419 protein-coding genes, 13 tRNA genes, 3 rRNA genes, 3 riboswitches and 3 other annotated features (1 of these 441 running past the window's edge) are annotated in these 461373 nt (G+C 30.9%); of the genes, 341 read left to right on the forward strand and 94 right to left on the reverse strand.

What is annotated here, in order from left to right; genetic code table 11:
* The first annotated feature begins 68 nt into the window (after window positions 1-68).
* Together CLFE_RS02265 and CLFE_RS02270 are read left to right on the forward strand one after the other, a co-directional pair.
* Window positions 69-536, forward strand: coding sequence for a DUF6323 family protein (locus CLFE_RS02265; RefSeq protein WP_077832900.1), 468 nt, complete (start codon window positions 69-71; stop codon window positions 534-536).
* Entirely contained in the window at window positions 533-1891 is a 1359-nt protein-coding gene (locus tag CLFE_RS02270; RefSeq protein ID WP_077894867.1) for a DUF6179 domain-containing protein, read from the forward strand. The genes CLFE_RS02265 and CLFE_RS02270 overlap by 4 nt, the downstream gene beginning before the upstream one ends.
* Here the strand turns inward: CLFE_RS02270 and CLFE_RS02275 are convergent.
* Window positions 1884-2441: a TetR/AcrR family transcriptional regulator gene (locus CLFE_RS02275; RefSeq protein ID WP_077894894.1), complete on the reverse strand. Its 558-nt coding sequence runs from the start codon at window positions 2439-2441 to the stop codon at window positions 1884-1886. The two genes, CLFE_RS02270 and CLFE_RS02275, sit on opposite strands and share 8 nt — an antisense overlap.
* Before the next feature lie 215 nt (window positions 2442-2656).
* Between CLFE_RS02275 and CLFE_RS02280 the strand changes: the two genes are divergently transcribed.
* The 5 genes from CLFE_RS02280 to hcp all read left to right on the forward strand — a co-directional run bounded on the left by CLFE_RS02280 (window position 2657) and on the right by hcp (window position 9912).
* On the forward strand, window positions 2657-3772 hold the full coding sequence (locus CLFE_RS02280; protein ID WP_077894866.1) for an alpha/beta fold hydrolase: 1116 nt from the start codon (window positions 2657-2659) through the stop codon (window positions 3770-3772).
* Between the two features lie 129 nt (window positions 3773-3901).
* Complete coding sequence (locus tag CLFE_RS02285; protein ID WP_077894865.1) at window positions 3902-6076, forward strand: MMPL family transporter; 2175 nt, start codon at window positions 3902-3904, stop codon at window positions 6074-6076.
* A 116-nt stretch (window positions 6077-6192) separates the two neighbouring features.
* Window positions 6193-7407, forward strand: a complete 1215-nt coding sequence (locus tag CLFE_RS02290) for a sensor histidine kinase (protein ID WP_432706056.1) — start codon at window positions 6193-6195, stop codon at window positions 7405-7407.
* Window positions 7400-8053 (forward strand): response regulator, encoded by a 654-nt coding sequence (locus CLFE_RS02295; protein WP_077894864.1) that lies wholly within the window; start codon window positions 7400-7402, stop codon window positions 8051-8053. The genes CLFE_RS02290 and CLFE_RS02295 overlap by 8 nt, the downstream gene beginning before the upstream one ends.
* 161 nt (window positions 8054-8214) lie before the next feature.
* Window positions 8215-9912 (forward strand): hydroxylamine reductase, encoded by a 1698-nt coding sequence (gene hcp, locus CLFE_RS02300; protein WP_077894863.1) that lies wholly within the window; start codon window positions 8215-8217, stop codon window positions 9910-9912.
* A 46-nt stretch (window positions 9913-9958) separates the two neighbouring features.
* Here hcp and CLFE_RS02305 read toward each other — a convergent pair whose 3' ends face one another.
* On the reverse strand, window positions 9959-10477 hold the full coding sequence (locus tag CLFE_RS02305; RefSeq protein ID WP_077894862.1) for a GNAT family N-acetyltransferase: 519 nt from the start codon (window positions 10475-10477) through the stop codon (window positions 9959-9961).
* Window positions 10478-10680: 203 nt separating this feature from the next.
* A complete protein-coding gene (locus CLFE_RS02310; RefSeq protein WP_077894861.1) occupies window positions 10681-12021 on the reverse strand; it encodes an MFS transporter in 1341 nt (446 codons plus the stop codon).
* A 244-nt stretch (window positions 12022-12265) separates the two neighbouring features.
* Here CLFE_RS02310 and CLFE_RS02315 point away from each other — a divergent pair, with 244 nt between their 5' ends.
* Window positions 12266-13414 carry an MFS transporter gene (locus CLFE_RS02315; RefSeq protein WP_077894860.1) on the forward strand — a complete coding sequence of 383 codons (1149 nt, stop codon included), beginning with the start codon at window positions 12266-12268 and terminating at the stop codon, window positions 13412-13414.
* 1 nt (window position 13415) lies between these two features.
* Window positions 13416-14048 carry a TetR/AcrR family transcriptional regulator gene (locus CLFE_RS02320; protein WP_077832911.1) on the forward strand — a complete coding sequence of 211 codons (633 nt, stop codon included), beginning with the start codon at window positions 13416-13418 and terminating at the stop codon, window positions 14046-14048.
* 52 nt (window positions 14049-14100) lie between these two features.
* Here the strand turns inward: CLFE_RS02320 and CLFE_RS02325 are convergent, their stop codons facing one another.
* The gene (locus CLFE_RS02325; RefSeq protein ID WP_077894859.1) at window positions 14101-15135 is read right to left on the reverse strand and encodes a threonine aldolase family protein; all 1035 of its coding nucleotides are present in this window, start codon (window positions 15133-15135) and stop codon (window positions 14101-14103) included.
* A gap of 191 nt (window positions 15136-15326) precedes the next feature.
* Between CLFE_RS02325 and CLFE_RS02330 the strand changes: the two genes are divergently transcribed.
* Window positions 15327-15812: a flavodoxin family protein gene (locus CLFE_RS02330; protein ID WP_077894858.1), complete on the forward strand. Its 486-nt coding sequence runs from the start codon at window positions 15327-15329 to the stop codon at window positions 15810-15812.
* A gap of 48 nt (window positions 15813-15860) precedes the next feature.
* Here CLFE_RS02330 and CLFE_RS02335 read toward each other — a convergent pair whose 3' ends face one another.
* Window positions 15861-16637 (reverse strand): YybI family spore inner coat protein, encoded by a 777-nt coding sequence (locus CLFE_RS02335; RefSeq protein WP_242951698.1) that lies wholly within the window; start codon window positions 16635-16637, stop codon window positions 15861-15863.
* Between the two features lie 189 nt (window positions 16638-16826).
* On the opposite strand from CLFE_RS02335, the gene CLFE_RS02340 reads away from it, so the two are divergent.
* Window positions 16827-18437, forward strand: a complete 1611-nt coding sequence (locus CLFE_RS02340) for an IS1182 family transposase (RefSeq protein ID WP_250944600.1) — start codon at window positions 16827-16829, stop codon at window positions 18435-18437.
* Between the two features lie 162 nt (window positions 18438-18599).
* Here the strand turns inward: CLFE_RS02340 and CLFE_RS02345 are convergent, their stop codons facing one another.
* From CLFE_RS02345 to CLFE_RS02355, 3 genes are read right to left on the reverse strand one after another with little or no spacing between them, the layout of a single operon-like run.
* On the reverse strand, window positions 18600-20495 hold the full coding sequence (locus CLFE_RS02345; protein ID WP_077852109.1) for an ABC transporter ATP-binding protein: 1896 nt from the start codon (window positions 20493-20495) through the stop codon (window positions 18600-18602).
* Window positions 20488-22215, reverse strand: a complete 1728-nt coding sequence (locus CLFE_RS02350; RefSeq protein WP_077893237.1) for an ABC transporter ATP-binding protein — start codon at window positions 22213-22215, stop codon at window positions 20488-20490. Before CLFE_RS02350 ends, CLFE_RS02345 begins: the two co-directional genes overlap by 8 nt.
* A gap of 52 nt (window positions 22216-22267) precedes the next feature.
* Window positions 22268-22699, reverse strand: a complete 432-nt coding sequence (locus CLFE_RS02355) for a MarR family winged helix-turn-helix transcriptional regulator (protein ID WP_077832916.1) — start codon at window positions 22697-22699, stop codon at window positions 22268-22270.
* A 276-nt stretch (window positions 22700-22975) separates the two neighbouring features.
* Here CLFE_RS02355 and CLFE_RS02360 point away from each other — a divergent pair, with 276 nt between their 5' ends.
* From CLFE_RS02360 to CLFE_RS02370, 3 genes are all read left to right on the forward strand, one after another.
* On the forward strand, window positions 22976-23527 hold the full coding sequence (locus CLFE_RS02360; protein ID WP_242950805.1) for a methyltransferase family protein: 552 nt from the start codon (window positions 22976-22978) through the stop codon (window positions 23525-23527).
* 274 nt (window positions 23528-23801) lie between these two features.
* Window positions 23802-24704, forward strand: a complete 903-nt coding sequence (locus CLFE_RS02365) for a LysR family transcriptional regulator (protein ID WP_077832917.1) — start codon at window positions 23802-23804, stop codon at window positions 24702-24704.
* A gap of 114 nt (window positions 24705-24818) precedes the next feature.
* Window positions 24819-26705: an oxidoreductase gene (locus CLFE_RS02370; protein WP_077893238.1), complete on the forward strand. Its 1887-nt coding sequence runs from the start codon at window positions 24819-24821 to the stop codon at window positions 26703-26705.
* Window positions 26706-26784: 79 nt separating this feature from the next.
* Here CLFE_RS02370 and CLFE_RS02375 read toward each other — a convergent pair whose 3' ends face one another.
* Both CLFE_RS02375 and CLFE_RS02380 read right to left on the reverse strand, forming a co-directional pair.
* Window positions 26785-28080 carry an acyl-CoA thioesterase/bile acid-CoA:amino acid N-acyltransferase family protein gene (locus tag CLFE_RS02375; RefSeq protein WP_077893239.1) on the reverse strand — a complete coding sequence of 432 codons (1296 nt, stop codon included), beginning with the start codon at window positions 28078-28080 and terminating at the stop codon, window positions 26785-26787.
* Window positions 28081-28197: 117 nt separating this feature from the next.
* The gene (locus CLFE_RS02380; RefSeq protein WP_077893240.1) at window positions 28198-28566 is read right to left on the reverse strand and encodes an HsmA family protein; all 369 of its coding nucleotides are present in this window, start codon (window positions 28564-28566) and stop codon (window positions 28198-28200) included.
* A gap of 169 nt (window positions 28567-28735) precedes the next feature.
* On the opposite strand from CLFE_RS02380, the gene nudC reads away from it, so the two are divergent.
* From nudC to CLFE_RS02395, 3 genes are all read left to right on the forward strand, one after another.
* A complete protein-coding gene (gene nudC, locus CLFE_RS02385) occupies window positions 28736-29551 on the forward strand; it encodes an NAD(+) diphosphatase (RefSeq protein ID WP_077893241.1) in 816 nt (271 codons plus the stop codon).
* Between the two features lie 82 nt (window positions 29552-29633).
* Entirely contained in the window at window positions 29634-30752 is a 1119-nt protein-coding gene (locus CLFE_RS02390; RefSeq protein ID WP_242951603.1) for a PLL family lectin, read from the forward strand.
* Window positions 30753-30844: 92 nt separating this feature from the next.
* Window positions 30845-31135, forward strand: coding sequence for a putative quinol monooxygenase (locus CLFE_RS02395; protein WP_077893242.1), 291 nt, complete (start codon window positions 30845-30847; stop codon window positions 31133-31135).
* Between the two features lie 56 nt (window positions 31136-31191).
* Here the strand turns inward: CLFE_RS02395 and CLFE_RS02400 are convergent, their stop codons facing one another.
* From CLFE_RS02400 to CLFE_RS02415, 4 genes are all read right to left on the reverse strand, one after another.
* Complete coding sequence (locus CLFE_RS02400; protein WP_077893243.1) at window positions 31192-32433, reverse strand: right-handed parallel beta-helix repeat-containing protein; 1242 nt, start codon at window positions 32431-32433, stop codon at window positions 31192-31194.
* Between the two features lie 241 nt (window positions 32434-32674).
* Window positions 32675-33289: a peptide chain release factor H gene (prfH, locus tag CLFE_RS02405; RefSeq protein WP_077893244.1), complete on the reverse strand. Its 615-nt coding sequence runs from the start codon at window positions 33287-33289 to the stop codon at window positions 32675-32677.
* Window positions 33290-33292: 3 nt separating this feature from the next.
* Window positions 33293-34330, reverse strand: a complete 1038-nt coding sequence (locus CLFE_RS02410; protein WP_077893245.1) for an RNA ligase RtcB family protein — start codon at window positions 34328-34330, stop codon at window positions 33293-33295.
* A gap of 524 nt (window positions 34331-34854) precedes the next feature.
* The gene (locus CLFE_RS02415) at window positions 34855-35433 is read right to left on the reverse strand and encodes a 5' nucleotidase, NT5C type (protein ID WP_077832927.1); all 579 of its coding nucleotides are present in this window, start codon (window positions 35431-35433) and stop codon (window positions 34855-34857) included.
* 166 nt (window positions 35434-35599) lie between these two features.
* On the opposite strand from CLFE_RS02415, the gene CLFE_RS02420 reads away from it, so the two are divergent.
* Window positions 35600-36520, forward strand: a complete 921-nt coding sequence (locus CLFE_RS02420) for an aldo/keto reductase (protein ID WP_077893246.1) — start codon at window positions 35600-35602, stop codon at window positions 36518-36520.
* 62 nt (window positions 36521-36582) lie between these two features.
* On the opposite strand, the gene CLFE_RS02425 is transcribed toward CLFE_RS02420, so the two are convergent.
* Window positions 36583-37437, reverse strand: coding sequence for a polysaccharide deacetylase family protein (locus CLFE_RS02425; RefSeq protein WP_077893247.1), 855 nt, complete (start codon window positions 37435-37437; stop codon window positions 36583-36585).
* Window positions 37438-37701: 264 nt separating this feature from the next.
* Here CLFE_RS02425 and CLFE_RS02430 point away from each other — a divergent pair, with 264 nt between their 5' ends.
* Entirely contained in the window at window positions 37702-38034 is a 333-nt protein-coding gene (locus CLFE_RS02430) for a cupin domain-containing protein (protein WP_077832930.1), read from the forward strand.
* Window positions 38035-38085: 51 nt separating this feature from the next.
* On the opposite strand, the gene CLFE_RS02435 is transcribed toward CLFE_RS02430, so the two are convergent.
* Entirely contained in the window at window positions 38086-39219 is a 1134-nt protein-coding gene (locus CLFE_RS02435) for a zinc-dependent alcohol dehydrogenase (RefSeq protein ID WP_077832931.1), read from the reverse strand.
* Between the two features lie 166 nt (window positions 39220-39385).
* Here CLFE_RS02435 and CLFE_RS02440 point away from each other — a divergent pair, with 166 nt between their 5' ends.
* Together CLFE_RS02440 and CLFE_RS02445 are read left to right on the forward strand one after the other, a co-directional pair.
* Window positions 39386-39853 carry a GNAT family N-acetyltransferase gene (locus CLFE_RS02440; protein ID WP_077893248.1) on the forward strand — a complete coding sequence of 156 codons (468 nt, stop codon included), beginning with the start codon at window positions 39386-39388 and terminating at the stop codon, window positions 39851-39853.
* Between the two features lie 3 nt (window positions 39854-39856).
* Window positions 39857-40822, forward strand: coding sequence for a pectinesterase family protein (locus tag CLFE_RS02445; RefSeq protein WP_432706057.1), 966 nt, complete (start codon window positions 39857-39859; stop codon window positions 40820-40822).
* 36 nt (window positions 40823-40858) lie between these two features.
* On the opposite strand, the gene CLFE_RS02450 is transcribed toward CLFE_RS02445, so the two are convergent.
* Together CLFE_RS02450 and CLFE_RS02455 are read right to left on the reverse strand one after the other, a co-directional pair.
* On the reverse strand, window positions 40859-41464 hold the full coding sequence (locus CLFE_RS02450) for a DUF421 domain-containing protein (RefSeq protein WP_077893249.1): 606 nt from the start codon (window positions 41462-41464) through the stop codon (window positions 40859-40861).
* 163 nt (window positions 41465-41627) lie between these two features.
* Entirely contained in the window at window positions 41628-43622 is a 1995-nt protein-coding gene (locus CLFE_RS02455; protein WP_077893250.1) for an oxidoreductase, read from the reverse strand.
* 302 nt (window positions 43623-43924) lie between these two features.
* On the opposite strand from CLFE_RS02455, the gene CLFE_RS02460 reads away from it, so the two are divergent.
* The 3 genes from CLFE_RS02460 to CLFE_RS02470 all read left to right on the forward strand — a co-directional run bounded on the left by CLFE_RS02460 (window position 43925) and on the right by CLFE_RS02470 (window position 46937).
* The gene (locus tag CLFE_RS02460; protein ID WP_077832934.1) at window positions 43925-44470 is read left to right on the forward strand and encodes a PadR family transcriptional regulator; all 546 of its coding nucleotides are present in this window, start codon (window positions 43925-43927) and stop codon (window positions 44468-44470) included.
* 127 nt (window positions 44471-44597) lie between these two features.
* Window positions 44598-45128, forward strand: a complete 531-nt coding sequence (locus CLFE_RS02465; protein WP_077832935.1) for a TetR/AcrR family transcriptional regulator — start codon at window positions 44598-44600, stop codon at window positions 45126-45128.
* A gap of 45 nt (window positions 45129-45173) precedes the next feature.
* Window positions 45174-46937: an MFS transporter gene (locus CLFE_RS02470; RefSeq protein WP_077832936.1), complete on the forward strand. Its 1764-nt coding sequence runs from the start codon at window positions 45174-45176 to the stop codon at window positions 46935-46937.
* A 55-nt stretch (window positions 46938-46992) separates the two neighbouring features.
* On the opposite strand, the gene CLFE_RS02475 is transcribed toward CLFE_RS02470, so the two are convergent.
* Entirely contained in the window at window positions 46993-47730 is a 738-nt protein-coding gene (locus CLFE_RS02475; protein ID WP_077893251.1) for a YoaK family protein, read from the reverse strand.
* Between the two features lie 153 nt (window positions 47731-47883).
* On the opposite strand from CLFE_RS02475, the gene CLFE_RS02480 reads away from it, so the two are divergent.
* Window positions 47884-48822, forward strand: coding sequence for a LysR family transcriptional regulator (locus CLFE_RS02480; protein WP_077893252.1), 939 nt, complete (start codon window positions 47884-47886; stop codon window positions 48820-48822).
* On the opposite strand, the gene CLFE_RS02485 is transcribed toward CLFE_RS02480, so the two are convergent.
* Window positions 48810-49691 carry a LysR family transcriptional regulator gene (locus CLFE_RS02485; RefSeq protein ID WP_077832939.1) on the reverse strand — a complete coding sequence of 294 codons (882 nt, stop codon included), beginning with the start codon at window positions 49689-49691 and terminating at the stop codon, window positions 48810-48812. The two genes, CLFE_RS02480 and CLFE_RS02485, sit on opposite strands and share 13 nt — an antisense overlap.
* Before the next feature lie 211 nt (window positions 49692-49902).
* Here CLFE_RS02485 and CLFE_RS02490 point away from each other — a divergent pair, with 211 nt between their 5' ends.
* Window positions 49903-50724 carry a nitroreductase family protein gene (locus CLFE_RS02490; protein WP_077893253.1) on the forward strand — a complete coding sequence of 274 codons (822 nt, stop codon included), beginning with the start codon at window positions 49903-49905 and terminating at the stop codon, window positions 50722-50724.
* A 93-nt stretch (window positions 50725-50817) separates the two neighbouring features.
* Here CLFE_RS02490 and CLFE_RS02495 read toward each other — a convergent pair whose 3' ends face one another.
* Window positions 50818-51252 (reverse strand): hypothetical protein, encoded by a 435-nt coding sequence (locus CLFE_RS02495; RefSeq protein WP_077852114.1) that lies wholly within the window; start codon window positions 51250-51252, stop codon window positions 50818-50820.
* 162 nt (window positions 51253-51414) lie between these two features.
* Window positions 51415-51777, reverse strand: coding sequence for a VOC family protein (locus CLFE_RS02500; RefSeq protein ID WP_077893254.1), 363 nt, complete (start codon window positions 51775-51777; stop codon window positions 51415-51417).
* A 307-nt stretch (window positions 51778-52084) separates the two neighbouring features.
* Between CLFE_RS02500 and CLFE_RS02505 the strand changes: the two genes are divergently transcribed.
* On the forward strand, window positions 52085-53446 hold the full coding sequence (locus tag CLFE_RS02505) for an MATE family efflux transporter (RefSeq protein ID WP_242951604.1): 1362 nt from the start codon (window positions 52085-52087) through the stop codon (window positions 53444-53446).
* A gap of 309 nt (window positions 53447-53755) precedes the next feature.
* Window positions 53756-54247, forward strand: a complete 492-nt coding sequence (locus CLFE_RS02510; RefSeq protein ID WP_250944713.1) for a hypothetical protein — start codon at window positions 53756-53758, stop codon at window positions 54245-54247.
* A gap of 18 nt (window positions 54248-54265) precedes the next feature.
* Here CLFE_RS02510 and CLFE_RS02515 read toward each other — a convergent pair whose 3' ends face one another.
* Window positions 54266-54856 carry a DJ-1/PfpI family protein gene (locus tag CLFE_RS02515; RefSeq protein WP_077893256.1) on the reverse strand — a complete coding sequence of 197 codons (591 nt, stop codon included), beginning with the start codon at window positions 54854-54856 and terminating at the stop codon, window positions 54266-54268.
* Between the two features lie 112 nt (window positions 54857-54968).
* Here CLFE_RS02515 and CLFE_RS02520 point away from each other — a divergent pair, with 112 nt between their 5' ends.
* The gene (locus CLFE_RS02520) at window positions 54969-55826 is read left to right on the forward strand and encodes a LysR family transcriptional regulator (RefSeq protein ID WP_077893257.1); all 858 of its coding nucleotides are present in this window, start codon (window positions 54969-54971) and stop codon (window positions 55824-55826) included.
* Window positions 55827-55863: 37 nt separating this feature from the next.
* On the opposite strand, the gene mmuM is transcribed toward CLFE_RS02520, so the two are convergent.
* Entirely contained in the window at window positions 55864-56808 is a 945-nt protein-coding gene (gene mmuM, locus CLFE_RS02525; RefSeq protein WP_077893258.1) for a homocysteine S-methyltransferase, read from the reverse strand.
* A 121-nt stretch (window positions 56809-56929) separates the two neighbouring features.
* Here mmuM and CLFE_RS02530 point away from each other — a divergent pair, with 121 nt between their 5' ends.
* Complete coding sequence (locus tag CLFE_RS02530) at window positions 56930-58402, forward strand: amino acid permease (RefSeq protein WP_077893259.1); 1473 nt, start codon at window positions 56930-56932, stop codon at window positions 58400-58402.
* Window positions 58403-58496: 94 nt separating this feature from the next.
* On the opposite strand, the gene CLFE_RS02535 is transcribed toward CLFE_RS02530, so the two are convergent.
* The 10 genes from CLFE_RS02535 to CLFE_RS02580 form a co-directional block, all read right to left on the reverse strand.
* Entirely contained in the window at window positions 58497-59339 is an 843-nt protein-coding gene (locus CLFE_RS02535) for a nitroreductase family protein (protein WP_077893261.1), read from the reverse strand.
* A gap of 161 nt (window positions 59340-59500) precedes the next feature.
* On the reverse strand, window positions 59501-60502 hold the full coding sequence (locus CLFE_RS02540) for an NADP-dependent oxidoreductase (RefSeq protein WP_077893263.1): 1002 nt from the start codon (window positions 60500-60502) through the stop codon (window positions 59501-59503).
* A 215-nt stretch (window positions 60503-60717) separates the two neighbouring features.
* The gene (locus CLFE_RS02545; RefSeq protein WP_077893265.1) at window positions 60718-61296 is read right to left on the reverse strand and encodes a TetR/AcrR family transcriptional regulator; all 579 of its coding nucleotides are present in this window, start codon (window positions 61294-61296) and stop codon (window positions 60718-60720) included.
* A 570-nt stretch (window positions 61297-61866) separates the two neighbouring features.
* Entirely contained in the window at window positions 61867-63285 is a 1419-nt protein-coding gene (locus CLFE_RS02550) for an MDR family MFS transporter (RefSeq protein ID WP_077893267.1), read from the reverse strand.
* A gap of 73 nt (window positions 63286-63358) precedes the next feature.
* Window positions 63359-63934 carry a TetR/AcrR family transcriptional regulator gene (locus tag CLFE_RS02555; RefSeq protein ID WP_077893269.1) on the reverse strand — a complete coding sequence of 192 codons (576 nt, stop codon included), beginning with the start codon at window positions 63932-63934 and terminating at the stop codon, window positions 63359-63361.
* An 82-nt stretch (window positions 63935-64016) separates the two neighbouring features.
* Window positions 64017-64769 carry a TIGR03915 family putative DNA repair protein gene (locus CLFE_RS02560; protein WP_077893271.1) on the reverse strand — a complete coding sequence of 251 codons (753 nt, stop codon included), beginning with the start codon at window positions 64767-64769 and terminating at the stop codon, window positions 64017-64019.
* Window positions 64748-66070: a putative DNA modification/repair radical SAM protein gene (locus CLFE_RS02565; protein WP_077893273.1), complete on the reverse strand. Its 1323-nt coding sequence runs from the start codon at window positions 66068-66070 to the stop codon at window positions 64748-64750. Before CLFE_RS02565 ends, CLFE_RS02560 begins: the two co-directional genes overlap by 22 nt.
* Window positions 66071-66182: 112 nt before the next feature.
* Window positions 66183-67055, reverse strand: coding sequence for an NAD(P)-dependent oxidoreductase (locus tag CLFE_RS02570; RefSeq protein ID WP_077893404.1), 873 nt, complete (start codon window positions 67053-67055; stop codon window positions 66183-66185).
* Between the two features lie 43 nt (window positions 67056-67098).
* Window positions 67099-67602, reverse strand: coding sequence for a GNAT family N-acetyltransferase (locus tag CLFE_RS02575; protein WP_242951605.1), 504 nt, complete (start codon window positions 67600-67602; stop codon window positions 67099-67101).
* Between the two features lie 61 nt (window positions 67603-67663).
* Complete coding sequence (locus CLFE_RS02580; RefSeq protein WP_077893276.1) at window positions 67664-68293, reverse strand: flavodoxin family protein; 630 nt, start codon at window positions 68291-68293, stop codon at window positions 67664-67666.
* Between the two features lie 232 nt (window positions 68294-68525).
* On the opposite strand from CLFE_RS02580, the gene CLFE_RS02585 reads away from it, so the two are divergent.
* Both CLFE_RS02585 and CLFE_RS02590 read left to right on the forward strand, forming a co-directional pair.
* Window positions 68526-69179: a GTP pyrophosphokinase gene (locus CLFE_RS02585; RefSeq protein ID WP_077893278.1), complete on the forward strand. Its 654-nt coding sequence runs from the start codon at window positions 68526-68528 to the stop codon at window positions 69177-69179.
* 69 nt (window positions 69180-69248) lie between these two features.
* Window positions 69249-70805 (forward strand): ABC-F family ATP-binding cassette domain-containing protein, encoded by a 1557-nt coding sequence (locus tag CLFE_RS02590; RefSeq protein WP_077893280.1) that lies wholly within the window; start codon window positions 69249-69251, stop codon window positions 70803-70805.
* Window positions 70806-70896: 91 nt separating this feature from the next.
* Here the strand turns inward: CLFE_RS02590 and CLFE_RS02595 are convergent, their stop codons facing one another.
* Window positions 70897-71856 carry an HPP family protein gene (locus tag CLFE_RS02595; RefSeq protein WP_077893283.1) on the reverse strand — a complete coding sequence of 320 codons (960 nt, stop codon included), beginning with the start codon at window positions 71854-71856 and terminating at the stop codon, window positions 70897-70899.
* Window positions 71857-72075: 219 nt separating this feature from the next.
* On the opposite strand from CLFE_RS02595, the gene CLFE_RS02600 reads away from it, so the two are divergent.
* From CLFE_RS02600 to CLFE_RS02765, 34 genes are all read left to right on the forward strand, one after another.
* A complete protein-coding gene (locus tag CLFE_RS02600; protein ID WP_077893285.1) occupies window positions 72076-72582 on the forward strand; it encodes a hypothetical protein in 507 nt (168 codons plus the stop codon).
* 109 nt (window positions 72583-72691) lie between these two features.
* Window positions 72692-73963, forward strand: coding sequence for a hypothetical protein (locus tag CLFE_RS02605; RefSeq protein WP_077893287.1), 1272 nt, complete (start codon window positions 72692-72694; stop codon window positions 73961-73963).
* A 38-nt stretch (window positions 73964-74001) separates the two neighbouring features.
* On the forward strand, window positions 74002-74481 hold the full coding sequence (locus tag CLFE_RS02610) for a CBO0543 family protein (RefSeq protein ID WP_077893289.1): 480 nt from the start codon (window positions 74002-74004) through the stop codon (window positions 74479-74481).
* Window positions 74482-74610: 129 nt separating this feature from the next.
* The gene (locus CLFE_RS02615; RefSeq protein WP_077893290.1) at window positions 74611-75360 is read left to right on the forward strand and encodes an MBL fold metallo-hydrolase; all 750 of its coding nucleotides are present in this window, start codon (window positions 74611-74613) and stop codon (window positions 75358-75360) included.
* A gap of 162 nt (window positions 75361-75522) precedes the next feature.
* On the forward strand, window positions 75523-76056 hold the full coding sequence (locus CLFE_RS02620; RefSeq protein ID WP_077893292.1) for a GNAT family N-acetyltransferase: 534 nt from the start codon (window positions 75523-75525) through the stop codon (window positions 76054-76056).
* A gap of 250 nt (window positions 76057-76306) precedes the next feature.
* The gene (locus CLFE_RS02625; RefSeq protein ID WP_077893293.1) at window positions 76307-77407 is read left to right on the forward strand and encodes a radical SAM protein; all 1101 of its coding nucleotides are present in this window, start codon (window positions 76307-76309) and stop codon (window positions 77405-77407) included.
* A gap of 272 nt (window positions 77408-77679) precedes the next feature.
* The gene (locus tag CLFE_RS02630) at window positions 77680-77883 is read left to right on the forward strand and encodes a helix-turn-helix transcriptional regulator (RefSeq protein ID WP_077893294.1); all 204 of its coding nucleotides are present in this window, start codon (window positions 77680-77682) and stop codon (window positions 77881-77883) included.
* Window positions 77880-78308, forward strand: a complete 429-nt coding sequence (locus tag CLFE_RS02635) for a hypothetical protein (RefSeq protein WP_077893295.1) — start codon at window positions 77880-77882, stop codon at window positions 78306-78308. Before CLFE_RS02630 ends, CLFE_RS02635 begins: the two co-directional genes overlap by 4 nt.
* A 137-nt stretch (window positions 78309-78445) precedes the next feature.
* A complete protein-coding gene (locus CLFE_RS02640; RefSeq protein WP_077893296.1) occupies window positions 78446-79192 on the forward strand; it encodes a sulfite exporter TauE/SafE family protein in 747 nt (248 codons plus the stop codon).
* A 173-nt stretch (window positions 79193-79365) separates the two neighbouring features.
* A complete protein-coding gene (locus CLFE_RS02645; protein WP_077893297.1) occupies window positions 79366-80922 on the forward strand; it encodes a glycoside hydrolase family 30 protein in 1557 nt (518 codons plus the stop codon).
* 290 nt (window positions 80923-81212) lie between these two features.
* Entirely contained in the window at window positions 81213-82415 is a 1203-nt protein-coding gene (locus CLFE_RS02650) for an alpha/beta hydrolase family protein (protein WP_077893298.1), read from the forward strand.
* A gap of 601 nt (window positions 82416-83016) precedes the next feature.
* Complete coding sequence (locus CLFE_RS02655) at window positions 83017-83826, forward strand: thioesterase II family protein (RefSeq protein WP_077893299.1); 810 nt, start codon at window positions 83017-83019, stop codon at window positions 83824-83826.
* Between the two features lie 36 nt (window positions 83827-83862).
* A complete protein-coding gene (locus CLFE_RS02660) occupies window positions 83863-84594 on the forward strand; it encodes an electron transfer flavoprotein subunit beta/FixA family protein (protein WP_169850926.1) in 732 nt (243 codons plus the stop codon).
* A 10-nt stretch (window positions 84595-84604) separates the two neighbouring features.
* Window positions 84605-85606, forward strand: coding sequence for an electron transfer flavoprotein subunit alpha/FixB family protein (locus tag CLFE_RS02665; protein ID WP_169850927.1), 1002 nt, complete (start codon window positions 84605-84607; stop codon window positions 85604-85606).
* A 10-nt stretch (window positions 85607-85616) separates the two neighbouring features.
* Window positions 85617-85871, forward strand: coding sequence for an acyl carrier protein (locus CLFE_RS02670; RefSeq protein WP_169850928.1), 255 nt, complete (start codon window positions 85617-85619; stop codon window positions 85869-85871).
* A gap of 62 nt (window positions 85872-85933) precedes the next feature.
* On the forward strand, window positions 85934-87007 hold the full coding sequence (locus tag CLFE_RS02675) for a 3-oxoacyl-ACP synthase III family protein (RefSeq protein WP_169850929.1): 1074 nt from the start codon (window positions 85934-85936) through the stop codon (window positions 87005-87007).
* Between the two features lie 43 nt (window positions 87008-87050).
* A complete protein-coding gene (locus CLFE_RS02680) occupies window positions 87051-88190 on the forward strand; it encodes an acyl-CoA dehydrogenase family protein (protein ID WP_169850930.1) in 1140 nt (379 codons plus the stop codon).
* Window position 88191: 1 nt separating this feature from the next.
* Complete coding sequence (locus tag CLFE_RS02685) at window positions 88192-89814, forward strand: amino acid adenylation domain-containing protein (RefSeq protein ID WP_077893303.1); 1623 nt, start codon at window positions 88192-88194, stop codon at window positions 89812-89814.
* A 1-nt stretch (window position 89815) separates the two neighbouring features.
* Window positions 89816-91174 carry an oxygen-independent coproporphyrinogen III oxidase gene (hemN, locus tag CLFE_RS02690; RefSeq protein ID WP_169850931.1) on the forward strand — a complete coding sequence of 453 codons (1359 nt, stop codon included), beginning with the start codon at window positions 89816-89818 and terminating at the stop codon, window positions 91172-91174.
* A 58-nt stretch (window positions 91175-91232) separates the two neighbouring features.
* Window positions 91233-91466, forward strand: a complete 234-nt coding sequence (locus CLFE_RS02695; protein ID WP_077833720.1) for a phosphopantetheine-binding protein — start codon at window positions 91233-91235, stop codon at window positions 91464-91466.
* Window positions 91467-91566: 100 nt separating this feature from the next.
* On the forward strand, window positions 91567-95325 hold the full coding sequence (locus CLFE_RS02700; protein ID WP_077893305.1) for a beta-ketoacyl synthase N-terminal-like domain-containing protein: 3759 nt from the start codon (window positions 91567-91569) through the stop codon (window positions 95323-95325).
* Window positions 95326-95489: 164 nt separating this feature from the next.
* Entirely contained in the window at window positions 95490-101132 is a 5643-nt protein-coding gene (locus tag CLFE_RS02705) for a non-ribosomal peptide synthetase (protein ID WP_077893307.1), read from the forward strand.
* 227 nt (window positions 101133-101359) lie between these two features.
* The gene (locus tag CLFE_RS02710; protein WP_077893308.1) at window positions 101360-101584 is read left to right on the forward strand and encodes a hypothetical protein; all 225 of its coding nucleotides are present in this window, start codon (window positions 101360-101362) and stop codon (window positions 101582-101584) included.
* A 75-nt stretch (window positions 101585-101659) separates the two neighbouring features.
* Window positions 101660-105181 carry a type I polyketide synthase gene (locus tag CLFE_RS02715; RefSeq protein WP_077893309.1) on the forward strand — a complete coding sequence of 1174 codons (3522 nt, stop codon included), beginning with the start codon at window positions 101660-101662 and terminating at the stop codon, window positions 105179-105181.
* Between the two features lies 1 nt (window position 105182).
* A complete protein-coding gene (locus CLFE_RS02720) occupies window positions 105183-106913 on the forward strand; it encodes an SDR family NAD(P)-dependent oxidoreductase (RefSeq protein WP_077893310.1) in 1731 nt (576 codons plus the stop codon).
* A 29-nt stretch (window positions 106914-106942) separates the two neighbouring features.
* On the forward strand, window positions 106943-110272 hold the full coding sequence (locus CLFE_RS02725; RefSeq protein ID WP_077893311.1) for a hotdog family protein: 3330 nt from the start codon (window positions 106943-106945) through the stop codon (window positions 110270-110272).
* Between the two features lie 11 nt (window positions 110273-110283).
* The gene (locus CLFE_RS02730; RefSeq protein WP_077893312.1) at window positions 110284-111819 is read left to right on the forward strand and encodes a PfaD family polyunsaturated fatty acid/polyketide biosynthesis protein; all 1536 of its coding nucleotides are present in this window, start codon (window positions 110284-110286) and stop codon (window positions 111817-111819) included.
* Window positions 111819-113357, forward strand: coding sequence for an AMP-binding protein (locus CLFE_RS02735; RefSeq protein ID WP_169850932.1), 1539 nt, complete (start codon window positions 111819-111821; stop codon window positions 113355-113357). The genes CLFE_RS02730 and CLFE_RS02735 overlap by 1 nt, the downstream gene beginning before the upstream one ends.
* 296 nt (window positions 113358-113653) lie before the next feature.
* Window positions 113654-114124 carry a MarR family winged helix-turn-helix transcriptional regulator gene (locus CLFE_RS02740; protein WP_077833728.1) on the forward strand — a complete coding sequence of 157 codons (471 nt, stop codon included), beginning with the start codon at window positions 113654-113656 and terminating at the stop codon, window positions 114122-114124.
* A gap of 29 nt (window positions 114125-114153) precedes the next feature.
* Window positions 114154-115254, forward strand: a complete 1101-nt coding sequence (locus CLFE_RS02745) for a 4Fe-4S dicluster domain-containing protein (protein WP_077893314.1) — start codon at window positions 114154-114156, stop codon at window positions 115252-115254.
* Window positions 115255-115309: 55 nt separating this feature from the next.
* On the forward strand, window positions 115310-116662 hold the full coding sequence (locus CLFE_RS02750) for an MATE family efflux transporter (RefSeq protein ID WP_077833730.1): 1353 nt from the start codon (window positions 115310-115312) through the stop codon (window positions 116660-116662).
* 166 nt (window positions 116663-116828) lie between these two features.
* Window positions 116829-116992, forward strand: a riboswitch (M-box (ykoK) riboswitch).
* 193 nt (window positions 116993-117185) lie between these two features.
* Complete coding sequence (locus CLFE_RS02755) at window positions 117186-118421, forward strand: NRAMP family divalent metal transporter (protein ID WP_077893315.1); 1236 nt, start codon at window positions 117186-117188, stop codon at window positions 118419-118421.
* Between the two features lie 175 nt (window positions 118422-118596).
* Window positions 118597-119229 (forward strand): TetR/AcrR family transcriptional regulator, encoded by a 633-nt coding sequence (locus CLFE_RS02760; protein WP_242951613.1) that lies wholly within the window; start codon window positions 118597-118599, stop codon window positions 119227-119229.
* Between the two features lie 80 nt (window positions 119230-119309).
* Window positions 119310-120323, forward strand: coding sequence for a fumarylacetoacetate hydrolase family protein (locus CLFE_RS02765; RefSeq protein ID WP_077893317.1), 1014 nt, complete (start codon window positions 119310-119312; stop codon window positions 120321-120323).
* Window positions 120324-120382: 59 nt separating this feature from the next.
* On the opposite strand, the gene CLFE_RS02770 is transcribed toward CLFE_RS02765, so the two are convergent.
* The 3 genes from CLFE_RS02770 to CLFE_RS02780 are packed head-to-tail and all read right to left on the reverse strand — an operon-like array spanning window position 120383 to window position 122634.
* Window positions 120383-121126, reverse strand: a complete 744-nt coding sequence (locus tag CLFE_RS02770) for an amino acid ABC transporter ATP-binding protein (protein WP_077852160.1) — start codon at window positions 121124-121126, stop codon at window positions 120383-120385.
* A 14-nt stretch (window positions 121127-121140) separates the two neighbouring features.
* Window positions 121141-121824 carry an ABC transporter permease subunit gene (locus CLFE_RS02775; RefSeq protein ID WP_077833735.1) on the reverse strand — a complete coding sequence of 228 codons (684 nt, stop codon included), beginning with the start codon at window positions 121822-121824 and terminating at the stop codon, window positions 121141-121143.
* A gap of 12 nt (window positions 121825-121836) precedes the next feature.
* A complete protein-coding gene (locus tag CLFE_RS02780; RefSeq protein WP_077852162.1) occupies window positions 121837-122634 on the reverse strand; it encodes an amino acid ABC transporter substrate-binding protein in 798 nt (265 codons plus the stop codon).
* Window positions 122635-123207: 573 nt separating this feature from the next.
* Between CLFE_RS02780 and CLFE_RS02785 the strand changes: the two genes are divergently transcribed.
* From CLFE_RS02785 to CLFE_RS02805, 5 genes are all read left to right on the forward strand, one after another.
* Window positions 123208-123855 (forward strand): bifunctional 4-hydroxy-2-oxoglutarate aldolase/2-dehydro-3-deoxy-phosphogluconate aldolase, encoded by a 648-nt coding sequence (locus CLFE_RS02785; protein ID WP_077893318.1) that lies wholly within the window; start codon window positions 123208-123210, stop codon window positions 123853-123855.
* Window positions 123856-123975: 120 nt separating this feature from the next.
* Window positions 123976-124875, forward strand: a complete 900-nt coding sequence (locus CLFE_RS02790) for a GNAT family N-acetyltransferase (RefSeq protein ID WP_077893319.1) — start codon at window positions 123976-123978, stop codon at window positions 124873-124875.
* Between the two features lie 116 nt (window positions 124876-124991).
* A complete protein-coding gene (locus CLFE_RS02795; protein WP_077833738.1) occupies window positions 124992-125201 on the forward strand; it encodes a helix-turn-helix transcriptional regulator in 210 nt (69 codons plus the stop codon).
* Between the two features lies 1 nt (window position 125202).
* Window positions 125203-125649, forward strand: a complete 447-nt coding sequence (locus CLFE_RS02800) for a hypothetical protein (protein WP_077893320.1) — start codon at window positions 125203-125205, stop codon at window positions 125647-125649.
* Window positions 125650-125993: 344 nt separating this feature from the next.
* Window positions 125994-126566, forward strand: a complete 573-nt coding sequence (locus tag CLFE_RS02805; protein WP_077893321.1) for a chorismate pyruvate-lyase family protein — start codon at window positions 125994-125996, stop codon at window positions 126564-126566.
* 22 nt (window positions 126567-126588) lie between these two features.
* Here the strand turns inward: CLFE_RS02805 and CLFE_RS02810 are convergent, their stop codons facing one another.
* The 3 genes from CLFE_RS02810 to CLFE_RS02820 all read right to left on the reverse strand — a co-directional run bounded on the left by CLFE_RS02810 (window position 126589) and on the right by CLFE_RS02820 (window position 128878).
* Complete coding sequence (locus tag CLFE_RS02810) at window positions 126589-127077, reverse strand: GNAT family N-acetyltransferase (protein ID WP_242951606.1); 489 nt, start codon at window positions 127075-127077, stop codon at window positions 126589-126591.
* 80 nt (window positions 127078-127157) lie between these two features.
* Window positions 127158-127634, reverse strand: coding sequence for a DUF3237 domain-containing protein (locus CLFE_RS02815; protein ID WP_077893322.1), 477 nt, complete (start codon window positions 127632-127634; stop codon window positions 127158-127160).
* A gap of 107 nt (window positions 127635-127741) precedes the next feature.
* Window positions 127742-128878 carry an amidase domain-containing protein gene (locus CLFE_RS02820; RefSeq protein WP_432706064.1) on the reverse strand — a complete coding sequence of 379 codons (1137 nt, stop codon included), beginning with the start codon at window positions 128876-128878 and terminating at the stop codon, window positions 127742-127744.
* A gap of 218 nt (window positions 128879-129096) precedes the next feature.
* On the opposite strand from CLFE_RS02820, the gene cls reads away from it, so the two are divergent.
* The 11 genes from cls (at window position 129097) to CLFE_RS02875 (ending at window position 146310) form a co-directional block, all read left to right on the forward strand.
* On the forward strand, window positions 129097-130629 hold the full coding sequence (gene cls, locus CLFE_RS02825) for a cardiolipin synthase (protein WP_077893324.1): 1533 nt from the start codon (window positions 129097-129099) through the stop codon (window positions 130627-130629).
* Window positions 130630-130825: 196 nt separating this feature from the next.
* Window positions 130826-132700 carry a molecular chaperone HtpG gene (htpG, locus tag CLFE_RS02830; protein WP_077893325.1) on the forward strand — a complete coding sequence of 625 codons (1875 nt, stop codon included), beginning with the start codon at window positions 130826-130828 and terminating at the stop codon, window positions 132698-132700.
* Window positions 132701-132852: 152 nt separating this feature from the next.
* Entirely contained in the window at window positions 132853-133452 is a 600-nt protein-coding gene (locus CLFE_RS02835; protein ID WP_077893326.1) for a nitroreductase family protein, read from the forward strand.
* Between the two features lie 112 nt (window positions 133453-133564).
* Window positions 133565-134881: a nucleotide sugar dehydrogenase gene (locus CLFE_RS02840; protein WP_207651380.1), complete on the forward strand. Its 1317-nt coding sequence runs from the start codon at window positions 133565-133567 to the stop codon at window positions 134879-134881.
* A 160-nt stretch (window positions 134882-135041) separates the two neighbouring features.
* The gene (locus CLFE_RS02845; protein ID WP_077893328.1) at window positions 135042-136199 is read left to right on the forward strand and encodes a hypothetical protein; all 1158 of its coding nucleotides are present in this window, start codon (window positions 135042-135044) and stop codon (window positions 136197-136199) included.
* A 96-nt stretch (window positions 136200-136295) separates the two neighbouring features.
* Window positions 136296-138077 (forward strand): tetratricopeptide repeat-containing glycosyltransferase family 2 protein, encoded by a 1782-nt coding sequence (locus tag CLFE_RS02850; protein ID WP_077893329.1) that lies wholly within the window; start codon window positions 136296-136298, stop codon window positions 138075-138077.
* 55 nt (window positions 138078-138132) lie between these two features.
* Complete coding sequence (locus tag CLFE_RS02855) at window positions 138133-139008, forward strand: tetratricopeptide repeat protein (protein ID WP_250944718.1); 876 nt, start codon at window positions 138133-138135, stop codon at window positions 139006-139008.
* Window positions 139009-139095: 87 nt separating this feature from the next.
* The gene (locus CLFE_RS02860; protein WP_077893331.1) at window positions 139096-141270 is read left to right on the forward strand and encodes an alpha-galactosidase; all 2175 of its coding nucleotides are present in this window, start codon (window positions 139096-139098) and stop codon (window positions 141268-141270) included.
* A 90-nt stretch (window positions 141271-141360) separates the two neighbouring features.
* The gene (locus CLFE_RS02865) at window positions 141361-142182 is read left to right on the forward strand and encodes a CsxC family protein (protein ID WP_077835163.1); all 822 of its coding nucleotides are present in this window, start codon (window positions 141361-141363) and stop codon (window positions 142180-142182) included.
* 61 nt (window positions 142183-142243) lie between these two features.
* Entirely contained in the window at window positions 142244-142981 is a 738-nt protein-coding gene (locus tag CLFE_RS02870; RefSeq protein ID WP_077853200.1) for a hypothetical protein, read from the forward strand.
* A gap of 92 nt (window positions 142982-143073) precedes the next feature.
* The gene (locus CLFE_RS02875) at window positions 143074-146310 is read left to right on the forward strand and encodes a DEAD/DEAH box helicase (protein WP_077893332.1); all 3237 of its coding nucleotides are present in this window, start codon (window positions 143074-143076) and stop codon (window positions 146308-146310) included.
* Window positions 146311-146313: 3 nt separating this feature from the next.
* Here CLFE_RS02875 and CLFE_RS02880 read toward each other — a convergent pair whose 3' ends face one another.
* From CLFE_RS02880 to CLFE_RS02890, 3 genes are read right to left on the reverse strand one after another with little or no spacing between them, the layout of a single operon-like run.
* Window positions 146314-147468 carry a Ger(x)C family spore germination protein gene (locus CLFE_RS02880; protein WP_077893333.1) on the reverse strand — a complete coding sequence of 385 codons (1155 nt, stop codon included), beginning with the start codon at window positions 147466-147468 and terminating at the stop codon, window positions 146314-146316.
* Window positions 147468-148565, reverse strand: a complete 1098-nt coding sequence (locus tag CLFE_RS02885) for a GerAB/ArcD/ProY family transporter (RefSeq protein WP_077893334.1) — start codon at window positions 148563-148565, stop codon at window positions 147468-147470. The genes CLFE_RS02880 and CLFE_RS02885 overlap by 1 nt, the downstream gene beginning before the upstream one ends.
* A gap of 18 nt (window positions 148566-148583) precedes the next feature.
* The gene (locus CLFE_RS02890; RefSeq protein ID WP_077893335.1) at window positions 148584-150167 is read right to left on the reverse strand and encodes a spore germination protein; all 1584 of its coding nucleotides are present in this window, start codon (window positions 150165-150167) and stop codon (window positions 148584-148586) included.
* A 159-nt stretch (window positions 150168-150326) separates the two neighbouring features.
* On the opposite strand from CLFE_RS02890, the gene CLFE_RS02895 reads away from it, so the two are divergent.
* From CLFE_RS02895 to bdhB, 3 genes are all read left to right on the forward strand, one after another.
* On the forward strand, window positions 150327-151496 hold the full coding sequence (locus tag CLFE_RS02895; protein WP_077893336.1) for an iron-containing alcohol dehydrogenase: 1170 nt from the start codon (window positions 150327-150329) through the stop codon (window positions 151494-151496).
* A 198-nt stretch (window positions 151497-151694) separates the two neighbouring features.
* On the forward strand, window positions 151695-153158 hold the full coding sequence (locus tag CLFE_RS02900) for a leucyl aminopeptidase (RefSeq protein WP_077893337.1): 1464 nt from the start codon (window positions 151695-151697) through the stop codon (window positions 153156-153158).
* Between the two features lie 201 nt (window positions 153159-153359).
* Window positions 153360-154532 carry an NADH-dependent butanol dehydrogenase BdhB gene (bdhB, locus tag CLFE_RS02905; protein ID WP_077835170.1) on the forward strand — a complete coding sequence of 391 codons (1173 nt, stop codon included), beginning with the start codon at window positions 153360-153362 and terminating at the stop codon, window positions 154530-154532.
* Window positions 154533-154583: 51 nt separating this feature from the next.
* On the opposite strand, the gene CLFE_RS02910 is transcribed toward bdhB, so the two are convergent.
* Entirely contained in the window at window positions 154584-155318 is a 735-nt protein-coding gene (locus tag CLFE_RS02910) for a M15 family metallopeptidase (RefSeq protein WP_077893338.1), read from the reverse strand.
* Between the two features lie 364 nt (window positions 155319-155682).
* Here CLFE_RS02910 and CLFE_RS02915 point away from each other — a divergent pair, with 364 nt between their 5' ends.
* The 6 genes from CLFE_RS02915 to CLFE_RS02940 all read left to right on the forward strand — a co-directional run bounded on the left by CLFE_RS02915 (window position 155683) and on the right by CLFE_RS02940 (window position 161850).
* Window positions 155683-157749, forward strand: a complete 2067-nt coding sequence (locus CLFE_RS02915) for a helix-turn-helix domain-containing protein (RefSeq protein ID WP_077893339.1) — start codon at window positions 155683-155685, stop codon at window positions 157747-157749.
* A 141-nt stretch (window positions 157750-157890) separates the two neighbouring features.
* The gene (locus tag CLFE_RS02920) at window positions 157891-159279 is read left to right on the forward strand and encodes an MATE family efflux transporter (RefSeq protein ID WP_077852954.1); all 1389 of its coding nucleotides are present in this window, start codon (window positions 157891-157893) and stop codon (window positions 159277-159279) included.
* Window positions 159280-159386: 107 nt separating this feature from the next.
* Window positions 159387-159530 (forward strand): hypothetical protein, encoded by a 144-nt coding sequence (locus CLFE_RS02925; RefSeq protein WP_169850925.1) that lies wholly within the window; start codon window positions 159387-159389, stop codon window positions 159528-159530.
* Between the two features lie 120 nt (window positions 159531-159650).
* Window positions 159651-159989 carry a hypothetical protein gene (locus tag CLFE_RS02930; protein ID WP_207651377.1) on the forward strand — a complete coding sequence of 113 codons (339 nt, stop codon included), beginning with the start codon at window positions 159651-159653 and terminating at the stop codon, window positions 159987-159989.
* 42 nt (window positions 159990-160031) lie between these two features.
* Entirely contained in the window at window positions 160032-160328 is a 297-nt protein-coding gene (locus CLFE_RS02935; protein ID WP_207651378.1) for a hypothetical protein, read from the forward strand.
* Window positions 160329-160398: 70 nt separating this feature from the next.
* Complete coding sequence (locus CLFE_RS02940) at window positions 160399-161850, forward strand: O-antigen ligase family protein (RefSeq protein WP_077893340.1); 1452 nt, start codon at window positions 160399-160401, stop codon at window positions 161848-161850.
* Between the two features lie 18 nt (window positions 161851-161868).
* Here CLFE_RS02940 and sufU read toward each other — a convergent pair whose 3' ends face one another.
* Genes sufU through sufC form a run of 5 tightly spaced genes read right to left on the reverse strand, consistent with a single transcriptional unit; the run spans window position 161869 to window position 166787 of the window.
* Window positions 161869-162300: a Fe-S cluster assembly sulfur transfer protein SufU gene (sufU, locus tag CLFE_RS02945; protein WP_077893341.1), complete on the reverse strand. Its 432-nt coding sequence runs from the start codon at window positions 162298-162300 to the stop codon at window positions 161869-161871.
* Window positions 162290-163516 (reverse strand): cysteine desulfurase, encoded by a 1227-nt coding sequence (locus CLFE_RS02950; protein WP_077834915.1) that lies wholly within the window; start codon window positions 163514-163516, stop codon window positions 162290-162292. The genes sufU and CLFE_RS02950 overlap by 11 nt, the downstream gene beginning before the upstream one ends.
* Window positions 163509-164609, reverse strand: coding sequence for a Fe-S cluster assembly protein SufD (sufD, locus tag CLFE_RS02955; RefSeq protein ID WP_077893342.1), 1101 nt, complete (start codon window positions 164607-164609; stop codon window positions 163509-163511). The genes CLFE_RS02950 and sufD overlap by 8 nt, the downstream gene beginning before the upstream one ends.
* Window positions 164610-164627: 18 nt before the next feature.
* Entirely contained in the window at window positions 164628-166028 is a 1401-nt protein-coding gene (gene sufB / locus CLFE_RS02960) for a Fe-S cluster assembly protein SufB (RefSeq protein ID WP_077834917.1), read from the reverse strand.
* 12 nt (window positions 166029-166040) lie between these two features.
* Window positions 166041-166787: a Fe-S cluster assembly ATPase SufC gene (sufC, locus tag CLFE_RS02965; RefSeq protein ID WP_077834918.1), complete on the reverse strand. Its 747-nt coding sequence runs from the start codon at window positions 166785-166787 to the stop codon at window positions 166041-166043.
* A 314-nt stretch (window positions 166788-167101) separates the two neighbouring features.
* Here sufC and CLFE_RS02970 point away from each other — a divergent pair, with 314 nt between their 5' ends.
* Window positions 167102-168364: a glycosyltransferase family 39 protein gene (locus tag CLFE_RS02970; RefSeq protein ID WP_077893343.1), complete on the forward strand. Its 1263-nt coding sequence runs from the start codon at window positions 167102-167104 to the stop codon at window positions 168362-168364.
* A 52-nt stretch (window positions 168365-168416) separates the two neighbouring features.
* Here the strand turns inward: CLFE_RS02970 and CLFE_RS02975 are convergent, their stop codons facing one another.
* Entirely contained in the window at window positions 168417-170183 is a 1767-nt protein-coding gene (locus CLFE_RS02975; protein ID WP_077893344.1) for a 1-deoxy-D-xylulose-5-phosphate synthase, read from the reverse strand.
* A 180-nt stretch (window positions 170184-170363) separates the two neighbouring features.
* On the opposite strand from CLFE_RS02975, the gene CLFE_RS02980 reads away from it, so the two are divergent.
* From CLFE_RS02980 to CLFE_RS03000, 5 genes are all read left to right on the forward strand, one after another.
* Window positions 170364-170828: a MerR family transcriptional regulator gene (locus CLFE_RS02980; protein WP_077893345.1), complete on the forward strand. Its 465-nt coding sequence runs from the start codon at window positions 170364-170366 to the stop codon at window positions 170826-170828.
* A gap of 283 nt (window positions 170829-171111) precedes the next feature.
* Window positions 171112-171969, forward strand: a complete 858-nt coding sequence (locus tag CLFE_RS02985; RefSeq protein ID WP_077893346.1) for a DegV family protein — start codon at window positions 171112-171114, stop codon at window positions 171967-171969.
* Window positions 171970-172502: 533 nt separating this feature from the next.
* A complete protein-coding gene (locus CLFE_RS02990) occupies window positions 172503-172952 on the forward strand; it encodes a MarR family winged helix-turn-helix transcriptional regulator (protein ID WP_077834925.1) in 450 nt (149 codons plus the stop codon).
* Window positions 172953-173065: 113 nt separating this feature from the next.
* Complete coding sequence (locus tag CLFE_RS02995; protein WP_077893347.1) at window positions 173066-174820, forward strand: ABC transporter ATP-binding protein; 1755 nt, start codon at window positions 173066-173068, stop codon at window positions 174818-174820.
* A complete protein-coding gene (locus CLFE_RS03000) occupies window positions 174817-176934 on the forward strand; it encodes an ABC transporter ATP-binding protein (RefSeq protein ID WP_077834927.1) in 2118 nt (705 codons plus the stop codon). Before CLFE_RS02995 ends, CLFE_RS03000 begins: the two co-directional genes overlap by 4 nt.
* Window positions 176935-177061: 127 nt before the next feature.
* Here CLFE_RS03000 and CLFE_RS03005 read toward each other — a convergent pair whose 3' ends face one another.
* Both CLFE_RS03005 and CLFE_RS03010 read right to left on the reverse strand, forming a co-directional pair.
* Window positions 177062-178156, reverse strand: coding sequence for a nucleoside-diphosphate sugar epimerase/dehydratase (locus tag CLFE_RS03005; RefSeq protein WP_077893348.1), 1095 nt, complete (start codon window positions 178154-178156; stop codon window positions 177062-177064).
* A gap of 223 nt (window positions 178157-178379) precedes the next feature.
* Window positions 178380-180929: a leucine-rich repeat domain-containing protein gene (locus tag CLFE_RS03010; protein ID WP_139356146.1), complete on the reverse strand. Its 2550-nt coding sequence runs from the start codon at window positions 180927-180929 to the stop codon at window positions 178380-178382.
* A gap of 243 nt (window positions 180930-181172) precedes the next feature.
* Here CLFE_RS03010 and CLFE_RS03015 point away from each other — a divergent pair, with 243 nt between their 5' ends.
* Together CLFE_RS03015 and CLFE_RS03020 are read left to right on the forward strand one after the other, a co-directional pair.
* The gene (locus CLFE_RS03015; protein ID WP_169850934.1) at window positions 181173-181346 is read left to right on the forward strand and encodes a hypothetical protein; all 174 of its coding nucleotides are present in this window, start codon (window positions 181173-181175) and stop codon (window positions 181344-181346) included.
* A 190-nt stretch (window positions 181347-181536) separates the two neighbouring features.
* Window positions 181537-182535 carry a serine hydrolase domain-containing protein gene (locus CLFE_RS03020; RefSeq protein ID WP_250944720.1) on the forward strand — a complete coding sequence of 333 codons (999 nt, stop codon included), beginning with the start codon at window positions 181537-181539 and terminating at the stop codon, window positions 182533-182535.
* Between the two features lie 164 nt (window positions 182536-182699).
* On the opposite strand, the gene CLFE_RS03025 is transcribed toward CLFE_RS03020, so the two are convergent.
* Entirely contained in the window at window positions 182700-185129 is a 2430-nt protein-coding gene (locus CLFE_RS03025) for an Ig-like domain-containing protein (protein ID WP_077893349.1), read from the reverse strand.
* A 327-nt stretch (window positions 185130-185456) separates the two neighbouring features.
* Here CLFE_RS03025 and CLFE_RS03030 point away from each other — a divergent pair, with 327 nt between their 5' ends.
* Both CLFE_RS03030 and CLFE_RS03035 read left to right on the forward strand, forming a co-directional pair.
* Entirely contained in the window at window positions 185457-187685 is a 2229-nt protein-coding gene (locus CLFE_RS03030; protein ID WP_077893350.1) for a ribonucleoside-diphosphate reductase subunit alpha, read from the forward strand.
* 21 nt (window positions 187686-187706) lie between these two features.
* Window positions 187707-188741, forward strand: a complete 1035-nt coding sequence (locus tag CLFE_RS03035) for a ribonucleotide-diphosphate reductase subunit beta (protein WP_077893351.1) — start codon at window positions 187707-187709, stop codon at window positions 188739-188741.
* A 34-nt stretch (window positions 188742-188775) separates the two neighbouring features.
* On the opposite strand, the gene CLFE_RS03040 is transcribed toward CLFE_RS03035, so the two are convergent.
* The 6 genes from CLFE_RS03040 to CLFE_RS03065 form a co-directional block, all read right to left on the reverse strand.
* Window positions 188776-191208, reverse strand: a complete 2433-nt coding sequence (locus CLFE_RS03040; protein WP_077893352.1) for a leucine-rich repeat domain-containing protein — start codon at window positions 191206-191208, stop codon at window positions 188776-188778.
* 164 nt (window positions 191209-191372) lie between these two features.
* Window positions 191373-193550 (reverse strand): Ig-like domain-containing protein, encoded by a 2178-nt coding sequence (locus CLFE_RS03045; RefSeq protein ID WP_077893353.1) that lies wholly within the window; start codon window positions 193548-193550, stop codon window positions 191373-191375.
* A 128-nt stretch (window positions 193551-193678) separates the two neighbouring features.
* Window positions 193679-196777, reverse strand: coding sequence for an Ig-like domain-containing protein (locus tag CLFE_RS03050; RefSeq protein ID WP_077893354.1), 3099 nt, complete (start codon window positions 196775-196777; stop codon window positions 193679-193681).
* 165 nt (window positions 196778-196942) lie between these two features.
* Window positions 196943-199045: an Ig-like domain-containing protein gene (locus CLFE_RS03055; protein ID WP_077893355.1), complete on the reverse strand. Its 2103-nt coding sequence runs from the start codon at window positions 199043-199045 to the stop codon at window positions 196943-196945.
* Between the two features lie 197 nt (window positions 199046-199242).
* The gene (locus CLFE_RS03060) at window positions 199243-200463 is read right to left on the reverse strand and encodes a leucine-rich repeat domain-containing protein (RefSeq protein ID WP_077893356.1); all 1221 of its coding nucleotides are present in this window, start codon (window positions 200461-200463) and stop codon (window positions 199243-199245) included.
* 219 nt (window positions 200464-200682) lie between these two features.
* Window positions 200683-202794: an Ig-like domain-containing protein gene (locus tag CLFE_RS03065; protein WP_077893357.1), complete on the reverse strand. Its 2112-nt coding sequence runs from the start codon at window positions 202792-202794 to the stop codon at window positions 200683-200685.
* 229 nt (window positions 202795-203023) lie between these two features.
* Here CLFE_RS03065 and CLFE_RS03070 point away from each other — a divergent pair, with 229 nt between their 5' ends.
* The 8 genes from CLFE_RS03070 to CLFE_RS03105 all read left to right on the forward strand — a co-directional run bounded on the left by CLFE_RS03070 (window position 203024) and on the right by CLFE_RS03105 (window position 208719).
* Window positions 203024-203638: a TetR/AcrR family transcriptional regulator gene (locus tag CLFE_RS03070; RefSeq protein WP_077835787.1), complete on the forward strand. Its 615-nt coding sequence runs from the start codon at window positions 203024-203026 to the stop codon at window positions 203636-203638.
* A 165-nt stretch (window positions 203639-203803) separates the two neighbouring features.
* A complete protein-coding gene (locus CLFE_RS03075) occupies window positions 203804-204547 on the forward strand; it encodes an HlyD family secretion protein (protein ID WP_077893358.1) in 744 nt (247 codons plus the stop codon).
* Between the two features lie 11 nt (window positions 204548-204558).
* The gene (locus CLFE_RS03080; RefSeq protein WP_077893359.1) at window positions 204559-205344 is read left to right on the forward strand and encodes an ABC transporter ATP-binding protein; all 786 of its coding nucleotides are present in this window, start codon (window positions 204559-204561) and stop codon (window positions 205342-205344) included.
* The gene (locus CLFE_RS03085) at window positions 205341-206477 is read left to right on the forward strand and encodes an ABC transporter permease (protein ID WP_077893360.1); all 1137 of its coding nucleotides are present in this window, start codon (window positions 205341-205343) and stop codon (window positions 206475-206477) included. The genes CLFE_RS03080 and CLFE_RS03085 overlap by 4 nt, the downstream gene beginning before the upstream one ends.
* A gap of 126 nt (window positions 206478-206603) precedes the next feature.
* Window positions 206604-207182, forward strand: a complete 579-nt coding sequence (locus CLFE_RS03090) for an RNA polymerase sigma factor (RefSeq protein WP_242951608.1) — start codon at window positions 206604-206606, stop codon at window positions 207180-207182.
* Window positions 207179-207640, forward strand: coding sequence for an anti-sigma factor family protein (locus tag CLFE_RS03095; protein ID WP_077893362.1), 462 nt, complete (start codon window positions 207179-207181; stop codon window positions 207638-207640). Before CLFE_RS03090 ends, CLFE_RS03095 begins: the two co-directional genes overlap by 4 nt.
* 2 nt (window positions 207641-207642) lie before the next feature.
* Entirely contained in the window at window positions 207643-208245 is a 603-nt protein-coding gene (locus CLFE_RS03100) for a DUF2953 domain-containing protein (protein ID WP_077893363.1), read from the forward strand.
* 78 nt (window positions 208246-208323) lie between these two features.
* A complete protein-coding gene (locus tag CLFE_RS03105; protein ID WP_077893364.1) occupies window positions 208324-208719 on the forward strand; it encodes a GerW family sporulation protein in 396 nt (131 codons plus the stop codon).
* 49 nt (window positions 208720-208768) lie between these two features.
* Here the strand turns inward: CLFE_RS03105 and CLFE_RS03110 are convergent, their stop codons facing one another.
* Both CLFE_RS03110 and CLFE_RS03115 read right to left on the reverse strand, forming a co-directional pair.
* Window positions 208769-209185, reverse strand: a complete 417-nt coding sequence (locus CLFE_RS03110; RefSeq protein ID WP_242951609.1) for a hypothetical protein — start codon at window positions 209183-209185, stop codon at window positions 208769-208771.
* Window positions 209186-209286: 101 nt separating this feature from the next.
* A complete protein-coding gene (locus tag CLFE_RS03115) occupies window positions 209287-210576 on the reverse strand; it encodes an ATP-binding protein (RefSeq protein ID WP_077893365.1) in 1290 nt (429 codons plus the stop codon).
* Window positions 210577-211163: 587 nt separating this feature from the next.
* Between CLFE_RS03115 and asnS the strand changes: the two genes are divergently transcribed.
* A complete protein-coding gene (gene asnS, locus CLFE_RS03120) occupies window positions 211164-212555 on the forward strand; it encodes an asparagine--tRNA ligase (RefSeq protein ID WP_077893366.1) in 1392 nt (463 codons plus the stop codon).
* A gap of 43 nt (window positions 212556-212598) precedes the next feature.
* On the opposite strand, the gene CLFE_RS03125 is transcribed toward asnS, so the two are convergent.
* The 4 genes from CLFE_RS03125 to proB form a co-directional block, all read right to left on the reverse strand.
* Window positions 212599-213021 carry a GNAT family N-acetyltransferase gene (locus tag CLFE_RS03125; RefSeq protein ID WP_077893367.1) on the reverse strand — a complete coding sequence of 141 codons (423 nt, stop codon included), beginning with the start codon at window positions 213019-213021 and terminating at the stop codon, window positions 212599-212601.
* Between the two features lie 187 nt (window positions 213022-213208).
* A complete protein-coding gene (locus CLFE_RS03130; protein WP_077834908.1) occupies window positions 213209-213463 on the reverse strand; it encodes a hypothetical protein in 255 nt (84 codons plus the stop codon).
* Window positions 213464-213481: 18 nt separating this feature from the next.
* Entirely contained in the window at window positions 213482-214738 is a 1257-nt protein-coding gene (locus CLFE_RS03135) for a glutamate-5-semialdehyde dehydrogenase (RefSeq protein WP_077893368.1), read from the reverse strand.
* Window positions 214739-214757: 19 nt separating this feature from the next.
* The gene (gene proB, locus CLFE_RS03140) at window positions 214758-215561 is read right to left on the reverse strand and encodes a glutamate 5-kinase (protein ID WP_077834906.1); all 804 of its coding nucleotides are present in this window, start codon (window positions 215559-215561) and stop codon (window positions 214758-214760) included.
* Window positions 215562-215761: 200 nt separating this feature from the next.
* Between proB and proC the strand changes: the two genes are divergently transcribed.
* A complete protein-coding gene (gene proC, locus CLFE_RS03145) occupies window positions 215762-216571 on the forward strand; it encodes a pyrroline-5-carboxylate reductase (RefSeq protein WP_077851382.1) in 810 nt (269 codons plus the stop codon).
* A 38-nt stretch (window positions 216572-216609) separates the two neighbouring features.
* Here proC and CLFE_RS03150 read toward each other — a convergent pair whose 3' ends face one another.
* Window positions 216610-216798 carry a hypothetical protein gene (locus CLFE_RS03150; RefSeq protein WP_139356148.1) on the reverse strand — a complete coding sequence of 63 codons (189 nt, stop codon included), beginning with the start codon at window positions 216796-216798 and terminating at the stop codon, window positions 216610-216612.
* Between CLFE_RS03150 and CLFE_RS03155 the strand changes: the two genes are divergently transcribed.
* Entirely contained in the window at window positions 216791-216940 is a 150-nt protein-coding gene (locus tag CLFE_RS03155) for a hypothetical protein (protein ID WP_242951610.1), read from the forward strand. The two genes, CLFE_RS03150 and CLFE_RS03155, sit on opposite strands and share 8 nt — an antisense overlap.
* A 54-nt stretch (window positions 216941-216994) precedes the next feature.
* Here the strand turns inward: CLFE_RS03155 and CLFE_RS03160 are convergent, their stop codons facing one another.
* The gene (locus CLFE_RS03160) at window positions 216995-218500 is read right to left on the reverse strand and encodes a DUF3369 domain-containing protein (RefSeq protein ID WP_077893369.1); all 1506 of its coding nucleotides are present in this window, start codon (window positions 218498-218500) and stop codon (window positions 216995-216997) included.
* A 202-nt stretch (window positions 218501-218702) separates the two neighbouring features.
* On the opposite strand from CLFE_RS03160, the gene murI reads away from it, so the two are divergent.
* The 9 genes from murI (at window position 218703) to CLFE_RS03205 (ending at window position 225304) form a co-directional block, all read left to right on the forward strand.
* Window positions 218703-219476: a glutamate racemase gene (gene murI / locus CLFE_RS03165; RefSeq protein WP_077893370.1), complete on the forward strand. Its 774-nt coding sequence runs from the start codon at window positions 218703-218705 to the stop codon at window positions 219474-219476.
* A gap of 110 nt (window positions 219477-219586) precedes the next feature.
* A complete protein-coding gene (locus tag CLFE_RS03170) occupies window positions 219587-220039 on the forward strand; it encodes a hypothetical protein (protein WP_077834902.1) in 453 nt (150 codons plus the stop codon).
* A gap of 40 nt (window positions 220040-220079) precedes the next feature.
* Complete coding sequence (locus CLFE_RS03175; RefSeq protein ID WP_077834901.1) at window positions 220080-220463, forward strand: DUF3783 domain-containing protein; 384 nt, start codon at window positions 220080-220082, stop codon at window positions 220461-220463.
* A gap of 98 nt (window positions 220464-220561) precedes the next feature.
* Window positions 220562-221224 (forward strand): LexA family transcriptional regulator, encoded by a 663-nt coding sequence (locus CLFE_RS03180; RefSeq protein WP_077834900.1) that lies wholly within the window; start codon window positions 220562-220564, stop codon window positions 221222-221224.
* 196 nt (window positions 221225-221420) lie between these two features.
* Complete coding sequence (locus CLFE_RS03185; RefSeq protein WP_322987258.1) at window positions 221421-221789, forward strand: BlaI/MecI/CopY family transcriptional regulator; 369 nt, start codon at window positions 221421-221423, stop codon at window positions 221787-221789.
* Window positions 221790-221793: 4 nt separating this feature from the next.
* Window positions 221794-223515, forward strand: a complete 1722-nt coding sequence (locus CLFE_RS03190; RefSeq protein WP_077893371.1) for a M56 family metallopeptidase — start codon at window positions 221794-221796, stop codon at window positions 223513-223515.
* A 175-nt stretch (window positions 223516-223690) separates the two neighbouring features.
* Entirely contained in the window at window positions 223691-224059 is a 369-nt protein-coding gene (locus tag CLFE_RS03195; RefSeq protein ID WP_077893372.1) for a BlaI/MecI/CopY family transcriptional regulator, read from the forward strand.
* Window positions 224060-224063: 4 nt separating this feature from the next.
* Complete coding sequence (locus CLFE_RS03200; protein ID WP_077893373.1) at window positions 224064-224534, forward strand: M56 family metallopeptidase; 471 nt, start codon at window positions 224064-224066, stop codon at window positions 224532-224534.
* A 68-nt stretch (window positions 224535-224602) separates the two neighbouring features.
* The gene (locus tag CLFE_RS03205) at window positions 224603-225304 is read left to right on the forward strand and encodes a hypothetical protein (protein WP_077893374.1); all 702 of its coding nucleotides are present in this window, start codon (window positions 224603-224605) and stop codon (window positions 225302-225304) included.
* A 34-nt stretch (window positions 225305-225338) separates the two neighbouring features.
* Here the strand turns inward: CLFE_RS03205 and CLFE_RS03210 are convergent, their stop codons facing one another.
* Window positions 225339-226280 (reverse strand): AraC family transcriptional regulator, encoded by a 942-nt coding sequence (locus CLFE_RS03210; RefSeq protein WP_077893375.1) that lies wholly within the window; start codon window positions 226278-226280, stop codon window positions 225339-225341.
* 224 nt (window positions 226281-226504) lie between these two features.
* Between CLFE_RS03210 and CLFE_RS03215 the strand changes: the two genes are divergently transcribed.
* From CLFE_RS03215 to CLFE_RS03240, 6 genes are all read left to right on the forward strand, one after another.
* A complete protein-coding gene (locus tag CLFE_RS03215) occupies window positions 226505-228478 on the forward strand; it encodes a glycoside hydrolase family 127 protein (protein ID WP_077893376.1) in 1974 nt (657 codons plus the stop codon).
* The gene (locus CLFE_RS03220) at window positions 228460-229833 is read left to right on the forward strand and encodes an MFS transporter (RefSeq protein WP_242951611.1); all 1374 of its coding nucleotides are present in this window, start codon (window positions 228460-228462) and stop codon (window positions 229831-229833) included. The genes CLFE_RS03215 and CLFE_RS03220 overlap by 19 nt, the downstream gene beginning before the upstream one ends.
* Before the next feature lie 16 nt (window positions 229834-229849).
* Entirely contained in the window at window positions 229850-231964 is a 2115-nt protein-coding gene (locus CLFE_RS03225) for a CBM35 domain-containing protein (protein ID WP_169850936.1), read from the forward strand.
* Window positions 231965-232044: 80 nt separating this feature from the next.
* Window positions 232045-235527, forward strand: coding sequence for a S8 family peptidase (locus tag CLFE_RS03230; protein ID WP_169850938.1), 3483 nt, complete (start codon window positions 232045-232047; stop codon window positions 235525-235527).
* A 65-nt stretch (window positions 235528-235592) separates the two neighbouring features.
* The gene (locus CLFE_RS03235) at window positions 235593-236906 is read left to right on the forward strand and encodes a peptidoglycan-binding domain-containing protein (protein ID WP_077893378.1); all 1314 of its coding nucleotides are present in this window, start codon (window positions 235593-235595) and stop codon (window positions 236904-236906) included.
* A gap of 104 nt (window positions 236907-237010) precedes the next feature.
* Window positions 237011-238810, forward strand: coding sequence for a heme NO-binding domain-containing protein (locus CLFE_RS03240; protein WP_077893379.1), 1800 nt, complete (start codon window positions 237011-237013; stop codon window positions 238808-238810).
* Between the two features lie 95 nt (window positions 238811-238905).
* Here the strand turns inward: CLFE_RS03240 and CLFE_RS03245 are convergent, their stop codons facing one another.
* From CLFE_RS03245 to CLFE_RS03260, 4 genes are all read right to left on the reverse strand, one after another.
* Window positions 238906-239691 (reverse strand): hypothetical protein, encoded by a 786-nt coding sequence (locus tag CLFE_RS03245; protein ID WP_077893380.1) that lies wholly within the window; start codon window positions 239689-239691, stop codon window positions 238906-238908.
* Window position 239692: 1 nt separating this feature from the next.
* Window positions 239693-240385: an ABC transporter ATP-binding protein gene (locus CLFE_RS03250; RefSeq protein WP_077893381.1), complete on the reverse strand. Its 693-nt coding sequence runs from the start codon at window positions 240383-240385 to the stop codon at window positions 239693-239695.
* Between the two features lie 242 nt (window positions 240386-240627).
* A complete protein-coding gene (locus CLFE_RS03255) occupies window positions 240628-241524 on the reverse strand; it encodes a radical SAM protein (protein ID WP_077893382.1) in 897 nt (298 codons plus the stop codon).
* A 19-nt stretch (window positions 241525-241543) separates the two neighbouring features.
* Complete coding sequence (locus CLFE_RS03260; RefSeq protein ID WP_169850937.1) at window positions 241544-242578, reverse strand: YkvI family membrane protein; 1035 nt, start codon at window positions 242576-242578, stop codon at window positions 241544-241546.
* Window positions 242579-242721: 143 nt separating this feature from the next.
* Here CLFE_RS03260 and CLFE_RS03265 point away from each other — a divergent pair, with 143 nt between their 5' ends.
* The 11 genes from CLFE_RS03265 (at window position 242722) to CLFE_RS03315 (ending at window position 253532) form a co-directional block, all read left to right on the forward strand.
* Complete coding sequence (locus tag CLFE_RS03265; RefSeq protein ID WP_077893384.1) at window positions 242722-243795, forward strand: hypothetical protein; 1074 nt, start codon at window positions 242722-242724, stop codon at window positions 243793-243795.
* Window positions 243796-243869: 74 nt separating this feature from the next.
* Window positions 243870-244328, forward strand: coding sequence for a MarR family winged helix-turn-helix transcriptional regulator (locus CLFE_RS03270; RefSeq protein ID WP_077851159.1), 459 nt, complete (start codon window positions 243870-243872; stop codon window positions 244326-244328).
* A 20-nt stretch (window positions 244329-244348) separates the two neighbouring features.
* Window positions 244349-244978, forward strand: a complete 630-nt coding sequence (locus CLFE_RS03275) for an O-methyltransferase (protein ID WP_077893385.1) — start codon at window positions 244349-244351, stop codon at window positions 244976-244978.
* Window positions 244979-245021: 43 nt separating this feature from the next.
* A complete protein-coding gene (gene mnmL / locus CLFE_RS03280; protein WP_169850939.1) occupies window positions 245022-245957 on the forward strand; it encodes a tRNA modification radical SAM protein MnmL/YtqA in 936 nt (311 codons plus the stop codon).
* 91 nt (window positions 245958-246048) lie between these two features.
* Window positions 246049-247158 (forward strand): ABC transporter ATP-binding protein, encoded by a 1110-nt coding sequence (locus CLFE_RS03285; protein WP_077893387.1) that lies wholly within the window; start codon window positions 246049-246051, stop codon window positions 247156-247158.
* A gap of 12 nt (window positions 247159-247170) precedes the next feature.
* Window positions 247171-248109, forward strand: a complete 939-nt coding sequence (locus CLFE_RS03290) for a PucR family transcriptional regulator (protein ID WP_077835712.1) — start codon at window positions 247171-247173, stop codon at window positions 248107-248109.
* A gap of 240 nt (window positions 248110-248349) precedes the next feature.
* The gene (locus CLFE_RS03295; protein WP_077893388.1) at window positions 248350-249195 is read left to right on the forward strand and encodes a zinc ribbon domain-containing protein; all 846 of its coding nucleotides are present in this window, start codon (window positions 248350-248352) and stop codon (window positions 249193-249195) included.
* 105 nt (window positions 249196-249300) lie between these two features.
* Window positions 249301-250725 carry a zinc ribbon domain-containing protein gene (locus CLFE_RS03300; protein ID WP_077893410.1) on the forward strand — a complete coding sequence of 475 codons (1425 nt, stop codon included), beginning with the start codon at window positions 249301-249303 and terminating at the stop codon, window positions 250723-250725.
* Window positions 250726-250753: 28 nt separating this feature from the next.
* The gene (locus CLFE_RS03305) at window positions 250754-252100 is read left to right on the forward strand and encodes a zinc ribbon domain-containing protein (protein ID WP_077893389.1); all 1347 of its coding nucleotides are present in this window, start codon (window positions 250754-250756) and stop codon (window positions 252098-252100) included.
* A gap of 219 nt (window positions 252101-252319) precedes the next feature.
* Window positions 252320-253024 (forward strand): 2-phosphosulfolactate phosphatase family protein, encoded by a 705-nt coding sequence (locus CLFE_RS03310; RefSeq protein WP_077835715.1) that lies wholly within the window; start codon window positions 252320-252322, stop codon window positions 253022-253024.
* A gap of 67 nt (window positions 253025-253091) precedes the next feature.
* Window positions 253092-253532: a hypothetical protein gene (locus CLFE_RS03315; RefSeq protein WP_242950919.1), complete on the forward strand. Its 441-nt coding sequence runs from the start codon at window positions 253092-253094 to the stop codon at window positions 253530-253532.
* A gap of 42 nt (window positions 253533-253574) precedes the next feature.
* Here the strand turns inward: CLFE_RS03315 and CLFE_RS03320 are convergent, their stop codons facing one another.
* The 6 genes from CLFE_RS03320 to murC all read right to left on the reverse strand — a co-directional run bounded on the left by CLFE_RS03320 (window position 253575) and on the right by murC (window position 258782).
* Window positions 253575-254222, reverse strand: coding sequence for an HAD family hydrolase (locus tag CLFE_RS03320; protein WP_077835716.1), 648 nt, complete (start codon window positions 254220-254222; stop codon window positions 253575-253577).
* Window positions 254223-254336: 114 nt separating this feature from the next.
* The gene (locus tag CLFE_RS03325) at window positions 254337-255689 is read right to left on the reverse strand and encodes a [Fe-Fe] hydrogenase large subunit C-terminal domain-containing protein (protein ID WP_077893390.1); all 1353 of its coding nucleotides are present in this window, start codon (window positions 255687-255689) and stop codon (window positions 254337-254339) included.
* Window positions 255690-255817: 128 nt separating this feature from the next.
* Window positions 255818-256516 carry a hypothetical protein gene (locus tag CLFE_RS03330; protein ID WP_077893391.1) on the reverse strand — a complete coding sequence of 233 codons (699 nt, stop codon included), beginning with the start codon at window positions 256514-256516 and terminating at the stop codon, window positions 255818-255820.
* A gap of 240 nt (window positions 256517-256756) precedes the next feature.
* Window positions 256757-256832: transfer RNA gene (locus CLFE_RS03335), tRNA-Pro, on the reverse strand.
* Window positions 256833-256932: 100 nt separating this feature from the next.
* Complete coding sequence (locus tag CLFE_RS03340; RefSeq protein ID WP_077835477.1) at window positions 256933-257256, reverse strand: hypothetical protein; 324 nt, start codon at window positions 257254-257256, stop codon at window positions 256933-256935.
* A 149-nt stretch (window positions 257257-257405) separates the two neighbouring features.
* Window positions 257406-258782, reverse strand: coding sequence for a UDP-N-acetylmuramate--L-alanine ligase (gene murC, locus CLFE_RS03345; RefSeq protein ID WP_077893392.1), 1377 nt, complete (start codon window positions 258780-258782; stop codon window positions 257406-257408).
* A 373-nt stretch (window positions 258783-259155) separates the two neighbouring features.
* Here murC and purR point away from each other — a divergent pair, with 373 nt between their 5' ends.
* The 50 genes from purR (at window position 259156) to disA (ending at window position 308751) form a co-directional block, all read left to right on the forward strand.
* Entirely contained in the window at window positions 259156-259965 is an 810-nt protein-coding gene (gene purR / locus CLFE_RS03350; protein ID WP_077835479.1) for a pur operon repressor, read from the forward strand.
* A 129-nt stretch (window positions 259966-260094) separates the two neighbouring features.
* Window positions 260095-260388, forward strand: coding sequence for a septation regulator SpoVG (gene spoVG / locus CLFE_RS03355; protein WP_077835480.1), 294 nt, complete (start codon window positions 260095-260097; stop codon window positions 260386-260388).
* A gap of 250 nt (window positions 260389-260638) precedes the next feature.
* Window positions 260639-262009 (forward strand): bifunctional UDP-N-acetylglucosamine diphosphorylase/glucosamine-1-phosphate N-acetyltransferase GlmU, encoded by a 1371-nt coding sequence (glmU, locus tag CLFE_RS03360; protein ID WP_077893411.1) that lies wholly within the window; start codon window positions 260639-260641, stop codon window positions 262007-262009.
* A gap of 19 nt (window positions 262010-262028) precedes the next feature.
* Window positions 262029-262988: a ribose-phosphate diphosphokinase gene (locus CLFE_RS03365; RefSeq protein WP_077835481.1), complete on the forward strand. Its 960-nt coding sequence runs from the start codon at window positions 262029-262031 to the stop codon at window positions 262986-262988.
* A gap of 277 nt (window positions 262989-263265) precedes the next feature.
* Window positions 263266-263952, forward strand: coding sequence for a response regulator transcription factor (locus CLFE_RS03370; protein WP_077835482.1), 687 nt, complete (start codon window positions 263266-263268; stop codon window positions 263950-263952).
* Window positions 263953-265380 carry a sensor histidine kinase gene (locus tag CLFE_RS03375; RefSeq protein ID WP_077835483.1) on the forward strand — a complete coding sequence of 476 codons (1428 nt, stop codon included), beginning with the start codon at window positions 263953-263955 and terminating at the stop codon, window positions 265378-265380.
* Window positions 265381-265562: 182 nt separating this feature from the next.
* Complete coding sequence (locus CLFE_RS03380) at window positions 265563-266774, forward strand: S1C family serine protease (RefSeq protein WP_242951612.1); 1212 nt, start codon at window positions 265563-265565, stop codon at window positions 266772-266774.
* Between the two features lie 149 nt (window positions 266775-266923).
* Window positions 266924-267487 (forward strand): aminoacyl-tRNA hydrolase, encoded by a 564-nt coding sequence (gene pth / locus CLFE_RS03385; protein ID WP_077835484.1) that lies wholly within the window; start codon window positions 266924-266926, stop codon window positions 267485-267487.
* A 19-nt stretch (window positions 267488-267506) separates the two neighbouring features.
* Window positions 267507-271022 (forward strand): transcription-repair coupling factor, encoded by a 3516-nt coding sequence (gene mfd / locus CLFE_RS03390; RefSeq protein WP_077835485.1) that lies wholly within the window; start codon window positions 267507-267509, stop codon window positions 271020-271022.
* 222 nt (window positions 271023-271244) lie between these two features.
* Window positions 271245-272246 carry a peptidylprolyl isomerase gene (locus CLFE_RS03395; protein ID WP_077835486.1) on the forward strand — a complete coding sequence of 334 codons (1002 nt, stop codon included), beginning with the start codon at window positions 271245-271247 and terminating at the stop codon, window positions 272244-272246.
* 216 nt (window positions 272247-272462) lie between these two features.
* Entirely contained in the window at window positions 272463-273014 is a 552-nt protein-coding gene (spoVT, locus tag CLFE_RS03400) for a stage V sporulation protein T (RefSeq protein ID WP_077835487.1), read from the forward strand.
* Between the two features lie 70 nt (window positions 273015-273084).
* A complete protein-coding gene (locus CLFE_RS03405; RefSeq protein ID WP_077835488.1) occupies window positions 273085-274623 on the forward strand; it encodes a putative polysaccharide biosynthesis protein in 1539 nt (512 codons plus the stop codon).
* A gap of 17 nt (window positions 274624-274640) precedes the next feature.
* Window positions 274641-276104 (forward strand): bifunctional methyltransferase/pyrophosphohydrolase YabN, encoded by a 1464-nt coding sequence (gene yabN, locus CLFE_RS03410; RefSeq protein ID WP_077893413.1) that lies wholly within the window; start codon window positions 274641-274643, stop codon window positions 276102-276104.
* A 78-nt stretch (window positions 276105-276182) separates the two neighbouring features.
* Window positions 276183-276458 carry an HU family DNA-binding protein gene (locus CLFE_RS03415; RefSeq protein WP_010966487.1) on the forward strand — a complete coding sequence of 92 codons (276 nt, stop codon included), beginning with the start codon at window positions 276183-276185 and terminating at the stop codon, window positions 276456-276458.
* Window positions 276459-276545: 87 nt separating this feature from the next.
* On the forward strand, window positions 276546-276800 hold the full coding sequence (locus tag CLFE_RS03420) for an RNA-binding S4 domain-containing protein (protein ID WP_077835489.1): 255 nt from the start codon (window positions 276546-276548) through the stop codon (window positions 276798-276800).
* A 58-nt stretch (window positions 276801-276858) separates the two neighbouring features.
* The gene (gene yabP, locus CLFE_RS03425; protein ID WP_077893393.1) at window positions 276859-277155 is read left to right on the forward strand and encodes a sporulation protein YabP; all 297 of its coding nucleotides are present in this window, start codon (window positions 276859-276861) and stop codon (window positions 277153-277155) included.
* A gap of 9 nt (window positions 277156-277164) precedes the next feature.
* A complete protein-coding gene (gene yabQ / locus CLFE_RS03430) occupies window positions 277165-277548 on the forward strand; it encodes a spore cortex biosynthesis protein YabQ (protein ID WP_077893394.1) in 384 nt (127 codons plus the stop codon).
* A 97-nt stretch (window positions 277549-277645) separates the two neighbouring features.
* Complete coding sequence (locus CLFE_RS03435; protein ID WP_077835492.1) at window positions 277646-277918, forward strand: FtsB family cell division protein; 273 nt, start codon at window positions 277646-277648, stop codon at window positions 277916-277918.
* 43 nt (window positions 277919-277961) lie between these two features.
* Window positions 277962-278375, forward strand: a complete 414-nt coding sequence (locus CLFE_RS03440; protein WP_077835493.1) for a S1 domain-containing RNA-binding protein — start codon at window positions 277962-277964, stop codon at window positions 278373-278375.
* A gap of 251 nt (window positions 278376-278626) precedes the next feature.
* Window positions 278627-278716 (forward strand) — tRNA-Leu (locus tag CLFE_RS03445).
* A gap of 9 nt (window positions 278717-278725) precedes the next feature.
* A tRNA-Met gene (locus CLFE_RS03450) sits at window positions 278726-278801 on the forward strand.
* Between the two features lie 14 nt (window positions 278802-278815).
* Window positions 278816-278905: transfer RNA gene (locus tag CLFE_RS03455), tRNA-Leu, on the forward strand.
* Between the two features lie 9 nt (window positions 278906-278914).
* A tRNA-Met gene (locus CLFE_RS03460) sits at window positions 278915-278990 on the forward strand.
* A 104-nt stretch (window positions 278991-279094) separates the two neighbouring features.
* A tRNA-Met gene (locus CLFE_RS03465) sits at window positions 279095-279170 on the forward strand.
* 6 nt (window positions 279171-279176) lie between these two features.
* Window positions 279177-279253 (forward strand) — tRNA-Met (locus tag CLFE_RS03470).
* A 223-nt stretch (window positions 279254-279476) separates the two neighbouring features.
* Window positions 279477-281864 carry a stage II sporulation protein E gene (gene spoIIE / locus CLFE_RS03475; protein WP_077893395.1) on the forward strand — a complete coding sequence of 796 codons (2388 nt, stop codon included), beginning with the start codon at window positions 279477-279479 and terminating at the stop codon, window positions 281862-281864.
* 76 nt (window positions 281865-281940) lie between these two features.
* Window positions 281941-283326 carry a tRNA lysidine(34) synthetase TilS gene (gene tilS, locus CLFE_RS03480; protein ID WP_077893396.1) on the forward strand — a complete coding sequence of 462 codons (1386 nt, stop codon included), beginning with the start codon at window positions 281941-281943 and terminating at the stop codon, window positions 283324-283326.
* Between the two features lie 2 nt (window positions 283327-283328).
* Window positions 283329-283865, forward strand: a complete 537-nt coding sequence (gene hpt, locus CLFE_RS03485; RefSeq protein WP_077851172.1) for a hypoxanthine phosphoribosyltransferase — start codon at window positions 283329-283331, stop codon at window positions 283863-283865.
* 87 nt (window positions 283866-283952) lie between these two features.
* Window positions 283953-285761, forward strand: coding sequence for an ATP-dependent zinc metalloprotease FtsH (gene ftsH / locus CLFE_RS03490; protein WP_077835930.1), 1809 nt, complete (start codon window positions 283953-283955; stop codon window positions 285759-285761).
* Window positions 285762-285974: 213 nt separating this feature from the next.
* The gene (locus CLFE_RS03495) at window positions 285975-287645 is read left to right on the forward strand and encodes a formate--tetrahydrofolate ligase (RefSeq protein WP_077893397.1); all 1671 of its coding nucleotides are present in this window, start codon (window positions 285975-285977) and stop codon (window positions 287643-287645) included.
* Between the two features lie 120 nt (window positions 287646-287765).
* On the forward strand, window positions 287766-288554 hold the full coding sequence (locus CLFE_RS03500) for a type III pantothenate kinase (protein ID WP_077893398.1): 789 nt from the start codon (window positions 287766-287768) through the stop codon (window positions 288552-288554).
* The gene (dusB, locus tag CLFE_RS03505) at window positions 288554-289519 is read left to right on the forward strand and encodes a tRNA dihydrouridine synthase DusB (RefSeq protein WP_077893399.1); all 966 of its coding nucleotides are present in this window, start codon (window positions 288554-288556) and stop codon (window positions 289517-289519) included. The genes CLFE_RS03500 and dusB overlap by 1 nt, the downstream gene beginning before the upstream one ends.
* A 148-nt stretch (window positions 289520-289667) precedes the next feature.
* On the forward strand, window positions 289668-290144 hold the full coding sequence (greA, locus tag CLFE_RS03510) for a transcription elongation factor GreA (RefSeq protein ID WP_077835934.1): 477 nt from the start codon (window positions 289668-289670) through the stop codon (window positions 290142-290144).
* 19 nt (window positions 290145-290163) lie between these two features.
* On the forward strand, window positions 290164-291708 hold the full coding sequence (gene lysS / locus CLFE_RS03515; protein ID WP_077835935.1) for a lysine--tRNA ligase: 1545 nt from the start codon (window positions 290164-290166) through the stop codon (window positions 291706-291708).
* A 156-nt stretch (window positions 291709-291864) separates the two neighbouring features.
* A tRNA-Asn gene (locus CLFE_RS03520) sits at window positions 291865-291939 on the forward strand.
* 237 nt (window positions 291940-292176) lie between these two features.
* Entirely contained in the window at window positions 292177-293565 is a 1389-nt protein-coding gene (locus CLFE_RS03525; RefSeq protein WP_077836201.1) for a glycine--tRNA ligase, read from the forward strand.
* A gap of 373 nt (window positions 293566-293938) precedes the next feature.
* Window positions 293939-295327, forward strand: a complete 1389-nt coding sequence (gene murD, locus CLFE_RS03530; protein ID WP_077893400.1) for a UDP-N-acetylmuramoyl-L-alanine--D-glutamate ligase — start codon at window positions 293939-293941, stop codon at window positions 295325-295327.
* A 141-nt stretch (window positions 295328-295468) separates the two neighbouring features.
* Window positions 295469-295545: transfer RNA gene (locus CLFE_RS03535), tRNA-Ile, on the forward strand.
* 1 nt (window position 295546) lies between these two features.
* A tRNA-Ala gene (locus CLFE_RS03540) sits at window positions 295547-295622 on the forward strand.
* A 492-nt stretch (window positions 295623-296114) separates the two neighbouring features.
* Window positions 296115-297620, forward strand: a 16S ribosomal RNA gene (locus tag CLFE_RS03545).
* Window positions 297621-297949: 329 nt separating this feature from the next.
* A 23S ribosomal RNA gene (locus CLFE_RS03550) occupies window positions 297950-300854 on the forward strand.
* A gap of 68 nt (window positions 300855-300922) precedes the next feature.
* Window positions 300923-301039, forward strand: a 5S ribosomal RNA gene (gene rrf / locus CLFE_RS03555).
* The 16S, 23S and 5S rRNA genes sit together here with 3 tRNA genes alongside, the layout of an rRNA operon.
* A gap of 9 nt (window positions 301040-301048) precedes the next feature.
* Window positions 301049-301123, forward strand: a tRNA-Asn gene (locus CLFE_RS03560).
* Between the two features lie 140 nt (window positions 301124-301263).
* A complete protein-coding gene (locus tag CLFE_RS03565) occupies window positions 301264-301503 on the forward strand; it encodes a hypothetical protein (RefSeq protein WP_077833998.1) in 240 nt (79 codons plus the stop codon).
* A gap of 132 nt (window positions 301504-301635) precedes the next feature.
* Window positions 301636-302097 carry a CtsR family transcriptional regulator gene (locus CLFE_RS03570; RefSeq protein WP_077892327.1) on the forward strand — a complete coding sequence of 154 codons (462 nt, stop codon included), beginning with the start codon at window positions 301636-301638 and terminating at the stop codon, window positions 302095-302097.
* A 24-nt stretch (window positions 302098-302121) separates the two neighbouring features.
* Window positions 302122-302649: a UvrB/UvrC motif-containing protein gene (locus CLFE_RS03575; RefSeq protein WP_077833996.1), complete on the forward strand. Its 528-nt coding sequence runs from the start codon at window positions 302122-302124 to the stop codon at window positions 302647-302649.
* 1 nt (window position 302650) lies between these two features.
* Window positions 302651-303673, forward strand: coding sequence for a protein arginine kinase (locus tag CLFE_RS03580; RefSeq protein WP_077892328.1), 1023 nt, complete (start codon window positions 302651-302653; stop codon window positions 303671-303673).
* A gap of 10 nt (window positions 303674-303683) precedes the next feature.
* Window positions 303684-306134, forward strand: coding sequence for an ATP-dependent Clp protease ATP-binding subunit (locus tag CLFE_RS03585; protein ID WP_077892329.1), 2451 nt, complete (start codon window positions 303684-303686; stop codon window positions 306132-306134).
* 179 nt (window positions 306135-306313) lie between these two features.
* On the forward strand, window positions 306314-307666 hold the full coding sequence (radA, locus tag CLFE_RS03590; protein ID WP_077833993.1) for a DNA repair protein RadA: 1353 nt from the start codon (window positions 306314-306316) through the stop codon (window positions 307664-307666).
* Window positions 307667-307677: 11 nt separating this feature from the next.
* On the forward strand, window positions 307678-308751 hold the full coding sequence (disA, locus tag CLFE_RS03595) for a DNA integrity scanning diadenylate cyclase DisA (RefSeq protein ID WP_077833992.1): 1074 nt from the start codon (window positions 307678-307680) through the stop codon (window positions 308749-308751).
* A 36-nt stretch (window positions 308752-308787) separates the two neighbouring features.
* On the opposite strand, the gene CLFE_RS03600 is transcribed toward disA, so the two are convergent.
* Window positions 308788-309186, reverse strand: a complete 399-nt coding sequence (locus CLFE_RS03600; protein ID WP_077833991.1) for a nucleoside triphosphate pyrophosphohydrolase family protein — start codon at window positions 309184-309186, stop codon at window positions 308788-308790.
* 389 nt (window positions 309187-309575) lie between these two features.
* Between CLFE_RS03600 and CLFE_RS03605 the strand changes: the two genes are divergently transcribed.
* Window positions 309576-310673: a PIN/TRAM domain-containing protein gene (locus CLFE_RS03605; protein WP_077833990.1), complete on the forward strand. Its 1098-nt coding sequence runs from the start codon at window positions 309576-309578 to the stop codon at window positions 310671-310673.
* Between the two features lie 23 nt (window positions 310674-310696).
* A complete protein-coding gene (gene ispD, locus CLFE_RS03610) occupies window positions 310697-311377 on the forward strand; it encodes a 2-C-methyl-D-erythritol 4-phosphate cytidylyltransferase (RefSeq protein WP_077892330.1) in 681 nt (226 codons plus the stop codon).
* Window positions 311378-311432: 55 nt separating this feature from the next.
* On the opposite strand, the gene CLFE_RS03615 is transcribed toward ispD, so the two are convergent.
* The 5 genes from CLFE_RS03615 to CLFE_RS03635 form a co-directional block, all read right to left on the reverse strand.
* Window positions 311433-312398 (reverse strand): ABC transporter ATP-binding protein, encoded by a 966-nt coding sequence (locus CLFE_RS03615; RefSeq protein ID WP_077892331.1) that lies wholly within the window; start codon window positions 312396-312398, stop codon window positions 311433-311435.
* Window positions 312391-313374: an ABC transporter ATP-binding protein gene (locus CLFE_RS03620; RefSeq protein WP_077892332.1), complete on the reverse strand. Its 984-nt coding sequence runs from the start codon at window positions 313372-313374 to the stop codon at window positions 312391-312393. Before CLFE_RS03620 ends, CLFE_RS03615 begins: the two co-directional genes overlap by 8 nt.
* Before the next feature lie 5 nt (window positions 313375-313379).
* Entirely contained in the window at window positions 313380-314288 is a 909-nt protein-coding gene (opp4C, locus tag CLFE_RS03625) for an oligopeptide ABC transporter permease (protein ID WP_077833986.1), read from the reverse strand.
* A 16-nt stretch (window positions 314289-314304) separates the two neighbouring features.
* A complete protein-coding gene (locus CLFE_RS03630; RefSeq protein ID WP_077892333.1) occupies window positions 314305-315261 on the reverse strand; it encodes an ABC transporter permease in 957 nt (318 codons plus the stop codon).
* 67 nt (window positions 315262-315328) lie between these two features.
* The gene (locus CLFE_RS03635; RefSeq protein WP_432706058.1) at window positions 315329-317044 is read right to left on the reverse strand and encodes an ABC transporter substrate-binding protein; all 1716 of its coding nucleotides are present in this window, start codon (window positions 317042-317044) and stop codon (window positions 315329-315331) included.
* Window positions 317045-317498: 454 nt separating this feature from the next.
* Here CLFE_RS03635 and CLFE_RS03640 point away from each other — a divergent pair, with 454 nt between their 5' ends.
* The 13 genes from CLFE_RS03640 (at window position 317499) to CLFE_RS03700 (ending at window position 333037) form a co-directional block, all read left to right on the forward strand.
* Complete coding sequence (locus CLFE_RS03640; protein WP_077892335.1) at window positions 317499-319214, forward strand: proline--tRNA ligase; 1716 nt, start codon at window positions 317499-317501, stop codon at window positions 319212-319214.
* Between the two features lie 36 nt (window positions 319215-319250).
* Window positions 319251-320645, forward strand: a complete 1395-nt coding sequence (gene cysS / locus CLFE_RS03645; protein WP_077892336.1) for a cysteine--tRNA ligase — start codon at window positions 319251-319253, stop codon at window positions 320643-320645.
* A gap of 210 nt (window positions 320646-320855) precedes the next feature.
* The gene (gene ilvN / locus CLFE_RS03650; RefSeq protein WP_077833981.1) at window positions 320856-321353 is read left to right on the forward strand and encodes an acetolactate synthase small subunit; all 498 of its coding nucleotides are present in this window, start codon (window positions 320856-320858) and stop codon (window positions 321351-321353) included.
* Between the two features lie 178 nt (window positions 321354-321531).
* Window positions 321532-321744: a binding site (T-box leader), on the reverse strand.
* Between the two features lie 570 nt (window positions 321745-322314).
* Window positions 322315-323898 (forward strand): citramalate synthase, encoded by a 1584-nt coding sequence (cimA, locus tag CLFE_RS03655; protein WP_077892337.1) that lies wholly within the window; start codon window positions 322315-322317, stop codon window positions 323896-323898.
* A gap of 4 nt (window positions 323899-323902) precedes the next feature.
* Entirely contained in the window at window positions 323903-325171 is a 1269-nt protein-coding gene (gene leuC / locus CLFE_RS03660) for a 3-isopropylmalate dehydratase large subunit (protein ID WP_077833978.1), read from the forward strand.
* A gap of 1 nt (window position 325172) precedes the next feature.
* Complete coding sequence (gene leuD / locus CLFE_RS03665) at window positions 325173-325664, forward strand: 3-isopropylmalate dehydratase small subunit (RefSeq protein ID WP_077833977.1); 492 nt, start codon at window positions 325173-325175, stop codon at window positions 325662-325664.
* Window positions 325665-325691: 27 nt separating this feature from the next.
* Window positions 325692-326765 (forward strand): 3-isopropylmalate dehydrogenase, encoded by a 1074-nt coding sequence (gene leuB, locus CLFE_RS03670; protein ID WP_077852032.1) that lies wholly within the window; start codon window positions 325692-325694, stop codon window positions 326763-326765.
* A gap of 62 nt (window positions 326766-326827) precedes the next feature.
* The gene (ilvD, locus tag CLFE_RS03675) at window positions 326828-328486 is read left to right on the forward strand and encodes a dihydroxy-acid dehydratase (protein ID WP_077833975.1); all 1659 of its coding nucleotides are present in this window, start codon (window positions 326828-326830) and stop codon (window positions 328484-328486) included.
* A complete protein-coding gene (gene ilvB, locus CLFE_RS03680; protein WP_349497243.1) occupies window positions 328486-330156 on the forward strand; it encodes a biosynthetic-type acetolactate synthase large subunit in 1671 nt (556 codons plus the stop codon). Before ilvD ends, ilvB begins: the two co-directional genes overlap by 1 nt.
* 187 nt (window positions 330157-330343) lie before the next feature.
* Complete coding sequence (locus CLFE_RS03685; protein WP_077833973.1) at window positions 330344-331003, forward strand: hypothetical protein; 660 nt, start codon at window positions 330344-330346, stop codon at window positions 331001-331003.
* A gap of 149 nt (window positions 331004-331152) precedes the next feature.
* Window positions 331153-331956 (forward strand): SDR family NAD(P)-dependent oxidoreductase, encoded by an 804-nt coding sequence (locus tag CLFE_RS03690; RefSeq protein WP_077892339.1) that lies wholly within the window; start codon window positions 331153-331155, stop codon window positions 331954-331956.
* Between the two features lie 103 nt (window positions 331957-332059).
* On the forward strand, window positions 332060-332419 hold the full coding sequence (locus CLFE_RS03695; RefSeq protein ID WP_077892340.1) for a NifB/NifX family molybdenum-iron cluster-binding protein: 360 nt from the start codon (window positions 332060-332062) through the stop codon (window positions 332417-332419).
* A gap of 186 nt (window positions 332420-332605) precedes the next feature.
* Window positions 332606-333037: a DUF134 domain-containing protein gene (locus CLFE_RS03700; protein WP_077833970.1), complete on the forward strand. Its 432-nt coding sequence runs from the start codon at window positions 332606-332608 to the stop codon at window positions 333035-333037.
* 61 nt (window positions 333038-333098) lie between these two features.
* On the opposite strand, the gene CLFE_RS03705 is transcribed toward CLFE_RS03700, so the two are convergent.
* On the reverse strand, window positions 333099-335024 hold the full coding sequence (locus CLFE_RS03705; RefSeq protein ID WP_077892341.1) for a hypothetical protein: 1926 nt from the start codon (window positions 335022-335024) through the stop codon (window positions 333099-333101).
* Between the two features lie 164 nt (window positions 335025-335188).
* On the opposite strand from CLFE_RS03705, the gene CLFE_RS03710 reads away from it, so the two are divergent.
* The gene (locus CLFE_RS03710) at window positions 335189-335494 is read left to right on the forward strand and encodes a hypothetical protein (protein WP_077892342.1); all 306 of its coding nucleotides are present in this window, start codon (window positions 335189-335191) and stop codon (window positions 335492-335494) included.
* 53 nt (window positions 335495-335547) lie between these two features.
* Here the strand turns inward: CLFE_RS03710 and CLFE_RS03715 are convergent, their stop codons facing one another.
* A complete protein-coding gene (locus CLFE_RS03715; RefSeq protein ID WP_077892343.1) occupies window positions 335548-336027 on the reverse strand; it encodes a DUF4829 domain-containing protein in 480 nt (159 codons plus the stop codon).
* Between the two features lie 163 nt (window positions 336028-336190).
* On the opposite strand from CLFE_RS03715, the gene CLFE_RS03720 reads away from it, so the two are divergent.
* Genes CLFE_RS03720 through CLFE_RS03730 form a run of 3 tightly spaced genes read left to right on the forward strand, consistent with a single transcriptional unit; the run spans window position 336191 to window position 338059 of the window.
* Window positions 336191-337012: an SDR family NAD(P)-dependent oxidoreductase gene (locus CLFE_RS03720; RefSeq protein WP_077892344.1), complete on the forward strand. Its 822-nt coding sequence runs from the start codon at window positions 336191-336193 to the stop codon at window positions 337010-337012.
* Window positions 337005-337454 (forward strand): MarR family winged helix-turn-helix transcriptional regulator, encoded by a 450-nt coding sequence (locus CLFE_RS03725; RefSeq protein ID WP_077892345.1) that lies wholly within the window; start codon window positions 337005-337007, stop codon window positions 337452-337454. Before CLFE_RS03720 ends, CLFE_RS03725 begins: the two co-directional genes overlap by 8 nt.
* Window positions 337455-337483: 29 nt before the next feature.
* Window positions 337484-338059, forward strand: coding sequence for a flavodoxin family protein (locus CLFE_RS03730; protein ID WP_077892346.1), 576 nt, complete (start codon window positions 337484-337486; stop codon window positions 338057-338059).
* A 67-nt stretch (window positions 338060-338126) separates the two neighbouring features.
* On the opposite strand, the gene CLFE_RS03735 is transcribed toward CLFE_RS03730, so the two are convergent.
* A complete protein-coding gene (locus tag CLFE_RS03735) occupies window positions 338127-338900 on the reverse strand; it encodes a CPBP family intramembrane glutamic endopeptidase (RefSeq protein WP_077892347.1) in 774 nt (257 codons plus the stop codon).
* Between the two features lie 279 nt (window positions 338901-339179).
* Between CLFE_RS03735 and CLFE_RS03740 the strand changes: the two genes are divergently transcribed.
* The 87 genes from CLFE_RS03740 to CLFE_RS04170 all read left to right on the forward strand — a co-directional run bounded on the left by CLFE_RS03740 (window position 339180) and on the right by CLFE_RS04170 (window position 409601).
* Window positions 339180-340049 (forward strand): MurR/RpiR family transcriptional regulator, encoded by an 870-nt coding sequence (locus CLFE_RS03740; RefSeq protein ID WP_077833963.1) that lies wholly within the window; start codon window positions 339180-339182, stop codon window positions 340047-340049.
* A 4-nt stretch (window positions 340050-340053) separates the two neighbouring features.
* The gene (locus tag CLFE_RS03745; protein WP_077892547.1) at window positions 340054-341382 is read left to right on the forward strand and encodes an amidohydrolase family protein; all 1329 of its coding nucleotides are present in this window, start codon (window positions 340054-340056) and stop codon (window positions 341380-341382) included.
* Between the two features lie 33 nt (window positions 341383-341415).
* The gene (gene ertE, locus CLFE_RS03750; RefSeq protein WP_077892348.1) at window positions 341416-342663 is read left to right on the forward strand and encodes an N-carbamyl-l-glutamate amidohydrolase ErtE; all 1248 of its coding nucleotides are present in this window, start codon (window positions 341416-341418) and stop codon (window positions 342661-342663) included.
* Between the two features lie 4 nt (window positions 342664-342667).
* Window positions 342668-344677, forward strand: a complete 2010-nt coding sequence (gene hutU, locus CLFE_RS03755) for a urocanate hydratase (RefSeq protein ID WP_077852022.1) — start codon at window positions 342668-342670, stop codon at window positions 344675-344677.
* A 12-nt stretch (window positions 344678-344689) separates the two neighbouring features.
* Entirely contained in the window at window positions 344690-345931 is a 1242-nt protein-coding gene (hutI, locus tag CLFE_RS03760; RefSeq protein WP_077892349.1) for an imidazolonepropionase, read from the forward strand.
* Between the two features lie 234 nt (window positions 345932-346165).
* Window positions 346166-347569, forward strand: coding sequence for an amino acid permease (locus tag CLFE_RS03765; RefSeq protein ID WP_242951560.1), 1404 nt, complete (start codon window positions 346166-346168; stop codon window positions 347567-347569).
* A gap of 18 nt (window positions 347570-347587) precedes the next feature.
* Complete coding sequence (locus CLFE_RS03770) at window positions 347588-348190, forward strand: HutD family protein (RefSeq protein WP_077892351.1); 603 nt, start codon at window positions 347588-347590, stop codon at window positions 348188-348190.
* A gap of 72 nt (window positions 348191-348262) precedes the next feature.
* Window positions 348263-348518, forward strand: a binding site (T-box leader).
* A 122-nt stretch (window positions 348519-348640) separates the two neighbouring features.
* A complete protein-coding gene (gene trpE, locus CLFE_RS03775; RefSeq protein ID WP_077892352.1) occupies window positions 348641-350068 on the forward strand; it encodes an anthranilate synthase component I in 1428 nt (475 codons plus the stop codon).
* Window positions 350069-350656 carry an anthranilate synthase component II gene (locus tag CLFE_RS03780; protein ID WP_077892353.1) on the forward strand — a complete coding sequence of 196 codons (588 nt, stop codon included), beginning with the start codon at window positions 350069-350071 and terminating at the stop codon, window positions 350654-350656. It abuts the gene before it with no gap.
* Window positions 350637-351632 carry an anthranilate phosphoribosyltransferase gene (trpD, locus tag CLFE_RS03785; RefSeq protein WP_077892354.1) on the forward strand — a complete coding sequence of 332 codons (996 nt, stop codon included), beginning with the start codon at window positions 350637-350639 and terminating at the stop codon, window positions 351630-351632. The genes CLFE_RS03780 and trpD overlap by 20 nt, the downstream gene beginning before the upstream one ends.
* A 12-nt stretch (window positions 351633-351644) precedes the next feature.
* Window positions 351645-352433 (forward strand): indole-3-glycerol phosphate synthase TrpC, encoded by a 789-nt coding sequence (gene trpC, locus CLFE_RS03790; RefSeq protein WP_077892355.1) that lies wholly within the window; start codon window positions 351645-351647, stop codon window positions 352431-352433.
* Window positions 352426-353043: a phosphoribosylanthranilate isomerase gene (locus CLFE_RS03795; RefSeq protein WP_077892356.1), complete on the forward strand. Its 618-nt coding sequence runs from the start codon at window positions 352426-352428 to the stop codon at window positions 353041-353043. Before trpC ends, CLFE_RS03795 begins: the two co-directional genes overlap by 8 nt.
* A complete protein-coding gene (gene trpB, locus CLFE_RS03800; protein WP_077852017.1) occupies window positions 353040-354212 on the forward strand; it encodes a tryptophan synthase subunit beta in 1173 nt (390 codons plus the stop codon). Before CLFE_RS03795 ends, trpB begins: the two co-directional genes overlap by 4 nt.
* A 1-nt stretch (window position 354213) precedes the next feature.
* Window positions 354214-355005, forward strand: coding sequence for a tryptophan synthase subunit alpha (gene trpA, locus CLFE_RS03805; RefSeq protein WP_077892357.1), 792 nt, complete (start codon window positions 354214-354216; stop codon window positions 355003-355005).
* Between the two features lie 210 nt (window positions 355006-355215).
* Window positions 355216-355641: a Mini-ribonuclease 3 gene (locus tag CLFE_RS03810; protein ID WP_077833950.1), complete on the forward strand. Its 426-nt coding sequence runs from the start codon at window positions 355216-355218 to the stop codon at window positions 355639-355641.
* A 7-nt stretch (window positions 355642-355648) separates the two neighbouring features.
* Complete coding sequence (locus CLFE_RS03815; RefSeq protein ID WP_077833949.1) at window positions 355649-356968, forward strand: FAD-dependent thymidylate synthase; 1320 nt, start codon at window positions 355649-355651, stop codon at window positions 356966-356968.
* Window positions 356969-356989: 21 nt separating this feature from the next.
* Window positions 356990-357748: a 23S rRNA (guanosine(2251)-2'-O)-methyltransferase RlmB gene (gene rlmB, locus CLFE_RS03820; RefSeq protein ID WP_077892358.1), complete on the forward strand. Its 759-nt coding sequence runs from the start codon at window positions 356990-356992 to the stop codon at window positions 357746-357748.
* A 4-nt stretch (window positions 357749-357752) separates the two neighbouring features.
* Complete coding sequence (locus CLFE_RS03825) at window positions 357753-358271, forward strand: NYN domain-containing protein (RefSeq protein WP_077833947.1); 519 nt, start codon at window positions 357753-357755, stop codon at window positions 358269-358271.
* Between the two features lie 89 nt (window positions 358272-358360).
* Complete coding sequence (gene sigH, locus CLFE_RS03830; RefSeq protein WP_179117047.1) at window positions 358361-358975, forward strand: RNA polymerase sporulation sigma factor SigH; 615 nt, start codon at window positions 358361-358363, stop codon at window positions 358973-358975.
* Window positions 358976-359055: 80 nt separating this feature from the next.
* Window positions 359056-359130, forward strand: a tRNA-Gly gene (locus CLFE_RS03835).
* A gap of 8 nt (window positions 359131-359138) precedes the next feature.
* Window positions 359139-359214, forward strand: a tRNA-Thr gene (locus CLFE_RS03840).
* 204 nt (window positions 359215-359418) lie between these two features.
* Window positions 359419-360612 carry an elongation factor Tu gene (gene tuf, locus CLFE_RS03845; RefSeq protein WP_077836261.1) on the forward strand — a complete coding sequence of 398 codons (1194 nt, stop codon included), beginning with the start codon at window positions 359419-359421 and terminating at the stop codon, window positions 360610-360612.
* A 216-nt stretch (window positions 360613-360828) separates the two neighbouring features.
* The gene (gene rpmG / locus CLFE_RS03850; protein ID WP_013913658.1) at window positions 360829-360978 is read left to right on the forward strand and encodes a 50S ribosomal protein L33; all 150 of its coding nucleotides are present in this window, start codon (window positions 360829-360831) and stop codon (window positions 360976-360978) included.
* Between the two features lie 40 nt (window positions 360979-361018).
* Window positions 361019-361243 (forward strand): preprotein translocase subunit SecE, encoded by a 225-nt coding sequence (gene secE / locus CLFE_RS03855; RefSeq protein ID WP_176091660.1) that lies wholly within the window; start codon window positions 361019-361021, stop codon window positions 361241-361243.
* A gap of 49 nt (window positions 361244-361292) precedes the next feature.
* Window positions 361293-361814 (forward strand): transcription termination/antitermination protein NusG, encoded by a 522-nt coding sequence (nusG, locus tag CLFE_RS03860; protein WP_077835873.1) that lies wholly within the window; start codon window positions 361293-361295, stop codon window positions 361812-361814.
* Window positions 361815-361848: 34 nt separating this feature from the next.
* Window positions 361849-362274 carry a 50S ribosomal protein L11 gene (gene rplK, locus CLFE_RS03865; protein WP_077835874.1) on the forward strand — a complete coding sequence of 142 codons (426 nt, stop codon included), beginning with the start codon at window positions 361849-361851 and terminating at the stop codon, window positions 362272-362274.
* Between the two features lie 52 nt (window positions 362275-362326).
* Window positions 362327-363016 carry a 50S ribosomal protein L1 gene (gene rplA, locus CLFE_RS03870; protein ID WP_077835875.1) on the forward strand — a complete coding sequence of 230 codons (690 nt, stop codon included), beginning with the start codon at window positions 362327-362329 and terminating at the stop codon, window positions 363014-363016.
* Window positions 363017-363031: 15 nt separating this feature from the next.
* Window positions 363032-363163, forward strand: a sequence feature (ribosomal protein L10 leader region).
* A 34-nt stretch (window positions 363164-363197) separates the two neighbouring features.
* A complete protein-coding gene (rplJ, locus tag CLFE_RS03875) occupies window positions 363198-363704 on the forward strand; it encodes a 50S ribosomal protein L10 (protein ID WP_077835876.1) in 507 nt (168 codons plus the stop codon).
* Window positions 363705-363757: 53 nt separating this feature from the next.
* Entirely contained in the window at window positions 363758-364126 is a 369-nt protein-coding gene (gene rplL / locus CLFE_RS03880; protein WP_077835877.1) for a 50S ribosomal protein L7/L12, read from the forward strand.
* Window positions 364127-364540: 414 nt separating this feature from the next.
* The gene (rpoB, locus tag CLFE_RS03885) at window positions 364541-368269 is read left to right on the forward strand and encodes a DNA-directed RNA polymerase subunit beta (protein WP_077835878.1); all 3729 of its coding nucleotides are present in this window, start codon (window positions 364541-364543) and stop codon (window positions 368267-368269) included.
* 21 nt (window positions 368270-368290) lie between these two features.
* Window positions 368291-371839 (forward strand): DNA-directed RNA polymerase subunit beta', encoded by a 3549-nt coding sequence (gene rpoC / locus CLFE_RS03890; RefSeq protein ID WP_077852011.1) that lies wholly within the window; start codon window positions 368291-368293, stop codon window positions 371837-371839.
* A gap of 147 nt (window positions 371840-371986) precedes the next feature.
* Window positions 371987-372226: a ribosomal L7Ae/L30e/S12e/Gadd45 family protein gene (locus CLFE_RS03895; protein ID WP_077835880.1), complete on the forward strand. Its 240-nt coding sequence runs from the start codon at window positions 371987-371989 to the stop codon at window positions 372224-372226.
* An 86-nt stretch (window positions 372227-372312) separates the two neighbouring features.
* Entirely contained in the window at window positions 372313-372690 is a 378-nt protein-coding gene (gene rpsL, locus CLFE_RS03900) for a 30S ribosomal protein S12 (protein WP_077835881.1), read from the forward strand.
* A 184-nt stretch (window positions 372691-372874) separates the two neighbouring features.
* Window positions 372875-373345 (forward strand): 30S ribosomal protein S7, encoded by a 471-nt coding sequence (gene rpsG / locus CLFE_RS03905; RefSeq protein WP_077835882.1) that lies wholly within the window; start codon window positions 372875-372877, stop codon window positions 373343-373345.
* Window positions 373346-373513: 168 nt separating this feature from the next.
* Window positions 373514-375580 carry an elongation factor G gene (fusA, locus tag CLFE_RS03910; protein ID WP_077835883.1) on the forward strand — a complete coding sequence of 689 codons (2067 nt, stop codon included), beginning with the start codon at window positions 373514-373516 and terminating at the stop codon, window positions 375578-375580.
* 29 nt (window positions 375581-375609) lie between these two features.
* Entirely contained in the window at window positions 375610-376803 is a 1194-nt protein-coding gene (tuf, locus tag CLFE_RS03915; protein ID WP_077836261.1) for an elongation factor Tu, read from the forward strand.
* Between the two features lie 351 nt (window positions 376804-377154).
* On the forward strand, window positions 377155-377463 hold the full coding sequence (rpsJ, locus tag CLFE_RS03920; protein WP_010966413.1) for a 30S ribosomal protein S10: 309 nt from the start codon (window positions 377155-377157) through the stop codon (window positions 377461-377463).
* 66 nt (window positions 377464-377529) lie between these two features.
* Window positions 377530-378159, forward strand: a complete 630-nt coding sequence (gene rplC / locus CLFE_RS03925) for a 50S ribosomal protein L3 (RefSeq protein WP_077852010.1) — start codon at window positions 377530-377532, stop codon at window positions 378157-378159.
* A 24-nt stretch (window positions 378160-378183) separates the two neighbouring features.
* Window positions 378184-378804, forward strand: a complete 621-nt coding sequence (rplD, locus tag CLFE_RS03930; protein WP_077834541.1) for a 50S ribosomal protein L4 — start codon at window positions 378184-378186, stop codon at window positions 378802-378804.
* On the forward strand, window positions 378804-379100 hold the full coding sequence (rplW, locus tag CLFE_RS03935; RefSeq protein WP_077834540.1) for a 50S ribosomal protein L23: 297 nt from the start codon (window positions 378804-378806) through the stop codon (window positions 379098-379100). The genes rplD and rplW overlap by 1 nt, the downstream gene beginning before the upstream one ends.
* Window positions 379101-379153: 53 nt before the next feature.
* On the forward strand, window positions 379154-379987 hold the full coding sequence (gene rplB, locus CLFE_RS03940; protein WP_077834539.1) for a 50S ribosomal protein L2: 834 nt from the start codon (window positions 379154-379156) through the stop codon (window positions 379985-379987).
* A gap of 68 nt (window positions 379988-380055) precedes the next feature.
* On the forward strand, window positions 380056-380337 hold the full coding sequence (rpsS, locus tag CLFE_RS03945) for a 30S ribosomal protein S19 (RefSeq protein ID WP_077834538.1): 282 nt from the start codon (window positions 380056-380058) through the stop codon (window positions 380335-380337).
* A 22-nt stretch (window positions 380338-380359) separates the two neighbouring features.
* Entirely contained in the window at window positions 380360-380695 is a 336-nt protein-coding gene (gene rplV, locus CLFE_RS03950; RefSeq protein ID WP_077834537.1) for a 50S ribosomal protein L22, read from the forward strand.
* Between the two features lie 16 nt (window positions 380696-380711).
* Window positions 380712-381380 (forward strand): 30S ribosomal protein S3, encoded by a 669-nt coding sequence (gene rpsC, locus CLFE_RS03955; RefSeq protein ID WP_077834536.1) that lies wholly within the window; start codon window positions 380712-380714, stop codon window positions 381378-381380.
* Window positions 381381-381397: 17 nt separating this feature from the next.
* Entirely contained in the window at window positions 381398-381841 is a 444-nt protein-coding gene (gene rplP / locus CLFE_RS03960; RefSeq protein WP_077834535.1) for a 50S ribosomal protein L16, read from the forward strand.
* A complete protein-coding gene (gene rpmC, locus CLFE_RS03965) occupies window positions 381831-382034 on the forward strand; it encodes a 50S ribosomal protein L29 (RefSeq protein WP_077834534.1) in 204 nt (67 codons plus the stop codon). The genes rplP and rpmC overlap by 11 nt, the downstream gene beginning before the upstream one ends.
* A 22-nt stretch (window positions 382035-382056) precedes the next feature.
* Window positions 382057-382311: a 30S ribosomal protein S17 gene (rpsQ, locus tag CLFE_RS03970; RefSeq protein WP_077834533.1), complete on the forward strand. Its 255-nt coding sequence runs from the start codon at window positions 382057-382059 to the stop codon at window positions 382309-382311.
* 25 nt (window positions 382312-382336) lie between these two features.
* Window positions 382337-382705: a 50S ribosomal protein L14 gene (gene rplN / locus CLFE_RS03975; protein WP_077834532.1), complete on the forward strand. Its 369-nt coding sequence runs from the start codon at window positions 382337-382339 to the stop codon at window positions 382703-382705.
* 16 nt (window positions 382706-382721) lie between these two features.
* On the forward strand, window positions 382722-383042 hold the full coding sequence (gene rplX / locus CLFE_RS03980; protein ID WP_077834531.1) for a 50S ribosomal protein L24: 321 nt from the start codon (window positions 382722-382724) through the stop codon (window positions 383040-383042).
* 22 nt (window positions 383043-383064) lie between these two features.
* The gene (gene rplE, locus CLFE_RS03985; protein ID WP_077834530.1) at window positions 383065-383607 is read left to right on the forward strand and encodes a 50S ribosomal protein L5; all 543 of its coding nucleotides are present in this window, start codon (window positions 383065-383067) and stop codon (window positions 383605-383607) included.
* Window positions 383608-383622: 15 nt separating this feature from the next.
* Window positions 383623-383808, forward strand: a complete 186-nt coding sequence (locus CLFE_RS03990) for a type Z 30S ribosomal protein S14 (protein WP_077834529.1) — start codon at window positions 383623-383625, stop codon at window positions 383806-383808.
* A 31-nt stretch (window positions 383809-383839) separates the two neighbouring features.
* Complete coding sequence (gene rpsH / locus CLFE_RS03995; RefSeq protein ID WP_077834528.1) at window positions 383840-384238, forward strand: 30S ribosomal protein S8; 399 nt, start codon at window positions 383840-383842, stop codon at window positions 384236-384238.
* 26 nt (window positions 384239-384264) lie between these two features.
* Window positions 384265-384804: a 50S ribosomal protein L6 gene (rplF, locus tag CLFE_RS04000; protein ID WP_077834527.1), complete on the forward strand. Its 540-nt coding sequence runs from the start codon at window positions 384265-384267 to the stop codon at window positions 384802-384804.
* 21 nt (window positions 384805-384825) lie between these two features.
* Window positions 384826-385179, forward strand: coding sequence for a 50S ribosomal protein L18 (rplR, locus tag CLFE_RS04005; RefSeq protein WP_077892359.1), 354 nt, complete (start codon window positions 384826-384828; stop codon window positions 385177-385179).
* Window positions 385180-385205: 26 nt separating this feature from the next.
* Window positions 385206-385703, forward strand: coding sequence for a 30S ribosomal protein S5 (gene rpsE, locus CLFE_RS04010; RefSeq protein WP_077834525.1), 498 nt, complete (start codon window positions 385206-385208; stop codon window positions 385701-385703).
* Window positions 385704-385716: 13 nt separating this feature from the next.
* Window positions 385717-385890 (forward strand): 50S ribosomal protein L30, encoded by a 174-nt coding sequence (gene rpmD / locus CLFE_RS04015; protein ID WP_077834524.1) that lies wholly within the window; start codon window positions 385717-385719, stop codon window positions 385888-385890.
* 22 nt (window positions 385891-385912) lie between these two features.
* A complete protein-coding gene (rplO, locus tag CLFE_RS04020; protein WP_077834523.1) occupies window positions 385913-386353 on the forward strand; it encodes a 50S ribosomal protein L15 in 441 nt (146 codons plus the stop codon).
* A complete protein-coding gene (secY, locus tag CLFE_RS04025; RefSeq protein WP_077834522.1) occupies window positions 386354-387637 on the forward strand; it encodes a preprotein translocase subunit SecY in 1284 nt (427 codons plus the stop codon). It begins immediately after the preceding gene.
* A 21-nt stretch (window positions 387638-387658) separates the two neighbouring features.
* Window positions 387659-388306, forward strand: coding sequence for an adenylate kinase (locus CLFE_RS04030; protein ID WP_077892360.1), 648 nt, complete (start codon window positions 387659-387661; stop codon window positions 388304-388306).
* Window positions 388307-389059 carry a type I methionyl aminopeptidase gene (gene map / locus CLFE_RS04035; protein ID WP_077834520.1) on the forward strand — a complete coding sequence of 251 codons (753 nt, stop codon included), beginning with the start codon at window positions 388307-388309 and terminating at the stop codon, window positions 389057-389059. It begins immediately after the preceding gene.
* A 12-nt stretch (window positions 389060-389071) separates the two neighbouring features.
* Window positions 389072-389350, forward strand: coding sequence for a KOW domain-containing RNA-binding protein (locus tag CLFE_RS04040; RefSeq protein WP_077834519.1), 279 nt, complete (start codon window positions 389072-389074; stop codon window positions 389348-389350).
* A 7-nt stretch (window positions 389351-389357) separates the two neighbouring features.
* A complete protein-coding gene (gene infA / locus CLFE_RS04045; protein WP_010966389.1) occupies window positions 389358-389576 on the forward strand; it encodes a translation initiation factor IF-1 in 219 nt (72 codons plus the stop codon).
* A 15-nt stretch (window positions 389577-389591) separates the two neighbouring features.
* On the forward strand, window positions 389592-389705 hold the full coding sequence (gene rpmJ / locus CLFE_RS04050; RefSeq protein WP_002509257.1) for a 50S ribosomal protein L36: 114 nt from the start codon (window positions 389592-389594) through the stop codon (window positions 389703-389705).
* A gap of 116 nt (window positions 389706-389821) precedes the next feature.
* Window positions 389822-390193, forward strand: coding sequence for a 30S ribosomal protein S13 (rpsM, locus tag CLFE_RS04055; protein ID WP_077834545.1), 372 nt, complete (start codon window positions 389822-389824; stop codon window positions 390191-390193).
* A gap of 28 nt (window positions 390194-390221) precedes the next feature.
* Window positions 390222-390617 carry a 30S ribosomal protein S11 gene (gene rpsK, locus CLFE_RS04060; protein ID WP_010966387.1) on the forward strand — a complete coding sequence of 132 codons (396 nt, stop codon included), beginning with the start codon at window positions 390222-390224 and terminating at the stop codon, window positions 390615-390617.
* 27 nt (window positions 390618-390644) lie between these two features.
* Window positions 390645-391265 (forward strand): 30S ribosomal protein S4, encoded by a 621-nt coding sequence (gene rpsD / locus CLFE_RS04065; RefSeq protein ID WP_077834518.1) that lies wholly within the window; start codon window positions 390645-390647, stop codon window positions 391263-391265.
* Between the two features lie 63 nt (window positions 391266-391328).
* Entirely contained in the window at window positions 391329-392276 is a 948-nt protein-coding gene (locus CLFE_RS04070; RefSeq protein ID WP_077834517.1) for a DNA-directed RNA polymerase subunit alpha, read from the forward strand.
* A 21-nt stretch (window positions 392277-392297) separates the two neighbouring features.
* A complete protein-coding gene (gene rplQ / locus CLFE_RS04075) occupies window positions 392298-392642 on the forward strand; it encodes a 50S ribosomal protein L17 (RefSeq protein ID WP_077834516.1) in 345 nt (114 codons plus the stop codon).
* An 82-nt stretch (window positions 392643-392724) separates the two neighbouring features.
* Window positions 392725-393570, forward strand: a complete 846-nt coding sequence (locus tag CLFE_RS04080) for an energy-coupling factor transporter ATPase (protein WP_077892361.1) — start codon at window positions 392725-392727, stop codon at window positions 393568-393570.
* Complete coding sequence (locus CLFE_RS04085; RefSeq protein WP_077834514.1) at window positions 393555-394418, forward strand: energy-coupling factor transporter ATPase; 864 nt, start codon at window positions 393555-393557, stop codon at window positions 394416-394418. The genes CLFE_RS04080 and CLFE_RS04085 overlap by 16 nt, the downstream gene beginning before the upstream one ends.
* Entirely contained in the window at window positions 394411-395214 is an 804-nt protein-coding gene (locus CLFE_RS04090; protein ID WP_077834513.1) for an energy-coupling factor transporter transmembrane component T family protein, read from the forward strand. Before CLFE_RS04085 ends, CLFE_RS04090 begins: the two co-directional genes overlap by 8 nt.
* 15 nt (window positions 395215-395229) lie before the next feature.
* Complete coding sequence (gene truA / locus CLFE_RS04095; protein ID WP_077892362.1) at window positions 395230-395964, forward strand: tRNA pseudouridine(38-40) synthase TruA; 735 nt, start codon at window positions 395230-395232, stop codon at window positions 395962-395964.
* 154 nt (window positions 395965-396118) lie between these two features.
* A complete protein-coding gene (gene rplM / locus CLFE_RS04100) occupies window positions 396119-396553 on the forward strand; it encodes a 50S ribosomal protein L13 (protein WP_077834511.1) in 435 nt (144 codons plus the stop codon).
* A gap of 25 nt (window positions 396554-396578) precedes the next feature.
* The gene (gene rpsI, locus CLFE_RS04105) at window positions 396579-396971 is read left to right on the forward strand and encodes a 30S ribosomal protein S9 (RefSeq protein WP_077834510.1); all 393 of its coding nucleotides are present in this window, start codon (window positions 396579-396581) and stop codon (window positions 396969-396971) included.
* Window positions 396972-397388: 417 nt separating this feature from the next.
* Window positions 397389-398156 carry an ABC transporter ATP-binding protein gene (locus CLFE_RS04110; protein WP_077892363.1) on the forward strand — a complete coding sequence of 256 codons (768 nt, stop codon included), beginning with the start codon at window positions 397389-397391 and terminating at the stop codon, window positions 398154-398156.
* The gene (locus CLFE_RS04115; protein WP_077892364.1) at window positions 398143-400164 is read left to right on the forward strand and encodes an FtsX-like permease family protein; all 2022 of its coding nucleotides are present in this window, start codon (window positions 398143-398145) and stop codon (window positions 400162-400164) included. The genes CLFE_RS04110 and CLFE_RS04115 overlap by 14 nt, the downstream gene beginning before the upstream one ends.
* 13 nt (window positions 400165-400177) lie before the next feature.
* Window positions 400178-400849: a response regulator transcription factor gene (locus CLFE_RS04120; protein ID WP_077834507.1), complete on the forward strand. Its 672-nt coding sequence runs from the start codon at window positions 400178-400180 to the stop codon at window positions 400847-400849.
* A complete protein-coding gene (locus CLFE_RS04125) occupies window positions 400846-401850 on the forward strand; it encodes a sensor histidine kinase (protein WP_077892365.1) in 1005 nt (334 codons plus the stop codon). The genes CLFE_RS04120 and CLFE_RS04125 overlap by 4 nt, the downstream gene beginning before the upstream one ends.
* A gap of 137 nt (window positions 401851-401987) precedes the next feature.
* A riboswitch (TPP riboswitch) is annotated at window positions 401988-402093 on the forward strand.
* Between the two features lie 66 nt (window positions 402094-402159).
* Window positions 402160-403335: a putative hydroxymethylpyrimidine transporter CytX gene (gene cytX / locus CLFE_RS04130; protein WP_077852043.1), complete on the forward strand. Its 1176-nt coding sequence runs from the start codon at window positions 402160-402162 to the stop codon at window positions 403333-403335.
* Window positions 403328-404149 (forward strand): hydroxyethylthiazole kinase, encoded by an 822-nt coding sequence (thiM, locus tag CLFE_RS04135; RefSeq protein WP_077892366.1) that lies wholly within the window; start codon window positions 403328-403330, stop codon window positions 404147-404149. Before cytX ends, thiM begins: the two co-directional genes overlap by 8 nt.
* 26 nt (window positions 404150-404175) lie before the next feature.
* The gene (thiD, locus tag CLFE_RS04140; RefSeq protein ID WP_207651352.1) at window positions 404176-404955 is read left to right on the forward strand and encodes a bifunctional hydroxymethylpyrimidine kinase/phosphomethylpyrimidine kinase; all 780 of its coding nucleotides are present in this window, start codon (window positions 404176-404178) and stop codon (window positions 404953-404955) included.
* A gap of 221 nt (window positions 404956-405176) precedes the next feature.
* Window positions 405177-405809: a DUF47 domain-containing protein gene (locus CLFE_RS04145; RefSeq protein ID WP_077834504.1), complete on the forward strand. Its 633-nt coding sequence runs from the start codon at window positions 405177-405179 to the stop codon at window positions 405807-405809.
* Entirely contained in the window at window positions 405802-406794 is a 993-nt protein-coding gene (locus CLFE_RS04150) for an inorganic phosphate transporter (RefSeq protein WP_077834503.1), read from the forward strand. Before CLFE_RS04145 ends, CLFE_RS04150 begins: the two co-directional genes overlap by 8 nt.
* A 157-nt stretch (window positions 406795-406951) precedes the next feature.
* Window positions 406952-407644 carry an N-acetylmuramoyl-L-alanine amidase CwlD gene (cwlD, locus tag CLFE_RS04155; RefSeq protein WP_077834502.1) on the forward strand — a complete coding sequence of 231 codons (693 nt, stop codon included), beginning with the start codon at window positions 406952-406954 and terminating at the stop codon, window positions 407642-407644.
* A 101-nt stretch (window positions 407645-407745) separates the two neighbouring features.
* Window positions 407746-408588, forward strand: a complete 843-nt coding sequence (locus CLFE_RS04160) for a fumarate hydratase (protein WP_077892368.1) — start codon at window positions 407746-407748, stop codon at window positions 408586-408588.
* 12 nt (window positions 408589-408600) lie between these two features.
* A complete protein-coding gene (locus CLFE_RS04165) occupies window positions 408601-409164 on the forward strand; it encodes a Fe-S-containing hydro-lyase (RefSeq protein ID WP_077892369.1) in 564 nt (187 codons plus the stop codon).
* 59 nt (window positions 409165-409223) lie between these two features.
* Window positions 409224-409601, forward strand: a complete 378-nt coding sequence (locus CLFE_RS04170) for a citrate lyase holo-[acyl-carrier protein] synthase (protein WP_077892370.1) — start codon at window positions 409224-409226, stop codon at window positions 409599-409601.
* A 46-nt stretch (window positions 409602-409647) separates the two neighbouring features.
* On the opposite strand, the gene CLFE_RS04175 is transcribed toward CLFE_RS04170, so the two are convergent.
* On the reverse strand, window positions 409648-411651 hold the full coding sequence (locus CLFE_RS04175) for a sigma 54-interacting transcriptional regulator (RefSeq protein WP_077892371.1): 2004 nt from the start codon (window positions 411649-411651) through the stop codon (window positions 409648-409650).
* Between the two features lie 402 nt (window positions 411652-412053).
* Here CLFE_RS04175 and ptsP point away from each other — a divergent pair, with 402 nt between their 5' ends.
* On the forward strand, window positions 412054-413673 hold the full coding sequence (ptsP, locus tag CLFE_RS04180; RefSeq protein WP_077834497.1) for a phosphoenolpyruvate--protein phosphotransferase: 1620 nt from the start codon (window positions 412054-412056) through the stop codon (window positions 413671-413673).
* A gap of 125 nt (window positions 413674-413798) precedes the next feature.
* Here the strand turns inward: ptsP and CLFE_RS04185 are convergent, their stop codons facing one another.
* Entirely contained in the window at window positions 413799-414386 is a 588-nt protein-coding gene (locus tag CLFE_RS04185) for a hypothetical protein (protein ID WP_077892372.1), read from the reverse strand.
* Between the two features lie 16 nt (window positions 414387-414402).
* Window positions 414403-414969, reverse strand: coding sequence for a hypothetical protein (locus CLFE_RS04190; RefSeq protein WP_077892373.1), 567 nt, complete (start codon window positions 414967-414969; stop codon window positions 414403-414405).
* A gap of 310 nt (window positions 414970-415279) precedes the next feature.
* Here CLFE_RS04190 and CLFE_RS04195 point away from each other — a divergent pair, with 310 nt between their 5' ends.
* From CLFE_RS04195 to CLFE_RS04205, 3 genes are all read left to right on the forward strand, one after another.
* A complete protein-coding gene (locus CLFE_RS04195) occupies window positions 415280-416506 on the forward strand; it encodes a tol-pal system YbgF family protein (protein ID WP_077892374.1) in 1227 nt (408 codons plus the stop codon).
* Window positions 416507-416654: 148 nt separating this feature from the next.
* The gene (gene trxA / locus CLFE_RS04200) at window positions 416655-416972 is read left to right on the forward strand and encodes a thioredoxin (RefSeq protein ID WP_077834975.1); all 318 of its coding nucleotides are present in this window, start codon (window positions 416655-416657) and stop codon (window positions 416970-416972) included.
* A gap of 5 nt (window positions 416973-416977) precedes the next feature.
* A complete protein-coding gene (locus CLFE_RS04205; protein ID WP_077834976.1) occupies window positions 416978-417832 on the forward strand; it encodes an NAD(P)/FAD-dependent oxidoreductase in 855 nt (284 codons plus the stop codon).
* A gap of 82 nt (window positions 417833-417914) precedes the next feature.
* On the opposite strand, the gene CLFE_RS04210 is transcribed toward CLFE_RS04205, so the two are convergent.
* Window positions 417915-418499, reverse strand: coding sequence for a cell wall hydrolase (locus CLFE_RS04210; protein ID WP_077834977.1), 585 nt, complete (start codon window positions 418497-418499; stop codon window positions 417915-417917).
* Window positions 418500-418502: 3 nt separating this feature from the next.
* A riboswitch (cyclic di-AMP (ydaO/yuaA leader) is annotated at window positions 418503-418625 on the reverse strand.
* Between the two features lie 78 nt (window positions 418626-418703).
* Window positions 418704-419666: a hypothetical protein gene (locus tag CLFE_RS04215; protein WP_077834978.1), complete on the reverse strand. Its 963-nt coding sequence runs from the start codon at window positions 419664-419666 to the stop codon at window positions 418704-418706.
* Between the two features lie 232 nt (window positions 419667-419898).
* On the opposite strand from CLFE_RS04215, the gene cdaA reads away from it, so the two are divergent.
* The 5 genes from cdaA (at window position 419899) to buk (ending at window position 425666) form a co-directional block, all read left to right on the forward strand.
* The gene (gene cdaA, locus CLFE_RS04220) at window positions 419899-420744 is read left to right on the forward strand and encodes a diadenylate cyclase CdaA (RefSeq protein ID WP_077851994.1); all 846 of its coding nucleotides are present in this window, start codon (window positions 419899-419901) and stop codon (window positions 420742-420744) included.
* Window positions 420717-421928, forward strand: coding sequence for a CdaR family protein (locus tag CLFE_RS04225; protein ID WP_077892375.1), 1212 nt, complete (start codon window positions 420717-420719; stop codon window positions 421926-421928). The genes cdaA and CLFE_RS04225 overlap by 28 nt, the downstream gene beginning before the upstream one ends.
* A 12-nt stretch (window positions 421929-421940) precedes the next feature.
* Window positions 421941-423566, forward strand: a complete 1626-nt coding sequence (locus tag CLFE_RS04230; protein ID WP_077892376.1) for an NAD(P)/FAD-dependent oxidoreductase — start codon at window positions 421941-421943, stop codon at window positions 423564-423566.
* A gap of 101 nt (window positions 423567-423667) precedes the next feature.
* Window positions 423668-424573 (forward strand): phosphate butyryltransferase, encoded by a 906-nt coding sequence (gene ptb / locus CLFE_RS04235; protein ID WP_077892377.1) that lies wholly within the window; start codon window positions 423668-423670, stop codon window positions 424571-424573.
* A 25-nt stretch (window positions 424574-424598) separates the two neighbouring features.
* Window positions 424599-425666, forward strand: a complete 1068-nt coding sequence (buk, locus tag CLFE_RS04240) for a butyrate kinase (protein WP_077892378.1) — start codon at window positions 424599-424601, stop codon at window positions 425664-425666.
* 53 nt (window positions 425667-425719) lie between these two features.
* Here buk and CLFE_RS04245 read toward each other — a convergent pair whose 3' ends face one another.
* Window positions 425720-426205: a VanZ family protein gene (locus tag CLFE_RS04245; RefSeq protein WP_077892379.1), complete on the reverse strand. Its 486-nt coding sequence runs from the start codon at window positions 426203-426205 to the stop codon at window positions 425720-425722.
* A gap of 293 nt (window positions 426206-426498) precedes the next feature.
* Here CLFE_RS04245 and CLFE_RS04250 point away from each other — a divergent pair, with 293 nt between their 5' ends.
* From CLFE_RS04250 to murJ, 38 genes are all read left to right on the forward strand, one after another.
* Window positions 426499-427167: a sugar transferase gene (locus CLFE_RS04250; protein WP_077892380.1), complete on the forward strand. Its 669-nt coding sequence runs from the start codon at window positions 426499-426501 to the stop codon at window positions 427165-427167.
* A gap of 11 nt (window positions 427168-427178) precedes the next feature.
* Window positions 427179-428234 carry a mannose-1-phosphate guanylyltransferase gene (locus CLFE_RS04255; RefSeq protein WP_077892381.1) on the forward strand — a complete coding sequence of 352 codons (1056 nt, stop codon included), beginning with the start codon at window positions 427179-427181 and terminating at the stop codon, window positions 428232-428234.
* 47 nt (window positions 428235-428281) lie between these two features.
* A complete protein-coding gene (locus CLFE_RS04260) occupies window positions 428282-429181 on the forward strand; it encodes a glycosyltransferase family 2 protein (RefSeq protein WP_077892382.1) in 900 nt (299 codons plus the stop codon).
* 44 nt (window positions 429182-429225) lie between these two features.
* Window positions 429226-430491: an O-antigen ligase family protein gene (locus CLFE_RS04265; protein ID WP_077892383.1), complete on the forward strand. Its 1266-nt coding sequence runs from the start codon at window positions 429226-429228 to the stop codon at window positions 430489-430491.
* A gap of 28 nt (window positions 430492-430519) precedes the next feature.
* Window positions 430520-431650: a glycosyltransferase family 4 protein gene (locus CLFE_RS04270; protein WP_169850874.1), complete on the forward strand. Its 1131-nt coding sequence runs from the start codon at window positions 430520-430522 to the stop codon at window positions 431648-431650.
* Window positions 431651-431669: 19 nt separating this feature from the next.
* Window positions 431670-432836, forward strand: coding sequence for a beta 1-4 rhamnosyltransferase Cps2T (cps2T, locus tag CLFE_RS04275; RefSeq protein ID WP_077892385.1), 1167 nt, complete (start codon window positions 431670-431672; stop codon window positions 432834-432836).
* A gap of 25 nt (window positions 432837-432861) precedes the next feature.
* The gene (locus CLFE_RS04280; protein ID WP_077892386.1) at window positions 432862-434298 is read left to right on the forward strand and encodes a flippase; all 1437 of its coding nucleotides are present in this window, start codon (window positions 432862-432864) and stop codon (window positions 434296-434298) included.
* A gap of 1 nt (window position 434299) precedes the next feature.
* Window positions 434300-435400, forward strand: coding sequence for a glycosyltransferase family 4 protein (locus CLFE_RS04285; protein ID WP_077892387.1), 1101 nt, complete (start codon window positions 434300-434302; stop codon window positions 435398-435400).
* A 70-nt stretch (window positions 435401-435470) separates the two neighbouring features.
* Entirely contained in the window at window positions 435471-436094 is a 624-nt protein-coding gene (locus CLFE_RS24225; protein ID WP_284738949.1) for a CatB-related O-acetyltransferase, read from the forward strand.
* A gap of 62 nt (window positions 436095-436156) precedes the next feature.
* Window positions 436157-437176, forward strand: a complete 1020-nt coding sequence (locus tag CLFE_RS04295; RefSeq protein ID WP_077892388.1) for an LCP family protein — start codon at window positions 436157-436159, stop codon at window positions 437174-437176.
* 25 nt (window positions 437177-437201) lie between these two features.
* The gene (locus CLFE_RS04300) at window positions 437202-437966 is read left to right on the forward strand and encodes a tyrosine-protein phosphatase (RefSeq protein ID WP_077892389.1); all 765 of its coding nucleotides are present in this window, start codon (window positions 437202-437204) and stop codon (window positions 437964-437966) included.
* Window positions 437967-437999: 33 nt separating this feature from the next.
* A complete protein-coding gene (locus CLFE_RS04305; RefSeq protein WP_077892390.1) occupies window positions 438000-438683 on the forward strand; it encodes a YveK family protein in 684 nt (227 codons plus the stop codon).
* A gap of 12 nt (window positions 438684-438695) precedes the next feature.
* Window positions 438696-439400 (forward strand): CpsD/CapB family tyrosine-protein kinase, encoded by a 705-nt coding sequence (locus CLFE_RS04310; protein ID WP_077834999.1) that lies wholly within the window; start codon window positions 438696-438698, stop codon window positions 439398-439400.
* Between the two features lie 194 nt (window positions 439401-439594).
* A complete protein-coding gene (locus CLFE_RS04315) occupies window positions 439595-439978 on the forward strand; it encodes a hypothetical protein (RefSeq protein ID WP_077892391.1) in 384 nt (127 codons plus the stop codon).
* Window positions 439979-440264: 286 nt separating this feature from the next.
* On the forward strand, window positions 440265-440975 hold the full coding sequence (locus CLFE_RS04320) for an HNH endonuclease (RefSeq protein WP_207651348.1): 711 nt from the start codon (window positions 440265-440267) through the stop codon (window positions 440973-440975).
* A gap of 39 nt (window positions 440976-441014) precedes the next feature.
* Window positions 441015-441479, forward strand: coding sequence for a DUF6985 domain-containing protein (locus CLFE_RS04325; protein ID WP_242951555.1), 465 nt, complete (start codon window positions 441015-441017; stop codon window positions 441477-441479).
* A 184-nt stretch (window positions 441480-441663) separates the two neighbouring features.
* The gene (locus CLFE_RS04330; protein ID WP_077892393.1) at window positions 441664-441987 is read left to right on the forward strand and encodes a hypothetical protein; all 324 of its coding nucleotides are present in this window, start codon (window positions 441664-441666) and stop codon (window positions 441985-441987) included.
* 88 nt (window positions 441988-442075) lie between these two features.
* The gene (locus CLFE_RS04335; RefSeq protein WP_207651349.1) at window positions 442076-442558 is read left to right on the forward strand and encodes a DNA/RNA non-specific endonuclease; all 483 of its coding nucleotides are present in this window, start codon (window positions 442076-442078) and stop codon (window positions 442556-442558) included.
* Window positions 442559-442607: 49 nt separating this feature from the next.
* The gene (locus tag CLFE_RS04340; RefSeq protein ID WP_077892394.1) at window positions 442608-443075 is read left to right on the forward strand and encodes a DUF600 domain-containing protein; all 468 of its coding nucleotides are present in this window, start codon (window positions 442608-442610) and stop codon (window positions 443073-443075) included.
* Between the two features lie 171 nt (window positions 443076-443246).
* Window positions 443247-443393 (forward strand): hypothetical protein, encoded by a 147-nt coding sequence (locus CLFE_RS04345; RefSeq protein ID WP_169850875.1) that lies wholly within the window; start codon window positions 443247-443249, stop codon window positions 443391-443393.
* Window positions 443394-443721: 328 nt separating this feature from the next.
* Window positions 443722-444306, forward strand: a complete 585-nt coding sequence (locus CLFE_RS04350; RefSeq protein WP_077892395.1) for a biotin transporter BioY — start codon at window positions 443722-443724, stop codon at window positions 444304-444306.
* 15 nt (window positions 444307-444321) lie between these two features.
* On the forward strand, window positions 444322-445293 hold the full coding sequence (gene bioB / locus CLFE_RS04355) for a biotin synthase BioB (RefSeq protein WP_077892396.1): 972 nt from the start codon (window positions 444322-444324) through the stop codon (window positions 445291-445293).
* A complete protein-coding gene (gene bioD / locus CLFE_RS04360) occupies window positions 445286-445969 on the forward strand; it encodes a dethiobiotin synthase (protein ID WP_077892397.1) in 684 nt (227 codons plus the stop codon). The genes bioB and bioD overlap by 8 nt, the downstream gene beginning before the upstream one ends.
* A gap of 22 nt (window positions 445970-445991) precedes the next feature.
* The gene (gene bioA / locus CLFE_RS04365; RefSeq protein WP_077892551.1) at window positions 445992-447332 is read left to right on the forward strand and encodes an adenosylmethionine--8-amino-7-oxononanoate transaminase; all 1341 of its coding nucleotides are present in this window, start codon (window positions 445992-445994) and stop codon (window positions 447330-447332) included.
* A gap of 241 nt (window positions 447333-447573) precedes the next feature.
* Entirely contained in the window at window positions 447574-447735 is a 162-nt protein-coding gene (locus CLFE_RS04370) for a hypothetical protein (RefSeq protein ID WP_169850873.1), read from the forward strand.
* Between the two features lie 545 nt (window positions 447736-448280).
* Complete coding sequence (locus CLFE_RS04375) at window positions 448281-448955, forward strand: sugar transferase (RefSeq protein ID WP_077892398.1); 675 nt, start codon at window positions 448281-448283, stop codon at window positions 448953-448955.
* Window positions 448956-448979: 24 nt separating this feature from the next.
* The gene (locus tag CLFE_RS04380; protein WP_077892399.1) at window positions 448980-450032 is read left to right on the forward strand and encodes a mannose-1-phosphate guanylyltransferase; all 1053 of its coding nucleotides are present in this window, start codon (window positions 448980-448982) and stop codon (window positions 450030-450032) included.
* Between the two features lie 23 nt (window positions 450033-450055).
* The gene (locus CLFE_RS04385; protein ID WP_077892400.1) at window positions 450056-451318 is read left to right on the forward strand and encodes a glycosyltransferase family 4 protein; all 1263 of its coding nucleotides are present in this window, start codon (window positions 450056-450058) and stop codon (window positions 451316-451318) included.
* A 4-nt stretch (window positions 451319-451322) separates the two neighbouring features.
* Window positions 451323-452027 (forward strand): nucleotidyltransferase family protein, encoded by a 705-nt coding sequence (locus CLFE_RS04390; protein ID WP_077892401.1) that lies wholly within the window; start codon window positions 451323-451325, stop codon window positions 452025-452027.
* Window positions 452024-453118: a GHMP family kinase ATP-binding protein gene (locus CLFE_RS04395; RefSeq protein ID WP_077835205.1), complete on the forward strand. Its 1095-nt coding sequence runs from the start codon at window positions 452024-452026 to the stop codon at window positions 453116-453118. The genes CLFE_RS04390 and CLFE_RS04395 overlap by 4 nt, the downstream gene beginning before the upstream one ends.
* Entirely contained in the window at window positions 453118-453738 is a 621-nt protein-coding gene (locus CLFE_RS04400; RefSeq protein WP_077892402.1) for a D-sedoheptulose 7-phosphate isomerase, read from the forward strand. Before CLFE_RS04395 ends, CLFE_RS04400 begins: the two co-directional genes overlap by 1 nt.
* Window positions 453739-454299: a D-glycero-beta-D-manno-heptose 1,7-bisphosphate 7-phosphatase gene (gene gmhB / locus CLFE_RS04405; RefSeq protein WP_077892403.1), complete on the forward strand. Its 561-nt coding sequence runs from the start codon at window positions 453739-453741 to the stop codon at window positions 454297-454299. It abuts the gene before it with no gap.
* Window positions 454300-455358 (forward strand): glycosyltransferase family 4 protein, encoded by a 1059-nt coding sequence (locus CLFE_RS04410; RefSeq protein ID WP_077892404.1) that lies wholly within the window; start codon window positions 454300-454302, stop codon window positions 455356-455358.
* Window position 455359: 1 nt separating this feature from the next.
* Complete coding sequence (locus CLFE_RS04415; protein WP_077851964.1) at window positions 455360-456529, forward strand: glycosyltransferase; 1170 nt, start codon at window positions 455360-455362, stop codon at window positions 456527-456529.
* An 11-nt stretch (window positions 456530-456540) separates the two neighbouring features.
* Window positions 456541-457746: a polysaccharide pyruvyl transferase family protein gene (locus tag CLFE_RS04420; RefSeq protein WP_077892405.1), complete on the forward strand. Its 1206-nt coding sequence runs from the start codon at window positions 456541-456543 to the stop codon at window positions 457744-457746.
* A 5-nt stretch (window positions 457747-457751) separates the two neighbouring features.
* Window positions 457752-458885, forward strand: a complete 1134-nt coding sequence (locus CLFE_RS04425; RefSeq protein ID WP_077892406.1) for a glycosyltransferase family 4 protein — start codon at window positions 457752-457754, stop codon at window positions 458883-458885.
* Window positions 458886-458894: 9 nt separating this feature from the next.
* Window positions 458895-460115, forward strand: a complete 1221-nt coding sequence (locus CLFE_RS04430) for an O-antigen ligase family protein (protein WP_077892407.1) — start codon at window positions 458895-458897, stop codon at window positions 460113-460115.
* 5 nt (window positions 460116-460120) lie between these two features.
* On the forward strand, window positions 460121-461373 hold the 5' portion of the coding sequence (gene murJ, locus CLFE_RS04435) for a murein biosynthesis integral membrane protein MurJ (RefSeq protein WP_077892408.1). The gene runs 310 nt beyond the window's last position; 1253 of the gene's 1563 nt are visible here — the first part of the coding sequence; its start codon is at window positions 460121-460123; its stop codon lies off the right edge, out of view.

Consider the following 461373-nt stretch of genomic DNA (forward strand, 5'->3'; position numbering starts at 1 on the left):
AAATAACCAATTATACTATAACATACTTAAAAAGAAAAGTCAATACTTTTTTCAAGGAGGCTTTAAATATGAAAAATTTTATAGAGGTATTTCAAAAAAATTTGCTAGAAAATCAAACTTTTAATGAAATAGTTAATTGTAATGAATTTACAATAAAGTACGGTTTAAAACTTTATGAAAAAGATGTAAGAGAGATTATAAAAACAAGAAGTGATGCTCTTATCAAAAATGGGAGGATAGAATTTGGAAATGAAATTATAAGTAAAATTATTACTACATTTTGTGATTCTCCTTATATATCACAACAAAATTATAGTGAGACAATAAATGAACTTATAGAAATTTTTTATAATTTTAAGAATGAGACTTTAGATTATATAAGTGATGATGAGGCAATAGAAATTATGAAAGAAAAGTTTGATAATCATTGCAGAGGGTCATTAGAATTGTTAGAAGGGACAGTTTTATATAAGATTGCCAACAATATAAGAAGTGGATTTAAGGATTATGCAAATTTAGATGATGAAAAGGAATGATGTTTATGGAGAGTAATAATACAATTGAAGAATATAATTTTGACATAAGAAAGTATTTTAATAAAGAAAATTTCTTCGAGTATATTTTAACTTATGCCTATAAAAAAAAGCTGTTAAATAAAGAGGATTTTGAGAAAATTTATTATGAAAGAATGGAAATTTCAAAAAATAAGTTAACCTATTACACTAGGAATGAAAGTAGTTCAGTTAGGATAGAAACTTTAAAAAGTATTTTAAAATCCATTGACTACACTATAGGCATTTATTTAAAGACCTTTAATAGTATTAAGCTTATTTTAAATGAATTAAGAGAGTTAAGTTTAAAGGAAATGCTATTAAGGGGAGAAGCGGTAATAGAGAAAAAAATATCAGATAGCAAAATCCTTTTTCATAATATAGGTAAACTTAATATTGAAAATTACACATATGACGATACCATTGACCATGGAATTTCAGAGTTTTTTTATGAATACGAGTATAAATTTACAGCGCATGAAGCCCCAGGTTGTATAGATTATCAACTTTATTTTGATGATATGAACTATACTGGCATTGAATATATGTACAACTATCTAATAAATTTAAGCTTAGAAAATGAGTTCTGCAATAGATTCAAAATTGATGAAGTAAATGAGGTTTTAAAAGGGTATCATGAAGAAAATAAAGCATTGCTCATAAATGTATTTGAACTAGTTTTAAGAAATTCACTTGGAGTGATTATTTGTGGAAGGGATTTAGGGAGTCTTAATATTAGTGAATTAGATAGGGAATATATAAAAAGCAAATTGAAAAAATTATCTCTAGAAGAATTACAGAATGAACTAGTAAAGACAGCAGAAGCATGTTGTATTAACTTAAATATTAAGAATAAAGATCTACTTTGTTATGTGAGAAAAGCTGCTTTTAAATTCAGTTCACTTTTAAGTATAAATATTAAATTAAATAGATTAGAAACTGTATTTGTGTCATTCAATAGCAATAATTATGATCAAATAATTTATTATACTGATGGTATAAAAATGAGTAATTCAGAATTTAGAGAACTAAATAAAAAAATATTAGGATGCACGCTTGTTAATGAAAAGATAGATTTAATAAAAAGTGGTATTAAAAGTTTGGAAGACTTAACTGATATGCTTGGAGGAGATTGTCTATTTAAAGCTGAATATATAGAATACTTTAAGAGCTTATCACAGCTTGAAATTATTATTTTACTTGCGTATATAAAAGAAGCAGCAGCTAAAAAAGACTATGAAAAGGAATGGTATATTGAGTTTAATATATATATATCAAGTTTAAGTAAAAAAGAGCAAAAGAGGCTAGAAGAACTAGAGAAGAAAATAAGATTTAATTAGAACTCTCAAATAGAATAGCTTGGAATTTATTAGCTAATCTAAAGTCAGCATCATTTTCACCAAATTTTAGCCATAATTCAAAAGAGGTTAATACATATGAGGCATAGTGAGCGCATATGTAATCGTTAGATACATTGAATTTACTTATGAAATTTTCACGTTTTAGATAGGAAGAACATTCTTGTATAAGTATGGCTTTAAAATCATTGTATATATCAATGGATTCAGTATGAATGCTAAATAAAGCTTGTATAATATTTTTATTTTCTGAAAAGTATTTAATAATATCTGTGCCCATACTAATGAAGCTATCAGGAGGATTTAAATTGAATCTATGCTTAAGATAAGGTTTAAATTCAGATATGATTTCTTCTGCTATTTTACTAAGTAAATCGTATTTATCGTAATAGTGATCATAAAAGGTTGAGCGGCTAACTAAGGCTTCATCACAAATATTTTGAACTGTAATATCCTTAAAAGTTTTATTCAGCAGTAGGTTACATAAGGCAGTTTTTATGTTTTTTTGCGTCTTTAATACTCTAAGATCCATTTTTGCCACGAAAAATTCCCCCTAAGATAAGATTGTTAATAATTATACTATAAAAGAATAGTTAGCAGCAGTCAATATATATTAAAAAGCAGGTTATCGTACATTCTTAATATAATATGTATGATAACCTACAAAACCATATAAATTATCTATTTTAATGATAATGATAATCATTTATACTTAACGCATAAGATTTAAGAAATAAGGAGTGATTTATGATGTTTAAAAAATATTTAGATAATGAACAATTTAATTTTCAACTTAATCGTTTTTTAGGAAAGTTTATGGAGGATTCTGAGGTTAAAAATGATATTGAGAAAGCTTTGCCAAATATAAAAGATATGGATTCTTGGTATATAGCTTGGAGAAAGCTTGCAGAGAAAAGTGAGATAAAAGGAAAATTTGAATTAGCAGCAGCTTATTATGCAGCAGGAAATTTTTACCTAAGGGAAAGTGATCCTAATAAAGCTCATATGTATACAAAGTATAGAGAAAATTATTATAAGAGTTATAAGGGATTACCATTAGAGCATTTCAATGTGCCTTATGAAGATTCATTTTTCCAAGCGGTTCGAGTTAAATTTCAAGGTTCAACTAAAACTTTAATATTTCATGGAGGTTATGATTCATGTTTAGAAGAAATGCTGCCATTTTTGAGTGTATTTGAGAATTTAGGATACGATATCATTGCATTTGAAGGGCCGGGACAAGGAATGGCATTGAAGAATGGATTAAAGTTCATTCATAATTGGGAGAAACCAGTATCAGCTCTTTTAGATTATTTTAATTTAGACGAAGTTACTATATTAGGATGCTCATGGGGTGGATATTTTTGTCTTAGAGCAGCAGCATTTGAAAAGAGAATTAAGGCGGCTATTGCATATGATATATTTTACTGTGGCATGGATGTTATAGGTATGAAGAATAAGGAAATGAGATATGAGTTAGAAAAGCTACTTAATAATAATGAAAAAGATAAGGTTAATGAGCTTATGTATTCAAAAATGAAAGTAGATATTGATTTTGATTGGAAAATTTCAAAGGGAATGGATAACACTATGACTGATACACCATACGATTTCCTTAAAGCTATTCAGCTTCACACTATGGATGGTATAGAGAAACTAATAGATCAAGATGTACTTCTTCTTGCAGGAGAGGAAGATCAATATGTGCCAATTGAGGTTATGAAGCTTTTGGAAGATAGACTTGTAAATGCAAATATAACAAAGAAGATTTTTACTAAGGAAACGGGTGGAGAGCAGCATTGTCAAGCAGGAAGAATGGATTTAGCCTTTGATGAAATTAAGAAGTTTCTTGTAAGAAAGTAGAAAAGTAGCCTAAAGGTACACCTATTTTTGCCCCAAGGTACAATTGTTCAAGCATTTAATTCCTTATAAAATAAATACATAGGCTTTATAAATTTTTAAGGGCTTTGTATTTTAAAGGGAGGATTAATAATGGCAAAATTATTGTACAATTTAGGAAGTTGGGTTTATAAAAGGCCTAAAAGAGTTATTTTATTTTGGCTAGCAATCATAGCGGTTTCAATAGGATTAATCGTAAGCAATGGTATTAATTTTAAAGGAGATATGACAATTCCAGGTACGAAATCTGAAAAAGCAGGTCAAGTACTACAAAACGCCACAGGACAAACTAAAGAGTATGGGACTATAAGACTTATTTTTAAAGTTGGAGATGGAAAAACTATTAAAGATCCATCAGTGATGAAGGCTATAAATAAAACTATAGATAAAATACAAAAAAATGATAAGTCAGTAAAATCAATAGTAAGTCCATATATGGGAAGAACTATAAGCAAAAGTGGAAAAATTGCTTATGCAGATATAACATATAAGACTGAAGCAGATAAGGTTAGTAAGGAGTCTATAGATAATGTAAAGACTTGTATAGAAGCATCTAGGAATGCAGGAGTTCAAACTGAGCTTGGAGGAAGTGTTACTCTATCAAAAACTGAAGTTGGTGGAACTTCTGAACTAATAAGTATTATAGCAGCGTTTATTGTTCTCGCATTTACACTTGGATCACTTCGTGCAGCGGGATTACCAATAATAACAGCTATTATTGGATTAGTAGTTGGCTTAATGGGAATTATGGTTTCAACTGCATTTGTAGATATGTCAGCATTATCATTATCGCTAGCATCCATGGTAGGCTTGGCTGTGGGAATTGATTATGCGTTGTTTATTATTTCTAGATACAGGCAAAACGTTTCGGAAGGTTATGATCTTAAGGAGGCTGCGGCCTTATCAGTTGGTACAGCAGGTAGTGCAGTTTTATTTGCAGGAGTAACAGTTATAATTGCTCTGTGTGGACTAGCACTTGTTGGAGTACCATTCTTAGGAGTTATGGGAGAAGTTGCAGCAGCAATGGTATTTGTTGTAGTAATGGTTTCGCTTACAGCAGTTCCAGCTTGTTTAAGTCTTGCTGGACATCATATAAGTCCAAAGAAAAAGAAACAACAAAATGTAGTATCGGCTTCTAAAGAAAAAAATAAACAATCTAATCTTTGGGGAAGAATAGTAACTAAGTACCCAATTATTACAATAGCTCTTGTTTTAGCATTAACAGCTTCAATTGGATATTCAGCAATGGATTTAGAACTTGGACTTCCTGACAATGGAATGATGCAAAAGGAAAGTACAGAAAGAAAAGGCTATGATATTATGTCTGAAGGCTTTGGAGAAGGCGTTAATGGAAGTCTAGTAGTTGTTATGGATGCATCCAAGGCAGGAAATAATTCGTTTAAAGCTATGCAGGAGACAGCAGGTAAAATTAAAGGCTTGACAGATATAGCAAGTATTACACCAGCAAGACCAACCAAAGATAAGAATATAGGCATGGTAATGGTAACTCCAAAAACTGGACCTAATGATAAGGAAACCAAGGATTTAGTTCAGGCAATTCGTGATAAGAGTGCAGATACTGAGAAAAATAATAAGGTTGAGCTAATGGTAACAGGTAGAACAGCAGTTAATATAGATACCGCTGATAAATTAGGTCAAGCTATTCCTAAGTTTGCTATAGTGGTTCTTGGACTTGCACTAGTACTAATGATTTTAGTGTTTAGATCAATACTAGTACCAATTAAAGCAGTTGTGGGATTTGCAATGACTTTAGTTGCAACCTTAGGTTTTGACGTTTTAACTATGCAAAAAGGAAATTTCGCAGATTTACTCGGAATACCTAAAGCAGGACCTATACTATGCTTTATACCTATAATAGTTATAGGAATATTGTTTGGATTGGCTATGGATTATGAGGTGTTTTTAGTAAGTCGTATAAGAGAACAATATTCTAAAACAGGTAATGCAAAAGATGCTATTCTTTCAGGAATGAAAAGTAGTGGACTTGTAGTAGCAGCGGCAGGCTTAATAATGACAATTGTATTTGCAAGTTTTGCTTCTCAGACTGATGTTAATATTAAATCGATGGGAATTCCAATGGCTTTTGGTGTTTTATTTGATGCATTTGTAGTTAGAATGACATTTGTGCCAGCAATAATGTCATTGCTTGGAAAAAGTGCATGGTATATGCCAAAATGGCTAAATAGGATTTTACCTAAGTTTGATATTGAAGGAGAAGCACTAAATAAAGAGAGAGATATTGCATAAGTAGTATTAATAAAGGATAAAAAGCTATAGTCCTCTAAAAATTCAGGGGATTATAGCTATTTTAAGTGTATTTTGACATAAGTATTTTTGTATGCAATAATTTTGAGAAAGGGGATATGGAATTGAAGAATAAATTAAAATCAATGTTTGAATTAAATGAAGCTAAACTAAATAAAGCACCTGTAGCATTTGGTATAATTGTAGTTTATATAGCTACGGTTTTTTTGAAGGATTTTCATAAAGTCTCTTTTCGTTCGATTTTTGGGTTTACTGTAGCAGTAGCAATTCTTTTGATAATGTACTTAATTTCTGATAATATATTCACAAGAAGACGTTGGATTTATTTTGCAATACAAGGCGTAATTGTTATGAATTGTGCTGTTATAATACCAGAAGGTTATCAAGCTATGTTTATTGGAATAATTCCTATACTAATTTTTCAAGGCATAGCATTTTATCAAGATACTATAAAGGTTATAATTACTGCGTTATTTTTTTATGGTATATTTTGTGGAATTATTCTAATGTTCAGTGGATTAAATTCATTAATTGAATATGTGCCTATACTTTTTATGATAACTATTGTTGTACGTGTGTATTCGTTTATATTTTTAAAACAAGTAAAATTAAGAATTCAAACACAAAAAGTTTTAAAGGAGTTAGAACTGGCTTATGCTAAGGTAGAGGAATTAACCTTAACTAATGAGAGACAAAGAATGGCTAGAGATTTACATGACACACTTTCGCAAGGTATTGCAGGAATAATAATGCAGCTTGAGGCGGTAAATGCTAACTTAAATAAAGATAACACTAAAAGAGCTCAAGAAATTGTATTAAAAGCTATGGAACATGCTAGAAGAACACTGGCAGATTCAAGACTTGTTATAGAGGATTTAAGATCAGAGAAAGATTTAAATGGTGATTTTATTGATTTAGTGGAGGGTGAAGTGAGTAAATTCAGAAACCTTTCAAGTAGTGAAGTTAAAATTGATATAAAAATAAAATCTCAAATTGCAACAAAAATACTTGAACATATTTTATATATAATCAGAGAATGTTTGAATAATATTGCAAAGCATGCAAAAGCTGAAAATGTAAAGCTTAAGATAATAGAAGAGAATAACGAAATAAAGGTAGAAGTAATAGATGACGGTATAGGTTTTGAGGTAGAAAGCTTGAATAAAGTATATGGACATTATGGAATACTTGGAATAACCGAACGGGTTCACAGTATTAAGGGTGAAATTGAAATAAAAAGTAAGAGGAGATTGGGTACGCATGTAAGTATTGTAGTACCAATTGAGGAAGGGATATTAAAAGAAAATGAGTAAAAGAAGAATACTAGTGGTAGATGATCACTTTGTAGTTAGAGAGGGATTAAAGCTTATTTTTGAATTAGAGGATGAGTACGAGGTTGTTGGTGAAGCTGAAAATGGTGAAAGGGCTCTAGTGATGATAGATGAACTTAAGCCAGATTTAGTTTTAATGGACTTAAGTATGCCTAAGATGAGTGGACTTGATGTAATAAAAGCTTTAAATGAAAAAGAAAATTCGGTTCCAATAATTATTTTAACTACATACAATGAGGATAATTTAATAAAAGAAGGTCTTTCACTAGGAGCAAAAGGGTATCTTCTTAAGGATACCACTAGAGAGGAACTTATAAGAACAGTTGAATCAGCTGTTAGAGGAGAAGTACTGCTTCAACCAGAAGTAAGCAAAGCGTTATTTAATATTAAGAAGAAAGAAAGCACAATAAACACTTCCTTTAATGCATCAATTACAGAGAGAGAGCTTTTTATTCTCCAGGCAATAGCAAGAGGGTGTAAGAGTAAAGAAATAGCTTTTGATATGGGAATATCAGAGAGAACAGTTAAAGCACATCTTACTAATATATACAACAAGCTTGAAGTTTCCTCCAGATCAGAAGCTGTTGCCAAAGCTATAGAAAAGGGAATAATTCATGTTAAAAAATAATGTCTAGGTACATCATTGAAAATATATTTCTATGATGTACTTTTTTATTTTTTGATTAGTAACCGATGTTACAGAAAACTTGAAAGGAATATAGTAAACTTTAAAACGTTGAAGAAAGAAAGTAATAAATTTAATATAAAGAAAAAATAGGAGGACATACAATGTCAATGTTTTGTTATCAATGTCAGGAAACAGCAGGTTGCAAGGGATGTACTGTAAGGGGCGTTTGTGGTAAAGATGAGAATGTGGCAAAGGCTCAAGATTTATTAATATATGTAACTAAAGGTTTAGCAGTTGTAAGTAATGAAGGAACAAAAGTAGGGGTTAAGGACAGTAAAATAAATAAGTTTATAGTAGAGAACTTATTTACAACTATAACTAATGCAAACTTCGATAAAGATTCTATTTTAGATAGAGTAAAGGAAACATTAAAGTTAAGAGAAGAATTAAAAGATAAGGTTGTTAAAGCAGGAGGAAAAGTACCAGAGGTTAATAATGGTTTCTTTAAAAAGCTATTTGGAAAAGCTAAGGCAGAAACTCCAGAAGCAGAGGCAGCAACTTGGACAGCAGATAGTATAGTGGATTTTTATGAAAAGGCTGAGAAGGTTGGCGTACTTTCAACAGAAAATGAAGATATAAGAAGCCTTAGAGAATTAATTACTTATGGATTAAAAGGTTTGTCTGCATATATGAAGCATGCTATGAATTTAAAATATGATGAAGAAGAAGTTCATGAATTTATGGCAAAGGCATTAGCAGCAACTTTAGATGATAGCTTAGGGGCAGATGAGTTAGTTAAACTTGCATTAGAAACTGGTAAGTTTGGTGTTAATGGAATGGCGCTTCTTGATAAAGCAAACACCGAAACTTATGGAAATCCTGAAATAACAACAGTTGATATTGGGGTTAGAAAGAATCCAGCAATATTAATTTCAGGACATGACTTAAGAGATTTAGAAATGCTACTTGAGCAAACAGAAGGTACGGGAGTAGACGTATATACTCACGGAGAAATGCTTGCAGGACAGTATTATCCAAAGTTTAAAAAGTACAAGCATTTTGCAGGAAACTATGGTAACGCATGGTGGAAACAAAAAGAAGAATTTGAAAAGTTTAATGGACCGATTGTTATGACTACTAACTGTATAGTTATACCAAAGTCCTCATACAAGGATAGATTATTTACAACAGGAGCTACAGGAATGCCAGGATGCGCACACATAGAAGCTAAAGCTGATGGTACAAAAGATTTTTCTCAGGTTATAAAATTAGCTAAAAAGTGTAAAGCTCCTACAGAAATAGAAAAAGGACAAATAGTTGGTGGATTTGCACATAATCAAGTTATAGCACTTGCGGATAAAGTTGTTGATGCTGTTAAAACAGGAGCAATAAAAAGATTTTTCGTAATGGCAGGCTGTGATGGAAGAGCTAAATCAAGAGATTATTACACAGAGTTTGCAAAGAAATTACCTAAGGATACGGTTATATTAACAGCAGGTTGTGCTAAATATAAATATAACAAGCTTAATCTGGGTGATATTGGTGGAATACCAAGAGTTTTAGATGCAGGACAATGTAATGATTCTTATTCATTAGTTGTTATAGCACTTAAATTACAAGAAGTATTTGGATTAAAGAGTGTAAATGAATTACCTATATCTTATAATATAGCTTGGTATGAGCAAAAAGCAGTAATAGTATTGTTATCATTATTACATTTAGGTGTTAAGAACATTCACTTAGGACCAACACTTCCTGCATTCCTTTCACCAAATGTAGCAAAGGTATTAGTAGATAACTTTGGAATTGGCGGAATTACTAATGTAGAAGATGATATGAAGATGTTTATGCAAGGTTAATAAAAAAAATCAAAGGATATATGCTATCCTTTGATCTTTTTTTATATTATAATACTGGTTTGATAAATTCCCAGTAAATTAATTCATTATCTCTATCTACTTCTTTCATGCCTACTTTTTCAAGCATTCTTAAAGAAGGTTTATTTTCAATTAGACATTCTGCTTTTATAATAGAAACATTTTTTTGAAGATTTGCCCAGTCAATAATAGCACTTAAGGCTTCAAATCCAAAGCCTTGCCTTCTTTGATTTTCTACTATACCATAGCCAACCTCGACTTCACCATTTTCATTAGGCTTGCCATGAAAGCCAATATCTCCAATCACTTGCATAGTATCTTTTCTTATAATAGGCCAGGTTTCAAAGCCGCTTGGTATTTTGTCTTTTTCTAAATTCTTAGATATAATTGGCAATATATCTTTAGTATCACTTGTAGGCCAGTTTTCATTAGGTTTAATACCAAGCTTTTTTAATTCATCATTACTTCCTGCCATTAAATCCTTAGCCAAATTTAAAGTAATTGGTATTAAAATTAATCTATCTGTATTTATATTTTTTAAACTCATTATAAAGTTCCACCTTTCTTTCGATTGATAAAGATGGATTAGCACCATAAAGTCTTAAAACTTAGGCGGTAAACCACCTTATAAAAAATTTGCTTTTAGAAAATATCATAAAATCATCTCCTTATATTTGATTTTTAAGGTAATACACTAATTTTATTACATAAATATCCAAAAGTAAATGGCTTTTGGAAAAATAAAACAGTCTAACATTGAGATTGTCTTTTCTTTAATAAAGAAGCTTGAATTTGAGGGTATATCTTATCAACTTTGTAAAACATTAGAGCTAGTATTGCTATAGTAGAGGTTATGGCTGGAATCCATATAAAGTTAAGAGATATTGATAATTTTGCAAGTGGAGTTTGTGATTTACCTGGAGTATAGTGACCAAGGGCAAGTATAAAGGCTGCAAATCCAGAACCTATGCCCATACCAAATTTTGCACCAAAGCTTGCAGATGAAGAAAGAAGACCTTGAGCTCGTATATTTGTTTTCCATTCTCCATAATCTACAATGTCAGCAATCATCGAAAAGATAACTCCATTAGAGAAACCAACACCTAAGGCTGAGATAGCAGTAGCTGTTAAAAGGATTGTAATATTTCTATCACCAATTACCAATAAAAGGGAATTAACAATACTACAAGCAATTCCTAAAATTAAAGTATTTCTTTTTCCTATTTTACTAACAGTAAAAGGGGTTATGGCTATAGCAGGAAGTACAGCAATAGTGCTTACAAACATAAATACTTGAGTTAAGTCGCTTCTACCTATGTTGTAGGTTAGATAATAAACCATACTTGAGCTTTTCATATTAAAACCTATATATATGAACACTTGTACTAAAGCAATAATTAGCCAGGGAAGGCTCTTTAGGGCGAGAGCAGCTTTTTTTAAGGGTAATGTTTTTTCACTACGTACAATAATTCTTTCTTTGGTATGTATAAATGTATTTATAAATAAAATAATTGCTATAAATCCAAATAAAATCATCGTTAAAAAGAAGCCTTTTTGCTTATTGCTGCCACCGAAAACACCTACAAGTGACAGTGTAAAAGTACTCACTATTAGGGAACCACAGCTAGCTAAAAATATACGGATGGCAGAAGTTTGAGTCCTTTCTTCATAATCGTCAGTTAGGCTTGGAAGTATTGCGGTTATTGGTAGATTTATAATTGAATAAACTATATTTAGAGATATGTAAGTTATGTAAGCATAAATTAGTTTACCACTAGTATTTAGATGAGGAGTGAAAAAGGTTGCCATTGCAATTAAACCGTAAGGAACAGAGAACCATAAAAAGTATGGACGACATTTACCCCATTTTGTATTGGTTTTATCTATTAAAATGCCTACAATTGGATCTATAAAAGCATCAATAATTCTTGCAGATAAAAGTAAAAGTGCAACAGAAGAGGCGGCAAGTCCAAAAACATCAGTATAAAAAAACATAATGTAAACTGAAACCATTTGAAAGGTTAAAGTTGAAGCAGTATCACCTAAGCCATAGCTTATTTTTTCAGTTAATGGAAGTTTGATTTTTTCCATGAGTATATCCCCCCAATTAAATTATATAAAACGTTTTCAAAGGCTTTGTGAGTTTATATTGATTTGATAGTTTACATTATAATGTTACCATATAAGTTATTATTAGTATATTGGTTCTTGTTGCTTTTTTCTATATATAAATATATAATAGTTTACATGTTGTAAATCATTTACTAAGTGTAAATATGGAGGGATTAACATTAAGAAGTTATATTTTAAAAGAAAGTTTCCGCTATTAATTCTGATGCTTAATTTATTTATTGCATTGCTCGGGCAAGGTATGGTTATACCTATACTACCAGATTATTTAAAACAATTTGGTGCGGCAGGAACAGTAGCAGGATATTTAGTTGCATCCTTTGGTGTGGCTCAATTTATATTTTCACCAATTGGCGGGAGGCTTTCAGATAAATATGGAAGAAGAAAAATGATTTTAGTAGGACTTTTTTTCACTGTTATATCTGATTTTATATTTGCTATTTCTCATAGGTTGTTTCTTTTATATGTTGCAAGGTTTATAGGCGGAACAGGACTTGGAATTATGGTACCATCCGTTCTTGCATATGTGTCAGATATAACAACAAGAGAAACAAGAGCAAAGGGAATGGGATACTTAAGTGCTTCTATGAATTTAGGAATGGTACTAGGTCCAGGAATAGGTGGTATGATTGCTAGCTTTGGTATAAGAATTCCCTATTTTTTTGCGTCAGCTTTAGGCTTAATAGCTACGATTTTAACTGTTATATTACCTGAAACATTAAAGGTAGAGTCAAAAAAAGTATTAAAAGAAGTTAAAAATCAGAATTCTATTTTAAAAGAATTAGTTAAATCTGTACATACTCCTTATTTTAGATATCTTTTGCTTATACTTGTTATGACTTTTGGATTAGTAAATTATGAAACGGTATATTCGCTTTATGTGGAGCAAAGATATGGTTTTTCATCACAACAAATTTCTGTATTAATAACTTTAGGAGCATTTATAGGAATTGTAATTCAAGTAGGTCTTATTGATAAGGTGGTAAAGAGATTTGGTGAGTACAAAATAATTAGGATTTCACTTATAATGGCTTCAATTACACTTTTATTAATGCTTATTAAGGTGAATTTTGGATATTTACTCTTTGTGTCAGCAATATTCTTTGCATTTAATTCATTTTTAAGGCCAATAGTAAACACACTGCTTTCAAATGAGGCTCATGATAATCAAGGATTTGTATCTGGACTTAACAATACTTATACAAGTATGGGGAATATAGTTGGGCCTATACTTGCAGGTAATTTGTTTGACAAGCACATAAATTTGCCATATACTGTGGGTGCGTTAATACTTCTTGGATCACTGATATTAACTAAAGAAAACAAGAAATTGCAAAGTGAAGAGGTAGTTTGATATGGAGTGTTCATGGCATGAAAATGTAAAAAATAAAAATCGTCAAGAAATTATTACAGCAGGAAAAAAATTATTTTTAAAGCATGGCTTCCTAAGTGTTACTATAAAAGATGTATGTAATTTAGCTGGGATTAGTCGAGTTACTTTTTATAAATATTTTAAAGCTATAGATGAATTAATATTTGAAGTGCAGATAGAGATTCTAACTAATATGAGGAAATTTATAGTAGCAGTAGATAAATGTGAAGGTAATGGGTTAAAGAGACTTGAGAAAATGATATATGCTTGGATAGAATTTTCAAAGCTTCATAGGGAAGAGATAGGGTTTGTAGTTTTATTTGATATTTATTATGAAACATATGATTCTAATAAGGAACTTAAGACTAAATATGAAGATTTTATACAAAATGATAATAAACTTTTTTTAAGTCATGTTATTAATGAAGGTATTATGGATAAATCTTTAAGGCATGATTTAGATATTGTCAAAGTACAGTATTATATTTTTCAAGCAACTATGGGGTTAGTTGAAAGGATAAGCTTAACTAAAATACCGGATAATAAAGAAGGAATAACCTCAGAGGACATTACGAAGATGCATTTAGATATGATTTTGAATTATGTTAGAAGTTAAAGATAAAAATAGGAAATGTGGTTATTTCTAAGTGTAACCACATTCTTATTATTTATATATTTTCAATTGAAGCTATTAATTTTAGAACAGCTTCTTTTTTTGTTGCCCAGCTTGTACAAAAACGCACAGCACTATGATTCTCATCAACCTTTTCCCAATAAGAAAAAATATAATTTGATTTTAATTTTTCTATTACCTCATTAGGAAGTATAGGAAATTGTTGATTAGTGTTTGAGGCTGAAAGAAATTTGTAACCTTTTTTAATAAAAGCGTTTTTTATCAAAGTCGCCATCTCATTTGCGTGATTTGACATCTCATAATATAGGTCATCTTCAAATAAAGTAGTAAATTGTATGCCAAGAAGTCTTCCTTTTGCCAGGAGTCCACCCTTTTGTTTGATGAAATAACGAAAATCAGATTTTAAAGTACTATTTGATATAACTAGAGCTTCACCAAACAAAGCACCTATTTTTGTACCACCAATGTAGAAAGCATCACATAATTTAGCTATGCTCTGCAAATCTAAATCATTGCCTTCAGCACAAAGTCCATAACCTAAACGAGCACCATCCATATAGAGCAATAAATTATTCTTTTTGCAGGTTTCACTTATAGCTGTAAGTTCAGTTTTAGAATATATGGTTCCAATTTCAGTGGGGTTTGAAATATATACTAGTTTAGGCTGTACAGTGTGCTCTGGCGATGAATCTTTATAATGGTTATCGTAAATAGCTTGTATTTGGTGTGAAGTTATTTTGCCATCAGTAGAAGGGGCTGTAAGTACCTTATGACCAGTTGCTTCTATGGCACCAGTTTCATGGGTGTTAATATGACCAGTTATTGCTGTAATAGCTCCTTGATGAGGTCTTAAAGCGGCAGATATAACAGTGAGGTTTGTTTGAGTTCCGCCGACAAAAAAATGTACATCTAAATTATCTCTACTGCATTTTTCCTTTATTATTTCAGCAGCTTTTTTGCAATAATCATCCTCGCCATAGCCAACAGTCTGTTCATAATTTGTTGCCATTAATTTTTCTAATATTTTAGGGTGAGCACCTTCAGTGTAATCACAATCGAATCGTAACATAAGAATCCTCCTTGCAAATATGCTTTGATTTTTTATATAATTACTTTTAAGTATAATATATAAAAAATTAAAAGTGAAATGAACTTGTACATAGTGGTAAAGAATATTTTTAATAATAATGATAAAAATAATGAACATATAGTATTATTGACACTTTTTCATTATAAGAAAATATGGTAAGGGGTAATTATATGAAGAATTTAATTGTATTCTATTCATTGGAGGGACATACAAGATTTATTGCTAATATCATTGAAAGCATTGTAAAAGCTGATTTATTGGAACTAAAACCTGAAAAGGAAGTACCTAAAACTGGCTTTAAAAAGTATCTTTGGGGAGGAAAAAGTGCAATATTTAAAGAAAAACCAACTTTAAAAAATAAAATTCCTGACATTAAAGAATATGATAATATAATAATTGGTACACCAGTTTGGGCAGGAACCTATGCACCACCAGTAAATACTTTTATAGCCGACACTTTAATAAAAGGTAAAAACATTGCTTTTTTTGCGTGCCACGGTGGTGGTGATGCTAAAAAATGTTTTGATAAGTTAACTGAAGAACTTAAAGATAACACAGTACTTGGAACTATAGATTTTAAGGAACCAACAGATGAGGATAAGGAGAAGATTACTAAGGAAATAGAAAAATGGATATCAACAATTCTAGAAAAGTAGTGAAGCTGTAGTAGATAAAATAGTATCTACTACAGCTTAATTTAAGTATTAGTATGGAGAAATTAAACTTGAACCTTGTATAGCTACAAATGTGTTTATAACATTAAAGGTTTGCCCTCCCCAAGATAGAAGATTTTGTACATATCCTAAGGTATCAGAATTATTAGTACCTATAATACGCTGAAAAGCTAATAGGTTATAGATTGTCAGGGTTGCATTATCTACAATTGGTATTAATAAACTTAAAGCAAGAACCTCACCTTCTAATGGCTTTTTTAATTTGCCATTTTTGTAGTAGTATTGAGATAAGTATTCATAGCCTTTGTAACTTATGTCCAATGTAAAAAGCTTATTTAAAGTAACCGCATTTACATTCACTTTGTAGAGATCATTGTAGTCAATTGTATACTTATATTTTCTATTAAAGTTGTCAAAATTAAAAGTTTCCTTAAAAGTATTGTCTCTGTAGGAATAGATATAAAAGAAGCCGTAGCCGCCACTTCCACCAGAATCGATGCTTATTTTTATGTCACAAAATCCGCTTTTGGTAAAGTCTCCAAGAAATATAGTTGGATTATATCCGGAATTAAACTTTGGAGTGATTGTTTGTGTATTTCCAGTAACTCCATCTTTAATTAAAACAGTAATAGTTTCAGCAAAGATGTCTGAAGAACTTTCCTTTTTTCCATATAAGGAAACAGTATCATTAATGCCATCACCAGTTACATCTCCGACTTTCACATCAAGTAAATATGTGGTAGATCTATAATTTATATGGTAACTCTCTGATAAAGGGTTATACTTATCTGATGTATTGAATTTCATTTATATATCTCCTGAACAATTGTTTCAATATAGTAGTATATGATATTAATTTTTATTATGTTCTTAGGTAATATTAAATAAAAAAAAAAGGGGCTGTTGCAAAACTAAAAAATAGTTTTGCAATAGCTCCTTTGTTGTATATAAAAAATGTGAGTTCCGAAGAACTCACATTGATTGTATAATTAAATTATGAACGTAACTAAATTATACACAAAAAATTATAATCAATTTAATGATAATTTGCAACTTATATTACCATTAAATTTAGAAAACTTAATACCAGAAGATGATTCGGTTCGTTTGCTAAGCTATTTGTTGGAGGGATTAAATTATAAAAAATTGTACAAGGCGTATTCTTCCGTAGGAAGAAAATCAGCAGTTGAACCCAAAATCATGTTCAAAATAATATCTTATGCTTATTCTCAAAATATTTATTCAAGTAGAAAGATAGAAAAAGCATGCAAAAGAGATATAAATTTCAAATGGCTACTTCAAGGCTTTAAAGCACCTGATCACGCTACTATAAGTAGATTTCGAAAAAAATATCTTTCAAATGAAGTGATTGAAGATTTATTTTATCAACAAGTTAACTATTTAGCTAAAGAAAAAGAATTATTATTTGAAAATGTATTTATCGATGGTACTAAAATTGAGGCAAATGCCAACCGATATACTTTTGTTTGGAAGAAAGCTATTTATAAAAATGAAGGTAAGATGTTTGATAAAATTATTGCTCTTGTTAAAACCATTAATCTTGAAAGATTAATGAAATTCACTATTGAGAGAGAAACTTTGATTGATGATATAAACAAAATTCTTCAATGGCTTTTATTTGAAAAAGAAAAAAGAAATATAGAGTTTGTTCATGGAATCGGTAAAAGAAAAACTGCAATTCAAAAGTGGATAGAACAACTATCACAATATAAAGAAAGACAAGAAAAATATAATTTAAGTAAGAAAATATTTTCAAAAAGAAATAGCTATTCTAAAACTGATACTGATGCAACTTTCATGCATATGAAAGATGATCATATGAGAAATGGTCAATTAAAACCTGCCTATAATGTACAAATAGCAGTTGATAGTGAATATGTAACTGGTGTTGGAGTATTTGATGATAGAAATGATATAGCAACATTAATACCAATGATTACTAATATGCAAGAAAAAATTGGTCATAAATATACTAATGTGATTGCAGATTCTGGTTACGAAAGTGAAGAAAACTATTTGTTTTTAGAGTCTAATAATCAAATACCATATATAAAACCTCAAACTTATGAGAAATGGAAAAAAAGAAGTTTTAAAAACGACATCAGTAAGCGTGAAAATATGAAATATGATGTTAAAACAGATACATATATTTGTCATAATAATAGAAAATTATTCCCATCATATATTATTCATAAAAAATCTGCAAGTGGGTATACGTCTGAGGTTACTGTTTATGAATGTGAAAATTGCGATAACTGCACTTTGAAATCAAAGTGCACAAAAGCAAAGAATAACCGAAAAATGCAGGTTTCAAAGACTTTTATTAAAAAGCGTCAAATTTCATACAACAATATCAAAACTGAATTGGGAACTAAATTGAGAATGAACAGATCTATTCAAGTTGAAGGTGCGTTTGGAATTTTAAAAAGCGACTATGAATTCAAAAGATTTTTAACACGTGGAAAAAATAGTGTAAAAACTGAATTTATTTTGCTTTGTTTTGGATATAACATTAACAAATTACATTTAAAAATCCAAAATGAAAGAACTCAAAAGTATCTTCACGAATTAAAAACTATTTCCTAATTATGGAATAATATAGTTAGGTTTATTTTAGTGCGTCAAAATCTCATGGAAATTCAAATAATTAATATAGTATTTAAAATATTAGGCAATTTTATAGCTTAAACAAAAAAAGAGCATCGCTCATGATTAATTTTAATCATTTTGCGACACTCCCTTTTTTTACTAGGATAATTCAAATGCACCAGTATAAAGTTGATAGTATTTTCCCTTCTCAGATATTAAATCATCATGACTTCCTCTTTCAATAATTCTACCTTGTTCAAGAACCATTATTACATCAGAGTTTTTAACGGTTGAAAGTCTATGAGCTATTACAAAAACAGTTCTTCCCTTCATAAGCTTATCCATTCCGTCTTGTACAATGGCTTCTGTTCTAGTATCAATACTTGAAGTTGCCTCATCAAGTATTAGAACTGGTGGATCAGCGATGGCAGCTCTTGCAATTGTTAGAAGTTGTTTTTGACCTTGGGATATATTTGAACCATCACCAGTTAGTATAGTATCATATCCTTGTGGAAGATGTTTTATAAATTGATCTGCATTTGCAAGCTTTGCAGCAGCGATTACTTCTTCATCAGTTGCATCTAATTTACCATATCTAATGTTATCAGCAACTGTACCTGTGAATAAATGAGGATCTTGAAGTACAACTCCAAGTGATCTTCGTAAATCATTTTTCTTGATTTTATTTATGTTTATACCATCATATCTGATTTTACCATCTTGAATATCATAAAATCTGTTGATTAAGTTAGTTATGGTAGTTTTTCCTGCACCAGTTGCACCAACAAATGCAACTTTTTGTCCTTGCTTTGCGTAAAGCTTTATATTGTGAAGAATCATTTTTTTGTCATTATATCCGAAGTCAACATCATCAAATACAACTTCTCCATTAAGCTTTGTGTAAGTTACACTGCCATCTTGATGTGGATGTTTCCATGCCCAAGTGCCAGTGTGTTTATCAGCTTCCACTAATTCACCTTTTTCGTTTTCTTTAGCATTAATTAAGGTAACATATCCGTCATCAGTTTCGGATTTTTCATCAAGAAGTCTAAATATACGTTCAGCTCCAGCAAGTCCCATTACTATAAAGTTAAACTGTTGAGCCAATTGATTTGTTGTTTGGCTAAAGGTTCTAGTGAGCTGCAAAAATGATGCAATAGCTCCAAGAGTAAAGCCCCAAAAGTTTCCTATAGCAAGTATTGAACCTAAAATAGCAACTAAAACGTAATTTATATATCCGATGTTAGCCATAATAGGCATTAATATATTAGCAAATTTGTTGGCATTATTGGCACTATTATAAAGAACATCATTTAATTCATCAAACTTTATTTTTGATTCTTCTTCATGACAAAATACCTTTACTACCTTTTGACCTTCCATCATTTCTTGTATATATCCATTTACTTTTCCTAAATCTTTTTGCTGCAAATTAAAGTATTTTCCACTTTTAGCACCAATAGATTTAGTTACTTTTAGTATTACAAATATAATTATTACTTGAAGTATTGCAAGAGGGATACTCAAATATATCATAGAAATTAATGAACCAATAATGGTAATAGCACCAGATAAAAGTTGAGGAATACCTTGTTCAATCATCTGCCTAAGAGAATCAGTATCGTTTGTGTATATACTCATTATATCACCGTGGGCATGAGTATCAAAAAAGCTAATAGGAAGTGATTCCATGTGCTCAAAAATTTCATCTCTTAGTTTTTTTAAAGAACCTTGAGTTATTGTAATCATCAAACGACTGAATATATAAGTAGAGATAACTCCAATATAGTAAATAACTGCCATAGTCATTACAAACTTAAGGAGTGGTCCAAAATTAGTACCAGATGACTTTAAAAGTGGAATTATATAATTGTCAATCAGTTTTCTTATAAATAAAGTACCTATTACATTGGCTATAGCACTTATGAATATAGTCAATATAACTATAAAGAATAACATCTTATATTGTTTAAATACATAAAGCATCAATCTTTTTAATATTTTTAAAGGAATACCTTTTTTTTGTTTACTTGGGTTTGTACTATTTTTACTCATCCGTATCAGCTCCCTTCACTTGAGATTCATATACTTCACGATATATTTCATTTGTTTTTATTAGGTTTTCGTGAGTATCAAAAGCATCTATTTTTCCATCATTTAGAACTATAATTCTGTTTGCATCTTCTACTGAGGATATACGCTGAGCTATGATAATTTTTGTAGTATTAGGTATAGTTTCTTTGAAAGCTTTTCTAATAAGAGCATCTGTTTTAGTATCTACGGCACTAGTTGAGTCATCTAAAATTAGGATCTTAGGCTTTTTAAGGAGGGCTCTAGCAATACAAAGTCTTTGCTTTTGACCACCAGATACATTGTTTCCACCCTCTTCGATAAAGGTATCGTATTTATCAGGAAGAGTTTCGATAAATTCCTCAGCTTGAGCTTGCCTACATGCGTCTATTAATTCTTCATCAGTAGCATTTTTGTTTCCCCATCTTAAATTTTCTTTTATTGTTCCAGAAAATAATACATTCTTCTGAAGAACCATGGAAACTTCATTCCTAAGAGTTTCTATATCATATTTTCTAATATCAATGCCACCAACAGTAATGCTTCCTCGTGTTACATCATATAGTCTTGGGATAAGCTGAACGAAGGTGGATTTTGCACTACCGGTTCCTCCTATAATACCTATAGTTTCACCAGAATTTATATTTAGATTTATATTCTCTAAGAGTATTTTGTCTTTTGAGTATCCAAAATCAACATTAGAAAATGATATAGCACCATCTTTTACTTCAAAGATAGGATTTTCAGGATTAGCTAAATTACTTTGCTCGTCCAGAACTTCAACAATTCTTTCAGCAGAGGACTTGGCCATAATTACCATTACAAATACCATTGATATAACCATTAAGCTTATCATTATATTGGTTGTATATGTAAATAAGCTCATTAGCTGACCCGTTGTCATAGATTTTGAGACAATCATTTTTGCTCCAAGCCAAGATAAAAGTAATATGCAAGTATATACTGTAAATTGCATTAAAGGAGCATTTAAAATAATAACTTTTTCTGCTTTTACAAAATACTTGTATAGAATACCAGAAGCATCATGGAATTTATCAATCTCATGATCTTCTCTTACATAGGCTTTTACAGCACGAATTGAGGTTAAATTTTCCTGTACACTTGCATTTAGTTCGTCATATTTCCTGAAAACTTTTTGAAAGTATGGATGTACAGTAGTCATAATAAAATACAAACAAATGCCAAGAAAGATTATAGCACCTAAAAATACTAGTGATAGCTTAGCGTTTATGTAAAAACACATAGCCATAGCGGAAATTAACATGATAGGTGCTCTTGCAAACATCCTTATTATCATTTGAAAGGCGTTTTGAACATTTGTAACATCTGTAGTTAATCTAGTAATTAGACCAGCTGTAGAATACTTATCTATATTTGAGAAAGAAAACTCTTGTATGTTATAATACATTCCTTTTCTTAAATTCCTAGCAAATCCAGCTGAAGCTTTTGCAGCATATTTACCAGATAAGGCTCCACAAGTTAAAGAGGCGAAAGCAGCTACAATCATAATTGTTCCAATAATACATACATATCTTATATTTCCTTTTCCAACACCGTTATCGATAATTTTAGACATTAATAATGGAATAATAACTTCCATAGCTACTTCGCCTAAGACAAATATAGGGGTAATAATTGCGGCTTTTTTAAATTCTTTTAAGTAACTTACTAATTTTTTTATCATAAAGATCCTCCTTTTGTTAGGTTTCTAACTAATAGTCCAAAAAAAATTGCATTTAATCAGCAATTTTTTTGGAAATTCTATCAATTAAATTAACTAATGTATTAAATTCATCATCACTAAATTCATCTTTTAGAGATTGTTCCATCTTATGAATAGCTTCGTACACTTTATTATCTAGTTCTAGTCCCTTATCTGTAAGAACTATTTTCTTTAACCGAGCATCATCACATACGCTTATTCTTTTAATGTAATCTTTTTTTTCCATCAATTGAAGTGCACTTGTGACGGAAGACCGTCTAATATTAAGTTCCTCTTCGATATCTTTCTGAAATAGAGGCCTTTTATTAGAGTTCTTATGTATAAAACCAATAATTCTAGCTTGAACACCTGTAAGACCAAAGGTTGATGCATCTTTATTTAATTGCCTGCTAATTTTATTAGAAAGATTAAGTATAATTTTACCAATATGTACATTATTTTTCATAGATATATACCTCTATAATTTGTTAGACTTCTAACTAATTATATATTTATATTGGATTCTTTGTCAATATAGTATTAATGCCAATTATTACTGTGTAAGTGTTTACATATAATAATATTATTTATAATTAAAAGAATGAACTAAAACTTAATAATATCATCATGAAATTTTTGTAAAGCTTTTTATTCCATTTGCTGATTTATATTACAATAAAAGTATTTAGTGTGGTATAATAGGGTGGTATATTTTAGGAATGATAATAAGAGGTGAGAGTAAATGATGCTTTTGATAATATTCTCCATTTGCTGTTTATTAGTAGTGTCTATTAGAATACAAGTACATAAATCTCAAAAAATGTCCAAGCTAAGTAAAAGAGATTTGAAGCTTATTTTAATTTCATTTTTAGTAATAGCTGTATTTTGTACTATAAGCTATAAACTTAATATAAAATATGATTATAGATATTCATATGTAGTAGGTGTAATTATATTTTATTTATTTTCTCTTTTTATACATAGGAAGGCACTTAAGGATTTAGGCAGGAAAAATTGGGCGGATTCATCTAAACCTAGGGAGGATGCAGAGCTTATTACTACAGGATTGTACTCAATTATAAGACATCCTATATATTTATCATTTATGTTAGAAGGAATATCAGTTAGTTTAGTATCTCCTTATTTTATTGGCTTAGGAGTTTGTGAATGTTCTCTATGTTTTTATAGAATTAAGCTCTCTAAGGAAGAAGAATATTTAGAAGAAAGATATGGAGAGGAATATATTAAATATAAAGAAAAGGTTAAGTACAGAATAATTCCCTTTATTTATTAAAATGTAGGGATATAGAATTACATAAAAGCAGTAGTATTTTAAAAAGTATTGAATAGTTAAGAAAACAAAGTTTGTAAAATATACAATAATATTTGGAATTATATGTAAATTAGTGCTTAGAAATAAAAAACTGGAGATTACACAAATTACAAGAAAGCATACTTTTTTTACTTTATAAACAATTAAAATACAAATAGTTATATAATTATTTAATGAATATTATACGACTATTTGTATTTTTAGTTATATTTATAATAATAGGAGATTTGAAATTATGGAATTTAGGCAGCTAAGTTATTTTATATCTGCAGCTAAGTATTTAAGCTTTACTAAAGCAGCAGAAGAACATTATGTTGCACAAACAGCTATAAGCCAGCAAATTTCATCCTTGGAAAAGCATCTGAATGTAAAGTTGTTTATAAGGAGTAATCGTACAGTTCAGTTAACAGAAGCAGGAAGAGTGCTTTTAAGAGAAGCTAATTTAATAACTTCAAAGGTGGCTGAGGCAGAAGCCAAAACAAAAGAAGCAGCACTGGGTTTTGAAGGAACGTTAAATATAGGAACTGCAGGACCCAGTGAAAGAAGGGTTTTACCTGTAATGCTTAAGCGTTTTCATGAATTGTACCCTAAAATATCTATAAATATTATTAGAGGTGGATATAAAAAACTGGTAGAGGATTTAAAAAGTAATTATTTAGATGTGATTTTTGTTTTTCCATATGAAGTAGAGGATATAAAAGGCATAGAATATAGGAAAATGTTTAGCTATAAGATTTATATGGCGGTAAGCAAGGAACATAAATTAGCACAATATAAAAAAATTGATGTGAAAAAAATAGTAAATGAAAAATTTGTGATAGTTAGTGAAGACGAAGCACCAAAAACAATAGAGCAGTATAAAAAAAACTGTGAAAAAGATAAATTTCAATTAAATATAGTAGCTAAGTGTAAATCTTTAGAAAGTATGCTCGTTATGGTTGAGGCTGGTATAGGAATTGCATTGGTTCCAAGTTGTCTGGTGGATAGGTCTAACGAAAACATTTCCTATGTTAAGCTTGAAAACAGCAAACAAGTTGTTGAGATAGGGCTTGCTTGGCAAAGAGAGAGTAATAATCCTACAACTAAGCTTTTTTTAAATGTAGTTGATGAATTGCATATAAAGAAGCAAAAAAAGTAATAAGTATAAGTTTTTCTTATATTCTCATAACTATAACATGTTTTACTGCAAAAAAACTGAGTGATATAATCGAAATATGGTATTGAGTTTTTTAAAGCATGGGAGGTTAACTTAGTGAACAATTATGAGAATATATTTAAGCCTATTAAAATAGGTAATGTGCTAGTGAAAAATAGAATAGAGGTGTCACCAGCAGAACCGTTTTTAGCTTCACAGGATGGGTATGTAACACGAGAATTTATTGAATGGACAAGAACTATGGCTAAGGGTGGAGCAGGTATTGTAACTATAGGTGATAGCCCGGTTAATGAAGAGTATGCAAAAGTATCACGTTATGTAATTGATATGTCAAAAGACACAATTGTAAATGGATTATATTCTCTTACAGAGATAATTCACAGATACGGCGCAAAAGCTTCCGTAGAATTGAACTTAAGGACAAATTATACACCAACAGATATGACAAAGGAGAAGATAAAGCAGGTTATAAATGATTTTGCCAGTGCAGCATTTCGATGTAAAGAGGCAGGCATGGATATGGTAATGATACATGGAGGCCATGGGCATTTGATTGCTCAATTTTTTTCGCCTTTTTATAATAAACGTACAGATGAATATAGTACTTCAAGTATGGAGAATAGAACAAGATTTGCCAAGGAGATTTTAGATGCAGTAAGAGAAAAAATAGGACAAGATATGGCAATAGAATATCGTATAAGTGCAGATGAATTAAACAAAAATGGTGTAGGCGTAAATGAAGCTTTGGAATTTGCTAAATTAATTGAGGATAAAATAGATTTAATACATGTTTCTGTAGGAGACTTATATAAGACAGAAGTAATACCTTTTATGATACAACCTACATATATTCCACGAGGAATTAATGTTTATTATGCAGAAGCATTTAAAAAGGCTTTAAAAGTTCCTGTGACTACTGTTGGATCACTTGATATGGATATGGCTGAAAAGATAATATCTAATAAAAAAGCGGATATAGTTGCAATGATTAGGTCTTTTATTGCAGACCCTAATCTTGTAAATAAAACTAAGTATGGAGAGGAAAAAACTATAAGACCATGTATAAGATGTACTGCATGTGTTGGACAGTCTCCACATGCATATTGTCTTCCTATAAGGTGTGCGGTTAATCCTATGAATGGACGAGAGTTAGAATTTATGAATTTACCTATGCCTTTGGTTAAGAAGAAGGTTGTAGTTATTGGAGGAGGTCCAGCTGGAATGGAGGTCGCAAGAGATGCGGCTAAAAGAGGTCATAGAGTAGTTATTATGGAGAAAACAGATGAGCTTGGTGGTGCACTTAAATTAGCTTCGGCAAATCCGTTAAAAAGAGATATGAAAAAATATTTATGTTGGGCAGTTAATATGACTAAAGAAAATTCAAATATAGAAGTAAGATTAAATACTGAAGCAACTAGGGACAATGTAAAAGCAGAAAATCCAGATGCTGTAGTTATTGCTGTTGGTTCAGAGGTGTTTATACCAAAAATTCAGGGCATAGACAAGAAGAATGTAATAATGGCTATGGAAGTTCAAGATAGAAAGAAAAAAATAGGGGATAAGATTGTGGTTGTTGGTGCAGGACTTACAGGAAGTGAAATTGCACTAGAGCTTGCGCGAGAGGGTAAAAAAGTTAGTCTTGTAGATGCTAGAGGATTAGAGGATATCGATAAAAATTCTCCAGCTATAGCAACATCAACCCTAAGGTCAATGTTGTCTAGTGAAGAAGTAAAAACAATTACTGGTATAAAGCTGAAGGAAATTACAGATAAGAGTGCTATATTTGTTGACGAAAATTTAGAAACGCATGTAATATCATGCGACACTGTAATTCTTTCATTAGGAGTAAAGCCAAGAATAGAAGCTGTGCGTGAATTTGATGATTTAGTACGTGAAATGTATGTAATAGGAGATTGTAATAATGAGAATGGAAATCTTATGAAGGCTACAACTGAGGGATTTTTTGCAGCAATGAGTATATAGTAGATTTTTATATTAAAGCACTATTCTAATTTTTTATTTTAGAGTAGTGCTTTATTGTTTTAGGGTAATCTAATTTATATTAAATAGCACTTAAAAACTCCAATATTTTACACCAACTTTCTTGGTTTGAATGAGCCATATCTTCATTTGGTGTGTTGGAGAAATATATAGGTTGATATGGAAAGTACATATGGTGCCCAGCTTTATAATTTAAAAGGATGTGGTTAAAATCAAATTTCTTCAAACTAAGTCTATGCATACCTAACTGACATAGTTTGCTTGAAGGCCATACACTATCGTTGTATCCAGATACCATTAATATAGGACCATTTATGTTTTCTATAGGCATTATGTAATCTTTAATCTTATCGAAGTTTTTTATATTACTATCATATATCTTTGAAAAGTTAATATCCTTTCTTTTTATTTTGGATACAAAAGCATTTAATAAAAAAGATAAAATATTAATTTTTAGTTTGAGCTGAGGAATGTCTTTGTTTTTATATTGCCAGCTAGAAAATTTTTGAGTTTTAGTTTTAAATGAAATAGGACTTCCTGATACAGTGATTACTGATGCGATTTTTTTGAAAGTACTACCTAGAAGTAAGGCTAGTTCACCACCTCTAGATCTTCCAAATACAATGAGTTTATTAGGATTTATATCCCCTTTCTGTATTATCCAATCTATAGCTTTTTCAAAATATTCAAGTTGGATCTCTTTTAGCGTGTCTGGGAGATTGTCCATTCCAAAATAAGCTAAGGCTAAAGCTGGGTAGCCATGAGAGGCTAATAAAGCAGCTATTTGTGATGCATTGTGTATACCGCCTTCTGAGCCACTTAATACAATTATGCCATTTTTTATTTTAGAATTTTTCTTACTAAAGTATTTTCCAACTAATTTGTTTTCTGTAACGTATTCGCAATGTACATCTGAGTCAATAAAAAGTTTTTTACAGGTCGAAGAAGCTATCCTTTTTTCGTTAACTTCAACTTCAAAGATAACATTCATAGAGCTTAAAGATGGAGAGGAGGATAAATTTTTTCCTAAATTGTAGTCTTCGGTGTAATGGGACTTCATAGACCAGAATAATCCCATTACATCAACTCCAGTATAAGAACCTTTAAGAGGAGCTTGAAGAGATAAATTTACGTTTCCGTTAAGGTCAGCTTTGAAAACCGCAAAGGAGCTGAAGCATGTTTTTTTTACCCATTTCCAGTTGTTTGGATCATTGTTTTTAACACCTAGTCTGTAATAATCTAAAGAATACGCCTTTATTTTTACTTCCTGAAAAGGGTAGAGTCCATTAATTATGATAGAAACTTTTTCATCTATCATGGAACATTTAGGTTCTATGATAATATTTATGTTTTTCATTTTTATTCATCCCTTTATTTATAATTTATATAAATTATAAGTCTTAGACTATTTTTTGAAATCAACCATTAGGATGATTTTTATGGTTGATTTTGTATATATAAATTAATATAATTTCTATTTTTTCATGCCTAGAATCATACCTGAAATATATGGTATAAGCCAAATAAGCCATACAATAATACTTAACTTATGAAAATTTGCTTTGGCTCTTTCGTTGTTTTTGATTAATACAATTGTCGCCCATATTACATGAAAAAACATTAAAAGAATTGCAATTAGTCCAGTTATTCCATGAAAGTTAAATTCAAAACTATTTTTAGAGAGTGTACTCATTAAAGTTGTTCCGGTAATATCGAATATTAAACCACACCAAAATATGTATACATAAATCTTCTTTAAATTACCGTGTTTTTTTTCACTAAATACACCAGTTGTATAAAATACAAGAGCTAGGGTTATGGTAATTATTGCATAGATTAACATTATGAATCCTCCTAACTAAAATAAGTAATATTTATATTATATAATAATTTTAAATTATTAATACAATATAAAAATAATCTACCTAAGATTTATTATTTTTGCTTGATATAGAAAGAATGATATAATATAAAACAAGTATTAACGTGTATAGAAAGGACTTATTAAAATTATGAGTAAGTTTAAAATAATATCTGATGTAAATAGAATTATGAAGTCAAATGACTTGTGTTTTGCCTTTTTTAAGGGAAGTATACTTGTAAGAAGAGAGAATAACAATACATATATTCCTACCTTTGAGGAAATAGAGTCTTTCAAGATTAAGTGTGATAGAGAAGTTTTTCTAGGTGAAATTGAGGGTGTAGCTTGTTTTGGAATGGAGATTTTAAGTAAAGTTGGTCTTCCGAAAAGTATTGAGTTTTTGAATTTAAGAGAGCTTATGTCTTTGATGAAAGAGGAAGTATTTTTGGCGGCAGGAAGAGCAAGTGAAATATTAAGTTGGAATGGTAAACATAAATTTTGTGGAAATTGTGGAGAGAGAACAGAGGATAAAAAAGATGAGATAGCTAAAGTTTGCCCAAATTGCAATAATGTAATTTATCCTGTGATTTGTCCAGCTGTAATAGTTGGAATTGTAAAAGAAGATAAAATACTTTTAGCCCATAATAGTAATTTTAAAAATAATATGTATGCTTTGATTTCAGGCTTTGTTGAGTCAGGAGAAAATTTGGAAAATGCAGTTAGAAGAGAGATTTTTGAAGAGGTTGGTATAAAAGTTAAAAATATAAGATATTTTAATAGTTCAGCATGGCCATTTCCTAATTCACTTATGTTAGGTTTTTTTGCAGAATATGAATCTGGCGAGATAAAAGTTGATGGAGAAGAGATAACTGCTGCCAATTGGTTTTGTAAGGATGAGTTTCCGGACATACCTGGCAGAGGAACCATAGCAAGAAGAATAATTGATAAATTTATTGAACAAGTTTAGATAATAAGTGCCTATAAGAATATCACTTTTCGAGTTATTGAATATAATAATTTTGTGTGAATATTCTTAGGAGGAAATATACTTGAGTAAAATATTTTATTGTCCATATCATAAAAAGAATTTTGAAATGCCAGAGGACTACTTTGATTTTGAATCTAGAGATAGTGATGAGGTTGATGATGAAGCTGATAATGAAGCTGATGAGCATGAAGAATTTAGGGCACCAGAGGATTCTAGAGAGGTGCTAGCAGTAACAAATTCAAATGGACGTTTGGAGGTATTTGCAATTACAAGAAACAATGAAGTGAGTCATATAATGCAAATGCAAAATAACAGATGGAGCAATTGGAGTAACCTTGGTGGATGGGTAAGTTCAATAGCTGTTGGTTCAAATTCAAATGGAAGATTAGTCATATTTGGCATAGGCAGAGATAATGCTTTGTGGCAAAGAAGTCAGACACAAGGAAATAGGTGGGGTAGTTGGCAATCACTTGGAGGCTGGATAGATAGATTAGCTGTGGGAACAAATGCCGATGGACGGCTAGAAGCATTTGGAAGAGGTAGAGATGGTGCCCTTTGGCACATATGGCAAACATCACCCAATGGAAGCTGGAGTAGTTGGGCATCATTAGGTGGAAAGGTTGATTTGATTTCAGTTGGAAGAAATGCTGATAGAAGACTTGAAGTGTTTGGAATTGGTACGGATAATGCATTATGGCACATATGGCAAACTGCACCTAATAATGGTTGGAGTAGTTGGCAATCACTTGGAGGCTGGATAGATAGATTAGCTGTGGGAAACGGTAGTAATGGACGAATAGAAGTTTTCGGAAGAGGTAGAGATGGTGCAGTATGGAATATAGGGCAGATACCATCAGGAAACGGTTGGACTACTTGGAAGTCGCTTGGAGGCTGGGTAAGTGATATTGCTGTAACCAGAGATAGAAACAGGCGATTAGGGGTATTTGGCATAGGAAGAGACAATGCTCTTTGGCATATTAACCAAAATGCACAGGGAAATAGTTGGAGTAATTGGCAATCACTTAAAGGTTGGATAGATAGATTAGCTGTAGGAAATAGTAGAGACGGAAGAATGTCTGCATTTGGAAGAGGGAGAAATGGTTCTCTTTGGAATATATGGCAGACTAATAGATCTGACAGATGGAGTGAGTGGTCCGATTTGGGTGGATCAGTAAGTTAGTTTGTATATAAAAAAATCATAAAAAATAATCATATGTGAGACTTTATATTAAAGTCCCATATATGATTATTTTAAGAGTTAGGGTGATAAACATGATAAAAGTAGTTGCGAAAAAATTTATAAAGGAAGATAAAATAACCGAGGCTTTAAAGAGGGCAAAGGAGTTGGTAGAACTTACAGTTGCCAAAGATGAAGGTTGCATAAAATATGAAGTGTATCAAGATTTAAAGGATAAGTCTATTCTTACTATTATTGAAGAATGGGAAGATATGGACAAGCTAAACAAACATATGCAAAAAGAACATTTTAAAAGAATAGTACCTGTTATAGAAGAATTTACAGCGAAAAAAGGAGATACAAACATATATACGAAAATATTATAATGAATTCCAAAGAGGCCATGAGCATTGATATGCTTATGGTCTCTTTAAAATTGTGTTTAAAAACAACCTAAACCGAGAACATCACTACTTTTAACTAAATGCATGAAGGTAACTGTAGGTAAATCACCATTGACCCCACGGGCTTTGGATAGTTGATTTACGTCTAAACTTTGGAAATCTGAATCAGAGATATTTATTCCGTTTTTATTCCAAGAATTATTGCTTATATTTGCACTAGGAATATTAGAATCTTTAATTGAAACGCCACCATATGATAAATTAAAATGAAGTATTTCTCTTGTTCCAGGTATATCAACAGCTTTAGTAGGGCTAATACGTTCTAACATATCAAAGTTGCCTTGTTTATTGTTGTAAGCTGTATTATAGGTCCAAGTTGCAGATTGACCTGGTTGGTGATTGGCATAAAAACCATGGGCATTATTATTTGCGGAAAGACAGTACTTTACAGTATGAATTGGAACTTTATTAGGAGGTGTACCATTAGCATAGCCTCCGATTTTGAAACCGTTAGAATCGCCACCAGCGTTCATATTAAAGGCCCAGCAGTGGTCAAAGGTGTTAGAACCATTTGAAGTAAGACAATCAAAACCATCATCACTATTGTGCCAAGAACGACAATATGAGAAGTTAACACCATCACCATGTGCGCCAAAACCGTCTGTATTACCAATGGAGTTTTTGGTAGGCCCTATGTTATTATAAGCATCACATTTAATGCAGGTTCCAGTACCATGATTAACAAAATAAAATCCATTAGCTTCATTATCATGGCAAACAACTTGGTTGAAAGTAGTATTGCCTTCAATTCTAAAGCATTCAGACTGTTTTTGATTCCCAACTTTTACACCAGTGACTTGAATAGATAGAAAAGTTACATTGGAAACCTTTGGATCTATCCTAAAGGCAGCTACTCTTTTAGATGCAGCAGATATTTTTGAAAAGTCAAAAATAGGTATGTCATTTGATGAATATGCTCTATAAGTGATTCCACTTTTTATGATGTCGTTTACATAGTTGTAATTAGCGTCTGAGCTAGCAATTCTAAAGTCACGATAGGTACCGCCTAGAATGTAGACTGTATCACCATAATTTGCAGCTTGTTGTGCCCTTGAAATACTTGCGAAGGGGGAAGCTAGTGTACCTGAGTTGCTATCTTTTCCAGTAGTTGATACATAAAAGTTGGCTGCATGGGCAGTAGCTGAAAAAGATAAAGCAGATAATAAACTAATGCCAATAAAGGCTGGAATAAGTAGTAGTTTACATTTGAAAAAATTCATAACTTTTTCCTCCTTAGTTATTTTATAAAAGTAAAATTGAGTTGACTATATAAAAATATTATACATTGCACCTTGTAAAAAGTAAATAATAAATTTTACGCAGTGTGAATTACAGTAACAATTCTAAGTAAATACACATTGAGTGAAATATATAAAGAAGAATAAAGTTAAGTTAAGAGTTTGTTTTAACTTTTGGCTAAAAATAAGGCACTGTAAATTGTACAGTGCCTTAAATATAAAATTAATAATCTAATTCTTTATAATTATATGTTTTAATTGGATTTCCACGAACTATAGCTGTCCCTGTTAACCATCTTTCACTTTGTCTTCTTTTTTCTCTTTCATTTGATAACTTTTTTAACTCAAGTAGTAATCTTGCTTTGGCTAGCTTAATATTCAAAAATTGACTTCTTTCTTCGCTAGAGCTTACAACAATACCAGTTTTTTTGTGAGTTATTCTTACAGCTGTTTCTGTTTTATTTACATGTTGACCGCCCTTACCGCTGCTCCTCATTTTTTCTATAATAATATCATTGCTATTTAAATCGTTATTATCTTCATAATTAAAAGAAGACACAGATATAAACCAGTTTTTTCTTTTGTGATTTTTTCTATATTCACTTTTCCAAATCAAGAGATGAGTTCCTTCTATAGATTTAATATAAGTTAAGGCTTCCTTACCGTCAATTTTCAAAAATACTGATTTGAGAGTGCTTTTTTCTTCTCCAAGATTAAAATCTAAAATTTGAAGTTTTAGATTTCTACATTTGCATTCTTTTCTTACTAGGTTTAAAAATAGGTATACGAATCTACAGCTTTCAACAGGACCTGTTCCTGCACTAATTTGCAACCACATATTTTAATTCTTATAAGTAATTTGAGGTTTCAATTTTGCAATTACTTTTATTAAATTGAATGATAAAAGATCATTTATTACCCTGTCAATACTTTTGTAAGCTTCAGGAGCTTCTTCGTATACTAAATTTATATCACTGCAAATAAGATTATAAGGGAAGTTTAGATTTCTTATATCTTTTTTAGAAAATTTTCCTTGGAGTTTTTCTTTTGCACCACTTCGTTTCCACTTTCGACCAGCTCCATGAGCCACTGAAAAGCCAGTTGAAATACAAGCATTTATTGGTTTTACGATATAGGAACAATCACCTCTAGAACCAGCAATTACTATATATTTTTCTAAAGCATTAGCAGCGCCTTTTCTGTGTATAATACAATCATTTTTTATTTCTAATCCATTGTGAACAGCCTCTATTTTTAAATTAACATTTTCTATATTTAAAGCATTACATAAATTTTGGGCTATGATTTGCCTATTTTCTTTTGCAAAATTTATGGCTTTTTTGTAGTCTAGAAGATAGTGGTCAAAGCCCTCACTTCCTTTTATAAGTCCATTTTGACATGAATAAGTTTCTACATATTGCCTTAGTATCGCTTCACCAAGACCGCGGCTTCCACTATGTACTAATAAGTAGACCTTGTCTTTGTCAAAATTGCAAGCATCAGTTTCATCCATAAACTTATCTATAGTGGTGAATTCTGCAAAGTGATTTCCGGCACCTATAGTTCCAAGATTAAAGTTAGCTTTATTTAAATTCCCTAATCTAAAGTCAGAAAGAAGTTTCATAGCTTTCTTTATTTTAAATTTCTTTTTATTCATAGAGGTTTCAAATAGGCTTACAGAACAACCAATATCATTACCTATAAGATGAGGATATATAATTTTATTTGTAATAATTGAAACTCCTATAGGTGTTTTTCCAGGATGAAGATCTGGATAGCCAATAATGGATTCTACTCCTTTTAGTTTAGATAGGGATTTTATTTGCTCTATGGCATCTCCCTCAATCCATGATTTTTCGGTTTTAAAAATTTTATACATGTAGTAATATTCTCTCCTTAGTGTGTTTAATTTGTTTTATTGAGAGAACATTTAATAATTATATACTAAACTGCTCTCACCATTAAATTTTCCATCATATTAATCACAACCTTTACAATTTGATAAGATAATTTTATCAATATAAATTAGTAAAAGCAATAAATTGTGAGATAGATTAATCGAGTAAAGTAAAAAATGTATTAATTGTAAAAAATTATAAAGTTTTGATTTTAATAGGCGATAATATGAGGGCAAATAAATATATTTAAATTACTGCATATTAAAAAAGCATAGAAAATGTAATTTAATTAAATTCATTGAATATGCTAAAGGTAATAATAAATATATAAAAGCTTATACCATATTTAATTAATATAGAGCTTTCTTATGAACAGTAGTTTGTAGGGGAGCTCATTTATGGTTAAAATGACTAAATAGATTAAAGGTATGAGGAGTTTTAAAAGGATAGTTTAAAGTGAATTGTGAATGGATTTATCCTTTTGTAGGAAAACCCATTTATGAATTTATATAGCCTCTGATCTTTCGAAAAGTTTATCTATTATATCATATACTTCATCCCAAGAATAAAATCTTAAGATATTTGGATTTAACGGCTTCCTATTGTAATTTGTATCAATTAAAAGTACTTTAAAGCCAGCGTTTGAAAGTTCAATTGCATTATCATAATTATCTTCTATAAATAAATCACAGTTTAATTGCCTAGCTGTAGGAACCTTATGATGAGTACCCAGAATAAATAAATCATTGTAGGGAATTTTGTTTTTCCTTAAGTAGCTGTAGGTAAGAATTGTAAGATCTCTATCTCTTGCAGTTACAAAATAGATGTTATTTTTTAAGCTAAGCGTATGGATTACTGATTTGACATTTTTTCTTAATTTTTGATTAGTGTGAAGTTTATACTTATATTTTTTATAGAATTCATTGTACTGCTCTTCGGATACATTTAGTACTTTGTGTATATAATATTCTGTAGCATCACCGTTTGTAATACTTGTATTAAAATGCTCATTACATAAATCAATCCAATAGTAAGCATCAGTAATAGTTCCATCAATATCAATGCAAATATTTAAATTTTTCATGTACTTCACCCTTTCGTTTATATAGTAACTATAAATTTATAATACTAAATTAAAGTTAAGAATTCATTAAGGTAGTATTAAATATTCAATAAACAATCGAATGTATATTTACTAGACAATTTTAATAACTTAAGTGTAAAATGATTTTAAATAGGGAGGGAATAAAATGAAAAAAATAAATATAGCAAATGGTGAACTTTCTAATGCTTCGGAGATTTCGCTTGGTTGCATGAGACTTAGTAAGCTTACAGTAAAAGAGGCAAGAAAGCTTATAAATACTGCACTTGAAGAGAAAATAAATTTTTTTGATCATGCGGATATATATGGCGGTGGCAGAAGTGAAGAAGTTTTTTCTGAGGCTATTGATATGAAGCCTAGTATTAGAGAAGAACTTATTATACAATCCAAATGTGGTATAAGAAAGGGATATTATGATTTTTCTAAAGAACATATATTGAATTCGGTAGATGGTAGCTTGAAAAGGTTAAAGACAGATTATTTGGATGTACTACTGCTTCATCGTCCTGATGCGCTTATGGAGCCAGAAGAAGTAGCAGAAGCATTTGATATATTGAGTTCTAGTGGTAAGGTTAGGCACTTTGGTGTTAGCAATGAAAATCCTATGCAAATTAAGCTTTTGAGCAAATATTTGAATCAAAAGATAATAATAAATCAACTTCAGTTTGGTGTTATGCATACAGGAATAGTTGAAGCAGGAATAAATGTAAATATGAAAAATGAAGCTGCTATTAATCGAGATGACAGTGTGTTAGATTTTTGTCGTTTGCATGATATAACTATTCAGCCGTGGTCTCCGTTTCAGTATGGATTTTTTGAAGGAGTATTTTTAGATAATGATAAATTTCCTGAGCTAAATAAGGTGGTAAATAAAATAGCAGAGGATCGAGAAGTAGAAAATACAGCAATAGCTATTGCTTGGATTTTAAGGCATCCAGCTAAAATGCAGCCAATAGTTGGAACAACAAATATTGATCGCCTAAAAAGCATTTGTAAAGCCTCAAAGGTAGAACTTACAAGACAAGAATGGTATGAAATATATAGAGCGGCAGGAAATAAACTGCCATAATTAGAAAGAGTAAATAAAATATTCCCATTGTAATTTATGAATCACAATGGGAAATCACTTCGTTATGAAATCTTATCAAATGTAAAATTAAGACTTTTTAAATATTGTATTACTTGTGGTAGTGCGTCTACAGAGGTGGTCTTTGCAGAAGCATCGTGCATTAAAATTACCACAGTATGATGGCCTGAAGTATATCTTTCTAGGTTGTACATTAAAGTTGATACAGGAGCAAGTCCTTGTTCTGCATCACCAGTTTCATCATTCCAATCAAGATACCTATAGCCAGCGCTTTTTACAGTTTGCCTAAAGGCTGCTAATCTAGGTTCATTTTTTTCACCAGAACCTCCAGGAAATCTAATTAATTTTGGAGTGTATTTATCACCTAAAATTGATTTTAATACAGAATCACACTTGTTTACATCAGCTAAAAACTCATTAGGAGCTTCATTGTAACGTATATTATGATAGTAAGTATGATTGCCAACAGAGTTACCATCTTTAGCTTCTAATTTAACTAAATCAGGGTAAGCTTCTGCGTTTTTGCCAATAACAAAAAATGTAGCTTTTATTTTATTGGCATTTAGTATATTAAGTATTTTTGTAGTGTTAGCTGATGGACCATCATCAAAAGTTAAATATGCCGTTTTGTGTGGATTGTTTCTTTGTATTTCCCAAGGTTCCATATATCCAGGAACTATATTTACAATTTGCTTTTTTTCTTTTGAATTAATGTGTTTTTTTAGGTGTTTTAATATACTGACTTTGTTTTTTGTTTCTTCAGCCGATGTTATTGTTTTTTTGTGGTAATATGCTCCGAAAACAAAAAATGAGATCCAGCATAAAATAGCTACAAAGCCTACTAAGATGGAACGTTTAATTATTAATTTTTTTTTGGTACTATTCTTTTCTTCATTCAAAAAATTCACCTTCTAATTTAGTTTTTAGTAATAAATTTATAATTTCAATTCTTGAAAAAATTTTAGTGTTAATGGAATTTAAATACTACTATACCTATTATAGTATGAAAAATAAAAGCTGCAATAGAAAACGAAATAAAATTTATTTTAAATAGATTACTACTTATAAAAAGTTGTATTACATTATTAAAGTAACTGGAATGCTTGTATTATTGTGCTAAAATTATAAGTAACTAAAAGTTAATGGGGAGGTATTATATATTTATGAATGAAGCATTTGTGTATGGAGAAGAGAGAAAGTTTGAAGTCACAGGGGAAGGGGTTAAAAGAAAAGTACTAGCTTATGGAGAAAATCTCATGGCAGCTGAAGTGCATTTTGAAAAGGGAGCTGTAGGTGAACTGCACAATCATCCACATACGCAACTTTCTTATGTATTAGAGGGTGAGTTTGAATTTCAAATTGATGGGGTAAAAAAGATTGTTAAAAAGGGTGATACTCTTTTTAAATTGCCTAATATAGTACATGGCTGCAAGTGTTTAAAAAAGGGAGTACTATTAGATATATTTACTCCATATAGAGAAGATTTCATAAAATAAAAAAAGGAGCTTTGGTACAGTTTTTGCCAAAGCTCCTTTATATTAAAGATTCTATGGTTTTAATATAACCTTTATACAATTATCTAGTTTATTATTGAATAAATTATAAGCTTTTTCACCATCAGCAAGAGACATCGTATGAGTTATTATGTCAGTAGCATCAAACTTTCCATTTTTAATAAGATCTAAAATAACATCAACATAAGAGTGTGCTGGACATTGACCTGTTTTTAGGGTTATGTTTCTAGAGAAGAAGTCTCCAAAAGGAAAGTTATTATATCTGGCACCATAAACACCAACTACAGATACTGTTCCACCTTTTCTTACAGCTTGAGAAGATATTTCTATTGCAGATTTTGAACCACCTTGCATTTTTAAGAGAGTTTCTACAGTTTCAATAGTAGATTTTTCACCATCCATTCCGACGCAATCAATTACAACATCTGCTCCTCCGTGGGTTATTTCTTTAATATATTCACCTGTATTGTCGTAGTCATTGAAATTTAATACTTCTACTGAGTTATATTTTTTTGCATGCTCTAATCTGTAGTCTATGTTATCTACTGCAATTATTCTAGTTGCACCGGCATAAGCTGCCCATTTTTGTGCTAAAAGTCCAACTGGACCACAGCCAAGAACAACTACGGTATCACCTTGTTTAACACCTCCATTTACTATAGTTCCCCAATAGGAGGTTGGTAGTATATCTGTTAAAAAGAGAGTCTGTTCATCTGTGAGTTCCTCAGGAATTAATTTGGGACCAAAATTTGCATAAGGGACTCTTAAGTACTCAGCCTGACCTCCATCATAGCCTCCCATCAAATCACCATAACCGAATATAGCTCCAACTTCACCATGTTCATTTGAATTATCACATTGGCTAGAAAGACCATGTGTGCAGTACCAACAGTGCCCACAAGAAACAGGAAAGGGAACAATTACTCTGTCGCCTTTTTTTATGTTTGAGACTTCCTTTCCTGTTTCTTCAACAATGCCCATTGCTTCATGACCTATAATAAATCCATGAGGAACCTTCGGTATAGTTCCACGGAGAAGATGAAGGTCAGAACCACATATTGTAGTAGAGGTTATTTTTATAATTGCATCGTCATTTTTTATAATATTAGGGTCGTTTACATTTTTAACTTTGACGTTATTCATACCTTGAAAAGTTATAGCTTTCATTTAAAGCATCTCCTTATAAAATAAAAATTTCTCAATGCTTTTAGTATTTGAGTATTGCTTATGTTTATGCTTTATAAATAATAACAATAATGGACAATTAAAAGGATAATATCGTATAATTAAACTAATATTATACAATAACGTTAATTTAGGATGTGAATGGAATATGGAAGAGTTTCAATTTGTTAATGGAGGATTAGAGTTACTTGATTTAGTTGAGCCTTTATGGGAAAAGTTAAATAAATATCATGAAAATAAAGCTAAATATTTCGCCTACAGATATAAAAAGTTTAAATTTGATGCTAGACGTAAAAGTTTTACGAAAGCAAATATAAAAGCAGTAAACATAGATTTAATAAAAAAAGGTGACAATTACATTGGTTATTGTATAAGTACAATAAATGATGACAAAATTGGTGAAATTGAATCTATATTTATTGAAGAGGATTATAGGAAGTTTTCTCTTGGAGATAAATTAATGACTAGAGCGCTTAAATGGTTAGATGAAAATGAGGTTAAATCTAAAAGAATAGGTGTAGCGGAAGGTAATGAAAAAGTATTAGAGTTTTATAAAAAATATGGATTCTATAAAAGAACAATAATATTACAGAAAATAGAGGAAAAGGAGAGATAGTAAGTGATTACAGTATCAAAGGACGGAAAATCTCAGTTTACTTCAATACAAAAAGCAGTAGATAGTATACCTGACAACAATAAAGAAAGAGTAGTTATAACAGTTGAATCTGGTGTTTATAAAGAAAAGTTAAGTATAAGAAAGCCTAATGTAACTTTAATAGGTGAGGATAAAGAAAATACAATTATAACTTTTAATGATTCTGCTGATACACTTATGGAAAACGGAGAAAGAATGAGAACTTTTAATTCCTACACAATGTTTGTTGATGGTGATGATTTTATTTGTGAAAATATAACCATTGAAAATACAGCAGGCGATGGAGATTTAGTAGGACAAGCGGTGGCACTTTATGCAGATGGTGATAGAATGATTGTTAAAAATTGCAGGTTGATAGCAAATCAAGATACTCTATTTACTGGACCGCTTCCACCCAAGCCTATAGAAGGAAACAATTTCGGTGGTCCGAAAGATGGCACTGAAAGAAGAGATACACGTCAGTATTATGAAAATTGTTATATAAGAGGAGATATAGATTTTATATTTGGATCAGCTACAGCGGTATTTAATAAATGCGAAATATTCTCTAATAATAAAAATAAGAAGATAAATGGGTTTGTAACAGCAGCATCAACACCAGAAGGGAAAGAATTCGGTTATGTGTTCTTTGACTGCAAATTTATGAGTGATGCGAAGAAACATACAGTTTATCTCGGAAGGCCCTGGAGAGATTATGCAAAGACGGTACTTATAAGATGTTACTTAGGAGAGCATATAATTGAAGAAGGCTTTCATAATTGGAATAAAAGTAATGCGGAGAGAGAAAGCTACTACGCAGAGTATGGTAGCTATGGACCTGGAGCTTATGGTAAAAGACCTAAATGGACACATGCTTTAACAGAAGAGGAAGCAGAAAAATACTCTATTTCAAATGTTTTAAGAGGAGCGGATAATTGGAAGGTTATTTGAATACTAAAGACAGAATACATAAAATGTATTCTGTCTTTAGCTTGGTTCTTTGTCATTACCCTCAAATTTATGAGTTATTAATTCCTCAAATATATTGTTTTGTGTCATGCCAACAGGTTTAGTATTATATTTGAGTGCTTTTTTCATACCTGATATTTCTGACATTATAAGATTAAAATCATCCTTTGTTAAAGGTTTTTTATTATCCTTTAATTCATAACCTAATTGACCATCTACTTCTATTGAGGCATATTTTAAATCTTCTATTGAGGGTATGCCATCCTCTCTTAAACGCATTTCTAACTTATCCATAGACATTCTCAGTTTTTTTAAGTTTTTTAGATTTACTTTTCCATTTTCAATAACTAACACTGATTTCCCAGTAAATAAGTTTTCTAAAAAATCGAATTTCATTTGCATGTATTCTGTAATTATCATTAAAATTCCAAGAAGACAACCAATTAAAACAGTTGCAGTAACTCCTTTGCTTACTATAGGACCGACTAAAAGGGCACCTAAAGAAATCATTACAATGGTTTGAGCCATAGTCATTTGGGATATGGACTTTCTGCCAGCTATTCTCAAAATAAGAGTGCCGGAAAAAAAGATAATAATTGTTTCTAGTATTCGATTAAATTCCATTTCTTTTCTCCTTTAAATCCACATGTATATAAATATTATTTAAAAATAAGAAAATTTTATTCTAAATTAAGTTGAAAATAATAGAATTTAATATAATAATGCTATATAAAATAATTGAAATAAAAGAAAACCCCTTTCGGAGTTTTCTTTAAACCTCTTACTATTATATATGGTTAGCTACTTCAAAAGCATCCCAAATACCATACATTATATTAGAAACCTTACGAGCATCGCCTAAAAGATAAATCTCAGGAATTTCAAATTCTAATTCTTTGTATAAAGAATTCTCTTCTTTATAGCCAACAGAAAGAATTACTGAATCACATGGCAGCTCTTCTATGCCGTTTACTGTTTCCATTTTTAATAATCCATTTTTGTATTCTTTTACTTTTGAATTTGCCTTTACTTCTATTCCGTTGAAAGGTATTAGCTTCTCTAACATTTCGCTATTTGCAGAGCATAAAGGACCATTTAAAGCAAGAATTTTATTTAAAGCTTCAACGATAGTTACCTTTTTACCTTTTTTAGCAAGGTCAAGTGCAAGTTCACAGCCAACAAGACCACCACCAACTACAACAGTTGCATTTCCTGCATCTTTTTTCCCAAGTAGTACCTCAGCGGCTGTAAATACTTTTTTATCATCTCCAAGTGGAAATACCTTTGGAGTTGAGCCAATAGCTATAATTACACTGTCATAATTAGAATTTAGAATTTCATCTTTTGTAACCTTGTGATTTAAAGTTACTTTAACATTTAATTCTTCTAAGGTATGAGCGTACCAATCAGCTAAGGCAATATCATCTTCTTTAAAGCTTGGTGCACCACCAGGTATAAGGTTTCCCCCAAGTCTGTCGCTCTTTTCAAAAATAACAGCCTCATGACCTCTAAGAGCTAAAACTCTAGCAGCTTCACAGCCAGCCACGCCGCCACCTACTACTAAAACCTTTTTCTTTTTAACTATTGGGTTAAGTGCGTTAGCTCTCTCTTTACAAGCTTGAGGATTAACAGCACAGTTAAGCATTGAATAATGCTGTACTCGGCCCATGCATCCTTCTTGGCAAGAAATACAAGGTCTTATAGACTTACATTTATTGCTTCTTAATTTATTTACATAATCAGGATCTGCAAGAAGTGGTCTTCCAAGACTAATCATATCACAAGTTCCATTTTCAATAGCTTCCAAAGCCATATCAGGATCATCCATTCTTCCAGCACATATAACAGGTACATCTACAGTTTCCTTCATTAATTTTGCATATGGTCTGTAAAGTCCCTTTTCTTGATACATAGGAGGATGGCTCCACCACCATGAATCATAAGATCCAACGTCAGTGTCTAAAGCATCATATCCATAAGCTACAAGAAGTTTTGCAGCTTCAACTCCTTCATCTAAATCTCTTCCCTTTTCCGTAAATTCTTCCCCAGGAAGAGCACCATCTCTTAAATCTTTAATAAAGCTCTTTGGAGAATATCTAAGAGTTACTGGAAAATCTTCTCCACAACGATTTTTAATTTCTTCTACTATTTCTTTTGCAAAACGAAGCCTGTTTTCTAAGCTTCCACCATATTCATCAGTTCTATGATTAAATAAAGAAATAGCAAATTGATCTATGAGGTATCCTTCATGAACAGCATGGATTTGAACTCCATCAAAACCAGCTCTTTTAGCATTATAGGCACCATCACCGAACTTTTTAACTATAGCTTTGATTTCATCTACAGTTAGTTCACGGCAAGTTTTATCAAGCCACCTATGTTTAATTGGAGATGGTGCAACTGGCGGAAATTCACCTAAGTTAGTAGGAATAGTAACTCTACCAAAGCCACCTGACATTTGTAAAAACACTTTCGAATTATATGCGTGAATTCTTTCAGTCATTTCTCTTCCTGTTCTAACAAACTGAACTGGATTATGTGTAGGGCATGGAACATTTGGCATACCATGTTCTTCAACTTCATTATCTACAAAAGTAACACCTGTTATAATTAATCCTGTGCCACCTTTAGCTCTTTCGGTATAGTAATCAATTCCTCTTTGATTGAAACCACCTTCGTTGTCTGACAATCCTAAAGGTCCCATTGGAGCTAATGCAAAACGATTTTTTATTTCACATTTTCCGATTTTCACTGGTTCAAATAATCTTTTGTACTTGTTCATAAGTATACCCTCCTTAATAACATTGTTAAATATTAAACAAATTTTTGTAAAATAATCATATATCCTATTATAATAGGATTACTCGAAACCTGTCAACATTTACATGTTCGTTTTATAAAATGTTTAAATTTGTAGTTAATAATGATAAAATATTATATAAAAAATCTATTGAGATAATGGAAAAAATAAAATATATGATTAAAAGGTTTAACTCTAAAATATTTTATATGCTAGAAGTTAGAATAAAATTCTTTTATAATTGAAATTAATTAGAAATTTTACATAAGAATGAGGTGTAGCACTTGAGAAATCTAAAGTATGCTATTTTAGGATTAATAAATAGAAAGAAAATAACAGGATATGACATATCAAAAGAATTTAACTCGGGGTTATCAGAATTTTGGTATGCTAAACATAGTCAAATTTATCCTGAACTAAAAAAGTTAACAGATGAAGGACTAATATCATATACTACTGTAATACAGGGAGAAAAGTTAGAGAAAAAGCTATACACAATAACAGAAAAGGGAAAAGAATGTTTTCAAAAATGGCTTAAAAAAGAAGAACCGCTAGAACCAACGCCTAAAGATATTTTTAGATTAAAGGCATATTTTTGTGATGAAATGGATGAAGAAACTTTGATTAAACAATTTAAAACTGCACTCTATAAGCACACTGAGAGATTAAAATATTTAGAAGACAGCCTGAAGAAGCTTGCAGATGGGAATATTATTCCAAAGGTTCATTCTAAGGAGTTTGGTGATTATATTGTATTAAATGGTGCTGTTATGAGAGAAAAGACTTATGTAGAATGGCTTAAGGATTGTATTGATAAAATATGCATATAAAAGTAAAGCTAAGGAATTTTTAAAGACTATTAATGCTTTAAAAATTCCTTCTTTAAATGAATATTGACAAAAAATAATTGCATAAAGTATAATATGAACGTGGTTCATAAAATTGGGGGATGACAAAATGCCTAGAATAATTGAAGATATAAAGGAGAAACTTATACTAGAAGGAAGAAGAACACTTATGGAAAAGAGTTACAAAGAACTAAGCATAAGAAATGTAGCTAAAAACTGCGGTATTGCAATAGGAACTTTTTATAACTATTTCAAAACAAAGGAGGAATTTGTAGGCGAAATTTGTAAAGATGATTGGAGAGATGCTTTAAGTTCATTAGAGAAGCTTAAGGATTCTGAAGAACCGATAAAGGAAAAGTTAAGAAAAGTTTATTTAGCCATGGATGGATTTGTTGATAAATATTTGTCCATATTTTATGAGATTTTAGCAATAGAAGGCTATAAAAGTAAAAGCGCTTCTGATATAAAGGATGTCTATATAAAGGTTGAAGAGATAATTTCAATAGAAAAAAGTAGAGGAAACATAAAGTCAAAGTTAAATTCAGAGAAGCTTACTCACTTTATACTTTCAAATCTTATATATTTAAGCAAAAACAAGTACATAACATATGATGAATTATATGACCATATGAATATATAATTTTTTTTAAATTTAAATGAACATTGTTCATGGAAGGAGAATATTATGGATAATAATAAAAAAAGAATTATAGCATTAATAATTTTTTTATTAGGAATTTTTATGGGGGCAATAGACAGTGGAATTGTATCTCCAGCAAGAGACGTTATTAAAAATGGTTTTGGAATAAGTGAAAGTCTCAGTGTTTGGATGATTACGATATATACTTTAGTTTATGCCGTATCAATGCCTATAGTAAGTAAGCTTTCAGATAGATATGGAAGAAAAAGGGTTTATATAATAAGTATACTTACTTTTGCAATAGGTTCATCCCTTTGTGGGATCTCAAATTTTTATGGTAATTATACCTTCTTTTTAGTAGCTAGAGTTATTCAAGCTATTGGAGGTGGAGGAATAATGCCTATAGCTAATGCATTTATAGGAATTAGCTTCCCTCCAGAAAAAAGAGGTACTGCACTAGGCTTTGTAGGAGGTATTTATGGAATTGCAACCATATTAGGACCTACAATGGGATCCTCAATTTTAAGTACTGCGGGAAATGACCACTGGGGATGGATATTCTTTATAAATCTCCCTATAAGCTTAATAATTTTAGCATTAAGTATAAATTTGAAAGAGAATTTAGGGGAAGCAAAAAGTAGGATGGACTTAAAGGGAAGTGTTGTACTTAGCATAATGATTTTAAGTCTTATGTATGCACTAACAAACCTTAATTTTGGAGATTTGAGTAAAAGTATACAGGATACAAAGGTATATCCTTTCCTAATAATATTCTTTATTTTTGTGCCTTTGTTTATACTTGTAGAGAAAAAGGCACAAGACCCTATTTTAAATTTATCATACTTTAGAGAAAAACAAATACTTTTAACTTTAATACTTGGATTTATAACAGGTGTAGGACTTATGGCGGTTACATTTATTCCTCAATTTGCTGAAAATATATTAAAGCTTAAAACTGGAACCGGAGGATATTTAGTTACGTTTATGTCTGTTTTTGCGGGAGTAAGTGCTCCTCTTGGAGGTAAGTTTATAGATAAATATTCTGCAAAACTTGTTACGGTACTGGGAATGATATGCACAGCCTTTGGAACCTTTTTCTTAGCTTTTTATACAACTAAATATCCAAATTTTGCTTCAATTATGATAGGTCTTATATTTGTAGGCTTTGGAATGGGCTTTACTATGGGAACACCACTTAACTATTTAATGCTTTCTTTTGTAGATGAAAAAGAATCAGCATCAGCATTATCTACTTTGTCATTAATAAGGTCAATAGGAGTTGCAGTTTCTCCAAACATAATGATAAATTTTATATCTGAAGCAGGACAAAAAGTTCAAGGAAATCTTATGGCGGTTATGCCTAAAATAACAATTCCAGCCTACCCAGGGGCAGGCAAAACAACCATAGATATAGCCAAAATGTCAAGTGGTGGTAAGCTTTCAAGTGGAGCACTTGCAAAATTACAATCAGCAGATGCTACTAATATAGTAAGCGTTATAAAAGATTTTGCTGGAGATATGATAGATAAAATCATTCCAGGTTTAAAGGGCAGGATGATGGAATCTATGGGTAATATGCCAAAAGGTGCAGCGTCACATATAGATTTTAATAAAATATTTTCAGGTTTAAAAGCTGATTATTTAAATAAAATTGATGCAAAAAAAGAAGTTATAGAAAAGACATTTCAAAGCACTATAAGTGCAGGTTATAAAAATATGTTCATAACAGCAGGAATAATTGCAATCATAGGGCTTGTAGCGGCATTAATGCTTAGTAATAAGAAAAAGATAAAAGCTAAAAATATATAAATTAATAAAAAAGGTTACTAGTGAAGTTTATCTAGTAACCTTTTATATAGTATGGCTATACAGCCTGTTTTTTTTCTTCTAAGAGTTGTTCTTCTTTTAATTCTAAATCAAGCAAAATAAAAACAAATACTAATAATATATCTACAAACCATATTGCATGTACACCTGTGAAAAAGGTTAGTAATCCACCAGTACCTACACCAATAATAAAAGAGAAGATTACAATAAAGTATCTAATTGATTTTATTGCAGCTTGTTTATCCTTATTTGTAAAGGCAGTGTAAGCAGCTAGCGAGGCAGAACGTAAATTTCCAGTGCACATTGTGGTTGCATAGGGAGAATCGCCAAGCTTTTTAAAAGAACAATATTGCATGGAAGCAACAAAAGAAATTGTAACATTTATGATAGAGTTAGAAATAGTTTTAGGCATAAAACCAACTATAAATAGAATAACCATTTCAGATACTAAAATTGTTCTTTCCCAGTTAGGCATGAAATATACTTTAGAACTTTTCTTAACTAATTCAGCAGCAAAAACTCCAAAAACAAAAGCAATTATAGGTATAAAGCAAGCTATGGCTTGTTTAAAGTTTCCGCTAAAAATATTTACACCAAAGAGAACAAGATTTCCTGTTTGAGCATTTGCAAAAACACCACCACGCCCAATAAAAGTATAGGCATCTAGAAAACCGCCTACTAGCGTTAATAGTACTGCGAGAAATAAGGATTCGGCAGCAAAACTTGGTAGATTTATTTTGTTTTTGGTTAACATAGTAATATTTTTAATGGCCAAAATTATAGTAACTTCCCTTCATATTTTTTCTTTTGTTAAATCAACATATATATTATATTTTTATTTTTAATAAGTGTATAATACTATTGATATTATGTAGTGTATAGGATAAAACTATATACTATGAAAAACATATTAAGAGGGGGTAAAACTGTGGATTTTCGTCAATTTGAGTATGTAACAATTGTAGCTGAGGAAAAAAGCATCTCTAAGGCCGCAGAAAGACTTTATATATCGCAGCCATCACTTAGCCAATACATAATAAGATTAGAAAACAGCTTAGGGGTAAAGCTATTTGATAGAACAGCAACAGCTATTACGCTTACCTTTGCAGGAGAGAAATATATTGAAACAGCTAAAAATATAATTAATTTAAATAATCAGCTTACAAGAGAATTAAATGATATAGTTAATTTAAAAAAAGGGCGTATTATTCTTGGAGTTCCTAGCCAAGCAGGAACATACATATTACCTCTTATATTGCCAAGATTTTATGAGGAATTTCCCAATATAGAAATAATAATTGAAGAAAATATAGTATCAGAATTAGAGCAGATGCTTTTAGATGGCAGGGTTGATATTGCGATACTAGCACTTCCAGTACAGCATGAAAAAATTCAGTATGAAGCAATAATGAATGAGAAAATGTTTCTTATAGCACCATTTAAGCATCCTATATGTAAAATGACTGGAAATATTAAATTTAATCTAGTTAAAAATGAAAAATTTATAATGTTGAAAAAAGGACAAAGAATGAGGCTTATTTCCGATGAAATATTCTCAAGAATGGAGGTTAAACCCAATGTAATACTTGAGATTGCAAATTTAGCTGTTGCTTATAGACTTGCAGCTTCAGGCATGGGATTTACTATAGTACCAGAGAATGTTCTATGTCTTTTAAATACAAAGCCTAAAGAAAGTCATTTTATAATAGACGATTTAGAACATACTCTAGTAGTTGCTTATAGAAAAGGTGAGTACATTACAAGGGCAACACGTGAATTTATTATAAAATTAAAAAAGGTTATGGATGAGGAATATACCATAAGAAGTAAGAACTCTGAAGATTATAAAAAAATTCACATAGAATGATTTTTAATTATATGCTCTATAAATTTTTTTGTTGTAGGTGACATGTAAGAGTCCTTTAGCCAACCAATATATATTGTTTTATATATTGGTTCTTCTTTTATCTTTATAACTGATACTGCATTTGTATTTATAAGAGGAACTTTTGGAATTATTGCAATACCTGCACCAGTAGCTACCAAACCACCTATCATTGATACTTCATTGTGTTCTAAGGATATTTCTGTAGTGTGCTTCATGAATTCAGAGTAAGAAATTAAACTATCCTTATTGCTATCATTTTGTACTATAAAAGATTCATTCTTTAGATTTTTAAGAGAGACCTCAGTTTCCTTTGCAAGTCTATGATTTTTAGGAACAATTAAAACATATTCTTCCTTTGATATAATCTCAGAATGAATTTCCCTGTATTTATTAACATAACTAGAATCATCATAGAAGCCCAGAGATATTTTACCATATTTTAAATCATCCAGTATCTTATTTGTAGATTCATGAGAAAATTCAAATCGTATATCTTTATTATTGTTCAAAAAATCTCCTATTAAATAGGGAATAAAGTACGAGCCTATACAGTGAGTTGAGGCTATAGATATTATGGATTTGTTAGGAAGTAGCATTTTTCTTACTTCATTAATACCCTTATTTAATTCTATTAGGGCTATATTTGAATGTTTTAAAAACACTTTACCGAAGTCTGTTAATTCTATGCTTCTACCATTTCTTTTAAAAAGTGGTGCATTTAACTCTTCTTCTAATTTTGATATAGCTTTGCTAAGTGCAGGTTGTGTAACGGAACATTCTTCAGCAGCTTTGGTGAAATTTCCTGTCTCTTCTATCTTCTTTAAATATTCTAAATGTTGTAGATTCATAGTGAATTCCTTTCCATAACTTTTGGTTATTGAATTGTGAATAATATTAATTGGACACAATTCAATATATAGTGTTATAATTTTAATAATGATGGTTGATATACATAAGAATAAGAAATTATTTGTTATAAGTATATCAGGCTTTGTCTTGTATTAATATTAAAACTATTATAAAATTTATTTATGTTTATGTCAAAAGGAGATTGATAATATGATGAAAGTAAATACTGAAAAGTGTATTGGTTGTAGTAAATGTGTAAAGGATTGTTTCCCTAATGATATAGAAATTATTGACGGTAAGGCAAAAATAAATAATGAAGTCTGTATTAAGTGTGGACATTGTATTGCAATATGTCCTATGAATGCAATATCAACAGATGAATATGACATGGAAGAAGTAAAAGAATATAATAAGGATGAATTTTCTATAGATCCAGATAATTTAATGAATTTCATAAAGTTCAGAAGAACTATAAGACAATTCAAGAATAAGGATGTAGAAGAAGATAAGATAACAAAGATTATTGAAGCCGGGAGATTCACACAAACAGGAAGCAATACTCAAGATGTAGCATATATAGTGGTTAAGGATAAAATAAAAGAACTAAAGGATTTAGTATTAAAATCTTTAAAAGAAATTGGCGAAAATATACTTGAAAACTTAGAAGATGATAATTCTCCAATGAAAAGATATGCTGATATGTGGATTAAAATGTACAATGCATATAAAGAAGATCCAGTAAAAAATGATAAATTATTCTTTAATGCACCAGCGGTTATAGTTACCACATCTCCTTCACCTGTAAATGCAGCACTAGCATCTTCAAATATGGAACTTATGGTAGATGCCTTAGGTCTTGGAACTTTCTTTAGTGGGTTCTTTATATTAGCAGCTCAAAATAGTAAAGAAATTCAAGAATTATTAGGAGTTAAGGAAGGTAAGCAAATAGTTACTTGTATGGTGCTTGGATACCCTAATGTAACATATAAGAGAACTGTTCCTAGAAAGAAAGCAGAGATAAGCTGGAAATAAGTAAAACAAACTAAATTATATATAAAAAAGGGGTATAAATAGTCAATATTTGAGAAAACTATTTATACCCTAAATTTTTATATTTATTTATTATTATTGTTTATTTTGACGAGATTGTTCATTTAATTTTTTAGTTTCATCTAAGCTGCTGTCATTAGAAATATTACTTGCACTTGAATATCCAGCAATATTAGTGAAAGTACCACTCATACCAGTTCCTATTGATTGATCCTTTGCTGCAGATTCAGCATTAAGTCTTTTTGTTTCTTCAAGGTCGCTATCAGCACTGTTAGAAAAAGCACTTCCGCTTGCGCTAGAGCTCATAGAAGATTTTTTAGCAGCAGCTTCAGAATTTAATCTCTTTGCTTCTTCTAAGTTAGGATCTGATACACTGCTTGAGAAACTAGTAGAACTAGAAGCACTTGCGTTTGTGTTTGCAGCATTTTTAAAAGAATTAGAGCTTGCAAATGATTTTTTTGAAGCAGATTGAGCATTTAATCTTTTAGTTTCTTCTAAATTATTATTCATTTTATAGTCTCCTTTTCTAATTGATTTATTTGAACTAAAAACTCAGTTCTATAATAGGTTAACCAATTAGAAATCTTATATGTTAAGAAACTTATGTTTATAAAGGTAATAATTAATTTCATTATACTTCATACAGAGTAAATTTTTAAAAAAACTAAAACATTAGTCTATAGGAGATGTTATTTCAATAGTATTTTCCTCGCTATCAATAAATTCTAAAACTTTATTTTTCCCTATAATGGTTAAAGGAAATACTATAGAACAGTTTAATTTTTTTAATTTTTTTATAAATAAATCCATATTATTTACCTCAAAACTTGGAAGACAATTATTGCCCCAAGTTTTTTCCTCAGCAGTTTTTTTATATGCAAATAAACCATATCTAAAACCATTTATATCAAAAACACTATAGATTTCACTTTTTTCAGTAACTTTTATATCTAATAGATTTTCATAAAAGTCTATAGTTCTACTCATATCTTTTACACATACATATAGTGAAGTTATTTTAAAAGATAAGTTCACAGTATATCACTCCCTAATTGAATCAATTTAGCATTTGTTGTTATACAATGTAAATATACTAAACATAAGTATTTCAGTCAATAAATGCTTTAAAATGAAAAATAGAGACTCTTTTAATTAAAGACAAACAGGTATATACTAAGTACATATGTTGTAATAAAGTTCTTACATGGGAACTTCTAAAATATTACTGTTTTACAGGTTCGACTTTAGTATATTTTAAAAGTTAGAAGGTATTAGAACTTTAACAACTTATAGGAATAGGAAAATAGATTTAATTGTTAACGTGTGCGTTAAGCGGTATTGGATGGTGAAAAATTTGGCTACAGATATGACAGAAGGAAATATACCCAAACATATAGTTAAGTTTGCTATTCCACTGGTTTTAGGAAATCTTTTTCAACTTACCTATAATGCATCAGATTCAATCATTGTTGGAAGGTTTGTTGGAAAAAATGCTTTAGCAGCTGTAGGAATAGCGAATCCTATTATGAATATAGTTATGTTTTTTATAGTTGGAATATGTCTTGGAGCCTCTGTTCTTATGAGTGAATACTATGGAGCAGGGAATATAAAAAAATTAAGAAGAGAGATTTCTACTACAGTTATAGCAGGATTTATATTTACAATAGTAGTAATTATTTTATGTGTAACTTTTACAGAACCTATATTAAGATTAGTAAAAACACCAGAGGTTATAATTCCAGAGGCGGTAATTTATCTCAGAATTATATTTATTAGTCTTATATTTACATTTTTGTATAATATATATGCGGCAGCACTTAGGAGCATAGGAGATTCTAAAAATCCACTTTTATTTTTAATGATATCAGCAGTTCTAAATGTGGTAATGGACATTATATTTGTAGTGTGGCTAAAAATGGGAGTTGCAGGTTCAGCTATTGCAACATCTATTGCTGAGATGATGTCTTGTGTATTTTGTATTGTATATGTATATTTTAAAATACCTATATTAAAATTTTCTCTTAAGGATATGATTCTTGACAGGTCACTTTTAAAGATAACAGTAAATTATAGTTGGGCAACAGCAATGCAGCAAACATGCCTTTATATAGGAAAATTCATGGTACAAGGTGCTGTTAACTCATTAGGAGTAGATGCAATTGCTGCATTTAATGCAGTAAACCGAGTAGATGATTTTGCATTTGCACCAGAACAAAGTATAAGTAACGCTATGACTACATTTTTAGCTCAAAATAGAGGAGCTAAAAAAGTAAGCCGTATAAAAAAAGGTTTTTATTCAGGTTTAAAGTTGGAAACACTTTATTGGTGTATACTTGTGGGCATAGTGTTTTTTGGAGCTACACCTATAATGAAATTGTTTGTAAATGCCAATGAAACTAATGTTATAAATACAGGTTCCTATTACCTTAAGTTAATGGCATTTTTCTATTTGCTTCCTAGTTGGACAAATGGTGTGCAAGGATACTTCAGGGGTATGGGAGATATGAAGGTTACTTTAAGATCCACGTTTGCTCAAATGGTGGGGAGAGTTGGTTTTTCATATATACTAGCGCCTAGAATGGGAATGGTAGGAATAGCCTTTAGCTGTCTTGGTGGATGGATAGTTATGTTAGCCTATGAAGTACCTTTCTTAATAAAGCATAGAAGAAACTTTAACAATAAAATAGCAGAGAGTTCAATGTAAACTCATGATTGATAAAAACTATGACTAGAATTATGATTATTATATAATCGTAGCTTTGGTCGTAGTTTTTTTATTATATAAGGTTTTAATTTTGTATTTTGGGAAAATATACTAAATATAGAAGTTATATAATGGGAGAGGGTCAATAAATTGATTAAGCTTTATTTGAAATTAGATCAGGGAACTCCTCAGTACGTTTGCAGTTCCTGTGGTAATTGTCACAGTACATTTGGGAAAAGTATGTGTAAAATAAAAGATAGAGGGTGTTGCTTTTATTTTCCTAAGTTTACTCTCTATGAAATTCATAAAATGACGAAGAGTAAAGAAGGATTTAAAACTTTAAAACGTATTGTAAAAAATGAAGGTACGAAAATATATAATTATTATATTCATGCAAAAGGATATTTTGACGAGGAAGGCTATGAGAAACACATGGCATCAGAAAATCATTATGATGATGGTGTTCATGATAGGACTATATTTTTTAGAGCATGTCCATTTATAAAACAAAATGAAGGTTGTACTTTGCCCTTGCAGTATAGAAGCTATGTTTGTAACTTTTTTATATGCGACGAAGTAAAAAAGGTTTTAGAAAAATCTCATGAATTCTATAATTACGTTAAGGAATGTGAGAGTTATGTAAGATGGATTAAATGGGAAAATGAATCCTTAAGAGGTATACTGGAGGAGCAAAATATAAATTTAGAGGACAATTTTGAAGGCGTAATTAACCTATTAAAGGATATTCCTCTTGAAAATTTTGAGTTTAGAAAGCTTGAGGAGATTGAATTTAAACAATAGATTTTAACTAATGGGATTTTACTGAAGAAAGCCCATTAGTTTTTTTACTTTAGTACAGTTATCTTTTGTAGTAAGCATTTCTAAAAGTGTAAATGCTACATTAAATGCAGTAGAAGGATTGTAGGAGGTTATTATATTTTTGTCTATTACAATTGGTTCATTTCTCATAACTTTTACGCCAAATTTGGATAGCTCATCTTGTCTTTTTCCATTGCTTAGATTATAAGTAGTAGCAGTCCGGTCTTTTAATACTCCACTTTTTCCAATTGGAAGGGCACCTACACATACAGAAGCTATTATTTTATTTTTATTATTGAAAGCGCTTATTAAGTTTAAGAAATCTTTATTATAGGCATCGATAAAAAATCCAGCTTCTTCAAAGCCACCGGGAACTATGAGAGCATCAAAATCATCTACATTAACATTCTCTACTTTAATTTCAGGTAGTACTGTAAAATTCCAAGTACATTTTAGCTTTTCATGCATTCCAGCAGTTACTACAAGTGTATTTCCATCACCTTCTAAAAGGTTCCAACCTAGTACATCTGTAAAAACACTGGCTTCTACAGCTTCAAAACCATTTGCTAATAATAAAAGTATTTTTTTCATAATAAATCACCTCGTATAAAGTATAAGTCTAAGTTTGTAATCAGTAAAATTGAAATATATGAACTTTATAATCGGAATATGTGATAACATAAGCATGAGGAGATGAATTAATATGGAAATAAGACATCTACAAACCTTTGTTTCTGTAGTAGAGAATAATGGGTTTACAAGAGCAGCAGAGGACTTAGGATACGCTCAATCAACTATTACGGCGCATATTAAAATGCTTGAAGAAGAACTAGGACAATCACTATTTGATCGTCTTGGTAAAAAAATAGTGATAACAAGTTTTGGAAGAGAACTACTGCCCTATGCTAGAGAAATGCTAAAAATATATAGAGAAATAAATAATATTAGTAAAAATGCAGAAGAGGTTAAAGGAGAACTAGTAATTGGTGCGGGTGAGTCATTATCAATATATAGACTTGATAAAATACTAAGAAAATACAAAGAAAAATATCCTAAAGTATCTATAGTCTTGAAAAACTCAACTTGTAGTGATTTGAGAAAAAGACTCTATAGTGGTGAGTTTGATGTGATATTTACTATTGAACCTAATATTCAAGATGATAATCTTGTTATTAAAAAATTAAAGGAAGAAAAAATGGTTATGATATATAGCACTAAGCCTTTAAATAGTGAAAATATAATACTTAGTGAAAAAGGGTGTAGCTTAAGGAATTCGTTTGAACACTATTTGGAGTTAAATAAAGTAAAATATAAAAATCCTTTGGAAATGTCTAGTATAGAGGCAATTAAAAGATGTGTGATAAATGGGCTTGGAGTATCCGTGCTGCCATTATATTCAATCAGGCAGGAACTAAAGAATAATAGTATAAAAGCGAAGGATATGGATGAAGCCTTTGATAAGTATTGTTCTAAGATAATTTATCATAAAAATAAAAAAGTGTTTCCTGCTATGGAGAAATTCATAGAAATAGTTTTAGAGGAAGCAAAGAACTGGAATTAAAAAAACTTATACCTTTAAGGGTATAAGTTTTTTTAGATTAATATTTACTTTTTAAAAGCTCATAGGTTGCCTTAATATCGGCAGGAGTAGTTCTACAACATCCCCCTATAATATTAGCTCCATTTAAAAACCATTCTTTAGCACTTAAACTAAAAGAGTTACTAGAAGAAGAGCCATGCCAAGTTTTTGTAACTGCATCATAATCCTCACCTGAATTTGGATAAACAATTATAGGTTTATCTGAAGTTCTTTTTATTTCTTTTATAAGTGAGTTTATGTATTTAGGGGCTGTGCAGTTTACACCAATAGCAGCAACATTACTACATTTGTTTAAAAACTCAGCACATTCAAAAATAGGAGTACCATCACTTATCTCTGTACCATTTCTACAGCTAAAGCTTATCCAAACATATGCATCAGAAAATTCTTCAAGTAGTTTAACTATGGCTTTGGCTTCAGTTAAGTTTGGAATAGTTTCACAAGCTAAAATATCAGCTCTAGCTTCTAATAAAAGTTTAACGTTAGTTCTATGGAAGTCTATAAGTTCTTTTTCTCCAATTTTATAATCTCCTCTGTACTCAGAGCCATCTGCAAGGTAAGCACCATAAGGACCTACAGAACCAGCTATAAAAGGTTTTGTTCTATTTACTCTATTTTTAGGATCACTCCAAAATCTATCCCTAGCTTTTTGGGCAATTTTAACTGAGTTTTGTATAAGCTTTATTGCTTCTTTTTCACTAAAACCTCTTTGCATAAAGCCTTCGATTGAAGCTTGATAGCTTGAGGTTATTGCAAAATCAGCACCAGATACAAAATAGTCATAATGAACCTCTTCTATTATTTCAGGGTTTTTAGCTAAAATTTTAGCTGACCATAAAGAATCATTTAAATCTAAGCCGCGTTTCTCAAGTTCAGTGGCAAGAGCGCCATCTAAAATAGCCAATGGAAAATTAGTTAGTACTTCTTTAATAGGGTTTACCATAAAATACCTCCTTTATTATGAATAAATATACTAAATATTATTATATTATATATTGTTTATTCATGATAGTATGGTAATATATTAAAGTAAATAATTTTAAAACAGATTACGAGGGATTAAAATGACGTCTAAAAAAGAACAAAAGCATGAACTTAAGAGAACGCTGACAGCAAGGCATATGAACATGATAGCAATAGGAGGCTCTGTTGGGACAGGTCTTTTTTTTGCCAGTGGAAGTGCAATAAGTACAGCAGGACCAGGCGGGGCGCTTCTTGCATATATAATCACAGGAGCACTAATCTACATATTGATGATGTCATTGGGAGAGATGTCAACATTACTACCAATTTCGGGTTCCTTTGAAACATACGCTACTAGATTTGTAGATCCAGCATTAGGTTTTACTTTAGGGTGGAATTACTGGTTTTCTTGGTCTATATGTGTGGCATCAGAATTAGTTGCAGGATCTATTATAGTTAAGTTTTGGTTTCCTCATACTAATACTACTATTTGTAGTATAGGATTTTTGCTTATAATTTTCATATTAAACATTCTTTCAGCTAAAGCTTATGGGGAAAGTGAATATTGGTTTTCAAGTATTAAGGTTGTAACTATTATTATATTTATTATAATTGGTGTGCTTATGATATTTGGAATTATGGGAAATGACTCACCAGGCTTTCAAAATTGGGTATTATCAGGTGGTGGTCAGAAAGCACCCTTTGTAGGAGGAATTGCAGCCATTATAAATGTATTTTTAGTTGCAGGCTTCTCATTCTCGGGTACGGAAATAGTTGGACTTGCCGCAGGAGAAACGGAAAATCCAGAAGAAAATGTTCCAAAGGCAATTAAGTCCGTTTTCTGGCGTATATTATTATTTTATATTTGCTCAATTATAATTATAGGATTTTTAGTTCCATTTAATGATAAAAACTTATTAAAATCCGGAGTAAATAATATAGCCTACAGTCCGTTTACAATGGTATTTGCTAAATGTGGAATAGCTTTTGCAGCAAGTGCCATGAACGCAGTAATTTTAACTTCAGTACTTTCTTGTGGAAACTCAGGGCTCTATGTGTCTTCACGTATGCTTTATTCTCTTGCAAAAGAAGGAAAAGCTCCTAAGTTTTTAGCAAAAGTAAACAAGCGTGGCGTACCTATGAATGCGTTATATGTTACAGCAATAGTTGCATCAACAGCATTTTTATCATCACTTATTGGTGAAGGAAAGGTATACTATCTTTTATACAATGCATCGGGAATAACAGCATTATTTGCATGGCTGGGTATAGGAATTTGTCATTATAGATTTAGAAAAGCTTATGTGGCTCAAGGTAGAGATTTAAAAGATTTGAAGTTTAAAGCTAAGTTCTATCCTTATGGTCCAATTTTAGCAATAATATTATGTGTAATAATAATATTTGGTGCTAACATATGGATTTTTCAGGCTCCAACCTTTAGCTGGTTTGATTTTATAAGTAATTACATCTGTATTCCTATATTTATAGCACTTTATCTAATATATAAGTTTGTTAAAAAGACTAAAGTAGTTCCACTTGAAGAATGTAATTTTGAATATAAAAAGAAAGACTAATTAAAAATGTGAGTTCAATGAACTCACATTTTTGCGGTTGGAGGTATGCCAATTTATTATTTATTAAGAAGCATTGCGTTCAATAGTTTTACTATTAATCTAAATTTTTCCATGAAATAATATAGTTCGTATTCTCTGGAATATCAATTGCAAAATCTGACTGCTTTTCAAAGTTTCCAGTTAATCCAGCTTCTAATGCTGTCTGGTGGAAATGACTTAATGCAATTCCAAGATCCACTTCTTTTATCATTTTTTCATCTTCATTTGCATTGCCTTTATGTGTTTCAAAGAAGTGATATGAACCTTGTTTTTTCACTATTCTCCAGGGTTGTGCATTGGTAGCAGAAGGTGCCAGGCGAAGCATTTCCAAAGGCTTTGTGTACATATTTGATTCTTCCTTGGATAATGGTTTTTCAAAGGAATCCTGAAAGAAAATCTCTTCCCATGCTTTTCGTTTATCCGACTTCATCGTTTTTCTCATAATACTTTCGGTAATGCTCCTTTTGTCTGCTGCATATCCTATTGGAGAAATTGCTGGAAAAAGTTCATCATCTTTAATATCCATGGCAGTTGTAAATTGCGCTTTGCTAAATGTTGCTGCCAACCAAACAGTTGCAAGTCCCATATTTGTAGCATATAAAATCAAATTCTCAAATTGATATCCTGCTGCAATAAGTCCATATTCACTCTTGTCAACGGAAACACCTAAGTATGTCTGTGCACCTTTAATCACTCCGTATGTGCCTAGCTTTTCTCCATTTGATACTACATCTTTTTCAATTAGGTGAATTCGAACATTTTCACCAAATGGATTTGTAAGTTGATTTATTTCTTTTAATAATTTCTCTTTGTCTATTTCTGAAAGCTTTTTAGCTTCATAGCTTCTTACACTTACTCTTTTTTTGATAGTTTCTTCTATAGGAATATTAAGTTTCATTCTTTATACCTCACTTTTAATTTATTAAGCGTTTGCAAAACGCCAGAATGCTTAAATTAGATTATTTTTATATAAATATTTTGTATTTATGACAGACGCCTATGTCATGATTTTTATTGAAATTTATCACAAGCTTATAACGAATCTGAAAGGTTTATTCCTTAAAATCTGATAACTACTTTACCTTTTGTATGACCTTGTGCCACAAGATTCAGTGCTTTATTAATGTCTTCAATACGGAATTCTGTAGGATCCACTGCTGGCACAATGTTATTTTTTTCAATGATTTTGGTAAGTTTTTGTAATTGTGTACCGTCACTGCGAACAAAAATGAAACGATATTGAATACTCTTTTTTTTCGCTTTATTGTCATATTTAGCTCCGACAACAGCGAAAAGCTTTTGTTTCCAACCTGGGAATCCATGATCAATGGCAAAATGCTTATTAGGACCTGTACGTAAAGAAAGAAGTCGACCGCCTGGTTTTATAGTGGAAAGTTCATGTTGAAATTCATTTGGACCTAGGGCATCTATCACATAATCTATATCACTAAGCAGTTCCCAATAATTTTCAGTTGTGTAATCGATGTATTGGTCTGCACCTATGGCTATTGTCCGCTCTTGTGCCTGCGGATTCCCGCTGACTACTACCTTAAGTCCCATAGCCTTGGCAATAGGAATGGCCATTTGACCAAAAGATCCAGAACCACCAGGGATAAATACTGTTTCACCAGCCTTAGCTTCCAATTCTTCATGTAAGCCTTGATAAGCAGTCAATCCAGTTAGAGGTGCAGCTGCCCCGGTTACAAAATCAAGATTAGACGGTAAATGCCCGATAGCATCTGCACTGATTGCCGCATATTCGGCAAAAGCTCCGATTTTTGTTAATGGTAAGCGCGAATATATGGCATCTCCCACCTTAAAGCCCTGGACACTTTCACCTATTTTTTCAATCACACCGGTAAGTTCGTTGCCAAGTGTCAAAGGGAATTTATAATCCTGTATCAGTTTTACGCTTCCAGTTATAATAAGCATTTCTAATGGATTGACTGCAGCAACTTTAACCTTCACTAAAACATCAGTATCACCAATTTCCGGAATTGGAATGTCGTTAATTTCTGCTGTAATTTTTTTTGAATATTTCGTAATCTGTGCTGCTTTCATGATGAATACCCTCCTATCGCTTTATTTATTAAAGATACATTCTGTTTCAATTTCAACGCATTTTGTGCATGAAATATATTCTCCAGGTCTTCTGTGGGCGGCTGCTCAGCGGTCAATAAGCTTGGTTATCTAATTAATGACCTGCAGGGATAAGTTTATTTTACAGAATTTATATTTATATTCTAGAATGAACGTTCTAATTTGCGTAAAAAAAATTAGTCACTTAACAAATTTAGAAAAAAATTTTCAATACGATGCATTTTTTCTTTACTTGCCGACGTTCTTACGAGTACACGTAACCCAAGTAGTGTATTGTGTAAAATTTCGCCTAAAATTTCTGCATCATAATTGCTGGAGAACTCACCTGCCTCCTGTCCTTCCCGTACAATCCTAGCTATAAAATCTTCTACTTTTTTGAACGATTCTGATGTCTTTTCCTCTACCTCTTTATCCCAGGGGCCCATCTCAGTTGCTGCATTTACAAACAGACATCCCCAATGTTTATCCTTATTTCCTTCAATAATGTAATCAAATATATATTGAATAGTCTGATACGCAGTTTTTGATTTCAGTTTTTCAGCGTTTAGTTTGTCTGTACTATATTTTGCGTAGCGGTCGATCACTTTTAGATATAGTGAATGCTTATCACCAAAGGTATCATATAAGCTTTTGCGATGTATTCCCATATGCTTTACAAGATCATTCATAGAAGTTTTTTCATAACCTTGCATCCAAAATAATTCCATGGCTCTTTGCAAAACTTCATTTTCTTCAAATTCTTTACTTCGTCCCATTGCATTTCCTCCTATGATAGTATACTAGCATTTCTAGAACGTTTGGTCAAGAAAAAATTCATATCATTGATTTTTCACGTTTTACTCTCTAACATATTAACATGTTAATTTTATCAGCTCTAATTCTCCCATAAAACATATATTTACCTTCAATATGAGTTGTGTACCATAATTATTTAAAAAAGTGCGATAAGTAATTAGATGTATTATTAAATTCAGAGGACAATATAAGGAATGAGTTTTTAGATAGATAGGCTAGATTGTTACTGATAAAAGCTCTACAAATATCTAAAACACTTAAGTATCATAGGGTTGCTATTGTTGTAGCTGTAGGTGATGTACATGTTTATATAGCTAACTATCCTAGAGTGACTTGGTAAATATAAGGGGACGGATAAATATTGGCCGTCCCCGTGCTGTCTAACTATTATTATAATGCTCCATAACTCATGTATTTCTATGTGTAGTTCTTGCTTTTCTGATTTTTTTAATGGAATATACCAGTTTTTTACTTCATTATTATATATTCTTAAGAACCTTTTACACTTTTAAATTATGCGATAACATTGTTTAGTTAGCTTTTTTTGATTTACTAGATAAGTATAAAGAAAACAAGAAGCCAATAAATAATACAATTGCTGCTATAAATATGGCATGATTAAAGCCGTTATATAAAGCTTCAGTAGATTTCCCTGAATGGCTGTTTAAATATTTTGTTTGGAAAGCTGTCATAACTCCAACATATACAGAAGAACCTAAAGCTCCAGCAAGCTGCATAGCTGTATTTACTATTGCAACACCATCTGCACGAGTCTTGTTTTCAAGAACACTTAAAGAAGTTGTTTGACTAGTTGACATAGTTAACGATTGTCCAAACATTATGCAGCAATATAGTAAGGTTATACTTAAAACAGAGGTTGTAAGTGAAGCTCTTGATAATACAAAAGTAAATCCGCATATTATAGCAAAACCAAGAGGTATTAATACTTTTCCACCTATTTTATCAAAAACCTTTCCAACAAATGGTGTACATATAGCTGAAACAAGGATGGCTGGCAATAAAACAAGTGCAGAGGTAAAGGTTGAAGTTTTTAATCCATTTTGAAGTAGAGTTGGAAGTATTACATTTGCTGAAAATTGGAAAGATTGTACAAATGCAATTAATAGTACTCCAACGGTGAATACGGGATTTTTAAAAGGGCGTAATTCAAGTATTGGTGTACTTAAAGTTAATTGACGTCTAACATAAATTATTAAAGCTATTATTCCGATTGCAAGTATAATTAAAGAAGTTGATAACTTAGAGGTACTAAGTGAACTTATTGAATATATTATTCCAGCGAAAGCTATAGTTGATAATATAATAGATAAATAATCAATTTTTGGTTTTGTTATTTCCGAAGTATTTTCAAGAAAGACTATCCCTAAGATTATACAAAGGATTAAAAGTGGAACCAATACAATGAATAAAGAGTGCCAACTAAAATATTGAAGAAGTATTCCAGAGGCAGTAGGTCCTAAAGCAGGTCCTAAAGTAAGTATAGATACACATAACCCCATAATTGAACCATGTTTTTCAGGAGGGGTTATAGCTAATGAAGAATTCATCATTAGTGGAACTATTAAACCTGTTCCAAAGGCTTGAATTATTCTTGAAATTAGTAGTGCAGTAAATGATGTTGAAAATATAGCACATATAGTTCCAAGTAAAAGAAATGTTATAGATGCTAAATACAACTGTTTTGTAGTGAAGGTATGAAGTAAAAAAGCTGTAACTGGAACAAGAATTCCAACTACTAAAACATTGGCAGTTATTAACCATTGAACGGTTATTGCACTAACATGCATTTCCTTCATTAGAGTTGGAAATGCTACGTTTAGTATTGTTTCATTAAATAGGGATAAAAAACCTGCAAGTAAGAGTGTAAACATAATTGCTTTTACATTATATTTTGGGGTGTTTTCTGAATTTAATTGTTTTGCTTCCATGAAAAAATAATCTCCTTTTTCTTATTTAGACCAGTCTATATAAAAATGTTGAAAAAATATACCTTATTTAAATTTATAAATAAGGACTTAGTAATAAATCTATTTGTTTATTTAAATTAAAAAGGGCCTCTTGATTTTTTTGAGTTAGGGATACCGTAATGGAACCCTCTAGTAAAGTAAGTATAGTCATACTTAAAAACGCTGCATCTTCTTCACTAATTCCATTTTGAGTTAACTTATTAGAATAAATTTGTTGCAATTCTATAAAAGATGTTCGGCAAGCTTCTTTTAAAACTTCACTTGATGAATAAGTTTCTAGAGATAAAAGGCTTAGTGAGATATCTTTTGGTTTGCCATCTCTTTTTAAATCCTCTATTATATGATTAACAACCGCTTGAACAGCCTTAATAGGATTTTTGTATTCTAACATATCCTTTTTTAAATTGCCTTTTATATTATGAGTAGAAAGCTTTATAGCCTCTAAAGCTAGTTCTTCTTTTCCTTTTGGAAAGTAATAGTATAGTGATCCTTTAGGCGAACCACTTTCCTTTAAAATTTCATTTAAACCAGTAGCATTGAAGCCTTTCGTTTGGAAAAGTTCAGCTGCGGCTATTAAAATTTTTTCTCTGGAATCATTTTTTTGTTTCATAATAAATCACCTTCTAATTATAATGACTGGTCTATATAAGATTAAACTATTTAAAAATAAAAGTCAAGATAAAAATAATAGTTTAGTATGTCTGGAATTCTGTTAAGTACCTCCAATATCTTTTAGGCATATGAGTCATACGGCATTTGGGATTATGTCTGCCTTCAACCTCAACGGTTTTATAGTAATGTGTCCAAAGCTTTCTAAAGTGTTTTTCATCTTCAGTTAAACAAGGAAGCTTCATATTTTCTACAGGTAGGATCGAAGCTTTATAAGGTTCATATATAAGAGCCATATTATGAGTCTTATCGTGAATTAAAAAATGCTCTTCAGGGTATCGATTAGCGAAATGCTCAATTAAAAGTGGAAGTACATAATTTTTAGGTTCTATCTCTGAAACTAAGCCATCTTTAAAAGCAGAAAATCTTATAAAGCCTTTAAAAAGATGACTTTCTTTATCTAAATGAGTTACAGCTTTAAAGAGAGCATTAACAACATCATTAGAAAGCATACTCATGATTTTAGAACCATGTTTATATCCAAGTCTCATAAAAAGTAATATATTTATTTCTTTATCTATAAGGCATGTTAAAAAAGCTCTTTTTATGAAGTCAAAAGCAGCTTTTCCCATTTTACTCGGAATGGATTTTATTACTCGTAATGCGTTCTTTGAGTCAGTTTCTATTTCCTTTGACATAAATAAGGTCATTTGAGATTTGTCGTTTAATAAGATGGTTACTGGAAGCTCATTTTTTATGTAGCTTTCAAAAACGCAGCACATTAAGCCTTCAAAGCTTCCATCATAGTAATATATTAAATTTGGCCTGTCAAGCATTTTTGAATTTCCTCCTTTAAGAGAGTATTATTATCAAAAAAAGATAACTGTTCATATTGTGTTTCAAGGGGAACATTATTTTTATACATATCCAGTGATTTTTCCGAGAGTAGAGCTCTAAGTACAGAATCCTGTGAAATTTTAATACCATCCATACTTTTTCCACTGCAGGTTATAAAGTATTGTGCTCTTTTTAAAACTACCCCCAACTTTTTTAGACCAGTGAAATTTAAATTTACAGTTCTTCTAGCCATAATGATTCTTCTAGCACTATTAACACCTATACCAGGAACTCTAAGTAGAACCTTAAAGGGAGCTCTGTTAACATCTACAGGGAAAAATTCCATATGGTTAAGTGCCCAATTACATTTGGGATCTATATAGGGATGAAAGCTTTGATTTCTATTATCAAGAAGTTCATTTGCTTTAAAACCATAAAATCTTAAAAGCCAATCTGCCTGATAAAGTCTATGCTCACGCAGAAGAGGTGGCTTTGTATCCACTGATGGCAGAAGGGGATTTGATGCAACTGGCATATAAGCAGAGAAAAAAACTCTCTTTAGCTTGTAGCTGTTATAGAGGCTTTCAGTAAGATTTAAAATTTGAAAGTCAGTATCAGGTGTTGCGCCAATAATCATTTGAGTGCTTTGACCTGCTGGAACAAATTTTGGAGCGCTTTTATAACGTACTATATCTTTAGTGTTTTCGCTTATTTTATTTTTAATATAACCCATAGGTTTTAAAATGGAATGTTTGGACTTATTTGGAGCAAGAAGCTTTAAACTCTTTTGAGAGGGAAGCTCTATGTTAACACTCATTCTATCGCAAAGCATGCCTAGTTTTTCAATTAAATAATCGTCAGCACCAGGGATAGCTTTTGCGTGTATGTATCCGTAAAAGTTATATTCATATCTTAGAATCCTTAAAACCTCAATCATTTGCTCACAGGTGTAATCAGGATTTTTCATTACACCAGAACTTAAAAAAAGTCCTTCTATATAATTTCGTCTGTAAAAGTTCATGGTGAGATCTGCAAGCTCACGTGGTGTAAAGGACGCACGAGGAGTATCGTTTGAAATTCTATTTACGCAGTACTGACAATCGTAAATACAGGCATTAGACATAAGAACCTTTAAAAGGGAAATACATCTTCCATCGCCTGCAAAGCTGTGGCATATCCCACAAGCCTCAGCGCTCCCAATGCCGCCTTTCTTTGATTTCCTTTGTGCTCCGCTTGAAGTACAAGCAGCATCATATTTTGCAGCATCAGTTAAAATTTGAAGTTTTTCAAATACATCCACAGAAAACATCCCCCATAATTTTTTAATTTATTATATCACCAAACGTATGTTCGTGTAAAGGGGATAGTAAGGTTTTCCACAAGCTGTATGTGAAAAACCTTTTTGTTTAAGCCTATTTATATAAATTATAAAGAGCTTGAGTACCTAAATCTTCTTGTCCATCAGCTATAAGTTTATCGTACAGCTTTTTAGACAGTTCTAAAGCAGGAGTTTTTAAACCCATTTCGGATGCTTCTTCTAAAGCAATCTTCATGTCTTTAACAAAATGTTTTATATAAAAACCAGGCTTGAAATCTCCTTTTAGTATTCTTGGAGCATAAGCACTTAATTGCCAACTTGCAGCCCCACCAGCACCAATAGATTTTAAAACCGTTTCTGCATCAAGTCCGGATTTTTTAGCATAGGATAAAGCCTCGCATACGCCCATAATGTTAGAAGCTATAGCGATTTGATTGCACATTTTTGTATGTTGTCCTGAGCCAGCTGATCCTTGAAGTACTATATTTTTTCCCATAAGTTGAAATATAGGCATTAAAGCATCAAAAGCCTCTTTGTCTCCACCAACCATTATGGATAGAGTGCCCTCGGCAGCACCTATATCTCCACCAGAAACAGGAGCATCAAGTGAAAAAATATCGTTTTCCTTTGCTTTAGAGTATATCTTTTTTGCTAAGGATGGTTTTGAGGTTGTCATGTCTACAACATAGCTTTTAGGTTTAATATTATTTAGTATACCCTCGTCATTAAGGTATACCTCTTCAACGTCACTTGGATAACCTACCATTGTTATTACAACACCGCATTCTTTGGAAAGCTCTTTTATAGAGTTTTTAAGAATAGCTCCTTTTTCTATTAGGGGTAGTGCTTTTTCCTTAGTCCTGTTATAAATATAAACAGAATAGCCGCCCTTTAGTAGATTTTGAACCATGCCACGTCCCATTACTCCGGTTCCAATGAATCCTATTTTCGTATTTTTATTTATCATATATTCCTTTAGCATATACTAAAGTTTTCACTTCCTTTCACTTTTATAATGCCTTTTCAAAGCAGAAAAAATCACCTACTCTAATGGTCATTATACCTCTTTCAATGTAGTTATTTTTTCTATAGAGATTACATGCATATGAATTTTTAGAAAAGCAGTCTAAGCGTATTGAGTCATAGCCCTTTTCCTTAGCAAAGCTTTCGGCGTATTTTATAAGAGCTGTAGCAATACCTTTTCCTTTAAATTTAGGATCAACACATAATCTATGAACAACTAATTGTTTACCTTTTTGGTGTTTCCAATTAATAGAGTTGTATTCTGTGTCTTGAATTTCATTTAACACTAAGAAAGCTTTAATTATATTTTCGTCAGTGTAAACATAGAGATTTTTACTATTAATATCATCATTTATTACACTTTCATCTGGATAAAATCTATCCCATTGATATATTCCTTCTGATTCCATGTCAACAATAGCATTATTTATTATGTCCATTATGAGAGTAATATCTTTTAATGTGCCCTTTTTAATTTTCAAGTATAACACCAACTTTCATACTAACATAAAAGCATTAAAGCTAAATTAGTTTTAATGCTTTGTTTGTAAATTAACGTATATAGTTTGTTTTTATTCTTGGCTCTATCTTAGGTAAGTTTATTCCGGCAGTTTTTCCAGCCTCTATGCTCTTTAAAAGCCATGCCATGTTTTTGCCAAGAGTTCTCATGTTTTGAAGACCCTCAAGATCCTGTTTTACTTCATCTGGTGTATTACCATGTACCATATTCCAGTATTGAGCTGATACTATAGGCATATTAGCAAAAGTGAAATACTTATTTAATTGATCAAAAGCAGCGGTAGCACCACCACGTCTACAGCTTACAACAGCAGCACCTGGCTTGAATGCAAGGCTATTACCACCAGCATAGAAGAATCTATCAAGAAAAGAAGTAATTGAACCAGAAGCAGCAGCATAGTGTACTGGTGAACCAAATATAAACCCATCTGCATTTTGTGCCTTCTCAAGACCGGCATTTAAAGTATCATCATCAAAGACGCATTTAAAAGAAGCTTGCTTTGAACAACCACCACAGCCGATGCAGCCTCTTATAGCATCAGTTCCTATATGGAAAATTTCTGTTTCTATATTTTCTTCCTCTAAAGCTTTTGCCACCTCACTTAAAGCAGTGTAAGTACAGCCATTAGCATGTGGACTTCCATTTATAAGTAATACTTTCATTACAAATACCTCCCAATAAAAAAATGTATATAACAATAATAGCATATTTTATAAGTCAAGTTTTGCTAAATTAAGTACGAAAAATATTAACGATATATAAAAAAATATTGATGTATTTGTTAAGAATCACATAATTCCTTTTATGGCACTAGAAAATGTAGTATCATTTGAATGAGTACAAGTATATAATAATTAAGTCGGGATAGGTTAAGTTGAGGGAGGATAATTAATTATGGCACACGTTGAAGAGGCCGATTATATTGAGAGAGATGATATTGAGGAAAAGATAGAAGAAATGCAAGAACTAATAATGAAGTACAGTGCGGCTATAAAGGAAGTTAAAACAAAACTTGAAATTTTAGATAATGAATTTAAGGTTAAAAGAAAAAGAAATCCTATAGAATATATGAAGGATAGAGTTAAAGATCCTAAAAGTATAATGGATAAGCTTGAGCGCAAAGGGCTTGAGCTTAGCTTTAATTCAGCAAAAGATAATTTAAATGATATAGCAGGTGTAAGGGTTGTCTGCTCTTTTGTAAGTGATATATATGAAATTGCCAACATGCTTAAAAGGCAGGATGACATAAAACTCATAAATGAAAAGGATTATATAAAAAATCCAAAATCAAATGGATATAGAAGTTTTCATATGATTTTAGAGGTTCCTATATTTTTTTCTGATCATGTAGAGCCAGTTAGGGTAGAGGTTCAAGTGCGAACTATTGCCATGGATTTTTGGGCAAGTTTAGAACATAAGCTTTACTATAAAACACTAGGAAGAGATGCTGAGGCTATAAGGTTTGAACTAAAAGAATGTGCAGATGTAATATGCCAGACGGATATGAAAATGCAAAACATACAAAAAGAGGTAGAAAAATTAGTTTGAAAAATGGTGCAGCTTCCTATAAACTAGTATTAATAAGTTATTTTATTAATGGAGATTTTGGAGGTCAAAGTGAGTATTTTAAATGTCAAAAATGTAAACCATGGCTTTGGTGATAGAGCTATTTTTGAAGATGTGTCGTTTAGGCTTTTAAAAGGGGAACATGTTGGACTAATTGGTGCAAATGGTGAAGGTAAATCCACTTTTATGAGTATAATAACAGGAAAACTTATGCCAGACGAAGGAGTAATTGAATGGTCTAACAATGTCAGAGTTGGATATATGGACCAGCATGCAAGCCTTCAAAAGGGAAAAACTATAAAGGATGTATTAAAGGATGCCTTTAAATATCTCTTTGATATGGAAGCAAAGATGATGGAAATTACCGATAAAATGGCAGAGGCATCAGAGGACGAGCTTCAAAAGTTATTAGATGAAATGGGAACTATACAAGATACCTTAGATAACAATGATTTCTATGTTATAGATGTTAAAATAGAAGAGATTGCTAAGGGACTTGGAATTACAGATATAGGACTTGATAAAGATGTAGCAGATTTAAGTGGTGGTCAGAGAACAAAAGTGCTTCTTGCTAAGCTTTTACTAGAGAAACCAGATATACTTTTGTTAGATGAGCCTACGAACTATCTTGATGAAGTTCATATTGAATGGCTTAAAAGATTTTTAAATGATTTTGAGAATGCTTTTATTTTAATATCTCATGATATACCATTTTTAAACTCTGTTATTAATGTAATATATCATATTGATAACAGGAAGTTAACTAGGTATGCAGGAGATTATGATAACTTCATGAGAGTTTATGAAGCAAATAAAAAGCAGGTTGAAGCAGCTTATGAAAGGCAACAGCAGGAAATTGCAAAGTTAAAGGATTTTGTTGCTAGAAATAAGGCAAGAGTTGCTACAACAGGAATGGCTAGAGCAAGACAAAAGCAGCTGGATAAGATGGATATAATAGAGAAGTCTCAAGAAAAACCAAAACCAGAGTTTAATTTTAAAACTGCTAGAACCTCAGGGAAGCTGATTTTTGAGACTAAGGATTTAGTGGTGGGGTATGATACTCCTCTTTCAAAGCCTTTGAATCTTACTATGGAAAGAGGACAAAAAATAGCTTTAGTAGGAGCAAATGGTTTAGGAAAAACAACTCTTTTAAAGAGCTTACTTGGAAAAATTAAACCTATATCTGGTTCGGTTGAACTTGGTGATTATCAGTACATAGGATATTTTGAACAAGAAATTAAAGAAGCAAACTACAAGACCTGTATTGAAGAGGTTTGGGAGGAGTTTCCAGCGTACACTCAATATGAAGTCAGAGCAGCACTAGCAAAGTGTGGACTTACAACTAAGCATATAGAAAGCAAAGTTATGGTTTTAAGTGGAGGAGAGCAGGCAAAGGTAAGACTTTGTAAGCTTATAAACAATGAAACCAATATATTAATACTAGACGAACCTACAAATCACTTGGATGTAGATGCAAAGGATGAACTTAAAAGAGCACTTAAGGAGTATAAAGGAAGTATTCTTTTAGTTTGCCATGAGCCTGAATTCTACAGAGATGTGGTTACAGATGTTTGGAATTGTGAAGAGTGGACTACAAAGATAGTGTAAAAAAGTTTTGAATATGTATTAGTAAATAGAAAAAGAGCTATGCAGGGTGAGAATTTTGCATAGCTCTTTTAATTACAAAGCGAATATACTCTTAAACTCCTCTATTAACCCATCTAGTAAATATTGTAGCTTTTCTAAACCATAATAGATTAATTACTAAAAGTAGAGCACTGCCAGCTAAAACTTGCAGAGGGTATGTCCACAAACTTTGGGCAGGTATTATTGCTGGTAACAAAGAAAGAGCGGCGGCAGGTGGTAATGAAAATCTTAAAAGGTGAAAAATAAGTAAAACACAACTCACAGATAAACAAGCTGAAAGCCAAATAGGTAAATGTAATAAGTCACAGATAAGGTATAACCACATTACGCCTAAAAAAGCTGATAGCACTGGTAATATAAATACTAGTAACCTATTATTCTTTAGTTTACTGTTAGGACTACATAGTTCAACAAAAGCAACAATTAAAGGTGGTGCTATGATGTACTTGCAGTTAAAATATAAAGACACTGTTAAAACCAGTAAAACACTTATAAGTAACTTAGCCCAATGCACTAATTCTTCGGTGTCAAGCTTGGCTTTTTTTTCTTTTTTGATTTTTTTATTTAAATCTGAACTTGTATTTTTAGAGTAAAAGCTAATTATTAGCTTATTACCCAGGGCAATTATCCCTGTAAGTACACATACAGATAAAGGGTAGTACCAACTTTCACTGTGTAAGAGAATTGGAAGAATTGATGCTGATAAAGCGGGATATATTTCTGAACCAATGAGCTTTAATTGTAAAAACACAAGTATAAAAGCAACTGCCACCATAAAAATAGTTGGAGACGGCAAAAATTTATTTATTAATATTCCAGTTAAAGCGCCCATAGTAGGTGAAAACCAAAAGTGAAGACTTTTATTTTCAGAAGTTGATTTAGACATAAGCCAAGCACTGATAACAAGTGCAGAAACCTCTGGAAAGATAATTTCTTTTTGACCTATATATACTGAAATCATGCACATAATAATTATCAATAATATGGCTAAAGGTATAAATTTCTTTTTCATATAAACACTCCTATAATGTAATAAATATATTGTCTTATTAAATAATTCGACAAAATTCACATAAACCAATGTACTTAAATAACATATATCTATTGTTTTGAGTTGTCAAGGAAGGTGCACTTAAGTATATTAAGAAGCTTCATATGTTTTTTATAATACTAAAATATAGTTTTATGGGTAAGCTAACTTTAGTAAACAATAGTACAAAGGAGAAATTAAATGAAGCAAGTTATTTACAAGTATTTAGTATATATTATTTATTTTTTAGGCATAGGAATGACTTCAAGTGGCATTGTACTTATGCCATTTAACATTATAAGATACTCAATAATATTAAGTATTGGATTGGGACTATTTTTAATCGGCTCAGTTTTTAATGAAGTCGTGATAAATAAACAGCATTTATCATTAGTAGAAACTATAAAATTGGTTATTCTTTCTCTTACTTTAGCAATGGGTATAGGAATGATAAGTGGTGGAATAGTTCATTTTAAGGAAAGTCCAAGATATGTCATGTATCTTATACCTCTAGGAATTGTGATTTCTTTTATTAGTTTTACTTTTAAAAATAAATTTGAACTTACAAAGAAAGAGAATCTGACAATGTTTTTAGGAATAATAATATTAGCATTTATAGCTTACATTATTTTAAGAATGTTTGTGATGAATACAACTATGAACATGACTCCTGGAGGAGATATATTTAAGAATGGTCATGGTCACTAACTAGTTTGTAATATTAACATGTATACGTAATACTTTTCTAATAAATTGCTAGGGAAATTAAGTATAAGTATACAGTTAGAGGAAATACATTATAAAGGGGCATATTATAATGAATACTTTAAAATATAGTAAGTCTTCTAAGAGAAGAACTATAGCATTTCTTGGTTTATTAGGAACAAGTCAATTACATTTAAGAAATCCTTATATAATTGCTTTTTGGTCGGCAGCTTTTCCAGGGATGGGGCATTTATTGCTATCAAAATATTTGAGGGGATTTTTTTTATTTACATGGGAAGTAGTAGTAAATTATAAAGCTCATGTTAACTTATTGATATTATATTCATTCTTGGGGGAATTTGAAAAAGCAAAGCAGGTTGTTAATATTCAGTGGCTCTCCTTCTATATTCCTGCATATCTTTTTGCGGTATGGGATAGTTATCGAACAACAATAGATTTAAATCATGCGTATATATTAGCGGCAAGAGAAGATGCAGAGATTAAGCCCTTTAAAATAAGTACTATGGGAATTAATTATTTGGATAAAAGAGAACCATGGGTTGCAGCGATTTGGTCATTGCTGGTTCCTGGTGGAGGTCAATTATATTTACATAGACTTATTACTGCATTCTTTATACTTACTTGGTGGATTGTGATATGTTTAAATGCTAAATTTCTGCCATCAATGCATTATACTTTATTGGGAGATTTTCAAAGAGCAAAATCAATTTTAGATATGCAGTGGGCATTGAACATTCCTTCAGTTTATTTTTTTGCTATGTATGATGCTTACACAAATACAGTTGAGAATAACAAATTATTTGATTGGGAACAATCCAAATTCTTTAATAAAGAGTACCAAAATTCAAACTTTATAATGCCACTAAAAAAACATGTAGGAGGTGATAAAATGTATGTGATTTCTACTTTTGAACATTCAATATATTTAGAGTTAGCTATTACAGAGATTCAGAAGAAAGGAGTTAAGAAAGAAAATATTATGGCAATCCCTTTAGATAAAAGAGAAGAACAAATAAATTTATTTGATTCTATTCACAGTTCTGACGGATTAAGTTTATTTGATTTACCTGCCATTCTTGCAGTTATAGGTGGAATATTTGGAGGAGTATATGGTTTTGTCTTAAAGTGGGGACCTTTAATATGGGGCTTAATTGGTATATTAATTTGTTTTGCAATTGGTTTTATTATTAAATTGATGATAGTGAAAAAGTATAGTGGTAGGCAAAATAATAAACGAGCAGAAGAGGTTGTTGTTATAATAGAATGCATTGAGAATCAATTGGAAACAGTGAGAAATATATTATGGAATAATAATGCCCTTGGAGTTAGAAAATTAGATATAAATAATAGTAAAATAAACTAGTAGTTTTTAAAATAGTTAATAAACAGCTGGAGGAACTGATGAACAAGGAATATATAATTTATATTTTTGAATCAATACTAATTATATTTTTGTTATTTCGTTTTATTCCTAAAGATAAAATTCGTGAAGCACATGTGGCATATTTATTTAAGTTAGTAATAACATGGTTAGTTGGATTAATAGTAGCGGAATATAGGCTTATTGAATATCCTGTTAGAATGTTTCCTTATGCAACTAAAGCAAATTTTTTATTTGAGTTTTTCCTATATCCTTCTATCTGTACATTATTCATAGTAAATTATCCTGAAAAGAAAAATATTTTTAGTAAATTTATGTATTATTTTTATTACTGTAGTTCATTAACAATTTTTGAAATATTTCAAGAAAGATATACGAAGGTTCTAACGTATATACATTGGACTTGGTATATAACGTGGATTACATTTTTTATTACGTTTTTTTTAGCGCAAAAATATAATAAGTGGTTTTTTAGTAAAGTTAAAATAGTTAAAAAATAATAATTTATATAAAAAATATTGACAACCACAATTTAATTGTGTAAAATTTAATTGTGGTGAAGATGAATTGAAAATATAATAAGTTAAAGATATAAAAATTATGATTTGAAATTAAGGAGGAAGTTTATTATGGAAATTAAAGCTGTTAAATTATATGAGGGTGGTTTCATGACACAAGATTTCGCTTTTGGAGGTACTTTAGATAAAGCACAGTTGGATGAAGCAAAAATATATGAGTCAAGTCTTCAAAATTATGTTATTGATACAGGAAATGAAGTTATATTAATAGATACAGGAGTTCCGTCTGAAGTACCTGATGCACCAGCAAAAGAAGGACAAAAGATATACCAAGGACATAAGATAGAAGATTATTTGTCGGCATTAAATTCTCTTGGATATAAGAAAGAACAAGTTACTAAAATATTATTAACTCATAAGCACCCAGATCATTCTGGTGAGTTAAGAAGTTTTCCAAATGCAAAAATTTATCTTTCACAAAAAGAAGCAGCTGCATTAAAGCTTGATGGTGAAAATATTGTAAGGGCAGAATTCAAAGATGGTCCGTATCATAATTTTGATAAAAGTGAAAAAATAACAGAGGGAGTGTACTTTATTCCAGCACCGGGACATACTACTGGAAACTCTATTGTAATTGTAGAAAAGGATGGCATATTCTATATGATACATGGAGATGTAACTTATACTGATGCTGCACTTATAGAAAATCAATTATCTGTTGTGTTTGAAGATAAGGAAGCTGCAAAAGAAACTCTCAAAAGTGTAAGGGGATTTATAAAAAATAATCCAACTGTATATCTTTCAACACATACACCAGAAGCACTTAAGCACTTAGATGGAAAAGAAATTATGAAGCTATAATACAAATTTCCCACATAGATTTATCGAATTTATGTGGGAAATTTGTATTTTTTGTTATATAGTATATTTAAAGATATTTAGAGGAGGAGTTGCCATTGGTATTTAAAGGTTTGTTAGGAGGTATAGATACTTAAAATTGATTTTATTGGAGGAAATTTAACAATGAATGATGAACTATTTAATAGAAATGGCAGCGTAGAAGGAGAAAGATTAAGGCTAGTACCACTAAATACACAACAACTTAAATTATCTTTAGAAGACTACATGAAATTTCAGAAATCTTTAGAATTAAAGGTAGGTTACAATGTTTTAGATGGAGAAATGCAATATGCTATGAAGATAAGATTAAAGAAAGTATTAGAAGACCCTGAAAATTGGTTGTGGTTAACAAATTGGGCTATAGTACTTAAAGAGCAAAAGGAAATAGTTGGTTTTATAATGCTTAAGGGATATCCTAATAAGCTAGGTGAAGTAATTATGGGATATGGTATAAATGAAGGACATAGAAAAAATGGATATGCCACTGAAGCTGTAAAGGTAATGAAACGATGGATTTTTAAGGATCCTAAAACACTTTGTATTGTTGCAGATACAGAAAAAGATAATATATTATCTCATAAGGTTTTAATAAATGCAGGTGCAGTTAAGTATAAGGAAAATGATGAAATAGTATGGTGGAAAATAGAAAAAAATTAAAATAGATAATTAAGGTGTATGACTTATTTTGGGATTTTTGCAAAATAAGCTGACGCCTTTTTTATTTAACTTTTTTTCAAGTAGAATAACAATAAATACTGCAAGTTACATATAGTAGTTAAAAATGTATTTAAAATCAATTAAAAGATAATAATTGATTTTATTCCATAAAAAGGTTGACAATAAAATGAAATAAGATTAGAATTATATCGAATAATCAGATAATTTCAAAATAAAGGAAGTTGATATTATGGCACATTACAGAAAAAAAGCAATAACTTTTTTTGTTAGTAACACATGTAATTTAGCATGTACGTATTGTTATATTCCAAAACGTGAAATAATAAAAGGTTCTATTGATATTGAATTTGCAAGAGCAGGATTAAAAGAATTTTTTGAGACAACAGGAATATATGCAATTAGATTTTTTAGCTCAGGTGAAGCTACAGTTCAGTTTGATAAAATGAAGGAAATTTTACAAGAAGCACGAAAATTAGCAAATGGAAATAAAGTACAAGTTGAACTGCAAACTAATGGATTTTTCAATGATGAAGTAGCTGATTGGGTGGATAAAAATGTAGATATTTTATGGATATCTTTTGATGGACCAGCAGAAATTAATGATTGTCAAAGACCAACAGTAGGAAATAAGCCTTCTAGTGAAATTGTACTAAAAAATATAAAAAGATTTGTTAATAATCCCAAAATGCAGTTTGGGGTAAGAGCAACAATTTTACCACAAAATTTTGATAAACAAGTGGAATTGATAGAATATTTTAAGGAACTAAGAATAAAATGGGTTTGTGGTGCACCAACTTATAGTTCACCTGTTAATGAGAAGGTACATATACCAACTCTTTTAAATTTTGCCAAAGGTTTTGTACCAGCTTTTTATAGAGCACAAGAATTAGGTATGTTCTATCAAACTCATCTTATGTATAACTTTGATGAAGAAGTAACGTGCAATTGTCGTTCATGTACTACACCTATTACACCTGAGCTTACTACAGATGGATATGTATCTTGTTGTGATTGGGGATCATTTGGTCCTGAACATCTTCCAGGTACATTACAACAATGTATTTATGGAAAATGGGATAAAGAAAATAAGAAAATAATATATTTTGAAGACAAAGTTAAGCGTATTCAAGATAGAAATGTAGATGTATTAGGACAAGGGGATTGCAAGGGATGTGAATACCTTAAAAATTGTGCAGGGGGTTGTATTGGTAAAGTTATGTCTGTATCAGGTGATCTGCACAAAAAAGATCCTAATTGGTGTCAGGCAGTGCATTACCTTGGACAACATATAAAAAGAAATACAGGACTTTATCCAGTTCGTCATTCTTAATATTTATTAAAATATGATAGTAAAAGTGTATTATAATTCTAAAGTATGTCATTACTGCTGTGTTTTTTGCAATAATTTATAGTATATGTACATCTAGAATATACATTAATAGAAACAGTAATACTATATAAATGATATGATATTTTTTATATAGTGTTACTGTTTTTTTATATATGAAATGGAAAGTTAACTTGACATAGGAATTGCAAAATGATACATTATAAATGGAAAGTAAACTTAACATAAAGTGTATTTTATAATGGGAGGTAATTGTGAAAAATAGATTAGAAGAAATACGAAAAAGACATGACATAAAGCAAGAAGAATTGGCAGTAGCACTTGAAGTATCAAGACAAACAATAGGCTCTCTAGAAAATGGTAGATATAATCCATCCATAATATTGGCGTTTAAAATTGCAAGATATTTTAATATGAGTATTGAAGAAATATTTATTTACGAGGAGGAGAAAAAATGAAAAAGGGTAAGTACTATATAACTACAATAATTGGATTACTTTTAATAATTATAGGTTTGTATTTTACTAAATCACAAGTTGGTTTAGAAGGAATAGTTAAAGCTTTATTATACATTTGCATAGGGGTTGGTTGTGGTGTTTTTGGTCAAGGTATGGGGAAAATAGTAAGTGAAAAGGCAGTTGAAAATCATCCAGACATAAAAAAGCAAATAGAAATTGATACAAAGGACGAGCGCAACACAGCTATTATGAATAAAGCAAAAGCAAAAGCTTATGATATGATGATATTTATATTTGGTGCTGTAATGTTTGCATTGGCGCTTATGGGAACTGATTTAATGATAGTTATGATATTAGCTATTGCATACATTTTTGTTGTTTTATATGGAGCTTTTTGTCGATGCAAATACGATAAAGAGATGTAGGGAACTATTAAAAAGAATACAGATTTAGAGCCAGTTAAAGTAGAGTAATCAAATTAACTGGCTTATTTTGATATAATATGTGAATTTGATTATATATTGAAAAATTGGTAACATTAATTGGTAAAGGGGGGGAAACAATGCTTCAGTATATTATAGTATGTCCATTAGCTTTTCTAGCAGGTTTTGTAGATTCAATTGCAGGAGGAGGGGGACTCATATCGATCCCAGCATACATCTTTGCAGGTATTCCTATTCATTTTGCTATTGGGACAAACAAAATGAGTTCGTGCATGGGAACAATTATATCTACATATCGCTATGCAAAGGATGGATATATAAAATTAAAACTAGGACTTCTAAGTGCAATTTGTGCATTGATAGGTTCGCCAATAGGAGCTACATTATCTTTAAAAATTAGCGACCGATATTTTAAAATATTAATGTTAATTATTTTACCTATTACTGCATTTTATGTTTTGAATAGGCGTAGTCTTAAGGATAATAAGGAAATCTCAATAAATTATAAGACTTATGGTATATGTATGATAATCGCATTTATTCTAGGTATATATGATGGCTTTTATGGACCAGGGACAGGTACATTCTTGATATTGCTTTTAACAGGAGTTGCTAAGCTAAGTTTAAATACATCAGCAGGAACAACAAAAGCTATTAATTTAGCTTCAAATATAGCAGGCTTAATAACATTTATAATAAGTGGGAAAGTACTTCTAGTTTTAGGGATAACAGCAGGAATATTTAGTATATTAGGAAATTACATTGGAGCTGGATATTTTACTAAAAGTGGAGTCAAAATTGTACGACCTGTTATTATGATTGTGGTAGCAGTTTTTTTTGTTAAAATACTACTTGAGTTATTTTAGAATATTTATTGCCATATTATAAAGGTTAAAAATAACACCTATATAATATGGCATTTTTATAAAATATTATAGAAGAAATAAAGGGGTTTTATCATAAAAATAGAATAAATTAGAAATAAAGTTTTATTAAGGTAATAAGTATTAAAAAAATAATCACAAAGGGGGGATAAAATATGTTATCAATAAAGAAAAAATTGCTTTTAATTTCTACTATAGTTACAATGTGCTGTTTTACAGTAGGTTTAACTCAAGCTGTTAGAGCAAGTACTGTTCAGGTTACTGTGACCTCAAAGGATGGGAGTAATGCAACTGTAATGCCTAGTATTAATATGAAGGATACTCAAATAAGTACAGGTGATAATTACATACAGGTATTTCCTCAAGAAAAACGTCAACAAATGCTTGGGATAGGTGGTGCTGTAACAGAATCAGCAGCATATAGCATAAGTACAATGCCTATAGACATTCAAAAGAAAATATATGATGCATATTTTTCAGATACTGGTTCCAACTATTCAGTAATACGTATGCCTATTGGATCTTGTGATTTTACATTAAGTGGATATTCCTATGACGATGGTGATGCTGATACTAATTTGAATAATTTTAGTATAGATAAAGATAAAAAATACTTGATTCCAGCAGTTAAGAGAGCTCTTAGTTATAATAGTAATCTTAAAGTATTTTCTGCACCTTGGGCTCCACCAGCATGGATGAAAAATAGTGGAGTAAGAGCAGGTAAAGGTCCAGCACTTCCTATAATAGGTGATGGTATATTTAAAAATTGTGAGATAAAGCCTGAATATTATCAAAGCTATGCTAACTACCTTAGCAAATATATTGAAGCATACAAAAATTTGGGTATAAAGGTATGGGCTTTATCAGTACAAAATGAAGCTGAAAATGCAGCGCCTTGGGAAGCGGCTACTTATACACCCGAACAGATGGCTAACTTTGTTGGAAACTATCTAGGTCCTACATTTAATAGGAAAGGCATCAATTCAAAAATATTAATTTGGGATTGGGATAAGGGAAATGACCCAGTACATCGAGATGGCTTTATAAATTTCAATACTAAGGTATTATCAGATCCTAATGCTGCAAAATATATATATGGAACTGCCTTTCATTGGTATGCAGGGGATCTTTGGCATGAAATAACAGGAAAGCCAATGTGGTCAACGGATTTTTATAGTTTAAGTACAGTTAAAAATAAATTTCCACAAAACCATCTTCTTGCAACTGAAGGGTGTGAGGAGAATGGACCTTGGCTTAATTCTTGGGAACCCGCAGCAAGATATATTTATGATATGATTAACGATTTCGAAAATAACACTGAAACCTGGATAGATTGGAATATAGTATTAAGAAGTGATGGGGGACCAACTCATGATGTTAAGAATTTATGTCATGCGCCAATAATGGTCAATTCACAAACAAATGAGGTTAACTTCAATCCATCTTATTATGTATTAAAGCAATTTAGTCAAAATGTACGTCCGGGGTCTTATAATATTGAGACAACAGCAAGTTTGCCTAAGGTAGCTGGTACAAGTGGAATATTTAAAACAGCATTTATAAATCCATCGGATAATACGGTATCTTTATTTGTAGGAAACACATCTGATAAGGATCAAACTATAAAGATTGTTGAGGGTAGTCAAGGGTTTGTAGTAAATATTAAGGCAAATTCTTTAATGACATTTAAATATAGCTTAAGTGGGATTTAGTATTTAAATTTATTTATGAAAAGTGAGTATATAGCACAGTATAATATTGACACAGCATTTATTGACAAAAAAATACTTTAAAGGTATTATTATATATGATTAGCTGTAATTTAATAGTAATATTAAGAAAAATTTAAAAAGTAGTTAGATTGAGTTTATTTATATAGGTAAGAGTGAATGTACGAATTATATATTTTAATATAGTTGAAAGTTATACATTAATGAAGATACAATGTCATATAAATTATAAAAAATTCATAATACATTAAAAATATACATGGAGGTGTGTGATGAAATTAATATTTGAAAGTGATACTTTTTCATTTGAGTTAATAAGAACAATGGGATATGCGGTATGCAAGGGAGCTGATATAGGAGAGTGTATTAATACTGCCTATAGAATAAAAGATAATGATTTTCAAAGTTGGTATAGTGAATGGTTTAAAACCGCAGAACGTACACAACAAATTGCTAACAAGTGTTCTCAGAAGGGAAATAGAGTAAGCTCTAGTGAAGCTTATCTTCGTGCTTCAAATTATTATAGAACTGCAGAACTTTTTTGCCGTGAAGATAGTAATGAGGCAAAAGGTGAGGAGTGCTATACTAAAGGTCGTGAGAACTTTATTAAAGCTGTAAATTCATCTGAACTAACATTAGAGCAAGTAAAAATACCTTATGAAAACACGACTTTACCAGGTTACTTTTTTAAAGTTGATAATTCGGGTAAGAGTAGACCAACGTTAATAGCCATGACAGGATATGATGGAACAGCAGAAGAACTATATTTTATCATCGGGCATGCAGCTATTAATAGAGGATATAATGTGTTAGCATTTGAGGGTCCAGGACAAGGTGCTGCTTTACGTTTTCAAAAACTTTATTTTAGACACGATTGGGAAAATGTTGTTACACCTGTTGTAGATTATTTATTAAGCAGAACTGACGTTGATTCAAAGAAAATTGCAATTGCAGGATTTAGTTTAGGGGGATATCTTGCCCCAAGAGCAGTTGCATTCGAACATAGAATTTCTGCATGTATTGCAAATAGTGGTATTTTAAGTTTTTTAGAGGGAGTATTAAAAGAACAGGCTAATTCTGAGTATATACAAAATGAACTCAAAAAAGAAGATTCTGTTGAAATAAATGCTGCTATAAAAAAACGTATGGAAACAAATACTTCATTAAGATGGGCGATACGTAGTGGATTTTTAAATTTCAATGTTAATACTCCTCATAAATTGTTAAAAGAATATAACAAATTTACTCTTAAGGGGATTACAGACAAAATAAATTGTCCAACTTTAATCTGCGACTCTGATGAAGAGCATTTTTTTAGTGATCAATCCAAAAAGTTATTTGATCTTTTAAAATGTGATAAAGAATTTATTGTTTTTACAGAAGATGAAGGTGCAGGATTACATTGTCAAGCAGGTGCACAATCCCTTTCTAACCAAAGAATTTTTGACTGGCTTGATAAAATATTAGATGTTTAATATAGAATTTGATTTTATTGATGAGTAATTGTAAAATACTATTCACAGTATTAAGGTGCCAATAAATTTTTATATAGTAAGTCCTCATTGTTTAGAATAGACAATGAGGACTTTTTTAATAGAATAATTCATATTAAAAGCAAAATATATTAAATTAAATAATACAAGAGTGCTAGGAATTAGAGGCTGTATATTCCAAGAAAAATGAATAAAAAAGAAATAAATTGTACAAGGATGCGGTATTTATAGTTTTTTTATATTAGAATCAAAAAAATGTTGACACTACCAATAAAAGGTTATAAAATTAAATTATGAATAATAATAAAATTAAAGTAAAAGATGTATTTTTACAAAAAAATTAATAATACTTAGTATATTACATATAAAACGGAAAACATGTTAGAAAAACAAAGATAATTGTTACATATAGTTTTGCTAGGATTTTGCAAAAAAATGTTTTGATATAGGTTATTTTGCAATAAATAAACAGCAAATGACAAATAATATTAGATAATAAAATGGCATTTTATTATTAAGCTTTTGAATAAATTTATTTTACATAATTTTAATAAGTTAGAAAATATGAAAGTGTGGAGATTATATGTTGCAAATAATTGAGGATGATTGGTTTCTAAAAAAAACATTAGGTGATACGAAAAATTCTAAGGTGAGACTTTTCTTATTTCCTCCAGCAGGTGGTGATATTTCAACATATTTTTCATGGGAAAAGAGTTTTCCAATATATACCGAAACATGCTTTTTAAAATTACCAGGAAGAGGTAAAAGGATTGATGAACCATTAATTTCTAATATTGATATTATAGTTGATAATATTATAGATGAGATGAAAAATATGCAGGATGTTCCCTTCTTATTTTTTGGACATAGTATGGGAGCTTTGATAGCTTACGAAACAGCACTTAGATGCTATAAAATGAAATTAAAACTTCCTGAAAAACTAATAGTATCTGGAATGAAGGCACCGGATATACTAAGCGATATTAATAAGAAAAGAAATCATATTAAGTTGCATAATTTGGACACTGAGCAATTAAGAAATACTATTCTAAATTTAGGTGGTATGCCAGATATTTTTAAAGAAAACGAAGAATTTTTGGATATTTTAATTCCTATTTTTAGAAATGATTTAAAACTTTGTGAGACATATGAGAAAGATGGTAATACAAAATTACCGATTGATATTGACATATTAGGCGGAGATAGAGATGCGCTTTCATCAATAGAAGAATTGGAAGGTTGGAGGAAATGTTCTTTGAATAACGTTAAGACTAAATATTTCAAAGGAGGACATTTTTATTTTTGCGATAACATGGAAGAATTTATAAAATTTATTTCTGAATCTATAGGTAATGTAAAAGATAATTATAAAAAAAAGGCTATTAGTGTATAATCTTGTTTCTATATAAATAAAACTGGAGGGAAAAAGGTGAAAATATTAGTTACTGTAAAACAAATTATTAACCGTGATAACGGTGATAGTGAGTTAAACGCAAATGATTTAAATGCAGTTGAATTAGCACTTAGTATAAAAGATGAACTTAAGGATTGCAAGGTTTCTGTAATAAGCATGGGAGCAATGCAAGTGCAGAAAGTTATTCGTAGTTACTTAGCACTAGGAGCTGATGAAGGGATAATAGTAACCGATAGACAATTTGAAGGGGCAGATACATTGGCAACTAGTGAAACCATTAGTAAAGCAGTAAATTATAAAAATGGCTATGATCTGATTATTTGTGGAACTCACTCATCAGATGCAGGAACAGGACAAGTTGGTCCTGAATTAGCAGAGAAGCTAAATTGGCCTCAAATTACTAATGTAAAGGAACTTGTTGAAATTAATGAAGAATTTATATCATGCAAAAGAAAGGTAGAAGACTGTTTTATTACAGAACAAGTAAAGTTGCCAGCAGTTATAACTGTTTTAGAAGGTATAAATGAGCCAAGAACAAAAACTCTTAGAGGTGTAATGATGGCAACAAAAAAAGAAATACAAGTTTTAACTAATAGCGAATTAATGATTCCTGAAAACAGATGTGGAATTGCAGGATCAGCTACTAAGGTAAACAAAGTTGAAAATGAAAAAGTGGCTACTAAAGGCAATTTTGTTTCTATAGATGAAGAAAATATTAATCAAGCATATGAGTGCATACTGGGCTAGGGGGATAAAGATGGATAAATCATTTTGCTCAAAAAGTGTATTAGTTATAGCAGATGTTTGGTCAAAACAATCTGAAAATTCTGTTGCAAGACTTGTATCTAAAGCTAACCAGTTATCAGAAAAACTGAATACTGTAGTTAATGTTTGTATGTTTGGAGTTGAAATTGATGATAGTATACAAATGATTAAAGCATACGGCGTTAAAAATATATTTTATAAAAAATTCGGGGATACGTCTCAAATAACAGATGAAAAGCTTACTAATCTATCATATGAACTTATAAAAAAGATAGAACCTCAAATAGTTTTATATCCAATAACTGTTCGTATGAAATCTATTTCTGCAAGATTAGCAGCAAGATTAGAAACTGGTCTTACAGCAGATTGTATAGATTTTTCAATAGATAGTGAAACAAATTTGTTATTGCAAAAAAGACCAGCCTTTGAGGATAGTGTGATTGCAACTATTACTTGTCCTGATAAACTACCACAGATGGCTACAGCCAATCCCTTGAGTTTTGAATTAAAAGAAAAAACTATAGATGAAATAGAAGTTGTTAATATTGACGATTTCTCTTTTAAAACAAAAGATAAAGTATCTGTCCTAGAGATAGAAAAAATTGGAGAAGAGACAATAGATGAAGAAGGAAAATCGAAAATTGTAGTTGGTATTGGAAGAGGAGTTAATAAAGATGATCTACAACAAATAAAACTACTTGTTAAGAAGCTTAATGCAAGGTTAGTTGCATCACGTGCTGTTGTGGATAATGGATTACTAGATTATAAATACCAAATTGGATTATCAGGGAAAGAAATTACATGTGAAACTTATATTGCATTTGGTATTTCTGGTATGATGCAGCATATGTCAGGATTAAAATCCTATAAAAATTTAATAGCTGTTAATACTGACGAGAGTGCTCGAATTATGTCTTTTGCTAATTATGGAATTTGTGATACTACTGAGAATGTAGTAAAACATATGCTTAACTATTTAGAAAATAGAAATTAGGAGAATGAATATGGATAATAATATATCTTATGAAGAGTTTGAAAATTGTATTAAATTCTACTTGGATTGTGATGACGACCAAATAAATAAGGATACAAATTTATTGAAAGACTTGGGTATTGATTCACTAAGTATGTTTAGTGTTATGCTCAAAGTTGAAAGAAAATTTAATTTAAAGGGTAAAGTTAAGGTGAATAAAAAGTTATATGGTGCAACAATGGGAGACATGTACAATGAAATTATAAGACAATTAAAAAATGATTAGTAGTTTTTAGAAGTAGTGTATCTAAATATACAGTTATAAAAAGTTAGGAGATGTTAATTAATATGAGTATATCAATTGCAGGAATTGGGTATTGTATACCAGAAGGAACACTGGACAATAAAGCTATAATTAGCAGATATATTGATAAATTAAGTAAAAATCTTAATAAAGAGGATAAAGATTTTTTAGAGTATAGTATTGAAAGAAAACTTGATTTTCTTCAAATTAAAAGCAGGCATTATTGTAAAGATTATAAGAAAGAAAATTCAGTTACATTAGCAGTAGATGCTGCAAAAAATGCAATAAAAAAGTCAAATGTACCTTTAGAAGATATTGATCTTATTATTTGTACTGGAGTTACTAATCCGTTTAAAGAGCCTAGCTTTGCCACTGTAATAGCTCATATGATAGGCTTAAAAAAAGGAAATGCTTTTGATATTTCAGATACTTGTAATGGTTTTATGAAATCATTAGAGTTAACTGATTTGTATATAAATAACAATTTAGCTAAAAACGTATTGGTAGTAGCTTGTGAAAGTGGAATTGAAGTACTAGATAATAAGAGTGCAATACTAGAAATTGAAAATATTGACGAGGCAGATTATAAAGTAAGCAGTCTTTTTGCAGGTACAAGTGCAGTTGCAGCAGTTTATACAAAGCCTGTAAGTAGCAAAAAGGTATTATTTTATGAGGAATTTAGAAGTTTCGACGAATGGGATAGTTCAGTTTCAATGTCTCCAAAAGCTGATATACCTCCGTTTTCTAAAATGTCTAAAACTTCAAGTGTATTTTGGAGTGATGGAAGAAAAATAGCATCAAAAATAATATCTGACATGCCTAATTATATAGAAAGTGTTTTGAAAAAACATAATATAGATAAAAAAAATATAAAGTATGTATTTAGTCATCAATTAGGAAGAAATGTTACATATTCTGTACTAGATTCACTTGGTTTAGATAAAGATAAAATGTTCCCAATTAATACGTTTACTGAATATGGAAATATGGGAAGCTGTAATATACCAATTGGAATAGAATTTGCAAACGAAGAGGGATTACTTAAACCTGGAGATGAGTTTTTATTATTAAGTAGTGCATGTGGTCTTACATTTTCAGTTTCATATATAGTGTGGTAAATATGTTATTTTATTATAAAAAAGAGTATTTGGGGTGGAAAATTTGAATATTAAGTTGAGCGAAGAGCAGCAAGTATTATGTGATGCAATAAAGGATACTTGTGAAAAGTATTTGAATAAGGACGTTTTTGAAGAAGATGAAAAGGAAGTTTTTAATAGGCAAAAGTGGTCTAAGTTAGGTGAACTAGGTATATTTTCATTGCCATTTGAAGAAGAATTGGGTGGATTAAATGTAGATGCTGTAACAACTACTTTAGCTATATATACTTTAGCTAGATATTGTAAAGATGAAGGATTAGTTTTTTCTGTAGTTGCTCAATTATCAGCTACTCAAATTCCATTATGGATACATGGTACAGAAGAGCAGAAGAAAAAATATTTGATGCCAATTATAACGGGTGAAAAAATAGGTGCAAGTGTTATTTCTGAGCCTGAGGCAGGTTCTGATGCATCAGGTATGGAAGCTAAAATTAGAAAAACTGATAAAACGTTTATATTAGATGGAACTAAGACCTTTGCAACATTATCACCAGTTTCAGATATATTACTTGTATATGCAAAGCATCCTAATGGTATTAAGATGTTAGACATTTCTGCTCTTATTATGGAAAAAGGTGAATATGAGATTGGACAAGTATTCCAAAAATCAGGTCTTAGAACAAGCCCAATGGGAGAAGTGGTGCTTAGTAATTCTGAAATACCATTAGATAGACTAGTAGGATCAGAAAGAAGAGCGATGAGCATTTTTATGGATGCTATGATGTGGGAAAAGTTGCTTATGGGGGCATACCATGTAGGTGCTATGGAACAACAGTATTATGATGTATATAACTATGCGAAGCAAAGAGAGCAGTTTGGTAAACCAATAATTGAGTTCGAGAATATTTATAATATGCTCGTAAATATGAGAATGCGTGTTGAAACAGGTAAATTAATGATGTTTGATGTTTCTAAAGGATTTGGTAAAAACCAAGGTGATAAATATGGAGCAGCAATGCTTAAGCTTCATACAGCAGAATCAAAATTAAAAAACAGTTTAGAAGCTGCTGAGATTATGGGAACTTATGGATTCTTGAAAGAAAGTAATGTTGAGAAGCAAGTAAGAGATTCATTAGCATCAGGTATATATTCAGGAACAAATCAAATGCAAAGAAGAATTTTGTATAACAAATTAGGTGATTAAAATGAGTAAATATTTATTACAAGATTATTTAATTAATTCGGCTAACATGTATCCAGATAGAGTAGCCATTAAGTATAAGGAAAAAGAAGTAACATATAAGCAATTAATGTATAACAGTTTATGTGTAGCAAATATGTTGAAAACATTAAAAGTTTCAGACTGTGAACCTGTAGGAATATACATGGAAAAATCAGATTTAACTATTGCTGCTATGCAAGGTATATTAATAAGAAAAAGTAACTATGTCATGTTAGATAGTGTTACTTCTCCAGTAAAAAGAATCATCGATATAATAAAGCATAGTGGAGTTAAATATATAATATCTAATGTTAGGCAATTACAAAAAATAACTAGTGATACTAAATGTGATAAAGAGTATCTAAAAAATATTGTTATTATAAGTACCGATGCAGGCTATGAGGAGTATGAAAAGTATTTTGAAAATATTATTCCACTTAGTTTTTGTGGAGAAGTTTATTTGAAAGATGTAGAAAAAAGAGCAATAAATCAAGATACAGCCTATGTACTATATACATCAGGTTCAACAGGTATACCTAAAGGAGTAGTTTTAAGCCATCTAAATGCAATTACATTTGTTGATTGGTGTGTAGATTATTTTAAGCCTACAGTGGAAGATAGATTCATAAGTGAAGCACCATTTCATTTTGACTTATCTGTTTTTGATATTTATGTTCCGCTTGCAATTGGTGCTACATTAGTTATTGTTGATGAAATAGTACAAAGAAACCCACTCCAGTTAATTAAGTATTTACAAGAAGAAAAGATAACATTTATATATTCTGTTCCTTCACTATGGATAGCATTTATTAAATATGGAAAAATTAAGAAGGGTGATTTCCCAGATTTAAAAAGTATCTTATTTGCAGGAGAAGTATTTCCACCAAAATATTTGAAAACAGCTATGGAATATGTTCCTAATGCGGGATTCTATAATTTGTATGGACTTATTGAAACTAATGTTTTTACGTATTATAAAGTGGAGAGTGCAGATGATATAAAAGATGTACCAGTTCCAATTGGTATAGCATGTGAAAATAGTGAGGCTATCATTATTAGTGATGATGGTAAAGAGGTCACGGAAACTGGTGTTGAGGGTGAGTTATGCGCAAAAGGTTCCATTATTATGAAGGGATATCATAATAATGAAGAACTTAATAAAAAGTCATTTATTGTAAGCCCTTGTAAAAGACATGGAGGAGCACTTTTATTTAAAACAGGCGATATTGTTAAATATAATGAGAAAAAGGAAATCGTTTTTGTTGGTAGAAGCGGAAGTATGGTAAAAAGAAATGGTTTTAGAATAGAATTACCAGAAATAGAGATGGCTATATATACTTTCCCTTATGTGGAAGAAGCAGCAGTTGTAGATGTTGAAAATAAAGAAGGAAAGTTATGTATTTGTGCAGGAATATTAGTTAATAAAGCTGATGATATTTCTATTGTAAATCTTAAGCATCATTTAGTTAAAAAGATACCTTCTTATATGGTGCCAGATTATTTTGCTGTTTTTGAATCTTTTAATAGAAGTGTTAATGGTAAGATAGATAGACAATATTTGAAGAAATATTTTATAGATGAAATTAGTAAGGAAGAGGGGAAATAATATGAAAAATGAGAATGAAGAAATACATTATTTATGTCAAAAATATGATGCGTATAATTTTCCATTATATTTCAGCTATCCAGTTGATAGTTATTGGAAAAGAGATAGATTGGACAATGAAAAGTATTTTGAATTAAGTAAAATAGAAGATGCAGATTTATATGTACATTTTCCGTATTGTAAAAAGATTTGTTATTACTGTTGTTGTGACAAGTTATGTACTACTAACCCAGAAGAAATAGATAGTTATTTAGAATATTTTGATAGAGAGCTTGAATTAAAATTTGATAAAACAAAAAAAATTAAAATAACATCTATGCATTGGGGAGGCGGTACTCCAACATATATGTCAAACGATCAGATAAAGCATATGATGACTAGTATAAAAAAATACTTTGAGATTTTACCAGGAGCACATATAAACCTTGAAGCATATCCAGATGAAGAATTAATTACTGATGAAAAAATGCAATTATTATATGATTTAGGGTTCAGAAGTATAAGCTTTGGAATCCAAGATTTTAATGAAAGAGTTCAAAAAGCTATTAATCGTTGGTGTACTCAAGACGTTGCAAGAAGAATTATTGACAAGGTAAAGAATTTTGGATTTGAGGTACATGTTGATTTATGCTATGGATTACCATATCAAGGAATAAGTGAATTTGAAGATACATTAAAAATTATCAAGAGTTTATCTCCAGATAAAGTTGTTATATATGCATATGCACATTACCCATATTTATATCCACTTCAAAAGAATATTCCGTTGATGAGTTTACCGAATTCATATATGAAAATAATGATGATGAATGTAGCAAAAGAAATATTAGAGGATGAATATATTATTTATGGACTAGATACATTTGTAAAAAAAGATGGCAGAATGAAGCATTGGGAAAAGGAAAATGTAGTACGTAATTTTATGGGAGCAAGTTCTAATAAAGATAGTCACTTAATTGGAATTGGTATGAGTGCTATTAGTATGATAGACGGTGTTTATTTTAAAAATCATACAGATATGAAAAAGTATAAGGAAGACTTAGATAATAAAGTAATCCCTACAGAAAAATATCATTTTATGACAGATGAAGATAAGTTGAGACATTATATAATTCAGAAACAGATATTAAGTGATTTTTCTATAAATACAAAGGCTGTAGAGCAATTATTTAATGTAGATTTTAAAGAACATTTTGAAAAAGAACTAGAGATACTAAAAAAACTTCAAGATGAAGGCTTAGTTGAAAATTATGATGGAGAAGAAATAAAGATAACAAAGTATGGTAAATATTTTGTTAGATTAATTGCATATGTTTTTGATGCTTATTATGCAAATAAAGAAAAAATGCTTAAATTATAATAAGTGTAAATCAATCAGCTAAATAATATTAAGGATAAAAGAGAGAGGAAGTAAAGTTATGGAAAAGAAAATTATTGAATTAGTAAAAGAAGTTACACATATTTCAGAGAGCGAATTAGATAGAAATGTTAATATTTTTAATTCAGATATAGTAAGTTCTTTAAGTTTGTTAGAGTTAGTTTCTAAAATTGAGAAAGCATATAATATTGTTATTTTGCCAGAAGAATTAATACCAAATAACTTTGAAACAATTGGTAGTATTATTGATTTTGTACAAAAGAAGGTAGCATAGAATTACATTTCATTGGTAAAGAGGGTTTCCATATTATATAAATTGGGTGATTAAATCTTTTTTATAATATAGCAATTATGCATGAGAGGAGTTGGATTTGATGAATGAATCATTAGTAAGTTATTTATACCAATTAAGATACACAAAGGATAAAGGAATATATTTCATATATGGAGAAAAGGATGAGGAATACTTATCTTATGCTGAATTATATATTAAAGCAAAGAAAATGGCTCAGTATCTAAAGAAAACAACATATAATACCATGGTAATTCAGGTAGAATCATCTAAGGAATTTATATGCTCAATATGGGCTTGCTTGTTTTCAAATAAAGTTGTTATTCCTTTAAAGTATTCAGATAGTACTGAAGACTTTAATGTTATAAATAATATATTAGATATGAGTGAAAATATAGGTGTGATTTTAGATTCAAAGGATAAATTACATAATTATGAAAGTAAAAGAGAAAGAATTATTTGGACAGATTCTCTGCTTAAATATGATTCGGATATAGAATTTGAAATATGTGAGAAATCAAATTGGGAAGATACAATAATGATTCAATTCTCTTCTGGCTCCACAGGAAATCCTAAGGGTATAATAACTAAAAATAAGAATTTAATTTCTAATATAGAATCTATGATAAAGCGATTTAATGTTTCAGGCCGCGATAAAGAAAATGTAAAAAAAGTTTTAGATTGGATTCCTTTAACTCATAATCTAGGATTAATTGTTGGACACTTTATGACATTAATGAGGGGAATAGACGAGTATGTAATACCAACAAAGGTCTTTATAAAGAATCCTATATTACTTCTAGAAAAAATAGATGAGCATAAAATTTCAACAACGCATTGTCCTAATTTTGCATTAGATTTAATATCAAAATATAGCTTGAAGTATAACAAAAAAAACTTAGATTTAAGTTCATTATCAGTTGTATCAGTTGGTTCAGAGTATGTTTCAGCTAAATCATGTCAGAATTTTATAAAATGTATGAGTAGATTTAAAATGCCTCCAACTGCAGTTCAACCAGGATATGGACTTACAGAAGCGACAGTGGTAGTAAGTAATGCAATAGATAGAATTTTTAAAGCAAGATATTTAAATAGAAATAAATTGTCAATAGGAGATAAAATCGAAGAAGTAGATGAAAAGGATATTAAGAGTGTTGCATTTGTAGAAGTAGGAAAAGTAATGGATTGTTGTAGTTTAAAGATTATTGATAATGCAGGAAATGTATTAGGAGATAATTATGTTGGAAAAGTTCTATTAAAAGGCGATTCTATAGTTGATGGTTATTACTTAGGAGATGAAAAAACTAAACCACTTGAAATTGACGATGATGGATGGTTTGATACAGGTGATTTGGGATTTGTAGTCAATGGTTATTTGACAATCATAGGAAGAAGCAAGGATGTAATTATTATCAATGGAAAAAATCTTTATCCGTTAGATTTTGAGTCTGTCATAATAAATAAGTTTGCTGAATTAAAAAGAAAAGTGGTAGTAACAGGGAAACAAGCTTTAAGTAATGGAAAGAATGAAGTATATGCATTTATTTTAGTAGATAAAATTGATGATAAGCTTTATAAGTTAATTGATGAAATTCAATTATTAATCAATGAAAAGTTTCAAATCAAAATTACAAGGATAGTACCTGTATATGAGTTTCCACTTACTAGAAGTGGCAAGATACAAAGATTTAAGTTGGTGGAATTATTACTTAACGGTGTATATGAAAAAAATTTAAAAGAGTTAGCGAAATATAATGAAATAAGAGCTAATAGTAGTATAAAAGTACATAATGAAATAAATGAGAAAGTAGATTTTATATCCAATAAGCTTCTTAAAATAGTAGTAGAACTTTTAGAGAAAGATGATATAAGCATATTTGATAATTTGTTTGATGTAGGGTTTAATTCTGTGCTGTTAATTGAGTTTATGGACAAAATAAACAATGAATTTTGTATAGATATTAAAGTACAAGAGTTAATTAACTGTAAATCGGTGTATGATATTGCTAAAGAAATTTTAAAAAGAAAAGAGAATATTGTTTTTAACCAGGAAGTAAAAAGTTATAACTTTGAAAGTCAGGAAGATGAAGATGATGATATAGCAGTAATAGGTATAGATTTAACAACTGCAGATGCTGAAAATTCAGATGAGTTTTGGAAAAATATGTGCAATGGAAAAGTAAGTGTAAATAATTTATCTGATCAAAGAATTGAGGATTCTATAAAAGCACTTAAGAAAATAGAAATAGAGGTCTCAGAAGAAGATTTTTCAAAAGGAGCTTTTATGGAGGACATAGATAAGTTTGATTGCAGATTTTTTAAGATGATTCCTAAAATTGCGGCGATGATTCATCCGCAACAAAGAATTTTTATGCAGACTGCTTGGAAAGCATTTGAAGATGCTGGGTACACTTTTAATGATTTAAAAGGTTCAAAAACAGGAATTTTTCTTGGACATGCAGCATTACCGTTTGTGAATACATATTATGACTATTCTCGTTTTATTCTAGAGGTAGATAGTGATTCAGCAGCAATGGCTGCACCAGGAAATTTGAATTCAATGATGGCTAGACGTGTTTCACAGTACTTTGGACTAAATGGGCCATGTGTGCTTATTGATACAGCGTGTTCTTCATCATTAGTAGCCATTCATTATGCGTGTACTGCCTTAAGAAATAAAGAGTGTGATATGGCTTTAGTAGGTTCGGTAAAAATAGATTTATTTCCTTTAAAGAACAATAAAATAGGGATAGAATCTCAAGATGGATTTACTAGAACTTTTGATAATAAAGCCTCTGGCACAGGAAAAGGAGAGGGAAGTGCAGCAGTTATTTTAAAACCTTTCAAACAAGCATTAAAGGACAAAGATAATATATACGCAGTTATTAAAGGAAGTGCAGTTAATAATGATGGAAATTCAATTGGTTTAACTGTGCCTAATATGGAAGCACAGGCAGAGGTTTTAAAAACAGCATGGAAATCATCAAAAATAAATCCAGAGCAGCTTTCATTTATTGAAGCACATGGGACAGCAACTAAAATAGGAGATCCAATTGAAATATTAGGTATAACTAATGCGGCTAAAAATTATACAGATAAAAAGCAATTTTGTGCAATAACGTCTGTTAAAACAAATATTGGACATCTTGATCATGCTGCTGGAATATTTGGTTTTATTAAAGCGGTGTTGGCTATTAATCATGGAAAGCTTCCAGCAAGTATGAATTATAGTGTTCCAAATGAGAATATTGATTTTGAAGCTACACCTGTTTATGTAAACACAAAATTACTTGATTTAAATAAGGAAAAAGATTTATATTGTGGGGTAAGCTCATTCGGATTTACAGGAACCAATTGTCACCTTGTATTAAAAGGACATCCTAATAACGTAGGATATTTGAAAGAAGAAAGATGTATTTATAAAATAACAGCAAATAACATTGAAGCACTCGAAAAAATAGTTTTAAAGCAGATCGAATATATAAGGAATACAAATGACAGTTTGATAAATATTTGCTATACGGCAGATGTTTGTAGGAATGATTTGAAATATAGATGTGCTATTATCGTATCTTCAAAGAATGAATTGTTGGATAAGCTTAAGTATATTTTAAGTTATATTGGGAAAGTGGATTGTTCTTCTAAGGAAATCTATTATTCTAACATGCTTAAGGACTTAGAAGAAAAAGAAAATGAAAATGAACTCAATGTTATATGTAAAAAGTACATTCTTGGAGAAAAAGTTGAGTGGAGGAAGCTTTTTGATAAGCTAGATGTTAATAAAGTTCATATGCCAGGATATGTATTTAATAAAAAAAGGTGTTGGATAGAATTATCGTGATATGTTTAATTTAGATCTGGCTAATATTAATAATTTAAGGTTTGAGAATATACGTAAAATTTGTATGTAAGCAGGTATATTAGTATAGTGGTTTATTTTTACAAGTTTTAAGTTAGTTTAAATAAACTATTTTGTAGGCTGGGTCTATAAAAAGGAGAGGTTTTATGCAAGATTCATTAATAAAGTATTTATTTGAACTAAGAAATATAAAAAACAAAGGAATAAATTATATATACGGTGAGAACAAAGAAGAATTTATTTCTTATCATGATTTATATATTAAGAGTAAAACTATGGCACAATATTTAAAAAAAATACCATTCGATAAAATAGTATTGCAAATTCAGGAAACTAGAGAATTTATTTATTCAGTTTGGGCATGTCTTTTTGCAAACAAGGTTATCATACCGATTAAATTTAGTGAAAGCAAAGAACAAGCTAATGTGGTATATAATATTTTAAATATGAGTGAGAAAAATGGAGTAATTCTCGATAAAGAAAATGATTTGTTAAATGATGCAATAGTTGATAAAAAGGTAATTTGGCTATCAGAAATTTTATCATGTGATTCTGATTTTGAATATGATAGTTGTGAAAATTCCAATTGGGAGGATCCTATTTTAATACAATTTTCATCAGGTTCAACAGGTAAACCTAAGGGAGTAATAACAACAAATAAGAATTTAATACTCAATATGAATTGGATGATAGAAGAATACAGTTATGGAAAACAAGATAAAAATTCTGAAGCAAAGATAATTGATTGGATTCCACTTACTCACAATTTAGGAATGATTGTGGGACATTTTGCTACTGTCATGAGAGGTATTGATGAATATGTAATTCCTACAAAGATGTTCATTGCAAATCCTATGTTATTATTAGAAAAAATAGATGAACATAGAATAACAACTTTTCATTCACCAAACTTTGGATTAGATTTGATTTCAAAATGTGCAGCTAACTATGATAAAAAAGAACTTGATTTAAGTTGTTTGTCGGTAATTTCCATAGGTGCAGAAAGGGTTTCAAGTGATAGCTGTGAAAACTTTATAAAGTGTATGAGTAAATTTAATATGCCTTCAACAGCAGTTCAGCCTGGATATGGATTATCTGAAGCCACAGTTATTGTAAGTGATGCAAAGAATCGTGATTTTGTGGCAAGGTATTTAAATCGAAATAAATTGTCTATAGGAGATAGAATAGAAGAGATAGATAAAACTGATAGTAGAGCAGTTTGTTTTGTGGAAGTAGGAAAGGTTTATGGATGTTGTAAATTAATTGTAACAGATGATGATGGACAAATATTAGAGGATGGCTATGTAGGCAGAATTAAGCTTAAGGGTGATACAATTTCTCAAGGATACTATTTAGGGGAAAATAAAATAGGAAAACTTGAAGTAGATGATCTTGGCTGGTTTGATACAGGGGATATCGGATTTGTAATTAACAACTTTCTTACGATTATCGGAAGAAGTAAAGATGTCATTATAATTAACGGTAAGAATGTATACCCCAATGATTTTGAGGCTATTATTTGTGAAAGCTTAAATATACCTAAGGCTTTTGTAGCAGTTACAGGTATTTATAATAATGCGGAAAGTGTTGATGAAATAGTAGCTTTTATAAAAAATAATATTGCAAATGTTGAGGACGCCACTAATATTGTAAAAAGAAAAGTGAAAAATAGAACTGGTTACAATATAAAGGATGTTGTATTTATTGATGAAATACCAAAAACCTCTAATGGAAAAATTATGCGATATAAATTAGTGGAGATGTATAATAGTAAAAATAATGGTAACGATAAGAAAGCTAATAAGAAAAAATTAGTTAGTAAAGTAATGCGGATAATAAGAGAAGTAATTGAGGATGATACAATTGAGGCTACTGATGAAATTTTCGATTATAATATATCATCTATCAAGATAATGCGTATAGTTAGTTTAATAAAAACTAAGCTGGGTTATGACGGAAAAATAAAAAATTGGATTAATAGTGAGACTTTCCATGATTTTATAAAGACATTACGCGAGGGAAAAGAAGAAGTAAGTGAGCTTATAGCCTTAGAAAGTAATAATCAGTATAATGAATTTGAACTTAGTAGTGTGCAGATGGCATATTTGGTTGGAAGAAATGCTGATTTTGAATTAGGAAATACATCAACTCATGCATATATAGAAATTGAAGCTAATCTTGATATTGAAAAGTTTAATAATAGTGTTCAAAAAGTGATAGAAAAGCAACCAATGCTTAGAACTATTGTAATGAGTAGTGGGAAGCAAAAGATTTTAGAAAAAGTTGAACCATATAACATAGAAGTTATAGATATATCATCAAAAGACAAAGTAGAAAAGGAAAAAATTATAGTTGAAGAGAGACATAAAACAGAAAGCTTTGTTTTTGATGCAAATAAGTGGCCATTATTTGAATTTAAGGCAATAAAATTAGATGAAAATTTATATGAATTAATGTTTGGAATTGATATGCTCATTGCAGATGGTGCAAGTATTCAATTGATATTTAAGCAGATATATGATGTATATAATGGAAAAGAATTAAGAGATAAGAGGGTTACTTTTAAAGACTATATTATGTACATAAAAAATTTGAAAAATAGCAGTAAATATATTGCAGATAAAAAATACTGGGAGACTAAAGTTAGGGACATGGAGTCACCAGCAAATTTGCCATTGAAAAATCGTATAGGTGCTGTGAAGACACCTTTATTTGGACGTAAAAGTTATTCTTTAGATAAGGAAAAATGGAGAATACTAACGGATAATGCTCAAAAAAACAATGTTAGAGTAACGTATATATTATTATATGCTTATGCAAAAGTATTAAGTAAATGGAGTAATCAAAGGAAACTAACAATTAATACAACTGTATTTAATAGACCTCAAATTCATGAAGATATTAACAGTATAGTTGGAGATTTTACAACATTAATGCTTGTTACTATAGATACAGATAAGTATAAAAATATTTATAAAGCAGCTAAATATGTACAAGATGAGTTTTTAGATAGTATTGAACATAAGGATTATGATGGAGTAAATGTTGTAAGAGATTATTGTAAATATAATAATATAAGTTTTAAATCAGCAGTAATGCCAATTGTGTTTACTTCTATGTTATTTGGTGAGAATAATGAATTTAATAATTTCGTCGAAAAAATAGGACAGGTAAAACACTTATCCAGTCAAACATCGCAAGTATACCTTGATTATCAAGTAACCGAAACTGAAAATGAAGTTCTATTAACTTGGGATTATGTGAAAAATTTGTTCGATGAAGATGTTATTAATGCAATGTTTAAGGATTATATAATAATTTTAGACTCATTGGTTAGTAATATAGCAGAAGTTCAACTAAAAAATGCTGCGGCAGAGGAAATCTATAAAAGGTATAATAACACAGAATTTTTTATAGAAGAGGATACCTTACATGGAATGTTTAAAAAACAGTGCGAAGTGACACCTGATAACATTGCTGTTAAATTAAAAGAAAAAAGTTTGACATATAAAGAATTGGATGAGAAATCAGATAAATTAGCAGCATATTTATTGAATAAAGGTATTGGTAAGGGTAAATATGTAGCAATTATAACAGAAAGAAAAATAGAAAGTATTATTAATATACTTGGTATTTTAAAAACTGGAGCTGCATATGTACCAATTAACATTGATTATCCAAAGGAAAGAATAGAGAATATCAAGGACGAAACGGGAAGTTTTGATATATTAGATTCTTTTAAGTGTAGAAAGATATTAGATACACCAGAAATAATTAGTTCAAATAATTTTGTGTATAACAATACGAATGATGTTGCTTATATTATTTATACATCAGGTAGTACAGGTAAGCCTAAAGGAGTAGTTATAAAACATAGTGCTGCTGTAAATACAATAAAAGATATAAATAACAGATTTAAAGTAGGAGAAAAAGATAAAATCATTGGTTTATCTTCTTTAAGCTTTGACTTATCAGTATATGATGTTTTTGGCGCATTATCTTGTGGAGCCGAGCTAGTGCTTGTAGAAGAACAAAGAGATATGGAGGAAGTTGATCATATAGTCAGAGAAGATAAAATTACTATATGGAATTCAGTTCCAATGATTATGGAAATGTACGTTAATTATTTGAGTGATAAGGAAGAAGAAGTAATTGATTTTGATAACATACCAGAAATAACAACAGTATTATTAAGTGGAGATTGGATTCCGGTGAATCTTCCGAATAAAATAAAGAATAAGTTTATTGATTGTGAGGTAATAAGTCTAGGAGGAGCTACAGAAGCTTCAATATGGTCTATATATTACCCAATAGAAGATGTGAAAGAAAATTGGACTAGCATACCATATGGATATCCATTAGGAAATCAAAAATATTATGTATTAGATTATGATAAACAGATATGTCCTATAAATGTAAAAGGAGAACTATATATTGGTGGTGTAGGTCTAGCAAATGGATATTTTAAAGATGAAGAAAAAACAAATAATTCTTTTATTGATCATGAAGAATATGGAAGAATATATAAAACTGGCGACATTGGAGTAATGACTCATAAGGGATGGATAGAATTTTTAGGAAGAGAAGACAGTCAAGTAAAAATAAGAGGATACCGTATTGAAATTACTGAAATAGAAACAGAAATTTTAAAATATTCTGGAATTAAAAAGGTAGTTGTTATAAATTCAAAGGATTCTAATAATATTGCTGCATTATATGGGTTTGTTGTTTCAGATGAAATTATAGATTTAAATAATCTTAGATATAAGTTATCGGAAAGATTACCAGATTATATGATACCTGAATATTTAATTCAAATTGAAGATATACCATTAATGCAAAATGGTAAGATTTCAAGAAAGAAGCTTATAGAAATAAAAAATGAGAGATTAAAAAATGTATCATATAAAGAACTAATTAAACCAGAGAATGAAATAGAAAAAAAACTTGTAAGGCTATGGGAATCAATACTTAAAATAGATAAGGTTAATATTGTTGACAATTTCTTTGAGCAGGGTGGTAATTCCATATTAACAATAAAGTTGATTTCAATGATTGAAAAGGAATTTAAATTAAAGATAAGTTTTAAAACATTTTTAACAAATTGTTCCATAAAGAAATTAGCACAAGTTATTGATAACGAAATTGGGAAAGTACAGATTGATTTTCAAACTGTTGAAAAAATTAGAGATGATGTTTTTAAAATTTCAGGTGGTGTAAATGATTCAAATGCATATATCATTAAAAATAATAAACATGCTGTATTAATTGATGCAGGATGCGCAAAGGAAAAAATAGAAAAGCTTCTTGATTATGAAGATTGTAGTTTATCTGCAATAATATTAACTCATGCACATTGTGACCATATATATTATGCTGATGAATTAAGGAAACTTAATGCTTCCAGATACGTGATGCATATAGAGGAGAAAGAATTTGCAAATGACATGGACAATAATGGCATGAATGCGGTTGAAAGGGAATTTACATTAGATCCTAAGGATATATTTATAGGCAAAGAAAAAGAGATTATTGAAATTGATGATTTGAGATATGAAGTGTATCATACGCCAGGTCATACAAAGGGAAGCATATGTGTAAAGTACAAAGATCTTATTTTTACGGGAGATACAGTAGTTCCTGATAGCGAAGAAATACCTGATTTGCATTATGGTGATGAAGTAATGCTTAAGAATACAAAGAATTATATTTTGAATAATTTTGATGATGACTTAACGGTATGTGCAGGGCACGGAGATATATGTAGATTAGGAAGTATAAAGAAATAAAAAATATTACTAGAGGGGGGGCAAATTTCATATAAGATTTAACTGTATATATAAAATATGACATAAACCAAAATTAAATTAATTTATGTTTCCTCCATGAATTTATTATACTTACTGATAGTTTACTATATTGTGTAAAAATATTTCGGGGGGAATAGAAATGTTACAGAACAAATACTTGTGAAATAGGTTTGTTGATTGAATGATTGATGAGGATACATTACACATTGGTAAATATGCGTATAAATGTAGTTAATCAACATTGTGAAATAGACAAGGAAAGTCAGTACTTTACAAATAAAAATATATTTGAAACGCCAGCATTTACGGTATATTTTACATATGATGGAGATGTTAATATATCTAAATATGGTGGAGACGGATATTATTTTGAATTAAACAAAAATGAAGTTTATTTACATTCAGTTGAAATGGGATATTCTAAAAATTAAATATAAATTTATGAAAATTAGGTTGAGATAAGATGCAAAAATATAACATACTAGAATAATTAGGGGGTATAAATAATGAGGGAGGACATTGCAATAATAGGGTTAGGTGGAATATTTCCAGATGCAATGGATTTTAGTGAATACTGGAGCAATATATTAAAGAAAAAGGATTCGGTAAAAGAAATTACAGATGAATTTTGGAATATAGATGATTTTTATGATTCTGATCGCAATAAGGAAGATAAAACATATGGTAAGGCAGCAGGAATAGTTAACAGCATTTCGTTTGATCCATTGGAATTTGGAATGCCACCAAAAGTTATGCAATCAGTCTCTGTAGAACAACTATTTTCTCTTATAGTTGCAAAACAAGCACTTATAGATGCGGGGATGTATGGAGATAATGCTAAAAACTTTGATAAGGCAAGGACAGGAGTTATTATGTCTGCTGGAGTTGGAAAAACGGCAATGAATTTACATGGACGTACACTTGTACCAGGATTACGAAAAATAATGAAAAATAGTGGTGTACCGGATCAATTAGTAGATTTAACCTTAGAACGTTTTAAAAATACTTTGAATGATTGGGATGAAGCATCTAATCCAGGATATTTACCTAATGTTGTTCCAGGAAGAATAGCAAATAGATTTAATTTTGGAGGAACAACTTGCAGTGTTAATGCAGCTTGTGGTAGTAGTTTAGCTGCTATTAAGTATGCTGTAACAGAATTATTAGAGGGTAACTGTGATGTAATGTTAGCAGGTGGAGTGAATTTGGATTGTTCAGCACATACTTTTATTTCATTTTCAAAGACTCAAGCATTATCTAAAACAAATAAAATTTGTCCATTTGATGAGAACGCAGATGGTATGGTACTTGGTGATGGAGTTGGAATAGTTGTACTAAAACGTCTACCGGATGCAAAACGTGATAATGATCGTATATATGCATTAATAAAGGGTGTTGGAAGTTCTAGTGATGGTAAGTCAGAGAGTATTTTTGCGCCAAGTAAATCAGGACAAGTCCGTGCTATTAAAAATGCACTTAAAAATGCGAACGTTCCTAAAAAAAGTATATCATTTATCGAGGCACATGGTACAGGCACCGCAAAAGGAGATGCTTGTGAATCAGATGCATTATCTGAAGTCTTCAACTCTAACAAGGAAGCTTCTCAGAAAATCATCTTAAGTAGTGTGAAAAGTCAAATTGGACACTTAAGATTAGCAGCAGGTATTGCAGGATTAATAAAGGCAGCATTAGCCTTATATCATAAAAATTATCCGCCATCAATTAATGTTAAGCAATTAAATTCATCAATAAAAGAATCAAATTTATATGTTTTAGAAGATGCTAGACCTTGGATTTCAAATAGCAAAAATCCTATAAGAAGAGCGGGTATAAGTGCATTTGGATTTGGAGGAACGAATTTTCATGCTATATTGGAGGAAGCAGAATCTGAACAAATAGAAAAATATCGTCTAAATCAAATACCAGAAGAGGTTGTATTTTCTGCAACAACAAAAGATGAAATTATAAAAAAGATTAATGAGCTTTTGGAAAAACTCGAAGAAGATGCAACTATTTGGCATGATAGTACATATAAATACCGTATGGTAGAGGAAAATGAGAAGAGACTTGTATTTATAGCGAGAAGTACTTTAGAGGTAAAAGAAAAATGCAATATAGCATTAAATAAATTAAGAGAAACTAATAAAGTTAAATGGCAAAAACAAGGTATTATTTATAGAGAAAGTTCATTGGAATCTGGAAATAAGGTAGTTGCAATGTTTTCAGGACAAGGTTCTCAGTACGTTAATATGTTTGATGATGCGGCATGTGCATATCCGGAAATTAGAAAGTCGTTATCAATAGTAGATGATGTAATGTTAGATAGTGGAGAGGTTCCAATTTCTGAATTAATTTATCCATTATATCATGACAAAGAAGAAGTTAAGGAGTTTGAGAAAAAATTAAAACAAACTGAAAATACACAAGCAGCACTTGCAACAATAGAAAGTTCTTTATATGATATTGCAAAAACAAGAGGATTTAGTGAAGATTATATGCTGGGGCATAGTTTTGGAGAATTAACAGCATTATATGCAGATCAGGTATTTGATAAAGAAACACTGATTAAATTATCTGTTGAGAGAGGCAAATGTATGTCTGAATCTTCAAAGGATGAAAAAACTGCTATGATGGCTGTATTTGATACAAAGGACTATGTAAGTAATATATGTAAGGGCTTTAATAAAATTTATATTGCAAATGAAAATAGTCCAAATCAAATTATAGTTGCAGGGAATGCAAGCCAATTACAAGAATTACAAAAGCGTGCGGAGGAAGATGAAGTACAAACTGCTATGTTAAAGGTATCGTGTGCTTTTCATTCAAATTATATGAGGGAAGCAAGCAAAAAATTTGAAAAGATACTTTCAAGAAGCGAATTACATAAGTCATCTGGAAGAGTAATAGCAAATTTAGATGCAAAATTTTATCCAAAAACAAAAACAAGTATTGTAAAAAGGCTAACAGCTCAAATTACAAGTCCTGTTTTGTTTCAATCTTCTGTAGAAAAAGCATATGAAAATGGTGCTCGTGTATTTGTTGAATTTGGACCAGGTAAGGTTTTAAGTGCTTTAGTTAAGGATATATTATTGGAAAAAGAGGATGTTATTGTAATATCTATAAATGCAATAAAAACTGAAAGTGCATTATATCAAGTGGAATTAGCCTTTGCTCAATTATTTGCGCTTGGAATGAAGATAAAAAGTGATCCATACAGGAGAATTTTAGACAGTAAGTATAAAAACAAACGAACTAAATCGTCATATGAAGTAAAGCCAACATTATTTCATTTAGAGGAAAAACAAAAAATAATTGATAATTCATTTGAAGCAGTTAACAAGTCAAAGTTTAGTAATGAAAATGAAATGAAGATAAAGGGTGATGAGAATAAAATGAGTAATAGAGTAAGTGAAATTTGTAAATTAAGAGAGTTAAATGCTTCTGTATTTGAAAATTTTATAAAAGTACAGAATGAACAAATAAAGTGCATTAGTGAATTATTGGAGAAGAGTAGTGCAAAAACAGCATCAGATAGAAAAGATATTTTTGAATGTGTTAAAACCTTTCAAGATAATAGCATGAAGGCTTTTGAGATTTACTTTGAAAAGCAAAAGGTTGAAAAAATAAATAGCACAGTTGCTACTGTTATAAAAGAAGAGCCTAAAGATGAGATAGCAATAGATACAGATGAAGTTCCTTTACTAAATCAGGTTATAAAAGAAAAAGAGAATGAAAAAGCAGAGGAAGTAGTTGTTCAAGTTTCTGATAATAAAGAGTTTAATAAAATAGAAGAAATTACAATGGATATTATAAGTGAGAAGACAGGATATCCTAAAGACATGATAGAAAAAGAAATGGAATTGGAATCCGATTTAGGTGTTGATTCAATAAAAAGGGTTGAAATATTTTCCGAGATAAGTGATCAATTAAAAAGTTCTTTTACACCAGAAGATATTGAGGAGTTATCATTGTTAGCAACAATACAAGAAATTATAAATTATATTGGTAATAGTATTAAGGAGGCATAGTATGATTGAGGCCGAAGAGACTATTTACAAGGGTGAGCAGTGTAAGGCAGAAGCTCTAGAATGTTTATGGAAATCCCAATCGGAGCAATTATCTATGCTAAAAGCTTTTTTTATTGAGAATGGTAGTGTATCTAATGAGCTGAAAAGTTATTTACAACAGGCTAATTCTTGTCAAAGAGATGCATATAAGAATTTTGTTGAAATACAGACAGAGCTTATTAATATGGATAAAGAAATGCTTGAATTAAACAAAAAGGAAATAAAACGTTTTGAAATACAGCTAAAGGAAGTACCACTTAAAAAGAATAAAATATCCTTTGAGAGAGGAACAGTACTTTTATCAGAGATTAAAGACAAGTATTATAGTTCAATTAAAGAATGCCTTATTGAAAGTGGTTACAAAGTACAGGGTGTGCCGTTTTTTAGCTCATATAACGATAGAAAAAAAGTATTTGAGGAATTGCCCAAGGATGTAGTTGGCTTTATTTTATTAATGAATGAAAATAGCACATATACTGATTTTAAACATTTATATTTTTGCATGAAACATTTTTTAGAGAAATCATCTGATTTTACTATAAAGAAAAAGTTTATTATGGGTATTAGCTTTCAAGATGGAAAATTTGGACTTATGAATGAATCAGAAGAGGTTACACAGGGAAGTCTTAGTGGACTTATTAAAAGTCTCAATAAAGAGCTGAAGGATGCTTTTACTATAAAAATGCTAGATCTCAGTCGTAAACTACCGGCATATAGGTGCAAAATGATTTTAAATGAAGAACTTAATACGGAAGATGATTGTATAGAAATTGGAAGAGATGAAGATGGTAGAAGATATACTTTAGAACTAAAGGAAAAGTATGAAGAAGAAAAGGTAGGTATTCAACCATCAAAAGAAGATGTTTTTGTTGTATCTGGTGGAGCAAAAGGAATTACAGCCGCATGCATTATAGAATTATGTAGAAGATATTCTTGTAAGTTTATAATTCTTGGACGTTCTGAATTAATAGAGAAGGAAGAGAGCCAATTAGCGGCAGCTAAAACAAGAGATGAACTAATAAAGGTATTGTTAAATCAAATAGCAGAAAAAAATATATCATGTAAACCTTCAGAAGTAATGTATAAAGCAAGTAAAATCCTTAGTCAAAGAGAAATTAAAAATACAATTGAAAAATTAAATGCTGCTAGTAAAAGAGTAGTATATTGTAGTTGTGATATTTTGGAGGAGATTTCAGTAAAGAAGGCTATAGATAGAGCAAAAGAGAAAATGGGACAAATTACTGGATTTATTCATGGAGCGGGAGTAATACGAGATAAAAAAATTGATATGAAAACTGAGGAAGATTTCCGTTTGGTGTATGGAACAAAGTGTTTAGGAGCTAAAAACATTTTAAATGCAATTAATGAGGAAAATCTTAAGTATATAATCTTCTTTAGTTCAGTGTCAGGTTATTTTGGGAATGCAGGTCAAACAGATTATGCTGCTGCTAATGAATATTTAAATAAGTTAGCATTTAAATTAAAGCAGAAATATCCACAAAAGGTAGTTATGTCGATTAATTGGGGACCATGGGATGCTGGTATGGTAAGTGAACAATTAAAAAAGAGTGTAGAGAAACGTGGAAGAAGGCTTATTTCAATTAAAGAGGGGATAAAATACTTTATGGATCAATTTACGCAAAAACATGATGATGGAGTGTGTCAGTGTGTAATATATGATTTGAATAAATAATTATAAAGCAAGGGGAGGTGAAAATTCATATGGGAAATAAAATATCAATTTGCGGTATGGGTATTTGTATAGGTTCAGTTAGAAATACAAAAAAGCTCATAGAGTATGTTGTTGATAACAAAGAATTAAAAGAATCAAAAAAAAGAGATGAAGAAGAAATTGCATTAAAGGAAGCCTTTGAAGGGATAAATAAAAATGATGAAATTATAGTTTATTCGGATGATAAGGTAGATATAAGTTTTTTTGATAGTAGGGTAATTAAGGTTAATGAAATTAGTGGAATAAAGCTTTTAAAGATAATTAAAGAGTGCCAAGAGTTACTATATGGTAATAAGGTAAAATACGCTGTACTAGTAGGTCATACAAAGTATCCCAAACCAGGCTGTGCAGTTATTGTTATGGGAAAGTATAATTCCAATTTACCATATATGGAACATGTTATAGAGTGTGACAATAGTAAAATTGATGGTGAATTTAATTTTGTTGATGCATCCTATGAGTTCTCGGTGTTTACAAAAATTATAGTTAAGACTCTAGAGGTGTCAAGTGGTTTGAAGTTAAAGGCAAAACAGCCGGTAAATGAGATACGATATTTGTGGACAGATAGCAGAAAAAAGGTAAGGTATCTAGAAATTGAAGCGGAGAAAGATAAATGTTATGCAAAAATTAGTGAGGCAGAGTACTGTAAAAATCCAAAGCTATTATGTAAAAAGTTTATAATTCCAATTTCATTTTCTAATAGTCAACAATTGAATGATTATTTAAAGAAGTTAGAAGAAAGATTAAATAATAGTACATTGAAAGAACTTTCAGAGGAGTACTTGAGACTTTATAAAAAAAATACTGATTTAAATCAAACAATTGTTTTTGTCATACAAGACAGTAAAAGTTTATTAGAAGAATTAAAATACATAATGAACTTAAGAGAAAAAATAATGGAAAGTGGATTTTTATGGGAGGGGAAGGATGGGTCCTTTTTCATAGCTAGAGGTAATAATCCTTCTAAAATAGTGTGTATGAGTCCGCCTGGTGGTATGGTGAAGAAAGGAGCTTTTTACAGCCTATATTCACTATTTCCTGAAATAAAAAAACAGATAGAGGATGAGCTCTTTTATATTAAGGGTGACTCAAACGAAATGGTTTCACGCTATTTGTATGAAGCTGCATTAAATCAAATTAGTCTTCTAATATTAAAGAATTTTGGCGTTACTCCCAATAAAATGGTAGGGGCAAGTATGGGAGAAATCTCTCTATTCCTATCCAAAAATGTGCTAGCGAGTAAACTTTCAAGCATATCAACAGAGGAAAGAGAAAAAGCTATGACAAATGTTGTTAGTATAATTTCTGATGCGTTTAATAAACAGAAGGAATTGAGTTTTTCTTACTTTGGACGAGAAGTTCCTTTATTACAAAAGTGGTATTTAAGGTGCGATGTTGAACGTGTAAAGAAAGCAATTGAAGAAGAAAATGAAGTGTTTTTATTTATTATTGGTTCTGAAAGTGATGTGATAATAAGTGGTGAGGAAAAGTCCTGTGAAAGAGTAATAAAAAAATTGGGCTGCATTAGTTCGAAAATTAATGATCCAAGCTTTGTACATACACCTGTTATGGAACCTGCAATGGATTTAGTTGTTAAATCAATAGAAAAAATTCAAGAGTATATACCAACTAACGAGATTCCATATGATATTTACAGTACCTATTTAAAAAGACCGTTGGATGATAGTGTAGAAATGTATGCTGAGAATATTGGATATATACTATCAAAAACAGTTGATTTTGCAGGTGTTATATCAAAAATATATGATGATGGGGGAAGATTATTTTTTGATTTGAGTTCAGGAAATTTGTGTGGAAGTTGGGCTAAGGAATGCTTAAAGGATAAGATGGATGTACAAATTTTTTCTTTGTTTGACAAGGAGAATAGTACAGATAACTTCTTGAGAATATTTGCAAAATTAATAGCTTATCATGCTGATATTGATATAGATAAGTTTGTTAATTGTTTTGAATTTATAGAAGCAAATTCAAATAAGCCCAATGAATTATCAGATGAATACCAAATATTTATTCACAAATATATTGAAAGGCAAGTACAAAACAATAAATTTGCGCTGAAAAAGTATTTTGAAAGTGAAACTGAACTGTTAAAGCAGGTACTTCAAATTGAAGCTAGAAAAGAAAAAAAATATTTGTGGAATAGAGAAGAGATTGTACATATGACGGATATATCTATGGCAGATGTTCTTGGAGATAGATACAGAGAGGCTGATAAGTATCTGGTCAGAGCTAGAATGCCATTACCCCCATTTTTATTTGTATCACGTATTTTATCAATTGATGCTGAATTTGGTGAATTACGTCCTTCAGAAATAGTAATGGAATATGATATTGACGAAGAATTCATTTTTAAAACAGGAAAGAATGAAATATCCAGTGTATTTATAGGAGAGGCTTCTCATATAGGAATTTTTTTAGCGGCATATATTGGTATTGATATAATTTCAAAAGGAAAATTAAAATTTAGAATTACAGATGTAACGTCAGTTATTAAAGAAGAGAAGATTTTTAGGGTAGGAGATACCTTTAGACTTGTATATAGGATTGATAGATTTGTAAGAAAAGGGTCTACTACATTGTTATTTTGTTCCTATGATAATTATTCAGGAGGAAAGCTTATTTCAACAACAAAGGCAATTGGAGGCTTCTTTACTCAAAAGGAATTGGACAGCGCTACAGGTATTGTAAATAAGTTTGAAGTAACAAACAATATTGAGGGAAAAGAGTTTTTGCATTTTTCACAATCAACTAAGACAGAATATGATTCTACTTATACACGTGAGTTTTTTGAAGGTAATATAAATGAATGTTTTCATGGAAATTCATCGGTTACATTTGATGAGCAGAGAATAAGAAATAAAAATGCAATTATGGTAGATGAAATACTTAAAATAAACTATCAAGGTGGTAAATATAAAAGTGGCTATATTTGTGCACAAAAATATTTAGATGCATCCTTTTGGGCATTTAAAGCACACTTTAAAAATGATCCTGTTCTTCCTGGAACAACAATGCTAGAAGGACTTAATCAGACAATGGAATTTTTGTGTGCACATGCTGGATTATTTGGATACTATGATAAAACAAGATACTATGAGGCGGCAAATTCTACTATGAAAGTATGCTTTCGTGGACAAGTTCGCCCAATACAGTCAATTTTGAAATATGAAATTCATGTAAAGAGTAGTGAAAAAACTAATAATGGTATTTACATTACAATCGATGGTGATGTTACATGGAATAATATACATGTTATACACCAAGAAAATATGGTTTACCGAATCATTGGGGAAGAGTGAGGTAGATATAATTGGCTTATTTAAATAAGGAAAATTGTTTGAAGATATTGGCTAGTAGTAAGTGCGACACAATTTATATTGTAAAAAAAGATGGTGTGTTTTTAGCAGCAGACTCGCTAGAAAAAGGACAAAAAGCTGTTGCTAAAATACCTAATATAAAACCAGGGATGTTTGGTAGTGAAGAATTTAAAAACGATTATCATGTTAAGTATGCATTATGTGGTGGTGCAATGGCAAACTCAATTGCATCAACTAAAATGGTAATTGAGCTCGGAAAGCATGGATTTATAGGGTCTTTCGGCGCAGGGGGATGTTCTAATAGTGTTATAGAGAAAGCAATTGATGAAATTCAGAAAGAACTTAAAGCTGGAAACTTTATGATAAATATGCTTGCAACTCGAAACAGTATTAAAGAAATGGAATTAGCAGAGTTACTTATTAGAAAAAATGTAACAGCTGTAGAGGCATCTGCCTACATAAGAATATCTGAAGCACTTATTTATTATCGTGTAAATGGATTGAAACGTAAAAAGGATGGTACAGTTTTTATACCACATAAGATAATGGCTAAGATTTCACGTGAAGAGGTTTTAAGGTTATTTTTAACACCACCTGACGAAAGAATTGTAAATAGATTATTAGAAACCAGGAGAATATCTATAGATGAAGCATTGCTTGCAAAAGAAATCCCAATGGCAGATGACATTACAGTAGAAGCAGATTCAGGTGGACACACAGATGGAAGGCCATTAGTATCTATGTTACCTTCTATGATAGCTTTAAGTAATAGGCTTCAAAACCAATATAATTACAAAAGAAAAGTACGTATTGGTGCAGGAGGAGGAATTGGCACAGGACTTTCTGCGTTAGGAGCATTTTTAATGGGAGCATCATATGTAGTAACTGGTTCAATTAATCAATCTTGTGTGGAAGCTGGAACTTCAAGCTATGTAAAAGAAATATTAAAAGATGTGGAAATGGCAGATGTGGTAATGGCACCCTGCGCAGATATGTTTGAAATTGGAGGAAGAGTTCAAGTTATAAAAAAAGGAACTATGTATGCACAAAATGCACAAAGATTGTATGAATATTATTTAAAATATACATCTCTTGATGAGATACCTGATAAAGAAAAAGAAAAAATTCAAAAGAGAATATTAAAAAGGAATTTTGAAGATATTTGGGAGAATACGAAAGAGTATTTTAAAAAAATTGATCCGTCAAAAATTAAGGATGCAGAAGAAAATGGTAAGAAAAAGATGGCATTGATATTTCGATGGTATTTGGGAAGTTCTTCGCGTTGGGCAGTTAATGGAGATTTAGAACATAAAATGGATATGCAAATTTGGTGCGGTCAATCTTTAGGTGCTTTTAATCAGTGGGTTAAAGGAACATATTTAGAGTTAGCAAAAGATAGAAAAGTAGCAGAAGTATCCTATCAAATATTAAAGGGAGCAGCGTACTCCTATATTATAAATTTGTTGAGAATGTATCAAGTGGATACATCTAGTTATTCGAATTTTACAATAGAAAAGGGGAATATATGATGCGAGAGAATGAAGTAAACTCATTGAAGAAGTTAATTGATTATAGTGCTGATTTATATGGAGAAAAGGATTTTATTCGTTTTAAAAAAGATAAATATCAAGTAGAGTCTAGAAGTTTCTTAGATGTGAAAAATGCTTCTGAAGCCTTTTCAAAAATGCTTAGCATGAAAGGGATTGAAAATGTACATTTTGCAATAGCAGGCAATACATCATTTGAATGGATAGCTGCCTACTTTGGAATTGTAAATAGTTCAAATGTCATTATTCCTTATGATAAAAAAGAAACACCTAGGGAATTAGAAAAGCTATTAGAGCATTCGGATACTGAAGGTATGATTTTTGATAGTACACAGAAGAAAAACTTAGCATATATAAGGGAGCATAATAAGAATATAAAGTATTTTATATCATTAGATGCAGCTGAGGATGAAGGCGATATAATCTCACTTAAAAAAGTATTTGAAAAGTATAAAGGCGGATTTTCCAAGGAAATAGATAATGAAAAGGTATGTACTATTTTATACACTTCAGGTACAACTGGTAAACGAAAAGGTGTTATGCTAACGCAGAAGAGTTTATCAAGAGATACCATGAATTTTCGTGAAAAAGCTTTTGATGATGACCCATGTGTAAAATTATCAGTTTTACCAATACACCATACATTTTGCTTTTCATGTGATGTTTTGGCATCACTTCGTTTTGGATATACTATCTGTATAAGTAGTTCAGTAGGAAGCATTTTTGCAGATTGCCAAATATATCATCCTACAAGAATGAGTATTGTGCCAGCTATAATAAAATTTATATATGAAACAATAATGAAGAAGGCAGCAGAAAATCCTAATGTTTCTGTTAACGAAATAGCTAAAAGTATGCTAGGAGGGAATATTGTTGGATTGGCAGGTGGAGGAGCATATGCAGATCCAAAGTTACTACTTAATATGGCTAAGATTGGCATACCTGCATTTGTTGGATATGGTATGACGGAGTGTTCTACAACTGTTTCGACCAGTAGTATAAGACATAATAAAATAGGATCAGTAGGAAGATTATTAAATAATACAGAAATGAAAGTGGTTGATAATGAAATTGTCATAAGAAGTGAAAGTCTTATGAAAGGATATTATAAAAATCAAAAAGCTACTGAAGAGGTTATGAAGAATGGTTGGTTAAAAACGGGAGATTATGGATATATAGATGAAGAAGGATATGTATTTATTACAGGAAGAAAGAAAAATCTTATTATTTTATCAAACGGAGAAAATGTATCACCAGAAGAGGTTGAAGCAAAGCTGTATGAAGAAGATATTATAAAAGAAGTAGTTGTTTATGGAAAAAATAATAAAATCTATGCTGAAATTTTTCCGAACAATGATTTTATGGAGAGAGAAAATATAAAAAATGTACAAGATGAGATTGCAAGAGCAGTTTTTCGTGCAAATCAAAAATTACCAGTATATAAAAAAGTAGAGAGTTTTGTTATTAGAAATATAGAGTTTGAAAAAACATCATCAAACAAGATCAAAAGGAATATATAAATACAATAGGGCTCTAAGCGACGGCTTAAGAGTCCTATACCTATAGTTGCTGGAACACTATGCGCCAAGCAGTGACTGTAGTTATTTAGATATAATAAAGATAAGTTAGATATATTTCATGAGATCAGTTTACATTTATGTAAGTATGTCATCATAAAATCAATCAAATTCATTAAAAGTAAATAATAAATACTACTTGTAATTTATGTATAAATGATGTACTATATAGTTAGTTGCTAAACAGTTTAATACCTAAACAGTATAGTACCTAAATCATAAGTTTAGTAGGAGGAAAAATGAAGGATAATGAGGCACTTATACAGCAAATAGAGAGAATTATACACAAGTACACGCAGATGGAAAAAAGAAGACGCTTTTATGGAACTAATATTAGTTTGACATATGCAGAAATTCATACAATAGATACTATTGGATCTAATGATGGAATTAATATTACGCAGTTAGCTCTATTAAAAGGTATAACTAAAGGCGCAGTTTCTCAAATGATTTACAAACTCATAGATAAGGGGCTTGTTATAAAAGAGGCATCACCTAAATCTGATGTGGAAGTAGTTTTGAAGCTTACGGAAAGTGGTAAAAAAGCATATAATGCGCATTTGGAGTTTCATAGAAAGAAAAATGAAGTTATGTGTGATAGGCTACTAAATGATATGACTGAGGAAAGTTATATAAAACTTAAAAGGGGTATGGAATCCTTTGAAAGAATGTTAGATAGACTAAGTGAACTAGATAAAGATAATAATTAAAAAAATATTTACGGGGGAGTTGTTGAGGTATGAATAATTATCCAATTATAACAAAGAAAAAAATTAAAAGTAATAACGAAGTCAAAAGAATTCAAAAAGAGAACAAAAAGAAGTATGGAAGAAGAATGTTATTTGGATATCCTAAAGCAAGTATACCTAAAATAGTTATAGAAAATGGTTGTATTGATATGGTAGGAAATAAAAGTCAGTCTGAAATTCAGGCTGTTGAAGCAAATAAGCTTTTAGAGGCTATTGAGAAAAATGAACTTACAGGAATGAGTGGAAATGGTTTTGCAACTTATAAAAAAATTAAAGTAGCAATTGCAGCACCTGGTGAAAATAAAGTAATTATTGTAAATGGTGCTGAATGCGATCCTGGTTTAACTCATGATGCATGGCTTATTAGGAATAGATTAAATGATATTATTTTTGGAAGTAAATTATTAGCAGAAATGCTTCATACATCAAAAGTTTTTTTAGCCGCAAAATTGTTAAAGAATGAAGTTATTGAGGGTATAAATGTTAAAAATCTTCCTAATCGTTACCCAACAGGTGCAGAAAAAGTATTAATAAAAGAAGTACTTGATATGGAAGTGGATAAAAATGAAATTCCAGTAAAGAAAGGAATTTTAGTTATAAATGTTCAAACTGTAATCATGATCGCTGAAATAGCAAAAGGTGAGTTTTTAAAGGGAAGTAGATATATTACAGTTGCTGATTATGAAACAGGAGAAGCTAAGGTTGCAAGAGTTAATTATGATATGGATGTAAAGGAAGTATTAGAGAAAGTTTTTGGTAATAGAAAAGGTAAAGCAATATTTACAGGCGGAGGTATTATGGCGGCTCATAAAGCCCAAGAAAATGAAAAAGTTACTCCACTAACCAATTTTATTGGCTATTCAAAGGAAGTAACTTATAATAATGAGTCTAAATGTAAAAAGTGTAGAGGATGTACTAAAAACTGCCCTATGGGAATTCAAGTTCATAAGGTAATAGGAGATCAAGAAAAAAATATAAAAACTAATATGAAGAGTTATGGAGTAGAGGATTGCATAAATTGTGGTTCATGTACATTTTTATGTATGGCTGGAAAAAACACAATGGAAATTGTAAATATGAATTCTAAATAGTTATGGTTGAGTATTTGTATTAATATATAAAGGGATAGAAAGGATCGATTGATTTATGGAGAAAAATAGTAAACTGGTCATGATGGAGAAGGGAGAAATATGGAAGGTACTTTTAAAGCTTGGAATTCCTACAATGGTAGGTATGATGATATCTGCATTATTTGTTTCTGTTGATGGATATTTTGTTGGTAATTTAGGAAAGCAACAAATGGCAGCAGTTACGGTTACAACTCCATTAACTTATATTATTACAGGACTTGGTTCTCTTCTTGGTGGTGGTGGTTCAATATACATTGCAAAACTGCTTGGTCAGAAAAATTACAAAAAAGCAAACGATGCTGGATCTGTTATTATGGATACTTCATTAATTGTTGGAGTTATTTTTGTAGCTATATTATTAATTTTTATGAACCCAATATTGAGAGGTCTTGGAGCAAGTAATACAGATATAGTATTTGCAAAACAATATGCCCAAATTTTTTCGATTTCATTGTTTTTTAATCTTTTTAACGTAACATGTAATAATATGTTAGCATCTGAGGGTGCAACAATGTATAGTATGGTTGCAATGCTTGTAAGTGGAATTTCAAATGTTTTTCTAAACCCAGTATTTATTTATGGACTTCATATGGGAATAAGAGGTTCTGGTACTGCAACTCTTGTAGCTAACATACTTACAACTTTAGTTTATTTATATTATATTGGAGCCAAAAAAGGTAGTGTTAGATATAATTTTTTAAACTTTAAACCAGTTAAAGAGTATTATGTAGAAACTGCAAAGGTTGGAGTTGTTCTTATGATCTTCCAATTACTTTATAGTGCCTCAATAGCTATAACTAATGTACTTGGTGCAGGTTATGGAGATGCGTGTGTAGCTGCAATTGGAATTGAAGTTAGAATAACCTCATTGGGGTTCATGGCAATAACAGGATTTACAAAGGGATTTCAGTCATTTGTTGGTTTTAGTTTTGGTGCAAAGGCGTTTGATAGAGTTAGATCATCTAAAAATATAGCACTCATTTGGACTACAGCATTTTGTGTTATTTGTAGTGTTTTAATGATTATATTTGCAAAACCTCTTGTTGCAATATTTAACAATGATGCACAAGTTGTATCTATTGGAGTAAAGGCACTTGTATATTATTCAGTTACATTTATGGGAATGGGCTTTATAATGGTATATACTTTGTTATTCTTGGCTACAAATCAAGCAAAATACGGTGGAATTGTTTCTCTTGCAAGGCAGGGAGTAATTTTAATACCAGGATTATTTATACTAAATGCTATATTTGGAATGCAAGGTATTCTTTTAGCACAACCATTAGCTGATGGTTTAACAGTACTGCTTATTTTATTATTAGCTTATAAATCATCAAAAAAATTAAATCAAGTAGCAGCAAATGCTTAAGATATTATTATAAAGAGAGTATATATTTTAATTATATAAATATATAGAAAAAACGATGCAAAGCCTATTAATATAATGGTTTTGTGTCGTTTTTTATTTTAAATTATCACAAACATGAAACATTGACAATATTTATTCTTTGTATTATTATGTAGAAAGTAAAGTTAATATGTATTGTTAGGTGAGGCTCCTATATAGATATATGCTACTGCCCAAAAATATCGAAAGATGCCAATGGGTTAGCAGGTACTACCGAATTAAGGTTTTACTTAATGTAGCTGGGTTTACCCAAAGCTATATAGTGCTAAAGCTCAACGAAAGATAGAATATTTTTGTTGTTGTTTTGTGAGGCCTTTTTGGGGCTTTTTTTATTTTTTTGGAGGTGAAATCAATGGACGCAGACCCTAGTCATTTATGCAAGAACAACATACAATTTTCAAAAAACATAAACGTGGGGAAACTGCCTAAATTGTTTGTATAAAATTTAGTTTACTTTCCCATGTTATTTGGGAGGTAAAATTAAATGAAAAAGAAAAACAAGCTATTGTTTATACTAGGCATTATTGGTCCAGGTTTAATAACAGTAAATGCTGGCAATGATGCAGGTGGTATAGCTACTTATGCAACGGTAGGAGCTTCATATAGTTATAAGATGCTGTGGGGACTTTTGTTAATTACATTTAGTCTAGCTGTAATTCAAGAAATGAATGCAAGAATGGCAGTAGTTACAGGAAAAGGCTTATCAGATTTAATAAGAGAAAATTATGGAGTTAAGTGGTCTTTGTTTGCAATGCTCATATTATTTATAGCTAATTTTGGTGTGTGCGTAGGAGATTTTGCTGGAATAGCTGCAAGCTTAGAGTTATTTGGGATTAGTAAATATATAACAGTACCTATTATGGCATTTTTAGTATGGCTTGTTATTACAAAAGGGTCATATGCTAAAACGGAAAAAGTTTTTTTAGCATTCACCTTTGTATTTTTTACTTATATCATAACTTGTATAAAAGTTCATCCAGACTGGCATACAGTTATTAAAACTACAGTTACACCAAGCATAAGCTTTTCAAATGGATATATTTTAACGTTCATAGGAATGATAGGTACAACTATAACACCATATATGCAGTTTTATCTTCAGTCAGCAGTGGTGGACAAGGGCTTGAGTATAAAGGAATATAAATATGAAAAACTAGATGTATACTTAGGAGCCGTGTGGGGAAATTTAGTAGCATTTTTTATAATTGTTTGTACAGCAGTAACGCTTTATAAATACGGAATTAAAATAAATAGTGCACAAGAGGCAGCTATGGCATTAAAGCCTCTAGCAGGAAACTATGCTACAATACTTTTTGCAGCAGGACTATTTGGAGCATCGGTTTTAGCTACAATGATAATACCACTATCAACAACATATGCTATTTGTGAAACCTTTGGACTGGAAAGAGGACTTGATAACTCATTTAAAGAGGCTAAAACTTTTTATGGAATTTTTACTTTTATGATTTTATTTAGTTCGGCATTAGTACTTGTTCCAAAGCTTTCCTTAGTAGGTATTATGCTTGTTACTCAGCAAATTGCAGGTATACTTTGTCCAGTAATTCTTATATTTATGGTGCTTTTAATAAATAATAAGGATATTATGGGGAAATATATTAATAACAAATTGCAAAATATAATAGTATACATAACAGTAGTTTTTATAATAGTATTATCAGTAATATTATTTGTATCACCAATAATAAATAAACTAATTTAAAATATTAATACATTGTGATATATAGAAGATTCTAAGGAGGTATTTATTAGAAATCTTTTATATATTACTACTTGACATGTTTATAAAAGAAAGATAAAATTAAAGCTGAGTTGAACGTGTTCAACTACATAGGGGAAATCTTAGCTAAGTGACGGAGGTGATTTCATTGGATGAAGTGAGAAATAAGATACTGTGGGCAGCCAAGGAACTTTTTAAAGAGAAAGGTTACAAAAAAACCACTATAAGACAAATAGTTGATAAATCAGGGGTTTTAATTGGCAGCATATATTACTTTTTTAAGAATAAAGAAGAAATATTTGAGACTATTGTTTTAGAGTTATTCGATAAAAGTGACAGTATAGTAAATGAAAGCTTTGATATAGAAACTCCTGCATTAAAGTATGCTATTATGTGTGCTATAGAACTTAAAGCAGTTGAAATGCATGAATTGATATGTGAATTTTATTATGAAGCATATAGTTCGGATTTAATATTAAATAAGGTAGTACGTCGTGCGGCTAAGAGGTCAGAGAAATTGTTTAAAGAATATAATAAGAAATATACCTTTGAAGACTATTATATACGTACATTAATGGTAAAGGGGTCAGTGAGAAGTGTTATTGTAAGTCGTTATTTAGATAAGAATGTTGATTTTGATAAAATTATAAATACATTTTTGCGAATAAGTCTTCAAGCGTTTAATGTGGATAAAAATGAAATTGAAAGGGTAATAAGCTGCATAGGTAAAATGCAGAACAATATTCTTGAAATGGTAGATAGAATAGGTAATGAAACATTTTCTGTATAAGTAAAAATACCATTCGTTTAGAGTGGTATTTTTTAGAATAGTATTTGAACATGTTAAAATAGGCATTAGGGGGAATAGTAATGAGATTAAAAAAAGTAAAAATTCAGGGTAGTGAAAAATGTACGCTATGTGTATTAAAGGATGATATATGGCTTTCATTTGAAGCCCTACTTAAAGGTGTACCTAATGATGGTACTAAGGAGCGTTTTAGACTTGAAAAAGTATCAGATGACCTTATTGAATTTTTAAAAGATATAAAAATTCTTAAACCTAAACTTGAAGAATTAATAGAAGCTGCAAAAGCTAGTAAGGTTAAATTAACGCTAAAGGGCGAAGAAGTTATTCCATTTAGACCATTACTTTATCGTGATTTTATGCTTGGAGAACGTCACTTAATTAATAGTTCACGTGGATTTACCAAGCGTATGCTTCCTAAGGTTATGCCATTAGTGAAAATTTATGAAAGTATAACACGAAAGCCTTTTCCTGCTTTTTTACCTAAAAAACCTTGGTATGATAACCCAGTATATTATAAAGGCAATCATTTATCCTTTTTTACTGATGGGGATACTATAAAATATCCTAAATATGCTGAAATAAAGGATTATGAGCTCGAGCTAGGTATGATTATTACTAAAGATATATTGAATGTTACTGAAAAGGAAGGCTTTGATGCAATAGGAGCATTTTGTGTATTTAATGATTTTAGTGCACGTAATGTACAGTTAGATGAGATGAAGAAAACAGGATTTGGTCCATGTAAATCAAAGGATTTTGCAAGTGCAATTTCTTCAGAGGTTGTAACATCAGATGAAATACTGCCAATTTTAGATACATTAAAGGCAAGAGTTTTTGTAAACGGTAAAAAAGCTTCAGAAGGGAAATTAAATGAATTTTATCATTCCTTGGGAAGAGCCGTTAGTTATGCATCTAAAGGAGAGAAGGTTTATGCAGGAGAATTTATGGCTACAGGTACTATTCCAAATTGCTGCGGTATGGAAAATGATGTACTTTTAGAAGGTGGAGATACTATCAGACTTGAAATTGATAAGGTAGGAGAACTTACCAACATAATAGGCAAAACATCATTATAAAAAATAAGAGGATAATAAACTCTCTAGAGTAGAATTTTAGAGAGTTTAGCATCCTCTTATTAGTTGTTTACTATATTTAAAAATTGATTTAATCGTGGATTAGTAGAAGTTTTGAAAATGTGTTCTGGACTGCCAGAATCAATAATTAGTCCATTGTCCATAAATACAACCTTATGAGCTGCATCTCTAGCAAAGCTCATTTTATGAGTTACTACAATCATTGTCATTCCTTCATTTGAAAGTTCTTTCATTACTTTTAGTACCTCAGCTTCTAATTCTGGATCTAATGCAGAAGTTGGTTCATCAAAAAGTAAAACTTCAGGATCCATTGCCATGGCACGAGCTATAGCAACTCTTTGCTGTTGACCACCTGAAAGTTCATGTGGATATTGATCTTTTTTTTCTGCAAGTCCTACCTTATCGAGAAGGGTTATTCCACGATCTCTTGCAACATTCTTTGAACGTTTCAAAACTGTTAACTGACCCTCCATTATGTTTTGGAGTACAGTCATGTGAGGAAAAAGGTAAAAACCTTGAAATACCATGCCAGTTTTTTTTCTCAATTTTATTATGTCATTGGTATAAACATTTTTGTTTGTACCAAATTCTAATTTTAAATCATCAATATCTATAGAACCTATATTAGGTTTTTCTAAAAGGTTTATACATCTCAAAAGTGTAGTTTTTCCTGAGCCGGAAGGACCAATAATAACAGTAGTCTCTCCTTTATTAACCTTGAGATCAATACCTTTTAAGATTTCTGCTTTTCCAAAACTTTTGTGTAAGTTACTTATAGTTATCATAAAAAACCTCCTAACTATCTTGTAGTATATCTTGAAAGTCTATTTTCTAGCTTATTTTGAACTGTTGTAAGTATGGTGCAGAAGATATAGTAGATAAAAGCTGCCTCAATATATAGAAAAAGAGGTTCGTAGGTAGTTGCAGTTATTCTTTGGGCAACTTGAAACATTTCTGCAACAGTTATAGTAGCAGCAAGGGAGGTATCTTTAACAAGACTTATAAAAGAATTAGCTAAAGGTGGAATTGAAACTCTTGCAGCCTGTGGTAGAATAACGCGTCTAAGTGCTTGTGAGTAAGTCATTCCTATGGAAAAACCAGCTTCCCACTGACCTTTAGGAATAGATAAAATTGCAGCTCTAATAACTTCAGAATTGTAAGCACCTACACTCAAGGTGAAGCCTATTATTGCAGCAGTTAGTGGATTTATAGTTATTCCAACTGTAGGAAGTCCGAAGAAAATTATAAATAACTGCACAAGAAGAGGTGTACCTCTTATAATTGATACATAAAATCTAGCTAAAAGCTTTAAAGGCGTAATGTTTGATATTCTTGCTAGAGCAGTTAATAGGGCAAGAACTAAGCCTAAAGCAAAGGAAATAAGAGTAAGGGGGACTGTAAATTCTAGTCCCGCTTTTAATAATGGTAAAAATGAGTCCTTTAAAATACCTAATATTCTTAATGTATTGCTGTCAAAATTCATAATATCACCTTACTATTTTGATACATCAGTACCAAACCATTTTTTTGATATCTTAAGATATGTTCCATCGGATTTCATATCTTTTAATGCCGTATTTACGGCTGCTACAAGTTCAGGATTACCCTTTTTGAACATAGCTGCACTTTGAGAAGCATCATTGTAACTTGCTACAGCTTTTATAGGAGCATTTGGTTTTTGCTTTTTCAAATCTAAATAAGAAAGACTGTCATTAATTGTAGCATCAACTCTATTTGAAGTTAAAAGATCAACAGAGGCGTTAAAGCCATCAACCTGAACAATTTCAGCTCCATTACTTTTTGCTATATTAGCAAGGTTACTTGTTAAAGATTGGGCAGATTTCTTACCCTTTAAATCAGCAAAGGATTTAATTGTATTATCATCTTTTCTTACTATAAGTGTAGCCCTTGATGTAATGTATGGTGTTGAAAAATCATATTTTACTTTTCTATCTGGTTTTATTGCAACTTCATTTATAACAACATCAAATCTATTAGCATCAAGTCCAGCAAACATTCCGTCCCACTTTGTTTCAACAAATTCTGGTTTTACGCCTATACGTTTTGATACTTCCTTAGCAATATCAACATCAAAGCCTGTTAAATCACCTTTACTATCATGGAAGGTAAAAGGGGCATAAGTACCCTCAGTACCGATACGAAGTTTGCCTTCAGATTTTATTTTTTCAAGAGAGTTTTTAGCAGTTTTGCTGGTACTACTGGAACAACCAGTTATACCTACGATTAGGGTTAAGGCTAATAGAGTGCCTGTGAATATATTTCTTCTTTTCATTTTTTATTACCTCCAAAATGTACTAACTATTTTTAAAAGTTCATAATTTTAGGTTAGCCTAAAATTATAGTATTATTACAATTCATACTATACCGATAGGAAAACTTAATTTTGTATTTATATAATACCTATTTATAATAAATTTGTCAATGGAATTTGAAAAAAATAGAGTTTATAAGAGGTATTTATGGTATAGTATAATTAGTTAAATAAAAGCATTATGAATTTATACAAAATACTTAGATTATATAAAGTTTTAAATACTTTTTTAGACTTCTTTAATTTTGTATTAGCACAAATCGAAAATATAGTTCTTGATATATATGATGGACTATAATACTATTATATATAGGGATTAAAAAAAGCCCGATAAGAGATAAAACTTTAATTGCACACGTTAAACATACAAAACTTATAGGAATTAAAACATATAATAAAGTTTATAGCTAGTGCGTCTTGAGTATTAACTCCGAAGGGAGATGGTGAAAAGAGTAGGGGGAGGAGACTCTCTATACAAATATTTTCACGAAAAGATGTAAATAAAAAGTTTTTAAAGCCAAGGAGGAAGAAAGAATGAAAAGATTAGAAACAATAAGAAAGATGGCAGAATGTGGATTAGTGGCAGTAATCAGAGCTGAATCTAAAGAAGAAGGCGTTAAGGTTATTGATGCAGTTATAAAGGGCGGTATCAAAGCTATTGAAATAACAATGACAGTACCAGGAGCTATTGATATTATTAAAGAATTATCTGAACAATATAAAGAGCAAGACGTAATTATAGGAGCAGGCACTGTACTTGATCCAGAAACAGCAAGAGCTTGTATATTAGCAAATGCAAAGTTCATTGTAAGTCCAAACTTAAATGCAGAAACAGTTAAACTTTGCAATAGATACAGAATACCAACTATGCCAGGAATAATGACTGTTAAAGAAGCTATTGAAGCTTTAGAATTAGGAGTAGAAATAATTAAAGTATTCCCAGGAAATGTTTCAGGACCATCTATAATAAGCTCATTTAAAGGACCTCTTCCACAAGCTAGCTTTATGCCAAGTGGTGGAGTAAGTTTAGATAACGTTAAAGATTGGATAAAAGCTGGAGCAGTAGCAGTAAGTACTGGAGGAAGCTTAACAAAAGGAGCAAAAACTGGAGATTTTAAAGCAGTAACAGAAACAGCAGCTAAATTTGTTGAAGAAGTTAATAAGGCTAGAGGTCTTGCTTAATATTTATATATAAAAATGCGTCATCTAAGGTTTAACTTTAGATGACGCATTTTTATTTGATAATAAAATAAGAACTATAAAATCAAGTTGTAGAGTGATAAGCTATAAAGGGGTGTTATTGTGGAGAAAATAGTAATTAGAGGAAAAGAGTATAGATTTATAAAGGATTATAAAGATAATAATTCACTTAGAAATAGCTTAAACTTATTAACTCAAAGTATATTTGGTTTTAATTTTGAGGTTTGGTATACTGAGGGGTTCTGGGGTGATTTTTATATACCCTATTCAATTTTTGATAATGATAAAATTGTAGCAAATGTTTCTGTTAGTGTTATGGATTGTGAAGTGTTAAATGAAGTTAAAAGGTATGTACAACTAGGAACAGTAATGACGGATGTTAATTATAGAAATCAAGGCTTATCAGAATATCTTATAAATAAAGTTATAGAGGAATGGAAAAATAAATCTGATATGATATACTTATTTGCCAACGATAGTGTTTTGAAGTTTTATCCTAAGTTTGGTTTTGAAGTTGCATGTGAGTATGAATATTCAAAGAAAATAAACAGTAAAAACAATACTATTAAGGCTAAAAAATTAGATATGTCATTAAAAGAGAGTAAAGAACTATTTTTGAGAAGTGTAGTAACGTCAAATACAATGGCTAAAATATCAGTATTAAAAAATACGTCATTAGCTATGTTTTATTGTGGTTATTCCATGAGTGACCAGGTGTATTATATAGAAGATTATTCAGCTGTAGCTGTAGCTGAATTTTATGATAATATTTTAAAATTAAAAGAAGTATTTTGCACAGAGGAAACAGATATAGATAAGATTATTAATAAGCTTGCGTATAATGGTATAAAGAAGGTTGTTTTTGGATTTACGCCTAAAAGAACAGAAGATTATGAAGTGAAAATATTAAAAGAAGAAAATTTAACTTTATTTGTAATGAAAGAGAATTCTAAGTTATTTAAAAACAATAAATTGATGTTCCCTTTATTATCTCATACTTAAACATAAAAAAGCTTTTTATTTTGTAGTTTGAATTTATTTTGCAAAGTAAGCTTGACAATTAATGCAAAGTATACTATACTAAAAATGCAAAGTTAACATTGCGGGGAGATGATTATTTGAAGACAAAAATTCATGAACTAAGAAAGCAGCATAAGTTATCTCAAGAGGAACTAGCTTTAGCAGTTGGTGTAACCAGACAGACTATTACATCTTTAGAATGTGAAAAGTATACGGCATCTTTAGTTCTTGCTTATAAAATAGCTAAGTATTTTGATTTAACAATCGAAGAGGTTTTTGATTTTTCTAATATAGAGGAGGAATTATAAAATGGATAGTTTCAGAAGTATTTTAAAGAAGAGAATAAGTATTATGGGAGCAGTAAATGGATTAGCTATTATATTTATAGCACTTACAGCAATGTATACCAGAAAAGCTTCAAGCACAGATACATCAGATATGATTCATGGTTTTCAGGTAGGATTAGCGCTTGGAATAGAAATTATTATGATTATGTTTATAGCGAAATATAATAAGGCATTAAAGGATGAAAATGAATTAAAGAAGCTATATATAAAAGAGAATGATGAAAGAGAAAGATTTATAAATGATAAGATTGGGGGGGTAGGTTTTTACTTAGCATTAGGCATTATTGGGGTTGCTACTGTTATTGCTGGATTTATTAATCAGATAGTATTTTTTACATTAGCAGGAGTTTTAATTTTTATGACAGCTGTAAAAGTAGGATTAAAAGTTTATTACAAAAACAAATTCTAAAGTTGATTAAAAAAATCATGATAATTAAGGTTAAAAATTCAATTGAATTATTATGTATATACAAGATAAATTATAATATTACAAATAAAATATTAAATATTCCACTAAAGTAAAAAATAATAATAATTGCATAAAAATACTATATGTAATATAATAATAATGTTAAAATTAGTCAGTTATAAAATATTCTAACTTGTCTATCAATGTAATTTATACGGAGTTTCTGTATAAATTTAATACTCAAAAATAAACTATTTTATGATTTAAATATAATTTCAATACCTTAAATTAATTGTTGATAGAAACGTAATTTAATGGTATGAATAAAAGAAAGGGTATTAATTATGATAAATTATAATGAAATTAATATTGAAAATGTTATTGAGAGTGGATTAGTTGATATAATTTTAAAAAATGATGGTTCTACCACTAGACTTTTAGAAACTTTAGTTGGAAATACAATAACAGTAGGTGTAGATTCTCAAAACGTAATTTCAAAAGGCAAGCTTCCTGAAGAGGTTAACGATTATTTTAAAAGAGATACTCAGTATTTATTTCGTGTTGTTTCTTTGTATTACAATGGTGAAGTACTTTCAAATAATGTTGTTGTGGCAGAAGTAAATAAATTAAATTATGAACTTAATTCGCAACTTGAGAAGGGACAAATTCCTTTGGGTAAATTGATAAGTAAAACAGATCACATAAGAAATAATGTTTGTAGTAAGATATTTTCATCAAATGAATTACAAAGTTTGTTCCAAAATTTTAAATTAGAAAAGAATATGTATCCTGTGAAGCAATACACCATAGATAAAGAGGGAGAATGTTGGTTTTACGTTTGTGAAGTATTTCATTATGACACTATATTAAAATATTTTAAAATAAGCAATTCTAATAAGAAATTACAATTAACTTAAATACAATATTTTATGTGATTAGCTAGCCGACTAGAGTCATTATCCAAAACTCAATTTCACCTATACTTGACATTGCAGGAAATGAGACAACTTTTTTAAAACCTAATTTTAAATATATTTTTATTGCAGCTTTATTAAAGGTTGTTACAGTTAAGCGAAAGTTTTTGGCATTTAGCTTAGATTTAGCAAAGTTTAAGCCACAGTTAAAAAAATCAAAACCAACACCATGGCCACAAAGATTTGGATTTAAACCAAGGCCAATGTCAGTAATAATATCATCATTATAAAGTCCTAAGTCTTCACCTAATGGAACTCGAGCAGCTGCACCAAAGCCATAGTAACCTACAAGATTATTTTTATTATCAAGGACAGCAAAATAGTCACCGTGTAGGAGCTCTTTTATGCATTCTTCACTACCATTCATATTATAGATAGAAAACTGTTTTTCATAATTCCAGTTTGAAATTTCTAATGCTTTATTATAATCCATTTCAGTTATATTTAAATCCAAATTTATCACCTCTAAAGCTTTTTTATAAATAAAATATATCTATTTCAATGAATCAGTAAAATAGATATATTTTATATGTTCTAAGAAATTTTATAAAATTTTAAAAGTACGTTTTCAGGTAATCTAGTAGCATAGCATAAAAAAATATGATTCATTAACCATTTGTACTTTTGAGAATATGTTTCAAAGGTTGGAATTGTACGGAAATAATAAGCATTAGGATCAACAAATTCACCATTTTTTACAGCAGCTATATATTCATCTGGGACTGTACGAATTCCGTTATTTTCAATGTAAATTTTATTACCATCGTCTAATTCTATTGCATATCTTGCTGAAAGTTCACATTTTCCATCTGGGCGAATGACTTGGCTGTCAATTCCGCCAGGCAGTACTTTACCATTAAAATCATTACCACTCACTGTTCCAGAAACTATTGGAATAAGTTGGCGCCTCCCAACAATATCATCTTGACCAATTAAAATCGGTGTATCAACTGTTATTGTAATACTAAATACCTCTTCATAATCCATTTCTTTTATTTCAGCTTTTTCCATTATCGGTCACTTCCTTCTAGTTTTTATCAATCATCTATAATTATAACACTTTATAATATATAGATAAAATATAAGAGATAATAAACTAAAGGACTAATATGGCAAAATTAATGCATCTTAATAAGAAAAAACCTTATTTTTTTATCGCCCCAACCTAAATCCCAAGGAACATGATATCGGTCTGTTGTATGTGAATTAACTAAGGGATAACCATGTGAATCAAAAGAAGTAACTAGAGCAAAGTGGTCAATATTACCTCTTCCTTTTTCATAGCAAACAATATCACCAAAATCTAGTTTAGATATAGCTGGCTCAGAAGACGCTTCTGTAAGTTCTTTAAAAGTTCCTGCTTTAATAACGCTACCTTTTCCACTATAGATAAGGTAATTTTTTAATCCATCTGCATTTGACCAAGCTCTGCTTCCAGTTGCTCTTCCGTATTTAACCATAGGACAGCGCCAAGTTCCATCTTGAGGAAGACCACCAGCCTCTTTGTCACCTAAAGCTTGAGAAACAAAATTTGTGCAGTCGCCTCCAGCACCGTTAAAGTCCATGTATTTGGGATTATATTTGAAATCATTGCTGCTCCCCCAAGCTGCACCACAGTATTTATCGGCATAAGCAATAGCTTTCAATCTATCATAAGTTCTATAATTCATTGAAGCGATTATTGGTTTCGTATTATTTTGTTTATATAAATAAGGTTGTGCATCAGTGGCGTAAGATTGAAGTGCATCTTCAAAGCAATCTGTATACCAATCACTAGAAATTAGCCACTTATCGTTGGGTTTTACTAAAGTTGTAGTATGTCTAATTCCTACTCCAAAGGAATTTAATTTAGGTTCTAAGTCATCCTTATATATATAATCAAATTTATAGGATTCCTCTAAAGCAAGCCGTATAGAATTCCCTCGTGGCATGATTCTTTTTATTCTTACAAAAGATTTTATACTTTTAAATTGGATTCCACGAGCACTTGACCAGTCTTTTAAATATTTTATACGCATAGTCTCGTGTTCCAACGAATACTTTCCTAGCTTTTTTTTTGTATCAAAGCTTTCACCTAAAGGAGTAGGGTCTCCTGAAACAAGACAGGAGGAACGTATATTATAAATTTTTTCTACTTCTGTCTGTAAGAGTTCTTTATTTGTTTCTAAAGGTGTTATAGTAAAGGCAAAAGTATTGAGCGGGGGGAAGCACACCAATATAATTAACGTTAGAATAAAAAAATTAAATTTGCTTATTTTGGAAAATAACAAAGTTAACTCCTCCTTATAACATAGCTTGATTAATAGTGTTCCATTTTTAAAAAAATATATGAGTAATTAGATGTGTAACATTGGGGAATATAATGAATATTTTGGAGTATAATATACTCATTCAAATTAGGCTATTTTTATAATAAAAGTACATATACTAGGATTGATTAAAAAAATATTTATAATTATAGGGAGAAAAGCAATTGAAATTTTTTTTAAAATTCATATTTCATAGAGTTACGTTTATACTTATTTCTGCATTTTTGCAGTTGTTTGTTTTAACCTTTGTGATAATAAAGTTCAATCAATACTTTATTTTCTTTTATGCAATTAATATTGTCTTAAGTATTGTAGCGGTTTTGTATATATTATATAAAAATACAAATCCAGCATATAAGATTGTATGGATTGTACCTATAGTTCTTTTTCCTCTTTTTGGAGGTCTATTTTATTTGTTTTTTGGAGGAAGTAAATTAAGTAGAAGAACTAAGAGAAAAATGACAGTTATAATAGATAAGCTAAGATTTGCAGTAGTAAAGAAAGAAGAAGTATTAAAGGATATAAGGCTTGAGAGTGAAGCTGCGGCTAGTCAATCACGATATATTCAAAATTATTCACTGTTTCCTCCATATAAAAATAGTAGTACTGAATATTTTTCTACAGGGGAAGAGGCCTTTAAAAAAATAAAAGAAGAGCTTAGCAAAGCAAAAAAATATATATTTCTTGAGTATTTTATTATAGGTAGGGGTGTTATGTGGGATAGTGTTCTTGAAATATTGACCAGAAAAGTAAAGGAGGGAGTAGAGGTTAGAGTTATATATGATGATGTGGGATGTTTGTTTACGCTGCCCAATGGATACCACAAAACTCTCGAGAAGATAGGCATTAAGTGCTGCGTCTTTAATCCTGTACTTCCAATAGTATCCTTTAAGTTTAATAATCGTGATCATAGAAAAATTGCAGTAATTGATGGTATAGTTGGTTTTACAGGCGGTATAAATTTAGCAGATGAATATATAAACAAACGTCAAAAGTATGGATATTGGAAAGATACTGTTATTATGGTTGAAGGCGAGGCAGTTTGGAATTTTACTGCTATGTTTTTATCAATGTGGAATTTTTTAAGGGGAATAGATGAAAACTTTTATGATTTTAAAACAGAAATAAAAAAGCATAACACAGTTATAAAAGGTTATGTTCAGCCCTTTGCAGATAGCCCATTAGACAACGAAACTGTATCAGAAATTATATATATGAACTTAATAAATAAGGCAAATAGGTATGTTTATATTACAACACCATATTTGGTAATAGGCAATGAACTGGTAATGGCATTGACTTCAGCAGCAAAAGGAGGAGTGGATGTAAGAATTATCACACCACGTATTCCAGATAAGAAAATCGTTAATGCTGTTACCAAATCGTATTACAAAATACTTATTGAAAGCGGAGTGAAAATTTATGAGTATATTCCAGGCTTTATACATTCAAAAACATATGTTTCAGATGATGAGTATGGTGTAGTTGGAAGTATAAACATGGATTTTAGGAGCTTATATCTTCATTTTGAGTGTGGTGTATGGTTATACAAGACCCAAAGTGTTTATGATATAAAAAAAGATTTTATTAATACATTAAAAAGTAGTTATGAGGTTACAAGAGAGGACATAAAAAAGGTTAAATGGTATAGTACTTTGTGGCGTGTTGTATTAAGAATTTTTGCACCCTTAATGTAAGAAAATGTTTATAACTTTTTTGTTAAATAAGGGAAAATGTATTGACAAAATCTCAATAATTGCTAAAATAAAATTAGCACTCAATGATGTAGAGTGCTAACAAAAGGCAAAGTAAAATAATTCAATAACCATACAATGCATTTTGTTTGGTTATCTAGACATTTAAATATAAATCAAGTGAAGGGGTATGATAAAAATGGCTGTAAAAGAATTTAAGGCAGAATCTAAAAGACTTCTCGATTTAATGATTAACTCAATCTATACAAATAAAGAGATATTTTTAAGAGAACTTATATCAAATGCAAGTGATGCTATTGATAAGTGTTACTATCGTTCGCTTGTTGACACAAATATTACTTTCAATAAAGATGATTTTTACATAAGAATTGCAGCAGATAAAGATAATAAAACTCTAACAATTACTGATACAGGAATAGGAATGACAAAAGAAGAATTAGAAAACAATCTTGGTACTATTGCTAAAAGTGGTTCTTTTGCTTTTAAAAGCGAAAATGAAGCAAAAGAAGGAGTGGATATAATAGGTCAATTTGGAGTTGGATTTTATTCAGCCTTTATGGTAGCAGCAGATGTTACTGTAATAAGTCGTTCCATTGACGCAGATGAAGCTTATAGATGGGATTCAAAAGGTGTAGAAGGATATACTATAGAAGCGTGTGAAAAAGATACACCTGGAACTGAAATTATATTAAAGATGAAGGAAAATACTGAAGATGAAAAGTATGATGAATATTTAGATGAGTATAAATTGAGAGAACTTATTAAAAAGTATTCAGATTTCATAAAATATCCAATAAAGATGATGACTAAAAAGACAAGACCTAAAGCTGACAATGATAAGGAAACAGAAGAATATTTTGAAGATGAAACTTTAAATAGTATGGTTCCAATATGGAGAAAAAATAAAAATGAATTAAAACAAGAAGACTATGATAATTTCTATACAGATAAGCACTTTGGATATGATAAGCCGCTTAAGACCATTCATTCTAATGTGGAAGGTGTTGTAAGCTATAATACTCTTTTATTTATTCCTGCAAGTGCTCCATATGACTTTTACACAAAAGAATTTGAAAAGGGGTTAGAGCTTTATTCAAATGGTGTAATGATAATGCAAAAATGTGGAGATTTACTTCCAGATTATTTTAGCTTTGTTCAAGGTCTAGTTGATTCTCCAGATTTATCTTTAAATATATCAAGAGAACTTCTTCAACATGACAGACAGCTTAAGTTTATTGCTAAGAAAATAAAAGATAAAATTAAGAATGAACTGCTATTAATGGCTAAAAATGATCGTGAAAATTATATTAAATTCTTCGAAAGTTTTGGTAGACAATTGAAATATGGTGTTTATTCTGATTTTGGAAGTAATAAGGAAGTACTTCAAGACTTACTTATGTTCTATTCTTCAACAGAGAAAAAACTTGTAACACTTGATGAATATGTTTCAAGAATGAAAGAAGATCAAAAATATATTTACTATGCATCAGGTGAAAATAACGATAAAATTGAAAAACTTCCGCAGACAGAAGTTGTTAAAGATAAAGGATATGAAATATTATACTTCACAGATGATGTAGATGAATTTGCAATTAAAATGTTAATGAAGTATAAGGAAAAAGAATTTAAATCTGTTTCAAGTAAGGATTTAGGCTTTGAAGCTGATGAAAAAGAAAGTAAAAAAGAAACAGAAGATAATAAAGAATTATTTGATTTTATGAAAGAAGCTTTAAATGGTAAAGTTAAAGAAGTAAGAGCATCAAGTAGATTAAAAACTCATCCAGTTTGTCTTTCAAATGATGGAGAGCTGTCTATTGAGATGGAAAAAGTACTTAAAATGATGCCAGATAGCAATAATGTTAAAGCTGAAAAAATACTTGAAGTGAATACAAATCATGAAATGTTTAATGCTATTAAGACTGCATTTACAGATGACAAAGATAAATTAAAGAAGTATGCAAGTCTTCTATATAATGAGGCACTTTTAATAGAGGGACTTCCTATAGAAGATCCAGTGCAATTTGCAAATGACGTAGCAAGTTTAATAAAGTAGATAGATTAAGATGGAATGTGGAGGCTATTTTCCCACATTCTATTTTTTTATATCACACAATAATAATTATTACTTGATATTAGTTATAAATAAGATTAAGATGTATGTATTAGGACATAATAGTTTAGAAAAATCAAAATGAGGTGATTTAGATGGAAAAGGATTTTTATCAAGTAGTAAAACAAAGAAGAAGTATTTATGGAATAAGTAAAGAAAGTACAATTTCTGATGATAGAATAAAAGAAATAATAGAACTCTTAGTTCAAGAAACACCATCATCTTTTAACTCCCAAAGTTCAAGAGTTGTTATTTTATTTGGGCAAAAACATGATAAACTTTGGGATATTACAAAAGAAGTTCTTAAAAAAATAGTACCAGAAAACAGCTTTAGTACTACAGAAGAAAAAATAAATTCATTTAAAAGTGGATATGGAACAATACTATATTTTGAAGATCAAAATATAGTAAAGGGTCTTCAAGAACAATTTCCATTATACAAAAGTAATTTTCCTATTTGGTCTGAGCAATCATCAGGGATGCTTCAAATAAATGTGTGGAACGCACTCTCCTTAGAAGGACTCGGAGCTACCCTTCAGCATTATAATCCACTTATTGATGATGCAGTAAAAGAAGAATGGAATATACCTAGCAGTTGGAAGCTTATAGCTGAAATGCCCTTTGGAAAGCCTACAGCGGCTCCAGGAGATAAAGAATATGTACCAGTAGAAGGAAAAGTTAAAATTTTTAAATAAGGGATCAAAGAAACAGGACTAATAATCCTGTTTCTTTTGTTATAATAACAATTTATTTAAAAATACATATTATGTATAAGGTGCAGCCAATATTAAAATTTTGGAAGTGGTTATATTGAAGCAAGAAAGTTTAATTAAAAAGATAGAAAATAAAACAGCCGTTGTGGGTGTAGTAGGATTAGGATATGTTGGACTTCCACTTGCTGTTCAAAGTGCAGTTAAAGGATACAAAGTTATAGGCTTTGAGGTTAATAATAAAAAAGTAAACAAGATAAATAATGGTGAAAATTATATAAAAGATATTTTAAATGATGTTTTAAAGGATATGGTTTTAAGTGGAAGACTTAAGGCAACTTCAAATTTTCAATTTATAAAAAATGTTGATATTGTTTTAATATGTGTACCAACACCTTTAGATAAATATCAACAGCCAGATATAAGCTATGTAAAAAATTCGGTTGAAGTTATAGGAAAATATCTGCATAAAAATATGATGGTGATACTTGAAAGTACAACCTATCCGGGTACTACAGAAGAACTTATACTACCAATATTAGAAAAAGAAGCTTCATTAAAGTGTGAGGAGGATTTTTATTTGGCCTTCTCACCTGAGAGAGTTGATCCAGGTAATATAAAGTATAAGACTGAAAATGTACCTAAGGTGGTAGGTGGTATACAAAAGAAAAGCACAAAATTAGCAGCAGAATTTTATAAAAATATATTAGAAGTAAATGTGCATGAAGTTTCAAGTCCCAAGGTTGCAGAAATGGAAAAAATACTTGAAAACACGTACAGAAACATTAATATAGGACTTATAAATGAGATGGCCATTATATGTAATAAGATGAATATAAATGTTTGGGAAGTTATAGAAGCTGCCAAAACTAAGCCATATGGATTTCAGGCTTTTTATCCAGGACCAGGACTTGGGGGACACTGTATACCGCTTGATCCATATTATTTAACCTGGAAAGCTAGAGAATATAATTATCATACTCGCTTTATAGAGATTTCTGGAGAAATAAATAATTATATGAGCAAGTATATTGTAGAGAGAATAGCGGCCATATTAAACAGATTTAATAAACCATTAAGAGATTCGAAAATATTAGTTCTAGGAATAGCTTATAAAAAGGATATAGATGATTATAGAGAAAGTCCGGCTATTAGAATAATAGAAAATTTAAAATTACAAGGGGCAGAAGTGTCTTTTTATGATCCATATATATCAGTTTATAAATATAAAGGTAAAGAATATTATGGTTTAGATATTACTAAAGAAAAGTTAGGAGACTATGATTTAGTAGTTATAACCACAGAGCATAGTAAATACGATTATGATTTTATACAGAAAAATTCTAATTTTATCTTCGATGTGAGAAATGCCACAAAAGACCTAAAGGATAGGGATAATATAGAGCTTTTATAAAATAATCACTAAATTAATGTACTTCCATATAATATAAATGTAGCTTAGTATTTATAAACAAGCCCAAAATAAAATGATATTCGATTAAAACTTATGCATAACCATGTATAAGTTCGATTTTTAAATGTATTTTTGTATAAAAAATGAGGAGTGAGAAACGTTGGCAAATAATATAGTATTTCAAGATGCAGCAAGCCAGTTAAAGTCATCGATATTTGGATTTGATGGTACTAATTATCAACCAGTAAAAGTAGATACTTCAGGAGAATTATTAACAAAGGTTGGAACAATTAATAGGGTAGGCACAGTTAATAAAGTAGCGTTAGTAGGGACAATAAGTGTATTAGACACAGTAAACAAAGTAACAACAGTAGGAGCAGTAGCCACAGTAACAAAGGTAACAGGAGTAGGAGCAGTAGCTACAGTAAGTAAGCTAGGAATTTTAGGGACATTAAATAAAATAGGAACTGTAAGTGTATTAGACACAGTAAACAAAGTAACAACAGTAGGAGCGGTAGCGACAGTAACAAAGGTAACAGGAGTAGGAGCAGTAGCCACAGTAAGTAAGTTAGGAATTTTAGGGACATTAAACAAAATAGGAACAATAAGTATATTAGACACAGTAAACAAAGTAACAACAGTGGGAGCAGTAGCTACAGTAAGTAAGCTGGGGATTTTAGGGACATTAAGTAAAGTAGGAACAGTAAGTGTATTAGACACAGTAAACAAAGTAACAACAGTAGGAGCAGTAGCAACAGTAACAAAGGTAGCAGGAGTAGGAGCAGTAGCTACAGTAAGTAAGCTAGGAATTCTAGGGACATTAAGCAAAGTAGGGACAGTAAGTGTATTAGATACAGTTAATAAAGTAACAACAGTAGGAGCAGTAGCTACAGTAACGAAGATAGCAGGTGTAGGAACAATAACTAAACTTGGAGTAGTTGGAACAATAACAGGGGATGTTAACAGCAAAATAATTGGAAGTGGAGTATATTCAACAGTTCAAAATATAGCAGTTTCAAATACAGCAACCTATACTAAATTTGTTGATATCTCTCAATATTCATCTACAGGATGGTATATCAAGAAAATATCAAATGTTACTGCAACCTTGACTGCAAGAATATCTGTTGTTCCAAGTACACTTAGCAGAGATCAATATCCTCCTTATTTGGATGTTGAAATAGGAACTATAACCTCAGATATAACAAAGCCAGTGGTTTTAGATAAATCCAAGTATCAAAAGTATGCTGCAGTTAATTTGGTCTCAAGCAGTACAACAATTCCAACAGTACAAGTTGTATTTAACGCTAAAAACTAATTTATGACAGATATTATTTAATTTAAATCTTAAGATGACAAGCCCAAGTGATATAAAATTTAGGTTTGTCATCTATTTATGTTATGGAGTGATTTTATGAAAAATGAAATAAGTCTGTGTATGATAGTAAAGAATGAAGGGAAATACTTATTTCAATGTTTAGATAGTGTTAAGGATCTTGTAGATGAGATGATCATAGTAGACACAGGATCTACTGATAATACAGTTGAAATAGCTAAAAAGTTTGGAGCTGATATTCATTATTTTAAATGGAATAACAGTTTTAGTGATGCTAGGAATGAATCTCTAAAATATGTTACCAAGGATTGGATACTTGTAATGGATGGTGATGACGAATTCTCTAAAGAAGATAAAGAAAGATTTAAGGAACTCGTTAGTAGCAACTTAAAAGAAAATTGTCTATATTATTTTGAAACTTTAAGTTATTGTGGTGAATTTATAGACAGCAATAATATAAGTGTTAATTTAAATCCAAGATTATTTAAAAATAATTATGGGTATAGGTATGAGGGAATTGTTCATAATCAGTTAGTTAATACTGAAAATGTAATAGAAAGTGTAGTGTACAATATAAGAATATATCATTATGGATACTTAAATGCGGTTTCGAAAGAAAAGGATAAAAGAGGAAGAAATATACCACTTTTAAAGAAGCAGCTTGAAAAGGATCCACAAGATAGGTTTGCACATTTTAATATTGGAAATGAATATTATGTTATAGGTGATTTTAAAAAAGCATTAGAACATTACAATAAAGCATATGAAGCTTTTAATCCATCCTCCGGTTTTGGATTTGTTCTTATGACAAGATTAATACTTACTAATTACACTCTTGGTGAATATGATAAAGCAATTGAGTTTGCTAATATTGGGAGCAAGTACTATCCAAGAGCTACAGATATATATTTTTTAAAGGCTTTTGCATATGAAGATACTAATAGACTTACACTTGCAATAAAAGAATTAAAAACCTGTCTTGAAATTGGAGAGCCACCTTCAAATTTGAAGCTATATTATGGGAGTTGGAGTTTTAAAGCTTCATATGAAATAGCTAAAATATATTTAACTTTAAAGGATTATGATGAGGCATATAATTATTGTATTAAAACTATAAATAGCAAAAGCGATTTTGTAGAGCCTGTATATATTATAGGACATATACTAAAAGAAAAGAACGTGCCTATAGAGGAGTTTAAAAATAAAATTGAAGGACTATTTTCTGATTATCCAACAGCATATTTTTTTATAGCTAATATTTTTTATAATGAAGGATATTTTAATGAGGCACTTGAATATGCCGAAAAATGTGAAAATAGTGGATTTAGTAGTGAGCAGATATTAGATATAAAACTTAAAGTTATGATGAAAACTGGTAAATTCAAAGAGTGTATAGAAGCTAATTATTTTACAGAGGATAGTATTCTGTATTTTAATTCTCATATGTATAAAGTTTTAAGCTATGTGCTAGAAGAAAAACTCGAAACTGCAAAAAATGAATTAAATCTTTTTGAGGGAAAAGAGCTTAAAGAATACGATAAAAAAGAGTTTCAAGTATATACTCAATTTGTAAAGTTATTCATGAATAAAGAAACAGAGATTATTTCAGAGGACAAGAAAGATACAGCGTATACTGATTTTATATTTGATATTTGTGAAATATTGCTTGTAAATAAGTTATTTGATCAATTTGAAAAGGCACTAAATTTATTTAATCTAATAAGTGATGAAAGTGTACTTTTAAGGCTTTCCAAATTATATTATAAATATGGTTTTAAAAGTCTGGCAAAAAAAGAAGCGTTAAGGTCAATAAAGGAATTTGAGTTATTTGACAATGAAATTTTAGATATATTGAGGTGATAAAATGCCTCTATCTTATTATGATAAGGGAGTTATATACAAAAGAACAAATTTTATGGGAAAAGCTATTAAGTGTTTTGAAAAATCTGTTAAGTTGGAAGCGGAAATTGCAGATAAAGCGCTTTTAGAATTAACTAAAGTATATATGAATTTCAAGGATTATGATGAAGCATATAGGTGTATAGAAAATGCAGTAAGAATCAAACCTAATTATATCAATTATTATTTTATGATTCACGTATTAAATCTTAAAAAGGTACTAATAGACGATATTTTAAAAATAGCATATGAAACTAAAGTAGACCAATTAATGTTAGTAGACATATTTTATATTGAGGGCAATTACGAAATTGTCCTCAACCTTATAGATGAAAGCTTAAAGAAAAATAGAACTTCATATAGTATTGAACTTTTAAAGATAAAAAGCCTATTGAAGTCTAAAAGATATGTTAAGTGTGAGGATTATATAGATAGCTTTCCACAAAACTATTTGTACTCTTTTAAAATCAAGATGTATAAGGCTCTTTGTTGTATGTTATTAAAAGATTATAGTTTAGCCTTTAGAACATTAGATGGATATGATTATAAAAAGCTTAGTATTTATAATAGAAAAAAATTAGAGGCATATATAAATTTTTATAATGCTATCAATAAAATTAAAGATGAAAGTATATATGGAAATGATAAAGATTATGTATCATCAATTTTTGAAATATTAGATATATTACTTCAAGTTAAAGAACTCATATATTTTAATAAAATGAGACAGTTTGCAATAGAAATTAATTATAAAGAAATAAGCTTACAATTAGCAGAATTATATTTAGTACATGGATATATATCAGAGGCTAAAGAAGAGGTAGTAAGATATCTAAAAAATGAAGGAGAAGTTAGTGCTAAAGTTATAAAAATTCTAGGAAAATTAATATAAAAGCTACTTTAAAAAAGTTTGATTTTAAAGTAGCTTTTGTATTTTTTTACAGCATATTCAATTATAATATGTATAGGGGTGATTATGATGTCAATAGAATTTAATAAAGATAAAAAAATATTTCATCTTAAAGCAAAAGGGTTAAGTTATGTAATTGGTGTGTTTCAAAATGGAAAATTAGGAAACATATATTTTGGCAAAAGGATTAAAGAACTTAACTATGATATGGAAGAGAGTTTAAATTTAAGTGCTGAAAATATTCCACTAGATGTAATGAAAAACGAATACCCAGAATATGGAACAGGGGATTTTAGAAAGCCTGCTTATCAGGTTGAAGCTGAAAATGGAACAGCTATAAGTAATTTAGAATATGTTTCACATAAAATATATAAAGGTAAGCCTGAGCTCAAGGGGCTTCCAGCTGTTTATGTCGAGGAGGATAGCGAGGCAGATACGCTAGAAGTAGTGTTAGAAGATTCTATTTTAAAATTAAAAGTAAGTCTTCTATATACAGTTTTTAGAGATCATAATGTTATAACTCGTTCGGTTAGGTTTATAAATAACGGGGAGCAAAATATAAAGCTTCTGAAGGCAATGAGTATGAACATAGATTTTGATAATGCGGATTATGATATGCTTCAGCTTTCAGGGGCATGGTGTAGAGAAAGAAGTGTATTAAAAAGATCCCTTGTCCAGGGAAGTCAAGTAGTGGAAAGTAGTAGAGGAGTAAGTAGCCATCAACAAAATCCGTTTATAGCACTTATGAGTAAAAATTGTGATGAAGAGAATGGAGAAGTATACGGCTTTAGTTTTGTCTATAGTGGTAATTTTTTAGCAGAGGTAGAGGTGGATCAGCATTTTAAAGCTAGAGTTTCTATTGGTATAAATCCATTTACTTTTTCGTGGTTGCTAGAGAAAAATGAGAGTCTTACTTTGCCTGAAGTAGTTATTGTGTATTCAGAAAAAGGTCTTGGAGATATGTCAAGAACTTATCATCGATTATATAGAAAAAGATTGTGTAGAGGAGTATATAGAGATAAAGAAAGACCAGTTTTAGTAAATAATTGGGAAGCAACTTATTTTGATTTTACCGAAGAAAAAATAAAGAACATAGCACAGGAAGCTGGAAAACTAGGATTAGAACTTTTTGTACTTGATGACGGTTGGTTTAAAAAGAGGAATGCCGATAATTCTTCTCTGGGAGATTGGATTGAGGACAAAAGAAAATTACCAAGTGGACTTAATTCATTAGCTAAAAGTATAAATAAAATGGGAGTATATTTTGGTTTATGGGTTGAACCTGAAATGATTTCTGAAGACAGCGATTTATATAGGCAGCACCCTGATTACTGCATGCATGTTCCAAACAGAAAGCGTTCAGCTGGAAGATATGAAAGAAATCAACTGGTACTTGATTTATCAAGAGAAGACGTGTGTGTACATGTATTTAGGATGATTTCCAAGGTGCTTAAAAGTGCACCAATTGCATATGTGAAATGGGATATGAATAGGTCTATAACTGAACTTGGATCTGAAAAGCTTCCAATAGAGAGACAAAGAGAAGTTGCACACAGATATGTACTTGGACTTTATAGAGTTATGTATGAGCTCACAAAGGAATTTCCAGATGTATTGTTTGAAAGTTGCTCATCAGGTGGAGCAAGGTTTGATCCTGGTATGCTCTTTTATATGCCACAAACATGGACAAGCGATTGTACAGATGCTATTGAAAGATTGAAAATTCAGTATGGAACTAGTATAGTATATCCAGCAATTACAATGGGAGCTCATGTATCTGCTTGTCCTAATCATCAGGTTGGAAGAATAGAAGATTTGATGACAAGAGGAAATGCGGCTATGTCTGGAAATTTTGGATATGAGCTTGATCTTACTAAACTTACGGAAGAAGAAAAGAAGGAAGTTAAAAATCAAGTGGATAAGTACAAGAACATAAGAAACCTAATTCAGTTTGGGGATTTTTACAGAATTTTAAGTCCATTCGATAAACCCGAAGCTTCATGGATATTTGTTAATGAGGATAAAACTGAGGCTATATTCTTTTATTTTAATGTTCTTTTAAAACCTAATATAGTTGAAAGAAGAGTTAGATTTAAGGGACTTAACGAAAATTTAAGCTATAGAATAAAAGAACTTAATGCAGTTTTTAGTGGAGAGGAACTCATGTATCGAGGAATTATTATTCCAAAGTTTAAAAAGGATTTTGAAAGTTTAATGTATAGACTAAAATCAGAAAAAAATTAAACTTAAGGTAGTACATTTTCTATTGTATATGAATACTATATATCAGGATGAAAAATATCCTAACTTAGAGTGTAAGGAGAAGATATACAAATGGAAAATAATCAAGGAACTTCATGCCCAAGTACGTTTTGCAGTGCATCAGTCTTAAAAGCTCATACACTTGAGCAAGCAGAGAACTGGCCTATACAGCCAGGACAATATAAAGTACCTGTAGTTCTTTCTGAATTCGTTATTCAGGTAGATGTAGAAGCTAAAGTTAAATTAAATGAACTTGCATATGAGATAAAAAGAATAGAAAAACAAGTGTTCCTTACTGAATGTAGATATGTTGGAGGAACTGATAAAGTATTCATTGAAGGGTATATAAGAAAAAATATAGAGTATGCTTCAAAACACTGTACTACAAAATCAGGTATAGGCGGTGTTATCAATGATACTACAGTTCATATTCCATTTAGATGTGTTACAAGAGTGGAATTTAATGGAGCTCGCCCTAGAGTGTTTCCTAATCCACAGGCAGACGTAGCTAGATATTTTGATCAAAAGAGAATGGGAAAAAATATAAGGGAAGCTGATAGAGCAAGCTATGAAATATTTAATGAGCCAGTATATTGTGAACTTGAATGGTCTGAAATATATGACGCAGATATTGATGATAGAGGATGTTCAATAGATCATTTCTTAAATGAAGAAGAATTCCAAGAATTTACTGATAAATCAGTTGTGTATATTGCAATAAAATTGCTTCAAAAACAACAAGTAGGTCATAAACATCATGATTTTCCTGGTGAAAGAATAGAAGAAGGGTTCCAAAAGGAAGAATCTCAAAAGTGTGAAACTAAAGAAATACCTGCATACAAAGGAAGAAAACCATGGAATGGAGTAATTGACAAATACAAATATAGGAAATAATGGATGGGAGGGTCAGTTATAGGCTGATCCTCTTTTAAACAATATTGGAGAGTGAAATAGCATGCATAAACATAAAAAACACCATCATCATAAGCATGAAGTTGAAAAAGAAAGTATCAAAAAAATTATAAAAAAAGAAAAGGAAGAGGAACTAAAAGAAGAAAGGCTTGGAGATGATAAGGAAGAAAATGTTTCTGCAAAAATGCTTAAAGAATGTAAAAGTGATTTGGTTAAGTTTAGTATAAAGGCGGGGTTTATACCAGTACGTATGCCAGTTATAATAACTGAGGTTGTAGTAAATACAGATATAGAAAACGTTATTAAACTAGAGGGACCAATTATTAATATAGATAGCGTGAAAAGGAGGATAAAGCTTCAGGACTGTAGACTAATTGCTGAAGCAAATAAGCTTTTTTTAAGTGGTATAGTAATAAAAAGTATTCAGTATTCTAGAAGAAAATTAGGAGGTAATGCTTCCATAAGTGGTGAAGTTAGAAACATAACAATCAATATTCCATTTAAATGTGTTACAAGAGTAAAGTATATAGTTAAGCCTATTATTAGTGATAGGAATAGAAATTTGAAGATAGTAGATAGGAACAAGGATACCACACTTATGGAGAGTTATAGAGAAGAAGAAAAAGTATATTGTGAATTAGTTAGTGCTAAATTCCAAGAATTAAATATAGCAGAGAAGGATGGAGTAGAAAAGTTTAAAAGAATAAAGCAAAAAATGGTAATGCACTTAACCTTAAGGCTTGTTCAGAATCAAACTTTGTTTGTATTGAAAGGAACATAGGGGAGGGAAGGATACTTATGTTAAATATTGATTTTAAAAACTAAATACCTTATTATATATATATTCTTTTATAAGAATTAGGAGATAATAGTATGGATAAAGATGAATTGCTTCAGATATTTAACGAAAGTATTTCTGGAAAAAATGAGGCTAAAGGTAAGAGGGTATTTGAAAATGATTTGGTTTCTTCTGTAGATATTGAAAATGAAGAAAATATTATATATATAAAAGGTAATGTTATATCGGAGAGTCTTTTTAGTCAATATAATACGGAAATACAAATGGATGCAGATAGTACACAGATATTAAGTACTTATTGTAGTTGTTCTGACTATGAAAATAACGAAACTAAATGGAATTATTGCTGCAAGCATTTGATAGCGACATTTTACAGTTCTGTAGATGAGTTATCTAAAAATGATTTGTTAAATAAGGCTAATAAACGTAAACTTAATAAGCTTTTAGGTATTAAAGATACTTTAGATATTTTACTTGGTAATGATGATTCAAAAGAAGAGTTAAAGATAGAAGTATACATAAATAAGGATAAATGGGACAATAGAATTTATTTTGAGCTTAAGATAGGTCTTAAATCTATGAATTCAAATAATTTATATGTACTAAAGGATATAAATACTTTCTTATTAGGCATATATCAAAACATTCCCGTACCATATGGTAAAAAACTTACACTGGATATGAAAAAGCAAAAATTGAGTGTTAAAGATAAGAAACTTGTGGATTTTATACAGATGATAATTAATATAGATAAGCCATTTTCATATAACAGAAAGGTCAAAAAATCTTTTATTGATGGTAAGTATGTATATGTGCCAGATTATCTTGTAAGAGAGTTTTTTCAGGTTATTAAGGAACATAGAGTATACCTAAATGAAGGCTTTGAGCTTAATTGTGATATAGAGATAATAGAAGATAAGCCACCTATAGAAATTAGTCTTAAGGATAGTTCTAAGGGTGATTATATTTTAAGTGTTATGTCTGGCATGCCAATATCCTTAAGTTCAAAAAATAATGTGTTTTTATACGGGTTAGGAGTTTATATTCCTGATTATGAATACTGTGAGAAGATAGGTCCATACTTTGAGGTATTTAATAGTTCTGAGAAGGTTAGTTTATCAGGGGAAAAAGAAGAGATTATTTTAAGAAAACTAGTTCCTAATTTAAAGAGCTTATCTAATAATGTATCTTTATCAGAGGAGATAAATAACAAAATTGTTATAGCTAAATGTGAGTTTAAATTTTATTTTGATAATGAGGATGGGAATACTATACTTACAGTTAAGGTTAAATATGGTGCTTTTGAATTTAACATATTTGAAAACTTCCATGAAAAGGTTATTTATAGAGATGAAAAGAGGGAAGTAGAAGTTATAGAAACATTGAGGGCACTTAGGTTTGAAAGAATTAAGGATAAATTTCTTCTTGGTTTCGGAGATGATTATGCCTTTACGTTTTTTAAAACAGAAATAGGTAGGCTTCAGAGGATTGGTGAGGTTTTCTATTCTGAAAATTTCAAAGGGATAAAACATATTAGTGGTAAAGGTCTAAGTGGACACATAAAAACAGGTAAGTATAATTATTTTGAAATGAAGTTTAAAATAGAAGATTTACCGCCAGGAGAAACAGTAGCAATACTTAGAGCCTTTCGAGAAAATCTTAAATATTTCAAACTTAAAGATGGAGAATTCATTGATTTAGAAGAGCTTCAACTTAAAAATTTCTTGAAGCTTATAGATTCCGTTTCACCTAAAAAACTCAAAGAGAATATTATTGAATTACCAAAAAGTAAGAGTATTTATGTAGATGAATATTTAGAGGAGAACGGAATCAGATATATTAAAGGACAAGATGAACTAAAAAAGATAAGAGATAAATTTAAAAAAGAAAAAAGTTTGGTTTTTGAAAAACCTGATAATTTAAATGGAACTTTAAGGGAATATCAAAGGCAAGGATATAACTGGCTTAAAACTTTAGATTACTTTGGTTTTGGGGGTATACTGGGAGATGAAATGGGACTTGGAAAAACCTTTCAGGTAATTGCCTTTTTACTATCAAATACAAACAAGAAAACTTTAATAATAGTTCCAACCTCTCTTGTATATAATTGGATACAAGAATTTGAAAAGTTTGCACCAAGTATGAAGGTGGCTGCAGCTATTGGAGCAAGGAAAGAAAGAGAATTAATAATAAAGAATATAGATAAGTGTGAAGTCATAATAACAACTTATAACTTATTAAAGAGAGATTTAGCTTCATATGTAAAGCTTAAATTTGATTATTGTATACTAGATGAGGCTCAAAACATAAAAAATCCTCATTCTCAAAATGCCATAAGCGTAAAGAAGATAAATTCAGGAAATAGATTTGCACTTTCAGGAACACCTATGGAGAACTCTGTTATGGAGCTTTGGTCTATATTTGATTTTATAATGCCAGGATACCTTTATGATGAGAATAGGTTTAGTGTAAGGTATTACAAGAAACTTAAGGAAGAGCCAGCGGTGATAGAAGATCTTAATAGGCTTATTAGGCCATTTATTTTAAGAAGAAAGAAAAAGGAAGTAGCACTTGAGCTTCCAGATAAAATAGAAAAAATAGTTACAGTGGACATGGAAAGTAAACAAAAAAAGGTTTATAGCACTTATGCAAAATATGCAGTGAGCCTAATTGAAAAAAGGGTTGAATATGATGAATTTAAGAAAAGTAAAATTGAAATACTTTCATATATAACGCGACTTAGACAAATTTGTCTTGATCCATCCGTTGTAATGGAGGATTATACTGGAAACAGTGCTAAAATAGAAGCTCTTATAGAGGTTTTAAATCACAGCATAGATGAAGGACATAAAATATTAGTGTTTTCACAATTTACCTCTGTACTGAAAAATATAGCCGAAAGATTTAAGACAGAAGGAATAAAATATAGCTATTTAGATGGAGCAGTAAGTTCTAAAAATAGAATAAATATAGTAAAGGAATTTAATGAAGGAAGTAATTCTGTATTTTTAATAAGCTTAAAGGCAGGAGGTACCGGTCTTAACTTAACCTCAGCGGATGTAGTAGTTCATTTTGATCCATGGTGGAATCCGGCAGTAGAGGAGCAGGCTTCAGATAGAGCACATAGAATTGGACAGCAAAATGTAGTTGAGGTTATAAAGCTTGTAGCAAGGGGAACCATTGAAGAAAAGATCATAAAACTGCAAAAAGAAAAAAAGAAGCTTGTAGATAGTCTTCTTTCAGAGGAACTTTCTACAAGTGAGATTTTTTCTGGATTAAGTGAAGAGGAAATACTTCATTTATTTAAATAAAACCTATTCAAGTATAGGTTTAGAGACAATACCGGGTCTTCTTACAATACATTTAACATTAATTTTAACTTTCACATGAGGATATATTTTATCCCAATTATTTTCGATAGTTTTCCAATATTTAGGCTTTTTTGCGTATATTTCATCACCTAAACCAAATATATCAGTTTTCAAGCTATTTTGTGAGGCGGCTAAAGTAGAGCTGACCTCTCTTTTTATAGCGTCACTTTCAAATGCAGCTAGTTTATTCATTTGCTTATAGTGTTTCATTAAATTAATATTATCATTAGTTTCAGATATTAAGCTTTCTTCTTTTATATTTATTTCCATGGTTAAATCATTACCGTTAATAATAGGCTTAATATTTGATTCTGAGTTTAGTATATCAAATACAACCATTTTTCCGTTTGGAAGAGACACTCGAACAGAACCGTTTATAATCTTTCCATTGACCCACTGTAGGCCTCTTGTTTCAGAGGCATCTAAATATCCGACTAACTTATTCTTTTTAAAAACTCCAGCTCCATACAAATCAAATCTGTTGGAGAACTTTTGGTCAGGTCTGAGATTTATAAGTCCAATTGAGGCAGCATGAGATTTATTCGTTATTTGTTCTATGAAATCTAGTCTTGAATATGAAATTGAATAGCCAGTATCACGCTGCTGCATAGACATACTTCTCAATTTTTCAGCAGGTATACCTTGATCAGGAGTATAGGTAGATACAATATCTTTAGCAGTGCCTTTTGTTACAAATAGTAGACCATCAGGTCGTATATTATAGTGTCTAAAAAGTTTATCCATCATGTCACTTAGTCCATGTTTTGCTAATCTTTCACCAACTACCACCATTCTACTATGGGAAAAGAACAAAGGTTTTCCGGAAATGATAGAAGCATTATTAAAGGCTTCTGTTATAGTATAACCCTCACTAGTGAATATATTTATGCTGGTGCTTTGGGTCTTGTTGCCGCCATTGGATTTTGGGGAGCCCTGAGTATTTAATACTTGAACTGTATATAAATATCTGCCATCTTCACTTAAATCTATACCACTGCAAAGCACTAAGGATAATTCATTTAATTGAGTCTTTATTCTAGCACATCCTGATAATGGTACAATGCATAATATTAAAAAAAGAGAAATTATCTTTTTCATTACTTATTCTCCTTTAGCAATTTTTTTAAGTTAAATAAAATTATAGTTATAAAAGGTAAAACAATTGTAAGTGGAGCATTTAAATATTTAAGGAAAATATCCATATGCCTATGTATATGCTGTGGAAAATTTGATGCCATAGCTCTTGACATAATCAAAATCAATATGGAAATTGGAATTGAAAGCCATTTTGAGTTCTTTATTTTAAATAGCTCAGCAGTACCCCTAACAGCACCATAACAAAAAACACTTACCTTAACAAAACTTAAAATAACTACAATTACAATAGCAAATATATCAAGTCTATCAAAATATTCACTGATTTTTAAAATACGAAGGGTTTGCAAAAAAGGAAATAGGGCTAAAGTCGAAAATTTAACTCCAAGAACTAATAGAAATAGAATAGTACTTAGAGAAATAAGAATACCTTGTAGTATAACTGAAAATAAAGCATACTTTTTTACGCTTTTCTCATTAGATACAAGAGGAAATAGCATTGCGGATATTATGTTCTCACCAAAAGGAAAGGCTATTACAGGAAGACTATTTTTTATAACAGGAATAGGTCCATTCTCAAGTATTGGAAGTAGGTGTTTTAAATGAATATGATTTGGTGGAAGCATAAAAAATATCCATTCAAGGGTAAAAAATATTATCCAAAAGAATAAAAATACATACATTAAGCGCGCTATATTTTCTATTCCTAAATAAACACCATACCAGCATACAAACATCAAAATCATAGCAGTAAAAAAGATTGGTATTTTAGGCATAGAAGCAGTAATTATTAAAACGGTTAAATTTCTTAAAACTCTTGAGGCTGTATAAACGAAAAAAGTCAAGTAAAAAAAACTGAAAATACTACCTAAAAATTTTCCCCATATTTTAGGCATATATTGAATTATAGAGTCGTCTGTATTCTGTTCCCATAAATATACATATGTGTATTCAATTATAAGAGCTGGGATTATATAAATAAGTATTCCTATCCAAGCATTTTGCTCCGCCTCTGGATTTAGAAAAAATATTATGGAACTGCCAAGTACACATAGGACAATTAATGAAAACATTTGTTTTCCACATATCTTCTTTTCCATTTTTCTTCAACTCTTTCCTTAGTGAGATTTCCTTAGCCTATCAATGGCTTTTTTTATATCTTTTAAAGTTACATTAACATAGTCTCTAGTTTGCCTTTTGGTAGAGTTTTTGTCAGAAACCTTTGGAGAACGTTTTAGCTTTGCCCATATAGGTCTTTTAAAAAGAATATCAAGAAAATCATTTTTACTAGCAGGGGCTATAGGCATTACATATGGAACTCCAAAGGAGCGTATTGAAATTAATTTTAAGGATAAAACAATATAGGCGCAGGTTAATCCAAATAATCCTAGAGAGGCTCCCAAAATTGTGAATATAAATCTAGGCAAGGTTAAAGCATTGTGCATTTCGTTATTTGGAACAGCAAAGGAAGCAATATAAGTAATGGCAGCAACAATAATAACAGGTGTACTTATAAGCCCAGCCTCAACAGCAGATTGCCCTATAATTAGTGCACCAATAATACTAATAGATTGACCTACAGCCCTAGGCATTCTAATTCCAGCTTCTATCATTATCTGATATACAACCAAAAGAACAAAAACCTCAGTTGAGGTAGGGTAAGGCACAGAGGAATGAGATTGTATAAAGGTTATAAGAAGCGGTGTCTGTATTAATTCTTGATGAAAAGTAGTTATAGCAACATATAAACCTGGTAACACTATGGATATAAATATGGATATATACCTAATCCATCTATTAATAGTTGCAGGAATAAAATTTATAAAAAAATCTTCAGTATTTTCAAGAAATTCAAAAAATGTTGCAGGTGCAGTACAAACTATTGGTGTACCATCAGCAAGTATAGCAATACGTCCTTCGAAAATTTTTGAAGCTGCAGAATCTGGCCTTTCTGTTGAATACATAGTAGGAAAAGCAGAAAAAGGTTCATCTTGTATATATTCTTTTATATAATTCATACCGTCTATGGAGTCTGTGTCTATTTTACCTATTCTTTCTCTAATTTCTTGTACTATCTTAGGATTAGCTACATCAGATAAATAGGCGATAGTTACAGTTGTCTTAGAACTCTTACCTAATGTAAATTCTTCTGATTTAAAACTAGTGCTTCTAATTTTTTTTCTTAAAAGGGCTACGTTTGTAGTTATGGATTCAGTAAAACCTTCTCTAGGACCCCTAATTGTAGTTTCAACATTAGGTTCAGTTATAGATCTTTCAGGGGGCTTTCCAATGTTTATAATAATTGCTTTGTTTGAACCATCCATAAATAAGGCGATACTTCCTTTTAAAACGGCAATTATAACATCATTCATATGCTTATATATATTTTTGTCATCAACAGCAAAGTTGGATTTAGAATACTCAAATATATGTTCATAGGATAGTTTATTAGTAGGCTCTTTAGTAAGTCTTTCTACTACAGAGGACTCTATTACGTCAGATTCAATAAGATTTTCTATGTAAACAATCATTGCAGGAAAATGTGGATTATTAGCTATTTTAAATTCTCTAATTGCTATATCTGAGCAATTAGAGAAGGACTGTTCTATATGTTTTCTATTTGATTTAAGATTATTTGAAATTTTTTCTATAGTTTCTTTAGATTTTTTTTCAGTATTATCATTAAAGAATTTATTAAACAATGAAAATTTATGCCTCCTTATTTTCTATGTTCTAATAGTTTGTGCTGCATTTCATGGATTATTCATAATACAGATAAAGATAACCACTTGTGCTTAAGTAATAAAATGGTAAAATATAAGTAGATAAATCATAAATCTGTTACTTGGAGGTAATAAGCTATGTTAAGTTTTGATTATTCAATACCAACTAAAATTTTTTTTGGAAAAGGGAAAATAGATGTATTAGGAAAAGAGATTAAAAAGTACGGTTCAAAGGTACTTATAGTTTATGGTGGAGGAAGTATAAAGAGAAATGGTATATATGATAGAACTGCAAGTATATTAAAAGAGAATAATATCGACTTTTATGAACTTTCAGGAGTAGAACCAAATCCTAGAATAACAACAGTTAAAAAGGGAATTGATATTTGTAAGGAAAAGAATATAGAATTAGTATTAGCAATAGGTGGAGGAAGTACTATAGACTGTGCAAAAGTAATTGCAGCAGGAGTTAATTATGATGGTGATCCATGGGATATAGTTAAAAATCCTTCAAAAATAGAGAAAGTACTTCCAGTTGCAAGTATACTTACTCTTGCAGCAACAGGTTCTGAAATGGATCAAATTGCAGTAATATCCAATATGGATACAAATGAAAAAATTGGAGTTGGACATGAAGATATGCGACCTAAATTTTCAGTGCTTGATCCTACATATACCTTTACAGTACCTGAAAATCAAACAGCAGCAGGAACAGCAGATATAATGAGTCATACTTTTGAATCATATTTTAGTGGTGTAGAAGGTGCATATCTTCAGGATGGTATAGCTGAAGCAATTTTAAGAACTTGCATAAAGTATGGTAAAATTGCAATGGAAAAGCCAAATGATTATGAGGCAAGGGCCAATTTAATGTGGGCATCTAGTCTTGCTATAAATGGCTTATTATCACTAGGAAAAGATAGAAAATGGTGTTGTCACCCAATAGAACATGAGTTAAGCGCATACTATGATATAACACATGGAGTAGGGCTTGCGATTTTGACACCTAATTGGATGGAGTATATTTTAAACGATGATACACTTCATAAATTTGTTGATTATGGCGTAAATGTGTGGGGAATAGATAGGAAAAAGGACTCATATGAAATAGCAAGAGAAGCTATTAAAAATACTAGAAAATATTTTGAGTCTTTAGGAATCCCTTCAAAACTAAGAGAAGTTGGCATTGGAGAAGAAAAATTAGAATTAATGGCTAACAGGGCTGTTAGAAATTCTGGTGGAACAATAGGAAGTTTAAGACCTATAGATGCTGAAGATGTTCTTAATATATTAAAGAAATCTTATTAAGAGCATGTGAGAGAAGTAGCAATAAGTTGTTGCTTCTCTATTTTAATATAACGCTTAATTTTATACCAAGCTAAAGAATAAAAATTACTACGTTATGTAAGAGGTATTGTAGCATTAATTTTTATAATAAATAATAAAGTTATTTGAAAATGCACAGTATAAGAGTGCTAAAGGTATATAGAAGGGGGAGCTAAATAAATGAAATTTGGAATAAATAGCTTTGAAATTGAAACAGCAGATACAGTTATAATTCCTGTAATGAAAAATAAAGTATTTGAATTAGATGGATTTGAAAACACAATAAAATATATATTTCATACTAAAAAGTTTAAAGGAGAAGGAGGTGAAATATTTACATTCACCTCCTCAGATAATGACAAATATAAAAACATAATATTTGTTGGAATTGGATCCGCAAAAGAAATATCAGGTGAAAAAATAAGAAATGCATTTGCTAGATCAATAAAGAAATGTAGAGAATTTTTATCTGAAAAGGTGTATGTAAGTACTACAAATATTGAAGGATTTAAGTATACTGAAGAAATAAATGCTATTGTAGAGGGAATTGAATTTGGAGATTATAAATTTGATAAATACAAAAGCGATAAGAAACCACAGAATAATATAGAAATTTGTATAGGAAATGTTCCTACAGATAGGGTAAAGGAAGCAGAAAGAGAATTAAATGAATCAATAACTTTAGTCGAAGCAACTCTGCTTGCAAGAAACCTTGTAAATGAACCAGCTAATGTTATGACACCTGAAGCCCTTTCAAAAGCAGCAGGTGATGCTGGAAAAGAATACGGTTTTGAGGTAGAAGTATTTGACAAGGATAAAATTAAAGAACTTAACATGAAAGCTTTTTTATCTGTAGTTGCAGGTTCAGAAAAACCACCAAAGCTTATTGTAATGAGATATTTTGGTGATAAAGAGAGTAGTGACACTCTTGGTCTTGTTGGAAAGGGACTTACTTATGATTCAGGTGGATATTCTATAAAAACAAATGAAGGTATGCTCACAATGAAATCTGATATGGGCGGTGGTGCAGCAGTTATAGGAGCAATTAGTGCAATAGCTAAAAGAAAGCTAAAGGTAAATGTTGTATCAGTAATTGCAGCTGGTGAAAATCTCATATCCCCAGCAGCTTATAAACCTGGTGATATAATTGGCTCTATGGCCGGAAAAACAATAGAAGTTATAAATACTGATGCAGAAGGAAGGCTTACACTTGCTGATGCTGTTTATTATGCGATTTTAAGGGAAAAAGTAACTAAGGTTGTTGATATTGCAACGCTTACAGGAGCAGCTTTATCCGCACTGGGAATAACTACTACAGCCGTTGTAACTAATAATAAGGAATTCTATAAAAAACTAGAGGAGGCTTCATATAAATCAGGAGAAAGAGTTTGGAGACTTCCAGAATTTGATGAATACAAGAAATTGATAAAATCTGATATAGCAGATCTTAAAAATGTAGGTGGAAAGTTTGCAGGAACAATAACTGCAGGATTGTTTATAGGAGAATTTATAGAAGAAAAGCCATGGCTTCATCTTGATATAGCAGGTACAGCCTGGAGGGATAACGAGGATGGATACTTCTCAAAGGGTGGAACAGGAGCAGGTGTTAGAATTCTATATTATTTAGCTCAAAATGGATATTAATGTATCAAAGAAAGATTATAATTTCTAAAATGGAGAAGAATCTTAAGGTTCTTCTTTATTTTATTTATAATAATTTATTAAAAAATAATGTTAATATTTTGTAACAAATGAATAAAAACCTAAATAAGGTTATTGTAATAATTTTAAGGAAGTTTAAAATATAATTATATACAAATATAAACATAAACAGGAGGGTTTAAAGTGGTTGATTTCGAATATTCAATACCAACTAAGATTTTTTTTGGCAAGGACAAGATTAATGTACTCGGAAGAGAGGTAAAAAAATATGGCTCCAAGGTGCTTATAGTTTATGGTGGAGGAAGCATAAAGAGAAATGGAATATATGATAAAGCCATAAGCATACTTAAAGAAAATGGTATTAGTTATTATGAACTTCCAGGAGTAGAACCAAATCCTAGGATAACAACAGTAAAAAAAGGAATTGATATATGTAAAGAAAACGGAGTAGAATTGGTACTAGCTATAGGTGGAGGAAGTGCAATAGATTGTGCAAAAGTTGTGGCAGCAGGCTGTGATTATGAAGGAGATCCATGGGATATAGTACTTGATGGTTCAAAAATAAAAAAGGTACTTCCAATTGCAAGTATTCTTACCCTTGCAGCAACAGGTTCTGAAATGGACTCATGGGCAGTAATAAATAATATGGAAACAAACGAGAAGCTTATAGCGGCTCACCCTGATATGGCACCTACATTCTCAATACTTGACCCAACATATACTTTTACAGTGCCTAAAAACCAAACAGCAGCAGGAACAGCAGATATTATGAGTCATGTTTTTGAAGTGTATTTTAGTAATACAAAAACTGCATATTTGCAGGATAGAATGGCAGAGGCAGTTTTAAGAACATGTATAAAATACGGTAAAATAGCATTGGAACATCCGTCAGATTATGAAGCAAGGGCTAATTTAATGTGGGCTTCAAGTCTTGCTATAAATGGACTTTTAACATATGGTAAAGACACAAATTGGAGTGTACACCTTATGGAACATGAGCTGAGTGCATTCTATGATATAACACATGGAGTTGGACTTGCAATTTTAACACCTAATTGGATGGAGTACATTTTAAATAATGATACAGTATATAAGTTTGTTGAATATGGTGTAAATGTATGGGGAATAGACAAAGAAAAAAATCACTATGATATAGCACATGAAGCAATAGAAAAAACTAGAGATTATTTCGTTAATGCATTAGGTATACCAGCTAGATTAAAAGAGGTTGGTATTGGAGAGGACAAACTTGATATAATGGCAAAAGAATCTGTAAAGCTTACAGGTGGAACTGTAGGAAATTTAAGACCTGTAAATGCAAATGAAATATTAGAGATATTTAAAAAATCATTATAATAAAAAAACTTCCTCTATTGATTTAGAATAGAGGAAGTTTATAATAATATGCTATTTTGAAGCGTTTTGTTCAGCTAAATATTCTTCAAGAGTGATGCTTTTATTCATAATTTCTTGTGATGCAGGAAGACCTACATACCTTATATGCCATGGTTCAAAGTTGTATTTTGTTATGTTTTCTTTATCCTTTGGATATCTTATTATAAAACCATATTTTCCACAGTTTTGTAGAAGCCATTTATAAGAGTTGGTATTCATAAATCCATCGTCTAAAGAGGTGTACTCTGTTGATAATAAATCCATAGCGAGTCCAGTTTGATGTTCACTTGTACCAGGTTCAGCTACATACTTGTCAGCTTCAGCTTTTCCGTCCTTTTCAACCTTTTCGTCATATAGTTTTTTTTGATATTCATAAGGTCTGTAACCAGAGACCGCGAGGAGGGTAAAACCATCCTTAGAGGCACCGGCAAACATATTTTCAAGTGCTGTTGCAGCTTCATTTTCCATTTGTCTCACGTTAGGATCTGAACTATTCATAAACTTAACATTAGGAACCCTCAAATTTTGAGGTGTGTAATTTCCGGATAATTTACTTTGCTTATTAACAAGTAAAATATTTTGCTGCTTTATTTCGGTTTTTGAAGTTTCCTTTTTCTGCTTCTTATTAGTAGAGATTTTATTTTTATTTTGGTTAATTGCAATTTTTTTTGATTGATTATTTGTGTATATAAACAAAGATGAAAATATAGCTGTAATAATAATAATCGTCACTAAAAATTTTTTCATATTTCAAAAGCTCCCTTCAATGCATTTAAAGAAAGTTAATATATTAAGAATGTGTTGGATTTTTCATTTTTAGAAAATTTTCAATATTTATTTTTTCATAAATAAAACACCTAATATAAGTATAGGGTGTTAAGCTTTAAATTATTAAATTTACTCTTTAACATTATAAACAAAATAAATCAATTAGTCAACAAAACTTACAAAAAATCCTATATAATATATTTTATTGTACAGAAGTTAAAATTATTGTCACATTGACATAAAATATAGCTGTATGATATATTGAAAAAAATTAAAGGTTTTCTGCATTACAGAATACATAGATTTTGAAAAAATGATATATGTGGTTAAGAGGTGTTTGATTTTGAGAAGACAATACATAAATTATCCTTCAGATGTACCAGTTTTAATATCTTATTCAAATTTAATTAATTATCCAATACATTGGCATAATTCCATTGAAATACTATATGTTCTTAAGGGTAACTTTAAAGTAACAATAGATTCTGATAGTTATGAGCTTATTGAAAATGATATTGAAATAGTTAATATAGATGAGGCACACAGTATTCATAGTAAGGATAAGGATAATAGAATACTTATGTTTCACATTGACCCAGCTTTTTTAAAGAAATATTTTAACGATATTGAAAATATGTTTTTTTACACAAATATAAAGGATGATAATGCCCAAATGGGAGAGGAATATGATATTCTTAGAAAATACTTATCTAGAATAATATGTGAGTTTGTTCAAAGACAAGAGGACTATGATAAGCAAATAGAGGATATACTTGTTAACATATTATATCATTTAATAAATAATTTCCACTTCCTTACTTCTGAAAGAGAAGAACTTAGGGAGAAAGAAGAACAGTTAGAAAGATACCATAGAATTACAAAGTATATATATAATAATTATAATGATAATATCACCCTTCAGGATATAGCTAAAAAGGAGTTTTTAAGTACTCATTATTTATCACATGAAATAAAAGATACAACAGGCTACAGTTTTACGGATTTACTTAATTTAACTAGAGTTGATGAAGCATTAAAGCTTCTTTTGGATACAGATAAAACTATAACTGAAATTTCTCAAGAGGTTGGCTTTTCTCATGTAAGATATCTTAATAAGCATTTTAAAATTCAATTTAGTTGCTCTCCTAATCAATATAGAAAAAAGTATAAAGTAGATGAAGAACATTTTGAAACATTAAAAAAAATTAAAACCTTTAAGCTTAAAGAAAGCATGGAGAAAATAAACAGTTATCTTGAGGATTACGATAGATTTAATTATGAGGATTTAATAGATAAAATATACATAAATATGTCAGAAGATTTAGGTGAATTTAACAAGGAATTTAAGGAAGTCATTGATATAGGAGATGCATTTGAACTACTAATAGAAGATAATAGAGATATACTCCAAATGATACAAAACGAAATTGGGTTCAAGTATGTAAGGCTTTTAAATGTTATAGGAATAGATATGGGGATATTCCCAGGGTCTGAATTCTGTAACTGGAATAGGTCAAGTGATGTTTTTGAATTCTTAGAGAATATGGGAATTGGTGCTGTTATAGTGTTAGATGATAGAGAATTTAAAAAGAATGAGTATATAAAAGCATTAAAGTCCCTTATAAATTATTTTAAAGAAGTAGATACAGTTGATATAAATTCATTTAAATTTCAGTTTGAAGCATCAATGAAAGACAGTACAAAAGAAGAAATAATAGAATTACTAGATGGCTATAATCTTACTGTAATGGAAGATTTATTTTGCTATAATGACAGTATAAATTATATATACGATACAGCTTATATGCTCCCGTTTATAATTCATAAAAATGTTAATAGTAATGAAAAGATTATCCACTTTTTAAGAGCATTTGATGTGCTTGATAAGCAGGTTAAGCTTACCAATGAGGTGTTCTTTGGATATCCTGGACTAGTAAATGATAAAGGAATAAAGAAACCGTCATATTATGCATATTACTTAATGAATAAATTAGGTGATACTTTAGTATGTAGTGGTGATGGATATATAGTAACTAAAAGTGAAGGTGAATATGAGATTCTTCTATATAGTTATTATGAAGGAATAGATACACTAGACGTATTTAATGATTTTGCTAAATTTAAGGGCAGAAAGAATATTACTGAAAAGAAAATTTCATTAAATATAGTAAATATACCATCGTCTGTAAAAATAACGATGTATGAAATAAATGAAAGTGTTGGTTCTTCATATAATTACTGGCTTGACATGGGTAAGCCAAGAAGATTAAATAAAGAGGAAAAGGAAATTCTTCACAAGGCAGCTTTTCCAAGAATATATTTTAAAAATATGAGAAAAAGTACAATAGTTAATATAAGAACTGCACTTAGAGGGTATGGAGCTGTTCTTATTTTAATAAAAGAGGTATAAAATTGGTTTAATCTGTGATTAGTGTGGTAAGTGAATTTTTAAGATATAACATATTGGTACATTTATGTGAGCATTTTAGTTGATGAAAAGCACCCCTTAAAAAGACTATAATATAGTTGTAGGAAAGATAGGGGTGATAAAATGACTTTAGACAATAGAGCTTTCCTAAAACAAAGCTCACAAAAATTGCTCTTTAAGTTTGCTGTTCCTGCGATTTTTTCACTACTTGTAAATGAACTTTATAATATGGTAGATACAGTTTTTGCAGGTAGGTATATAGGAGAAAATGCTATAGGTGCAATGACAATAGCATTTCCAATTCAAAAAATCATAATAGCAATGGGGCTTTTAATAGCAGCCGGAGCTTCTACTTATGCAGCTAGAGTTATTGGAGAAAAAAATTATAAACATCTAAAAAAAATAGTTATCAATTCATTTGCTTTAACTACAGTTTCCATAATTTCAATTTCTTTTATAATATTTAGTTTTAAAGAGAGTATACTCTATTCATTAGGAGCAAGTAACAATACGTATCCAATGGCAATGCAGTATGTGTCTATTATATTACTTGGAGGTATATTTATAAGTCTCTCTAATGTTCTTTCATATATTATGGTGGCTCTCGGGAAAACAAAAACCTTACTATATACAAATGTTGTTGGCGTAATTCTTAATATCATACTTAATTATATTTTAGTTATAAGATTTCATATGGGGATACAAGGAAGTGGAATATCTACAGTAGTATCTCAGATTGTAGCGTGTTTAATTGCTTTAGGACAATTTATATATATGAATAAAAAACAGAATTTTAATTTTTTTAAGAATATTAAGATAAATATAATAAGTACTAGTATTATGCGAGAAATAATGTTAGTGGGTTTTTCTACATTCATAATAGAGATTGCAGATGCAGTTGTATCAGCAGTACTAAATAATGTACTTTATGTTGGTGGTGGAGATTCTGCTATAATTATGTTAGGAATAATAACAAAAGTATATATGTTCCTATTTATAACTGTAATAGGAATAAGCTCGGGTATGCAGCCTATAGTAGGGTATAACTTTGGAGCAGAAAATTATAATAAGGTTAAAGATATTTTAAAGTTTTCTTTAAAAACAGTTATTATTGTTTCCGCAGTGGTATGGATAGGCTTTATAATAGGGGCAGAACCTATAATTGGGTTTTTTCTTAAAGATGCTAATCTTGTAAGTAAAACCGTACCAGCATTTAGAATAGTCATATCCATGGTTCCTCTTTTAGGAATATATTATGTAGCAATATATTATTATCAAGCAATAGGTGAGGCTAGAATAAGTTTTGTACTATCTATATATAGAGAACTTTTAATGTTCATTCCCATTTCGGTGATACTATTTAAAGTGATAGGACTAAATGGTGTGTTTATAGCATATCCAATTACAGATATAATTGTTATTTTAACATCAATATATTTCATAAGACGAGCTTTCAAAGAGAAGTTTCAAGAAGAAGAGAAGGTTTCAAAGCAAGTTGGAGTTAGAGTTTAAAATTAAAATATCTTATAAAAAAATGATAGGACTACTAAAAGTAGCCTATCATTTTTTTATAAAGTTAAAAGATATGTTTTTTATTCGTAATTTTTGGTGATTTAAATATGTCAGGTACATTGAATGAAATAGGATTGTTATCAATTGAAATAACAGGTATAGTAGGCTTTATAGATGGAGTTGGTGTAAACGGAATATCTGGTATATCAATTGGTATAACTGGAATAGTAGGAGTAACAGGAATAGGTTGAATAACTATAGGAGAACCAGTAGTATTCCAAGGGAAAACTATAGGAGAACCAGTAGTATTCCAAGGGAAAACTATAGGAGAACCAGTAGTATTCCAAGGGAAATTAATAGGGGATCCAGTAGTGTTCCAAGGAAAATTAATAGGGGATCCAGTAGTATTCCAAGGGAAATTAATAGGGGATCCAGTAGTGTTCCAAGGAAAATTAATAGGGGATCCAGTAGTATTCCAAGGGAAATTAATAGGGGATCCAGTAGTGTTCCAAGGGAAAACTATAGGAGAACCAGTAGTATTCCAAGGGAAAACTATAGGGGAACCAGTGGTGTTCCAAGGAAAATTAATAGGAGAACCAGTAGTATTCCAAGGGAAAACTATAGGGGAACCAGTGGTATTCCAAGGGAAATTAATAGGGGATCCAGTAGTGTTCCTAGGGAAAACTATAGGACAGCCAGTAGTGTTTTGAGGGAAGTTTCCGCGACTAACATTACTGTTGTTGGAAGGAATATTGGTATTTGTTGTAACATTTATAGAGGAACCTGTAGTATTTTTTGAAATACTTATAGCGGAACCAGTAGTGCTTGTACACATAATAGAATTAGAAGATAATTGCTCAAGAGGACAAGCATATGCAGTAAATAACACTGGTGAACTTGCTGCAATCAATGAAGAAGCAATCAATGAAATAGAAAATTTTCTTAAAAAATGTTTCATAGGTAAAAACCTCCTAAAATATTTTAATTACAATGCAATTATATCATATTGTAGTATATTAGGCATAAAAATACAAAAGATAATTTATTAGTAAAATTGATTATATTCAAACAATTGTTTATAATTAAAATAAAAGTAAAAAGTTAATGGAGGTACTAATTTTGGGTAGTGGAAAAGTGGTAAATATTGATTTAGATAGAAAGTTTAGAAGTGATGATAGGTTTATTGTAATAATGATAAGCTTGATTACATTTTTAGTACCACTAATTGTATTTTTAAAAGTTACAAAGTTACAAAGTAATTTACTTAAAAACTTAACAGGTCTTCAATATAGTTTTGATTTCTTTTCATATTATAAAATGATTTTATTTATATTGCTTAGTGCCATTCTTTTAATATATTTTTTATATAGGGTTGTAAGGAAAGATATTTTTCTTACTAAGACAAAATTCTATATTCCAATTATTACATATGGGGCGTTTATAATAATATCTACTATTTTTTCACAATATAAAGACATATCTGTGTTTGGATATGTAGAAAGATATGAAGGAATGCTTGTGCTTTTATTTTATTTAATAGATACTTTTATTGTAATTAATTCTGTTTCTAGTGAAAAGAGTTTTGAGATTATATTAAAGAGTTTAATGTGTTCTGCATTTATCATAGGTGTTATAGGAATATCACAGATAGTTGGACATGACTTTTTTCAAAGCTTTTTTGGAAGGCGTATAATTCTACCAGGAGAGTATAAGGCTTATGCAGATGGATTGAGTTTTAGCTTTCCAAAGGGTACAGTTTATGGAACTTTATATAATCCGGATTATGTAGGAAGCTATATGGGGATGATTGTGGGATTATCATTTATATTATGTTTGTGTATAAAAGATAGAAAATATAAAGTTATGAGTGCAATTATAGGTATTATAGCGTTTGTAGATATAATAGGGAGTAATTCAAGAGCTGGACTAGTTGGAGCAGTTATAGCACTAATTATATCACTTATATTTATAAGAAAAAAAATAAGAAAAAATGTCTTGTTGGGGATTATTCCATTGATAATAGTAGTTGTGATACTTGGCGGGCTGAGTATAAAGGGAAGTACCACTATAATAAATAAGTTAAAAACTACTGCTTCTGAATTAGGCAAGATAAGTGGTGGTAGTGATTATGAAAAACAAAGTATAGGATCTGGAAGAGGTTACATATGGGGACAATCCTTTAAGTTATTAAAAAGTACAATAATTGTAGGACATGGACCTGATAGTTTTGCAGCATTTTTTCCTAAGAATGATCCTAATAGAAGGGTATTAAAAACTGTAATTATAGACAAGCCTCATAATATGTATTTTCAGATAGCTATAAATACAGGAGTTATGTCGCTAATAGCAGTACTTGCACTATTTATAATGTATGTAGTAACAAGCTTTAAACTATATATTAAAGCTGATATTGATAATTTCTACGATATATTTGGATTAGCAGTGTTTATAGCATTTTTAAGCTATATAATAACAGCGATTTTTAATGATAGTGTTATATCTGTGGCTCCAGTATTTTGGATACTTTTAGGTATTGGAATCAGTGCAAATATAACTAAAAAAATAAATTGATGCAGTGTCTGCATCAATTTATTTTTTATTGTTAAGACATTCTTCAAAAGTATGCCATGCAAGTACAGCACATTTTACACGAGCAGGCATATTTGAAATGTTTTTGAATGCTAAAGCATCTTCAAGCTGTTCAAGTTCAGCTTCATCTGTTATATCTCTTTTTATCATTCCGATGAAAGTATCTACTAGTTTTTTAGCTTCTTCTACAGTTTTACCTTTTATAAGGTCTATCATTATAGAGGTAGAAGCTTGAGAAATAGCACATCCAACGCCAACAAAGGCAGCATCTTCAACAATGTTATTTTCAATTTTAAGTTGAAGCGTTATTTCATCTCCACAGCTTGGATTATGGCCATTTTCAACCACAGTGGCATCTTGAAGTTCATGTTTATTATGACTTGATGCATTATGTTCAGTAATTATTTCTGTATATAGAGAATTAAGATCCATAACCTAACCACTTCCTTGTATTTTTTAATCCATGTATTAAGGCATCCACATCTTCTCTTGTGTTATAGAAATAAAAGCTAGCTCGGCAGGTTGCATTTACTTCCATATATCTCATAAGAGGATTTGCACAGTGATGGCCAGTTCTTATTGCTACTCCATAAGAATCTAATATTGTAGCTACATCATGAGGATGAACGTCTGCTACATTAAAAGATATAACACCAGCCTTTTTAGAAGCATCTTTTGTACCATAAACTGTTACGTATGGAATCTCAGAAAGACGTTCAAGTGCATATGAAGTAAGGTCTTTTTCAGCAGCATATATATTGTCTAAACCTACTTTGTTTATATATTCTATAGCAGCAGTTAAACCTACAGCGCCACCTACATTTTGTGTACCACCTTCAAATTTATGGGGAACTTCTGCAAAGGTTGTTTTTTGTTCCCAAACGTATTCTATCATATCTCCACCAAACATGAAAGGAGGCATTTTTTCCAAAAGTTCTTCTTTTCCGTATAAAACACCTATACCCATTGGAGCAAGCATTTTATGTCCTGAAAATACTATAAAATCAGCATCTAAGTCTTTAACGTCTACCTTCATGTGAGGTACACTTTGGGCAGCATCAAGAATTGCAACAGCACCTACGCTGTGGGCTTTTTTTATAATATCGTGAACTGGATTTATGGTTCCAAGAACATTTGAAACTTGTGTTACTGAAACTATCTTAGTTTTTGATGTTATCTTATTTTCGTATTCTTCTTCTGGAATTACACCATCTTCATTAAGATATAGGTATTTAAGAACAGCACCCTTTGCTTTTGCAACTTGCTGCCAAGGAACAAGATTAGAGTGATGCTCAGCAATAGAAATTACAATTTCATCTCCAGCATTTATAAAATTGAGTCCATAGGAATAAGCTATTAAATTTAAAGCTTCTGTGGCATTTCTTACGAATACAATTTCTTTGCTTTTATTTGCATTAATAAAGTCTTTTACAACATCTCTAGCACCTTCATATAAATCTGTAGCCTTAACACTTAGAGAGTAAGAACCCCTATGAGGATTTGCGTTTGATTTTCTGTAGTAATCATCTACTGCGTTTATTACAGAAAGAGGTTTTTGTGTGGTAGCAGCATTATCAAGATATACAAATTTATGTCCATTGAATTCTTGGTCTAAAGTAGGAAAATCTTTAATATATTCATTATTCATTTTCAAGCCTCCTTGTGATACTAGTAGATATTTTGTTTCTTATTTCCTCTGAAGGAATTTGATTTATAATAGGATTAAAAGCAGCTTCAATTACAAGTTTTTTTGCTTCAGTCTCGCTAAAACCTCTGCTCATTATATAAAATAATTTATTTTCATCTATTCTTCCAGCACTTGCAGCATGTTGACCGTCTACATCTTCTTCTGTACATAAAAGTATTGGTACAGATTTATTTTTAACCTTTGGACTTAAAAGAACAGTATATTCTTCTTCCTGACCTCTTGATTTTTTACATCCCTTTTTGAAATCAAGAGTTCCTCTGAAGGTCTTTTTACTATTGTCCATTAGAGCGCCCCTTGTTTCTATGTTACTGTTTGAAGATTTACCATGGTGGTTTATAAGATAATTTATGTCTATAACTCTATCTTTATCTCCAAGGTAAATAGAATGAATATTTGAAGAACTTCTAAACCCTAATAGATCATCGGTATAATTTGTTACAGCATACTTTGCGCCTAAATCAACAGCTGTATAATTTACTACAGCATTTTCTTCAGTTTTAACAGCGTGGGCATCCAAATGCAGGCTATCTTTCGAAAGTGTTTGGATTTTTATCAAATTTACTACAGAATTAGCTTTTGCATAAATTTGAGTTAAGCCATTATGAAAAGAAGTAGTATTTTCTGATGAATCGTAATTTATAACAACTGTTATTTCACTGCCTTCTTCTGCAATTATTAAGTTGTTGTCAACTACAGTGGTATTATTAGCATCCATTTTATAGTTTATTACAACAGGTTCTTCGTGTTTTTTATACTGATCTACATGAACAAATACTCCAGTATTGTAGCTGTTTTTAGCTTGATTAAGAGAAAGTTCATCTAAGCCAGTATAAGTACAGGTATTATTAAAATCAGAAGAAATATTTTGTGACATTTTATTTATTTTAATTCCGTTATCTTCAAATGAAGTTACATATTCGTTATTGTAAGGGACTACGTCAGGTAAGGCTTCATTTATATTTACATTATTTACACCAAGCCATCTCCATGTTCTTACAGGAATATTATTTATTTTTTTAAGTGTGTTTTCCATAGTCTAAAATCACCTACCCTAATTTCCTTTTAATTCTAACTTGATTAAGTTATTCATTTCAACAGCATATTCAAGAGGAAGTTCTTTTGATATAGGATTTACGAAACCTCTAACAATCATTGCACGCGCCTCTTCTTCACTTACACCCCTTGACATAAGATAGAATATAGCATCATCACTTATTCTTCCTATTTTCGCTTCATGACCAATGTCTATTTGGTCATTATTCAAATCCAATGCAGGAATTGTGTCGGAACGAGAATAGTCATCAAGCATCAAAGAATCACAGGAAACTGAAGATTTACAGTGATGAGCGTTTTCAGCAACTTTAACTGAACCTCTGTATATACAAGTTCCACCTTTATTTGAAAGTGATTTTGCACTTATAGTAGAAGATGTATAAGGTGCTGCGTGAACAACTTTAGCGCCAGTATCAAGGTGCTGACCTTCTCCAGCAAAGGTTACTCCAGTGTATTCTGACTTTGCACCTTCACCCTTTAGAATACTCATAGGGTAAAGCATTGATTTCTTTGAACCAAAGGAACCGGATACCCATTCAATAGTTCCATTTTTCTCAACCACAGCACGTTTTGTATTTAAGTTAAGCATGTTCTTAGACCAGTTCTCTATAGTTGAATATCTTAAAGTTGCATCCTCTTTTACATAAAGTTCAACACATCCAGCATGAAGGTTTGTAACATTGTACTTTGGAGCAGAACAGCCTTCTATAAAATGGAGTGATGCACCTTTCTCTACAATAATAAGAGTATGTTCAAATTGTCCTGCACCTGGAGAGTTTAATCTAAAATAAGATTGAAGCGGTATATCAACATTTACACCCTCAGGAACGTAAACAAAGGAACCACCAGACCAAACTGCTCCGTGAAGAGCAACAAATTTATGATCACTTGGAGGAACTAACTTCATGAAATATTCTTTAACTATATCTTCATATTCATTGATAGCTGTTTCCATATCTGTATATATAACACCTTGTTTAACGAGATCTTCTCTAATACTGTGGTAAACAACTTCTGAATCATATTGAGCACCAACACCAGCTAGGGATTCTCTTTCAGCCTTTGGTATTCCTAGTTTCTCAAAAGTATCTTTTATATCTTCAGGAACTTCATTCCAGTTTCCTTTCATTTCTGTATCAGGTCTTACGTAAGTAACAATATTATCCATATCAAGTTCGTCTAAAGATGGACCCCAAGTAGGAAGTTTAGTCTTGTTATATACGTCAAGGCATTTAAGTCTAAAATCTAGCATCCATTTTGGATCATGCTTTTCCTTTGAAATTTTTTCTATAATTTCAGGGGTTAAGCCTTTATTAACCTTGTAACTGTATTTGTCTTCATTTTTTATATCATAAACGCCGCGTTCTAGGTTTTTAAACAAATCTTTGTTAGCTTCCATGAGATTGCCTCCTTAAACCATTTTCTTGAAATCAACAAAACCTTTAGTATTTATTTCATTCATTAGAGAAATGTCACCATCTTTAACTATTTTTCCATCTAATAGAACATGAACAAAATCTGGTTTTAAATATTCAAGTATTTTGCTGTTGTGAGTTATTATAAGTAGAGAATTATTTTCATCTTTGAATTTACTTATTCCTTTTGAAACAATTTTTACTGCATCGACATCTAGTCCGGAATCAGTTTCATCTAGTATTGCGAGCTTAGGGTTTAACATTAACATTTGTAATATTTCATTTTTCTTTTTTTCTCCACCTGAAAAGCCTACATTTAAATCTCTTTCAGCGTAGCTTTCATTCATTTCAAGTAAAGACATTTTTTCTTTTAATTCTTTTCTAAATGCCATAAGTCTTATTGGTTTTCCTTCTGCTTGAGTTCTAGCACTTCTTATAAGGTCGCTGGCAGTTATTCCTGCAACTTCCTCAGGGTTTTGAAAGGATAAGAAAATACCTTTCCTTGCTCTTACGTCTGTTGTAGCATTAGTTATATCTTCACCTTCAAAATCTATATTTCCGTCCGTAATTTTGTATTTAGGGTGACCCATTATAACGTTCATAAGGGTTGACTTTCCAGCTCCATTAGGACCCATTACAATGTGTATTTCACCTTTTCCTACTGTTAAATTTAAGCCTTTTAATATTTCTTTGCCGTCAGCTTCAGCATGTATATTATTAATTTGTAAAAGTTTTTCTCCCATTGAAAATTCACTCCTGAACTATATTAAATTTAATCTTGACCATTTAAGTCGGAATTCATATTTATATTCTATAACGAAGGTATACTATTGTCAATGTTTTTACCAAAACTGTAGACTATAAGAGTTTTAGTAAACGTATAACTTAATATGAAAGCAATAATGTATGGGTATTTTTGTATTCCATTTGCATAGAAAAAATATATAAAAGCACATTATATTATGATATAATTTGTCATGGAATATTAATAGTAATTCCACAGATTTTTGTTAATATATATCAGTGTATATAAAACTTAATTATAGGAGGGAACATTTTGCGTGAATTAATGAATAGAGAGGGCAAAAGGTTTTATTTGTTTTCAGGTGTCATAGCTTTTGCTATTTGCGTTCTCTGGGTTATTTTTGTGAAAACAATTCCATATTCGGACTTTAACTATTATGATACACTTGCCAAGAGTATTGCAGCAGGTGGAGATTGGGGAAATACATATACTTCGGTTGGTTATGCGGTAACGCTTGGATATGTATATAAACTGTTTGGGGCAAGTATAGTAGTTGGAAAAGCTTTTAATTTATTTCTTACATTTATAAGCTATATTGCACTTTATAGTTTGCTTAGAAAATTAAATATAAGTGAAGCCAAGAGAAAGATATTGTTTTTAATGTTTATATTTTTTCCTTGCAATATATTTTATAATAGTATTCTTGCAGTAGAAATATTTTTCACCACGTTATTTCTTATAATTATAAGCGTATATTTTTCCAATAATAAATTTAAATATGTGATTATTGGAATTATATCTGGTGTTGAGGTTATGACAAAGCCATTTTTCATAGTATTTTTCTTTGCTATATTTTTGGTGGAAGTTATTACAGAAAAGAAATTTAAGAAACCTATTTTGAATTCAATTATAGTTTTGATTTTATCATGTATTGTGGTTTCACCATTTGTATATAGGAACACAAAAATGATGGGACAATTTACATCAGTATCTAATAATGGAGGAATTGTTTTATATATAAATAATAACTCTCAAAATACTTGGGGTAGATGGATGGATGTGGCAAAGGTTAAGGATTCTGTGGCACTTACAAAAGCTTATAAGAAAGCTAATATGACAGAAAAAAATCATATGCTAAGTAAGGCAGCTAAGAAATGGATAGCAGCTCATCCGATTGGATTTGTGAAGTTAGGATTTAAGAGACTTTTAAATACGTATTATGTTGGTGATGATATAATATTCACATTTAATGGAGCGAATTTAAGCGCGGGAATTCAGCATTTACTCCTTGTAATTACTAATTTAATAAGAAATCTTATATTTATACCTGGCACGGTGGGAATAATTGCTTACAGCGTTATAATTATAAGGAAATTATTAAAACGAAAAAGTAATGAGCTTGATAAGTTTTCAGTTTTTGCACTTGTATGCTTCTATATGTATACCTGTGTATACTTTGTAACAGAAGGTCAGGGAAGATATGCCTTTCCGTCAATACTGATACTAATATTTTTCTTCTTAAGTATAATAAAAATTGATAAACTATTTGAAAAAAAGAAAAGTGTTTTTTATTAATTAATAATAGGCTGTCCTAATTTACTAGGCAGCCTTAAAATATTGTGTTAAATTATTTTGTATTTAGAATATTAAGCACATCTTCTACTATTTGAAGATCTGTAAGTCTATTCTTTTTCATCAATTCATCAGGAACATATCTATCAAGGAATTCCTTCTTAACGCCATAATTTAATACTTTTACTTCAGAAGGGCCATAATATCTTGCGATTTTTTCTCCAAAGCCGCCATCTAATATACCATCTTCAAGTGTAATTACAAGTTTATGATCTTTTTTTAGGCTTTCAAGTAATTCTTCATCAATGCCTGTAATATATTTTGGATTAATTAATGTAGCGTCAATTCCATTTTCCTTTGATAACTTAGCAACAACAGCTTCACCAAGCTTGAAAAAGTCTCCAAGTGCAACAACTGCAATATCTGTTCCTTTCTTTGAAACTTCATATTTATTAAGTTTAGAATAATCTGTATTGTCTTTTGAGCCACTCTCGATTACTCCCATAGCTGGAACACGTATAGCTACTGGGTAATCTTGTTGTTCTATTCCCCATTTAAGCATAGCAAAATACTCTTCTTTACATGTTGGAGCAAGATATACCATATTAGGAATGTTACTCATCATACCAATGTCGTATAATCCAATATGAGTAACGTCATTCATTCCATAAACTGATGCAGCGTTTACAAGTATTACTGCAGGATTACTGTTTATACATAAATCCTGTGAAAGCTGATCATAAGTTCTTTGAAGAAAAGTACTATATACACCATAAACGGGCTTTCCGCCGTTTGCAGCAATTCCAGAAGCTAACGCAACTGCATGTTCCTCTGCAATACCAACATCAACAAGTTGTTTACCAGCTTCTTTTCTTTTTTGTGAATCAAAACCAAGTACTGTTGGTGTTGCTGAAGTAATTGCTACTACTTTAGGATCTTCTTTCATCAAATCTAAAAGATACTTTCCTGTAAGCTCCGAATAACTTTCTACATTAGGCATTGAGAATTTTCCTTCTCCTGTTTCTAATACAAAAGGCATTCCATAGTGCCATTGTTCTTTGTTTTTTTCAGCAAGTTCAAAGCCTTTTCCCTTAATTGTATGAATATGAAGAACTACTGGATGAGTTGAATCCTTAACTTTATTAAATACGTTAATTAATTCCTCTAAATTATGTCCATCCTCTATATAATTATAATCGAAGCCCATTGCCTTAAAGAAATTGCATTCAGCTTTGCCATCTGTATCTCTAAGCTCTTTAAGATTTTTATATAGGCCTCCGTGGTTTTCTGCAATAGACATATCATTATCATTTACAATAACAATCATATTTGTTCCTTCTTCAGCGGCATTATTAAGTCCTTCATAGGCTTCTCCACCACTTAAAGATCCATCTCCAATAACAGCAATTATGTTGTCTTTTTCACCTTTTAAATCTCTTGCTTTTGCAAGACCACATGCAAGGCTTATAGAGGTTGAAGTATGACCAACATTAAAGAAGTCATGCTCACTTTCTTCAGGATTAGTATATCCGGAAACTTCATCGTATTTTTCAGAATTAATAAATGCATCCTTTCTTCCAGTAAGCATTTTATGAATATAACTCTGGTGAGAAACATCGTAAACAATTTTATCCTCTGGTGAATTAAAAACATAATGAAGTGCAATAGTCATTTCTACCATTCCAAGGTTAGGACCAACATGTCCTCCGTGATCACTTAACTTTTTAAGTAGTGTTTGACGAATTTCCTCGCTCAAAGTATTCATTTCATTTATAGATAATTTTTTTACATCCTCTGGTGAATTGATTTTTTCTAAGTACATATTATTTGACCTCCTATAATTTCTCATAACATTTATGAAATTTTTAAATGAGAATTATTAATTTTGCTATATATAGTTGCTCCATACCATAGTGGATGGTATTATTATAATAAACTTGAGAGTATACTCTCAGTCAAGAACTTTTTGAAAAATTTTAAGAAATGTTTTGGGGGAGTAACAATGTATTATACAATTGGCGAAATATCTAAAATAATTAATGTTTCTGTGCATACCCTTCGTTTTTATGCTAAAGAAGGTTTAATGCCATTTGTTGAACGTAATAAGAGTGGAATACGTATGTTTAAAGATGAGGATTTTGAACCACTTTTTATGATTGAATATTTAAAGAAATCAGGAATGTCAATAAAAGAGATAAGAGAATTTATGAATTGGTGTATGCAGGGGGATGAAACTATTGGTAAGAGGCTTAACATGTTTAGAGAACAGCAGAAAAAAGTTGAAGATCAAATTAAGGAGTTACAAACTACTCTTGATTTAATTAAACTTAAATGCTGGTACTATGAAACTGCAAAAGTTGCAGGGACCTGCTCTGTACATAAGGCTTTAAAGCCAGTAGACATTCCCAAAGATATTATTGAATTTAAAGAAAGTATGGAAAAGATATATTTTAATAAACAGCTATAAAATATATTAGGTATTTTTTAGAATAATTTATTAACGGATGATGGAAATGTTTTTTATATCCTTAGCTTTTAACTAAGCATAGTTTATTAAAAAAAAGTTTACCATTTTGTAACTGCTAAAGCTTTAGTCTTTGGTTTAGTTTGCTTTACCTTTATCCTAATATGTGCTATAGTGAAAATTAAATTGTACATGACTAAAAAATAAAAAGATGCATAAGTTTATATACGAAAGAAGTTAAAGGTTATGAAGAAAAGCATGATTCTGAGAAGAGGAGATGCATATTATGGCAGTTAAGATTTTAACAGACAGTACAAGTTGTATGAGTAGTGATATAGTAAAAAAATTTGAAATAGATATAGTATCACTTAGTGTAACTTTTGACCATGAAGAATTTAAGGAAACAGAAATAAGTAATGAGGAATTTTACAAGAAAATGAAGGAGAAAGGAATTCCTATATCGTCACAACCTTCTATAAAGGATTTATGTAATGCTATGGAAGCAGTTGTGAGTACAGGAGATGAGCTTCTATGCATATTTATATCATCAGATATGAGTGGGACTTATTCTACAGCCCATATTGCTAGAGATATGATCCTTGAGAATTATAAGGATGCAAAAATAGAAATTTTAGATTCTAAAACTAATTGCATGCAGCTTGGTTTTGCAGCCATAAGTGCAGCCAAAGCGGCAAAAGAAGGAAAGAATTTAGAAGAGGTAAAAAAATCGGCAGAAGAAAATTTAAAAAAGAGTAGATTTTTGTTTATACCAGATAATCTTGTTTACTTACGAAAAGGTGGAAGAATAGGAGGAGCTAGCGCTCTTGTAGGAAACATATTAAAAATAATTCCAATACTTACAGTAGACGAGGGTAAAACTTCAGTATTTGCCAAAATCAGAACGAAGAAAAAAGCTGTAGAAGCAATGATTGATAGGGTTGCTGCAGACGCTAAAAGTTATGGTATGGGTGAAATGGCTATTCATCATATTAATTGCTATGATGAGGCTAAAAAGCTTTCTTGTGAGATGAAGAAGAAGTTTAATGTAGAGCCTATAATATGTGACATAGGACCTGTAATAGGTCTTCATGTTGGACCTGGAGCTATTGGAATAGCTTATTATACTGAAAAAAATATGAGATAGATAGAAGCTTGGAGAATAATGAATATAATATTCCCCAAGCTTTTTTTTATTTTATTTTATTTAAATCAAGCTTTATATCAAAAGGTCCCACAGATACATAGTTTATTATGGCATTATCTATATTAACAGTATTTTCAAGTGGAGTATTACTTTTTTGAGAGTTGCAAATTAAAAAGCTACCTCAATTATATATTCAAGCGCATTGGTATTTCTGTTTTTTAGCTCTAACCAAAAATTATCTTCATTTATTTTCATGCTTTCACCTCGAAATTTTATAAAATCAAAATGTTCTTCAAGAATAAATACGAATTACAAATTGAAAAGTTCACAACATTTAGGAAAATATTATAATATTAATAATTATAAAATAAAATCGAAAAAATATATAAGCTGTATTGACAAAAAATAAAAATCGAAATATAATTAGGTTACCTAATAATTTATTAGCCTAATAATTTAACAAGCTAATTATATTTTAAATAGAGCTATATGAGGAAAACAGTGAAGTAAATATAATTTGAAGGAGGGGAAAAATGGATAAATCAAAAAAAGAGGTAGCGGATAAACTTTTATTGGCACTTAATCAAGTCAGAAAAATAAAGTTTTATCCTAAGGATGCAGATGGTATAACTCATGCAGAAATGATGCTTCTTGTATGTATAAGAAAATCCCTAAAAATTGATGAAAATGGTGTGAAAGTATCCCAACTTAGTAAAAAGTTAAGAATAGCATCACCTACAGTTACGCAACAAATAAATAGTATGGAAAAAAATGGATTTGTACAAAGAAGCATGGACTTAAACGATAGAAGAGTTGTTAGGGTACAACTTACAGAAAAGGGCGAAGAACATCTCAAAAAGGCAGAGAAAGACTTCTGGAAGTTTGTAGAGGAATTAGTGGAATATATGGGTAATGAAAAAAGTGATAAATTTGCAGATCTCTTAATAGAACTAGCTGATTATATGAATAAGAGAAATAAATAATATAAAACTATTAATTTGAATTTTAGTATTAGGTATAACAATCCCAAGGTTCTAGCTTTAAAAAATATAAATTAAGTTTTACATATGTTTAAATTAAATAAGGAGATGAAATAATGATAAGACTACTAAAAAGGTTAAAGCCATTTTCATTGCCATTAATAGTGCTTCTATTATTAGCATTTTTTCAATCTATGGCTGACTTATATTTACCCACATTAATGTCTGATATTGTGAATAACGGTATCTCAAAAGTTAACTCCAAAGGAGTTGTTTCACCAGATGTACCATATATATGGCAAACTGGAGGTAAAATGATTTTAGTAACTGGTATAAGTATGATTTGTGCTATATTAGTTAGCTTTTTTGCTTCTAGAATTACCATGGGACTTACAAGAAATATAAGAAAAGAATTATTTACTAGAATAGAAAGTTATTCTATGAATGAATTCGATAAAATTGGTACATCATCATTAATAACACGTACTACAAATGATATTACACAAATACAAAATGTTGTTATAATGATGCTTAGAATGCTTATTACAGCACCTATGATGTCAATAGGTGGACTAATACTTGCTATGCAGAAGGATAGAAAATTAACTCTAGTTTTAGCAGTTGCTATACCATTCCTTGCAATAGTAATAGCAGTAATGGGAGCTATAGTTGTACCATTCTTCAAGACAATGCAGAAAAAGGTAGATAAAATAAACCTAGTATTAAGAGAAGGACTTACAGGTATAAGAGTTATAAGGGCTTTTGATAGACAAGAAATAGAAAAAGAACGTTTTGAAAAAGCTAATAAAGATTATACTGATCTTGCAATTAAGGCCAATAAGATAATGGCAGGTTTGATGCCAATAATGATGTTTGTAATGAACTTAACAAGTATATCTATTATATGGTTTGGATCAAAGAGAATAGATGCAGGAAGCATGCAGGTTGGAGATATGATGGCATTTACTCAATATGCTATGCAAATAATGATATCTGTTCTTATGGTTGCCGTAATGTTTGTACTTATCCCACGTGCACAAGCATCAGCAGTAAGAATAAATGAAGTTTTAGATATGAAAGCAGAAATAGAAGACCCTAAAAATCCTGAAAAATCAGATGAAGGTAAAAAAGGTTATATAGAATTCAAGAATGTATCCTTTAGTTATCCAGGAGCAGAAGAGAAAGCGCTATCAGGTATATCTTTTAGTGCAAAACCAGGTGAAACAACTGCGATAATAGGTGGAACTGGTTCTGGAAAGTCTACTCTTATAAATCTTATCCCTAGATTTTATGAGGCAGATGGTGGAGAAATCCTTGTAGACGGAAAAGAAATTAAAAGAATGACACAAAACGAATTAAGAACAAAAATAGGTTTTGTACCACAAAAGGCAATATTATTTAGTGGTGATATAATCTCAAATATAAAATTTGGAAGTGACAATGCTAGCGTTGAAGACATAAGACATGCAGCTGAAATTGCTCAAGCAACTGAATTTATATCTAACATGAAAGAAGGCTTTGATTCAGAAATAGCAGAGGGTGGAAGTAATGTGTCTGGAGGACAAAAACAACGTCTTTCAATAGCAAGAGCTTTGGTTAAAAAACCTGAAATATATATTTTTGATGATAGTTTCTCAGCACTTGATTTTAAAACGGATGCAAAACTTAGGGCTGCATTAAGCAAAGAAACTAAAGAATCAACAGTTATAATAGTTGCCCAAAGAGTAAGTACAATAATGAATGCTGATAGAATAATAGTTTTAGATGAAGGTAAAGTAGTTGGAATTGGAACACATAGAGAACTACTTAATAATTGTGATGTTTATCATGAAATTGTGGCTTCACAACTTAGTGAGGAGGAAATGGCATGAGTGAAAAAAGACAAGGTGGAATGAATAAAGGCCCAGGTGGCGGCCCTCCAATGGGAAAACCAGCAGAAAAAGCAAAAGATTTTAAAGGTACGTTTAGAAAACTTCTTAAATATTTAGCTCCATATAAAATGAGATTTCTTATAGTGGCAATTACTGCAATATTTGGTGTTATGTTTAATGTTGTCTCTCCTAAAATTATGGGTAATGCAACTACAAAATTAGCAGATGGTATTAGAGGAAAAATTACTTTAAGTAAGGTAAATCCTCAAGAGAAAAAAATTAATGATGCTATTAAAAAAATAGATGCACAGAAGAAAACATTAGATGAACAAAAAGCAGTATTAGATGCTCAAATAAAAGCGAACCCTATGATGGCAAAAGTTCCTAAAATAGCTGAGGCAGAGGCTCAAATTGCCAAGGGAGAGCAGCAGATATCAAAGGGTGCTGCACAGCTTAAAGCAGCAAAGAATAAAATAACTAAAGTTAAAAGTGACACAATAAGTAAGTATGGCAGTAAGATTGATTTTGATGCTATAGGAAAAATAATATTAGAGCTTATAGCCTTATATGCAATATCTTCTTTCTTTACTTTTCTGCAATCTTTTGTTATGGCATCAGTTGCTCAAAAGACAGTTTATACTATGAGAAGAGATGTAGAGGAGAAATTAAATAGACTTCCACTTAAATTTTTTGATTCAAAAACACATGGAGAAATACTAAGTCGTGTTACTAACGATCTTGATACTGTTGCAACAACACTTCAACAAAGTTTAACACAACTTATAACATCAATACTTCAGGTTATAGGCGTAATTGTTATGATGCTTACTATAAGCGGATGGCTTACTTTAATATGTGTATTAACTCTTCCGGTTGCAGGCTTTGTTACTGTGTTTATAGCAAAGAAATCTCAAAAATTCTTTGCAGGACAGCAGAAAGAACTTGGAATGATAAATGGACATGTAGAAGAAATGTTTACAGGCCATATTGTAGTTAAAGCCTTCAACAAGGAAAAAGAATCTATAGATAAATTTAATGAAATGAACGATAGATTATACAAATCAGGTTGGAAAGCACAATTTATGTCAGGAATTATATTCCCACTTATGAATTTTATTAACAATATTGGATATGTTGCAGTATGTGTTGCAGGTGGAATATTTGCAACAAAAGGTATAATTGCTATAGGAGATGTTCAAGCATTTTTCCAATATAATAGATTATTTACAATGCCTATAATTCAAACTGCAAATATAGCAAATATAATTCAATCAACTATGGCAGCTGCAGAGCGTGTGTTTGAACTTCTTGATGAAGAGGAAGAAGTTAAAGATGCTGATGACTCTAAAGTAGTAGAGCTTCCTAAGGGTGCAGTTAGATTTGAAAATGTTAAATTTGGATATAAAGAAGGAAGTACTTTAATCCAAAACATGAATTTAGATGTAAAACCAGGGGAAACAGTTGCGATAGTAGGACCTACAGGAGCAGGAAAGACAACTATAGTAAATCTTTTAATGAGATTCTATGAAATAAATGATGGTAAAATTACAATAGATAATGTAAATACAAGAGAAATGAAAAGAAACGATCTTCGTGGCATGTTTGGAATGGTTCTTCAAGATACTTGGTTATTTAACGGAACAATAAGGGAAAATATAGCTTATTCAAAGGATGGGGCTACTGAAGAAGAGATAGTAAGAGCAGCTAAAGCAGCTCATGCAGATCACTTTATAAGAACGCTTCCTAAGGGCTATGATACAGTGATAAATGAAGAAGCATCAAATATATCACAAGGACAAAAACAACTTTTAACTATTGCTCGTGTTATACTTGCAAATCCTCAGATATTAATACTTGATGAGGCAACAAGTAGTGTTGATACTAGAACAGAGCTTGCAATACAAAAGGCTATGAATAACCTTATGAAGGGAAGAACAAGCTTTGTAATTGCACATAGATTATCAACTATACGCGATGCTGATTTAATACTTGTTATGAATCAAGGTTCTGTAATAGAGCAAGGAAATCATAAAGAATTATTGGAGAAGAAAGGTTTCTATGCTGATCTTTATAACAGCCAATTCACAGGCGGAAATAGTGAAGATGTAGGTTAAAGAAAAATAAGACTTTTTAAAAATTTCATTAATTAAAAAACCCCCTTAGGGTATGCAAGTGGAATAATAAAACTTGCTTACTTATAGGGGGTTTTTTTATATAAAGAGTTAACTAGTTGATTAAGAATTACAAATTAGAGATTAATGCCTCAGTGAATTTATTCGTTCCTTTTGTGTTTAAATGAGAAACATCATAAAAATCTGTATTGTCATAATTATTAGATCTAAAATAGTTTAGCACTTTTATATTTTCAGTTTTTTGTATGTTACCTAAAATAGAATTGAATCTATCTTCTAGTTTTTTAGGTAAAAATTTATAGTAATGTTCCGTAGTTGGAGCTATAACTACTATGGGAGTTATATTATTTGATTTTAGTAATTTAATATAATTTTTAAAAATTAAAATATTTTCTTTTTCTGTAAGAGGATAATTTTTATTGAAATTTCTCATTGCTAAGTCATGTCCACTTTTTATTTTATCTTCATTTAAAGAACCATTTACAAAGTTATCCCAATTTGATTCAGGTGTAGAACGCAATAAATCAAATAGTATAGTTTTATAATCATTCTTAAATAGTCCTTGAATTATTTTATCAAATACATTAAATTCAGTACAAAGGTTATGTTTGTCTTTGTAATTATGCAAGGTTTTTAGAAAGGGATAATAAAAGTAGCTTCTAGAACCTGCCGAAGATTTTGAAAGATCATAATCAAAGCTGTAATATGCTAAACCTATAAATGAATATTTTATATGGTTTTCTTGCTTTTTTGAGTTAAGAATGAACTTAGCTATTTCATAATCGTAAAATAAATCTTGACTAGAAACGGCCATATTTACAGTATTAAAGGGAAGTTTACTTGCATCTATTCCAACCTCTAAATATGAAATACCAGTAATGAAGGCCTCTAAATTTTTAAATGAATTCTTGAGATTAAAGAAAGCTCTATATATTTCAAAATCATAGAAAATATTTATATATTCATAAAGATTTAGTACATCATGTAATCTTTTATCAGGCTTAACTTCATTTGTTACAATAATGAAATCATAAAAATAGGTTAAGGCTTCATCTAAAGATATAACTGGAATATTGTTTAGATATTTACCTTCATTATTGGGGTTATCAGATATAAAAGCTACTATTTTGCATTTATTATTATCAATTAATTTTTCTATTTTTAATGTTAAATAATTTATTCCAAGTATAATAATTTTTTTCAAATATATCACCTTATTTATTAAAGTATGGTATTTACATTTATAGTAAAAGTGTATAAATATACTTATATATTATGAGATTTACCATTGTAAAGTGATTAAATTTATTTGAATAGAAATTACTATTAATTTTTGCTAGAAAAAGAGATAGCCTGAGTTAACTAAAGTTCACACAGGCTATCTCCATTGATTTTAACTTCCATTATACGTGCTTTATAATTATAAATTAATAAATAATCGTACAATTTTGTAAAGCAGTTTTTAAAGCAGCTTGATCAGCTGAAGAAATATTATTAGAAGATAACATAAGAATTTTTAAGTTTGATAAAGTCTTTAATGGATCTACATTGCTTATCTTATTAGATGATAAATAAAGTGTATTTAAGTTATTTAACCCACCTAAAGAAGAAACATCATTTATCTGATTATTTGTCAAATAAAGATAAGCTAAATTATTAAGTTTATTTAAAGAAGAAATATCACTTATTTGATTATTTTCTAAGTGTAAAAATTGTAAGTTAGTTAAAGTATTTAAAGCTGATATATCTGTCAAAGCATTATTATTTAGAGCTAATTTTTTTAAGTTAATTAGAGTATTTAAAGAAGAAACATCATTTATTTCATTATTTGATAAACTGAGTAAAGTTAAATTATTTAGAGTTTTTAAAGCACTAATATCTTTTAAACCATTTGAGTTTAAAGAGAGTGTTTGTAGTTTTGTTAAGCCTACAAGAGGTATAATATTGGTTATTTTATTAGAATCTAAAGTAAGATTTTGTAAGTCTGTTAAAGTAGTTAAGGAAGAAACATCACTTATTTGATTATTAGATAAATCTAACTGATTTAAATTACGTAAATTTCCTAAGGATGAAATATCATTTATTTTATTTGAAGATAAGTTTAAAGTTTCTAATTTATTCAATCCCTTTAAAGTGCTAAGATCACTTATAGCTGTATTTGATAAATCAAGTTCATCTAGGTTAGAAAGATTTTTTAAACCATCTGTATTACTTAAAGTATTGTTATACAATTCAAGCCTTTGTAAATTAGTCAAACCTGATAATGCATTTAAATCAGTTATTTTATTGTCGCTCAAATATAAGTTTTGTAAACTTAATAAAGACTTTAAAGGAGCAATATCTGATATATTATTATTTTTTAAATAAAGTGTATTTAGAGCAGTAAGATTTTCTATACCGCTTAAATCATTTATATTAGATTTAGATGCATCTAGTGAAGAGATGTTTTGAACATCACTTTGATATAATGTTCCAGTAGGTTTATTTATGGTATTTCTAATTACTGTTTCTAAGTTTTTGTCTGAAAAGGTTACTGGATTATTTATTGTATTATTTACAGTAACAGTACAAGAGGTTTGTTTAGTACTATCACTGCTAGAAGCCGTTATAATAGCATTACCTGCTGCTAAAGCTGTTATTTTACCGTTATTATCAACAGAAACCTTGGAATTATCAGAAGAAGTCCATGATACAGTACTGTCAGTTGCATTATTAGGAGTAACAGTTGCTGTTAGAGTATCTGTTCCACCGATGTTTAACGTATCTTTAGTTTTGTTTAAAGTGATGGAATCTACAGGCACTATTTTTACAAGTCGTATTCTAATAGCTTCAACTCTAAGAGACTGACCAATTGTGCCTGCCACTTGTCCTTCACGAGTCCAATCTTGCCAACCAATATTTTGAACATGAGCTTGATATTCAACTGTATATCCAGGAAGATTTTCTAAATGCATTTTTATAGCTTCAACACGAAGCGATTTACCATCAGTACCAGCTTCTTCATTATTAGATACAGGGTTTTGCCAACCTATGTTTTGAACATGAGCTTGATATACTATTTTAGCATCATTAGGTACATCTAAAAGGTTTATTTTAAGTGCTTCAACACGAAGTGATTTACCATCAGTACCAGCTTCTTCACCGTTAGATACAGGGCTTTGCCAACCAATATTTTCAACATGTGTTTGATATTGAATTTTTGGATCAGCTTTGTCTACAGTTATAAAGCAAGAAGCTGTTTTAGCTCCGTCTACAGAAGTCGCAGTTATGTTAGCAGTTCCTTCAGCTAAAGCAGTTATTTTTCCAGTAGAGTCTACTGAAACTGTTTTATCATCAGAACTAGTCCAATTTACTTTTTGATTTGTGGTATTGGTAGGAGAAAAATTAGCAGATAAATTATCAGTGTCTCCAACCTTTAAGGTTTCATTAGACTTATTAATTGAAATAGAGTCAGGGTGAACCTTTTTTACTATTCTAATTTTAATAGCTTCAACGCGGAGAGCCTGCCCATCAGTGCCTGCTTCCGCGCCATCGGAAACCCAACCTTGCCAACCGATATTTTGAACATGAGCTTGATATTCTACAGAGTAATCAGGCATATTTTCAAGTTTAATTCTAATGGCTTCAATGCGAAGAGCTTGACCATCAGTACCCGCCTCTTCACCATTAGATACAAAGTTTTGCCAACCGATATTTTGAACATGGGTTTGATAGAGTATTTTGGCTCCTTCTGGTGCGTTAGTAAGCTTTACTTTTAGAGCTTCAACACGAAGAGCCTGACCATCAGTACCTGCTTCCATGCCATCTTGTACCCAAGGATTCTGCCAGCCTATATTTTGAACATGGGCATCGTAGGTTACACCAATATTAGTAGTATCGGTAGTATCTGCCTTGTATGTATTTGATGAACTAAAAACAGAAAAGGACATAACACATACTAAGGTAGATAGTAAAAATTTGGATTTTAATTTTCTCAATTTACATAATCCCCCTTTGAACCATATATTATCTTACAATAAATAATTATACTACAAAAAATGTATTTTTAATACAAAAAATACTTTTTTATAAAGAAGAGTGATTATTTTTATGGAAGTTAATTTAAAAATAAGATATATTTAAAATGGATGTATGATAAATGCTTATTCTATAAGAAAATGTGCCGAAATAGTGTGCGTACATCTTTTTATTGGAGGCACAAGTTTTTAGACGTTATTAGAGTGTATATAGGTATTGTTGTTAATGTTGGTGGAGTTAAAGGCAGTAGGAGAAGTAAGAATGAAAAGAGAAAAATAGGTGTATCAAAGGAACAGGTATGTGTACTTTGTGCTATTGATAGGGTAGGAAAAATAAGGAAGCCATTTATTAGTGTAGGCACATATCTCTCACTTTGATACAAAGTTAAAAGATTTTAAAATTAGGAAAGCAATTTATATATAACTATGATAAATATTTAAATAATCACACTATGCTGTTGTATAATTAAGTACGGTTACAATAGTAAAATAAAGCGAACTGTTTAATACTGATTATATGAAATATGGGCAAGTTATTGGAGGATGTCAATGATGAATATTAATTTAAATGAATACTTTAAAAAAAAAAAAAAAAATTAGTGGTAGTGTTTTGTTATCAAAAAATAATGAGATTATATTTAATGAATCATATGGATATTCAAATAAGGAAAAAGGAATTAAAAATACACCTGAAACAAAATTCATGATTGGTTCTATGACAAAGCCAATAACTGCATTATGTATTATGCAGTTATCAGAAAAAGGTATGCTTTCAACGAAGCAGAATATTGAAGATTATATTACAGACTTATACAAGGGTCAAGGAATTACAATTCATCATCTTCTAACTCATACTTCTGGGATACCTAACCACATAATGCTAAAAAAACAAATAAAATGGGGAGAACGTCATACACCAGAGGAAATACTACAAATTGTAAAAGGTTATAAATTGAAATTCCCTGTTGGTGAAAAATGGTCGTACAGTAATACCAATTATCTTATTCTTGGCTTGATAATTGAAATGGTTTCTGGAATGAGTTATCACCAATATGTTAAAAATCATATATTTATTCCTGCTAAAATGAATAATTCAGGTTTTTGTAATGAAGAACAAAAAAATGTGGCCAATAATTATATTAAGGGTGAAAAAGGCTTCTATATGGACCCATCAATATGGTTTGCTTGTGGTGATATTGTATCAACTGTTGGTGATTATTATTTGCTTGATAGAGCAATTCAGGATGGTAAACTATTGAAAACCCAAATAGTAAAGGAAATGCAAAAGCCTCACTATGATGGTAAGTATGTAAAATATGGATATGGATTGCTTATTAAAAAACATTTTGATTGTAAAAGTATATGCCATGGTGGGGGAATTGCAAATGGTTACACTTCTCACTTTGAGAAATATATTGATGACGATATTACCATTGTTGTATTAAGCAATGATTTAGTAAAATACCAATTCTTATCAATAGAAGGAGCTGGCGGTACATATATAAGTAGAGAGATTGCTTCATTGATTTATGGTAAAAAGTTAGGTGCTTTAAAGAAGATATTCTAAAAGAGATTATTAATATAGGTAGTTACTGCACATCATTTATAAAATATGAATTAAGGGAAGTTTAAAATGACTTCCCTTAAAAATTATCATATTATCAACACTGTTATTAAACATAGCTTAAAAATAAAATGGTACTGAAATTTCATTCAGTACCATTTTAAAATTTAATAACTAGTTGTAACGCTGCAATGAGGAACTGCTTTCTTAAATTCAGCTACAGAACCTGAATCAAGTACAGTATCATTAATAATGCTAAGCTCTGTTAGATTGGATAAACCATCTAAAGGAGCTACAGTAAGTATATTAGTACTATTTAAGCTAAGATTAGTTAATGTATTTAAATCCTTTAAAGGTGTTAAATCAGTTATACCAGTTGAGTCTAAGTTTACTGACATTATCTTAGCTAAACCCTTAAGAGGACTTATATCACTTAGAGTTGTATTACCTGATAAATTTAAAAATCTTAAATTATCTAGCTTATTTATAGCAGTAATATCACTTATTGTATTTTTATCTAAGGAAAGGAATTGTAGATTATTTAAAGTGTTTAAAGCAGATATATCCGTTATTTTGTTATTTACTAAATTTAATGATGATAAGCTAGTTAGTTTATTTAAAGACTCTAAATTACTAATTGCATTATTTGATAATGAAAGATTAGTTAAATTAGTTAAGTTATTTAAAGCAGATATATCCGTTATTTTGTTATCATTCAAATATAAATAATTAAGTTTTGTTAAGCTTGAAAGAAAACTAATATCACTTATATTATTATTTAGTAAAGTAAGATTTTGTAGTGCTGTTAGTCCCTTTAATGAATCAAAATTAGTTGTTTTTGAGTCGTTTAAATCAAGTTCAGATAAATTGGTTAGATTTGATAAAGCACTAACATCAGTTATAGGATTACTATTTAATTTTAATGTATTTAAACTAGTCAAATTCTTTAAAGCACTGATATCGCTTACAGTATTATTTGATAAATTCAAATTTTGTAGTTTTATTAAATTTTCAATTCCATCTAGATAAGTTATATTTTTAGCTTCAAGGTCAAGATCCATTATTCCTGTAACATCATTTTTATATAAAGTACCAGTTGGTTTATTTACGCATTTTCTTACCTCTTTTTCTAAGTTTGCATCCTTAAAGGTTACTATGTTGGATGGATTTTCATTTACCGTTACTGAGCAGGTAGCAGTTTTATTACCATCTTGTGTAGTAGCAGTTATGTTTGCAGTACCTACAGCTAAAGCAGATATTCTACCAGTACTATCAACAGAGACCTTAGAAGGATCAGATGAAGTCCAAGTTACATTTTTATTAGAAGCACTGTCAGGCTGGACATTTGCTGTTAATGAAGTAGTATCACCAGCATTTAAGGTAAGTGAATTTTTGTCTAAGGAAATAGAATCCACAGGTACAACTTTAACAAGTTTAATTCTTAAAGCCTCAATACGAAGAGCTCTGCCATCAGTACCAGCTTCTTCACCGTCTTTTACCCAAGGTTGCCAACCAACATTCTGAACATGAGCTTGGTATTCTACAGAGTAACCAGGCATATTCATAAGTTTAATTTTAACAGCTTCAACGCGAAGAGCTTTTCCATCAGTACCTGATTCTTCTCCATTATAGACACAGTCTTGCCAACCAATATTTTGAACATGAGCTTGATAGCATATTTTTGCATCTTGAGGAGCGTTTAAAAGCTTAATTTTAAAAGCTTCAACACGAAGAGCTTGACCATCAGTACCAGCCTCTTCACCATCATTAACTGGAAGCTGCCAACCGATATTTTCTACATGAGTTTGGTATTGTAATTTGGGATCTGCTTTGTTTACAGTTACAGCGCAGGAAGCAGACTTTTGGTTGTCATCTGAGGTTGCAGTAATACTAGCAGTACCTTCGGCTAAAGCAGCTATATTACCATTCTCATCAACGGAAACCTTAGAAGGATCAGATGAAGTCCAAATTACATTCTTATCAGTGGCATCAGTAGGAGATAATACAGTAGACAGGCTATCGGTTTCTCCAACTTTAAGGTTGGTTTGAGATTTATTTAAGGAAATAGAATCAAGGTGTACCCTTTTTACTATTTTAACTCTAATAGCTTCAACACGAAGAGACTTACCAACAGTACCAGCTACAGCACCATCAGTTACCCAAGGTTGCCAACCTACATTTTGAACGTGTGCTTGATACATAACTGAATAATCGGGTGCATTTTGAAGTTTGATTTTGAAAGCTTCAATACGAAGAGCTTGACCATCAGTACCAGCTTCTTCTCCATCAGCAGCTGAAGCTTGCCAGCCAATATTTTGCACATGTGCCTGATAAGTTATTTTTGCTCCAGCCGGTGCATTAGTAAGATTAAGCTTCATAGCCTCAACACGAAGAGCCTTTCCGTCAGTACCAGCTTCTTCTCCATCTTTAGACCAAGGATTTTGCCAACCAATGTTTTGAACATGGGCATCGTAAGTTACACCAACAGTATTAGTATCCGTAGTATCAGCTTTGTATGAATTTGTAGAAGTAAAAATAGAAAATGATACAAAGCATGCCAAAGTAGTGAATAAAAGTTTAGATTTTAATCTTCTCAATTTACATAATCCCCCTATTAACCATATATTATATTACATTATATAATTATACTACATAATATGTATTTTAAATACAAAAAATACATATTATATTATGATGGAATTTTATTAAACGTTATTTTTAATTTAGTAATTATAAATTTAGCTTTATGTAAAAAATAAAGGAAAATGAAAGTATACTATATTGGTATAAATTAATGCTTAAATTTAAAGCATAAGTTATTTTGCAAGTAGAGCATATAATTATTATAATATACAAAGCGATATATTGTGGTCGGGACAAGAAAAATAAGATATTTATACTACATATTGTGGAGGCGTAATCATATGGTTGATTTTAAAAAATTGTGCAAGGAAGCTTTAAAGGCTATTAAGGATGATGAAAATATATATAATGAAGAAAGACTTATGGGAGTACTTAAACATATAGTTCGTGATGACATGAAAGAAGAAGAACAGATTAAATCTGTGATTCAAGTATGTTTAGAATTAACTAAAGTTGATGAACCAAAATGGCTTGAAGGTGCAGCTAGACTTTATGTCATGAATTTATATAACCAAGTTAAAAAAAATAGAGGTATATCTAAAGAAGATCCTTATGAGAACTTTTATGCTTTTATTACAGAACTAACTAATGAAGGTCTTTATGGGGAGTACATATTGGAAAATTACTCTAGAGAAGACATACATGAACTTGAGAAATTTATTAAAAGAGATAGGGATTTTTTATTTACATATAGTGGAATAAAGCTTCTTTCTGAAAGATATTTGATACAAAATTTTGAGAGAAAGGTACTTGAACTTCCACAGCAAATGTTTATGGGAATAGCTATGCATCTTGCCATTCCTGAGAAAAAAGAAGAAAGAGTTTACTTTGCAAAAAGATTTTATGATGTTTTAAGTTCTCTTAAGGCTACTATGGCTACACCAACTATGTCCAATGCAAGAAAACCGTTTTACCAATTAAGTTCTTGTTTTATAGATACTGTTCATGATAGCCTAAAGGGAATATATAAATCACTTGATAACTTTGCCAATGTTTCTAAATTCGGTGGTGGAATGGGAGTGTATTTTGGAAAGGTAAGGTCTATGGGAGCTTCAATAAGGGGATTTAAAGGAGCATCAGGAGGAGTTGTACCTTGGGTTAAGCTTTTCAATGATACAGCAATAGCAGTAGATCAGCTTGGAGTTAGAAATGGAAGTGTGGCAGTTTGGTTAGACGCGTGGCACAAAGATTTACCTGAATTTATGCAGCTTAGAACCAACAATGGAGATGATAGAAAAAAGGCGCATGATGTATTTCCAGGAATATGTTACCCAGATCTTTTTTGGAGACTTGCTGAGGAAAATATAGATGCAAATTGGTACATGATGTGTCCTCATGAAATAAATTTAGTTAAAGGATATAATTTAGAAGACTTTTATGGACAAGAATGGGAAAGAAGATATTTCGATTGTGTTGAAGATGATAGAATACAAAAAAGAGTAATGTCAGTTAAAGATATGGTAAGACTTATTATAAAAAGTGCAGCTGAAACAGGAACACCATTTGCATTTTATAGAGATGCTGCAAATAAGATGAATCCTAATAAGCACAAAGGAATGATATATTCTTCAAATTTATGTACAGAGATAATGCAGAATATGAGTCCTATGGAAATATTAGAGGACGAAATTGTAGATGAAAATGGAGATAAAATAATAGTACAAAAGATTAAATCAGGGGATTTTGTAGTATGTAATCTTTCTTCAATTGTCCTTGGTAATGTAGATGTAAATAACGATGAGGAGCTTCAATACGTGGTAGAAACTCAAATAAGGGCTATGGATAATGTAATTGACCTTAATTATTATTCAGTACCTTTTGCAGAGGTTACAAATAAAAAATATAGAGGAATAGGACTCGGAACAAGCGGATATCATCACATGCTTACTAATAACAAAGTAGCCTTTACCAGTGAAGAACATTTTGATTTTGCAGATAGGATTTATGAAAAAATCAATTATTACGCTATAAAGGCATCTACTAATATTGCAAGAGAAAAAGGTAGATACGATTATTTTGAAGGTTCTGACTGGGAAAATGGAGATTATTTTAAGCTAAGGGGTTATGCTTCTAATGAGTGGAAGGAATTAAAAGAAGAAGTTAAAAAATACGGAATGAGAAATGGTTATATTATGGCAGTTGCCCCTAATGGATCTACAGCTACTATTGCAGGAACCTCGGAAGGAATAGATCCAGTTATGTCTAGATTTTGGATGGAAGAGAAGAAGGGTAGTATAACGCCAAAGATAGCACCAAATCTTTCTAAAGAGAATTTTTGGTTTTATAATTCAGCTTACAATATAGAACAAAAGCTTTGCATTAAGATAAATGGTATAAGACAAAGACATATAGATCAATCACAATCCTTTAACCTTTACATAACTACAGATTATACTATGAGACAAATTATGAACTTGTATATAGAAGCATATAAGGCTGGTGTTAAGAGCATATATTATGTTAGGTCAAAATCTTTAACAGTTGATGATTGTGATAGCTGTTCGGCATAGAAAATAAGGAGGAGTTTTAAGGTGGCAATAAATAGAAGACCTTTATTCAATGAGTATGGAGATACAGAGACCAGTAAAAAAAGAATAGTGAATGGTAATACAACAAATTTAAATGATTTTAACAACATGAAATATACCTGGGTTTCGGATTGGTATAGGCAGGGTATGAACAATTTTTGGATACCAGAAGAAATAAATCTTTCACAGGATTTAAAGGATTATTCAAAGCTTACAGATAGTGAAAGAGAAGCTTACGATAAAATACTTTCTTTTTTAATATTTTTAGATTCTGTACAAACAGCTAATTTAGGAAATATAAATGATTATATAACTGCAAGTGAAGTGAATTTATGTCTTACAATCCAGGCTTTTCAAGAAGCGGTACATTCACAAAGCTATAGTTATATGCTAGATACGATATGTTCTCCTGAAAAAAGAAATGAGATATTATTTCAATGGAAGGAAGATGAAGTGCTTCTTTCAAGAAATAAATTCATAGGGGATATATATAACAAATTTGTTGAAAATCCTAATGAAGAAAATTTTTTAAAGGCTATAATGGGTAACTATGTACTTGAAGGGATTTATTTTTATTCTGGTTTTATGTTCTTTTATAATTTAGAGAGAAATGGAAAAATGCCGGGTTCAGCCCAAGAGATAAGATACATTAACAGGGACGAAAATACTCATTTGTGGCTTTTTAGAAATATAATAAAGGAACTTCAAAGGGAAGAACCAGAGATGTTCACAGAAGCTATTAAAAAAGAACTCAGTGATATGATTAAGATAGGTGTAGAAAATGAAATAACCTGGGGACATTATGTAATAGGTGATAATGTTCAGGGAATAAATAAAAGCTTAATTGAGGATTACATAAAATATTTGGGAAATAAAAGGCTTGAGGCAATTGGCTTTGAACCAATATACAAAGGCTATGATAAAAATCCAGCCTCTTGGGTTGATATTTATGCTGATGCAAACTCAGTTAAAACAGACTTTTTTGAAGCTAAATCAACAGCTTATGCAAAAGCTAGCACTTTAGTAGATGATTTGTAATAAAAAGCCAGTGAATTTTCACTGGCTTTAATCATTAAAATCCGTAATTAATAGTGCATTTAGGTAAAGCTGCTTTTAAAGCATTTAAGTCCGATTTACTTATATCAATAAAGATAAATAGAGTTTGTAAATTAGTCATGCTTTTTAAAGGTGTAATATCACTAATTGGATTATCTGAAACATCTAGGCAAACTAAATTAATTAAATTAGTAGCAGGACTAATATCCTTAATTTGGTTATGGGATACAGATAAAGTTTTCAGATTAGTTAAACCTTTAATAGAGCTGATATCACTAATATTATTTGACATCAAATCCAAATCATTAAGGTTAGTTAAATTTTGTATAGGACTAATATCACTAATTTGATTATCGTTAATATTTAAAGATTTAAGATTAATCAGGTTTTTTATAAAGTATAGATCTGTTATTTTATTATTACTAAGATAAAGTGATTGTAAATTTTTTGAGTTTATTAAAGGTGCAGTATCAGAAAAATTACAATACTCTAAATTAAGTCTAGATAAATTAGGTAAACTTGCTAAAGTATTAAAATTACTAATATTGTTATTGTAAGCTAAGTCCAGTGATTGTAAATTCTTTAATTCAGATAAAGCCGTTATGTTTGAAAGTCCGCATTTATTCATGCTTAAAGATTGTAAATTTGTTAAGTTCCTAATAGGACTAATGTCTTTAATATTACAATCATCTAATAGTAGACTAGTTAAAGAAGTTAAATCCTTAATAGGAGAAATATCAGTAATTGGAGTATTGCGTAAATCTAAGGTTTTTAAGTTTTTTAAATCTTTTATAGCACTAATATCAGTTAACTGGTTATTGGCAAGACTTAATTCTTGAAGGTTTGTAAGATACTGAATTCCGTCTAAAGAAGCCATATTAGTATAACGTGCTATAGCACCACCTGAAGCGTTAAGGGAAGTTATATTTGCAACTTCAGCGGAATATATAGGACCACTAGGTTTTTTTAATGCATCTCTTACTGCCGTTTCTAGGCAAGGATCTTTAAAAGTAACAACAGATTTATCATTTACATTTACAGTACAAGAAGCTGCCTTATTTCCATCAACAGATGTAGCAGTAATAGTAGAAGTACCAGCTTTATTGGCAGTTATTTTTCCATTAGCATCAACAGAAACTATGCTAGAATCTGAAGAAGCCCAAGAAACAGCTTTATTAGGAACACTACTTGGATTAACAGTAGCTGATAATGTATCAGAATCACCTATGTTTAATGTATCTGTAGTTTTATTTAAAGAAACTGAATCTACAGCTGCAGGTTTAATAAGTTTAATTTTTATAGCTTCTATTCTAAGATTTTGACCATCGGTACCAGCTTCTGCGCCATCAGAAACCCAATTTTGCCAGCCCAAATTTTGAATATATGCTTGATACTGAATAGAATAGCCTGGCATATTTTGAAGTTTGATTTTAAGAGCTTCAACCCGAAGAGCTTTACCATCAGTACCAGCTTCATTACCGTTTTCTACCCAATTTTGCCAACCAATATTTTGAACGTGTGTTTGATATACTATTTTAGCATCTGCTGGTGCATTGACAAGATTTATTTTTAGTGCTTCAACTCTAAGAGACTTACCCTCGGTACCAGCCTCTATTCCATCACTAACTGGAGCTTGCCAACCAATATTTTCAACATGTGTTTGATATTGTACACCAGGAGAAACCTCGCCTACAGTAACAAAACAAGAAGCTGTTCTTTGACCATCATTTGATGTAGCAGTTATACTTGCAGTACCATTAGCTAGTGCTTTAATATTTCCGCTATTATCTACAGAAACTATATTAGAATTGGAAGAAGTCCAAGTCAAATCCTTGTTTGTTGTATTATCTGGATTGAAGGACGCTTTTAAAGTATCAGTATCTCCAACTTTTAAAGTGTCTGTAGTTTTGTTAAGAGAAATAGAATCAGGATGAACCTTTTTTACTAATTTGATTCTGATAGCCTCAACACGAAGGCCTTTTCCATTAGTACCAGCTTCAGCACCATCGGAAACCCAATCCTGCCAACCAACATTTTCAACATGAGCTTGATATTGAATAGAATAATCAGGCATATTTTCAAGTTTGATTTTAATGGCTTCAACGCGAAGAGCCTTACCATCAGTACCAGCCTCTATACCATCAGAAACCCAATTTTGCCAACCAACATTCTGTACGTGAGTTTGATAGCTTATTTTAGCACCAGCTGGAGCGTTTACAAGTTTGATTTTAAGAGCTTCAACACGAAGAGCTTGACCATCAGTACCAGCTTCAGAGCCATCTTTAGCCCAAGGATTTTGCCATCCAATATTTTGTACATGAGCATCATAGGTTACACCTACACTTGTGTCATTAGTATCTGCCTTAACTGTATTTGCATTATTTAGAGCAGAAACGGATGCTAGACATACAAATGCAGCAATAAGGCATTTTAGCTTAAATTTCTTCAATTTTATTTTTCCCCCTTAAATATTAAATTTCACTAATATTATACCATGAGAATGGGAAAATTTGATTATATTTTTTATTTAGATTAAACAAATAAATAAAAAAGAGTATTATTTATGATTAAAATATAATCATAAATAATACTCTTTGTGATGAATTTCAATGTTTATTTAACAGTTATTGTACAATTAGGTAATTGAGTTTTTAAGTTTTGTAAATCTGAATCACTTATTGTTCCAACAAGAGTTAAGCTTTTTAAATTAGGTAGCGCTTTTAAAACAGCAATATTATCTTTATTACTATATTGTTCTGTGCCTAAAGTTAAAGATTTTAAATTAGTCAAGTTTTTAATTGGACTAATATCTGTAACAGGGTTTAAGTCCAAGGTTAAGTTTTCTAAATTAGTTAAAGCTGAAAGCTTGCTAATATCGTCTACATAATTGTTAGTAAGAGATAAATCTTTAAGGTTTGTAAAGTACTCTATACCGCTTAAATTAGGATGACCAAATCTATAATAACCACTAACAGAAAGATGCTCTAGTTTAGGAATGTCACTAGTATATACATGTTTAACAGTATTGTCATTACCATATAAAGCAGTTAAAATTGAATCTTCTACATAAACAGATCCAAAGCTTATAATAGTTTTATTAGTTACAGTTACATTGGAAGATATAGTTCTACCATCTGGAGTTTTTGCTGTAATAACAGCAGTACCTTGTTTATTTCCTTTTAGAGTACAAGAAGTATCATTAGGACTAATAACTGATACTATGCTGCTGTCAGAACTAGACCAAGTAAGAGGATAAATACTACCAGCAACGGATAATGAACTATAACCATTAATATCTAGTGAAAGATTAGAATTATCAATGGTAAGTGGTGGGTATTGACCATCGTTTGGTATTACATGAACTTTGCATACTGCTTCATTTTGGTCACCACCAACAGGAGTGGTAGAACAACTAGCAGTAATAGTTATATCACCAGGTTTGAAAGCACAAAGATATCCGTTCTGAAAAGAAGCTATAGAGTCATCAGATGATTGCCATTTTATATTAATATCGTTAGAATCGGAAGAAGGATTATCAAATTTAGTAGTGAAACTTTCATAAGAGCCTACCTTCATTGTAATTTCTGTTTTATCTAAAACTGGTATATTTGAATTTTTTACTAGCTTAGCCTCAATAGCTTCAACACGAAGGTTTTTACCCATAGTACCAGCAATTTTATTATCAGTTACCCAATCTTGCCAACCAAGGTTTTGAACGTAAGCCCTATATTCTACATGATAATTAGGTAAATTTGAAACATCTATTGTAAAAGCTTCAATACCAAGATTTTGACCAATAGTACCAGCTACTTCTCCAGCGTTAACATCACCATAACCTTGCCAACCAATATTTTGGACATAGGCGTGATAAGTTATTTTAGCATTTGCTGGTGCATTTTCAAGATTCATTTTTAGTGCTTCAACTCTAAGAGCTTTACCCTCAGTACCAGCTTCTTGTCCATCACTAACAGGAGCTTGCCAACCAATATTTTGAACATGAGTTTGGTAAGTTACTTTAGGCTCTTTAGTGTTAGCATTTACAGTTACATTGCAAGAAGCTGTTTTTTGTCCATCTTCAGAGGTAGCGGTTACAGTAGCATTACCAGCTTTATTAGCAGTTATTTTTCCACTTTTATCAACAGAAACTATATTTGAATCAGAAGAAGACCAAGTTACATTCTTGTTTGTTGTATTGTCTGGATTAAATGAAGCAGATAATGTATCAGTATCTCCAACGGTTAAAGCATCAGAAGTTTTATTAAGAGTAATAGAATTAGTGTTAACATTTTTTACAATTCTAATTCTTACAGCCTCAACACGAAGACCTTTACCATCAGTACCAGCTTCAGCGCCATCAGAAACCCAATCCTGCCAGCCAACATTTTCAACATGAGCTTGATACTGAACAGAATAACCAGGCATGTTTTCGAGTTTAATTCTAATAGCTTCAACGCGAAGAGACTTACCATCGGTACCAGCCTCCGCACCATCAGAAACCCAATCTTGCCAACCAATATTCTGTACGTGAGTTTGATAACTTATTTTAGCTCCAGCTGGAGCATTTTGGAGTTTGATTTTAAGAGCTTCAACACGAAGAGCTTGCCCATCAGTACCAGCTTCTCCGCCGTCTTTAGCCCATGGATTTTGCCAACCAATGTTTTGTACGTGGGCGTCATAAGATACACCCACAGTAGTAGTGTCTGCTTTAACTTTGTGTGTAGGATTAAAAGTAGAAAAAGTAGCTATACATACAAAACTAGCAATTAGGCATTTTAACTTTAGTTTATTCAATTTTAGTTTTCCCCCTTAAATATTAAAATTCATTAGTATTATAACATAGCAATGGTAAAATTTAATTGTATTTTTTATTTAAATTAAAGATATATAAAAAAACCAGTGCTGATTGCACTGGCTTTTAATTATTTATATTGAACAGTTATTGAACAATTAGGTAAAATGGCTTTTATATGCTGTAAATCTTCATCAGTTACATATCCATTAATTATCTTAAGTTCTTTTAAATTAGGTAGAGTGTTTAAAACCTCCATATTAGCTATAGGAGTAGTATGATTATAACTTAAAGTTAGAGATTTTAAATTCTTTAAGTCTTTAAGAGCACTAACATCTTTAATGTCATTATTATCTAATTCTAAGGTTTCAAGTTTTGTTAGGCCCTTAAGAGGAGTGATATCTGATATACGGTTATAGCTAAGATTTAAGTTTTTAAGCCCAGTAAGAGCTTCTATTCCAGATAAATCCTCAAAAGTATAATGAGGAGTTAAACGATCACTAAAAGTTCCATGTGCATCAAGCGTTTCTAAATAAGGTAAACCTGACTGATTTGTTGGTAAACCGGCTTTAGATAATGCAGAATATACAGTACTTGATAGTATCTGTTCATTAAAATTGATAGCTTTTTCATTAGTTACATGAACAGTGCAAGAAGCAGTTTTATCACCACAAGTAGCAGTTATAATGGCAGTACCTTCTTTTTTTCCTGTAACAGCGCCATATTTATCAACAGATGCTATGCTATCATCAGAAGATTTCCAAGAGGTAGTAGAGTGTACAAGCGGAGTTACTTTGTCATTTAAAGAATGCATATTTCCAATATCTAATGAAATATCAGATGCGTCTAAACTTATAGAATTAACTATGGTTTTATCTAATACAGTTACAGTACAGGAAGCTTTTTTAGTATTATCATCAAGTGAAGTAGCAGTTATAGTAGCAGTACCTGCCTTATTTCCTGTAACATAACCATTCTGACTAACATCAGCTATACTTTCATCCGAAGAGGTCCAAGAAACTCCCTTGTTATTAGCATTATCAGGATTTAATGTAGCGTTTAAGAGGTCGTAGTTATTAATTCCAAGTGTAATATTAGTTTTGTCCAAAGTAACTGAATTAACATGTATAGCTGGTCCAACAGTTACAGTACAAGAAGCAGTTTTATGATTAATTTTAGAAGTAGCGGTTATAGTAGCAGTACCTTCTTTTAAACCCCTAATATGGCCACAGTCATCAACAGAAACTATACTGCTATCATAGGAAGCCCAAGATATACCATCTGTATGGCTTGGTGTTGTTGGTGAAGTTGAGTAATTTATAAATTTGTCGTCTCCAACCGCTATTTTATAATTTGTTGTTGGCATATTAATTGAATCTATAGGTATAATTTGTGGTGCAGGTTTTGCTTTAACTATCCTAATCCTAAGAGCCTGAATATCAAAAGGAATAGGAGTGGTACGAGTATAATCACCATCATATACCCAATCAGTCCAACCCTTTTCAGCCATGTATGCTTGATATTCAATTGAATACCCAGGCATATTTTCTAATTTCATTGAAAAACCATCTAGATAACTTGTACCATTACAAAGAAGTTCTTTACCATCACTGCTTTCAAGCTTTTCACCCATACTAGTATTTGTATATGCATCATAAACAATATGAGCTCCTGCTGGTGCGTTTTTTAGATTAACTTTTAAACCCTGAAGTGAAAGCGGCCTTCCACCAATACCAGCGTCAGCACCATCCTTTACGGTACTTTCCCAACCAGCACTTTTAAAATAAGGAGTATATTCTACAGAAGGTTCTGGATTATTTACAGTAACGCTGCAGGATGCAGTTTTTTTACCATCAATAGATGAAGCAGTAATAGTAGTAGTACCGGCTTTTATTCCCGTAACCTTACCTGAAGCATCAACGTCTGCAATGCTGCTATCAGAAGAAGTCCAGACAAAAGTACCATTTGTTGGAGCTACAGTGGCAGATAATGTATCAGAGTTTCCAACAATTATTGCATCTGTTTGTTTGTTTAAGGAAATTGAATCTATAGGCACAGTCTTAACAATTCTAATTCTTACAGCTTCCACGCGAAGACCTTGTCCGTTAGTGCCGGCCTCTTCTCCATCATTAACCCAATTTTGCCAACCAATATTTTCAACATGAGCTTGATACTGAACAGAATAACCAGGCATATTTTCAAGTTTTATTTTAAAAGCTTCTACACGAAGACCTTGTCCGTCAGTACCAGCTTCAGCGCCATCAGAAACCCAGTTTTGCCAACCAACATTTTGTACGTGTGCTTGATAAGTTATTTTAGCACCTGCTGGTGCATTTATAAGCTTCATTTTTAGTGCTTCAATTCTAAGAGACTTACCCTCAGTACCAGCCTCTTTTCCATCACTAACAGGATCTTGCCAACCAATATTTTGAACATGAGTTTGGTAAGTTACTTCAGGTTCTTTAGTGCTAGCTTTTACAGTTACATTACAAGAAGCTGTTTCCTTTCCATCCTCAGAGGTAGCCGTTACGGTAGCATTACCAGCAGCTACAGCAGTTATTTTCCCATTTTTATCAATAGACACTATATTTGAATCAGAAGAAGACCAAGCTATATTTTTGTTTGTTGTATTATCTGGATTAAATGAAGCAGATAATGTATCAGTATCTCCAACACTTAAAGAATCAGAAGTTTTATTAAGAGTAATAGAATTAGCACTAACGTTCTTAACAATTCTAATTCTTACAGCTTCAATACGAAGACCTTTACCGTCAGTACCAGCCTCGTTTCCATCAGAAACCCAGTCTTGCCAGCCAACATTTTCAATATGAGCTTGATACTGAACAGAATAACCAGGCATGTTTTCGAGTTTAATTCTAATAGCTTCAACGCGAAGAGACTTACCATCGGTACCAGCCTCTGCACCATCAGAAACCCAATCTTGCCAACCAATATTCTGTACGTGAGTTTGATAGCTTATTTTAGCTCCAGCTGGAGCATTTTGGAGTTTGATTTTAAGAGCTTCAACACGAAGAGCTTGTCCATCAGTACCAGCTTCTCCGCCGTCTTTAGCCCATGGATTTTGCCAACCAATGTTTTGCACGTGGGCGTCATAAGATACACCTACAGTAGTAGTGTCTGCTTTAATTTTATGTGTAGGATTAAAAGTAGAAAAAGCAGCGATACATACAAAACTAGCAATTAGGCATTTTAACTTTAGTTTATTCAATTTTAGTTTTCCCCCTTGAGTATATATTTTTATAAGTCTAGTATATTATACTATAAATTTAAAATTAACATTAATTAAATTAAAAAAATGTTAAAATATATTCTTGCATATAGAAGTTAAGAAAAAAAACCAGTGATTTTGTACACTGGTTTTTGTGAGTTCTATTTAATTATCGCTGTCAGCTGAGTAGTCAGAGTATATTTCACAATTAGGTAAAGCATTTTGTAAGGATTTTACCTGAGCTTCAGAAGCATCAGTATTAGATATATCGAGGTCAGTTAAGTTAGTTAAATTGTATATGGTACTAAAATTATTTATATGGTTTTGAGCTAAATATAGCTCTTGTAAATTTTTAAGGTTATTTAAAAAGCTAATATCAGTTAAGTTGGTGTTTGGTATTACTAAGCATAACAATGTATTTAAATTACTTACAATATTGATATTCTTAATACTGTAATCATTACATAAAGAAAGCAACTGTAGCCTTGATAAATTTGCTGTAGAGCTAATATCAGTAATTGGATTAGAATCTAATGATAAAGCTGTTAAATTTGTTAAATTGCTCAAACAATTAATATCACTAACATTATTATTATCCAAAGATAAGCCTTGCAAATTTGTTAAATTTTTAATAGGAGTTAAATCAGATATAGCATTTGATGGCAAGCTCAGAAATTTTAAATTTGATAGATTCTCAATGCCATCTAAATAATGAATACCTTGATTAGCTCCATCAATAGTCCTTATATTAGCAACATCTTTTTGATATAACTTTCCGGAATTCTTACTTATAGCTTTTCTAACCACAGTTTCTAAAGCAGAATCTTTAAAGCTTATAGAAGGTTTTTTATTTACTGTAACAAGACAAGAAGCTATTTTCTGTCTATCACTTGATGTAGCAGTAATAGTAGCAGAGGCAGTACCATCGCCATCAGCCATGGCAGTTAATTTGCCAGTATTATCTACAGAAACTATACTGCTATCAGAAGAAGACCAAGTTACATTTTTGTTAGTAGCATCACTTGGATTAAAATTAACTGATAATACATCGTTATCTCCACTGTCTAAGGTATCTGTAGACTTATTTAGGGAAATAGATTGAACAGGAACTACTTTACAAAGTTTAATTCTAAGAGCTTCAACACGAAGACCTTGGCCATCGGTACCAGCCTCCATGCCATCACGTACCCAAGGTTGCCAGCCAACATTTTGCACATGAGCTTGATATTCTATGAAATAACCAGGCATATTTTCAAGTTTGATTTTTAAAGCTTCAATACGAAGAGCTTGACCATCAGTTCCTGCCTCATCGCCATTAGACATCCAAGATTGCCAACCAATATTTTGCACATGAGTTTGATATTCTATTTTAGCATCTGCTGGCGCGTTTTGGAGTTTAATTCTTAATGCCTCAACGCGAAGAGCTTGACCATCGGTGCCGGCTTCATCACCGTTATAAACCCAAGGTTGCCAACCGATATTTTGTACATGAGTTTGATATTCTATAGTAGGGTCAGCTTTAGCTACAGTTACAGAGCAAGAAGCTGTTTTTTGTCCATCGTTTGATGTAGCAGTTATGGTAGCAGTGCCGCCAGCTAAAGCAGTAATTTTTCCATTAGCAACAGAAACTATATTTGAATCAGAAGAAGACCAAGATACATTTTTATCTGTTGTATTGTCAGGATTAAGGGAAGCTTGTAAAGTATCATTATCGCCAACTTTTAAATTGTCAGTAGCTTTATTAAGAGAAATAGAGTCAGGATGGACTTTTTTTACAAGTTTAATTCTAAGAGCTTCAACACGAAGAGCTTGACCATCGGTACCAGCTTCTTCGCCGTCTTTTACCCAGTCTTGCCACCCAACATTTTGTACATGGGCTTGATACTCTACAGAATAATCAGGCATATTTTCAAGTTTAATCCTAAGAACTTCAACACGAAGAGCTTGTCCATCAGTACCAGCTTCTTCGCCGTTTGAAGTCCAAGATTGCCAACCAATGTTTTGAACATGAGCTTGATAAGTTATTTTAGCATCTGTTGGTGCATTTTGGAGTTTGATTTTAAGAGCTTCAACACGAAGAGCTTGTCCATCAGTACCGCCCTCTGCACCATCTGAAACCCAAGGCTGCCAACCAATATTTTGGACGTGGGTCTGATAAGTTACGCCAACTGTAGTTTCTGCTTTAAATGTATCATTAGTATTAAAAGCAAAGATAATTATAAAGCAGGTTAAAAAGACTAATAAATATCTAGAATTTAATTTTTTCAATTAATATTCACTCTCCTAAAATATTTTGTTATTTGATTATTATACTATAAAATACATATAATTGGTATTGAGTATTAAATATGTTTAATTATAAAAAATAACAAGTTACATTAATAGTACAGAAAAGGCCAGTTTACATGGAAATAAACCATTTAAACTGACCAAATGCATTAGATAATAAATTTTTTTAAGTATATTTAGGGATGAATTGGATGATCACCTGAATAATCATAAAGTATCATACCTTCGTCTTGTGATGAATCAGAAATTATTTCACAATTTGGTAAAGAGGATTTTAAAGAAGCTATATCAGTACTAGAAGCTCCAGTATCAAAGATACAAAGCTTACTTAAACTTTTTAAACTTTTTAAATTATTTAAAGTAGTAGAATCATTTATTGGAATTCCTTCTATGTCTAATTGCTGTAAGTTTTTAAGATTATTTAAAGAGCTTAAATCAGTAATTTTTGTATTTACTAATGTTAAGTATGTTAAGTTAGGTAACTTGGTTATAGGGGTAATATCTTTAAGATTAGAATCATTATCTAAAAAAATTAATTTTAAATTTGTTAAATTAGATAAAGGAGTTAAATTAGAAACAGGGTTGTTTGTTAGTATTATTCCAGTTAAATTTGTTAAAGAGCTTAAAGGAGTAAGATCAGAAATATAGTTATTATCTAAATATACTGTTTGTAAATTGGTTAAGTTTTTAAGTGGTGTAATATCGGATATAGCATTATATGATAAACCTAAAGTTTTTAAATTTGATAGGTTTTCAATTCCATCTAAATAGTGTATGTTGTTACCGTAGCTGTTTAATTCGGTTATGTTACAAACATCCCTTGGATACAATTTTCCGTTAGGCTTATTTAATTGTTCTCTAACTGCATTGTCTAAGTTAGCATCTTTGAAGTGTATAGGCTCTTTTTTGTTTACTGTAACAAGACAAGAAGCTTTTTTTTGTCCATCCATAGAAGTAGCAGTTATAGTGGCAGAAGCAGTACCGGTACCATCAGCTACAGCAGTTATTTTTCCACTATCATCTACAGAAACTATATTAGGATCAGAAGAAGTCCAAAATATAGTTTTATTTGTAGTATTATCAGGGGTAAAATTAGCTGTTAATACATCACTATCTTCGGTGTCTAATGTATCAGTAGATTTGTTAAGAGAAATAGAGTCTGGATGAACTTGTTTTACTAATCTAATTCTGATAGCTTCAACACGAAGTCCTTGACCATCAGTACCAGCTTCTTCACCGTCTTTTACCCAAGGTTGCCAACCGATATTTTGAACATGGGCATCATAAGTTACACCAACAGTAGTTTCTGCTTTATATGTATCGCAAATATTAAATGTGAAAAGTACTATAAAGCAAGCTAAAAGGGCTAATAAATGTTTTGAATTTAGTTTTTTCAATTAGTATTCACTCCTTAATATGTTTTTTTTGTAAATATACTACAGATGTAATACGATATTTATTATATTACACTTGTAGTACAATAACAAGTCCTTTTGAAAAAATAGCCATCTTTTACTATATATATCATAAGAATCAAAGGTGGATTAGTAGTTAGTTTATTTTAACTATCAAAAGAGTAAATGCTTATGCTTGTCAAACTAAAAAAAGAACCATCATTATTCTGATGGTTCATTATCGCCTACAATAGTGCAGTTAGGTAAGGTATTTTTTAATGCTTCTAGATCATTATGATTCATTGGATTATTGCTAATATATAATACATTTAGATTTGATAAACTATTTAAGGCAGTAACATTATTTACACTATTAGAGGTTAATCCTATTATCTCAAGCTTTGTAAGATTTTTTAAGGCAGATAAATCATTTATATTGTTATAGGATGCAAGTAAATAAGTTAGATTATTTAAGTTTTTAAGAGGATTTAAATCTATAACCTTATTGTAACTAAAGTCAAGATGCTTTAAGTTTGTTAAATTTTTAAGTGCATCAATGTCAGAAAAATTATTTTGAGGCATACTAAGGCTGCTTAAATTAGTTAAACTCTTAAGAGGACTAAGGTCACTAATACTGTTATCATCAAGTACTAAAGTATTTAGATTAGTTAAATTCTTAAGAGGACTAACATCAATAATATAGTTATTTGATAGATACAAGGCTTGAAGATTAGTAAGATTTTCAATACCATTTAAACTACGTAAGCCTCTGCCAGACAAATCAATAGACTGAATTTGAAGCACATCGCTCTTATATAGCGTTCCATTTGGTTTATTTATTACAGCCCTAATGGCATTCTCTAAATTTCTATCAGCAAAGGTAATTTCATTAGGATTGGTAATAGTTTTTCCTTTTATAGTAACCACACAAGATGCTTGTCTGTTACCGTCATTAGAAGTAGCTGTAATAGTAACATTACCAGTACCGTAAGCGGTTATTTTACCGTTATTATCTACGTAAAGCTTTGAAGGATCAGAAGATGTCCAGGATAAATTTTTATTTGTAGCATTACTTGGATTAAAGGATGCAGTTAAATTATCAGTATCTCCAACAGTTAAAGTATCTGTGCTTTTGTTTAAATTTATAGAATCAAGACTTACAGCTTTAACTATTTTTATTCTAAGAGCTTCAACACGAAGACCTTGACCATCAGTACCAGCCTCCCCGTCCTCAGAACGCCAGTCTTGCCAACCGATGTTTTGAATATGAGCTTGGTATTGAACTGAATATCCAGGCATATTTTCTAAATGGATTTTAAGAGCTTCAACACGAAGACCTTGACCATCAGTACCAGCTTCTCCTCCATTACTTACAGGATTTTGCCAACCGATATTTTGAACATGAGCTTGGTAAACTATTTTGGCTCCAGCAGGTGCATTTAGAAGATTTATTTTAAGAGCTTCAATGCGAAGACCCTGGCCATCAGTACCTGCCTCCCTTCCATCCAATACAGGATCTTGCCAACCAATATTTTGAACATGAGTCTGATATTGAACTCGAATATCACCTTTAGCTACATTTACGCTGCAAGAAGCAGTTTTTTCACCATCTACAGTTGTGGCGGTTATAGTAGAACTGCCTTCAGCTAGAGCAGTTATTTTGCCGTTATTAACAGAAACTATATTAGGATTAGAAGAAGACCAATTTACATTTTGATTCATAGCGTTATTTGGCATAATTGAAGCAGACAATGTATCAGTATCTCCAACTGTTAGATTATCTGTAGCTTTATTAAGAGTAACAGAATCAGGATGTACTTTTTTTACTATCCTAATTTTAAGAGCTTCAACGCGAAGTCCCTTACCATCAGTACCAGCCTCTTCACCATCAGAAACCCAGTCTTGCCATCCTATGTTTTGAACATGAGCTGAGTATTGTATTGTATAATCAGGCATATTGTCTAATTTTAGTTTTAAAGCTTCAATGCGAAGACCTTTACCGTCAGTACCAGCCTCCGCACCATCAGAAACCCAGTCTTGCCAACCGATATTTTCTACATGAGCTTGATATTCTATTTTTGCATTAGCTGGAGCATTAGTTAGCTTTATTTTTAAGGCTTCAACACGAAGAGACTTACCATCGGTACCAACCTCTTCACCATTACTAGACCAAGGGGTCTGCCAACCAATATTTTGAACATGGGCATCATAGGTTATACCCACAGAAGTATCATTATTAGTATCTGCTTTGAAGCCGTTTACATTTCCTGCGGTAGAAAGTAAAGTAAAACATGTTAAGGTAGCTAATAAGCATTTCAAACTAAGTTTTCTCAATTGTATCATCCTCCCAGTAGTAGAATTTTGTCTATGACATAGATTATACTACAAAAACAAGAAATATTAAAATATTTTTATGGATTTTGTTGAATGTTTTAATATGTAATCATTTTCGAAATGAAAAAATGTTAAAAGTAAATAAATAAAGGTATTCAAGAATAAAAGGAAAAATGATATAGTATTAAATGAGTATCTACTCACTGATAAAAAGAGAGGGAGAGTTTAAATGGCAAGAAAATCACCTGAAGATAGAGAAAGAGAGATAATGGAAGCAGCTATTAAAATTTTTTCTGAGAAAGGCTACAATGCGGCTACAACAAGTGAGATTTCAAAAGAAGCAGGAATAGCGGAAGGAACTATATTCAGATATTTTAAAAATAAAAAAGCTCTTTTAGCAAGAATAATAATTTTTTCATCAAAGCTTATAGGTAAGAACTTGATAACTAATAGATTAGAAAAGTTAATTAAAAATAACAAAGATAAAAATTTAAAAGAAGTACTTAAATTGATTATGTTAGATAGAATTGATTTATTAGAGAAAAACAAAGAAATTTTTAAAATTGTTTTTACTGAAATACAGTATCAAGAGGATTTAAGGGAACAGTTTATGGAAAATATAATTTTAACTTTTAAAGAGATGATAGAAGGATATATTATTAATAATGATTTTAATGAGAAATTTAAAAATTTAGATATAATGATTGTTGGTAGAACCTTTATAGGGTCTGTGGTAATGTATGTGATGCAAAAGGCTATTTTTCCAGAGTTAATAGAGGTTGATAAAGAAAAGCAAGTAGACCAGATGGTAGAAATGCTTTTGTATGGTGCCATTGAAAAATAAAATATAGTTAATTATATTGCATCTTTAAAATATTTTTAAGGATGCAATTTTTATATAATAAAAAACTAAGTTATTGTTGACAATTAAATATAAGATGATATATTAGTAAGTGAGTACTCACTCATTATTAGAAGTGAAAAAATATTTTAAAAGGAGATGTTTTAGATGAGAAATAAGATGATTTCAGCTTTTTTAATAGTATTATTAGGGTTTGGATTAACTGCATGCGCTAGTAAGAATAGTGAAAATAATAAGTATACAGGTACAGTTGAATGTAAAGAATTTTATATAACCTCCGAAGTAGCAGGAAAAGTTGATAATGTTTTTATAAATGAAGGAGATAAAATAAAGGAAAACGATAGCGCTGTAAGTATAGATGCTTCCACATATGAAGTACAGAAAAATCAAGCAGAAGGTGAACTTGAAACTGCACAGGCTGCATTTGATAGCCTTCCTGCAAATACACCAGATAACAATAAAAAACAAGTAGAAGGGAAATTAAAAGCAGCACAAGCAGCAGTGGATTTATCAAATCTTAATGTTTCAAAGTGTAATGTTAAAAGTTCAAATACAGGTGTAGTGTCAGAGGTATTAGTAAATAAAGGTGAGATGGTAGGGCAAGGTGGAAATGTTGCTAGAGTTTTAGATGTTAATAACAAGTATATAAAAATATACGTAGAACAATCTAAAAGAGATAAAATTAAATTAAATGACAAACTGAAGATATATTATAATGGAAAAAATGTTGGAGAAGGTACAGTTTCATATATAGCACCTGAAGCGGAATTTACACCTAAAAATACAGAAACTAAGAGTGATAAGGAGTCTACAGTATTTGAAGTTAAACTTAAATTAAATAGTGATTTCAAGTATTCTCCTGGAACGCTTATAGATGTAGAAATAAAATAGAGGTGATAAAAATGGATACCATTGAAATAAAAGGTTTAACTAAAAAGTTTGGAGATTATGTTGCTGTAGATAATATAAGTTTTAATGTTCCTAAAGGTTCTATATATGGGTTTATAGGTCCTAATGGTTCAGGAAAATCTACTACTATAAAAATGCTTTGTGGAGTTTTACAACCTACCTCTGGAACTGCTTACGTTTTAGGTCATGATGTTAGACGTGAAAGGGATAAAATAAAAGCTAAAATAGGTTATATGTCTCAAAAGTTTAGCTTATATGAGGATTTGACTGTAGACGAAAATTTGAATTTTTATTCAGGAATATATGGTCTTAAAAAAGAAAAAAGAGAAGAAATGAAAAAGTATATAGTTAACATGGCAGGACTTAAGGGAAGAGAAAAAGTGATAACGGGAGATCTTTCAGGTGGCTGGAAGCAAAGACTTGCACTTGGCTGTGCTTTAATTCATAAACCAGAAATCCTTGTTTTAGATGAACCTACTTCCGCGGTTGATCCAGTATCTAGGAGGATATTCTGGGAAATGATATATACTCTCTCTCGTGAAGGAATAACAGTACTTGTAACTACCCATTATATGGATGAAGCTGAAAGCTGTGATTTATTAGCATTTATATTTGATAGTAAGCTAATGACTACAGGTTCGCCAAAGGAACTTATAGAAAGAGAGAGAGTAAATAAGCTCGAAGACGTGTTTATAAAATATGTTGAAGAAACAACTCACCAAAAGGTTGAGAATTCTTTTGAAGAACTAAAGAAAATGGTAGGAGGGGATAAAATATGAACTTCCAAAGATTTAAAGCCATAGTAAAAAAGGAAATCATACAGCTTAAAAGAGATAAAGCAAGCTTTGGAATTGCAATTATGATGCCAATAATTATGACATTTTTATTTGGATATGCTGTTAACACTCAATTAGAGGATATATCTATGACAGTATTGGATCAAAGCAATTCTATAGAAAGTAGAGAACTAGTTCAAAGTTTCCAAAACACAGGATATTTTAAAGTAGTGTCCCACGATAAAAGCATGGAAGAAGTAAGGGAAAAGATGGATAAAGGCACAGTACATGCGGCTATTCTAATTCCTCCTAATTTTTCCAATAAGCTTCAAGACAAAGAGGATATAAATGTAGAGCTTTTAGTAGATGGTTCAGACCCAACTACAGCAAGGACAGCTTTTAGTAGTGGAGTTATATCTGGACAGCAGTATGGCGTAAAAAAGCTTCAGGAGTTAGGGGCAAAAACAAATTTAAAGGTTCAAAGTAATAAAGTTAATGTAAATACTAAAGTGCTATACAATCCTAATTTAAGAAATCAAAATTTCACAATACCAGGACTTATAGGGCTTATAATGCAGAATATAACTATACTTTTAACTGCATTTGCCTTGGTAAGAGAAAGGGAAAGAGGAACTATAGAGCAACTGACAGTATCACCTTTAAAAGCAGGTGAAATAATACTAGGAAAACTTGTTCCATATATTTTTATAGGATATTTAGATTTCTTATTTTCATTGGTTTTAGGTATAAAGTGGTTCAACGTTCCCATAAATGGCAGTATACCGCTATTACTCATTTTGGGTTTTGCCTTTGTAATATGTGCTCTTGCAATTGGAATACTTATATCTACTATTTCAAAGACGCAGCTTCAAGCTATGCAGCTTACAATATTAGTTCTTCTGCCAAGTATACTTCTTTCAGGCTTTGTTTTTCCTAGAGAAGCTATGCCTAAAGTAATACAAATAATTGGAAGCGTACTTCCGTTAACCTATTTTTTAAATATATTAAGAGGAATTATAACAAAGGGAGTTGGAGCGTATTATTTAGTAGGAGATATATTTGCAATGTGCTTACTTGCAGTTATACTTTTAACTTTAAGTATAGTTAGATTTTGGGCAAAACCATATAATAGTTAAAAAATTATAAAATAATGAAACTTTTTTATTTTTAATGTGTATTATTAATAAGAAAGCTATTTAAAGCTTAGCTCACCTTTGAGTTAAGCTTATATTTTAGATATAAATAATTTTAAGTGAGGGGGAATGTTTTTGGAAGTAGAGAAACAAATCATCAAAAGATGCAAAGAATACGATAGAGCATCCTTCTCACGCTTATTTCATCTATATGAAAAATATTTATATAACTTATGCTATGGTTACACTCAAAATACTAGTGATGCTATGGATTTAGTACAAGAGGTATATATAAAGGTTTTTAAAAATATAAAGAAATTTGATGAGAATCTTCCGTTTCATCCGTGGATAAGAAGAATTTCAGTAAATACCTGTCTTAATTTTAAAAGGGATAATAAAAGTAATGTTATATCAATTAATTCTAAATATTATGATAGCGAATTTGAAGAAGAAGATAGGTTATCTATGGATTATGATATGGAAGAGGATATAGTAAATAGAATAAATAATGAGGTAGTGAAGGAATGTATAAAAAAACTTACATATGATTATAGAATGATAATTATACTTAGGTATTATGATGATTTAAGCTATGATGAAATTGCAAGTATATTAGATATGCCTTTAGGTACAGTAAAAACAAAACTATATAGAGCAAAGAATATTTTGAGGAAAAGTCTTGAGAAAAACATGGAGGTGAAAAAATGAGTTGTAGGTTTGATGAAAATCTTTTATATGAATATGTTGATGGTACTATAGATGAGCTTTCAAAAATATTTTTAGAGGAACATCTTAAGTATTGTAAAAAATGCCAAAATGAAGTTGAAATGATAAAGCTTATGGACTCAAAAATAAAAGAAACCTTCGAAAGTGATAGTACACCAGAAAAATTACAGAATTTTGTGGACTTAATTATAGATAATTGTATGATGGAAGAAGAAAAGGAAGATATAACTTTAAGCTTTAAAAACTATACGAAAGACATGAATGAAGCAGGAAAAGCTATATTTAAAGCTTATAGTAACAGCTATAAAAACCCATATAATGAAACGGTAAATGAATTGTTTATGTTTCCAATAAAAGAAACACAAAAAGCTTTGGGTAAATACGTTACTAAAAAAATCCCCGTCATAAGTAAAATAAAGAAAATTTTAAGGGTGGGATAGTAATGCTTATTTTAAAAGTTATTCTAATAATATTAGCTGTTATTTTAGTGCTTTTTTTATTAAGTTTTTTTATTAAGATAAAATATAATTTTTATTCACATATAACAGATAGCAGTTTAGATATAGATTCAAAGATAACCCTTTTATTTGGAATTATAAAAATAAAATTTATAAGAAAAGATAATAAACTTAATTTTGGTATATATTTATTTGGGAAAAAACTCAAATTTAAAAAGAAATCCAATAAGAAAAAACAAAAGGAAAAAAAGAAAAGTAAAAGGAAAATAAAATGGGTAAATATTTTATCTAATATAATTGAGTATTTTAAAGAGATAATAAATATTTTAAAGCCCAAGGTTTTTAAGGTGGAAGGAGTCTATGGATTCTATGACCCATCTTTAACAGGTATTACAACTGGAATTATACCAATACTAAAATCTGTGCTGCCACTATCAAATGTAAAATTGCAGCCTGTTTTTGAAGAAGAAGCATTAGATATAGAAGTAGAGGTAACCGGATATATTATACCTATGGTTATGATAGTTGATACACTTAAATTTATATTAAATAAAGAAGTAAGAAAAGTTATATTTAAAAAAGACTGAAACTTTTTTGAAACATTAAGTGTATTTAATAATATATGAAGCGCTTCGTAGTGAAAATATTTTAGGAGGAATTTTATTATGGATAGTGTTAAAGAGAGTTTGGATGTGTTATTTACTAAATTGGAGAAGTTTTTAAGAACAGAAACTGTTATTGGAGAACCTATAAAAGTAGGAGAAACTACATTAATACCAATAGTAAGTGTTATGTTTGGATGTGGAACAGGAAGTGGAACAGGAGACAATAAAGGCATTAAAGGAGAAGGTGGCGGACTTGGAACTGGTGCAAGAATAAGTCCTAATGCAATTTTAGTTATAAAAAATGATGAAGTTCAAATGCTACCAGTAAAAAGTAGTGGCAATTTGAGTAAGCTAATTGAAATGGTGCCGGAAATAGTTTCAAAAATAAAAGTTGAAAAAAATAATAAAGAACAAGCTAAAGAAGAGAATAGAGAAGATAGTAAAGAAGAAAAATAGTAAAAATTCATAAAAGGTACATTCATAAATTGTGAATGTACCTTTTACTTTAGCCATTATATTTTGACTTAAATGCACTTTGTATAGCTACCATCTGATCCTTTGTAATAGTGCCTGAGGATATAAGCGCAGAAAATGGGTTAGCAGCATTTGAATTATAATTACCGTAAGCTGCGCATTGTACTGCTGATTGAAATGCGGATTTTACGCTAGTTGCTTGAGTTTCAGTTAAAGTTCCATCAGTAACTAAGCTGTTAATGGATTTGCTGAAATCGCTGTTGTTAAAACTTTTAGCATCATTTTCTATAAGAGATTGAACATCATCTGTACCACCAGAAAAATAATCGCTTATACCGCCTTTCTTCTTATCATCGTCATCTGATAAATAATTCGCAAGAGAGGCATCCTTCATATATGAATTAAGCGGACTTAAATTTAAACCTGTAACATTATTTATTGAACTCAAAATATCACCTCCGAAATAAAATAACTCAATACTTATAAAGTCGTTGATTATAGATATATCTTTAGTATTCCGTTAAATATAATTATTGGCTAAAAGTGGGTTTATTTTCTGGAACATATATAATTTATAAACTGTTTTGCTGTTCTTCCTGAACGACCGTTTTGATTTAAAGCCCATGCAGCAGCTTCCTTTTTTAAAGTTTCATCAGGGATGTTTAAGTTTAGTTTTTTTGCAAGACCTTCTACAATTTTAAAATATTCCTTTTGATCAGGAGATAAATAAGTTAATTTTAAACCGAATCTATCTGAGAGGGATAGTTTTTCATTTACAGTATCAGAATTATGAAGTTCTTCACCATTTTGAAGTTTATCTCCCCAGGTTTCCTTAATTAAATGTCTTCTATTTGAAGTAGCATAAACAAGCACATTAGAAGGAACTTTTTCTATACCTCCATCTAAAAAAGATTTCATTTGCTTGTATTCAATCTCACCTTCCTCAAAGGAAAGATCATCTATAAATACAATAAAGTACTTACCTCTATTTTTTAGTTCACTTAAGATATCAGGAAAGCATAAAAGTTGGTTTTTTGTTATTTCAACCAGTCTAAGTCCTTTTGAGTAAAATTCCGTAAGCATAGCTTTAACTGAAGAGGATTTACCTGTGCCTCTAGAGCCAAGAAGAAGTACATTGTTAGCAGCATATCCATTTATAAATGCTTCTGTATTTTCTTTTAAAGCTTCCTTTTGACGGGTATAGCCTATAATATCTGAAAGTTCTATGTAATCATAATTATCAACACCTACAAGACCATTTTCCCATCTAAAAGCTACATTGGAAGACATTTCACCAGAGCCTATTTCATAGTAGTAGTTTATGATTTTTTTAAGCATAGTTTCAGGATTTTCAGACTCAATAATTTCTGATTTTCTTTCATTAAACATATTGATAGTGGGTTTATTTAGTGTTGGACAATAATCAATCACTAATGAGGTATTCTCATTTATTATATCTTTTAGGTTCACATTCATAATATATTGTAAAATTTCTATGTCATTTAGTGCAGCCCTATAAAGGCTTCTTTCTATATTTGTACCTAATTTCTCTACCGCCCCAGTAAAGAAATTTTTCGAATTTATTATAGAATGTACTAAATATGCTTTTAGTAGATTCCCTTTAAGTCCAAAGGTTTCAGACGCTTTTATAAGTTTATGAATTATGTTGTAATAAGTGGTTTTGATTTTTATTTCATCCTTTTTACTTTGCAGTGCTTCTAAAAGTAGTTCTTTTAGATCGATAATTATTGGATCTTTTAAAAGCTCTCTAAATACAACTAATTTATTAATGTCAGTGTACAGCTCCTTTAAGTGTTCTTTTGAAGATAAGTTTTCCATTTGTATGCCCCCTAAGTATTCTTTTAGGAATAGACTTGAATTTATACTACATATGCCATAATATTTTGAAAATTATAACTGTATTACAAAATAAGCTGAATCCCTTATAATTATTATAGATTATTATTCCTTTCTGGTATATAATATTTTAATAAAGTTTGGTACATATAACGCATAAATTCTATTACATTTTGATTTATAAAAGATTCTGAGGTCGAACCTTTTTGACAGGAATATTTTATAACCCACAATGTGAGAATTTTAGTGCGTTATATATAGTAAAGGCTAATTATATGAATATTTTAGAGGAAAAAGGAAATAATTTCATTTAAGACTGTTTATTAATAAAAGAAAATGTGATATTATAATAAATTGGATATTATTATCGAAAAAAATGTTAAATAGTAAGTTATACATGCTAAAGTGTATAGTCTTATAATTTTTATTTTTAGTTTTTAACTTAATATTACAGTAAAATATAAATGTACATATAATAGTTTAGTGTTTTGAAAATTTATAGATTATGTTTAAGGTGGATTTACTAAAAATGTTAAGCACTAGGCTTTTAAATCTTAGGAGGGTAAAAAATGGAAAATATACTCGTAAAGCAACTTTATAGATTATCCAGTGAGTTTGGTGGAAAAAAAATAAGATTATCAGGTTGGGTAAGAACTATAAGAGCATCAAAATCTTTTGGTTTTATTGAAATTAATGATGGAAGCTTTTTTAAGAACATTCAAGTAGTATTTGATGAGAAACTTGATAACTTTAAGGAAGTTTCTAAATTTGTAATAAGTTCAACAATTACAGTTGAAGGAGAGTTTGTTATTACACCTAATGCAAAGCAGCCATTTGAAATACATGCTGAGAGCATTAAACTTGATGGTAATTCAGACAATGATTATCCACTTCAAAAGAAAAGACATACTCTTGAATATTTAAGAACTATTGCACATTTAAGACCTAGGAGTAACACTTTTTCAGCAGTATTTAGAGTGCGTTCTTTAGCAGCTTATGCAGTACATAAATTCTTTCAAGAAAAAGATTTTGTATATGTAAATACACCATTAATAACTGCAAGTGATGCTGAAGGAGCAGGGGAAATGTTCCAGATAACAACACTTGATATGAAGAATCCTCCAAAAACTGAAGAAGGAGAAATAGATTTTTCGAAAGACTTCTTTGGTAAAAGAGCAAATCTTACAGTTAGTGGTCAATTGTCAGCAGAAACTTTTGCGTTAGCTTTTAGAAATGTATATACTTTTGGACCAACATTTAGAGCAGAAGATTCAAATACTGCAAGACATGCAGCAGAATTTTGGATGATAGAGCCTGAAATGGCGTTTGCTGAGCTTTCTGACTACTTAGATACAGCAGAAGAAATGGTTAAGTATATAATAAACTATGTTATGGAAAATGCACCAGAAGAAATGGAATTCTTTAATACAAGAATTGATAAAGGATTATTTGATAGATTAAACAATGTTGTTAACAGTGAATTTGGAAGAATTACTTATACTGAAGCTGTTGATATACTTGAAAAATCAGGAGAAAAATTTGAATATCCAGTAAAATGGGGAGTAGATCTTCAAACAGAGCATGAAAGATATTTAACTGAAAAGGTATTTAAAAAGCCAGTATTTGTAACAGATTATCCTAAAGAAATAAAAGCATTTTATATGAGAATTAATGATGACAATAAAACAGTTGCAGCAGCAGATTTACTTGTTCCAGGAATTGGAGAGATAATAGGAGGAAGTCAAAGAGAAGAAAGACTTTCAGTATTAGAGAAGAGAATGGAAGAGTTGAATCTGAACAAAGAAGATTATTGGTGGTATTTAGAACTTAGAAAATACGGAGAAACTAAACATTCTGGATACGGTCTTGGATTCGAAAGAATGATTATGTATTTAACAGGTATTTCAAATATAAGAGACGTTATACCATTCCCAAGAACAACAGGTTCAGCAGAGTTTTAATAAAAAGTGTGGATACTAAATTAAAATAAGTATCCACACTTCATTATTTAAATCTTATAATTAAAGTCATTCCACATCCGTTTTCTTCTTTTATTCTTTTACGAAAACCAAACTTTTCATAAAAACCTTCTTTGCCGTGAGCACTTAACAGTTCAATACAAGTTTTCCAGCCTTCAGGTGTTTTTGACTCAATAAATGAGAGCATATCAGTTAAAATAAGTCTTCCAACACCTTTATTTTGGTATTCCGGCATAACAGCTACATCCTTTATAAAATAGGACATACTTAAATCACCTACAATTCTACCCATAGCAATAAAATTATTATTATCAAATATGCAAACTGTATACAATGAATTTTTTAGTGCTTCTTCTACTTGAGTGATTTCAGGATGCCCCCATCCAACAGCTTCAGCCAAAGCGTTAAATATTTCAGGTGTTAAACTGCCCCTTTTTAATTGAAACATATGATTTTCCCCCTTTTAGTATAAAATAAAAAATGATAAGCGGTATAGCTTATCACTTGTCATTTTTAGCTATATATAACGCATAAATTCTATTATATTCTGACTCATAAAAGATTCTGAGGTTAGACCTCGCTAGTAGGAATATTTTATAATCCACAATGTAAGAATTTTATTGCGTTATATATAATTAATCCCCATTTAGTTCTTTCATAATCTTCTTTGCTATAGCATCAGCATCTAAATCATCATTAACTTCTAACATAAGTTGCTGACATTTACCTGCTGCTTCACCAGTAAGATAAACTACTTCACCAGTAATATTATCAATCTTTTTTACAACTCTGGCTCTATCACCTTTTTTTATTAAGAGCTTTCCGCCTACTCCTAAACTTATATAATGATCTGTTTTAAATTCAATTACTTGACCAATAGAAACCTTCATAATTAATTCCCCCATAAATTATTTTCTTACTTGACCGTCACCATATATTATGTATTTGGTTGTGGTAAGTTGATTTAATCCCATAGGTCCTCTTGCATGTAATTTTTGAGTGCTTATTCCAATTTCTCCTCCGAAACCAAATTGCTCACCGTCAGTAAATCTTGTAGAAGCATTTACATATACAGCTGCTGCATCCACTTCTTTTAAAAACCTTTGTGCATTGGTGTAGTTTTCAGTTATTATAGCCTCAGAGTGATTTGTGCTATATTTGAATATATGGTCAATGGCTTCATCCAATGAACCGACCACCTTTACAGATAGTATTAAATCCAAAAACTCTTTTGCATAGTCTTCGTCTACAGCAGGAACTACATCACTAACTATCCTTTGAGTTACTGAGCAGCCACGTATTTCTACATTTAAGTCCTTGAGTTTTTTGCATAATCTAGGAAGAAATTCATCAGCCACATCTTTGTGAACTAAAAGACTTTCCATAGCATTACATACAGCGGGACGTTGAAGCTTAGCGTTAATTATTATATTTTCAGCCTTTTCAAAGTCAGCATACTTATCTACATAAACGTGACAATTTCCTGTTCCTGTTTCAATTACAGGTACTGTTGAGTTTTCTACAACACTTTTTATAAGACCAGCACCACCCCTTGGAATCAGTACATCTATAAGTCCATTTAATTTCATCATTACATTAACAGTTTCCCTATCAGTTATATCAATAAATTCAATTGAACCAGAAGGTAGACCGCTTTTTATTACAGCTTCTCTAATAACCTTTATAATAGCTGTATTTGAATTTATAGCTTCTTTTCCACCTCTAAGAATAACTGCATTACCAGATTTAATGCATAGAGCAGCAGCATCTACAGTAACATTTGGTCTTGCTTCATAGATAATACCAATAACTCCAAGAGGTACTCTCATTTGACCAATTTGAAGTTCATCAGGTGTTTTCCACATTTTTATGATTTCACCAATAGGATCTTGAAGAGAGGCTGTTTTTATAAGTGCCTCAGCCATATTGTTAATTCTTTTATCGTCTAAAGTAAGTCTGTCTATTAGAGCTTTAGATGTGCCAATTTTTTCTGCAGCTTCAATATCTATTTTATTTTGAGATAATATATAATCCTTATTTTCTAAAAGAGCCTTACTCATTTCTAGAAGAGCCTTGTTCTTGGTGTTTGTGTCCATATATGAAAGTTTTTTTGCAGCTAGTTTGGAGTTTTTAGCCTTTTCAGTAACATAATTTTTTATATCCATTTTAATCCTCCAAATTAATTTATTTGTTTTTTCGGATAAATAAAGTTCCTTCGTTATCAAAGTTTAAAATATTCTGTATAACCTCTTGCTTTTCCCCATTGGCAATAACCATAGATATGCCTTGTTCAGTAGTTATTGTAGCGGCTTTTATTTTTGTTGCCATTCCACCGGTACCAAGCTTTGAACCGGCACCACCTGCTGAGTTTATAACCTTCTCATTTACTTCTTCAACAGTATGTATAAGCATGGCATTTTTATTTGTAGAAGGATTTGAATCGTATAAACCATCTATATCTGAAAGAAGAATGAGTAGATCAGCTTCTATTAAACAAGCAACTCTTGCAGATAAAGTATCATTGTCTCCAAATTTTATTTCATCAACTACGGTTGCATCATTTTCATTTACTATAGGAATTATTCCGTTATCAAGAAGGGCTGAAAAGGTATTTTGAACATTTACAACTCTTTTTTTACTTGATAAATCTTCTCGTGTTATTAACATTTGACCTACTATTTGGCCATATTCGGCAAAAAGTTTTTCGTAAGTATGCATTAAAACTCCCTGACCTACGGCAGCGGCTGCTTGTTTTTCCGGTATGGTTTTTGGTCTTTCTTTAAGCCTTAGTTTGCCTAATCCAGCACCTATAGCGCCAGAGGAAACTAATATAACTTTAATGCCTTGATTATGTAAGTCTGCAAGTTGTCTTACAATATGTTCTATTTTATAAAAATTTAAAAGTCCACTGGGGTGTGTTAGCGTGGAACTTCCTACCTTTACTACTAGTTTTTTTACATTACCCAAGTATTGTTCTCTTGTGTTCATAATTTTTTAGCTACTAAAATATTGTATAAATATTTTGTGAATTTAAAATAATATTAAGGTCAATTATTCAATATTTTAAGAAGCGCAGCCTCCTTTATAAATTATTAGCTGATAAAAAGATTTTAATGTATAATAAAAAATATACATTTATTCATAAAATTATATCACAAAAAATCGTTTGTTTTCAAGGAGTGAAGAAGATGAGGAGTAAAGTTGGTTTTATTGGCTGCGGAAATATGGCACAGGCAATAATAAAGGGAATGGTTAAAGCTAAAGTAATAGAAAATAGCAGCATAATGGTAAGTAATCCTTCCAGTGAAAAACTAGAAAAGATTAAAGAAGAATGTGGAGTTTCAATTACAAATGACAATAAACAGATTGCGTTAGAATCAGATATAATTGTATTATCAGTAAAGCCTAATAAATATGAAGAGGTTATAGATGAAATAAAAGAGTTAGTACAAAAAACCGCCGTAATAGTTATAATAGCAGCAGGTGTTTCAATAGAAAAGACAAGAATTATGTTTAAAAATAACAAAATATCAGTTGTAAGAGCTATGCCGAATACACCAGCATTAGTAGGAGAGGCTATGACAGCTGTAGCACCATGCAAAGAAATAAATGAAGCTGAGTTAAAGGAAGTAATGGAGATTTTTAATGCTTTTGGAAAGTGTGAAATTGTAGATGAGAAATTAATGGATGTAGTAACAGGAGTAAGTGGTTCATCACCTGCATATGTTTATATGTTCATAGAAGCTATGGCAGATGCAGCAGTTTTAAATGGAATGCCTAGAGAGAAAGCTTATAAATTTGCAGCTCAATCGGTGCTTGGAGCAGCTAAAATGGTACTTGAGACAGGTAACCATCCAGGTAAGCTTAAAGATGATGTATGCTCGCCATCCGGAACTACCATTGAAGCAGTATATACACTTGAAAAAACTGGATTTAGATCTTCTGTAATTTCAGCAGTTGATGCATGTGTGAAAAAATCAAAACTTATGTCAAAATAAATAAAAATTGAGTGTGCAAAATTAGCCACTCAATTTTTTTATATCATTATAAATAGTGCTAAAAAAAAGCTTATTTCGGCACTACAGAAGCTTGAAGGTGATAGTAATTCATCAAGGTTAAGAACAAAAATTGATGAAATAGGATGTATTATAAAAAACAGATATGAGTTATTAACAGTATCGTACATAGCTGGTGTTTTTTTTGGAGGTTCTCTTTGTATGTTCATTTTTGTAGAATTAATAGACATGATACAAGCAACAACAAGGGAATTTATACATGATGATAAAAAAGGCAAATTAATATCGCTTATATTATTTGTTACTTTTTTATTTAAAGAACTATATGAGATAGCACATCATCATCACTAATTATTAATAGGAAAAGTATAGGGCTCTCATGAAAGTGAGAGCCTTTTTAGAGCTTCAATCTGGAAAAGTACTCTTTATACTCAAGATATTATCTAAATTATCAAAGAATATATCAATAAGTTTTGGATCAAACTGCCTTCCTTTTTGATTCTTAAAATGAAGCAATATTTTATTTAAACTCCAAGCCTCCTTATAAACACGTTCTGTTCCTAAGGCATCAAAAACATCGGCTAAAGCAGTTATACGACCATATATATGTATATTGGTACCTTTAAGACCATAAGGATAGCCAGTGCCATCGAATTTTTCATGATGTTCAAGAGCTATTATAGCTGCACTTTTCATTAATCTTCTATTTGAAGACTTTAACATATCATAACCAATTTTAGAATGAGTTTTCATAACCTCAAATTCTTCATTTGTAAGAGAACTTGGTTTATTAAGTATACAATCAGGTATTGCTAATTTTCCAACATCATGCATCGGAGAAGCAAGTTTTATAATTTCGGCTTCTTTTAAAGGAAGACCGTACTTAACAGCTATTAAATTGGCATATTCAGCAACTCTTTTAACATGATGACCTGTTTCGTGAGAACGAACTTCAGATATTTCACCCAATGTAAATATTATTTCTTTTTGAGTGGATTCAAGTTCGTGGTTAAGACAGATATTGTCAAAGGCTATATTCATATTTTTACAAAACAAATCTATTGTTTTTATAGAAGATTTTGCAAGATAAGTTAGCTTATCAAAATAAATTAACATTTCATTATTGTAATTGTTGTTAAAATACAATATAAAATGATCCTTTGAAAATTTATTTTTCTTTGTGGAAATTACTAGTTTAAAATCCCTTAAAGTATTAGAAGAAACGGAATTTACTATGTTTTCACCTATATGAGAACTAAAATTACCTCGCCCAAGAAGTATATAAAAGTTTTTCCCTTTTCTTGAGGCAACAAAGCAGGAGGTGTTCAAATAAGGAAGATTACTTCCAGATTTAATTATTAAAGATAATTGATTAAGCATGCCAACAGCAAACTTTTTAAGGGAGTGAAGTTCAAAAATTATAGAAGAAGATTTTATTACTTGTTCCAATCCCTTTTTACTTTTTTCAGTAAGTGATATAGTTTCAAAAGAGTTTAAAGAAGAAAGTATAGAGGATAAAATCATATTTTCATTTAAATCTTTATCATAAATAAACTGATTTATGTTATATCTCATAACTATTTTGTCAGGAGTATATTTCCCAGCAAAGCTATTTTTTAATATTATTTGGAGACTTTTATTTTTTAATATATCACGTATGTAAGTTACTATGAATAGTTCATTGTCTACAGATTTTAAATTTATTGGCTTTTCTAAATCTATAAATAAAAGAGCAGCATCACTATTATTATTAATAATTGTTTTACATTCCTCAATAGAATAAGTATGTAATATGTTTATTGAGGCATTTTTTATTCTTGCTGAATATAAAATTTTAGCTATAAACTCATGATTATACTCATTTTTACTCAAAATTATTACTTTTAATATATATTGTTCTGAATAAAACATAATATCCTCCATATATTTAAATATATGTATATTATAGAATAAATAACAATGAAATAGAATACCTTACATCAAATATTATGACTTAATTTGAACTATAGAAATTTATAGTATTTATGATATTATAAATATAGATAGTTAATGTAATATATAATTACATATGTATAATGCTAAATTTTTAGAGATATGCTTCAGAGGTGATATTGTGATTGTTAAAGATAATCCTATAGGTGTTATTGATTCTGGTGTTGGAGGTATAAGTGTTTTAAGGGAAGCTGTAAAAAACTTACCCCATGAAAATTTTATATATTATGGAGATTCAAAAAATGCACCCTATGGAATAAAAAGTGTTGAAGAAGTAAGGAGTCTTACTTGTAGTGTTGTAGAAAAACTTCTTAAGATGAATATAAAGGCGCTTGTAGTAGCATGTAACACAGCAACTAGTGCAGCAATAGATGAGCTAAGAGAAAGGTATAAGAACATACCTATTATAGGTATAGAACCAGCGCTTAAACCAGCAGTAGAATTAAAAAGAAAGGGTAAAATAATAATAATGGCAACACCTATGACCCTTTCAGAAATTAAGTTCAGAAAGCTTATGGAAAAGTATGAAGAAACTTCTGAAATAGTGAAGCTTCCTTGTCCGGGCCTTGTGGAGCTTATAGAAGATGGAATTGTGGAAGGACCAAAAATGCAGGAGTATTTAAGAGGTAAATTTAGAGAGTATGAAAAGGATGATATTGCGGCATTTGTACTCGGTTGTACACATTATCCATTTGTAAGAAAAGAAATAGGAAAAATTGCCCATGATGTACCGATAATTGATGGTAGTGAAGGTACGGTTATGCAATTAAAAAGAAAACTTAAGAAATATGATATTTTAAATGATAATTCTAAAGGGGGAGAAGTTCAAATACTTAACTCTTTAATTAGCGATAAAATAATAGACTTAAGTTATAAGCTTTTAAAGCTAAAATGATAGATTTCATACATCATTTTATTTCACATAATGCTTTTTAGTGAATAAATTAATAGTGGACTTACTGTAAGGTAAATACACAGATAAAACTAGTGAAATAAGGTGATGAAGTGAGGGTTTTTACTTTAGAAGATATAAATATAAAAAAATGTGATGGCATTAAAGGTGAAATTTTGAGAAGACATGTTAAATATTCATGGAATGAGCCTGCCAATTGTATAACTATTGCCAATCATGGGAATAGTGGTAATATCTATATTGTTTATGGTATTAAAATTAATTTATATGATAAAATAGAAACATTAGATATATTTGCAGGAGAAGATTCTTGTAGAGTTTGTAGTAACAAGGAGAGTATTTTTAACTTGGATTATGTGTATGAGAATGATATTGATACATTTCTTCAGATAAAAGAGAACGTAAGTGGTAAAAATGGTGTTTTTAATATTTTAGAAAAGGATGCTTTTTTAATTTTGCCAGGAGGATGTATTATAATAAAATTACCGAAGGAAGTACTTTCTTTAGAAATTGATATGAATTTTAAAAAAGATCCTATAAAATAATATCTTATAAAAAGTAAAGACTAGTAAGGAAGGTAATAAAATGAAAAACAATGGCAGAATGTTTATATATGGTTTTGATGAAAAAGAAATAGATGAGTTAAAAAAAATAGTAAGTGAAAATAAGCTTCCGGGATTCTCAAAAATAGAAGAAAATATGAGTGAAATGAGAATAAGGGATATAATAAAAGGTGTTAAGATGGAAACACATAACGAAGAATTACCGAATTGTAAGCTTGTTTTGTTTAATAAATTTGTAGATAAAGAGATAGAGACAGCTATAAAAGCTATAAGAAATATAACTGAGAGTTCACCAATATTTGCAACAGTAACACCAACATCTATGAATTGGACTATAAAACATTTATTAGATGAATTAAATAAAGAGCGCGAATGGTATATAAAAAATGGATATAAAAATGTTTAAATAAGAAGCCTTCTTTTTAAGGCAGAATATATAGGTACTATAGGTGACAGACTGAATTTTGTCTGCCACTTCATTAAATTAAAAGGGATGGTATTATTATGAATAGAGCAGGAGAAAAGGTTAAAATTATAAGAGAAGAGGCTAAATTGTCTCAAAAGCAATTTGCTAAGAAATTAGGGGTTAACGAGAAATTTATTAATGAAATTGAAAGTGGAAGAAAAGTCATAACTGAGAGTATTATACATAGAATTAAAAAATTATATGGAAAAGATATAAATGATATAAATATGACTGTAGATGAAGAAGTTACAGAAACTAATTATGAATTTAAAAGTGTTCAAAAGAAGAAGGAAAAAAGTGAAGTTTGGACAGATGCATTTAGCTCAATATTAAAAAGCGTACCTGTGTATGACTATACATTTAAAAATGTAATAGATAAAAAATCACTTCCTGTAATAAATAATAAAATTGAGGGTTTCAATCAGGATAAAGTGTTTTTTATAAAGATTGAAAACAATGATATGACAGGTTTTAGAATAATGAAAGATGATATAGCTTTTGGACATACCACAGTTGAAATAGAAAACAATGCTATTTGCCTTATTGAATACAATAATCTCAGAGTATTAAGACAAATAAAAAGGCTAGATAGCAATAAATTACTTCTTATAAGCAATAACGGGAATTTAATGACACAAACGGTTCAGGTGCATGACATTAAGATTATAGGTAAAATAACTAAAGTAGAGTTTTCGGTATAAATATTAAAAAATAGGTCTATAAGGATAATGGCTAATAATAACGCTATTATCCTTATTTGTTTTGGATTATATTTAATAAGTAAATAATATTTAGATAAATACTAAAAAAGACTTGCCATCGTATTACAACTGTAATATAATAATGGTATTACAATTGTAGTATAGTACATTGGATTTTAGAAAGGATAGAATGATAATGAAAAATATATCGGATTCCGAATGGAAGGTTATGAAGGTTATTTGGAGTAAACCTCCTATGCTAGCTAGTGAGATAATTGAAAAATTAAGTGAGGAAACAGATTGGAACCCTAAAACAATTCATACTTTAATTAGACGTTTAGTTACAAAAGGTGTGTTAAAGGCAGAAAAAGAAAAAAATTATTACAGTTATTATCCATTAGTATCTGAGGAAGAGTGTGTTCAGGCAGAAACAAAAACTTTTCTTGAAAAATGTTTTGAAGGTTCTTTTAATGTAATGATATCTAATTTTATTAAAGGTGATAAACTATCAGATAAAGAAATAGATGAACTTGAAAAATTATTAGAAAGCAAAAAGAGTAGGTAGTATTATGATTGATATGGTTTTTATTTTTAAACACATATTATATATGGGAGTTAGTTCAAGTTTAATAATTTTAATTATACTTTTAGTAAAAAAAATTTTTAATAAAACTTTAACTATTAAATGGCATTATTATATATGGATTCTACTTATTATTAGATTGACTACTCCGTTTTATATACAAGGAAATGTAAGTATAAATAACTTTGCTTATTCTTTGGTAGAGAAGGTAAGTGTACATAATAAGTTTATAAATAATATAAAAAGTACGACTACTTCTTTTTCTAAGAATAATTTAGCTGATAATCCTAACATCAAAATCAATAAGGCATTAGATAAAGGCGTTAAAACAAAAGTTAGAAATAAGGTCAATGTTAAGAGTAATGGTTCAATTTTGATTAAAGCTAGCTTTATATGGATGCTAGGATTAATGTTGATATTCATGTATATAATTTATCTCAATATATTTGTAGCTGTAAAAATTAAAAATTATAAGAAATCATATGATGTAAGGTTAAACTCTATACTTGAAAGCTGTAAGGAAATTATGAAGGTTAGAAAGAATATAAGTATATTGACCTCCAAAGAAGCAAGAACTCCATCTCTTTATGGTTTGTTTAGAGTAAAAATTTTGGCTTGTGAGTCTCATATGGAACGTTTAACGGATAATGAAATAAAGTATGTTTTTCTTCATGAATTAGCGCATTATAAAAGAAAGGACATAGTTTTTAATTGGATTATTATAATACTTCAAAGTATATACTTTTTTAATCCTCTAATTTGGTATGCTTTTTACAAAATGCGTGAAGATTGTGAAGTTGCTTGTGATGATTTGGCTCTCGAGAAATTAAATCATTCAGAATACAAGGACTATGGAAGAACAGTACTGAAGTTATTAAGGTTTTTTTCAGAATCAAACTTTATACCATTAACCGCAGGACTCGCTAAAAATAAATCCAGTTATAAAAGGAGAATAATTATGATTAGCAATTTTAAAAAGAGAAAATTTATATATACTATAGGTTCAGTAACGCTAATAGCCTTAGTTGGTTTTGTTGGTTTTACTAAATTAACGTCGTCAAATGATAAAAATATAAAAAATAGTAAAGTAGCAGTTGATAAAAAAATAAACCCAATAAAGAAGGCAGATACAAAATCAAATAATCAAACTTCAAATGTTAATAATAGCCAAGATAAAAATGTTGCAGCAGCTACACCAGCGCCGGCACAAACACCAGTACAACCAGTTAGTGACAAGAATAATAATACAAAAACAAATTCTACAAATACCAATAAACAAAATCAGCAAAACAAAAAGGTTGTAGAAGTTAATACTCTTAGCAGTACCGCTTCAAAAGCTGAAAATACAACACCTAATCAACAATCGAATGTTTATGAAAGCCAAAGCTTAGGCATAGAAATTACTTTCCCAGAAAGTTGGAGTGGAAAATATTATGTATCAGAGAGTTCAGGTTGGTTAACCGTTTATTGTAAAGGTCAAAAGCATGATGGAGAACTACTTTGGATACACAGAAATTCTCCGGAACTTACAGGACAAGGCTATGATGCTATAAATGGAAAATATGTATTTACAGTTGGAGGTGCTGACTATTTTGTTGGAGGGCCTACAGGAATAATGATTGAAGAAGATGATCCTAATTTTAAAGACTTTATGACAATGCATTCACAGCTTCCAGAGCTTGTAAACTCAATGAGGGCTATTAAATAAGCTTAAATTTATTATAAAAAGAATAACTAAAAAAGGGCATTAGCTTAAGTGGAAAATAAAAAGCTAGTGTCCTTTTTATGTTTTTTGTAACATATGTATTACAACTGTAATATATTAATGGTAGTACAGCTGTAATATAAGGGTGAAATGCCCTTTAGAGAGGATTGAATTGTATATGAAAAATATTTCGGATTCCGAATGGAAGGTCATGAGGGTTGTTTGGAGTAAGTCTCCAATATTAGCTAGTGAAATAATTGAAGAAGTAATTAAAGATACTGAGTGGAACCCTAAGACAATTCATACTTTAATAAGACGTTTAGTTAAAAAAGGAGTATTAAGAGCAGAAAAAGAAAAAACTTATTACAGTTATTATCCAGCGGTGTCTAAAGAGGAATGTGTTCAAGAAGAAACCAAAACCTTCCTGGAAAAATGCTTTGGTGGTTCTTTTAATGTAATGTTATCAAATTTTATTAAGGGCGATAGGCTGTCAGATGATGAAATAAATGAACTTGAAAAACTATTAGAAAATAAAAAGAGTAGGTAGAGTCATGGATAATTTGGTTTTGATTTTTAAAAGTATTTTCTATATGGGAATTAGTTCAACTCTAATAACTTTAATTATTTTGCTAGTGAAAAAAGTTTTTAATAAAACATTAACAACAAAATGGAACTACTATATATGGATTTTATTAATTATTAGATTGACTACCCCATTTTATGTACAAGGTAATGTAAGTGTACACAATTTTTTATATCCCATAGTGGAAAAGGTTAGTATGACTAATAAAATTATGTATAGTGTACAAAATAGTAAAGTTTCTTTTACAGATAATAAAGAAAAAAATACTGTAAATAGTATTTCTAATAAAAAAATTTTGAAAGTTAATAAAAATTATAGCTCTTTATGGGTCAAAGCCTCTTATCTTTGGATAAGAGTTTTAATTCTTATATTTGCGTATATACTATTGGTAAATATATTTGTAACTGTAAAAATAAAAGCTTATAAAGAATCTTTTTAGAATCGAATTTTATTCCATTGACAGCAGGAATTTCTAAAAATAAATCTAGTTATAAAAGGAGAATAATTATGATTAGTAATTTTAAAAAAAGGAAATTTATATTTACTGTAGGTTCTATAGTATTAATAGCTATAGTTGCCTGTATAGGTTTTATTAAGATAAATTCATTAAGTGATAAAAGTACAAAGAGTACTAAAGTAGTAGTACAGAAAAAAGTAGCACCAGTTAAGAAAACTGATAATAAGGTAAATAAGCCAGATAATACAGCAGTAAATAGTCAAGTTTCAGATAAAGCTGTGGCTCAAAACAAACAGGTTAATCAACCATCACCTATAAAAAAATCTAGGGCAGTACAAAATGAATTGGCAACTGTTAATACAAATAAAGCTGTGCAGCCAGTAAAAAAAGTCGTAACTGAAGAATCAAACGTTTATGTGAGCAAGAACTTAGGAATAGTAATGACTTTTCCAGAGAGTTGGAGTGGAAAATACTCTGTAGAAGAGACTTCCGATTATTTGGATATTTATTTTAATGATCATAAGAATAAAGGATTGTTACTTTTGGTTAAAAGAAATTCACCAAATCTTAGTGGTGATGGCTATGATCCTATAATAGATGGAAAATATGTTTATAGAATAGGAGATAATGATTACTTTATTGCAGGAACTACAGGAGTAACTGTTGATGATAATCAGCCAGATTTCAAAAATTTTATGCAAATGCATTCAGAGTTGCCACAGGTTATAAATTCTATGAGGGCAATTAAATAATTGAAATTTAATAATAAAAGAGCAGTAATAAGTTTTACTGCCCTTTCTGCGTTAAATAAAATGGTATGGGAAGCTCAGGATCTGAGTATTCAGTATTTATATATGTTTTTGGATAAGCATCTCTGTATTGAGAGGGAGTTACACCTTCGTACATTTTAAATAACTTCATAAAGTATTTCTCATCTTTAAAGCATAGTATATATGAAATTTCTTTTATGGTCTTATCAGAATTAATTAGAAGTTCTTTAGCCTTACTAATTTTTAAGGTATTAATATATTTTAAAGTACTAATACCCAAGTTTTTCTTAAATAGTCTAGTTAAGTGATCAGGTGTGAAATTGAATTTATTTGCTACAGTGTGAACAGAAAGTTCTGTAGTTACGTTTACCCTAATGAATTCTAATATATCAAAAAACTTTTTGTTCACTATCCCATTGTTTTTTTGTGACAAAGTAAAGGAATTTACAAATTGTTGAGTGAGTTCTACAACAAAAGCAGACAAAAGGAAATTAGCAGCTAAATGAGTATAATAGGGGGAATTTACAATATGAAGTATTTGTTTTAAATATATAAATGGTTTTCCAGAATCAATTAAGGAAAAAAATGTAGGGAGTAGTATTGATTCATTGACTTTAGTTTTATCTGAAAATTCCACAATCTCATTATATATATCTTGATTTGTTAGAGTATATTCTTCTGAATTACATAGAAAGTGTATCCAGAAAAAGCTGCTGCCCTCCTTTGAAGGTGCGTAGCCATAGTGTGGAATTTTAGGGGGTAGAAGTAATACGTCACCAGGGTTTACAACATACTTTTCGTTATCTTGCATAATGTAGATACTACCTTTTACTCCTATTATAATTTCATAGTCTTTTTCGAATTTAAAAGCTTTATGCGTCCAGTTATTGTCACAAATAAATTGACCGGCCTTAAAAAAAGAAAGAGGAGTGCTAATATTTGTTTTGAAATATTTCATATCTGATTTCACCACCTAAAATACGATTCTATAAGTTGTTGATAAAATGTAAACGATTTATAATAAGGGTACATAAAGGTAGAAATTACTAATATCATTATAAATCCTCATAAATGCTTATGTCAAATTAGTAAAATATATTCTTATATAAATTTGGAGGTGAGAAGATTTAAAACACTAAATATCGGATTTGACAACCTTAAATAAGAATGGAGCTGATATAAATGGAAGATATTAAATTAAAAAATATTAAAGTAACTGATAAATTTTGGTCAAGATATATGAAAATAGTTAAAGAAGATATGATTCCTTTTCAATGGAAGGTTCTAAATGATGAGGCAAATATCATAATTGAAAGGGAAAGAAATGATAAAAATATTCCGGCAGAGAAAAGCCATGCTGTTGAAAACTTTAAAATTGCTGCTGGATTAAAAAAAGGACATCATTATGGATATGTATTTCAAGATAGTGATGTATATAAATGGCTTGAGGCTGTGGCATACTCACTTACAACAGGAGAGGATAAAAAATTAGAAAAGGCAGCGGATGAAGTTATAAATCTAATTGAAATGGCTCAAGAAGATGACGGTTATTTGGACACGTATTTTACTATAGATGCCAAGGAAAGGAAATTCAAACGTCTTTTAGAAAGTCATGAGCTTTATTGTGCAGGTCATTTTATCGAAGCAAGTGTAGCATATTATGAAGCTACAGGAAAAGATAAAGTTCTTAAAATAGCATGTAAACTGGCAGATTGTATTGATAGAAATTTTGGAAGAGAAGAAGGTAAAATACACGGTTATGATGGGCATGAAGAAATTGAAATAGGACTTACAAAGTTGTATTTGGTAACTAAAGAGAAAAGGTATTTAAAACTTGGTAGGTATTTTATCACGGAAAGAGGAAAGGACAGCGGATTTCTTAGAAAGCAATTAGAAGAAGACAAAAATAAACAGCCAATACTAATTGGAATGAATAATTTTGAAGCGGAATATTTTCAAGCACATAAACCTATAGTTAAGCAACAAACAGCTGAGGGGCATGCGGTTAGATTTGTATATATGTGTACTGCACTAGCAGAGGTGGCACGGTTAACAGGAACTAAAGAAATGTACAATGCTTGCAAGGTTCTTTGGGACAATGTAACTAAAAAGAGAATGTATGTAACAGGGGGGATTGGCTCTACAGTAATGGGAGAGAGATTTACATTTGATTATGATTTGCCAAATGACACAATGTATTGTGAGACTTGTGCATCGGTTGGCCTTGTCTTCTTTGCACACAATATGCTAAAAAATGAGCCTAAGGGTATTTTTGGAGATGTACTTGAAAGAAGTCTTTATAATTCTTGTATCAGTGGAATGTCACTAGATGGAAAGCATTTCTTTTATGTAAATCCTTTGGAGGTAGATCCTAAGGCAAGTGAAAGAGATCCGGGAAAAAGTCATGTAAAGGTAAAGAGACCAGCTTGGTTTGGTTGTGCATGTTGTCCACCTAATTTGGCCAGAACTCTAACATCTATAGGTAAATATATATATACAAAAGATGAGGAAACTATTTATACGCATTTATATATATCTAATGAATCATCAATGAACCTTAAAGGAGAAGAAATTATAGTTAAGCAAGAAACAGATTACCCATGGAAAGGCAATGTCAATATAACTGTTGATGGTAAAGATAGAGAGTTTACGGTTGCGCTTAGAATACCAAATTGGTGCAATAAATATGACATTAAAGTAAATGAAGAGGCTGTAAAATATGATGTTTTAGATGGATATGCTTATATCAGTAGAAAATGGGGATATAGTGATAAAGTGAATTTAAATCTTTTAATGGAGGTTCAAGAAATAAAAGCAAATCCATATGTGAAGGACGATTTTGGCAAAGTAGCTATTCAGAGAGGACCTATAGTATATTGTTTAGAACAAGAGGACAATGGCAAGGATCTCCACTTAATAAAGCTGCCTAAAAATGTTCAGTACAAATGTGAATTTGATTCAGAATTGCTTCTTGGAGTTGTAAAAATTAAAGCAAGGGGAGAAAAATTTATCGTAAAAGATGACTGGGGAGAAAATCTTTATAGTAGTGATGATAATGAAGATTTGTATGAAGAAAAAGTGCTTACATTTATACCATACTACAGTTGGGCAAATAGGAATGATGGAGAAATGAGAGTTTGGATAAAAAAAGCTTGAGAGGATTGATGATATATATGGAAAACAAAGTGCCTTTTTATCAAAAAATTAGCTATGGTGCAACTGATTGTGCAGGTAATTTACTATACGTAGTAATAAGCACATATTTGCTTTATTTTTTTACTGATGTATTTGGGTTAAGTGTAGGAATTGCAGGAACATTACTTTTAGCAACAAGATTAGTTGATGCAGTAGATGCTCCAATATGGGGATTTTTAGTTGACCACACTCATACAAAGTGGGGACAAAGTAGACCATATTTTTTATGGATATGTATTCCCTTTGCCTTTTTTACATGGCTTACCTTTACAACACCTAGTTTGTCGCCCCAAATGAAGGTGGTTTATGCAGCTGTCACATATATCTGTGCAGGTGTTTGTTATACAGGTATAGCCACACCGATAACATCAATATTACCTAATTTATCTAACGATTCTAAGGAGAGGGTTGTACTAAATTCTTATAGAATGGTCGGAGGAAACATAGGAAAGTTATTTACAAATTTAACTTTACCATTGGTTGCAATTTTGGGTGCTGGAAATGACAGAAAGGGATTTTCATTTACTTTAGCTATATTTGGAGTTGTAGCAGTAATACTTTTAATATCAGCCTTTAAAAATTTAAGAGAAAGAAATGTTAGTAAATTAAAATCTATACCAATAAAGAAGAGTGTAGGAGCTGTTAAAGGAAATTGGCCTTGGATACTTCTAGTTACTGCAAATTTAATATATTGGATTGGTAGCAACGTTATGTCATCTTCTCAGATATATTATTTTCAGTATAATCTTCATATGAAATATCTAGTATCGGTAGTAGGTGCATTATCCTTTTTAACTATAGGTGGAATGATACTAATACCATTTATGGTTAAGATATCAAATAAGAGGTCAGTTATGATAGGATCACTTATAGTTTCAGCAGTAGCAAACATGTTAATACATTTTGCAGGAGGAAGTGTAGCAGCTGTTATCATACTATATGTCATAAGTTCAATTGGGTCAGGAGTTGCTTGTTCTATGCCATTTGCAATGTTATCTGATACAGTTGATTTTGGAGAATGGAAAACAGGCATAAGAGCTAGTGGCTTTTTAACATCAATAGGCAGTGCATTTTGTATTAAAGCAGGAAGTGGTATTGGAGGATTTATACCAGCGCAAATCATGGGGGCGTTTGGCTATGTTGCAAATAAAACACAAACGGCTTCTTCATTGTTTGGAATAGAATTCAGCTTTGTATGGTTGCCAGCAATATTATTTTTAGCAGCATGTATACCCATGGTGATATACGGCAAATATGAAAAAAATGAAATTAATATAAAGAATGAGTTGGAAGCTAGAAGAGCAGTTCAAGCTTAATAAAGGGGGATTAATCATGAACAAAAAGGGTATAAGTATGATTTTGGGTATTATATTTACTATATCACTAGCAGGTGGAGTTAAAGGTATAAAAGTAAAGGCAGAAACTAATAATTTTACAGTAGATTTATCAAATCAGTATAGAAATGTTACGCATGTTGCATCAGGTTCATTATATGGTTTATCGGATGAAAACAAACCATCGGATGATCTTTTAATGCCAACTAAGCCTAATGTATTTACTCAAATGGCACCTAATGGTGGTCAGCTTCCAAATGGTGAGGCAAGCCCAACCGGAGATGCACTAAAATTAGCAGAGAAGGCAGCAAGAAGTGGTGCAAAAATAAATATAAGATTTCCAGATATGTATAAAGACTTTCCTTATAAATGGATTAGTTTAGATGATTGGAATAGCAAGATAGACAGTATAGTAGATTCAACTTTAGCATCAAAGGCAGCTAATATTTACGCCTACGAGCTTTGGAATGAACCAAATTGGACCTGGAATGAGAAGAGCTCTGGAATTTCATTTAATGAAGTATGGAAGAAAACCTATGATAGGGTAAAGGCAAAAGATAGTAAAACGAAAATCTTAGGACCAAGTATAAGCTTATATGATGAACCTTGGCTAAAGAACTTTTTAACTTATTGTAAGGAAAATAACTGTTTGCCAGATATTATGTGTTGGCATGAACTTGGGGATGCAAAAGGTGTAATAGATGTTCAGTATATAGAGGAGCATGTAAAGGATTATAGAAATCTTGAAAAAAGTCTTGGAATAAACAATAGACAAATTTGTATTGATGAATATGGAGTAACTACAGAAGAAGCCGTTCCTGGATCTATGATACGATATTTTTCTGAGTTTGAGAGAGCAGGAGTAGAGAGCGCTTGTTCAGCATTTTGGTTTAGACCAGGTAGATTAAGCAATATAATAACGGAGGACGGTAACCCTAATGGCGGCTGGTGGCTCTATAAATGGTATGGGGATATGAGTGGAAAGATGGCAATGACAACTCCGGTATCACAGACATCTTTAAATCTAGACGGGATTGCTAGTGTTGATAGTAGTAAAAAAACTGCTAGTGTGCTATTCGGTGGTGCGGATGGTGATAATAACATTTTAGTAAAAGGCTTTAATAGTAACAAATTCTTTAATAATAAAGTGCATGTTAAAGTGGAAGAAGCACCATGGTATGGAGTGGATACTAAGCTTTCTCAGGCTAAAGAAGTATTTGAAGGAAACTTTAATGTAGTTGATGGAAAGATAAATGTGCCAGTTACAGGAATGAATAAAAGTTTTGGATATCGAATGACCATTACCAATAAAGAGGGTTACATTAATAGATATGAAGCTGAAGAAGCAGTAGTAAATCATGCCAATAAATTTAGTAACGAAGGGGCTTCAAATGGACAGTATATAGGACAAATAGATTATAAAGATAGTTATGTGGAATTTAATGTAACTGCAAAAGATGCTGGACCTTACAATATGAAAATAGGATATGCTAATGGCAATTCACAGGTTTCGTCACAAAAATTATATGTGAATGGTGATATGCAAGCAGATGTAAATTATGACTCTACAGCAGGATGGATGTCTAGTGGAAAAAGTGGAACAAAGGATGTACAGATTAAGCTTAAAAAGGGAGACAACAAGATAAGATTTAGCAATAGTCAAAATGGATATGCAGAATTAGATTATATACAATTATCTAAAGTAGCTAAGACATTTAAAGTAAGACAGGAAGCAGAAAATGCACTTATTAATAATGCAACTGTAAATTTAAGTAGTTATGGTTCCAATGATGCATTTGTTGGTATGATAAACTTCGGTGATAGCTATGTTCAGTATAATATGAATGTACCTGAAGGTGGTAAATACAAATTAGAGGTAGGATATGCTAATGGAGAAAGTAGTGCTTCAACTCAAAATTTAAGCATTAATGGAGGCGAGAATAAGGTTATTACCTTTGAAAAAACAGGAGGCTGGATGGCAAGTGTTCCTAATATGGGTTACAGAAAGATTTTAAATTTATCTGTAGATTTGAAAAAGGGAGATAATACAATTAAGTTTTCTAAAGGAAACACAGGCTATGTAGAGCAGGATTATATTGAAGTGACAAAGTAAATTAAAAGTGCTTTAGGGCTTAAAAACCCTTCAGCACTTATTTTTTTTAATCTAGCTGCATATATTTTATAGATATATTTATTTCTGGGGGAGTTTTTACGAGTAAGAATGATGCGGCTTTAGATTTATTTTATGATGTTCCAGAAAGCGTAAAGTATAAACTACTACAACTTAATATAAATAAAGAAGCTAATAATGTGGAAGTTGTTATTAAATTTGTGGATAACCCTGATACTTTAAAAAAATCTGTGGATAATATCGGGGGAAGCTTTGAGGATTTAGGTTTTGGCTTTGGAATTGTAACAGTACCTATAAATAATTTAAATAAACTAAATGAAATAACACAAATAGAATACGTGGAGTTACCTAAAAATCTTTATGCTGATTTTCTGCCAGCAAATACAGCAAGCTGTGTACAACCAGCTTGGGACGTATACAATCTAACGGGAAAAGGTGTACTTGTGGGTTTTATAGATTCAGGCATTGATTACACTCACCCTGCGTTTATGAACAAGGATGGCACAAGTAGAATTCTTTATATATATGATTTAAGCAGTGGAGGAAAGATATTTAGTAATGAGGAGATAAATAGAGCAATTAAATCTAATAATCCAGAACTCATAGTTCCAGAGAGAGATGATATTGGACATGGAACTCACGTAGCAGGAATAGCTTGTGGTGGAGGAAATATAGACAGACGATATTTTGGACCTGCCTATGAAAGTAATATTGCTATGGTAAAAATGACAGCAGAAGGTAAGGCGGCATATGGAAAAAGTACACAGCTTATGCGTGGTGTGAAGTTTTTAGTAGATAAAGCAAATTCAATGAATATGCCGCTAGTTATAAACTTAAGCTTCAGTACTAATGATGGTGCCCATGATGGAACAAGTCTTTTAGAGCAGTATATAGAAAATATATGTCTGCTTGAAAAAATAAGTTTTGTAATTTCAGCAGGTAATGAAGGGGCAGCAGGACATCATGTGGGTAGTCCTCTTCGTGAAACACAAACTATATCAATGAATATAGCAGAAGATGAAAAGAGTATAATTCTTCAGCTTTATAAAAGTTTTACTGAGAATATAGCTATAGAAATTAAAAATCCTGCTAATATATCCACAGGAACAATTAATATAAATGAAGGTTACAAAGAGGGACGCATACAGAACGATAGATATTTTCTATATTATAGTGGTCCTAAGCCTTTTAGCCTAAATGGTGAAATTTTAATAAATCTAGCATCAGCTGATTCCAAGCTTACTTCTGGTACTTGGATGATAACAATAACTAAAAAGTCTAATACAATGGGAAACTATGATATTTGGCTGCCGGTGCAGGAAGGGCTTAATCCAAATACAAGATTTTTAAGACCTAATGTTTATGATACTTTAGGTATACCTGGTACTGTAAGGGATGCTATAACAGTAGGTAGCTATAACAGCTTAACCGGTGCAATATCTAGCTTTTCTGGAAGAGGAAGAGAAACTGGAAACCCAGTAAAACCTGATTTAGTAGCGCCGGGGGAGGCTATAGAATCAGCAGCACCAGGCGGAGAATTTGATGCTTTATCAGGAACTTCTATGGCAGCACCAACGGTATCAGGAATTTGTGCGCTTTTAATGCAGTGGGGGATAGTTCTTAAAAAAGATATTTATATGTATGGTGATAGATTAAAGTACTATCTACTTAATGGAGCAAAACGTGATAGAGAGGATATTAGTTACCCTAATCCTACCTTTGGATATGGGAAAGTATGCCTTAGTAATTCACTTAATTTAATTTTAACAAGGAGTGAGAAAATGTTAAGACAAGGTTGTGCTAATGTGTATTTAAAACCTGACTATCTGAATATTACAGTAGAGGCAGACAGTGATATTATGCAGGCTATGTCAAAGATAGATTATGCATGTGCCTTTCCACTGGGAGATAATTATTATGTTGTAAGTGTACAAGAAAAAAGATTAAATGAACTTTTAAATACTGTTCCTGAAATTCTATATGCAGAAATACCATCATTATATACAATATGTGCATTATCGCCACTTGATGCTGCTAACATAAATAAATTCCATGATGATCCATATCTAAATCTTACGGGAAAGGGTGTAATTGCTGGAATTATAGATACGGGAATAGATTATTTGAGTAGCGAATTTATGTACGAAAATAATACAACTAGAATAATGACGGTTTGGGATCAAACAGGAGTAAATGATGCTAATAACCAAAATGTGAATTATGGTAAGGAATATTCCGCAGCGGATATAAACGCAGCAATAGCGTTAAAGAATAATAATGGTGATCCTTATAGTAGAGTAAACCTTAAAGATGAAGAGGGTCACGGTACAAAACTTGCGGCAATAATAGGAGGACGTGGCAAATATGTTGGAGCTGCTCCAGATTGCAGTTTTGCTGTAGTTAAGCTTATCCATGCTAAAAGACTTACACTTAGCAAATATGGAATTTCAGAGCCTAAATGCTCTGTTTATTCAAGTTCTTCTATAATTCAAGCAATAAAATATTTGTTTGATTATGCTCATAAAGTTAATATGCCTATAGTAATTTATATTCCACTTGGAACTAATGAAGGTGGACATGACGGAAGCACGCTTATAGAAAGATATATAGATCAAATTTCAAGAGTAAGAGGAGTTGCGGTAGTATGTGGATGTGGAAATGCAGGTGATACCAATACACATACCTCAGGAAGGTTTGAAAGTACAAATTCAGTAAATGTTATAGAAGTAAAAGCGGGAGAAAAGCAAAAAAATTTACCTATTAATATATGGTTTAGTACTCCCGATAGAGTTTCGATAAGTATAACATCCCCATCTGGTGAAATAATAGAAAAAATTCCACCTAAATATAAAGGTCCAAATGTAACGAAGCTTGTATATGAAGAAAGCATAGTTACAATACAATACTATTTCCCAGAACCATTAACAGGAGATGAGTTTATAGAGATATATATAGAAAATATAAAACCTGGTATATGGAAGCTTAATTTAACAGGTGAGTATATACAAAACGGAGCATATAATGCATGGCTGCCACAAAAAGTCTTGCTAGAAGAAGGAACGGAATTTTTAAACCCTTCTCAGTACACAACGCTAACAGTACCTTCAACCAGTAGAAGTGTTATATGCTGTAGTTATTATAATCAGGATAGTAATACATTAATGTCTAGCTCTGGAAGGGGTTATACAAGAGATAATAGGATAGCTCCAATAATAGCAGCAGGTGGATATATGGTGCCAACCGTAGATGGTAGTGGTCAAAGTACAACACTTACAGGAAGTAGTCCTGCCTCTGCAGTCTTAGCAGGAGCAGTTATTTTGATGCTTCAATGGGGAATAGTTGATGGAAATGATAGAACCTTATATTCAACTAAAATAAAAACCTATCTTATACGCGGAGCAGATAGAAGAGAAGGTGAGGTTTACCCAAATCGTGAAACTGGTTACGGACTTTTAGATTTAAATGGAGTTTTTGAAAGAATGAGAAATGAAAAAAGAAGAGTATTTGTAAGAATACCTAAAGAAATAAGAAAATTTTTCATCTAACAGTAATAAAAATACTATTTATGAATATTAAATATAATGAATAGTTTTTATAAGGATGGATTATTATGGCTAAAGGTAGATTACAAATTCAAGTATTTAAGGGAGAGAATTATACACCAGTAGATAAATCTAAGGTAACAATAACTTCAAATACTAATACTTCTGCAAAGAATATAGTTTTAAATACGGATAGTTCCGGTCTTACACAGGAAATTGAGTTAGATACTCCTCCAATAGAATATTCTATGAATCCAACAGATAAAATTCCATATGGATTATATGATATTAAAATAGAGGCAAATACTTTAAAACCTCAGTTAATTAAAGGATGTCAGGTAATGCCTGATAGAGAAGCACTTCAAAATGTTACTTTGTCTGATGCTCCAAATAGGCAGGAGGTAATTATACAAATACAGCCTAATGTGCAAGTTGGAAAATATCCACCTAAAATACCAGAAGCACCAGAAAAACCAATGGAAACAGGCCCAAGTGGTTTTGTTGTACTGCCAGAGCCACAAGTGCCTCAATATATTGTTGTACATGCAGGAGCACCAGACGAGGCAGCGCCTAATTATACTCTAAGATTTATTGATTATATAAAAAATGTTTGTTCTTCAGAAATATTTTCTACGTGGTCAGATAGTACCATAAGGGCTAATGCGCTATGTATAATATCTTTTGTTTTAAATAGAGTTTACACAGAATGGTATAGGGGAAAAGGAAAGAATTTCACAATAACTAACTCAACTGCCTTTGATCAAGCGTTTAGCTATGGAAGAAATATTTATAAAAATATAAGTAATATAGTTGATGATGTATTTACAACGTATATAAAGCTTCCAGGAAGGAAACAACCACTTTTAACACAATTCTGTGATGGAAAGAATGTCCAGTGTCCTGGTTGGCTTACTCAATGGGGAAGTAAATATCTGGGCGATCAAGGAAAAACTGCACCACAAATAATAAAGAGTTTTTATGGTCAGGAGGTTCAATTTGCTACAGCTCAAAAAGTAAAAGGTATACCAATCTCATATCCGGGATATCCACTAGGGATTGGGAGCAAGGGAATTCCAGTTAGAACAGTACAAACTTATTTGAATAGGATTTCTGTTGCCTATACTGCAATACCAAAGGTAGCGGTTACAAGTGTATATAATGCAGAGACTAGAAAATCAGTTCAAGAGTTTCAAAAGATATTCAGTATTCCGGTTACAGGGGTGGTGGATTATGGAACTTGGTATAGAATTTCAGATGTGTATGTTGCAGTAACCAAAATAGCTGAGCTTAGAGGAGAATCCTCCTATGATGATGGAGTATTTTTTCCACCTATAGCATATGCTAACAGACCTATTCCATATATAGATTATCCAGAAGAGTAATAAATAATTATTATTTTATAAAAAAGAGTACTTAACAAAAACAATTACTTATTGTATAATATTATCATAGAAACATAAGTTTTCTATGAAGGGAGAATGAGAAAATGAAGGGAACTGTGGTAGGAACATGGGTAAATACCTGTAAGGGGTTGTATGGTGAAGAAGTAGTAGGAAATGCATTAGAAGAGGTTGGATTTAAGAGAAAAAAAATATTTTCTCCCCTTGAAGATGTAGATGATGATAAGGTTAATAGATTTATTGAGTATATATCAGATAATGTAAAAGAGGAGAAAAATTCAATATGGGAAAAGATAGGTGAAGACAACGTAAAGGCATTCCACAAAGCTTTTCCAGCTTTTTTTGAGCATGAAAATTTGTATTCCTTTTTTAAATCTATGTTTGATGTTCATGTGGTTATGACTAAGAAATTTCCAGGAGCAAAACCACCGCTTGTATTAATAAAACCAATATCTAAAAGAGAAGCAATCTTCACATATAGATCTAAAAGAGGAATGTTTGGATATTTAAAAGGACTTATAAAGGGAAGCGCAGATCATTTTAATGAAAAACTCAAGATTGAAGAATTAGAAAAAACAGCTGAGAGTGTATCTTTTAAGTTTACTTTTGATAAAGATATATACTATAAGAAAGTTTTCAAAGTAAACAAAATGCTTTCACTTGGATTTATTAAAAGTATTCCAGCCAAAATATCAATAGTTACATTACTAATAGGAATAATAGTCTTTATACCTGTTTTAGGTGTTAATAATATAGTTAAAGCACTTATATGTGCAGCAGTAGAGGCTTTAGTAGCATTTATAGCTTCAACTTTTTTAATGGGGCCTCTAGGTATTATAAAAGAAGAAATTGGAAGGCTAAAGAGACATGAATTTTCAGTGGATGGTGATATTGAAACCTCTGATTTTTGGGAAGATATATATGAAGAGCTCAAGGATTATAGCAAAGAGATAACTAAGGATTTTGTTGGATTTAAAGGACTTACAGACGAGATGAATACCTTTGTTGAGAATATAAACGCTATAACTAAAACTATGGATGAGACTTCAAAGGATATATCAGATGTGGTAGAGCAGGTTGCTGCTGGTGCTGTAAGCCAAGCTGATAATACCCAAGGTAGTGTTACTGTACTTAATGACAATATAAATGGTCTTAAAAGAGTTGTAGATGTTGAAAATCAAAATAAAATTCAACTTGAAAAGACTATAGAAAAAATAGATAACAGCTATAAAAATGTTAATACTACAAGTGAAAACATAACAAATAGTATTAATGAGTTTAAGATAGTAAAGGACAAGGGACGTGAGCTTTCTAATAAGGCTAGCGATATAACTAATATAGTTTCAATAGTTTCAGAAATATCAGACCAAACTAACCTACTTGCATTAAACGCTTCAATAGAGGCAGCACGTGCGGGAGAAGCAGGACGTGGATTTTCTGTGGTAGCAGAAGAAGTAAAGAAATTAGCGGAGCAAACTAAAGAGGCTGTAGAAAATATAAATACAAATCTTGAACAGTTTGTAGTAAATATTAATGAATTAGTTGATAGGATTGAAGCACAATATGGAGTTTTAGAAGGAGAAATATCGAACCTCACAAATGTAAGAAGTTTAAGTAACGATGCTAATGTATCTGCTAAGAAAGTATCTGATGCAATGATAAAAACTGTTGAAGAGCTTAATCGTGAAGCAAAATCCATATCTGAAATATATAACAAAATGGAGACACTTGCAGCTATAGCAGAGGAAAACTCAGCTTCATCACAGGAAGTAAGTGCAAGCGTAACAAGCTATACAGAAGAGATAGTCAAGCTTACGGATAAAATAGGACAATTTAAGGGTATTGCCGAGAATTTTAGAAATGATTTGAAGAGGTATAAAATTTAGGTGTGTTATTTGAACTTAGGGTGCTTATTTGCGATAAATAAGCACCCTAAGTTTATATTAATTAAATTTTCTATGAATAAACTACCATATTTGAATTATTTTCCATTAATTTCATAACGTTTGCTATCTGTAAGCTTTGCAACTATAAAGCCACCTATTATTGCCACACAAATATTTGCTATAACATTGTTCCAATATATTGTTGTAGCAATATCAGGTATAGTTCTATTATCTGCCCCAACAAGCAAAGAAACAATCCCAGCATATTCTTTAAATGATGTTTGTAAATTAGTTCCAATAGAGAAATATATATTATTTGCTGGCATTAAATTTAATTTCATTATTTGATATAATCCAAAAGTAATTAAGAATAGGGTTAAAAAAATAATTGCTGCACTCACAAATTTATTCTTAAAAAGTTTTCCTAAAAGTATAGCCAAACCTAATATAATAATTCCACTTATGCAGCTTAAAAATCTAGCTAGTATAAAATATATCACACCCATAGTTGGATTACTGGATTTTGCTATTCTCATAGCATATATACCGCTTGGACTAATAAATTCAAATATTAAACAAGTTGACCACAAAAGCATGAATGAGATTGAAAAAACAACTACCTTAATAAAAAATTTCTTGGAGGTTTTAATGGGAACCATATGAAAAAGCACATCTTTTCCTCTGTAAAAACTATTATATAAATCAATGAAAACATATATGGTAATTAATATCCAAGATATTGAGGTTATCTGTAAATATATCCCCGAATATTGGCTGTAATTTGAAAGTACAAGTAAGCTTAATATAAATTGCAATAATATAAAAAAACCAAGTATTAATACGTGTTTTTTTGCCTCTAACTTTAAGAAATAAGGAAGCATATCAAATAACCTCCTTAAATAAATCCTCAATAGATTTATTGTGTTGTTTTTTTAATTTTTCAACATTGTCATGAAGTAGTGCTCTTCCATCATTTACAAATATTACTTCATCAAATAATTTTTCAACATCATTTATTAGATGTGTGCTTATTAAAATAGAACTTTCTTTATCAAAATTATCTAAGATTATATTTATTATCTTTTCTCTTGTAGATGGATCTACTGCTGCAAGAGGTTCATCTAATACGAATAGCTTAGCCTTTCTTGCAAAAGTTAAAGCTATAGTTAATCTTTCTTGCATTCCTTTTGAAAGAGAACTAATTTTATCACCTATATTCAAATTCATAGATTTTATAATTTCATAGGCTTTATCTACTCGAAAATCATCGAAAGATTTATGAAAAAAGTTTACTGTTTCTTTTATTTTCATGTTTTCATATAAAAACTCTTTATCTGGAAGATATGCGACTATTTTTTTTGTAGCTACGCTTGGAGATTTTCCATCAATTTTAATTTCTCCAGAATCATAACTAAGTAATGATTCTATTATTTTTATTAAAGTGCTTTTTCCTGCACCATTTGGCCCTAAAAGTCCAACTATCTTTCCTTTTGGTATGTTGATATTTAATTTATTTAGTGCAATTTTTTTCCCATAATGTTTAGTAAGATCTTTACATTGTAGTATATATTCCATATACAATCCCTCCCATATATTCAAAATAAAGATTTAACATATAAAATATAACCCTATATCATTAAATTATCAAGGTCAATTATTTTATCATATTGATATAGAAATGTGGGAATATGTTGATTTTATCCTCAGCAGGATTACTTTTGATTTGGCGTATTGTGGAGTTGATATAGGAAACATATAAGAAATAAAAAGAAAAAAACTAGACTAGTATATTTAAAATAGGGGCAATAGAGCCCCCATTAGCAATTCCTTAAATCGAATTCAGGAATAAAGCTTTTAGAATTTGTTCCTGCATCTTGGATAAATCCGTTCTCAATACCAATAGATAAACTGTAATCAATAAGAGCATCATAGTGCTTTGGATTTAAAGGTTTATTTATTTCTGGATATATTTCAGCATTAAAAGTAGGTGTATATTGGTTCATAATACTTACATAAACTGAATTATGGAAGGTATTATATATGTAATCCATTATCTTTTTTGAATCAAACAGTAATCCTGGGAGCATAAGATGTCTTATAATAACACCTTTAGTAATAAGCCCGTCTTCATTAAAAACAGGTTTTCCTACCTGACTAAACATCGTGCCTATTGCATTTGTAGCAACCTTAAAGTAATTTGGTGCCTTTGAATATTTTACTGCATACTTATCATCAAAGTACTTTAAATCAGGCAGATATACATCTATATAACCGTCCAATAACTTAATAGTTTCTAAGCTTACATATCCATTTGAGTTATATAAAATAGGAAGAGTAAGACCATTTTTCTTGGCTAGCTTTATTGCTTCAATTATCTGGGGTACATAGTGTGTTGGAGTAACAAGATTTATATTGTTTGCACCTCTGGCTTGCTGCTCTAGAAATATTTCACTTAACCGTTCTATTGAAACCTCTTTTCCTACACCTTCAGAGCTAATCTTATGATTTTGACAAAATACGCATCTTAAAGTACAGTTTGAAAAAAATATAGTTCCAGAGCCCTTGGTGCCAGATATGCAAGGTTCCTCCCAAGCATGAAGAGAAACTCTTGCAATTTTTACTTTATCACTAGATAAGCAAAAGCCTTTTTTGCCCTCTAATCTATTTATACCACATTCTCGTGGGCATAGTTTACAATTCTTTAGTGAATCCATTTATAAAAAACACTTCCCTTTAATGTTTTAGATAGAAATAAGTACATTGTATCATAAATATTATACCTATACATCCAAAAGCAGGGTAGAGGTAGGTTATTAAATTTTTAAAACCTACTTGAGAAACAGGCAAAACAATTATTAGTATTATAATTAGGGATTTAAAGTAAGAAAACTTAAATAAACTTTCTAAGCTTTTAGCTATGCTGTAAATATCAGAGACAGCAGTGGACAGCATTTCACACCATATAATTAAGAGTAAGGCAATTTGAATAACCTTACTAAAACCACTTGCTACATAAAGAAGAGGTATTTCATACTTAAATATATATGGAATGTTTGAAATAAGTAAAAAATTTATCATACCAGAAATTATAGTAAGGATAATAGAACCAAGGCATACTCCTAAAAATAGGTTTCTAAGGCTAAAATCACGTTCAGAACTAAGAGGAACAAGTACACCAGAGCAGCATAATATGTTAAAGCCTCCATATAATAAACTTGATAGAAGCCAGGAACCTTTTTTTAGAGGAAGAGGGTTGTACAAAAATGTTTTGTAAGAAAAAAGATAAAGCGAAAAAATAGTAACTATTACTACAATAAGTAAGGGCACTATAAGGGAATTAACCTTAATCAGACCCTCTGTATTTTTTAAAGTTATTATTATTGATATAACTATCATAAGCAGAATTCCAATCCACTTTGGGAGATTGAAGTATTGGTTAAGAAGAGAGCCACTACCAGCAAGTATTATAGAACAACTCATAACCATAAAAAAACTTGTAAGGAGATTTATTACCTTTCCAAGTATACCAGGGCTTACAATTGAAATTATATCATTATAAGAATGCAGCTTGAATTTCTTTCCTAAAGTTAGTATTACAAACCCAATCATTATGTATATAATAGTACATAAGGCTAAGCCAAAGAAGCTATTGTATCCATATGAGGAGAAAAACTGAAATATTTCTTGACCTGAGGCTAGTCCAGCACCTACGATGGTACCTATAAAGACATTTGCAATAAGCAATATTATTTTTAAATTTTTTATCATAAAAATCCTCCATATTATTTTTAGGTATATATAAATATATAATTCGAAATAATTTATTTATTACTTTTTTAAAAAAATAATGACTATGTTTATGAAAATTGAGCAAACTATAATGAGCAAATGATATATTGGGGGAATTATTTATGAAAAGATTCTTCAGCTATATTTGTATTTTGTTAATTACATTTAGTATGATAGGATGCAGTAAAAATGAGAAATTAACCAATATAAATGAATTTCAAATTAATAAGGCGGTAAAAACAATTAATGGGTACATGGCAGCCTATATGAAAAATGACTTTCAAGGTATGCAAAAGTTTTATACCGAAGAGCTTAAAAAGAAAGGTACAGGTCAGATGCAACCATCTTTTAAGATATCATCTTATAAAATTTTAGATACTACTGAAATGGGCAAAACTGCAAATGTGAGATTAAATATAATAAGCTCAGACAAAAGTTCGCCTTATGTAGGTGTAGATACAACTATTTTTAAAATAAAAAAGGTTAAGGGTAAATACCTAATAGATAAAATATCTGCTACCGCAGGAAAAGAAGTATTTCAGTATAGGAATAACTTAATGGTTAAAATCAAGGATGAAGCGAAAAGTAATATATTGATAAATCTAGTAGGAGTTCCTGAATATTGTTTTTCTAAGAGCGATGAGTTAGAGCTTGATAAAATTAAGGTATCAAAGGATGGTTTTAGTTTTTTAAGTGCTTATAATGACGGTAATACAGCTATTATATCTACCTCAGGAGCTAATCCACTTATTGGATCTTGTGAGATACAGGACTTAGAGCAGCTGGAAGGGCAAAATCAATCTCAAAATCAAAGTGACCAAAGTTTAAATGATGAAACCCAGCCTTTTAAAGTAGCAGCTAAATCAATTAAAGTTATTGATGCATATAAAAATGCGCAGATAATGGGTCTAATGGCATCTAATGATGATGAGATTATAGCTGTTCAATATAATACAAACAAAACTATGAGAATAAAAATGTATGAAGCTCAATCAGGAGACCTTGTATCAAAGCAAGTCGATAGCAAGTTTCCAGATAATAAATTTAATTTGAATCTAATAAGATTTAATGAAAAGTACCTTATTTTTGAAAGTACCCCTAAAAATCCAAAAGATACTACCTCTAAAGATAAGTCAGGAAAATGGATTTGGAATTTAAAAAGCCATAAGGTTAGTAAGTATGCAGGAGAAAGTTGACAGCAAATAGGTAGAAGAGTAAAATAAATCGTGTAACGATAATATCGTTACACGATTTATTTTTGGAGGCAACTATGAATAAACAAGAAAAAGTTGAAAACATAATAAAATATAGAAAAGAAATAAACGTGTTAATACATGAAAGATATCACAGTTTATCAAAGAAGTATGGACTTAGTCTTGAACAGTTTCATCTTCTTATAGAATTAGAGGAGCTTATGCTAGAGGTAGAAGATAAATTAATAGCACCTACAGTTGGAGATATAGCAAAGAATATAAAAAACTCTCCCAATACAGTTTCTGAAAGGATAACAAGGCTTGAGAATAAAGGACTTGTAAAAAGAGTAAGGGATGGAAAAGATAAAAGGATAAGTAGAGTATTTCTAACAGATGAAGGTGAAAAACTTATAGAGAAAATGGACAAAGAGGCAAGTGTAAAGTTTTTATTTGATTCCTTATCTAAAATGGGGGAAGAAGATTTAAATAACTTATTTAAAGGCTTAAGTATATTGATAGATAAAATGAAAGGGTAAAACTTAAGGGAGGGAAAAGGATGAATTTTTATAAGATAAATTCATATATTGAGGATTTATATAAAGAAAGAGAGACAATAACCAGAAAAGAATTTATAAATAATACAAAGTTAAAAGACTTTATTCCTGTAATAGATGATGATTCAGCAAGGTTTTTAAGGGTTATAATTAAAATATTAAAACCTAAAAGAATACTTGAAATAGGAACAAGTATAGGATACTCTACTACAGTTATGGCACAAATGGTAAAAGAATATGGTGGAAAAATAGTAACAGTAGAGTATGATGAAAAGGCAGCAAAGGCTGCAAAGGAAAACTTTATTAAAGCAGGGATAGATGAAAATGTAGAGTTAAAGTTTGGAGACGCTTTAGAAATACTGCCAAGTCTTAATGAAAAATTCGATTTAGTATTTCAAGATGTAGATAAAAAATTATACCTACTGTTATTAAATGACTGTGTTAGGTTATTAAAAAAGGGGGGAATTTTAATAGCAGACGATACATTATTTCCAGTAATAGATTTGGATAAAAAGTGGGAAAATCAAATAAAACCAATAGATGAGTTTAATAAACTTGTTAGTAGTAAAGAAGAACTTGAAAGTACTCTCTTACCTATAGGAGATGGAATAATGGTAGCAGTAAAAAACTAAGATAATGAGGTGCATTAGGTTGAATTTCAATAAAAACGAAAACATAAAAAAAGTTTGGGGGGATAAACCCTATTATAGTTTGAATTATTTTTTAAGAGAAAAATTTAATGAGAAGGTATTTAAAATATCACTAGATGCAGGGTTTTCATGTCCGAATAGAGATGGAACTATAAGTCGTGGTGGCTGCGTGTTTTGTAGTGAAAGAGGTTCTGGAGATTTTGCGGGTAATAGAAAGTTTTCAATATCAGCTCAATTTGAAGATATAAAGGATATGATGAAGCATAAATGGAAAAATGGTAAGTATATAGCTTATTTTCAAGCATACACAAACACATATGCAGCTATTAATGTTCTTAGGGAAAAGTATAGTGAAGCTATAAATAGAGAAGGTGTGGTTGGACTTGCTATTGCAACTAGACCGGATTGTTTAAGTGAAGAGGTTTTAGATTTAATAGAAGAATTCAGTAAGAAAATTTATGTGTGGGTAGAACTAGGTTTTCAAACCGCTAATGATGAGATAGCAAAGCTTATAAATAGAGGTTATGATAAAAAAGTTTTCGATGCAGCAGTTAATAAACTTAGAGAAAGAAAAATAGATGTGGTTGTGCATACAATATTTGGATTGCCAAAAGAAAATACTGAAGATATGCTTACTACTATAGATTATGTAGCACATAAGGATATTCAAGGAATAAAGATACATTTGCTACATTTAATGAAAGGAACACCGCTTGAGAAGTTTTATAATAATGGAAAACTGAAATTTATGGATGAAAATGAGTATGTAGAAACAGTGTGCAAAGCTATAACTATGCTGCCAGACAATATTGTAATTCATAGGCTTACAGGAGATGCGCCTAGAGATTTGCTTATAGGACCAAAATGGAGTCTTAAGAAGTGGGAAATTTTAAATGCTATTGATAATACTATGAGAAAAAATGGATTGTACCAAGGTTTGTACTTTTCTACAAATAAATAGCAATAAATTTGTGGAATTAATGTATGGATAAAAGCTTTCCTATAAATTACAATATATCTATAATTAAGATTTCAATTTAGGGGGAGTTAAAATGGCGGATTTATCTTTAAAGCATATATATAAAATTTACGATGGGGAAGTTACAGCTGTTAAAGATTTTAATCTTGATATTGCGGATAAGGAATTTATTGTATTTGTAGGACCTTCTGGTTGTGGTAAATCAACTACGCTCAGAATGATAGCAGGACTTGAGGAAATAACTAAAGGAGAATTGTCTATAGGAGGAAGAGTAGTTAACGAGGTTTCGCCTAAGGATAGGGATATAGCTATGGTATTTCAAAACTATGCATTGTATCCTCATATGACAGTTTATGAAAATATGGCTTTTGGATTAAAACTTAGAAAAACTCCAAAGGATGTTATAAATGAAAAGGTTAAAAAAGCAGCAGAAATTCTAGATATAGCTCATTTGCTTGATAGAAAACCAAAGGCATTATCAGGAGGACAAAGGCAAAGAGTTGCTATGGGAAGAGCTATAGTAAGAGAGCCAAAGGTGTTTCTTATGGATGAGCCATTATCTAACTTAGATGCAAAGCTTAGAGTGCAAATGAGAACAGAAATAGCCAAGCTTCATAAAAACCTACAGAATACTTTTATATATGTTACTCATGATCAAACAGAGGCTATGACTTTAGGAACAAGAATAGTTGTAATGAAGGATGGAGTTATTAAGCAAGTAGATACTCCACAAAATATATATGAAAAACCAAAAAACTTATTTGTTGCAGGTTTTATTGGAAGTCCACAAATGAATTTTGTTGATTCAAAGGTAAGTGAAAATAATGGAAAAGTTGTGGTATATATAGATAATGATGAAATTCCAGTGCCAGAGGATTTTGGGAAGATACTAAAGGATAAAGGATATATTGGTAAGAATGTTACTGTAGGCATAAGACCTGAAAATATGGATGATGATGCTGAATTTATTGAAAAGCATAAAGAGGCAGTAATTGAAGCTAAGGTAGAGGTTACTGAATTAATGGGTGCTGAAACATATATATATTTATCAAAGGGAAATGCTAGCTTTACAGTAAGAGTTGATGGAGCATCAAGAGCAAAGGCAGGAGACAAGATAAAGATTGGAATAGATACTAGTAAGCTTCACGTGTTTGATAAAGAAACAGAGGAAACTGTATTTTAAAAAGAGGTAAATATGAAAGAGTTAAAAGCATTTCTACGTGAACTTGAGGATAGGTCAGGTATAGAATTTAAGATTGCAACTGAAAATGGCGAACTTATATATAAGAGTGATTCCTATAGGCAAAATACTAATACTACTTATCACTCATTTGTGCTATCGAATAATAAATTTGTATTAAGTATAAATAAAGAGTTTCAGTCTTGTATAAAATTGCTCCTTTATTCTATTGAGAATAAGTATAATGAGATAAGTTTATTAAGATATAAAGACATTGAGAAGCTTATTGAAGGAAAAAACTCAGAGGTTAAAAAAGCAAAGATAGAAATGATTAAAAAGGACTCTGTGCTTTTTCTTATAAGGCTTAATTCTAATGTATATGATGCTCTTAATGTAATAAATCAAATGTATACTAGCAGCGATATTATAAAAATGGTTTATAAATCTGATATTATAGTACTTGGAGAGTTTGAAGATGTACATGAACATGCGGTTAGTATAAGGGAAGCTATTATATCAAATTTATTTTGTAGCTGTATAGTTAGCTTTAGTGAAATTTCAAGAGAAAACTTTGATTTAGAGAGCGCTTACAAGAGGGCAAGGGAATGCTTAGTGTTATGTGAAAACTTCTCCATTAAAGAAGAGGTAATTGATTATAATAAGTTGTTTTTAGAAAAGATAACTTATTATATGAACAAGGAATTAAAAGAAGAGATACTCAATAGAGTTAAAAATAAATTTGATGAACTTGATATGGAAATGTTAAATACTATTGATAAGTTTGTTGAAAATGGACTTAATATCAGTAACACTGCTAAAAAACTATATATTCATAGAAATACGCTTATATATAGATTGGATAAATTAAAAAAAGAGACTGGTTTTGATATAAAGGATTTTAAGGAAGCAGCTGTGTTTTTTATAGCTTTTTTAATTTGGAAGGAAAATAAATAAAAATAAAAAACCTTACATTTGTAATAAAAATATAATAAATTTTTTATTATATTATAAAAAAATTCAAATGTAAGGTCTTTTTGTGCAAATTTTAGGAATAAAAATACATTAATTACATTAGTTTATTTTACTATATTAAAAAAATATAGTAAAATGTACGGAGCGATAGATAACCCTATATTAATAGTGTTTTGTATTGGTATTTTAAATTATCATTAATTAAATGAAAGGAGACGAGATATGAAATATTGTCAAAAGTGTGGAACTGAGATGGAGGATGGCGATCTATTTTGTGGAAACTGTGGAGCTAAACAGCCTGAGGTTTCTGAGGGAGCTGGGACTAATAAAGTAGGAGAAAAAATTCAAAACATTAATTTGGATTTTAAGGGAATATTTACGAGATTAGTAAATGTATTTATAAAGCCTGTAAGCGGTGCAAAGGACTTTATTAAAAACACCTCAAGAAATGAGACTATTTTTACAACAGTAGTATTGTTAGTTATCTCTACAATATTAGGTTTATGGAGAGTTCAACAAATACTATCAGTAGTAAAAAGTACCATAAGCAAAGCCAGTGGATATTTAGGTGGACTTTTTAGTCTATTTGGAGGAACTGGTATGTCCAAGTATGGTGATGGAGAACAAGTTTTACATTTACCATATGGAATGATTTTTCTTGAAAATATTCTTGTTTTTATAGTTATAGTAGCAGTTTTATTTGGAATTTTATATCTATCAATAAATATCGTAAATAAAAATAAGGTAAATATTTTAACTATCTATAACACTGCAATTATATTTGTAGTACCGTTTTTATATTTTAAGTTAATATCTATAATAGTATCTTATGTATCTAGTTATGCAGGATTATTTGTGGAATTAATAGGAATCATTATATCGATAATAACACTTTGTTTAGTACTTAAGGATATTTTTGAAATTGATAATGATAAAGCAGTGATTGTAACAGTGATTGCATCAATAATTGTCATAATTATATCAATACTATGCTTAAGATATTTTGCTGGAACAACTGTTAAGAGTATTTTTCAATCAATTACAGATGGTTCAAAATTAAATTTATAATTTGTACTATCAGAGGCTCATTGAAAAAATTCCCTATAATTTTTATTTTATGGGGAAGTTTTTTTATAAGTAATTAATTTTAAAACTAAGGAGGAAAAGATGCTCATGAAGTTTTGCACTAAATGCGGACATGAATTAAAAGAAAATCATAAAGTTTGTCCCAAATGCGGAAATAGAGTACAAATAGAAGAAAATACTTTAAATGAGTTTAACTTTCAAGAAGAAAATATATTAGAACATAAGATTGAAGTTGAAGAAGTGGATGCTAAACCGGAACATAAGAAAGGTATTTCTAAAGTGAAAATTATAATTGCTTGTGTTGTAGCTATAGTTTTTATGTTAGTTGGAGTACTTAGCTATGTTTACATAAGGCTGTCTGATCCAGTAAATACTGTAGAGGCTTTTAAGAAAGCTGTTAATGAAAGGGATACGTCAAAAATAAAAAATATAGTAGAGTGTTCCGATAGTAGTGTAAAAATAGATGATGATAGTGCAAAGGTAATTATCAAATATTTTAATAAGAATGATAACTATTTTGATTCTACTATAAGTGAACTTGATAGTGAAGCCAATAACATAAAACATAATAGCTATAGTTTAACTGAAAAGGCATATGATTACACTATGGAGAAGAAGGAAAATAAGTTTCTAGTTTTACCTAGTTACAAGATAGTAGTAAAACCATCTTATATTACAGTTAAAACTAAAATAAAAGGAACAGATATATATATTAATAATAAAAAAGTTGGAACTAGTTCCTCAGATAATTCTTCTAAAAAGTATGGACCTTATGTAGTGGGGGAATACGAAGTAAAAGGAAATTATAAGGGTAAGTATGCAGATTCAAAGGAAACAAAAACAGTTAATACAGTCAAGGCTGATAAAAATAAGTCAGATGTAACTATACTTAAAAATTTAACATATGTAAAAGTTGTTTCTGATAATCAAGATGGAGAAGTTTTTATAAATGATAAGGATACAGGTAAAAAGGTAAAAGACATTGACACTATTGGACCTATTGATGATAAGTGTAAAATATATGGAGTTATTAAAAAGGACGGAAAAACAATAAAGAGTAAAGTAGAAGATGGAAAATATTATATGGGATTGACAAAGCCAGAAGTTGATTTAGAGTTCTTTAACAGTGAATATCCTATAGGTTCAAATGAAAGAAAAGTAGCCTCTATGATTAGAATGTATATATCAAGTTTTTGTGAAGCTGTAAACAAGAATAATTTTTCCTTTGTTCAAGAATATCTTTATCCAGATAGTGATCTATATAAACAACAAGTAGCATATATACCAGATGCTTATAATAAAAAAATAATTGAAGTTGAGTTAAGATGCGATATTATATCCTGCACATTTAATCCTGATGGTAAAACAGGTACTGTAATTACTCATGAGGTATATGATATAGACAATAATGGAAAAGACGATGGAAAAAAAGAGTTCGATTATAAGTATACTTTTAAATATAATGATGCAACAAGCACTTACCAATTAACAAATATAGAAAACGCAAAATAGCTTTTTAAGTTCAGGGGGAGGATTAATTGTGCCATTTTGTAATGAATGCGGTGAAAAATTAAAAGAAAAACAACAGATTTGCTTAAAATGTGGATATAATAATAGAAATGCTAATAAACCAAAAAGTAAAAATGAGTTAATTTTGAGGGAAGCCATGACTCCTAAGAAGACAGCAGCGCTCACAATAGTTTTAGTGTTTGTTTTTTTGGTGGGAGTAGGAATTTATTATGCTCAAAGAGAATCCAATCCATTAAAGACAGTGGCAGCATTTAAAAAAGCGGTTAATGAAAAAGATAATTCTAAAATAAAAGACTTAATAGAAGAGGATAGTTCAGTAAAAGTAAATGATAAGAGTATAGATAAGGTTGTAAAATATTTTGAGAATAATCCTGATTATAGAAGCAAAGTATTGAATGAGTTAGATCAAGAAGCAGCTAAACTGTACGAAGCTAAGGTGGATTCTATAAATTCTACTAATACTTTTAGGGTGAAAAGAGTAGGAAATAAATTTTTGGTTTTTCCTAAATATAAAATAGTTGTAAATAGAGTTTATATAGAGGTTAAAACTAAAGTAAAAGGGGCAGACATATATATTAATGACGAAAAAGTTGGAACTAGTACAAGTAAGAATTTTTCAAAAGAGTATGGCCCTTATATAGCAGATGATTATAAAGTAGAAATGGTTTATAGCGATAAATTTGAGAAATTAAGTGAGTCACAAAATATTGATATGTTAAAAAGTTTAAAGAATAGAGCTACAGTTGAACTTATGACAAAAGTAAGATATGTATCTATAAAAAGTGATGAAAAAGATGCGGAACTTTTTATAGATAATAAAGACACGGGAAAAAAAGTTAAGGATGTAAATTATAAAATACCAATAAAAAGTAGTACAAAAATATATGGAGTTATTCAACAGGACGGAAATAAATTGCAGGCTTCAGCAGATAATAATTCTAAAGATAATGAAATAAATTTGAATTTTTCTGATGCCAAAGCTAAGATACAGGATAAAGAGAATGAAATAAGGAATTTAGTGCAAACATATGTAGCTGCATTTTGTTATGCCGTTAATAATAATAATATTTCTTATGTTCAGCAGTATATATATCCTAATAGTCCTCTATATAAGGTGGAGATAAATTCTATACCTAATATGTACAAGCAAAGGTTAAAGGAAAGTAATGCAGGTCTTAATATTACGTCTATTAAAATTGATGATAATACTAATTCAGGAAGTGTAACAACTCACGAAGTTTATAATGTAAACGACAATGGAAATAATATTCAAAAGACATTTGATTACAAATATAGTTTTAAGTATAATGATCAGATACATAAATATCAATTAACAAGTATAGAAAATTCAAAGTAAATGTATGTAAGTTTTAGTTCTCTATAAAAGTAGAAAATAAATTCTATTTTTATGGAGAATTTTTATTTAATTGATTTATGGTGATAAAATATAAAGTATGATATAGATATAACGCACTAAAATTTTTCAGCTGAAGAGGTTCTATATGAGAAGTTTTTTATAAAAAATGTAATAAAATTTATGCGTTATATAGCTTAAAAAATATAAGAGGTGAAAAAAGTGAAAATAGACTTAATAATATCTGCTGAGGATATAAAAAAGGCCAAGGTTTATAAAAAAACTGCTGTTGTAATAGATATGCTTAGGGCAACCTCTGTTATAACAACAGCGATAGCTAATGGATGTGAAAAGGTAATACCAGTTTTAACAATAGAAGAAGCATTAAAAACACGTAAAGAATATGATAAGAAGGCTATTTTAGGGGGAGAGAGAAAAGGGTTAAAAATAGAAGGCTTTGATTTCTCTAATTCGCCTATAGAATACAGTAAAGAGGTTATAGGTGGCAAAACATTAATTATGACAACAACTAATGGAACAAGGGCTATACGAGGTTCTGAAGGTGCTAAGGATATAATTATAGGTTCTGTTCTTAATGCAGAGGCGGTAGCAAATAGAATTATAGAATTGAATAACGATGTTGCAATAGTTAATGCAGGAACTTATGGGGAATTTTCAATTGATGATTTTATTTGTAGTGGGTATATAATAAGTTGTGTTAAGAATAAAATGAAGGTAGAACTTACAGATGCCGCGAAAACAGCTTATTACGTTTATAAAAAAAATGAGGATATAGAAAGCTTTGTTAAATATGCGAAACACTATGAAAGAATAATGGAATTGGGGTTAGAAGAAGACTTTAAGTATTGCTGCAGGAAAAGCACATTAAAAGTAGTACCTCAGTTTATTAATGGTGAAATTTTATAAGATGTAAATATTTATAAAGTATAATTCATATATTAATATTGAATAGATATTTAAAGAGGTATTACCTTTGATTATAATACTTTTTGTTTTAATATTTTTAGGTATTGGAATATATTTTATAGTTGACCTTATGAATAAAGAAGAAAAACAGAAAAGACATATAATGGTTTTGACTAGGCAGAATAATAAATTAAAAAAAGTCATAAAGGAATATGAGAATAAAAATAAAGGAAATTATAAAGAAGAAATTATTATTAAATATATGCCAGTTAAGAGTAAAAGTGGTGTAGTTAATAAGAAATCAGTTCTTTATATTGCTCCAATTCATGATTCTCAAATATTAGGGGATATACAAAGTGGAAGTAATATAAAGATAATCGATAGTGGAAAAATACAAAACGAATTATGGTATGAAGTAATACTAGATTTAAATAGGGATACAAATAATAAAGGCTGGATACCGAGTTCGGATTTAATTTTAGATGAGGATATTATAGAACCTAAATAAAGCAAAGGCATATTAATGAGTATGCCTTTGCTTTATTAGTTATTATGCTATAATCTCGTCGTAAGAAACAATAAATTTATCTGCCTTACTTTTAATATCAAGTATACTTTTTATGGAAGATTCATCATGAACAGCTACAACAGTCATTCCAGCCTTTTTAGCAGATATTACAGCTGGTAAAATATCTTCAAAAACAACACATTCCTGTGGTAATACGCCTAATCTTTTAGCTGCTAGAAGGTAGACATCAGGAAAACTTTTATCCCTTTCTACTTCATCTGTAGTTGTAATTGAATCAAATAAATTATAGATGCCAAGTGGTTTTAATGCCGTTTCCACAAGCAGCTTACAATTACTTGTTGCTAGACCTATTCTTATATTTTTATTTTTTAAATATAAGAGATATTCTCTAGCATGCGGTTTTAAGTTTATATCATTAGCATAATGTTTATATGCCATTTGAGTCCAGTCATCAGTTATTTTTTTTATTGAATCTTTTAAATTAAATCTTTTCTTGAAGTATTTAGCTGTATCATAGAAACTTAGATGTTCAATTGCATCTTTTAAATCATCAGGGAAGGGGAGGTTTCTTTCTTTTAAATATTCTACATCGATTGCTTGCCAAATCCACATGGAATCTACAAGAGTACCATCCATATCAAAAATGGCTGCTTTTATTTTATCAGTCATATGCAATCACCTCACGATTAAAACTAATCAAAGATAAAATTCGATTAATTCTTTAATAAGTTATTTTATATAAGTATATCATGAAATGTGAGGTTATAGGCAGATGAAATTTTGTTAAAATCTCCTTTCAAAAATATCTACTTTAGAAGAGTCACCAAAATCTTTAATAGAGTTAATACCTATCCTACTCAGAATATCTTTCATACAGGGGCTATCCAAAGATATTTTAATATCAGAACTTTCAGCTGTCATATCAACATTTTTTCTCCCTAAGTCTGTATCGATTATAGCTTTTGGACCACCAACACATCCACCATTGCAGCCCATTCCTTCTAAAAAGTTAGCTTCAATTTTTCCAGTTTGAACTTTATTAAGTATGTCTTTGCAGTCTTTAACTCCATCAGCCTTTGTGGCTTTAAATAAATTATGTTTACTTGGAAAAATTCTTTTTACAGCTTCATCCACAGAAGTTGAAACACCACCAGTTCGAGCATAAAGTCTCCCTTCTCTTGATGCATAGCTTGTTGTATGGGTTTCAGAAAGTTTTTCGGGAGATATGTCTAGAACTTCAAATATTCCTTTTAATTCCTCAAAGGTAAGAACAAAGTCTATTGCGTCACTTATGTCCTCACTTTTAGCTTCTGCTTTCTTTGCTATGCATGGGCCTATAAAAACTACTTTGCAATTTGGATTTAGTTTTTTTATAACTCTTCCTGAGGCAATCATTGGAGATACTGAAGGCGATACATGTTTAGCTAAATTACCGTAAATTTTTCGTATCATAGAAACCCACATTGGACAGCAACAAGAAGTTATCATTAAATCATCCTTTGAATTTACAAGTTCATTAAATTCAAAAGCTTCTTTTATAGTAAGCATATCAGCAAAAAAAGCCACTTCAACCATATCGGCAAAGCCTACTTTTTTTAAAGCGGTTCTCAGTCTTTCTAGAGAAACATTTTCACCAAATTGACCAGCAATGGCAGGTGCTACTGTAGCTATTACTTTCTCATTATTTTTAAAGAGATTTAATAGTGGCAAGAATTCTATTTTGTCAAGGAAAGAACCAGAAGGACAAGAGGTTATACAGTTTCCACAATCAATGCATAAATTTTTTTCTATGTGTGAATTTTGGCCTTCTTTATCAATTAAAATAGCATCAAAGGGACAGGATTTTTGGCAAGGAGTAGCTCCTTCGATGCTATTGCAAGAGGCATCGCACTCTTTTATTTTTTCTACTATGCTGTCAGTATATTTATAATTTGAAATTGCTTCTTTTAATTCTTTTATGTAAGTTTCAGTATCTTTAAAATTAATACTAACGCCGCATAGGGAGGATATGATTTTTGAAAGCTCATGCTTATCTACATCTTCGTCTGAAAGTATATGGTATACAAAGGAATCAAAAGTATTGTTGTAGTAGGAATCTGCTAGTGATTTAAAAAGTTCTACATACTTATTATTCATATAAAAAACCCCCATAAAATCAAGTTATACAATATATGTTAACCTGATTTTGTGGGGTTTATACAATTTCTTTTATATAAAAAAATATTGTAAAACTATTTTGTTTTGCAATACTTTATAATTAAATTTTATTTAAGTGGATTAGCAGGGTTTTGGTTATTTGTATTAGTAAATACGGTGTCTTCTGGTAAATTATCAAACTCTATATTATATTGAAAACCTGCTGGATTTAATGGATTACCTATAGGAGAAGCAGCATAGTTCATGATTGCACCCTCTAATTCAATAATAATGGAGCTCCAATTTTTTATACTTGGTATTGGTATAGAAGTAGTATTTGATATTGAAAAAGCCTTAGAATTTATTGATTGCCAAGTGTATGGTGAGGTTTCGAAGAATGATTCTGCTTGATTAAATTTTCCGAAATAAAAAGTTTCAGTATATGGGTAATCAGGATCAGGCGTGGTTTCTATATAAGGTAATATATAGACGTTTGCCATACAAGCATTATCCGCAACTGCCTGCATAGAGATGTTTATTATAGTTTCGGTTGTTAGTGGTGTGGGAAAGGTTAGGGTACAGCGTCTATAAAAATAAGCAATCTCACCTGATTGAATCAAAAATGGACTTGTTGAAGGTAAATACCATAAATACTTAGGCAAATCCAAATCTCCTATAGTAGGAGTGGTGCTTGGATTTATATTAGCCCAACCACTGTATGGATTATCTAAAGCTACTACAGTGTTATTTGGAAGGTATGGAGTGTCACTACCTGAATTTTTAAATAAGGTTGTTCCTGGAAGACTTGCTATACGAGCTAAAGCCATTGTTAATCAACTCCTAATCTAATATATTTTAGTCAATGTTTTTTTTGCCAATATATTATATGAATTGATCAATAAATGCGTACAATGAATTTTGATAAAGCTGCAATATAAGGAATAAAATTGAAATGATTAGTGTGACGAAACTTTACTTTATGACGCTATGGACTAAAGTATGCCAGTGTCGACTACTCTACAACTTACAAATTAATTTTAAATAAAAAAAAACCCATTCAGGTTTTTTGGTCGGGGTGACAGGGATTGAACCTGCGACCTCATGGTCCCAAACCACGCGCGCTCCCATCTGCGCCACACCCCGTAAGCATGTACTATTATATAACATAAAAAAGAAAAAAGCAATAGTTTTCCTATTGTTTTTTTCTTTTTATATAAAATACTATAAAAGCAAATTTGTATTTTTATATTCTATTATCTTTTTTATCTCCATCTTCAACCCCTCGTGTAGGTACCAAGGATATTACAAATCCTATGAAAATAGATACTAGGGCTGGAGCTACTATATTTAAATAGGAAACGAATCTTGTTCTATACATTACATATGCTGCAATACCAGTTATAGCAAGAGAAACTGCAAAAATATATATTACAAATTTCCCAAAAGAATCTATAAATTTTTCGTATATTCTATGTCTTGTAGGACCGCTTATAGTGCTTCTGAATATGAAATAAGCGGCAAAGATTATTACAATATCAAGTGCTGATGAAAATAAAAAATTAAACATGATAGCCTCCTTCAAGTATATATTGTTTTGAATATATTTTTCCCTATAATATTAAATTTAAACGAAAAAGAAAAAAATATCGGAGGATAAAAAATAAGTCACACAAATTAATTTTGGATTTTAATCAATTTGTGTGCCTTATGAAAAATTTATTTATTTAAGAACATTTCACCAATCTTGAAAACATCACCAGCGCCTACAGTTAATAGAAGATCACCATCTTTTAAATTATCTTGAAGGTAATTAACTATAGCCTCAAAACTATGAAGGTTTGAGCATTTTACATTATTTTTATTAATTGCATCTGAAAGCTTTAATGAACTTACAACACCTGTGTCTTTCTCTCTTGCAGCATATATATCAGCAAGGATTAGTTCATCTACATTAGAGAAACAAGCAGCAAACTCATCAAATAAGCTTAAAGTTCTTGAATAGGTATGTGGTTGAAATACGCAATAGATTTTATTATGAGGATAATTTTTAGCAGCATCTAAAGTTGCTTTTATTTCAGTTGGGTGATGTGCATAGTCGTCTATTACAGTAATTCCGTTTTTTGTTCCCTTAAGTTCAAATCGTCTATGAGTACCTTTGAAACTCTTTAAACCATCTATTATAGATTTATTACTCATTTTAAGAGTTAAGGCTGATGCTATTGCGGAAAGTGCATTTAAAATATTATGTTTTCCAGGAACATTAAGTTCAATATGAAATAAAAATTCATTAGTCTTGTATACATCAAAAGAACCAAAGCCATTTGCGTTGAATTTTACGTTTTTAGCTCTTATATCACCATTATCTATTCCAAAGGATACTACATTACAATTTGCATGTGAAGCAACTCTAATAGCTCTTATGTCGTCAGCATTTGTTATTAAGTATCCATCCGTTGGAATCAAATTAGCAAATTTCATGAAGGTATTTTCTATGTCATCTATGTCCTTATAAAAATCAAGATGGTCAGCATCTATATTTAATATTATTCCGATATAAGGATAGAATTCTAAGAATGAAGCTTTATATTCGCAGGCTTCAGTTATAAAATAATCGCTTTTTCCTGCAAGTACATTTCCATGTATAATATCTAAATTTCCACCAACTAATATTGTAGGATCAACATTTTCAGTTAAAGCTATATGAGAAATCATGGATGTAGTAGTCGTTTTTCCGTGCGTTCCGGAGATTGCAACATTGTATTTATGTCCTTTCATTATAGAACCTAAAAATTCAGCACGTGTCATTAAGGATATATTAGCCTGTTTTGCATAAGCTAGTTCAGGGTTATCTTCTGGAATAGCGGCAGTATATACTACTATGTCTACATTTTTTATATTAGCTGAATCATGGCTTATATATATTTCAGCACCATTTTTTTTCAGTTTATCTATCATTGGTGAGTTATGCATATCTGAACCTGAAACCTTATAACCACGCTCGAGTAGGATTTCAGCAAGACCACTCATACTAACTCCACCAATACCAATAAAGTGTATTTTTTTACCTATATCATTTTTGAGATCAAAAGACATAAAAATTCAACTCCTAACAAAAATAAGTCTTTTACAGAGAAATACTAATATATAATTTGAGAATATTATCATCTAATATATAATTAATTTTATTTCTCTATATTTTATGCATAATATTTAATTAAAAAACTAAATACTCGCTGTTTCATTCTCCATTATACTATATATTATGATTTTATAAAGAACAGATATTGAAAAGTTGTAACTAAAGTTTTAAAAACTATTGCTTAAGGGTATAAATAAGAATAAAATAAAAATAATAGGATTTTTTAATAAAGTTGAGGGAAAATAAAAAAATATATTGAATTTTAAATTTAACTCTACTTCAAGATGATTAAAAAATTAGTTTTAAAATAATAGAATAGGTGATGGAATGGAGAAGTTCAGCAGAAATCAAAGGGTTTCGGCTATAACTAAAACTTTGATTGAATGTCCAAACAAAGTTATAAATTTAAATTATTTTACTGAATTATTTAATGCAGCCAAATCAACAATAAGTGAAGATCTTGTAATAGTAAGAGATCTTATGGATAAACTAGGATATGGAAAAGTTGAAACTATAGCAGGTGCATCTGGTGGGGTAAAGTATAGTTTTTCAATATCTGAAGAAAAAATTAATATGTTTGTGAAAAAACTATGTTTGATTTTACAAGAAAAGGATAGAATAATACCAGGGAACTTTATTTATATGACAGATATAATGTGTAATCCTGAAATATTACATGTGGCAGGATTGACATTAGCGTCAAAGTTTGTAGGGTTAGATGTAGATTATGTAGTGACTGTTGAAACTAAAGGAATACCTCTTGCGTATGAAGTTGCAAGATTACTTGGTAAGCAGCTTGTTATTGTAAGAAGAGATGCTAAAGTTACAGAAGGCGCTACAGTTACTATAAATTATGTTACAGGTTCCTTAAAAAGAATTCAAAGTATGTCATTATCTAGAAAGTGTATGAATAAAGGTAGTAAATGCATTTTTATAGATGATTTTATGAAAGCTGGAGGAACAGCACTTGGTATAATAGATCTTTTAAAGGAATTTGAAAGTGAACTTTTAGGAATAGGAGTTCTTGTGGATAATACAGAAAATCCTGAAAAGGTAGTACATGATTATCACTCTATATTGGATTTTAAAGGAATAGATAATGATGGTTCTGCTATTGTTGTACCTTCAATTTGTTAAAAAATAATACAAAATTCAAAAAAATTAATAATTTTTTTCAATTTTAGAAGGATTATTATAAAATATAAAGAATATAAAGAATAGATATAATTTTATTCTAAAATGTGAGCATCTTTGGAGGTGTATTGTATGCAAATTACAGATGTAAGAATAAGGAAAATAACATCAGAAGGGAAAATGAAAGCTATAGTATCAGTAACTTTTGATAATGAATTTGTTGTTCATGATATAAAAGTTATTGAAGGACAAAACGGCTTATTTATTGCTATGCCTAGTAGGAAGACACCAGATGGTGAGTTTAAGGATATAGCTCATCCAATAAATACAGCTACAAGAGAAAAAATTCAAAGTGCTATATTGGCAGAATATGAAAAAGTAAAAAATGAAGAAGAAACAAAAACAGAGACAGAAACAGAGGAATAAATAAAAAGGAGTTAATTAGCTCCTTTTTATTTTGCGTAAACGATAAATAGAATTCCCATTTGAAATATATACTAAACTAAAAATGAATTAAGAATATTGAAATTGTAACTTTAATAAAATATAATAAAATAAGGCTAAATGACTATCTTTTAGGTTATTTGTGTCTTAAATTAGATAGTTAATTATGCAAAAGGAAGGGAGTTGAAAAGCGTTACTCTATTAAATATTGTTTAGAATAACGCATTTGATTATGTATAAGTGTGCTTTGATATTAGCAGCAGGTAAAGGCAAAAGAATGAAATCAGATTTACCAAAGGTCCTTCATAAGGTATGTGATAAAGAAATGGTAAATCACGTTATAGATACCATGAGAAAATCAGAAATTGAAAATGTTAATGTTATTATAGGAAAAGGAGCAGAGTTAGTAAAGGAAGCTACATCAAATAAGAATGTGAGTTATTCTATGCAGGAGGAACAATTAGGTACAGGACATGCAGTTAAATGTGCCAAAGATTTCCTTGAAGGTAAAGATGGAGTTGTAGCTATTTTTACTGGTGATGCTCCTTTAATAACAGAAGCTACAGTTAAGAATTTAATTGATTTTCACCAAAAAGGAGATTACAAAGCATCTATTATTACAGCTGTTATAGATAATCCAGAAGGATATGGAAGAATAATAAGAAATGAAGATAGTTCTGTAAAGAAAATAGTAGAACATAAAGACTGCACAGTAGACGAATTAAAGGTTAATGAAATAAATTCAGGAATGTATTGTTTTGATATAAAAAGTTTACTTAAAAGTCTCGATAAAATAGATAATAATAATGCTCAAGGAGAATATTATTTGCCTGATGTTATAGGTATTTTTAAAGAAGAAGGTTTAAAAATAGGTGCTATGGCAGTTCCTTTTGATGAAATTTTAGGTGTTAATTCAAGAGTTCAACTTTCTGTAGTTAGTAAAGTAATGCAGAGAAGAATAAATGAAAAACATATGGAAAATGGAACTACATTAATTGATTCTGATAGTACTTATATAGGTGCTGATGTTGTTATAGAAAGTGATACCATAATATATCCTGGAAATGTTCTTCAAGGAGAGACTGTTATTAAAACAGGATGCATACTTTATCCAAATTCAAGAATTCAAGATAGTGTAATTGGAAAAAATGTTACAGTGCAGAGTTCAGTAATACTTGAAAGTACTGTTGGGGATGATACGACAGTTGGACCATTTGCATATATAAGGCCGGAAAGTAAAATAGGAAATAAAGCTAGAATTGGAGATTTTGTTGAGATAAAGAAGTCTACCATTGGAGATAATACAAAGGTTTCTCACTTAACTTATATAGGAGATGCTGAAGTTGGCGAAGGTTGTAATTTCGGATGTGGTACAGTAGTAGTAAATTATGATGGTAAAGCTAAACACAAGACTGTTATAGGAAATAAATCCTTTATAGGATGTAATACCAATTTAGTTTCACCTGTAAAAGTTGAAGATAATACTTATATAGCAGCAGGTTCAACTATAACTAATACAGTGCCAGAAGGATCACTTGCAATTGCAAGGGCAAAACAAGTAGTAAAAGAAGGATGGGTTGATAAAAAAGGATTACTAAAATAATTAGGAGGCCTAAAAATAAATGATAAATCACGGTAAGAAGGTAAAGATATTTACGGGGAACTCATATCCTAAATTAGCTGAGGAAATAGCCGATATAATCGGAGTTAAAGTTGGTGACTCAAATGTAGGCAAGTTTAGTAATGGAGAAACAGCTGTTGATATAAATGAGACAGTTAGAGGTACGGATTTATTTTTAATTCAAACTTTATGTGAACCAGTTAATGATAGTGTAATGGAACTATTGATTATGCTTGATGCTTTTAAGAGAGCTTCAGCGGGCAGAATAACTGCTGTTATTCCACATTACGCTTATGCTAGGCAAGATAGAAAAGCAAAAGCACGACAGCCTATTACGGCAAAATTAATGGCAGATTTAATACATACAGCAGGTGCAGATAGAGTGCTTACAATGGATCTTCATGCACCGCAAATACAAGGTTTTTTTGATATACCTGTGGATCACCTAGAAGGAGTACCTATATTAGTTAAATATTTTAAAAAGCAAAATTTAAATAAAGACGACATAATAGTAGTTTCACCAGATATAGGTGGAGTTAAGAGAGCTAGAAAATTTGCAGAAAAGCTTCATTCGCCAATAGCTATAATTGATAAAAGAAGACCTAGACCGAACGTTTCTGAAGTTATGAGTATTATTGGTGATGTAAAAGACAAGAGGGCTATATTGGTGGATGATATGATTGACACAGCAGGTTCAATTGTAAATGCAGCTGAGGCTCTAATCAAGATGGGGGCAAAGGAAGTTTCTGCTTGTTGTACACATGGAGTTATATCTGGACCAGCTATAGAAAGATTAGAAAAGTCACCTTTGAAGGAAGTAGTTATATTAAATACTATTCCAATTGAAGGAGATAAAAAAATAGATAAGATAAAAGTTTTATCAGTAGCGCCATTGTTTGCTGAGGCTATAAGAAGAATATATGAAGACATGCCAGTAAGTAAAATATTTCAAGAAGAATAGATAAAAAAGAGTGCTTAAAACTATTATAAGATAGTTTTAAAGCACTTTTTTATAATATAATAATCAATTTATTAAAATAACTTGTATTAAAGGGAAGATGTATTAGTTAACAATTTGTAACAATAGTGATTAAGTTAAAAAAATGTGTTAAATTATTATATATAAGTATTATTTAAAAATATTATAAATACAATTAATTTTGATATAGATTTGAAGTTTAAGTTTCATTAGGAAAATAAAAATGTTTGGTTTACATTTAATATATAGGAGGATTATTATGGACAGTTCATTAGCTAAGGTTTTAATAGTAGATGATGATGAAAATATATGTGAAGTAATAAAGTTATATCTTGAAAGTAGTGGGTATGCTACAAAAATATCCAATGATGGGAAAAGTGCAGAGAGTGCGTTTGTAGAATATAAACCTGATATTGTACTGCTAGATATAATGCTTCCACAAGAAGATGGTATTGATGTTTTAAAATGGATAAGAAAAGCAGATAATACACCAGTTATAATGCTTACAGCTAAGGGTGAAACTTTTGATAAGGTTTTAACTTTGGAGCTAGGAGCTGATGATTACATAGTCAAACCTTTTGAGCCAAAAGAATTAGTTGCAAGAGTTAAAGCTGTTTTAAGAAGAGCTAATTCAGAAAATGTATCAAGCCAAGTGTTAAATTTTAATGGTCTGAGAATTGACATGGGTTCATATACAGTAATATACAACGATGAAGATGTAAAAATGCCACCAAAAGAATTTGAGCTTCTTTATTATCTTGCTAATAATAAAAATAAAGTTTTTACACGTGAACAACTTCTTTGTGAAGTATGGGGATATGACTATCCTGGAGATTCAAGAACGGTAGATGTTCATGTAAAAAGACTTAGAGAAAAACTCCATGAAGGTAATGGATGGGATATTCAAACTGTTTGGGGTGTTGGATATAAATTTGAGGTGAAATAAATGAGAAAGGGAATTTTCTCAAAAATGATAGCAGCATATACGGGGATTATTGCAATAAGTTTCGTTATTACTTCAGCTGTATTATCATTTTGGTTTCAAAATTTTTATTTTTCCCAAAAAAGAAGTCAAATCACAACGGAAGCCAAATATGTTCAGGCGGTAGCATTTCAATACATAGAAGGAAATATGTCTGTACAAAGAGTTAATCAAACACTGAAAGAAGTTATGGCATATATAAATACAGATATAAAAGCCGATATAGTTGTTATGGATATGTATGGATATGTTTATGCGGTTTCCAATCCCAAGTATGATTATTTAGTTGGGACACAGGTTAACACAAAGGATTTAAATGAAATTTCTAAAAATCAAGAAGCTATAGAAAAGACTGTTGATCACAGTGATGTGTTCAAGAAAGCTGTTAGACTATATGAAATACCTATGGTTTATAACAATTCTTTTGAAGGGGTTATAATGATAGCTACTCCAGCAGCAGATGTAAAACATTCTGTTAATAGAGTATATCAAATAATATGGATTTCAGCTATACTTGCAATAATTTGTGCGTGCATTATAATATATTATTTTTCACAAAGAATAATAATAAGTCCATTAAAGAAAATAAATGATGTTGCAAGAAAAATAGCTAAGGGTGAGGTTGAAAAAAGAGTTACAATTGAATCTAATGATGAGATAGGGGAACTTGGCGAGTCTTTCAATTTCATGGCTGATGCTATTGAAAAAGCAGAGAATAACAGAAGAGAATTTATATCAAATGTATCGCACGAAATACGTTCACCAATAACATCAATAAAAGGATTTATAGGTGGTATGCTTGACGGTGTAATTCCGAGAGAAAAAGAAAAATATTATTTATCACTTACGTATGATGAAATAAATAGGCTTACTAGATTGGTTAATGATTTACTAGACCTATCATCTATAGAGGCCGGTCATTTAAAATTAAATTTGTCAAAAATTAATATAAATGAAATGATAAGGTTCACTGTTATTAAATTTGAAACTAAAATTAAAGAGAAAAACTTAAAGGTAGATGTTTGTTTTGATAATAATGAATTGTATGTAATGGCAGACAAAGATAGGATGAGCCAAGTAGTTACTAATTTAATCGATAATGCTGTTAAATATGTATATAATGATGGTGAAATAAAAATAAGTACTAAAGAAAAATACAACAAAGCATATATATCAATATATAATAATGGACCTCAAATCCCTGAAGGAGATTTTAATCATATTTGGGACAGATTTTATAAATCTGATAAAGCTAGAACTACAAAAATGAGTACAGGACTTGGACTTCCAATAGTGAGAAGTATACTTACAGAACATGGTCAAGATATAAATGTAGAAAATAAAAAGGAAGGTGGAGTACAGTTTACCTTTACCTTGAAAATAGTCAAATAGGACGTGAAATCAATTTATCGAATTTATTACATTTTATTCACAGTTAATTAAACAATTAACTATATAATATTAGAGAAAACAATATGATGAGCGGAGGAAAATCTACTGAAAAATATAACTACAATATATTCGAGCTGGAAATGTTCTACTACAATAAATAATTGTGTATGGGGGTGCACTAATTGTTCAATAATAAAGATGAAATAAAGGATGTGTCCTTTAAAGAAGTTAATATGGATAGTTCTTTAAGGAACGAGGGAAATATTAATTTTAGAAGCAAGAATAAATTTAGATTAAACAGAATATTTAAGTTTATATCTTTTGTAACAATTTCTGCATTATCCGGTGCAATAACTGCTACGTATATTGTGAATACTAGATATTATGAATTAACTAAAAAAGGAGATACTCCTATGGTTCAAGAAAAAAAGTCTGTTATAGGAAGTAGTGGTGTCTCTACAAATTTAGTGAATAAAGTTTCTAAGGAGGTTGCGCCTTCAATAGTAGGGATAATAGATGCAGGAGCTCCAAATACTTCTGAAGGGCAGGTTGTAAGTTCGGGAATAATATTCAAATCTGATGGATATATAGTTACTAATTATCACTTAATAAATAAGAGCAATAAAATAATGGTGAGATTATCCTATGTAAAAGAAGTAAAAGATATAGAAGCCAAACTTATAGGATATGATATTGCATCAGATTTAGCAGTTATAAAAATAGATAGTCGTAATTTGCCTGTAGCAGTATTAGGAAATTCCTCAGAGATTAAAGTTGGAGATTTGGCTATTGCTATAGGGACGTCCATAGGTGATGAATCAACTGGTGCAGTAACTGCAGGTGTAATAAGTGCAGTAGATAGAAATTTGAAATTCACCAATGATGTGAATGGTCAAACTTCAACATTTAAGGTAATACAAACGGATGCATCAATAAATCAAGATAATAGTGGCGGAGCCTTGTGTAATCAAAAAGGTGAAGTTATAGGAATAAATAGTTTTAAGATTAGTTCTGAGTACAATGCTGAGGGAACAGGTTTTGCAATATCTATAAATCAAGCAAAAGATATAGTAAATCAAATAATGAAGAATGGAAAAGTCACAAAACCTTTTGTTGGTATAATTGGTAGAAATGTAAGGTTAAATCAAGAAGATTTTGCAAAAGGTGTTTATGTTAAAAAGGTAATTCCAGAGAGTGGAGCGGCTAAGGCTGGAATAAAACCCAATGATATAATATTAGAATTGAATGGGCAAAGAATATGTTCAGCGGATGATATAGGTAATTCAATCAGTGGCGATAAAATAGGAAATAAAGTATGGTGTGTAATTAACAGAAATGGTAAAATAATTAAACTTCAAATATTAGTAACCGAAAATATAAGTAGGGAAGATTAATAAAAAGTTAATTAGTATATATATGTCACTTTTAATTTATAATTTAAAGTTTTGTATATAAGCTTTAAATTATAAATTAATTGTTGACAGTTTTTTTTATTATCTTCATAATATAAGTATTGAAAATTTAAAGAAAGCAGTGATAATAATTGTTTTTAATAGTAGGACTTGGTAACCCAGGTGTAAAGTATGAACATACAAGGCATAATATGGGGTTTGATTCCATTGAAAATATTAGTGTAAAGTATAATATAAGTTTAGATAAAAAAGGTTTTAAAGGATTGTATGGAAAAGGAGATATAAATGGTGAAAAAGTTATCTTACTTAAACCGTATACATATATGAATTTAAGTGGTGAAAGCGTGATTGAGGCAGCGAATTTTTACAAGATAAGCAAAGAGAATATCATTGTAATATATGATGATATAAGTCTTGATGTAGGGAAAATAAGAATAAGAACAAAGGGAAGTGCTGGAGGTCATAATGGAATAAAAAATATAGTATTACATTTAGCTTCTGATGAGTTTCCTAGGATAAAAGTAGGAGTTGGAGAACCCGTAGGAGATCTTGTGAATTATGTATTAGGAAAGTTTAGTAATGACGAAAGAGACAAAATAGAAGATGTTCTAAATATAGTAACAGAGGCGGTTGAATGTATGGTGGCTAGTAGTGTAGAAAATGCTATGAATAAATTTAACGGCTTAAAGTTATAATAATTTAAGAGGTGTTAAAATGAGACTTGATGGGCTTATGCATCCTCTGAAAAGTAGTAATAAATTTCAAGATGCTATTTATAAAGTAAGAAATGACAAATTTCCTATAGAATTGTCGGGAATTTCCGAATCTGGAAAAAGTTATTTAATAAGCGGGTTGTATGAAGAGTTAGACAACCCTTTTTTAGTGATTACAGATAGCGATTCAGAGGCTAAAAAAATATATGAAGATTTATTGTTTTATACGCAAAATGTATATTATATTCCTACAAAGGAAGTAGTGTTTTATAATATATATGCTATATCTGGAGACTTAAGGTGGGAAAGATTAAAGGTTATAAGAAAAATGATGTCTAGAGGTAAAAAAATAATAGTAACTTCTGTTGAAAATTTAGCAGCAGTTTATTTACCTGTAGATTTATATAAAGAGTATACTTTTAAACTTTCGTTAGGAGATATGATTGATTCTAAAGAAATTACAAGAAAGCTAGTTCAATGTGGATATGAACATGTTGAAAGTGTAGATGCTAAAGGGCAATTTTCTGTAAAGGGAGGAATAATAGATTTATATTCGCCTATATCAGATGTGCCTTATAGAGTTGAGCTTTTTGGAGATGAAATAGAATCTATAAGAAGTTTCAATACTGAATCTCAAAGAAGTATAGAAAAGGTAAATAAGATAGAAATATTTCCAGCAAAGGAGATAATACTTACAGATGAAGCTTTAAGTAAGGGATATGAAGCTATTAAAAGTGAGCTTGAAAGTTCTTTAAGTAGGCTCAAAGGAAGTAATGAGGAAAGCTATACTAAGCTTAAAGCTACTATGGAATATAATCTTGAGGCTTTAAAAGAAAGATCAGGCTTTGAAACTATAGATACTTTTATTCCTTACTTCTATGATAATACATCTAGTTTTTTTGATTACCTAAAAAATGCATTTATATTTGTAGATAATTATGAACGCTGCAAAGGTAAAATAGAAAGTGTATATTATGAATTTGAGCAAAATTATGAAAATTTCCTAGAAAGAGGAGATATTCTTCCTAAGCAAGGAAATATAATTGTTCCTAAAGATAATATATATGAAACTTTAAAAAATGAAAAAAGAATAAATTTAGAGTCTATAGGAAAAAGTTCTAATAATAATTCGAGTGAAGGAATCGTATTTGAGGAAATTACTCTTTTAAGTTATCAAGGACAAATGGATTTATTAATTAATGATATAAAAGCTTTAAAAGAGGAGAAGTATAGAACTGTAATATTATGTGGAACAAAATCAAAAGGTCAAAGACTTGTAGAAACACTTAGGGATAGAGGAATTGAAAGTGTATACAAAGATAGTATTCTTAATGTAGATTATGGAGAAATCGTTATATCTCCAGGAAGTCAACTTAGAGGATTTAAATATCCTGAGTTTAGATTATGTGTTATTTCTGACAAGGAAATATTCGGAACTGCTAAAAAGAAAAAAGAGAAAAGAAAAAATAAAAAAGGTGTAGGAAAAATTAAGAGCTTTACAGAACTTAAACCGGGCGATTACATTGTACATGTTAATCATGGTATAGGTGTATTTAAAGGAATAAAACAACTTGAGGTTCAAGGACATAAAAAGGATTATTTAGAATTGACATATGCAGTTGATGATAAATTATATGTTCCTGTAGAGCAACTTGATTTGGTTCAGAAATATATAGGAAGTGAAGGCAAAACACCTAAGGTAAATAAGCTTGGAAGCAGTGAATGGGTTAAGGCTAAAAATAAGGTTAGAAAGTCAATAAATGAAATAGCTGAGGAGCTTGTTAAATTATATGCAGTAAGGACAACTGTTAACGGTTTTAAGTATTCTAAGGATACAGTATGGCAGAAACAATTTGAAGAGGAATTTCCTTATAATGAAACACAAGATCAACTTATTGCTATAGAAGATATAAAGAGTGATATGGAAAGCGGAAAAGTAATGGATAGACTTATATGCGGTGATGTTGGTTATGGTAAAACAGAAGTTGCTATAAGAGCCGCATTTAAAACAGTAATGGATGGAAAACAGGTAGCTTTTCTTGTACCAACAACTATCCTTGCAGAGCAGCATTATAATAACTTTCAAAAACGTTTTAAAGACTTTCCTGTGAAGGTAGATATGATAAGTAGATTTAGAAGTCAAGCAGAGCAAAAGGTAACGCTTAAAGCTCTAAAAGAAGGAAATGTAGATATAATAATAGGTACTCATAGAATTTTAAATAAGGAGATTAACTTTAAAGATTTGGGACTTCTTATAATTGATGAGGAACAAAGATTTGGTGTTTCACATAAAGAAAAGCTTAAACAATTTAAGAAGAATGTAGATGTTTTAACATTGTCAGCAACACCGATACCAAGAACTCTCCACATGTCTCTTACAGGAGTTAGAGATATAAGTGTAATTGAAACTCCGCCAGAAGAGAGATATCCTGTACAAACTTATGTTGTTGAATATAATGATCAGCTGATAAGAGATGCAATAATGAGGGAACTTGGAAGAGGTGGTCAAGTATTCTTCGTATATAATAAAGTAGAATCTATAAAAGAAATGGCATCTAATTTAAGTAAGCTTATTCCAGAGGCTAAGGTTGCAATAGCGCATGGTCAAATGTCTGAGAGAGAACTGGAAAAAGTTATGATTGATTTTATGGAAGAAAAATACGATATATTATTATGTACAACAATAATAGAAACAGGAATTGATATTCAAAATGTAAATACTCTTATAATATATAATGCTGATAAGATGGGTCTTTCTCAGTTATATCAACTTAGGGGTAGAGTAGGAAGAACTAATAGAATGGCTTATGCTTATTTTACTTATAAGAAAGATAAAATTTTAACAGAGGTTGCTGAAAAGAGACTTAAAGCAATCAAGGAATTCACTCAATTAGGTTCTGGTTTTAAAATCGCAATGAGAGATCTTGAAATAAGGGGTGCAGGAAATATAATGGGATCTGCTCAGCATGGACATATGGCCACAATAGGTTATGATTTATATTGTAGAATGCTAGAAGAAACCATAAAAGAGATAAAGGGTGAAATGCAAAATGAACCTGTAGAAACCACAATAGATTTAAAAGTTGATGCATATATACCAAGTTCATATATTGATGATGAGACTTTAAAAATATCAATTTATAAAAAAATAGCAGCAATTGATTCATACGATGAGATGATAGATGTAAAAGAGGAACTTGAAGATAGATTCTCATCAATTCCTCAATCTGTAGAAAATCTTATGAAAATAGCTTATTTAAGAAGTGTTGGAAGGGAACTTGGAATTTTAGAGATAAAGGATAAAATAAATCAACTTGAACTTAAATTTGAGGGGAACAATAGAATTAATAAAAATATGGTGAGTGGATTGCTTAAAGATTATGGTAAATTTATACTGTTTAAAATGGGAGAGAACCCCATTATTTTATATAATTTAAAGAGTGTAAAAAGAGAATCAATATTAGAAAAATTAGAAGAATTTTTAAAATATATGAAATCTCTAGTTGAAACAAATTAAATTTATGGTAAAATTATAACTATAAGTTATAAAACAATGAAAACTTTAAATGGCTTATAAGCTTATTTGTGAAAATAATAAAAGTTAAACAAATAAGTTTACAATTAAATGTAGGCATATGGGTAATGCATTTAAATTATGGATGAAGGCTTTGGTGTACATGCATAATAAAATACAACCGAGAAACCTATAAAAAACAAATATAAGAAGCGGGGTATAAAAATGAAAAGCGCAAAACAAATGGCTACTGCACTTTTAGTGGGTATGTTTACTTTTTCTGCTGTAGGATGCAGTATGGTAGAAAAAAGACCTGATGTTGTAAATGCAAAGGTAGTTGCAACAATTTATGGAGATCAAAACATAACTAGGGGAGATATCGATAATTTATCAAAGGGTGTTGTGGCACAACTAAAAACTCAGTATGGAGATAGTTACGACAAAAATGAAGAAGCAGTTTCTGCATTAAAGAAGGAAAAGGAACAAATACTTACGAGCCTTATTGATCAAAAAATATTTTTAAAGAAGGCAAAAGACAAAAAAATAACATTGACTAAAGACGAGATGAAAACAAATGTAGATGATGTATATAATCAATATAAACAACAATATAAGACAGAAAGTGAATTTAAGAGTCAATTATCACAATATGGTTATACTGTTGCTCAGTTTAAAGAGCAGTTAAAGAATAGAGCTATTTGCGATAAGTTAATACAACAAGTAGTAAAAGATGCTAAGGTATCTGACGAGGAAGCTCAAAAATATTATGATTCTCATAAGAATTCATATACACAAAGTCCTAATACAATACATTTAGCACACATTTTAGTTAAGACAGAAAGTGAAGCAAAGAAAGCTAAAGCTAGAATTGATAAAGGAGAAGACTTTGGAGCAGTAGCAAAAGCAGTATCAACAGATGGTTCTAAAGATAAAGGTGGAGACTTAGGAGATATACAAGAAAACGACAGTAATTATGATAAGACATTTATGAAAGCAGCTTTGAAATTAAAAGATAATGAAGTTAGTAGTCCTGTACACACTCAATTTGGATGGCATGTAATAAAATGTATAAAGAGAACACAATATCCGCCTAAAGATTTTAATAGTGTTAAAGATGAAATTAAGCAAACGCTTTTAAATACTAAACAAAAAAATTTGTATCAAAAGACATTAAAGAAATGGGAAAGCGAAGCTAATATTCAGAAAAACGAAAAAAACCTTATGTAATGCAAACAAAAAGGTATAAATAAAAAATGAGGAAATTGAATTTTTCACAAGTAAAAATTAAGATGTTTTTACATTGTGAAAGAAGAAATTTCCTCATTTTTTTATTTACTTCTGTGTTCTGCAAAAATAAATGAACATATATGCATAAAATTTCAAAATAAGTTGGATACTATAAGTGTAAAAATATTTTACATAAACTTAGGAGGGAATAATATTATGAAGGCAACAGGTATTGTTAGACGTATAGATGACTTGGGGAGGGTTGTAATACCAAAGGAAATAAGAAGAACCCTTAGAATAAGAGAGGGAGATCCACTAGAAATATTTACGGACAGAGAAGGGGGCGTAATTTTAAAAAAATATTCTCCAATAAATGAATTGAGTGATTTCTCAAAAGAGTATGCAGAATCACTTAATGCATCAATTGGTCATACAGTTATAATATGTGATAGAGATGGAATAATTGCAGTAAGTGGTGGCGCTAAAAAAGAATATATTGATAAACGTATTAGTAATGAAATAGAAGGTGTAATGGATCAAAGAGGCACTTTTAATAAAGCTAAAGAGGGCAAGGGCGTTCCTGTATATGATGGAGAGGATGCAGGTGATAAGTACAAAGCACAAGTTATATGCCCTATACTTGCTGAAGGAGATGCAGTAGGAGCCGTAGTTATTTTTTCAAATGATGAAGGAGTTCAATTTGGAGATCTCGAAACTAAAATGGCAGAAACAGCTGCATCATTCCTTGGAAAACAAATGGAACAATAAAATAAATAAGTAATAATACCTTCGAATTATAAATATTAATATATTTATAGAGAATTTGGAGGTATTATTAATGAAAAAGCAAAATTTAATAAAAGGAACCTTAATATTAGGAATTACAGGTATAGCATCAAAAATATTGGGAATGTTTTTTAGATGGCCACTTATTATGCTTATAGGAGATGAAGGCATAGGATATTATCAAATGTCATATCCCCTATATATGTTTTTTATAGCAACAGCTTCGGGAATACCGGTAGCTATTTCAAAAATGGTTGCCGAGAGAAACGCAGTAAATGACAGAGAAGGAATTCTGTTAGTACTAAAAAAGGCAATTCTGCTTATGGCAATTATGGGTGGTGGCTTTACTGTATTCCTAATTATTTTCTCAAAACAGCTAGTTCACTTTTTTAATTGGAATGAAAAATCTTACTATTCATTAGTTGGCATATCTCTAGCACCAATTATAATCTCCTTGGTGAGCTCATTTAGAGGATTTTTTCAAGGCATGCAGAATATGATACCAACGGCGATATCTCAAATTATTGAACAAGTTGGAAGGGTTTTGGTAGGAGTTGGACTTGCCTATGTACTTTTGCCAAAGGGAATAGAGTATTCTGCAGGGGGAGCAGCTTTTGGAGCAGTTTTTGGAGCAGGTATTGCAGGTGTATATTTATTCATAAAATACATTAGGAGTAAAAGTGAGTTTAAAGTAGTAAAACCGGCGAAAAACTATAAAATACTAAGTGAATTATTATACATAGCAATACCGATATCTTTAGGGTCAACAGTTAGTAGCATAATGAGTCTTATAGATTCTATACTTGTGCCTCAAAATCTTATTAAGGCAGGTTTTACTTATAGTGAAGCAGCTAAATTGTATGGTCAGCTTACAGGAAAAGCGTTTGTACTTATTAATGTACCACTTACTTTATCAATTGCACTTTGCACTTCTTTAATGCCAGTTATATCGGAAGCATTTGTGCTTAAAAGAAAAGATGAATTAAAGAGTAAAATAGAGTCGGCACTGAAAATGTCAATGATAATTGCAATACCATCATTTGTAGGATTATTTTTCATGTCTAATCAGGTTATGACTATTATATTTCCAGGGCATTCAAGTGGTTCGGATATATTAAAATATTTAAGCATCAGCATACCGTTTATTGTACTTTCTCAAGTAACAACATCTGTTCTGCAAGGCGTAAAAAAATATGCAATACCAGTTATAAATTTATTTTTAGCTTGTGTTGTTAAGGTTGTTATTAATAATTATTTAGTTCCTATTGGATTTCTAAATGTATACGGAGCAATTATAGGTACTGTTAGTGGATATATGGTTTCGTGTGTATTAAATATAATTGCAGTTAAAATAGTTTGTAATTTTAAAATAAAATGGTATGATATAATAATGAAACCAGCATATGCATCTGTTTTAATGATTATAGGTGTTATGTTTTTGTATATGAATATTTATACTAAGACAATGAATATGATATTAAGTTTTGGAGTATCTGTTCTATTGGGAATAATAGTGTATTTTATATTTATCTTTTTATTTGGAGTATTTGATTATAGTAGAGTCAAATCTAGGTTTAAGGGTTTCAGATGAAAGGAGAGGAATTTGTATTGATTAAAGTAGTGGGTCTTGGACCAGGTTCTAAAAATGCATTGACACTTGGAACACTTGATGCAATTAAAAATTCTCATAACATTTTTTTTAGAACTAAAAAACATCCAGTTGTTGATTATTTTGATGAAATGGGTATAAAATATATTACCTATGATGATAAATATGACACAGGAGAAAGCTTTGATGAAGTATATAATTTTATAGCACATGATTTGGTGGATAAAGCAAAACAGCTTAATGATATAGTATATGCTGTACCAGGACATCCGCTTGTTGCTGAAAGATCCGTTCAGATATTGATTGAACTCTGCAAAAAAGAAAGTGTAGAAATTGATATAATTCCGGCAGTAAGCTTCATAGATGCATTAATGGAAGGGCTTAAAATTGATCCTATAAAAGGACTTAAAATAGTAGATGCTTTTGATATTAAAAATCAAATTTTGGATAAGAGACTTGGAATTGTTATAACTCAAGTATATAATAGTTTTATAGCATCTGATGTAAAACTGGCACTTTTAGAATATTACAAGGATGATACAGAAATTTATTTTGTAAGAGCAGCGGGAATTGAGGGTCAGGAAAGTATAAGGAAAATTCCACTTTACGAGATGGATAGACAAAGTGATATAGATTATTTAACGTCTATCTATGTTCCGGAAGATATTAATAATAATAAGGATTTTCATGACCTTTTAAGTATAATAGAGATGCTTAGAGGTGAAAAGGGATGCCCTTGGGATAGAGAGCAAACTCATAGCACAATTAAAAGATCTCTTATAGAGGAATGTTATGAAGCTGTTGAAGCAATTGAAAAAAATGATGATGATATGATGGTAGAAGAACTTGGAGATGTACTTTTACAAGTGGTTTTCCACGCCCAAATAGGTAAGGAAGAAGGATACTTTAATATTAATGATATTGTTTCAGGAATTTGTAACAAAATGATAGACAGACATCCGCATGTTTTTAAAAGTGAAGAAATAAAAGATTCTAGTGCAGTTTTAGAAAAATGGGATGAAATAAAAAGAAGAGAACAACACTTAAAATCATATACCGAAGAAATGAAACATATACCAAAAATTTTGCCAGCATTAATAAGAGCTGAAAAAGTTCAAAAAAAGGCTGCAAAGATAGGTTTTGATTTTAAAAATGTTGAAGAGGCATTTGGTAAAGTGTTAGAGGAAATTAGCGAAGTAAAAGATGTATATAAAGGAATAAAAAGGGATAGAATAACAGAAGAAGTTGGAGATTTAATTTTTTCTGTAGTAAATATTGCTAGACTCCTTGACATTGATGGTGAGTTTGCATTAAATTATACTATAGACAAATTCATTAAACGTTTTTATTACATAGAGACTTCGGCTAAGGATAAGAATATTGAAATTGAAAATATGTCTTTTGACGAAATGAACGCTTTATGGGATGAAGCTAAACTAAAATTCAATAAAAATGTCCTTTAAAAGAAGGATTTTTATATTATATGCAGAATATGCTTATATGGTTATAGCATACTCTTAAAATTTAAGGAGGTAACAAAAGTGAATAAGGCTGAATTAATCACTAGTATATCAGAAAAAAGTAAATTAACAAAAAAAGATGCAGAAGTTGCATTAAAGGCATTTATAGAAAGTGTTGAAGAAACTTTAGAGAAACATGAAAAAGTTCAATTAGTAGGTTTCGGTACTTTTGAAACAAGAGAAAGAGCAGAAAGAAAAGGAAGAAATCCTAGATCTAAAGAAGAGATAGTAATACCAGCTTCTACTGTTCCAGTTTTCAAAGCAGGAAAAGAATTTAAGGAAAGAGTTAATAAGTAATTATTTTAAAATTAAAAATCCCGGTGATTCACCGGGATTTTTAAGATTATATTGAAGTTTTGTTATAATTTTAATCGGAGGATTAATATGAGATTGGATAAATACCTAAAGGTTTCGAGAATAATAAAGAGAAGAACTGTTGCTAAAGAGGCTTGTGAAAGTGGAAGAGTATCTATAAATGGTAAAGTTGCAAAGCCAGGTACTAATATCGAAGAAGACGATATCATTGAAATAAAATATGCTAGTAAGGTTTTTAAGGCTAAAATAGTTAATGTTACAAATCATGCACTTAAAGAAGATGCAAAAAAAATGTATGAAGTAATAAGTGGAGAAGAAATTTAAAGTTATAAAATAATTCTATTTCACATATATATTAGAAAGTGGAATAGGAGGTAATTTTATGGAAGTTAAAAAGGAATTAAACGCTCAAAGCGGTAAAAAAAGTTTAATGACTATAGAAAATAGAAAAAGACTTTTACTTACAGGGGTAAGTGAAGTTGTTAATTTTAATGATGAACAAATAGTACTAAATACTAACTTAGGGGCGCTTGTAATAAAAGGCAGAGAGCTTAAAATGAATAAATTAGATGTTCAAAATGGTGATGTAGCTATAACTGGAACTATAAATGCTTGTGTTTACAGTGGTGGTGAGGCTTCGAACAAAAAAGATAGTATAATATCTAGATTGTTTAAATAAGGGATAAGTATGATTTTATCTATTTATGAACAATTAATATTTTTTGTATCTAATTTTATTGCTGGAGTTATAGCAGCTGCACTATTTGATTTATATAGAGTTTTACTTGGGTTTGAACATCCTAATAAAATTATTATGTTTTTAGAAGATATATTATTTCTTATTTTAGATGCTATATTAGTTTTTATATTTTTATTATACACAAATGAAGCATACATAAATGCTTATGTATATATGTTCATAATATTTGGATTATGTTTTTATATTAAATTTATAAGTCCTATGTTTGTAAATGTTGCAAGGAAATTTACTTACTATTTGCTTAAATATGTTAGAATATTATTTAAATTTATTATATATGTCTTCGAGTGTTTGTTTTTAAACAAAAAATAAGCATAAATGTCTTGAACAAAAGACAAAAAGCTTTTAAAATATAGATGTAGGTGTTTTTGATAAAATTTATAACCTTAAAGGGGAATTGAGCGTAAAAATGAAAATGGGTTCGAAAATCAAATATATAGTTTTTTTTATAGTATTGATTAATATGGGCTATATTTTTGTTAAACAGCAAATAACCATAAATAGGATAAATAAAAACATTTCAGAAAGTCAGAAGAACATTGATAGTCTAAAAAAAGAGAATCAAAAATTACAGGATGAAATCAAATTATCTAAGACTGATAGTTATACTGAAAAGCTTGCAAGAGAAAAGTTAGGTCTTATAAAACAAGGCGAAATACCTGTAATAGATAACAAGAAGTAAAATTTAATAATACACAATAAATATCAAGGAGGAGTCTTTTTATATGACCTTAAAGGCAGGAAGTATCTTAACGGGTACTATTGTTAATATTACTAATTTTGGTGCATTTGTGGAGGTTGATGGAAAAACAGGGTTAGTTCATATATCGGAGGTGGCTGATTCATTCGTTAAAGATATACATGATCACCTAAAAGAAAAAGATAAAGTTAAAGTTAAAGTCCTTTCAGTAGATGATAATGGAAAAATAAGTTTATCAATAAAGCAAGCTATAGAGCATAAAAAATCAGCTAAGCCTATTGAAATTGACTGGGAAAAGAAAACCACTCAAAATACTACAGTTAATTTTGAAGATAAACTAACAAGATTTTTAAAAGATAGTGAAGAAAAATTTCAAGATTTAAAGAGACATCAAGATTCAAGAACAAGAGGCTACAAAAAAAATACAAATCATAATTAAAAATGAGTTTAAACACGGAGTTTATTCCGTGTTTTATTTTTCTGTTGAAAAAATTGTAGAGGATAAGTAATAAAAGTTTAATTCTTCGAAAGCTTATAAAATAGGCTTGAAGTCCACTGTATAAAGAACTTATCATTGGATAAAATATAAAGTTAAATAAAAAAATAAAATTTTATTTAATAATTTAAAAAAAATGTTTGACAATAATAATATGATGATATATAATAGATATTGTCGCTGATGAGTGGCATGCCGAAGTGGCGGAACTGGCAGACGCACAGGACTTAAAATCCTGCGATGCTAATCACATCGTACCGGTTCGATTCCGGTCTTCGGCACCAATTAAATATCGCGGGGTGGAGCAGCTGGCAGCTCGTCGGGCTCATAACCCGAAGGTCATAGGTTCAAGTCCTATCCCCGCAACCATTAAAGTATGAAATGCCGAAGTGGCGGAACTGGCAGACGCACAGGACTTAAAATCCTGCGATGCTAATCACATCGTACCGGTTCGATTCCGGTCTTCGGCACCAATTAAATATCGCGGGGTGGAGCAGTTGGTAGCTCGTCGGGCTCATAACCCGAAGGTCATAGGTTCAAGTCCTGTCCCCGCAACCATTTAAATATCAAATGAGGAACTGGCGAATGTATGGAATTTAAAATCTTGCTGTGCTAATCCTATTGTATTGATTTGGTTTACATTTTAGTTACAAATTAAATATCGCGGGGTGGAGCAGCTGGCAGCTCGTCGGGCTCATAACCCGAAGGTCATAGGTTCAAATCCTGTCCCCGCAACCATAATATGGCGGAATAGCTCAGCTGGCTAGAGCATTCGGTTCATACCCGAAGTGTCGTAGGTTCAAGTCCTATTTCCGCTACCAAACAAAAGCTTTCACATTTATTGTGAAAGCTTTTTTATTTACCTAAAAGCATAATAAATTTTATATATTATTGTAGGGATAAATGTCTTAAAAAAAATAAAATAAGAACCCAATAATTGACAAACATTTCTAAATACATTTGTTATAATAGGAGACAAACTGATATGGAAAATATTTACATATTATTGTAAATAGTATGTTTTTATAGATTGGGGATGTTATTATGCTATATAATAGTGAAGTTTTCACATATGAAAGAGCATCTAAATCACAAAAAAGTACCAAAGTAGAAAACATAAAAAAATCTCTTGCAATAAAGCTAATAATTTACTTGATAGCCTCATTTGCTATAAGTAGGGTTATAATGATAAATTCAATGGTTCCATTTGGACTAGCTTTTTTGGGGTGTATTTTGATTGGTAAAAAAGATGATAAGGCTTCCTTTGCGGCATCTATTGGAAGTTTAGTTGGATATATATCGCTCAGTGGTGAAATAAAAGATGCGCCTATGTATGAAGTTGCTATAATCATTATTACATTATTAATGATTGTTATGAAGGAAAAGGAAGATATAAAAAAATCAATAGCAATATTGATACTGTTATTTTTTGAATTTATTATGTTTAAAATGTTTGTTCAAAACATATCTATACAATCAGCTGTTATTTTTACTTGTGTGGAAATAGCATCAATATCTTCAGTATATTATATTCTTAGATATGCTATTATATGTGTTGATAATATGAAAACTAAGCACCTTTTTACTAATGAAGAAATAATAAGTATGTCTATAGTAATTGCTTTAATTATTTCTGGAACAAGGAACCTTAATATTTTCAATGTATCTATTACGAATGTATTAGCTATGATATTTGTTGTTATGATTTCTTATATAGAAGGTAGTTCTATAGGAGCAGCTGGTGGAATAGCTATGGGAACTATAATAGGCATGAGCAGCAGTAATTTAATGATTTATATAGGTATATTTGGTGTTATTGGATTCATAGTAGGGGTTTTTAAAGATTTCGGAAAATGGATTTGTGCAGGAGTATATCTTGCTATATTTTTGATAATAATTATTTATTGTAAGAATCATGTTGATTTTAATATCATTGAAGCAGGTATAACCTGTTTTGTTTTTGCAGCTTTACCAAATAAGTTATATAAAAAAATGGAAGGTGAATTTAATTGGGATAGGAAGCAAAGTTATATTACCAATGGATATATTGAAAAAATGAAGTGTATTTTTATAAGAGAACTTAAAAACTTTTCGGGTGTTTTATTTACAATGTCAGGTACTTTAAATAATCTTGCTGATAATGATAGGCTTCTAATGAAAAATAAAAGTTGCAGATTAGTTGAAAATTTAGCCGATAGAGTATGCAGCAAGTGCAATATGAACTCTATATGCTGGAAGAGGGAGATATATTACACATATGCTGCTTTTGAGGAACTTATACAGAATTTTCAGGAAGGTATAAATAAAGTGCCTGATGAGATAGAAAGAAAGTGCGTTAAAAGAAAAGAACTTATAAAACATACAGATGCCATAATAAATGACTACGTAATGAACGAAATGTGGAGGATGCAGGTATGCAGCGGAAGAGAATTTATGGCTTCTCAAGTAAAGAATATAGGAACATCGGTAGAAGGTATAATAAGTGAATTTAGTAACGAATTGAAGTTTAACTTGGAAGTAGAAGAAAAAATAATAAGATTACTTAATAAAGTCGGTATACCATACAAGGATATAATGTGTGTAAATGATAAAAAAAACAGAAATATAGTAAAGTTTACGATGGAAGCTTGTGGAGGAAGGCAAATATGTGTTAAGCATATACTTCCTATAGTGAATGAAGCTGTAGGAACACTTATGTGTGTTGGTGATGATGGATGTAGTATTTCACCAGATACTAATTTGTGTACAGTGACCTTTGAAGAAACACCTAAATATTATATATCTTCAAATGTAGTAAGAAAGAGTAAAGAGGGCGAAGATATAAATGGGGATAGCTATAGTTTTGGAAAGGGCAAGGATGGGAATTACAATATAATAATAAGTGATGGTATGGGACATGGAGCACAAGCAGAAAGAGAAAGTAAAGCTGTTATAGATTTGATTGAAAAATTTAATGATTCGAATTTAAATAGAACGATGGCTATAAACACGGTTAATTCTATAATGACACTTAAATTTGAAGAGGATGAGAAATTTTCTACAGTTGATTTCTGCAGCATTGATTTGTATTCTGGTGAGGCGGAATTTATAAAGGTCGGAGGAGTTACAAGCTTTATAAAAAAGAAAGATAAAGTAGAAATTGTAGATTCAAAAACCCTTCCTATTGGAGTACTTGATAAGGTTGATATGGAGATTAATAATAAGAAGGTACAAAATGGCGATATGATAGTAATGATAAGTGATGGGATAGTTAATTATGATAATGAAAATGCAGGAAAAGTGAATTGGGTAGTAGATTTTCTTAAAAAGAATAACAGTAGTAAACCAAAAGAATTAGGGGAAGCTATACTGAAAAAGGCCATAGAACTTTCAGGTGGTAAGGCTAAGGATGATATAACCATAATAGTATCTAAAGTATATAGTTTATATTAATTTTCAAATTAAGGTAAAGTATTTATAAAAATATGATATAATTATAAAGCGTAAATATATTATGGGAGTGTTTTTTTTGATAAATGGAGTCATCAATACCATAGAAAAGAACTCAATGATTAAAGAAAATGACAGAATTGTAGTAGCTGTTTCAGGTGGACCGGATTCAATTTGTTTGTTACATTTGCTATTTAAGCTTAAGGATAAATTCAGTCTATCTATTTGTGTTGCCCATGTAAATCATTGTATTCGTGGAGAAGCTGCAGATAAAGATGAAGAGTATGTTAAAAAGTTTTGCAAAAAGTTGAACATACAATTTTATGTGAAAAAAGTAGATGTAAATAAGATTGCAAAAGAAAAAAAACTATCTTCGGAAATGGCAGGAAGAGAAATTAGATATGAATTTTTTGAAGAAGTTAAAAGGAAATTTGGTGCAAATAAAATAGCTATTGCACATAATGCAAACGATCAGGCTGAAACTATAATGATGAGAATAATAAGGGGAACAGGGACAGAAGGAATTAAAGGAATTAGACCAGTTAGAGACGGATATTATATAAGACCTCTTATTGAAACAAAGAGATTGGATATAGAAAAGTACTGTGAAGATGAAAAGTTAATGCCTAGAATTGATGCTACTAACTTAGAGAGGGATTACAATAGAAATAAAATAAGGCTGGATTTAATACCATATATAATAGATAATTTTAATGAAGATATAGTAGGTTCATTAAATAGACTGGCAGAACTTGTAACTATAGATAATGATTATTTAGAAAAAGTTGCAAAATCAGAGTATAAGTTGTATTGTAATGAATGTGAGAAACAGGTTATAATAAGTAAGAAAGCATTTTTTAGTGATGCAGCAATATTATCTAGAGTAATAAGAAAAGCTATTCTTTATTTAGTTAGTAGTAAATACAATTTTGAAAAGAAGCATATTGATAGTATTATAAAATGTCAAAAAAGTGCCACTGGCAAGCAAATAAATTTGCCAAGTAGCATGATAGTTTATAATAATTATGGTGATATTTATCTTAAACTAAAAAAGGAAGAAAAATGTATAAGTAATAAGGAATATATTCTTAATATAAATGAAACTAATGCTATACATGAAGAAAAACTAATAATAGGGATAAAATTAATACATAATTCAAATGATATAAATTTAAAGCAAAGTGACAACATAAAATATTTTGATGCAGATAAAGCAGGAAAAAATATAACTGTTAGATATAGAGTTGATGGCGATAAATTTATGCCTTTGGGAATGAAAAATAATAAAAAACTAAAGGATATATTTATAAATTTAAAAATACCTAGAGAAGAAAGAAAAAAAATTCCTCTTATATGTTTTGGTGGTGAAATAGCGTGGATAACAAAGTTTAAAATAAGTGAAAAATTTAAAATAGATAATAACACTAAAAAAATATTAGAAATAAAAATTGAAAGAGAGGAATAATAATGAGAGAAGACATTAAAGAAATATTGCTTGATGAAGAAAAAATAAACGATAAGGTGAAGGAACTTGGAAAGAAGATAAGTGAGGATTACAAAGGAAAGGATCTTATACTTATTGGTATTTTAAAGGGTTCTGTTGTTTTTATGGGCAATCTTGTAAAATATATTGATATTCCTTGTGCTATGGATTTTATGTCAGTTTCAAGCTATGGTAATGCTACTTCCACATCAGGAATAGTAAAGGTTCTTAAAGATTTAGATTCAGATGTTGAAGGAAAAGATATTTTAATAGTTGAAGATATAATAGATTCTGGAGTAACTCTTAAATATCTTATGGGACACATGAAAGGTAAAAAGCCAAATAGCATAGAAATTATAACGCTTCTTAATAAACCAGAAAGAAGAAGAGTTGAAATAGATGTTAAATATACAGGCTTCATAGTTCCAGATTATTTCTTAGTTGGTTATGGTCTTGATTATGCAGAGAAATACAGAAATCTTCCGTATATTGGAATACTAAAAGATGAGATATATGAATAATTAATAGAATATTATGTTGTAAACAGTTTTTTGTTGTGATACAATCTTTAAATAACACAAGTATATACATAGAGAGGGGGGCCTAGATTGAAAAAAATTTCTAGTGCTACGGTCTGGATTGTAGTGTTCGTAGTAGTAGTTTTCACTATTTTAATGTTAGTTCAAGGTGGTAAAGCTACTAATACTGTAAGCTTTGATCAATTTCAAAAGCAGTATGTTCAAAATAATGTAAAAAGTTTTGAAATGAAAGACGATAAAATGACAGTTGATGGTAAGTATAAAGATGGTTCATCTTTTGAAACCATTGTACCTTTAGAGAGACTTAATCAATTTCTTGCGGATCACCCTAGTAATGGTGATATAGGTGAATCTTATGCAGCACCAGCTAATATACCAGTTTGGATAAGTTGGATGCCAACTATAATAATGATTTTAGCTATGGTTGTGATATTAGTATTGTTCATGCAACAAACACAAGGTGGTGCAGGAAAAGGCGTTATGGGCTTTGGAAAAAGCAGAGCAAAGATGTCTTCACCTGATGATTTGAAGCAAAAAGTTACGTTTAATGACGTTGCTGGAGCTGATGAAGAAAAAGGTGAATTAGAAGAAATTGTTGACTTCTTAAAGCAACCTAAAAGATATATTGAAATGGGAGCTAGAATACCAAAGGGAGTTCTTCTCGTTGGACCTCCAGGAACAGGTAAGACTCTTTTGGCTAAAGCTGTTTCAGGTGAAGCGGGTGTTCCATTTTTTAGTATATCAGGTTCTGATTTTGTTGAAATGTTTGTTGGTGTAGGAGCATCTAGGGTAAGAGACTTGTTTGAGCAAGCTAAAAAGAATTCCCCATGTATAATCTTCATAGATGAAATAGATGCTGTTGGAAGACAAAGAGGAGCAGGATTAGGTGGAGGACATGATGAAAGAGAACAAACTCTTAATCAACTCCTTGTTGAAATGGATGGTTTTGGTGTAAATGAGGGTATAATAATACTCGCAGCTACAAATAGACCAGACATATTAGATCATGCGCTTTTAAGACCAGGTAGATTTGATAGACAAATTTTAGTTGGTGCTCCAGATGTTAAGGGAAGAGAAGAAATTCTTAAAGTTCATTCTAAAAATAAACATTTGGATGATTCTATACATCTTGATGTTTTAGCAAAGAGAACGCCTGGTTTTACTGGTGCTGATCTTGAGAATTTAATGAATGAAGCTGCTCTTTTAGCTGTAAGAAACCAAAAGAGTATGATAGGAATGGAAGAACTTGAAGAAGCAACTACAAGAGTTATTGCAGGACCAGAAAAGAAGAGTAGAGTAATAAGTGAAGAAGATAGAAAAATCACAGCTTATCATGAAGCCGGTCATGCGGTATTAATGGAACTTTTACCTAATTCTGATCCAGTTCATCAAATTAGTATAGTTCCTAGAGGTATGGCAGGCGGATATACAATGCATCTACCTGAAAAAGATAGTTCATATATGTCTAAGAATAAGCTTAAGGATGAAATGGTTGGACTTCTTGGAGGAAGAATAGCTGAAAAATTGGTTATTGGAGATATTAGTACAGGTGCTAAAAACGATATAGATAGAGCTACCAGCATAGCTAGAAAAATGGTTATGGAATATGGAATGAGTGATAAGATAGGAACTATAACGTTTGGAAAAGAACAAGATGAAGTGTTCTTGGGAAGGGATCTTGGAACTAGTAGAAACTTCAGTGAAGAAATTGCAGCTAAAATTGATAGTGAAGTTAAAGGCTTAATTGATGAAGCTTATGTAAAAGCGGAAAACATGCTAACAGATAATATGTCAAAACTTCACGCTGTAGCTCAAGCTTTACTTGAAAAAGAGAAATTAGAGGCAGATGAATTTAAAGAAGTATTTCAAAATGCTTAATATGTTAAAATAGCGATAATTAATAAAGATAGGTAACAGGATTATTTATATAAGTAAACTTGTTACCTATTCTATTAACTTGTCGCTATTTTTTTGACTATATTATGGTATAATAGTAAAGGCTAATGATAGGGAGTTAGTTAATAGAACTTATTTATTCCCTATTGTATTTATATTAATTTTATTACATATAAAAAGGGGTGCATTTAATTCATGAAAACTGATATTGAAATAGCTCAAGAAGCTAAAATGGAGCGTATATCTAAAATAGCAGAAGGAATTGGTTTAGGGGAAGATGATATTGATTTATATGGAAAGTATAAATGCAAAATATCTTTGGATGTTCTGAAAAAAAACCAAGATAAAAAAGATGGGAAATTAGTATTAGTAACAGCTATAAATCCAACGCCTGCAGGTGAAGGTAAATCAACAGTTACGGTGGGGCTTGGGGAAGCCCTATGCAAGATGGATAAAAATACAGTAATAGCCCTTAGAGAGCCTTCTCTTGGACCTGTTTTTGGAATCAAGGGAGGAGCTGCAGGAGGCGGTTATGCACAAGTAGTTCCAATGGAAGATATAAATTTGCATTTTACAGGAGATATGCATGCAATAACTTCGGCTAATAATTTACTATGTGCAGCTATAGACAATCATATTCATCAAGGAAATAATCTTAGAATAGATCAAAGAAGAATAGTATTCAAAAGAGTTATGGATATGAATGATAGAGCTCTTAGAAATATAGTAGTTGGACTTGGCGGAAAAGTAAATGGATTTCCAAGGGAAGATGGATTTATGATAACAGTTGCATCTGAAATAATGGCTATACTTTGCCTTGCAAATAGTCTTATGGATTTAAAAGAAAGAATGGGGAAAATTTTAGTTGCATATGATTTGGATGGTAATCCTGTATATTGTAAAGATCTGAACGTTCAAGGTGCGATGGCTATGCTTATGAAGGATGCAATGAAACCTAATTTAGTTCAAACACTTGAAAATACACCAGCAATAATTCATGGTGGACCGTTTGCCAATATAGCACATGGTTGTAATAGTATTTTAGCTACAAAGATGGCATTAAAGCTTGGCGATTATGTAATTACAGAGGCAGGTTTTGGAGCAGACCTTGGAGCTGAGAAATTTTTAGACATAAAATGCAGATATGGTGGTTTGAATCCAGATTGTGTAGTGCTAGTTGCAACAATAAGAGCACTTAAACATCACGGTGGTGCAGCTAAAGAAGATTTGAATAAACCTGATGCAAAAGTTCTTGAAAAAGGTTTATCGAATCTAGGAAAGCAAATTGAAAACATAAAAAAATATGGTGTTCCTGTAGTTGTCGCAATAAATAAGTTTATAACAGACAGCGATGAAGAAATAAAGTGTATTGAAGAATACTGTGCTAAAGAAGGCGTCAAGGTATCTCTTACGGAAGTTTGGGAAAAAGGTGGAGAAGGTGGAATAGATCTTGCTAAAAAAGTTCTTGATACCTTAGAAAATGAAAAGAGTAACTTTAAATATTTATATGATGAAAAGCTAAGTATAAAAGAAAAAATGGATATAATAGCAAAAGAGATATATGGAGCTAACGGAGTACAATATACGCCTCAAGCAAATAAGCAAATAAAGGAAATTGAAAAGTTTAATTTAGATAAACTTCCTATATGTGTTGCTAAAACACAATATTCATTATCAGACAATCCAGCTCTTTTAGGAAGACCATCTGATTTTACTATAAATGTTAAAGAGGTTAGAGTATCAAATGGTGCTGGTTTTGTAGTAGTTCAAACAGGAAATATTATGACTATGCCAGGACTTCCAAAAGTTCCAGCAGCAAACAAAATGGATATATTTGAAGATGGGTCTATAGTAGGTTTATTTTAAAATTTACTTGACCATGCATTTTGAAATTGATAAAATAACTGTGTTGAATTTTCAATATAGGTGCTTTGATATAATAGAGTAGCTTTAATGCTGCTCTTATTTTTAAGGGGTGTATTAAAAGTGATTTTAGTTTTAGATGTTGGCAATACTAATATAGTGTTAGGAATCTACAATGACAAAAAACTCACAGCAGAATGGAGATTATCAACTGATATATTAAGATCAGCAGATGAATATGGAGTTCAAGTGATGAATTTGTTCTATCATGAAAACCTCAGTCCTAATTTGGTAGAAGGAGTAATAATATCATCAGTTGTGCCTAATATAATGTATTCTTTAGAACATATGATAAGAAAATATTTTAAAATTACTCCAATTGTTGTTGGCCCTGGTATAAAAACAGGAATTAATATAAAATATGATAATCCTAAGGAAGTTGGAGCTGATAGAATTGTAAATGCTGTAGCAGCACATGAAATATACAAGAGGGCTCTTATTATAATAGATTTTGGAACAGCCACTACATTTTGTGCAGTTAGAGAAAATGGGGATTATCTTGGTGGAGCAATATGCCCTGGAATCAAAGTTTCTTCAGAAGCTCTTTTTGAAAAGGCAGCTAAACTTCCAAGAGTTGAACTTATAAAACCTGAGCATGCGATTTGTAAAAATACTATTTCAAGTATACAATCAGGAATTGTATATGGATATATAGGTCAAGTAAGATACATAGTTGAAAGAATGAAGACTGAACTTCAAGAAGAAGGAGAAAAAGAACCTCTTGTTATTGCAACAGGTGGTCTTGCTAAACTTATAAGCGAAGAAGCTGAAAATGTTGATGTAATAAACCCATTCTTAACTTTAGAAGGGCTTAGAATAATATATGAAAAAAATAGAGTTAAGGTGATCTAATGAAAGTAGCTAATCTTAATTTAGAAGGAAATGTATTTTTAGCACCTATGGCAGGAGTAACAGATATAATATTTAGAAAGATATGTAGGAAAATGGGTGCGGACCTTTGCTTTACAGAGATGGTTAGTGCAAAAGCATTGTATTATGGTAGTGAAAATACAGAAGAACTTATGAAAGTTTCAGATGAAGAAAAATATGCTGCGGTTCAGATGTTTGGAAGTGAACCGGATATAATGGCAAAGGCTTGTGAAAAATTCAATGTAGATGATAAAATTTCTATAATAGATATAAATATGGGGTGTCCAGCACCTAAAATAGTGAAAAACGGTGAAGGATCTGCACTTATGAAAGAGCCTAAACTGGCATATGAAATAGTAAGGGCTGTAAAAAAAGTAGCTAATAAGCCTGTAACTGTAAAATTCAGAAAAGGCTTTGATGAGGATAATATTAATGCTGTTGAGTTTGCAAAAGTAATTGAATCAGCTGGAGCTGATATGATAACTGTTCATGGAAGAACAAGGGCTCAAATGTACGAGGGAAAAGCTGACTTAGACATAATAAAAGCAGTGAAGGAAGCAGTAAGTATCCCTGTAATAGGTAATGGAGATATAATATCAGGAGAATCTGCAATTAGAATGTTAGAGTACACTAATTGTGATGGATTAATGATTGCTAGAGGCGCTATGGGAAATCCATGGATATTTAGAGAAGTAAAGAGTGCTTTGAACTCAAAAGAAATCATAAAACCTACCCCCATAGAAAAAATAAATATGTGTATATTGCATTATAAGGAAGCGGTTAAATATTATGGTGAAAATAAGGCAGTACGCGAAATGAGAAAAAATATAGCCTGGTATATAAAATCACTAAAAAATTGTACAGATGTAAAATGCATGGTTAATTCAGAGGAAAGTAGCAGTAAAGTTATTAGTATTCTTGAAGATTATAGAAAAAATTTTGATTAAAAACTGTAATTAAAATTACATAAGGGAATAAACATATATAAAACAATATATATTGACAACGTAAAAATGCTGTTTTATAATTACTTCAATATATATTGTTACAATAATCTGGGGTATGATTCAATTTTTTGTAGAGGGGAGAAAAACAATGAGTCAAGGAAAAAAATATGTTATTACTTATAAAGGTGTAAAAAAATTAGAGGAAGAATTGGAATATTTAAAAACAACAAAGAGAAGGGAAATAACTGAAAAAATTAAAGTTGCTCTTTCTTTTGGTGATTTAAGTGAGAATTCCGAATATGATGAAGCTAAAAATGATCAAGCGTTTGTAGAAGGAAGAATAGCGCAAATAGAAAATATGTTAAAAAACGCTAATGTTATAGATGAAAGTGATCTTAAGGGCGACATTGTAAGTGTTGGTTCAAAGGTTACAGTAAAGGACTATCAATTTGATGAGGATATAGAGTTTTTTATTGTTGGTTCTGCAGAAGCGGATCCTATAGAAAATAAAATATCAAATGAATCGCCTGTTGGCAGTGCTCTTATTGGAAAAAAGGTAGGAGACGAGATAGAGGTTAGTGTGCCTGATGGTGTTGATAAATATAAAATATTAGCGATTAAGTAAATAGAGGTGGGATAAAGTAATGTCAAATGAAGAAAAGCAATTGACAAAGGAAGAAATAAAGGCAAGGAAGCTTCAAGCTAAAGAAGAAGCAAAGATGAATGATCTTTTAAGAGAAAGAAGACAAAAGCTTTCAGATGCTCAAGAGAGAGGAAAAGATCCTTTTGATGTTTATAAAATTGAAAGAACACATACATCTAAACAAATAGTTGATAACTATGATGAGTTAGAAGATAAAAGTGTAACTGTAGCAGGAAGGCTTATGTCCAAAAGAGTTCATGGAAAAGCAGGATTCTCTGATATATTTGATAGATATGGAAAAGTACAGCTTTATTTAAAAATAGATGATGTTGGAGAAGAAAAATTAAAAGAGTTTAAAACTTTTGATATAGGAGACTTTGTTGTAATAACTGGAAAAGTTTTCAAGACCAAGACAGGAGAAATTACTTTACATGTAACTGAACTTGAGCTTATTGCAAAATCTTTAAAGCCACTTCCAGAAAAATTCCACGGTCTTAAGGATCCAGATTTAAAGTATAGACAAAGATATGTAGATTTAATAATAAATCAAGATGTAAGAGAAACATTTATGAAAAGAACAGCAATTATAAAAGCTGTAAGAGAGTTCTTAGACAATAAAGATTATTTAGAAGTAGAGACTCCTGTGTTATCAACTATTGCTAGTGGTGCGTCTGCTAGGCCGTTTTCAACACATCATAATGCTCTTGACTTAGATATGCATCTAAGAATAGCTACAGAGCTTTATTTAAAAAGATTAATAGTAGGTGGATTCGAGAAGGTTTACGAAATAGGTAAAGACTTTAGAAATGAAGGAATAGACGTAAGGCATAATCCGGAGTTTACAATGATTGAATTATATGAAGCATATGCTGATTATAATGATATGATGGAAGTTACAGAAAATATGGTTGCATATGCATGTCAAAAAGTAAATGGAACTACAAAAATAACTTATGAAGGAACGGAAATAGATTTAACACCTCCATGGAGAAGAGTAACTATGGTGGATATAGTTAAAGAACATTCTGGAATAGATTTTTCTACAGTAAAGACTGATGAGGAAGCAAGGGAAATTGCTAAAGAAAAGAAATTAGAGTTAAAGAAGGAATTAAAAGATTGTACAAAAGGAGATATTCTAAACGCATTATTTGAAGAATATGGTGAAAAGAAACTTATACAGCCTACTTTTGTATGTGATTATCCTGTAGAAATTTCGCCTCTTACAAAGAAAAAGAGAGGGAATCCAGAGTACACTGAAAGATTTGAAGGATTTATATATGGTAGAGAAATATGTAATGCATATTCTGAGCTTAATGATCCTATAGTACAAAAGGATAGATTTATGCAACAGCTTAAAGAAAGAGAATTAGGCGACGATGAAGCATATCAGATGGATGATGACTTCATAAATGCACTTGAAATAGGTATGCCTCCTACAGGGGGAATGGGAATGGGTATAGATAGATTAGTAATGTTCCTTACAGATTCACCATCTATAAGAGATGTAATATTATTCCCAACGATGAAACCTACACCAAATAATTAGTAAAAAATACGCCAAGGCTTAAACTTGGCGTATTTTTTATGTTAATATTTAGGATTGCACACAAAAATATAAAATTTATGAAAAAAAGTTTTTGAAAAGTATTGACTTTATATATCAATGTGATATAATAATATTCGTAGTTGAAACACAGGACATTCCGCGATAGCTCAACGGTGGAGCACTCGGCTGTTAACCGATAGGTTGAAGGTTCGAATCCTTTTCGCGGAGCCATTTTATTTTTTGATAATATAATATTTGTACAATGACAAAGATAAAAATTGTATTTTCTTTGAAGAGAGACTGTGGTTGGTGAAAACAGTTAAGAGAATTCAGTAGAGGAGTCTTTCGAGTATATTAAAAGAAAAGCAGGGCTATTGCCAATAAGGGTGGAACCGCGGAAGTAATTTCGTCCCTTTTAGGTAATAGTCTTTTTTTATATTCAAAAATATATTTTAGGAGGTAAGAAAGATGAAAAATGAAAAGACTATGGATAAAATAGTTTCATTAGCTAAAAATAGAGGATTTGTTTTTGCTGGATCTGAAATATACGGTGGTCTTGCAAACTCATGGGATTATGGTCCACTAGGAGTAGAATTAAAAAATAACGTAAAAAAATTATGGTGGAAAAAGTTTGTACAGGATAGTACATACAATGTAGGACTTGATTGTGCCATATTAATGAATAGTGAAGTTTGGGTTGCATCTGGTCATTTAGGTGGTTTCTCAGATCCTTTAATGGATTGTAAAGAATGTAAGTCAAGATTTAGAGCAGATAAAATTGTTGAAGATTTTTTAACAGAGCAAGGCGAAGAAGTAGCAAGTGCTGATGGTTGGTCAAATGAAAAGTTAGAAGGTTTTATAAAAGAGAATCATATTAAATGCCCTAAATGCGGAAAAGAGAATTTTACTAGCATAAGAAAATTTAATCTTATGTTTAAAACATTTCAAGGTGTAACAGAAGATGCTTCATCAGAAATTTATTTAAGGCCAGAAACTGCTCAAGGTATATTCGTTAATTTTAAAAATGTTCAAAGATCTTCAAGAAAGAAAGTTCCTTTCGGAATAGGACAGATTGGTAAAGCATTTAGAAATGAAATAACACCTGGAAATTTCACATTTAGAACAAGAGAATTTGAACAAATGGAATTAGAGTTTTTCTGCAAACCAGGAACTGATTTAGAATGGTTTAAATATTGGAAAGATTATTGCTGGAGTTTCTTAATGGATTTAGGAATTAATAAAGAAAACTTAAGATTTAGGGATCATTCAGAAGAAGAACTTGTATTTTACAGTAAAGCAACTTCCGACATAGAATATAAATTTCCGTTTGGTTGGGGAGAGCTTTGGGGAGTAGCAGATAGAACTGATTATGATCTTAAAAAGCATATGGATCATTCTGGAGAAGATATGAATTATTTAGATCCAACTACAAATGAAAAGTATGTTCCATATGTAATAGAGCCATCACTTGGTGCAGATAGAGTTGCACTCGCATTTTTAATTGATGCTTATGATGAAGAAGAACTTGAAGGTGGAGATCAAAGAATAGTATTACATTTTAATCCGCAAATAGCTCCTATTAAGGCGGCAGTTCTTCCTTTAAGTAAAAAATTATCCGAAAAAGCTTTAGATGTTTATTCGAAAATAAGTTCAAAATTCAATGTAGAGTATGATGAAACAGGAAGTATAGGCAAAAGATATAGAAGACAAGATGAAATAGGAACACCATATTGTATAACTGTTGATTTTGATACCTTAGAAGATGAGGCAGTCACTATAAGAGATAGAGATAGTATGAGTCAGGTTAGAATAAAAATTGAGGATTTAGAGAAATATTTAGAAGAAAGAATAAAATAGTGAACTAAAAAGGATTTTCTTGGTGTGAAAAAATTTTATACTGAGAAAATCCTTTGTTTATATAAACCTGTACAAAAAAAGAAAAAGCCGGATAATAAAATCCGGCAAAATAGGGTTTAATCATGGGGATATGTTATATGTTCAATTAAAACTTGGGGAATTATATTAATGTTTTCCTTACGGCACTTCTATATTATAGCACAATATATTAATATTTTTCAATACTTTACATAAAAAATATTGAAAATATGTAAATCTTGAAAAAAGTGACAGTATGCACTAGCTAAATGTTAATTATTCTTATATAAAATTTATATTTGTTATACTTTTATAAAGTGATATAATTAAATTTGAAATGGGAGGATTTAGCGATATGAAAAAAGATTTTAATGAGTTTATAAGCTTTATAAAGAATAAAAAAACTGCAGTTGTTGGAATGGGAATAAGTAATAGACCACTTATACATTTTTTGAATAAGCTTGGAGCAGAGGTAACTGCATTTGATAAAAAGACAAAAGAGGAGCTAGGGGAAGAGGTTATAAACGAGTTTTCTAATGAAAATATTAGATTGGAATTAGGAGAAAATTATTTATCAGCATTACAAGGATTTGATGTGATATTTAAAACACCATCAATGAGAATAGATAGCGAAGCTTTAGTTAAAGCAAAACAAGCTGGAGCATATATAACATCTGAAATGGAAGAGTTTATAAAGTATTGTCCAGCTAAAATTTTTGGAGTAACAGGCAGTGATGGTAAAACAACTACAACTACACTAATATACAATATACTTAAAGAACAAGGATTCAAAACGTGGGTTGGAGGAAATATAGGTACACCTTTGTTTTCAAAAATACAAGAAGTTTCTAAAACTGATAAGGTAGTATTGGAATTATCAAGTTTTCAACTTATGACAATAGATGTTTCACCTGAAGTAGCAGTTATAACAAATTTAAGTCCAAATCATTTGGATATACACAAAGGAATGGAAGAATATATAGCTGCAAAGAAGAATATATTTACACATCAAAATAAAAATAACATTTTAATATTAAATAGAGATAATAAGATAACAAACGATATGGAAAGTGAAGCTTTAGGAAAATTATTCAAATTTAGTAGAAATGAAAAAATTGTAGATGGGGCATATTACAGTAACGAAGATGAAAATATATATCTATTTGGAGATAAAATCTGTAATAAAGAAGAGATTAAGATAAAGGGAATGGATAACGTAGAGAATTTTATGGCTGCATTTTGTGCTGTAAGCGAAGATGTTTCTAAAGAAAGCATGATAAATGTTGCAAAAAACTTTGCGGGAGTAGAACATAGACGTGAATTTGTTAGAGAATTGAATGGAGTAAGGTATTATAATGATTCAATAGCGTCAAGTCCTACAAGAACACTTTCTGGACTTAATGCTTATGGAAAACCAGTTATACTTATTGCAGGAGGATATGATAAGCACATTCCTTTTGAGCCACTTGCTGAGAATGGATATGACAAAATAAAAGTATTAATTTTAACAGGCAATACGAAATATAAAATAAAAGAAACTTTTGATAAAGTTCTTAAAGAAAAAAATATAGAATTACCTATAATAATAGTTGAGAACTTAGAAGATGCCGTAAGACAAGCAAAAAAGATAGGTGTAAATGGTGATATAGTAACTCTTTCACCAGCATGTGCAAGTTTTGATATGTTCCCTAATTTTGAAATTCGAGGAAATAAATTTAAAGATTTAGTAAACAACTTAGAGTAATAAATAAAAAAATAAATATTTTTAAAAATACTGTTGACAAATCTCTTTAAACCTTTTATAATAATTAACTGTAAGTTGTTTGCTACTATTTAACCTAGCAAACAGTTTGATTAGTAAAATTTAAATTTTTGCTAGGAAAATGGATCTTTAGCTCAGTTGGTTAGAGCAACCGGCTCATAACCGGTAGGTCTGGGGTTCGAGTCCCTGAAGGTCCACCATGGGGGATTAGCTCAGCTGGGAGAGCACCTGCCTTGCACGCAGGGGGTCAAGAGTTCGAATCTCTTATTCTCCACCAAAAATGACAGTCATTTATGACTGTCATTTTTTATTTTTTGTTTTTGGAATTTTATAAGAAATATTAAATTTCAAAAATAAGCTTTTATTTTCGGCAAATTTAAAGTATATTTTCAAAAATATGACATAAACTATACCTTGAGTATCGCTATAAGAAAATTAAAGTATAATGAAAAAAAAAAGAGAAAAATAAGTATATTTATCTTAAATAGTGTTAATAATAAAAGTATATAATTCATTATGTGATATTATATTACATGTCGCCGCAGTAAGCGACAACATTTAAACCTTAAAGATGAAAAAAGTAGTTGACAAGGTGAAATGTAGATGATATTATTAATGAGCTGTCTGAGTGCAGCGCACAATTGAACTTTGAAAATTAAACAGAGAATTAAAGAACCAGCAATTCTTTTGAATAGAATTTATTCTATTTAAATAAATTTAGCGATGAGCTAAAGGAATACGGAGTAGCATCTGTATTATATCAAACTTTTAAATTGAGAGTTTGATCCTGGCTCAGGACGAACGCTGGCGGCGTGCTTAACACATGCAAGTCGAGCGGGGAACTTCGGTTCCCAGCGGCGGACGGGTGAGTAACACGTGGGTAACCTGCCTCATAGTGGGGAATAGCCTTCCGAAAGGAAGATTAATACCGCATAATACTCGGAAATCACATGATTTCTGAGCCAAAGGATTTATTCGCTATGAGATGGACCCGCGGCGCATTAGCTTGTTGGTGAGGTAACGGCTCACCAAGGCTTCGATGCGTAGCCGACCTGAGAGGGTGATCGGCCACATTGGAACTGAGACACGGTCCAGACTCCTACGGGAGGCAGCAGTGGGGAATATTGCACAATGGGGGAAACCCTGATGCAGCAACGCCGCGTGAGTGATGAAGGTCTTCGGATCGTAAAACTCTGTCTTATGGGACGATAATGACGGTACCATAGGAGGAAGCCACGGCTAACTACGTGCCAGCAGCCGCGGTAATACGTAGGTGGCAAGCGTTGTCCGGATTTACTGGGCGTAAAGGATGTGTAGGCGGATATTTAAGTGAGATGTGAAATCCCCGGGCTTAACTTGGGGGCTGCATTTCAAACTGGATGTCTGGAGTGCAGGAGAGGAAGGCAGAATTCCTAGTGTAGCGGTGAAATGCGTAGAGATTAGGAAGAATACCAGTGGCGAAGGCGGCCTTCTGGACTGTAACTGACGCTGAGGCATGAAAGCGTGGGGAGCAAACAGGATTAGATACCCTGGTAGTCCACGCCGTAAACGATGAATACTAGGTGTAGGAGGTATCGACTCCTTCTGTGCCGCAGTTAACACAATAAGTATTCCGCCTGGGAAGTACGGTCGCAAGATTAAAACTCAAAGGAATTGACGGGGACCCGCACAAGCAGCGGAGCATGTGGTTTAATTCGAAGCAACGCGAAGAACCTTACCTAGACTTGACATCTCCTGAATTAGTCCGTAATGGATGAAGTCCCTTCGGGGACAGGATGACAGGTGGTGCATGGTTGTCGTCAGCTCGTGTCGTGAGATGTTGGGTTAAGTCCCGCAACGAGCGCAACCCTTATCATTAGTTGCTAACATTTAGTTGAGCACTCTAGTGAGACTGCCCGGGTTAACCGGGAGGAAGGTGGGGATGACGTCAAATCATCATGCCCCTTATGTCTAGGGCTACACACGTGCTACAATGGTAGGGACAAAAAGATGCTATACCGCAAGGTGGAGCTAAACTCAAAACCCTATCCCAGTTCGGATTGTAGGCTGAAACTCGCCTACATGAAGCCGGAGTTGCTAGTAATCGCGAATCAGAATGTCGCGGTGAATACGTTCCCGGGTCTTGTACACACCGCCCGTCACACCATGAGAGTCGGCAACACCCGAAGCCCGTGAGGTAACCTTTTGGAACCAGCGGTCGAAGGTGGGGTTGATGATTGGGGTGAAGTCGTAACAAGGTAGCCGTAGGAGAACCTGCGGCTGGATCACCTCCTTTCTAAGGAGTCGACATGGAAATGTAATTTCCATGAAGGTTCTTTGTTCTCTGTTTAATTTTGAGAGTTCAACTCTCTATTTGTACTTTGAAAATTGCATAGTAATTAAGAGTAATACTCTAAAGCAAGGCAAAGTTAATTCTTTGTTGTTTGAATTTAAATATATTTACTTAGTATAGGATTCAATACCTCATATTAGTAATGATGAGGGAATTTCGGGGAATACAAAGAAATAAAGAAAACTTATAGTAATCTATAGTTAGCTTTATTGATGAAGTATTGAACGAAATTAGCCATCATAATCTACAGAGATATTAATGAATTCTTGTAAGGTCAAGCTACAAAGGGCGCATGGTGAATGCCTTGGCACTAGGAGCCGATGAAGGACGTGATAAGCTGCGATAAGCTTCGGGTAGACGCAAATAGTCTGTGAACCGAAGATTTCCGAATGAGGAAACTCTCATGGGTAACCCCATGAACTGTATACTGAATTCATAGGTATATAGAGGTAAACCCAGGGAACTGAAACATCTAAGTACCTGGAGGAAGAGAAAGAAAAATCGATTTCCTTAGTAGCGGCGAGCGAAACGGAAAGAGCCCAAACCGGAAACTTGTTTCCGGGGTTGCGGGCAGATCATTAAAGCTTTATATCTTAACCGAAGATTTCTGGAAAGTTAAACCATAGAAGGTAATAGTCCTGTAGGTGAAAAGAGAAAAAAGCCCGATCTGTACCAGAGTACCACGAGACACGTGAAACCTTGTGGGAAGCTGGGAGGACCACCTCCCAAGGCTAAATACTACCTAGTGACCGATAGTGAAGCAGTACCGTGAGGGAAAGGTGAAAAGAACCCCAGACGGGGAGTGAAATAGAACCTGAAACCGTGTGTCCACAACCGATCAAAACACGTTAATGTGTGATGATGTGCTTTTTGTAGAACGAGCCAACGAGTTACGGTATGCAGCAAGGTTAAGCACTTAAGGTGCGAAGCCGAAGGGAAACCAAGTCTGAATAGGGCGCATAGTTGCATGCTGTAGACCCGAAACCGGGTGACCTATCCATGGCCAGGGTGAAGCGGAAGTAAAATTCCGTGGAGGCCCGAACCACAATGGTGTTGAAAAACCATGGGATGAGCTGTGGATAGGGGAGAAATTCCAATCGAACTCGGATATAGCTGGTTCTCCTCGAAATAGCTTTAGGGCTAGCGCCATGAATGAGTACCGGAGGTAGAGCACTGAATGAGGTAGGGGCTGACAACAGTTACCGAACTCTATCAAACTCCGAATGCTGGATACTTGAATCATGGTAGTCAGACTGCGAATGATAAGATCCGTAGTCAAAAGGGAAACAGCCCAGATCACCAGCTAAGGTCCCAAAGTATAGATTAAGTGGTAAAGGATGTGGGATTTCTAAGACAACTAGGATGTTGGCTCAGAAGCAGCCATTCATTAAAAGAGTGCGTAATAGCTCACTAGTCAAGAGATCCTGCGCCGAAAATGTCCGGGGCTAAAATCTAACACCGAAGCTGTGAACTTGTACTTCGTACAAGTGGTAGAGGAGCATCCTGTATGGGCTGAAGTCGTACCGAAAGGAGCGGTGGACTGTACAGGAGAGAGTATGTTGGCATAAGTAGCGAGAACTAAGTGAGAATCTTAGTGGTCGAAAACCTAAGGTTTCCTGGGGAAGGTTCGTCCGCCCAGGGTAAGTCGGGACCTAAGCCGAGGCCGAAAGGCGTAGGTGATGGACAATCGGTTGATATTCCGATACCGCAGAGTAACGTTATGAGAAATGGGATGACGCAGAAGGATAGGATATGCGTACGTTATTGGAAGTACGTCTAAGCACTGAGAGTGGAAGATAGGAAAATCCGTCTTCCTTAAGCTTGGGGTGTAATGGTGAGGTAGTTTACTACCGAAATATCTGATTTCATACTGCCAAGAAAAGTCTCTATCCAGGAGCTCTGTGCCCGTACCGCAAACCGACACAGGTAGGTGAGGAGAGAATCCTAAGACCATCGGAAGAATTGCTGTTAAGGAACTCGGCAAATTGACCCCGTAACTTCGGGAGAAGGGGTGCCTACGAGAGTAGGTCGCAGAGAATAGGCCCAAGCAACTGTTTATCAAAAACACAGGTTTCTGCTAAAGCGAAAGCTGAAGTATAGGAGCTGACGCCTGCCCGGTGCTGGAAGGTTAAGGGGAATGCTTAGCGCAAGCGAAGGCATGAACTTAAGCCCCAGTAAACGGCGGCCGTAACTATAACGGTCCTAAGGTAGCGAAATTCCTTGTCGGGTAAGTTCCGACCCGCACGAATGGCGTAATGATTTGGGCACTGTCTCAACAGCAAATCCGGCGAAATTGTAGTGCAAGTGAAGATGCTTGCTACCCGCGATTGGACGGAAAGACCCCGTAGAGCTTTACTGTATCTTAGCATTGAATTTCGGTATTGTCTGTACAGAATAGGTGGGAGACTTGGAAGCAGTTCCGTCAGGAATTGTGGAGTCGTCTTTGGGATACCACCCTGACAGTACTGAGGTTCTAACCGGAGGCCATGAAACTGGTCACGGGACATAGCTAGGAGGGCAGTTTGACTGGGGCGGTCGCCTCCTAAAAAGTAACGGAGGCGCCCAAAGGTTCCCTCAGCGCGGTTGGAAACCGCGCGTAGAGTGCAAAGGCAGAAGGGAGCCTGACTGCGACACAAACAAGTGGAGCAGAGACGAAAGTCGGGCTTAGTGATCCGGTGACTCCTCGTGGGAGGGTCATCGCTCAACGGATAAAAGCTACCTCGGGGATAACAGGCTGATCTCCCCCAAGAGTCCACATCGACGGGGAGGTTTGGCACCTCGATGTCGGCTCGTCGCATCCTGGGGCTGAAGTAGGTCCCAAGGGTTGGGCTGTTCGCCCATTAAAGCGGCACGCGAGCTGGGTTCAGAACGTCGTGAGACAGTTCGGTCCCTATCCGTCGCGGGCGAAGGAAATTTGAGAGGAGCTGTCCTTAGTACGAGAGGACCGGGATGGACTGACCTCTGGTGTACCAGTTGTCTTGCCAAAGGCACGGCTGGGTAGCTATGTCGGGAAGGGATAAACGCTGAAGGCATCTAAGCGTGAAGCCCACCTCAAGATTAGATTTCCCATAACATAAGTTAGTAAGACCCCTGTAAGAACAACAGGTGATAGGTCAGAGGTGTAAGAATGGTAACATTTTAAGCTGACTGATACTAATAGGTCGAGGGCTTGACCAATTAAAGTAAATATGATATAATTACTATGCAATCTTGAGAGTACAAAGTACTTTCTAAAATTAAATAAATCCGGTGATCATAGCATGGTTGTAACACCCGTTCCCATACCGAACACGAAGGTTAAGAACCAGAACGCCAATGGTACTGCAGGGGAGGCTCTGTGGGAGAGTAGGTCATTGCCGGGTAGAATGTATTCCGCGATAGCTCAACGGTGGAGCACTCGGCTGTTAACCGATAGGTTGAAGGTTCGAATCCTTTTCGCGGAGCCATTTTATTTTTTGATTAAGATAATATATTGGATGATTTAAATTAAATCATCCAATTTTTATTTTTTGTTCTAAACGAAATATTTATGAATATTAAATCTATAATTGCAAAAAATATTATAAACTAAAGGAGGAGTAAACAAATGACAGAATATCAATTAAAAATAAATGAAAGAATAAATTTAAGCGATTATAGTAATATTCACGATTATATGGAGTTTATAAATAAGGATGATAAATTTACTATAGTTATGGAAAATGGCGATAAGAAAAACGTTGATATAATATGTAGTATGCTTGAAAATAATGAATTTGAAATAAAGCAAAGGTATATAGATAAAAGTGGTAAATGTAATATTAAAGCTCTTAGAATAAATAAATAGAAGAAAAGGACTAGCTGCGATTTTGTACTTAAAAGATTAAAAAAATGTTATAATTGCATATTGAAAAGTACAAAATTATGTTATATAATAAAGTCAAAGAAAGTCAAAGTAAAGTTAAAAGGGGAACTAAAAATGCGATTGTCAGATATAATAGAAGAATTTTTAAAAGAAATGATTGCTGAAAATAATGAAAATGAACTTGAGATACAAAGAAATGAATTGGCTAATCACTTTAGTTGTGCTCCTTCTCAAATAAATTATGTTTTAACTACTAGATTTACTACAGATAAGGGGTATTATATTGAAAGTAGGAGAGGTGGAGGTGGATGTATAAGAATTCGTAAAGTTGAATATCATGAAAGCGAAAAAAGCCCTTTTATAAATTCTATTATTGATCGAATAAAGAATAGCATAACGTATGATGCTGGATGTAAGATAGTGGATGGACTTTTAGATATGAACTTATTAACAGCTAGGGAAGGGACAATAATAAAGGCATGTATAAATGATAGAACATTGTTGTATGCTGCGGATAGAAGAAATGAAATAAGGGCAGAAATATTAAAATCTACGCTTATTGTTCTACTCGTATAATAAGTTAAAAGGTTGGTGAAAACTATGATATGTGAAGTTTGTCATAATAATGAAGCTAATGTTCATATAACTCAAATAATAAATGGAAGTAAAAAAGAATTAAATGTATGTGAAAGTTGTGCTAAAAATATTCAAGGAGTTAATATATCCTCGGATATGGATTTCATTTCTCCTTTTTCATTTCAAAATATTTTGAGTGGAATAATGGATTATATAGGTGATGCTTCTCACAGTAATGAATGTGAAGAATTAGTGTGTAAAAATTGTGGAACAACATATAGTGAATTTAAGGATAAGGGATTGTTTGGATGTAGTGATTGTTACAAGTATTTTAAATCAATGCTATCGCCTATTATAAATAGAGTTCAAGGAAATGTTGAGCATAATGGCAAAATACCTAAAAAGGCAGGAAAAGAGATTATAAATAAAAATACTATAGTAAAACTTAAGGCAGAGCTTCAAAAAGCAGTATTTCAAGAAGAGTATGAAAAAGCTGCAGAACTTAGAGATAGGATAAAAGACCTTCAAAAAAAAGCTGGAGGTGAAAAATAACATGGAGAATTGGCTTAATAGTGAAAATACAGATAATAATATGGTAATAACCACTAGAATTAGACTGGCAAGAAATATAAAGGGTATACCGTTTCCAGATAAGCTATCTGATGATTCTGGAAGAGATGTAGTTAAAAAGATTACAGATGCTCTTAATATACCAGAAGAAGATAAAAAAAATTTCACATGTATAAATTTATGGAAAAATGACAACAATTGTAATGCAGAGTTTCTTGAAAAACATTTAATAAGTAGGAAGCTTATAGAAAACCATAATAGATCAGCATTCATACTAAATAAGGATGAAACTATAAGTATAATGATTAATGAAGAAGATCATTTAAGGCTTCAAGCAATAACAGCAGGATTAAATTTAGAGGAAGCTTACAAATGTATAGATGAAATTGATGATAAGCTTGAACAGAATATAGATTATGCTTTTGATGAAAAAATAGGGTATTTAACTGCATGTCCAACAAACATAGGAACTGGAATGCGAGCATCAGTTATGGTTCATCTTCCAGCATTATCAATGAATAATGAAATGGGAAGAATATTAAATGCTTTATCACAGATTGGAATAACTATAAGAGGTTTATGGGGAGAAGGATCTAAGGCAGTAGGTAGTTTATATCAGATATCAAATCAAATTACTTTAGGTATGAGTGAAAATGATATTATATCTAATTTAAAAACTGTTGTAGAACAAATAATTAATCAAGAAAATTTGTCAAGAGAACAATTAATGAAGAAATATGAGTATGAATTAAAAGATAAAATAGCTAGATCGCTTGGAATACTTAAGAATTCTATAATTTTGGATATTAACGAATGTTTAAATCTTATTTCTAATGTAAGAATGGGTGTAGAAATGGGAATCATAAAAAGTATAAGTATTAAATCATTAAATAAATTATTAGTGAATACACAAAGGGCAACACTTCAAGATAATTATGGAAAACAATTATCTAAAAAAGAAGAAAATATAAAAAGAGCCCTTTTTGTTAGAGAAAATTTAAGGTAGGTGAAAGTTTATGATGTTTGGTAGATTTTCTGAAAGAGCTCAGAAAATGATTTATTATGCTCAGGAAGAAGCACAAAATTTTAAACACGGTTATGTTGGAACTGAACATATACTTCTTGGAATTTTAAGTGATGAAGGAGGAAAGGCACAAGCTGTTCTTTCAAATATGGGAGTTACAATAGAAAATGTAAGAAAATTAATAGAAGAATATGAAGGTTTTGGAGATTCTAATTTATATAAAGAAGAGCCACCACTTACACCACGTACTAAAAGACTTTTAGAGATAAGTTTACTCGAAGCAAGAAATTTAAATCATAACTATATAAATCCAGAACATGTTTTGTTAGCGCTCATAAGAGAAAGTGAAGGAGTAGCTTTTACTATTCTGGGTAATTTAGGAGTGGATTTTGAAAGGCTTAGAAAGGAAATTTTAGATAGCTTATCTGGTAGGGAGGAAACATCCGGAACAAAATCAAGTTTTAATTCTAATACCTCTTCAACACCAACATTAAATCAGTATGGTACTGATTTAACTCAAATGGCAATAGAAGGTAAATTGGATCCGGTTATAGGTAGAGAAAATGAAACTCAAAGGATATTAGAAATATTATGTAGAAGAACTAAAAATAATCCATGTCTTATAGGTGATCCAGGTGTAGGAAAAACAGCTATAGCAGAAGGGTTAGCACAAAAAATAGTTGAGGGTAATATCCCAGAAATATTAAAGGATAAAAGAGTTATTACATTAGATGTATCTTCTTTAGTTGCTGGTTCTAAGTACAGAGGAGAATTTGAAGAGAGACTTAAAAAGGTAATGAATGAAATAAAGGAAGCTAAAAATGTAATACTTTTTATTGATGAAATTCATACTATTATTGGTGCAGGCGGAGCTGAAGGAGCAATTGATGCATCAAATATTTTAAAACCTTCTCTTGCAAGGGGAGAAATTCAATGTATTGGTGCAACTACAACAGATGAATATAGAAGATATATTGAGAAGGATGCAGCACTTGAAAGAAGATTTCAACCAGTAGATGTAGGAGAACCTAGTAAAGAAGAAGCAGTTCAAATACTTGAAGGACTTAGAGATAAATATGAAGCTCATCATGGAGTAAAAATTACTGATGATGCTATAGAAGCAGCAGTGAATCTTTCTACAAGATATATAGCAGATAGGTTTTTACCAGATAAGGCTATAGATTTAATAGATGAAGCAGCTTCAAAAGTCAGAATACAAAATCTTACAGCACCACCTGATTTGAAAAATCAAGAAGAAGAACTTGAAAAAGCAACTAGAGAAAAATCAGATGCTATAAGACTTCAAGATTTTGAAAAAGCAGCTAAACTTAGAGATAAAGAAAAGAAGTTAAGAATTGCTATTGAGGAGTTTAAAAAGAGTTGGAAAAGTAAAAATGATAATGATAATGAAAACTATATAGTCACACATAAACAAGTAGCATCAGTAGTAGCTAAATGGACTAATATACCTGTTGAGAAACTTACAGAAAAAGAATCAGAGAAACTACTTAAACTTGAAGAAATACTTCATAGAAGGGTTGTAGGTCAGGAAGAGGCTGTTGAATATGTTTCTAGAGCAGTAAGAAGAGCAAGAGTAGGACTTAAGGATCCTAAGAGACCAATTGGTTCATTTATATTTTTAGGACCAACAGGAGTAGGAAAAACTGAATTATCCAAAGCATTAGCAGAAGCTATGTTTGGAGATGAAAATAGTATTATAAGAATTGATATGTCGGAATACATGGAAAAACATACTGTATCTCGTCTTGTTGGTTCACCTCCTGGATATGTTGGGTATGATGAAGGAGGACAACTTACAGAGCAGGTAAGAAGAAAGCCTTATTCTGTAGTACTCTTTGATGAAATAGAGAAAGCTCATCCAGATGTATTTAATATACTATTACAAATACTTGATGATGGAAGATTAACTGATTCTAAGGGAAAAACTGTTAGCTTTTCTAATACGATAATAATAATGACTTCTAATGTTGGTGCATCAACAATAAAAAAACAAAAAACTTTAGGGTTTGAAACTGCAAAAGATGAGAAAAGACAAGAATATGATAAAATGAAGGAAAATATAATAGAAGAACTTAAAAATTCATTTAAGCCTGAGTTTATTAACAGAATAGATGAAATAATTGTTTTTCATAAGTTAGAAGAGAAGGATCTTAGACAAATAGTAAAACTTATGCTTCAATCAGTTAAGGAAAGGTTAGAGGAGCAAAATATAAAGATAAGTTTTACTCCTAAGGCTGAAGAAGTTCTTGCAGAAAAAGGATTTGACTCTACTTATGGAGCAAGACCTTTAAGGAGAACTATAACAAAGGCTGTTGAAGATAAGCTTTCAGAAGAAATATTGAAAGGTAAAATAAATAAAAACGATAATATCTCAGTAGATGTAGATCAAGATAAGGAATTGCTATTTACAAAAGGCGAATAAAATAAATATCTTAGTGACAGGTTTTATAGTAAAGTATAATTTTAATATATTTTACTATCACCTGTCATTTATTAATTTTTATTTAAATAAGTATTTTAAGCTATTCTAAATGTTTATTTTACTGACAAATGAGTCAAAAGTATTGTATAATTATTTATGTAGCAATAGGAGTGATTTCAATGAGCAAAATTAAAAGTTATTTTGTATGTCAGGAATGTGGATATCAGTCAGTAAAATGGCTTGGAAAATGTCCATCTTGTAATAACTGGAATAGCTTTATAGAGGAAGAAAAGGTAGAAAATAAAAAGACAAGTAAAATAATATTAAATAGTGAACCCAAATGTATAAATAATATAAAATCAGGACAGTATGAAAGATATGATACAAATAATAAAGAGCTAAATAGAGTACTTGGTGGAGGACTTGTTAAAGGATCAATTACATTAATATCAGGGGCACCTGGTATAGGAAAGTCCACACTCCTTCTACAAATTTGTCAGGATATAGCAGTGAAATACGGAAAAGTGCTTTATGTTTCAGGAGAAGAGTCTGAAAATCAAATAAAAATGCGTGGAGATAGATTAAAAGTAACCTCTCCTAATATATATATACTATCAGAAACTAATATGGAAAATATAGAAGAGCATGTCAATAATATAAAGCCTGCCTTTGTTATAATAGATTCAATACAAACATTGTATAAAGAACAAATAACTTCTGCTCCAGGCAGTGTTTCTCAAGTTAGAGAATGTGCGAATGATATTATGAGAATAGCCAAAACTAGTAATATACCATTTTTTATAGTAGCACATGTAACAAAGCAGGGGGAACTTGCAGGACCAAGAGTATTAGAACATATTGTAGATACGGTGCTTACATTTGAAGGACAAAGAACAGAAGAATTTAGGATACTTAGGACAGTTAAAAATCGTTTTGGTACTACAAGTGAAATTGGTGTATTTGAAATGCAAGAAGAAGGACTTAAACAAATATATAATCCTTCAGGGCTATTTCTAGAGGAAACAAATTTTAATCAAGAAGGTTCAGTTGTAATAGGCATTATGGAAGGAACAAGACCAATACTTGTTGAGATACAAGCGTTAGTTTCAAAAACAAATGCAGTAATGCCAAGAAGAACATCTGTTGGAATTGATAGTTCTAGACTTAATTTAATTTTAGCAGTTCTTGAAAAAAAGCTTAAAGTTCCATTTTATAATTGTGATGTTTACGTAAATGTAGTAGGCGGATTAAATATTGAAGGAACCTATGGAGATTTAGGATTAGCACTTGCTTTAATTTCAAGTGTTAAAGGTAAAAGTATAAAGTTAGATAAGCTGATAGTTATAGGTGAAATTGGATTAACAGGAGAAGTAAGACCAGTATCTTTTTCAGATAGAATTGTGAATGAAGCGGATAAATTAGGATTTAAAAATGTATTAGTTCCACACAAAAATATTAAAAGTGATAAAAATGTTGCGATAAATACAATAGGTGTGTCTTATTTAAAGGAAGCTGTAAATAAAGTTTTTTAAGGGTGATTAAAGTGAATGATTTGAGATTGAAAAAAGATAAAAAGCTTCTAGAAATATTAAAAATAATGGCTCCAGGTACTGATGTGAGAGAGGGACTTGAGAATATTTTAAGAGCTAAAACGGGAGGATTAGTAGTATTAGGCGATAATGAAGAGGTTATGAAGTTAAGTGATGGTGGCTTTAAAATTAATTCGGAATATAGTGCATCATATATATATGAACTTGCTAAAATGGATGGAGCAATAATTTTAAGTAGTGATTTAAGAAAAATAGTAAGAGCCAATGTGCAGTTGGTACCAGATTCATCTATACCTACATTTGAAACCGGAACTAGGCATAGGACAGCACATAGGGTTGCAAAACAGACAGGAAATGTTGTTGTGGCAATATCACAAAGAAGAAATGTAATAACTATTTATAAAGATGATATAAAATATATTTTACGTGATAGTAGTGTTATACTTGCAAGAGCTAATCAAGCAATTCAAACGTTGGAGAAATATGTTGCGGTTTTAGATAGGGTTATAGGAAATTTAAACTTACTGGAATTTGAAGATTTATGTACACTTCATGATGTTGTAGTGGCAATTCAGAGAACTGAAATGGTAATGAGGGTAGTAACCGAAATAGATAGATATATATGTGAATTAGGCAATGAAGGAAGACTTATATCTATGCAATTAAACGAGCTTGTAAAAAATGTTGAGCAAGATGGAATGCTTATAATAAGAGATTACTGTCAAAATGAATTAAATTATAATAAGGTATGTGAAATAGTACAAAGTATGTCTTCAGAAGAGTTTTTAAATAGTGAGGTCATTTCGAAAGTAATGGGTTATGGAGATGTTCCTTTAATAGATACACTGATATCTCCTAGAGGGTATAGAATGACAAGTAAGATACCTAGAATACCTTTTATTGTTATAGAAAATCTTGTTAAAAATTTCAAAGAACTAAAAAAAATATTAGAGGCATCACATGAAGAACTTGACAAAGTTGAAGGAATTGGTGAAGCTAGAGCAAGGGCTATAAAAAGTGGGCTTAGGAAATTAAAAGAGCAAACTATAATTAGTAAACAATTGTAGGAAGTAGAGTTATACAATATTGTATAACTCTATATATTATCGTAGATTAAATTTTCCTAAAGTATCTATTTTATCATATTCTTTAAGTAGTATATCGTATAGATTTATATCGAGAGTATTACAAAGAGCAGATAAATAAAACAAATTATTTCCAATTTCATTCATTAAAACATCTCTACAGTTTTCGCATAATTTTCCTCTAACATGAGTTTTTAAGCTATTTTTCAAAGCTTTAATGTCAGATAAATCTTCTGGTAATTGCTGCTTTTTTGCATTTATTTCTATGCATCCACATCTAGTTGCGGATTTTACTATAGCTCTATTAATTCTACCTTGCGATTCTTGAAGTTTAGAAAGTATATCTAATAAACTTGAATGTCTTATTAATGATTCTTCTACTAAATTTTGAAATTCATCAAAAATTACATCTTGCATTTTATTCATCTCCTTGAACATATTTGTAATATGTATTAAGTAATTGTAAAAGTTTCTGGAAGATTTTTATAAGCTTCTGTTAGTTCATTTTAATGTTTTTGAAATTTTATATAGAAAACTGTTGAGTTTTTATATAAAGTATCAAAAGCAAATACGTTTTAGTGCCCTTTTGATTTATTTCACTTTATATATTAAAACAATATTTAATTAAATAATAGGGGGATAAATATTTGAAAATATTGTAAACAACCTTGATATCTTTGTAGTTTTACCGTATACTTTATTGTTGAAAGCATATAAAATTTATTTTACATTAAATCGAGAAAAATTACATTTTTTAGAATTAAATTTATAAAATTGCCAATAATTAATAAAGGAGGTGGCTTAAATTGCTAAAAAAAATATTGAGAGGACTTTTTACAGTTATAGGATTGGTTTTGGGATATCTATTGGCCAGTATAATATTAAGAGGTAATTATTTTTCTCAGCTTAGAAATAATGATGTTGAAAAAATAATTTTTATAGTATTTTGTGTTTTGGTATTAGGTATAATATTTTTTATAATATCCCCATGGATTAATTCTTTAATATTAAAACTTATGGACTATTTAGAGAGAACTATACAGAAGATACCAGTTTCTGAGGTCTTATTTGGAACAGGGGGTGCCATAATAGGACTTATAATTGCTTCTCTGTTAGCAAGTTCACTTAATAGAATATCATCGGGTGCATTTGCATATATATTTACGATAATATTTATCATTGTTAATATAATAATGGCTGTTTTTGGTGCAGATGTAGCTATAAAAAAGAGAGAAGAGTTAATAAATTTATTTTACAACTTGAGAAAATCTGGAGTTGGGAAAGAAAAGAAAAGCAAAGGTGTTTCTAAAGGAAGTCCTAAGATTTTAGATACTTCTGTTATAATTGATGGAAGAATATTTGATATATGTCAAACTGATTTTATTGAAGGTACTCTTATAATACCAGGATTTGTACTTAAGGAATTAAGGCATATTGCAGATTCATCAGATGGACTTAAGAGAAATCGTGGAAGAAGAGGTCTTGATATACTAAATAAAATTCAAAAAGAACTTAATATAGAAGTTAAAATATATGATAAAGATTTTCCTGATATACAGGAGGTCGATCTTAAACTTTTAAAGTTGGCCGAGGTAATGAAAGGAAAAGTAATAACAAATGATTACAATTTAAATAAGGTTGCAGAATTTCAGGGGGTTCCTGTACTTAATATAAATGAACTTGCAAATGCAGTTAAACCAGTGGTACTTCCAGGAGAGGAAATGACTATACAAATAATTAAAGATGGAAAAGAGTCAGGACAAGGAATAGGATACCTTGATGATGGAACTATGATAGTTGTAGAAGGTGGAAGAAGTCATATAGGAGAAACTAGAGAAGTTACAGTCACATCAGTTCTTCAAACTGCAGCTGGTAGAATGATATTTGCTAGACAGAAGAATTAATAGAGACAAGGGGTTAATAACTAATGAACTGTGCAATTATAATGGCAGCTGGTAAAGGTAGTAGGATGAAGGTAAATAAAAATAAGCAATTTATTCTTATCGAAGGTAAGCCAATTTTAGCATATACAATAGAAAAATTTGAAAATAGTCCTTTAATTGATGAAATAGTTGTTGTAGCAGCAGAAGATGAAATAAATTTTTGTATGCAAGAAATAGTTTCTAAATATGGTTATACTAAAGTTAAGAATATAGTTTCTGGAGGTACTGAAAGACAACAATCAGTACTAAGAGGCCTTAAAGCAGCTAAAAAAGCTAATATTGTATTAATACATGATGGTGCAAGACCATTTGTAGATAATGAAATTATAGAAGCTGGAATAAAATATGCCGATATATATGGTGGAGCAGCATGTGGTGTTGAACCGAAGGATACTATAAAATTGAAAAGTGATAATGGATTTTCTGAAAAAACATTTGATAGAAGTAAGCTTTTTTGTGTTCAAACGCCACAATGCTTTAAGTATGATTTAATATTAAAAGCTCATCTAGAGGCAGAAAAGAAAGAAATTTTAGCCACAGATGATACAATGATATTTGAGATGGCTGGAAATAAAGTGTACCTTTATAATGGAAGTTATGAAAATATAAAAATTACCACACCAGATGATTTATATGCAGCAGAAATATTATTGAATAAGAAATGATAAAAATAGGTATCACAATGTTAAAGTTTAGAACACATTATGATACCTATTTTTATTAAGTTAGATGACAAGCAACTTGATGGGTTGGTGATAAATATTTTAATTTTGGTGTAGTCTCTCTACAAATATGATTAGCGTATGGGCAGCGTGTATGGAATCTACAACCGGAAGGTGGATCTGTAGGACTTGGAATATTACCTTTAAGAAGTATTCTATTTCTTTTTATTGTTGGATCAGGAATAGGTATAGCAGATATTAGAGCTTTAGTATATGGATGTTTTGGATAACTGAATAGTTCTTCACGTGAAGCTAATTCAACTATAACCCCTAAATACATAATTGCAATTCTATCACATAAATGTTCTACAACACTTAAATCATGAGATATAAATAAGTATGATAATCTCTTTTTCTGCCTTAAATCACTAAATAGATTTATAATTTGCGCTTGAATAGATACATCTAAAGCAGAAACAGGTTCGTCTGCTACTATGAAGTCTGGATTTAAAGCCATAGCACGTGCAATTACTATACGTTGCCGTTGGCCACCAGAAAATTCATGAGGAAATCTATTTGCATAGGTTGCATTTAAGCCACATAATTCAAGGAAGTACTTTACTTTATCCTTTACATTATTTTTGGTAGCTAAATTATGTTCAAGTAGAGCTTCACCTATAGCAGTACCTATTTCCATACGTGGATTTAACGAACTATAAGGATCTTGAAAAATGTATTGAGCTTTTATACGGATTTTTCTAAGGTCTCGTTTTGAAAGGGAGTATACATCAATATCGTTAAAATTCACTTCACCAGAAGTTTTGTCAGTCATTCTTAAAATAGTCTGACCAAGTGTTGTTTTTCCACTACCTGATTCACCAACTAAACCAAAAGCTTCTCCTTTATTAATATGAAAACTTATTCCATCAACAGCTTTTACATAGCTTTTAGTTTTACCTAAAAATCCTTGTGTTACGGGAAAATATTTTTTTAAATCTGTTACTTCCAGTAGTTTATTATTCATTTATGTCTCCTTTCTCGTAAAGCCAACATGCGGTTTTATGGTTACCATGATTTAAAGTAACGTTTGGTGATTTTTTTCTACATATATCTTTACAGTATTCACACCTCTCGTTGAAATAACAGGATTCATTAAGTTTCGATAAATCTGGAACAGAGCCTTTTATAGGGTAAAGTCTATCATTATGTTGACCTATAATTGGTCTTGAATTTAAAAGTCCTTTTGTATAAGGATGCATAGGATTCTTAAATAGCTCAACAACTGGAGCTTCTTCAACTATTTTTCCAGCATACATTACAATTACGTAGTCCGCTATTTCAGCAACAACTCCAAGATCATGAGTAATAAATAAAATTGAGGTATTTAATTCTAATTTGAGTTTTTGAAGTAAATCTAAAATTTGTGCTTGAATAGTTACATCAAGAGCAGTAGTAGGTTCATCCGCAATTAAAAGTTTTGGGTTTGAACTTAGAGCAATAGCAATCATAATTCTCTGGAGCATGCCTCCACTTAATTGGTGGGGATAAGCTTTTATAATATCTTCAGCCCTTGGAATTCCAACGGTATTAATTAATTCTATAGCTTTTTTATAAGCTTCTTTTTTGTTTATTAATTCGTGTTCAAGAAGTATTTCTATTAATTGCGAACCTATAGTAAAAACAGGATTTAAGGAAGTCATAGGTTCTTGAAATATCATGGAAATTTCCTTTCCTCTTAAATTTTGAAAATCATTTTTAGATAATTTTAAAAGATCCGTTTCATTGTACAAAATTTCTCCGGCTACAATCCTTCCAGGGTCGTTTATAAGACCCATGATAGAAAGAGAAGTAACACTTTTGCCACAGCCAGATTCTCCAACAATACATACAGTTTCACCTTTTTTTATAGAAAAGCTAACATCATCTACAGCTTTTGTTACTTCATTATCACCATAAAAATAAGTTTTTAAATTATTGACGTTTAATAAGTCTTCTTTCATAATTATTATCTACCTTTCATTTTAGGATCTAGTGCATCTCTTAACGCATCACCAAGTAAGTTTATTGATATTATGGTAAGGAAGATTGCCAGCCCTGGTGGTATCCAAAGCCAAGATCGATTTTGAAAGTCAATTAAATTATTAGCAGCATTTATCATATTACCCCAAGATGGTGTGGGCGGAATAACACCAAGTCCAAGAAAGCTTAAGGAAGATTCGCTTAATATACCATCAGCAGTGCTTAAAGTTGCTACAACTATTAACAAAGGAAAGGTATTAGGCAAAAGATGATGAAAAATTTTTCGTCTGTCGCTTAGACCTAATATGTCAGCTGCTTTCATAAAATTTTGTTCCCGTAAAGATAGTACCTGACCTCGAATAAGTCTAGCTAAAGATGGCCAACCTACAAAGCTCAACATAAGCATAACAATATAAAGCCTATAGTCAGAAGGCACTTTTAATTCGGATAGAAGAGCAGCAATTATAATTAAAAGAGGTAATCCAGGAATAGACATTAGAATGTCTGCTACTCTCATAAGTATATTGTCTACAATACCTCCATAGTAACCGGATATGCATCCAAGTATGCTTCCTAAAATAAGGGAAAGTAGCATTGAAGCTAGACCTACAGTGAGAGAGATTCTACCTGCGTACATTAATCTTGTGAGAACGTCTCTTCCATAATCGTCAGTTCCTAATAAGTGATTAAAACTTGGAGGTTGTTTAATTAAGGTGACATCAATATCGTTATAAGAGTAAGGTGAGAAAATAGGACCTATAAAATTAAATAAGAATATAAATAAAAGAAAAGCAATACTTATTACGGCTAATTTATTTTTTGAAAGTTTTCTAAAAGCTTGATGGGATAAGGAATTATTAGAAGTTTTTATAAACTTTTTCTTATTGAAAGACATTTTATACTCACCCTTTCTATTTAAATCTAATTCGTGGATCTGCTACTGCATATAAGATGTCAGAGCAAAAGTTTCCAAGTACAGTTAAAAGCGAAAGTAGCATTGTAAAGGTCATAAGTACAGGGTAATCTCTAAAACTAAGAGCTTCCAGTTGTATTCTCCCTATGCCGGGCCAGTTGAAAATTTGTTCAGTTATAATAGCACCAGAAAAAAGGCTAGGAAGCTCGAAGGATAAGAGAGTGATTGCAGGTAAAATTGCGTTTTTAAGAGCGTGCTTAAAAATTATAGTTCTCTCTTTAAGACCATTTGCACGAGCAGTTCTTATAAAATCTTGTCTAAGTACATCTAGCATACCACTCCTAAAATATCTAGTAAGAGATCCGATGCTTAGGAAGGTAAGAATTCCAACTGGAAGAATCATATGACGAATTACTTCAAAAATATAAGAAATACCATTAGTTGTGCTTCCAGTATCTATCATGCCACCTACAGGTAAAATTTTTAAATCTACACCAAAAACTTTTATCATTAAAAGACCTATAAAGAATGATGGGAATGATAATGATGCAAATACTAATAAAGTTACTATTCTATCAAAAAATGAGTACTTTTTTGTGGCTGAAAATATCCCAACAACTAAGGCTATTGACCATGTAAGGATGAGTGTTACAATAGCAATTATAAATGAATTCCAAACGTATTGATTTATTAAAGTTGTAACAGGTTCTAAATATTTTAATGAAAATCCGAAATTACCATGGATAAGATTTTTTAACCATATAAGGTATCTAATAATAATGGGTTTATCAAAACCGTTAAGTACCCTAAGCTCATGAGCTCTTTGTGGTGTAAGATTTCTGTTTGAATCTATATAATCTCCAGGCATTAAAGCAAATAAATAGAAAATTATAATGGAAACGCCTATAAGAGTGGGAATCATTTGAAGAAATCTACGTAATATATATTTTTTCATAAACAGCCTCCTATAAAAAAAACTGCCCCTAAGTCAAGAGTATTTAAATAAGAGCAGCTAGATATAATTAATTTTCTATTTTTAATTTTGATAAATTAGTAGAAGAAACTCCAGCAAAATTATTAGTGTCTAATCCTTTAATTCTACTATTCCAAGCTCTTAAGCTTTTTCTATAATCAATTAATATAACAGGAGGATCATTTGATAGCTCTTTATAAAGCTTTTGATAAATCACCTTACGCTTTTTCACGTTTAAAGTACTTACGCCTTCTGAAATAAGGTCGTCAACTTTTGAATTATAGTATCCAGTAACATTTTCAGACGCTTTTTTAGATGAAAATTCTTCAACAGAGTCATTTGGGTCTACAAGGCCACTTGTACGAACTGCTGCTAAATCATAGTCGCCCTTGTTTAATTTTTCAACTAATGTGTTGAAATCCATAATTTCAGGTTCAAAATCAATACCTAAAGCTTTATAGTTTTCTTTGGCTACGGGAATTGTTTGATCTGTATTTTTTGAAGTTAAATAAGAAAGTTTCAGCTTTTGACCATTTTTTTCACGTATACCATTGGAATTGAGCTTCCAACCATCAGCATCTAATAATTTTTTTGCTTTTTCTGGATCGAATTTATACTTATTGACACCATCAGTATTATAAGACCACACAAGTGGGGAAGTAGGTACTGTGGCAACTTCACCATAACCTTTATAGGCTACATCAACAATTTTTTGACGATCAAGACCATAAATAAGAGCTTGCCTAACATTTTTGTCTTTTAGATATGATTTTTTATTATTCATATAAACATAACCATAGTCGCTAACAGTGCTGATTCTTATATTGGCAAAGCCTAAATTTTCAATTTGGTCTACTGTATCTTTATCTGTAGAAAAGGAATCGTAATCTACATCTCCAGTTTCAAAAAGTTGAAGATTTGTGTCTTTGCTAGTAACCTTAAAGATTAAATTTTCTATTTTAGGTTTACCATTATAGTAGGTTTCATTTGCTTTGTAGCGTATCTCTTGACCAGGAATATATTTATCTAATTTATATGGTCCAGCACCTAGTGGTTTAGAGTATAATGCTTTTAAATAATCCAGCTTTCCTTTTTGATAGTCTTTTCCATAGTAAGCCTTTGATAGCACTTGACCACCTAATTTTGTTAAGTTTAGAGGATTTACTTTTTCAGTTGTGATTTTTATTGTAAGCGGATCTACAACTTGTATTCCTGAAATAGAAGTTGAACTGCCTTTTTTATAATCATCACTTCCTTTTATATAGCAAGTTGATATGTCGAAACTACCATTATAAGAAGGGTCATCTAAAAGTGTTAAAGTAAATGCAACATCATCGGCAGTTAGTGGTGAGCCATCGCTAAATTTTAAATCTTTTCTTAAATGATAAGTATAGGTTAAATTATCCGAGGATATATCCCACGTTTTAGCTAAGTCGGCAATAGGATTTCCTTTTTCATCTGTACCCACTAATGAAGGGAAAATAGGCTCTGTAGCATTACCATCCCAGCCGTTATCATAAAAATATGGTAAGAAAACTCCGCCAGGCTCACTTATTGCAGAAATAAAGGTGTCTTTGTGTTCAACTGCTTTTTTAGGGTTTTTATTAGGTGATTTGGCTGTAATATATTGATCTTTAACACTAGATACTTTTGTAGCTTTAGCAGCATTGTTTATATTAGATTTGCTTGAGCATGAAGATAAAATTGAAGCAATAATTAAAGATGGAATAAGTACAGTAATAAATTTTTTTCTCAATATTAACACTCCTTGTATAATTTATAAAATAAAAAGACAGAGTATTTTTTAGTTTATAAAAAATACTCTGCCTCCAGTTTGTCTGGTAAACAGATAAAATATTAATTTTCATAATTCATACTAAACATATATGTTTAATCAATTATATTACAAAATTACATTTCAGTCAATAATGTATTTAATAGTAATATATAAGTTTCAAATCATAAAACTATTGACACATAATGGTTTGAATCGTATAATAGTAAATTAAGAAAACTAATAGTAAAACGGTGATAAAGAATAGTAGAAGCTGCACAAATACAGAGAGAAAATCCAGGGCTGAAAGATTTTCAACTTAGCTTTGAACCTGCTTTTGAGTTTTAATTAATGAGTACAAATTTAGGTGGTACCGCGATCAAACTCGCCCTAATGTGGGGTGGGTTTTTATTTTTTTGTAGATGGAATTTAGGAGGTTTTTATTATGAAAATGTCAAACATGTTAATGCTAACGTTAAGAGAAAGTCCAGCAGAGGCAGAAATAGAAAGCCATAAACTTATGCTTAGATCCGGAATGATAAGAAAAATGGCATCCGGAGTATATAATTATATGCCATTAGGATTAAAAGCATTAAAAAAAGTTGAGAATATAATAAGAGAAGAAATGAATAATGCTGGAGCACAAGAATTTTTAGCATCAGCTCTTTTACCATCAGAGCTTTGGAAGGAATCAGGAAGATGGGAAGTATTTGGACCAGAAATGTTTAAACTTAAGGATAGAAATGAAAGAGAATTTTGTCTAGGACCTACACATGAAGAGGTGTTTACAGATTTTGCAAGAAGTGAAATAAAATCTTATAAACAGCTTCCTGTTAATTTATATCAAATTCAAACAAAGTATAGAGATGAGAGAAGACCAAGATTTGGTATGATACGTTCAAGAGAATTTGTTATGAAGGATGCTTATAGCTTTGATAGAAACAACGAAGGATTAGATGTATCTTATAATAAAATGTATGAAGCTTATACAAAAATATTTAAAAGATGTAATGTAAGTTGCAGTGCAGTAGCAGCAGACTCAGGAGCTATGGGTGGTTCGGGTTCGGCAGAATTTATGGTTAAATCAGAAATAGGAGAAGATGAAATAGCATTTTGTACAGAATGTGACTACGCAGCAAATGTAGAAAAGGCACCAGCTTCACCTGAAAAAGCTGATAAAGAGGAATTAAAGGAACTTCAAAAAATCGAAACACCTCATGCTAAAACAATAGATGATTTAGTTAAATTTTTTAAAGTAGATTCTAAGAAATTTGTAAAAACTATAATATACAAGGCAGACGATAAAGTAGTAGCTGTAATGGTAAGAGGTGACAGAGAAGTAAATGAAACTAAAGTTAAAAATGCAGTAGGAGCACCAGTGGAGTTTGATCTTGCATCTGAAAAAATAGTTAAAAATGCAACAGGAGCTGAAGTTGGTTTCGCAGGACCTATAGGATTAAAAGTAGATTATTTGTTTGTTGATGATGAAGTAAAATATATGTACAATTTTATTGTTGGATCTAACGAAACAGGATATCATTATACAAATGTAAATTATGATAGAGATTTCAAAGGTACAACTGGTGATTTTAGAAATGCTGTTGAAGGAGAAAAATGCCCTAAGTGTGGAAAAACTCTCACAATAGCAAGGGGAATAGAGGTTGGTCATATATTTAAACTTGGAACAAAATATTCAGAAGCCATGAAGGCTTATTTTGTAGATGAAGATGGAGAAAGCAAACCACTTATTATGGGATGTTACGGTATAGGAGTTAATAGAACTATGTCTGCTGTAGTTGAACAGCATCATGATGATAATGGAATAATATGGCCTTTATCTGTTGCACCATATGAAGTTATTGTTGTTCCAGCAGTATTTAAAAGTGAAGAGCAGATGGCGGAAGCTGAAAAAATATATAATGAGCTTAAGAAAATAGGAGTAGATGCTCTTTTAGATAATAGAAATGAAAGAGCCGGAGTTAAATTTAAGGATGCGGATTTAATAGGTATTCCAATGAGAATAACAGTTGGAAAGAAAATATCTGAAGGAAAAGTTGAATTCAAATGTAGAAACAGTGAAGAAGTTGAAGTTTTAGATTTAGATAAAGTTATATCAAGGGTCAAAGATGAGTTTAAAAAAAATAGCTTAGAGTTGAAATAAGATAATTAAAGATACTAATAGATAAGGAGGAATAGAATGAAGATATTCAATACAATGACACGAAAAAAAGAAGAATTCGTTCCGGTTAAGCCCGGTGAGGTGAAAATGTATGTATGTGGGCCCACAGTTTACAACTTCTTTCATATAGGAAATGCTAGAACTTTTATTGTATTTGATACTGTAAGAAAATATTTTGAGTATAGAGGCTATAAGGTAGATTTTATTCAAAATTTTACTGATATAGATGATAAAATGATAGGCAAAGCTAATAAAGAAGGGGTTACTGTAAAAGAACTTGGAGACCAATATATAAAAGAATATTACGAGGATGCAGACGAATTAAATATAGAAAGAGCAACTTGTAATCCAAGGGCAACAGAATATGTTGGAAAAATAATAGATTTTATAAAAGGACTTCAAGATGAAGGATATGCATATGAACTTGATGGAGATGTGTACTTTAACATAACTGCATTTGAGGAATATGGAAAGCTTTCAGGACAAAATTTAGAGGATAGAATGGCAGGAGCAACTATAGCAGTAGATGATAGAAAAAAGAATCCAATGGATTTTGCTTTGTGGAAAAGTGAAAAACCAGGAGAACCATCATGGGAAAGTCCATGGGGTAAAGGAAGGCCTGGTTGGCATATAGAATGTTCATGCATGGCTCACGATTTATTAGGTGATACAATTGATATACATGCGGGAGCTATAGATTTAATTTTTCCACATCATGAAAATGAAATAGCTCAAAGTGAAGCTAAAACGGGAAAAACATTTTCAAAGTATTGGATGCATGCAGCATATTTAAATATAAATAATGAAAAGATGTCTAAGTCATTAAATAATTTTTTAACAGCAAGAGATATGCTTAAAAAATATGATGCAGAGGTTATAAGACTATTTTTATTATCAGCACATTATAGAACTCCACTTAATTTTACTGAAGAGTCAATAGAAGCGGCTAAAACATCTCTTGAAAGACTTTATAATACAGTAAATAATTTAGAAAGTCTTTTAAATGGGGAGCTTCAGGAAAATGAAGATGATGAATATTTAGATAAATTAAATAGTTACAGAGAAAAGTTTATAGAAAAAATGGATGATGATTTTAATACTGCAGATGGTATCTCTGTAATATTTGATTTAGTTAAAGATATAAATATAAATGTGAGTGGAAAGTCAAGTAAAGTTGTTGTGGAAAATGCTATAGCACTTATGAGAGAGCTTGGGAAACCTCTTGGTATACTTCAAAAGGTTCAAAAACATAGCTTAGAGGATGAAATACAAGGACTAATAGAGCAAAGACAAAATGCAAGAAAAAATAAAGATTGGGCACTTGCAGATAAAATAAGAGACGAACTTAAAGCTAGAGGAATAGTTTTAGAGGATACTTCTGAGGGAATTAGATGGAAGTTCATTGATAAATAATAAAGGTAGCAGATTACAAAACTAAAAAACGTAGTCTGCTACTTTTATTAAATTTAATTTTTATACACCAAGGTTTTTTTAATTATCAATTTAAATGCTAAAATAAATAGAATATTGTGAAAATTAGTACTTGTTCGTTGACTTTTTGTTTGTAAAGTGGTAAATTTTAAGGAAAAATTATAATTCAAAGATTAAGGGAGATGTTTAATTGTGCGTTTATATGTTTTAGCTGTGTTAGTAGACAATATTCCCGGAGTACTTAATAGAGTTTGTGGGCTTTTTAATAGAAGAGGATATAATCTTGAAAGCGTAACAGCAGGGGTTACGGAAAATGAAAAGATATCTAGGTTAACATTAATTGCAAGCGTAAATAATGAAAGTGAAATTGAACAAATTGTAAAGCAAATAAAAAAGATTGAAGTTGTTCACAAAGTAGTTCTTTTAAATAAAGATGAATCTGTGTGTAGGGAAATAATGCTTATAAAAGTAAATGCTGAAGGAGTACAAAGGCAGGAAATATTAAATACGGTAACTATTTTTAGAGCATCAGTTGTAGATGTTACGACAAAAACCTTTACTATAGAAATAACTGGAAATAAGAGCAAAATAGAGGCATTTCAAAAAATGCTTGAACCCTATGGTATTATAGAGGTTGTAAGCAGTGGAAGTATTGCTATTCAAAGAGGACAAAATTCCATAACTAGTTAGAGTTTTAAAACTAGTTAGAGAATACATATTTTAAGTACAAGGGAATCTAAATAGGATTTCCTTAATTTTTATAAAATTTTTGCAATTGCAAAGTTTAATAGTCTATTGATTGATGTATGATTGAGTTTTTTTATAATGATAAAAGTAAAATAGAGCACAAAAAAACAACCACAGACCGCCATGGGGCGAAAATCTGTCGCTGTACCACCCAAATTATTACTCTTATATATATAACGGCGTCTACCGGCATCACCTACTTTTTATATTAAAAAATATAAATTTCAGTTTGCAACTCTGGAGTGATTTTCAACAACTGTAGCTTATGGGTTCGCACCAACTCCCACTCTCTGAAAGCATATTTTTGTTTACTTTTCTCCGTCATCGTTTTTAAGCTTATGACTAATATACTATAAAAAAAAATATGTGTCAATAACACTTTTTGAATTTTTATAAATTGTAGTTGTTTCCAATATTAAACTTATTTAAATAAATATTATATTATTAATAAATTTAATACAGAGAAAGAATTGAATAGTGATTTGTTAAAATATAAAGCTAAATACTTAAAAGTTATTAAATATTATGAGGTATATAAAAAATAATAATAATAAAACGAAAAGGGTGTTGACATTTTTTGAATTAGGTATTATTATCATTTCATAGTCCAGTTGATGATGAGTTGATTTTTTATTGAGTTTTACATAATGTTATAAAAGTTTTATTCACTATTGATATTTAGGGATAGGTTTATATTAAATATTATATTTAGTGATTTATTATTACTTTAAGTTAAAAGTTTGGGTGGTACCGCGCGGCCATAGTTCTCGCCCCAAGGAGAGAATATGGGTCGTTTTTTTATACCAAAAATTACAAGAACATATCAAAACTTAAAGAATAGTCGAAAAAATTGAAATAATTATAATAATCATAATTTTAAATTAATTAAAGTGGGAGGTTAGATATGGGCAAGGAAGAGAAAGTATATATGTTTGATAGCATTCTAAGAGACGGTTCTCAAGCACAAGGAGTTTCATTTAGTGTAACTGATAAGATTAAAATAGTAAAAAAATTAGATGAAATGGGAATTGATTATATAGAAGCTGGAAATCCTAGCTCAAACCCTAAAGATAGAGAATTTTTTGAAGAAATAAAAAGTTTGAAATTTTTGAATTCAAAATTATGTGCTTTTGGCAGTACTAGAAGATCAGGAATAAAAGCCGAAGAAGATGAGGGACTAGAAAAGCTCATAAACAGTGGTGCAGATGTACTTGCAATATTTGGCAAAGCATGGGATTTTCAAGTCACTGATATAATAAAAACTTCTCTTTCTGAAAATCTAAATATGATTGGTGACAGTATAGAATATTTAGTTTCACTAAATAAAGAGGTGGTGTTTGATGCAGAACACTTCTTTGATGGATTTAAAAATAATAAAGAGTATTCTATAGAGGTTTTAAATGTTGCCAAAAGGGCAGGAGCAAAGTGGATTGTACTTTGTGATACTAATGGAGGTACTATGCCAAATGAAGTAATTGATATAATTCAATACTTGGTTAAAGATTTGAAGTTTGATAATATTGGTGTTCACTTTCATGATGATGCAGGTATGGCAGTAGCAAATTCAATTATGGCAGTACACTATGGTGTAAGACATGTTCAAGGTACTTTTACAGGAGTAGGAGAAAGGTGTGGTAATGCAAATTTGTCGAGTATAATAGCAAATCTAAGTTTGAAAATGGATTACACTACTATAAAAAAAGATATGCTTGAATATTTGACTGTAGCTTTTAGATACATATCTGAAGCTTGTAATATGACACCAAATGAGAGAACTCCCTATGTTGGTAATTGTGCTTTTTCTCACAAAGGTGGAATGCATATAGATGCTGTTAGAAAAAATCCAAAATCTTTTGAACATATAAATCCGGCAGCCGTTGGAAACTCAAGAAGGATACTTGTATCAGAGGTTTCTGGAAGAAGCACAATACTTCCGGCATTAAGAAAGATAAATCCTAAAATAGATAAGGATTCTCCAGAGACAAAAGCAGTGGTTAAAAGAGTAAAAGATTTAGAGTATATAGGATATCAATTTGAAGGAGCAGAAGGCAGTTTTGAGCTTCTTATGAGAAAAGAACTTAATGTATTTAAGCCTTCCTTTAAGCTTATAGAGTATAAAGTTATTGCTGAAAGGCCATATATAAGTGATTTAAGTGCTACAGCAATAGTTAAAATAATGGTTAATGGAAAACTTGAAATAACAGCAGCAGATGGTAAGGGTCCTGTAAATGCACTTGATAAAGCTTTAAGAAAAGCGCTTGGTGTATTTTACAAGGAATTAGCTGATGTGTACCTTACAGATTATAAGGTAAGAGTAATTAGTGGAACTAAGGCAACTAGTGCCAAAATCAGGGTGTTAATTGAGTCTACAGATGGTATTTCCACATGGACAACTGTTGGTGTTTCTTATGACATAATAGAAGCCAGCTGGCTAGCACTTGTAGATTCAGTAGAATATAAATTAATACAAAGTAACAAGGAGGAATAAAACAATGAAAAAACCGATGACCATGACACAAAAAATACTTGCAAATCATGCAGGACTTGATTATGTAGAGGCAGGACAGCTTATAACAGCTAAGCTTGACCTTGTTTTAGGAAATGATGTAACTACCCCAGTAGCAATCAAAGCATTTAAAAATATGGGGGTAGACAAAGTATTTAATAAGAAAAAGGTAGCTATAGTGCCAGATCATTTTACACCTAATAAAGATATAAAGTCAGCAGAACACTGCAAAATGATAAGACAATTTGCTAGAAGTAAGGAAATAGAAAATTATTTTGAAATAGGTGAAATGGGAATCGAGCATGCTCTTATTCCAGAAAAAGGACTTGCTGTTCCTGGAGATGTAATCATAGGTGCTGATTCTCATACTTGTACTTATGGAGCACTTGGAGTTTTTTCAACGGGTGTTGGAAGTACTGATATGGCAGTTGGTATGGCTACAGGCAAAGCATGGTTTAAGGTGCCAGAGGCTATAAAATTTGTGTTAAAAGGAAAACCAGCAAAATGGGTATCTGGTAAAGATATAATACTTCACATAATCGGAATGATTGGTGTTGATGGAGCTTTATATAAATCCATGGAGTACACAGGAGAGGGATTGGAATATCTTTCTATGGATGATAGATTTACCATTGCCAATATGGCAATAGAAGCAGGGGCTAAGAATGGAATTTTCCCTGTAGATGATAAGACCGTTGAGTACATGAAGGGTAGAAGTGATAGAGAATTAAAGAAATTCCATGCAGATGAGGATGCAGTTTACAGTAAGGTTATAGAAATAGATTTAAGTACACTAAAGCCTACAGTAGCATTTCCACATTTACCTGAAAACACTAAAACTATTGATGAAGTTGGGGAGGTTACGGTTGATCAAGTAGTAATTGGTTCATGTACTAATGGAAGAATGGAAGACTTAAGAATAGCTGCTTCAATTTTAAAAGGTAAAAAAGTTAAGAAGGGAATAAGACTTATTGTATTCCCAGGAACTCAAAATATATATCTTGAAGCTATGGAAGAAGGTCTTGTTAGAACGTTTATAGAAGCTGGAGGAATTGTAAGTACACCAACCTGTGGACCTTGCCTTGGAGGACATATGGGAATACTTGCAGAAGGAGAAAGAGCTATATCTACAACAAATAGAAATTTTGTAGGTAGAATGGGTCATCCTAAGAGTGAAGTTTATCTAGCTAGCCCAGCAGTAGCGGCAGCTTCAGCAATAGCAGGAAAAATAGTATCACCAGAGGAGGTTTTATAATATGAAAGTTAATGGCGATGTTTTAAAATATGGAGATAATATTGACACGGATGTTATAATCCCAGCAAGATATTTAAATACTTCAGTACCAGAAGAACTTGCGAAACACTGTATGGAAGATTTAGATGTAGATTTTCTAAAAAAATTGAAAAAAGGTGACATTTTAGTTGGAGGAAAAAACTTTGGTTGTGGATCTTCAAGGGAACATGCTCCAATATGCATTAAGGCAGCAGGGGTTTCCTGTGTTATTGCCAAAAGTTTTGCTAGAATATTTTACAGAAATTCAATAAACATAGGTTTTCCAATACTTGAATGTGAAGAAGCTGTTAATGATGCTAAAACAGGAGATAAATTAGAGGTGGATTTCATAGAAGGAAAAATTGTGAACTTAACTTTAAATAAAGAATACAAAGCGCAGCCATTCCCAGAATTCATGCTTAAAATAATGAAAAACGAAGGATTGACTAACTGTGTTAAAGATGGATTATTTTAATTAAATAATATTATTGGAGGGTTATTAATGAAAGAATATAAGGTTGCCGTTATTCCTGGTGATGGAATCGGTGTTGAAATAGTAGGGGAAGCTCTTAAGGTTCTTGAAAAGGTAGGAGCAAAGTATGATACTAAATTTAATCTTACAGAGGTGAAAGCAGGAGGATGTGCTATAGATGAATTTTCAGTACCACTTCCAGATGCAACTTTAGAAGTTTGTAAAAATTCAGATGCAGTACTTTTAGGAGCAGTAGGAGGACCTAAGTGGGATACACTTCCAGGAGAAAAAAGACCTGAAAAAGCGCTTATGGGATTAAGAGGAGGCCTTGGACTTTATGCAAACCTAAGACCAGCAAAGGTTTATGATGTATTGAAATCAGCATCTCCTTTAAAAGAAGAAATCATAAACAAAGGAGTAGATTTACTAGTTGTAAGAGAACTTACAGGAGGAATTTACTTTGGAGAAAGAGGAAGAGATGTTCAAAATGGAATAAATTCAGCTTATGATACTGAAAGATATAATGTTGAAGAAATAAAAAGGATTGCACATGTTGCATTTAAGGCAGCTCTTAAGAGAAACAAGAAAGTTACTTCTGTAGATAAGGCAAATATATTAGAGTCTTCAAGGCTTTGGAGAGAAACTGTAACAGAAGTTGCAAAGGAATATAAAGATGTTGAATTAAACTACCTTTATGTTGATAATGCAGCAATGCAGCTAGTACGTGACCCATCTCAATTTGATGTAATAGTAACAAGCAACATATTCGGTGATATCCTTACAGATGAGGCATCAATGGTAACAGGTTCAATAGGAATGCTTCCATCAGCAAGTCTTAGAAATGACAGCTTTGGAATGTACGAGCCAATACATGGTTCTGCACCAGATATTGCAGGAAAAGATTTGGCTAATCCGCTAGCACAAATATTGTCAGTTGCAATGATGCTTGAATATTCTTTTAATATGACTGAAGCTGCAAAAGATATAGAAAATGCAGTAGAAAAAGTCTTGAATAGTGGCTATAGGACAGGAGATATTTACACAGAGGGAAGCAAAAAAGTTGGAACGAAAGAAATGGCTAAGCTTGTTTTAGCTGAACTTTAATAGATATGGTTTGACTGATTATCATTAATCAGTCAAACCTAAAAATCAAAGGAGTGATTTATATGAATTCTGATAAGGCAATGAAAGGAGTAGAAAGGGCTCCACATAGATCTCTTTTTAAGGCTCTAGGTTTTATAGATGAGGAAATGGATAGACCTCTTATAGGAATAGCTAATTCTTACAGCGAACTTATACCAGGTCATATGAATCTTGATAAAATAGTTAAAGCAGTAAAGGACGGAATAAGAATGGCAGGAGGTGTTCCTGTTGAGTTCGGAACCATTGGAGTTTGTGATGGTATTTCTATGAATCATAAGGGAATGAGCTATTCACTTCCTTCAAGACAGATTATAGCTGATAGTGTTGAAATTGTTGCTAAGGCTCATGCACTAGACGGACTTGTGCTTGTACCAAATTGCGATAAAGTAGTTCCAGGAATGCTTATGGCAGCAGGAAGAGTTAATATACCTTCAATAGTAATAAGTGGCGGACCAATGCTTGCAGGTAGAACAAATGGAAGAACAACAGATTTAAATTCTGTATTTGAAGGGGTTGGAGCTGTTTCAGCAGGAAAAATGTCTTTAGAAGAATTAGCAGAGTTAGAAAATACTGCATGTCCAACTTGCGGTTCTTGTTCTGGAATGTTTACAGCAAATTCCATGAATTGTCTTTCTGAAGTTTTAGGCTTGGCGCTTCCTTACAATGGAACTATACCAGCTGTATTTTCAGAAAGATTGAGGCTTGCTAAAAAAGCAGGTATGAAAATAGTTGAACTAGTTAAGAAAGATATAAAACCAAGTGATATTTTAACAGAGGATGCATTTATGAATGCAGTTGCAATGGATATGGCATTGGGTGGATCTACTAATTCACTTCTACATCTTCCTGCAATAGCTTATGAGTGTGATGTTGAAATTAATTTTGATAAAATAAATGAAATAAGCGAAAAAGTTCCTCATGTTTGTAAATTAAGTCCAGCAGGCTATCATCATATAGAAGATTTACATATGGCAGGAGGAATACCAGCTGTTGTTAATGGAATTATGAAAAAGGGACTTTTAAATAAGGATTGTCTTACAGTTACAGGTAAAACTCTATATGAAAATGTTAAGGATGCTAAAATTAAAAATATTGATGTTATAAGAGTTGATAATCCTTATAGCGAAACTGGAGGACTTTCAGTTTTACGAGGTAACTTGGCTCCTGACGGTGCTATAGTTAAAAAGGCAGCAGTGGCTCCTGAAATGATGCAGCATAAAGGACCAGCTAGGGTATTTAATAGTGAAGAAGAGGTATCCGCAGCAATACTTGGTGGAAAAATAAATAAAGGTGATGTTGTGGTAATTAGATATGAGGGACCTAAGGGTGGACCTGGAATGAAGGAAATGCTTTCTCCAACAGCATCTCTTGCAGGTATGGGACTTGATAAGAGTGTAGCACTTATAACTGATGGAAGATTTTCAGGGGCAACAAGAGGAGCATCCATCGGACATGTATCACCAGAGGCAGCTGAAGGTGGTCCAATAGGGTTAGTTCATGAAGGGGATATGATTGAAATAGATATAGAAAAGAAAATTATAAATCTACTTGTTCCAGAGGAAGAACTAAAGAACAGAAAACCTGAAAAAGTAGAAAAACCAGTAAAGGGATATTTAAATACCTATAGGCAAGGAGTATCATCTGCCTGTACAGGAGCGGTTTTTCATAGTACAAAGGAGTGATGAAGGTGAAATATAACGGTTCCAGAATTATACTTGAGTGTTTGAAAGAACAAGGTGTAGATACTATTTTTGGATATCCGGGAGGAGCAGTTTTAAATATTTTTGATGCTTTATATTCATTTTCAGAGATAAAATGTGTACTAACATCTCATGAGCAAGGGGCATCACATGCAGCAGATGGATATGCAAGGGCTACAGGAAAAGTTGGTGTATGCCTTGCAACCTCTGGGCCTGGAGCTACAAACCTTGTAACAGGAATTGCAACAGCATACATGGATTCAGTACCTATGGTTGCCATAACAGGTCAAGTAGGCACAACGTTAATAGGTAAGGACTCATTCCAAGAAGTGGATATAACAGACATAACAATGCCAATAACAAAACATAATTTTATGGTTAAAAATGTTGAAGATTTAGCTAAAACTATAAGAGAGGCGTTTTATATAGCTAAAAGTGGAAGACCTGGTCCTGTTTTAATTGATGTTCCTAAGGATGTAACTGCAGATGAATGTGAGTATGAACCTAAAGCACCAGAAGAAATTAAAAAGTTTGAGGTAAGTGATAAAAAAGTAGATGAAGCTGTAGAGCTTATTTTAGAAAGTAAAAAGCCAGTTATAATCGTGGGTGGTGGCTGCAATATATCTGAAGCACAAAAGGAACTTAAAAACTTTCAAGAAAAACTTAAATGCCCAGTTTGTGCAACAATGATGGGGCTTGGAGCTTTTAGTGGAAAAGACGATATGTTTACTGGTATGGTTGGAATGCATGGAACACCAGCTTCAAATAGATCTATATGTGAAAGTGATCTTGTTATAGCTATTGGATGTAGATTTAGTGATAGAGTAACAAGTAATGCAGATACCTTTGCAAAAAATGCAAAAATACTTCATATAGATATCGATGAAGCAGAGGTTTCTAAAAATATTAAGGCAGATGGATTTATAATTGGTGATGTTAAAGAAGTTCTTAAAAAGGTAAACGAGAAGCTTAAAAAAAGAGAGAATAATGAGTGGACAGAGTATTCATTGTCACTTAAGAAAAAGGATAATTCTAAGATAGTAAGAGTAAATAAAGATGAAACTGTAAATCCAGTGTATGTAATAAGAAAATTATATGAGCTTACAGATGGTGATGCTATCATAACAACAGAGGTTGGACAAAATCAAATATGGGCAACTCAAGGATATATATATACTAAACCTAGAACTTTTATAACCTCAGGTGGACTTGGTACAATGGGATATGGATTTGGGGCAGCTATAGGGGCTAGTGTTGGAAAAGAAAAGATGACCTTTGATATTGCTGGTGATGGAAGCTTTAGAATGAATATAAATGAACTTGCTACAGCAGTTAGATATAAATTGCCTGTAAAAATAATTGTATTAAATAACAATGTTCTTGGCATGGTTAGACAATGGCAAAATCTATTTTATAAGAAGAGATATTCGAGCACTACTTTAGAAAGAGATACTGATTTTGTGAAAATAGCAGAAGGTTATGGTGCACTTGGATTAAGAGTTTCTACAAATGAGGGAGTAGAGGCAGCACTTAAAAAGGCGATAGAATATGATGGACCAGTAGTAATTGATTTTACTGTAAAAGAGGATGAAATGGCAACTCCTATAGTTCCACCAGGAGCGAATATTGAAAATATGGTTGTGCTTGATTAGAATATATTTTTTTATTAAAAAGTGACTATACAAAACTAATATGTATAGCACTTTTTAATTTTTTGTACTAGATTAAAATAACATTGAGTTAAAAATTAAATTATATTAAATATAAAATTGAATAAAAAAGTAAATTAATTTATAATTAATATTATCATGTAAAATTAACTAATGAGGTGCTAGCAATATGAATAAAAAATTATCAGCATTTGTCACACTTATTATCATGTTTATTGCCGGAGTAATAGGTTTTATAAAATTTAGAACTACATTTATGAATATATTAGTTATACCAGCCGAGATTATTACTAAAATACATTTTAAGACATCTCATATAGAAAATGCATTAATGTATTCAGGATATTATTCTCTTTTGTCTATGATTTTTTCAGCTATTTTTGCAGTGAGTTTAGTACTTTTGCTTGTAAATTTATTATCAAAAACACATGGCCCAAATTTTTATTCATCCTTAATAAAAATGCTTATTGTAATGGGAGTCAGTGGAGCAGTAATATATAGCAATTTTTGGGTTATTACGAAGGACAAAATATACTTTAGTTCTCCTACCACATTAGGTTCTATGATTAAACTTGATTACGATGATGTATCTAATATAGCTATAAATGTAAATGCTGAAAAAGGTAGTGGACCAATATTAAAGGTTGATTTGATTGCAAATGGAAATGATCTAGATTTATGGCAATCAGTTTCTGTTAATGATAATAATAAAAGTAAAGAAGTAAGAGATTTAATTTTTGTTTTGAAAACAAGATTTCATACCTCTGTTACAGTCAATAAACATGGGTATACTGAGTACGATAAAGATATAAATTATTTAACAAATTAAAAAATGGACAAGGGCAAATAAGATGCTATTTAATTGGCATCTTTATTTTTTATTAAAAACTAATGTATAATATTAGTATAGGTGGGCTATTTATCTAATGAGGTTCGGTGGTATTTTAACTTTGTAAGTAAATAAGAGGAGAATATGGAATGGATAATAAAAAAACAGCACTTATAACAGGGGCTACTAGTGGAATAGGAGAAGAATTTGCAAGAAGATTTGGAAAATTAGGTTATGATCTTATTATTACAGGTAGAAGAGAAAATAAAATGAAAATAGTAGCTGACGAAATAAAAAAAGAATCTAATGTGAAAGTGGATATTATAATTGTAGAGTTATCAGATGAGAAAGAACTTGAAAATTTAATCAAAGTAATAGAAAATAAAAGAATTGATATTTTAGTTAACAATGCAGGATTTGGAGTCAGTAATTTTTATGATAAAGAGCATATTGAAAATTTTATTAATATGGAAATAGTACATGTTAAAGTTCCTATGAGAATTACTTATACTGTACTTAAAGGGATGATAGAAAGAAATGATGGAGTAGTAATAAATGTATCATCGGAAAGTGCATTTTTACCTATGCCCCAAAATACCGTATATGCATCAACAAAAGCATTTTTGAAGATTTTTACGGAAGGACTCAATCTTGAGGTTAAGGCAAGAGGAAAAAATATAAAGTTTCAAGCCTTATGTCCTGGATTTACAAAAACTGATTTTCATGAAAAGATGGGTATAGAAAAATCAAGTCAGGTGGATAGGGGAATAATAAAATGGAGAACTCCAAAATACATTGTGGATTATTCTTTGAAGATGTTGAAAAAAGATAAAGTAATATGTGTACCGGGAATAGAAAATAGAATTTTAATAAGATTGTTAAGTTTGCTTCCAAAGAAAAACTATGAAAAGTTAATGGTGAATTTTTGCAGAAAAAGTTTGAAGGTTAAATAACTTTACTCTTTAAATTAAATAAATATTGATGTATAATATAAATAGCATATGCCAATAATTAAATTTAATTGAAATATTACTGAATATATGGAGGATGAACAGCATGAAGATAGCAGTACCTAATGATCAAAATATGGTCAATCAACATTTTGGTAAAAGTAAAAGCTTTATTATAGCAACAGTAGAGGATAATAAAATAGTAAATACTGAAGAAGTGTCTACTGTAGAACTTGCACATCAGCATCAAGGTTTAGCAGAGTTGCTTCTTAAAAATGAAGTAGACTTAGTTATAGTAGGAGGTATAGGAGCTGGTGCACTTACAGGTTTAAGTCAAAATGGACTTAAGGTTATAAGAGGAGCATCAGGAGAATATACGAAAGTTATTGAAAAATATATTAGTGGTGATTTGCAAGATAAGAATGTAATATGTAATCATCATGGTGAACATAATCATACTCATTAATTAAAAAACTCCGAAGGCTTATGTAGATTTAACCTTTGGAGTTTTTTGTTACAGCCTTGATTAATGGCATTTGACAACTTAAAAATTTTGGCTATCAATTCTATAAAATTCAGGATAGAAAATAACTTAATTGAAATAGTATAATTAATATATTGGAGTGCTGTAGAATATAGGGAGGAAATAAAGATGCCAAGACCAACAAAGTACAGAAAAGTAGAATTTTTTCCACAAAGTACGTATTTTATTCCACTAGGGAAGCCAAAATGTGAAATTAAAGAAATAGCTTTAAAGGTAGAAGAACTTGAAGCTATGAGATTAAAAGATATTGAAGGATTAAATCAAGAAGAGTGTGCAGCTAAAATGGAAGTTTCAAGGCAGACTTTTCAAAACATTATTGATGCCGCGAGAAAAAAAGTAGCTGTTGCTTTAACGGAAGGAAACGCTATAGTTATAGAAGGCGGAAACTATACAGTTAAATTTTGCAAGTTTAAATGCTTGAATTGTGGCAATACATATGAAGTGAATTATGAACAGGACAAACGTATATGTCCATCTTGTGGTTCGAATAACATTGTATGTAGTAAAAGGTCGGGCTGTTGTCGTAAATGGTGTAAATAAGTATTTGTATAAAATTAAAGTATAAGTGAGAGACCATGATACAGGTATCCTCACTTATACTTTAACTAAGAGTATCGTAGATAGAATAATTTTTTGCATCCTCTTCTTTTCGTTGAAATAATGCATAGGGATATTTACTAAAATATTCTGTGTTTGAACCTTCAAATTTAACATCTAAAGGTTTTTCTAAATCATCGATAATAATAAAATTTTTGTCTTCATTCTCAATTAAGTAAAGATTTTTTATAGTTTCATAATTAACAGTTTTGTTGGTTAAATGTTTAATAGAATCATATATGAGTTCCAAACATTCCTCATTTAATTCCCTAAAAATAAATCTTAATACTGTTGAAGCTTTATAATATCCATGAAAGATAATAAAATATTTTCCGTCATATACGTTACCTAAAGTTTCAATATAGGGAAAACTATCTTTATCATGTAGAGAATAGTAAGAATCAATAAAGAAAAAATGAAGCTTAAAGTTTTCAGAAAAAAAGGAATAGCGATCAATATATTTTTTAAGTCCTATTTCTTGATTTTCTTCTTCTCGTCTTGAAATAGCTACGGGATGATTTTTTAAGTATTCATTAATTGAATAAGTAAAATTAAAACTCACTTTTCCAGGTAATTCTTCGTTAGGGGATTTTATATCATAATCAAGATCATATTCGTAGTTCACTTCAAAGATTTTATTACTATAATCATCTAAATAGAGATTTTCAATGGAGTAATTGTCTATACAGACATTAAGTAAGTATTGAGTAATTTGCCTTGCTAAATTAATGGAAGAACTGTTTACATTTCTAAAGATAAAAGTTAAGGCTTTTTCAATATCTGGTTTACTATTATTGTATAGAACCAATAAATCATCATTATCATAACAAGCTAAATATTCATTACAATCAGGGTTACACCATTGAATGCGTATATCATCAAAATATAATTTGCTGTCAAAGTAATGAGAAGAAAAATTATTTTTTAGAAAACTACAGTTCATTGTATAGTGAGCAAGTGAATCGTTTATTTTTATAGTTTCCTTTTGCATATTTGCATATGGGTGTTTTAAAAAATAATCACGATTTGAACCTTCAAAATTAACAACTAAATTACCATCATAACTAGATTTAATTACAAGATTTGTGTCTATATAAGTCTCAAGTAGCAAGTTATCTAAATTTATATCGGTTGAAAGATTTCCAATAAAGTAAGGTAAAGTGCTTTTTAGAATATCAATACTTTCAGGAATTAGTTCTCTAAAAACAAATCTTAAAATAATGGTATTATAATCATCATGCTGACAAAATATAATAAAATATCGTCCATCATATACATTGTCAAGATGTACACCATATAATAATTTGTCTTCTGATAAGTATAAATCCTTCTTTAAAAGATTATTATAAAAATTTTCATTCATAAAATCATGCATTTTTCTGAAGTTAATGTATTCTTTACTATAATCATCTTCATTTCTTTGTATTTCGGCTTTTGGATGTTCTACAAAATATAATGAATTAGAATATTTAAAGGTAAGTTCCAAATCACCAGAGGAACTTTTTTTTATAACAAGATTTTTATCTCTATATTCGTTAGATTGTAATTTTTTTATATCCCTAATATTAGGTGAAAAATCAATTAAGTAGGGTATAGTTTTATATAAAATACTAATGCATTCGTCATTTATTTTCCTAAAGATAAATTTTAAGCTTCTATTTCCATAGAAATTTTCTTCATCCAGCACTAAAAAATATTTCCCATCATGTACCTTTATAGATTTATTAGTAGGGAGTTCAGTATTAATATAATAAGGATCTATATTAAAAACATATTCATTGAAATTATTTGACATAAATTCATATCTTTCAGCTGGATTATGAGGTTTATTTCTAATTGGTGAATTTTTAAAAGAAGGGCCGTATATATTTACAACTATTATAAATATTGTGGCAAATATTATAAATATCACCAAAACTAAAAAAAACATAAAATCACTCCTATAAAACAGTTACGTTTAATTATAAATTTATAAAATAGCAAAGTAAAGAGAAAATACAAAAATTAAATTAAAATTTAAATTATATTAAAAAATATTTGAATAAATTATTGAAAGGAGGTATAATTGGATGCATTTAGGAGGGGAAAAAGTAAATGGAAAATAAGAAAAAAATAAAACATGGTAAAATTGGGCTTTTATCTTTAGTGATTTCTTTAGTACCGATAGTATATCTTATTATACGATCAAGAATGGGAATGTTTGTTAGTAAGGATATTAAAGTAGAAGTGATATGGAGTCTAATAACAGTTTTTGTACTAACTTCTCCTGTAATTAGCCTCGCACTTGGAATAATTGGATTAAATCAAAGCGAATCAAAGAGAATTTTTGCTGGTATTGGTACTGGTATTAGTGTAATTATGCTACTTTGGGTAATATTTATTACACTAATTTTTATTTAAAGGATTTTTATTAAAAATAAGATTGGTATTTTTAGAATATGAAATACCAATCTTTATCCTTCTCCATGGTCATCAATTAACCAAGCTGAATTCTTATTTTTTCTTATAACAGTAAACCATTCAGTATGCTTTCCATTGGCTATAGCTCCGCCTTCATTATTTTTATATTCAATAGTAAAAGTAACTTTATAGTTTTTTACATTATTCTCCTTTACGCCATTAATCTTTCCACGTCCGTATTTCATGTAGTCATCCTTTTCTTTTGGATCAGTATCTTCAACGATGGTATTAAGTTTAATAAATTTTAATTTATTGAATCCTAAAACTAAATTAGGTTTGTTTTGCCAATCGGTTAGAGTTGATAACACACCTGTCCTACTTTTTTCATTGTAATATTTAAAGTAATTTTTTATTACTTCATTTGGCTTCAATTTTAGCTTTTCAGCATTAGAAATATTAACTTCTTTATTTACAGAGCAGCCTGTAAATAAAAGTATTAAAATAAGAATTGTAAGTGCAAGTTTATTTTTCATTTTTTCTCCTATGATTTGGTGAACTGAAATGTATAAATTAAATATTATGTTATATTATAACATTTGTAAAAAATAAAATAAAGAGTTCATTGACAATGTTATACTAAAGGAGTATCATACTTTTAAAGGAATGTACTTTGAAAGTACAAAGCGAGGTGGCAAAATGAAGCTTAGTGAAAAGACAGCTCTAATAACAGGTGCTACAAGTGGGATAGGAGAGGAATTCGCAAAAAGATTCGCAGAGTTAGGCTATAATCTTATTATTACAGGTAGAAGAGAAAATAAGATAAACTCTGTTGCAGAAGAAATAAGAAAAAACTTTAATGTTAATGTAGAAGTTGTAATTGCAGAACTATCAGATGAAAAAGATCTTGAAAAACTAATTAGAGTAATAGAAAATAAAAAAATAGATATGCTTCTTAATAATGCTGGGTTTGGACTTAATGCTTTTTATGAAGAAGAAGATATTAATAAATTTTTAGATATGGAAACGGTACATGTTAAAGTACCTATGAAAATTACTTATGTAGTACTTAAAGATATGATAAAAAGAAATAATGGTACAATTATAAATGTATCATCAGATGGTGCTTTTTTGCTTGCACCTAAAAATGCAGTATATGCATCAACGAAGGCATTTTTAAAAACTTTTACAGAAGCACTTAATATTGAAATAAAAAGTAAAGGTAAAAATATAAAACTTCAAGCATTGTGTCCAGGACTTACAAAAACTGATTTTCATGAAAAAATGGGAATGGATAAGTCAAGACAGGTTAACAAAGGAATGATAAAATGGAATACACCTAAGTTTATAGTAAACTCATCATTAGAAGCATTAAAAAAAGATAAGGTTGTATGTATACCTGGAGCAAAAACTAAATTTTTAATAGGAGTTTTAAATTTGCTTCCAAGAAAAAGTTACTACAAATTTATGATTAATTTTTGTAAAAAGAATTTCAAAAATAAGGAGAAAGCACGTGCGTAAAAATTTTAAAAATGAAGAACTAAAAATTATAGATGAAATTTACCATTTATTTTATACGAAAATGCTTAATATAAGAAATAATGAAAAATTTAAAAAGCTTGAGAATGTCACTGATCTTGAAATGGGAGTGCTACATATACTTACGTATAAACCTGATTGTATAATGAGAGAAATTAGAGAGTATCTTAAGATTTCTAGAAGCACACTTACAGGAGTAATTGATAGACTTGAAAAAAGAGGTTTTGTAAAACGTGTAATAAGTGAAAAAGATAGAAGGTCCTTTTCACTTGAACTTACAAGGGAAGGTAAAATTGCCCAGGTAAAGCATGAGGAAATGGAAAGAACAATATATAAAGAAGTTTTAGCTTCACTTAAAGAAGATGAGGATATTGATGAATTTTTAAGACTCTCAAAAAAAATAATTAAAAATATCAAGGTTTAAAGCTGAATTTTTAATAGGAGGTTTTTTATATGAAGGTTATAGGCATAAACGGGAGTTCACGTAAGGATGGAAATACAGCGATATTGATAGAAAAAGTATTTGAAGAATTGAAAAAGCAAGGTGTTGAAACTGAGTTAATACAATTGTTTAATAAAGAAATTAAAAGTTGTAAGGGTTGCTTTGCTTGTAAAGGAAATAAAAAATGTGTAATAGGTAATGATGATTTTAATGAATGCTTTAATAAAATTGTAGATGCAGATGGAATTATTCTTGGTTCACCAGTTTATTCTGCAGATATATCTTCTAAAATGAAAGCTTTTATTGAGCGTGCAGGAGTTATTGTTGCAACAAATCCTGGAATGTTAAAGTATAAAGTAGGTGCTTCTGTAGTGGCAGTTCGGCGTGGAGGTGGAATGACTGCAGTAGATACATTGAATCATTTTTTATTAAATAAAGAGGTTATTGTCGTAGGATCTACTTATTGGAATATGGCTTATGGAAAAGACATAGGGGATGTTCTAGATGATGAGGAAGGTATTCTCAACATGAAAAATTTAGGACAAAACATGGCGTATATAATAAGAAAAATAAGATATACTAAATAAAAAAGAATGTAGTAGATAGAAAACTGTAGATAGGTTTGATAAGTATAACAAATTTATCTACAGTTTTTTATATTAGTTTTGTTTCGTGTAAATTCTTATGGTTGATAATTATAGCCATGACAATTGAATAAATTATATATATCGAATAAGGTTCTAAATTTCCTTTTATGTATTGCGGAGTTATTGTAAATAGGTAAAAACATAAATTTTCTATACAATGCCATATAGAAGCAGGGATAATATTGTTCTTTGATTTTACTGTAATCCAATAATAACAAATACTATCGGTCATACACCCGATAACAAATAAAATTATAGGTGCAGATATAGTGCCGAGTAGGAAGAAATGGTAGTGCCATAACGACCACACAATACCAACAATTATAGATGTCTTTAAAGGACTATAATTTTTAGATAACTTTTCTTGAAGAAATCCTCTCCAGCCAATCTCTTCAGAAATCAAAGACCATAGGGCTATTATTAGCTTTTTTGATGTTACAGCTGTTATAAAAGAAGTTTTTACAAAAATAAGTGATGTTATTTTCGTAAGAGTGATTAATGTTAAAGGAAATATTATAGCAATTAATAAATATTGAAATTTTATATTATGAATATAGCATTTCTTTAAAAATAATTTCAAATCTATATAATTATCTAAAATTGCAATTGTAAGTAAAGCTGCAATACTTGGCGTAGCTGCTTCAATTCCATACAAAGTGAAGTTAAATATTCCAAGTTTAAATACATTAAAGCTTCTTATTAAAATTACGCAAATAAGTGGAAGAGCAAAAGCTAAAATTAAAAATAACATAATATAATTTTGTGATTTTTTATTTCTCATAGTTCACCAACATTATTAATAAATTAAGTATATTATATAAGAATTATACAATACTGTATAGTTGCAGATTAATTGACTTTTAATATATAAATTTTGATAATATATTATCGTATACACGTAAAATATATTAAATTAATAAAATGTATTGACAAATATTAAACAAAATAATATATTTAAATAAAGGCATTCACAAAATAAAAGTTATGAATAATATCATCATTCTTAATGTTATAAATTGTTTTTAAAGGTTTCCAAAGTATACATGGAAGGAAGTCGAATATGGAGTTTAAATCTAATATCAAAGAACTTGATGAACTCAAGCAAAAAATGTTTGAAATATCAAAAAGTTCTGTTACTTATGAAAAATTAGCTTATTATATTGAAAAGAATTATAAGCATATTATATTTATGACAGCATCTGAGGTGGCAAGCGAATCTGAAGTTAGTCAAGGAAGTGTTTCGAGATTTTGCAGCGCTCTTGGTTATAGAGGCTACAATGACTTTTTACATAATCTACAACAATTTGTTAGAGAAGAGATAACAGCACCTCAAAGATTACAATATACATCTCATAATAATAATTTGGCAAGTACACTCAATATGGAACACAACAATATAGATGAGCTTGAAGAAATATTAAATCAAGAAGCATATCAAAAACTCGTAGAAAAAATCATATCAGCAGAAGAATTAGTAATAGTATCCTCTAGAATGTCAGCAACATTACTTCCTTATACAAGCTACATTTTAAATAAAATAAGAAATAATGTAGTTATGGTAACCCCAGACAGTCCACTTTGGAACACCCTAGAACTTAGAGATAAAGAGAAAACTTTAATACTTACAATAATGTTTCCAAGATACCCTAATGATTTAATAAAAAAGTTGGAAATATTAAAAAGAGAAGGTTTCTCTATCACCGCTATAACCGATAGTATTATATCTCCGGTTACTAGCTTAGCAGATCCAGTTATAAACATTCCTATAACAACTTCATCGATATTTGATATTTATAGTACACCTATTTTATTTATAAATTTGCTTTTAAGGGATGTAGCAAATGGAATCGAGGGACTCAGTAAAAGGATTGATAAGTTAGAGAAATTTGAAAATGAGAGTAACATTTACTATAAAAATACAAGGAGTTAATAAAATGAAAAAAATTTATAAACCATCTATTGTATATTATGAAGACAATTTTCAAGAGGAAAAAGGTGTTTTAGAAGAAAACGGAGAGATATTAGAAGTTACTTCTTTTGAAGAGCTTTTATCAAAATATAAGGATGCAGAAGTTGTAGAGTGGAATGAAAATATAATGGTTCCAGGTACAACAAATATACATAACCATTCATTTCAAAGCTTACTTCGTGGAATTGCAGCAGATAAACCATTTTTAGAGTGGAGGGATAAATCACTTTATGCATTTTCTCCTAAGTTATCCGCTGAGGATTTATATACTGGTGCAGTATTTGCCTTTGGAGAAATGCTTAAGTATGGTGTTACTTCAGTAAGTGATTTCTTTTATGTACACAATGATGGAGTAGAGAGTGATGAGGCAATTATTAAAGCAGCTAAAGATGTAGGTATTAGATTAGTGCTTGCTAGAACAATGTATGATTGGGATGGAGCACCAAAGGGATACGTTGAAACAATAGACGAAGCTGTAAAAAATGTTAAGAACTTAGCAGTAAAGTATCAAGGAAATGACATGGTAAAAATAGTTCCAGCGCCACACAGTCTGCATGCAGCATCAGTAGATATGGTTAAAGCAGGACATAAACTGGCAAAAGAACTTGGCACAAATTATCATATACACATAGCAGAGGAGCCTTTTGAAGTTGAGCAGGTACAGAAGGAATTTGGTTTAAGACCTGTTGAGCTTTTAAACAAAATAGGTGTACTTGATAAAAGTATGGTTGGAATCCACTGCGTATGGCTTAATGATACCGAAATAAAGTTAATGGGAGATAACAAAGCTAAGCTTGCCTATTGTCCTTCAAGTAACATGTTTTTAGCAGATGGAGTAACTGATATTCCAGCAATGATGAAAGCTGGAGTTGAAATAGGTTTTGGGTCAGATGGAGCCTGCAGCAATAATAGAATAAGCATATTTGAAGAAATGAGAATGTGTGCACTGCTTCAAAAGGTTACAAAGCTAGATTCCTTATGCGTTAACTATAAGGATGTATTTTCTATGGGAACAGAAATTGGAGGAAAAATACTTCAGCTTCCTGTTGGAAAAATTGAAAAAGGTTATAAAGCAGATTTCGTTGGAATTAATAAAAATGACATGTCAATGCAGCCAATATTTAATTCAGGTGAACAAATTATGCCTAACATAGTTTATTCAATGCAGCCATGTGCTATTGATCATGTTGTAGTTGATGGAAAAGAAAGAGTTAGAAAAGGTGAAATATTAACTGTTTCTGAAAGCAAAATAGTTAAGGATGTTCAAAAATTAATGAGTAAACTTGAAAAATAAAATTAGCTCTTTTTTAGGTAAAGAGGTGTGAAGATGGAAAATATTAAACCTAATTTGGATAGGTTAAAAGAGGATATAGAAAAAATAGCTTCGTTCATAGATAATAGTAAACTTGGACATACGAGAAGAGGCTTTACAAAAGAATATAAAGAAGCAAGAGTATGGCTCAGAGAAAAAATGGAGGCAGCAGGACTTAAAACCTCTGTGGATGCCGCTGCAAATATTATTGGAAGGCTAAAAGGAACTGATGAAAGCTTAAAGCCAATAATGATAGGTTCTCATACAGATACCGTAGAAAATGGCGGTATGTATGATGGAACTATAGGAGTTTTGGGTGGTATAGAGGTTGTTAGAATTCTTAAGGAAAAGGGAATAAAACTTAGACATCCATTGGAGATAGTTGATTTTACATCAGAAGAACCAAGTGAATTTGGATTATCAACTATAGGCAGTAAGGGAATGATAGGTGGCTTATCTGAAGAAATGCTTCAAAGAAAGGATAGCTTAGGAAGAGTGCTTTCTCATGCTATTGATGATTTAGGCGGAAACCATAAGGAAATAAAAAAACTTTCTAGAAAAAAGGGAAGTGTGGCTTTGTATCTTGAATTACACAATGAGCTTGGACCTGTTTTAGATAAAAAAAAGTGTCCACTGGGAGTTGTCACAGGAATTGTCGGAATTCATAGATATAAAGTAATAGTTACAGGTGAGGCTAATCATGCAGGTACAACGCCAATGAACATGAGATATGATGCACTAACCTTTACAAGTGAACTTATATTAAAGCTTCAGCATATATGCATGGAAAAAAATAGCGATGATGTAGTTGGAACTGTTGGAAAATTAAATGTAGAACCTAATGCATCAAATGTAATACCAGGAAAATGTGAATTCGAGTTTGAGGTTAGAGCTCTTCATAATGAAGTTATAGATGAAATTACAGCTGAATTTATTTATGAAGCTCAAGGGTTATCAGAGAAGAGAAATATAAATATTAAATTTGATAACATATCGAAATCAAGTTCTGTAATTATAGATGAAAAAATAAAAGAAGTTTTAAAGAAAAGCTGTGATAAGGCAGCAGAAACCATGTATCTCCCAAGTGGAGCAGGGCATGATGCTAATCATATATATGAAATTGCACCAGTTGGTATGATTTTTGTACCAAGTAAAGATGGGAAAAGTCATTGCCCTGAAGAATACACTTCATATGAAGAAATTGAGATAGGAGTAGAAGCTCTTATAAATGCATTATTAAATTTTGATGAAAGTTGGAGGTAGGAAAATGAATTTTAATGAAAAAGCAAAAGTATCAATGGACATAAAATTAGATGATGAATTACCTAAGATGCCTAAATTTCAAGAAGGAATTAGAAGAGCACCAGATAGAGGATATACTTTAAATGAAGCTCAAACAGAAACTGCTCTTAAAAATGCACTTAGATACATTAATCCTAAATATCATGAAAAGCTAATACCAGAATTCTTAGAGGAGTTAAAAACAAGAGGAAGAATTTATGGATATAGATTTAGACCAGAGGGAAGAATTTACGGAAAACCAATAGATGAATACAAGGGTAAATGCATAGAGGGTAAGGCTTTTCAGGTTATGATAGAAAATAATCTAGATTTTGAGGTGGCTTTATATCCATATGAATTAGTTACTTACGGTGAGACAGGAAGTGTGTGTCAAAACTGGATGCAGTATAGACTTATAAAAAAATATCTTGAGGTAATGGAAAAAGACCAAACTTTAGTAGTTGAATCAGGGCATCCACTAGGTTTATTTAGAACAAGAGAAAATGCACCTAGAGTTATAATAACTAATGCGCTTATGGTTGGAATGTTTGACAACTTAGATGATTGGGAAGTTGCAGAACAAATGGGAGTTGCAAACTATGGACAAATGACAGCTGGTGGTTGGATGTATATAGGACCTCAAGGAATAGTTCACGGAACTTATAACACTCTTTTAAATGCGGGACGAATGAAGCTTGGAATTCCAAACGACGGAGATTTAAGAGGACATTTATTCATAACTTCAGGTCTTGGGGGAATGAGTGGTGCTCAACCAAAAGCTGTTGAAATATCAAACGGAGTTGGAATTGTTGCAGAGGTAGATGAATCAAGAATAAAAACAAGACTAGACCAAGGTTGGGTAGGAATGCAGTCTTCAGATTTAGACGAAATATTTAGAGTAGTTCATGAGCACATAGAAAACAAAACAGCTATATCAATTGCATATCACGGAAATATAGTTGATTTACTTGAATATGTAGTTAAAAATGATATAAAGGTTGAATTAATGTCAGACCAAACCTCTTGTCATGCTGTTTATGATGGAGGATACTGTCCACAGGGACTTACATTTGAAGAAAGAACAGAACTTTTAAGCAAAGACAGAGAAAAGTTTAAGGAGCTTGTAGATAAGAGTTTAAGACATCACTATGAACTTATTAAGGCTTGCTGCAACAAAGGTACTTATTTCTTTGATTATGGTAACTCTTTCTTAAAGGCAGTTTATGATGCTGGAGTAAAGGAAATATCTAAAAATGGAGTAGATGATAAGGATGGATTCGTACTTCCATCATATGTAGAGGATATCATGGGACCACAATTATTTGATTATGGTTATGGACCATTCAGATGGGTATGTTTAAGTGGAACAGATGAAGATTTAATAAAGACAGACCATGCAGCAATGGAATGCATAGATCCAAACAGAAGATATCAAGATAGAGATAATTACAACTGGATAAGAGACGCTGAAGAAAACAAATTAGTAGTTGGAACTAAGGCTAGAATTCTTTATCAAGATGCTGAAGGAAGAAAGGACATAGCGCTTAAGTTTAACGAAATGGTTAGAAATGGTGAAGTAGGACCAGTTATGATAGGAAGAGATCATCATGATGTAAGTGGAACAGATTCACCATTTAGAGAAACTGCAAACATAAAAGATGGAAGTAATGTAATGGCTGATATGGCTATTCAATGTTATGCAGGAAACGCAGCAAGAGGAATGAGTTTAGTTGCCCTTCATAATGGCGGCGGTGTTGGTATAGGAAAATCTATAAATGGTGGTTTTGGTCTTGTACTTGATGGAAGCGAAAGAATAGATGAAATAATAAAAAGCGCAATCCTTTGGGATGTTATGGGCGGTGTTGCAAGAAGAAGCTGGGCTAGGAATGAGCATTCTATAGAGACAGCTATTGAATTTAACGAAAGATATAAAGGTGAAAACCAAGTGACAATACCATATGTAGTTGATGAAAATCTTATAAAGAAAATTAAGTAGGTAATGTTAATTATGAAAAATATAGTGATTTTAAATTCTAGTGAAATTGCAACACCTATTGGAAATACTGCAAAATTTGGTTCACAAATGAACAATCTTAAGGTAATAAAAAATGGAGCAGTTGTAATAAAAAATGGAATAATTGAGGAAGTTTGTACAACAGAAGAGGTTTTAAAAAAGTATAATTTAGATGAATTTGAAGTTATTGATGCTCATAATAAATGTATTCTTCCTGGTTTTGTAGACTCTCATACCCATTTTATTTTTGGGGGCTACAGACCAGAGGAATTCTTTATGAGATTAAATGGCGCAAGTTATATGGATATAATGAGAGCTAAAGGTGGTATACAAAATACCGTTAACGCTACTCGAAAAAGTTCTTTTGGAGAATTATATAAAGTAGGTTATGAACGACTGAATTCAATGCTTCAGTTTGGAATAACAACTGTAGAAGGAAAAAGTGGATATGGCTTAGACTTAGATACAGAAATAAGACAGCTTGAGGTAATGAAAAAATTAAATGAAGAGCACTATGTAGATATAGCTAGTACATTTTTAGGAGCTCATGCGGTTCCGTTAGAGTATGAAGGAAGAAATGAAGAATACATAGATTTTATAATAGATAAGGTTTTGCCAGTAGTTAAAGAAAAAGAACTTGCAGAATTTTGTGATGTATTCTGTGAAGATGATGTAATATCTATAGAGTTGTCAGAGAAACTTTTAAGTAAAGCAAAAGAAATGGGTTTTGTAGCAAAAATTCATGCTGATGAAATTGTAAGTCTTGGTGGTGCTGAGCTTGCAGGAAAGCTTAAGGCAGTGTCAGCAGACCATCTTTTATGTGCATCAGACCCAGGGATAAAAAGTCTTTATGAAAATAAAGTTGTTGCAACACTTCTTCCCTCAACTGCTTTTTGCTTAAACAAACCTTATGCTAATGCTAGAAAGATGATTGACAGCGGTTGTAGTGTGGCTTTAGCTAGTGATTTTAATCCTGGAAGCTGCTTTACTAATTCGGTGCCGTTAATGTTTGCACTAGCTTGTATACACATGAGTATGACAGCTGAGGAGGCTATAACAGCCTTTACTTTAAATGGGGCGGCAGCACTTAACAGGGCAGACAGAGTAGGAAGTATTGAAAAAGGAAAAGCTGCAGATTTAGTTATATTAAAATATCCGGATTTTAAATACCTTGTTTATAATACCGGTGTAAATATAGTAGATATCGTAATAAAGAATGGAAAGGTAGTTAAATAAAATTGGAAGGGAATTTTCCCTTTCCAATTTATATCTAGTATGTTTTCAAACATGCCTATATGTGTTATAATACCTTAGTGATTTAATACCTTAGCACTTTAACACGATAAATTGAAAAAATATTTATAGAATACATAGTTTATATAAAAACAAAAGAAGGGGGCAATTTTAGTGGCTATAAAAGCAAGAGAAGATCAACCTAGTGAATTAAAAAGAAGTTTAAAAACACGTCATATGAACATGATTGCCATTGGAGGATCAATTGGAACGGGATTATTTTTTACTAGCGGAAATACAATAAGTACAGCAGGGCCAGGTGGTGCAATTGCAGCCTATGCTATTATGGGGATACTTGTATATTTTTTAATGACATCATTAGGAGAAATGGCAACAATGCTGCCAAACTCTGGTTCATTTGAAACTTATGCATCAAAATTTGTTGATCCGGCATTAGGGTTTGCTTTAGGATGGAATTATTGGTTTAACTGGGCAATTACTGTTGCAGCAGAATTAGTTGCTGCGGGGCTGGTTATTAAATTTTGGTTACCGAATACGGGAACAACTATTTGGAGTATAGGATTCTTAGTGATTCTATTTGGATTAAATCTATTATCAGCAAAGGCCTACGGTGAAGGAGAATACTGGTTTGCAAGCATAAAGGTTATAACAATTATTGTATTTCTTGTAGCTGGTATACTTATAATATTTGGAATAATGGGGGGACATAGTGTAGGCTTTCATAACTGGGTACTTAAGGATGGAAAGGGTAATTCAGCACCATTTGTAGGCGGGGGAATCGCAATACTTATGAGTTTTTTAACAGCGGGTTTTTCTTTTGCAGGTACAGAAGTAGTTGGTTTGGCAGCAGGAGAATCTGAGAATCCTGAAAAAGACGTACCGAAAGCGATAAATTCAGTGTTTTGGAGAATACTTATTTTCTATATAGGTGCAATTATTGTTATTGGATTTATCATTCCATTTAATGATCCTAATTTACTGAAAAATGGTGTTTCAGATATAGCTTATAGTCCATTTACTATAGTATTTCAAAGATCAGGAATTGCTTTTGCAGCGTCAGTAATGAATGCAGTTATATTAACATCTGTGCTTTCTTGTGGTAATTCAGGACTTTATGCAGGTTCACGTATGCTTTTTGCTATGGCTAAAGAGGGAAAAGCACCAAAAGTTTTGGGTAAATTAAATAAAAGAGGAGTACCATTAAATGCACTTATTTTCACATCAGTTATAGCATCATCAGCATTTTTAGCATCGCTTATAGGAGACGGTAAAATTTATTCTATCCTTTATAATTTATCTGGAATAACAACCTTTATAACCTGGTTGGGAATAGCAATTTGTCACTATAGATTTAGAAAAGCATATGTTATGCAAGGAAACAAGGTTGAGGACCTAAAATATAAAGCTTTATGGTATCCTTTTGGGCCTATATTTGCAATGATTCTTTGTACTATTGTATTGTTTGGGGCTAATATATGGATTTTCCAGGCAAAAGCCTTTAGTTGGTTTGATTTCATAACTAATTATGGAAGTATTCCGTTATTTATATGCTTCTATTTTGCATATAAAAAAATGCATAAAACAAAGATAGTTTCTTTAAAGGAATGTGATTTTGAATAAAAGATAGAAGGTAATAAAATGAATGTAGAAATAATAAAAAAAGAAAACTACAATGTGTCAGAGTGGTCAGGTGGAAAAACCACAGAATTATATATCTATCCTACAACTTCAAAGTATAATGATAGAAACTTTATGTGGAGAATAAGTGCGGCTACTGTGGATGTACTTGAGTCTAATTTTACAAGTCTCCCTGGATTTGCAAGAAAATTAATGGTTACAGAAGGAGAGACAATTTTAGAACACTCCGGAAAATATAAGATAGTTTTAAAGCCCTTTGATAAGGATAGTTTTATGGGAGATTTTGAAACTAAAAGCTATGGAAAAGCCTCGGATTTTAATTTGATGACCTCTAGTGCTTGTAGCGGAGATATAAATTTAATATCAGTTGAACCTTTTAGCAAAATTAAAGTAGAAAATAAGAGTTTAGGTAAGGTAATGGAAAGTTTTTATTTTTTAAATGGAAAAGCTGAAGTTAAATTTCAAGATAAAGAGTTTAAGTTAGATGAAAAAGATTTATTTTATATAGATTACGAAAAAAATGATGCTAAAATTGAAGTATTTATAATAAATAGAAGCAATGAAGAGTTAAAGGTAATAAGAACCATAGTTTTAATGTCTTAGTTTAATATACATTTTAAATTTTTGTTGACAATATATTCTGAATATTATATAATTACTTTAAAATTTAGTTGATACAAGTCTGTGAATAGAAGTAGTAGCTATAAGAAATTAGTTTAAGCGAGTCGGGTTAGTGTGAGCCGGTACTGTAGCTTGTAGTGAATGGATCTATGAGACGATGTTGTGAAAGTTTTTAGTAGCGACATTCGGAAAGTCTACCGTTAAAAGGACAGGATATCGAAATTATATATTTCCGTATCTGAGAGAGATAATCTATTATTTATTTACTTAGATTAAAATGGGTGGCACCACGGACCACTTCGTCCCATATTAGGATGAAGTGGTTTTTTTGCGTTTAATTAAATTTAGAATTGTAGATTCTTAACTCATAGATTTGTAAAAACATAATAATTTGAAAATTTTTAATATTCGAAAAGAATAGGAGCGTGCATTATGTGTAATATTTCAAAGGAGCAGTTTGAGGCTAAAAAAAGAATGGGAAAAGCCTTTCAAGTCATATATGAGGAAAATGGAGATGAATTAACTCCAATATCTATTTTTTATAATATTAAGGGTGAGAAAAAATTTTTGCTTGAGAGTAACTTATTTTCTAGAACAAATGGAAAATATTCTTTTATAGGTGCGAAGCCTTATGCAGTAATAAAAGGGTATAGTAATTATACTGAAATTTGTAAAAATGAGCGTATTGAAAAGGTAAAAGATAGATTTTTAGAGGTTGCAAGAAGGTTTACTGAAGAAGGGAAAATAGAAAAAAATAAATATTCGTTTTCGGGCGGAGGAGTTGGGTATGTAGGATATGATGTGATAAAGCAGTATGAGAAAATATCAGGTAATAATAAGGATGATTTAAACATTCCAGAAGCTATTCTAATGTTTTATAAAATAATTATTTGTTATGATCACGTAAAAAACAATGTTGTTTATATTTACAATGTTTTTGAAGATGATAATAAAACCTATGAAGAAATAAAGAAAGAATTTTTTGAATTAAGTGAAAATTTAAAAAACAATAAAGAAATGCATGAACTTCCGGAAAGTAAAACTCCAGCTAATATAACCTCTAATTTTACTAAGGATGAATTTTGTGAAATGGTAAAAAAAGCACAGGAATACATAGTTAAAGGAGATATTTTTCAAATGGTTCCCTCTCAAAGATTTTCAATGGATATAAAAGAAAAACCATTTAATGTGTATAGAAGGCTCAGAAGTAAAAATCCATCACCATATCTTTTTTATATAGATTTTGGAGAATTTCAAATTACAGGTTCATCACCTGAAAGCTTGGTATGCGTGTTTGATGATACAGTAATAACTAATCCAATAGCAGGGACAAGGCCTAGAGGAAAAGATGAAGAAGAGGATATAAGACTTAAAAATGAACTTATAAATGATGAAAAGGAAATAGCAGAACATTCGATGCTTTTAGATTTAGCGAGAAACGATATAGGAAAAATAAGTGAGTTTGGCACAGTTAATGTGGATAAGTTCATGGAAATTGAATTGTATTCACATGTTATGCACATAGTGTCTAAAGTTTCAGGAACTCTTAAAAAGGAATATGACTGCTTTGAAGCATTAAAATCGTGTCTTCCTGCGGGTACGGTATCTGGGGCACCTAAAATAAGAGCTATGGAAATAATAGATGAGCTTGAAAACACTAAAAGAGGCTGCTATGCAGGTGCAGTAGGATACTTCTCTTATGATGGAAATATGGATACATGTATTGCTATAAGAACGCTTGTTATAAAGGGAGGAAAAGCCTATGCACAGGCTGGTGGTGGAGTTGTGTATGATTCCATTCCAGAAAATGAGTTTGAAGAGAGCATGAATAAATCTAAAATTCTTAAGGAAGTGATATAAATGATTTTAATAATAGATAATTATGATTCTTTTACGTATAACTTGTATCAATATGTAGGCGAAATATACAAAAATGTAGAGGTAGTTAGAAATGATGAGATTTCTATAGAAGGGATAAGAGAAATGAAACCAGAAGGCATAATAATATCTCCGGGACCAGGCAATCCTAGTGAGGCCGGAATTTCTGTAGAGGTGGTTGAAAAATTAGGGAAGGATATACCCATTTTGGGAATTTGTCTTGGACATCAATCCATAGCACAAGCTTTCTCTGGCAGAGTAATTGGAGCACCTACAATTATGCATGGCAAAACTTCTGTAATAAAGCATGATGCTAAAGATATTTTTGAGGGAGTAAAAAATCCTTTAAAGGTTATGAGATATCATTCTCTAATTGCTGAAAAGGCTACCTTGAGTAGTGAATTAACTGTAACAGCTGAAACTAATGATGGAATTATAATGGCAGTAAAACATAAAAAATACAAAATATATGGAATTCAATTCCATCCGGAATCCTATTTTACTGAAGAAGGCAGAAAAATAATAAGAAACTTTTTAGGGGGAATTTGTAATGTTAAAGGATGCTGTTAAAAAAATTATACAATTTGATAATTTAAGTGAAGCAGAAGCTTATGATGCGGTAAATGAAATCATGGAAGGCCGAGAGAGTGAAATAGATATAGCAGCGTTTTTGACAGCTTTTAGAATGAAGGGAGAAGAAGTAGAAGAGATATTAGGCTGTGCTAAGGCTATGAAAGATCATGCACCAAAGATTCAGGTTGATGACTTATACACAATAGATACCTGCGGAACAGGTGGAGATGGTGGAAAAACCTTCAATGTATCAACCTGTGCTAGTATAATTGCAGCAGCAGGTGGTGTTAAAATAGCTAAGCATGGCAATAGAGCTGGATCAAGTAAAAGTGGCAGTGCAGATGTACTCAAAGAGCTTGGAATAAATATAGAATTAGAACCAGAAGAGGTTGAGGAAGGGATTAGGGAAAAAGGAATGGCATTTATATTTGCTCAAAGTTATCACAAAGCAATGAAAAATGTTGCAGGAGTAAGAAAATCACTTGGTTTCAAAACTATATTTAATTTGTTAGGTCCTCTTACTAATCCTTGCAACATAAAAGGACAGGTTCTTGGAGTTTTTGATCAAAAATTAGCTCATCCTATAGCAGAAGTACTTCTTAAATTTGGACGTGAAAGAGCATTAGTATTAAATGGTTGTGATGGTTTGGATGAGATAACTACAACAGGCTTTACTTTTATAAGTGAAATAAAAGAGGGAAAGATAAAAGATTATATAATAAGACCTGAAGATTTTGGTATTAAGCGTTCAATAATTGAAGATATAAGTGGAGGAACACCAAAAGAGAATGCTGAAATAATAATTAATATATTAAAAGGTGAAAAGGGACATAAAAGAGATATAGTTGTGCTTAATACAGCAGCGGCACTTTATGTAGGAAAAGTTTGTGAAAGTCTAAAGGATGGTACAAAGATGGCTGAAAAACTTATAGATAGTGGCGCAGCACTTAGAAAATATGAGGAACTTAAATAGGAGGAGATTTACTTGATACTTGATGATATTGTTTATGATAAAAAGCTTCAGCTTATAGAGGATAAAAAAGTACTTAGTTTAGAACAGATAAAAGCTGAACTTAAGACTTTAAATTTAAAGAAAAGAGATTTTAAAAAAGCATTAAAAAAAGAAAATATATCAATAATAGCAGAGATAAAGAAAGCATCACCTTCTAAGGGGGTAATAAGAGAGGATTTTAATCCTTTAGATATAGGAGAAATTTATGAAAAGATAGACATAGATGCTGTGTCGATTTTAACAGAAAAGAAATATTTCCTGGGAAAAAATGAGTATATCAACGAAGTGAAAAAGATTAATTCTAAACCTATACTTAGGAAGGATTTTATAATAGATGAATATCAGCTTTATGAAGCAAAATTAATAGGTGCAGATGCAGTTCTTCTTATAGCAGCAGTCTTAAAGGATAAACTAAGGTACTTTTATAATAAAACCTTAGAATTAGGACTTGATGCTATAACAGAGGTTCATAATGAAGAAGAAGCAAAAATAGCAGGAGAGCTTGGTTGCAGCATAATAGGCATAAATAATAGAGATTTAAGGGATTTTTCTACAGATATTAAGAACACAGAAAAACTTATGAAATATATACCTAAGGACATAACAATAGTTTCGGAAAGCTCAATAAAAACTCCAGAGGATATATTGTACTTGAAATCAATTGGTGTAGATGCAGTTTTAATAGGAGAAACCTTTATGAGAAATATTGACAGCTTGAGTTACATAAACGATTTTTTAAAGAAGGCAAAGAGAAATGGTTAAGGTTAAAATATGTGGAATAAGGAGAGAAAAGGATATAGAAATTGTAAATAAATATCAACCAGATTATATAGGATTTGTGTTTGCTAAAAGTAAGCGTCAAGTGGATGCTTATATTGCAAGTGTATTAGGTGAAAAGCTTATGCCTAATATTAAAAAAATTGGAGTGTTTGTGAATGAAGATATAAAGAGGCTCAAAGAAATAGTGCTTAAAGCTAAATTAGATATAGTACAACTTCATGGCGATGAAGACTCTAAGTATATAGAAAAATTAAGGGGTATTAATGTATGGAAGGCTGTAAATATAAGTTCAAAAGAAGATAGAGACAAATTGAAAAATTATGAAGTAAGTGGTTTTATAGTTGACAGCATAGATGGTGCTAATAGAGGAGGAAACGGAAGGGTATTTGATTGGAAGTTATTAAAGGAGTATGAAAGTAATATAAAAAAGCCAATTATTGTAGCAGGAGGTTTAAATATAGACAATGTTAATGAATGTATAAAAACTTTAAATCCTTTTTGTGTAGATGTTTCAAGTGGTGTAGAAACAGATGGCTTTAAGGATGAAGAAAAAATAAAAAAATTTATATTGAAAGTGAGGAATTTTAAATGAATGGAAGGTTTGGAATATTTGGGGGACAATATGTTCCTGAAACTTTAATGAATGCAGTAAATGAACTTGAAGAAGAGTTTAATAAGGCAATAAAAGATGAGGAATTTATGAAAGAGTATAGATATTATCTTGAAAAATACGTAGGGAGAGAAACACCTCTTTATTTTGCTGAAAATATGACAAAAAAGCTAGGGGGAGCAAAAATATATCTTAAAAGGGAGGATTTAAACCATACAGGTTCACATAAGCTAAACAATGCATTAGGACAAGTACTATTAGCAAAGAAAATGGGTAAAAAAAGAGTTATAGCTGAAACAGGAGCAGGGCAACATGGTGTTGCAACAGCCACTGCAGCAGCATTATTTGGCCTAGAATGTGAAGTGTTCATGGGAGCAGAAGACGTAGAAAGACAGGCACTTAATGTGTTTAGAATGAAGATATTAGGTGCTAAGGTTAACTCTGTGAAGTCAGGAACAAACACTCTTAAGGATGCAATAAATGCGGCAATGAGAGATTGGGTTACGAATATAGATAATACTTATTATGTAATAGGTTCAGTAATGGGACCACATCCATATCCAACTATAGTAAAGGATTTTCAAAAAATTATAGGGGAAGAGGCTAGAAGACAAATGATAGAAGCAGAAGACAAATTGCCAGACTATGTTGTTGCCTGTGTAGGTGGAGGAAGTAACTCTATGGGTATATTTTACCCTTTTATAAAAGATACTTCAGTAAAACTTGTAGGAGTTGAAGCAGCTGGTTTAGGTATTGAAACCACAATGCATGCGGCTACACTTACAAAGGGCAGTGTTGGTATAATACATGGAATGATGACGTATGTGCTCCAAGATGAGGATGGACAGATAACACCAGCATATTCTGTGTCGGCAGGCCTTGATTATCCGGGAGTAGGACCACAGCACTCATTTTTAAAAGAAACTGAAAGGGCCGAGTATAAATCAGTAACTGATAAGGAAGCTTTAGATGCATTTTTATACTTATCAGAAACCGAGGGAATAATACCGGCACTTGAAAGTTCACACGCAGTAGCGTATGCCATGAAGTTAGCACCTACATTGTCAAAGGATAAGGTTGTTATAATAAATCTCTCAGGTAGAGGAGATAAAGATGTAAATACTGTAATGAAGAATATGGAGGAATTATAAAATGTCAAATAGAATTGATTCGAAATTTAAAGAATTAAAAGATAGAAATAAGAAGGCAATGATAACCTTTATTACAAGCGGGTATCCAGATGTTGAAACAACTAAAGAAGTGGTGATTGAAATGGAAAAGGCAGGGGCTGATTTAGTAGAACTCGGTATACCATACTCAGATCCAGTGGCAGATGGCCCGGTTATACAAATGGCTTCATCAACTGCTTTGAAAAATGGATTAAAAATAAAAGATATAATGAAGATTGTAAAGGATATAAGAAAAAAGGTAGAGATACCTATAGTATATATGGGATACTTTGGATGTGTTTTTAAGTATGGAATTGAGAAGTTTATTACGGAGGCTAAAGAAGCTGGAGTAGATGGAATGATAATACCTGATTTACCTCTTGAAGAAAGAGAAAATGTAACAGCTATAGGCGATAAGTATGAGTTTTATATAATACCTCTTGTAGCGCCTACATCAGAGGAGAGAATAAGTAAAATAGTCGATGGCGCCAAGGGATTTATATACTGTGTTTCAACCAATGGGGTTACAGGTGTTAGAAATGCTCTAAATTCAAATATAGAAGCATATGCAGATATAGTTTCTAAGGCATCCCAGACTCCTAAATGTGTTGGATTCGGTATATCGACACCAGATATGGCAAAAGAACTTAAAGAATATTTTGATGGCGTTATTATTGGAAGTGCTGTTATGAAAATAGTTGAGGAAGATATAAGTAAAGAAGAAAAATTCCATAAAATAAATGATTTTATTTCTGAGATTAATAAGGTGCTATAAGTTTAAGAGTCGTTTTACAGCGGCTCTTAATTTTTTTATTAAGCAGGAGTAAAAATGTATACTTTTTGCGTAAAATTAATTTTTATATGATATAATAAATTTGTTTTAAATATAGGAAACATGGGAATAACTAATATTTTTTTGTTTTCTATAGAGTCAGTTATAAAAATAATGTTTGAATATAGCTTCAAATAAATAGGAGATGCCTTAATGGATTTTAATATACTAAATAAAAAATTTGATAAAACTAGAGCTTCACAGCTTAACCCATTAGTATTAGCTTTTGTTGGGGATGCTGTTTATGAAAATTTTGTTAGAATATACATAGTTGATAAGTATCAAGATATGACTGTACACAAGCTTCATATTAAAGCAATTCAATTTGTAAAAGCACATGCACAAAGCACATTTATGAAAGAAATTTATAATGAATTAAGTGAAGAGGAAGAAAGAATATATAAGCGCGGGAGAAATGCAAAATCAGCTACTTCACCTAAAAATGCCGACATATGTGAGTATAGAATGTCGACTGGATTTGAGGCTTTAATAGGATATCTTTATCTAACAAATCAGATTGAAAGACTCAATGTTATATTAGAAAAAGTTGTAGAAATAAAAGAAAATAGCAGAGGGTGATAATAAATTGAATATAACTAATTTTGAACAAACAGGATTAAATGAAATAGAAGGAATATTACTAAATGAAAATACTGAAAATATAAATGATAACGCATTAAGAGAAATTTTAAAGTATGCTAATATTTCTTTTGTATTAGAAGGAATAAACAGACTTCAAAGTACCTTGATATGTGAACTTAAAGCCTCATATGTTCAGCAAAGTCAAAGATATGTAACCCTTAAAGAAGATTCTTTTGACCTTCCAAAGCTAGAGAAGGAAGATAAATTGGAAGCAGAAAAGTTATTGAAGGAAGCCTTTGAATTATATGAAGACATGTCGAAATTAAAAGAAGGAGAATTCAAGGGAAGACCAAAGGCAGAGAACTATTTGCATGGAATACCTATTGAGGATGCTAGATATATACTCCCGTTAGCTTGTAAAACTAATGTAAGTATTGCAATGAATGGTGAAAAACTTGTCGATTTGTTTTATTTGTTTAACGACAAAAATTACGAAAATATTTTCGAGGATATAAATGAAAATATTTTAAGAAAGCTTCCAAGTAACCTTTCAAAGCTATTGTCCAAGGTAGAAAATGGTTATAATCGTAAACATATTGAAAACTTTTATAAATCTGCATTTGATAAAATTAGTGAATATGATAATATAATTTTATTAAATAATTTTCAGGATTTGGATTTAAAAGTTGGACTTGGTGCGATAACCAGTACAAATGCAAAAACTCCTTCAAGTGTTATGAAATTATGGGGAGATAATGCTAATGAAAAGGCCAAGGGTGTTTCTGAAAGAGTGCTAGGCTATGGACATGAAAGTATAGCAGAGCAAGCAAGAACCAACTTTGGGATGATGTGCAGTATGGTAACGTATCACCAACAAATACGACACAGATTGTCTGAGAATTACAGAGAAGAGCTATTGAATATAATAGAAAATGACACAAGAAAAGTAGTGATTCCAAATACTATTAGGAAATCTGAATTTTATGATAGATTTGTTGCTTTAACAGATAAATTCAAAGAGTTTAGAAAATATATACTCAAAGAATATGGTGAGGCTAAAGCCTTGAATTTTCTTCTTAATTGTGATCAAGTAAAGCTTGTTATATCAACAAATGCTAGGGTGGATTGTCAAATGTTAGCGGATAGAATATGCTTTAATGCTCAATGGGAAATAAGAGAGCTTTCAACAAAAAAACTACAAGAATTAAGAAAGTTATCTGAAGTATTATACAAGAAAGCACTTCCATCTTGTGTATTTGGAAAGTGCAAAGAGGGAAAATTCACTTGTGGAAAACAAATGATTATGAAAAATAAATTTGCTTAAAATATGTATTTTGGAGGAAATATGGATAATAAAGAAAGAGAAGATTTAATTGAAGGTAGAAATGCTGTAATTGAGGCATTAAAATCAGATTCAACAATAGAACAAATTCTAGTTTCTAGTGGAAAAAATGAAGGATCAATAAATGTAGTGCTTGCCAAGGCAAAAGAAAAGGGCATACCTGTTAAGTACGTAGATAGAAAAAAGCTAGATAAAATGTCTGGCGGTGGTGTACATCAGGGTGTAATAGCTATTTCCACACCATATCATTATTACGATGTAGAGGACATACTTTCAAGCGCAAGAGAAAAAAATGAAGATCCATTTGTATTGATTCTAGACGAAATAGAGGATCCACATAATTTAGGTTCAATAATAAGAACAGCTGAACTTTGCGGAGTACATGGAATTATAATACCTAAGAGAAGAAATGTAGGCGTAACCCCAACTGTATACAAAACTTCTGCTGGTGCAGTTAAATACGTAAAAATAGCCAAAGTAAGTAATATAAACCTTGCTATAGATAAACTTAAAAAAGAGGGAATTTGGGTTTATGGTGCTGAAATTGATGGAGAGAATTACTGCTTTAATCAGAATATGACTGGGGCTTTAGCTCTTGTAATAGGTAGTGAGGGAAAAGGAATTTCAAAACTTACAAAACAGAAATGTGATGTACTTGTAAAAATTCCTATGGTAGGTAAAGTGAATTCTCTAAATGCATCTGTAGCAGCAGGCGTTGTTATGTATGAAATTTTAAAACAAAGAATTGTAAAAAGAGGATAGTAAAGTGAAAACTATCCTTGTAGATGGATACAATGTTATAAATAGTTGGGGAGAGCTTAATATCATTAAGGATGATGTGAGCTTAGAAAGTGCAAGAGATAGACTTATAGAAGTCTTAATAGAATATGGAGAATTTACAAATTGTAAGATTATAGTGGTTTTTGATGCTCATCATATGCAAGGTAATATTGGAGAAAAAATAAAAATGTATGATAAATTCACTATAGTATACACAAAATCTGGTGAAACGGCAGATAGTTTTATTGAAAGATATGTAAATAAAATTGGAAGAAAATCTGAAGTTTGTGTAGTTACGTCCGATAATTTAGAACAGCAGGTTGTTTTTCAAAGAGGATCTACAAGAATGTCTTCTATAGAGTTCTACAATGATGTGAAAAAAATTCGAGCTAAAATAAGTAAAAAAGCTGAAAAAATAAGCAGTGAGAAAAAATATAATCGTTTAGAAGATAGAATAGACAAAAAAATAATGGAAAAATTAGATAAAATAAGAAAAAATCTTTAAAAGCATTGACTTGGAAAATATTGTTATTGTATAATTGTTTTATGGGTTACATAGGGGGGATACTAGTGGAAAATGAGATAGCTAGAAGTATGGAAATTAATTTTGATGAGAAGTTAGACGAAGAAATAGTGATGATGGCAAAACTTGGAGATGAAAAATCACAAGAATATTTGATTAATAAGTATTATAATTTTGTGAAAGCAAAGGCAAAATCATATTTTTTAATTGGTGCAGATAAAGAGGATATATGTCAAGAAGGAATGATAGGGTTGTATAAAGCTATAAGGGACTTTAAACCTAGTAAATTAGCTTCTTTTAAAGCTTTTGCAGAGCTTTGTATAACTAGACAGATTATTACAGCAATAAAAACAGCAACTAGACAAAAACATATACCTCTGAATACATATGTTTCTTTAAATAAGCCTATATATGATGAAGATTCGGATAGAACGCTGTTTGACGTAGTATCAAGTGTTGAAGTATCGGATCCAGAGGAACTTATTATAAGCAAAGAAGAAGTGGCTAAAATAAGAAAAAATATGCTTAGAGTACTTTCAAGTTTGGAAATAGAGGTTTTGCAATCTTATTTAGAGGGAAAATCTTATCAGGAAATAGCTAAAGATTTGGATAGATGTTCTAAATCTATAGATAATGCATTACAAAGAGTTAAAAGAAAATTGGAAAAGTGTTTGGAAAAAAGATAAAATATATTGACAAAGAAAATTGTTGATAGTAAAATTAATAATTGGTATATAGCTTATAACTTTGAGCATTATAATAATGTGCGGGAATAGCTCAGTGGTAGAGCACTAGCTTCCCAAGCTGGGTGTCGCGGGTTCGATACCCGTTTCCCGCTCCAATAAAGTTGCCCATGTGGCTCAGTAGGTAGAGCGTCACCTTGGTAAGGTGGAGGTCGCCAGTTCAAATCTGGTCGTGGGCTCCAGAAAACTTATTGAATAGAACACACCAGGAACAGTTTACATGAATGGATTAAGTTTCGTCATGTTTTTAATGTTTTGCTTTCTGCCGTATTCGTTATGAATATTAAAGAAGGTGTTCTATAATAAAAATTTTTAATACATTACTAATTGTGGTGTAATACAATAAATATTAATTGTTTACCATAAGTATTAAGGAGGAAATAGAAATGGCAAAGGAAAAATTTGAAAGAACGAAACCACATGTAAACATAGGAACAATAGGACACGTAGATCACGGTAAAACAACATTAACAGCAGCAATTACAACAATATTAGCAAAAGAGGGAAAAGCAAAAGCTTTTAACTATGAAGAGATTGATAAAGCACCAGAAGAAAAAGAAAGAGGAATAACAATCAATACAGCACACGTTGAGTATGAAACAGAAAACAGACACTATGCTCACGTAGACTGTCCAGGACATGCTGACTATGTAAAGAACATGATAACAGGAGCAGCACAAATGGATGGAGCTATCCTAGTAGTAAGTGCAGCAGATGGTCCAATGCCACAAACAAGAGAGCACATACTATTAGCATCAAGAGTTGGTGTTGAATATATAGTAGTATTCTTAAATAAAGCAGACCAAGTAGATGATGCAGAATTAATCGACTTAGTAGAAATGGAAGTAAGAGAATTATTAAGCGAATACGGATTCCCAGGAGACGATACACCAATCGTAGTAGGAAGTGCGTTAAAAGCATTACAAAACCCAGATGATGCAGAAGCAGTAAAACCAATAAAAGACTTAATGGCAGAAGTTGATGCATACATCCCAACACCAGAAAGACCAACAGATAAAGCATTCTTAATGCCAATCGAAGATGTTTTCACAATAACAGGAAGAGGAACAGTTGCAACAGGAAGAGTTGAAACTGGAATGTTAAAGGTTGGAGACGAAGTAGAAATCGTTGGAATGAAAGACGAAATAACAAAAGTAGTAGTAACAGGCGTAGAAATGTTCAGAAAGATACTTGATAGTGCATTAGCAGGAGATAATATCGGAGCATTATTAAGAGGAGTACAAAGAGAAGACATCGAAAGAGGTCAGGTATTAGCAAAACCAGGTTCAATAACTCCACATAATAAGTTCGTAGGTCAAGTATACGTATTAAAGAAAGAAGAAGGCGGAAGACATACACCATTCTTCAACGGATATAGACCACAATTCTACTTCAGAACAACAGACGTAACAGGATCAATCCAATTACCAGATGGAGTAGAAATGGTAATGCCAGGAGACCACATAGATATGACAGTTGAATTAATAACAAAAGTAGCAATGGGAGACAACTTAAGATTCGCAATCAGAGAAGGCGGAAGAACAGTTGGCTCAGGAGTTGTTACTAGCATCATTGAATAGTATACTGTAAATTGTTTTCCTATATGTGTAAGCAGACTGGGTGACAAACCCAGTCCCTTTATGTAGGGGATTAATATTAAAAAATAAAGTCGAAAAAATAACAAATGAGTCCTTGATATGTGTTTGACATGTTGCAATAATTGTGATAATATATTGAGGTAGTGCGTATTTTAGCAAGGCATAGGAAATTTTCTTTAAAATTGGGAGGTGTAGATTGTGAGAGTAAAACTAACACTAGCTTGCACAGAGTGCAAACAAAGGAATTACAACACAATGAAAAATAAGAAAAATGATCCAGATAGATTAGAAATGAAAAAATATTGTCCATTTTGCCACAAACATACACTTCATAAAGAGACAAAATAGCATATCAGGCCGTAATTTCATAAATAGGATGTGAATAAAAATGGCTGCTAATGTAAAAAATAGAAATGTGGAAAAATCACCATTAAAAGGTTTTGTTGGATTTTTTAAAGATTTGGGGGCTGAAACTCATAGAATCACATGGCCTTCGAAAGAAACTCTTAAAAAAACCACGATAGCAGTGATAACTTTTTGCGCTGTGTATATCATAGTGGTAGCAATAATGGATTTTGGTTTTAATAACCTCTTTAAGGTGATCTTTAAGTAAGATGTAAGGGAGGTTATGGGTTCAGAAAAAAATTCTGTTCCATAAAATTATGAGTGAAAAAGCTAAATGGTATGTCGTACATACATATTCCGGTTACGAGAATAAAGTAAAGGCAAACATTGAAAAAACCATTGAAAACAGAAATTTGCAAAATTTAATCTTGGATATTCAAGTTCCACTTCAAGAAGAAGTAGAAGAAAAAGATGGCAAGAAAAAGGTAACTTTAAAAAAAGTATTTCCAAGTTATGTGCTTATAAAAATGATAATGACTGATGAATCTTGGTATGTTGTTAGAAATACAAGAGGATGTACAGGATTTGTTGGACCAGGATCTAAACCAGTTCCTCTTACAGATGAGGAAGTTGGAGCAATGGGAATAAAGGAAAAAGTAGCTAGCATAGATGTTGTTGTTGGCGAAAGTGTAAAAGTTATTATGGGCCCACTTGTAGATCAAGTTGCTCTTATCCAAGAGATTAATTTAGAAAAAGGCAAATTAAAAGGCTTAGTTAATATGTTTGGCAGGGAAACTCCTGTTGAGCTTGATTTTAATCAAATAGAAAAACTAGATTAGTAAGGTAAAATACCTTATAGGAGGTGTAAGTTTCATGGCAAAGAAAGTAGTAGGTTTAATAAAACTACAATTACCTGCAGGAAAAGCAACTCCAGCACCACCAGTTGGTCCAGCATTAGGACAGCATGGTGTAAATATCATGGCATTCTGTAAAGAATACAATGCTAAGACTGCTAATCAAGCTGGATTCACTATCCCAGTTGTAATTACAGTTTATCAGGATAGATCTTTTAGTTTTATACTTAAGACTCCTCCTGCAGCAGTTTTAATAAAGAAAGCAGCTGGTATTGAAAGTGGTTCAGGCGTTCCTAACAAAACTAAGGTTGGTAAAATAACTAAAGAACAAGTTAAGGAAATAGCACAAACTAAAATGCCAGACTTAAATGCAGCATCTTTAGAATCTGCAATGAGCATGATAGCTGGAACAGCTAGAAGTATGGGTGTAGAAGTAGTAGATTAGTTTTTAAAATAGTGGGAGGTAAAACCGTTATTACCACAAAGGAGGATTTTAAATGGGCAAGAAGTATATCGAAAGTGCAAAATTAGTAGATAAGAACACTCTTTATACTCCAGATGAAGCATTAGATTTAGTTGTAAAGACATCTAAAGCTAAATTTGATGAAACAGTAGAACTTGCTGTAAGACTTGGAGTAGATCCAAGACATGCAGACCAACAAGTAAGAGGTGTTGTTATTTTACCTAATGGAACTGGTAAAAAAGTAAGAGTTTTAGTTTTTGCTAAAGGCGATAAAGCTAAAGAAGCAGAAGCAGCAGGCGCTGATTATGTAGGAGCAGAAGAATTAGCAACAAAAATACAAAGCGAAAATTGGTTTGATTTTGATGTCGTTGTAGCTACTCCAGATATGATGGGTGTAGTAGGAAGATTAGGAAGAGTACTTGGACCAAAAGGTTTAATGCCAAATCCTAAATCAGGTACAGTTACATTTGATGTAGCAAAAGCATTAACAGAAATCAAAGCTGGTAAAGTTGAATACAGAGTAGATAAAACTGCTATAATTCACGTTCCAGTAGGAAAGAGTTCATTTGGTGCAGAAAAGTTAAATCAAAACTTCCATGCATTAATGGATGCAATAGTAAAAGCTAAACCAGCTTCAGCTAAAGGACAATATATAAAATCAGTAGCTTTATCAAGCACAATGGGTCCTGGAATAAAGATAAACCCAGTTAAAGTGTTAGATTAGTTTTGAATTTATATAATTAAATATGTAAATACTCCGTAGAAAGTAGGTGCGAAAGCGTAACGGATAACCAACCTACCGAGGATTCCAATATATATGAAAATATATGGTCTCTTCGTACGGCTACGGAGGGACCTTTAGTTTTATTATAAAGTCAGTTTTTACTGAGGAGGTGTTTGTTGAAGTGGTAAATAATAATAGACAATTAAAAGAACAAAAAATAGCAGAGATAAAAGAAAAGATGGGAAAAGCCGAAGCTATAATAATGGTTAAATACCAAGGCTTAAACGTTGAAGAAGACACAGAACTTAGAAAAGCGTTAAGAGAAGCAGGTGTTGAATATAGAGTATATAAGAATTCTTTAGCTATACGTGCTATACAAGAATTAGGATATGAAGGAATTGCTCAATATTTCGAAGGACCAATAGCTGTAGCTATGAGTTATGATGATCCTACAGCTCCTGCAAGAATAACAAATGATTTTGCAAAAAATCATAAAGCTTTAGAATTAATTGCAGGATATGTTCAAGGTGAAGTATTTGATGTTAATAAAGTTAAAGAACTTGCTTCTGTTCCATCAAAAGAAGTTCTTATTGCAAAATTACTTGGAAGTTTCAAAGCTCCTTTATCAAATTTCGCTTATCTTTTAAGTGCAATTAAAGATAAAAAGGAAGCAGAAGAACAAGCATAATATAAATAAAAAATAATTAGAAATTGGTAAAAAATTTTGGAGGTGCCATAAAAATGACAAGAGAAGAAATTATAGAAGCTATAAAAGGTATGTCAGTTTTAGAATTAAATGAATTAGTAAAAGCATGTGAGGAAGAGTTCGGCGTTAGCGCTGCAGCTCCAGTAGCAGTTGCAGGTGCAGCAGGTGCAGCAGCAGGTGCTGGTGAAGAAAAAACTGAATTTGACGTTGTACTTGCAGAAGCAGGTGCTAAGAAATTACAAGTTATCAAAGTTGTTAGAGAATTAACTGGTCTTGGATTAAAAGACGCTAAAGCTTTAGTTGATGGAGCTCCTAAGACTGTAAAAGAAGGCGTAGCTAAAGAAGAAGCTGAAAGCATGAAAGCTAAAATAGAAGAAGCAGGCGGAAAAGTAGAATTAAAATAAGACCTGATAGCAGGATATTTGTTAAAAGCACTCCTTTTGGGGTGCTTTTTTAAACTCTAATATATAGACTACAAGATTATTTATAACTCAATTATCTTTTTATTGAGATTATAAAAATAAAGAGTATAAATGAATTATAGTTTTTGTGGTAGATTAGTGAAGTATAAGAAGATTTATTCATGTAAATAAAACAAAACATATAAAAATGACTTGAAAAACCTGTTGACAATTAAAATTAGTTATGGTAAAATAACGAAATGCAATGGAATGTTTAATTATATAATAATATTAATTGTATTTTTATTGATTAAATGGTTATAATAAAAAAATAGTTGTTTAATGTACGCAATCCAAAAGTGTACTTTATTGTAGTGCATTTTTGGTTATTTTAGTTTATACAAGGGGTGAAGGCTAATGATACATCCTGTCCAAGTTGGTAAAAGAACTAGAATGAGTTTTGCTAAACTCAATGAAATTGGCGTTATGCCTAATCTTATTGAGGTGCAGTTGGATTCATACCAATGGTTTTTAGACAATGGGCTTCAAGAGATATTTGATGACATTAATCCAATTCAAGATTATACAGGAAATCTTATACTAGAATTTATTGGTTACAAGCTCGATATGGATAATATCAAATATTCCGTTGAGGAATGTAAAGAAAGAGACACCACTTATGCGGCACCACTTAAGGTTAAAGTAAGATTACTTAATAAAGAAACTGGTGAAGTAAAAGAACAAGAAGTATTTATGGGTGATTTTCCTTTAATGACAGAACAGGGAACATTTATAATAAATGGTGCAGAAAGAGTTATTGTAAGTCAGCTTGTTAGATCACCAGGAGCTTATTATGATTACACAGTAGACAAAAATGGTAAAAAATTATTTTCAGCAACAGTCATTCCTAATAGGGGGGCGTGGTTAGAATATGAAACAGATTCAAACAGCGTTATTCATGTTAGAATTGACAAAACAAGAAAGTTGCCAATTACTATACTTGTAAGGGCAATGGGATTTGGTTCTGATGCTGAAATAGTTAATTACTTTGGAGAAGAAGAAAGACTTAAGGCTACTATAGAGAAAGATAATACTAAAACTAGAGAAGAAGCTCTTCTAGAAATATATAAGAGACTTAGACCAGGTGAACCACCAACAGTTGATAGTGCATTTTCTCTTATAAATTCCTTATTTTTTGATGCCAAAAGATATGATTTGTCCAGAGTTGGAAGATACAAGTTCAATAAGAAATTGGCGGTTAGCATAAGAATAGCCAATAAAACAGCTGCAAAGGATATTGTAAATCCTGAAACAGGTGAAATTATTGTAGAAAAAGGTCAAAGAATAAGTAAAGAAAAAGCATTAGAAGTTCAAAATGCAGGCATAAATTCAGTTGATATTTTAGTTGATGACAATACTATACGAGTTATAGGTAATAATTTTGTTGATATAAAAAGTTACATAAAGTTTGACATAAGTGATTTAAATATTAAAGAATTAGTATATTATCCTGTTCTTAAAGAAATTTTGGATAATTACACAGACGAAGAAGCTATAAAAGAGGAACTTAAGAAAAATGTTCATAAATTGGTTCCAAAGCATATTATTAAAGATGATATGTTTGCAACTGTAAGCTATGAGTTAGGATTGGCTTATGGAATTGGTAATGTAGATGATATAGATCATCTTGGAAATAGAAGAGTTAGATCAGTTGGCGAATTACTACAAAACCAATTTAGAATTGGTCTTTCAAGAATGGAAAGAGTAGTTAAAGAGAGAATGACTATACAAGACCAAGAAGTTATTACTCCACAAGCTCTTATAAACATAAGACCTGTAGCTGCGTCTATTAAAGAATTCTTTGGAAGTTCACAGCTTTCTCAATTCATGGATCAAATAAATCCATTATCAGAACTTACACATAAAAGAAGATTATCAGCCTTAGGACCAGGAGGTCTTTCAAGAGAAAGAGCTGGTTTTGAAGTAAGAGACGTTCATCACTCACACTATGGAAGAATGTGCCCTATAGAAACGCCAGAAGGACCTAATATAGGTCTTATAAACTCGCTTGCAACATATGCAAGAGTGAATGAGTATGGCTTTGTAGAAACACCTTATAGAATAGTGGATAAAGAAGCTGGAAGAGTTACTGATGAAATTCATTACTTTACAGCAGATGAAGAAGATAGATGCTTAATAGCAAGAGCAAATGAGCAAATAGATGAAAATGGATATTTTATAGATAAAAAGATAACCGTAAGACTTCCAGATGAAGTCTTAGTGGTACCAGCTAATGAAGTTGATTTAATGGATGTTTCTGCAAGACAATTGGTATCTGTAGCAACGGCAATGATTCCATTCCTTGAAAATGATGATGCCAGTCGTGCACTTATGGGATCAAACATGCAACGTCAAGCTGTTCCACTTTTAAAACCTCAAGCTCCAGTTGTTGGTACTGGTATAGAACATAAGGCTGCTGTAGATTCTGGTATTTTACCAAAAGCTAGAAATGCAGGAACTGTAGAATATGTGAGCGCCAATGAAGTAAGAGTAAGAAGAGACAGTGATGGTGGAATAGACACATATAGACTTCTTAAGTTTAAGAGATCAAACCAGGGTACGTGTATAAACCAAAGACCTATTGTTGAAAAAGGTGAAAAAGTTGAAAAGGGAGCTGTTTTATCAGATGGCCAGTCAACTGACTTAGGTGAAATTGCACTTGGTAGAAATATCAGAATGGGTTTCATAACTTGGGAAGGATATAACTACGAAGATGCTATGCTTATATCAGAGCAACTTGTACGTGACGATGTGTTTACATCTATTCATATAGAAGAATATGAAGCAGAAGCTAGAGATACAAAATTAGGACCAGAAGAAATAACTAGAGATATACCAAACGTTGGTGAAGATGCACTTAAGGATATAGACGAAAGAGGAATAATAAGAATAGGTGCTGAAGTTAGATCAGGTGATATTCTTGTTGGAAAGGTTACTCCAAAAGGAGAAACTGAACTTACAGCAGAGGAAAGACTCTTAAGAGCAATATTTGGTGAAAAAGCAAGGGAAGTAAGGGATACATCTCTTAGAGTTCCACATGGAGAAGCTGGAATAATAGTTGATGTAAAAATATTCACTAGGGAAAATGGTGATGAATTACCACCTGGTGTAAATGAACTTGTAAGATGTTATATTGCACAAAAAAGAAAAATTTCTGTTGGAGATAAGATGTCAGGAAGACATGGTAATAAGGGTGTTATTTCTAGAGTGCTACCAGAAGAAGATATGCCTTTCTTACCAGATGGAAGACCTCTTCAAATATGTCTTAACCCACTAGGAGTTCCTTCTCGTATGAATATAGGTCAGGTTTTAGAGGTTCATCTTGGTTGGGCAGCAGCTAACTTAGGATGGCATATTGCTACACCAGTATTTGATGGAGCTTTAGAGCCAGAAATAGTTGAATGTCTTAAGAGAGCAGGATATGATGCAGATGGAAAGACTGCTTTATATGATGGAAGAACAGGAGAAGCTTTTGATAATAGGGTTACAGTAGGATATATGTATATACTTAAACTAGCCCATCTAGTAGATGATAAAATCCATGCTAGATCAACTGGTCCTTATTCATTAGTAACGCAACAACCATTGGGTGGTAAAGCTCAATTTGGTGGTCAGAGATTTGGAGAAATGGAAGTTTGGGCACTTGAAGCTTATGGTGCTGCACATACACTACAAGAAATACTCACAGTGAAATCTGACGATGTTGTTGGAAGAGTTAAAACCTATGAAGCTATAGTTAAGGGTGAAAATATCCCTGAACCAGGAATACCAGAAGCATTTAAAGTTCTTATAAAAGAACTACAAGCATTATGTCTTGATGTTAAAGTATTATCTGATGAGAATACAGAAATAGAAATAAAAGAGTCAATTGAAGATGAAACAGAGGAATTAGACGTTAATATAGAGGGCAATGAAGATTCCAACAAAGCCGAGCAAACAAAACCGCAAGATGTTGAAGAAAATGTTAGTAGTAATGAAACGGATGCGGCATACGAGAGTGAAGAGATAGATATCGACTATGAAGATTTAGATATAGACGATCTTAAAAATGGATTAGGGCTTGAAGATTTCAATGATGAACATTAATTATGAAGGGAGGACGTACCCTTGGAATTAAATAAATTTGATGCATTGCAAATAGGATTGGCTTCACCTGAAAAGATAAGAGAGTGGTCCAGAGGGGAAGTAAAGAAACCAGAAACTATAAACTATAGGACATTAAAACCTGAGAAGGATGGTCTATTTTGTGAAAGAATATTTGGACCAATAAAAGATTGGGAATGTCACTGCGGAAAATATAAAAGAGTTAGATATAAGGGTATAGTTTGTGATAGATGTGGAGTAGAAGTAACTAAATCAAAGGTTAGACGTGAGAGGATGGGGCATATTGAATTAGCTGCCCCAGTATCTCATATATGGTACTTTAAAGGTATACCATCACGTATGGGACTTATATTAGATATGTCTCCAAGAGCGCTTGAAAAGGTATTGTATTTTGCATCATATCTTGTTTTAGACCCTAAAGAAACTCCTTTACTAAAGAAACAACTTTTAAATGAAAAGGAATATAGAGAAGCAGCTGATAAATATGGAGAAGAATCCTTTGAAGCTGGAATGGGTGCAGAATCAATTAAGAAGTTACTTCAAGAAATAGATTTAAATCAATTGGGAGAAGAACTTAAGGAAAACTTGAAAACAAGTACAGGACAAAAGAGAGTAAGAATAATAAGAAGACTTGAGGTTGTTGAATCGTTTAGAAAATCTACTAATAAACCAGAATGGATGATAATGGATGTTGTACCAGTAATACCTCCAGATTTAAGACCTATGGTTCAATTAGATGGTGGAAGATTTGCAACATCTGATTTAAATGACTTGTATAGAAGAGTTATAAACAGAAATAACAGATTGAAGAAACTGTTAGATCTAGGAGCGCCTGACATAATAGTAAGAAATGAAAAAAGAATGCTTCAAGAAGCTGTAGATGCTCTTATAGATAATGGTAGAAGAGGAAGACCTGTAACAGGACCTGGAAATAGACCTTTAAAATCATTATCTGATATGCTTAAGGGTAAACAAGGAAGATTTAGACAAAACTTACTTGGAAAGCGTGTTGACTATTCAGGACGTTCTGTTATAGTTGTTGGTCCTGATTTAAAAATGTATCAGTGTGGACTTCCTAAGGAGATGGCACTTGAATTATTTAAGCCTTTTGTAATGAAGAAACTTGTTGAAACGGGAGCAGCACATAATATAAAAAGTGCAAAAAGAATGGTTGAAAGAGTTCAAAATCAAGTATGGGATGTACTTGAAGAAGTTATCTCTGATCATCCAGTAATGTTAAACCGTGCTCCGACACTACATAGACTTGGAATTCAAGCATTCCAACCTATTTTAGTCGAAGGAAGAGCAATAAAGCTTCATCCACTTGCATGTACAGCGTATAATGCAGATTTTGATGGAGACCAAATGGCTGTTCACGTACCTTTATCAGTTGAAGCACAAGCAGAATCAAGATTCCTTATGCTTGCAGCGCATAATATATTAAAGCCATCAGATGGTAAACCAGTATGCGTACCTACACAAGATATGGTACTTGGATCATATTATCTTACAATTGATAAAGATGGAGTTAAAGGTGAAGGAAAAGCATTCACCAATGTTGATGAGGCATTAATGGCATATCAACTTGGAGAAATTGATATACATGCTAAAATTAAAGTAAGATTAGAAAAAGAGATGGATGGTAGTATTATAAGTGGAATAATAGATACTACTATTGGAAAGCTTATATTTAATGAATCTATACCTCAAGATTTAGGATTTATAGATAGAAGCGTTGCTGGTAATGAATTGCTTCTTGAAATTGATTTTCTTGTTGGTAAGAAAAATCTAGGTGGAATAATAGATAAATGTTATAGAAAACATGGCCCTACGAAAACAAGTATTATGCTTGATAAAATAAAGGCAAAGGGATATCATTATTCAACAATTAGCGCTATAACAGTTTCGACTTCTGATATGACTGTACCACCTAATAAGAAAAATTTAATGTCTGAAGCTGAAGCATCAGTTGAAAAAATTGAAAAAATGTATAGAAGAGGATTTATATCTGATGATGAAAGATATGAAAGAGTAATATCTACATGGACAAAGACAACTGAAAGTGTTGCAGATGCCCTTATGGATAATCTTGATCAATTTAATCCTATATTTATGATGGCTGATTCAGGAGCCAGAGGTTCTAAGAGTCAGATTAAGCAACTTGCCGGAATGAGAGGTCTTATGGCAAATCCTTCTGGTAGAATAATAGAGCTTCCTATAAAGGCTTCATTCAGAGAGGGTCTTGATGTATTGGAATACTTTATTTCAACTCATGGAGCGAGAAAAGGTAATGCCGATACAGCGCTTAAGACTGCTGATTCAGGATACCTTACAAGAAGACTTGTTGATGTAAGTCAAGATGTTATTGTAAGAATTGAAGACTGTGGAGCAAAAGAAGGTTTTGAAGTTTCTGAAATAAAAGAAGGAAATGAAGTAATTGAGAGCCTATCTGAAAGATTAATAGGAAGATACACAGCAGAAGATATAATTGATCCTACAAATAAAGAAGTTATTGTAAAGCAAAATGAATATGTGGATGAAGATAAAGCTTTAAGAATAGAAAAAGTAGGAGTTAAAAAGGTTAAAATAAGATCAGTATTTACTTGTGATTGTAAGTATGGAGTTTGTGCAAAATGTTATGGAATGGACATGGGAACAGCACAAAAAATAAGTATAGGAGAAGCAGTTGGTATAGTAGCCGCTCAATCAATTGGTGAACCTGGTACACAGCTTACAATGAGAACTTTCCATACAGGTGGAGTTGCAGGATCAGATATAACTCAAGGTCTTCCAAGAGTTGAGGAATTATTTGAAGCAAGAAAGCCTAAGGGACTTGCAATTGTAAGTGAAGTATCTGGTACTGTAAGAATAGAAGAAACTAAAAAGAAGAGAATAGTATACGTAGCAACTGAAAACGGAGAAGAAGTAAGTTATGATATACCATTTGGTTCAAGTTTAAAAGTTAAAAATGGTCAAAATGTTAGTGCCGGAGATGAAATAACAGAGGGGTCAGTAAATCCTCATGATATTATTAGAATCAAGGGAGTAAATGCTGTTAAAAATTACTTGCTTTCTGAAGTTCAGAAGGTATATAGACTACAAGGTGTTGATATAAACGATAAGCATCTTGAAGTTGTAGTAAGACAGATGACAAGAAAAGTTAAGGTTGAAGATTCAGGTGATACTGAATTACTTCCAGGTACTATGATAGATATATTTGACTTTAAAGAAGAAAATCAAAAGATAGAAGAAAAAGGTGGAAAGCCTGCTGAAGCTAGAGTTTCTCTACTTGGTATAACAAAAGCTGCGCTTGCTACTGATTCATTCTTATCAGCAGCATCTTTCCAAGAAACAACGAGAGTTTTAACAGATGCAGCAATAAAAGGAAAATCAGATCCGCTTGTTGGATTAAAGGAAAATGTAACTATAGGAAAATTAATTCCAGCAGGTACAGGAATGACTAGATACAAGAGCATAGAAATAGATCCAGTAGTTACCGAAAAAAGTTCTGATGATGAAGGTTTTATGTCAGAAGACAAAATAGAAGGTTAAAAGACATTTTATTGACATAACAATTCATAGATGCTAAAATAAGAATTGTGTGTAGTTTTCAGAATGTGTGATAATTAATATTGTAATATATTGTAGAGGTAATCTATTACTTTACCTCTACAATTAAATATTAAGGAGGATCAGTTTATGGTAAACAGGCTGCCAAAAAATAGAGTGGTAGGCATGAAACAATCTCTTAAAGCTATAAATGAGGGAAAAGCAGAATTAGTGTACATAGCTAAAGATGCGGAAAATGAGTTGTTTCAAACTGTTGAAAAATTGGCAAAAGAACATTCGCTACAAATAGTATATATAGATACTATGAAAGAATTAGGTAAATTATGTAATATAGATGTGGAAGCTTCGACTGCTGTTGTTTTGAAGTAACATTGTGGTGTAATTACATAATAATAAATGTGCTATTAACTAAAATTTTTAATAGATTGATAGAGTTTTAAACAGGAGGTGAAAACATGCCAACAATAAGTCAATTAGTAAGAAAAGGCAGAAAGACATTAGCATCAAAGTCAACTGCACCAGCATTAAAAGAATGTCCTCAAAAGAGAGGAGTATGTACAGTCGTAAAGACAACAACTCCTAAAAAACCTAACTCAGCCTTAAGAAAAATTGCCAGAGTTAGATTAACAAACGGATATGAAGTAACTGCTTATATCCCAGGAGTAGGTCATAACCTTCAAGAACATAGTGTTGTCCTCATAAGAGGAGGAAGAGTTAAGGATTTACCAGGTGTTAGATACCACATAGTAAGAGGAACTTTGGATGCAGCAGGTGTTGCTGATAGAAAACAAGCTAGGTCTAAATACGGTGCTAAAAAGCCAAAACAAAAATAGTTATCGTATTTAGTAGTGCTATGTCTTCGGCATTTATATAGATATATTAAGTATTATTTATTCAGTTAGATTGAGTTTATATGCTTTATTAGGATGGCTATAAAATTTGCAGAAGCAAAGCACTTTGCGGTTTTAAACCGAGTACCTATGAACTTAAATTAAAATTGTTAAGGAGGGAAGAAAAGTGCCAAGAAAAGGACATATAGCTAAAAGAGATGTATTACCAGATCCATTATACAACAGTAAGGTTGTTACTAAATTAATAAACAATATAATGGAAGATGGAAAAAAAGGAGTAGCACAAACAATATGCTACAAAGCTTTTGAGTATTTAAAAGAAAAAACTGGCAAAGAACCTATGGAAGTATTTGAAGCTGCAATGAATAATGTAATGCCTTTACTTGAGGTAAAAGCAAGAAGAATTGGAGGAGCTACTTATCAGGTACCAATAGAGGTAAGACCTGAAAGAAGACAGACTCTTGGAATAAGATGGATACTTGCGGCAACAGCTAAAAGAGGAGAGAAATATACTCACTTAAAATTAGCTGGAGAGTTATTAGATGCTTCAAACAACACAGGTGCTGCTGTTAAGAAGAGAGAAGATACTCATAAAATGGCAGAAGCTAATAAAGCATTTGCACACTATAGATATTAATAAAAACTTATGCTTTTAAGTTGAAGTTTATTACACTTTTGCTTAGGTTATCATTATAATATTAATGATTAATTATAAGGTTTTTATATACTTAATAAAACTGTTTTGGTTTCCTTGACCAAAACAGTTTTGTCAGATTTAGTTTATTTAATGAGAGGAGGAAAAATAGTGGCTAGAAAATATCCTTTAGAAAAATTTCGTAATATAGGAATAATGGCACACATTGATGCCGGAAAGACTACAACTACAGAGCGTATATTATTTTATACAGGAAAAACGCATAAAATAGGTGAAGTTCATGAAGGCGCAGCTACAATGGACTGGATGGTTCAAGAACAAGAAAGAGGTATAACAATAACTTCAGCAGCAACTACTTGTTACTGGAAAGAACATGAAATCAATATAATTGATACACCAGGACACGTAGATTTTACAGTTGAGGTTGAAAGATCTTTAAGAGTTCTTGATGGAGCAGTTGCTGTATTTGATGCAAAGGGTGGTGTTGAACCACAATCTGAAACCGTATGGAGACAGGCAGAAAAATACAATGTTCCAAGAATGGCTTATATAAATAAGATGGATATCTTAGGAGCTGATTTCTTTAGATCAGTTCAAATGATGAGAGATAGACTTAATGCAAACGCAGTACCTATACAAATACCTATAGGTAAGGAAGATAATTTCCTTGGTCTAATTGATTTAATAAGAAATGAAGCGATAGTTTATACAGATGATTTAGGAACTACTATGGAAGAACAAGCAATTCCTGATGATATGAAAGAATTAGCTGAAAAGTATAGATCTGAAATGATCGAAGCTATTGTTGAATTAGATGAAGATTTAATGAATAAGTATTTAGAGGGAGAAGAAATCTCTGTAGAAGAAATAAATACTGCATTAAGAAAAGGTGTTATTGCAAACGAAATAGTTCCAGTAACATGCGGATCTTCATATAAGAATAAAGGTGTTCAACAAATGCTTGATGCTGTTGTTGAATATTTACCATCTCCATTAGACATACCTCCAGTTAAAGGTGTTGATATGGAAGGAAATGATGCTGAGAGAAAAGCTGATGATAGTGAACCATTAGCTGCATTAGCATTTAAAATAGCAACAGATCCATTTGTTGGTAGACTTGCATTTACAAGAGTTTACTCAGGAGTTATGAAAAGCGGAAGTTACGTTTTAAACTCAACAAAAGGAAAGAAAGAAAGAATAGGAAGACTTGTAAAAATGCACTCTAACCACAGACAAGAAGTTGAAGAGCTTGAGGCTGGAGAATTAGGTGCTATAGTTGGTTTGAAATCAACAACTACAGGAGATACTCTTTGCAATGATGATGATAATGCAATAATTCTTGAAAAGATGGAATTCCCAGATCCAGTTATAGAGGTTGCTATTGAGCCAAAAACTAAAGCTGGTCAAGAAAAAATGGGTATAGCACTTGCTAAACTTGCAGAAGAAGATCCTACTTTCAAAACTTTCACTAACCAAGAAACTGGTCAGACAATTATAGCTGGTATGGGAGAATTACATCTTGAAATAATTGTTGATAGACTTCAAAGAGAGTTTAAGGTTGAATGTAATGTTGGTAAGCCACAAGTTGCTTATAAAGAAACTATAAGAAAAGCAGTTAAGGCAGAAGGTAAGTTCGTAAGACAATCAGGAGGTCGTGGACAATACGGTCACGCTGTTATTGAAATGAGTCCAACAGACGGTGAATACGAATTTGAAAATGCTATAGTTGGTGGAGCTATACCAAAAGAATATATACAACCAATAGATAATGGTATACAGGAAGCATGTTTAAGTGGTATCTTAGCGGGATATCCTACAGTTAATTTTAAAGTTAAATTAGTTGATGGTTCTTATCATGATGTCGATTCTTCTGAAATGGCATTTAAGATTGCTGGATCTATGGCGTTTAAGAATGCTATGGGTAAAGCTGATCCAGTTATATTAGAACCAATAATGAGAGTTGAAGTAACAGTCCCAGAAGAGTACATGGGAGACATTATGGGAGATGTTAATTCAAGAAGAGGAAGAATTGAAGGAATGGAACAAAGAGCAGGAGCAGAAGTTATAAGAGCATTCGTTCCACTTTCAGAAATGTTTGGTTATGCAACTTCACTTAGATCAAGAACTCAAGGTAGAGGAGTATTCGTTATGCAGTTTGATCATAATGAAGAAGTACCTAAAAATATCCAAGAAAAAATAATTGGAGATAAACAATAAAATATATATATTGTTAGGAGGAAATAGAAATGGCAAAGGAAAAATTTGAAAGAACGAAACCACATGTAAACATAGGAACAATAGGACACGTAGATCACGGTAAAACAACATTAACAGCAGCAATTACAACAATATTAGCAAAAGAGGGAAAAGCAAAAGCTTTTAACTATGAAGAGATTGATAAAGCACCAGAAGAAAAAGAAAGAGGAATAACAATCAATACAGCACACGTTGAGTATGAAACAGAAAACAGACACTATGCTCACGTAGACTGTCCAGGACATGCTGACTATGTAAAGAACATGATAACAGGAGCAGCACAAATGGATGGAGCTATCCTAGTAGTAAGTGCAGCAGATGGTCCAATGCCACAAACAAGAGAGCACATACTATTAGCATCAAGAGTTGGTGTTGAATATATAGTAGTATTCTTAAATAAAGCAGACCAAGTAGATGATGCAGAATTAATCGACTTAGTAGAAATGGAAGTAAGAGAATTATTAAGCGAATACGGATTCCCAGGAGACGATACACCAATCGTAGTAGGAAGTGCGTTAAAAGCATTACAAAACCCAGATGATGCAGAAGCAGTAAAACCAATAAAAGACTTAATGGCAGAAGTTGATGCATACATCCCAACACCAGAAAGACCAACAGATAAAGCATTCTTAATGCCAATCGAAGATGTTTTCACAATAACAGGAAGAGGAACAGTTGCAACAGGAAGAGTTGAAACTGGAATGTTAAAGGTTGGAGACGAAGTAGAAATCGTTGGAATGAAAGACGAAATAACAAAAGTAGTAGTAACAGGCGTAGAAATGTTCAGAAAGATACTTGATAGTGCATTAGCAGGAGATAATATCGGAGCATTATTAAGAGGAGTACAAAGAGAAGACATCGAAAGAGGTCAGGTATTAGCAAAACCAGGTTCAATAACTCCACATAATAAGTTCGTAGGTCAAGTATACGTATTAAAGAAAGAAGAAGGCGGAAGACATACACCATTCTTCAACGGATATAGACCACAATTCTACTTCAGAACAACAGACGTAACAGGATCAATCCAATTACCAGATGGAGTAGAAATGGTAATGCCAGGAGACCACATAGATATGACAGTTGAATTAATAACAAAAGTAGCAATGGGAGACAACTTAAGATTCGCAATCAGAGAAGGCGGAAGAACAGTTGGCTCAGGAGTTGTTACTAGCATCATTGAATAGTATATTGTAAATAAAATATTTTCTTACACGTGTAAACTATAGAGTGGAAAATATTTAAAATAGGAAGAGGACGCTCTTCCTATTTTTTATTTTTAAAATATACAATAAATTGTTGCCAAAACATTAAATCCGGTGTATAATATAAGAGTTGTTATGTGAAAATAGCGATGAAGCAAGAGGTAGCCGGACTTACGGGGAATTCTTGCTGAGTATGTCACGGTCTTGAACCGGGCGACGGTTATTTGTAATTTTGTCGTGTGTGTGCATATATGAAACACCAGGAACAGTTTACAGAATATCCGTTGTTGTACGTATTAAGTTTAGACGTGCGATGAAAAGGAGGGAAATGAATTGGCAAAGCAAAAAATAAGAATAAGATTAAAGGCTTTTGATCATACAATATTAGATCAATCAGCTGAGAAAATTGTTGAAACTGCAAAAACAACAGGAGCTAAAGTAGCAGGTCCAGTACCTCTACCAACAGAAAAGGATGTTGTAACAATACTTAGATCCCCACATAAATATAAGGATTCTAGAGAGCAGTTTGAAATCAGAACTCATAAAAGACTTATCGATATAATAAGTCCATCACCAAAAACTGTTGATGCATTAATGAGATTAGATTTACCAGCTGGTGTTGATATCGAAATAAAACTTTAATATATTAGTTATAAACGGTTATGATTGCTTAGCAGCAATCCGCTAATTTGTTTAGGAGGTGCGATTATGAAAAAAGGTATACTAGGAAAAAAGCTTGGTATGACACAAATATTTAATGAAGAAGGAAAAGTTGTTCCTGTAACAGTTATAGAAGCAGGTCCATGTGTAGTAGTTCAAAAGAAAACTTCTGAAAAAGAAGGATATGATGCTATACAAGTTGGATTTGGAGCTATAAGGGAAAAACTTGTTAATAAGCCTTTAAAAGGGCATTTTGCAAAGGCAAATGTTGAACTAAAAAGATTCGTAAAAGAATTCAGATTAGAAGATACAAGTAGCTATGAAGTTGGTGCTGAAATAAAGGCTGATATATTTGCAGCAGGAGAAAAAGTTGACGTATCAGGAGTTTCTAAGGGTAAGGGATTCCAAGGTACAATAAGAAGATGGGGAGCACATAGAGGACCTATGTCTCACGGATCAAAATTCCATAGAGCAGTTGGTTCAATGGGAGCATCATCAGATCCATCAAGAACTTTCAAAAGTAAGAAAATGCCAGGACATATGGGTCATGTAAATACAACAGTATTAAATGTTGAAATTGCAAAAGTTATTCCTGAAAAGAACCTTATATTAATAAAGGGCGGAGTTCCTGGACCAAACAAATCTTTTGTAGTTATAAAAAATTCAGTTAAAGCTTAGTTTGTTAAGAAAGGAGGATGCAGAATGCCTACAGTAGAAGTATTCAATAAAGAAGGTAAAAAAGTTGAAGACATCGAATTGTCTGAAAAAGTTTTTGGAGCTAAAATTAGCGAAAGTGCAGTTCATCAGGTAGTAGTTGCACTACTTGCAAATAAAAGACAAGGAACACAAAGTGCTAAGACTAGAACAGAAGTTTCTGGAGGTGGAATAAAACCTTGGAGACAAAAAGGAACTGGTAGAGCAAGACAAGGTTCAATAAGAGCACCACAATGGATTCATGGTGGAGTTGTATTTGCACCAAAGCCTAGAGATTATAGGATTTCAATCCCAAAATCCATGAGAAGAACAGCTATGATGTCAGCTCTTACAAGTAAAGTTAACGATAAAGAAATGATCGTTCTTGATGAATTAAAAATGGATACACCAAAAACTAAAGAAATAGTTAAGATGCTTAATGCTTTTGAAGCAAAGAAAGCACTTATAGTTGTTGCTGAATCTGATAAAAATGTATATAAATCAGTAAGAAATATACAAGGAGCAGCAATAATACCAGCTAATAACTTAAATGTCTATGACATATTGAAATATGATAAGTTCATAGTAACTAAGGAAGCTGTATCAAAGATTGAGGAGGTGTATGCATAATGTATACAAATAGCCATGATATAATTAGAAAACCTGTTATAACTGAAAAAAGTATGGCTGATATGGCAGATAAAAAATACACCTTTATAGTAGATCCACATGCAAACAAAGTTCAAATAAAAAGAGCAATCGAAGAAGTTTTCGGAGTAAAAGTTGAGAAGGTTAATACTTCAAACATACTTGGAAAAACAAAACGAGTTGGAGTGCATGTTGGTAAAAGAGCTGATTTCAAAAAAGCTATGGTTAAATTAACAGAAGATAGCAAAGCAATCGAGTTCTTTGAAGGAATGCAATAAAAAAGCAGTTATTGGTAGAATGCCAGAAAAGCTGAAAAAAAGGAGGAATAAAAATGGCAGTTAGAGGATTTAAGCCTACTTCTCCTGCAAGAAGACAAATGACAGTACCTACATTTGAAGAAATAACTACTGATGTACCGGAAAAATCACTGTTAGTTTCTTTAAACAATAAAGCAGGAAGAAATAATAATGGTAAAATAACAGTTCGTCATAGAGGTGGCGGAAATAGAAATAAGTATAGATTAATAGATTTCAAGAGAAATAAAGATGGAGTTCCAGCTAAAGTTGCTACAATAGAGTATGATCCAAATAGATCAGCTTATATAGCTTTAGTAGTATATGCTGACGGAGAAAAGAGATACATAATTGCTCCTACTAAATTATCGGTTGGGGATACTGTTGTATCAGGTCCAGATGCAGATATAAAGGTTGGTAATGCACTTCCAATAAAAAATATACCTGTTGGTACAGTAATTCACAATGTAGAATTAGCAGCAGGAAAAGGTGCACAATTAGTAAGAGCAGCTGGTTCATCAGCACAGCTTATGGCTAAAGAAGGAAATTATGCACAGTTAAGACTTCCAAGTGGAGAAATGAGATATGTTAGAATTGAGTGTAGAGCTACAATTGGAACTGTATCAAATTTAACACATGACATCGTAAATATAGGTAAAGCTGGAAGAAAGAGACATATGGGAATAAGACCTACAGTAAGAGGTTCTGTCATGAACCCTAATGACCATCCACATGGTGGTGGAGAAGGTAAATCACCAGTTGGTCGTCCAGGTCCAGTTACACCATGGGGTAAACCAGCATTGGGTTACAAGACTAGAAAACACAAAAAGTATTCTGACAAACTTATTGTTAAGAGAAGAAATGATAAGTAGTTTTGAAGAGAATAATAAGTTCTCTTCCTACTATTATTTATATAGGTTTATGAAGGGAGGCCAACAAAGTGAGTAGATCAATAAAAAAGGGACCTTTTGTAAAAGAATCCTTACTCAACAAAATAGTTGAGATGAATAAAAGTGGCGATAAGAAAGTTATAAAGACTTGGTCTAGAAGTTCAACTATTTTCCCAGAAATGATAGGTCATACTATAGCTGTTCATGATGGAAGAAAGCATGTTCCAGTTTATGTAAGTGAAGATATGGTAGGACACAAGCTAGGAGAATTTGTTCTTACAAGAACATTCAGAGGTCACGGAAATACAGAAAAGACAACATCAGTTAAGTAGTAAGTGAAAGGAGGCAGTTTTTATGGAGGCTAAAGCTATAGCTAAATACGTTAGAATGTCCCCAATGAAAGTTAAAATCGTTCTTGATTTAATAAGAGGAAAAAATGTTAATGAAGCTTTTGCAATATTACAATATACACCAAAAGATGCTGCAGTTGTTATTAATAAAGTATTAAAATCTGCAGTAGCAAATGCTGAAAACAATTTTAATTTAGATGGAAACAAATTATATGTTTCTGAAGCTTATGCAGGTCAAGGACCTACCTTGAAAAGATTTCAACCTCATGCACAGGGTAGAGCATTCGCTATAAAGAAAAGATCAAGTCACATAACAGTGATTGTTAAAGAAAGAGATTAAGAAGGAGGGAAATATATTGGGTCAGAAAGTTAATCCGCATGGTCTAAGAGTTGGCGTTATTAAAGAATGGAACGCTAAATGGTATGCAAATAGTAAAAACTTTTCTTATTACCTAGTACAGGATAATAAAATAAGAAAATTTGTAAAAAGTAAACTTTCAAATTCTGGAGTTTCTAAGGTAGAAATAGAAAGAGCTGCAAAGAGAGTTAAACTTAATATATATACTGCTAAGCCTGGTATGGTTATAGGTAAAGGCGGTCAAGGAATTGAAGCTTTAAAGAAAGAATTAAAAGCTTTTGTTGAAAAAGAAAATATTCTTATAAACATAGTAGAAGTTAAAAATAGTGATGCAAATGCACAGCTTATGGCTGAAAACATAGCACAACAACTTGAAAGAAGAATATCTTTCAGAAGAGCTATGAAACAAACAATACAAAGAGCTATGAGAACTGGAGTTAAAGGAGTTAAGACTGCTTGTGCTGGAAGACTTGCTGGAGCTGAAATAGCAAGAACTGAACAGTATCATGAAGGTACAATTCCACTTCAAACATTAAGAGCTGATATTGATTATGGATTTGCAGAAGCCGATACTACTTATGGAAAAATAGGTGTAAAAGTATGGGTTTATAATGGTGAAATTCTTCCTACTAAGAAAATAGAAAAAAAGGAAGAAGCTAACGCATAAGGGAGGAGGAATACGTTATGTTAATGCCTAAGAGAGTTAAGCATCGTAAGGTTCAGCGTGGCAGAATGAAAGGTAAGGCTACAAGAGGTAACTTTATCGCATATGGTGATTTCGCAATTCAAGCTACAGAATGTGCTTGGATAACAAGTAATCAAATTGAAGCTGCCAGAATAGCTATAAATAGATATGTTAAAAGAGGAGGAAAGCTTTGGATAAAGATTTTCCCTGATAAACCAGTAACTCAAAAGCCAGCTGAAACTCGTATGGGATCTGGTAAAGGTTCACCAGAATACTGGGTAGCAGTAGTTAAACCAGGAAGAGTACTGTTTGAAATGTCTGACGTTACCGAAGAGCAAGCAAGAGAAGCATTTAGACTTGCATCACATAAACTTCCTATAAAAACTAAGTTCGTAACTAGGAAGGACTTTGAAGAAATGGGTGGTGAATCAAATGAAGGCTAAAGAACTAAGAGAAAAAACACCTGAAGAATTAAACGTACAATTAAGTGATTTAAAGACAGAATTATTTACTTTAAGATTTCAATTGGCTACTGGTCAATTAGAAAATCCTATGAGAATTAAAGAAGTTAAGAAAACAATAGCCCAAATTAAAACCATCCTTAGAGAAGAAGAATTAAAGGCTTGTGAGGATTAATAGTTGAAAGGAGGCTTCTACCTTGGAAAGAGGAAACAGGAAGACAAGAATTGGAAGAGTTGTATCCGATAAAATGGATAAGACAATAGTTGTTGCAGTAGAAACAAAAGTTCGTCATCCTTTATACGGTAAGACTGTAAATAAAACAACTAAATTTAAAGCTCATGATGAGCAAAATGAAGCTAAAGTTAATGATAGAGTATTAATAATGGAAACAAGACCATTATCTAAAGATAAAAGATGGAGACTTGTAGAAATAGTTGAAAAGGCTAAATAATTTGTCCAGAAAGGAGGATATTTAGATGATACAAGCACAAACTATGTTAAAAGTTGCAGATAATTCTGGAGCTAAGGAAATAATGTGTGTTAGAGTATTAGGTGGTTCCAAGAGAAAATGGGGAAACATTGGTGATATAATAGTTGCTAGCGTTAAAAGTGCAACACCAGGTGGTGTTGTTAAAAAGGGTGAAGTTGTTAAGGCAGTTGTAGTAAGATCCGCAAAGGGTTTAAGAAGACCTGACGGTTCATATATAAAATTTGACGAAAATGCAGCAGTTTTGATAAAAGATGATAAACAGCCAAGAGGAACTCGTATTTTTGGACCGGTTGCCAGGGAGTTAAGAGATAAAGATTTTAATAAAATATTATCATTAGCGCCTGAAGTTCTATAATAGGGAGGTGGCTTTTATGGCAAGTAAGATTCATGTTAGAAAACAAGATTCAGTTGTTGTTGTATCTGGTAAAGATAGAGGAAAAATTGGAGAAGTATTAGCAGTTGATCCTAAAAAAGGAACTGTTTTGATTAAAGATGTTAATGTAGTTGTTAAACATCAAAAACCAAACAAAGAGAATATGCAAGGTGGATTAATCAATAGAGAAGCTCCAATAAATAGTTCAAAAGTAATGTTATACTGCACAAAATGCAAGACTGCTACAAGAATCAGTAAAAAAGTACTTGATGACGGAACAAAAGTTAGAGTATGCAAAAAGTGTGGAGAAACATTTTAATTCTGAAAGGAGGTAACACTTAATGGTTCCAAGACTTAAAGAAAAATATGAAAAAGAAGTTATTCCAGCATTAATGGAAAAATTTCAATATAAAAATATAATGGAAGTTCCAAAGCTTGAGAAAATAGTTATAAACATGGGCGTTGGAGAAGCTAAGGAAAATCAAAAAGTTTTAGAATCAGCTGTTGCTGATATGCAATTAATATCAGGTCAAAAGCCTATTTTAACAAGAGCAAAAAAGTCAGTAGCTAATTTTAAAATAAGAGAGAATATGCCTATAGGTTGCAAGGTTACATTAAGAAAAAGTAAAATGTTCGAGTTTGCAGACAAATTAATGAATGTAGCTTTACCTAGAGTTAGAGATTTCAGAGGAGTATCAAGTAAATCCTTTGATGGAAGAGGAAATTATGCGTTAGGAATAAAAGAACAATTAATATTCCCAGAAGTAGAGTATGATAAAATTGACAAAGTTAGAGGTATGGATGTAATCTTTGTTACAAATGCGAAGACAGATGAAGAAGCAAGAGAATTATTAAGATTCCTTGGTATGCCATTTGCTCAATAATAAGGAGGGAAAAATATGGCACGTAAAGCTTTGATAGAAAAGTGGAAAAAAGAACCTAAGTATTCAACAAGAGCTTATACAAGATGCAAAATTTGTGGAAGACCACATAGTGTATTAAAAAAATATGGAATTTGCCGTATTTGTTTTAGAGAACTTGCGTATAAAGGTGAAATACCTGGATGCAAGAAAGCAAGCTGGTAGTTGAATTATTGATCGAAAGGAGGCACAAAATATGGTTATGACAGATCCAATAGCAGATTTACTAACTCGTATAAGAAATGCTAATGTTGTTAGACATGGAGTGGTTGATTTACCTTCTTCTAAAATTAAGAAGGCAATAGCAAACATATTGCTTCAGGAAGGTTACTTAAAAGATATAGAGGAGTACAATGACGGAGTTGTACCAATGTTAAGATTATCCATGAAATATGGAAAAGGAAAAGAAAGAATAGTTACTGGTTTAAAGAGAATATCAAAACCAGGATTAAGAGTTTATTGCAGAAAGGAAGAAATTCCTAAAGTATTAAACGGACTTGGAATAGCAATCATATCTACATCCAAGGGAATAGTTACTGATAAAGAAGCTAGGAAATTAGGATTAGGTGGCGAAGTACTTTGCTACGTTTGGTAGTAAGGAAACAGGAGGTGTATTTTTAAATGTCAAGAGTTGGTAAGCAGCCAGTTGAGATACCTAGCAGCGTAACTGTTACAGTAACACCAGACAACGTTGTTACTGTAAAAGGAGCTAAGGGTCAATTAGAAAAGGCTATGCATAAAGATATAAAAATTGCAGTTGAAGATAATAAAGTTGTGGTTACAAGACCTAGTGATGACAAAAACCACAGAGCACTTCATGGATTAACAAGAGCGTTAATCAATAATATGGTTGTAGGTGTTACAGATGGTTTTTCAAAAACTTTACAATTAGTTGGTGTTGGATATAAAGCTCAACTTAAAGGTAAAAGTTTAATATTAAATCTTGGATACTCACATCCAATTGAAGTTGCAAGCGTTGAAGGAGTAACTTTTGAAACTCCAGATGCAAACACAGTTGTTGTAAAAGGAATCGATAAGGAATTAGTTGGATCCGTAGCAGCTGATATAAGAACATTTAGAAAACCTGAACCATATAAGGGTAAGGGAATTAAATATAGTGATGAAGTTATAAGACGTAAGGAAGGTAAAACTGGTAAGTAGTAAGAAGGGAGTGAAAGGATAGTGTTAAACAAGGTTCAATCAAGAAGAAGACGTCACTTGAGAGTACGTAATAAAATTTCTGGTACTCCTGTAAGACCAAGACTTGCAGTATATAGAAGTGAAAAAAATATATATGCACAAGTTATTGATGATGTGAACGGTACTACATTAGTTTCAGCATCAACTTTAGACAAAGATTTCTCAGTTAAAGCTGGAAGCAATAAAGAAGCTGCTAAACTTGTAGGAGAAACAGTTGCTAAAAAAGCTTTGGATAAAGGAATAAAGCAGGTTGTTTTTGATAGAGGTGGATACATATATCACGGAAGAATCAAAGAACTTGCTGATGGAGCAAGAGAAGCTGGATTAGAGTTCTAATATCTTATAAAGAAGGAGGGAAAACAATGAGAATAGATCCTAGCACGTTAGATCTTAAAGAAAAGGTTGTATTTATAAACAGAGTAGCTAAGGTTGTTAAAGGTGGTAGAAATTTCAGATTCAGTGCGTTAGTAGTAGTTGGAGATGAAAATGGTCACGTTGGAGTTGGTACTGGAAAATCAGCTGAAATACCAGAAGCTATAAGAAAAGGTATCGAAGATGCTAAGAAAAACTTAGTTGAAGTTGCAATTGTTGGAACAACAGTTCCTCATGAAATATATGGAGAATTCGGTACAGGAAGAGTTTTAATAATGCCTGCTTCAGAAGGAACAGGAGTTATAGCCGGTGGTCCTGTTAGAGCTGTACTAGAATTAGCTGGATTACAAGACGTAAGAGCTAAATCATTAGGCTCAAACAACCCAAGAAATATGGTTAATGCAACAATTAATGGTTTATCAAGATTAAGGACTGTTGAACAAATAGCTGCCTTAAGAGGAAAAACTGTTGAGGAAATTTTAGGATAGGAGGAGTAAAGAGATGGCTAAAATTTCAGTAACATTAAAGAAAAGTTTAATTGGAAGAAAAAAAGATCATATAGCTACAGTTCATGCTCTTGGACTAAAAAAAATAGGTCGTACAGTAGAACATGAAGATACTCCTCAAATTAGAGGTATGATCAAGAAAGTTGATTATCTTTTAGAGATAAAATAACGATTAACGAGGAGGTGCAGTTATGAAACTTCATGAATTGAAACCTGCAGCAGGATCAAGAAAATCTCCTAAAAGAGTTGGAAGAGGTACTGGTTCTGGCTTAGGCAGAAATGCAGGAAAAGGAGAAAAAGGTCAAAATGCAAGAAGTGGTGGCGGAGTAAGACCAGGCTTTGAAGGCGGTCAAATGCCATTATACAGAAGATTACCTAAAAGAGGATTTACAAATATATTTGCTAAAACAATCACAGCAGTAAATGTAGATAGATTAAATATTTTTGAAGATGGAACAGAAGTAACAATTGATGCGCTGATAGGAAAAGGAATAATTAAAAAAGTTAACGATGGAGTTAAGATTTTAGGTAACGGAGAACTCAAAAAGAAATTAGTAGTTAAAGTTAATAAATATTCCAAATCAGCAGCTGAAAAAATAGAGGCGGCTGGGGGAAAAGCTGAGGTGATATAAATGTTATCAACCTTACGTAATGCTTGGAAAGTTCCAGAATTAAGGAAAAGAATGTTATTTACAATTGCGATGGTTTTGATTTTCAGAATGGGAAATTATATTCCTATTTCCGGAGTTGATGCATCAAAAATATTGAATTTAACAAATCAATCAGGCTCTCTTTTCGGACTTTATAATATGATGACTGGAGGAGCTTTTAGCCAATTTAGTATATTTGCTATGGGTGTTATTCCATACATTAATGCATCTATAATAATGCAATTACTTACAGTAGCAGTTCCTTCTCTTGAACAACTTTCAAAAGAAGGTGAAGAAGGAAGAAAAAAGATACAAAAGATTACAAGGTATCTTTCAGTTCCTTTAGCGGCACTTCAATCACTTACATTTTATGCAGTAATAAGAAGTGCTGGAGCAATGCAAACCAATTCTAAACTTAGTGTGTTTTTGATAATATTAACACTTACTGCGGCATCTACATTCTTAATGTGGTTGGGCGATCAGATAACTGATAAAGGAATAGGAAATGGTGCATCGCTTATAATATTTGTAAATATTATATCTAGGTTCCCAGCAACCGTTTATAATGTATACAAATTACAATCGGCTGATACTATAAATATAGTTGAAATTGTTGTTGTTGCAGTTGTAGCATGTGCTTTATTTGTTGCAGTTGTTGTAGCAAGTTTAGCAGAGAGAAGAATACCTGTACAATATGCGGGAAAAGCAGTTGCAGGAAAGGTTGCCAGAAAGCAATCTTCTCATATTCCTATTAATATGAATGCATCGTGCATTATAGCAATAATATTTGCTATATCAGTTATGATGTTTCCTACAACAATAGCTCAATTTTGGCCTACAGCTAAAATTACTAAATTTTTAACTGGAAGCGAGTATAGTCCATTTAAACAAAATACAATACCATATATGTTATTGTACTTTGTATTGATATTATTCTTTACATGGTTTTATACTCAAATAACATTTAAACCAGAAGAAATGTCTGAAAACATCCATAAATCTTCAGGTTTTATTCCGGGAATAAGACCAGGTGAACCTACAACTAGATTTATAGAAAGAGTGCTTGATAAAGTGTCAATTTTAGGTGGATTGTTTGCCTCAGTTATAGCGATAGCGCCTATGATAGCTGAATATAACGGCTCATTTCAAGGCATACATTTTGCAAGTACTGGATTATTGATTGTAGTAGGAGTTGCACTAGAAAATCTAAGGATCATGCAGTCACAATTGACAATGAGACATTATCACGGATTTTTAAATGAATAATATGTAGATTGGGATGATTAGATGAAAATAATTTTATTAGGTCCTCCAGGTGCAGGAAAGGGAACTCAAGCAAAGTTAATAAGCAATGAATTCTCAATCCCGCACATATCAACAGGTGATATATTTAGAGCTAATATAAGTGAAAAAACAGAACTTGGAATGAAGGCAAAAGGATACATGGATAAAGGTCTTCTTGTTCCAGATGAATTAACTATAGATATAGTTAAAGATAGAATAGCTAAAGATGACTGCAAAAATGGATTTTTACTAGATGGTTTTCCAAGGACAGTTCATCAAGCAGAAGCCCTTGATGAGTTTCTTGTAAACAGAAAAGAAAAAATCGATTGTGCATTATTAATAGATGTTCCAAGAGAAAAAATATTTAATAGAATGACAGGAAGAAGAATTTGTACTAAATGTGGAGCTAGTTATCACATAGAATATAATCCAACTAAGGTTGAAGGTAAATGTGACCTCTGTGGAAGTCCTGTAGTTCAAAGGAAAGATGATTCAGAGGAAACAGTTAAAGAAAGATTAGATGTTTATGATAGACAGACTGAACCACTTGTAGTATATTATAAAAATGAAGCGGTTCTTAAATCAGTTGATGGTACTCAGGATATAAACAAAGTTTTTGAAGATATTAGAAATGTCTTAGGAGAGATATAAATGATAATAATTAAAAACGATACTGAAATTGAGTATATGAGGCAGGCAGGAAAGCTAGTTGGTGAAACACTTAACATGCTTGAGGAAGCTGCAAAACCTGGCGTAACAACTGCAGATTTAGATACTTTAGCTGAAAATTTTATAAAAAAGTACAATGCAATTCCTTCATTTAAAGGATATGGTGGTTTTCCAGCATCAATATGTACATCAATAAATGAAGAAGTTATACATGGCATACCATCTAAGAATAGAGTTCTACATGAAGGTGATATTATAAGTGTAGATTGTGGAGCCATATTAAATGGATACCAAGGGGATGCTGCTAGAACTTTTGCTATTGGAAAGGTATCAGAAGAAGCTGCACAACTTATAAAAGTAACAAAAGAGAGCTTTTTTAAGGGTGTAGAAAAAGCTGTTGTCGGAAACAGGCTTACAGATATATCACACACTATTCAAGAATATGTTGAAAGTTTTGGATATGGTGTAGTTAGAGATTATGTGGGTCATGGAATAGGAAAAGAAATGCATGAGGATCCTGAAGTACCTAATTATGGTAGACCTGGTAGAGGACCAAAGCTTGTTCATGGAATGGTATTAGCAATTGAACCAATGGTTGATGTTGGAACTTATATGGTGAAAACACAGAGTAATGATTGGACTGTAGTAACTAAAGATGGTAGCTTAGCTGCTCATTATGAAAATACAGTTGCTATATTGGATAACGGACCTGAAATACTGACTTTGTGTGAATAACGAGGTGGATATATGAATGAAAATTATCTTGGTAAGGTAGTTTGTTCAAAAGCCGGAAGAGATAAAGATGGTTGTTTTATAATTGTTAGAGTAATTGATGATAAGTATGTGTATATTTCTGATGGTGATTTGAGAAAAGTTGAAAAACCTAAAAGGAAAAAGCTGAAACACCTATCCATTACAGATATGGTTTGTGAGGATGTAAGAGATAAACTCAAATCCAATTATCCTATAAGTAATTCAGCCATCAGAAAATTTCTTGAGTCAGTATGTACCAGTAAGGAGGTTTGATTACCTTATGTCAAAAGAAGATGTAATTGAAATGCAGGGTACGGTTTTAGAATCTTTACCCAATGCAATGTTTGAAGTTGAACTTGAAAGTGGTCAAAAAATATTGGCACATATTTCAGGTAAACTCAGGATGAACTTTATAAGAATATTGCCCGGAGATAAAGTAACAGTTGAGCTTTCACCATATGATTTAACTCGTGGAAGAATCACCTGGAGGGCAAAGTAATAAGGAGGGTTAACCATGAAAGTAAGACCATCAGTTAAACCGATTTGCGAAAAATGTAAGGTCATAAAAAGAAAAGGCAAAGTAATGGTTATATGCGAAAATCCTAAGCATAAACAAAAACAGGGTTAATAAAAAGTTAATATGTGTTTTAGGACGGCTGCCAACATGGAGGTTGAATACCTCGTTGCCTAAAACTTTATAATATAAATAATAAATATATACAAAACCAGGAGGTGTAAATGTCAATGGCGAGAATAGCCGGTATTGACCTACCAAAAGAAAAAAGAGTTGAAATAGGTCTAACTTATATATATGGTATAGGACTAACAAGTTCAAAAAAGATAATTAAAGCTACAAATGTTAATCCAGAAACAAGAGTTAAGGATTTAACTGAAGAAGAAGTTAATGCATTAAGAGATTATATAAATAAGAACTTCAAAATCGAAGGTGATTTGAGAAGAGAAGTTGCTTTAAATATAAAGAGATTAGTTGAAATTGGATGTTATAGAGGAATAAGACATAGAAGAGGACTTCCAGTTAGAGGACAAAAAACTAAAACAAATGCAAGAACAAGAAAAGGTCCAAAGAAGGCAGTTGCTTCTAAGAAGAAAAAATAGTATAAGATAAGGAGGGAAGAGAAAGAATATGGCTGTACAAAAAAATAAGAAAACTAGAAGAAGAAAAGAGAAAAAAAATATAGAGCACGGTTGTGCACATATTAAATCAACTTTTAATAATTCTATAGTAACTATAACTGATGTTAATGGAAATGCTTTATCATGGTCAAGTGCCGGTGGATTAGGTTTTAAAGGATCAAGAAAAAGCACTCCTTTTGCTGCTCAAATGGCTGCTGAGACAGCTGCAAAGACAGCTATGGAACATGGACTTAAGAGTGTTGATGTGTTCGTAAAAGGACCAGGATCAGGAAGAGAAGCTGCTATAAGATCATTACAGGCTGCAGGATTAGAAGTTACATTGATAAAAGATGTTACTCCAATACCACACAATGGCTGCAGACCACCAAAAAGAAGAAGAGTTTAGTAGAAATATAGGAGGTGTGAATATTTAATGGCTAGATATACTGGAGCTGTATGCAGATTATGCAGAAGAGAAGGTTTGAAATTATTCCTTAAGGGTGACAGATGCTATACAGATAAGTGTGCATTTACAAGAAGAGGCTATGCCCCTGGAGTACACGGACAAAGCAGGAAGAAGGTTTCAAACTACGGATTACAATTAAGAGAAAAACAAAAAGCAAAAAGAATATATGGAGTTCTTGAAAAACAATTTAGAATATACTATAAAAGAGCTGAAAGAATTAAAGGAATATCAGGTGAAAACCTACTTAAGCTTTTAGAATTAAGACTTGATAACGTAGCTTATAAATTAGGCTATGGTAGTTCAAGAAAAGAAGCAAGACAATTAGTTACTCATGGACATTTTCTTGTAAATGGAAAGAAAGTAGATATACCTTCATATACATTAAAAGTTAATGAAGTAGTAGCTGTTTGTGAAAAGAGTAGAGGAACTGAAAAATTCAAGACTTTTGCAGAAAATCCTAAGACTTTACCATCATGGATTGAAGCAAACTATGATAATTTTGAAGCGAAAATAGTTGCAGAGCCAAATAGAGAGGATATAGATACTCCAATTAAAGAGACATTGATCGTTGAGTTATATAGTAAGTAATTTGACTGTATTCAGTTACCCTCAATATAGGTTGCCATTTTATTTTTAAGGAGGGTTATAGATATGTTGGAAATAGAAAAACCTAAAATAGAATGTGTTGAGTCTACAGAAGATGGTTCCTACGGCAGATTTGTTGTAGAACCTCTTGAAAGAGGATATGGAATTACCCTTGGTAATTCATTGAGAAGAATACTTCTTTCATCATTACCAGGAGTTGCTGCTAATTCAGTAAGAATTGAGGGAGTACTTCATGAGTTTTCAACTGTTAAAGGAGTAAAAGAAGACGTTACAGAATTGATACTTAACATTAAAGCGTTATGCCTCAAAATGGAAGGTGAAGATTCTAAGGTAATATATATAGATGCACATGGACCTGGAGAGGTTACAGGTGCAGATATAAGAACTGATGGATCGGTAGAAGTTATAAACAAAGATTTACATATAGCAACTCTCGATGATGATGGAAAGTTATATATGGAAATTGAAGTTAATAGAGGCAGAGGTTATGTTACTCAGAATAAAAATAAAAGAGATGACATGCCGATAGGAACAATAGCAGTTGATTCAATATATTCTCCAATCAAAAGAGTAAATTTCACTGTTGAAAATACAAGAGTTGCTCAAATAACTGATTACGACAAACTAACCATAGAAGTATGGGGCAATGGTACTATAAGACCAGAGGAAGCAATTAGTTTGGCAGCAAAAATACTTATAGAGCATTTTAAACTATTTATGACTCTTACAGATCATGCAGATGATATGGAGATAATGGTAGAAAAAGAAGAAGATAAGAAAGAGAAAGTCTTAGAAATGACTATTGAAGAGCTTGATCTTTCAGTTAGAAGTTACAATTGCTTAAAGAGAGCAGGAATAAACACTGTTCAAGAATTAACTCAAAGATCCATGGAAGATATGATGAAAGTCAGAAATCTTGGAAGAAAATCTTTAGAAGAAGTTGAACAGAAACTTAAAGCTTTAGGATTATCATTAAAGTTAAATGATGAATAGTTAAAGTAAGGAGGTATAGGCATGGCATCAGGTTATCGTAAATTAGGTCGTCCTACAGATCAAAGAAGAGCAATGCTTAGAAATCTAGTTACTAGTTTTTTAAAGCATGGTAAAATAGAGACTACTGTAACAAGAGCAAAAGAAACTAGAAGTTTAGCAGAAAAAATGATTACTCTTGCAAAAAGAGGAGATTTACATGCTAGAAGACAAGTTCTTAGCTTTGTAACAGAAGAAACTGTTGTTAAAAAATTATTTGATGAAGTTGCTCCAAAGTACAACGAAAGAAACGGTGGATACACTAGAATGTACAAAATGGGACCAAGAAGAGGCGACGGAGCAGAAATTGTTATACTAGAATTAGTGTAATTACTAATTTAAAAGGGATTAAGCTAGCTTAGTCCCTATTTTAATAAATAAATAAAACTGCTTTGTGAGTAGAGGTGTTCGTATGTGTAATAAAATGGTGGAGTGTAAAAATGTAGTATATCAATATAAAGGTGAAGATGAATCTAAGAATACCACTGCAGTTAATGATGTTACTTTAGATGTAAATGAAGGAGAATTTTTAGTTATATTAGGAAGAAACGGTTCTGGTAAATCAACACTTGCAAAACATTTAAATGGACTTTTACTGCCAACCGACGGTAAAGTTATAATTGATGGTCTTGATACTTCGAATGAAGAAAGTATATGGAGTATAAGAAGTAAAACTGGTATGGTGTTTCAAAATCCAGATAACCAAATAGTGGCCACTATTGTTGAGGAAGATGTTGCTTTTGGACCTGAAAATTTAGGAGTTGAGCCATTAGAGATAAGAAAAAGAGTAGATGATTCTCTTAAAACTGTTGGTATGTATCAGTATAGGAGACATGAACCACATTTATTATCTGGTGGACAAAAGCAGAGAGTAGCTATTGCAGGTGTTTTAGCAATGAAACCTAAATGCATTGTTTTTGATGAATCTACTGCTATGCTTGATCCAAAAGGAAGAGAAGAAGTAGTAAGTACTATAATGGATTTAAATAAAAACTCACATATAACTATAATTTTAATAACACATTACATGGAAGAAGCAATAAATGCAGATAGAATAGTAGTAATGGACAAAGGGAAAGTTATAAAGAGTGGTAAACCTAGGGAAGTCTTTAAAGATGTAAAGACCATGAAAGAAATCGGTCTTGATGTACCTCAAATGACAGAACTTGCATATGAATTGAGAAAAGAAGGTATTGAGGTTAAGGATGATATACTAACAATAGATGAGATGGTGAATGAATTATGCCGATTAAAATAGAAAATTTAACATATACTTATATGCCTGGAACACCTTTTGAAAAAAAAGCACTTGATAATATAAATATTACAATCGAAGATGGTGAATTTGCGGTATTTATAGGACATACAGGTTCTGGAAAATCAACGCTAATTCAACAAATCAATGGTCTTTTAAAACCTACTTCTGGAAACATTTTTATTGATGATGTGGATATAACGAATAAGGCAGTCAAGCTTAATGATATAAGAAAAAAGGTTGGACTTGTATTTCAATATCCAGAATATCAACTTTTTGAAGAAACAATAGAGAAAGACATAGCATTTGGTCCTAAAAATATGGGATTAAGTGAAGAAGAAGTTTCCATAAGAGTAAAGAAGGCGATGAAGATGGTAGGACTTGAGTACGAAATCTTTAAAGACAAATCACCTTTTGAATTAAGTGGTGGTCAGAAAAGAAGGGTTGCTATAGCTGGAGTAGTTGCCATGGAGCCTAGAGTTTTAATATTGGATGAGCCTACAGCTGGCCTTGATCCAAAAGGAAGAGACGATATTTTATATGAAATAAAAAAACTTCAGAAGGAATACAAAATGACTATAATTCTTGTATCCCATAGCATGGAGGACGTTGCAAAAATAGCTGATAAAGTATTTGTTATGTATGATTCTAAGTGTATATTAAGTGGAAATTTGGATGAGGTTTTCAACGAAATAGATACACTTGAAAAAGTAGGTCTTGCTGTTCCTAAGGTTACTTACCTTACAAGAAAACTGAGAGAAAAAGGTTTTGATATATCAAATGATGTATTCACAATCGAAGCAGCAAAAAAAGAAATTCTCAGAGTATTGGAGAGTGCTAAAAATGATTAAAGATATAACTATTGGACAGTATATACCTGGTAAGTCATTTATTCATAAACTGGATCCTAGAACAAAAATTCTACTGTCTCTTGTTTATATAGTTAATTTGTTTTTAATAAATAAGTTCAAAGGATATATTTTTATAACTGCGTTTACGTTTTTTATAATTTTTATATCAGGTATTAAAATGAAATATATTTATAAAAGCTTAAAACCTATATTATTACTTATAATATTTACTGGGGCATTAAACATCTTTATGACACCAGGAAGTGCTGCTCCCTTATTTCATTGGAGTTTTATACATATATATAAGGAAGGGCTTATTTTAGCAGCATTTATGTCAATAAGATTAATATTTCTCATAGTAGGTACGTCTATGCTTACATATACGACCTCACCAATTGAGCTCACAGATGGAATAGAGAAACTATTGACCCCGTTTTCAAAAATAGGACTCCCAGCACATGAATTTGCAATGATGATGACAATAGCACTCAGATTTATACCTACTTTAATAGATGAAACGGACAAAATAATGAAAGCACAAATGGCAAGAGGTGCAGACCTTGATTCTGGAAATTTAATAAAGAAAGCTAAGAGTCTTATTCCTATACTCGTACCTTTATTTATAAGTTCCTTTAGAAGAGCTGATGAACTTGCAATGGCAATGGAAGCTAGATGCTATAGAGGCGGAGATGGAAGAACAAGAATGAAGCAACTTAGGTTTACCTCAAAGGATTGTACAGCTGTATTTTTCAGTGTAGCTTTAGTTGTAGTTTCAGTTTTTAGTAATTATTTATAAAAAACAGGTGTTATTATGAAAAACGTTAAATTGACATTAGAATATGATGGTACTAATTATTGTGGATGGCAAAAGCAAAGTAATGTTATTACTGTTCAAGAAGAGGTAGAAAAAAGGATAGGTGAAATTGTAGGAGATAAAGTTGATGTAATAGGTTGCAGTAGAACTGACTCTGGAGTTCATGCAAAAGCTTATACATGTAATTTTAAGACTAATTCAGTTATACCACCCGAAAAATTTTATCTTGTACTTAATTCAGTATTGCCAGATGATATAGTAGCTTTAAATTCAAAAGAAGTACCAATAGATTTTCATTCACGCTTTAATAGCAAAGGTAAAATGTATAGCTACACTATTTTAAATAGATCACAGCGCCCTGCAATTAATAGAAATTATGTTTATCAATATGGACATAATTTAGATTGTGATCTAATGCGTGAGGCAGCTAAATATATTTTAGGAACTCATGATTTCACATCTTTTAAAAGCACAGGCAGTAAGGTTAAATCCAATATAAGAACCATATATGAAGCCAAAATCATAGAAGATGAAAATAAAGTGATTTTTTATATTACAGGTGATGGTTTTTTGTATAATATGGTGAGAATAATAGTAGGCACACTTTTAGAAGTAGGAGAGAAAAAGATAATTCCACTAGAAGTGAAAACTATTGTAGAAGCAAAAGATAGAACAAAAGCAGGAAGAGTAGTTCCAGCTAAGGGCTTATGTCTTGAAAAAGTTATGTATTAAATTGTATTATAATTGCCATGAATTATTGACATGAATGCTAGGTTATAGTATAATTTAAATGTTTGTTAAATGATTAAAAGATCCACTAGCCCCGGATCTTAGACATAGAAGAAACTCGTAGATTAGAAACAGATTTGTTGAAGGAGGAAAAACCATGAAATCGTACTTAGCAAAACCAAATGAAATCGAAAGAAAATGGTATGTTATTGACGTTGCAGGAAAGCCACTTGGAAGAGCTGCAAGCCAAATAGCTTCAATATTAAGAGGAAAAAATAAACCAATATATACTCCAAATGTTGATACAGGAGATTATGTAATAGTTTTAAACGCAGATAAAATTCTTTTAACAGGAAAGAAAGCAGATCAAAAAATGTTTAGACATCATACTTTATACCCAGGTGGTTTAAAGGAAATGACATATAAAGATGCAATTGCTAAAAAATCTGACTTCGTATTTGCTGAAGCAGTTAGAAGAATGGTTCCAAGCGGTGTATTAGGAAGAAAAATGATGAAGAAATTAAAAGTATATAAAGGTGCAGAGCATGATCATGAAGCTCAAAAACCTGAAGTTTTAGAGTTAAAATATTAATTAGGCGCCGGAAGGAGGATTTAAAATGGCAAAAGTACAATATATGGGAACAGGAAGAAGAAAAGAAGCAGTAGCTAGAGTAAGACTTGTACCTGGAGAAGGTAAAGTTGTGATAAATAAAAGAAGTTCAGAAGATTATTTTGGTCTTGAAACTTTAAGATTTATAGTTAACCAACCTTTAAACCTTACAGGAACTAAAGGAAAATTTGACGTTTTAGTTAATGTACATGGTGGTGGATTCACAGGTCAAGCAGGAGCTATAAGACACGGAATTTCAAGAGCTTTATTAAAAGCTGATGAAACTTTAAAGGGTGAGCTTAAAAAAGCTGGATTCTTAACAAGAGACCCAAGAATGAAAGAAAGAAAGAAATACGGTCTTAAGAAAGCAAGAAGAGCACCACAATTCTCAAAGAGATAAAAAGCGGTCAACGCATTTATCAAGAAAAGCCCGATTTTACAAGGGTTACATATGTTGTGGAATATTCTCAAGTACACTGGAAATTATTCCGTGTGCAATACGTTTGCAACAGGTGTACAACAAAAATATCAAAGATTTTTATAGGACATTTTTCAGTGAAGCAATTCGCTGGAAAGTGTCCTTTTTACATTAGATCTATGTAGTACAATAGGTACAAAACTTGGACCTCTTTCTTTTTAAAGAGGCATGAAAAGATTAACCATATACCAGTGTATGTTATTGTATAGAGGAATTTTTAAATACAATTATGAAGTAATTGGGACTATATGCTTATTAAGAAAAGTGTAAGGCAAATCGATGGTACAATATTTTCATGCGTACTATAATGATGATATAAAAGAGAAAGAGGTGACAAATATGCCAGTATTAAAAGTAGAAAATTTAAAAAAGACCTATTCATCAAAGAATAGTAAAAATAGATCTAAAGCATTAAATGGCATTAGTTTTGAAGTGGGAAAAGGAGAATTTGTAGGAATTATGGGACCTTCAGGGGCGGGAAAATCTACACTTTTAAATATAATAGCGACAATAGATGAATCTACATCTGGAAGCGTAGTCATTGGAAAACAAAATATTAACACAATAAACAATGAAGAATTAGCAATATTTCGAAGAGAAAAATTAGGTTTTATGTTTCAGGATTATAATTTGCTAGATACAATGACTTTTCGTGAAAATATAGCATTACCACTTGTACTTGCTAAGGAAAATCCAGAAGTAATTATGAAGAAAGTGAACGAAATAGCCAGTTTATTAGGAATTGACAAATTGCTGGAAAAGTATCCATATGAGGTATCTGGAGGTCAACGTCAGAGAGCATCTGCAGCAAGAGCAATGATTAGCAATCCAGAATTAATTTTGGCAGATGAGCCAACAGGGGCATTAGATTCAAAATCATCTTCAGAACTACTTCAATGCTTAACTGAGATGAACGAAAGAGATAAGGCAACAATTCTATTGGTTACACATGATGCATTTACTGCAAGCTATTGCAAGAGGATTATGTTTATTAAGGATGGTGCGATTTTTACTGAAATAGATAGAGGTAGAACAAGAAAGGAATTTTTTGAACGAATACTTAAAATACTTGCAATATTAGGAGGTGATAATCATGACATTCTTTAATATGGCTGTTAAAAATGTTAAAATGAAATTTGATTCATATATTACATATTTCTTGAGCACAACTTTTTCCGTAACAATTTTCTTTATTTTTTGTTCAATCTATTTTAACCCTGAATTTGATAGTTTTCATTCGGGTATAAGTAAAATAGGCATTTTGTTTGAAATTTCATCTGTAGTTGTGCTATTGTTTTCTAGTGTATTTGTATATTATGCGAATTCACTGTTTTTTAAGTCCAGAAAAAAGGAGATTGCGATTTATTCCTTGTTAGGGATGAGAAAGAGAGAAATTGGTAGGATAATGTTTTATGAAACATTGTTAGTTGGAATTGGTTCTATAATAAGTGGAATTGTAATGGGAAGTCTCTTATCAAGATTTTTTGCTATGTTATTGAAAAAGTTAATGCTAGGTGGAGCACCAGGAAATGATATTGCTTTTCAACTTACATGGCAACCTGCTAGTATTAGTATTGTTGTTTTTTTAATACTATTCATTTTAAATGGATTATACTCATTTAAATCGATTTATAGAAGTAAATTAATAGATTTATTATCGGCTGAAAAGGAAGGAGAAAAAGCACCTAAGTTTTCAGTTGCAACATCTGTTTTGTCAATATTAATGATAGTGGCTTCTTATTTCATTTTTTTGAATTTTAATGGAGATGATGGAGCTATAAAGCTAATCGGACCAGCTATATTTGCTTGTGTATTACTTTCAGTTGGAACTTATCTAATATTTCAGAATGTTGTAGTATGGTTGATATCAATGTGTAAAAAGAATATTAAGTTTTACTATAGAACAGGAAATTTCATTAGCACATCGCAGATAGTCTATCGCATAAAAGCTAATTCTAATATTTTTTGTGTAATAGCTCTATTAAGTGCATTTACTGTAACAATTATGAGTGCATCTGTTTCCCTTTACAATGCTTTGGGAGACTCTATACCAATTTATGCACCTTATTCATATTTGTGCAAAAACCTTGATGGAGCAACAAATCACAAGGTAGAGAAAACTATTTCCAAGGACAATAAGGTAAAACTAAATGCAGTAACAGATTTTGATGTTCTTTCAACAACGGCATCACTAAAAGGATATAAAGTGGATACTAATAATGCTTATGGGAAGACAATAACACAAGTGGGACAGAACTTTGCAATAGATATTATTAAATTTAGTGATTATCAAAAGGTAGTAAAAGATACTGAGGCAATAGAATCTAAAGGCAATAAAGGAGCTATTTTTGTATCGAAATTATCCAAAGGTAAATGTCTTTTCCTAGATGGGAATTATGGAGATGAATATAATAAGCAAATAAAAAATAATAAAGTTAAGGTAAAGACAGATAGTGGTATTATTAATTTTAATATTTTAGATGTATCATTATTCAAATATATTGGAGCAGCTCATGCAAGAACAACATTAGTTCTAGCAGATTCAGACTATGAAGAATATTTTGCTTCAAAAGATTTATACACAGTTTGTCATTATACAGGATTCAAGTTTGAAAATCCATTGGAATTAAGCGACCTTTATAAGAAATTGAATACTATTATACCTGCTGAAAATCATGACAAGTCTTATCTTGAGTATCATCAATTACTCTTTAACATGTATGGCGCATATATTTTTATTGGCTTGTTTTTAGGTATTTTATTCTTAATGGCAGCAAGTAGTATTATTTTTTATAAACAGCTTATGGAAGCACGTGATGATATAGGAAGATATGAAATTTTAAGAAAAATCGGAATGTCAAAAAAAGAGGTATTAAAATCAGTAAGAAGGCAGATTGCTGTTGTGTTTTTTCTACCTTTTATGGTAGCTGTGATTCATATGATGGTCATGCTAAAAACATATCAGAATATGATGTATACTTTGACTACAGATTCTCCAATACTTGTATATGCACTTCTGGTTGTGGTAATATATTTTATAATTTATAGTATTTTTTATCTGTTTTCAGTAAAAGGATATATGAAAACAATATGGAGTAATAACGCTGTTTCGTAATGGAGGGAATAGTATGTATAAGATTATGGTAGTAGAGGATGATCCTAATATTAGTGAAATAATATGCGAAAATATTGAAAAACAGGGGTTTCAATGTCTTAGAATTGTGGAATTTAAAAAGATAATAGATGAATTTATTACTTTCAAACCAGAACTTATTTTAATGGATATTAATTTACCTGGAAATGATGGATTCTGTTGGTGTGAGAAAATAAGGGAAATTTCAAAAGCACCCATTATTTTTGTATCTGCAAGAGATTCGGAAACAGATATTGTTCTTGGTACTAATATGGGCGGAGATGATTATCTTATAAAACCGTTTTCTATTGAAGTTTTATTAGCAAAGGTAAAAGGAATGCTCAGAAGAACATATTCTTATAATGAAGTTGATAGCAATATTTTATCATTTGGAGAATTGATTTTTAATGCTGATAATGGAATGATTTCACGTAGAAATATAAGAGATGAACTTACACATAATGAAATGGGAATTCTTAAAATATTACTAAAAAATCAGGGAAAAATAGTAAGTAGAGAAAGAATAATGAGAACGCTTTGGAGTGATGAGAAATTTATTGATGACAATACACTAACCGTAAATATCACAAGACTTCGTAAGAAATTAAATGATATTGGATGCAAAAATATGATTAAGACCATTCGAAATGAAGGATATATCATATGAAAGTGTCAGATTATTTAAAAGAAAAAATTGAACTTTTTATTTTAGCTTTATTATTTGTGGTATTTCCAGGTATGATAATTGCACTTTCGGAAAACTGTGCATTTTTTAAAACGAATGGTTTTTATTCTATAGTAGTGGTATTTTTTATTTTTGTTATATATATAATTGTGGATTATATAAGATTAAATAGATATTGTAAAAAACTTTCGGAATTGATTGGAAATGAAGATTTGGATTTTATTGTTTCATTGCCAAAGCCAACATCGTATGAACGAAAATTATATACGAAGTTGATGATGCAGTTGAAGAGAAATGCTGAAAGGAAAATGGACATATTTGAAGAAAGGAAGATTGAAGATATTGAATTTATTGAGACTTGGGTTCATGAAGTAAAAACACCTATTGCAGCAACTAAATTAATAATTGAAAATAGCTTAGACAATCCAACAGAAAAGGTGCTGTATAATATTTCAGATGAAATTATTAAAATTGAAGATATGATTCAGAAAACAATTTGCTATAGTCAGCTAAATGATTTTTCAAAGGACTGTCAAATCAGCAATGTGAATTTACAAGGGATTGTAAATAAATGTCTAAAAACTGAATATTCGAATATTAATAATAAATACATTAATTTAGACATTAAAAATTTGAATTTTGAAGTAAATAGTGATGAAAAATGGCTATGTTTTATTGTAAAACAAGTTTTAGATAATGCTGTAAAATACTCTTATGAAAATGGAGTTATACATATTTATGGAGAGAATAATTTTCGTAATCAGAAATTGTTTGTTGAGGACACAGGAATTGGAATTGAAGAGGAAGACATGAGGCGAGTTTTTCAAAAGGGATACACTGGATTGAATGGGCGAAAGAAATCTGTATCAACAGGAGTAGGATTATATTTGAGTTATAAACTGGCAAAGAAGTTAGGACATGATATTCGTATAACATCTGCTTCAAAGCACGGCACAAAGGTGAAAATAATAATTCAAGAATAAATAATAATTTAAATTTAAACTTTAGATAATATTTGTTAAGAGTATTAATTTGCCGGAAGATTCTTTACTACAATTTTAATGACTATTTTTGTAGAATGATTTAATAAGAAGTGGTATAATTTATTTTGATTAAAAATTAAATAAAGTAGGGGAGCTTGTGTTCAGGCTGAGAGGAAGTATAAAGCTTCGACCCTTATACCTGATTTGGATAATGCCAACGTAGGAAATTGTATGTTTGATTTATTGCGGAGAGTGCCAGAAAAGGTTATTCTCCGCTTTTATTTTTTACTTAAAAAGGATGATAGGCTTATGGAAGACAAAAAAACATCAGTATTTTCAAATGGACTTATTTGGTTTGGAGCAGCAATATCGATAGCAGAAATTTTGACAGGAACATTAATTGCACCTATAGGATTAAAAAAGGGAATAATGGCTATAATTATCGGCCATTTAGTTGGATGTATATTATTGTACTTTGCAGGTCTAATTGGTGGAATAACAGGAAAAAGTTCAATGGAGACAGTAAAAAATTCATTTGGACAAAGAGGATCATTATTTTTTTCTATAATTAATATTCTACAACTAATTGGATGGACAGCAGTAATGATATTAAGTGGTGCTAATGCTGCAAATTCTACACTTAATGTAGGTGGAAAATTAATGTGGATTATAGTAATAGGATTTTTAATTATTATATGGATATTAGTTGGAGTTAAAAATTTAAGCAAATTAAATACAATTGCTATGGCAGCTTTGTTTATTACAACAATAGCTTTAAGTACTGTTATATTCAAAGATGTTAGAAAACCTGTATATGTAGGAAATATTAGCTTTTCAGGTGCTATGGAGTTAGCAATAGCTATGCCACTTTCATGGTTACCGCTTATATCAGACTATACAAGAATTGCAGAAAAACCTAAAAAAGCAACAGCGGTTAGTGTAATAGTTTATTTTTTCACTAGCTCTTGGATGTATATTATAGGACTTGGTGCTACAGTTTTCACTGGGAAAAGTGATATTTCCAAAATCATACTAAGTGTTGGTGGTGGAAGTATTGCTCTTATAATAATTATATTCTCCACGGTTACTACTACATTTTTGGATGCATATTCAGCAGGAGTAAGTGCGGAAAGTGTTATAAAAGGTGTAAAAGGTAAACATATAGCAATAGGAAGTTGTATTTTAGGTATGATACTTTCATATTTTACACCCATTGAACAATATGAGAATTTTTTATATTTTATTAGTTCGGTGTTTGCCCCAATGATTTCTATTCTTATAGTAGATTTCTTTATTATAAAAAAAGAATATCATAATGATAAATATAATATGTCAAATTTAATTATTTGGGTTATTGGTTTTGTTATTTATCGTTTCTTTATTAGTGTTGATACACCAATCGGTAGTACTATACCAGCAATGACAATAACGGCGATATTATGTTGCTTTAAAAATATAATGTTTGGAGGAAATAGAGATGTTTAAAGAAAGATTACAAAAAGTAAGGAATCTTAATCCATTAATACACAACATAACAAATTACGTTACAGCAAATGATTGTGCTAACATTCTTCTTGCCTGTGGAGCCTCGCCTATTATGGCAGATGATATAGAAGAAGTGGAGGAGATTACATCTATATGCAGTGGGCTTAATATTAACATAGGAACACTTAATCAGAGAACTATACCAGCAATGATTAAGGCAGGGAAAAAAGCAAATAAACTCGGGCATCCGGTTATACTTGATCCTGTGGGGGTAGGAGCTTGTAAACTTAGATGTGATACAACTCTAAAATTAATTGAAGAAGTTAAGTTTACCGCTATTCGTGGAAATATTTCAGAAATAAAAGTATTAGCTTTAGGTAAAGGTTCAACTAAAGGAGTTGATGCAGATATTGAAGATAAAATAAGTGATAGTAACCTTCATACGGCCATTAAATTTGCTAAAGAATTCTCTGAAAAAGTAGGAGCAGTAATTGCAATTACAGGACCAATAGATATTGTAGCAGATAAAAATAAAGCTTATGTAATTAGAAATGGTAATGTTAGTATGAGTAAAATTACAGGTACAGGATGTATGCTTACAGCAATGACATCGGCTTATATTAGTGCAAATAAAGATAATTTTTTAGAAGCAGTAGCAGCATCAATATCTGCCATGGGGCTTTGTGGAGAACTAGCACATAGTAGGCTTAAGGAAAGAGATGGAAACGTAACTTATAGAAATTATATAATAGACGAAGTATTTAATTTAACAGGAGATAAGCTAGAAAAGGGTGCAAAATATAAGGAATATTAAATTTGCAGAGGAGATGGAGTAAAATGATAAAAAAAGTTTTAACTATTGCAGGATCAGATTGTAGTGGAGGCGCAGGAATTCAAGCAGATATTAAAACTATAACTGCACATAAAATGTATGCAATGAGTGCCATTACAGCACTTACCGCACAAAATACTACGGGTGTATATGGAATCATGGATACAACTCCAGAGTTTGTTGCTAAACAGCTTGATTGTATTTTTGAGGATATTCATCCTGATGCAATAAAAATAGGCATGGTTTCTAATAGCAGAATTATTGATGTTATTTCTTGTAAATTACTAGAGTATAAAGCAGAAAATATAGTAATAGATCCAGTTATGGTTTCTACCAGTGGAAGTAAATTATTATCTGATGAAGCAATGGATAAACTTATATCAAAATTATTACCACTAGGGAGAGTAATAACACCTAACATACCGGAAGCAGAGGTTCTTTGTGGATTTGAAATTATAACAGAAGAGGACATGGTAAAAGCTGCAAAGAAAATTTCAGAAATAGTAAGTGGAGGAATATTGATTAAAGGCGGTCATTTAATTAATTCAGCAACAGATCTACTTTATGAAAATGGAAAAATAAATTGGTACAGAGGAGAAAAAGTAGACAATCCCAATACACATGGTACAGGATGTACACTTTCATCAGCTATAGCATGTAATTTAGCAGAAGATAAAAGTCTTAGTGAAAGTATAGAAAATGCTAAAACCTATTTAACAGGATCACTTAAGGCTAAGCTTAATTTGGGAAAGGGTTCAGGACCACTTATGCATATGTATAAATACTAATTTTGATTAAGAGGAGATTAACAAATATTCCTCTTTTTAATTATTTTAGTAATATATACTTTATAAATACATAATAAATAATAGGATGATTATTTTATTGCAATATGTTATAATATTATGGGTTATGTTGTTAGTTTATAGGGGTAAAAATGAGATTAAAGCTTTAGGTTATAATGTTTAAATTACTAAAATAAAAATATAAATATTGTAGGAGGAGTATTATGTTTAGTTTATCCCCAAAAGATGATAAGTTTTTTGATTTATTTATTGAAAGCTCAAATACTATCTATGAAACTTCTTTATTATTCAAGGATTATGTTTACAATCCACAAGACAGCGAGAACAAGTTGAAAGTTATAAAAGACATGGAACACAAGGGTGATCATCAGCAGCATAATATTATAAACGAATTAAATAAGACGTTTGTAACACCATTTGATAGGGAAGATATTTATAGTGTTGCTACTCTTATGGATGACATTATTGACCTTATGGAAGCAAGCAGCAGTAGATTTGTAATGTTTGATGTTCATAACACTACAGAAGAAGCTAAATTCCTTGCAGATTTAGTTGTTAAGGCTGCTAAAGAAATTATTACAATGATGACAGAATTTAAAGACATGAAAAAAAGCAAGAAATTGCAGGAATGTATAGTAAATTTAAATAGAATTGAAGAAGAAGGCGACTTGAATTTCAGAAGAGCAGTAAGAATTTTGTTCACAGAATACACTGATCCTAAAGATTTTCTTCATGTAATAAAATGGAGAGAAATATATCAGTATATGGAAAGAACATTAGATGCATGTGAAACATTAGCTAATGTTATAGAAGGAGTTGCTATGAAGAATGCTTAGTTCTGCTATGCTTATAACAATTATTATCGTAATTTTGGCTCTAACATTTGATTTTATTAATGGTTTCCACGATAGTGCTAATGCTATAGCAACATCAGTCTCAACGAGAGTTTTAAGCATGAAATCAGCAGTTATCATGTCTGCTGCATTAAACTTCTTAGGAGCCTTTATGAGTGACAAAGTAGCTAAGACAGTTGGAGATGGTATTATCGAGCCATCTAAAATAGTACCAGGTGTTATTATTGTGGCTCTTATTGCTGCTATTATATGGAATTTAATTACTTGGTATTTAGGTATACCAAGTAGTTCCTCTCACGCACTTATAGGCGGTCTTATTGGTGCAGCAATAATGTACAAGACTAGTTTTGGTGTTGTAAACTGGGTTGGATTTTTTGATAAGATAGTATTATGGTTGTTTTTATCACCTGTAATAGGATTCCTTGTTGGATATATAGTTATGATAATTATAGAATGGATATTCCGTAAATCAAAGCCAGCATCTGTAAGTAAAATTTTCTCAAAAGCTCAAATTGTATCAGCTATGCTTATGGCATTAAATCATGGTGGAAATGACGCACAAAAATCCATGGGTGTAATAACAATGGCGCTTATGAGTTCAGGACTTCTAACAACATTTTCAGTACCAGCTTGGGTTAAAGCGGCATGCGCTCTTGCTATGGCTTTAGGGACATCCTTTGGTGGATATAAAATTATAAAAACCATGGGTATGAATATGGCAAAGCTTGCTCCTGTAAATGGATTTGCTGCCGAAACTGGTGCTGCGGCTGTAATATTTTCAGCAACTATGTTCCATGCTCCAGTAAGTACAACTCAAATAATTTCAACATCAATAATGGGAGTTGCTGCTTCTAAGAGAATATCTTCAGTAAGATGGATGGTTGCAAAGGATATTTTAGTAGCCTGGGTTATAACTATGCCGGTATGTGCAGGTATTGCAGCATTATTAGCACTTTTTATAAGATAACATTATTGTAGTACATAAAAATTAATATTGATACATTTATTGTTAAAGGTACATTAAAATTTATGAAGCTTCTTAACATTCTAATTTTAAAGAGAATATTTTTAGGTTTTTTGCCCAAAATATATATAAAATTATAGGGTGTTAGGGAGATGAAAATGTGCTAAAAAGAGAAAAAATTTTAAGAGGTTTTATAAAAGTTTTCAGTATTTTTCTAGTTGTAACTTTTGTTTTTTCTTTAAGACCTCAACGTATAGAAGCGAAGAATAACAAAAAAATAATATTAATAGATCCAGGACATGGAGGTATTGATGGCGGTGCCAATTTAAAAGATGGTACTCTAGAAAAAAATATAAATCTTTCCATAAGCCTAAAACTCAAGAACAACCTTGAAAAAAAATATAAGGTTGTGATGACAAGAGAAGAGGATAAGGGTTTATATTCTGAAAATACTGATACCGTTAGAAAGAAAAAGGAAGAAGATTTAAATAATAGGTGTAAGCTCAAAAAAACTTCAAAATGTGATGCTTTTTTAAGTATTCACTTGAATATGTTTCCTGAGGCTAAGTACTCTGGAGCACAAATTTGGTATGCTAATAATGATTCAAGTAAAAAATTAGCAGGAATACTTCAAAGTAATTTTAAAGAGAAGCTTGATAAGAATAATAAAAGAAAAGAAAAAGTTTCTGTTAAAGACTATAGAGTACTAAGAAATAGTGGAGAGCTTCCATCAGTTATTATTGAATGTGGTTTTCTATCAAATCCTGAAGAAGCATCTAAACTTAAGGATTCGGCTTATCAGCAAAAGATAGCAGATACTATTGAACAATCTTTAAATGAATTTTTCGAATAATTGAATATTACACGTTATTTCAAAATAAAGACTTCCTTATGTGTCTTTATTTTGTTTTATATTTATAATAATATAATTGAATTCAAGGAGAAGGTGTTTCAATGAGAGAAGTAAATTCTAAAATCATAACTGAAGTGGTAAAGAAACTTTGTATAGAAGCGAATTATTATTTGCCACAAGATGTAAAAGAAAAAATACATAAATATTATGAAGAAGAAGAATGGGCTATAGCGAAAGACGTACTAAATAATATAAAAGAAAATATCGATATATCATATAATGAAAATGTACCAATATGTCAGGACACAGGAATGGCTTGTGTCTTTTTGGATATAGGACAAGAAGTTTTAGTAACGGGAGATTTAATTGAGGATGCTGTAAATGAAGGTGTACGACAGGGATATACAGAAGGCTACTTAAGAAAATCAGTAGTTAGTGACCCATTAAGAAGAGTAAATACAAAGGATAATACCCCAGCAATAATACATTATAATATAGTAAAAGGTAATAAAATAAAAGTAACCTTAGCTCCAAAAGGCTTTGGCTCTGAAAATATGAGTAAAATTAAGATGCTTAAACCAGCTGATGGAATTGAAGGAGTTAAGAAATTTATTTTAGAGACTGTTGAAGAAGCTGGTCCAAATCCGTGTCCACCTATGGTAGTTGGAGTTGGGATTGGAGGTACTTTTGAAAAAGCAGCATTCTTAGCTAAGAAAGCACTTACAAGGTCAATTAATTGTAGTAATGAAGATGAGTTCTACAAAGAGCTTGAGAAAGAGCTTCTTTATATGATAAACAAACTTGGAATAGGTCCTCAAGGCTTTGGAGGTAAAACTACTGCCATTGGTGTTAATATCGAAACTTATCCAACACATATAGCAGGACTTCCAGTTGCTGTAAACATAAGTTGCCATGTAACTCGTCATAAAAGTGAAGAGATTTAAGGGGGAATAAAAATGGAAAAATTAATAAAAGCCCCATTAGATGAAGATGAAATAAACAATCTTAGAGCTGGGGACAGAGTACTTATAAGTGGTTATATTTATACAGCAAGAGATGCAGCGCATAAAAGACTTATAGAACTTTTAAAAGATGGAAAAGATATGCCTATAGATGTTAAAAATCAGATTATATATTATGCAGGTCCAACTCCAGCCAAACCAGGAAAAGTAATAGGTTCTGCAGGACCAACCACTAGTGGTAGAATGGATATATTTACTCCAACATTACTGGATATAGGACTAAAAGGTATGATAGGTAAAGGTGCAAGGTCAAAGGAAGTAACAGAAGCTATTATCAAAAACAAGGCTGTATATTTTGGTGCCATAGGAGGAGCGGCGGCACTTATATCAAAGTCTATAGTGGAGGCTGAGGTTATAGCTTATGATGATTTGGGTTCAGAAGCAATAAGAAGAATAAAAGTAATAAAATTTCCAGCAATAGTTATAATTGATTCATTAGGAAATAATCTTTATGAAATAGGAAGAGAAAGTTACCTAAATGAATCTTCGAACAAATAGATACTCAAGTATAGGCAACATTGAAAGGAGTATGTAGAGAATTTATTTCTCGTCAATTTATGGATGATAATAATTTATTAGAGCAAAAACAAGCTAAGGATTCTTTAAAAAAGTATCTTTTGGATAGTTACAACATGTCAGTAGTGGTGGTAGTTGTTGAGTACTTAGGACATAGTGGTGATAACTATTCTATTGATACGACAGTAGATAAAATAAGTAACATAATATCAAGGAAATTTCCTACAACAGTATATCTTAAAATTATAAAACTTATAGGAGAAGTACCTGTAATATTTTTAGTTATTGATGAAGATTCAAATAAAATAATATCAGCAATAAATGAGTCTAAAGATGAGAATTTGTTGAACGCTCATATGGATATTGAAGTTGTTGATAAGAACGGCAGTATTGTGTTAAATGAAAGAATAGCTGACTAATAAATGAAAGCGGGGGGCTTAAATTATTACCCCCCTTAAAATTAAGTTAATCAACATCTATATTATATTTTTTACATTTCAAAGATACAGTTCTATGAGTTACTCCTAAGATTTTCCCAACCTTATTATAACTTTTATATTTTTTCATTGCGATTTTTAAAATAATTTTTTCATAATCCTCCAACTTTAAAAGAGGAGTATTGTCATCAATTTTAACAATATCATTTTGTGGAGCTATATTTGTTATATAAAAAGGAAGATCTTTTAATGTAATTATACCGCTATCACATATATTTATTGCTCTTTCTATAATATTTTCTAGTTCTCTTATATTTCCTGGCCAATTATAATTCATAAAAGCCAGAAGGCAATCTTCTTCTATTTTTCTGATAGGTTTATTCAATTTTTCACTTATATTATTTATAAAGTGCTCAACTAAGAGATTGATATCCTCTTTTCTTTTTCGTAAAGGTGGAAGAAATAAAGAGATTACATTAAGCCTATAATATAAATCTTCTCTAAATTCACCAGTTTTCATCATTTCTTCAAGATTTCTATTGGTAGCAGCTATAATTCTCACATCCACCTTGTGAGTTTCAATACCACCAACACTTTCAAATTCTCTTTCTTGCAGAACACGAAGAAGTTTAACTTGCATAGATTTAGGTATATCACCTATTTCATCTAAAAATATAGTACCTGTATTTGCAATTGTGAATTTTCCAGGTTTGGATTTAATTGCACCAGTAAAAGCGCCTTTTTCATAACCAAAAAGTTCACTTTCAATTAAATTTTCAGGTATTGCAGCACAATTCACTCTTACAAAAGGCTTGTCATGTCTAGGACTTCCATTATGAATAGCTTTAGCAATAAGCTCTTTACCAGTACCGCTTTCACCTCGTATTAAAACTGTAGAAGGAGAAGTTGCCGCTTTACTAGCTGTAATGAGAACATCCCTAAGGGTGCTGCTGCTGCCTATAATACTATTAAAAGAGGCGCTTAATTTGTTATGCCTTTTAAGTTCATTTTTGTAGTAATCAAGCTCTTCCTCTGATTTTTCAAGTTCTTTTGCTATTTTTATAATTTCATTTGCTTCTTTTGAAATTGAAATTACACCTTTAAAGGTTTCACCAATAAAAATTGGTACAACTGTGCATATAATTCCTATATTATTTTTAGTATAAAATATATTTTCTATAGCTTTTTTTGAGTTGAAAACTTTCATTCTATAGCCATCAGGGGAAAGTTCAATAAGGTCTTTTCCGAGTACATCTGATGATTTTATATTAAAGCTTTTTTCATAAGTTGGATTTATGTAAGATACTTTCCTATTTTCATCAATAAAACATATTAGATCATGGGAGGTTTCAAGTATTCTTTGAAATCGTTCATTGACTTCTTTTATTCCAACTAATTCAGAAATATCCTGAAATACACACAAAGCTCCAATAACATTATTATTTGAAATTATAGGAGAACAATTTGATATTACTATATGTTTATTTATATGTTGAGTTTTGCCTAACTTTTTCTCCTTAGTTTTTATGACGGTAGGTGTATCGGAAGTTGGAATTATATCTAAAATTGGCATACCAACAACAGTGTTTAAGGACTTGTCCATAATGTTAAGAGCGTAGTCATTAATAGAAGTTATATTACAATTTATGTCTACAACTATTATACCCATAGGGATATTGTCGAGTACATTTTCATTTACTATTGTGCTTTCTTCAATTATTGCGTCTATATTTGAAAAAGTTTTAGTATTGTCGCTTAGATTTTTTGTTATATAGTTGCTCAGTTCAATAACGGCTTTTTGACCATTTGTAGTATCTTCATAACAAGAAATTTCAACAAGTTCGTTTTCTTTGATTTTTAGAGAAAGAAGTGCAAGCATACTTATTGCAATTGGTTCTTTAGAATTCATCTGTTTTACGTACAAATTAATTCCGTATTGTTCTTTTATTTTAGATGCTTCATGAACAATCATTGCTGCAATTCTAGTGTGAACTCCATTCTTAATATTTACTGTAATACAATTCTTAAACATACATATCCTTCCTTATGGAAATTTTTGTGTTGATAAAAATAATCAATAAGTGTAAAAAGGTATGATAATTTTTATCAAGTATATTTTACACCTAAATTAGGGGAATATCTATATAAAATTTGGTGAAAATAAATATAAAGTTGGAAAAACGAAAAAAATATGATAAAAAGTATCAACCCGTGGAAAAACGTTTTCGAAAAAATAAGTTGAATTAATGCATGTAAATTTACGTAGACATAAAATTTAATACCTCTGAATACCTTTATAATAGGTAATTCTTTAAGAGTTATGTTGAAAAATATTTAACTTAAGAAAATTTAATATGGGTAACTCAATTATTTGGCACGATAATTGCTATATATATTAATACAATAATGTATTTGATTTGATAGGAGGATAACAATGATAAAAAAAGGAATATCTGCCTCAAAAGGTTATGCAATAGGACATGTTTTCATTAAAGCTGATAATGAAGTTAAAATAGTTGAAAAAAAGATAAGTGATATAGAAAGTGAAAAAGCTAGACTCCAAGGTGCAGTTGAAAAATCAAGAGTTCAACTCACAAAAATTAAAGAAAAAGCTGAAAAAGATTTAGGTGCTGATAAAGCAGCAGTATTTGAAAGTCATATGATGTTTTTAGATGATCCAGATTTTATTGGTTCAGCAGAAAATATAATTTCAGATGAAAAGATAAATGCTGAAAAAGCACTTGAAAATGTAATGAAAAATTATGTGGCTATCTTTGAGGGTATTGAAGATGAATACGTTAAGGAAAGAATTGCAGACGTAAAAGACGTTGGAAATAGAATTCTACAAAATCTTGCAGGAAATGATATGACATCTCTTGCAGATGTAGATAATAATACAGTTGTTGTAGCTCATGATTTGACACCATCAGATACAGCACAACTTAATAAAGAAAGAGTAATAGGGTTCTTAACTAACATAGGTGGAAGAACTTCACATAGTGCTATAATGGCAAGAACACTTGAAATACCAGCAGTTGTTGGACTTCAAGACATAGTAGAAAGCGTTAAAAACGGAGATAGCATAATAGTAGATGGAGCAGAAGGGATTGCTATAATAAATCCTGATGAAGCTACATTAAAAGAATATGAAGCAAAAAAAGCAGAGTATCAAGCTAGACAAGAAAAATTAAAAGAGCTTATATCCGTAGAGACAAGAACTAAAGAAGGAAAAAGAGTTGAAGTTTGCGGTAATATAGGAAAAGCTAAAGACGTAGAAGCTGTTCTTGAGAACGGTGGAGACGGAGTAGGTCTTTTCAGAACAGAATTTTTGTACATGGATAGAGATCAAATGCCTACAGAAGATGAACAATTCGAAGCTTATAAAACTGTAGTAGAAAAAATGGGTGAAAAACCAGTTGTAATTAGAACTTTAGATATAGGTGGAGATAAAAAGCTTCCATATTTACCTCTTCCAGAAGAAATGAATCCTTTCCTTGGATATAGAGCTATAAGACTTTGCCTTGGAAGAACTGATATCTTCAAAATTCAATTAAGAGCACTTTTAAGAGCATCTGTATATGGAAACTTAAAAATAATGTTCCCTATGATATCTTCACTTGAAGAATTCTTAAGTGCTAAAGAGCTTCTTAAAGAATGTATGGGTGAACTTGATAAAGAAGGAAAGAAATACAACGCTAACTTAGAGACAGGAATTATGGTTGAAATCCCAGCAGCTGCTGTTAATTCAGAAGAACTTGCGAAATATGTTGATTTCTTTAGTATAGGAACTAACGATCTTATACAATATACTTTAGCAGCAGATAGAATGAATGAGAAGGTTTCATACCTTTATAATCCTATGCATCCTGCTGTACTTAAATTAATCAAAATGACAATTCAATCTGCACACAAAGAGGGAAAATGGTGCGGAATGTGCGGTGAAATGGCTGGAGATGAAAAAGCAATACCAACACTTGTAGAGTATGGCTTAGATGAGTTCTCAATGAGTGCATCTTCAATATTAACTGCCAAAGAATTGATAATGAAAGCCTAAAAAAATCATTTTATATAAAGTTTTTTGCATTATATTTTAAAGAGTATTTATGGAGATTTTATAATCTCTTTAAGTACTCTCTTTTTTATATAAAAATAAGCCCCGAAGGGCTTTAATTTTTAATACTATTGAACTTGAAACTTTTTTATATTATCAAATAGAACATAATCTTTTCTGTCAGGTGAGAAGTCATCTGCTGGGACATTGAACATAAAGTAAGCCTGAGAAGTTTTTTTATTTGCTCTAAGATTATACCAATCATTAAAGCTAGTAAGTTCATCTTGAGTTAAAGAATATTCTCGTATAGTTGAATTTTCCATTAATAAAGTTAAGGTATTGGTTCTATCAGTAGTAGGAATGTTATTAGATACAATTTCAAAAGATTCTATATTATTAAAGAAAATAGTGATTTTTCTAGCAGGTGAGAACTCGTCTGCTGGAAGATTAAATGTATAGGTACCTACTAAGGTCTTAGCATTTGCTCTAAGTTTGTACCAATTAAGGAAGTCATTGAATACATCTTTTGTTATATTGCATTGATTAATAGTTGAGTCTTTCATAAATAGAGTTAAGGTAATAGTAGCATTGTTTTCTGTAGTGGTATTAAAAGCTTTGTATTTAGAAGCAGTATTGTTAGCTGCAAAAACACTTGTAAAAGAACCTAAAGTTACAATTAACAAAACTAAAAAGAAAGTTCTTATTTTTTTATTCATAGTTTCCTCCTATTTATTAATGAATTTCCAGGCTTGATATGTTATTAAATAAAACATAATCTTTTCTGTCAGGTGAATATTTAGTAGCTGGAATATTAAATATATAATATGATTGAAGGGTACCACCATTTGCTCTAAGATTATACCAATGATTAAATTTGTTAAGTTCATCTTGAGTTAAAGAGTATTTTCTTATAGTTGAATTTTTCATTGACAAAGATAAAGTAGTGTTTCTATTAGCTGCAGGAATAGTATCAGTATAAATTTCAAAACATTCTATGGTATTAAAAAAAACAATAGCCTTTGTATCAGTGGAAACGTTGGCTGTTGAAAGATTAAATGTATATGAATTTAATAAAGTACCACCATTTGCTCTAAGGTTATACCAATTAGTAAATTTGGTGAATTCATCCCTTGTTATGGTATATTGTATTTTAGTTGAGTCTTGCATAAACAAAGTTAAAGTAATATTGGTATTTTGTGTATCCTTTAAATTAGTATTAGTAGATGCAAAGGCCTTGGAAAAGCTGCCCAAGGTTAAAATCAGAAAGGCTAAAAATAATATTTTTAATAATTTTTTCATTGTAAAATCCTCCTAAATAGGTTTTAATAATACATAAGTAAGTATCGTGAGTTTATTGAAAAACTTTACATTAATGGAATTTAAGTAATAACTATCTTTTATGTAATTTTGTTTCTAATGTAAACATATTTTTTATTGCCACGATAAACAATAATAGATATATAAGGTGTAAAGAAGTTCTTACATTATTACTTTTAAAATATCACTACTTAACAGGTTAGAATTTAGGATATTTTAAAAGCCAGAAGGTATTAGAACTTTCACACCTTATATATAATGTAAAAAATACTAGTATATATAAGGTGAGAATATGGATAAGACAAAGAGAATTTATAAGAAGGCACTTCAGAATTTTGAAAATGGATACATAGATAAGGCTATTGAACTTTGTGATGAGTGTATATCAGCAGATATAAGTAGTAATTCGGCACTGGATTTAAAGGCAATGCTGTGCTATTTTAAAGGAAATTTAAATGAAGCAAAAACAGTATGGAAGCTGAATGTAGAGGCAAATGATGATATTTCAGCGAAGAGGTATTTAAATGATGTTGCGGCTGATGAGGAAAGATTGAATTATTATGTTAGAGCTCTCAAATGTATAAAGAAAATGGAAATAAAGGAGGCACTAAAGCTTCTAGAAAACTGTTCAAAAAGCTCCTATAATTGTATAAATGTTTATAACTATAAGGCAGTATGCTATATAAAACAAGGAAGGTATAAGAAGGCAGAAGAAAGTATTGAGAAGGTGCTGAAAATTGACAGAAATAACGAGAAAGCACTTTCTATTAAGAAAGAATTGATAGATTTAGGAGTAATAAAAGGTAAAATAAGTTTCAAAAAGATGTATAAACCATTGGCAGCTTTAGTTGTAATACTGCTTATTGCATTTGGAGGCTTTGAAATCAAAAATTATCTTAAAACTAATAAGGTAGAACCTAAGAAGGTTGCAACTAAAAAGGTAATAAAAAAAGAAAGTGTTAAAAAACCAGAAAAGAAGATAGAAGTACCAGTTAAAGAAGAGGTATTTAATACTTCAGAGCTTCAAGGCGCAGTTGATAATAAAAATTTTGATAAAATATATGAATACGTTGAAAAATGGCAGGGAAACAACAGTTTAAAGGTAAATGATAAAATTTTGTTATCAAAGGCAACAGATATGTTACTAAGTGAGGGTGTTGAATATTTTTATAAATCAGCAACTGATCTTATTAAGAGCAAAAATTATGAGGGTGCAAAGATAAACCTTTTAAAGGCATATAAATATGGAGAAAAAAACTATTTATATGCAGATATAATTTATTTTACAGGAGAAACCTATAAAAATACCAATGATGTAGAAGGGGCAATGAATTATTATAAATTATATGATCAAAAATTTGAAAAGGGAAGTTATGAGGAAACTGTTTTGTATAATTTAGCTATTTTAAATAAGGATGTAAATATTGAGGATGCTAAAAAATACGCTGAAAAGCTTTCAGATAACTATCCTAAATCAATTTATAATAATTCTAATATAACTAATATACTAAATAAATAAATTAATTCAGTACAATTATTTAAAAACAAAATTATATTATAAGTATGATATGATTATAATATAATATGTATAAAAGATTGACATTATTTTAGAGCATGATAAAATATAATTACAACATACCCTATGGGGGTATCAAGGAGGAATAAAAATGGTAAAAGAAATTAATGATTCTATTTTTGATGAAGAAATAAAAGCTTCAGGAGAACCTGTGATAGTTGACTTTTGGGCACCATGGTGTGGACCTTGCAAAATGCTTGGACCTGTAATAGAAGAGGTATCAGAAGAACTCCAAGGAAAAGCAAAGTTTACAAAAGTTAATGTGGATGATAATCCAGGAGTGGCAAGTAAATTCGGAATTGCAAGTATACCTACAGTTATGATATTTAAAGACGGAAATCCAGTAGATACTTTAGTAGGCTTTAGACCTAAACAATCAATTACAGCTGCTATAGAGAAACACATATAAGAAAAATGGAAAGATATGATATTGCAATAATAGGAAGTGGACCTGCTGGTCTAGCTTCCGCAATAAATGCAAAAACAAGAAATAGAAAAGTTATTGTGTTTGGAAGCAGTGATTTAAGTAAGAAGCTAACTTTGGCACCTAAAATAGACAATTACCTTGGCTTTTATGGCATAAAGGGAGCTGAGCTTAGGGATAAGTTTAAAGAACACATAGATAACATGGGTATACAAATAGAAAATGTAAAGGTTAATAATATATATGCAATGGGAGAATATTTCTCAATAATGACTAGTGGTGATACTTATGAAGCCACTAAGGTAATACTTGCTATGGGTATGGAACACACAAAACCGTTAAATGGAGAAGATAAATTTTTAGGAAGAGGAGTAGGTTATTGCGCTACTTGTGATGCTCCTTTGTACAAAAATAAAGTTGTAACTATAGTGGGATACAATAAGGAAGCAGAAAGTGAAGCAAATTATTTATCTGAACTTGCATCTAAAGTATATTATGTTCCAATGTATAGAGATGATTATGAACTAACTCAAGAGGTAGAGCTTGTAAAAGATACTCCCGTTGAAATTGTAGGACAAAATAAAGTGGAAAAGCTTAAGCTTAAGTTGAGAGAGCTTGAAACAGATGGAGTATTTGTGCTTAAAGATAGTGCACCTCCAGAGCAGCTTGTTCCTGGACTTGAAGTTGAAGATGGTCACATAAAGGTAAACAGAAAGATGGAGACCAATATTGAAGGGTGTTATGCCGCAGGAGACTGTACAGGGAGACCTTATCAATATATGAAGTCTGTAGGAGAAGGTCAGGTAGCAGCACTTAATGCTGTAGAAAAATTATATAGAAAATAATAAGGATGATACTTTCATTTTACTGCAAGAAACCCCTAATAGGCTTTTGCAGTAAAATGAAAGAAAAATCATCCTTATTATTTTATTGTTTATATGTTTTAAAAAATACGTGGTTGCCTATAACTTTTACATTTTCTTTTTGTATGTTATTCATCCATTCGGATGTTGATATTCTAGGGTTATAAAAATACATAGCTTTAGGTGTAGGATCCTTACCATGCAAAGCATCCATAACTGCATTGTAGCAGTCTTCATTTGGTGTTACCGCTATTTCACCATCTTTAATACAGGAAAATGCATACTTTTGTTTAATTACATCACCTATGGATTTTGGAAACTCAGGATTTTGAAGCCTATTCAAAATTACTGAGGCTACAGCAACCTTCCCCTCATATGGTTCTGAACAGCTTTCAGCATATACCACCTGTGCCATTAAGTTAATATCATTATTGGTGATATAAATAGAATTGCCATTTGGATTGAAGACCTGAACAGAATCTACTTTTTCATCGTATAAGTTTTTCTCCGCTTTATCTTCTTTTACTATGGATAAAGGATTATAAGGTATTCCCTCCTTTGGTTTAAAAAAAATTTTTGCACTACAAGTATTAGGTAGACAGCATAAAATTAAAGTAAAAAATATAATAGCCCAAATAAATTTTTTCATTAATCTTCCTCCTTTTATTATACGAGGTTAGCTGACGGATTCGGTAAAGGCACAAACCTACGCATAAATGCGATTCACCCCCAAAGATTGGTTTCCCCGTTTTTATAATTTAGGCTAATGATATTATGCACAAGATTATGAAAAAAATTCATTTAAACCATAAAAAATCTAAAAGGCTTTAAATTAGTACCTTAAGGTAAAATATTATCTGAATAATTTATTAAATTCCTTAAGGTCTTCCTCAGTTTGTTTAAACTTATAATTAGAGTCGCTGTAAAGCTTATTAACCTCAGAAGTTGAGATGTAAGTATCAGATGAATTTTCTTCGTAGGTTAAAGCTGGTAAAAAGGATTTTATGTAAGCTTTGTAATCATTCATAGCTTTTTTTAGTGAAGAGAATACTTCAAGCTTGCTTTGAGGAATAGATAGAGTATTTAGATTTTGCTCGAAGTTATCAAGAGCGTTTTGGCTTTGTTCTATTTTATTTATTACATAAGTATAAGAAATTTTTTTGTTCCTAGCATTTTCGGCATAGGAGTCAAAATTGGTTAATATAGACTTAAATTCATTTACCATAGTAGAAAAATTGGTAGTAAATTCTTCGACTTCCTCAGATGAAACAGTGTTATACTTTTTTAAGGCTTCTTTTTCAGAAAAATAGTGTTTAGAATTATAAATAAGGTCTATAAATTTATCTATTTTGAGCAAATCTTTTTTCATACAGTTTACTCTAGAATATTGTTTTAAGCATGAATTTCTATATTTATCTAATGAATGAATTGATGTGGATATATTAGGATCTTCTGAATTATTTATGCAAAGTATAAGCTGCTTGTAGGCTAAAATATTTCCACTTAGACCTGTTTTTAGGTCTTGTACCACATATTTGTACTTATTTACTTCATGTAGTTTATTTAGATGATTTTGGGCCTTTATAAGTAGATTGATACTTTTAGTAACATTTGTTTTAGTATTTTTAATATCAAAGCTTGAAGAAATATTATTTGCAGTGTTAATTGAGGATGCAATTGTTTCAATAGAGTGTTCATAATCTCTATAATAGCTTATAATAAATAAATTATAGGTTACAGAAAAAACAAGAACACACGATAATATTGACATAAATATAATGAAGGCCGTTTTTTTATTTAAAAATTTTTTCTTCATGTTTATCAACTCCTTATGTATATAATTATGTAAAAATCTATATATATATTCTTTTATTTATAGGGAAGACCAATTAAATCGTTTTGATGGAATATTAAGGGGAAATGTAAAATTATATTAAATAAACATTAATAAAAAATTATAAATTTAAAATATATAATTATATCTGCTTAGTGTATAATTAAGTGTGGAATAGCAGAGGTTTATATAATATTATGGAGGTGAAAAAAGTTTGGAATTAATAGACATAATACAAAACTCACTAAAAGGATTAAATATTTGGTCCATAGTAGATATACTTGTTGTTACATATATTTTTTATAAAACCTACAGTATAATAAAAGAAACCAGAGCCATGCAGCTACTAAAGGGTGTGCTATTAATAATTCTATTAATACCTTTAAGTGATATTTTTCATCTTACTATGTTAAATTGGATTCTTCAAAGAACTATAACTATAGGTGTTCTTTCTATGGTTATAATATTTCAACCAGAGATTAGAAGGGCCCTTGAGAGAATAGGCAGAAGTGCCTTTAAGGAAGGTCATATTCTTCAGGATAAGGATACTGTAGATAAGATATTAAAGGAAGTTATTACCAGTGTTAAAAATTTAGCTGAAAGTAAAACAGGAGCACTTATCATAATTGAGCAGGCTACAGGACTTGAAGATATAATAAGTACAGGTACAAGAGTTGATGCAATAGTTTCAGCAGCTATCTTGGAAAATATATTTGTTGTAAATACACCACTTCATGATGGAGCGACAATTATAAGAAATGGCAGAATAGTAGCAGCAGGATGTTTCTTGCCGCTTACTTCTAACAATGACATAAATAAAAAATTAGGAACAAGGCATAGAGCTGGAATTGGCATATCAGAGAATTCAGATGCCTTAGTTATAATAGTATCAGAAGAAACCGGCAATATATCTCTTGCTATAAATGGAAGGCTAACTAGAAACTACACACCTAAAAAGTTGAAGGATATATTGATGAATATAATAATAAATAGATATAGTAAAAAAATTACTTATTGGGAGAAGGTGAAAGGGTGGAGAAAAAGACAAAAAGAGAAATAATAGTTAGAATAGCATGTTTTATAGCTGCATTTTGTTTGTGGCTTTATATTACTAATTATGAAAATCCTATTAAAACTTATAAAATTAAAAATATACCAGTAACTATTAACAATATTGATTCTCTTAAGGATAATAATCTCACCTTAGCACCAAATCAAAAATTTGAAATTTCAGTTACTATAAAAGGAAATGCTACGGATGTTTATAAGGTTAAACAGAGCGAATTCAAAATAGTAGCCGATATAGCTTCGTATGCTGTTAAAAAAGGTGACAACAAGATTCCAGTACAAATAGTTAAATCGCCCAATAATATAAGTATAGTTCAAGAAGATAACATGTGGGTAAGTGTAAAAATTGATAAAATCGATAAAAAGGATGTATCAGTTGATATAAAAAAGCAGGGTAAAAATGCTTATACGGTGGGACTTTATGATGCATTTTCCACTCCATCAAAGGTGAGCGTTTCAGGAGCTTCAGAGCTAGTAAGTATGGTAGACCATGTTGAAGGAATTGTAGATATTAAAAGTGATGAAGCTGATAGCTTTGAGAGTAAGGTTAAACTTGAAGCAGTTGACGCTAAAGGAGCAGTAATAGGAGGAGTTGCTTTAGATACCAAAGAAGTTAATGTTACTTTAACTAAAAAAAAGAAAATAAAAAACGTTAGTATAAATGTTAAAACTACAGGCCAATCTCCTAGTGGTGTGAAGGTAAAAACTATTACACCGGTTGCAGACAGTGTACAAATAGAGGGGGTAAGCGAGGGAGTAAAAAATATAAACTCCCTAGATACCGAGCCAATAGATTTATCTAAAATATCAGCAGGTCAAACAGTTAAGGTAAGGCTTTTAGTTCCAGACGGCGTTAGAATTGTAAATTCAGATGATAGTATAAATGTAAAGGTAGATACAGATACTACAATTCAAAAGACTTTTAAGGTAAATATAACAACTTCAAATTTAGGTCAGAATTTAAAGGCGCAGCTTTCTAATGAAGTTTTAAATATAGTGGTGTCTGGTTATGTAACAGATATCAATAATATTAAAGATGGAGATATAAAGGCTAATATAGATCTTACTAATTTAGCAGAAGGAACCTATACAGAAGGTGTGAATGTTACATTACCTTCAGGAATTAGTAAGGTATCACAGGACTTAGACAAAGTAAATGTAACAATAACAAAATAAGGAGAGCGTACAGTGATAAGAATTAATAATTTGAATTTAGATATAGACGAAAATTTAGAGGATTTGAGAAAAAAGGCGGCAAAAAAGCTTAGAATATCTAAAGAGGACTTTGAAAGTTTTAAAATTTTAAGAGAATCTATAGATGCAAGAAAAAAGGATGCAATAAAATTTAACTATTCAGTAGAGGTTAAATGTAAAAATGAAAGCAAAATAATATCTAGGGTTCACGGAAAGGATGCAGTCTTAGAAAAAAATCATATAGAAGAAGAATTTAAATTCGGAGATGAAAAATTAAAGCATAGACCTATAGTTATTGGAACTGGTCCTTGTGGAATGTTCGCAGCGCTTACACTTGCTGAGAATGGTTATGCACCTCTTGTGTTTGAAAGAGGAGAAAATGTTGATAAAAGAACGGAGACTGTGGATAACTTTTGGAAAACAGGAGTACTAAATACAGAGTCTAATGTTCAATTTGGAGAGGGTGGAGCAGGAACTTTCTCTGATGGTAAGCTTACTACAAGAATAAAAGATCCTAGGTGCAGTTATGTTTTAGAGGAATTTATAAAAGGCGGAGCACCAGAAGAAATAGGTTATATGGGAAAACCTCATATAGGAACGGATATATTAAAAAAAGTAGTTAAAAATATACGTGAGAGAATAATAGCTTTAGGCGGAGAAGTGAGGTTTAACAGCAGACTTGAAGATATAATAATGAAAAATAACAGTGTAGAGGCTGTAATTGTGAATGGTGAAGAAATTCCTTGTGAATGTGTTGTACTTGCCATAGGACATAGTTCTAGAGATACCTATGAAATGCTCAACAAAAAAGCCGTATTTATGGAACCAAAGCCCTTTGCTATAGGGGTTAGGATAGAGCATCCACAGGATTTTATAAATGAACATCAGTATGGAAAGTATAAAAATCATCCTAGACTTAAAGCAGCAGACTACAAATTGACTTACACAACCAAGGAAAAAAGGGGAGTTTATAGTTTTTGCATGTGTCCAGGCGGGGCAGTTGTAGCATCATCATCAGAGGAAGAAAGACTTGTATGTAATGGTATGAGCTATTACAAGAGAGATCTTGAAAATGCAAATGCAGCTCTTGTAGTAACTGTAAATAGTGAAGATTTCAAAGCTTCCAAGGCTCTTTTTAACAAGGATATAAGTGACAAAAGTCCACTTATAGGAATGGAATTTCAAAGATATTATGAGCACCTTGCATATTTAGCAGGCGGTGGAGGTTATAATGCACCAGTGCAGCTTGTAGGTGATTTTATGCAGGATAAGGTAACAACTAAAGTAGGAAGCGTAAAACCATCGTACACTCCAGGGTATAAATTTGCGGCACTAAAAGAGTGTTTACCAAGTTATGTAATAGATTCTTTGAAAGAGGGATTTGTGAATTTTGATAAAAAAATAACAGGTTATATGTATTCTGATGCTGTAATGACAGGAATAGAAACCAGAACCTCAGCACCTTTGAAGATAACTAGAAACGAAAAGCTTGAAAGTATTTCACTAAAAGGCTTATATCCATCAGGTGAGGGCGCAGGCTTTGCTGGAGGCATAATATCAGCGGCTGTAGATGGAATAAAGTCTGCAGAGAGCATAATGAAAAAATATAAATTTAAATAATTTTCTAAAAAACTTAACTTCATGGGAAAAGTTTGTTAAAATATAAATGAGCACGTTAATCATTTAACAGAGATATAAAAAGTAAAGGGAGTGTACGACAAGTGATTAAGAGTTTTAATGAAATCATCATGAAGGTAAAAAGTAAAGAGATGAAAAAGGTTGCTGTTGCTGTAGCTCAAGACGAACCAGTACTTGAAGCAGTAAGAGACGCCAAGAAAAATGGAATTGCAGACGCTATACTTGTAGGAGATCATGACGAAATTGTATCAATTGCGCTTAAAATAGGAATGGATATAAATGATTTTGAGATAGTAAACGAGCCTGATGTAAAAAAGGCAGCTTTAAAAGCAGTAGAACTTGTATCAACAGGAAAAGCTGATATGGTAATGAAAGGACTTATAAATACAGCAACATTTTTAAGATCAGTATTAAACAAAGAAGTTGGACTTAGAACTGGAAAAACTATGTCCCACGTTGCAGTATTTGAAACTGAAAAATTTGATAGACTTTTATTCTTAACAGATGTTGCATTTAATACTTATCCTGAATTAAAAGAAAAAATTGATATAGTAAACAACTCAGTTAAGGTTGCACATGCAATAGGTATAGAAAATCCAAAGGTTGCGCCAATTTGTGCAGTTGAGGTTGTAAACCCTAAAATGCCAGCGACACTTGATGCAGCAATGCTTTCAAAAATGAGCGACAGAGGACAATTTAAGGGTTGTGTAGTTGATGGACCTTTAGCACTAGACATAGCGTTATCAGCAGAAGCAGCACATCATAAAAATGTAACAGGAGAAGTTGCTGGAAAGGCTGATATCTTCTTAATGCCAAACATAGAAACAGGAAATGTAATGTACAAAACTTTAACATATACAACAGATTCAAAAAATGGTGGAATTTTAGTTGGAACTGCTGCACCAGTTGTTTTAACTTCAAGAGCTGACAGCCATGAAACAAAAATGAATTCTATAGCACTTGCAGCATTAGTTGCAGGAAGCAAATAATTTAAGTTAAGTGGAGGAATGTATAATGTACAGATTATTAATAATCAATCCTGGCTCTACCTCAACTAAAATCGGTATTTACGATGATGAAAAAGAGATATTTGAAAAAACTTTAAGACATTCAGCAGAAGAGATAGAAAAGTATGATACTATCTTTGATCAGTTTGAATTTAGAAAAGAAGTAATTTTAGACGCACTAAAGGAAGCAAATATAGAAGTAAGTTCTCTAAATGCCATAATTGGCAGAGGGGGACTTCTAAAACCAATAGTAAGCGGAACTTATGGAGTAAATGATGCAATGCTTAAGGATCTTAAGGTAGGAGTTCAAGGACAGCATGCCTCAAACCTTGGTGGAATCATTGCAAATGAAATAGCAAAAGAAATAAATGTTCCTGCATATATAGTTGATCCAGTTGTTGTTGATGAACTTGAAGAAATTGCTAGAGTATCAGGAATGGCTGATATTCCTAGAAAAAGTATATTTCATGCATTAAATCAAAAAGCAGTTGCAAGAAGATATGCAAAGGAAACTAAAAAGAAATACGAAGATCTTAACTTAATAGTAGTTCATATGGGTGGAGGAACTTCAGTAGGTACTCATAAAGCTGGTAGAGTGGTAGAAGTGAATAACACACTTGATGGAGAAGGTCCATTCTCACCAGAGAGAAGTGGCGGAGTTCCAGTAGGAGATCTTGTAAGAATGTGTTTCAGCAAAAAATACACTTATGAAGAAGTAATGAAAAAGATAAACGGTAAAGGCGGAGTTGTCAGCTATTTAAATACTATTGATTTTAAAGCTGTAGTTGATAAAGCTCTTGAAGGAGATAAGAAATGCGGACTTATTTATGAAGCCTTCACATACCAGGTAGCAAAAGATATAGGTAAATGTGCCACCGTTTTAAAAGGAAAAGTAGATGCAATAATTTTAACAGGTGGAATTGCTTACAACCCATATGTATGTGATGCAATAGAAGACAGAGTAAAATTCATAGCTCCTGTAGTTAGATATGGTGGAGAAGATGAACTTCTTGCACTAGCAGAGGGCGGCCTTAGAGTCCTTAGAGGAGAAGAAAAAGCTAAGGAATATAAATAAAACAGTACCCATGTTTATGAAACTTTTGCCCTATAAACATGGGTATTGTTTTTTTATTTTTTGCTTCTGAATTTTTTAAATATTGTGTAATAAACAAAATAACTAAACCACATACCTATATTTGCCCCAAGAAAATCCACTAAAACATCCGAAACAAGCGATGTCCTTCCTGGAACATACATTTGATGAAATTCATCAAGTACTGCGTAAAAAAGGCATATAAACCATATGTACACTATAGCATATCTTCCTTTTAAGCCTAAGCTGAAAATAATTATTGTAACTATTCCTGCTAGAAGACAATACTCAAAGGCATGAGCATTTTTTCTTATAAAGAGGTTTATTTTCTCATCACGAGGATTAGTAGGAAGTTTTGTGTAGTTTTCTTTATTCTCACCTTTTATTTTTCTATAAAAATTTCTTAATTCATTTGTAACTTTATAACTTCTATCATTAGATGCATTTCCGTTTTGGGAAGAATTGTAAAAAATGAAACCAAAACAGAGTAAACAGAGCAAAATCAAAAAAATTTTTTTCATATTTTTTTGCCTCCTTATATTCTATAAAATTATATCACAAAACAAAATTGTAAGTGATGAAATTTATGTGAAATGAATTTGTATAAATAATAATAGTAATAAAAAAGTCGAAGGTAATTAATAATATTTACCCCATAAAACATAGTAAATAGCTATAAAAGTGGTGAAATTAAAAGGATTTTAATGCAAATTTTAACGAAATTGTTGGTGAAATAGTGAAATTATTAGAGAGTTGGTGTATAATATGTTTTAGAAAGTATAATATGTTTTTTAATTACAGGGAGGGGCATATATTGCAGAATTTAGAATTTGAGGATGATAAACTTGTATTTATGCCGGATAAAAGCTTAGATAAGGGCATTATATATTACATAATAAAGAGAATTATAGATATAATTGGTTCAGCTATTGGAATAGTAATTTTAAGTCCTGTAATGCTGGTAGTAATTATTGCTATAAAGATGGATTCAAAAGGGTCTATTATTTTTTCGCAAAAAAGGGTGGGGCAAAATGGAAGGACATTCAATATGTACAAGTTTCGCTCTATGGTGGAAAATGCAGAGAAACTTCTAGCAGAGCTCAAGGATAAAAATGAAGTATCAGGACCAATGTTTAAAATGAGTGATGACCCAAGGATAACTAAGATCGGAAGATTTATAAGAAAAACTAGTTTAGATGAGCTCCCACAGCTTTTCAATGTTCTAAGAGGTGAAATGTCACTTGTAGGACCAAGACCTAATTTGCCTAGTGAAGTAAAAAAGTTTAATGAACTTCAGAAAAAGAAATTCCTAGTTAAGCCTGGCTTAACCTGTTATTGGCAGGTTATGGGGAGGAGTTCTATTGGTTTTGAGGAATGGATTAGACTTGATTTAAAGTATATAAAGGAAAGAAGTACATTTTTAGATTTAAAACTTATATTTAGAACATTTTTTTTACTTTTTGGAGACAAAAACGCAATGTAAGGAGGAGTCACATGCTTTGTGCACTAATAATGGCTGGAGGACGAGGAGAACGTTTTTGGCCACTATCCACAGATGAAAAGCCAAAACAGTTTTTACAGCTTCTGGGTGATAAAACTATGATTCAAATGACTGTAGAAAGGCTTGAAGATTTAATAGATATTGAAAGAATATTTGTAGTAACTGGTGAAAGATATGTTGATATTCTAAGAGAACAGCTTCCAAAACTTCCTAAAAGGAATATAATAGTTGAACCTGTTGGTAGGAATACGGCACCTTGTATAGCACTTTCGGCTTTTGTAATAAACAAGTACTATGGGGATGCTTCCATTGTTGTGCTTCCGTCAGACCACTTAATAGTACATGAGGACAAGCTACTAAATACTATAAAAGCGGCAGAAGAGTTTGTTTCTAAAAATGATGCTTCTATAGTTACCTTGGGAATGGAGCCTACAAGACCTGAAACAGGATATGGATACATAGAATCAGGAGAAGTAAGTGATAAGATAGATCAATTTGAAATAAAAAAGGTAAATAAGTTTGTAGAAAAGCCTAATAAGGAAAAGGCGGAGAAATATGTTGAGGCGGGAAACTTTCTTTGGAATGGTGGAATGTTCATATGGAAATGTTCTACAATTCTTAAGTTAACGGAGAAATATTTAAATAAAACTTATAACATATTAAAAAATGTAATGGATGTAGGAAAAGATGAATTTCAAATTGTATTAAAAAAAGAATATGAAAAAGTAGAGAATATATCTGTCGACTATGGAATTATGGAAAAAGCAGATAGTATATATGTAATTCCTTGTGATTTCGGTTGGGATGATATTGGAACTTGGTACGCAGTGGAAAGGTACAGGGACAAGGATGAATACAATAATGTTTGCGTAGGTGACATTAAAAGTATAGATAGCAAAAATAATATATTGGTAGGAAGAGAAAAGCCTATAGTTGTGGTTGGACTTTCAGATGTTTTTGTGGTTGAAAGTGATGATATTATTTTTGTTGGTAAAAAGGATGACATTGAGAGGATAAAAGAGATTAAGAAAAAGGTAAAGGAAAAATAAATGGATTTTTACATAGCGATATTTAGATATATTGAAAGGATAGAGTAATGGGACAACCGTTAGTTTATATAATTATATTAAATTATAATGGATACAAAGATACTATTGAGTGTGTAAATAGTATTGAGAAAATAACCTACAGCAATTACAAAATAGTTATAGTAGATAATGCATCTAAAGATAGCTCAGCAGAGATATTAAAGAAGAACTTTGATAAACATGTTATTATTCAAGCTGAAAGCAACAGAGGATTTGCGGCAGGTAATAATATTGGAATTAAATATGCTATAGATAATGGAGCAGAATATGTGCTATTAATAAACAACGACACTGTAGTTGAGAAAGATTTTTTAATGAATTTAGTAAAAAATATTGATGTTAATAAAAAAGTAGGAATGTTGACTGGTAAAATATACTATTATGCAGAACCTAAAAGAATATGGTTTGCTGGAGGTGGAATAAATGAACTAAAGGGAAATGCATATCATGTAGGTATGAACGAAATTGATGTTGGAGAAAAATATTCATGTAAACAGCAGATTAAATTTGCATCTGGATGTTTTCAATTAATAAGTAAAGAATTAATTAATAATGTTGGTTATATGAATGAAAAATATTTTATGTATTATGAGGATACGGATTATTGTTACAGAATTATAAATAGTGGGTATAAAATATTATATGAACCGAATTCAGTTATTTATCATAAGGTTAGTTCATCTACCGGTGGATGTAAATCATTTTTTACTCAATTTTATATGACTAGAAATAGACTTATATTTATAAATAAGTATATGAATGGTATATATAAGTATACTAGTTTAGTGTGGTTTTATCTTACTTTTTTTATTAAGATTTTTGATAGAAGGCAAAATAATAGTGCTTGTATAAAGGGAATTAGCGAGTATTATAAAATTAAGTCTACAATTTTTGATAACATAGAGTGAGTTTGATTCTATGCTATTTATACATCGGAGAAAGAGTTGATTTTATGAATAGAAAATTTATTTTAAAAATAAACTTACTAGTTATATTATTTATTGCATCAATAGTAGTTATATATAAAAAACTCAATTTTATGTACAATGTATTTATAATAATTATTATTTGTTTATTGTTATTTAGTGAGTTAATTAAAAATTTCAATTTAAGTAGAAGAATTTCTTTTAAAATAAAAGAGTCTTGCATGGTTAGTTTATTTATATTTTGTTGTTTTTTATCAACAATTTATAATTTTAGCTTAACAAATACGGGGAAACTATTAATAATATTTCTTATGGTTCCAATAACTATTATAATAGTTATCAAATATGGATATGAGTATATAGTAAAATTTTTGAAAGCTTCTTTAAATTTCGTTGTGCTTTTTAATTTTGTGGGAATTTATGAGATATTGAGTAAGAAAAATATTTTCTTTGAATTTCTTAGCGAAAGCCTCCAAGGGGATAAAATTTCATTTCAAACAACATATGGATATGACGAATTTAGAGTTTATTCTGCATTTGGTCATCCTATAATATATGGAAATATATTAGTAGTATTCTTTTTTATATGCATTCTTTTGGAAAAGAGTACATATAAAAAAATTGTTTTTTCAAGTGTAATTCTCATGAATTTATATTTTACAAAATCAAGAAGTTCTTGGCTTGCTTTTTTTGTGATTTTAATTTTATATCTTATTAATAGAATTATCTATAATAATAAAAATAATAAAAAGTTAAAATTAAAAGTGAACTACATAATTGCATTTGATTTTATTACAATATTGGTCAGCTTTTTACTTTATAAGTCTGGTGTAATAAAGAAAATTTATGAAAGATTTATGCTTATAGAATTAGGTGATGGATCTAAAATACAACGAGTTGTTACTATAGGTAATATAATAAATAATTGGATTAATAGTAACTGGTTCATTAAGTTATTTGGAAATGGATATGATACTGTAAAAGATTTTATGATGAATAATCAAGTACTTATGCAAGGATTTCAATATACAGATAATCAATATATGACAATGTTATACGAATTTGGAGTAATAAGTGTTGTTATATATATAATTATATTGATTTTTTATATAAAAAAGATTATATTTACTGAAAACAAATTTGAAATTTTAATGTCAATTATTTTTATTAGTATCTCTATAAATATGTTTTTCTATGAATGTTTTGCATGGAAGCCAATAATAATGTTGTTGATTTTATCATTAACATTATTATGCTTAAAATTTACTAATAATATAAATGAAGAAATATAAGTAATTATTGATGTTTGGAGGTGGGAATTTGAAGGTTTTCTTAATAGATCAGATAGGGAACATAAATAATAAATATTCATTTGATTTATGTAATGGATTGTACAAAAACGGAATAAATGTAAAACTGATAACAAATGATTGTAATAATACAGAAGGATTAAACGTAGAATTTAAAAAAATTTTTAAATCATTTGGTAGAAGAGGAAAGGTCAAAAAGTTATTACAATACATAAATAGTTGGAGAGAAATAATAAAATATATCGAAATTGAAAATATAGATATATTACATGTCCAATGGATTACATTTGCACCTGTTGATTATTATTTCTTGAATATGATAAGTAAAAAAAGGGTTAAGATTGTAATGACTGTTCATGATATTTTACCATTTAATAAAAAAATATACGATTACCATTATCATAAAAAGATATATAATAAAACTGACAGGATAATTTTACAGGCGAAGGTTAATGTTGATAGGATTCAACAAGAATTTAATTTGGAAAAGGATAAATGTAAATATATACCTCATGGCCATTTTATTAGTAATGTTAAGACTATTGATAAGCATGTAGCTAGAAAAGCTCTTAGTATTGCAAACAATAAAAAAGTTTTTCTGTTTTTTGGTCAGATAAAAAAAGTCAAAGGATTACATATACTAATACAAGCTTTAAGTTTGGCTGTAAAAGAAAATAAAAATATATACTTAATAATTGCAGGAAAAGTGTGGAAAGATAATTTTGCATATTATCAAGACATTATAGATAAATTAAACTTAAAAGATTATATTAGATGTGATATTAAATTTATACCAGATGAAGATATAGGATATTATTTTTGTGCAAGTGATGTAATAGTACTGCCATATTTAGAAATATATCAAAGTGGTGTAGTACAGTTGGCATATGCTTATTCTAAACCAGTTATAGCAACTGATGTTGGTGGACTAGGTGAAGTAGTTGAACAAAATATAACAGGTGTATTAGTCCCTAAAGCTAATAAAGAATTATTAGCTAAAGCAATAGTATCATTTTCAAAGGAGAGTATGGATGCTATTGACAAGATAGGTGCAAACGGGAAAAAATATGCGGAAAAAAATTTTGATTGGCAAAATATATGTAAAGATGTAAAAGAATTATATAATAATGTTTGTATGTAAAATAGGAGTGAGTATGTAGGTGAAGCATATTTTTATAATTGGATCTAAAGGTATACCAGCTAATTATGGAGGGTTTGAAACATTTGTTGATAAGTTGACAGAAAAAAGTAAAAACGAACAAATACATTATTATGTTTCGTGTATGGGAAAAAACAATGATAAATTTGTTTATAATAATGCAAATTGTTTTAATGTAAAGGTGCCTAAAGTGGGTTCTGCTAGTGCTGTGATTTATGATATCATGTCATTAATTAGAGTTAGAAATTACATAAAGCAAAAAAGGATAGGTTCAAATAGTATAATATATATATTAGCTTGTAGAATAGGGCCATTCTTGAATTTTTATAAGAAATACATAAAAACGCTTGAAGCTAAAATTTATATAAATCCTGATGGTCATGAATGGAAAAGAAGTAAATGGAACTGTGCTGTAAAAAAGTATTGGAAAATATCTGAAAAATTGATGATTAAAAGTGGAGATATAGTAGTATGTGATTCTATTGGGATTGAAAGATATATAAATGATGAATATAAAAAATATAATCCTAAAACTGTATTTATTCCGTATGGAGCTGAAATTATAGATTACAAGAGAAATATAAATAAAGAAGTTGAGTTTAGTGAGTGGATGAAAAGGAATGATATTAATAATAATAATTACTATCTAGTAGTTGGGCGATTTGTACCAGAAAATAATTATGAGTTTATAATAAAAGAATTCATGAATTCTAAAACCCAAAAAGATTTAGTTTTAGTAACCAATAGTGATACTAATTTAAAATTTTATAATTATTTAGTTAATTCGGTAAGGTTTGTAAATGATAAAAGAATTAAATTTGTTGGAACTATTTACGATGAATATAAATTGCATATGTTACGTAGTCAAGCATTTGCATATATTCATGGACATTCAGTTGGTGGAACTAATCCATCGTTGTTAGAAGCATTAGCTACAACAAAATTAAATTTATTATACAATGTTATTTTTAACAGAGAAGTAGGACAAAAGGCCACATACTATTTTGATTCAGAAGAGAGAAATTTAAGTTGTCTAATAGAAGAAGTTGAAAAACTAAGTAATGAGGAAATTAAAGAGCATGGAGAGTTATGTAAGAATATAATTTCTAATAAATATAGTTGGAAATTCATTGTGGAAAAATACGAAAAGATTTTTTTGCAATGTTAATGTTACTTAATAAGGTGAATTTAATATGAAAAAGGTAAATAAAGTAGTTAAAAATTTTTTCTCACTTTTGTTTTCTAATTTTTTGGGACAAATATTAGCATTTATTGCAACTGTTTATATAGCAAGATATTTTGGACCAAACAATTTTGGAGTAATAAATTTTTCTAATGCTGTGATAATGTATTTTACAGCTTTAGCTAGTTTTGGGTTGCAAACTTTTGGAATTATAGAGATTGCAAAATCAAAAAAAAATAATAATTATAGTATAAATTTAATAATGAGTCTGAGAATTTTTCTTGCAATTATATCGTACGTTTTAATTGTAATATTTGTTATTATTATACGTAAAAGCGAATTATATAAATTAAGCATACTATTTTATGGTTTGACAATTTTTCCAACAGCTATTTGTGTTGATTGGATTTTTAATGCTAATGAAGAGATGCAATATAACTCTAGGTCTATAATAATAAAAAATATTTTATATTCAATAGCAGTTATCGTATCAATATTAATCTTTAAAATTAAGAATGTATATTATTTAGCTTTATTTATGTTTATGGCGACTTTAATTAGTAGTTTATACCTTATTATATTAATTAAAAAATTATATAAAATTAAGTTTAAATTTACAATTAACTTAAAAGAATATAAAAAATTAATTTTAGCATCATGGCCATTTTTCTTTTCTGGTATTTTTGCTACAATAAATTCTAATATAGCAACTCTTATGTTGGGATTTATGAGAACTGATTATGAAATAGGCATTTATAATTCTGTTTATAAGATAGTTAATGTTTTTATAATGATAGCCGGACTTTTTTTTACCCCAATCTATCCTTTGTTAATTAAGTATTACAATTCAGAAGTAAAATATAAATTAAATGATCTTATTAATAATTTAAGGAAAATAATATATATAATCTCTGTGCCATTAATATTTATAGCATTTATAATGAAACGAGAAGTTATAAATACAATTTATGGTAATAAATATTCGGGAGCATATAGCATATTTACTATTTTAATTATATATGTTGCTTTATTATATGTGAGAGAAATATATGGATATGCATTAAGTGCATGGGAACTTCAAAAAAAATACATGAATATAGTACTAGTTTCATCTTTGTATAATATAGTTTCTAATTTCATTTTTATTGGTAAATTTGGGATAGAGGCAGCTGCAATAAATACTTTAATTAGTGAGGTACTTAATCTTATTTTAATGTTTAAAGTAACCAATTCACAAATTTCTATAAAATATAATAATTCTTTTATTTTAAAAGTTATTATATCTTCAATTATAATGAGCTTTACAATAATATTATTTAAGATTATAACAGTAAATGCGATAGTGTTATCTATAATTGGTACTTTAAGTTACTTTGTTTCTTTATTTATATTTAAGGTTATAACAATTAAAGAAATAAAAAATCTTTTACTAGAAAGGAAAGAATGAAATGAGATTTGTAACATTATTTCCTGAATCAGAGAACATACACTTAATAAAAGATGTTGGAATGATTGCTTATGCATTGCATAAAAAATATGGATTTCAGTCATACTTGGCATGCTATAACAATGGTGAATATCCTTATTTAAAAAAAGAAGTTAAGGGACTGAAAGTTAATTTTATAAAGAAATATACAGGAAATGCTACATTAGACAGTATAGTATACTTGATGAAAAATTCAAATAAAATAGATGTTTTACATATATTTCATCTTTCTAAAAGATCATATCTATGGATATTGATATATAAGTTTTTAAATAGTAGTGGAAAAGTATTTTTAAAATTAGATGCTAACAGAGAAATTAAGACATATTTAATATATAAAAAAGGAGCAAAGCATAATTTTATAAAATATATTTTTCGAAAATGCAAATTAGTAAGTGTAGAAACCAAAGAATTATGTGATTATTTTAATGAAAATAATTTTAAAGAAGTTAAGTTTGTGCCAAATGGATTTTATGAAAGTAATTTCAATATTGAAAGAAATGTAAATATTAAGAAGAAAGATGTAATAATAACAGTAGGAAGAATTGGCTCTAAGGAAAAAGCTAATGATATTTTATTACAAGCTTTTGCATTGATTCATGATAAAATACCCAATTGGAAACTTAATTTAGTAGGACCAATTGAAGATAAATTTAAAGATTATATATATAAGTATTTTAATAAGTATCCATCATTAAAAGATAAAGTTAGTTTTAAAGGACCTATGTATGATAGAGAAATACTTAAAAATGAATATGAGTCAGCTAAAATATTTTGTTTAACGTCATTATATGAGAGTTTTGGTTTCGTTTTAGTTGAAGCAATAAAAAATGGATGTTATGTTATTTCTTCTGATGTACCAGCAGCTTATGATATTACGAATAACGAAAAGTATGGGAGAATATTTCCAGTAAATGATATTGAAAAACTTTGTGAATTGTTACTTGAAAAGTGTAAAAGTCAAGAATTAAAATATATAAGTAATGAAATACAAAATTTTGCATACGAAAATTATAATTGGATGGTAATATGTGATAAAATTAAATCTTTTTTAGAGATATAAAACACTTATGATCTTAATTATAACCATAAAATTAGTTATTAAATAATAAATTTTTATAACAATGGAGGTGGTGAAAATTATAATTGATAGGATAATATATCATGTTAAGCTTGTGTTTTTCAAAATTAAATGGAGAAAAAAAAATAAGAATAATTTTACTTCTGTAAAAAACATTTTTGATTTAAATAAAGTTAAAGTAGGAAAAATGTCTTATGGCATTCTTCAAGTACATCAATGGGACGATGCTAAAGAAAAATTAATAATAGGGGAGTATGTATCTATTGCATTAGGAACAGAATTTATTCTGGGTGGAAATCATAGGATGGATACAATATCTACATATCCATTTAAAACAAAAATTTTGGGAGAGAGTGATGAAGCTTATACGAAGGGTACTATCATAATTGAGGACGGTGTGTGGATAGGAATGAATTCAATAATTTTATCAGGTGTGACAATTGGCAAAGGTGCTGTAGTTGGTGCTGGTAGTGTGGTTTCTAAAAACATCCCCCCATATGCAGTTGCAGTAGGTAATCCTGCTAAAATCATTAAATATCGAATACCAAAAAAATTGATTCAACAGGCGTTAGAATTTGATTATTCAAAAATAGACAATAACTTTATTAAGAAAAACTTGAATTTGTTATATTCTGAGTTAAATGAAGATGTTTTGAAAAGATTAAATTCTAATTAAAATATATACAATTTGAATAAGTATTTTAAAACATAAGAACCAATTGGTAAAAGGAGGTAATCATGAAACCTAAAAAGAAATTTAGCTTTTTGAAAAAGTTTTTTCTCACAGTTTTTATTTTAATAGTAGTAGTAGGTGTAACAGCTGGTGGGTACTTTTATTCAAAAACAAGTAAAATGAAGAAAAAAGTAATATCAAAAAAACCATCTGACCTTGGAATATCACAGAAGACTCAAACAGATTTGCAGAAATATGACGACACTATAAACATAGCATTATTTGGAGTTGATAGACGTGAAAAGACAGATATATCTCGTTCAGATTCTATTCTAATTTTAACAATGGATCCGACACATAAAAAGTTGAAAATATCCTCAATAATGAGAGATACATATGTAAATGTTGATGGACATGGTAAGACTAAAATAACTCATGCCTATGCTTACGGTGGTCCGCAGTTGGCAATAAAAACTATAAATGAGAACTTCAATTTAAATGTTAAAGATTATGTAACTGTTGATTTTTATGCCTTTGAAAAAATTATAGACAAGCTTAATGGTGTGGAAATAGATGTTCAGCCAGATGAAGTTAATTATTTGAACAGTTATATAGATGAAGTTTCGAAATATGAGAAGGTTAAGCCTAATCATGTTACAGCATCTGGGAAACAGCTTTTAGATGGAAGACAAGCAGTAGCTTATTCTAGAATTAGATACACAGCTGGTGGTGATTTTCAGAGAACGGAAAGACAAAGAACTGTACTCATGGCAGTTTTCAATAAAATGAAGGCTCAAGGAAAAGGTAACATGATAAGCATGATGGATGAAATGCTTCCATACACTGAAACAAGCTTAGGTAGTCTTGATATTGCAAAGTATGGTACAAAATTTATTTCGTTAAATATAGATTCTATAGATCAAGAAAGATTTCCAGTTGATGGTTATTGCAGTGGAATTACTGTAGATGGTGTTTGGTATCTTAATACGGATTTAGCTGTGACTTCTGATCAAATGAGAAAATATATTTTTGATGATGTAAAGCCAACACCTAAAACATCACTAGTAAATATACCTGCTAAATAAAAGCACAAAAGAAAGAGGTGATTTAGTGGTAGACATACATTCGCATATAATACCAGAAATTGATGATGGTTCAAATTCACTTGATACTACCTTAAAAATGATGGATATAGCTAAGAAGGCAGGACTTACTAAAATGATTGCCACCTCTCATTATTTTAGAGGTAGATTTGAAAATAGTATAGCTGATATTTCTAAAAAATCAGAACATCTAAATAACATATTTAAAGAAAAATCAGTAGATATTGAGGTTATACCAGGGCAAGAGGTTTTTATAGATAATCATACAATGGAAGCTTATAAAAATGGAATAATTGGGTGTATAAAAGACACAAACTATATGCTTGTGGAATTTGATATGATGTCACTTCCTGAAAATGCAGCGGACATTTTATATGAACTTCAAATAAAAGGAGTTAAGCCTATAATAGCTCATCCTGAAAGATATACCTATATTCAAAAGGATTTGTATAAAATAAATGATCTCATAGATGACAATATTTATTTTCAAGTAAATGCAGGAAGTGTAGAAGGTGTTTTTGGGAAAACTGTACAAAAAACAGCACTAAAGCTTATAGAAGAAGGTGTAGTTAGCTTCATTGCCTCAGATGCGCACTCCGCAGGAAAAAGATGTCCAGGCTATGACAGGGCACTTAAGGAAATATCTAAAATCGACAGTATATTGCCTGGGAAATTTGTAAAAAACGCAGATTTACTTATAGAGAATGAGGACATAAAGATGATTCCTCGAAAACTAAAAAGAAAAAAAGGGTTCTTCTCTTTTTTTAAGTAGAGAAGAATGAATTTATACACAGGGGGGAAACCAATGGGACAAGAAAATGATATAGACTTTACTGGTTTTTTTGACGTTTTAAATAAAGAAAAGGGCATGATAGCTATAGTAACAATATTTTTTGTGCTATTTTCAGCTGTTTTAAGCTTTTTTATACTTAAACCAACTTATCAGGGACACGTTACAGTTATAATAGGTAGAAATGATACAAAATCAACAACTAATGAACAATACAATGATGTAATGATGTCTCAAAATCTTACAAAAACCTATGCTCAAATTGCTGAGTCAAGATCAGTTGCAAGTAAAACTGTAGACAAACTTGCTAATGGAACTAAAATTGACGCTATATCAAGTGCAGTAACAGTTACACCTCAAACAGGAACACAAATAATAGATATAACCGCAAATGCAAAGTCACCAGAAGCAGCAGCAGATTTAGCAAATGATTTTTCAGATAGCTTTGTTGAGGTTTCAAAAGCAGTTTATACAGCAGGGGATGCTAGAATAATCGATAGAGCAACAGCACCAAAAGCACCGATAAAGCCTAAAAAGCTTATGAATATTGCTGTAGCTTTTATTTTAGGACTTTTTGTGTCAATTGGTATAGCTTTTCTTAAAGAATACATGGATAAAACCATAAAAACACAAGAAGATATAAAGAGGCATTTAGATTTGCCAGTAATTGGGGTAATACCTAACTATGAAGAAGATTAAAGGGGGAGAAATATGTTAGTAGTTAAGGACAAACCTAAATCTCCTATATCAGAGGCTTATAGAACACTTAGGAGTAATATACAATTTTCAAGTTTTGATAAGGAAATGCAGTTAATATTGATAACTAGTTCAGGACCAGGGGAAGGAAAATCAACTACTTCCTGCAATTTAGCTTTGGCAATGGCAGAGGCAGGAAATTCAGTTTTATTGTTAGACTGCGACCTTAGAAAGCCAAGTACCCACAAAAAATTTAAGATATCCAACAATGTTGGTTTATCAAATGTACTAGCTGGACGTGCTAAATTTGAAGATTCAAGTCATTGGTATAGTAAAAATTTATGTATACTTACGGCGGGAAAAATTCCTCCCAATCCAGCTGAAATGTTATCTTCTAATAGAATGAAAGCATTTTTAAAAGAAGCAAGGGGAGTTTTTAAATACATAATACTTGATGCACCACCAGTAATAGCAGTAACTGACCCACAGATTTTATCAACTATGGTTGATGGGGTGATTTTAGTTGTAAGTTCAGGAGTGGCTGAAATTGAGGCAGCTAAAAGAGCTAAAGAACTTTTAGAAAACGTGAACGCTAATATAATAGGTTCAGTTTTAAATAGAGTTGATACTCAAAGTAGACATGGTTACTATGGTGGATATTATTATTACTATGGTGATGAGGGACAAAAAGTAAAAAAGCATAAAGAAGAAGAGGAATAAATATAAAATTAAGAATGGAAGAGTTGTTTTGAGGCATTAGTTTCAGAACGGCTCTTTTTTTTATTTAATTTAAAGCTTGTAAGCACTTAAATTAAATAAAAAAGGCTATTATTGATATAAGAGAAGGAAAACAATAAAATAAAAGGATAAGTAAGGAACATATTTTACTAAAGATAAAATTTATGACATAAAGTGTGATACAAATAGCAGATGAAATATTAGTAGTAATTTCAAAAATGGACTCATTTATAAAAGAATTGAGAAAAGGAATAGACAAAACAGAAGCAGTTAAAAATGATATAAAAAGAGAGCAGAGAAGATTAAATAATGGATTAAGTTCAGATATAATTAAAGCAGTTCAAGGTGATGTAACCAAAATTTTAACTTCTTCAAAAAGCATATTGGATATAATGGTTAGGATGTCAATAAACCTAAACACTGGAAAAACGGAATTTATAAATGCAGACAAAAATAGTTTTGATTTAAAAGCACTCCATCCTAAAAGAATTTACAGGGGGGACGAGCCTTCAAAAGAAAATACAGTAAAAGCAAATTTATTGCCAAATGCTAAGCTGTAGAAAGATATATTAAGGTGGGCATTTGAACAAGCTGTCAAAAGTAAAATTGAAAGTGATATAGTAAAAAGTAAACTAAAGGTAGGAGACTTTGATGGGGTATCAATAGAACTTACAGAAATAGATTTAGAAAATGTATTAAATACAATAACTATGAAGAGAAGCAGGAGCAGCAATTGAGGGTTTTCAAACGCTATTTAAGCTAGGAACAAAAGGATACAAGCTGCTTAAAATAGGCATAACTGGAGCAAAAGAGGCTCTATCAAAATTAACAGTAGAGAAGGTAGCATTGGCATTTGCAGGTGTAAAGGGACTAGAACAAATAGAAGAAACAGCTGAAAATATAAAGAAAGAAGAAGGCATAATAAAGACAGCGTTAGAGTCAGCAAAGCGGAAATTAGATGATTTGTACAAAATAGTGTATGATGGAGAGAGTGGTGGAAAAGATATTCCTCCTGCTTTTAAGCAAGAAGACTTTGCTAGTTCATATGAAGCAAGAATTAACCAAACACCTGCGGAGGCGAATGTAAAAGTAGAGTTTAAAGGAAACAGGGGGGAATCTCTATGTACACTTAAGCCACCGCCAGACCCTGAATTAAAAAAGATATTAGATAAAGCAGGTGTTGATGGGATTCAGTATAAAAATGGAGTTCCTGATTTTTCGCCAGTTTCAAAAGCTGAAGTTGAGATAAAGTATATGCTTGGTGGAAAAGGAGTAAATGGGAACAAGGCCAGAAACTTAAATTTTGAACAGGCTAATACAGAATTAGCAAAAAAACTCAACAAATCTTCAGAATTAGCAAAAAAATTTGATATGGTAGCAGGAGATATTAAACCTTCTGATATCGAGAAATATAGGGTGAAAAATAACCTAACGTGGCATGAGTTAAATGATACGAAAACAATTCAGCTTGTACCAACGAAAATCAATTCGACCTTTGGACACACTGGAGGCGTTGGAGAGATTAATGCAGGTGCATATAAAAATAAAATTCAATAGTGTACAAACAATACGCTAGATATATAGGAGTGATTTATAATGATTAATGATTCAATATTTGGTGAAATAGAATATGATTATATTTGGTCAAAAAACAGTAAAATTAATTTTTTAAATAAAGAAGTTGATATTATGTTAATTATAGCTGGAGATGATGATGGTAAATTTGAAGGTGGTCAATATGAAGCTTATCAAGTTTTAATTAATTATTGGAATAGTATTCAGAAAACACTTTTAAAACCCATTTTAGATTATTATAAGGAAAGACGTAAGGAATTAGGATATGATATTGAATTTAATGAATATTATCCAGAAATAAATTCAACTAAAGAACTATTAAATTATATTACTTTAGTTGGAATAAAGGTACCTTATGCTAATATTTATGGTGGAAGAAGTATAGGTATAAGTTTTGATTGCACATGGGATGAAGAAAATGGTGTAGGTGTTAGACTAAATAATGAACAAGTTATTGAAGTTGGATACCAAGATATAGCTATTTAAATAATATGTCTCCCAAGGTTGCGAGAATAATATAGATGAAGGTGCTTATACCTTAGTCATCAATATTAGGCTACAAATATAGTTTTGTTATCACAGCAAAATATAAAACATTACTTTATAATGATAAAATGCTGGTAAATATAGATTTTGTTTAGGAATAGAGATGTTTCATTTGAGATAGCAGATGAAACATCTTTTTTATTTAAATGCTTCAAAAAGCATATTGGATATAATGGTTAGGATTTCAATAAACATAAACACTGCAAAAACGGAATTTACTAAGGTAGGAGACTTTGATGGGGCATCAATAGAACTTACTGGTATGGATGTAGAAAATATACTAAACGCACTAACTATGAGAGAAGCAGGAGCAGCAATTGAGGGTTTTCAAACGCTATTTAAGTTAGGTTCAAAAGGATACAAGCTGCTTAAAATAGGCATAACTGGAGCAAAAGAGGCTTTATCAAAATTAACAGTATTTAGCATTTACAGGTGCAAAGGGGCTTGAACAAATAGAAGAAACAGCCGAAAATATAAAGAAAGAAGAAGGCATAATAAAGACAGCTTTAGAGTCAGCTAAGCGGAAATTAGATGATTTGTATAAAATAGTGTATGATGGTGATGGTGGGAATAAGAAAAGTATTGAAAGTAAAACTTTAGTAGATGAAGGAAAACAATTTAATAATGGAAGAAAGAATAAATTAAAACCTAACATTAGATATAAAACAGGAGAGTTTGACTATTTTTATGAAACAGATAATATTGGAAGAATTGAAAAATTTGAAACAGATAATTTGAAATTAACAGAAAGAAGTAATAGATTACCACATAGTAAAAATACACCAGGAAAATTAAGGGGAAAGGATAATGCAGGACATTTAGCTGGTGATAGATTTGGAGGATCACCTAAGATAGATAATTTAGTTTCTCAATTAGAAAATGTGAATAAAAGTCAATATAAGAAGATAGAAAATCAATGGGCAAAAGCATTAGAAGAAGGGAAACAAGTTAAAGTAAAATTAGATATTAAATACGAGGGAAATAGTATGAGACCATCTAAATTTAATGTACACCTATGAAATAGGTGGAGAATTTTTTTCAAAGATTTTATTAAATTAGGAGGACGATATGAATAAGAATTTTGAAGATTTTTTTAGTGAATTGCAGGCAGATATGGTATCAATATGTTTAGAATATGCAGAAAATAAAGCAAATAAAATTTATATTTATTGTTCATTTGAGGAAAGTATGATTTCAAGTGATTTCTTTTATAATATTAATGATAAGATTGTTAGAAAACATAAGTTAAATGATGCTGTAAATATTGGAATGAATAGATTTAGGTATGATACTTCAGTGGAGCGCCAAAAAGGTGTACTTAATATCATTAATGAGGATATTGAAAAAATTTATAGACTGTGTAAGGAATATAAAAGAGAGATGCCAACGGAAATAAAATTAATATATGATGTTAACAAGAATAGTTTAACAGCAGAATATAAATACGATTTAATATATTCTACTGATTCAATTAAAACAGCAGATGATATAGCTATAGAATGGTTTCAGAACATTAAACTGGAAAATAATAAATAAAGATTATTATCTAATAGAGCTAACATTTCAAAATAAGAAATGTTAGCTTTTTAAATTAGTGATTTAGAAGTTTTTTGTACAAAAATATTAGTAGAAATTAAAAATAAGTGAATTGGGAATTTGTGAGAAGTATTTTAGACACAATAATTAGGATGTCAATAAACCTAAACATTGGAAAAACGGAATTTACTAAAGGTAGGAGATTTTGATGGGGCATCAATAGAACTTACTGGTATGGATGTAGAAAATGTACTAAACGCACTAACTATGGGAGAAGCAGGGCAGCACTTGAGAGCTTTTAAACTTTATTTAAGATAAGCTCAAAGGGCTACAAGCTGCTTGAAATAGGCATAACTGGAGAAAAAGAGGCTCTATAAAAATTAATAGTAGAGAATGATAAAATTGTTAGAAAACATAAGTTAAATGCAGATGGTATAGCCATAGAATAGCTTGAAAATATTAAATTGCAAAACAATAAATAAATATTATTATTAGCTACTAGAGTTAACGTTTCAAAATAAGAAATATTAGCTTGGTTCTTATTAGCTATTTAGAAATTTTCGCACAAATTATATTGTCAACCATACTAATAAACAAAGTTGACAATATTATTCTAAAGGTATATATTGGTTGTGGAGGTGAGGAAATGGATTGCCAAAAAGTAAGTTTAATACAAAAGAATAAAAAGATAACAACAAAACAGCTAATTATGTGTAGTCTTTTTACAGCATTAATTGCAGTAGGAACATTTATTAAGATTCCTATACCGGTTTTGCCGTTTACACTTCAATTTTTATTTACTATGATGGCAGGTCTTCTGCTTGGAGGAGAGCTGGGAGCTTGCAGTGTATTTGTGTACATGCTGTTAGGTCTTATAGGTCTGCCTATATTTACAGAGGGAGGAGGAATAGGTTATGTATTTAAACCAACTTTTGGATATATAATTGGCTTTTGTATTGCTAGCTATGTTACTGGAAAAATTGCAAATAAAGTTTCTAATCCTACATATAAGAGAGTTCTATTAGGAAATTTTATTGGATTAGTTATTGTTTATGGTTTTGGAATGATTTATTATTATATAATTTGTAATTTTGTAATAAACACTCCAATAGGTGTATGGCCACTATTTTTATACTGTTTTATATTAGCAGTTCCAGGAGATATTCTACTTTGTGTAATAAGTGCAGTACTTTACAAACGACTTATTCCAGCAGTTAAATTCTTTAGATGAAAGGAAGAGTATATTATGAATACATTAGAGAAACTAAAAAATAAAGTATTGAGTGGAAAAATGATAGAAAAAGAGGAAGCTCTTACTTTAGTGGATGAAAAATTAGAAGATTTGTGCAGTGCAGCAAATGAAATAAGAAAGCACTACTGTGGTAATACCTTTGATATATGCACCATTATAAATGGTAAGAGCGGTAAGTGTTCTGAAAATTGTAAGTTCTGTGCACAATCTTCCTTCTATAATACAGATATAAATACATATTCACTTCTAGACAGTGAAGAAGTTCTTAAAGCAGCAAAATATAGTGATGATAAGGGAGTGCTGCGCTATTCTATTGTAACTTCAGGAAAAAGATTAAGTGATGATGAAGTTGATAAGGTTTGTGACAGTGTAAGAAAGATAAAAGAAAATACAAATATATCTGTCTGTGGATCTTTTGGACTTTTAAATAAAGAGCAGTATGCAAAACTTAGAAAAGCAGGAGTTACAAGAGTTCATAACAATCTAGAAACTTCAAAAAGTAATTTTAAAAATGTGTGTACAACTCATACTTATGAAGAGAAAATCAGAGCAATTAATGAGGCTAAAAAAGCTGGATTAAATTTATGTAGTGGTGGAATTATGGGGCTTTCAGAGACTATGGAAGATAGAATTGAGATGGCTATTGATATAAGAAATTTAGGAATACGTTCAATTCCTGTAAATATGTTAAATCCTATTAAAGGTACACCCTATGAAAACAATAAAAAGCTTACAAATGATGATATGTGCAGGATTGTTGCCATATTTAGATTTTTAGTGCCAAATGCATCAATTAGACTTGCAGGTGGAAGAGGATTATTACCTGATAAGGGTAGAAAGTGCTTTCTATCAGGAGCAAACGCGGTAATTTCAGGAGATATGTTAACTACATCTGGAATATCAATAGAAACAGATATGAAAATGATTAAAGAACTTGGATTTGAGGTGGGGATTTGGAATGAGTAAGAAAATTTTTATTACAGCAACAGGAACTGATATAGGAAAAACGTTTGTAACAGCACTCATAGTTAAGAAGTTGAGAGACAATTGCTACAAGGCAGGTTATTATAAGGCGGCCTTAAGTGGAGCAGAGGTAACGGAAAATGGTATTGTGCCAGGTGATGCTTATTATGTGAATAAAATTGCTAAGATTAATGAAAATGTGGATAACCTTGTGTCATATGTGTATAAAGAAGCAGTATCACCACATTTAGCTTCACAAATAGAGGGGAATCCAGTGGAAATAAGTAAAGTTGCAGAAGATTTTAATAAGGCTTTATCAAAGTATGATTATTTAACTATGGAGGGCAGTGGTGGAATAGTATGTCCTATAAGATATGATAATAAAAAAATTATGCTTGAGGATATTATAAAAGAATTGGGACTTTCTACTTTAATTATTGCAGATGCAGGTCTTGGAACAATTAATAACGTGGTTCTTACTGTAGAATATTTAAAAAATAGAGATATACCTATAAATGGAATTATATTAAATCATTATAGTAAAGGAAACATGCTTCACGAGGATAACATAAAGATGATAGAGGAAATTACTAAAGTTAAGGTTGTAGCTTTAGTTGAAGAAAATGACAAAGAACTTAATATTGATATAAATAAATTACTGGAAATGTATGATGATTAACAAAATAGAAAAGAGTGTGGATATGAACTTAGTAGAAAAAGATTTAAAGTATATATGGCATCCCTGCTCTCAAATGAAGGATTATGAGGAACTAAAGCCTATTATAATTGATCATGGTAAGGGTATTTATCTGTATGATAAAGAGGGCAAGGAGTACATAGATATAGTGAGTTCCTGGTGGTGTAATTTGCTTGGGCACTGTAATCCCAAAATAAATGAATATATTAAAAATCAGCTTGATAAGTTGGAACATGTTATTTTCGCTAATTTTTCTCATGAACCAGCAATAGAACTTTGTGAAGAATTAATTAAAGTACTTCCTAAAGGCCTTACAAAATTTAATTTCGCTGACAATGGTTCGGCATCTGTTGAATGTGCTTTGAAAATGAGCTTTCAGTATCAATACCAAACAGGCAATAAGAAGAAAACAAAGTTCATGTGTTTAAGTGAAGGATACCATGGAGAGACTATTGGGGCTTTATCTGTAGGAGGTATGGACTTATATGCAAAAATATACAAGCCTATGTTGATGGATGCCATTCATGTACAAGCACCTGATTGCTATAGATGCCCTTATGGTAAAGATAGAAAGTCTTGTGAGGTAGAGTGTTTTGAACATTTAGAAAAAGCTTTTGAAAAATGGGGAGAGGAGACTTGTGCAATAATTGTAGAGCCGTTACTTCAAGGAAGTGCAGGAATGAAAATTTATCCAGCCAGTTATTTAAGAAAATTAAGAAGGCTATGTGATGAATACAAGGTACTGCTTATTGCAGACGAAATCGCTACTGGCTTTGGAAGGACAGGAAAAATGTTTGCTTTTGATCACGCAAAGGTAAGTCCAGATATTATGTGTGTATCTAAAGCCTTGACTGGTGGATACATGCCTATGTCCATAACAATTACAACAGAGAAAATCTACAATGCTTTTTACGATGATTATAATAAAGGAAAAGCATTTATGCACAGTCATACCTATAGTGGAAATCCTCTTAGCTGTTCTGCTGCTTTGGCAGTCCAAAAAATTCTAAGAGAAGAAAATATTTTAGACAATGCAAAAATAAAGGCTGAGTATTTAAATAGTAAGCTAAATAATGCATTGCTAGAGAATCCTCATATAGGTGAAATTAGGCATATCGGGCTTATTAATGCAATGGAGCTTGTAACCAATAAAGAGACAAAAGAGGGGTATGATCCTAGACTTAGAATAGGTTATGAAATATATAAAAGCGCATTAAATAAGGGTTTGATATTAAGACCCCTTGGCAATGTATTATATTTTAATCCTCCATTAAATATTAAGGAAGATGAAATAGACAAAGCAGTTTCAATATGTAAAGAAGTAATAGAAGATTTTTTAAATTAAGGAAGAAAATATAAGGAGTTGTTTGGAGGTTATGATTCAAACAACTTCTTATATTTTCTTACGTTAATAAGAGTTTATTTCCACTAAGTTCCTATGTATCCTCATTTATAATTATGCTACAATATTTAAGTGTAAATTTATTATCCGCAGAAGGATGGTTGCGGAGGTTTTGGACGCTTTATCCTTCCTTGGGCTAGTTGTGAATCTTTTTCACTTTAGTTTAAAGGAGGTGGTATTGGATATGCTAGAATTGATTATAAAAAATCTAACAGTACTTTATATTGTTAGGTTAGTTTTAAGACATAATCTTTTTGTTTCTAATTTAATTATTGAGATAAAATTTCTTGGTATTCATATAGAAGTTAACGGCAAAGAGAAAAAACACCCATCCAGCGAAGATTAGTGTTTTCTCTTAATTAAAATCTGTTTGATTAATCCGATAGCCCTAAAATAAAATAAACGTTCTGGGCAATGCTTAGTGTTACAGCACTAGGCATTTCTTATTTATATTATATCAAATTTTGAAAAAAAATAAACACATAACTTATAAATTTATTTTTATAGGGTCTGTGAATATAATGTTTTAAGAATAGCTTAGTTTACTTTGGTAAGAGTCATTGTATTGATGAGTAGAATTGATTTTTAAGATTTTGCTCTTTTTTTATATCCAAACTTAAAACAGTAAGGATTATTTTACCAACAGTAAAGAAAATTATATAAATTCTTCTACAAATTATGACAAAATTATTGATTTTACATATAAAGCATAAAAATATATAGTACGATAATAAAAAAACAGGATATAAAAGTAAAAACATTAATATGTATACATGCTAACCTAAAAAAAACTAGCGAAATTTCGAGAAAAGTGGTGAAAAATTAAGAAGGTTAATGTATAATGTTATTTAAAAATAGTAATAGTTTTAGATTAAGGAGGAGGAACATAAGTTGCAAGAGTTAGATTTAGAATACAGCAGTGGAGTCGAAGTTAGTGCATGTAAGAATTACAACAGAAGTAATATGTATTATGTAGCTAAAAGATCCATAGATATAATAGTCTCAATAATTGGTATAGTTATGCTTAGTCCTCTTATGTTGATTATCTCTATTTATATAAAAATGAGTTCAGAAGGAAATGCTATTTTTTCACATATTAGACTAGGGTATAGGGGAAGGTACATAAAGGTCTATAAATTCAGAACTATGGTCCAAAATGCAGAAGAGGTTCTGAAAAATATGACGCCTTCCGAGAAAAAAGAATTTGAAGAAAATTTTAAACTTGAAAATGATCCTAGAATAACTAAGGTAGGTAGATTTCTAAGAAAGACAAGCCTTGATGAGCTTCCACAATTTTTTAATGTGTTAATTGGCAACATGACTTTAGTTGGTCCAAGACCTATAGTTGAAGCAGAATTAGTTAAGTATGGTGAACATGGAAGAAAGTTTTTGAGTGTAAAGCCAGGAGTTACAGGCTTGTGGCAGGTTAGTGGAAGAAGTGATACTTCATACGAGGAAAGAGTTATACTTGATATGAATTATATAGATAATAGAAGCTTATGGATGGACCTAAAAATATTATTTATGACATTTATAGTAGTTATGAAAAAAGACGGAGCAATGTAATAAAGTAAGGGGGAATTTTTGTATATGCTTTGTGCACTAATAATGGCAGGTGGAAAAGGAGAGAGATTTTGGCCTCTATCGACAGATGAAAAGCCAAAGCAATTTTTGCAGCTTTTAAGTGATAAAACAATGATTCAGATGACAGTAGAGAGACTGCAAGGTGTAATTGATATTGAGAGAATTTTTGTAGTAACCGGTGAAAGATATGTTGATATATTAAAACAGCAGCTTCCAGAGTTACCAGAAAGAAATATAATAGTTGAACCTGTAGGGAAGAATACTGCACCTTGTATAGCATTATCTGCTTTTATAATAAACAAATATTATAAGGATGCAAGCTTAGTGGTACTCCCTTCAGATCAGCTAATAGTTGATGATGATAAACTTTTAAAAACTATAAAGGCAGCTGAGAAGTTTGTAGAGGAAAATGAAAGTGTTATAGTCACACTTGGAATGAAACCTACTAGGCCTGAAACAGGTTATGGCTATATAAAATCAGGAGTAGTTAGAAGCGAAATAGATGGCTTTGAGATAAAAAGAGTAGAAAAATTTGTGGAAAAACCTAATAAAGAAAATGCCGAAAGGTATGTTGAAGATGGTAACTTCCTTTGGAATGGCGGAATGTTCATATGGAAATGTTCTACAATACTTGGCCTAACTGAAAAACATCTTAATAAAACCTATAATATATTAAAGAAAATAGCTGAAGAGAAAGAAAATCAGTTAAAAGATATTTTAGAAAAGGAATATTTAAAGGTTGAGGCTATATCAGTAGATTATGGAATAATGGAAAAGGCAGACAATATATATGTGATTCCTTGTAACTTTGGTTGGGATGATATAGGAACCTGGTATGCAGTTGAAAGGTATAGAGATAAGGATGAAGATAACAATGTTTGTGTTGGTGATATAAAAAATATAGATGGTAAAAATAACATCGTTGTTGGAAAAAAGAAGCCTATAGTTGTGGTTGGACTTTCTGAGGTATTTGTGGTTGAAAGTGATGATATAATTTTTGTTGGTAAAAAAGAGGATATAGAGAGAATAAAAGAAATAAAGAAAAAAGTTAAAGAGTAGAGAGGTATAAAAGGGTATTCAATATGAGAAAAAAACTACTATTTTTCACAAGTAGATTGCCACTTGAACCTGTATCTGGTAGAGAAATGAGCCTGTACTATTATATAAAATATTTACGAAAAATGTATAAGTACAAAATCATAGTAGTAACCTTTGATGATAAAAATGAAGTATTAAAAAAACCAAATGAATATATTGAAAAACTTTATAAGGTAAAAGCTCCTTCTAAAAAAGTAGTTATTATCAATTTGTTAAACATGGTAGTAGCTAAGAAAATGCCTTTGCAGGTGGCTTTATATTATTCAAAAGCTACTAAAAGTTATGTAGATGAAATAATTCAAAAGGAAAAACCAGATATTGTAATGGCAGATATGGTTAGAACTAGTGAATATCTTAAGGATTTTAAAGGGAAAAAAATATTCGATATGGATGATATGCTCTCAGTAAGATATGAGAGGCAGCTTAATGCAAAGGGAAAAATAATAAATCCTTTCGGAGCATTTTCTGAAAAGTTGCCTAAATTTATTAAAAAGCTTACAGATAAGGATTTTGTTAAAAAAATAATACTTCAGTATGAATGTAAAGCTTTAGTAGATTATGAAGTGGAAATTTCAAAGAGTTATGATGCTGTGGTTTTAGTATCAGATAGGGAAAAAGAGAGATTAAATAGAAGCCTTAATGAGCATAAAGCGGTAACGGTTTCAACAGGAGTTAATTGCCAGTATTTTTCAGAAAAAGATATGAAGGTAAGAAATAATGTAATAAGCTTTTTAGGAGTTTATTCTGCTCCACACAATGAAGACGCAGTTTTATATTTTTATAACAACATATTTCCAATTATAAAAAAGCGTAAAAAAGAGCTTGTATTAAGATTAGTTGGGGGAAATGTTACCCCTTCAATTAGAAAGCTTTCACATGATCAAGATGTTGATATAAGAGGAAGAGTTCCTGATGTAAGGCAGCACATAAAAGAAAGCAGGGTTTTTGTAGCACCTCTTAGATTTGGAAGTGGAATAAAAACAAAGATATTAGAAGCAATGGCTATGGGAGTACCAGTAGTTACAACATCCATTGGTGCAGAGGGAATGAATGTAGAAAATTACAAGGATATTATAATTGAAGATGATGAAAAAAAGTTTGCAGAGGCTGTGCTTAAATTAACCAGTGATGATGAGTTATACAATAAGCTTTCTTCAAATGGCAGAAGCTTTGTTATTAGTAATTATGATTGGAATATTAAGATGAAGTCTTGGGAAAAAGTATTTAACTTATTAAATAGAGGTTGATAATATGCAAGCGTTAATTTTAGTTGGAGGCTTAGGAACAAGATTAAGAAGTATAGTTAAGGATAGACCTAAACCCATGGCATTAATAGAAGATAAGCCATTTCTAGAATATTTAATAAGGAATTTAAAGAAGAATGGTATAAAAGATATTATTTTAGCAACAGGGTATATGAGTGAAATTATAGAGGATTATTTTAAAGATGGTAGAGAATTTGGTGTTAATATAGTTTACTCTAAGGAAAATGTACAGCTTGGAACAGCGGGAGCTATAAAAAATGCTGAAAAGTATATAAAGGATGAAGTTTTTGTTTTAAACGGAGACACTTACTTTGATGTGGATTTTAAAAAGTTGTATGAATTTCATAAAAACACCAATAGTATATTCACTATGGTTCTTAGGAAAATAGCTGATGCTTCAAGGTATGGTGCAGTTGAATGTGACAAAGAAAATAAAATTACAAGCTTTGTTGAAAAAGGCGAGACTTCAAAATCAGATTATATAAATGGCGGTATTTATATAATTAAGAAGAAAATTTTAAATTTAATTGAGAATGAGAAGAAGGTCTCTCTTGAAAAAGAGGTTATACCCAAGGTTTTGAGAGAGGAAAAAATATATGGTTATGGGTGCGGAAATTACTTTATTGATATAGGAATACCAGAGGATTATATAAAGTTTTGCACTAAGGTGAAAAGGGGAGAGAAAAATTGATTATAAGATCTAAAGCACCACTTAGAATAAGCTTTGGTGGGGGCGGAACAGATGTTGAACCCTATTGCAATGAGTATGGTGGAGTTGTATTAAATACTACAATAAATAAATATGCCTACTGTTCAATAGTTCCAAATGATACAGATAATATTGTTGTTAATTCTTTAGATTTTGATATGACCGTTAAATATAATTGTAATGAGAATTTAGTATATGATGGTAAGCTTGATTTAGTTAAAGCAGCATTAAAAAGAATGAATATAAATAAAGGCTGTGAGGTTTATCTTCAAAGTGATGCACCAGCTGGTTCAGGACTTGGAACTTCATCTACAGTAGTAGTAGCTCTTTTGGGAGCAATGGCAAGATGGAAGGGCATTGTTATGGATCAATATGAACTTGCAGCTATGGCTTATGAGGTTGAAAGAAAGGATCTTAAAATAGATGGAGGTTATCAAGATCAGTATGCTGCAACCTTTGGTGGTTTTAATTTCATGGAAATAGATAATGAAGAGGTTATCGTAAATCCTTTAAAAATAAATAAAGGAATAACAAATGAACTTCAATATAATCTGCTTTTGTGCTACACAGGAAATATCCATGTTTCGGCAAACATAATAAAGGATCAGGTTAATAATTATGTAGAAAAAAAAGAAGATGTAGTAAATGCTATGCATGAGATAAAAGCTCTAGCGTATGCCATGAAAAAAGAACTTTTAAGAAATAACCTGAATAACTTTGGGAGTCTTCTACACCACGGTTGGGAAATGAAAAAGAAGATGAGCAGTAAGATATCAAATTCTAAGATAGATGAACTGTATGAAGAGGCATTAAAGAAAGGAGCACTTGGCGGTAAACTTTTAGGTGCTGGGGGCGGAGGATATCTTTTAGTATATTGTCCGTACAATAAAAAGCATGCAGTAGCTGAAGCTCTTGAAAAAATGGGCGGTCAAATATCTGAGTGGAATTTTGAATTAGGCGGAATGCAAAGCTGGGTAGTAGATGATTCTAGATGGAAATATAATGAGATTCAAGTTGCTACAACTGAAGGAAAATATAAGTTTGGAATTAGTACTATGGAGGGTATAGGATAATGAGAAGTTTAATAGAAAATCAAATAAAATCAAGTATAGAAGCCAAACAGAAACTTCTAGGTGATGATAATTTTATAGAGTCAATTCAAAATATTGTGAATATTGTTATAAAAGCTTACAGGTCAGGAAATAAGGTTCTCATCTGTGGAAATGGAGGAAGTGCAGCAGATTCACAGCATATTGCAGCAGAATTTGTAAGCAAGTTTAAAATGGATAGAAATGCTCTGCCAGCTATAGCACTTACAGTAAATACATCAGTTTTAACTTCAATAGGTAATGATTATGATTACAAAAACATTTTTGAAAGACAGGTAGAGGCTTTTGGAAAAGAAGGTGACGTAATAATTGGGATAAGCACTAGTGGAAATTCTCCTAATATATCTTTAGCTTTAAAAAAGGCAAAAGCTTTAGGAATGATTACTATCGGTTTTTTAGGAAGAGATGGTGGAGATAATAAAAACTATTGTGATGTGCCTATGGTTGTACCATCAGAGGATACCCCTAGAATACAGGAGGCACACATAATGATAGGACATATAATGTGTGAGCTTGTTGAAAAAGAATTATTTGAGGGTAATACTGAAAATTTATTAAAAAGAGATTATTTGAGGATAAGCTAGATGAATAAGGCTGTATTTATAGATAGAGATGGAACTATAAATGTAGAAAAAAATTACTTGTATAAAATAGAAGATTTTGAATTTATAGAGGGAACGAGAGAGGCTATAAAAATTTTAAATGACAATGGGTATAAGGTTGTAGTTATAACTAATCAAGCTGGTGTGGCGAGAGGATATTATACGGAGGAAGATGTAAAAAAGCTTCATGAGTTTATTCAAGAAGAACTTAAAAAGTGTGATGCACACGTTGATGCGTTTTACTATTGTCCTCATCATCCTATTGATGGGAAGGGTAAGTATAAGACTGATTGTGATTGTAGAAAGCCCAAAGATGGTTTGTACAAAAAGGCTATACAGGATATCAACATCGATGTGGAAAAATCCTATGCAGTTGGGGATAAAATATCTGATTTACTTCCAGCCTTGAGTAATAAAATAGAAGCTTTTTTGGTTATGACAGGGTATGGACAAAAGGAGAGAAATATTAGAGAGGAAATTAACATAACACAAAACCTATATTCTTTTGTTACAGAAATAGTGAAGGATAAAAGGGATGATTAAATGAAAAGTGCAAATGTACTATTTTTAGCAGAAGAGCTTAGAGTAGGTGGAGCTGAAACTTATTTCTATAAAATTGAAAACAAGGTTGATTTAGAAAAGATTAATTTTTATACAGCAGCGGTTAATGGAAAATGTTTTGATAAATTAAAAAACAAACACAATTATTTTGAGTATGAAAAGAGTATTTTTAATAAAGTTAAAACTATAAAAGATATAGTAGTATCAAAGGATATAGAAGTTATTCATGCTAATTCCTTAAGGCTTGCTATTATTTCCTCCATAATAAAAAAAATGTACAGAAAAAAATTGAAGATAGTATATACTAAGCACAATATGACTATATTAGAAAAAATAAATACAAAATTGTTTAGTGCCTTTGTTAATAAAAATGTGGATAAAGTTCTAGCGGTATGTAATAAGGATAGAGAAAATATGATTTCCATTGGAGTTTTAAAGGAAAAGATTCAGGTTATTCCTAACAGCATAGACTTATCACACTTTAAATTTAAAGAAAAGGCTTCTATAAAGGATTTTAAAATTGGCATGTTAGCAAGACTTTCAAGGGAAAAAAATCATCAGTTTTTTATTGAGGTAGTTGAGAAAATCAATGCTTTAAATGAGGAAATTGATTTTAAGGCATTCATTGGTGGAGATGGTCCCCTTAAAGAAGAAATCCGAAACAACATAGAAGAAAAAAATTTAAAGCATAGAGTAAAAATGCTTGGAAATGTGGAAAATCCATATGAATTTTTAGCTGATGTGGATGTAATCTTACTAGTGTCAACTCGGGAAGTTTTTCCTATGACACTTTTAGAGGCAATGGCAGTTGGTGCAGTAGTTATCAGTGTAGACATTGGTGGAATTAGAGACTGTGTTATTGATGAAAAAACGGGTTATGTAATAAAAGATTATGATAGTGATAGTTTTGTGTCTAAGATAACTGAGGTTTACAAAAACTATGATAAAAATATCATTAAAGAGGCTAGAAAGTTAGTTGAGGAAAGATTTAATTTAGATATTACTATGGGTGAGCTTGAGAAATTATATGTAGAGGTGTGAGATGAAAATTTTAATAATTACTCCAAGTTGTCCGTATCCTCCCCATAAATCAGGAGGAGCTTTAATAATATATAATCTGTTAAAACAAAATAAGAGCGCTAATAATTCTATAGATTTATTATATTATGATGAATACGACAAAGAGGCGGAAAAAGAAATTAGTAAATACACTAGAAAAATATATAATAAAAACTTACGTACAAGAACAAAACTTTCAGATAGAGTTTTAAGTGTTTTGAGGTTTACGCCTTATGGGTTGTATCAGTATAAACATTCATTACTAAGGGGTGAGCTTACGAATTTAAACAAAAACAAATATGATATTGTGTTCTTTGATCAATTTTCTAGTGTACTTTTTGAGAATATGATAGTGGGTAGACGAAAAATATTTTTTGAATGTGATTGTGTAAGCTTGTTTTTTAATAGGAAAAGCAAGACTAATTCAAAATTTATAGCTAAAGTTTATAACACCCTTCAATACAAGTATTATAAAAGGATTGAAGAAAAATATTACAAAAAATTTAGTAAGGTGTTCTTTGTTTCAGACAGTGATGCAAAGTATGTTAAGAATAATTTTAAAGAGAAGAATATCCGTCATATAAATTTAGGTGTTAATATACAAAACTTTGATATTAGAAAATATAAAACTATTAATTTAAAAGAAAAGAGTATTATATTTACAGGAATTATGAATTATGAACCTAATAAAGATGCAGTACTTTATTTTTGTCATAAAATTTTACCAGAGATAGTCAAAAAATATCCTGATATAAAGTTTTATATAGTAGGAAAAAATCCAGATGATGAAATAAATGCATTGCAAAATAAAAATGTGGTAGTTACGGGGTTTGTGGAGGATATAGCTGAGTATATAGCTAAAGCTTCAATATATGTTTCTCCATTAAACTATGGTACAGGAATGAAAAATAAGATATTAGAGGCAATGAGCATGAACAAGCCAATAGTTGCCAGCAGAATAAGTGTTGAAGGTATAAAGGTTAAAGATGGAGTAGATGTAATCATTGCAGAAAATGATAGTCAGTGGATAGATAAAATTTTGCTTTTGTTATCAGATAATAATTTTAGAAAAAGTATAGGAAAAAACGGACGAGAAATAGTGCAAAAGCAATATAGTTGGAAAAAAGCGTATACTCAATTATTTGATATATAGAGGTGAGAGAGATGAAAAGGGAGGTACTTATTTACAGTTGGACAGGGGAAGAAAATATTGGGGATGAGCTTATATTAAAAAGTATTGCAAGGATGGTACAAAAGATAGACAGTAGGGTTAAAGTAAACGCAATGGGGACTAAGCCAAAGGTTATAAATAAGATTCACTCCTCTTTAGGACTTAATAGAGTTTCTACCTATGTAAATTGGACAATAAAATCTTTTTTAAGAGCTATTTTAAAGCACAATATCATTAAGGTTATTTTAAATATATTACTTTCAAATCAACTTATAATAGCTAGTGGAGGAGCGCTTTCTGATTGGAATCCTAGCTCTACTAAAACAATTTTTTTCTTAATTGATTTGTTTAGTTTTATGAATAAACCAATATGCATGATAGGGGTTGGAGCTGGACCTATACTTAAAGAAAAATCTAAAATAAGATTTTATAACAAGCTAAAAAAATTAGAGGTTATTACGGTTAGAGATGAGGAATCTTATAAATTATTAAAATCAATTGGCCTTAACAATGTGGTTTTGACAGGTGATTCTGTATTTAATATAACAAAGCTGTTGCAAGATAAATACCCTAAAAAAGAGGTGAAAGATAAAAGTGTAGCTTTTGTTTTAGCCAGGTTATTTAAGGTAGGTACAAAAGAAAGCAAGGAATACAGAAGAGAAATTATTAGGACCATAAGAAGGTTAAAAAAAGAAAAGTGGAAGATAACTCTAATTCCTTTTCACTATTCAGAAGATATAGGATTTCTTAAAAGTATAAATAAAAAATGTAAGGTGGAAGTTTTTGTGTCAGAAAATATGTATGACACAATAGGTGAATTGAATAATAAAAACATAATTGTAGGTATGAGATATCATTCAGTTATATTATCTCTAATATTCGGGAAAAAAGTTATTCCTTTAATATATCATCCTAAAGTTTACAGTGTGGCAAGACAATTTGGAGTGTTAGATTTATCAGAGAATGTGGGTAATGGTGAGAATTGGATTGAGAGTAATATTGATAGTGAGAGGATATTAAAGAATATTCATGATCTATACAAAAGCTCAGTAAGCGTAATTGAAAGCAGGGAAAGAACATTAAGAATTGTAAAACAGAAGGATTTAAACACTGAAATTTTAGCAAGCTTTTTAAGATGCAGTTCTGCTATGGAAAATTTAGAAGTAGACAGTAATTTATATACTATGGAGGCTAAGTAAACATTATGAATGTATTATTTGTTTCAGATCTAGGAAGCTTAGGTGGGGGAGAGACTAGCTTATTTAATTTATTGCAGGAGTTTTCTTTAAAAAATAAAAAATATGGGATAAATAGCTCTCTTATGTGTAGATTTGATGGCAAATTAGTGGATAAGTTAAAAAAAATTAATGTTAATTGTGAAGTATTAGATTTTAAAACTGCATTTAAAAGTTTTAAAGTGAAAGAGATTATTAAAACAATAAAGAGTATTAAAGAGTTTTTATATAGAAATAATATAGAAGTAATACAGTGTAATGAATGGACCAGTGCAGTATTATTTAGCATTATAAGTAAAGTATCAAGAAAAAACTGTAAGATTATTTGGATATGTCATGGTCAATGGTATAAATTCAATTTTATAAAGAGACTATTAGTAAATTTATTTATTGATAAAATAATTTCTGTTTCTGATAGTGTTCAGGAGAACCTAATAAAAAATAAAATTAATAGAAATAAGCTTTTAAAAGAAAGGTTAGGTATTAATTTAGATAAGTTCAGAAATGGAAATGGCAAAAATATAAGAGAAGAATTAAATATAGGTAAGGAAGAAAAGCTTCTTGGGGTTATAGCTAGATTTCAGCCTATTAAGGGACAAAAATTAATGGTGGACACAGCAAAAGCTATTGTGGAGGCTGGATATAAAAATTACAAATTCCTTCTCGTAGGAGATAGTATTTTTAATAATCCTAAGGATGCACAGTATAAAAATGAAGTTATAGAAAAAATTAAAGAGTATAAGCTTGAAGAAAATATTATCCTTTTGGGAGAAAGAAATGATGTGCCGGATATATTGGCTGCTCTAGATGTCTTAATTGTACCATCCATTAATGAATCCTTTGGTATGGTGGTTATAGAAGCCTTTGCAGCCGGATGTACAGTTATATCAACTCCCTCTGATGGACCTATGGAAATAATAGAAAATGGTTTTTCAGGTGTGATAATAGAAGAAAGAAATAGTGAAAACTTAAAAAATGCCATACTGAAACTAGTAGAAGAAAATTCCACTTTAAAAGTGATGAAGGTAAATGCCAAAAGAGAAAGTGAAAAATATGATATAGCAAGCATTGCTAAATTTTATTGCAAAGAATATGAGAGTTAAGGAGAAAATATGTTATCAAGAGTGAGGCAGGATAAATTAGGGCAAATATTATTAAATATTTTTATAGTGTTTTCCACCTTTGAGATTATTATAAAAGGTATTTTAACACTTAGAGAAGATAGTCTTTTGAGTGTAAATGCTATTAAGATTGGACTTGTCGTAGCTCTTATCTTCTCCATTTTTATAACAAGAAGACTTAAAAGGATGACGCCTAAAATTAAAGAGGTAATGATAATTTATTTGATATTCTTTGTAGTGTTGGCACTTAAACTTTTAGCTATTAATAATCCAAGTGATTTTACAAAATGGCTAGCTGATAACAATAATTTCAATTATTTATTCAGTTTTGTGTGTTTCATTATTATTATTAACATTAATGTAAAAAAAGAAAGTATTATAAATACACTTATTTTATCTTCTATAGTAGTAATGGGATTTTCATTTTTATTCTTTATAAAAAATAATTATTATGGTCTCGTTGCGCCTAATATAATTCAAGCTTATAGTATGGGATTTTTAAATAAGATAAGAATGATGTCTGTTTTTGCATCGCCTAATCATGCCGGATTATATTTTGTAATGGTTTATTTAATAGTGGATTATAGAGAGAAAAATAGCTTTAAAATGTTATTTAATATATATAGATTTCTTCTTGTAATATGTATAATGCTTACGTTGTCTAGAACTGCCATTGGTATATTATTTTTATATCTTATTATAAAAATACTAAAACATAAAAGTGGTAGAAAAGTTAAGAAGGTTTTAATAACTACCTCTATTATAGGAATAGCGTCTACAGCTGTATGGATTGCTATAACTAAATACAATGTTTACTTTTTTTCTGCAAGCTACATTCAGGCAGATAATAGATGGGTTAAGTGGCAGGTAGCTTTGGAGTATATAAAAAAATATTGGGTTATAGGTGTTCCTTTTAACATAAAAGTACAAATGTATACTTATGTAAATTCAGTTATAACTATTGTAGAGTTTTCAGACAATTTGTTTTTAGAAATAGCTTCTAGGTTTGGAGCAATTCTTATATTAGCTGTATTTGCATTTATAATAAAAAATCTTTATGTGGACTTTAGAGAAAAGAATATTACAGATATAAATAAAATTTTGTTTTTTATAATAAGCTCAATGACAACGGGATCAATACATTTCACTGTTCCAATGATATTGTTTATAGTCTACTGTACTAAGTTTCATGGACTTAAGTATGAGAGGTAAGTAAAATGACAAAAAATAAAAAGGTATCTTTATTAAAAATCACATCTATGGTTATTATTATAAATTTGTTGTCAAAACTAACTGGTTTTGCAAGAGATTTTATTACGGCCTCTAAATTTGGTACTAGTATATCTGCAGATGCGTTTTCTATGGCATCAGTAGTTCCTAATATAATATTTGCCATAATGGGAGCGGCAATTGTAAATACCTTTGTTCCAATATTTAATGATGTTATTGTTACAAAGGGAGAGAAGAGAGCTTTTAAGTTTTCAAATAATGTTATAACTGTACTAACTTTATTATCAATAGTTTTAACTTTAATAGGAGAAGTGTTTTGTCCTCAATTCGTTAGGTTAATAGCACCAGATTTTCATGGTTTTAAGTATTTATTAACGATAAAATTAACAAGAATTTTTCTACTAATAATAATAGTAAATACCTGGGTGTTTTTATCTACTGCCATATTACAGGCAAAGGAACACTTTTTAATTCCAGCATTAATCGGTATTCCATATAATTTGTTAGTGATTGGATATTTAATATTTTTTAGTTCAAAATATGGTGTTGTAGGTTTAACAGAAGTTATTGTATTTTCTATGTTTATTCAATTTTTAATTCATATACCATCTTTATCAAAAATGAAATACAAATATAGACCTATTTTAAATATTTCAGATAATGATTTGAGAAAAATGACTATTTTATTAGTGCCTATACTTCTTGGCACCAGTGTTCAACAGATAACTTCACTTTTTAATGGGAGATTTGCATCATCACTTGAAACCGGTAGTGTTGCAGCACTGAGTTATGCTTCTAGACTTAATTCTTTAGTTATGGATATATTTGTTATATCAATTGTTACAGTTATGTACCCAAGAATGGCAAAATTGTCTTCTGTGGATAAACTTACGGAACTTATTTATACCTTTAATAATTCAATAAAGTCAATAATTATAATTTTATTTCCAATAATGACAATAGTGCTTATTGAAAGTGTGCCTATAGTTAAGATTTTGTTTGAGAGAGATGCGTTTTCAAATAAATCAACTATAATGACAGCTACAGCTTTGTTTTATTATATTATAGGTATTCTTGCAGCAGGTCTTAGGGAACTTTTAAGTAGAATGTTTTATGCATTAAAGGATACAAGGACACCTATGATAAATTCGGCTATTACTGTATTTACAAATGTTATATTGGCGTACTATTTAAAGGACATTTTAAAGCTTGGAGGAATTGCATTAGCATCTTCTATAGC

The organism is Clostridium felsineum DSM 794 (genome assembly GCF_002006355.2).
Taxonomy (GTDB): domain Bacteria; phylum Bacillota; class Clostridia; order Clostridiales; family Clostridiaceae; genus Clostridium_S; species Clostridium_S felsineum.

Excerpts from the sequence above, each read along its gene's own strand:
- CLFE_RS02265 (WP_077832900.1), top strand. The coding sequence starts at position 69 with ATGAAAAATTTTATAGAGGTATTTCAAAAAAATTTGCTAGAAAATCAA.
- CLFE_RS02270 (WP_077894867.1), top strand. The coding sequence starts at position 533 with ATGATGTTTATGGAGAGTAATAATACAATTGAAGAATATAATTTTGAC.
- CLFE_RS02275 (WP_077894894.1), bottom strand. The coding sequence starts at position 2,441 with ATGGATCTTAGAGTATTAAAGACGCAAAAAAACATAAAAACTGCCTTA.
- CLFE_RS02280 (WP_077894866.1), top strand. The coding sequence starts at position 2,657 with ATGATGTTTAAAAAATATTTAGATAATGAACAATTTAATTTTCAACTT.
- CLFE_RS02285 (WP_077894865.1), top strand. The coding sequence starts at position 3,902 with ATGGCAAAATTATTGTACAATTTAGGAAGTTGGGTTTATAAAAGGCCT.
- CLFE_RS02290 (WP_432706056.1), top strand. The coding sequence starts at position 6,193 with ATGGAATTGAAGAATAAATTAAAATCAATGTTTGAATTAAATGAAGCT.
- CLFE_RS02295 (WP_077894864.1), top strand. The coding sequence starts at position 7,400 with ATGAGTAAAAGAAGAATACTAGTGGTAGATGATCACTTTGTAGTTAGA.
- hcp (WP_077894863.1), top strand. The coding sequence starts at position 8,215 with ATGTCAATGTTTTGTTATCAATGTCAGGAAACAGCAGGTTGCAAGGGA.
- CLFE_RS02305 (WP_077894862.1), bottom strand. The coding sequence starts at position 10,477 with ATGAGTTTAAAAAATATAAATACAGATAGATTAATTTTAATACCAATT.
- CLFE_RS02310 (WP_077894861.1), bottom strand. The coding sequence starts at position 12,021 with ATGGAAAAAATCAAACTTCCATTAACTGAAAAAATAAGCTATGGCTTA.
- CLFE_RS02315 (WP_077894860.1), top strand. The coding sequence starts at position 12,266 with ATGCTTAATTTATTTATTGCATTGCTCGGGCAAGGTATGGTTATACCT.
- CLFE_RS02320 (WP_077832911.1), top strand. The coding sequence starts at position 13,416 with ATGGAGTGTTCATGGCATGAAAATGTAAAAAATAAAAATCGTCAAGAA.
- CLFE_RS02325 (WP_077894859.1), bottom strand. The coding sequence starts at position 15,135 with ATGTTACGATTCGATTGTGATTACACTGAAGGTGCTCACCCTAAAATA.
- CLFE_RS02330 (WP_077894858.1), top strand. The coding sequence starts at position 15,327 with ATGAAGAATTTAATTGTATTCTATTCATTGGAGGGACATACAAGATTT.
- CLFE_RS02335 (WP_242951698.1), bottom strand. The coding sequence starts at position 16,637 with ATGAAATTCAATACATCAGATAAGTATAACCCTTTATCAGAGAGTTAC.
- CLFE_RS02340 (WP_250944600.1), top strand. The coding sequence starts at position 16,827 with ATGAACGTAACTAAATTATACACAAAAAATTATAATCAATTTAATGAT.
- CLFE_RS02345 (WP_077852109.1), bottom strand. The coding sequence starts at position 20,495 with ATGAGTAAAAATAGTACAAACCCAAGTAAACAAAAAAAAGGTATTCCT.
- CLFE_RS02350 (WP_077893237.1), bottom strand. The coding sequence starts at position 22,215 with ATGATAAAAAAATTAGTAAGTTACTTAAAAGAATTTAAAAAAGCCGCA.
- CLFE_RS02355 (WP_077832916.1), bottom strand. The coding sequence starts at position 22,699 with ATGAAAAATAATGTACATATTGGTAAAATTATACTTAATCTTTCTAAT.
- CLFE_RS02360 (WP_242950805.1), top strand. The coding sequence starts at position 22,976 with ATGATGCTTTTGATAATATTCTCCATTTGCTGTTTATTAGTAGTGTCT.
- CLFE_RS02365 (WP_077832917.1), top strand. The coding sequence starts at position 23,802 with ATGGAATTTAGGCAGCTAAGTTATTTTATATCTGCAGCTAAGTATTTA.
- CLFE_RS02375 (WP_077893239.1), bottom strand. The coding sequence starts at position 28,080 with ATGAAAAACATAAATATTATCATAGAACCTAAATGTTCCATGATAGAT.
- CLFE_RS02380 (WP_077893240.1), bottom strand. The coding sequence starts at position 28,566 with ATGTTAATCTATGCAATAATTACCATAACCCTAGCTCTTGTATTTTAT.
- nudC (WP_077893241.1), top strand. The coding sequence starts at position 28,736 with ATGAGTAAGTTTAAAATAATATCTGATGTAAATAGAATTATGAAGTCA.
- CLFE_RS02395 (WP_077893242.1), top strand. The coding sequence starts at position 30,845 with ATGATAAAAGTAGTTGCGAAAAAATTTATAAAGGAAGATAAAATAACC.
- CLFE_RS02400 (WP_077893243.1), bottom strand. The coding sequence starts at position 32,433 with ATGAATTTTTTCAAATGTAAACTACTACTTATTCCAGCCTTTATTGGC.
- prfH (WP_077893244.1), bottom strand. The coding sequence starts at position 33,289 with ATGTGGTTGCAAATTAGTGCAGGAACAGGTCCTGTTGAAAGCTGTAGA.
- CLFE_RS02410 (WP_077893245.1), bottom strand. The coding sequence starts at position 34,330 with ATGTATAAAATTTTTAAAACCGAAAAATCATGGATTGAGGGAGATGCC.
- CLFE_RS02415 (WP_077832927.1), bottom strand. The coding sequence starts at position 35,433 with ATGAAAAATTTAAATATTTGCATTGATATTGATGGAACTATTACTGAT.
- CLFE_RS02420 (WP_077893246.1), top strand. The coding sequence starts at position 35,600 with ATGAAAAAAATAAATATAGCAAATGGTGAACTTTCTAATGCTTCGGAG.
- CLFE_RS02430 (WP_077832930.1), top strand. The coding sequence starts at position 37,702 with ATGAATGAAGCATTTGTGTATGGAGAAGAGAGAAAGTTTGAAGTCACA.
- CLFE_RS02435 (WP_077832931.1), bottom strand. The coding sequence starts at position 39,219 with ATGAAAGCTATAACTTTTCAAGGTATGAATAACGTCAAAGTTAAAAAT.
- CLFE_RS02440 (WP_077893248.1), top strand. The coding sequence starts at position 39,386 with ATGGAAGAGTTTCAATTTGTTAATGGAGGATTAGAGTTACTTGATTTA.
- CLFE_RS02450 (WP_077893249.1), bottom strand. The coding sequence starts at position 41,464 with ATGGAATTTAATCGAATACTAGAAACAATTATTATCTTTTTTTCCGGC.
- CLFE_RS02455 (WP_077893250.1), bottom strand. The coding sequence starts at position 43,622 with ATGAACAAGTACAAAAGATTATTTGAACCAGTGAAAATCGGAAAATGT.
- CLFE_RS02465 (WP_077832935.1), top strand. The coding sequence starts at position 44,598 with ATGCCTAGAATAATTGAAGATATAAAGGAGAAACTTATACTAGAAGGA.
- CLFE_RS02470 (WP_077832936.1), top strand. The coding sequence starts at position 45,174 with ATGGATAATAATAAAAAAAGAATTATAGCATTAATAATTTTTTTATTA.
- CLFE_RS02485 (WP_077832939.1), bottom strand. The coding sequence starts at position 49,691 with ATGAATCTACAACATTTAGAATATTTAAAGAAGATAGAAGAGACAGGA.
- CLFE_RS02490 (WP_077893253.1), top strand. The coding sequence starts at position 49,903 with ATGATGAAAGTAAATACTGAAAAGTGTATTGGTTGTAGTAAATGTGTA.
- CLFE_RS02495 (WP_077852114.1), bottom strand. The coding sequence starts at position 51,252 with ATGAATAATAATTTAGAAGAAACTAAAAGATTAAATGCTCAATCTGCT.
- CLFE_RS02505 (WP_242951604.1), top strand. The coding sequence starts at position 52,085 with ATGGTGAAAAATTTGGCTACAGATATGACAGAAGGAAATATACCCAAA.
- CLFE_RS02510 (WP_250944713.1), top strand. The coding sequence starts at position 53,756 with ATGACGAAGAGTAAAGAAGGATTTAAAACTTTAAAACGTATTGTAAAA.
- CLFE_RS02515 (WP_077893256.1), bottom strand. The coding sequence starts at position 54,856 with ATGAAAAAAATACTTTTATTATTAGCAAATGGTTTTGAAGCTGTAGAA.
- CLFE_RS02520 (WP_077893257.1), top strand. The coding sequence starts at position 54,969 with ATGGAAATAAGACATCTACAAACCTTTGTTTCTGTAGTAGAGAATAAT.
- mmuM (WP_077893258.1), bottom strand. The coding sequence starts at position 56,808 with ATGGTAAACCCTATTAAAGAAGTACTAACTAATTTTCCATTGGCTATT.
- CLFE_RS02530 (WP_077893259.1), top strand. The coding sequence starts at position 56,930 with ATGACGTCTAAAAAAGAACAAAAGCATGAACTTAAGAGAACGCTGACA.
- CLFE_RS02535 (WP_077893261.1), bottom strand. The coding sequence starts at position 59,339 with ATGAAACTTAATATTCCTATAGAAGAAACTATCAAAAAAAGAGTAAGT.
- CLFE_RS02540 (WP_077893263.1), bottom strand. The coding sequence starts at position 60,502 with ATGAAAGCAGCACAGATTACGAAATATTCAAAAAAAATTACAGCAGAA.
- CLFE_RS02545 (WP_077893265.1), bottom strand. The coding sequence starts at position 61,296 with ATGGGACGAAGTAAAGAATTTGAAGAAAATGAAGTTTTGCAAAGAGCC.
- CLFE_RS02550 (WP_077893267.1), bottom strand. The coding sequence starts at position 63,285 with ATGGAAGCAAAACAATTAAATTCAGAAAACACCCCAAAATATAATGTA.
- CLFE_RS02555 (WP_077893269.1), bottom strand. The coding sequence starts at position 63,934 with ATGAAACAAAAAAATGATTCCAGAGAAAAAATTTTAATAGCCGCAGCT.
- CLFE_RS02560 (WP_077893271.1), bottom strand. The coding sequence starts at position 64,769 with ATGCTTGACAGGCCAAATTTAATATATTACTATGATGGAAGCTTTGAA.
- CLFE_RS02570 (WP_077893404.1), bottom strand. The coding sequence starts at position 67,055 with ATGATAAATAAAAATACGAAAATAGGATTCATTGGAACCGGAGTAATG.
- CLFE_RS02580 (WP_077893276.1), bottom strand. The coding sequence starts at position 68,293 with ATGAAAGTATTACTTATAAATGGAAGTCCACATGCTAATGGCTGTACT.
- CLFE_RS02585 (WP_077893278.1), top strand. The coding sequence starts at position 68,526 with ATGGCACACGTTGAAGAGGCCGATTATATTGAGAGAGATGATATTGAG.
- CLFE_RS02595 (WP_077893283.1), bottom strand. The coding sequence starts at position 71,856 with ATGAAAAAGAAATTTATACCTTTAGCCATATTATTGATAATTATTATG.
- CLFE_RS02600 (WP_077893285.1), top strand. The coding sequence starts at position 72,076 with ATGAAGCAAGTTATTTACAAGTATTTAGTATATATTATTTATTTTTTA.
- CLFE_RS02605 (WP_077893287.1), top strand. The coding sequence starts at position 72,692 with ATGAATACTTTAAAATATAGTAAGTCTTCTAAGAGAAGAACTATAGCA.
- CLFE_RS02610 (WP_077893289.1), top strand. The coding sequence starts at position 74,002 with ATGAACAAGGAATATATAATTTATATTTTTGAATCAATACTAATTATA.
- CLFE_RS02615 (WP_077893290.1), top strand. The coding sequence starts at position 74,611 with ATGGAAATTAAAGCTGTTAAATTATATGAGGGTGGTTTCATGACACAA.
- CLFE_RS02620 (WP_077893292.1), top strand. The coding sequence starts at position 75,523 with ATGAATGATGAACTATTTAATAGAAATGGCAGCGTAGAAGGAGAAAGA.
- CLFE_RS02625 (WP_077893293.1), top strand. The coding sequence starts at position 76,307 with ATGGCACATTACAGAAAAAAAGCAATAACTTTTTTTGTTAGTAACACA.
- CLFE_RS02635 (WP_077893295.1), top strand. The coding sequence starts at position 77,880 with ATGAAAAAGGGTAAGTACTATATAACTACAATAATTGGATTACTTTTA.
- CLFE_RS02640 (WP_077893296.1), top strand. The coding sequence starts at position 78,446 with ATGCTTCAGTATATTATAGTATGTCCATTAGCTTTTCTAGCAGGTTTT.
- CLFE_RS02645 (WP_077893297.1), top strand. The coding sequence starts at position 79,366 with ATGTTATCAATAAAGAAAAAATTGCTTTTAATTTCTACTATAGTTACA.
- CLFE_RS02650 (WP_077893298.1), top strand. The coding sequence starts at position 81,213 with ATGAAATTAATATTTGAAAGTGATACTTTTTCATTTGAGTTAATAAGA.
- CLFE_RS02655 (WP_077893299.1), top strand. The coding sequence starts at position 83,017 with ATGTTGCAAATAATTGAGGATGATTGGTTTCTAAAAAAAACATTAGGT.
- CLFE_RS02665 (WP_169850927.1), top strand. The coding sequence starts at position 84,605 with ATGGATAAATCATTTTGCTCAAAAAGTGTATTAGTTATAGCAGATGTT.
- CLFE_RS02670 (WP_169850928.1), top strand. The coding sequence starts at position 85,617 with ATGGATAATAATATATCTTATGAAGAGTTTGAAAATTGTATTAAATTC.
- CLFE_RS02675 (WP_169850929.1), top strand. The coding sequence starts at position 85,934 with ATGAGTATATCAATTGCAGGAATTGGGTATTGTATACCAGAAGGAACA.
- CLFE_RS02685 (WP_077893303.1), top strand. The coding sequence starts at position 88,192 with ATGAGTAAATATTTATTACAAGATTATTTAATTAATTCGGCTAACATG.
- hemN (WP_169850931.1), top strand. The coding sequence starts at position 89,816 with ATGAAAAATGAGAATGAAGAAATACATTATTTATGTCAAAAATATGAT.
- CLFE_RS02695 (WP_077833720.1), top strand. The coding sequence starts at position 91,233 with ATGGAAAAGAAAATTATTGAATTAGTAAAAGAAGTTACACATATTTCA.
- CLFE_RS02700 (WP_077893305.1), top strand. The coding sequence starts at position 91,567 with ATGAATGAATCATTAGTAAGTTATTTATACCAATTAAGATACACAAAG.
- CLFE_RS02705 (WP_077893307.1), top strand. The coding sequence starts at position 95,490 with ATGCAAGATTCATTAATAAAGTATTTATTTGAACTAAGAAATATAAAA.
- CLFE_RS02715 (WP_077893309.1), top strand. The coding sequence starts at position 101,660 with ATGAGGGAGGACATTGCAATAATAGGGTTAGGTGGAATATTTCCAGAT.
- CLFE_RS02720 (WP_077893310.1), top strand. The coding sequence starts at position 105,183 with ATGATTGAGGCCGAAGAGACTATTTACAAGGGTGAGCAGTGTAAGGCA.
- CLFE_RS02725 (WP_077893311.1), top strand. The coding sequence starts at position 106,943 with ATGGGAAATAAAATATCAATTTGCGGTATGGGTATTTGTATAGGTTCA.
- CLFE_RS02735 (WP_169850932.1), top strand. The coding sequence starts at position 111,819 with ATGCGAGAGAATGAAGTAAACTCATTGAAGAAGTTAATTGATTATAGT.
- CLFE_RS02740 (WP_077833728.1), top strand. The coding sequence starts at position 113,654 with ATGAAGGATAATGAGGCACTTATACAGCAAATAGAGAGAATTATACAC.
- CLFE_RS02745 (WP_077893314.1), top strand. The coding sequence starts at position 114,154 with ATGAATAATTATCCAATTATAACAAAGAAAAAAATTAAAAGTAATAAC.
- CLFE_RS02750 (WP_077833730.1), top strand. The coding sequence starts at position 115,310 with ATGGAGAAAAATAGTAAACTGGTCATGATGGAGAAGGGAGAAATATGG.
- CLFE_RS02755 (WP_077893315.1), top strand. The coding sequence starts at position 117,186 with ATGAAAAAGAAAAACAAGCTATTGTTTATACTAGGCATTATTGGTCCA.
- CLFE_RS02765 (WP_077893317.1), top strand. The coding sequence starts at position 119,310 with ATGAGATTAAAAAAAGTAAAAATTCAGGGTAGTGAAAAATGTACGCTA.
- CLFE_RS02770 (WP_077852160.1), bottom strand. The coding sequence starts at position 121,126 with ATGATAACTATAAGTAACTTACACAAAAGTTTTGGAAAAGCAGAAATC.
- CLFE_RS02775 (WP_077833735.1), bottom strand. The coding sequence starts at position 121,824 with ATGAATTTTGACAGCAATACATTAAGAATATTAGGTATTTTAAAGGAC.
- CLFE_RS02780 (WP_077852162.1), bottom strand. The coding sequence starts at position 122,634 with ATGAAAAGAAGAAATATATTCACAGGCACTCTATTAGCCTTAACCCTA.
- CLFE_RS02785 (WP_077893318.1), top strand. The coding sequence starts at position 123,208 with ATGAAAAGATTAGAAACAATAAGAAAGATGGCAGAATGTGGATTAGTG.
- CLFE_RS02800 (WP_077893320.1), top strand. The coding sequence starts at position 125,203 with ATGGATAGTTTCAGAAGTATTTTAAAGAAGAGAATAAGTATTATGGGA.
- CLFE_RS02805 (WP_077893321.1), top strand. The coding sequence starts at position 125,994 with ATGATAAATTATAATGAAATTAATATTGAAAATGTTATTGAGAGTGGA.
- CLFE_RS02815 (WP_077893322.1), bottom strand. The coding sequence starts at position 127,634 with ATGGAAAAAGCTGAAATAAAAGAAATGGATTATGAAGAGGTATTTAGT.
- htpG (WP_077893325.1), top strand. The coding sequence starts at position 130,826 with ATGGCTGTAAAAGAATTTAAGGCAGAATCTAAAAGACTTCTCGATTTA.
- CLFE_RS02835 (WP_077893326.1), top strand. The coding sequence starts at position 132,853 with ATGGAAAAGGATTTTTATCAAGTAGTAAAACAAAGAAGAAGTATTTAT.
- CLFE_RS02850 (WP_077893329.1), top strand. The coding sequence starts at position 136,296 with ATGAAAAATGAAATAAGTCTGTGTATGATAGTAAAGAATGAAGGGAAA.
- CLFE_RS02855 (WP_250944718.1), top strand. The coding sequence starts at position 138,133 with ATGGGAAAAGCTATTAAGTGTTTTGAAAAATCTGTTAAGTTGGAAGCG.
- CLFE_RS02860 (WP_077893331.1), top strand. The coding sequence starts at position 139,096 with ATGTCAATAGAATTTAATAAAGATAAAAAAATATTTCATCTTAAAGCA.
- CLFE_RS02865 (WP_077835163.1), top strand. The coding sequence starts at position 141,361 with ATGGAAAATAATCAAGGAACTTCATGCCCAAGTACGTTTTGCAGTGCA.
- CLFE_RS02870 (WP_077853200.1), top strand. The coding sequence starts at position 142,244 with ATGCATAAACATAAAAAACACCATCATCATAAGCATGAAGTTGAAAAA.
- CLFE_RS02875 (WP_077893332.1), top strand. The coding sequence starts at position 143,074 with ATGGATAAAGATGAATTGCTTCAGATATTTAACGAAAGTATTTCTGGA.
- CLFE_RS02880 (WP_077893333.1), bottom strand. The coding sequence starts at position 147,468 with ATGAAAAAGATAATTTCTCTTTTTTTAATATTATGCATTGTACCATTA.
- CLFE_RS02885 (WP_077893334.1), bottom strand. The coding sequence starts at position 148,565 with ATGGAAAAGAAGATATGTGGAAAACAAATGTTTTCATTAATTGTCCTA.
- CLFE_RS02895 (WP_077893336.1), top strand. The coding sequence starts at position 150,327 with ATGTTAAGTTTTGATTATTCAATACCAACTAAAATTTTTTTTGGAAAA.
- CLFE_RS02900 (WP_077893337.1), top strand. The coding sequence starts at position 151,695 with ATGAAATTTGGAATAAATAGCTTTGAAATTGAAACAGCAGATACAGTT.
- CLFE_RS02910 (WP_077893338.1), bottom strand. The coding sequence starts at position 155,318 with ATGAAAAAATTTTTAGTGACGATTATTATTATTACAGCTATATTTTCA.
- CLFE_RS02920 (WP_077852954.1), top strand. The coding sequence starts at position 157,891 with ATGACTTTAGACAATAGAGCTTTCCTAAAACAAAGCTCACAAAAATTG.
- CLFE_RS02925 (WP_169850925.1), top strand. The coding sequence starts at position 159,387 with ATGTCAGGTACATTGAATGAAATAGGATTGTTATCAATTGAAATAACA.
- sufU (WP_077893341.1), bottom strand. The coding sequence starts at position 162,300 with ATGGATCTTAATTCTCTATATACAGAAATAATTACTGAACATAATGCA.
- CLFE_RS02950 (WP_077834915.1), bottom strand. The coding sequence starts at position 163,516 with ATGAATAATGAATATATTAAAGATTTTCCTACTTTAGACCAAGAATTC.
- sufD (WP_077893342.1), bottom strand. The coding sequence starts at position 164,609 with ATGGAAAACACACTTAAAAAAATAAATAATATTCCTGTAAGAACATGG.
- sufB (WP_077834917.1), bottom strand. The coding sequence starts at position 166,028 with ATGGAAGCTAACAAAGATTTGTTTAAAAACCTAGAACGCGGCGTTTAT.
- sufC (WP_077834918.1), bottom strand. The coding sequence starts at position 166,787 with ATGGGAGAAAAACTTTTACAAATTAATAATATACATGCTGAAGCTGAC.
- CLFE_RS02975 (WP_077893344.1), bottom strand. The coding sequence starts at position 170,183 with ATGTACTTAGAAAAAATCAATTCACCAGAGGATGTAAAAAAATTATCT.
- CLFE_RS02980 (WP_077893345.1), top strand. The coding sequence starts at position 170,364 with ATGTATTATACAATTGGCGAAATATCTAAAATAATTAATGTTTCTGTG.
- CLFE_RS02985 (WP_077893346.1), top strand. The coding sequence starts at position 171,112 with ATGGCAGTTAAGATTTTAACAGACAGTACAAGTTGTATGAGTAGTGAT.
- CLFE_RS02990 (WP_077834925.1), top strand. The coding sequence starts at position 172,503 with ATGGATAAATCAAAAAAAGAGGTAGCGGATAAACTTTTATTGGCACTT.
- CLFE_RS02995 (WP_077893347.1), top strand. The coding sequence starts at position 173,066 with ATGATAAGACTACTAAAAAGGTTAAAGCCATTTTCATTGCCATTAATA.
- CLFE_RS03000 (WP_077834927.1), top strand. The coding sequence starts at position 174,817 with ATGAGTGAAAAAAGACAAGGTGGAATGAATAAAGGCCCAGGTGGCGGC.
- CLFE_RS03020 (WP_250944720.1), top strand. The coding sequence starts at position 181,537 with ATGAATACTTTAAAAAAAAAAAAAAAAATTAGTGGTAGTGTTTTGTTA.
- CLFE_RS03030 (WP_077893350.1), top strand. The coding sequence starts at position 185,457 with ATGGTTGATTTTAAAAAATTGTGCAAGGAAGCTTTAAAGGCTATTAAG.
- CLFE_RS03070 (WP_077835787.1), top strand. The coding sequence starts at position 203,024 with ATGGCAAGAAAATCACCTGAAGATAGAGAAAGAGAGATAATGGAAGCA.
- CLFE_RS03075 (WP_077893358.1), top strand. The coding sequence starts at position 203,804 with ATGAGAAATAAGATGATTTCAGCTTTTTTAATAGTATTATTAGGGTTT.
- CLFE_RS03080 (WP_077893359.1), top strand. The coding sequence starts at position 204,559 with ATGGATACCATTGAAATAAAAGGTTTAACTAAAAAGTTTGGAGATTAT.
- CLFE_RS03085 (WP_077893360.1), top strand. The coding sequence starts at position 205,341 with ATGAACTTCCAAAGATTTAAAGCCATAGTAAAAAAGGAAATCATACAG.
- CLFE_RS03090 (WP_242951608.1), top strand. The coding sequence starts at position 206,604 with ATGTTTTTGGAAGTAGAGAAACAAATCATCAAAAGATGCAAAGAATAC.
- CLFE_RS03095 (WP_077893362.1), top strand. The coding sequence starts at position 207,179 with ATGAGTTGTAGGTTTGATGAAAATCTTTTATATGAATATGTTGATGGT.
- CLFE_RS03100 (WP_077893363.1), top strand. The coding sequence starts at position 207,643 with ATGCTTATTTTAAAAGTTATTCTAATAATATTAGCTGTTATTTTAGTG.
- CLFE_RS03105 (WP_077893364.1), top strand. The coding sequence starts at position 208,324 with ATGGATAGTGTTAAAGAGAGTTTGGATGTGTTATTTACTAAATTGGAG.
- CLFE_RS03115 (WP_077893365.1), bottom strand. The coding sequence starts at position 210,576 with ATGGAAAACTTATCTTCAAAAGAACACTTAAAGGAGCTGTACACTGAC.
- asnS (WP_077893366.1), top strand. The coding sequence starts at position 211,164 with ATGGAAAATATACTCGTAAAGCAACTTTATAGATTATCCAGTGAGTTT.
- CLFE_RS03125 (WP_077893367.1), bottom strand. The coding sequence starts at position 213,021 with ATGTTTCAATTAAAAAGGGGCAGTTTAACACCTGAAATATTTAACGCT.
- CLFE_RS03130 (WP_077834908.1), bottom strand. The coding sequence starts at position 213,463 with ATGAAGGTTTCTATTGGTCAAGTAATTGAATTTAAAACAGATCATTAT.
- CLFE_RS03135 (WP_077893368.1), bottom strand. The coding sequence starts at position 214,738 with ATGGATATAAAAAATTATGTTACTGAAAAGGCTAAAAACTCCAAACTA.
- proB (WP_077834906.1), bottom strand. The coding sequence starts at position 215,561 with ATGAACACAAGAGAACAATACTTGGGTAATGTAAAAAAACTAGTAGTA.
- proC (WP_077851382.1), top strand. The coding sequence starts at position 215,762 with ATGAGGAGTAAAGTTGGTTTTATTGGCTGCGGAAATATGGCACAGGCA.
- CLFE_RS03155 (WP_242951610.1), top strand. The coding sequence starts at position 216,791 with ATGTTCATTTTTGTAGAATTAATAGACATGATACAAGCAACAACAAGG.
- CLFE_RS03150 (WP_139356148.1), bottom strand. The coding sequence starts at position 216,798 with ATGAACATACAAAGAGAACCTCCAAAAAAAACACCAGCTATGTACGAT.
- CLFE_RS03160 (WP_077893369.1), bottom strand. The coding sequence starts at position 218,500 with ATGTTTTATTCAGAACAATATATATTAAAAGTAATAATTTTGAGTAAA.
- CLFE_RS03175 (WP_077834901.1), top strand. The coding sequence starts at position 220,080 with ATGAAAAACAATGGCAGAATGTTTATATATGGTTTTGATGAAAAAGAA.
- CLFE_RS03180 (WP_077834900.1), top strand. The coding sequence starts at position 220,562 with ATGAATAGAGCAGGAGAAAAGGTTAAAATTATAAGAGAAGAGGCTAAA.
- CLFE_RS03185 (WP_322987258.1), top strand. The coding sequence starts at position 221,421 with ATGAAAAATATATCGGATTCCGAATGGAAGGTTATGAAGGTTATTTGG.
- CLFE_RS03190 (WP_077893371.1), top strand. The coding sequence starts at position 221,794 with ATGATTGATATGGTTTTTATTTTTAAACACATATTATATATGGGAGTT.
- CLFE_RS03195 (WP_077893372.1), top strand. The coding sequence starts at position 223,691 with ATGAAAAATATTTCGGATTCCGAATGGAAGGTCATGAGGGTTGTTTGG.
- CLFE_RS03200 (WP_077893373.1), top strand. The coding sequence starts at position 224,064 with ATGGATAATTTGGTTTTGATTTTTAAAAGTATTTTCTATATGGGAATT.
- CLFE_RS03205 (WP_077893374.1), top strand. The coding sequence starts at position 224,603 with ATGATTAGTAATTTTAAAAAAAGGAAATTTATATTTACTGTAGGTTCT.
- CLFE_RS03210 (WP_077893375.1), bottom strand. The coding sequence starts at position 226,280 with ATGAAATATTTCAAAACAAATATTAGCACTCCTCTTTCTTTTTTTAAG.
- CLFE_RS03215 (WP_077893376.1), top strand. The coding sequence starts at position 226,505 with ATGGAAGATATTAAATTAAAAAATATTAAAGTAACTGATAAATTTTGG.
- CLFE_RS03225 (WP_169850936.1), top strand. The coding sequence starts at position 229,850 with ATGAACAAAAAGGGTATAAGTATGATTTTGGGTATTATATTTACTATA.
- CLFE_RS03235 (WP_077893378.1), top strand. The coding sequence starts at position 235,593 with ATGGCTAAAGGTAGATTACAAATTCAAGTATTTAAGGGAGAGAATTAT.
- CLFE_RS03240 (WP_077893379.1), top strand. The coding sequence starts at position 237,011 with ATGAAGGGAACTGTGGTAGGAACATGGGTAAATACCTGTAAGGGGTTG.
- CLFE_RS03245 (WP_077893380.1), bottom strand. The coding sequence starts at position 239,691 with ATGCTTCCTTATTTCTTAAAGTTAGAGGCAAAAAAACACGTATTAATA.
- CLFE_RS03250 (WP_077893381.1), bottom strand. The coding sequence starts at position 240,385 with ATGGAATATATACTACAATGTAAAGATCTTACTAAACATTATGGGAAA.
- CLFE_RS03255 (WP_077893382.1), bottom strand. The coding sequence starts at position 241,524 with ATGGATTCACTAAAGAATTGTAAACTATGCCCACGAGAATGTGGTATA.
- CLFE_RS03260 (WP_169850937.1), bottom strand. The coding sequence starts at position 242,578 with ATGATAAAAAATTTAAAAATAATATTGCTTATTGCAAATGTCTTTATA.
- CLFE_RS03265 (WP_077893384.1), top strand. The coding sequence starts at position 242,722 with ATGAAAAGATTCTTCAGCTATATTTGTATTTTGTTAATTACATTTAGT.
- CLFE_RS03270 (WP_077851159.1), top strand. The coding sequence starts at position 243,870 with ATGAATAAACAAGAAAAAGTTGAAAACATAATAAAATATAGAAAAGAA.
- CLFE_RS03275 (WP_077893385.1), top strand. The coding sequence starts at position 244,349 with ATGAATTTTTATAAGATAAATTCATATATTGAGGATTTATATAAAGAA.
- CLFE_RS03285 (WP_077893387.1), top strand. The coding sequence starts at position 246,049 with ATGGCGGATTTATCTTTAAAGCATATATATAAAATTTACGATGGGGAA.
- CLFE_RS03290 (WP_077835712.1), top strand. The coding sequence starts at position 247,171 with ATGAAAGAGTTAAAAGCATTTCTACGTGAACTTGAGGATAGGTCAGGT.
- CLFE_RS03295 (WP_077893388.1), top strand. The coding sequence starts at position 248,350 with ATGAAATATTGTCAAAAGTGTGGAACTGAGATGGAGGATGGCGATCTA.
- CLFE_RS03300 (WP_077893410.1), top strand. The coding sequence starts at position 249,301 with ATGAAGTTTTGCACTAAATGCGGACATGAATTAAAAGAAAATCATAAA.
- CLFE_RS03320 (WP_077835716.1), bottom strand. The coding sequence starts at position 254,222 with ATGACTGATAAAATAAAAGCAGCCATTTTTGATATGGATGGTACTCTT.
- CLFE_RS03325 (WP_077893390.1), bottom strand. The coding sequence starts at position 255,689 with ATGAATAATAAGTATGTAGAACTTTTTAAATCACTAGCAGATTCCTAC.
- CLFE_RS03330 (WP_077893391.1), bottom strand. The coding sequence starts at position 256,516 with ATGGCTTTAGCTCGTATAGCAAGTCTTCCAGGAACAACCTTATTTAAA.
- CLFE_RS03340 (WP_077835477.1), bottom strand. The coding sequence starts at position 257,256 with ATGTTTAATTTTTTATTTTCATCAGCACTTGATATTGTAATAATCTTT.
- murC (WP_077893392.1), bottom strand. The coding sequence starts at position 258,782 with ATGTCTTTTGATCTCAAAAATGATATAGGTAAAAAAATACACTTTATT.
- purR (WP_077835479.1), top strand. The coding sequence starts at position 259,156 with ATGGAGAAGTTCAGCAGAAATCAAAGGGTTTCGGCTATAACTAAAACT.
- spoVG (WP_077835480.1), top strand. The coding sequence starts at position 260,095 with ATGCAAATTACAGATGTAAGAATAAGGAAAATAACATCAGAAGGGAAA.
- glmU (WP_077893411.1), top strand. The coding sequence starts at position 260,639 with ATGTATAAGTGTGCTTTGATATTAGCAGCAGGTAAAGGCAAAAGAATG.
- CLFE_RS03365 (WP_077835481.1), top strand. The coding sequence starts at position 262,029 with ATGATAAATCACGGTAAGAAGGTAAAGATATTTACGGGGAACTCATAT.
- CLFE_RS03370 (WP_077835482.1), top strand. The coding sequence starts at position 263,266 with ATGGACAGTTCATTAGCTAAGGTTTTAATAGTAGATGATGATGAAAAT.
- CLFE_RS03375 (WP_077835483.1), top strand. The coding sequence starts at position 263,953 with ATGAGAAAGGGAATTTTCTCAAAAATGATAGCAGCATATACGGGGATT.
- mfd (WP_077835485.1), top strand. The coding sequence starts at position 267,507 with ATGAGACTTGATGGGCTTATGCATCCTCTGAAAAGTAGTAATAAATTT.
- CLFE_RS03395 (WP_077835486.1), top strand. The coding sequence starts at position 271,245 with ATGAAAAGCGCAAAACAAATGGCTACTGCACTTTTAGTGGGTATGTTT.
- spoVT (WP_077835487.1), top strand. The coding sequence starts at position 272,463 with ATGAAGGCAACAGGTATTGTTAGACGTATAGATGACTTGGGGAGGGTT.
- CLFE_RS03405 (WP_077835488.1), top strand. The coding sequence starts at position 273,085 with ATGAAAAAGCAAAATTTAATAAAAGGAACCTTAATATTAGGAATTACA.
- CLFE_RS03420 (WP_077835489.1), top strand. The coding sequence starts at position 276,546 with ATGAGATTGGATAAATACCTAAAGGTTTCGAGAATAATAAAGAGAAGA.
- yabP (WP_077893393.1), top strand. The coding sequence starts at position 276,859 with ATGGAAGTTAAAAAGGAATTAAACGCTCAAAGCGGTAAAAAAAGTTTA.
- yabQ (WP_077893394.1), top strand. The coding sequence starts at position 277,165 with ATGATTTTATCTATTTATGAACAATTAATATTTTTTGTATCTAATTTT.
- CLFE_RS03435 (WP_077835492.1), top strand. The coding sequence starts at position 277,646 with ATGAAAATGGGTTCGAAAATCAAATATATAGTTTTTTTTATAGTATTG.
- CLFE_RS03440 (WP_077835493.1), top strand. The coding sequence starts at position 277,962 with ATGACCTTAAAGGCAGGAAGTATCTTAACGGGTACTATTGTTAATATT.
- spoIIE (WP_077893395.1), top strand. The coding sequence starts at position 279,477 with ATGCTATATAATAGTGAAGTTTTCACATATGAAAGAGCATCTAAATCA.
- hpt (WP_077851172.1), top strand. The coding sequence starts at position 283,329 with ATGAGAGAAGACATTAAAGAAATATTGCTTGATGAAGAAAAAATAAAC.
- CLFE_RS03495 (WP_077893397.1), top strand. The coding sequence starts at position 285,975 with ATGAAAACTGATATTGAAATAGCTCAAGAAGCTAAAATGGAGCGTATA.
- dusB (WP_077893399.1), top strand. The coding sequence starts at position 288,554 with ATGAAAGTAGCTAATCTTAATTTAGAAGGAAATGTATTTTTAGCACCT.
- greA (WP_077835934.1), top strand. The coding sequence starts at position 289,668 with ATGAGTCAAGGAAAAAAATATGTTATTACTTATAAAGGTGTAAAAAAA.
- lysS (WP_077835935.1), top strand. The coding sequence starts at position 290,164 with ATGTCAAATGAAGAAAAGCAATTGACAAAGGAAGAAATAAAGGCAAGG.
- CLFE_RS03525 (WP_077836201.1), top strand. The coding sequence starts at position 292,177 with ATGAAAAATGAAAAGACTATGGATAAAATAGTTTCATTAGCTAAAAAT.
- murD (WP_077893400.1), top strand. The coding sequence starts at position 293,939 with ATGAAAAAAGATTTTAATGAGTTTATAAGCTTTATAAAGAATAAAAAA.
- CLFE_RS03565 (WP_077833998.1), top strand. The coding sequence starts at position 301,264 with ATGACAGAATATCAATTAAAAATAAATGAAAGAATAAATTTAAGCGAT.
- CLFE_RS03570 (WP_077892327.1), top strand. The coding sequence starts at position 301,636 with ATGCGATTGTCAGATATAATAGAAGAATTTTTAAAAGAAATGATTGCT.
- CLFE_RS03575 (WP_077833996.1), top strand. The coding sequence starts at position 302,122 with ATGATATGTGAAGTTTGTCATAATAATGAAGCTAATGTTCATATAACT.
- CLFE_RS03580 (WP_077892328.1), top strand. The coding sequence starts at position 302,651 with ATGGAGAATTGGCTTAATAGTGAAAATACAGATAATAATATGGTAATA.
- CLFE_RS03585 (WP_077892329.1), top strand. The coding sequence starts at position 303,684 with ATGATGTTTGGTAGATTTTCTGAAAGAGCTCAGAAAATGATTTATTAT.
- radA (WP_077833993.1), top strand. The coding sequence starts at position 306,314 with ATGAGCAAAATTAAAAGTTATTTTGTATGTCAGGAATGTGGATATCAG.
- CLFE_RS03600 (WP_077833991.1), bottom strand. The coding sequence starts at position 309,186 with ATGCAAGATGTAATTTTTGATGAATTTCAAAATTTAGTAGAAGAATCA.
- ispD (WP_077892330.1), top strand. The coding sequence starts at position 310,697 with ATGAACTGTGCAATTATAATGGCAGCTGGTAAAGGTAGTAGGATGAAG.
- CLFE_RS03615 (WP_077892331.1), bottom strand. The coding sequence starts at position 312,398 with ATGAATAATAAACTACTGGAAGTAACAGATTTAAAAAAATATTTTCCC.
- CLFE_RS03620 (WP_077892332.1), bottom strand. The coding sequence starts at position 313,374 with ATGAAAGAAGACTTATTAAACGTCAATAATTTAAAAACTTATTTTTAT.
- opp4C (WP_077833986.1), bottom strand. The coding sequence starts at position 314,288 with ATGTCTTTCAATAAGAAAAAGTTTATAAAAACTTCTAATAATTCCTTA.
- CLFE_RS03630 (WP_077892333.1), bottom strand. The coding sequence starts at position 315,261 with ATGAAAAAATATATATTACGTAGATTTCTTCAAATGATTCCCACTCTT.
- CLFE_RS03640 (WP_077892335.1), top strand. The coding sequence starts at position 317,499 with ATGAAAATGTCAAACATGTTAATGCTAACGTTAAGAGAAAGTCCAGCA.
- cysS (WP_077892336.1), top strand. The coding sequence starts at position 319,251 with ATGAAGATATTCAATACAATGACACGAAAAAAAGAAGAATTCGTTCCG.
- cimA (WP_077892337.1), top strand. The coding sequence starts at position 322,315 with ATGGGCAAGGAAGAGAAAGTATATATGTTTGATAGCATTCTAAGAGAC.
- leuC (WP_077833978.1), top strand. The coding sequence starts at position 323,903 with ATGAAAAAACCGATGACCATGACACAAAAAATACTTGCAAATCATGCA.
- leuD (WP_077833977.1), top strand. The coding sequence starts at position 325,173 with ATGAAAGTTAATGGCGATGTTTTAAAATATGGAGATAATATTGACACG.
- leuB (WP_077852032.1), top strand. The coding sequence starts at position 325,692 with ATGAAAGAATATAAGGTTGCCGTTATTCCTGGTGATGGAATCGGTGTT.
- ilvD (WP_077833975.1), top strand. The coding sequence starts at position 326,828 with ATGAATTCTGATAAGGCAATGAAAGGAGTAGAAAGGGCTCCACATAGA.
- ilvB (WP_349497243.1), top strand. The coding sequence starts at position 328,486 with ATGAAGGTGAAATATAACGGTTCCAGAATTATACTTGAGTGTTTGAAA.
- CLFE_RS03685 (WP_077833973.1), top strand. The coding sequence starts at position 330,344 with ATGAATAAAAAATTATCAGCATTTGTCACACTTATTATCATGTTTATT.
- CLFE_RS03690 (WP_077892339.1), top strand. The coding sequence starts at position 331,153 with ATGGATAATAAAAAAACAGCACTTATAACAGGGGCTACTAGTGGAATA.
- CLFE_RS03695 (WP_077892340.1), top strand. The coding sequence starts at position 332,060 with ATGAAGATAGCAGTACCTAATGATCAAAATATGGTCAATCAACATTTT.
- CLFE_RS03700 (WP_077833970.1), top strand. The coding sequence starts at position 332,606 with ATGCCAAGACCAACAAAGTACAGAAAAGTAGAATTTTTTCCACAAAGT.
- CLFE_RS03705 (WP_077892341.1), bottom strand. The coding sequence starts at position 335,024 with ATGTTTTTTTTAGTTTTGGTGATATTTATAATATTTGCCACAATATTT.
- CLFE_RS03710 (WP_077892342.1), top strand. The coding sequence starts at position 335,189 with ATGGAAAATAAGAAAAAAATAAAACATGGTAAAATTGGGCTTTTATCT.
- CLFE_RS03715 (WP_077892343.1), bottom strand. The coding sequence starts at position 336,027 with ATGAAAAATAAACTTGCACTTACAATTCTTATTTTAATACTTTTATTT.
- CLFE_RS03720 (WP_077892344.1), top strand. The coding sequence starts at position 336,191 with ATGAAGCTTAGTGAAAAGACAGCTCTAATAACAGGTGCTACAAGTGGG.
- CLFE_RS03730 (WP_077892346.1), top strand. The coding sequence starts at position 337,484 with ATGAAGGTTATAGGCATAAACGGGAGTTCACGTAAGGATGGAAATACA.
- CLFE_RS03735 (WP_077892347.1), bottom strand. The coding sequence starts at position 338,900 with ATGAGAAATAAAAAATCACAAAATTATATTATGTTATTTTTAATTTTA.
- CLFE_RS03740 (WP_077833963.1), top strand. The coding sequence starts at position 339,180 with ATGGAGTTTAAATCTAATATCAAAGAACTTGATGAACTCAAGCAAAAA.
- CLFE_RS03745 (WP_077892547.1), top strand. The coding sequence starts at position 340,054 with ATGAAAAAAATTTATAAACCATCTATTGTATATTATGAAGACAATTTT.
- ertE (WP_077892348.1), top strand. The coding sequence starts at position 341,416 with ATGGAAAATATTAAACCTAATTTGGATAGGTTAAAAGAGGATATAGAA.
- hutU (WP_077852022.1), top strand. The coding sequence starts at position 342,668 with ATGAATTTTAATGAAAAAGCAAAAGTATCAATGGACATAAAATTAGAT.
- hutI (WP_077892349.1), top strand. The coding sequence starts at position 344,690 with ATGAAAAATATAGTGATTTTAAATTCTAGTGAAATTGCAACACCTATT.
- CLFE_RS03765 (WP_242951560.1), top strand. The coding sequence starts at position 346,166 with ATGAACATGATTGCCATTGGAGGATCAATTGGAACGGGATTATTTTTT.
- CLFE_RS03770 (WP_077892351.1), top strand. The coding sequence starts at position 347,588 with ATGAATGTAGAAATAATAAAAAAAGAAAACTACAATGTGTCAGAGTGG.
- trpE (WP_077892352.1), top strand. The coding sequence starts at position 348,641 with ATGTGTAATATTTCAAAGGAGCAGTTTGAGGCTAAAAAAAGAATGGGA.
- CLFE_RS03780 (WP_077892353.1), top strand. The coding sequence starts at position 350,069 with ATGATTTTAATAATAGATAATTATGATTCTTTTACGTATAACTTGTAT.
- trpD (WP_077892354.1), top strand. The coding sequence starts at position 350,637 with ATGTTAAAGGATGCTGTTAAAAAAATTATACAATTTGATAATTTAAGT.
- CLFE_RS03795 (WP_077892356.1), top strand. The coding sequence starts at position 352,426 with ATGGTTAAGGTTAAAATATGTGGAATAAGGAGAGAAAAGGATATAGAA.
- trpB (WP_077852017.1), top strand. The coding sequence starts at position 353,040 with ATGAATGGAAGGTTTGGAATATTTGGGGGACAATATGTTCCTGAAACT.
- trpA (WP_077892357.1), top strand. The coding sequence starts at position 354,214 with ATGTCAAATAGAATTGATTCGAAATTTAAAGAATTAAAAGATAGAAAT.
- CLFE_RS03810 (WP_077833950.1), top strand. The coding sequence starts at position 355,216 with ATGGATTTTAATATACTAAATAAAAAATTTGATAAAACTAGAGCTTCA.
- rlmB (WP_077892358.1), top strand. The coding sequence starts at position 356,990 with ATGGATAATAAAGAAAGAGAAGATTTAATTGAAGGTAGAAATGCTGTA.
- sigH (WP_179117047.1), top strand. The coding sequence starts at position 358,361 with ATGGAAATTAATTTTGATGAGAAGTTAGACGAAGAAATAGTGATGATG.
- tuf (WP_077836261.1), top strand. The coding sequence starts at position 359,419 with ATGGCAAAGGAAAAATTTGAAAGAACGAAACCACATGTAAACATAGGA.
- secE (WP_176091660.1), top strand. The coding sequence starts at position 361,019 with ATGGCTGCTAATGTAAAAAATAGAAATGTGGAAAAATCACCATTAAAA.
- nusG (WP_077835873.1), top strand. The coding sequence starts at position 361,293 with ATGAGTGAAAAAGCTAAATGGTATGTCGTACATACATATTCCGGTTAC.
- rplK (WP_077835874.1), top strand. The coding sequence starts at position 361,849 with ATGGCAAAGAAAGTAGTAGGTTTAATAAAACTACAATTACCTGCAGGA.
- rplA (WP_077835875.1), top strand. The coding sequence starts at position 362,327 with ATGGGCAAGAAGTATATCGAAAGTGCAAAATTAGTAGATAAGAACACT.
- rplL (WP_077835877.1), top strand. The coding sequence starts at position 363,758 with ATGACAAGAGAAGAAATTATAGAAGCTATAAAAGGTATGTCAGTTTTA.
- rpoB (WP_077835878.1), top strand. The coding sequence starts at position 364,541 with ATGATACATCCTGTCCAAGTTGGTAAAAGAACTAGAATGAGTTTTGCT.
- CLFE_RS03895 (WP_077835880.1), top strand. The coding sequence starts at position 371,987 with ATGGTAAACAGGCTGCCAAAAAATAGAGTGGTAGGCATGAAACAATCT.
- rpsL (WP_077835881.1), top strand. The coding sequence starts at position 372,313 with ATGCCAACAATAAGTCAATTAGTAAGAAAAGGCAGAAAGACATTAGCA.
- tuf (WP_077836261.1), top strand. The coding sequence starts at position 375,610 with ATGGCAAAGGAAAAATTTGAAAGAACGAAACCACATGTAAACATAGGA.
- rplC (WP_077852010.1), top strand. The coding sequence starts at position 377,530 with ATGAAAAAAGGTATACTAGGAAAAAAGCTTGGTATGACACAAATATTT.
- rplD (WP_077834541.1), top strand. The coding sequence starts at position 378,184 with ATGCCTACAGTAGAAGTATTCAATAAAGAAGGTAAAAAAGTTGAAGAC.
- rplW (WP_077834540.1), top strand. The coding sequence starts at position 378,804 with ATGTATACAAATAGCCATGATATAATTAGAAAACCTGTTATAACTGAA.
- rplB (WP_077834539.1), top strand. The coding sequence starts at position 379,154 with ATGGCAGTTAGAGGATTTAAGCCTACTTCTCCTGCAAGAAGACAAATG.
- rplV (WP_077834537.1), top strand. The coding sequence starts at position 380,360 with ATGGAGGCTAAAGCTATAGCTAAATACGTTAGAATGTCCCCAATGAAA.
- rplP (WP_077834535.1), top strand. The coding sequence starts at position 381,398 with ATGTTAATGCCTAAGAGAGTTAAGCATCGTAAGGTTCAGCGTGGCAGA.
- rpmC (WP_077834534.1), top strand. The coding sequence starts at position 381,831 with ATGAAGGCTAAAGAACTAAGAGAAAAAACACCTGAAGAATTAAACGTA.
- rplN (WP_077834532.1), top strand. The coding sequence starts at position 382,337 with ATGATACAAGCACAAACTATGTTAAAAGTTGCAGATAATTCTGGAGCT.
- rplX (WP_077834531.1), top strand. The coding sequence starts at position 382,722 with ATGGCAAGTAAGATTCATGTTAGAAAACAAGATTCAGTTGTTGTTGTA.
- rplE (WP_077834530.1), top strand. The coding sequence starts at position 383,065 with ATGGTTCCAAGACTTAAAGAAAAATATGAAAAAGAAGTTATTCCAGCA.
- CLFE_RS03990 (WP_077834529.1), top strand. The coding sequence starts at position 383,623 with ATGGCACGTAAAGCTTTGATAGAAAAGTGGAAAAAAGAACCTAAGTAT.
- rpsH (WP_077834528.1), top strand. The coding sequence starts at position 383,840 with ATGGTTATGACAGATCCAATAGCAGATTTACTAACTCGTATAAGAAAT.
- rplF (WP_077834527.1), top strand. The coding sequence starts at position 384,265 with ATGTCAAGAGTTGGTAAGCAGCCAGTTGAGATACCTAGCAGCGTAACT.
- rpsE (WP_077834525.1), top strand. The coding sequence starts at position 385,206 with ATGAGAATAGATCCTAGCACGTTAGATCTTAAAGAAAAGGTTGTATTT.
- rpmD (WP_077834524.1), top strand. The coding sequence starts at position 385,717 with ATGGCTAAAATTTCAGTAACATTAAAGAAAAGTTTAATTGGAAGAAAA.
- rplO (WP_077834523.1), top strand. The coding sequence starts at position 385,913 with ATGAAACTTCATGAATTGAAACCTGCAGCAGGATCAAGAAAATCTCCT.
- secY (WP_077834522.1), top strand. The coding sequence starts at position 386,354 with ATGTTATCAACCTTACGTAATGCTTGGAAAGTTCCAGAATTAAGGAAA.
- CLFE_RS04030 (WP_077892360.1), top strand. The coding sequence starts at position 387,659 with ATGAAAATAATTTTATTAGGTCCTCCAGGTGCAGGAAAGGGAACTCAA.
- map (WP_077834520.1), top strand. The coding sequence starts at position 388,307 with ATGATAATAATTAAAAACGATACTGAAATTGAGTATATGAGGCAGGCA.
- CLFE_RS04040 (WP_077834519.1), top strand. The coding sequence starts at position 389,072 with ATGAATGAAAATTATCTTGGTAAGGTAGTTTGTTCAAAAGCCGGAAGA.
- infA (WP_010966389.1), top strand. The coding sequence starts at position 389,358 with ATGTCAAAAGAAGATGTAATTGAAATGCAGGGTACGGTTTTAGAATCT.
- rpmJ (WP_002509257.1), top strand. The coding sequence starts at position 389,592 with ATGAAAGTAAGACCATCAGTTAAACCGATTTGCGAAAAATGTAAGGTC.
- rpsM (WP_077834545.1), top strand. The coding sequence starts at position 389,822 with ATGGCGAGAATAGCCGGTATTGACCTACCAAAAGAAAAAAGAGTTGAA.
- rpsK (WP_010966387.1), top strand. The coding sequence starts at position 390,222 with ATGGCTGTACAAAAAAATAAGAAAACTAGAAGAAGAAAAGAGAAAAAA.
- rpsD (WP_077834518.1), top strand. The coding sequence starts at position 390,645 with ATGGCTAGATATACTGGAGCTGTATGCAGATTATGCAGAAGAGAAGGT.
- CLFE_RS04070 (WP_077834517.1), top strand. The coding sequence starts at position 391,329 with ATGTTGGAAATAGAAAAACCTAAAATAGAATGTGTTGAGTCTACAGAA.
- rplQ (WP_077834516.1), top strand. The coding sequence starts at position 392,298 with ATGGCATCAGGTTATCGTAAATTAGGTCGTCCTACAGATCAAAGAAGA.
- CLFE_RS04080 (WP_077892361.1), top strand. The coding sequence starts at position 392,725 with ATGTGTAATAAAATGGTGGAGTGTAAAAATGTAGTATATCAATATAAA.
- CLFE_RS04085 (WP_077834514.1), top strand. The coding sequence starts at position 393,555 with ATGCCGATTAAAATAGAAAATTTAACATATACTTATATGCCTGGAACA.
- CLFE_RS04090 (WP_077834513.1), top strand. The coding sequence starts at position 394,411 with ATGATTAAAGATATAACTATTGGACAGTATATACCTGGTAAGTCATTT.
- truA (WP_077892362.1), top strand. The coding sequence starts at position 395,230 with ATGAAAAACGTTAAATTGACATTAGAATATGATGGTACTAATTATTGT.
- rplM (WP_077834511.1), top strand. The coding sequence starts at position 396,119 with ATGAAATCGTACTTAGCAAAACCAAATGAAATCGAAAGAAAATGGTAT.
- rpsI (WP_077834510.1), top strand. The coding sequence starts at position 396,579 with ATGGCAAAAGTACAATATATGGGAACAGGAAGAAGAAAAGAAGCAGTA.
- CLFE_RS04110 (WP_077892363.1), top strand. The coding sequence starts at position 397,389 with ATGCCAGTATTAAAAGTAGAAAATTTAAAAAAGACCTATTCATCAAAG.
- CLFE_RS04115 (WP_077892364.1), top strand. The coding sequence starts at position 398,143 with ATGACATTCTTTAATATGGCTGTTAAAAATGTTAAAATGAAATTTGAT.
- CLFE_RS04120 (WP_077834507.1), top strand. The coding sequence starts at position 400,178 with ATGTATAAGATTATGGTAGTAGAGGATGATCCTAATATTAGTGAAATA.
- CLFE_RS04125 (WP_077892365.1), top strand. The coding sequence starts at position 400,846 with ATGAAAGTGTCAGATTATTTAAAAGAAAAAATTGAACTTTTTATTTTA.
- cytX (WP_077852043.1), top strand. The coding sequence starts at position 402,160 with ATGGAAGACAAAAAAACATCAGTATTTTCAAATGGACTTATTTGGTTT.
- thiM (WP_077892366.1), top strand. The coding sequence starts at position 403,328 with ATGTTTAAAGAAAGATTACAAAAAGTAAGGAATCTTAATCCATTAATA.
- CLFE_RS04145 (WP_077834504.1), top strand. The coding sequence starts at position 405,177 with ATGTTTAGTTTATCCCCAAAAGATGATAAGTTTTTTGATTTATTTATT.
- CLFE_RS04150 (WP_077834503.1), top strand. The coding sequence starts at position 405,802 with ATGCTTAGTTCTGCTATGCTTATAACAATTATTATCGTAATTTTGGCT.
- CLFE_RS04160 (WP_077892368.1), top strand. The coding sequence starts at position 407,746 with ATGAGAGAAGTAAATTCTAAAATCATAACTGAAGTGGTAAAGAAACTT.
- CLFE_RS04165 (WP_077892369.1), top strand. The coding sequence starts at position 408,601 with ATGGAAAAATTAATAAAAGCCCCATTAGATGAAGATGAAATAAACAAT.
- CLFE_RS04170 (WP_077892370.1), top strand. The coding sequence starts at position 409,224 with ATGGATGATAATAATTTATTAGAGCAAAAACAAGCTAAGGATTCTTTA.
- CLFE_RS04175 (WP_077892371.1), bottom strand. The coding sequence starts at position 411,651 with ATGTTTAAGAATTGTATTACAGTAAATATTAAGAATGGAGTTCACACT.
- ptsP (WP_077834497.1), top strand. The coding sequence starts at position 412,054 with ATGATAAAAAAAGGAATATCTGCCTCAAAAGGTTATGCAATAGGACAT.
- CLFE_RS04185 (WP_077892372.1), bottom strand. The coding sequence starts at position 414,386 with ATGAATAAAAAAATAAGAACTTTCTTTTTAGTTTTGTTAATTGTAACT.
- CLFE_RS04190 (WP_077892373.1), bottom strand. The coding sequence starts at position 414,969 with ATGAAAAAATTATTAAAAATATTATTTTTAGCCTTTCTGATTTTAACC.
- CLFE_RS04195 (WP_077892374.1), top strand. The coding sequence starts at position 415,280 with ATGGATAAGACAAAGAGAATTTATAAGAAGGCACTTCAGAATTTTGAA.
- trxA (WP_077834975.1), top strand. The coding sequence starts at position 416,655 with ATGGTAAAAGAAATTAATGATTCTATTTTTGATGAAGAAATAAAAGCT.
- CLFE_RS04205 (WP_077834976.1), top strand. The coding sequence starts at position 416,978 with ATGGAAAGATATGATATTGCAATAATAGGAAGTGGACCTGCTGGTCTA.
- CLFE_RS04210 (WP_077834977.1), bottom strand. The coding sequence starts at position 418,499 with ATGAAAAAATTTATTTGGGCTATTATATTTTTTACTTTAATTTTATGC.
- CLFE_RS04215 (WP_077834978.1), bottom strand. The coding sequence starts at position 419,666 with ATGAAGAAAAAATTTTTAAATAAAAAAACGGCCTTCATTATATTTATG.
- buk (WP_077892378.1), top strand. The coding sequence starts at position 424,599 with ATGTACAGATTATTAATAATCAATCCTGGCTCTACCTCAACTAAAATC.
- CLFE_RS04245 (WP_077892379.1), bottom strand. The coding sequence starts at position 426,205 with ATGAAAAAAATTTTTTTGATTTTGCTCTGTTTACTCTGTTTTGGTTTC.
- CLFE_RS04255 (WP_077892381.1), top strand. The coding sequence starts at position 427,179 with ATGCTTTGTGCACTAATAATGGCTGGAGGACGAGGAGAACGTTTTTGG.
- CLFE_RS04260 (WP_077892382.1), top strand. The coding sequence starts at position 428,282 with ATGGGACAACCGTTAGTTTATATAATTATATTAAATTATAATGGATAC.
- CLFE_RS04265 (WP_077892383.1), top strand. The coding sequence starts at position 429,226 with ATGAATAGAAAATTTATTTTAAAAATAAACTTACTAGTTATATTATTT.
- CLFE_RS04280 (WP_077892386.1), top strand. The coding sequence starts at position 432,862 with ATGAAAAAGGTAAATAAAGTAGTTAAAAATTTTTTCTCACTTTTGTTT.
- CLFE_RS04285 (WP_077892387.1), top strand. The coding sequence starts at position 434,300 with ATGAGATTTGTAACATTATTTCCTGAATCAGAGAACATACACTTAATA.
- CLFE_RS04295 (WP_077892388.1), top strand. The coding sequence starts at position 436,157 with ATGAAACCTAAAAAGAAATTTAGCTTTTTGAAAAAGTTTTTTCTCACA.
- CLFE_RS04305 (WP_077892390.1), top strand. The coding sequence starts at position 438,000 with ATGGGACAAGAAAATGATATAGACTTTACTGGTTTTTTTGACGTTTTA.
- CLFE_RS04310 (WP_077834999.1), top strand. The coding sequence starts at position 438,696 with ATGTTAGTAGTTAAGGACAAACCTAAATCTCCTATATCAGAGGCTTAT.
- CLFE_RS04325 (WP_242951555.1), top strand. The coding sequence starts at position 441,015 with ATGATTAATGATTCAATATTTGGTGAAATAGAATATGATTATATTTGG.
- CLFE_RS04330 (WP_077892393.1), top strand. The coding sequence starts at position 441,664 with ATGAAACATCTTTTTTATTTAAATGCTTCAAAAAGCATATTGGATATA.
- CLFE_RS04340 (WP_077892394.1), top strand. The coding sequence starts at position 442,608 with ATGAATAAGAATTTTGAAGATTTTTTTAGTGAATTGCAGGCAGATATG.
- CLFE_RS04350 (WP_077892395.1), top strand. The coding sequence starts at position 443,722 with ATGGATTGCCAAAAAGTAAGTTTAATACAAAAGAATAAAAAGATAACA.
- bioB (WP_077892396.1), top strand. The coding sequence starts at position 444,322 with ATGAATACATTAGAGAAACTAAAAAATAAAGTATTGAGTGGAAAAATG.
- bioD (WP_077892397.1), top strand. The coding sequence starts at position 445,286 with ATGAGTAAGAAAATTTTTATTACAGCAACAGGAACTGATATAGGAAAA.
- bioA (WP_077892551.1), top strand. The coding sequence starts at position 445,992 with ATGAACTTAGTAGAAAAAGATTTAAAGTATATATGGCATCCCTGCTCT.
- CLFE_RS04370 (WP_169850873.1), top strand. The coding sequence starts at position 447,574 with ATGCTAGAATTGATTATAAAAAATCTAACAGTACTTTATATTGTTAGG.
- CLFE_RS04380 (WP_077892399.1), top strand. The coding sequence starts at position 448,980 with ATGCTTTGTGCACTAATAATGGCAGGTGGAAAAGGAGAGAGATTTTGG.
- CLFE_RS04385 (WP_077892400.1), top strand. The coding sequence starts at position 450,056 with ATGAGAAAAAAACTACTATTTTTCACAAGTAGATTGCCACTTGAACCT.
- CLFE_RS04390 (WP_077892401.1), top strand. The coding sequence starts at position 451,323 with ATGCAAGCGTTAATTTTAGTTGGAGGCTTAGGAACAAGATTAAGAAGT.
- CLFE_RS04400 (WP_077892402.1), top strand. The coding sequence starts at position 453,118 with ATGAGAAGTTTAATAGAAAATCAAATAAAATCAAGTATAGAAGCCAAA.
- gmhB (WP_077892403.1), top strand. The coding sequence starts at position 453,739 with ATGAATAAGGCTGTATTTATAGATAGAGATGGAACTATAAATGTAGAA.
- CLFE_RS04410 (WP_077892404.1), top strand. The coding sequence starts at position 454,300 with ATGAAAAGTGCAAATGTACTATTTTTAGCAGAAGAGCTTAGAGTAGGT.
- CLFE_RS04415 (WP_077851964.1), top strand. The coding sequence starts at position 455,360 with ATGAAAATTTTAATAATTACTCCAAGTTGTCCGTATCCTCCCCATAAA.
- CLFE_RS04420 (WP_077892405.1), top strand. The coding sequence starts at position 456,541 with ATGAAAAGGGAGGTACTTATTTACAGTTGGACAGGGGAAGAAAATATT.
- CLFE_RS04425 (WP_077892406.1), top strand. The coding sequence starts at position 457,752 with ATGAATGTATTATTTGTTTCAGATCTAGGAAGCTTAGGTGGGGGAGAG.
- CLFE_RS04430 (WP_077892407.1), top strand. The coding sequence starts at position 458,895 with ATGTTATCAAGAGTGAGGCAGGATAAATTAGGGCAAATATTATTAAAT.